This window comes from Microbacterium testaceum (genome assembly GCF_020781835.1).
In the GTDB taxonomy this organism is placed as follows: domain Bacteria; phylum Actinomycetota; class Actinomycetes; order Actinomycetales; family Microbacteriaceae; genus Microbacterium; species Microbacterium testaceum_H.
On sequence record NZ_JAJGNJ010000002.1, the window covers coordinates 114,340 to 477,771 of the forward strand.

The 363,432-nt window shown below is 70.5% G+C and carries 347 protein-coding genes, 4 tRNA genes and 2 pseudogenes (1 of these 353 only partly in view); 186 read left to right on the plus strand and 167 right to left on the minus strand.

Annotated features, from left to right (window positions below):
- The 3 genes from LL239_RS03115 to lanKC all read left to right on the plus strand — a co-directional run.
- Positions 1–1,043: the 3' portion of a sensor histidine kinase gene (locus LL239_RS03115; protein WP_228161991.1), read on the plus strand. 214 nt of this gene lie to the left of the window's left edge; the window shows 1,043 of its 1,257 coding nt (coding positions 215–1,257); the start codon falls outside the window, past its left edge; the stop codon is at positions 1,041–1,043.
- Positions 1,036–1,725, plus strand: a complete 690-nt coding sequence (locus LL239_RS17975) for a response regulator (protein ID WP_228161992.1) — start codon at positions 1,036–1,038, stop codon at positions 1,723–1,725. The genes LL239_RS03115 and LL239_RS17975 overlap by 8 nt, the downstream gene beginning before the upstream one ends.
- Before the next feature lie 183 nt (positions 1,726–1,908).
- A complete protein-coding gene (lanKC, locus tag LL239_RS03125) occupies positions 1,909–4,533 on the plus strand; it encodes a class III lanthionine synthetase LanKC (protein ID WP_228161993.1) in 2,625 nt (874 codons plus the stop codon).
- A gap of 425 nt (positions 4,534–4,958) precedes the next feature.
- Here the strand turns inward: lanKC and LL239_RS03130 are convergent, their stop codons facing one another.
- Positions 4,959–5,270, minus strand: a complete 312-nt coding sequence (locus LL239_RS03130) for a hypothetical protein (protein WP_228161994.1) — start codon at positions 5,268–5,270, stop codon at positions 4,959–4,961.
- 202 nt (positions 5,271–5,472) lie between these two features.
- Between LL239_RS03130 and LL239_RS03135 the strand changes: the two genes are divergently transcribed.
- Genes LL239_RS03135 through LL239_RS03150 form a run of 4 tightly spaced genes read left to right on the plus strand, consistent with a single transcriptional unit; the run spans position 5,473 to position 8,862 of the window.
- Entirely contained in the window at positions 5,473–6,219 is a 747-nt protein-coding gene (locus LL239_RS03135) for a 3-oxoacid CoA-transferase subunit A (RefSeq protein WP_228161995.1), read from the plus strand.
- Positions 6,216–6,863: a 3-oxoacid CoA-transferase subunit B gene (locus tag LL239_RS03140; protein WP_308218557.1), complete on the plus strand. Its 648-nt coding sequence runs from the start codon at positions 6,216–6,218 to the stop codon at positions 6,861–6,863. The genes LL239_RS03135 and LL239_RS03140 overlap by 4 nt, the downstream gene beginning before the upstream one ends.
- A 1-nt stretch (position 6,864) precedes the next feature.
- Positions 6,865–8,040: a thiolase family protein gene (locus LL239_RS03145; RefSeq protein ID WP_228161996.1), complete on the plus strand. Its 1,176-nt coding sequence runs from the start codon at positions 6,865–6,867 to the stop codon at positions 8,038–8,040.
- 33 nt (positions 8,041–8,073) lie between these two features.
- Positions 8,074–8,862 carry an IclR family transcriptional regulator domain-containing protein gene (locus LL239_RS03150; RefSeq protein WP_228161997.1) on the plus strand — a complete coding sequence of 263 codons (789 nt, stop codon included), beginning with the start codon at positions 8,074–8,076 and terminating at the stop codon, positions 8,860–8,862.
- Here the strand turns inward: LL239_RS03150 and LL239_RS03155 are convergent.
- The 7 genes from LL239_RS03155 to LL239_RS17980 form a co-directional block, all read right to left on the minus strand.
- Complete coding sequence (locus tag LL239_RS03155; RefSeq protein WP_374197607.1) at positions 8,859–10,988, minus strand: heavy metal translocating P-type ATPase; 2,130 nt, start codon at positions 10,986–10,988, stop codon at positions 8,859–8,861. The two genes, LL239_RS03150 and LL239_RS03155, sit on opposite strands and share 4 nt — an antisense overlap.
- A gap of 19 nt (positions 10,989–11,007) precedes the next feature.
- On the minus strand, positions 11,008–13,227 hold the full coding sequence (locus tag LL239_RS03160) for a heavy metal translocating P-type ATPase (RefSeq protein ID WP_228161998.1): 2,220 nt from the start codon (positions 13,225–13,227) through the stop codon (positions 11,008–11,010).
- Positions 13,224–13,526 (minus strand): heavy-metal-associated domain-containing protein, encoded by a 303-nt coding sequence (locus tag LL239_RS03165; protein WP_228161999.1) that lies wholly within the window; start codon positions 13,524–13,526, stop codon positions 13,224–13,226. The genes LL239_RS03160 and LL239_RS03165 overlap by 4 nt, the downstream gene beginning before the upstream one ends.
- Positions 13,527–13,543: 17 nt before the next feature.
- On the minus strand, positions 13,544–13,825 hold the full coding sequence (locus tag LL239_RS03170; RefSeq protein ID WP_228162000.1) for a metal-sensitive transcriptional regulator: 282 nt from the start codon (positions 13,823–13,825) through the stop codon (positions 13,544–13,546).
- 64 nt (positions 13,826–13,889) lie between these two features.
- Positions 13,890–14,318 carry a hypothetical protein gene (locus LL239_RS03175; protein ID WP_228162001.1) on the minus strand — a complete coding sequence of 143 codons (429 nt, stop codon included), beginning with the start codon at positions 14,316–14,318 and terminating at the stop codon, positions 13,890–13,892.
- Positions 14,319–14,379: 61 nt separating this feature from the next.
- Complete coding sequence (locus LL239_RS03180) at positions 14,380–14,784, minus strand: FCD domain-containing protein (RefSeq protein WP_228162002.1); 405 nt, start codon at positions 14,782–14,784, stop codon at positions 14,380–14,382.
- Entirely contained in the window at positions 14,781–14,996 is a 216-nt protein-coding gene (locus tag LL239_RS17980; RefSeq protein WP_228162003.1) for a GntR family transcriptional regulator, read from the minus strand. The genes LL239_RS03180 and LL239_RS17980 overlap by 4 nt, the downstream gene beginning before the upstream one ends.
- A 317-nt stretch (positions 14,997–15,313) precedes the next feature.
- On the opposite strand from LL239_RS17980, the gene LL239_RS03190 reads away from it, so the two are divergent.
- Positions 15,314–15,520: a cold-shock protein gene (locus LL239_RS03190; RefSeq protein ID WP_228162004.1), complete on the plus strand. Its 207-nt coding sequence runs from the start codon at positions 15,314–15,316 to the stop codon at positions 15,518–15,520.
- 27 nt (positions 15,521–15,547) lie between these two features.
- Here LL239_RS03190 and LL239_RS03195 read toward each other — a convergent pair whose 3' ends face one another.
- The gene (locus tag LL239_RS03195; RefSeq protein WP_228162005.1) at positions 15,548–17,611 is read right to left on the minus strand and encodes a bifunctional lysylphosphatidylglycerol flippase/synthetase MprF; all 2,064 of its coding nucleotides are present in this window, start codon (positions 17,609–17,611) and stop codon (positions 15,548–15,550) included.
- Positions 17,612–17,688: 77 nt separating this feature from the next.
- On the opposite strand from LL239_RS03195, the gene LL239_RS03200 reads away from it, so the two are divergent.
- Positions 17,689–18,570: an N-acetylglucosamine-6-phosphate deacetylase gene (locus tag LL239_RS03200; protein ID WP_228162006.1), complete on the plus strand. Its 882-nt coding sequence runs from the start codon at positions 17,689–17,691 to the stop codon at positions 18,568–18,570.
- Between the two features lie 28 nt (positions 18,571–18,598).
- On the opposite strand, the gene LL239_RS03205 is transcribed toward LL239_RS03200, so the two are convergent.
- From LL239_RS03205 to LL239_RS03220, 4 genes are read right to left on the minus strand one after another with little or no spacing between them, the layout of a single operon-like run.
- Entirely contained in the window at positions 18,599–19,786 is a 1,188-nt protein-coding gene (locus LL239_RS03205) for a hypothetical protein (RefSeq protein WP_228162007.1), read from the minus strand.
- On the minus strand, positions 19,779–20,480 hold the full coding sequence (locus LL239_RS03210; protein ID WP_228162008.1) for an HAD hydrolase-like protein: 702 nt from the start codon (positions 20,478–20,480) through the stop codon (positions 19,779–19,781). Before LL239_RS03210 ends, LL239_RS03205 begins: the two co-directional genes overlap by 8 nt.
- A 47-nt stretch (positions 20,481–20,527) precedes the next feature.
- Positions 20,528–21,223: an endonuclease NucS gene (nucS, locus tag LL239_RS03215; protein WP_228162009.1), complete on the minus strand. Its 696-nt coding sequence runs from the start codon at positions 21,221–21,223 to the stop codon at positions 20,528–20,530.
- Between the two features lie 9 nt (positions 21,224–21,232).
- Positions 21,233–22,474: an MFS transporter gene (locus LL239_RS03220; protein ID WP_228162010.1), complete on the minus strand. Its 1,242-nt coding sequence runs from the start codon at positions 22,472–22,474 to the stop codon at positions 21,233–21,235.
- Positions 22,475–22,550: 76 nt separating this feature from the next.
- Between LL239_RS03220 and LL239_RS03225 the strand changes: the two genes are divergently transcribed.
- From LL239_RS03225 to mnhG, 7 genes are all read left to right on the plus strand, one after another.
- On the plus strand, positions 22,551–23,600 hold the full coding sequence (locus tag LL239_RS03225; protein WP_228162011.1) for a LacI family DNA-binding transcriptional regulator: 1,050 nt from the start codon (positions 22,551–22,553) through the stop codon (positions 23,598–23,600).
- Between the two features lie 96 nt (positions 23,601–23,696).
- A complete protein-coding gene (locus tag LL239_RS03230; RefSeq protein WP_228162012.1) occupies positions 23,697–26,627 on the plus strand; it encodes a Na+/H+ antiporter subunit A in 2,931 nt (976 codons plus the stop codon).
- Positions 26,624–27,259 carry a Na(+)/H(+) antiporter subunit C gene (locus LL239_RS03235; RefSeq protein WP_228162013.1) on the plus strand — a complete coding sequence of 212 codons (636 nt, stop codon included), beginning with the start codon at positions 26,624–26,626 and terminating at the stop codon, positions 27,257–27,259. Before LL239_RS03230 ends, LL239_RS03235 begins: the two co-directional genes overlap by 4 nt.
- A complete protein-coding gene (locus LL239_RS03240) occupies positions 27,256–28,812 on the plus strand; it encodes a Na+/H+ antiporter subunit D (protein WP_228162014.1) in 1,557 nt (518 codons plus the stop codon). The genes LL239_RS03235 and LL239_RS03240 overlap by 4 nt, the downstream gene beginning before the upstream one ends.
- Positions 28,809–29,423 (plus strand): Na+/H+ antiporter subunit E, encoded by a 615-nt coding sequence (locus tag LL239_RS03245; protein WP_228162015.1) that lies wholly within the window; start codon positions 28,809–28,811, stop codon positions 29,421–29,423. The genes LL239_RS03240 and LL239_RS03245 overlap by 4 nt, the downstream gene beginning before the upstream one ends.
- Entirely contained in the window at positions 29,420–29,686 is a 267-nt protein-coding gene (locus LL239_RS03250) for a monovalent cation/H+ antiporter complex subunit F (protein WP_228162016.1), read from the plus strand. The genes LL239_RS03245 and LL239_RS03250 overlap by 4 nt, the downstream gene beginning before the upstream one ends.
- A gap of 2 nt (positions 29,687–29,688) precedes the next feature.
- The gene (gene mnhG, locus LL239_RS03255) at positions 29,689–30,063 is read left to right on the plus strand and encodes a monovalent cation/H(+) antiporter subunit G (RefSeq protein ID WP_228162319.1); all 375 of its coding nucleotides are present in this window, start codon (positions 29,689–29,691) and stop codon (positions 30,061–30,063) included.
- A 162-nt stretch (positions 30,064–30,225) separates the two neighbouring features.
- Here mnhG and LL239_RS03260 read toward each other — a convergent pair whose 3' ends face one another.
- From LL239_RS03260 to argG, 6 genes are all read right to left on the minus strand, one after another.
- The gene (locus tag LL239_RS03260) at positions 30,226–32,187 is read right to left on the minus strand and encodes an MDR family MFS transporter (RefSeq protein ID WP_228162320.1); all 1,962 of its coding nucleotides are present in this window, start codon (positions 32,185–32,187) and stop codon (positions 30,226–30,228) included.
- Positions 32,188–32,379: 192 nt separating this feature from the next.
- On the minus strand, positions 32,380–32,922 hold the full coding sequence (locus tag LL239_RS03265) for an SRPBCC family protein (protein WP_228162017.1): 543 nt from the start codon (positions 32,920–32,922) through the stop codon (positions 32,380–32,382).
- A gap of 48 nt (positions 32,923–32,970) precedes the next feature.
- The gene (locus LL239_RS03270) at positions 32,971–34,866 is read right to left on the minus strand and encodes a YhgE/Pip domain-containing protein (RefSeq protein WP_228162018.1); all 1,896 of its coding nucleotides are present in this window, start codon (positions 34,864–34,866) and stop codon (positions 32,971–32,973) included.
- Positions 34,863–35,477 (minus strand): hypothetical protein, encoded by a 615-nt coding sequence (locus LL239_RS03275; protein ID WP_228162019.1) that lies wholly within the window; start codon positions 35,475–35,477, stop codon positions 34,863–34,865. Before LL239_RS03275 ends, LL239_RS03270 begins: the two co-directional genes overlap by 4 nt.
- A complete protein-coding gene (locus tag LL239_RS03280) occupies positions 35,474–36,082 on the minus strand; it encodes a TetR/AcrR family transcriptional regulator (protein ID WP_228162020.1) in 609 nt (202 codons plus the stop codon). Before LL239_RS03280 ends, LL239_RS03275 begins: the two co-directional genes overlap by 4 nt.
- A gap of 204 nt (positions 36,083–36,286) precedes the next feature.
- Entirely contained in the window at positions 36,287–37,729 is a 1,443-nt protein-coding gene (gene argG / locus LL239_RS03285) for an argininosuccinate synthase (RefSeq protein ID WP_228162021.1), read from the minus strand.
- On the opposite strand from argG, the gene LL239_RS03290 reads away from it, so the two are divergent.
- From LL239_RS03290 to LL239_RS03300, 3 genes are all read left to right on the plus strand, one after another.
- Positions 37,728–37,883 carry a hypothetical protein gene (locus tag LL239_RS03290; protein WP_228162022.1) on the plus strand — a complete coding sequence of 52 codons (156 nt, stop codon included), beginning with the start codon at positions 37,728–37,730 and terminating at the stop codon, positions 37,881–37,883. The two genes, argG and LL239_RS03290, sit on opposite strands and share 2 nt — an antisense overlap.
- A 94-nt stretch (positions 37,884–37,977) precedes the next feature.
- Positions 37,978–39,264, plus strand: coding sequence for an adenylosuccinate synthase (locus tag LL239_RS03295; protein WP_228162023.1), 1,287 nt, complete (start codon positions 37,978–37,980; stop codon positions 39,262–39,264).
- Between the two features lies 1 nt (position 39,265).
- Positions 39,266–40,474, plus strand: a complete 1,209-nt coding sequence (locus tag LL239_RS03300) for a lactonase family protein (protein WP_228162024.1) — start codon at positions 39,266–39,268, stop codon at positions 40,472–40,474.
- 22 nt (positions 40,475–40,496) lie between these two features.
- On the opposite strand, the gene LL239_RS03305 is transcribed toward LL239_RS03300, so the two are convergent.
- Positions 40,497–41,621 (minus strand): AI-2E family transporter, encoded by a 1,125-nt coding sequence (locus LL239_RS03305; RefSeq protein WP_228162025.1) that lies wholly within the window; start codon positions 41,619–41,621, stop codon positions 40,497–40,499.
- Positions 41,622–41,687: 66 nt separating this feature from the next.
- Here LL239_RS03305 and LL239_RS03310 point away from each other — a divergent pair, with 66 nt between their 5' ends.
- The 4 genes from LL239_RS03310 (at position 41,688) to LL239_RS03325 (ending at position 45,634) form a co-directional block, all read left to right on the plus strand.
- Positions 41,688–41,993, plus strand: a complete 306-nt coding sequence (locus tag LL239_RS03310; protein ID WP_228162026.1) for a chorismate mutase — start codon at positions 41,688–41,690, stop codon at positions 41,991–41,993.
- A gap of 402 nt (positions 41,994–42,395) precedes the next feature.
- Positions 42,396–43,712, plus strand: a complete 1,317-nt coding sequence (locus tag LL239_RS03315) for a quaternary amine ABC transporter ATP-binding protein (protein WP_228162027.1) — start codon at positions 42,396–42,398, stop codon at positions 43,710–43,712.
- Positions 43,712–44,671, plus strand: a complete 960-nt coding sequence (locus tag LL239_RS03320) for an ABC transporter permease (protein WP_228162028.1) — start codon at positions 43,712–43,714, stop codon at positions 44,669–44,671. The genes LL239_RS03315 and LL239_RS03320 overlap by 1 nt, the downstream gene beginning before the upstream one ends.
- Before the next feature lie 57 nt (positions 44,672–44,728).
- Entirely contained in the window at positions 44,729–45,634 is a 906-nt protein-coding gene (locus LL239_RS03325) for a glycine betaine ABC transporter substrate-binding protein (RefSeq protein ID WP_228162029.1), read from the plus strand.
- Positions 45,635–45,670: 36 nt separating this feature from the next.
- On the opposite strand, the gene LL239_RS03330 is transcribed toward LL239_RS03325, so the two are convergent.
- Positions 45,671–46,417, minus strand: a complete 747-nt coding sequence (locus LL239_RS03330) for a YqjF family protein (protein WP_228162030.1) — start codon at positions 46,415–46,417, stop codon at positions 45,671–45,673.
- A gap of 47 nt (positions 46,418–46,464) precedes the next feature.
- Between LL239_RS03330 and LL239_RS03335 the strand changes: the two genes are divergently transcribed.
- Positions 46,465–46,725 (plus strand): DUF3253 domain-containing protein, encoded by a 261-nt coding sequence (locus tag LL239_RS03335; protein ID WP_228162031.1) that lies wholly within the window; start codon positions 46,465–46,467, stop codon positions 46,723–46,725.
- 9 nt (positions 46,726–46,734) lie between these two features.
- Here LL239_RS03335 and LL239_RS03340 read toward each other — a convergent pair whose 3' ends face one another.
- The 6 genes from LL239_RS03340 to fdhD all read right to left on the minus strand — a co-directional run bounded on the left by LL239_RS03340 (position 46,735) and on the right by fdhD (position 54,715).
- Complete coding sequence (locus LL239_RS03340) at positions 46,735–47,463, minus strand: hypothetical protein (RefSeq protein WP_228162032.1); 729 nt, start codon at positions 47,461–47,463, stop codon at positions 46,735–46,737.
- Between the two features lie 9 nt (positions 47,464–47,472).
- On the minus strand, positions 47,473–48,390 hold the full coding sequence (locus LL239_RS03345; protein ID WP_228162033.1) for a hypothetical protein: 918 nt from the start codon (positions 48,388–48,390) through the stop codon (positions 47,473–47,475).
- Positions 48,391–48,603: 213 nt separating this feature from the next.
- Complete coding sequence (locus LL239_RS03350; protein ID WP_228162034.1) at positions 48,604–48,741, minus strand: hypothetical protein; 138 nt, start codon at positions 48,739–48,741, stop codon at positions 48,604–48,606.
- Between the two features lie 41 nt (positions 48,742–48,782).
- Positions 48,783–51,065 (minus strand): phosphoribosylformylglycinamidine synthase subunit PurL, encoded by a 2,283-nt coding sequence (gene purL / locus LL239_RS03355; protein ID WP_228162321.1) that lies wholly within the window; start codon positions 51,063–51,065, stop codon positions 48,783–48,785.
- 383 nt (positions 51,066–51,448) lie between these two features.
- Positions 51,449–53,776 (minus strand): FdhF/YdeP family oxidoreductase, encoded by a 2,328-nt coding sequence (locus tag LL239_RS03360; protein WP_228162035.1) that lies wholly within the window; start codon positions 53,774–53,776, stop codon positions 51,449–51,451.
- 60 nt (positions 53,777–53,836) lie between these two features.
- Positions 53,837–54,715, minus strand: coding sequence for a formate dehydrogenase accessory sulfurtransferase FdhD (gene fdhD / locus LL239_RS03365; RefSeq protein WP_228162036.1), 879 nt, complete (start codon positions 54,713–54,715; stop codon positions 53,837–53,839).
- Between the two features lie 119 nt (positions 54,716–54,834).
- Here fdhD and LL239_RS03370 point away from each other — a divergent pair, with 119 nt between their 5' ends.
- From LL239_RS03370 to LL239_RS03380, 3 genes are all read left to right on the plus strand, one after another.
- Positions 54,835–55,437, plus strand: coding sequence for a hypothetical protein (locus tag LL239_RS03370; protein WP_228162037.1), 603 nt, complete (start codon positions 54,835–54,837; stop codon positions 55,435–55,437).
- A 71-nt stretch (positions 55,438–55,508) separates the two neighbouring features.
- Positions 55,509–56,243, plus strand: coding sequence for a YcnI family copper-binding membrane protein (locus LL239_RS03375; protein WP_228162038.1), 735 nt, complete (start codon positions 55,509–55,511; stop codon positions 56,241–56,243).
- 2 nt (positions 56,244–56,245) lie between these two features.
- Positions 56,246–56,863 carry a copper resistance CopC family protein gene (locus LL239_RS03380; protein ID WP_228162039.1) on the plus strand — a complete coding sequence of 206 codons (618 nt, stop codon included), beginning with the start codon at positions 56,246–56,248 and terminating at the stop codon, positions 56,861–56,863.
- Between the two features lie 385 nt (positions 56,864–57,248).
- On the opposite strand, the gene LL239_RS03385 is transcribed toward LL239_RS03380, so the two are convergent.
- Positions 57,249–57,695 carry a DUF1990 domain-containing protein gene (locus tag LL239_RS03385; RefSeq protein WP_228162040.1) on the minus strand — a complete coding sequence of 149 codons (447 nt, stop codon included), beginning with the start codon at positions 57,693–57,695 and terminating at the stop codon, positions 57,249–57,251.
- A 90-nt stretch (positions 57,696–57,785) separates the two neighbouring features.
- On the opposite strand from LL239_RS03385, the gene LL239_RS03390 reads away from it, so the two are divergent.
- The 3 genes from LL239_RS03390 to LL239_RS03400 are packed head-to-tail and all read left to right on the plus strand — an operon-like array spanning position 57,786 to position 59,847.
- A complete protein-coding gene (locus LL239_RS03390) occupies positions 57,786–59,000 on the plus strand; it encodes a molybdopterin molybdotransferase MoeA (protein WP_228162041.1) in 1,215 nt (404 codons plus the stop codon).
- Entirely contained in the window at positions 58,997–59,581 is a 585-nt protein-coding gene (gene mobA / locus LL239_RS03395) for a molybdenum cofactor guanylyltransferase (RefSeq protein WP_228162042.1), read from the plus strand. The genes LL239_RS03390 and mobA overlap by 4 nt, the downstream gene beginning before the upstream one ends.
- Positions 59,578–59,847: a DUF6457 domain-containing protein gene (locus tag LL239_RS03400; protein WP_228162043.1), complete on the plus strand. Its 270-nt coding sequence runs from the start codon at positions 59,578–59,580 to the stop codon at positions 59,845–59,847. Before mobA ends, LL239_RS03400 begins: the two co-directional genes overlap by 4 nt.
- A gap of 134 nt (positions 59,848–59,981) precedes the next feature.
- Here LL239_RS03400 and LL239_RS03405 read toward each other — a convergent pair whose 3' ends face one another.
- Complete coding sequence (locus LL239_RS03405) at positions 59,982–61,163, minus strand: citrate synthase (RefSeq protein WP_228162044.1); 1,182 nt, start codon at positions 61,161–61,163, stop codon at positions 59,982–59,984.
- Between the two features lie 52 nt (positions 61,164–61,215).
- Here LL239_RS03405 and LL239_RS03410 point away from each other — a divergent pair, with 52 nt between their 5' ends.
- Positions 61,216–62,325, plus strand: a complete 1,110-nt coding sequence (locus tag LL239_RS03410; RefSeq protein WP_228162045.1) for a citrate synthase — start codon at positions 61,216–61,218, stop codon at positions 62,323–62,325.
- A 43-nt stretch (positions 62,326–62,368) separates the two neighbouring features.
- On the opposite strand, the gene LL239_RS03415 is transcribed toward LL239_RS03410, so the two are convergent.
- The 4 genes from LL239_RS03415 to LL239_RS17985 all read right to left on the minus strand — a co-directional run bounded on the left by LL239_RS03415 (position 62,369) and on the right by LL239_RS17985 (position 65,048).
- Positions 62,369–62,743, minus strand: coding sequence for a hypothetical protein (locus tag LL239_RS03415; RefSeq protein ID WP_228162046.1), 375 nt, complete (start codon positions 62,741–62,743; stop codon positions 62,369–62,371).
- A gap of 140 nt (positions 62,744–62,883) precedes the next feature.
- Positions 62,884–63,636, minus strand: a complete 753-nt coding sequence (locus LL239_RS03420; protein ID WP_228162047.1) for an SDR family NAD(P)-dependent oxidoreductase — start codon at positions 63,634–63,636, stop codon at positions 62,884–62,886.
- A gap of 315 nt (positions 63,637–63,951) precedes the next feature.
- Entirely contained in the window at positions 63,952–64,512 is a 561-nt protein-coding gene (locus LL239_RS03425) for a helix-turn-helix domain-containing protein (RefSeq protein WP_228162048.1), read from the minus strand.
- Positions 64,509–65,048: a helix-turn-helix transcriptional regulator gene (locus tag LL239_RS17985; RefSeq protein WP_228162049.1), complete on the minus strand. Its 540-nt coding sequence runs from the start codon at positions 65,046–65,048 to the stop codon at positions 64,509–64,511. The genes LL239_RS03425 and LL239_RS17985 overlap by 4 nt, the downstream gene beginning before the upstream one ends.
- Positions 65,049–65,161: 113 nt before the next feature.
- Here LL239_RS17985 and LL239_RS03435 point away from each other — a divergent pair, with 113 nt between their 5' ends.
- Complete coding sequence (locus LL239_RS03435; RefSeq protein WP_228162050.1) at positions 65,162–66,529, plus strand: NtaA/DmoA family FMN-dependent monooxygenase; 1,368 nt, start codon at positions 65,162–65,164, stop codon at positions 66,527–66,529.
- A 214-nt stretch (positions 66,530–66,743) separates the two neighbouring features.
- Here LL239_RS03435 and LL239_RS03440 read toward each other — a convergent pair whose 3' ends face one another.
- Positions 66,744–67,460, minus strand: coding sequence for an SDR family oxidoreductase (locus LL239_RS03440; RefSeq protein ID WP_228162051.1), 717 nt, complete (start codon positions 67,458–67,460; stop codon positions 66,744–66,746).
- A gap of 85 nt (positions 67,461–67,545) precedes the next feature.
- Between LL239_RS03440 and LL239_RS03445 the strand changes: the two genes are divergently transcribed.
- The 3 genes from LL239_RS03445 to LL239_RS03455 all read left to right on the plus strand — a co-directional run bounded on the left by LL239_RS03445 (position 67,546) and on the right by LL239_RS03455 (position 69,646).
- Complete coding sequence (locus tag LL239_RS03445; RefSeq protein WP_228162052.1) at positions 67,546–68,112, plus strand: TetR/AcrR family transcriptional regulator; 567 nt, start codon at positions 67,546–67,548, stop codon at positions 68,110–68,112.
- A gap of 172 nt (positions 68,113–68,284) precedes the next feature.
- Positions 68,285–68,650 (plus strand): ArsR/SmtB family transcription factor, encoded by a 366-nt coding sequence (locus LL239_RS03450; RefSeq protein WP_228162053.1) that lies wholly within the window; start codon positions 68,285–68,287, stop codon positions 68,648–68,650.
- An 18-nt stretch (positions 68,651–68,668) separates the two neighbouring features.
- Positions 68,669–69,646 (plus strand): SRPBCC family protein, encoded by a 978-nt coding sequence (locus tag LL239_RS03455; RefSeq protein ID WP_228162054.1) that lies wholly within the window; start codon positions 68,669–68,671, stop codon positions 69,644–69,646.
- Positions 69,647–69,690: 44 nt separating this feature from the next.
- Here LL239_RS03455 and LL239_RS03460 read toward each other — a convergent pair whose 3' ends face one another.
- From LL239_RS03460 to LL239_RS03505, 10 genes are all read right to left on the minus strand, one after another.
- Positions 69,691–70,134 (minus strand): iron chaperone, encoded by a 444-nt coding sequence (locus tag LL239_RS03460; RefSeq protein ID WP_228162055.1) that lies wholly within the window; start codon positions 70,132–70,134, stop codon positions 69,691–69,693.
- Positions 70,135–70,540: 406 nt separating this feature from the next.
- Entirely contained in the window at positions 70,541–70,996 is a 456-nt protein-coding gene (sufU, locus tag LL239_RS03465; RefSeq protein ID WP_228162056.1) for a Fe-S cluster assembly sulfur transfer protein SufU, read from the minus strand.
- Positions 70,993–72,240 carry an aminotransferase class V-fold PLP-dependent enzyme gene (locus tag LL239_RS03470; protein WP_228162057.1) on the minus strand — a complete coding sequence of 416 codons (1,248 nt, stop codon included), beginning with the start codon at positions 72,238–72,240 and terminating at the stop codon, positions 70,993–70,995. The genes sufU and LL239_RS03470 overlap by 4 nt, the downstream gene beginning before the upstream one ends.
- A 304-nt stretch (positions 72,241–72,544) precedes the next feature.
- Positions 72,545–73,216 carry a response regulator gene (locus tag LL239_RS03475; protein WP_228162058.1) on the minus strand — a complete coding sequence of 224 codons (672 nt, stop codon included), beginning with the start codon at positions 73,214–73,216 and terminating at the stop codon, positions 72,545–72,547.
- Positions 73,213–75,735: a DUF4118 domain-containing protein gene (locus LL239_RS03480; protein WP_228162059.1), complete on the minus strand. Its 2,523-nt coding sequence runs from the start codon at positions 75,733–75,735 to the stop codon at positions 73,213–73,215. Before LL239_RS03480 ends, LL239_RS03475 begins: the two co-directional genes overlap by 4 nt.
- Before the next feature lie 161 nt (positions 75,736–75,896).
- Entirely contained in the window at positions 75,897–76,481 is a 585-nt protein-coding gene (gene kdpC / locus LL239_RS03485) for a potassium-transporting ATPase subunit KdpC (RefSeq protein WP_228162060.1), read from the minus strand.
- Positions 76,482–76,492: 11 nt separating this feature from the next.
- Complete coding sequence (gene kdpB / locus LL239_RS03490) at positions 76,493–78,631, minus strand: potassium-transporting ATPase subunit KdpB (RefSeq protein WP_228162061.1); 2,139 nt, start codon at positions 78,629–78,631, stop codon at positions 76,493–76,495.
- Positions 78,631–80,316, minus strand: a complete 1,686-nt coding sequence (gene kdpA, locus LL239_RS03495) for a potassium-transporting ATPase subunit KdpA (RefSeq protein ID WP_228162062.1) — start codon at positions 80,314–80,316, stop codon at positions 78,631–78,633. Before kdpA ends, kdpB begins: the two co-directional genes overlap by 1 nt.
- On the minus strand, positions 80,316–80,396 hold the full coding sequence (locus LL239_RS03500) for a potassium-transporting ATPase subunit F (protein WP_228162322.1): 81 nt from the start codon (positions 80,394–80,396) through the stop codon (positions 80,316–80,318). Before LL239_RS03500 ends, kdpA begins: the two co-directional genes overlap by 1 nt.
- Positions 80,393–80,554 (minus strand): hypothetical protein, encoded by a 162-nt coding sequence (locus tag LL239_RS03505; RefSeq protein WP_228162335.1) that lies wholly within the window; start codon positions 80,552–80,554, stop codon positions 80,393–80,395. The genes LL239_RS03500 and LL239_RS03505 overlap by 4 nt, the downstream gene beginning before the upstream one ends.
- A 455-nt stretch (positions 80,555–81,009) precedes the next feature.
- Between LL239_RS03505 and LL239_RS03510 the strand changes: the two genes are divergently transcribed.
- The 4 genes from LL239_RS03510 to LL239_RS03525 all read left to right on the plus strand — a co-directional run bounded on the left by LL239_RS03510 (position 81,010) and on the right by LL239_RS03525 (position 83,334).
- Positions 81,010–81,339: a PadR family transcriptional regulator gene (locus LL239_RS03510; RefSeq protein WP_228162063.1), complete on the plus strand. Its 330-nt coding sequence runs from the start codon at positions 81,010–81,012 to the stop codon at positions 81,337–81,339.
- Position 81,340: 1 nt separating this feature from the next.
- Positions 81,341–81,700, plus strand: coding sequence for a DUF1048 domain-containing protein (locus LL239_RS03515; protein ID WP_228162064.1), 360 nt, complete (start codon positions 81,341–81,343; stop codon positions 81,698–81,700).
- A gap of 87 nt (positions 81,701–81,787) precedes the next feature.
- Positions 81,788–82,576 carry an ABC transporter ATP-binding protein gene (locus LL239_RS03520; protein ID WP_228162065.1) on the plus strand — a complete coding sequence of 263 codons (789 nt, stop codon included), beginning with the start codon at positions 81,788–81,790 and terminating at the stop codon, positions 82,574–82,576.
- On the plus strand, positions 82,573–83,334 hold the full coding sequence (locus LL239_RS03525; protein ID WP_228162066.1) for an ABC transporter permease: 762 nt from the start codon (positions 82,573–82,575) through the stop codon (positions 83,332–83,334). Before LL239_RS03520 ends, LL239_RS03525 begins: the two co-directional genes overlap by 4 nt.
- Positions 83,335–83,495: 161 nt before the next feature.
- Here LL239_RS03525 and LL239_RS03530 read toward each other — a convergent pair whose 3' ends face one another.
- The 3 genes from LL239_RS03530 to LL239_RS03540 all read right to left on the minus strand — a co-directional run bounded on the left by LL239_RS03530 (position 83,496) and on the right by LL239_RS03540 (position 87,461).
- On the minus strand, positions 83,496–83,861 hold the full coding sequence (locus LL239_RS03530; RefSeq protein ID WP_228162067.1) for a PLD nuclease N-terminal domain-containing protein: 366 nt from the start codon (positions 83,859–83,861) through the stop codon (positions 83,496–83,498).
- 571 nt (positions 83,862–84,432) lie between these two features.
- A complete protein-coding gene (locus tag LL239_RS03535; RefSeq protein ID WP_374197608.1) occupies positions 84,433–86,526 on the minus strand; it encodes an APC family permease in 2,094 nt (697 codons plus the stop codon).
- A gap of 77 nt (positions 86,527–86,603) precedes the next feature.
- Complete coding sequence (locus tag LL239_RS03540; protein WP_228162068.1) at positions 86,604–87,461, minus strand: serine hydrolase domain-containing protein; 858 nt, start codon at positions 87,459–87,461, stop codon at positions 86,604–86,606.
- Positions 87,462–87,588: 127 nt separating this feature from the next.
- On the opposite strand from LL239_RS03540, the gene LL239_RS03545 reads away from it, so the two are divergent.
- A complete protein-coding gene (locus LL239_RS03545) occupies positions 87,589–88,674 on the plus strand; it encodes a VanZ family protein (protein ID WP_228162069.1) in 1,086 nt (361 codons plus the stop codon).
- Positions 88,675–88,679: 5 nt separating this feature from the next.
- Positions 88,680–89,867, plus strand: coding sequence for a wax ester/triacylglycerol synthase domain-containing protein (locus LL239_RS03550; protein ID WP_228162070.1), 1,188 nt, complete (start codon positions 88,680–88,682; stop codon positions 89,865–89,867).
- Between the two features lie 163 nt (positions 89,868–90,030).
- Here LL239_RS03550 and ypfJ read toward each other — a convergent pair whose 3' ends face one another.
- From ypfJ to LL239_RS03565, 3 genes are read right to left on the minus strand one after another with little or no spacing between them, the layout of a single operon-like run.
- Complete coding sequence (gene ypfJ / locus LL239_RS03555; protein WP_228162071.1) at positions 90,031–90,906, minus strand: KPN_02809 family neutral zinc metallopeptidase; 876 nt, start codon at positions 90,904–90,906, stop codon at positions 90,031–90,033.
- Between the two features lie 56 nt (positions 90,907–90,962).
- Positions 90,963–91,466, minus strand: coding sequence for a hypothetical protein (locus LL239_RS03560; RefSeq protein WP_228162072.1), 504 nt, complete (start codon positions 91,464–91,466; stop codon positions 90,963–90,965).
- A 45-nt stretch (positions 91,467–91,511) separates the two neighbouring features.
- Positions 91,512–92,726 (minus strand): amidohydrolase, encoded by a 1,215-nt coding sequence (locus LL239_RS03565; protein WP_228162073.1) that lies wholly within the window; start codon positions 92,724–92,726, stop codon positions 91,512–91,514.
- A gap of 217 nt (positions 92,727–92,943) precedes the next feature.
- Here LL239_RS03565 and LL239_RS03570 point away from each other — a divergent pair, with 217 nt between their 5' ends.
- A complete protein-coding gene (locus tag LL239_RS03570) occupies positions 92,944–94,137 on the plus strand; it encodes an NAD(P)/FAD-dependent oxidoreductase (protein ID WP_228162074.1) in 1,194 nt (397 codons plus the stop codon).
- 216 nt (positions 94,138–94,353) lie between these two features.
- Here LL239_RS03570 and LL239_RS03575 read toward each other — a convergent pair whose 3' ends face one another.
- Both LL239_RS03575 and LL239_RS03580 read right to left on the minus strand, forming a co-directional pair.
- A complete protein-coding gene (locus tag LL239_RS03575) occupies positions 94,354–95,349 on the minus strand; it encodes a LacI family DNA-binding transcriptional regulator (protein WP_228162324.1) in 996 nt (331 codons plus the stop codon).
- A 27-nt stretch (positions 95,350–95,376) separates the two neighbouring features.
- The gene (locus tag LL239_RS03580) at positions 95,377–97,056 is read right to left on the minus strand and encodes a glycoside hydrolase family 13 protein (RefSeq protein ID WP_228162075.1); all 1,680 of its coding nucleotides are present in this window, start codon (positions 97,054–97,056) and stop codon (positions 95,377–95,379) included.
- 216 nt (positions 97,057–97,272) lie between these two features.
- Here LL239_RS03580 and LL239_RS03585 point away from each other — a divergent pair, with 216 nt between their 5' ends.
- Positions 97,273–97,797 (plus strand): adenine phosphoribosyltransferase, encoded by a 525-nt coding sequence (locus LL239_RS03585; RefSeq protein ID WP_228162076.1) that lies wholly within the window; start codon positions 97,273–97,275, stop codon positions 97,795–97,797.
- A gap of 352 nt (positions 97,798–98,149) precedes the next feature.
- Here LL239_RS03585 and hpxO read toward each other — a convergent pair whose 3' ends face one another.
- The 4 genes from hpxO to LL239_RS03605 form a co-directional block, all read right to left on the minus strand.
- Complete coding sequence (gene hpxO / locus LL239_RS03590) at positions 98,150–99,334, minus strand: FAD-dependent urate hydroxylase HpxO (protein WP_228162077.1); 1,185 nt, start codon at positions 99,332–99,334, stop codon at positions 98,150–98,152.
- Positions 99,335–99,343: 9 nt separating this feature from the next.
- Entirely contained in the window at positions 99,344–99,664 is a 321-nt protein-coding gene (gene uraH / locus LL239_RS03595) for a hydroxyisourate hydrolase (RefSeq protein WP_228162078.1), read from the minus strand.
- A complete protein-coding gene (gene uraD, locus LL239_RS03600; protein ID WP_228162079.1) occupies positions 99,661–100,188 on the minus strand; it encodes a 2-oxo-4-hydroxy-4-carboxy-5-ureidoimidazoline decarboxylase in 528 nt (175 codons plus the stop codon). The genes uraH and uraD overlap by 4 nt, the downstream gene beginning before the upstream one ends.
- A gap of 264 nt (positions 100,189–100,452) precedes the next feature.
- Positions 100,453–101,064, minus strand: a complete 612-nt coding sequence (locus LL239_RS03605; protein ID WP_228162080.1) for a helix-turn-helix domain-containing protein — start codon at positions 101,062–101,064, stop codon at positions 100,453–100,455.
- 163 nt (positions 101,065–101,227) lie between these two features.
- On the opposite strand from LL239_RS03605, the gene LL239_RS03610 reads away from it, so the two are divergent.
- From LL239_RS03610 to LL239_RS03645, 8 genes are all read left to right on the plus strand, one after another.
- Positions 101,228–102,985, plus strand: a complete 1,758-nt coding sequence (locus tag LL239_RS03610; RefSeq protein ID WP_228162081.1) for an NCS1 family nucleobase:cation symporter-1 — start codon at positions 101,228–101,230, stop codon at positions 102,983–102,985.
- On the plus strand, positions 102,982–103,749 hold the full coding sequence (locus LL239_RS03615) for an aspartate/glutamate racemase family protein (RefSeq protein ID WP_228162082.1): 768 nt from the start codon (positions 102,982–102,984) through the stop codon (positions 103,747–103,749). The genes LL239_RS03610 and LL239_RS03615 overlap by 4 nt, the downstream gene beginning before the upstream one ends.
- A 51-nt stretch (positions 103,750–103,800) precedes the next feature.
- Positions 103,801–105,129, plus strand: coding sequence for an allantoinase AllB (allB, locus tag LL239_RS03620; RefSeq protein ID WP_228162083.1), 1,329 nt, complete (start codon positions 103,801–103,803; stop codon positions 105,127–105,129).
- Entirely contained in the window at positions 105,126–106,397 is a 1,272-nt protein-coding gene (locus LL239_RS03625; protein ID WP_228162084.1) for an acetamidase/formamidase family protein, read from the plus strand. Before allB ends, LL239_RS03625 begins: the two co-directional genes overlap by 4 nt.
- Positions 106,394–106,558 (plus strand): hypothetical protein, encoded by a 165-nt coding sequence (locus tag LL239_RS03630; RefSeq protein WP_228162085.1) that lies wholly within the window; start codon positions 106,394–106,396, stop codon positions 106,556–106,558. The genes LL239_RS03625 and LL239_RS03630 overlap by 4 nt, the downstream gene beginning before the upstream one ends.
- On the plus strand, positions 106,555–108,165 hold the full coding sequence (locus LL239_RS03635) for an AtzH-like domain-containing protein (protein WP_228162086.1): 1,611 nt from the start codon (positions 106,555–106,557) through the stop codon (positions 108,163–108,165). Before LL239_RS03630 ends, LL239_RS03635 begins: the two co-directional genes overlap by 4 nt.
- 334 nt (positions 108,166–108,499) lie before the next feature.
- Entirely contained in the window at positions 108,500–109,732 is a 1,233-nt protein-coding gene (locus tag LL239_RS03640; protein WP_228162087.1) for a pyridoxal-phosphate-dependent aminotransferase family protein, read from the plus strand.
- Positions 109,729–111,006, plus strand: a complete 1,278-nt coding sequence (locus LL239_RS03645; RefSeq protein ID WP_228162088.1) for an allantoate amidohydrolase — start codon at positions 109,729–109,731, stop codon at positions 111,004–111,006. The genes LL239_RS03640 and LL239_RS03645 overlap by 4 nt, the downstream gene beginning before the upstream one ends.
- A 73-nt stretch (positions 111,007–111,079) precedes the next feature.
- On the opposite strand, the gene LL239_RS03650 is transcribed toward LL239_RS03645, so the two are convergent.
- Entirely contained in the window at positions 111,080–112,393 is a 1,314-nt protein-coding gene (locus LL239_RS03650) for a hypothetical protein (protein ID WP_228162089.1), read from the minus strand.
- 218 nt (positions 112,394–112,611) lie between these two features.
- On the opposite strand from LL239_RS03650, the gene LL239_RS03655 reads away from it, so the two are divergent.
- Both LL239_RS03655 and LL239_RS03660 read left to right on the plus strand, forming a co-directional pair.
- Positions 112,612–113,463 (plus strand): helix-turn-helix transcriptional regulator, encoded by an 852-nt coding sequence (locus tag LL239_RS03655; protein ID WP_228162090.1) that lies wholly within the window; start codon positions 112,612–112,614, stop codon positions 113,461–113,463.
- A 146-nt stretch (positions 113,464–113,609) separates the two neighbouring features.
- Positions 113,610–114,464: a PhzF family phenazine biosynthesis protein gene (locus tag LL239_RS03660; protein WP_228162091.1), complete on the plus strand. Its 855-nt coding sequence runs from the start codon at positions 113,610–113,612 to the stop codon at positions 114,462–114,464.
- A 421-nt stretch (positions 114,465–114,885) separates the two neighbouring features.
- On the opposite strand, the gene LL239_RS03665 is transcribed toward LL239_RS03660, so the two are convergent.
- The 3 genes from LL239_RS03665 to LL239_RS03675 form a co-directional block, all read right to left on the minus strand.
- Positions 114,886–117,633, minus strand: coding sequence for a molybdopterin-dependent oxidoreductase (locus LL239_RS03665; protein WP_228162092.1), 2,748 nt, complete (start codon positions 117,631–117,633; stop codon positions 114,886–114,888).
- 149 nt (positions 117,634–117,782) lie between these two features.
- Complete coding sequence (locus LL239_RS03670) at positions 117,783–118,616, minus strand: FAD binding domain-containing protein (RefSeq protein WP_228162093.1); 834 nt, start codon at positions 118,614–118,616, stop codon at positions 117,783–117,785.
- A 3-nt stretch (positions 118,617–118,619) separates the two neighbouring features.
- A complete protein-coding gene (locus LL239_RS03675) occupies positions 118,620–119,234 on the minus strand; it encodes a pyridoxine/pyridoxamine 5'-phosphate oxidase (RefSeq protein WP_228162094.1) in 615 nt (204 codons plus the stop codon).
- Positions 119,235–119,374: 140 nt separating this feature from the next.
- Here LL239_RS03675 and LL239_RS03680 point away from each other — a divergent pair, with 140 nt between their 5' ends.
- The gene (locus tag LL239_RS03680; protein WP_228162095.1) at positions 119,375–120,397 is read left to right on the plus strand and encodes a methylenetetrahydrofolate reductase C-terminal domain-containing protein; all 1,023 of its coding nucleotides are present in this window, start codon (positions 119,375–119,377) and stop codon (positions 120,395–120,397) included.
- A 250-nt stretch (positions 120,398–120,647) separates the two neighbouring features.
- Here LL239_RS03680 and LL239_RS03685 read toward each other — a convergent pair whose 3' ends face one another.
- Together LL239_RS03685 and LL239_RS03690 are read right to left on the minus strand one after the other, a co-directional pair.
- A complete protein-coding gene (locus tag LL239_RS03685) occupies positions 120,648–121,415 on the minus strand; it encodes an alpha/beta fold hydrolase (protein WP_228162096.1) in 768 nt (255 codons plus the stop codon).
- Positions 121,416–121,475: 60 nt separating this feature from the next.
- Positions 121,476–122,204: a GNAT family N-acetyltransferase gene (locus LL239_RS03690; protein ID WP_228162097.1), complete on the minus strand. Its 729-nt coding sequence runs from the start codon at positions 122,202–122,204 to the stop codon at positions 121,476–121,478.
- A gap of 316 nt (positions 122,205–122,520) precedes the next feature.
- On the opposite strand from LL239_RS03690, the gene LL239_RS03695 reads away from it, so the two are divergent.
- Together LL239_RS03695 and LL239_RS03700 are read left to right on the plus strand one after the other, a co-directional pair.
- Positions 122,521–122,736 (plus strand): hypothetical protein, encoded by a 216-nt coding sequence (locus LL239_RS03695; protein WP_228162098.1) that lies wholly within the window; start codon positions 122,521–122,523, stop codon positions 122,734–122,736.
- A 9-nt stretch (positions 122,737–122,745) separates the two neighbouring features.
- The gene (locus tag LL239_RS03700) at positions 122,746–123,327 is read left to right on the plus strand and encodes a DUF305 domain-containing protein (RefSeq protein WP_228162099.1); all 582 of its coding nucleotides are present in this window, start codon (positions 122,746–122,748) and stop codon (positions 123,325–123,327) included.
- Between the two features lie 12 nt (positions 123,328–123,339).
- Here the strand turns inward: LL239_RS03700 and LL239_RS03705 are convergent, their stop codons facing one another.
- Both LL239_RS03705 and LL239_RS03710 read right to left on the minus strand, forming a co-directional pair.
- Positions 123,340–124,044, minus strand: coding sequence for an SDR family NAD(P)-dependent oxidoreductase (locus LL239_RS03705; protein WP_228162100.1), 705 nt, complete (start codon positions 124,042–124,044; stop codon positions 123,340–123,342).
- Positions 124,045–124,150: 106 nt separating this feature from the next.
- Positions 124,151–124,636: a pyridoxamine 5'-phosphate oxidase family protein gene (locus LL239_RS03710; RefSeq protein ID WP_228162101.1), complete on the minus strand. Its 486-nt coding sequence runs from the start codon at positions 124,634–124,636 to the stop codon at positions 124,151–124,153.
- A gap of 240 nt (positions 124,637–124,876) precedes the next feature.
- Between LL239_RS03710 and LL239_RS03715 the strand changes: the two genes are divergently transcribed.
- The 3 genes from LL239_RS03715 to LL239_RS03725 all read left to right on the plus strand — a co-directional run bounded on the left by LL239_RS03715 (position 124,877) and on the right by LL239_RS03725 (position 128,533).
- Complete coding sequence (locus tag LL239_RS03715; RefSeq protein WP_228162102.1) at positions 124,877–125,914, plus strand: alpha/beta hydrolase; 1,038 nt, start codon at positions 124,877–124,879, stop codon at positions 125,912–125,914.
- A 298-nt stretch (positions 125,915–126,212) separates the two neighbouring features.
- Entirely contained in the window at positions 126,213–127,589 is a 1,377-nt protein-coding gene (locus tag LL239_RS03720) for an amidohydrolase family protein (protein ID WP_228162103.1), read from the plus strand.
- 155 nt (positions 127,590–127,744) lie between these two features.
- A complete protein-coding gene (locus tag LL239_RS03725; RefSeq protein WP_228162104.1) occupies positions 127,745–128,533 on the plus strand; it encodes an alpha/beta fold hydrolase in 789 nt (262 codons plus the stop codon).
- Between the two features lie 9 nt (positions 128,534–128,542).
- On the opposite strand, the gene LL239_RS03730 is transcribed toward LL239_RS03725, so the two are convergent.
- A complete protein-coding gene (locus LL239_RS03730; RefSeq protein ID WP_228162105.1) occupies positions 128,543–129,256 on the minus strand; it encodes a response regulator in 714 nt (237 codons plus the stop codon).
- Entirely contained in the window at positions 129,253–130,533 is a 1,281-nt protein-coding gene (locus tag LL239_RS03735) for a sensor histidine kinase (protein WP_228162106.1), read from the minus strand. Before LL239_RS03735 ends, LL239_RS03730 begins: the two co-directional genes overlap by 4 nt.
- A 121-nt stretch (positions 130,534–130,654) precedes the next feature.
- Here LL239_RS03735 and LL239_RS03740 point away from each other — a divergent pair, with 121 nt between their 5' ends.
- From LL239_RS03740 to LL239_RS03750, 3 genes are read left to right on the plus strand one after another with little or no spacing between them, the layout of a single operon-like run.
- On the plus strand, positions 130,655–131,689 hold the full coding sequence (locus LL239_RS03740) for a tripartite tricarboxylate transporter substrate binding protein (protein ID WP_228162325.1): 1,035 nt from the start codon (positions 130,655–130,657) through the stop codon (positions 131,687–131,689).
- On the plus strand, positions 131,689–132,249 hold the full coding sequence (locus LL239_RS03745) for a tripartite tricarboxylate transporter TctB family protein (RefSeq protein WP_228162326.1): 561 nt from the start codon (positions 131,689–131,691) through the stop codon (positions 132,247–132,249). The genes LL239_RS03740 and LL239_RS03745 overlap by 1 nt, the downstream gene beginning before the upstream one ends.
- A gap of 1 nt (position 132,250) precedes the next feature.
- A complete protein-coding gene (locus LL239_RS03750; protein ID WP_228162107.1) occupies positions 132,251–133,810 on the plus strand; it encodes a tripartite tricarboxylate transporter permease in 1,560 nt (519 codons plus the stop codon).
- Between the two features lie 78 nt (positions 133,811–133,888).
- Here LL239_RS03750 and LL239_RS03755 read toward each other — a convergent pair whose 3' ends face one another.
- From LL239_RS03755 to LL239_RS03790, 8 genes are all read right to left on the minus strand, one after another.
- Positions 133,889–135,097, minus strand: coding sequence for an MFS transporter (locus LL239_RS03755; RefSeq protein ID WP_228162108.1), 1,209 nt, complete (start codon positions 135,095–135,097; stop codon positions 133,889–133,891).
- Positions 135,098–135,308: 211 nt separating this feature from the next.
- Positions 135,309–136,088: a creatininase family protein gene (locus LL239_RS03760; RefSeq protein WP_228162109.1), complete on the minus strand. Its 780-nt coding sequence runs from the start codon at positions 136,086–136,088 to the stop codon at positions 135,309–135,311.
- Positions 136,085–137,413 (minus strand): FAD-binding oxidoreductase, encoded by a 1,329-nt coding sequence (locus LL239_RS03765; RefSeq protein WP_228162110.1) that lies wholly within the window; start codon positions 137,411–137,413, stop codon positions 136,085–136,087. Before LL239_RS03765 ends, LL239_RS03760 begins: the two co-directional genes overlap by 4 nt.
- A 124-nt stretch (positions 137,414–137,537) precedes the next feature.
- Complete coding sequence (locus LL239_RS03770; protein WP_228162111.1) at positions 137,538–138,716, minus strand: ABC transporter substrate-binding protein; 1,179 nt, start codon at positions 138,714–138,716, stop codon at positions 137,538–137,540.
- Between the two features lie 150 nt (positions 138,717–138,866).
- On the minus strand, positions 138,867–139,763 hold the full coding sequence (locus LL239_RS03775; protein ID WP_228162112.1) for an ABC transporter permease: 897 nt from the start codon (positions 139,761–139,763) through the stop codon (positions 138,867–138,869).
- Positions 139,760–140,539, minus strand: coding sequence for an ABC transporter ATP-binding protein (locus tag LL239_RS03780; protein WP_228162113.1), 780 nt, complete (start codon positions 140,537–140,539; stop codon positions 139,760–139,762). Before LL239_RS03780 ends, LL239_RS03775 begins: the two co-directional genes overlap by 4 nt.
- A 7-nt stretch (positions 140,540–140,546) precedes the next feature.
- The gene (locus LL239_RS03785) at positions 140,547–141,875 is read right to left on the minus strand and encodes an amidohydrolase family protein (RefSeq protein WP_228162114.1); all 1,329 of its coding nucleotides are present in this window, start codon (positions 141,873–141,875) and stop codon (positions 140,547–140,549) included.
- A gap of 257 nt (positions 141,876–142,132) precedes the next feature.
- Positions 142,133–143,317: a glycosyltransferase gene (locus LL239_RS03790; protein ID WP_228162115.1), complete on the minus strand. Its 1,185-nt coding sequence runs from the start codon at positions 143,315–143,317 to the stop codon at positions 142,133–142,135.
- 244 nt (positions 143,318–143,561) lie between these two features.
- On the opposite strand from LL239_RS03790, the gene LL239_RS03795 reads away from it, so the two are divergent.
- Entirely contained in the window at positions 143,562–144,788 is a 1,227-nt protein-coding gene (locus LL239_RS03795) for a glycosyltransferase family 4 protein (protein WP_228162116.1), read from the plus strand.
- Positions 144,785–145,795: a glycosyltransferase gene (locus tag LL239_RS03800; RefSeq protein WP_228162117.1), complete on the plus strand. Its 1,011-nt coding sequence runs from the start codon at positions 144,785–144,787 to the stop codon at positions 145,793–145,795. Before LL239_RS03795 ends, LL239_RS03800 begins: the two co-directional genes overlap by 4 nt.
- Before the next feature lie 34 nt (positions 145,796–145,829).
- Here the strand turns inward: LL239_RS03800 and LL239_RS03805 are convergent, their stop codons facing one another.
- From LL239_RS03805 to LL239_RS03820, 4 genes are read right to left on the minus strand one after another with little or no spacing between them, the layout of a single operon-like run.
- Positions 145,830–146,777, minus strand: a complete 948-nt coding sequence (locus tag LL239_RS03805) for a PDR/VanB family oxidoreductase (RefSeq protein ID WP_228162118.1) — start codon at positions 146,775–146,777, stop codon at positions 145,830–145,832.
- Entirely contained in the window at positions 146,774–147,400 is a 627-nt protein-coding gene (locus tag LL239_RS03810; RefSeq protein ID WP_228162119.1) for a helix-turn-helix domain-containing protein, read from the minus strand. Before LL239_RS03810 ends, LL239_RS03805 begins: the two co-directional genes overlap by 4 nt.
- On the minus strand, positions 147,397–148,695 hold the full coding sequence (locus LL239_RS03815; protein ID WP_228162120.1) for an amidohydrolase family protein: 1,299 nt from the start codon (positions 148,693–148,695) through the stop codon (positions 147,397–147,399). Before LL239_RS03815 ends, LL239_RS03810 begins: the two co-directional genes overlap by 4 nt.
- A complete protein-coding gene (locus tag LL239_RS03820) occupies positions 148,692–149,669 on the minus strand; it encodes an XdhC family protein (protein WP_228162121.1) in 978 nt (325 codons plus the stop codon). The genes LL239_RS03815 and LL239_RS03820 overlap by 4 nt, the downstream gene beginning before the upstream one ends.
- 51 nt (positions 149,670–149,720) lie before the next feature.
- Between LL239_RS03820 and LL239_RS03825 the strand changes: the two genes are divergently transcribed.
- The 7 genes from LL239_RS03825 (at position 149,721) to LL239_RS03855 (ending at position 160,810) form a co-directional block, all read left to right on the plus strand.
- A complete protein-coding gene (locus tag LL239_RS03825; protein ID WP_228162122.1) occupies positions 149,721–150,305 on the plus strand; it encodes a nucleotidyltransferase family protein in 585 nt (194 codons plus the stop codon).
- A 216-nt stretch (positions 150,306–150,521) separates the two neighbouring features.
- The gene (gene chvE, locus LL239_RS03830; protein ID WP_228162123.1) at positions 150,522–151,634 is read left to right on the plus strand and encodes a multiple monosaccharide ABC transporter substrate-binding protein; all 1,113 of its coding nucleotides are present in this window, start codon (positions 150,522–150,524) and stop codon (positions 151,632–151,634) included.
- 102 nt (positions 151,635–151,736) lie between these two features.
- On the plus strand, positions 151,737–153,266 hold the full coding sequence (gene mmsA, locus LL239_RS03835; protein WP_228162124.1) for a multiple monosaccharide ABC transporter ATP-binding protein: 1,530 nt from the start codon (positions 151,737–151,739) through the stop codon (positions 153,264–153,266).
- A gap of 5 nt (positions 153,267–153,271) precedes the next feature.
- A complete protein-coding gene (gene mmsB / locus LL239_RS03840) occupies positions 153,272–154,492 on the plus strand; it encodes a multiple monosaccharide ABC transporter permease (RefSeq protein ID WP_228162125.1) in 1,221 nt (406 codons plus the stop codon).
- 78 nt (positions 154,493–154,570) lie between these two features.
- Positions 154,571–155,782: an ROK family protein gene (locus LL239_RS03845; RefSeq protein ID WP_228162126.1), complete on the plus strand. Its 1,212-nt coding sequence runs from the start codon at positions 154,571–154,573 to the stop codon at positions 155,780–155,782.
- Positions 155,783–155,927: 145 nt separating this feature from the next.
- On the plus strand, positions 155,928–159,923 hold the full coding sequence (locus LL239_RS03850; RefSeq protein ID WP_228162127.1) for a beta strand repeat-containing protein: 3,996 nt from the start codon (positions 155,928–155,930) through the stop codon (positions 159,921–159,923).
- A gap of 95 nt (positions 159,924–160,018) precedes the next feature.
- A complete protein-coding gene (locus tag LL239_RS03855; RefSeq protein WP_228162128.1) occupies positions 160,019–160,810 on the plus strand; it encodes a lytic transglycosylase domain-containing protein in 792 nt (263 codons plus the stop codon).
- Positions 160,811–160,817: 7 nt separating this feature from the next.
- On the opposite strand, the gene LL239_RS03860 is transcribed toward LL239_RS03855, so the two are convergent.
- The 7 genes from LL239_RS03860 to purS all read right to left on the minus strand — a co-directional run bounded on the left by LL239_RS03860 (position 160,818) and on the right by purS (position 167,184).
- Entirely contained in the window at positions 160,818–161,741 is a 924-nt protein-coding gene (locus LL239_RS03860; RefSeq protein ID WP_228162129.1) for an NAD(P)-dependent oxidoreductase, read from the minus strand.
- 44 nt (positions 161,742–161,785) lie between these two features.
- Positions 161,786–163,234, minus strand: coding sequence for an FAD-dependent oxidoreductase (locus tag LL239_RS03865; RefSeq protein ID WP_228162130.1), 1,449 nt, complete (start codon positions 163,232–163,234; stop codon positions 161,786–161,788).
- Positions 163,235–163,236: 2 nt separating this feature from the next.
- On the minus strand, positions 163,237–163,731 hold the full coding sequence (locus LL239_RS03870) for an ureidoglycolate lyase (RefSeq protein ID WP_228162131.1): 495 nt from the start codon (positions 163,729–163,731) through the stop codon (positions 163,237–163,239).
- 63 nt (positions 163,732–163,794) lie between these two features.
- Positions 163,795–164,523, minus strand: a complete 729-nt coding sequence (locus tag LL239_RS03875) for a GntR family transcriptional regulator (RefSeq protein WP_228162132.1) — start codon at positions 164,521–164,523, stop codon at positions 163,795–163,797.
- Positions 164,524–164,547: 24 nt separating this feature from the next.
- Positions 164,548–165,990 carry a response regulator transcription factor gene (locus LL239_RS03880; RefSeq protein ID WP_228162133.1) on the minus strand — a complete coding sequence of 481 codons (1,443 nt, stop codon included), beginning with the start codon at positions 165,988–165,990 and terminating at the stop codon, positions 164,548–164,550.
- A 241-nt stretch (positions 165,991–166,231) separates the two neighbouring features.
- The gene (gene purQ / locus LL239_RS03885; protein WP_228162134.1) at positions 166,232–166,939 is read right to left on the minus strand and encodes a phosphoribosylformylglycinamidine synthase subunit PurQ; all 708 of its coding nucleotides are present in this window, start codon (positions 166,937–166,939) and stop codon (positions 166,232–166,234) included.
- Complete coding sequence (purS, locus tag LL239_RS03890; RefSeq protein WP_228162135.1) at positions 166,936–167,184, minus strand: phosphoribosylformylglycinamidine synthase subunit PurS; 249 nt, start codon at positions 167,182–167,184, stop codon at positions 166,936–166,938. Before purS ends, purQ begins: the two co-directional genes overlap by 4 nt.
- Before the next feature lie 252 nt (positions 167,185–167,436).
- On the opposite strand from purS, the gene LL239_RS03895 reads away from it, so the two are divergent.
- From LL239_RS03895 to LL239_RS03920, 6 genes are all read left to right on the plus strand, one after another.
- Positions 167,437–168,708 (plus strand): ABC transporter substrate-binding protein, encoded by a 1,272-nt coding sequence (locus LL239_RS03895; RefSeq protein ID WP_228162136.1) that lies wholly within the window; start codon positions 167,437–167,439, stop codon positions 168,706–168,708.
- Between the two features lie 76 nt (positions 168,709–168,784).
- Positions 168,785–169,846, plus strand: a complete 1,062-nt coding sequence (locus LL239_RS03900) for a carbohydrate ABC transporter permease (protein WP_228162137.1) — start codon at positions 168,785–168,787, stop codon at positions 169,844–169,846.
- A complete protein-coding gene (locus tag LL239_RS03905) occupies positions 169,843–170,748 on the plus strand; it encodes a carbohydrate ABC transporter permease (RefSeq protein ID WP_228162138.1) in 906 nt (301 codons plus the stop codon). The genes LL239_RS03900 and LL239_RS03905 overlap by 4 nt, the downstream gene beginning before the upstream one ends.
- 29 nt (positions 170,749–170,777) lie before the next feature.
- Positions 170,778–172,241 (plus strand): GH1 family beta-glucosidase, encoded by a 1,464-nt coding sequence (locus tag LL239_RS03910; RefSeq protein ID WP_228162139.1) that lies wholly within the window; start codon positions 170,778–170,780, stop codon positions 172,239–172,241.
- A 145-nt stretch (positions 172,242–172,386) separates the two neighbouring features.
- Positions 172,387–173,400 carry a LacI family DNA-binding transcriptional regulator gene (locus tag LL239_RS03915; protein WP_228162140.1) on the plus strand — a complete coding sequence of 338 codons (1,014 nt, stop codon included), beginning with the start codon at positions 172,387–172,389 and terminating at the stop codon, positions 173,398–173,400.
- Positions 173,401–173,500: 100 nt separating this feature from the next.
- On the plus strand, positions 173,501–174,088 hold the full coding sequence (locus LL239_RS03920) for a hypothetical protein (protein WP_228162141.1): 588 nt from the start codon (positions 173,501–173,503) through the stop codon (positions 174,086–174,088).
- 12 nt (positions 174,089–174,100) lie between these two features.
- Here LL239_RS03920 and nhaA read toward each other — a convergent pair whose 3' ends face one another.
- The 10 genes from nhaA to LL239_RS03970 all read right to left on the minus strand — a co-directional run bounded on the left by nhaA (position 174,101) and on the right by LL239_RS03970 (position 184,863).
- Positions 174,101–175,444: a Na+/H+ antiporter NhaA gene (gene nhaA, locus LL239_RS03925; protein WP_228162142.1), complete on the minus strand. Its 1,344-nt coding sequence runs from the start codon at positions 175,442–175,444 to the stop codon at positions 174,101–174,103.
- 111 nt (positions 175,445–175,555) lie between these two features.
- Entirely contained in the window at positions 175,556–175,759 is a 204-nt protein-coding gene (locus LL239_RS03930; RefSeq protein ID WP_228162143.1) for a hypothetical protein, read from the minus strand.
- 181 nt (positions 175,760–175,940) lie between these two features.
- Positions 175,941–176,912, minus strand: a complete 972-nt coding sequence (locus LL239_RS03935; RefSeq protein WP_228162327.1) for a glycoside hydrolase family 68 protein — start codon at positions 176,910–176,912, stop codon at positions 175,941–175,943.
- 1 nt (position 176,913) lies between these two features.
- Complete coding sequence (locus LL239_RS03940; RefSeq protein ID WP_228162144.1) at positions 176,914–177,852, minus strand: PfkB family carbohydrate kinase; 939 nt, start codon at positions 177,850–177,852, stop codon at positions 176,914–176,916.
- Positions 177,849–178,805: a carbohydrate ABC transporter permease gene (locus tag LL239_RS03945; RefSeq protein WP_228162145.1), complete on the minus strand. Its 957-nt coding sequence runs from the start codon at positions 178,803–178,805 to the stop codon at positions 177,849–177,851. Before LL239_RS03945 ends, LL239_RS03940 begins: the two co-directional genes overlap by 4 nt.
- A 1-nt stretch (position 178,806) precedes the next feature.
- On the minus strand, positions 178,807–179,748 hold the full coding sequence (locus LL239_RS03950) for a carbohydrate ABC transporter permease (protein ID WP_228162146.1): 942 nt from the start codon (positions 179,746–179,748) through the stop codon (positions 178,807–178,809).
- A gap of 60 nt (positions 179,749–179,808) precedes the next feature.
- Positions 179,809–181,101 (minus strand): sugar ABC transporter substrate-binding protein, encoded by a 1,293-nt coding sequence (locus LL239_RS03955; protein WP_228162147.1) that lies wholly within the window; start codon positions 181,099–181,101, stop codon positions 179,809–179,811.
- Positions 181,102–181,163: 62 nt separating this feature from the next.
- Positions 181,164–182,213, minus strand: a complete 1,050-nt coding sequence (locus tag LL239_RS03960; protein ID WP_228162148.1) for a LacI family DNA-binding transcriptional regulator — start codon at positions 182,211–182,213, stop codon at positions 181,164–181,166.
- Between the two features lie 225 nt (positions 182,214–182,438).
- Positions 182,439–183,776 carry a uracil-xanthine permease family protein gene (locus tag LL239_RS03965; protein ID WP_228162149.1) on the minus strand — a complete coding sequence of 446 codons (1,338 nt, stop codon included), beginning with the start codon at positions 183,774–183,776 and terminating at the stop codon, positions 182,439–182,441.
- Positions 183,777–183,933: 157 nt separating this feature from the next.
- Positions 183,934–184,863: a phosphoribosylaminoimidazolesuccinocarboxamide synthase gene (locus LL239_RS03970; RefSeq protein WP_228162150.1), complete on the minus strand. Its 930-nt coding sequence runs from the start codon at positions 184,861–184,863 to the stop codon at positions 183,934–183,936.
- A 120-nt stretch (positions 184,864–184,983) separates the two neighbouring features.
- On the opposite strand from LL239_RS03970, the gene LL239_RS03975 reads away from it, so the two are divergent.
- The 3 genes from LL239_RS03975 to LL239_RS03985 all read left to right on the plus strand — a co-directional run bounded on the left by LL239_RS03975 (position 184,984) and on the right by LL239_RS03985 (position 189,010).
- Positions 184,984–186,687 carry a BCCT family transporter gene (locus LL239_RS03975; RefSeq protein WP_228162151.1) on the plus strand — a complete coding sequence of 568 codons (1,704 nt, stop codon included), beginning with the start codon at positions 184,984–184,986 and terminating at the stop codon, positions 186,685–186,687.
- A 152-nt stretch (positions 186,688–186,839) separates the two neighbouring features.
- Positions 186,840–187,460 (plus strand): PadR family transcriptional regulator, encoded by a 621-nt coding sequence (locus LL239_RS03980; RefSeq protein WP_228162152.1) that lies wholly within the window; start codon positions 186,840–186,842, stop codon positions 187,458–187,460.
- Entirely contained in the window at positions 187,457–189,010 is a 1,554-nt protein-coding gene (locus LL239_RS03985) for an MFS transporter (RefSeq protein WP_228162153.1), read from the plus strand. Before LL239_RS03980 ends, LL239_RS03985 begins: the two co-directional genes overlap by 4 nt.
- A gap of 123 nt (positions 189,011–189,133) precedes the next feature.
- On the opposite strand, the gene purD is transcribed toward LL239_RS03985, so the two are convergent.
- Positions 189,134–190,405, minus strand: coding sequence for a phosphoribosylamine--glycine ligase (gene purD, locus LL239_RS03990; RefSeq protein WP_228162154.1), 1,272 nt, complete (start codon positions 190,403–190,405; stop codon positions 189,134–189,136).
- A gap of 142 nt (positions 190,406–190,547) precedes the next feature.
- On the opposite strand from purD, the gene LL239_RS03995 reads away from it, so the two are divergent.
- Entirely contained in the window at positions 190,548–190,904 is a 357-nt protein-coding gene (locus LL239_RS03995; RefSeq protein ID WP_228162155.1) for a sterol carrier family protein, read from the plus strand.
- 497 nt (positions 190,905–191,401) lie between these two features.
- On the opposite strand, the gene LL239_RS04005 is transcribed toward LL239_RS03995, so the two are convergent.
- A complete protein-coding gene (locus LL239_RS04005; protein ID WP_374197609.1) occupies positions 191,402–192,013 on the minus strand; it encodes a zinc-binding alcohol dehydrogenase in 612 nt (203 codons plus the stop codon).
- Positions 192,014–192,163: 150 nt separating this feature from the next.
- Here LL239_RS04005 and purM point away from each other — a divergent pair, with 150 nt between their 5' ends.
- From purM to LL239_RS04020, 3 genes are read left to right on the plus strand one after another with little or no spacing between them, the layout of a single operon-like run.
- Entirely contained in the window at positions 192,164–193,306 is a 1,143-nt protein-coding gene (gene purM, locus LL239_RS04010) for a phosphoribosylformylglycinamidine cyclo-ligase (RefSeq protein ID WP_228162156.1), read from the plus strand.
- A gap of 6 nt (positions 193,307–193,312) precedes the next feature.
- Positions 193,313–194,788 carry an amidophosphoribosyltransferase gene (gene purF / locus LL239_RS04015; protein ID WP_228162157.1) on the plus strand — a complete coding sequence of 492 codons (1,476 nt, stop codon included), beginning with the start codon at positions 193,313–193,315 and terminating at the stop codon, positions 194,786–194,788.
- Positions 194,785–196,002: an MFS transporter gene (locus LL239_RS04020; RefSeq protein WP_228162158.1), complete on the plus strand. Its 1,218-nt coding sequence runs from the start codon at positions 194,785–194,787 to the stop codon at positions 196,000–196,002. Before purF ends, LL239_RS04020 begins: the two co-directional genes overlap by 4 nt.
- Positions 196,003–196,009: 7 nt before the next feature.
- Here the strand turns inward: LL239_RS04020 and LL239_RS04025 are convergent, their stop codons facing one another.
- Complete coding sequence (locus tag LL239_RS04025; RefSeq protein ID WP_228162159.1) at positions 196,010–196,192, minus strand: DUF3073 domain-containing protein; 183 nt, start codon at positions 196,190–196,192, stop codon at positions 196,010–196,012.
- 164 nt (positions 196,193–196,356) lie between these two features.
- Between LL239_RS04025 and LL239_RS04030 the strand changes: the two genes are divergently transcribed.
- The gene (locus LL239_RS04030; protein WP_228162160.1) at positions 196,357–196,872 is read left to right on the plus strand and encodes a universal stress protein; all 516 of its coding nucleotides are present in this window, start codon (positions 196,357–196,359) and stop codon (positions 196,870–196,872) included.
- A 3-nt stretch (positions 196,873–196,875) separates the two neighbouring features.
- Here the strand turns inward: LL239_RS04030 and LL239_RS04035 are convergent, their stop codons facing one another.
- From LL239_RS04035 to LL239_RS04045, 3 genes are all read right to left on the minus strand, one after another.
- On the minus strand, positions 196,876–197,481 hold the full coding sequence (locus LL239_RS04035) for a PadR family transcriptional regulator (protein ID WP_228162161.1): 606 nt from the start codon (positions 197,479–197,481) through the stop codon (positions 196,876–196,878).
- Complete coding sequence (locus tag LL239_RS04040; protein ID WP_228162329.1) at positions 197,481–198,332, minus strand: DUF4097 family beta strand repeat-containing protein; 852 nt, start codon at positions 198,330–198,332, stop codon at positions 197,481–197,483. The genes LL239_RS04035 and LL239_RS04040 overlap by 1 nt, the downstream gene beginning before the upstream one ends.
- Before the next feature lie 220 nt (positions 198,333–198,552).
- Complete coding sequence (locus LL239_RS04045; protein WP_228162162.1) at positions 198,553–198,717, minus strand: hypothetical protein; 165 nt, start codon at positions 198,715–198,717, stop codon at positions 198,553–198,555.
- A gap of 220 nt (positions 198,718–198,937) precedes the next feature.
- Here LL239_RS04045 and LL239_RS04050 point away from each other — a divergent pair, with 220 nt between their 5' ends.
- Complete coding sequence (locus LL239_RS04050; protein ID WP_228162163.1) at positions 198,938–199,207, plus strand: DUF7218 family protein; 270 nt, start codon at positions 198,938–198,940, stop codon at positions 199,205–199,207.
- A 2-nt stretch (positions 199,208–199,209) separates the two neighbouring features.
- Positions 199,210–200,175 (plus strand): DNA topoisomerase IB, encoded by a 966-nt coding sequence (locus LL239_RS04055; RefSeq protein WP_228162164.1) that lies wholly within the window; start codon positions 199,210–199,212, stop codon positions 200,173–200,175.
- A 2-nt stretch (positions 200,176–200,177) separates the two neighbouring features.
- Here LL239_RS04055 and LL239_RS04060 read toward each other — a convergent pair whose 3' ends face one another.
- Genes LL239_RS04060 through LL239_RS04080 form a run of 5 tightly spaced genes read right to left on the minus strand, consistent with a single transcriptional unit; the run spans position 200,178 to position 203,792 of the window.
- A complete protein-coding gene (locus LL239_RS04060) occupies positions 200,178–200,456 on the minus strand; it encodes a metal-sensitive transcriptional regulator (RefSeq protein WP_228162165.1) in 279 nt (92 codons plus the stop codon).
- Complete coding sequence (locus LL239_RS04065) at positions 200,453–202,138, minus strand: FAD-dependent oxidoreductase (RefSeq protein WP_228162166.1); 1,686 nt, start codon at positions 202,136–202,138, stop codon at positions 200,453–200,455. The genes LL239_RS04060 and LL239_RS04065 overlap by 4 nt, the downstream gene beginning before the upstream one ends.
- Positions 202,114–202,275 carry a hypothetical protein gene (locus LL239_RS04070; protein ID WP_228162167.1) on the minus strand — a complete coding sequence of 54 codons (162 nt, stop codon included), beginning with the start codon at positions 202,273–202,275 and terminating at the stop codon, positions 202,114–202,116. Before LL239_RS04070 ends, LL239_RS04065 begins: the two co-directional genes overlap by 25 nt.
- 51 nt (positions 202,276–202,326) lie before the next feature.
- Positions 202,327–203,319, minus strand: coding sequence for a cation transporter (locus LL239_RS04075; protein WP_228162168.1), 993 nt, complete (start codon positions 203,317–203,319; stop codon positions 202,327–202,329).
- Positions 203,316–203,792 (minus strand): transporter substrate-binding domain-containing protein, encoded by a 477-nt coding sequence (locus LL239_RS04080; RefSeq protein WP_228162169.1) that lies wholly within the window; start codon positions 203,790–203,792, stop codon positions 203,316–203,318. The genes LL239_RS04075 and LL239_RS04080 overlap by 4 nt, the downstream gene beginning before the upstream one ends.
- Before the next feature lie 112 nt (positions 203,793–203,904).
- On the opposite strand from LL239_RS04080, the gene LL239_RS04085 reads away from it, so the two are divergent.
- The 3 genes from LL239_RS04085 (at position 203,905) to LL239_RS04095 (ending at position 207,905) form a co-directional block, all read left to right on the plus strand.
- Positions 203,905–204,273 carry a fluoride efflux transporter FluC gene (locus LL239_RS04085; protein WP_228162170.1) on the plus strand — a complete coding sequence of 123 codons (369 nt, stop codon included), beginning with the start codon at positions 203,905–203,907 and terminating at the stop codon, positions 204,271–204,273.
- A complete protein-coding gene (locus LL239_RS04090) occupies positions 204,270–204,635 on the plus strand; it encodes a fluoride efflux transporter FluC (RefSeq protein WP_228162171.1) in 366 nt (121 codons plus the stop codon). Before LL239_RS04085 ends, LL239_RS04090 begins: the two co-directional genes overlap by 4 nt.
- Before the next feature lie 105 nt (positions 204,636–204,740).
- Positions 204,741–207,905, plus strand: a complete 3,165-nt coding sequence (locus LL239_RS04095; protein WP_228162172.1) for an efflux RND transporter permease subunit — start codon at positions 204,741–204,743, stop codon at positions 207,903–207,905.
- 196 nt (positions 207,906–208,101) lie between these two features.
- On the opposite strand, the pseudogene LL239_RS04100 reads toward LL239_RS04095, so the two are convergent.
- From LL239_RS04100 to LL239_RS04110, 3 genes and pseudogenes are all read right to left on the minus strand, one after another.
- Positions 208,102–208,725 (minus strand): annotated as a pseudogene (locus LL239_RS04100) (DUF998 domain-containing protein); the annotation flags it as partial.
- A 232-nt stretch (positions 208,726–208,957) separates the two neighbouring features.
- Positions 208,958–209,863, minus strand: a complete 906-nt coding sequence (locus tag LL239_RS04105) for an aldose 1-epimerase family protein (RefSeq protein WP_228162173.1) — start codon at positions 209,861–209,863, stop codon at positions 208,958–208,960.
- Complete coding sequence (locus tag LL239_RS04110) at positions 209,860–210,492, minus strand: antibiotic biosynthesis monooxygenase (protein WP_228162174.1); 633 nt, start codon at positions 210,490–210,492, stop codon at positions 209,860–209,862. The genes LL239_RS04105 and LL239_RS04110 overlap by 4 nt, the downstream gene beginning before the upstream one ends.
- 383 nt (positions 210,493–210,875) lie before the next feature.
- On the opposite strand from LL239_RS04110, the gene LL239_RS04115 reads away from it, so the two are divergent.
- Complete coding sequence (locus tag LL239_RS04115) at positions 210,876–212,834, plus strand: DEAD/DEAH box helicase (protein ID WP_228162175.1); 1,959 nt, start codon at positions 210,876–210,878, stop codon at positions 212,832–212,834.
- A 52-nt stretch (positions 212,835–212,886) separates the two neighbouring features.
- Here the strand turns inward: LL239_RS04115 and LL239_RS04120 are convergent, their stop codons facing one another.
- Positions 212,887–213,990 (minus strand): Rv2578c family radical SAM protein, encoded by a 1,104-nt coding sequence (locus LL239_RS04120; RefSeq protein WP_228162176.1) that lies wholly within the window; start codon positions 213,988–213,990, stop codon positions 212,887–212,889.
- A 157-nt stretch (positions 213,991–214,147) separates the two neighbouring features.
- A complete protein-coding gene (locus LL239_RS04125) occupies positions 214,148–215,461 on the minus strand; it encodes an NAD(P)-binding domain-containing protein (protein ID WP_228162177.1) in 1,314 nt (437 codons plus the stop codon).
- Between the two features lie 90 nt (positions 215,462–215,551).
- Between LL239_RS04125 and LL239_RS04130 the strand changes: the two genes are divergently transcribed.
- The 4 genes from LL239_RS04130 (at position 215,552) to LL239_RS04145 (ending at position 218,378) form a co-directional block, all read left to right on the plus strand.
- Positions 215,552–215,902, plus strand: coding sequence for an ArsR/SmtB family transcription factor (locus LL239_RS04130; RefSeq protein ID WP_228162178.1), 351 nt, complete (start codon positions 215,552–215,554; stop codon positions 215,900–215,902).
- On the plus strand, positions 215,899–216,441 hold the full coding sequence (locus tag LL239_RS04135) for a GNAT family N-acetyltransferase (protein WP_228162179.1): 543 nt from the start codon (positions 215,899–215,901) through the stop codon (positions 216,439–216,441). Before LL239_RS04130 ends, LL239_RS04135 begins: the two co-directional genes overlap by 4 nt.
- Positions 216,442–216,520: 79 nt before the next feature.
- On the plus strand, positions 216,521–217,666 hold the full coding sequence (locus tag LL239_RS17990; protein WP_228162180.1) for a M15 family metallopeptidase: 1,146 nt from the start codon (positions 216,521–216,523) through the stop codon (positions 217,664–217,666).
- A 46-nt stretch (positions 217,667–217,712) separates the two neighbouring features.
- Entirely contained in the window at positions 217,713–218,378 is a 666-nt protein-coding gene (locus tag LL239_RS04145; protein WP_228162181.1) for an SDR family oxidoreductase, read from the plus strand.
- Between the two features lie 6 nt (positions 218,379–218,384).
- Here the strand turns inward: LL239_RS04145 and LL239_RS04150 are convergent, their stop codons facing one another.
- Both LL239_RS04150 and LL239_RS04155 read right to left on the minus strand, forming a co-directional pair.
- Complete coding sequence (locus LL239_RS04150; RefSeq protein WP_228162182.1) at positions 218,385–219,143, minus strand: energy-coupling factor transporter transmembrane component T; 759 nt, start codon at positions 219,141–219,143, stop codon at positions 218,385–218,387.
- Positions 219,140–220,888, minus strand: coding sequence for an ABC transporter ATP-binding protein (locus tag LL239_RS04155; protein ID WP_228162183.1), 1,749 nt, complete (start codon positions 220,886–220,888; stop codon positions 219,140–219,142). Before LL239_RS04155 ends, LL239_RS04150 begins: the two co-directional genes overlap by 4 nt.
- A 160-nt stretch (positions 220,889–221,048) precedes the next feature.
- Between LL239_RS04155 and LL239_RS04160 the strand changes: the two genes are divergently transcribed.
- Genes LL239_RS04160 through LL239_RS04170 form a run of 3 tightly spaced genes read left to right on the plus strand, consistent with a single transcriptional unit; the run spans position 221,049 to position 223,827 of the window.
- Positions 221,049–222,830 (plus strand): TIGR03767 family metallophosphoesterase, encoded by a 1,782-nt coding sequence (locus LL239_RS04160; RefSeq protein ID WP_228162184.1) that lies wholly within the window; start codon positions 221,049–221,051, stop codon positions 222,828–222,830.
- Complete coding sequence (locus LL239_RS04165; RefSeq protein WP_228162185.1) at positions 222,827–223,174, plus strand: hypothetical protein; 348 nt, start codon at positions 222,827–222,829, stop codon at positions 223,172–223,174. Before LL239_RS04160 ends, LL239_RS04165 begins: the two co-directional genes overlap by 4 nt.
- On the plus strand, positions 223,171–223,827 hold the full coding sequence (locus tag LL239_RS04170; RefSeq protein WP_228162186.1) for a hypothetical protein: 657 nt from the start codon (positions 223,171–223,173) through the stop codon (positions 223,825–223,827). Before LL239_RS04165 ends, LL239_RS04170 begins: the two co-directional genes overlap by 4 nt.
- On the opposite strand, the gene LL239_RS04175 is transcribed toward LL239_RS04170, so the two are convergent.
- Complete coding sequence (locus LL239_RS04175; protein WP_228162187.1) at positions 223,719–224,273, minus strand: ECF transporter S component; 555 nt, start codon at positions 224,271–224,273, stop codon at positions 223,719–223,721. The genes LL239_RS04170 and LL239_RS04175 overlap by 109 nt on opposite strands.
- Before the next feature lie 151 nt (positions 224,274–224,424).
- Here LL239_RS04175 and LL239_RS04180 point away from each other — a divergent pair, with 151 nt between their 5' ends.
- Entirely contained in the window at positions 224,425–227,997 is a 3,573-nt protein-coding gene (locus LL239_RS04180; RefSeq protein WP_228162188.1) for a S8 family serine peptidase, read from the plus strand.
- 144 nt (positions 227,998–228,141) lie between these two features.
- On the opposite strand, the gene LL239_RS04185 is transcribed toward LL239_RS04180, so the two are convergent.
- Both LL239_RS04185 and LL239_RS04190 read right to left on the minus strand, forming a co-directional pair.
- Positions 228,142–229,164, minus strand: a complete 1,023-nt coding sequence (locus LL239_RS04185) for a pirin family protein (RefSeq protein ID WP_228162189.1) — start codon at positions 229,162–229,164, stop codon at positions 228,142–228,144.
- On the minus strand, positions 229,161–229,499 hold the full coding sequence (locus LL239_RS04190; protein WP_228162190.1) for a GNAT family N-acetyltransferase: 339 nt from the start codon (positions 229,497–229,499) through the stop codon (positions 229,161–229,163). The genes LL239_RS04185 and LL239_RS04190 overlap by 4 nt, the downstream gene beginning before the upstream one ends.
- 69 nt (positions 229,500–229,568) lie before the next feature.
- Between LL239_RS04190 and LL239_RS04195 the strand changes: the two genes are divergently transcribed.
- From LL239_RS04195 to LL239_RS04205, 3 genes are all read left to right on the plus strand, one after another.
- Positions 229,569–229,787: a hypothetical protein gene (locus LL239_RS04195; RefSeq protein WP_228162191.1), complete on the plus strand. Its 219-nt coding sequence runs from the start codon at positions 229,569–229,571 to the stop codon at positions 229,785–229,787.
- A gap of 70 nt (positions 229,788–229,857) precedes the next feature.
- Positions 229,858–231,897, plus strand: a complete 2,040-nt coding sequence (gene recQ / locus LL239_RS04200; protein WP_228162192.1) for a DNA helicase RecQ — start codon at positions 229,858–229,860, stop codon at positions 231,895–231,897.
- A 222-nt stretch (positions 231,898–232,119) separates the two neighbouring features.
- Positions 232,120–234,222 carry an acyl-CoA dehydrogenase family protein gene (locus LL239_RS04205; RefSeq protein WP_228162193.1) on the plus strand — a complete coding sequence of 701 codons (2,103 nt, stop codon included), beginning with the start codon at positions 232,120–232,122 and terminating at the stop codon, positions 234,220–234,222.
- Positions 234,223–234,273: 51 nt separating this feature from the next.
- On the opposite strand, the gene LL239_RS17745 is transcribed toward LL239_RS04205, so the two are convergent.
- Positions 234,274–234,408 (minus strand): hypothetical protein, encoded by a 135-nt coding sequence (locus tag LL239_RS17745; RefSeq protein ID WP_267188883.1) that lies wholly within the window; start codon positions 234,406–234,408, stop codon positions 234,274–234,276.
- 147 nt (positions 234,409–234,555) lie between these two features.
- On the opposite strand from LL239_RS17745, the gene LL239_RS04210 reads away from it, so the two are divergent.
- The 3 genes from LL239_RS04210 (at position 234,556) to LL239_RS04220 (ending at position 239,472) form a co-directional block, all read left to right on the plus strand.
- Positions 234,556–235,128 carry a DNA-3-methyladenine glycosylase I gene (locus LL239_RS04210; RefSeq protein WP_228162194.1) on the plus strand — a complete coding sequence of 191 codons (573 nt, stop codon included), beginning with the start codon at positions 234,556–234,558 and terminating at the stop codon, positions 235,126–235,128.
- A gap of 185 nt (positions 235,129–235,313) precedes the next feature.
- Positions 235,314–236,852 (plus strand): DEAD/DEAH box helicase, encoded by a 1,539-nt coding sequence (locus tag LL239_RS04215; RefSeq protein ID WP_228162195.1) that lies wholly within the window; start codon positions 235,314–235,316, stop codon positions 236,850–236,852.
- Positions 236,853–237,126: 274 nt separating this feature from the next.
- The gene (locus LL239_RS04220) at positions 237,127–239,472 is read left to right on the plus strand and encodes an ATP-binding cassette domain-containing protein (protein WP_228162196.1); all 2,346 of its coding nucleotides are present in this window, start codon (positions 237,127–237,129) and stop codon (positions 239,470–239,472) included.
- 74 nt (positions 239,473–239,546) lie between these two features.
- On the opposite strand, the gene LL239_RS04225 is transcribed toward LL239_RS04220, so the two are convergent.
- From LL239_RS04225 to LL239_RS04255, 7 genes are all read right to left on the minus strand, one after another.
- A complete protein-coding gene (locus LL239_RS04225; protein WP_228162197.1) occupies positions 239,547–240,020 on the minus strand; it encodes a dehydrogenase in 474 nt (157 codons plus the stop codon).
- A 123-nt stretch (positions 240,021–240,143) separates the two neighbouring features.
- A complete protein-coding gene (locus LL239_RS04230) occupies positions 240,144–241,886 on the minus strand; it encodes a cation:proton antiporter (protein WP_228162198.1) in 1,743 nt (580 codons plus the stop codon).
- A 118-nt stretch (positions 241,887–242,004) separates the two neighbouring features.
- On the minus strand, positions 242,005–243,252 hold the full coding sequence (locus LL239_RS04235; RefSeq protein ID WP_228162199.1) for a kynureninase: 1,248 nt from the start codon (positions 243,250–243,252) through the stop codon (positions 242,005–242,007).
- Entirely contained in the window at positions 243,242–244,177 is a 936-nt protein-coding gene (locus LL239_RS04240; protein ID WP_228162200.1) for an amidohydrolase family protein, read from the minus strand. The genes LL239_RS04235 and LL239_RS04240 overlap by 11 nt, the downstream gene beginning before the upstream one ends.
- A gap of 11 nt (positions 244,178–244,188) precedes the next feature.
- Complete coding sequence (locus tag LL239_RS04245; RefSeq protein WP_228162201.1) at positions 244,189–244,443, minus strand: glutaredoxin family protein; 255 nt, start codon at positions 244,441–244,443, stop codon at positions 244,189–244,191.
- A 58-nt stretch (positions 244,444–244,501) separates the two neighbouring features.
- Positions 244,502–245,629, minus strand: a complete 1,128-nt coding sequence (locus tag LL239_RS04250; RefSeq protein WP_228162202.1) for a glycosyltransferase — start codon at positions 245,627–245,629, stop codon at positions 244,502–244,504.
- Between the two features lie 135 nt (positions 245,630–245,764).
- On the minus strand, positions 245,765–246,919 hold the full coding sequence (locus LL239_RS04255; RefSeq protein ID WP_228162203.1) for a xylanase: 1,155 nt from the start codon (positions 246,917–246,919) through the stop codon (positions 245,765–245,767).
- Positions 246,920–247,031: 112 nt separating this feature from the next.
- On the opposite strand from LL239_RS04255, the gene LL239_RS04260 reads away from it, so the two are divergent.
- The 3 genes from LL239_RS04260 to LL239_RS04270 all read left to right on the plus strand — a co-directional run bounded on the left by LL239_RS04260 (position 247,032) and on the right by LL239_RS04270 (position 250,908).
- Positions 247,032–247,988 carry a Gfo/Idh/MocA family protein gene (locus LL239_RS04260; protein ID WP_228162204.1) on the plus strand — a complete coding sequence of 319 codons (957 nt, stop codon included), beginning with the start codon at positions 247,032–247,034 and terminating at the stop codon, positions 247,986–247,988.
- Between the two features lie 43 nt (positions 247,989–248,031).
- On the plus strand, positions 248,032–249,234 hold the full coding sequence (gene chrA / locus LL239_RS04265; protein WP_228162205.1) for a chromate efflux transporter: 1,203 nt from the start codon (positions 248,032–248,034) through the stop codon (positions 249,232–249,234).
- A 90-nt stretch (positions 249,235–249,324) separates the two neighbouring features.
- Positions 249,325–250,908 carry an AMP-binding protein gene (locus LL239_RS04270; protein ID WP_228162206.1) on the plus strand — a complete coding sequence of 528 codons (1,584 nt, stop codon included), beginning with the start codon at positions 249,325–249,327 and terminating at the stop codon, positions 250,906–250,908.
- Positions 250,909–251,057: 149 nt separating this feature from the next.
- On the opposite strand, the gene LL239_RS04275 is transcribed toward LL239_RS04270, so the two are convergent.
- The 3 genes from LL239_RS04275 to LL239_RS04285 all read right to left on the minus strand — a co-directional run bounded on the left by LL239_RS04275 (position 251,058) and on the right by LL239_RS04285 (position 251,367).
- Positions 251,058–251,130, minus strand: a tRNA-Phe gene (locus LL239_RS04275).
- 64 nt (positions 251,131–251,194) lie between these two features.
- Positions 251,195–251,268, minus strand: a tRNA-Asp gene (locus LL239_RS04280).
- A gap of 26 nt (positions 251,269–251,294) precedes the next feature.
- Positions 251,295–251,367 (minus strand) — tRNA-Glu (locus LL239_RS04285).
- A 215-nt stretch (positions 251,368–251,582) separates the two neighbouring features.
- Here LL239_RS04285 and LL239_RS04290 point away from each other — a divergent pair.
- Positions 251,583–253,031 (plus strand): peptidoglycan DD-metalloendopeptidase family protein, encoded by a 1,449-nt coding sequence (locus LL239_RS04290; RefSeq protein ID WP_228162207.1) that lies wholly within the window; start codon positions 251,583–251,585, stop codon positions 253,029–253,031.
- Between the two features lie 53 nt (positions 253,032–253,084).
- Here LL239_RS04290 and LL239_RS04295 read toward each other — a convergent pair whose 3' ends face one another.
- Positions 253,085–253,618 carry an inorganic diphosphatase gene (locus LL239_RS04295; protein ID WP_228162208.1) on the minus strand — a complete coding sequence of 178 codons (534 nt, stop codon included), beginning with the start codon at positions 253,616–253,618 and terminating at the stop codon, positions 253,085–253,087.
- Between the two features lie 215 nt (positions 253,619–253,833).
- Between LL239_RS04295 and tilS the strand changes: the two genes are divergently transcribed.
- The 13 genes from tilS to lysS all read left to right on the plus strand — a co-directional run bounded on the left by tilS (position 253,834) and on the right by lysS (position 265,762).
- Positions 253,834–254,835, plus strand: coding sequence for a tRNA lysidine(34) synthetase TilS (tilS, locus tag LL239_RS04300; RefSeq protein ID WP_228162209.1), 1,002 nt, complete (start codon positions 253,834–253,836; stop codon positions 254,833–254,835).
- A gap of 23 nt (positions 254,836–254,858) precedes the next feature.
- On the plus strand, positions 254,859–255,410 hold the full coding sequence (gene hpt, locus LL239_RS04305) for a hypoxanthine phosphoribosyltransferase (RefSeq protein ID WP_228162210.1): 552 nt from the start codon (positions 254,859–254,861) through the stop codon (positions 255,408–255,410).
- A gap of 149 nt (positions 255,411–255,559) precedes the next feature.
- Entirely contained in the window at positions 255,560–257,563 is a 2,004-nt protein-coding gene (ftsH, locus tag LL239_RS04310; RefSeq protein ID WP_228162211.1) for an ATP-dependent zinc metalloprotease FtsH, read from the plus strand.
- 6 nt (positions 257,564–257,569) lie between these two features.
- Positions 257,570–258,160 carry a GTP cyclohydrolase I gene (folE, locus tag LL239_RS04315; protein WP_228162212.1) on the plus strand — a complete coding sequence of 197 codons (591 nt, stop codon included), beginning with the start codon at positions 257,570–257,572 and terminating at the stop codon, positions 258,158–258,160.
- The gene (gene folP / locus LL239_RS04320; protein WP_228162213.1) at positions 258,157–258,948 is read left to right on the plus strand and encodes a dihydropteroate synthase; all 792 of its coding nucleotides are present in this window, start codon (positions 258,157–258,159) and stop codon (positions 258,946–258,948) included. Before folE ends, folP begins: the two co-directional genes overlap by 4 nt.
- The gene (gene folB / locus LL239_RS04325) at positions 258,948–259,316 is read left to right on the plus strand and encodes a dihydroneopterin aldolase (RefSeq protein WP_228162214.1); all 369 of its coding nucleotides are present in this window, start codon (positions 258,948–258,950) and stop codon (positions 259,314–259,316) included. The genes folP and folB overlap by 1 nt, the downstream gene beginning before the upstream one ends.
- Positions 259,313–259,840, plus strand: coding sequence for a 2-amino-4-hydroxy-6-hydroxymethyldihydropteridine diphosphokinase (gene folK, locus LL239_RS04330; RefSeq protein WP_228162215.1), 528 nt, complete (start codon positions 259,313–259,315; stop codon positions 259,838–259,840). The genes folB and folK overlap by 4 nt, the downstream gene beginning before the upstream one ends.
- A complete protein-coding gene (locus LL239_RS04335) occupies positions 259,837–260,334 on the plus strand; it encodes a DUF3180 domain-containing protein (RefSeq protein ID WP_228162216.1) in 498 nt (165 codons plus the stop codon). Before folK ends, LL239_RS04335 begins: the two co-directional genes overlap by 4 nt.
- Positions 260,276–260,875, plus strand: coding sequence for a PH domain-containing protein (locus LL239_RS04340; RefSeq protein ID WP_228162217.1), 600 nt, complete (start codon positions 260,276–260,278; stop codon positions 260,873–260,875). The genes LL239_RS04335 and LL239_RS04340 overlap by 59 nt, the downstream gene beginning before the upstream one ends.
- Positions 260,872–262,551, plus strand: a complete 1,680-nt coding sequence (locus LL239_RS04345; protein ID WP_228162218.1) for a PH domain-containing protein — start codon at positions 260,872–260,874, stop codon at positions 262,549–262,551. Before LL239_RS04340 ends, LL239_RS04345 begins: the two co-directional genes overlap by 4 nt.
- Entirely contained in the window at positions 262,548–263,279 is a 732-nt protein-coding gene (locus LL239_RS04350) for a DUF2520 domain-containing protein (RefSeq protein WP_228162219.1), read from the plus strand. Before LL239_RS04345 ends, LL239_RS04350 begins: the two co-directional genes overlap by 4 nt.
- Entirely contained in the window at positions 263,276–264,130 is an 855-nt protein-coding gene (gene panC, locus LL239_RS04355) for a pantoate--beta-alanine ligase (RefSeq protein ID WP_228162220.1), read from the plus strand. Before LL239_RS04350 ends, panC begins: the two co-directional genes overlap by 4 nt.
- A 114-nt stretch (positions 264,131–264,244) precedes the next feature.
- Positions 264,245–265,762 carry a lysine--tRNA ligase gene (gene lysS / locus LL239_RS04360; RefSeq protein ID WP_228162221.1) on the plus strand — a complete coding sequence of 506 codons (1,518 nt, stop codon included), beginning with the start codon at positions 264,245–264,247 and terminating at the stop codon, positions 265,760–265,762.
- Here lysS and LL239_RS04365 read toward each other — a convergent pair.
- A complete protein-coding gene (locus tag LL239_RS04365; RefSeq protein ID WP_228162222.1) occupies positions 265,713–266,870 on the minus strand; it encodes a DUF4192 family protein in 1,158 nt (385 codons plus the stop codon). The two genes, lysS and LL239_RS04365, sit on opposite strands and share 50 nt — an antisense overlap.
- A 136-nt stretch (positions 266,871–267,006) precedes the next feature.
- Between LL239_RS04365 and LL239_RS04370 the strand changes: the two genes are divergently transcribed.
- The 3 genes from LL239_RS04370 to LL239_RS04380 all read left to right on the plus strand — a co-directional run bounded on the left by LL239_RS04370 (position 267,007) and on the right by LL239_RS04380 (position 269,465).
- Positions 267,007–267,192, plus strand: coding sequence for an olfactory receptor family 2 protein (locus LL239_RS04370; protein ID WP_228162223.1), 186 nt, complete (start codon positions 267,007–267,009; stop codon positions 267,190–267,192).
- A 70-nt stretch (positions 267,193–267,262) separates the two neighbouring features.
- Entirely contained in the window at positions 267,263–268,726 is a 1,464-nt protein-coding gene (gene cls, locus LL239_RS04375; protein WP_374197611.1) for a cardiolipin synthase, read from the plus strand.
- A gap of 31 nt (positions 268,727–268,757) precedes the next feature.
- Positions 268,758–269,465, plus strand: a complete 708-nt coding sequence (locus LL239_RS04380) for a hypothetical protein (RefSeq protein WP_228162225.1) — start codon at positions 268,758–268,760, stop codon at positions 269,463–269,465.
- A gap of 27 nt (positions 269,466–269,492) precedes the next feature.
- On the opposite strand, the gene LL239_RS04385 is transcribed toward LL239_RS04380, so the two are convergent.
- Together LL239_RS04385 and LL239_RS04390 are read right to left on the minus strand one after the other, a co-directional pair.
- Positions 269,493–269,726: a helix-turn-helix domain-containing protein gene (locus tag LL239_RS04385; RefSeq protein WP_228162226.1), complete on the minus strand. Its 234-nt coding sequence runs from the start codon at positions 269,724–269,726 to the stop codon at positions 269,493–269,495.
- Positions 269,723–270,349 (minus strand): hypothetical protein, encoded by a 627-nt coding sequence (locus LL239_RS04390; RefSeq protein ID WP_228162227.1) that lies wholly within the window; start codon positions 270,347–270,349, stop codon positions 269,723–269,725. The genes LL239_RS04385 and LL239_RS04390 overlap by 4 nt, the downstream gene beginning before the upstream one ends.
- A gap of 191 nt (positions 270,350–270,540) precedes the next feature.
- On the opposite strand from LL239_RS04390, the gene LL239_RS04395 reads away from it, so the two are divergent.
- From LL239_RS04395 to LL239_RS04405, 3 genes are all read left to right on the plus strand, one after another.
- A complete protein-coding gene (locus tag LL239_RS04395) occupies positions 270,541–273,066 on the plus strand; it encodes an ATP-dependent Clp protease ATP-binding subunit (protein ID WP_228162228.1) in 2,526 nt (841 codons plus the stop codon).
- Between the two features lie 62 nt (positions 273,067–273,128).
- Complete coding sequence (locus tag LL239_RS04400) at positions 273,129–273,638, plus strand: amino-acid N-acetyltransferase (RefSeq protein ID WP_228162229.1); 510 nt, start codon at positions 273,129–273,131, stop codon at positions 273,636–273,638.
- 46 nt (positions 273,639–273,684) lie between these two features.
- Positions 273,685–274,347, plus strand: coding sequence for a hypothetical protein (locus LL239_RS04405; protein ID WP_228162230.1), 663 nt, complete (start codon positions 273,685–273,687; stop codon positions 274,345–274,347).
- Between the two features lie 50 nt (positions 274,348–274,397).
- Here the strand turns inward: LL239_RS04405 and LL239_RS04410 are convergent, their stop codons facing one another.
- Entirely contained in the window at positions 274,398–275,933 is a 1,536-nt protein-coding gene (locus tag LL239_RS04410) for an amino acid permease (protein WP_228162231.1), read from the minus strand.
- Positions 275,934–276,078: 145 nt separating this feature from the next.
- Here LL239_RS04410 and LL239_RS04415 point away from each other — a divergent pair, with 145 nt between their 5' ends.
- The 6 genes from LL239_RS04415 to LL239_RS04440 all read left to right on the plus strand — a co-directional run bounded on the left by LL239_RS04415 (position 276,079) and on the right by LL239_RS04440 (position 281,676).
- Positions 276,079–277,434 carry a glutamine synthetase family protein gene (locus LL239_RS04415; protein ID WP_228162232.1) on the plus strand — a complete coding sequence of 452 codons (1,356 nt, stop codon included), beginning with the start codon at positions 276,079–276,081 and terminating at the stop codon, positions 277,432–277,434.
- Positions 277,415–278,194, plus strand: coding sequence for a gamma-glutamyl-gamma-aminobutyrate hydrolase family protein (locus LL239_RS04420; RefSeq protein WP_228162233.1), 780 nt, complete (start codon positions 277,415–277,417; stop codon positions 278,192–278,194). The genes LL239_RS04415 and LL239_RS04420 overlap by 20 nt, the downstream gene beginning before the upstream one ends.
- Positions 278,191–279,546 carry an aldehyde dehydrogenase family protein gene (locus LL239_RS04425; RefSeq protein ID WP_228162234.1) on the plus strand — a complete coding sequence of 452 codons (1,356 nt, stop codon included), beginning with the start codon at positions 278,191–278,193 and terminating at the stop codon, positions 279,544–279,546. Before LL239_RS04420 ends, LL239_RS04425 begins: the two co-directional genes overlap by 4 nt.
- A gap of 118 nt (positions 279,547–279,664) precedes the next feature.
- Positions 279,665–280,444: a 3-oxoacyl-ACP reductase gene (locus tag LL239_RS04430; protein WP_228162235.1), complete on the plus strand. Its 780-nt coding sequence runs from the start codon at positions 279,665–279,667 to the stop codon at positions 280,442–280,444.
- Positions 280,445–280,468: 24 nt separating this feature from the next.
- Positions 280,469–281,185 carry a FadR/GntR family transcriptional regulator gene (locus tag LL239_RS04435; protein WP_228162236.1) on the plus strand — a complete coding sequence of 239 codons (717 nt, stop codon included), beginning with the start codon at positions 280,469–280,471 and terminating at the stop codon, positions 281,183–281,185.
- A gap of 80 nt (positions 281,186–281,265) precedes the next feature.
- Positions 281,266–281,676: a dehydrogenase gene (locus LL239_RS04440; protein ID WP_228162237.1), complete on the plus strand. Its 411-nt coding sequence runs from the start codon at positions 281,266–281,268 to the stop codon at positions 281,674–281,676.
- Positions 281,677–282,111: 435 nt separating this feature from the next.
- Here LL239_RS04440 and radA read toward each other — a convergent pair whose 3' ends face one another.
- Together radA and LL239_RS04450 are read right to left on the minus strand one after the other, a co-directional pair.
- Positions 282,112–283,479 (minus strand): DNA repair protein RadA, encoded by a 1,368-nt coding sequence (gene radA, locus LL239_RS04445; protein WP_228162238.1) that lies wholly within the window; start codon positions 283,477–283,479, stop codon positions 282,112–282,114.
- A gap of 250 nt (positions 283,480–283,729) precedes the next feature.
- Positions 283,730–284,683 (minus strand): L-lactate dehydrogenase, encoded by a 954-nt coding sequence (locus LL239_RS04450; RefSeq protein ID WP_228162239.1) that lies wholly within the window; start codon positions 284,681–284,683, stop codon positions 283,730–283,732.
- Between the two features lie 126 nt (positions 284,684–284,809).
- On the opposite strand from LL239_RS04450, the gene LL239_RS04455 reads away from it, so the two are divergent.
- Positions 284,810–284,900, plus strand: a tRNA-Ser gene (locus LL239_RS04455).
- Positions 284,901–285,029: 129 nt separating this feature from the next.
- Here the strand turns inward: LL239_RS04455 and LL239_RS04460 are convergent.
- Positions 285,030–286,160: a tyrosine-type recombinase/integrase gene (locus tag LL239_RS04460; RefSeq protein ID WP_228162240.1), complete on the minus strand. Its 1,131-nt coding sequence runs from the start codon at positions 286,158–286,160 to the stop codon at positions 285,030–285,032.
- Positions 286,161–286,329: 169 nt separating this feature from the next.
- Here LL239_RS04460 and LL239_RS04465 point away from each other — a divergent pair, with 169 nt between their 5' ends.
- The 6 genes from LL239_RS04465 to LL239_RS04490 are packed head-to-tail and all read left to right on the plus strand — an operon-like array spanning position 286,330 to position 289,305.
- On the plus strand, positions 286,330–286,560 hold the full coding sequence (locus LL239_RS04465; protein WP_228162241.1) for a helix-turn-helix domain-containing protein: 231 nt from the start codon (positions 286,330–286,332) through the stop codon (positions 286,558–286,560).
- 13 nt (positions 286,561–286,573) lie between these two features.
- Positions 286,574–287,221, plus strand: coding sequence for a ParA family protein (locus LL239_RS04470; RefSeq protein ID WP_308218560.1), 648 nt, complete (start codon positions 286,574–286,576; stop codon positions 287,219–287,221).
- A 7-nt stretch (positions 287,222–287,228) separates the two neighbouring features.
- The gene (locus LL239_RS04475) at positions 287,229–287,678 is read left to right on the plus strand and encodes a hypothetical protein (RefSeq protein WP_228162243.1); all 450 of its coding nucleotides are present in this window, start codon (positions 287,229–287,231) and stop codon (positions 287,676–287,678) included.
- The gene (locus LL239_RS04480) at positions 287,675–288,004 is read left to right on the plus strand and encodes a glutaredoxin family protein (RefSeq protein WP_267188884.1); all 330 of its coding nucleotides are present in this window, start codon (positions 287,675–287,677) and stop codon (positions 288,002–288,004) included. Before LL239_RS04475 ends, LL239_RS04480 begins: the two co-directional genes overlap by 4 nt.
- Entirely contained in the window at positions 287,994–289,010 is a 1,017-nt protein-coding gene (locus LL239_RS04485; protein WP_228162244.1) for a hypothetical protein, read from the plus strand. Before LL239_RS04480 ends, LL239_RS04485 begins: the two co-directional genes overlap by 11 nt.
- A 40-nt stretch (positions 289,011–289,050) precedes the next feature.
- Positions 289,051–289,305 (plus strand): hypothetical protein, encoded by a 255-nt coding sequence (locus LL239_RS04490; protein WP_228162245.1) that lies wholly within the window; start codon positions 289,051–289,053, stop codon positions 289,303–289,305.
- 32 nt (positions 289,306–289,337) lie between these two features.
- Here LL239_RS04490 and LL239_RS04495 read toward each other — a convergent pair whose 3' ends face one another.
- Together LL239_RS04495 and LL239_RS04500 are read right to left on the minus strand one after the other, a co-directional pair.
- Positions 289,338–290,264, minus strand: coding sequence for a hypothetical protein (locus LL239_RS04495; RefSeq protein WP_228162246.1), 927 nt, complete (start codon positions 290,262–290,264; stop codon positions 289,338–289,340).
- Entirely contained in the window at positions 290,261–290,452 is a 192-nt protein-coding gene (locus LL239_RS04500; protein WP_228162247.1) for a hypothetical protein, read from the minus strand. The genes LL239_RS04495 and LL239_RS04500 overlap by 4 nt, the downstream gene beginning before the upstream one ends.
- A gap of 127 nt (positions 290,453–290,579) precedes the next feature.
- On the opposite strand from LL239_RS04500, the gene LL239_RS04505 reads away from it, so the two are divergent.
- Entirely contained in the window at positions 290,580–290,903 is a 324-nt protein-coding gene (locus LL239_RS04505) for a hypothetical protein (RefSeq protein WP_228162248.1), read from the plus strand.
- 119 nt (positions 290,904–291,022) lie between these two features.
- Here LL239_RS04505 and LL239_RS04510 read toward each other — a convergent pair whose 3' ends face one another.
- The 4 genes from LL239_RS04510 to LL239_RS04525 all read right to left on the minus strand — a co-directional run bounded on the left by LL239_RS04510 (position 291,023) and on the right by LL239_RS04525 (position 295,862).
- Positions 291,023–291,814: a hypothetical protein gene (locus tag LL239_RS04510; RefSeq protein WP_228162249.1), complete on the minus strand. Its 792-nt coding sequence runs from the start codon at positions 291,812–291,814 to the stop codon at positions 291,023–291,025.
- Between the two features lie 155 nt (positions 291,815–291,969).
- Positions 291,970–293,832: an ORC-CDC6 family AAA ATPase gene (locus LL239_RS04515; RefSeq protein ID WP_228162250.1), complete on the minus strand. Its 1,863-nt coding sequence runs from the start codon at positions 293,830–293,832 to the stop codon at positions 291,970–291,972.
- Complete coding sequence (locus LL239_RS04520; protein WP_228162251.1) at positions 293,823–295,052, minus strand: metallophosphoesterase family protein; 1,230 nt, start codon at positions 295,050–295,052, stop codon at positions 293,823–293,825. Before LL239_RS04520 ends, LL239_RS04515 begins: the two co-directional genes overlap by 10 nt.
- A gap of 3 nt (positions 295,053–295,055) precedes the next feature.
- A complete protein-coding gene (locus LL239_RS04525) occupies positions 295,056–295,862 on the minus strand; it encodes a DNA adenine methylase (protein WP_228162331.1) in 807 nt (268 codons plus the stop codon).
- 138 nt (positions 295,863–296,000) lie between these two features.
- Here LL239_RS04525 and LL239_RS04530 point away from each other — a divergent pair, with 138 nt between their 5' ends.
- Positions 296,001–298,964, plus strand: a complete 2,964-nt coding sequence (locus tag LL239_RS04530; RefSeq protein ID WP_228162252.1) for an AAA family ATPase — start codon at positions 296,001–296,003, stop codon at positions 298,962–298,964.
- Positions 298,965–298,995: 31 nt separating this feature from the next.
- On the opposite strand, the gene LL239_RS04535 is transcribed toward LL239_RS04530, so the two are convergent.
- On the minus strand, positions 298,996–299,259 hold the full coding sequence (locus LL239_RS04535) for a hypothetical protein (RefSeq protein ID WP_228162253.1): 264 nt from the start codon (positions 299,257–299,259) through the stop codon (positions 298,996–298,998).
- 191 nt (positions 299,260–299,450) lie between these two features.
- On the opposite strand from LL239_RS04535, the gene LL239_RS04540 reads away from it, so the two are divergent.
- Together LL239_RS04540 and LL239_RS04545 are read left to right on the plus strand one after the other, a co-directional pair.
- A complete protein-coding gene (locus tag LL239_RS04540; RefSeq protein ID WP_228162254.1) occupies positions 299,451–299,825 on the plus strand; it encodes a LexA family protein in 375 nt (124 codons plus the stop codon).
- Positions 299,825–301,117, plus strand: coding sequence for a Y-family DNA polymerase (locus LL239_RS04545; protein ID WP_228162255.1), 1,293 nt, complete (start codon positions 299,825–299,827; stop codon positions 301,115–301,117). Before LL239_RS04540 ends, LL239_RS04545 begins: the two co-directional genes overlap by 1 nt.
- A gap of 27 nt (positions 301,118–301,144) precedes the next feature.
- On the opposite strand, the gene LL239_RS04550 is transcribed toward LL239_RS04545, so the two are convergent.
- The 15 genes from LL239_RS04550 to LL239_RS04620 all read right to left on the minus strand — a co-directional run bounded on the left by LL239_RS04550 (position 301,145) and on the right by LL239_RS04620 (position 315,136).
- Positions 301,145–302,014, minus strand: coding sequence for a zinc-ribbon domain-containing protein (locus LL239_RS04550; RefSeq protein ID WP_228162256.1), 870 nt, complete (start codon positions 302,012–302,014; stop codon positions 301,145–301,147).
- Positions 302,015–302,172: 158 nt separating this feature from the next.
- A complete protein-coding gene (locus LL239_RS04555) occupies positions 302,173–303,111 on the minus strand; it encodes an ATP-dependent DNA ligase (RefSeq protein WP_228162257.1) in 939 nt (312 codons plus the stop codon).
- 56 nt (positions 303,112–303,167) lie between these two features.
- On the minus strand, positions 303,168–303,392 hold the full coding sequence (locus LL239_RS04560) for a DUF2188 domain-containing protein (RefSeq protein ID WP_228162258.1): 225 nt from the start codon (positions 303,390–303,392) through the stop codon (positions 303,168–303,170).
- Between the two features lie 559 nt (positions 303,393–303,951).
- The gene (locus LL239_RS04565; RefSeq protein WP_228162259.1) at positions 303,952–304,398 is read right to left on the minus strand and encodes a single-stranded DNA-binding protein; all 447 of its coding nucleotides are present in this window, start codon (positions 304,396–304,398) and stop codon (positions 303,952–303,954) included.
- Complete coding sequence (locus LL239_RS04570; RefSeq protein WP_228162260.1) at positions 304,395–304,922, minus strand: hypothetical protein; 528 nt, start codon at positions 304,920–304,922, stop codon at positions 304,395–304,397. The genes LL239_RS04565 and LL239_RS04570 overlap by 4 nt, the downstream gene beginning before the upstream one ends.
- Positions 304,919–305,308, minus strand: coding sequence for a hypothetical protein (locus tag LL239_RS04575; RefSeq protein ID WP_228162261.1), 390 nt, complete (start codon positions 305,306–305,308; stop codon positions 304,919–304,921). Before LL239_RS04575 ends, LL239_RS04570 begins: the two co-directional genes overlap by 4 nt.
- Positions 305,301–307,091: a type IV secretory system conjugative DNA transfer family protein gene (locus LL239_RS04580; RefSeq protein WP_228162332.1), complete on the minus strand. Its 1,791-nt coding sequence runs from the start codon at positions 307,089–307,091 to the stop codon at positions 305,301–305,303. The genes LL239_RS04575 and LL239_RS04580 overlap by 8 nt, the downstream gene beginning before the upstream one ends.
- Positions 307,091–307,570 (minus strand): hypothetical protein, encoded by a 480-nt coding sequence (locus tag LL239_RS04585; protein WP_228162262.1) that lies wholly within the window; start codon positions 307,568–307,570, stop codon positions 307,091–307,093. The genes LL239_RS04580 and LL239_RS04585 overlap by 1 nt, the downstream gene beginning before the upstream one ends.
- Before the next feature lie 6 nt (positions 307,571–307,576).
- Entirely contained in the window at positions 307,577–308,896 is a 1,320-nt protein-coding gene (locus LL239_RS04590) for a MinD/ParA family ATP-binding protein (RefSeq protein ID WP_228162263.1), read from the minus strand.
- Entirely contained in the window at positions 308,893–310,506 is a 1,614-nt protein-coding gene (locus LL239_RS04595; protein WP_228162264.1) for an ATP-binding protein, read from the minus strand. The genes LL239_RS04590 and LL239_RS04595 overlap by 4 nt, the downstream gene beginning before the upstream one ends.
- The gene (locus tag LL239_RS04600) at positions 310,506–312,005 is read right to left on the minus strand and encodes an SCO6880 family protein (RefSeq protein ID WP_228162265.1); all 1,500 of its coding nucleotides are present in this window, start codon (positions 312,003–312,005) and stop codon (positions 310,506–310,508) included. The genes LL239_RS04595 and LL239_RS04600 overlap by 1 nt, the downstream gene beginning before the upstream one ends.
- Positions 312,002–313,462 (minus strand): hypothetical protein, encoded by a 1,461-nt coding sequence (locus LL239_RS04605; RefSeq protein ID WP_228162266.1) that lies wholly within the window; start codon positions 313,460–313,462, stop codon positions 312,002–312,004. Before LL239_RS04605 ends, LL239_RS04600 begins: the two co-directional genes overlap by 4 nt.
- Positions 313,462–313,749 (minus strand): hypothetical protein, encoded by a 288-nt coding sequence (locus tag LL239_RS04610; RefSeq protein ID WP_228162267.1) that lies wholly within the window; start codon positions 313,747–313,749, stop codon positions 313,462–313,464. The genes LL239_RS04605 and LL239_RS04610 overlap by 1 nt, the downstream gene beginning before the upstream one ends.
- 24 nt (positions 313,750–313,773) lie before the next feature.
- A complete protein-coding gene (locus tag LL239_RS04615; RefSeq protein WP_228162268.1) occupies positions 313,774–314,397 on the minus strand; it encodes a M23 family metallopeptidase in 624 nt (207 codons plus the stop codon).
- A gap of 1 nt (position 314,398) precedes the next feature.
- Positions 314,399–315,136: a hypothetical protein gene (locus LL239_RS04620; RefSeq protein ID WP_228162269.1), complete on the minus strand. Its 738-nt coding sequence runs from the start codon at positions 315,134–315,136 to the stop codon at positions 314,399–314,401.
- 358 nt (positions 315,137–315,494) lie between these two features.
- Here LL239_RS04620 and LL239_RS04625 point away from each other — a divergent pair, with 358 nt between their 5' ends.
- From LL239_RS04625 to LL239_RS04710, 18 genes and pseudogenes are all read left to right on the plus strand, one after another.
- The gene (locus LL239_RS04625; RefSeq protein ID WP_228162270.1) at positions 315,495–315,812 is read left to right on the plus strand and encodes an ArsR/SmtB family transcription factor; all 318 of its coding nucleotides are present in this window, start codon (positions 315,495–315,497) and stop codon (positions 315,810–315,812) included.
- Between the two features lie 213 nt (positions 315,813–316,025).
- Entirely contained in the window at positions 316,026–316,478 is a 453-nt protein-coding gene (locus LL239_RS04630; RefSeq protein WP_228162271.1) for a hypothetical protein, read from the plus strand.
- A 91-nt stretch (positions 316,479–316,569) separates the two neighbouring features.
- Positions 316,570–317,232 (plus strand): DsbA family protein, encoded by a 663-nt coding sequence (locus LL239_RS04635; protein ID WP_228162272.1) that lies wholly within the window; start codon positions 316,570–316,572, stop codon positions 317,230–317,232.
- Positions 317,233–317,258: 26 nt separating this feature from the next.
- Complete coding sequence (locus LL239_RS04640; protein ID WP_308218561.1) at positions 317,259–318,251, plus strand: flavin-containing monooxygenase; 993 nt, start codon at positions 317,259–317,261, stop codon at positions 318,249–318,251.
- 109 nt (positions 318,252–318,360) lie between these two features.
- Positions 318,361–318,990, plus strand: a complete 630-nt coding sequence (locus tag LL239_RS04645; RefSeq protein WP_228162273.1) for a copper resistance CopC family protein — start codon at positions 318,361–318,363, stop codon at positions 318,988–318,990.
- Complete coding sequence (locus LL239_RS04650) at positions 318,980–319,516, plus strand: signal peptidase II (protein WP_228162274.1); 537 nt, start codon at positions 318,980–318,982, stop codon at positions 319,514–319,516. The genes LL239_RS04645 and LL239_RS04650 overlap by 11 nt, the downstream gene beginning before the upstream one ends.
- Positions 319,513–319,848: a DUF6804 family protein gene (locus tag LL239_RS04655; RefSeq protein WP_228162275.1), complete on the plus strand. Its 336-nt coding sequence runs from the start codon at positions 319,513–319,515 to the stop codon at positions 319,846–319,848. The genes LL239_RS04650 and LL239_RS04655 overlap by 4 nt, the downstream gene beginning before the upstream one ends.
- The gene (locus LL239_RS04660) at positions 319,845–320,444 is read left to right on the plus strand and encodes a TlpA family protein disulfide reductase (protein WP_228162276.1); all 600 of its coding nucleotides are present in this window, start codon (positions 319,845–319,847) and stop codon (positions 320,442–320,444) included. Before LL239_RS04655 ends, LL239_RS04660 begins: the two co-directional genes overlap by 4 nt.
- Complete coding sequence (locus LL239_RS04665) at positions 320,441–321,208, plus strand: cytochrome c biogenesis CcdA family protein (protein WP_125132024.1); 768 nt, start codon at positions 320,441–320,443, stop codon at positions 321,206–321,208. Before LL239_RS04660 ends, LL239_RS04665 begins: the two co-directional genes overlap by 4 nt.
- Entirely contained in the window at positions 321,189–322,877 is a 1,689-nt protein-coding gene (gene resB / locus LL239_RS04670) for a cytochrome c biogenesis protein ResB (protein ID WP_228162277.1), read from the plus strand. Before LL239_RS04665 ends, resB begins: the two co-directional genes overlap by 20 nt.
- A pseudogene (locus tag LL239_RS04675) lies at positions 322,877–323,816 on the plus strand (cytochrome c oxidase assembly protein). The gene resB and the pseudogene LL239_RS04675 overlap by 1 nt, the downstream one beginning before the upstream one ends.
- A gap of 3 nt (positions 323,817–323,819) precedes the next feature.
- A complete protein-coding gene (lnt, locus tag LL239_RS04680; protein ID WP_228162278.1) occupies positions 323,820–325,439 on the plus strand; it encodes an apolipoprotein N-acyltransferase in 1,620 nt (539 codons plus the stop codon).
- Entirely contained in the window at positions 325,436–326,839 is a 1,404-nt protein-coding gene (locus LL239_RS04685) for a M23 family metallopeptidase (RefSeq protein ID WP_228162279.1), read from the plus strand. Before lnt ends, LL239_RS04685 begins: the two co-directional genes overlap by 4 nt.
- A gap of 213 nt (positions 326,840–327,052) precedes the next feature.
- Complete coding sequence (locus tag LL239_RS04690; protein WP_228162280.1) at positions 327,053–327,739, plus strand: M23 family metallopeptidase; 687 nt, start codon at positions 327,053–327,055, stop codon at positions 327,737–327,739.
- A gap of 80 nt (positions 327,740–327,819) precedes the next feature.
- Entirely contained in the window at positions 327,820–328,830 is a 1,011-nt protein-coding gene (gene ccsB / locus LL239_RS04695; protein ID WP_228162281.1) for a c-type cytochrome biogenesis protein CcsB, read from the plus strand.
- 31 nt (positions 328,831–328,861) lie between these two features.
- Positions 328,862–330,895 (plus strand): bifunctional copper resistance protein CopD/cytochrome c oxidase assembly protein, encoded by a 2,034-nt coding sequence (locus LL239_RS04700; protein ID WP_228162282.1) that lies wholly within the window; start codon positions 328,862–328,864, stop codon positions 330,893–330,895.
- Positions 330,896–330,957: 62 nt separating this feature from the next.
- Entirely contained in the window at positions 330,958–331,347 is a 390-nt protein-coding gene (locus tag LL239_RS04705) for an ArsR/SmtB family transcription factor (protein ID WP_228162283.1), read from the plus strand.
- Positions 331,347–332,288, plus strand: a complete 942-nt coding sequence (locus tag LL239_RS04710) for a cation diffusion facilitator family transporter (protein WP_228162284.1) — start codon at positions 331,347–331,349, stop codon at positions 332,286–332,288. The genes LL239_RS04705 and LL239_RS04710 overlap by 1 nt, the downstream gene beginning before the upstream one ends.
- A 253-nt stretch (positions 332,289–332,541) precedes the next feature.
- Here LL239_RS04710 and LL239_RS04715 read toward each other — a convergent pair whose 3' ends face one another.
- Both LL239_RS04715 and LL239_RS04720 read right to left on the minus strand, forming a co-directional pair.
- Positions 332,542–333,234, minus strand: coding sequence for a cation diffusion facilitator family transporter (locus LL239_RS04715; protein WP_228162285.1), 693 nt, complete (start codon positions 333,232–333,234; stop codon positions 332,542–332,544).
- A complete protein-coding gene (locus LL239_RS04720) occupies positions 333,231–333,575 on the minus strand; it encodes an ArsR/SmtB family transcription factor (RefSeq protein ID WP_228162286.1) in 345 nt (114 codons plus the stop codon). The genes LL239_RS04715 and LL239_RS04720 overlap by 4 nt, the downstream gene beginning before the upstream one ends.
- 108 nt (positions 333,576–333,683) lie before the next feature.
- On the opposite strand from LL239_RS04720, the gene LL239_RS04725 reads away from it, so the two are divergent.
- From LL239_RS04725 to LL239_RS04770, 10 genes are all read left to right on the plus strand, one after another.
- Positions 333,684–333,965 carry a metal-sensitive transcriptional regulator gene (locus tag LL239_RS04725; protein WP_114587688.1) on the plus strand — a complete coding sequence of 94 codons (282 nt, stop codon included), beginning with the start codon at positions 333,684–333,686 and terminating at the stop codon, positions 333,963–333,965.
- A gap of 30 nt (positions 333,966–333,995) precedes the next feature.
- Entirely contained in the window at positions 333,996–334,319 is a 324-nt protein-coding gene (locus LL239_RS04730) for a heavy-metal-associated domain-containing protein (RefSeq protein ID WP_228162287.1), read from the plus strand.
- Positions 334,316–336,580 carry a heavy metal translocating P-type ATPase gene (locus LL239_RS04735; protein ID WP_228162288.1) on the plus strand — a complete coding sequence of 755 codons (2,265 nt, stop codon included), beginning with the start codon at positions 334,316–334,318 and terminating at the stop codon, positions 336,578–336,580. The genes LL239_RS04730 and LL239_RS04735 overlap by 4 nt, the downstream gene beginning before the upstream one ends.
- A 40-nt stretch (positions 336,581–336,620) precedes the next feature.
- A complete protein-coding gene (locus LL239_RS04740; protein WP_374197610.1) occupies positions 336,621–338,744 on the plus strand; it encodes a heavy metal translocating P-type ATPase in 2,124 nt (707 codons plus the stop codon).
- Positions 338,745–338,779: 35 nt separating this feature from the next.
- Complete coding sequence (locus LL239_RS04745) at positions 338,780–339,211, plus strand: DUF6153 family protein (RefSeq protein ID WP_228162289.1); 432 nt, start codon at positions 338,780–338,782, stop codon at positions 339,209–339,211.
- A 96-nt stretch (positions 339,212–339,307) separates the two neighbouring features.
- On the plus strand, positions 339,308–339,922 hold the full coding sequence (locus LL239_RS04750) for a DUF305 domain-containing protein (protein WP_228162290.1): 615 nt from the start codon (positions 339,308–339,310) through the stop codon (positions 339,920–339,922).
- A gap of 62 nt (positions 339,923–339,984) precedes the next feature.
- The gene (locus tag LL239_RS04755; protein WP_228162291.1) at positions 339,985–340,821 is read left to right on the plus strand and encodes a F510_1955 family glycosylhydrolase; all 837 of its coding nucleotides are present in this window, start codon (positions 339,985–339,987) and stop codon (positions 340,819–340,821) included.
- Positions 340,822–341,070: 249 nt separating this feature from the next.
- A complete protein-coding gene (locus tag LL239_RS17995) occupies positions 341,071–341,946 on the plus strand; it encodes a M23 family metallopeptidase (protein ID WP_228162292.1) in 876 nt (291 codons plus the stop codon).
- Positions 341,947–342,166: 220 nt separating this feature from the next.
- Positions 342,167–342,568, plus strand: coding sequence for a four-helix bundle copper-binding protein (locus LL239_RS04765; protein WP_228162293.1), 402 nt, complete (start codon positions 342,167–342,169; stop codon positions 342,566–342,568).
- A gap of 50 nt (positions 342,569–342,618) precedes the next feature.
- The gene (locus LL239_RS04770) at positions 342,619–343,209 is read left to right on the plus strand and encodes a DUF305 domain-containing protein (protein WP_228162294.1); all 591 of its coding nucleotides are present in this window, start codon (positions 342,619–342,621) and stop codon (positions 343,207–343,209) included.
- 287 nt (positions 343,210–343,496) lie between these two features.
- Here the strand turns inward: LL239_RS04770 and LL239_RS04775 are convergent, their stop codons facing one another.
- Both LL239_RS04775 and cmtR read right to left on the minus strand, forming a co-directional pair.
- Positions 343,497–344,150: a cation diffusion facilitator family transporter gene (locus LL239_RS04775; protein WP_228162295.1), complete on the minus strand. Its 654-nt coding sequence runs from the start codon at positions 344,148–344,150 to the stop codon at positions 343,497–343,499.
- A complete protein-coding gene (gene cmtR / locus LL239_RS04780; protein WP_228162296.1) occupies positions 344,147–344,506 on the minus strand; it encodes a Cd(II)/Pb(II)-sensing metalloregulatory transcriptional regulator CmtR in 360 nt (119 codons plus the stop codon). The genes LL239_RS04775 and cmtR overlap by 4 nt, the downstream gene beginning before the upstream one ends.
- Before the next feature lie 529 nt (positions 344,507–345,035).
- Here cmtR and LL239_RS04785 point away from each other — a divergent pair.
- The 8 genes from LL239_RS04785 to LL239_RS04820 all read left to right on the plus strand — a co-directional run bounded on the left by LL239_RS04785 (position 345,036) and on the right by LL239_RS04820 (position 353,445).
- Entirely contained in the window at positions 345,036–345,665 is a 630-nt protein-coding gene (locus LL239_RS04785) for a helix-turn-helix domain-containing protein (protein ID WP_228162297.1), read from the plus strand.
- 97 nt (positions 345,666–345,762) lie between these two features.
- On the plus strand, positions 345,763–346,500 hold the full coding sequence (locus tag LL239_RS04790) for an ABC transporter ATP-binding protein (protein WP_228162298.1): 738 nt from the start codon (positions 345,763–345,765) through the stop codon (positions 346,498–346,500).
- Positions 346,497–347,285 carry an ABC transporter permease gene (locus LL239_RS04795; RefSeq protein ID WP_228162299.1) on the plus strand — a complete coding sequence of 263 codons (789 nt, stop codon included), beginning with the start codon at positions 346,497–346,499 and terminating at the stop codon, positions 347,283–347,285. Before LL239_RS04790 ends, LL239_RS04795 begins: the two co-directional genes overlap by 4 nt.
- Positions 347,286–347,374: 89 nt before the next feature.
- Positions 347,375–348,523, plus strand: coding sequence for a hypothetical protein (locus LL239_RS04800; protein ID WP_228162300.1), 1,149 nt, complete (start codon positions 347,375–347,377; stop codon positions 348,521–348,523).
- A 77-nt stretch (positions 348,524–348,600) separates the two neighbouring features.
- A complete protein-coding gene (locus LL239_RS04805; protein WP_228162301.1) occupies positions 348,601–349,716 on the plus strand; it encodes a mandelate racemase/muconate lactonizing enzyme family protein in 1,116 nt (371 codons plus the stop codon).
- 22 nt (positions 349,717–349,738) lie between these two features.
- Entirely contained in the window at positions 349,739–350,674 is a 936-nt protein-coding gene (locus tag LL239_RS04810; RefSeq protein ID WP_228162302.1) for an NAD-dependent epimerase/dehydratase family protein, read from the plus strand.
- Positions 350,671–352,845, plus strand: coding sequence for a malate synthase G (locus LL239_RS04815; RefSeq protein WP_228162303.1), 2,175 nt, complete (start codon positions 350,671–350,673; stop codon positions 352,843–352,845). Before LL239_RS04810 ends, LL239_RS04815 begins: the two co-directional genes overlap by 4 nt.
- Before the next feature lie 138 nt (positions 352,846–352,983).
- A complete protein-coding gene (locus LL239_RS04820; protein ID WP_228162304.1) occupies positions 352,984–353,445 on the plus strand; it encodes a nucleoside deaminase in 462 nt (153 codons plus the stop codon).
- 54 nt (positions 353,446–353,499) lie between these two features.
- Here LL239_RS04820 and LL239_RS17755 read toward each other — a convergent pair whose 3' ends face one another.
- Complete coding sequence (locus LL239_RS17755; protein WP_267188885.1) at positions 353,500–353,622, minus strand: hypothetical protein; 123 nt, start codon at positions 353,620–353,622, stop codon at positions 353,500–353,502.
- 189 nt (positions 353,623–353,811) lie between these two features.
- On the opposite strand from LL239_RS17755, the gene LL239_RS04825 reads away from it, so the two are divergent.
- Positions 353,812–354,657, plus strand: coding sequence for a universal stress protein (locus LL239_RS04825; RefSeq protein ID WP_228162305.1), 846 nt, complete (start codon positions 353,812–353,814; stop codon positions 354,655–354,657).
- On the plus strand, positions 354,654–355,112 hold the full coding sequence (locus LL239_RS04830; RefSeq protein WP_228162306.1) for a hypothetical protein: 459 nt from the start codon (positions 354,654–354,656) through the stop codon (positions 355,110–355,112). The genes LL239_RS04825 and LL239_RS04830 overlap by 4 nt, the downstream gene beginning before the upstream one ends.
- A gap of 52 nt (positions 355,113–355,164) precedes the next feature.
- On the opposite strand, the gene LL239_RS04835 is transcribed toward LL239_RS04830, so the two are convergent.
- From LL239_RS04835 to LL239_RS04845, 3 genes are all read right to left on the minus strand, one after another.
- Positions 355,165–355,995, minus strand: coding sequence for a universal stress protein (locus LL239_RS04835; RefSeq protein WP_228162307.1), 831 nt, complete (start codon positions 355,993–355,995; stop codon positions 355,165–355,167).
- Positions 355,996–356,067: 72 nt separating this feature from the next.
- On the minus strand, positions 356,068–356,703 hold the full coding sequence (locus tag LL239_RS04840; protein ID WP_228162308.1) for a response regulator: 636 nt from the start codon (positions 356,701–356,703) through the stop codon (positions 356,068–356,070).
- Positions 356,700–358,421: a sensor histidine kinase gene (locus LL239_RS04845; protein ID WP_228162309.1), complete on the minus strand. Its 1,722-nt coding sequence runs from the start codon at positions 358,419–358,421 to the stop codon at positions 356,700–356,702. The genes LL239_RS04840 and LL239_RS04845 overlap by 4 nt, the downstream gene beginning before the upstream one ends.
- Positions 358,422–358,540: 119 nt before the next feature.
- On the opposite strand from LL239_RS04845, the gene LL239_RS04850 reads away from it, so the two are divergent.
- Positions 358,541–359,071 (plus strand): pyridoxamine 5'-phosphate oxidase family protein, encoded by a 531-nt coding sequence (locus tag LL239_RS04850; RefSeq protein ID WP_228162310.1) that lies wholly within the window; start codon positions 358,541–358,543, stop codon positions 359,069–359,071.
- An 84-nt stretch (positions 359,072–359,155) separates the two neighbouring features.
- Here LL239_RS04850 and LL239_RS04855 read toward each other — a convergent pair whose 3' ends face one another.
- Complete coding sequence (locus tag LL239_RS04855; protein ID WP_228162311.1) at positions 359,156–359,992, minus strand: universal stress protein; 837 nt, start codon at positions 359,990–359,992, stop codon at positions 359,156–359,158.
- Positions 359,993–360,130: 138 nt separating this feature from the next.
- On the opposite strand from LL239_RS04855, the gene adhP reads away from it, so the two are divergent.
- Complete coding sequence (gene adhP / locus LL239_RS04860; RefSeq protein WP_228162312.1) at positions 360,131–361,189, plus strand: alcohol dehydrogenase AdhP; 1,059 nt, start codon at positions 360,131–360,133, stop codon at positions 361,187–361,189.
- 76 nt (positions 361,190–361,265) lie between these two features.
- On the opposite strand, the gene LL239_RS04865 is transcribed toward adhP, so the two are convergent.
- Positions 361,266–361,859 carry a hypothetical protein gene (locus tag LL239_RS04865; protein ID WP_228162313.1) on the minus strand — a complete coding sequence of 198 codons (594 nt, stop codon included), beginning with the start codon at positions 361,857–361,859 and terminating at the stop codon, positions 361,266–361,268.
- A gap of 344 nt (positions 361,860–362,203) precedes the next feature.
- Here LL239_RS04865 and LL239_RS04870 point away from each other — a divergent pair.
- Positions 362,204–363,432: HNH endonuclease signature motif containing protein (locus LL239_RS04870; RefSeq protein ID WP_228162314.1), on the plus strand; the 1,229-nt coding region annotated here is incomplete at its 3' end.

Consider the following 363,432-nt stretch of genomic DNA (forward strand, 5'->3'; position numbering starts at 1 on the left):
TGGCACCCCGGCCGGTGCTCGCCATGCTCGGTGCTCTCGCCTGCTACCTCGCGGTCGCCGTCGTGCTGGGCGTCCCGACGTGGGCGACGCCCATGCAACTGGTTGTCGCGATCGCGATGTTCGCCGTGGGAAGCGCCCACACGATCCCGGTCGCGGCGACGTGGGCGGCGGTCGGTGTCGGCGTCGGGTGGGCGTCCCTGGGGGCCTGGGCCGCCGGTCTCGGCGTCCCGCCCGGGGCGATCCTCGGCTTCCTCCTGACCGAGGGCGTGTCGTTGGCATCCCTGTCCTTCGCCGGTGTCGCTCTCGGTCTGCTGTGGGCGGCGCTCGAGCGACGCACGGAGCGGGCGCGGCAGCACGCGCTGGACCTGCAGGCGCAACAGGCCGAAGCGATCGAGGCGTCGCGCACGGCCGAGCGCGGTCGGATCGCGCAGGAGCTGCACGACGTCGCCGGGCAGCACCTGGCCGGACTGGTCTCGCTGTGCGACGCGTCCGCCGATCTCGCGCCCGCGCACCCCCAGCAGGCGCTCCAGCTCATCGACGAGGTCCGAGCCGAGGGGCGCTACGCCGCGGCCAGCCTGTACGGCGCCCTCGGCGACCTGCGGGCGGTCGAGGCCACAGCGCATACGCCGACACCGGACCTGCGCAATCTCGACGACCTCGTCGCCTTCTGGCGGGAACGCGGCATGGACGTCGTCGCGACGACCGAGGGAGACGCCGAGCTTCCTCCGGCCGTGGTCTCGACGACCGCGTACCGCGCGATCCAGGAGGCGCTGTCGAACGCCGCCAAGCATGCGGCCGGCGCTCCCGTCCGCGTGCACCTGGAGATCGATACCGGGCGCGTGCACGCGACCGTCGAGAACGGTGCTCCCCGCCGTGAGCGCGACCCCGAGAGTGGTCTCGGACTGGGCTGGGGGTTGGATAACCTGCGCCAGAGGCTCGCCCTCGTCGACGGCGCGCTGCACGCCGCCGCCGACGACGCGGGGGGATGGCGAGTGGGGGTGGAGATCCCGCTCCCGAGGACGACGGAGGCCGTACGTGACTGACAGTGACCCCATCCGGGTGCTCATCGCCGACGACAACCGTCCGTTCCGGCGCGGCGTCCGTCTGCGGCTGGAGCACGCGGACGGCATCACGGTCGTCGGTGAGGCCGCCACGGGTCGCGACGCCGTCCGTGGCGCGCTCGCCGAGCACGCCGACGTCGTGCTGATGGACCTCGAGATGCCGGAGATGAACGGCATCGACGCCACGCGCGCCGTCGTCGCAGAATCCGGCGGCGCGACGCGCGTCATCGCCCTCACCAGTCACGGCGAGGATCAGCTCGTCATGAGCGCTCTGGGCAACGGAGCGTCCGGATACCTCTTGAAGACCCACGACAGCTCCCAGCTCGTCGAGGCGATCCGGGCCGCCCACCGCGGCGACGCGCTCATGTCCTCCCGGGTGACACGGTCGGTGCTCACCGAGATCGCGCAGCGTCGCCTGTCCGACGACGACCGCGCGAAGGTGGCATCCCTCAGTCCTTCCGAGGCCCGCGTCGTGCACTTCCTCAGCGACGGCATCACCTCCAACGAACAGCTCGCCGACGCGCTCGTGGTGTCGGTGAACACGGTTCGCAGCCACATCCAGTCGTCCATGCGCAAGGTGGGCGCCGCCGACCGTACACAGCTGGCGTTGTGGGGCGTGCGCGTGCGCGCAGAGCTCGCGCCTCATCCGAATGGACGAATCTGAGCGCGATCCTCTCTCTCGCCGCGCTCCTCGGCCGAGGGTGAAGAATGGCCGGTTGATCGGCCGAATCGCGACGGATCGTCGCTCGTGGGCGTGCCCGTCCGCGGTCCGCCCGAGCCACGCCCCCCGCACACCATGGCCTCGCGCCGCGTCCCGACGGCGCGACGGAGGCGGTGGGGCGGGGGCATGGACGCGATCTATCCGGTGTTCGCACGCGCGGACAGGTACTTCTACGAGCACCCCGGCCGTGGTCCCGCGCTCGAGGACGACGTGCCCTTCGCCGTGGACGTCCCGGCGTCGTGGCGTCGCGCCGATGACGGCATCTGGGCCTACTACGAGCCCGAGGGCGCGTCGCTTCCCGAGCAGGGCTGGAAGGTGCATCTCAGCATCACCCACGACGCCGCGGAACTCCTCCTGCGGGTCGTGTCCGGATACTGCGTGGGCGAGGGCTTGCCGTTCAAGCACCTCTCGCGCCCGAGTGTCCTCGCCGCCTCGAACGGGAAGGATGCCAGCCGGGAGGGGTCCGGCAAGTTCGTCACGATCTATCCGCCTACGAGCGCGGTTCTCGAGCGCACGCTGACGGAGCTCGGCAGGCGGACCGCGGACCATCGCGGTCCGCACATCCTCTCCGACCTGCGCTGGAGCGAAGGGCCGGTCTTCGTCCGGTACGGCGGCTTCCGCCGGATGTTCGTCGAGATCGACGGCGTCCCGACGCCCGCGATCCGCCATCCCGCCGGGCATCTGGTCGCCGACGTGCGTCGGCCCGGATTCGCCCCGCCGGACTGGGTCGAGATCCCGTCGTTCCTCCGGCCGCTGGTGGAGGAGCTCGGCGAGGTGCGCCCGCCCGACGGCTTCCCGGGCGTCACGGGCGTTCTGCACCATTCCAACGCGGGCGGTGTCTACACCGCCGATGACGGGGGTCGAGAGGTCGTGGTGAAGGAGGCACGGCCGCACGCGGGGGTGACCGCCGACGGGCTCGACGCGGTCGCGCGCGCAGAACGCGAAGCCGACACCCTCCGGCGTCTCCGCGCGCCCGGAACCGTCGCGCTCCTTCGTGACTTCACAGCCCTCGGACACCGCTACCTCGTGCTCGAGCGGGCCCGCGGCGTGCCCCTGCACCAGGCGGTCGTCGCGCGGCATCCCCTCGTCTCGGCTGGTGCGGACGCGGCGGCGGTCGCCGAGTACCGCGAATGGGCGTTGGGCCTCGCGCGACGGCTCGTGCGCGTCGTCGAGCAGGTGCACGCCGGCGGTTTCTCCCACGGCGACGTACATCCGGGGAACTTCCTGATCGATGACACGGGCGCGGTCACCCTCATCGACTTCGAGATGGCGCGACCCGCACCCGAGAACGCGCCCGTCGCCATCGGGGCGCCAGGATTCGTCGCCCCCGACTTCGCCGGCCCCGCCGCGCGCGTGGGCACGGCGGCCGATCTGTTCGCGCTGCGACGCCTCCTGCTGTTCCTCTTCGCGCCCCTCGCTCCGCTGCTCGACCTGCACCCGAACGTGGAGTCGCGACTCGAGCAGTGGGTGACCGAACGTTTCGCTCTCACGGACGTCGATCGTCGCGACCTGCGCTTCCGCGAAACCGCCTGTCGCCCGCGACCGGCCGACGACGAGCCGCGTGAGCAGAGGATCGACGCCCTCGTCCAGCACCTCCTCGCCGACGCCACTCCCGAGCGAACGGACCGACTCTGGCCCGGCGACCCCGCGCAGTTCGACGAGCCCGCCTACGCGGTCGCGCACGGCGCGCTCGGGGCTCTCCTCGCTCTCCACGCGGCGACCGGGCGCGTGCCGGAGGAAATCGAACGGTGGTGCGCCGAGGCCATGCGCGCGGCCACGCCGCGATCCGGGCTCTTCGACGGACTCGCGGGCGCCGCGGCGGCCTGGGAGGCGCTCGGTCGGCCCGGACTCGCCGACGAGGCGCTCGCCCGATGCCTCGACGCGCCGCCGCGGGCCGACACGGCCGGGGTGTACGGCGGTCCCGCGGGCACCGCCCTCGGGCTGCTTCGCCTGGCGGACCGGCATCCGGAGCTCGTCGGTAAGGCGCGCCGGATTTTCGACGATCTCGCCGATCGCGAGCGGGGGTGGACCGTCGCCGCGTCGGGGCCCGTGGCCACCGGCGCCGGAGGACTGCTGCGCGGCCCGAGCGGGGCCGCCGTCCTCGCTCTGGCTCTCTTCGACCATCAGGGTGACAGCGCGCTTCTCGATCTGGCCGAGGCGGCGATCGCCGCTGATCTGGCGCGATGCGTGCCGACGAAGGACGGCTCGCTGCAGATGGACGAGGGCTGGCGGCTCCTGCCCTACCTCGGCTCGGGGTCGGCGGGCGTGGCGCAAGCGCTCGCGGGGTTGGTCGCCCGGAATCCGGCGACGGTGCTCCGTCCGCAGCTCGAGGGCCTCACCCTGGCCGCTCAGCCGGAGTTCGTTCTGGAGCCGGGGCTGTTCCAGGGTCGGGCCGGACTGATGCTCGTCCTCGCCGCCCAGGAGGCGAGCGCCCGCGGCGCGGGGGCGACCTCGGCGAAGTCCGCAGAGAACGCCCTGCGCCGTCACGAGCGACTCCTCGGGCTGCACGCCATCCCACGGCCCGTCGGCGTCGGTTACCCGGGCCGCGCGCTGCTGCGTCTCTCGTGCGACCTGGCCACCGGATCCGCGGGCGTCCTCTGGACTCTCGCGAGCCTGCGCGACGGTCGACGCATGTCGTTGCCGTTCCTCGACCTCCCCCCGGTCGACGCTGCCCGATTCCGGGCACGAGGTCCGGGGGGAGGTGACACGAATGGGATACCTGCTCTCTTTGCAGACGCTCGAGCGCGGTGAGACCGAGCGCAGCGAGGTCTTCGCGAGCTCCTGGAGCACGTCGATCTGCTACAGCAGCACGTCGACCGGTCTCTGCTGAGCCGTCACGGTGCGATCGGTGCGGGCGCGGGGTCTTCGGACCGTGCGCCCGCATCCGTGTGCGTCGCGAGGAAGAGGGGGCGGAGGCCGCCCCCAATGCGGCCCCCGCCCCACGCCGGTGTCCGACCCGAACGGACACCGCGTGCATCGAGACCATCGACGCTCCCGCGGACGACCCGAGTTCCCAGAAGGTATCCCGGCCGATCGGAACCGTTCGTGGCCCGCGGCGGACCGCAGGAGCGGGAGATCGGCGTGTTTCCGCGGGAGTCGGCCTCCCGCGCCGAGGTCCCGGGGTGGGTACTCGCGGTCGAATCTCATCCGAAAGGACGACGGGTACCCGGACCGAGTCACTCGGGGGAGCGGACGCGGCGATTGTGGATCGCGATCGCGGCGAGGTACGGCGCGAGGAGCAGCACGGTCAGCGTGACCATGGCGATGATGGCGGCCACCGGCGCCGAGACGGCCAACGACGGCGAAGCCATCCCCATCCCGAAGACGGCGGCGGCCGAGCCCGCGGCGCGCAGCAACACCGCGCGGCCGGGAGCCTTGGTCGGCGTGGCCCACAGCGGCATCCGTTCTCGCCGGTACGCGCGTAGCGCGATGGATAGCGACCACCACCAGAGCACGGCGCCGACGACGACGAGAACGAGCCACCCCATCCATCCATCCGAACACGGGCGGTGCCGCACGACAAGGGTGCGTCGAGAACAGGGCACGCGCTCGCAGCAGGAGGGTTCGGCATGAACCGGCCTGTTCTCGGCGCTTCGCCTGTTCGGGAGGCGGGGATGCCGCTGGCGCACCGACGTCGCCGAGCGTATGCTCGCTTCACGAACACGCGTTCGCAGAACGAACAGAGGGACCATGATCGACAAGACCGTGCCGGACGTCGCGGCAGCCGTGGCGGGGATCGCCGACGGCTCGACCGTGATGATCGGCGGATTCGGACGCGCGGGGCAGCCCGTCGAGCTGATCGACGCACTCATCGCGCACGGCGCCCGCGATCTCACCGTCGTCAACAACAACGCCGGCAACGGCGACACCGGGCTCGCCGCGCTGTTGAAAGCGGGCCAGGTGCGCAAGATGATCTGCTCGTTCCCGCGGCAGAGCGATTCGTGGGTCTTCGACGGGCTCTATCGCGAGGGCAAGGTCGAACTCGAGCTCGTTCCCCAGGGCAACCTCGCCGAACGCATCCGCGCGGCCGGCGCCGGAATCGGCGGTTTCTTCACCCCCACCGGATTCGGGACGCAACTCGCCGAGGGCAAAGAGACGCGGCGCATCGGCGACCGCGACTACGTGCTCGAGTACCCGATCCACGCCGACGTCGCCCTCATCAGCGCCCGCCGCGCCGACCGCTGGGGCAATCTCGTCTACCGCGAGACCGCGCGCAACTTCGGGCCCATCATGGCCGCCGCCGCGAAGACCACCGTCGTGCAGGTCGACGAGATCGTGCCGCTCGGCGACCTCGACCCCGAGGCGGTCATCACCCCGGGCCTGTATGTCGACCGCGTCGTGGCCGTGGGGGAGCGCGCCTGGCTGCGCGACGGCGCTTTCGTCGGGGGCGTCGACATCGAGGGGCGCCCGCTCGCCCGGAACGGAGCGGCATCGTGACCACCCGCGTCTCCCGCACCGCGCTCGCCGCGCGCGTGGCATCCGACATCCCCGAAGGTGCCGTGGTGAACCTCGGCATCGGAGCCCCGACGCTCGTGGCCGACTACTTGCCGCACGGGCTCGAGATCGTGCTGCATACCGAGAACGGAATGGTGGGCATGGGGCCCGCTCCCGTCGAGGGACGCGTCGACCCCGACCTCATCAACGCCGGCAAACAGCCGGTCACGGCGCTCGCCGGGGCCGCGTACTTCCACCACGCCGACTCGTTCGCGATGATGCGCGGCGGTCACCTCGACGTGTGCGTGCTCGGGGCGTTCCAGGTCTCGGCATCCGGCGACCTGGCGAACTGGTCGACGGGCGAGCCCGGCGCGATTCCCGCGGTCGGTGGGGCGATGGACCTCGCCATCGGCGCGAAGGACGTCTACGTCATGACCGACCTGCTCACCAAGCAGGGTGCCCCCAAACTCGTCGACAGCTGCACGTATCCGCTGACGGGCGTCGGATGCGTCTCGCGCGTCTACACCGACCACGGCGTCTTCGACGTCACTCCCGACGGCTTCCGCGTGCGAGAGCTCTTCGGCGACAACACGCACGCCGAGATCGAGGAACTGCTCGGTCTCACGCTGATCGAGCGAGGAGCCTGACATGTCCGCCAGCTACGTCTACGACGCCGTCCGCACCCCCTTCGGCCGCGCCGGGGGAGCCCTGGCATCCGTCCGTCCCGACGATCTGGCCGCGCTCGTCATGAAGGCCACGGTCGAGCGGACCGGGCTCGACCCGGCCCGGATCGACGACGTCGTCTTCGGGGATGCCAACCAGGCCGGTGAGGACAACCGCAACGTCGCGCGCTTCGGCGCGCTGCTCGCCGGCTTCCCGACGACGGTCACCGGCACCACCGTCAACCGCCTGTGCGCGTCGTCGCTCGAGGCCGTCATCCAGGGCTCGCGTGCGATCGAGGCCGGTGACGCCGACATCGTGCTCGCGGGCGGCGTCGAGTCGATGAGCCGCGCGCCCTACGTCGTCGAGAAGTCGGCGAAGCCGTTCCCCGCGGTGGGCAACGCGACGATGTGGAACACCGCGATCGGCTGGCGCATGATCAACCCGGCGCTGCCGAAGCACTGGACGATCTCCAACGGCGAGTCCGCCGAGAAGATCGCGCGCGAGTGGGGCATCACGCGGGAGGCGCAGGATGCCTTCGCCGTGCAGTCGCACCGACGCGCGGCGGCCGCGTGGGCGGCGGGCGTGTTCGACGGCGAGATCGTGGCGGTGCCCGGGGTCGCGCTCTCCCGTGACGAAGGCATCCGGGACGACACCTCGGTCGAGAAGCTCACGGGGCTGAAGGCGCTGTTCGCGTCGGACGGACGGGGGAGCGTCACGGCCGGCAACTCTTCGCCGATCAACGACGGCGCCTCCGCAGTACTCATCGGCGGCGAGGGAGCGCTGGATGCCGAGCCGCTCGCGCGGATCGCGGGCCGTGCGGCCCACGGCGTCGACCCCGACCTGTTCCCGATCGCGCCGATCGAGGCCGCGAACAAGGCGCTCGCGCGTGCCGGGAAGACGTGGGCCGACGTCGACTTCGTCGAGCTCAACGAGGCCTTCGCGTCGCAATCGCTCGCGTGCCTGGCCGGATGGCCCGATCTCGACCCCGAGAAGCTCAACGTCCACGGCGGTGCGCTCGCGATCGGCCACCCGCTCGGCGCGTCCGGTGGCCGCATCATCGGTCGCGCGGCGCACGAGCTCGCGCGCCGGGGCTCGGGGCTGGCGGTCGTCGCGATCTGCATCGGCGTGGGTCAGGGCCTCGCCGTCGTGCTGGAGCGGTGAGGCCGGGGCGCGCGGGGTGGATAGGGTGAGCCGGTGACCGACGCCGAGCCCACCGACGCCGACGGCCCGGGCGAGATCGTCCAAGCCTTCGTCCGCGGTCTCGCCGTCATCCGCGCGTTCGACGCCGAGAACCCCGAGCTCACGCTGAGCGACGTCGCCCGCCGCGCGGGGGTGACGCGCGCCGCGGCCGGACGCTTCCTCCGCACGCTGCAGACCGTCGGCTATGTGCGCAACGACGGGCGGTCCTTCGCACTCACCCCCCGGGTGCTCGAGCTCGGCTACAGCTACCTGTCCGCGCTGTCGCTTCCCGAGGTGGCGCAGCCGCACCTGGAGGCGTTGTCCCGGGCCGTGGGAGAGAGCGCCTCCGCGGCCGTCCTCGACGGCACCGACATCGTGTACGTCGCCCGCGTGCCGGTCCGGCGCATCATGTCGGTCGGCATCACCGTCGGCACGCGGTTCCCGGCCGCGGTCACGAGCATGGGACGCGTCCTGTTGGCCGCGGCATCCGTCGACGAACGCAACCGAATCGTGGATGCCACGGACCTCACGGCCCGTACCCCCCGCACCCTGACCGACCCGGCGGCGCTGCGGCGGGAAGTGGAGCGGGTGCGCGCCCAGGGGTGGGCCCGCGTCGACGGCGAGCTCGAGCCCGGACTGCAGTCCCTCGCCGCGCCGGTGCGCGGCCGCGACGGGGTGGTCGTCGCGGCGATCAACGTGTCGATGTCGACCGGGCGCTACACCGAGGACGACGTCACCGACCGGCTGATCCCCGCGCTGCTCGGCGCCGCGCGCGACATCGAAGCCGATCTCCAGACGCCCTAGGACACCCGCGGGGCGACGGAGTCCGGCCGCAGGTCCAGACGCCGCAGCAGCTGGGCGTTCAGGGCCACGACGATCGTCGACAGCGACATGAGGATCGCGCCCACCGACATCGGCAGGACGAAGCCGATCGGGGCGAGGATCCCCGCGGCCAGCGGCACGGAGAGAAGGTTGTAGCCCGCCGCCCACCACAGGTTCTGCCGCATCTTCCGGTAGCTCGCGCGCGAGAGCTCGATGACCGAGAGGACCGCTCGAGGGTCGTCACCGGCGAGCACCACTCCGGCCGAGGCGATCGCGACGTCCGTGCCCGCCCCGATCGCCAGCCCCACGTCGGCGCGGGCGAGCGCGGGGGCGTCGTTGACGCCGTCGCCGACCATCGCGACGCGGCGACCCTCACCCTGCAGTCGGGCGACGGTGGACTCCTTGTCCTCCGGACGCACCCCGGCGAAGAACCGGTGGATGCCGAGCTCGTGCGCCACCGCGGCGGCGACGGGTTCCGCGTCTCCGGTGATCATGACCACCTCGATGCCGCGGTCTGCCAGGGCGCGCACGGCGGTGGCGGACTCGGGGCGGATCTCGTCGGCGAGGCGCAGAGCGCCGACGGTCCGACCGTCCACGACGACGTGCAGGATGATCGAGCCGTCGCTGCGCCACCCCTCGGCGACCGGGAGCTCGTCGGCGCCCTCCTCCTCGAGCAGAGCGGGACCGCCCACGCGCACGACGCGTCCGTCGACGACCGCCCGCACCCCGACGGCGGGGGAGGACGAGAAGTCGGTGGATGCCGGAACGGCGAGGTCGCGTGCGTGAGCGGCGCGCACGATGGCCCGGGCGAGGGGGTGCTCCGAATCGGCCTCGGCGGCTGCGGCCCACCCGAGCACGGCGTCGGGCTCCGCACCGGGTGCGGTCTCGACGGCGATCACGGCGGGCTCGCCGCGGGTGAGCGTTCCGGTCTTGTCGAAGAGCACCGTGTCGACGGTGCGCATGCTCTCCAACGCCAAGCGGTCCTTCACGAGCACACCGCCGCGGGCCGCGCGTTCGGTCGCGATCGACACGACGAGGGGGATCGCGAGCCCGAGGGCGTGCGGGCACGCGATGACGAGGACCGTGATGGTGCGCACGACGGCGGAATCCGGCATCCCGACGAGGGTCCAGACCACCGCCGTCACCACGGCGGCCCCGAGCGCGAACCAGAACAGCCACGCCGCGGCGCGATCGGCGAGGCGCTGTGCGCGAGAGGTGGACCCCTGCGCCTCGGTGACCAGCTTCTGGATACCGGCGAGGGCGGTGTCATCGCCGACCGCGGTGATCTCGACCCGCACACCGGAGTCGGTGGCCACGGTGCCGGCGACCACGGCGTCGCCCTCGTCGCGGTGCACCGCACGGGACTCGCCCGTGATCATCGACTCGTCGAACCGTGCCGACCCCTGCACGATCCGGCCGTCGGCGGGGACCCGGCCGCCGGGCCGCACCACCACGACGTCGCCGACGCTCAGCTCGCCCGGGGAGACCGACACGGTGGTGTCGCCCTCGACGCGTTCGGCCTCGTCGGGGAGCAGCGCCGCGAGCGAGTCCAGGGCGGAAGTCGTCTGCGCGAGCGAGCGCATCTCGATCCAGTGCCCGAGCAGCATGATGACCACCAGCAGCGCGAGCTCCCACCAGAAGTCGAGCTCGTGGTGGAGAAGCCCGAGGCTGGCGCCCCAGGATGCCAAGAACGCGACGGTGATCGCGAGCGCGATCAGGAGCATCATCCCCGGCGCCCGGCCGCGGACCTCGGAGACCGCCCCGCTGAGGAACGGCGCGCCGCCCCACGCGTACATGACGGTGCCCAGGACCGGCGACACCCACGGCACCCACGCGGCATCCGGAAGGGTGTAGCCGATCAGGTCGGAGAACATCGCCGAGAACCCGACGACGGGAACCGCGATGACGAGCATGATCCAGAAGAGCCGCCGGAACCGGGCGACGTGGTCGCCGTGGCCCGAGTGGCCCATGTGCCCGCCGTGCTGCCCGTGCCCGGACGGCGCGGTGTGCCCGGACGGCGCGGTGTGGTCGTGGTGCGAGTGCTCGTGCGGCTCCGGCGACGCCGGGGTCGTGGCGGCGGAAGAACCGTGGTGGTCGTGCGAGGTCATGCGATCCTCCTGAGTGATCTCAGCGTGCGGCGGACTCGGCCCGGAACCGCCGCAGACGCAGGCTGTTGGTGACGACGAACACCGACGACAGGGCCATCGCCGCGGCTGCGACGACGGGGTTGAGCAGACCGGCCATCGCCACGGGGATCGCGGCGACGTTGTAGGCGAAAGCCCAGAAGAGGTTGCCCTTGATGGTGCCGAGAGTGCGCCGGGCGAGGCGGACGGCGTCGGCGACGACGAGCAGATCGCCCGAGACGACCGTGACGTCGCTCGCCGCGATCGCGGCATCCGTCCCTCCGCCCATGGCGATTCCGAGGTCGGCGGCGGTGAGGGCGGCGGCGTCGTTGACACCGTCGCCCACCATCGCCACGACCCGTCCATCGGTCTGGAGTGACCGCACGACCTCGAGCTTCTGCGCGGGAGTGACCTCGGCCCGGACGTCGTCGATCCCGACCTCGGCGGCGACGCGCGCGGCGGTCGCGGCGTTGTCGCCCGTGAGCAGCACGGGCCGCAGCCCCAGGCGACGGAACCGCGCGACCGCCTCGGCACTCGTCGACTTCACGGTGTCGGCGACGGCGATCGCGCCGAGGTACTGCCCGTCGCGCGCGACCGCAACGATCGTGGCGCGCTCGGCCAGCGCGTCGAGCGAGGACAGAGCGGATGCCGACGGCCCCACGCTCCACTGGTCGCGCAGCCACGACAGCCGACCGGCGACCACGGCCGAGCCGTCGACCACGCCCTGGACGCCCAGCCCCGCGTGCGCGGCGAACGACTCGACGGCCGGGGCGGCGTCCGCGGCGGCCGCGATGGCGCGACCGACCGGGTGTTCCGAGCCGCCCTCGACGGCCGCGGCCACCGCGAGCAGCTCGGCTCGGTCGACGTCCTCGGCGGGGAGCACGTCGGTCACGGCCATGCGTCCCGTGGTGACGGTCCCGGTCTTGTCGAGCACGATCGTGTCGACGCGACGGGTCTGCTCGAGCACCTGCGGACCGCGGATCAGGATGCCCAGCTGCGAGCCGCGGCCCGTGCCGACCAGCAGCGCCGTGGGGGTCGCCAGGCCCAGGGCGCACGGGCACGCGATGATGAGCGTCGCGACCGCCGCCGTGAAGGCGAGCTCCAGAGACCCGCCCGCGACGAGCCAGCCGGCGAACGCCGCGACGGCGAGCAGGATCACGACCGGCACGAAGATCGCCGAGACGCGGTCGGCGAGGCGCTGGACCTCGGCCTTGCCGGCCTGCGCCTCCTCCACGAGGCGTCCCATGCGCGCGAGCTCCGTGTCGGCACCGACGCGGGTGACGTCGACGACGAGGCGGCCACCGACGTTGATCGTCGCGCCGACGACGCGGCTGCCGGGGGCCACCTCGACCGGGACCGACTCGCCGGTGAGCATGCTGGCATCCACCGCCGAGGTTCCTTCGACGACCAGGCCGTCCGACGGGATCTTCTCGCCGGGGCGCACCACGACGACGTCGCCGACGACGAGGCTCGCGACCGGGACGGCGTGCTCGCGACCGTCGACGAGCTTCGTCGCGGAGGTGGCGCCGAGGTTCAGCAGGGCCTTCAGGGCGCTCGCGGAGGCGGTCCGCGCCCGGGCCTCGGCGTAGCGGCCGGCGAGGAGGAACACCGTCACGAGGGCGGCGACCTCGAGGTAGATCTCGTGCGCACCCGCGGTCGGTGCGCCGAAGAGCGTGAAGCTCATCCTCATGCCCGGCATCCCGGCACCGCCGAAGAACAGGGCGTACAGCGACCACCCGAACGACGCGATGACGCCGAGGCTGATGAGGGTGTCCATCGTGACGGCGCCGTGGCGGGCGTTGACCGCGGCGGCGCGGTGGAACGGCCACGCGCCCCAGACGGCCACGGGTGCGGTCAGGGTGAGGGCGAGCCACTGCCAGTTCTCGAACTGCAACGCCGGGACCATCGACAGCACGGCGACGGGAAGCGCGAGCGCCGCGCTGATCAGCAGCCGGCGGCGCAGGGCGTCGGTCTCGGGGTCGGCTTCGCTCTCGGCCACCTCGGGGGCGGCCGCAGCCGGCACCGCGGCCGCGTACCCCGCGGCCTCGACGACCGCGATGAGGTCGGCCGGGTCGAGGCCGTCGCCGCGCACGCGCGCCTTCTCGGTCGCGTAGTTGACGGAGGCCTCGACCCCGGGGAGCTTGTTGAGCTTGCGCTCGATCCGGGTGGCGCACGAGGCGCACGTCATCCCGGTGATGTCGAGCTCGACGTCGACGGTGCTCATGCCGGATCGCTCACGAGAGAGTACCCGGCCTCCTCCACGGCGTCACGCACGAGCGCGGGGTCGATGGGGGCGGTGCTGGCGATCGTGACGCGGGACACGTCGCCCGCGCGCAGGTCGACGGACACCCCCTGCACGCCGGCGATCTCGGAGATCTCCTCGGTGACGCTGCGGACGCAGTGCCCGCAGGTCATGCCGGTCACCCCGACCTGCTGGACGACGGCACCCTCGGGGAGGGGAGTGGATGCCGCGGACGGGCCGCCGCTGATGTCACGCAGGTTGAGCGAGATGCGGTCGTTCATGGTGTTCTCCTCGGGGGTCAGGAACGGACGAGCCGGGCGATGGCGTCGTTCGCCTCGCGGATCTTGTCGGCGGCCACCTGGCCGCCTTCCGCGCTGGCTTCGGCGACGCAGTGGCTGAGGTGGTCGGACAACAGCGACAGGGCGACCGTTTCGAGCGCCTTCGTCGCGGCGGAGACCTGGGTGAGGATGTCGATGCAGTACTTGTCCTCGTCGACCATCCGCGCGATTCCGCGCACCTGGCCCTCGATGCGCCGCAGGCGCTTCTGCAGGTCGTCCTTGTGTCCGTCGTACCCGTTCATGACAGATACCATACCCCCCTAGGGTATGTGCGGGGTCGTTGAGCGCGGAATCACTCGGATCCGCTCACTCCAACGTCGGGGGCAGCACGTAGACGATGTCGGCGCCGTCGCGCTCGTGCTCGACGAAACCCAGACGTGCGAGCGTCGCGTGCGCCGGGTCGTCGTCCGCCGCGACGCACGCGTAGAGAGGTCGCTCGGGCTCGGCGAGGGTGAGCAACCGCAGCGCCTCCGTCGCGGAGTCGCGAGACGTCTCGGGGCTCACCGCGAGCAGGGCCTCGCGGTCCCCTTCCACGTCCAGCGTCGCGGCGAGACCGACCACGGTGTCGTCGTCGACGATCGCGCGCGCCGTCACCCGGTCGCTGTCCACCCACGCATCGAACGCGGCGCGATCATCGACCTGGCCGCGCGGCCACGTCGATGCGCTCTCGCGGAGCACCGCGTACGCGGCGTCCCTGTCGTCGTCACGGAGGTCGCGGAGCTCGATGCGGGTCATGCCCGTCACGGTAGCGGGACGAGCCCAGGGAGCGGGATGCCTTGCGCCGGGCCTGACGCTGTCAGTAGAGACCGTGCATGGTGAGCCACAGGTACGCCGAGCGAGCGGTGTCGCGCTCGCGGATCGCCTCCGCAAGCGACTGGAACAGCTCCTCGCAGTCGCCCTCGCCGGCGCACATCCACCCGCGCAGATTCCGCCGGACGACGAACTCCGTCTGTTTGAGGGTCTCGCGCAGGACGATGTTGTCCGCCGCGCGGGTGAAGTGGGCGAGCAGAGCGAAACCCGCGTCGACGTATGCGGGCGACGACCTTTCGCGCGCCGCCCGGGCCACCTCGCCGAAGAGACGCGCGCCCTCCACGAGGTCCTCGTCGGAACAACGCTGGAGCGCGAGGTGCATCGTCATCGCGATCATGTGCACCGCGTAGTCCCGCATGTCCGCCATCTCCTGCTCGGCAGGGGTGGTCACGCGCGTGAAGCGGTGGGGGAGATCTCGACCAGGCGGATCGCCGCGAGACGCTGCAGAGCCTCTCGGACGGGCGTGCGCGAGATGCCCATGTGGGCGGCGAGCTCGACGTCACGGAGGCGGTCTCCGGGGCGGAGGCGACCGTCGACGATCGCCTCGCCGAGGGCGGCGTACGCCTCTTCGACGAGGGCGGAAGGCCGTCGCCGCTCGTCCACACGCGGAGTCTATGACGCGCGAATATCACACGCGAGCGTCATATGTGAAGAATTCATAGCTTTCGTGTCGCGCGAACCGCATTCTCGGCTGTAAAGTGATCGCCGTCACGCCTCGCGTGACATATCCGGGGGGATCCGTCGACGCCCGGGCTTCGAGCTTCTGCTCAGCCCGGGCGTCGTATGGGCTTAAGGGCCAGACGTCCGCCGGTGCCGTGCAACGTTTCTGTCACGGGCCGATGCGCGGCCCTGGTGCCACGCGTTAGCGTGGGCACTGATCGGCGCGCCCGGCGTCGACAGAAGCGGGAAACGGCACGTCCATGAGCACGCAGGGCACGGTCAAGTGGTTCAACTCGGAGAAGGGTTTCGGCTTCATCGCGCCCGATGAGGGCGGCCAGGATGTCTTCGCCCACTACAGTGCGATCCAGTCGGGCGGCTACCGCTCGCTCGAGGAGAACCAACGGGTCGAGTTCGAGATCGCCCAGGGGCCCAAGGGCCTGCAGGCGGAGAACATCCGCCCCCTCTGAGTCCCAGGACGCGCCCGTCGGACGGCCTCACCGCTCCGGTCGTACCAGTTCGACGCCGGCGGCGGCGAACTGCCGCAGCGTCGCGTGGGGGAGGAACGCGCGCGTCAGCGCGGCACCGATGCGGGTGAGGTCGGCCTCGTCGCGGAAGAGCAGATACATCGTCTCGTACCTCGGATGGAACTTCTGCTTGAACCGGTGCAGAGAGGCGAAGCCGTAGACGGGCTCAAGCATCGCGGCCATGCGCCCCTGCAGGTCGGCGATCACGCCGGCATCCGGGGGATACTCGTGCGCGAGCGGGGCCCCCGACAGTGACATCACCTCCGCGCCCTCGGAGGAGAACTGCTGGGCGGACGACCCGATCAAGTACTCCATGACCGGTCCGAATCCGCCTTCGCGGCGACGCATCAGGTCGAGCGTCCATCCGCGTACGCGTCCCTCGCCGTAGACGGGAAGCCACGACAGGAAGCCGTCGACGTCGCCGGCGGGGGAGACGGCCAGCGCGACGCGCACCTCCGGATCGGCGGCCTCGTGCAGCGTGCCGAGGGTGAAGCCCATCTCCGGCAATCCCTTCTCGCCCACCCAGCTCTCGGAGATCGCCCGCAGCTGCTGCCGGATGCCCCACGTCTCGTCGGCGAGGCGCGAGAGTCGGAACGTCATCCCCTCCCGTTCGGCGCGGTTGAGCGACGTGCGCACCGCGCCCCACGCCTTGCCCGTGAACTGCAGGCCCGGGAGGTCAACGATCGTGTCGTCCGCGACCACGATGCTGCGCCATCCTGCGGGAACGGCGGCCCGCGTCGCCTCCCCGGCGCTGAAGAAGCACGGCGCGAGGCCGGCGTCCTCCGCGCGCTCGACGAACATCCGCACGGTCGCGGCGCGCGTCTCCTCGGGGCCGAGCGGATCGCCCAGCACGAGCGCGACCCCGGACCGGCGCTGGAAGGCCACGATCCCGCGGCCGAACCGCGCGTACGACATTCCCTCCCACGTCGTCATCCACGACAGGGTCCCGCCGCCGGTCGCGCGCAGCTCGGCCTTCACGTCGTCGACGCCCGGGGCCGGCGAGACACCGAGAGACGCCGTGGGACGGGCGCGGAACGCCGCGCGCACGAGCCAGAGGTAGACCAACGCCACCACCCAGGTCGCGGAAGAGGCGAGGGTGATCGTCAGGTCGATGTCGATGGTTCCCTCGAGGACACCGAGTCCGACCACCAGCACGAGTGTCGCGGCGGTGACGAGGATCAGGGCGTTCAGGATGCCGTATGCCACCAGCAGTACCCACGCCCACCGGCGTCCCCTCCGCACTCCGGTGGCGACGGCCAGCACCACCACCGAGTTGACGGCCACATCGACCCAGGATCCGGAAACCGGGTCGGACGTGCCGAAGGGTCCCGTGGTGGGACTGACATAGGTGAGGATGTCGAGCGCCCCGAGTCCGCACACGACGACGAACGCGATGAGCCGCTGCTCGCGCACCGTCACCCGCTGCGGGCGCAGCGACCGGTCCACGGCGAGCACGAGGGCCACGGCGAGAAGATGCTCGAGATCGTTCAGCGACCCCCAATAGAGGAACGTCACCGACAGGACGGCGATCAGCACGGTCCACGCGCGCAGCCGCCACGGCGAGGGCAGGAGCGACACGGCCGCCGCGAGGCACGCGATGATGCCGGGTGAGGGCCCGACATCGAGCGAAGAGGCCTGGCCCTGTGCCCAGGGCCACGGGAGCAGCGCCGCGAGCCACAGCAGCGCCGAGGCGAGCAGCACGGCGGCGAGCTGGCCGCCGACGAAGTACGTGACCGCGACGCGCGAGCCGCGGCGGAGCTCCAGGTATCCCATCCCGGTCAGCCCGACGATGATCGGCGCGTAGAGCCACGGCACCGACACGAAGAACGTCCCGGTGGCGGGGGTCCACCACCGGCCCGCCTCGAGGGCCGGCAGCCCATAGGCGACGGAGTCGTGCAGCGGTGACGCCGCGAACGGCGACCACAGACCCGCGGATGCCACCCCCACAGCCAGCAGCAGGAGCGCGAGCGCGGCTGTGGCCGGGAGACGGCGCGCGACGGCGGTGACGCGACGGAAGGTGACTCTCTCCCCCATGCCGCTCACGATATCGGGCGGCGTCGCCGAGGTGTTCCGCCGCGGTGTCGCGGCAGCGGCGCAGGACAATGGAGTCGATGGATCTGCACTGCCACGGCGCCCTGGGCCATTCCTTCGACGACGCGGACGCCGCCGGAGTCGCGGCCGCCGTCGCCTTCCACCGCGCGCACGGCAGCAGCGCGGTCATGCTCAGCCTCGTCAGCGCGTCGATCGAACGGTTGGCCGACCGGATGACGGAACTCCGGCGGATCCTGCCCGACATCCCCGGTGCGATGGGGGTGCACCTCGAGGGTCCGTTCCTCGCTCCAGGGCGGCGCGGGGCGCACGACGCCGGTGCTCTTGCCGCCCCCACCCCGGAAGCGGTCCGCACTCTGCTGGCGGCGGGGGATGGCATCCTGCGCCAGATCACCATCGCCCCCGAACTCCCCGGTGCGCTCGCCGCGGTACAGGCGTTCACCGAGGCCGGAGTCGTCGTCGCCGTGGGCCTTACCGAGGCGGACCATTCCACCGCGCTCGCCGCGTTCGACCGGGGCGCTCGGCTCCTGACGCACGCCTTCAACGCCATGCCCGGTCTCCACCATCGCGATCCGGGCCCGGTGGGTGCGGCGCTGGAGCGCGACGACGTCGTCCTCGAGCTCATCGCCGACGGCGTGCACGTGCATCCGGCCCTCATCCGCACGGTCTTCGCCGCCGCCCCGGGTCGCGTCGCATTGGTCACGGACGCCATCTCGGCCACGGGCCTCGGCGACGGTGTCTACGCCCTCGGCGATCTCGCCGTCGACGTGACCGGCGGCCGTCCCGTCCTGCGCGGGACCGACACGCTGGCGGGGTCGACGCTCACGCTCGACCGCGCCGTCGAGGTGTGCCTCCGGGCGGGGGTGCCCGACGCGGAGGTGCGTGCGGCGGTCAGCACCGTCCCGGCGCGTGTGCTGGCCGGAGGCTGGGCGACCCCGGGGTGAGTGCGGGCGTCGGTCGCCGTGCCCGGACTCAGGCGTCGGTCACGGCGTGCCAGGCGGCGCGGGCGGATGCCAGTGCCTGAAACGCGTCGCGGGCGGAACGCGCCGCGGCCAGTTCGCGTCGAGCCGCGTCGAGGCGCAACCGTTCGGCGATCGACGATCCGTCTGTGAAGGCCTCGGCCGAGGCGACGGCCGCTCGTGCGCACGCGAGGGTACCGGGGAGCGCGGCGCGGGCCGCCTCGAGCCGCCGGCGCGAGCTCGGGATGTCACCGAGCACCTCATCGCGGATCTCGCGGGCACGGGCCACGACCTCGATCGCCGCGCGCGGACGATAGGGGAGGTCGCCCGACGCGGCGCGCAGGTCGGCGGTCGCGGCGCGGAGCCGCTGGGCGGCGTCGGGCGCGACCTCGCCGTGTCGGGAGGTCACCAGCTCGAGGGCTGCGGCGATCTCCACGTCGGCCGCCGACACTTCGGCGTCGGCGTTCTCCGCCGCCTGGAGCACGAACCGGTGCGCGTCCTCGACCGCGCGGAACAGCCGTGCCGCGCGGCGCAGGGAGAGATGTGCCTCGGTCACCCGCTCGTCCGCGACCTCCGGGGTGTCGGCCGCGGCGGCCAGCGCCGCATCGGCGCGCGTGAGCGCCGCCCGTGCCTCGCGCTCGGCGCGGTCGGCATCCGTCCATTCGGTGTCGTCGAACCGTGCCCGGGACTCGCCGACCAGACGCGCGGGGTCTCCGGCGGTCCGGGCGATCTCCTCACGGCGCGCGCGAGCTGCGGCGATGCGACCGGCGACGCTCCCGTGTGTGCGGGTCCACGCGTCCAGGTCCGACCGGGTCTCCTCGACGGAGGCGATGCGGCGCTCGATGTCGTCGCGCAACCGGACGGCGTCGGCCCGGCGCTGAGCCGGCAGCCGCGAGGAGGTCGTCAGGGCGGCGACCTCGGCGAAGCCGCGGTCGCGTCCGCGCAGCGCGGCAGCCCGTGCGCGCCGCAGTTCCATCGGCGCATCGTCGGCGTCGGCCGCCTCGAACGCGACATCGAGCGCGGTGGCGGCATCATCGAGGCGCTGCAGGGCCGCCTCGGCGGCGGCGCGCGCCTCGGACGCGGCGGCCACCGCGCGCGGCGACCTCCGGCGGGCGCGCACCACGAGCGTCACCACTCCGGCGATCACCAGCGCCGCCAGCAGGACGATCGACGCGGGAAGCGCCCAGGCGATGTCAGACACCGTCGGGGGAACCGGCGTCCTCATCGGGCACGAGCAGGAGAGCGCGCAGCTCGGCTGCGGTCTCGACCGCGGCCTGGGCGCCGTCGGCCTCGTGCGGCCAGCTGAAGCCCCAGCGGACGAAGATCACCGGCACACCGGCATCCGCCCCGCCCTCGACGTCGTGGTGTCGATCGCCGATGAGGACGGGCCGCGAGGTGTCGTAGCCGCGGACCTCCAGTCGGCGCAGCGCCTCGCGCACGATGTCGGACTTCGCACTCAGGGTGCGCTCGTCGGGGCTCGCGCCGACGATGGCCTCGAGGTCGGGGGCGAGGCCGAAGTGATCCATGAGGGCCACGACCTGCACCTCCGGCTTGGAGCTCGCGGTCGACTGCGGGACGCCCGCCGCGTGGAGGTCGCGCAGGATGTCGGCGACACCGGGGTACAGCTCGGCGCTCACGGTGTAGCCCTCGCTCTTGTTCAGGCCCCGGTAGAACGCGACCGCTTCGGTCGCCTGGTCGGGCGTCATCCCGACGTTGACCTGGAACGACTCGAACATGGGCGGGCCGATCCAGTGCGACAGCTCCGCGCGCGTCGGCGGCCGCAGCCCGAAGTGCTCGAGGGTGATGGTGAGACGGCGGAGGATGCCCTCGGACGCGTCGACGAGGGTTCCGTCGACGTCCCAGAGGACGCACGACCAGGGGGAGCGCACGGGCATGGGCTCCACGCTACCGGCCACGTCGCGGGCCGAGCCGCCGCCGGCCGTCAGAACAGCCGCGGAGCCCCGGACTCGATGCCCTTCATCTCGTCGTAGTCGAGCGTGAGGCAGCGGATGCCGCGATCGGTCGCGAGCACGCGAGCCTGCGGCTTGATCTCCTGTGCGGCGAAGATGCCGCTGACGGGGGCGAGCAGCGGGTCGCGGTTGAGCAGCTCGAGATACCGGGTGAGCTGTTCGACGCCGTCGATGTCGCCGCGTCGCTTGACCTCGATGGCGATCGTGCCGCCGTTGTCATCGCGCAGCAGCAGGTCCACGGGGCCGATGGCCGTGGGGTACTCGCGGCGGACGAGGGTCAGGCCCTCGCCGACGACCGAGACCTGCTCCGCCAGCAGTCGCTGCAGGTCCGCCTCGACGCCGTCCTTGATGAGACCCGGGTCGACGCCGAGATCGTGCGCGGTGTCGTGGAGCACTTCGTAGATCTTGACCACGAGCGCGTCGCCGGACTTCTTGTGCGTCACGCGCCACTGCTCGGTGACGCCGACGCTCGCGGCATCCTCGTCGGGCTCCTCGACCGTGAGCGTGCACGGCGGGCTCATCCAGTTCAGCGGCTTGTACGACCCGCCGTCGGAGTGCACGAGCAGCGACCCGTCGCCCTTGTGCACGAGCAGACGCGTGGCCAGGGGCAGGTGGGCGTTCAGTCGACCGGTGTAGTCGACGGAGCAGCGGGCGATGACGAGACGCACCCGACGAGCCTAATCGCGCCGGCCCGACTTCTCGTCCTCGGGAGTCGGGACGGGGAGGGGCTTCGCCGCCCCGGAGAAGAGCCCGGATGCCACGATCAACCCGACCACGATGAACAGCGTGTTCAGCAGCCCGATGTGGTCGCCGATCCAGCCCAGGACCGGCGGGCCGCACAGGAAGGCGACGTAGCCGATGGTCGCGGCGGCCGCCACACGAGATGCCGCCTTGGCGGGGTCGTCGGCGGCGGCCGACATGCCGATGGGGAATCCGAGGGAGGCCCCCAGGCCCCACAGGGCGGCGCCGATGTACACGAGCGGTCCGAACGGCGCGACGATGAACAGCACCAGGCCCGCGGCGGCGGTGACGGCGAGGATGCGCAGCACCCACACCCGGCCGAAGCGGTCGACGACGGGACCGCCGATGAGACGCCCCACCGTCATGGCGACCGAGAACACCGCGAGCACCGCGGGTCCGGCCTCTTCGGGGGCGCCGTGTCCGAAGACGACCGCCGACGGCAGCCAGTCGTTGGCACTGCCCTCGGCGAAGGCCATGCCGAGCATGATGACGCCGAGGGTGTAGGTGCGCGGCTCGCGCCACGCGGCGAGCGAGGCGCGCAGCCGCTCGCGCCAGTGCGCCCGTTCCTGTGCGGGTGGGGCGTCCATCGCGATCTCGCGGGACGGCACGTTCGCGACGGAGACGAACGCCACCGCCGCGATCACGACGCCCATGGCGACGCAGTGGGCCAGGACGGGCACTCCCTCGCGGACGGCGAGGAAGCCGATGCCCGCGCCGATGACGGTGCCGAAGCTGAAGAACGCGTGCAGGAGCGGCATGACGGTGCGGCCGGTCGCCTTCTCGAGGGCCGCGCCCTCGACGTTCATCATCACGTCGACGGAGCCGTTGCCGAAGCCGAAGAGCGCGAGGCCGACGAGGGCGACGCCGAACACCTGCAATGTGTCCGAACCGAACCCGATGATGACGACGCCCACGGCGACGCTGACGAGCGAGGCGAGCATGCCGCGTCGGGCGCCGAGCCGCGCCATGATGGCGGGTGCGATCGTCAGCCCGATGATGGATGCCACGCCCATACCGAGCAGCAGCAGTCCGACTCCGGAGTTCTCGATGCCGAGCGATTCGCGGATGGCGGGGACGCGCGAGGCCCAGGTCGCGATGCTCAGCCCGCTCGCGAGGAAGATCGCGCAGATCGCGATGTACCAGCGCACCAGGCGCGACCGGGTGAGGGTGGAGTCCATGCCGCCACAGTAACCAGGATCGCAGCGCGGATCGAATCGATTCGAGAGGCGAGCCTCCGCGATGTACGATCGGGTGGTGAGCACGCGCCGCGCCACCATCAGCGACGTCGCCCGCGAAGCGGGCGTCTCCGCGTCGACGGCATCCGTCGTGTTCAGCGGCAAGACCCCGACGTCCGAGGCGACACGGGCGCGCGTCCTGGCCGCCGCCGAGAAGCTCGGCTACACCGGGCCCGACCCGCGCGCCGCCTCGCTCCGGCGTGGCCGCTCGGGGATCGTCGGCGTCGTCTTCGACCAGCACCTCGGCACTGCCTTCCTCGACCCCGTGACGACGCACATGATGGACGGTCTCGCCGACGGCGTCTCCCGGCTCGGCGCCGCGCTGCTGCTGTTGCGGGACGACGGCGAGACGATCAGCGAGCCGTCCCTGCACACCGCCCCGATCGACGCCGCCGTGCTCATCGGGTGCAGCCCGCGCATGCGCGACTCCCTCGAGATCGTCCGGGCGCGTGGCATCCCGGTCGTCGTCGTCGAGGGCGACGCCGGAGAGGGGATCCCCCGCGTGCTGCTCGACAACGCCGAGGCGCAGCGCGAGGCGGCGCGCCACGTCTTCGACCTCGGTCATCGCGACGTCGTGATCGTCACGTTGCCGGTCGATATCGCACGACGTCGCGGCTGGATCACGGACGACGCGTCGGTGCGCGTCGACGTCACCCGCGACCGCCTGGCCGGCGCGCGACAGGTCTTCCCGGATGCCCCCGCTCTCGCCGCCGCGGGCAGCTCGATCGACGAGGGCGCGATCGCGGGCCGCACGATCTTCGCCGATCCCTCGCGCCGACCCACCGCGGTGATCGCGCAGAGCGACCTGCTGGCGGCCGGAATCATCCGCGCCGCCGAGGAGGCGGGTCTTCGGGTGCCGGGGGAGGTGAGCGTCACGGGCTTCGACGGAGTCGTCGTGGACGGCCTCGCGCCGCACGTCCTCACGACGCTCGTGCAGCCGGCGACCGCGAAGGGGCGCGCGGCCGGCGAAGCGGTGGCCGCGATGCTCGAGGGGGCGACGCCCGCCGGGCTCGACCTGACATCCGCCTTCCGCGAGGGCACGACGACCGCTCCGCCGCGTAGCACATGACCATCGGGGGCGCGGGTCGACGAATGCTCCCGGTAGAATAGACCGGACACCCCGAGAGCCCGGGCATTCGCCCGTCGACCCCGAGGAGGCCCCACCTTGCTGGCATTCCTCGGTGCGTTCGCCCTGATCCCGATCCTGCTTCCCTTCCTGGTCGCGCGGTTCGGTGCTCGTGCCTTCTACGCGGCAGCCCTCCTGCCGGCGCTCGCTTTCGCCCACGCGCTCGTGCTCGCCCCGGCCGTCCTGTCCGGCGCCATTCCCTTCGAGGAATACGTCTGGATCCCCGGTCTCGGCGTCTCGCTGTCGATGCGGATGGACGTCCTCGGGTGGCTCCTGACGTTGGTCGTCACCGGCGTCGGCGCGCTCGTCATGCTGTACTGCCGCTGGTACTTCCGCGGCAAGACGCACGGAGTGGGGCAGTTCTCCGCCGTGCTCCTGGCGTTCGCGGGAGCGATGTACGGTCTCGTGCTCACCGACGACGTGGTCGTGCTGATCATGCTGTGGGAGGTCACGAGCGTCCTGTCGTACCTGCTCATCGGGTACTACCACGGCCGCGCCGCCAGCCGCCGCGCCGCCCTCCAGGCGCTGCTGGTGACCACGCTCGGCGGGCTGGTCATGCTGATCGGCGTGGTGCTGCTCGTCGTGCAGGCGGACACCACGAGCCTGTCGTCGATCCTCGCCGAGCCGCCGACCGGTCCCGTCGTCGACGTGGCGGTCCTGCTGCTGCTCGTCGGCGCCCTGAGCAAGTCGGCGATCTTCCCCTTCCACTTCTGGCTCCCCGGTGCCATGGCGGCCCCGACGCCGGTGAGCGCGTACCTGCACGCCGCGGCGATGGTCAAGGCGGGCATCTACCTGATCGCGCGGCTCGCCCCCGGATTCGCCGACACCCCGTTCTGGCGACCGACGCTCATCGCCCTCGGTGTCTTCACGATGCTCCTCGGCGGATTCCAGGCCCTGCGCGAGCGCGACCTCAAACGCATCCTCGCCTTCGGCACGGTGAGCCAGCTCGGGTTCCTGACGGTGATGCTGGGCTACGGGACGAGGGATGCCGCCCTCGCCGGTGTCGCCCTGCTGCTGAGCCACGCGCTGTTCAAGTCGTGCCTCTTCCTCGTCGTCGGCGTCATCGACCGGCAGCTGTCCACGCGCGACATCGGTGAGCTCTCGGGCCTCGGACGCCAGGCCCCGGTCATGGCCACGGCCTCCTTCCTCGCCATCGCCTCGATGGCGGGTGTCATCCCGACGCTGGGTTTCGTCGCGAAGGAGACGGCGCTGACAGCGCTGTGGCACGAGGCCTCAGCGGGCGCGGGGTGGGGCGTCGTCGCGCTGGTGGGCGTCGTCGCCGGCTCGTCGTTGACGGCGGCGTACGGCATCCGGTTCCTCTGGGGGGCCTTCTGGACCAAGCGCTCCGTCGAGCGGACCGAGTGGCCCGACCCCCCGATCGGGTTCCTGGCCTCGCCCGTGCTGCTGGCCGCCGCCTCGCTCGTGCTCGGCTTCCTCGCGCCGATCGTCGACATGTGGCTCGCCCCGTACGCCGACACCGTGCCCGAGGCCACCGCGGGCGTGCCGGCGCCCGAGTATCCGTACCACCTCGCCCTGTGGCACGGTCTCGAGCCCGCCCTCTTCCTCTCGCTGGCGACCCTCGCGCTGGGCGCCGGCATCTTCTGGCTCGTGCGCCGCACACAGCTCCACCGCCGCGGGCGACTGCTGCCGTTCACGGCCAACGACGTCTACAACCTCTCGCTCCGCGGAGTGGATCGCGCATCGGAGTGGACGACGGCGCGCTTCCAGCGCGGCTCTCTGCCCTTCTACGTCGGCACGATCTTCATCGTGCTGGTCGTCGCCGAGGGCACGGCGCTGCTCGCCTCCGACCAGTGGCGCGCCCAGCTGGACGCCTGGCAGTCACCCGCGCAACTGATCTCGGCTCCGATCATGATCGCCGCCGGCGTCCTGGCCGTGCGCGCCCGCAAACGCTTCACGGGTGTGGCGCTGGTGTCGGTGACCGGGCTGGGCATGGTGGTGCTCTTCGGCACGAGCGGTGCCCCCGACCTGGCGCTCACGCAAGTGCTCATCGAGACGATCACGCTCGTCGCGTTCGCCCTCGTGCTGCGGCGCCTCCCGGCCCGCATGGGCGAGCACAACGCCTCTGTCGCGCCCCTCGCCCGGGCCGCCCTCGGCGTCGGCGTCGGGCTCACGATGGCCCTGGTCGCCGTCGTCGCCACGGGTGCGCGTCAGGAGCTTCCCATCTCGCTCGAGTGGCCGGCTCTCGCCTACGAGATCGGGCACGGCCGCAACGTCGTCAACGTCGCACTGGTCGACCTCCGCGGTTGGGACACCATGGGCGAGCTGTCGGTGCTCATCCTCGCGGCCACCGGCGTGGCATCCCTCGTCTTCATCACCGACCGCAGCGACAACCTCGCCCGCCGCTCCGGCACCGCCCGCAGCCGCGTGGGCCTCGGACGCCGCCGTCCGCTGGTCGAGACCGACAGCGGTGTGCGGGCGCAGCGTGCCGGCGAGACCGACGCTCCGCGCGCCTGGCTGGTCTCGGGGGCCAAGGTCCAGCCCGAGAACCGGTCGATCATGATGGAGATCATCATCCGGGTGCTCTTCCACGCCATCATGATCGTCTCGCTGTACCTGCTGTTCGCCGGTCACAACCTTCCCGGCGGTGGTTTCGCGGGTGGTCTGGTCGCGGGCATGGCCCTGGTGATGCGCTACATCGCCGGCGGTCGATGGGAGCTGGGCGCCGCCGCGCCCACCGATGCCGGACGCCTCCTGGGCGCGGGCATGTCCATCGCGGTGCTGTGCGCGGTCGTCCCCGTGTTCTTCGGCTTCGCCCCCCTGCAGAGCTTCACGTTCGAGGGGGATCTCCCGCTCATCGGACACTGGGAGTTCGTCACCAGCACGATCTTCGACATCGGCGTCTACCTCGTCGTCATCGGTCTCGTGCTCGACGTCCTCCGCAGCCTCGGTGCCGAGGTCGACCGGCAGTCCAAGGACGCCGCCGACACCGAGGTGGTGACGACACCGTGACCGTCTCGTTCGTCCTCATCGTCGTCATGGCGGTGCTCTTCGCGTGCGGCGTGTACGCGATGCTCGAGCGGAGCCTCACCCGCGTGCTGATCGGCTTCCTCCTGCTGGGGAACGCCGCGAACCTGCTGCTGCTGATCGTCATGGGGCAGCCGCGGGTCGCGCCGTTCTACGACGGGCAGACCGACTCCGCCGACATGTCCGACGCGCTGCCGCAGGCCCTCGCGCTGACGGCCATCGTGATCACCTTCGGCATCTCGGCGTTCCTGCTGGCCCTCATCTACCGCTCCTGGCAGCTGGGTCAGGCCGACACCGTCATCGACGACGCCGAGGACATCGCCATCCGCTCGCGCACGGCGGCAGAACCCGAGGATGCCATCGACGACGAGTCGCGCTCCGACGACGACGACGTCACGACCGACTTCGTCGGGGACGTGGTCTCCCCGATCCGGGTACTCCAGCAGGGCGACATCTCTCACCTGGTGGATGACGCTCCCGTCGACCGCGTAGCCGTGGGCCGTGGCCGGCCGCAGGGGGACACGCGCCGCCCGGAGGGCGAGCCGCGCTCCGCGGACGAGGGCGCGGGCGGCACCGAGCCCGACGCCCGCGACCCCGAGGACGGTGATCGCTCGTGAGCGCCCTGGTTCCCCTGCTCGTCGGCATCCCGCTCATCGGAGCGGCGATCAACCTCATCTTCGGCCGTCGCAAGAAGACCCAGATCATCGTGTCGGTGGCCGCCCTGACGACGGTGCTGGTGCTCGGCGCCGTCCTGCTCGTCGCCGTGGACACCGGCGGTCCGATCGCGGTGGCGGTCGCGGGATGGGACATCCCGCTCGGCATCGTGCTGTACGTCGACGTGCTCGCCGCGCTCCTCGTGGTGGTCACGAGCATCGTGCTGCTGGCCGTCCTGCTGTTCTCCATCGGGCAGGGCGCGGCCGACAACGACGAGGACACCCCCGTCTCGATCTTCTATCCCGCCTATCTCATCCTGGGCGCGGGCATCTTCAACGCCTTCATCGCCGGCGACCTGTTCAACCTCTACGTGGGGTTCGAGATCCTGCTCGTCGCCTCCTACGTGCTCATCACGCTCGGGAGCACCGAATCGCGCATCCGTACGGGCGTCGTCTACATCGTCGTATCGCTGGTGTCGTCGATCCTGTTCCTCGCGGCCATCGCGATGGTCTACGGCGCCCTCGGCACCGTGAACATGGTGCAGATCAGCGAGCGGATGGCACAGCTCCCGCAGGACACCCAGACGATCCTGCACCTCATGCTGCTGCTCGCGTTCGCGATCAAGGCGGCGGTCTTCCCGTTGTCGTTCTGGCTCCCGGACTCGTACCCGACCGCGCCGGCCCCGGTCACCGCCGTCTTCGCGGGCCTGCTGACCAAGGTCGGCGTCTACGCGATCATCCGCACCGAGACGCAGCTCTTCGTCGACAACGACCTGAACTTCCTGCTGATGATGGTGGCTCTGGCGACGATGATCGTCGGCATCCTCGGTGCCGTCGCTCAGGCCGAGCTCAAGCGCATCCTGTCGTTCACGCTCGTCAGCCACGTCGGATACATGGTGTTCGGCCTGGCGATCAACACCCCGTTGGCGGTGGGCGCGACGATCTACTACATCGTCCACCACATCATCGTGCAGACGACCCTGTTCCTCGCCGTCGGCCTCATCGAGCGCCGCGCCGGGAGCACCTCGATCCTGAAGGTGAAGGGCATCATGCGCGCGGCGCCGGTGCTGGCGGTGCTGTACTTCCTGCCCGCCATCAACCTCGGTGGTCTGCCGCCGTTCTCGGGTTTCATCGGCAAGTACGCCCTGTTCGACGCCGCCGCCCAGGTGGGCACGCCGGTGATGATGGTGATGATCGTCGGCGGGATCGCGACCTCGATCCTCACCCTCTACGCCCTCATGCGGGCATGGAACCTCTCGTTCTGGCGCGAGGAGAACGACTCGACCGAGACGCTCGAGCGCATCGCCTACCTCGGCAACGCGCCCGCCGCAGCGATCTCGACCGAGCGGCGCACGATCCCCCGCATCATGACGGCCGCGACCGCGGGGATGGTGGTCGTCACCGTCGCGCTGACCGTGTTCGCCGGCCCCCTGCTCGATGTGTGCCTGCGCGCGGGCGAGCGCATCGCCGAAGGCATCACACTGGTGCAGTTGCAGGACGAGGGAGGGGAGCAGTGAGCCCGTCGCGTCGGTCGCAGGTCCGCTTCTTCCTGCACCAGCTGCCCTTCTTCGTGATCCTGGTCGCCCTGTGGATGCTGCTGTGGGGCCAGTTCACCTGGCTGGCTTTGATCACGGGACTCGTCGCCGCGGTGTTCGTCACGCGCGTGTTCCGGCTGCCACCGGTCGACCTGTCCGGACGTCTGAATCTCTGGTACGGCCTCGTCTTCGTCGTGACGTTCCTCGGCGCCGTCGTGCGCGGTTCGCTCGTCGTGGCCTGGCAGGTGCTGGATTTCCGGCGTCCGCCGGGAGCGGCGATCATCGCCGTCCCCCTGCGCGTGGACGACGACGTCATCATGGCGCACACGGCGGTCACGGCATCCCTGATCCCCGGCTCCCTCATCGTCGACGTCGACCGCGAGGGACGCACGCTCTTCCTCCACACGATCGGTGTGCGCAGCGACGAGGATGCCGAGCACCACCGCCGCGTCGTGCTCGGCTGGGAGGCTCGCATCACGCGGGCCGTCGGCTCGCGCGCCCAGCTCGCCGACCTGCGGCGACGGATCGCCGAGGCCGACGACCATGCCCACCACGGGGCGGCCTCGCCCCGCGACGGACGGACACCGCTATGAGCGCCCTCGTCGTCGTCATCCTCGTCGTCTTCGCCGTCGCCGCGGTGCTGGCGCTCATCCGGCTCGTCATCGGCCCGTCGATCCTCGACCGGGCCGTCGCGGCCGACGTCCTGCTCACCGAGGTGCTCTGCATCCTGGGCGCCGACATGGCGATCAACCACCACACCCGGTCGCTCCCCGCGATGCTCGTCATCGCCGCGGTCGGCGTCTTCGGTTCGATTGCCGTCGCCCGGTTCGTCGCGCGGAAGGAGAACCCCCGGTGACCCTGGAATCCGTGCTCGACGTCGTCGCGCTGGTCCTCGTGCTGATCGGTGCGGTGCTGTGTCTGACCGCCACGATCGGCCTGGTGCGCTGGCCAGACGTCCCCTCACGCCTGCACGCCGCCACCAAGCCGCAGGTTCTCGGCGTGCTGCTGATCGTCACCGCCGTGGTGCTGTCGCTGCGCACGTGGGAGGCGCTGGCCTTCGGCATCCCGATCGTCCTCATCCAGTTCGCGACCGCGCCGCTTGCCGCGCACATGGTGGGGCGTGCCGCGTACCGCAACCGCACGATGGACGAGGACGGACTCTACGTCGACGAGCTGCAGCACCGCACCGAGGACGGCGGCTCGATCTCGCTCCCGTCCCGCCCCGAGAACTGACGCCTGCAGCGCGGCCGCCCTGCGATGAACGCTCCCTGCACGGGGGCGCGCCGGCGCCGCACCCCACCACGCATAAACGCTCTCCACTCGCATAAACGCGGTGAGAGAGCGTTTATGCGAGCAGAAAGCGTTTATGCGTGCGGGGGCGACCCCGTGTCGGCGTCAGCCGAGCGCGATCGGCTCCGCGTGGCGCTGTGCGTCGGCGGACTCCTGCAGTGCCGACTTGGCGCGCAGCGGCGGCGTGCGGAAGAACAGCGTCAGCACGAAGGCGATCAGGGCGACGCCCATCCCCACCCAGTAGACGCTGGTGCTCGACTCGTTGAACGACACCAGCAGCGGCTTGGTCAGACGCGGGTCGGCACCGTTGAGGAACGACGTGTCATCCATGGTGCTGTCGTCGAACGACGACTCCGAGGACCCCGACATCCCCTCGATCACCTGGGGAACGGCCTCGTCGACGAACGCCCTGCGCTCCGCGGCATCCGAGAAGTCGAGCGTCACGGTGCCGTCGGCGGCGACGCGCGCCACGGGCAGCTGCTGCTGGATGGCGGCGCCGGCCTGCGCGATGGCCTGCTCCTGCGCGGCTTCGGTGGCCTGCTGCTGGGCCGCGGCGGGAAGGGTGCCGGCGGCGACCTGTTGTGCCACGGCGTCGGCGGCGGCGGTCTTGGCCTGCTCCACGCCGTCCTGTGCGCCGCTCAGCGCGCCGTCGGTCAGCTCTTCGACGAACGGGTCGTAGACCTTCGCCATGATGCCCGCGTTGGCGGGGGCGCTCGCGACGGTCGGGTCGAGGGCGGCGTCGAGGGCGTCGGTGAGAGTGCCTTGATCGCGGAAGTTGGTCTGCAGGTTCAGCGGGACGAGCGTGAACAGCAGCGACAGCAGCACGGCGGTGCCGAGCGTCCCGCCGATCTGGCGGAAGAAGGTGGATGCCGAGGTGGCCACGCCGATGTCTCGCGGGCCGACGGAGTTCTGCGAGGCGATCGTGAGGGTCTGCATCAGCTGACCGAGACCGAGACCGATCAGGAGCATCGCGCCGGCGATCATCCAGTACGACGTGTCGTACCGGATGAAGGTCAGCGTGAAGAAGCCGAGCGCCATGAAGGCCGTACCGATGGTCGGGAAGATGCGGTAGTGCCCGGTGCGGGAGATGATCTGGCCGCTCACGATCGAGGAGATCATGAGGCCCAGGATCATCGGCAGCAGCTGGAATCCGCTCTCGGTCGGGCTGGAGCCGAGCACGAGCTGCAGGTACAGCGGCAGCGTCAGCATCGCGCCGAACATGGCGAAGCCGACGAACACGCCGATGACGGTGGCCATCGAGAAGGTCGAGGACCGGAAGAGCTTCAGCGGGATGAGAGCGTCGTCCTTCATGCCGCGCTCGACCAGGACGAAGGCCAGGATGCCGAGCCCGCCGACGACGTAGCAGGCGATCGAGATCGGCGAGGTCCAGCCCCACTCGCGGCCCTGCTCGGCCACGAGAAGAAGCGGCACGAGGGCGATGATGACCGTCGCCGCACCGAACCAGTCGATGCGCACGGAGCCGTGCGGGTGGCGCGGGATGTGCAGGAACCGCACCACGATCGCCAGGGCGGCGAGGCCGATCGGCACGTTGATCAGGAACACCCAGCGCCATCCCGCGATGAAGAGGATCTCGTTCGCGCCGGCGAAGAGGCCGCCGACGAGCGGGCCGACGACCGACGAGATGCCGAAGACGGCGAGGAAGTAGCCCTGGTACTTGGCGCGCTCGCGGGGCGCGAGGATGTCGCCCATGATCGCGAGCGGCATCGACATCAGGCCACCCGCGCCGAGCCCCTGGATGGCGCGGAACGCCGAGAGCTCGATCATCGACGTCGAGAAGCTCGCGGCGACCGACCCGAGGATGAAGATCGCGATCGCGATGATGAACAGCGGGCGGCGGCCGAAGATGTCGGAGAGCTTGCCGTAGATCGGCGTCGCGATCGTCGAGACGATCAGGTAGGCGGTCGTCACCCAGGCCTGCTGGCTGAGGCCGTTGAGGTCGTCACCGATCGTTCGGATGGCGGTTCCGACGACGGTCTGGTCGAGCGCGGACAGGAACATTCCCGCCATGAGCCCGAAGATGACGAACAGGATCTGTCGGTGGGTCATCACCGGGGTGCTTCGAGTGGTCGGGGTCGACACGGCGGCAGTGGTCACGTTTCCTCATCAAGGCGAGAAGGGCCGGAAGGGGCTGCGCGGGAGCGCGCGGCTGGGAGCGGGCGGGCGGATGCCCGGCACCGAAAAAGGTTGTCTTTTGTCAACTATAGGGGTGTTGATCCCCGCTCGCGCGCCGCGCGACTCTCAGATGTCGGCGTCGGCGGAGTCGTGCTCCGCCTGGGGGGATGCCTCGCCCTCGGACGGCTTCGGCGTGTGGGGGCGCGCCTCGAGCTCGCCGCGCTCGCGTTCCTCCCGCCGACCCTCGGCGAGGGCGGCGAGTCGGTTCAGGCACTCGTGGTTGCGCAGGGTCAGCAGCGGGCGCCACAGGATGCCGGGAAGCACCGCGGGCAGCCCCGAGACGGGCTCCTCCGAGATCGTCACGGCGATCCCGTCACCGTGCGGACGCACGTCGAACCGGATGACCCCGCGACCGAGAGGTCCGGCCTTGGGGCGCAGCCGGACGAGACGCGGAGGATCCCACTCCACCATCTCGGTCGTGTCGTGCACCATCACGGGCCACACTCCGAGCGAGTGGTGGATCAGCGCGCCCTCCTGCGGCCACTCCGGGTCCACGTCGCGCATCCGTGCCGCACCGACGACCCACACCGGGTACAGCCACCCGTCCGAGAGCACGGCGAACAGGTCGTCGGGCGTGCAGCGCATCAGGCGGGTGTTGCGGGCGGCCATGGCATCCCCTCGGGTCGTCGTGAACCGACCCTACGACGCGGCGCCGCGTCAGCCGATCAGGCTCGGCTGCAGGTCGCGGAGCGTGCGGTGATGCGTCATGCGCGTGACGCCGATCGCGGCGAGCACGACGCCGCCCGCGAGCCACGCGCCCAGCACCAGCAGATCGGGGCCGACGCGGCCGAGGTCTCCTCCGTACATGACCTGGCGCATGGCATCTACGACGTATCCCATCGGCAGCACGTGGTGCAGCGCGGCCAGCGGTGCGGGCAGCGTCTGCCACGGGAACGTCCCTCCCGCCGTGACCAACTGCAGCACCATCAGCACGAGCCCCAGGAACTGCCCGACCGATCCGAGCCACACGTTGAGCGCCAGCACGATCGCCGCGTACGTCGCCGAGGCGAACAGCAGGATGCCGAGCGCGGCCAGCGGGTTGGCGAACGAGAACTGCAGGGCGACGGCGAGCACGGTGAACAGCCCGACCATCTGGACGGCGCCGAGCCCGGCAGGGGTGAGCCAGCCCGCGAGGGTGACGCGGACGGGGGAGCGCAGGGCCGTCACGGCGCGCTTGGACACCGGCTTCACGATGAGGAACAGGGCGTAGATGCCGATCCAGCCCGCGAGCGCGGCGAAGAAGGGCGCGAGCCCCGCGCCGTAGTTCTGCGCCTTGGTGACCGAGCTCGACCCGACGTTCACCGGATCGGAGATCGTGTCGGCCTGGGCCTGCCGCGTCTGATCGTCGGAGTCGGGGATCTGATCCACACCCGACGCGAGGCCGTCGCGCAGAGTCGTGGCGCCCTCTGAGAGCTGCCCGATTCCGCTGTCGAGCCGGCCCGCTCCGTCGCGCACCTGCGCGGCGCCCGAGGCGGCGGTGGCCGCGCCCTCGGCGAGGGTCGCGGCTCCGTCCGCGGCCGTGGAGGCTCCGGATGCCACGGCGGCGCTGCCCTCGGCCACCTGACGCGCTCCGTCGTCGAGCGTGTCGATCTGTGCGACGGTGTCCTGCACGCGGGTGTTCGCGGCCTCGAGGCGCTCGCCCACCGGGTCGAGGCGCGACAGGATCCGATCGATCTGCTCCGGCGTGAGCCCGGCGTCGGCGAGGGCCTTCGCGATGTCGGCGCGCGCTTGCGGCAGTTGGGCGGCGGCGTCCCCGGCGATCGTGCCCACCTGCCGGGCCGCCGCGTCGATGCGGTCGACGCCGCCGGCGACCTGTTCGGCGCCGTCGGCGACGCGCGCCGAGCCATCGCGCAACTCGGCCGTGCCGTCGCGCAGCTGCGCGGCACCGCCCGAGAGCTGAGCAGTGCCGTCGGCGAGCTGCGTCGACCCGTCGACCAGCTGCGCCGAGCCCGACTTCGCCGTGCCGAGGCCGTCCACGAGCTGCGTCGCCCCGCTCGTGGCATCCACGAGGTTCACGCGGACGGTGTGCAGCGCGTCGAGCAGGGTGAGCCCCGCCTCGTCGACGACCTTCTGCGCCACCGAGGCCTGGATGCGCGCGACAGCCTGCGAGCCGATGGTGGACGCGAGGTAGTTGTTGGCGTCGTTGGTGCGCAGCTCGATCGAGGCCTGCCGCGGGGAGTCGCTCGAGAGCGAGGCGACGGCGTCGCTGAAGTCGGCGGGCACCGTCACGACGAAGTCGAAGTCGCCGCGCTCGAGGCCGGTCGCGGCCTGATCGTCATCGACGCGGTGCCACTCGAACGTGTCGCCGTCCAGCAGCTGGTCGGCGGCTTCGTCGCCGAGGTTGCGCTGCGCGCCGTTGATCTCGGCGCCCGTGTCGTCGACCACGAGCGCGACGGGGACGTGGGAGAGGTTGCCGTACGGATCCTGGTTCGCCCACAGGTACAGGCCGCCGTAGAGGATCGGCACGGCCAGGAGCGCGACGAGCGCGAGGACCGACATGCGGGTGGAAGTGAGGCGGCGCAGTTCTGCCGCGATCATCTGCGGGATCTTCACCGGGCGTCCTCCCGTTCGGTGGGGACCGCGGAGAGAGCCGTGCGCGAGGCCCGTCCCGCGATGACGAGCACCGCGTAGCCCCGCTCGGCGAACTCCTCGGCCGTCCGCCACCAGGCCGTGGGCTCGCCGCCGTGCCGGTCGGGCGCGACGAGCACGAGGCCCTCGACGCCCGGGCGGAGCGCGGCGAGCTCGAGCAACAGGCGGATCCGCTGCGCCGCCTCGACGTTTCCGATGGGGAGGGATGCCAGCGATGCGAGCCCGAGGCGTTCGAGCCAGCGTTGCGCGGCGAACGGCGTGGGCGCGTGCCCGGCGAACATGAGCTCCTCGGCGACCACACCCGCGACCGTGACGTTCGGCTCCGGCTCCGAGACGATCGGGGCGTCGACGAGGGCGACGCGGCGTCGGATCGCGCCGGCGTCCGTACGTCCGTCGATCGTGACCGATCCGCCGTCGATCTTCATGCGGCCCGAGGCGATGAGACCCAGCACCGTGGGGCGCTGCTCGGTCTCGGCCACGGCGAGGGTCGCCCGCCCGGTTTCGTACGAGGTGGAGGTCTCGGGCAGGGCGCGCTGCGCACGTCTCTTCGCGACCGCGTCGAGGACGATCCTCATTGTGCCTCCAGGTCGGGGTGCTGGGCGATCAGGTCGCGCGCCTCGGTCCACGACATGCCGGCGATGCCCAGCACGGCGGTCACGGCGATGGCCCGTGCGCTCGTCGACTCGGCATCGACCCGGGCGATCACCATGCGGCCGGTCTCTTCGAGCAAGCGCGCGAGGGTGGGCGCGGGGAGGTCGGTGCGCAATTCCCCCGCCGCCTGTCCGCGACGGACGATCGCGTCGATGCGGCGGCGCAGGGGGGCCAGCGCCGCGGAGGTCTCGGACAGATGCGCGTCGTCGAGGGCGAGTGCGGCCGCGGCCTGAACGTGCGCCGCCTCGCGCCACAGCTCGGACGCCAGGCGGGCGAGCGCGAGGCGGGAGTCGGGATCGTCGATGCGGTCGGCGATGGCGTTGAAGCGGGTCGCGCCGGCGGCGATCACCTCGCGGACGATCGCGTTGCGGTCGTCGAAGTGGCCGTACAGTGCGCGGCGCGACAGGCCGGCGCGGGCCGCGATCTCGGCGATCGAGGCGTGGGGATCGTGGCCGATCGCGGCGGTGGCGGCATCGACGATGCCGATCCGGTTCTCAACGGCGTCGCGTCGACGGGCGGGCGTACTCACGGTCCCCCAGTGTACGCCCGAACTTGCACTCTCGTGTGCAAGTTCTTGCGGCCTCGATGAGTGCCCACTTCACGCGAAGCGGCCGAGACCATCCGCTATGGCGCCCCAACGGGTGCGCGCGGCCAGATCGCGTGATCCGGCGCCGCGCGGAGCGCAGCGCGACGCGGACCCGGAGCGCGACGCGACCCGGAGCGCGCGGAGCGGTCAGTCGGTGCCGGTGTCGAACGCGGCGGCCTCGCCCGCGGCATCCGTCGCCTCGGCCAGACGCTCGGCCGCGGCGCCCAGGGGGGCGGCCGGCTCGATGATCTCGCGGGCGCCCCCGGCGGCCACGTCGCCGACGAGCTCGCCGGTTGGACCGCCGATGAGGCCCAGGCCCGCGTACTGCTCGAGGCGCGCGCGCGAGTCGGCGATGTCGAGGTTGCGCATGGTGAGCTGACCGATGCGGTCGACGGGACCGAACGCGGCGTCGCCCACGCGCTCCATCGAGAGCTTCTCGGGCGAGTACGACATCCCGGATGCCACGGTGTCGAGGATCGTGTAGTCCTCGCCGCGGCGCAGGCGGAGGGTCACGGAGCCCGTGATGGTGGAACCGACCCACTTCTGGATCGACTCGCGCAGCATGAGGGACTGCGGCTCGAGCCAGCGGCCCTCGTACATCAGGCGCCCGAGGCGACGGCCCTGCTCGTGGTACGTGGCCAGGGTGTCCTCGTTGAGGATGCTGTTGACCAGGCGCTCGTAGGTGATGAACAGCAGCGCCATTCCGGGGGCCTCGTAGATGCCGCGGGACTTCGCCTCGATGATGCGGTTCTCGATCTGGTCGCTCATGCCGAGACCGTGGCGCCCGCCGATGGCGTTCGCCTCGCGGACCAGGGCCACCGGGTCATCGAAACGCTGACCGTTGATGGAGACCGGTCGGCCGGCCTCGAACGCGACCGTGACGTCTTCCGTCTCGATCTCGACCGCGGGGTCCCAGAACCGGACGCCCATGATGGGCTCGACCGTCTCGAGCGAGACGTCGAGGTGCTCGAGCGTCTTCGCCTCGTGCGTGGCGCCCCAGATGTTGGCATCCGTCGAGTACGCCTTCTCGGCGCTGTCGCGGTAGGGGAAGTCGTGCGCGACGAGCCACTCGCTCATCTCTTTGCGCCCGCCGAGCTCGGTGACGAAGTCGGCGTCGAGCCACGGCTTGTAGATGCGCAGGGCCGGGTTGGCGAGCAGGCCGTAGCGGTAGAACCGCTCGATGTCGTTGCCCTTGTAGGTGGAGCCGTCGCCCCAGATGTCGACGCCGTCCTCCTTCATCGCGCGCACCAGCAGCGTGCCGGTGACGGCACGGCCGAGCGGGGTGGTGTTGAAGTAGGTGCGTCCGCCCGAGCGGATGTGGAATGCACCGCAGGCGAGGGCGACGAAGCCCTCTTCGACCAGCGCGGTCTTGCAGTCGACCAGCCGCGAGATCTCGGCGCCGTACTGGGTGGCGCGGCCCGGGATCGAGGCGATGTCGTCTTCGTCGTACTGCCCGAGGTCACCGGTGTAGGTGCAGGGCACGGCACCCTTGTCGCGCATCCACGCGACGGCCACCGAGGTGTCGAGACCACCCGAGAAGGCGATGCCGACGCGCTCGCCGACGGGAAGGGACTGCAGGACCTTGGACATGCGCTCGATTCTATTCGGGACGGATGCCGCGCCCCGCAACGGCGGGCCGACCGTCCCCGCGATCGGCGACGGCCACCGCAGCCGCTCGGGCCGGCCCGTGCCCCCGCCGACCGGTGGCCCGAGGGTGGGAGCGACCATCCGGCCGGAGTACTGAGCTCGCGAAGGGTGCGTGTGGACAACCCCGAAGGGCTGTGTCGGCCCGCTCGATAGGATGGGGTGTACCGCCGGATAACACGCGAGGAGCGCACATGCCCGGAATCGTGATCGTCGGCGTCCAGTGGGGCGACGAAGGCAAGGGCAAGGCCACCGACCTGCTCGGAGAACGCACCGACTGGGTGGTGAAGTTCAACGGCGGCAACAACGCCGGTCACACCGTCGTCATCGGCGACGAGAAGTATGCACTGCACCTCCTGCCCAGTGGCATCCTCTCGCCGGGCGTCACCCCCGTCATCGGCAACGGTGTCGTGGTCGACCTCGAGGTGCTCTTCAACGAGCTCGAGGCGCTCAACGCCCGCGGCCTCGACACGAGCCGCCTGAAGATCAGCGCGAACGCGCACATCATCACGCAGTACCACCGCACGCTCGACAAGGTCACCGAGCGCTTCCTCGGCAAGCGCATGATCGGCACCACCGGTCGGGGGATCGGCCCCGCGTACGCCGACAAGATCAACCGCGTCGGCATCCGCGTGCAAGACCTCTTCGACGAGAACATCCTGCGGCAGAAGGTCGAGGGCGCCCTCGACCAGAAGAACCACCTCCTGGTGAAGGTGTTCAACCGCCGCGCGATCACCGTCGACGAGATCGTCGAAGACCTGCTGGCCTACGCCGAACGCGTGCGGCCCATGGTCAGCGACACCTCGCTGCTGCTCAACGATGCCCTGGATGCCGGCGACGTCGTCGTCTTCGAGGGCGGCCAGGCCACGATGCTCGACGTCGACCACGGCACCTACCCGTTCGTGACCTCGTCGTCGGCCACGGCCGGCGGCGCCGCGACCGGATCGGGTGTCGGCCCCAACCGCCTCGACCGCATCGTCGGCATCGTGAAGGCGTACACGACCCGCGTCGGCTCGGGCCCTTTCCCGACCGAGCTGTTCGACGAGAGCGGTGACTGGCTGCGGTCGCGTGGCTTCGAGTTCGGAACGACCACGGGCCGCCCGCGTCGCGTCGGGTGGTACGACGCCCCGATCACGCGGTACGCCACGCGTATCAACGGCATCACCGACCTCGTGCTCACCAAGCTCGACATCCTCGGCGGTCTCGAGCAGATCCCCGTGTGCGTCGCGTACGACGTCGACGGCGAGCGGTTCGACGACCTGCCGGTGAACCAGACCGACTTCCACCACGCGAAGCCGATCTACGAGTACCTGCCGGGGTGGAGCGAAGACATCTCGACCGCGCGCACGTTCGACGAGCTGCCGCAGACGGCGCAGGACTACGTCCTCGCACTCGAGAAGATGAGCGGCACGCGCATCTCGGTCATCGGCGTGGGTCCCGCGCGCGATCAGGTCATCGTCCGACACGACCTGATCGACTGACGTGCGGTTCTGGGTCGGCGCGTACGCCCCCGACGCGGGATCGGCCGAAGGGATCGGCATCCTGCAGGCCGGTGACGCCGATTCGGTGTGGGCCTCGGGCCCGCTCGGCATGGTCGGCACCGCGGTCGCCGCCCCCGGGTCCCCGTCGTGGGTCGCGACGTACCCGCAACTCGACGTCGTCTACGCGGCCCTGGAGTCCGAGGGCACGGTGCAGGCGTATCGCCGCACCGGCGAGACCAGCCTCGCCCCGCTGGGAGCTCCGGTGCCGGCCGGTGCCGCCGTGTGCCACGTCGTCGTCGCCCCCGACGGGTCGTTCCTCGTGGCGAGCTGCTGGGGTGACGGTCGCGTCGTCCGGATCTCCCTGGATGCCGCGGGCCGACCGTCCGCGCCCGTGATCGCCGCCGCGGCGAGCGATCCGTACGGCGCCGGGCCCGAGGGTGCGGTCCGGACCGGGGCCGCCGTCTCCGGTGCCGCCGTGCCCGACCTCGCCGCCGCAGCGCGTGCGCTGCGCGAGGCGGCGGGCGAGGAGTTCGGACACCTCGTCCCCGAGTACGACGCCGTCCCCGACACCGACACCGACACCGATGCCGAGTCGGCGGAGGAGGCGGCCGGTGCCCGGGTCTCCCGGGCGCACGAGACGATCGTGCTACCGCGCGGACTGCTCGCCACGACCGACATGGGCCTCGACCTCGTGCGCTTCTGGCGTTCGACCGGCGCGGGTCTGCGGCTCGTGCAAGAGGTCGCGCTACCGAAGGGGAGCGGACCGCGGCACGGGGTGTGGCATCCGTCCGGCCACCTCTACGTCGTGACCGAGCTCAGCCGTGAGGTGTTCGTGCTCGCCCCGGATGCCGAGGGCCGCTGGCGTGTCGTGTCCGGCGAGCAGATCCTCGGCACGCTCGAGGGCGACACCGCGGCCGAGCTCAGCGCGAGCCGCGACGGGACGACGCTCTATGCCGGTGTCCGCGGCAGCGACACGATCGGTGTGCTGTCCGTCCGCGGCGCCGGCGAGGCGCTGCAGTTCACCGCGCTCGCCGAGGCCGGGACGCACTGGCCGCGCCATCACGTCGTGGTCAACGACACGCTCCTCGTGGCCGGTCAGCTCGCCGACGAGATCGTGTCGCTGCCCCTCGACGCCCGCACCGGGGTCCCCGGCCGCGTGCGCCACCGCACGGCGTCCCCCTCGCCGACGCGCCTGCTCCCGATGCGCTGAGGGGACGCTCGCCGGGACCGGCTCACTTCTTGGCGTCCTGCCGCGGGATGATGATCTGCTTCACGATCAGCAGCAGCGATGCCGTCACGGGGATCGCGACGAGCGCGCCGAGCAGACCCAGGAGCGTGCCGCCGACGAGCGCCCCGATGACCACGAGCGAGCCGGGGACCGAGATGGTGCGGCTCATCACGCGCGGGGTCAGCAAGTATGCCTCGATCTGCATGTACACGAGGTACACGACCGCGAAGATCAATCCGGCGGTCGGGTCCACGATGAGGGTGAACACGGTGGCCGTCGCCCAGAACAGGACGGAACCGACGAGGGGGATGAGCGTGATCCCGAACGCGAGAGCGGCGAGCAGGGCTGCGAAGGGCTGTCCGACGATCGTGAGGAGGATGAACGCGAACACCGCGTTGATCAACGCGAGCACCACCATGCCCGACAGGTAGCCGCCGACCGAGTCGGTGATCTGACCGGTCATCTGCGACACCGTCTCGCGGTTGCGTGCGGGGCTGAGGCGCACGAGCGAGTTCTTCATCGACGGCAGGGATGCCAAGAAGTACAGGCTCAGGACGAGGACGATGATCGCGCCCGAGATGCCGGTGGCGATGGTGACGCCGACCTGCAGCAGTCCGCCGCCGATCGCCGTGAGGTTCGCCGGGTTGGTGAAGAAGGTCTGCACCTCGTTGATGATGTCGCCGACGCTGTCGCCGAGATTCGCCTCGATCCAGAGCACGAAGTCGCTGGCGCGCAGGTCGGAGACGAAGGACGGGACGTCTTGGATGAACTGCTCGACCTGACGGACCACGGGCGGGATCAGCAGCCAGAGGGCGCCGACGAGCACGATCGCCAGCCCACCGAAGACGATGACGATCGCCCAGGCGCGTGACAGCCCGCGCCGGACGAGCATGCGCACCAGGGGATCGAGCGCGAGGGCGACGAACAGCGCGATCGCGATGTAGATCAGCACCGTGGACAGGCTCGACAGCGCCATGCCCAGCAGGATCGCGGTCAACCCCCCGAGCGTGAGGAAGAAGCCCGCGGCGTAGGGCCGCGCGAAGGCCCACCACATCGGACGGTCGCGCGAGGTGACCTCTCCCGCGGTGGCACCGACGGCGGAGGGATCGGGACGCGTGGATCGGCTCATGGTCACACTGTAGGGCGCGCCGTCGCGCGGGGCGGGTGCGCGATAGGGTCGGGTCTCGGAGGACCCATGACCGACGCCGACCCCACGACGATCCTGCAGGGCCTGCGCGGCAGCATCGACAACATCGACGCCGCGCTCATCTTCCTGCTCGCCGAGCGATTCCGCTGCACCAAGCAGGTCGGCGTGCTCAAGGCGCAGCACGGGATGCCGGCATCCGACCCTGCGCGGGAAGAGCAGCAGATCGCACGATTGAAGCGTCTCGCCGCCGAGGCCGACCTCGACCCGGCGTTCGCCGAGAAGTGGTTCAATTTCGTGGTGGCCGAGGTCATCCGGCATCATCGCTCGGCGGCGGGGAACCTCGCGGAGGGCTGACCGGGGCACCGACGTCACGGCGATCCCCGCGCCGATGCACGGTGGAACGTCCCTCGTGACACGCCCGGGCTGCTTCGCGGGCGGTGCGCGCACTCCTGCAGCACTGCGGGCCGCAACGCGCACGCGCGTGCCACGCCCGGCCGCGCAACGCAAGTCGACGGCCGGTTTGCCAGGTGATCCATCAGCGTGAAACGGTAGATGAGGCCCGAATGCGGGCCGCCCACCCGACCAGTCCGCGGTCGCCGGTGCCGACTCGGGGGAGTCGCGCCGCGAGCGTACGGTCGGCGGCCAGGACCCGGATCCGACATCCGGTGTCGGAGCGCTCGCACCCCCGAGCAGCGCCGGACGGCTGCCACCCGGGCGTGACCGATGCGGCCACCCGAGGCCGCCCAGGTGCACACAGTGACCCACCCGCATGCCATCGCGGCGAAGAACCTCTTCAAGGTCTTCGGCCGCGCCCCTCAGACCGCCGTGGAAAAGCTCCGCGGCGGCGCACAGCGCGACGAGCTCGGTGACGCCGGGACCGCGGCCGTCATCGACGCCAGCTTCGATGTCGCACCCGGTGAGATCTTCGTCATCATGGGGCTCTCCGGCTCCGGCAAGTCCACGATCATCCGCATGCTCAACGGCCTGCACGACGTCACGGCCGGCAGCGTCGAGGTGCAGGGCGACGCCCTCACCGGCGTGAGCCCCGCGCGGTTGCGGGCGCTCCGCCGCGAACGCATCGCGATGGTGTTCCAGCACTTCGCCCTCCTGCCCCACCGCACGGTCGCAGCGAACGTGGCCTACCCGCTCGAGATCCGCGGCGTCGGCAAGGACGAGCGCCTCGCCAAGGCGAACGAGATCCTCGCGCTCGTGGGCCTCGAGGGCTGGGGCGACAAGCTCCCCTCGGCCCTCTCCGGCGGAATGCAGCAGCGCGTGGGCATCGCCCGCGCCCTGGCCGCCGACACCGACATCCTGCTCATGGACGAGGCCTTCAGCGCCCTCGATCCGCTCATCCGTCGCGAGATGCAGGAGCAACTCCTGGAGCTGCAACGGACGCTGAAGAAGACCATCGTCTTCATCACCCACGACCTGAACGAGGCGATGTTCCTCGGCGACCGCATCGCGGTCATGCGCGACGGCCGGATCGTCCAGATCGGAACGCCCGAGGACATCCTCACCGACCCCGCGAACGACTACGTCGAGCAGTTCGTGCAGGACGTCGACCGTGCCCGCGTCCTCACCGCGGCGAACGTCATGGAGCGGCCTCGCCCCCGGGTGGATGCCGCGGCGGGTCCGCGCACCGCCCTGCGCCAGATGCGCGACGCCTACATGTCGGCCGTCTACGTCACCGATCGCGACCGTCGGCCGCTCGGGATCGTCACGGATCGCGACGCCGTGAAGCTCGTCCGTGCGGGAGAGAGTTCGCTGCTGAGCAGGCTCAAGCCCATCCCGAACAGCGTGCGCGAGGACGAGGTGCTCATGAACCTGTTCGTCCCCGCCGTGGAGTCGCCGCTGCCCCTGGCGGTCCTGGATGCCGAGGGACGCCTGACGGGCGTCATCCCGCGCGTCACGCTCCTGGCCGCGCTCGGTCCCGGCCCCACGGCCACCGAGGAGATCACCGTCCTGCCCCAGCCCGTCTCGTCGGCCGAGATCGACGCGGTGCTCGCCGGCGCCGCGGCCCCGGGGGCCGAGGCGCCCGAAGGCGTGGCATCCGGAATCGAGGGGGTGCGCTGATGGATGGTCTCCGCATTCCGGTCGGCCAGTGGGTCGACGCGGGCGTGGATTGGCTCCGCGACAACCTCTCGGGGCTGTTCGATGCCATCGCCGTGGTCGTCCGCTTCCTCGTCGGCGGGCTCAGCGATGTGCTGCTGTCCGCCCCGATCGTCGTCGTGATCGTCGTCGCGGCGCTTCTGGCGTGGCTGCTGCGCTCCTGGAAGCTCGCGATCGGCACCGTCATCGGGTTCACCCTGATCCTCGCGATGGGGCAGTGGGTGACCGCGATGCAGACGCTCGCGCTCGTGCTGGTCGCGACCGTCGTGGCCGTGGCCATCTCGGTGCCGCTGGGCATCTGGTCGGCCCGCAACGCGACGGTGCGCGCGATCCTGAAGCCGGTCCTCGACTTCATGCAGACCATGCCCGCGTTCGTCTACCTGATCCCGGCGATCACGTTCTTCAGCATCGGTGTGGTGCCTGGCGTCGTCTCGACCGTGATCTTCGCGCTCCCGCCCGGGGTGCGCCTGACCGAGCTCGGCATCCGCGGCGTCGACTCCGAGACCGTCGAGGCCGGACACGCCTTCGGGGCGACGCCCGGTCAGATCCTCCGTGGCATCCAGCTGCCGCTGGCGATGCCCACGATCATGGCGGGCATCAACCAGGTCATCATGCTCGCGCTGTCGATGGCGGTCGTGGCCGGCATTGTGGGCGCGGACGGGCTGGGCAAGGAGGTCGTTCAGTCGATCTCCACCGTGAACCTCCCCAAGGGCGTCGAGGCGGGGCTCAGCGTCGTCATCCTCGCGGTCTACCTCGACCGACTGACCGCGGCGCTGGGCAGCCCCGCCGCGCACGGCTCCTCACTGCGCGGACTGATCGGCCGACGTCGGGCGGCTCGCGCGACGACGTCGTCCACCCCGAACCCGGATGCCGGCGCCGAGGCGTCCACCCAGGGGCGCGTTCCCGCGGGCGCGGGCGTCTGAGGCAGCGGCATCCGGAACACCCATACGTAACGCACGAGAGATACGAGAAGAGATCACATGAACAAGCGACACCTCACCAGCACCCTCGCCCTCGGCGCCGTCAGCGCCCTGGCGCTCGCCGGCTGCGCCAGCGGCAACCAGGCGGAGGGCGGCGCCGGCGACGGCGGCGACAAGGGCACGATCACCCTCGGCTTCCTGCCGTCGTGGACCGACGGTCTCAGCACCGCCTACCTCCTCGAGGACCAGCTCGAGAAGCTCGGCTACTCCGTCGAGATGCAGACCCTGACCGAGGCGGGCCCGCTGTACACGGGCCTGGCCCAGGGCGACATCGACATCTACCCCTCGGCCTGGCCCGAACTGACGCACGCGGACTACATGGAGGAGTACGGCGACCGCATCGAGGACCTCGGCTCCTACTACGACAACGCCAAGCTCACGATCGCGGTGCCCAGCTACGTCGACATCGACTCGATCGAGGAGCTGCAGGCCAACGCCGACCGTTTCAACGGCCGCATCTACGGCATCGAGCCGGGCGCCGGTCTGACGACGCAGACCCAGGAGAGCATGCTCCCCGGCTACGGTCTCGACGGCGCCTACGAGCTCGTCACCTCCTCGACCGCGGCCATGCTCACCGAGCTCGACAACGCCATCGCCGCGCAGGAGGCCATCGTCGTGACGCTGTGGCGCCCGTTCTGGGCCAACGACGCGTACGACGTGAAGGACCTCGAAGACCCCCAGGGGCTGATGGGCGACCCCGAGGCGCTGCACTTCCTCGGGACGTCCGGCTTCGCCGAGCAGTACCCGGATGCCGCCGAGCTCATCGCCGGCATCCAGCTGAACGACGAGCAGTACGGCGCCCTCGAGGACCTCGTCGTCAACGAGTACGGCGAGGGGCGCGAGGCCGAGGCGATCGACGCCTGGCTCGAGCAGTACCCCGACGCGTTCTCGACGCAGCGCGACTGACCGCCGCGCCGTGCCGCCCCCTCCGCCCGACCACCGTCAGGCGGAGGGGGCTTTCGCGATCGCCCGGGCGCCGCTGAAGCGGGTGCGGAAACCCGGATGGCCGGAGGGCATCGCCAGCACCGAGTCCGGCGCGCGTCCGGCCAGCTGCGCGAAGCCCGCATCGGCGACCAGCTCGTCGTCGAGGGTCTCGAGTTCGGCGTCGACGAGCGGCCAGGGCTCGTGGGTGTTGGCGGCCCAGATCGTGCGGCCGAGATGACGCTCGTGGAACCCCCAGCGGGCGGTGAGGAACCGGGACAGCGGGGTGTCGACCGGTTCGGAGCCGAGGCGTGCACGCAGGCGGGTCCCCGGATGCCGTCCGCAGTGGCGTCGTGACCGGAACTCGATGAACGGTCCCTCGGTGCGGACGCCGGCGCGTGCCCACCGATACGGCAGCCCGAACAGCGCGCGTGCCGCGAGCACGGGGGCGAGGTGCTCGGCCTCCAGCGTGCGGAACACGACGCCGCGTCGCCCGGCGTCGTCGACGGCGTACGTGCGCACGTTGATCTCGGTGAAGGTGCCGACCAGCGGCACGCGGGGCAGCGGCAGGAACCGGAAGTCGCTCAGCACGAACGGCACCAGCCCGACCCACGCCGATCCGTCGTGGACGTCGGGGCGTGTCCCGGGTGGAAGCAGCGGGGCGACGGCGCCGGGGTCGATGCGCCAGTGCACGAACACGGCGCGGTTCCAGCGCTGCTCGATGACGGCGCGGCTGGGCAGGGCGGGGGCGTGGCGTTCGAGGGTCACGGCAGGATTCTGGCCCCCGGAGCCGTGTGCGGAGGGAGACTGGACACATGCCCTCCTCTTCTGCTGCAGACCCGCGGCTCGTGGCATCCATCCGTTCCCTGCTCGCGCAGCGGGCCGAGGGCGCCACGATCTGCCCCAGCGAAGCGGCGCGCGAAATCGGCGGAGACAGGTGGCGCACGCTGATGCAACCGGCGCGCGACGCCGCGCGGCACCTCGTCGATGAGGGGGAGGTCGAGGTCACCCAGCGCGGCGGGGTCGTCGACGTGACGACGGCCCGCGGCCCGGTGCGGATCCGCCGCGCGCGCTGAGCGGGCCCGTCAGACGGCCGGCTCGGGCGGTGTCCCGGATGCCGGGCGGGGCAGCTCGCGAGCGACCTTCTTCTCGAGGTTCTCGACGGCTTCGTCGCTGAGCCAGATCAGGCCGTCCAGCTCCTGCCGTACGCGGCGATAGGCGACCTGCCTTTCGTTCGGCGTCGCGGCCTGGTCCACGGCGACGCCCAGCAGTTGCTGCGCGGTCTCGAGGCGTTTGCGTTCCTCGGGCGTGAACGCGGCGGCCTTGACGCGCCGGGCATCCCGTTCGGCGAGCTCGAACGCCACCTCGTAGTCGGTCACCGCGTCGCGGTACTGCGTGAGGCGTTCGAGCGTCGGTGTCTCGCCCCGGGTGGGGCGCAGGTTGTCGGCGACCTTCTTCGCGCGCAGGAACGCCGCCGTGAGGGGCTGCCGTCCGTCGCTCATGGCCGGGTACGAGATGAGCTTGGACACGTCGAGCTCGTACTCGAGCCAGCGGTGGGTGACGTCGTCGTGCCGCGCCTCGACGCGCGCGAGCTCGTCCGCCGTGGGGTCGGCGGCAGCGGCCGCGATCGGAGCGGGAGCGGATGCCGGCGCTCCGCCGCTCTGCGCGCGGAGAAGCTCGAGCTGCTCACGGTGACGACGACGGGCCGACAGTTCGCGCTGCTTGTTGACCGTGCCGATGGCCCCCATGGTCATGCCGAAGAGGGGGAAGACGAGCCACCAGTAGTGTCCGGCGAACTGGAGCAATTCGTTCACGCCGCCACGCTACGCGTCCGGGTCGTTCTTCCGCGTCCGCTTCGCGTGACGCTCGTTCCAGGACTTGGATGCCGCACGTCCCATGTTCTCCACCGACCACGCCAGCGCGCGCTGCGCCTGCTCGGCCCAGTCGGACGCCACGCGCCCCCACGCATCGGTCGGGTCGGCCTCGGGACGATCGTCCCGCCCACGACGGGCCGCGCGCTCGGCCCGGTCGAACGCGTGGTCGAGCGCTCGGACGGCGTCGCGATACGCCAGGAAGTCGGCCGGTTCGAGTCGTACCGACGTGGAGGCGGGGCGCAGCCATTGCGCGCGTTCCTGCGCGCGCAGGAACTCCGCCAGCAGCGGCGAGCGCGGATCGCTCATCGCGGGGAAGTCGATCGCCAGCGCCGGATCGGTCTCGTACGCCATCCAACGCACCAGGATGGCGTCGTGCTCGGCGAACAGGCGTGCGACCGGAAGAGGGGCGCTGCCGGCGCGGATCGCGGGCAGCATCGCCTTCGCCGCGCGCACGGCCGCGCGCCGGGCGCGGATCTCGGCCGACGCCGTACGCAGCTCGCGCTGGGCGGCGGTGAGTCGGGCCCTGGCCGACGCGACCACATCGGACGAGACACGGGATGCCGCTCGCTCGGCCTGGGCGCGCATCACTTCGGCATCGGCGATCTTCACCTCGGCGCGCCCGCGGGTCACCGCGTGGCGCGCCGTCTGCAGGTCGAGGAGGGCGGCGTCGAGTTCGAGGCGTCGGGCCGCCGACTTACTCAGCGGGCGGTTCGCCCACGTCCGCGCGGCACGGTCGGTGGTCGACGCGCCCGCGGGGAGAGCGCGGCGTCGTGTGCTGCGCACGCCGATCCAGCCGACGGTGCCGGCACCGGCCGCCGCGGGGCCGATCCACCACCAGTCGACGAGCAACGCCAGCAGCGGTTCCACGACTTCATGCTACGTCGCGGGGCTGGCATCCCGCGGGGAGTTTCGCGCACGGTGTCCACAGCGTTGTGCTCCCGCGCCGTGTGGTCCGGCGCGGTGTGCTCCCGTGCCGTGTGGTCCGGTGCGGTGTGTTTCCGTGCGGTCTGGTCTGGTGCGGTGTGCTCCCGTGCGGGCGCCCGGCGGCGACGAAGACGCCGCCTCAGCCGAACGGCGGCGTCAGCCGAACAGCAGCGTCAGCACCGTCGCGCCGCCGCCCGTGAGGATCAGCGCCGCGATCACCACCCAGGCGGTGATCTTGACGCGGCGCTGACGGCGCGCATCGAAGCCCGCCATGTCGTCGTCGTGCTCGGTCATGGCGCGACTCCTCTCGTGTGGCGGGGCGGAGGGCCCGCGGGTCAGGCGACGGGCTCGGTGACGGTCGGACCGAAGACGCCCGGGAGGGTCTCGGTCGACAGGCGACGCAGCTCCGACACGGGAACGGTGAACACGTCCTGGATCTCCAGCTTCGCCTCGGCGCCCGGCTCGACGTCGGTCACCCCGATGCGGAGCACGGGGTAGCCGCGTCCGTCGCACAGGCCGCGGAACTTCACGTCCTCTTCGCGCGGCACACTCACGAGCACGCGGCCGGTGGACTCGCTGAACAGGGCGGCGGTGGCATCCACGCCGTCGCGCTCCATGAGCTCGGTGAGCCAGACGCGTGCCCCGACGCCGAAGCGCATCACGCCCTCGGCGAGGGCCTGCGCCAGACCGCCCGACGACAGGTCGTGGGCGCTGGACACGAGCGACTGCGAACCGGCCGCCTGAAGGAGCTCGGCGAGCTTGCGCTCCTGCGCGAGGTCGACCTTGGGCGGACGTCCACCGAGGTGGTCATGGATGGTGCCGGCCCACTGCGATCCGTCGAGCTCGTCGGCCGTGACGCCCAGGAGGTACAGGTTTTCGCCGGCATCCTGCCATCCGCTCGGGATGCGCGCGGCGACGTCGTCGATGATGCCCATGACACCCACCACGGGTGTCGGGTGGATCGGCTGGTCGCCGGTCTGGTTGTAGAACGACACGTTGCCGCCGGTGACCGGGATGCCGAGCTCGAGGCATCCGTCCGAGAGTCCCTCGACGGCCTGGCTGAACTGCCACATGACCTCGGGGTTCTCGGGGCTGCCGAAGTTCAGGCAGTCGGTGACCGCGGTCGGCACGGCGCCGGTGACGGCGACGTTGCGGTACGCCTCGGCGAGGGCGAGCTTCGCGCCGGTGTACGGGTCGAGCTGGCAGTAGCGGCCGTTGCAGTCGGTGGCGATCGCGAAGCCGAGGCCCGTTTCCTCGTCGACGCGGATCATGCCGGCGTCGTCGGGGAAGCTGAGCGCCGTGTTGCCGAGCACGTAGTAGTCGTACTGGTTCGTGATCCACGACGTGTCGGCGAGGTTGGGGCTCGCGACGAGCGTCGTGAACTGCGCGCGGAGGGTCTCGGCATCCGTCGCCCGGGGGAGCTTCGCGGCGGAGTCGGCCTGCAGCGCGTCGATCCAGGTCGGGTACGCGACGGGGCGCTCGTACACGGGGCCGTCGACGGCCACGGTCGAGGGGTCGACGTCGACGATGCGCTCGCCGTACCAGTCGATGACGAGGCGGCCGTCGCCGGTGACCTCGCCGAGCACGCTTGTCTCGACGTCCCACTTGCCGACGACCGCGAGGAACGCGTCGAGCTTTTCGGGCGCGACGATCGCCATCATGCGCTCCTGGCTCTCGCTCATGAGGATCTCCTCGGGCGTGAGCGACGGGTCGCGCAGCAGGACCTTCGACAGCTCGACCTTCATGCCGCTGTTGCCGTTGGCGGCGAGCTCGCTCGTGGCGCACGAGATGCCCGCGGCCCCGAGGTCTTGGATGGCCTCGACGAGGTCGTCGCGGTACAGCTCGAGGCAGCACTCGATGAGCACCTTCTCGGCGAACGGGTCGCCCACCTGCACCGCCGGGCGCTTAGTGGGTCCGCCGTCGGCGAAGGTGTCGGATGCCAGGATGCTCGCGCCGCCGATGCCGTCACCGCCCGTGCGGGCACCGAACAGCACGACCTTGTTGCCGGCGCCGGACGCGTTGGCGAGCTTGAGGTCTTCGTGGCGGAGGACACCGACCGCGAGGGCGTTCACGAGGGGGTTGCCCTGGTAGACCGCGTCGAACACCGTCTCGCCGCCGATGTTCGGCAGGCCCAGGCAGTTGCCGTAGAACGAGATGCCGCTGGTGACGCCGTGGACGACGCGCGGGGTGTCGGGGTGGTCGATGGCGCCGAAGCGCAGCTGGTCCATGACCGCGACCGGGCGCGCGCCCATCGAGATGATGTCGCGCACGATGCCGCCGACACCCGTGGCCGCACCCTGGAAGGGCTCGATGTAGCTGGGGTGGTTGTGCGACTCGACCTTGAACGTGACCGCCCAGCCGTCGCCCACGTCGACGACGCCGGCGTTCTGCCCCATGCCGACCATGAGGCGCTTCTTCATCTCGTCGCTGACCTTCTGGCCGAACTGACGGAGATAGATCTTGCTCGACTTGTACGAGCAGTGCTCGCTCCACATGACCGAGTACATCGCCAGCTCACCGCTGGTCGGGCGGCGGCCGAGGATCTCGCGGATCTTGGCGTACTCGTCATCCTTCAGGCCGAGGGCGCCGTAGGGCTGGTCCTTCTCGGGCGTCGCGATCGCGTTCTCGACGGTGTCGGCGAGGGATGTGCGGTTCGCGGGGACTCCCGCGCCCGAAGAGGCGTCGGCGGGGGCGGCGGATTCGGGTGAGGTGGTCACGCGGCTGAGCTCCAAGAATCGCGGGGGCCGGAACGGGATCAGTCTAGTTGGGCGGGTGATCCCGGGTCGCCGCGGGGGTGCCTGGGGGTGTCGGCTGTGCCGTCCGGCGGAGTGTGTGGGTGACACGCCGGTTTCGGATGCCGCGGCGCGGGGTGTCGGCGACGAAGTCCGCGCGACGGCACGGGGCGACGCGGCGCGACAGCGCGACAGCACGTCGGCGAGACAGTACGTCGGCGAGACAACACGGGGCGCGGCGGAGTGGCGGCCGTCCGCGTGCCGGCGGCTCAGGCCGCGGCGGTCTTCGCCACCCGCACGCGCAGGCTCTTCATCAGCGGCTGGTCGCTCTGCCGGCTGTAGTCGTCGGGGCCGAGGAGCACGTTCATCTCGGGGAAGTACCCGGCCGCGCTGCCGCGCGGGGTGTCGTATTCCAGCGCGCGGAACGCCGTCACGCTGCGCTCCGACCCGTCGCGCGAGGTCGCCACGATGTCGACGAGGTCGCCCTCGGCGATGCCGCGCTCCTTCATGTCTTTCCGGTTCATGAAGATGAGCTCGCGGATGTTGCGGACCCCGCGGTAGCGGTCGTCGGCCGAGTAGATCGTGGTGTTCCACTGGTCGTGCGAGCGCATGGTCTGCAGCACCAGCACGTCGGAATCGGCGGGGATGACGTCCGGGAGCTCGGCGGTCGAGAACTCCGCCTTGCCCGACGGCGTGCGGAAGTCGCGCTCGCGCGCGGGCTGCGGGATGCGGAAGCCCCAGTGCTGCCGCACGAGCTGGTTGAAGCCCTCGAAGCCCGGCAGCACCTTCGCCATGGTGTCGCGGATGCGGTCGTAGTCGCCGACGTACCACTCCCACGGCGTCTGCGAGTCGGGCATCGCCGCGCGGGCCATGCGCGCGATGATCGCCGGCTCGCTGAGCAGGTGGGGTGACGCGGGTTTGCGCGACCCAAGCGAGAGCATCACCGAGCTCATGGCATCCTCGGTCGAGATCGACTGCGGACCCGACTCCTGCTCGTCGCGCTCGGTACGGCCGAGGCAGGGGAGGATGAGCGCCGCCTTGCCGTGCGTGAGGTGGCTGCGGTTGAGCTTCGTGCTCACGTGCACCGTCAGCTCGCATCGGCTCATGCCCTCGGCCGTGAGCTTCGTGTCGGGGGCGGCCCGCACGAAGTTGCCGCCCATACCCACGAACACCTTCAGGTCGCCGCGGTGGAGGGCCGCGACGGTGTGGACGGTGTCGAGCCCGGGATCGCGGGGCGAGCGGATGCCGCACACCTCGTCGAGCTTCGCGAGCCACTCCTCCGTCGGCTTGTGATTGATGCCGCACGTGCGGTTGCCCTGGACGTTGCTGTGGCCGCGCACGGGCGACGGGCCCGTGCCGAGCCGACCGACGTTGCCGCGAAGGAGCAGCAGGTTGACGATCTCGCGGACCGTGTCGACGCCGTGCTCGTGCTGGCTGACGCCGAGGCACCAGCTGATGACCGTGCGCTCCGACGCGAGGTAGATGGCGGCAGCGGCGCGGATCTCTGTCTCGCTGAGGCCCGCCTGCGTGACGAGGTCGTCCCAGGCGGTGGCCTCGACGAGGGCGCGGTACGCCTCGAAATCGTGCGTGTAGCCCTCGAGGAACGCGCGGTCCAGCACCGTAGGGTCGGCCTCGGCCGCCTCGAACACGACCTTGGACATGCCGCGGATGAGCGCCAGATCGCCGCCCGGACGCACCTGGAGGTTCAGCGTGCTCGTCGGGTGGTCGTGGAAGGTCGCCATGTCGACGATCTCGTGCGGCACGATCGTGCGGGTCGCCGCGACCTCGCGCAGCGGGTTCACGTGGACGACCTGCGCTCCCCGCTCGACCGCCTCGGCGAGGCTCGTGAGCATGCGCGGGGCGTTCGAGGCCGCGTTGACACCCAGGACGAACAGCGCGTCGCAGTTCTGCCAGTCCTCGAGGTCGGCCGTGCCCTTGCCGGTGGCGAGGGATGCCGTGAGCCCGCGTCCCGAACCTTCGTGGCACATGTTCGAGCAGTCGGGGAGGTTGTTCGTGCCGAGCTCGCGCGCGAACAGCTGGTAGAGGAACGAGGCCTCGTTGCTGAGGCGTCCCGAGGTGTAGAACGCCGCCTGGTCGGGGCTGTCGAGCCCCTGAAGGTGCTCGGCGATGAGGCGGAACGCGTCGTTCCACGAGATCGGCACGTAGTGATCGGTCGCGGCGTCGTACGCCATCGGACCGACGAGTCGTCCGGCATCCTCGAGGGCGAAGTCGGTCCAGCCGGCGAGCTCGGAGACGGAGTGCTCGGCGAAGAAGTCCTTGCCCACGCGCTTGTGCGTCATCTCCCACGTGACGTGCTTGATGCCGTTCTCGCAGATGTCGAGCGCGACGCCCTTGTCGTCGGGCCACGCGCAGCCGGGACAGTCGAAGCCGCTCTTCGGGTGGTTCATCGTGAACATCGCCTTGGTGCCGGCGACCGGCTGCCGCTGCTCCAGCAGCACCTTCCCGACCGTGAGGGCCGCACCCCATCCGGCGGCCGGATGCGCGTACTCCCCGGTGCTCGACCAGTCGCCCGTGACAGCGGGCCCGAGGCCCCCCTGACGCGGTGCGTCCTTCATCAGCCCGAACGCGTCACCCATGTGCACCCCTCCGATGGTTCGGCGCCGAGACGGTGGCATCCACACACCGTGCGCCCTCGGTCAGCGTACGCCCGAGGTCTCGGCGAGCGCGGGGGTTGTGGACGGAATGAGGATGCGATCCGGACGTGTGTAGAGGTTCATGCTGCCGCCGCGGACGAACCCGGCGACCGTCAGCCCGGCGCGTTCGGCCAGCTCGATCGCGAGCGACGACGGCGCCGACACGGCGGACAGGACCGGGACGCCGGCCATCACGGCCTTCTGCACGAGCTCGAAGCTCACGCGACCCGAGACCTGCAGCACGGTTCCGCGCAGGGGCAGCCGGTCGTGCAGCAGCGCCCAACCGACGACCTTGTCGACGGCGTTGTGGCGACCGACGTCCTCGCGCACGACGAGCATCTCGCCCGACGCGACGTCGAAGAGCGCGGCACCGTGAAGCCCGCCGGTCTTGTCGAACATCTTCTGCTCCGCGCGGAGCCGGTCCGGGAAACCCGCGAGGTCGACGGCCTCGACCCGGATGCCGTCCGCCGACACGTCGTACGACGACACCTTCTCCACGGCCTCGATGGAGGCCGTGCCGCACACGCCGCAGGAACTGGTCGTGTAGAAGTTGCGTGCGATGTCGGGGGAGGGGGGTGTCACGTCGGGGGAGAGCGTGAGGTCGAGGACGTTGTAGGTGTTGCCGTCGGCGCCGCCCGTCCCCGGTCCGCCGCAGTGGATCGCGCGGGCGAACTGATCGCCGCGGTGGATCACGCCCTCCGACACCAGGAATCCCGCCGCGAGCTCCACATCGTGTCCGGGTGTGCGCATCGTCACGGCCAGCGGCGAGCCGGCCACGCGGATCTCGAGCGGCTCCTCGACGGCCACGGCATCCGGTCGCTGGCGGTACACCCCGTCGAGAGTGAGGCGGGTGACGCGGCGCGAAGCGGTGAGGCGGCCCACGTCAGGACCGATCGCTCGAGCTGGACATGGGTCGAGCGTACGCCCGGGCGGCGCGGCGAGGCCGGTGTCGGCACCGTGTGGTGGAATGGCTCGGAACGGATGCCGTGCGGAGGAGGACCATGTCGGCGAGGGCGGGGCGCGCGCGCCGCGCGGGACGCGGGGTCTCCGCGGCCGTGCTCGCGACGTTCGTCGCGACGCTGTCGCACTCCGTCGCCGCCGGTGACCTGCCCGCGATGCTGAACGTCGTGCTCGCGCTGAGCCTCGCGTCGCCGCTGTGCATCGCGCTCGTGGGTCGCACCGCCTCGTGGTGGCGTCTGACCGCCGCGATCGCGACCAGCCAGATGTTGTTCCACTCGCTGCTGGCGCTGGATCTCAGCGGGTCCCGCGGCACGGCGACCGCCGCGTCGCACCACGGCGGCACGGTCGCGCTCGCCGAGGTCGCGGCATCCGGGCACGCCCACGCGCTCACCGGCACCGAGTCGCCCTGGATGTGGGCCGCGCACGCGTTCGCCGCGGCGATCACCGTGCTGGCGCTCGGTTCGGGAGAGCGTGCGCTGCGTGCCGTCGCGGGGCTGTTGTCGGACACGTTCCGCGCTCTGGTCCCGGTCTCGGCGCCGCGTCCTCTCGCGGTACCGCGGGTGCGTCCGGAGACGCCGCTGCTGACGGCGTGCATGACCGTGCTGTCGGGGATGAGGCATCGGGGTCCGCCGCTTCCGGCGTAGTCCCTCCTCTCTCTCATCCTCCGCGCTTCGGCGTGCGATCACGCCTGCGCATTTCGCAGAAAGCAGCATTCATGTCCCGTACCCTTTCGCGCGCCCTCGTGGGCGCCGCCGCCGGCCTCGCCCTCGTGCTGGGCGTTCCCCTCGCGGCATCCGCACATGTCACCGTCAACCCGAACACCGCCACCCCGGGCAGCTATGCCACGGTGAACTTCCGGGTGCCCACCGAGTCGGAGACGGCTTCGACCGTGAAGCTCGAGGTGACGCTCCCGACCGACACTCCGCTGACGGCCGTGCTCGTGCAGCCCGTGCCCGGATGGACGGCGACCGTCGAGAAGGGCGCTCTCCCGACGCCCGTCGAGGTCGACGGCAACACCATCAGCGACGCACCGTTGAAGATCGTCTGGCAGGCCGACCCCGGCGTGGGCATCGGTCAGGACCAGTTCCAGATCTTCTCGGCCGTGCTCGGGCCGGTGCCCGACACGGGCCACGTCGTCCTTCCCGCCGTGCAGACGTACTCCGACGGCGAGGTCGTGAACTGGGCCGCGACTCCCGACGAGGTCGCCGCCGACGACACGCTCGAGCCCGCCCCCGTGCTGTACATCAACGACGCACCCCCGGCCTCGGGCCACGACGCCTCGCACGACGCCACGGCGACGGCCGACGATGACCACGCCACGTCGGAGACGCCTGCCGCGGACGGTTCCGCCGGCGTCGCTCTGGGGCTGAGCATCGCGGCGCTCGTCCTCGGCGCAGGCGGCGCCGTACTCGGCGCGCTGGCGTTCGCCCGTCGTCCGAAGAAGGCCTGACCGTGCGCGCGCTCACGGCGTCCCCGCGCCGTCCCCGCTTTCGCGGCGCGATGGCCGGGGTCGTCGTCGCGGCCGCCGTGGGCGCCGCGTTCGGCGGGGCGCCCGCCGCGTCGGCGCACGACAGTCTCGTCTCGGCGACACCTTCGTCGGAGGAGACCGTGTCGACGGCATCCGAGGTGGTCCTGACCTTCAGCGCCAACCTCCTCGGGACCGACGGCGGCAACGAGGTGATCGTGGTCGGGCCCGACTCCCGGCACTACGAGACCGACTGCACCGCGCTGGCCGGTCCGACCCTCACCACCCCGGTGCGGCTCGGACCCGCGGGCGACTACCAGGTCACCTGGCGTGCGGTGTCGTCCGACGGGCACCCGGTGTCGGGCACGTACGCGTTCGCCTACGCCCCCGCGGCGGGGGAGTCCGTGGCGGAGGGAGCCGCGACCTCGCCGTGCGCGTCGGTCGCGGCTCAGCAGGAGTCGGCTCCGGATGCCACGGCCCCCGCGGCTGCGCCCTCGGGTCTGGTCATCGGACTTTCGGTCGGTGGCCTCGCCGTCATCGTGGTGGGTGTCGTCGTGGTGCTGCTCGTGCGTCCGCGCCGGAAGGACGAGCCGGACGACGAGTGACACCGGTGGGGAGGGGCCCTTCGGCTCCTCCCCACCTGCTTCCGATTGGGGTGTCGGGTGCGCACAGCTCCTGCGGATGGGTGCGCGACCGGCGGCTTGCTGCGACCGGTGTCGGTTGTGCAGGAGTTGTGCGCGGTGTGCGGGTCGGGGTGTCCGGTGCGCACAGCTCTGCGGGTGTGTGCATGGCGGGTGGCTTGCTGCGACCAGTGCGGGTTGTGCCGGAGTTGTGCGCGGTGTGCGGGTCGGGGCGTCCGCTGCGCACAGCTCCTGCAGATCCGTGCGCGAGCGGCGGCTGGCTTCGACCGGTGCCGGTTGTGCAGGAGTTGTGCGCGGCCCGTGGGCCGTCAGCGGGTCGGGGAGTCCAGCGTCCCGAGGTAGCGGTGGGTCATGCGGCGCTGGACAGCCGATTCACGGGCCACGCGAGACGCGTGAACCACCGACCCGGACGCGAGAACGCCGTGATCGTGAACGTCAGCTCTCCCGTCGGTGCCAGGGTCAGCTCGAACCGCTCCTCACCGCTCTCCGGGTGTCCCGGCAGCGAACCGTACGCGAAGCCCGCATGCTCGTCGTCCCGCTCGGCCCAGACGACCAGACACGGGATGCGGAATGGTCCGAGCCGCATGTCGATGCGCGTTCCGATGCGCAGGGGCGTCTCGGACATCCGGACGGTGGCGCCGGCGCGACGCTGCACGGCACCGCGCAGGAGCGCATCCGCCGCCTGCTCGAACGCGACGCGACCCCGGCCGATCACGCGTTCCGCGCGCACGTGGTGATATCCCGGCGGCAGAACCCCCGCCGTCGCGCCGATCTCCGGGTAGGTCAGGTCGCTCATGCCGCACACGGTACTCGCGGGCGGTCGGTGCGGGAGAGGCTTGCACGGGCGGGACCCGACCGGATGCCGCGACCCGCCTACGCTGAGGGAATGCCTGTGATCGCGGTCTCCACGCATCTGGCCGCGATCCTCTCGGCCGTCGAACCCCTCGCCGCGGAACAGCGGCCTCTGGAGCGTGCGCGGGGTCGGGTGCTGCGGCATCCGGTGCACGCGGTCGTGGACGTCCCCGGCTTCGACAACTCGGCCATGGACGGCTTCGCCGTGCGGTTCGACGACGTCTCCGCCGTGCCCGCGAGGCTGCGCGTCGTCGCCGACCTCCCGGCGGGGACGTCGGAAGATCCCGCGCTGCGCCCCGGGGAGGCCGCGCGCATCATGACCGGCGCACCGGTGCCGACGGATGCCACGGCCGTCGTGCCGTTCGAAGACACGCGGGACGGTCTCACCGGGTCGCTGTCCGAGACCACGGTCCTCGCAGCCCCGCGCGGGAGCGGCACCCACATCCGACGTCGCGGGTCGGACACACCCGCGGGTGCCATGGTCGTCGCCGCGGGGGTGCGGCTGACCGCCGCGCGGATCGCCGCGATCGCGGCATCCGGAACCGCGGCCGTCGAGGTCGCGCGGGCGCCGAGGGTCGCCGTGATCTCCACCGGGTCGGAGCTCGTCGCTCCCGGGATGCCGCCGGCCCACGGGCAGATCCCGGAGTCGAACAGCTTCCTGCTCGCGGGTCTCGCCGAGGAGGCGGGGGCCGAGGTCGTGCTGCGGACGAGCGTGGGCGACGAGGGCGACGGACCCCGCGCGATGATCGCCGAGGCGGAGCGGCTCGGGGCGGACGTCGTGGTCTTCTCGGGCGGCGTGAGCGCGGGCGCGTACGAGGTCGTGAAGAACAGCCTCGGCGACCTGCTCTCGTTCGTGCAGGTCGCGATGCAACCCGCGCGACCGCAGGGATTCGGGCGGACCCCGGCGGGCACGCTCGTGTTCGGGCTGCCCGGCAATCCGGTCAGTGCGGCGGTGTCGTTCGAGGTGTTCGTGCGACCCGCGCTGCGGGCGCTGGAGGGCGATCCCGGCGACGATCGCGCCGTCGTCCGCGTCCCGCTCGCCGACGGATGGCGGGTGCGCGTCGACCGTGTGCAGTACGTTCCCGTGCGGCTCGACCGGACCGACCCCGCCGCCTGGCGTGCCGTCCCGCCCGCGCCCGGAACCCGCGGCTCCACCCGCGGCCTCGGCGACGCGGACGGTTACGCCCTGATCCCGCCGGGCGGGCAGGACCTCGAGCCCGGCGACGTCGTCGAGGTGAGGCTCGCGTGAGCCTCGACGCGATCCTGCTGGCCGGGGGCCGCGGCGCGCGCGTCGGCGGGGCGGCGAAGCCGTTGTTCCGCCTCGACGGCACGACGCTGCTCGCCCGCGCCGTCGCCGCCGCCCGGGGTGCGGGTGCGGCGCGGATCGTCGTCGCGGCCCCGGTCCTCGAACCCGGGCTCGACGTGACCTGGGTGCGCGAGGACCCCCCATTCGGCGGCCCCGTCGCGGGCGCGCTCGCCGGGCTCGCCGCGGTCACGGCCGAGGAGGTGCTGCTGCTCGCGTGCGACCTCGTCGACCCGGCATCCGCGCTCGCCGCGCTGCCGTCGATCCCCGACGACGCCGACGGCGTGTGCCTCGCCGAGGGCGGCCGACCCCAATGGCTCACGGGCCGATACCGGACCGCGGCACTGCGCGAGGCGGCATCCCGGATCGAGAACGGAGGACGGGATGCCGCGATGCGGACGCTCCTCGGAACCTCGCGGATCGCGTTCGTCGACGGCCCCGCGGCGCTGTCGCGCGACATCGACACGTGGGACGATCTGACCGCGGCCGGGGGATCGGCCGCGCTCGAGCCCGAGGAGGAGCCGTGACCGAATCCCGCACCCTGCCCCCCGAGGCGCTGAACGACTGGAGCGCGGCCCTGGCCGAGCGGTTCGGTCTCACCGAGGGCGACATCCCGATCGCGCTGATCCTCGACCTCGCCCGCGACGTCGCGAACGGTGTCGCGCGCCCGGCGGCTCCCCTCAGTGCGTTCGTCGCGGGCCTGGCCGCGGGCCGGGCCGGGGGCACGCCCGCCGACACCGAGGCGGCCGTCGCCGCGGTGGTCGAGCTGGCGCGAGGGTGGAACGCGGACTGACCGCCTCGCCGTCGGGCGGAGGTCTTCGGCGACACGCCGCGGTCCGGCGGTCGGTGCCGGCGTATCGGGCAGGAACCCCGCAGGACGGCGCGGCCCGCCCGCGCACGGCCCGGCACGGCGCGGCCGACCGCCGCCTACGGCCCGACGTACTCGCCGCGCGGACGCAGCCGCATCGCAGGCTCGGCGTACTCGGCGGCTATGTGGGCGATCCACCCGGCCGTGCGCCCGACGACGAAGACGGTGGCGGCGGCGTCCTCGGGAAGGCGCGCCCCCGAGGCCAGGGCCGCCAGCGCCAGATCGACGTTGGGCGCGAGGCGGGCGCGGTCGGCGACGACCTCTTGGAGCCGGCGCACGGCATCCATCGTCCCCTCGCCGTCGGGCAGAGCCGCGAGAAGCGGGAAGAGGGCGTCCGCCCGATCGTCGACGCCGCTGTACAGCGGATGGCCGAATCCCGGGATGCCGTTGCCGTCCTGTAACGCCTCCGCCAGCGCCCGCTCCGGCTCCATGCCCCGGCGCACGCGGGTGAGCAGGCGCGCGGTGCGGGTGGCTGCGGAGATGTGCAGCGGGGAGTCGGCCGCGCCGAGCGCGGCGCTGACCGCGGCATACCCGTCCGCGCGAGCAGACGCCGCCGCCCGCGCCGCGAAGGTCGACACCGCGAGATCGTGGTCGATGAGCAGCACGAGAGCGGCGTTGACGGCCGCGACGACGGGCTCGGACGGCGCTGCCGTCCATGCGCTGGTGAGCGAGCGGGCGAGGTCGTGGTGCGGGTCGCCGCCGAGCGCAGCGGGGATGCCGGTCAGCAGGGCCCAGCCGATGCGGTGCGCCGTCGCGGGCGTCGCGTCCCGGCGGAGGGGGTCGTCGGCGGCGAAGCCGGTCACCGCGGCGCGCAGCCGGTCCATGGCGCCGGCGTGCAGGGGGAGCGCCTGCACCATCGCGCGGGCGGAACCGATCGCGGTGTCCGGGGCGTCGGCGCGCTCGCTGCCCCACAGCCATGCCACCACCTCGGCGAACGGCTCATCGATCAGGTCGCGCGCGCGGCGGCCGCGGTACAGCAACTCGTCGTCCTCGATGTCGGCGATGTCGGTCTGGATCACGCCGAGCGGCATCCCGGTGGTGGGGTGGGCGGGCGGGTGGGCGGCGGTGCGGCGGCGGCCGGTGGCGAACGCCTCGACCTCGAGGGCGTCGAACGTCGATCCGTGCGCGTCGCGCTCGCGCGCGAGCATGCCGCGCGAGACGTAGGCGTACAGCGTCGCGGGCTTCACGCCGAGGCGCGCGGCGGCCTGGGCGGCCGTGAGACGGGGGAGCGACGCGGGCACATTGATCCGATCAACGTTGACGATGAGAACGTCATGTTCGCACACTGAGCGCATGAGCGAGCTGATCGATGCGCCCCGGGGACTGACCGGGGTGGTGGCCGCCGAAACGTCCATCGGCGACGTGGACGGCGCTGCCGGGATGTACCACTACCGCGGGTATCCGGCGGTCGACTTGGCGCGCGCGCACTCCTTCGAAGACGTGTGGCATCTGCTCGTCGTAGGGGAGCTCCCGGATGCCACGACCCGCGGCTCCTTCCTCGACCGGGTCGCGGCGGCCGCTGCGGACCCCGCCGTCGCCGGAGTCGTCGAGACCGTCGCGGCCCGCACCGGCGATCCGCTGACCGGGCTGCGCTCGGCCTGGCCGCTCCTGGCATCCGCTCGGGCGACCCGCCCGCTCTACGACCTCGATGAGGACGCCCGGCTGGACGACGCGGTCGCGTTCGCCGCGGTCGCCCCGCGCGTGATCGCGGCGGTGGCCCGCGGATCGGACCCCGGCCCGACGGGCGGCGACCTCGTCGCCGACTACCTGGCCGCACTCACCGGCATCCGTCCCGATCCCGCCCACGAGCGCGCGCTCACGGCGTATCTGATCGCCGCGATGGATCACGGCTTCAACGCCTCGACGTTCACCGCACGGGTCATCGCCTCGACGGGTGCGGACATGGCGGCCTGCCTCACGGGGGCACTCGGCGCGCTGTCCGGTCCGTTGCACGGCGGGGCCCCGGCGAGGGCGCTGGAGAGCCTCGACCGTGCGGGCGACGACCCCGAGTCGTGGATCCGCGGCGAGCTCGCTGCGGGTCGTCGCCTGATGGGCTTCGGGCACGCGGTGTACCGCACGACCGACCCGCGCTCCGCGCTGCTCCGGGCCGTGGCCGAGGGCTTCGGCGGACCGCGGGTCCGGCAGGCGCTGGCGTTCCAGGACACCGCGGAGAGACTCCTCGCCGCGCACAAGCCCGACCGGCCGCTGCACGCCAACGTCGAGTTCTACGCCGCCGTCGTGATGGAGGAGTGCGGGATCCCTCCCGAGATGTTCACGCCCACGTTCGCGCTCGCCCGCACGGTGGGATGGACGGCGCACGTGCTCGAGCAGGCGCGCGACCCCAAGATCATCCGGCCGTCCGCGCGGTACGTCGGCCGACCGGTGAGCCGTCGGGGCGCATAGCGGGCGCGAGGACGCAGGGCGGCCTGTGCGAGCGCTTCGGCCGTCAGCTCAAGAAGTCGGCGCTGCTGAAGAACCCGATCGAGATCGACAGCAGGAAGGCCGCGACGCCCGAGATGAAGCCGGCCGCGGCGAGCTCCCGTGCCATCCGGGCGTTCAGGCTCAGGATGCCGGTCACGAACGACACGATCGCCAGAGCCCAGATGCCGAACTGGATCCACAGGAACCGGTCGAACTCGGCGACCGCGCTGACCGACACCAGGAAGATGTGCCAGCTCACGACGATCACGCCGGTGACGATGGCGATGACCGACACCGCGCGCAGGTCGCCGCGCGGCGTCGGCGGTGCCGGCGGTTGATCCCGCGGCGGCACGTGCATCCCCGGCTCGAGGGAGTCGGGGAGTTCGTCGTCGGCGGGCATGGGTCGATCCTCGCAGGTTCGTCGGCGCCCCGGGAGGGGCGCCTCGCGCATCGGGCGCGCTGCCGGAACGAGTTCGAGGAGCGCACGGCGGCGCCGCGCGGCCAGGACGTCTCGGGGCCCGGGCCGCGCGGCATCCGGGATCAGAGGGCGGTGTAGCCTCCGTCGACCAGGTGGTAGCTGCCGGTGACGAAGCTGGCGGCGTCGCTGGCAAGGAAGGCGATGAGGTGGGCGACCTCGTCGGGCTTGCCCAGGCGGCCGATGGGGTGCTTGCTCACGAGGAACTCCTTGACGTCGTCGCCGACGGCGTCGAGCAGCGGGGTGTCGATGAAGCCGGGGCCCACCGAGTTCACGCGCACGCCCTGCGCCGAGTACTCCAGCGCGGCCGTCTTGGTCATGCCGACGACGGCGTGCTTGGCGGCGACGTAGGCGGGCGAGGTGGCGAAGCCGACGCTGCCGAGGATCGACGCGATGTTCACGACCGAGCCGCCGCCGTTGGCGAGGATCGAGGGGATCTGCGCCTTCATGTTGCGGAACACCGCGTTCAGGTTGATCGCGATGACCTTGTCCCACGCCTCGTCGGTGTACTCCGCGGTCGGGGCGGCGGCGCCGCCGATGCCGGCGTTGTTGACGCCGATGCGCAGGGGCGCCAGGGTGTTCGCCAGCTCGACCGACGATGCGATCCAGTCGCTGTCGGTGGCGTCGCCGACGGATGCCTCGGCGGTGCCGCCGGCCGCGCGGATCTCCTCGACGACCTTGTCCGCGTTGTCGCCGTTGAGGTCGTTCACGACCACGGCGGCCCCGTTCTGGGCCAGGAGCAGCGCGGTCGAGCGTCCGATTCCGCTGCCCGCTCCCGTCACGATCGCCGAACGGTTCGCTACGTCGTACTGAGCCATGGTGGCCTTCTTCCCGGGCGGGCGCGGTGCCGGGAGATCTTCTCGGACGGTCCGTCCTTGTCCTTCGAGCCTACGCCCGCGTGAGACAGATAGATGCGTATGAATAGAAATTGGCCGGAGTGCAACAAGGACCTCCGGCGTCCACCGCGCGCGGCGTGACCTCAGCGATCCGCGCCGGATCAGTGGCATCCGGGGTCTGGCGAGTGAGGTTGTGCAGATCACGGAGCTTGCTCGTCCCCCCGGCCGCCCGCGCCGTGCCGCAGCGGTTCGCCCCTTGCAGTTACGCCCGATCGACCGCGACGTTTCCGATTCGTTTCAGTTATCTGTGGATGCCACGGACCGGTGTCCGGTGCGTGCGGTGACGACCTGGGCCACCAACGGCTCCGTCGTCGCGGCGGAGAACCGGTGCGGCGACGTCGCGTCGATCCACACCACGTCCCCCGCGCTCAGGGGGAGGATCTGCTCGCCGACGGCGAGCTCGCCGCGTCCGGAGATGACGTAGATCACGTCCTCTCCCGCGTGCTGGAACGACCGTTCCTCGGCGTGCCCCGCGGGAACGGAGACCTCGTAGGCCTCCAGGCGCGCCTCGGCGGGGGCGGGAAGGGCGCGCAGGCGGGCGCCCCGCCCGGTCTCGTCGTGACCGTCGCGGGTGCCGGCCCCATCGGACAGGAAGCGCGCGGGCGGCACCCCGAGCGCCTCGGCGAGCTGATAGAGCGTGGCGACGCTCGCGCGCACGCGCCCGTTCTCGATGTTGGAGAGGGTCGGCTGCGAGATCCCCGCGAGCCCGGCGAGCTGACGGGTGGTCAGCTGTCGCTCACGTCGTGCGGCCCGCACCGCATCCGCGATGCGCCGGTCGATCGGCTCGGTGTCGCTCACGACCACTCTCCTCCCGTGGTGGCCACGATCAGGATGTCGGCACCGCTCGAGCCCGCGTGCAGCCGGTGCGGGACGCCGCCGTCGACCCAGATCGCGTCGCCCGCCGCGAGAGCGCGTGGCGCCTCCGACTCCCGCAGGAGCGCCGCGTCCCCTCGCAGCACACGGACGATCTCCTCGCCCGAGTGGAGGCGGGGACGCGCCTCGCGTTCGTGGGGCTCGAGAGTGAGGCGGAGGGCGTGAAGCAGCCGTCCGGGGGTCGGATGCGCGTCGGCATCCGGGTGCGGGAGCTCGTCGATCGTCGTGGCATCGACCTTCTCCGGCGACCGGAGGAGCTCATCCGAGGGGACGTCGAGCGCCTCGGCGAGGAGGGCGAGCGTGCGCAGACTCGGGAAGATCCGGCCGTTCTCGATGTTCGACACGAACGGCTGCGACGTGCCGATGAGGCCCGAGAGGTCGCGCATGGAGAGGCCGAGCGCGCGACGCCGCGCCCGCACCGCCGCGCCGATCGCGGTCGCCGGCCTCTGCTCGTCGCTCACTTCTCGAGGATACGGGGCGCCTCGCCCCGATGCCCGGAGCGCGCGAGAGGCGTTGCAAAGCGATTTGTTTTAGTTATCATCGACACGTCGTCGTCCTTTCGGTCAGGAGTTCCATGAGCAAGCACCTCATCCTCGGCGCGTTCGAGGAGTTCACGCCCAACTTCATCGGCAACGCCTGGCACCACCCCCGAGCGAACACGCGTGGCTTCGCGACCCTGGAGTACTGGCGCGAGCTCGTGGCGACCGTCGAGGAGGGCGGGTTCGACTTCGTCTTCCTCGCCGAAGCGATCGGTTACCCGATGAACGATGCGGGCGAGGTTCCCGAAGCGGTGATCCGTGAGGCGGTGCAGGTCCCGGTGCACGACCCCGTGGCGCTCATGTCGGCGCTCGCTGCGATGGTTCCGCGGATCGGCCTGGTCGTCACGGCATCCACGACCGCTCAGCGCCCCCTGCTGAACGCGCGGACCTTCGCGACGCTCGACCACCTCAGCGAGGGGCGCATGGGGTGGAACATCGTCACGAGCGACAACCAGCAGGCCCTCGTGCGGCTCCTGGGGCTGGACGGGATCACCCCGCACGACGAGCGCTACGCCCGGGCGCAGGAGTTCGTCGACCTCTCGCTGCGGCTGTGGCAGGAGGGCTGGGACGACGACGCGATCTTGGCGGACAAGGCGAGCAAGACCTGGGCCGACCCGGCCAAGGTGCACCGCATCCAGCACGACGGGCGCTACTTCCGCTTCGACGGATACTTCCCGGCGATTCCGTCGCCGCAGCGCACGCCCACCCTGTTCCAGGCCGGCACGTCGGCTGCGGGCACGACCTTCGCCGCCGGGTACGCGGAGTGCGTCTTCACGCAGGATCGCGAGACCGCCCGCGCCGCGCGCTCGGTGCGCACCCTGCGCGAGAAGGCGGTCGCGGCCGGACGCCCCGCCGACTCGATCTCGGTCATCAACGGCGCCAGCTTCGTCGTCGGCGACACGGATGCCGAGGCCCACCGCCTGCGCGACGAGCTGAACCGCACGCCCACCCGCGAAGCCGCGGCGGCCCTGTTCCTCGGGTGGTCGGGTGTCGACCTGTCGCTCCTCGACCCCGACGCGACGCTGGACGACGTCGCCACCGAGGTCGGCCAGACGACGGTGAACCTGTGGCGGAATCCCGACGGCGTCAGTCCGACCGTCGGCGAGGTGCTCGACATGCTGCCGTCGACGATCGGTGGCGTGAAGTTCACCGGCACCGCGCAGAGCATCGCCGACCAGGTGGAGGCCTTCGTCGCCGAGACGGACGTCGACGGCTTCCTCATCGAGAACTGGTACGGCGGTGCCGAGGGCTACGTCGACGTCATCCGGGAGGTGCTGCCCGAGCTGCGCTCGCGCGGCCTGCTGCCCGACGAACCACGTCGGGGCACGCTCCGCGAGATGCTCACCGGATCCGGTCCGCACCTGCCCGCCTGGCATCCCGGGAGTCGCGCCGCGCGCGGCTGAACTCCCGGAGGGTGCACCGCGCGGGCGGGGGTGCTGTCCCGTCCTGCGGGTCCTCGTTAGACACGCCGGTTCGGGATGCCGTGGCTCGGCGCGTCGGTCGGCGGACTCCGCGCGGCGGTCCGGGCCCGGCATCCGCCCGACGACCCGGGCTGCGAGGTGGCACCCCGGAGCCGTTCGCGGGCTGCCGTGATCGCTCCGGCCCGGGCGCCCGCGCTCAGCCGCCGAGGGCCGCGAAGATCTGCTCGTAACGCTGCGCGGGTCCGAGGTTCAGGCCGGACTTGACGAAGGCCGCCCAGTCGTCGGCCAGCACCTCTTGCGCGCCCGACTCGACCGCGTCGAGGGCGGCGCCGGCCAGGGCGATCGGCGCGATCTTCGGACCGGGGACCCCGTCGGACATGTCGGTGTCGACCAGACCCATGTGCACCGCCACGACATGCGTCGCCTGCGGTGCCAGCTCCAGGCGCGTGCTGTCGGTCAGCGCCCACGCCGCCGCCTTGGAGGCCGCGTAGGCGCCGGTCATCGGCGTCGCGAACCACGACAGCGCGGAGACCACGTTGACGATCGCCCCGCCGCCGTTGCGGGCGAGCACCGGCGCGAACGCGCGGATCATCCGCAGGGGGCCGAAGAAGTTCGTCTCCATCTCGCGCCGGATGCTCGCCTCGTCTCCGGTCACCAGGGGTGAGCCGGTGGAGATGCCCGCGTTGTTGACGAGGACGTGCACGTCTCCCGCGATGTCGGCCGCCGCCGCGATCTGCGCCGCGTCGGTGACGTCCAGCCGGACGCGCTCGACGTCGTCGGCCGTGATGCTGTCGATGTCGCGGGCGCCCGCGTAGATCTTGGCGGCACCGCGCCGCTTCGCCTCCTCGACGAATGCCGCTCCGATGCCGCGGTTCGCTCCGGTGATGAGGATGTTCCGACCTTCGATGTTCACGAGGCGGACCTTTCTGTAGTGATCGCTATGAATGTAGGCGACCGTAACAGAGTTCTGTAGCGATCGTTAATGATAGAGTCCGAGGGTGACCGGACGACCGCGCAGCTTCGACCGCGACGCTGCGCTCGCGGTGGCCGTCGAGCTGTTCTGGCGTCAGGGGTTCGACCGCACGTCGATCGCCGAACTGACCGAGGCGACGGGGGTGAATCCGCCGAGTCTGTACGCGGCGTTCGGTGACAAGAAGTCGCTCTTCGAAGAGGCCGCGGGCGTCTACTTCGCGCGGACGTGCGAAGGGTTCGACGCGGCGGCGGCCCTGCCCGATACGCGGACGGCGATGGCGCGCGTGCTGGACGACACCGCTCGCGCCCATACCGACACCACGACGCCGCCGGGATGCCTCCTGCTCACCGAGCCGCGCCTGTCGCTCCAGCGTGCGGCGCTGCACGACAGGCTTCGACGGCGGTTGGATCAAGGCGTGCGGGACGGCGACCTCCCCGCCGCGACCGACACCGACGCGCTCGCAACGTACTTCCTCGCCGTTCTCCGCGGCATGTCTGGGTTGGCCCGCGACGGCGGCACTTTCGACGAGGTGCGCGCCGTCGGGGCGACGGCATTGGCCGTCCTGCCGCCGTCGCCGCACGCGGGGGACTGACTCTCCGCTTCGTCGGAACTCAGCCCGACCCCCCTGGTCGGGCCGTGGATGCCTCGCCGTCGCGCGATCGGTCGCCCGGCGTCGCCGCGGAGATGGGCGGCGTGCGGCCCTGGGGGATCGTGTGCGGAGAGATGGTTGCCACCGCGCGCGCCCGCTGCTAACGTGCAACCAAATGGTTGAACGAACTGCTCCCACCGACGTCGAGATCGACCGCGTGTTCCATGCGCTGGCCGACGCGACGCGGCGCGACATCGTCCGGCGGACGCTGGTCGCCGAGCAGTCGGTGTCGGCGCTGGCCGCGGGCTACGCGATGTCGTTCGCGGCCGTGTCGAAGCACGTCGGAGTGCTCGTCGAAGCCGGACTCGTCCGCAAACGCGCCGAGGGGAGGGAGCGTCTCGTGAGCGCCGAACCCGAGGCCATCGCGCGCGTGCAGCGACTCCTCCGCTCCTACGAAGACCTCTGGCGCGGGCGCATCGACCGCCTCGACGCCCTCCTCACCGAAGACCCGGATGCCACGGCATCCAGCCAGCCGAACTGAGAAACGAAGGAGTCCCTCATGCCCGTCACCTCTATCGAGAGCGATGTCGAATCGCTCACCATGACGCTCGTCGCCGACTTCCCGGTCCCGCCGGAGCGGTTGTGGGCGGTGTTCACCGACCCGCGTCAGCTCGAGCGGTTCTGGGGCCCTCCCGGCTACCCGGCCACGTTCGACGTCTTCGACTTCACGCCCGGCGGGTGGGCGAAGTACCACATGACCTCGCCGCAGGGCGAGCGATACGGCGGGGCGTGGAAGTTCGTCTCGATCGACCCGCCGCGGGGGTTCGAGGTCATCGACGCCTTCGCCGACGAGAACGGCGAGCCGAACGACGACATGCCGTCGATGCGCATGGTGTTCTCGTTCGACGCGACGCCCGACGGGTCGCGGCTGACGAACACGAGCTACTTCGCCTCGGCCGAGGCGCTCGACCAGGTCGTGGCGATGGGTGCCGTCGAGGGGTCGCGGCTGGCGATGAATCAGCTCGACGCCGTCCTGCAGGACCTGCGCTCGTACGCCCAGGGCAAGGGCACGCAGCTCGAGGTGCTCGACGACCAGCACGTGCGCATCACGCGGCTCATCGATGGTCCGCGCGATCTCGTGTGGCGCGCGCACACCGATCCCGACCTGATGCGACGGTGGCTGCTGGGCCCCGACGGCTGGCGGATGACCGAGTGCGAGATCGGCGACACCGTCGGCGCGCCCTACCGCACGGCGTGGGCGCCCGAGCCCGGCACCGAGGGTGAGGCGTTCGGCTTCGACGGTGAGGTGTTGTTGATCGACGCGCCGCGCCGCGTGGTGCAGACCGAGCGCATGACCGGCACCGATCTGCCGTCGACGACGAATGACCTGTCGCTCTACGAGGAGGACGGCGTGACGCTCCTGACGCTCCTCATCGAGTATCCGGATGCCGCCACCCGCGACGCCGTGCTCGCCACGGGCATGATCGACGGGATGGAGGCCAGCTACCGCCGGCTCGAGGGCGTGCTCGTCGGCTGAGACGGCATGCCGGGACTCGGCGCCGCGGAGGGTGCGGCGCCGAGTCAGGCCGCGGGAGCCGCGCGGCGCACGAGCTCGCGGATCTTCTGTTCGACTTCGGGCGTGACCTCGAGCACCGCGTACGACACCGGCCACATCGGTCCGTCGTCGAGCTGCGCCGTCTCGTCGAAGCTCACCGTGCCGTAGCGGGTCTTGAACTTCGAGGCGGGCTGGAAGAACACGACGACCTTGCCGTCCTTCGCGTACGCCGGGAAGCCGTAGAAGGTCTTCGGGTTCAGGTGCGGCGCCTCCTCGAGCACGATCACGTGCACGCGCTCCGCGATCGCGCGGTCACTGCCCTCGAGCTTGTCGATCGCGTCGAGGCAGGCCTGGTTCTCCTTCTCGAGCTTCGCCGCGCCCTTCAGGCCCTTCATGGACCGCAGCTCCTCGGCACGCTGCTGCATCGCCGCTCGTTCTTCGTCGCTGAATCCCGCTCCGCTGGCCGCCATGGCATCCGTCCTTCCGGTGTCGTCGCTCCGCAGAATAGCGCCGCCCGCCCACACTCGCTCAGTGATTCGCGTTCGCTCCGTCGTCGTGCCGTGGATGCCGCTGAGGTTGTGCGGATCGCTGAGCTTGTGCCGGGGGCGATCCGGCGCACTGCGCGCGGCGTGGGGGTGCGGCGCAGGTTCAGTGATTCGCGTTCGCTCAGTCGTGGTGCCGTGGATGCGGCTGAGGTTGTGCGGATCGCTGAGCTTGTGCGGCGCCCCGGAGGCGCGGGGCGGGGTGCGGCGCAGCCTCGGTAATTCGCGCGGGGTGAGTTGCCGGGGGGTGGATGCCGCTGAGGTTGTGCGGATCGCTGAGGTTGTGCCGCATCGCGAGGGCGTGCGGAGTGCTCAGCTACGGCTCGGGGGGGGGTCAGGCCTGGCGGAGCCCCTCCTCGAGCGCGACCCACGCGAGCATCGCGCACTTCACGCGGGCGGTGTACTTCGAGACGCCGGAGAGGGCCGCGGCGTCGCCGAAGGTCTCCTCGTCGAGGGTGATCTGGCCGCGTGAACGCAGGGCTTCGCGGAACTTCGAGATGAGCTCCTCGGCGTCGGCCTTCGGCATCCCGTCGTCCCCGCCGTCCTCGTCGAGCAGGGCGACGAGCATCGACGCCGAGGCCTGTGAGATCGAGCAGCCCGCGCCCTCCCAGCTGACGGATGCCACCCGGTCACCGTCGACGTCGACCCGCAGCGTGATCTCGTCACCGCAGATCGGGTTGCGCTGGTGCACGGTGGCGCTGTGGGCGCCGGGTTCGGCCAGTCCGAAACCGCGGCGGTTCTTCGAATGATCGAGGATCAGCTCCTGGTACAGCGACTCCAGCCCGCTCATGCCACCGCCCCCACGCCGAAGAAGCTGCGGACGCCGGAGACGGCATCCAGGAAGGTGTCGATCTCCTCGGCGGTGGTGTGGATCGCGGCGCTCGCGCGCACCGACGCCGTCAGTCCGAAGCGGCGGTGCAGCGGCTGGGCGCAGTGGTGCCCGACGCGCACGGCGACGCCACGGCTGTCGAGGAACTGGCCCACATCGTGCGCGTGGACGCCCTCGACGTCGAAGGCCTGCAGGGCGACGCGGTCGGCGGCATCCGTGTCTCCGAGCAGACGGATGCCATCGATCGAGCGCAGTCCTTCTCGCATGCGCCGCTCGAGCGCGGCCTCGTGCGCGTGGGCGGCGTCGCGGTCGAGGCCGCCGAACCAGCGCACGGCGGCGGCGAGAGCCACGGCCTGCGAGACCGGCTGCGTGCCCGGCTCGAAACGCTGCGGCGGAGGGAGGAACTCGGCCTTCTCGAGCGTGACCGTCGTGATCATGGACCCGCCGGTGGTGAAGGGCGGGAGGGAGTCGAGCACCTCGTCGCGGCCCCAGAGCCCGCCGATCGCATACGGACCGAAGATCTTGTGGCCGGAGAAGACGGCCAGGTCGACGCCGGATGCCGGGAGGTCGAGGCGCAGGTGCGGTGCCGACTGGCACGCATCGAGCACCGTCAGCGCGCCGACGCTCTTCGCGAGGGCGACGAGTTCGGCGACCGGGTTCACGATGCCGAGGACGTTCGACACGTGCGGGAAGGCGACGACCTTGGTGCGCGCGCCGATGAGCTCGGCCGCGGCCGCGAGGTCGAGGGTGCCGTCGTCGTGCACCGGGATGTGGCGCAGGCGCGCCCCGGTACGGGCGGCGAGCTCCTGCCACGGGATGAGGTTCGCGTGGTGCTCGGCTTCGGTGACCACGATCTCGTCGCCCTCGCGCAGGCTCCCGGCATAGCCGAGCGAACCGGCGACGAGGTTGAGGCCGGCCGTCGCGCCCGAGGTCCAGACGAGCTGCTCGGGCTCTGCGCCGACGAAGCCGGCGACGGTGGCGCGGGCGTCTTCGAACAGCTCGGTCGCCTCCGCCGCGAGGGAGTGCGCGCCGCGGTGGACGGCGGAGTTCGCGCGCTCGAGGAATTCGCGCTCGGCATCGAGCACGGCGCGCGGCTTCTGGCTCGTCGCTGCGGAGTCGAGATAGACCAGCGGCCGACCGTCGACCTCGGTGCCGAGGATCGGGAACTCGGCGCGCACGGCGGCCACGTCGAAGGGGAGTGTCACCCCTCCAGGCTACGCCGCGGCGCGTGAGCGCGGGTGGGGCCGGACGGGCGGCGCCGCGGGTTCGGGACGCCGCGGGTTCGCGGCGCCGCGGGTTCGGGACGCCGCGGGTTCGGGACGCCGCGGGTTCGGAGCTCCCCGTGCCGGGCTCCGGAGTTTTCGCGCTGGCGCGGGCCGGATGCCGCGTTCAGGCGCCACCACAGCAGAATTCTCCGGAGTCCGGCACAGGTCGACGGCGGCGCCGACCCTGCCCGGCCGAACGGCGACCTCGTCGCGAGCCCGGCATGGCCGCGAGCCGGCCCAGGGGCTACAGCACCAGGCGGTAGCCCATCCCCTGCTCGGTGAGCAGGTGCGCCGGCGCCGAGGGCTCCGCCTCGAGCTTCTTGCGCAGCTGCGACATGTACAGGCGGAGATAGCCGCTGTCGGCGACCTGTTCGCTGGCCCAGATCTCCTTCAACAGCGTCTGCCGCGTCACGAGCGAGCCGGGGTGGCGGGCGAGGAACTCCAGCATCCGCCACTCGGTCGGGGTGAGGTGCACGCGGGCTCCGGCGCGCGTGACGGCCTTGGCGGCCAGGTCGACCTCGACGTCGCCGAACCGGACGACCGACTCGCCGCCGGAGGGGACCGAGCGCCGCGCGTGCACCCGCAGCCGCGCGAGCAGCTCGTCGATCTGGAACGGCTTGGTGACGTAGTCGTCGGCGCCGGCGTCGAGCGCCTCGACCTTGTCGGCCGAGCCCGTGCGTCCGGAGACGACGATGATCGGTGCCGTCGTCCACCCCCGCAGCGCCTCGATCACCCGCACGCCATCGAGGTGCGGCATCCCGAGGTCGAGGAGCACGATGTCGGGGTGCGCCTGGGCGGCGAGCGTGATCGCCGCAGCGCCGTCGGCTGCGGCGACGACGTCGTAGCCGTGCGCGACGAGGGTGATGCGCAGCGCCCGGACGAGCTGCGGGTCGTCGTCGGCGATCAGAACCTTCACGGCGTCTCCCTCGCGATTCCGGATGCCACGGCCCCCGCGCTCTCCACGGGCAGGGCGATCACCATGGTGAGTCCGCCGCCGGGGGTGTCCTCGGGTGTCAGCGTGCCGCCCATCCCCTCGGCGAAGCCCCGCGACAGGGCCAGCCCGAGGCCCAGCCCGACGGTGTTGTCCGTGTCGCCGAGGCGCTGGAAGGGCGCGAACATGTCGCCGCGGCGCTCGGGCGCGACGCCGGGGCCGTGATCGATGACGCGGATCTGCGCCACCTCCCCGAGTCTGCTCGTCGCGACGCGGGCGGGCTGTCCCCCGGGAGTGAAGCGCACGGCGTTGCTCAGCACGTTCACGAGCACGCGCTGCAGCAGCACCGGGTCGGCGCGCAGCGCGGGCAGGTCGGGGTCGAGGGCCAGTTCGACGTCGGCGGGACCGAGGTCCAGTTCGTCGAGCGCCGACAGCACGACGTCCGCGGCGTCGACCGGGGCCAGCGACACCGCGAGCACTCCGGCCTGCACGCGACTGACGTCCAGCAGGTCCGTGACGAGCACCGACAGCGTGGCCAGGCTCTCGTCGGCGGTCTCCAGAAGTTCGCGCCGATCCTCGGCGGAGAGGTGGTCGCCGGCGGCACGCAGACCCCCCAGCGCGGCGACGGCGGCGGCGAGTGGCCGGCGCAGGTCGTGGCTCACCGCCGAGAGCAGGGCGCTGCGTACCTGGTCCGTTTCGGCGAGCACCCCGGCCTCCGCGGCGGTCTCGGCGAGATCGGTGCGCTCCAAGGCGGCGGCGAGCTGCGCGACGACGACGTCGAGGAGACGCCGCTCGGTGGCATCCAGGTCTCGGCCGTGCAGCTCGAGTCGGGCCCGCCCATCGCCGACGCGCAGCTCGACGCGGCGGCCGTCGCGGAGCGGTTCGCCGTCCGTGCCGAGGACGGTTCCGTCGGATGCCACCAGCCGCACGCCCGCGAGGCCGAACGCTTCGCGGGCGCGGCTGACCAGCGCCGGCACAGCACTCTCCCCGCGCAGGACGCTGCCGGCCACCGTGGCGAGCAGTTCGGACTCGGCCGCGGCCCGTCTCGCGGCGCGCGCCCGGCGAGCCGCCTGGTCGACCACGACGCTGACGAGTACCGCGATGATGACGTACAACACCAGCGACAGCGCGTGGTCGGGGTCGTCGATCGTGACGGTGTACAGCGGCTCGATGAAGAGGAAGTCGAGGGTCAGCCCCGACAGCACGGCCGCGAAGACCGCGGGCCAGATGCCTCCGATGAGCGAGACGACCACCACCAGCAGCTGGTACGCGAGGACGTCGGTCGTGATGGAGTCCTCGGTGCCGGTAGCGATCAGCAGCCACGACAGCAGCGGACCTCCCGCCAGGGCGGTGACGAATCCGAGGATGCGCCGCTTGGCGCTCAGGGCGGGGCCGGTGAGGCGAGGCAGCGTGAAGCGCCCGCCGGCGCGCGCGTGGTTGACGATGTGGACGTCGATGTCGCCGGAGAGACGGATGACGGTCGCGCCGATGCCGGGGCCGGTCAGGGCCGCGCCGAGGCGTCCCCGACGGCTCACGCCGATGACCAGCTGCGAGGCGTTCACCGAGCGGGCGAAGTCGACGAGGGCGGCGGCCACGTCGTCGCCGACGACCTGGTGATAGGTGCCTCCGAGAGACTCGACGAGCGCGCGCTGGGCGGCCAGGGCGCCGGGCTCTTCGCCGCGCAGGCCGTCCTGCGTGGAGACGTGGACCGCGAGCAGCTCCCCGCCCGCCGAGCGCGCCGCGATGCGCGCGCCCCGACGCAGGAGCGTCTCGCCCTCGGCGCCACCGGTGAGCGCGACGACGACCCGCTCGCGGGCTTGCCACGACCCCTCGATGCCCTGTTCGACGCGGTACCGCTGCAGGGCCGAGTCGACCTCGTCGGCGAGCCACAGCAGAGCGAGCTCGCGCAGTGCCGTGAGGTTGCCGAGCCGGAAGTAGTTCGACAGCGCCGCGTCGATGCGTTCGGCGGGGTAGACGAACCCGGCGGCGAGTCGGTCGCGCAGCGACTGCGGGGCGAGGTCGACGACCTCGATCTGATCGGCGGCGCGGACGATGGCATCCGGAACCGTCTCCCGCTGAACAACGCCGGTGATCTTCTCGACGACATCGCCGAGCGAGGCGATGTGCTGCACGTTGACGGTCGTGATGACGTCGATGCCCGCGTCGAGGAGCGTCTCGACGTCCTGCCACCGCTTCTCGTGCGCCGAGCCGGGGGCGTTGGTGTGCGCGAGCTCGTCGACCAGGGCGATTCGCGGATGCCGCGCGAGCACGGCATCCAGGTCCATCTCGGAGAGGTCGACGCCGCGGTGCGCCACCGTCCGGCGCGGCACGACCTCGAGGCCCTCGGCCTGGGCAGCGGTGGCGGCCCGCCCGTGCGTCTCGACGATCGCGATCACGACGTCGTGCCCCTCAGCGGCGAGACGGCGTCCCTCCTCGAGCATCTCGTAGGTCTTGCCGACGCCCGGCGCGGCCCCGAGCAGCACCCGGAGACGCCCGCGCCTCACGCCGCGCTCCCGCGCGCCCCGCTCCGTCGCGCCACGCTCCGCGTGCCGAGTGTCCAAGACACGCCGTATCGGCTTGCGCCGTGCGGCGTGTCTTGGACACTCGAGAGGGGTGCGGACGCGGCGGTGTCCGGGAGGGGACGCATGTCAGCGATTCTCGCGCGTCATCGGGCGTCCAGCGCGCGATTGAGCTCGAGCACGTTCACGCGCGGGTCGCCCAGGAACCCCAGGTCCCGCGGCAGCGTGTGCTCCGCGACGAGAGCCTCGACCTCGGACACCGGGATGCCACGGGCCTCGGCGACCCGCGCGACCTGGCGCTGGGCGTTCGCGACGGAGATGTCGGGGTCCAGGCCGGAGGCCGAGGAGGTCACCGCGTCGGCGGGGATCGCGCCCGGGCCGTTCAGCGCCTCGAACGCGGAACGGGCCTCCGAGATCGAGGCGACGAGGTCGTCGTTCTCCGGCCCGAGGTTCGACCCGGTCGAGGCGGCGGCGTCGTACGAGGCGGCGGACGGACGCGACTGGAAATACTGCGGCAGCGCCTGGCCGTCGGCATCCTGGAACGACTGCCCGGTCAGCGACGAGCCGACGACGGTGCCGTCCGCGGACCGCACGAGCGAGCCGTTCGCCTGGGCGGGCAGGGCGAGCTGGCCGATCCCGGTGATCAGCAGCATGTACCCGACGCCGAGGAGCACGGTGAAGACGAGCATCGCGCGGACGGCGACGCCGGCGGTACGCAGAGTGGTGCGCATGACGGGGCCTTTCAGAATCCCGGGAGCAGGCTCACGACGAGGTCGATGAGCTTGATGCCGATGAAGGGGACGAGGATGCCGCCGAGCCCGTACACGAGCAGGTTGCGGCTGAGGATGCTCGACGCGCTCGCCGCGCGGTAGGTCACACCTCGGAGCGCCAGGGGGATGAGCACGATGATGACGATCGCGTTGAAGATGATCGCGCTCAGCACCGCGGATGCCGGCGACGACAGCTGCATCACGTTCAGCACCGCGAGCCCGGGGAAGACCCCCAGGAACATGGCCGGGATGATCGCGAAGTACTTCGCGATGTCGTTCGCGAGCGAGAACGTCGTGAGCGCGCCGCGGGTGATCAGCAGCTGTTTGCCGATGCGGACGATGTCGATGAGCTTCGTCGGGTCGCTGTCGAGGTCGACCATGTTGCCGGCCTCCTTCGCGGCCGACGTGCCCGTGTTCATCGCCACGCCCACGTCGGCCTGCGCGAGGGCGGGGGCGTCGTTCGTGCCGTCGCCGGTCATGGCGACGAGGTTGCCGCCCTCCTGCTCGCGGCGGATGAGGGCGAGCTTGTCCTCGGGCGTGGCCTCGGCGAGGTAGTCGTCGACGCCGGCCTCGGCGGCGATCGCCTTCGCCGTGAGCGGGTTGTCGCCGGTGATCATGACGGTCCGGATCCCCATGGCCCGCAGCTCCCCGAACCGCTCCCGGAGGCCGTCTTTGACGACGTCCTTGAGGTGGATCACGCCGAGCACGCGGCCTTCGCCCGCGGGCGTGAGGGTGGCGACGACCAGCGGGGTACCGCCGGACTGGGCGATGGCATCCGTCTCGTCCTGCAGGTGCGCGCGCAGCGCCTCGGGAACGGGGGATCCGGATGCCGCGAGCCACGCCACCACGGCGGACGCGGCGCCCTTTCGCACCTGCGTGCCGTCGGCGAGGTCGAGGCCGCTCATGCGGGTCTGGGCCGTGAACGGCACGGGCTCCGCGTCGCGGGGCAGCTCGGCGACGATTCCCTGGGCCGCGGCGAGCTCGACCACCGACGTCCCCTCGGGGGTGGGGTCGGCCTGTGACGACAGCGACGCGTACTCCGCGAGGAGCGGCCCCCCGATGCCGTCCAGGGGCACGAACGCGGACGCGCGCCGGTTGCCGTACGTGATCGTGCCGGTCTTGTCGAGCAGCAGCGTCGTCACGTCGCCCGCGGCCTCGACCGCGCGGCCCGACATCGCCAGGACGTTCCGCTGCACCAGCCGGTCCATGCCGGCGATGCCGATCGCGCTCAGCAGCGCACCGATCGTCGTGGGGATCAGGCACACGAGCAGCGCCACCAGCACCGGGATCGACACCGGCGAGGCGGCGTACGAGGCGATGGGGTTCAGCACCAACACGACGACGACGAACACGATCGACAGGCTCGCCAGCAGGATGTTCAGCGCGATCTCATTCGGTGTGCGCTGCCGCGACGCGCCCTCGACGAGCGCGATCATCCGGTCGACGAACGTCTCGCCCGGCTTCGACGTGATGCGCACGACGATCCGGTCGCTGAGGACGCGCGTGCCGCCCGTGACGGCGCTGCGGTCGCCGCCGGACTCGCGCACGACCGGCGCAGACTCGCCCGTGATCGCCGACTCGTCGACGGTCGCGATCCCCGCGATGATGTCGCCGTCGCCGGGGATCAGCTGCCCCACCTCGACGAGCACGACGTCACCGACCCGGAGGTCGCCGGAGGGCACGTCTTCTGTGGGGGCATCGGATGCCAGCGGGTCCGCGGCGGAGTACGCGGTGACGCGGCGGGCCGTGGTGGTCGTCCGCGTCTTGCGCAGCGTCGCGGCCTGCGCCTTGCCGCGCCCCTCGGCCACCGACTCGGCGATGTTCGCGAAGAACACGGTGAGCCACAGCCAGATCGCGATGCCCCACGTGAACCCGAACGGCAGCGAGGCGTCGCCGCCGCCGAGGAACGGCTCGGTGAGCGCGATGAGGGTGGTGAGGGCGGCTCCCACCCACACGAGGAACATCACGGGGTTGCGCCACTGCGACGCGGGGTTGAGCTTCTTGGCGGCTCCGGGGAGCGCGGCGACGATCTGCGCGGCGCTGAACGCGCGGCGCGGAGCGGCCGGGGTCGGGGCCTCGGCCGGCGCCGGGGCGTGGGTGAGCGTGGACATCAGCGCGTAAGTCCTTCGGCGAGGGGTCCCAGGGTGAGGACCGGGAAGTAGGTGAGGGCGGTGACGATCACCGCGACGCCGGCGAGGAGCCCGGCGAACTGCGGGCGGTGCGTCGGCAGGGTTCCGGCGGTGGCGGGCACGGCATCCTGGGCCGCGAGGGATCCGGCGAGGGCCAGCACGAACACGATCGGCAAGAACCGGCCGAGGAGCATCGCGACCGCCAGCGCCGTGTTGAACCACGGGGTGTTCGCGGTGAGTCCTGCGAACGCCGAGCCGTTGTTGTTCGACGCCGACGTGAAGGCATACAGCACCTCGCTCAGGCCGTGCACGCCAGGGTTGAGGATCGAGGTGCCCTCGACATCGCTCCGGATGCCGGGGATCGCGAAGCTCAGGGCGGTTCCGGCCAGCACGAGCGTCGGCGTGACGAGGATGTACAGGCTTGCGAGCTTGATCTCGCGCGGCCCGAGCTTCTTGCCGAGGTATTCGGGCGTCCGGCCGATGAGCAGTCCGCCGACGAACACCGCGATGATCGCGAGGATCAGCATGCCGTACAGGCCCGAGCCGACGCCGCCCGGCGCGATCTCGCCGAGCATCATGTTGATCATCGGCATCATGCCGCCGAGCGCCGTGTAGCTGTCGTGCATCGAGTTCACGGCGCCGGTCGAGGTGAGCGTGCTGGTCGTGCCGAACAGCGTCGAGCCGAAGATGCCGAACCGCACCTCCTTGCCCTCCATCGGGCCGCCCGCGAGCTGCGGGGCCGTGCCCGCCCCGGCGGACTCCGCCCACGTGAGCAGAGCCGCGGATGCCACGAAGATCGCGGCCATCACTCCCAGGATCGTGGAGCCCTGGCGGTCGTCGCCGACGATGCGGCCGAACGCACGGGGGAGCGAGAACGGGATGACGAGCATCAGGAAGATCTCGAACAGGTTCGTCCACGGCGCGGGGTTCTCGAACGGGTGCGCCGAGTTGACGTTGAAGAACCCGCCGCCGTTGGTGCCGAGGAGCTTGATCGCCTCCTGGGATGCCACCGGCCCGCCGGGGATCGCCTGGGCCGCGCCCGCGAGGGTCGTGGCATCCGTGAATCCGCTCAGGTTTTGGATCACGCCGCCCGCGAGCAGGACGACCGCGGCGACGATCGAGAACGGCAGCAGCAGCCGGTAGGTGCCGCGGACGAGGTCGACCCAGAAGTTGCCGATCACACCGCTGCGGCGATAGGCGAAGCCGCGGACGAGCGCGACGGCGACGGCGATGCCGACCGCCGCGGAGACGAAGTTCTGCACCGTCAGGGCGGCGAACTGCACCGTGTAGCCGAGCGTCGTCTCGCCCGAGTACGACTGCCAGTTGGTGTTCGTGACGAACGAGATCGCAGTGTTGAACGACAGCGCCTCGCCCGGGGCGTCGAGGCCGAGCGCGAACGGCAGCAGCGGCTGGAGGCGCATGATCGTGTACACGAACATGACTCCGGCGGCGGAGAACAGCAGCACCGACCGTAGGTACGCCTGCCAGGTCTGGGCGCCGCGCGGGTCGACGCCGAGGAGGCGATAGGTGCCGTGCTCGACCGCGAGGTGGCGCTCGCCGGTGTAGATGCGGGCGATGTAGTCGCCGAGCGGGCGGTAGGCCACGCCCAGGGCGACGATGAGCGTGAGGCTGGTCAGGACGACGGACCAGACGGTTCCGGCATCCATCAGAACTTCTCGGGGCGGACGAGGGCGATCACGAGGTAGACCACGGCGGCGATGGCGAGGACGGCGGCCAGGACGCTCATGCGGCGTCGCTCCCGGGCGTGGGGTCTTGCGCGGCGGCGGGCGGTTGAGTGCCGCGGGCGGGGGAACCGGCCGGGCCGAGGTTCTCCACCCCCCGGGCGACGAGGGCGACCAGCGCGAAGAGCGCCAGGATCGCGACGAGGGAGACGACATCGAGCACGATGACTCCAGTTCGGGAGCTTCCGCGCGACTGCTGTGGCGCGGGCGCCGCAGGGCGGCACGTGTGTCGATGCAACTCCTGTGCGCGGTGGCATCCCACGGTCCTTACGGTTTCCCTACGGTGCGCCCGCGGACCCATACGCGGCGCTTACGCGGCGACCGCGTACACAACGCAGGATTCCCGCGGCCCCGGACCTGCTGACACCCGACGTTCCGCGGACCCGACGCCGGGTCTCCTTCGTCGTGCATCGCCCGCCTCGCGTCGAGCTCGCCGCCGTCGCGCGAAGTGGGGCGGTCGGGGCTGCCATCCGAGGGTCAGTGTCCACTGGCACACGGTTCGTGCGGCCCTCCGTCCGCGTGTCCTGGACACCAGACCACCCGCCTCACTATTCGCTGTTGCTAGGTACTGGTACTCAGTGTTACTTTGTAGCGGTAGTCAACGTTGAGGAGTACCGCATGGCGAGACAAGACACCGAGATGCTCAAGGGGGTTCTCGAGGGCGTGGTCCTGGCGGTCCTCGCGCGGCGGCCGGCGTACGGCTACGAGATCACCGCCGACCTTCGCGACCGGGGTTTCACCGACCTCGCCGAGGGCACGGTCTACGCGATCCTCGTCCGCATCGAGCAGCGGGGTCTCGTGGACGTCGAGAAGGTGGCATCCGAAAAGGGGCCACCACGCAAGGTCTTCACCCTCAACGACACCGGGCGAGAAAAGCTCGCCGAATTCTGGACCACTTGGGGCCTGCTCGCCGACCGGCTCGAGCAGCTCCGCGACGAAGGGAACTGACATGGCCTGGTACGAGAAGATCCTCGGCGACCTGAGCGCCAAGAAGCAGTGGCGGGAGTATCGCCGCCGTCTCGACGCCCTCCCGGCCCCCTACAGGCAGGCGGGCCGCGCGCTCGAGCGGTACGTGCTGAACCTCGGGCCCACCGACGACAGCGACGCGCTCATCCGCATGGTCACCGACCTCGCCGACCTGCTCGAGCAGGCCGCAGCCGTTGACACCCCCATCCGTGATCTGACCGGCGACGAGCCGTCGGTGTTCGCCGAGGAGTTCATGGCGAACTACGGCGACGGCAGCTGGATCGGACGCGAGCGCGCACGCCTCGCCCGCGCGATCGACGAGGCGGCACGCTCCCAGCGCTGAACCACACGCCTCGACCGCCCTCCGGAACCGGCTGACCGGAGGCGCTGGCTTCGTGCGCCCATCGGCCGACCCACCGAGAGGAACACCATGCCCACCATTCACACCGGTCCCGCCATCCGCGTGCGGAACCTCACCAAGTCCTACGGCGACGTGCGCGTGCTCGACGGCGTCGACCTGGACGTCGAGCGCGGCAGCATCGTCGCGCTCCTCGGCTCCAACGGCGCCGGGAAGACGACGGCCGTCCGCATCCTGTCGACCCTGCTCCGCGCCGACGGAGGGACTGCGGCCATCGTCGGAGCCGACGTTGCGTCGCAGGCCGCGAGAGTGCGCGCGTCCATCAGCCTCACGGGGCAGTTCGCGGCCATCGACGAAGTCCTGACCGGCCGCGAGAACCTCATGCTCATCGCGCGCCTACGCCACCTACCCGACCCGGACGCAGCGGCCGACGCGCTGCTCGCCCGCTTTTCGTTGACGGATGCCGCGCGCCGGGCGGCATCCACGTACTCCGGCGGCATGCGCCGACGCCTCGACATCGCCATGAGCCTCGTCGGCGCACCGGCCGTCGTCTTCCTCGACGAACCGACGACGGGACTCGACCCCCAGGGGCGCCTGGAGGTGTGGGATGCCGTGCGTTCCCTCGCCGCGTCCGGCACCACCGTGCTGCTCACGACCCAATACCTCGACGAAGCGGAGAACCTCGCCGACCGCATCGCGATCCTGCACGGGGGGCGGATCATCGCCGAGGGCACCCTCGCCGACCTCCGCGAGTTGTTCCCGCCGACGACCGTCGAGTACGTCGAGAAGCAGCCCACCCTTGAGGAGATCTTCCTCGCCATCGTCGGTTCCGCCGACCCGCTCGACACGGAGGAGTCATGACCACGCACGCCCTGTCCGACACCGCAGCCCTTACCGGCCGCTCGCTGCGGCACATCGTCCGCAGCCCCGACACGATCGTGACCACCGCGATCATGCCGGTCGCCATCATGCTGCTGTTCGTCTTCGTCCTGGGTGGCGCCGTCGACACCGGTGGCACCGCTTACGTGGACTTCTTGCTTCCCGGCATCCTGCTCATCACCGTGGCATCCGGCATCGCCTACACCGCCTACCGCGTGTTCCTCGATGTGCGCGGGGGCATCGTGGAGCGGTTCCGCTCCCTGCCGATCGCGCCGGCGAGCGTCCTCTGGGGACACGTGCTCACGTCGCTGCTGGCGAACGCGGTGTCTCTCGCACTCGTGATCGGGGTGGCGTTGCTCGTCGGCTTCCGGTCGGGCGCCTCGATCCTCGCGTGGGTGGGGGTCGTCGGCATCCTGATGGCGTACACGCTCGCCCTGACCTGGGTCGCGGTGGTGGCTGGTCTCGCGGCGAAGACCATCGACGGCGCCAGCGCATTCAGCTACCCGCTGATCTTCCTGCCGTTCGTGAGCTCGGCCTTCGCACCCACCGGTACCATGCCCGGTCCCGTGCGCTGGTTCGCCGAGAACCAGCCCGTGACCTCGCTCGTGGATGCCATCCGCGCCCTGCTCGGGCAGCAGCCCGTCGGCGCGGGCGTGTGGGTGGCTCTGGCCTGGTGCGCGGGCATCCTCGCGGTCGCGTGGATCGTCGCGGTGGCGCTGTTCCGGCGGTCGGGGCGCTGAGGCTGGCCTCGGTCCGCCCGCCGTTGCGCCGGACGGGAGGGGTGCTGTAACCCCGGTTCAGTGTCCAAGACACGCGGGTCGCGTCGCCGGGCGTCCGTGTGTCTTGGACACTCAACGGGGTGGGCGGCGCGGGGGAGCGCCGGGGGCGGGATGCCGCGGGCTCAGGCGGGGGCGTCGCCCTCGGTGCGGCGGCGGCGCACCTGCTCCTCGAGATCGGCGAGGTACATCTCGCGCTCGAGGTCGGCGATCTGCTGCTCGGTCGTCCGCGCGTCGTGGGCGCGGGGCGCCGGGGCCGGCTCGGCATCCTTCTGCCAACGCCGAGGGTCGCCGAACGACATCGGCTCGCCGCGCTGCTCCCACTCGCGGCCGATCGTGAACCACAGGATCGACCCGATCAGCGGCAGCAGCACGATGAAGAACACCCACGCGAACTTCGGCATGTGTTTGACCTGGTCGTCGCGGCGAGTGATGGCGTCGATCAGCGCGACCACCATGACGGCCAGGGTGAGCACGGCGAGGATCGGCATGGCATCCACCCTGTCGTACGGATTCCCGCCCGGCAAGGTTCCGCCCACACCCCGGTGCCCCGGTGCCCCGGTGCCCGGTGCCCCGGTGCCCCGGTGCCCCGGTGCCCGGTGCCCCGGTGCCCGGTGCCCCGGTGCCCGGTGCCCCGGTGCCCGGTGAGGCGTGCCGAACTCCGGAGTTATCGCGCGTCAGCCTCGCGGACATGGGTCGTTCTGTTGCGGAGGCCGCCGTTTCTCCGGAGTTCGGCACGCCCCTCGCCGGAGCGGCACGGCCCCGGCCGGAGTTCAGCGCGGCCCCCGTCCCAGCAGGCCGGTGCCTGGGGGCCCCAGTGAGGCGTGCCGAACTCCGGAGTTATCGCGCGTCAGCCTCGCGGACAGGGGTCGTTCTGGCGCGGAGGCCGCCGTTTCTCCGGAGTTCGGCACACCCCCGCCCGAGCAGCACGACCCCCGCCGGAGTTCGGCACGCCCCCGCCCGAGCAGCACGCCCCCGCCGCAGCAGCACGGTCCCCGCCGCAGCAGCACGGTCCCCGCCGCAGCAGCACGGCCCCGTCCCCGGGCCACGGGCGCCCGCGGCTCAGGATGCCGAGTTCTCGGGCTCCTTGCGGGCCCGGTGCGCGGGCACCTCGGCGACGGGCTGACCGCCGCGTTGCTGGCCCGGGAGGGGCCGGGAGCGGCGGCCGTAGATGAGCTCGGACGAGTCGAGCAGCCACGGCACGAGTGTGATCGAGACGCCGTGGACGAGCATGAGCTGCTGCGCCAGACGGCGCGAGCGGCGGTTGTGGAGGATCGACTCCCACCAGTGCCCGACGATGAACTGCGGCAGGTACACCGTCACGACCGAGGAGCCGTGCTTCTCGCGGTACGTCTTGATGAACGACGTGACCGGCGAGGTGTACGTGCGGTACGGCGACTCGATGATGACGAGCGGAATGGGCATGTCGTGCTCGGCCCATTCCTTCTGCAGGGTCGTGGCATCCTCTTCGGAGATCGCGACGTGCACCGCGAGGGTCTTGTCGTGCTTGGCCGCGAGGGCGTAGTCGATGGCCTTCATCACCGGCTTCTGCAGGCGGTTCACGAGGATGATCGCCACGTCGCCCGACGAGCCGAAGTGGACGGTGTCGTCCATCCGGATCTCGTGCTCCACGTCGCGGTAGTAGCGGTTCACTCCGAGCATGAGGGTCGCGAGGATCGGGATGGCGATGAACACCAGCCAGGCGCCGTGCGTGAACTTCGTGATCGTGACGATCACGAGGACGAGCACGGTCAGCGAGGCGCCGAGCGAGTTGATCCACAGGCCCGTGATCGCGGAGCGCCGCTCGTAGCGCGCGCTCTGCTGGCGCGCCGCCTCGGGCGACAGTGCGCGCATGTCACGGAGGGCGCGACGCCAGTGCCGCACCATGCCGACCTGGCCGAGGGAGAACGACACGAAGACGCCGATGATGTAGAGCTGGATGAGCGTGGTGAGGTTGGCCTGATACACGATCAGCACGCCGATCGCGACGATGCCGAGGATGATCATGCCGTTCGAGTACACGAGCCGGTCGCCGCGGGTGTTGAGAGCCTTGGGCGCATAACCGTCGCGGGCCAGCACCGCGCCGAGCAGCGGGAAGCCGTTGAACGCCGTGTTCGCGGCGAGCAGCAGCACGCACGCCGTCGCGGCCTGGATCACGAAGAACGGGATGCTGCCCATGCCGAACGTGGCGGCGGCGACCTGCGCCATGAGGCTCGGCTGCGGGTTGTTCGCACAGTCGAAGCCGACGAGGGTGCAGGGGTTCTCCGCATAGTGCACGCCCGCCAGCAGCGCGAGCGCGGTGAGTCCGACGAACAACAGGATCGCGATGCCGCCCATGAGCGTCAGGGTCGTCTGGGCGTTGCGGATCTTCGGCTTCCGGAAGGCGGGCACGCCGTTGGAGACGGCCTCGACACCGGTGAGGGCCGAGCAGCCGCTCGAGAACGCGCGCAGGACGACCAGGATGAGCGCGGCCTGCGTGAGCGACTCCGCCTCGACGGCGTACTCGGCGCTGGATGCCACGGGCACATCGCCCAGCAGCGCGCGGCCGAGTCCCACGGCGATCATGACGCCCACGGACCCGATGAACAGGTACGTCGGGATCGCGAACACCGACGACGCCTCGCGGACGCCGCGCAGGTTCACGATGACGATGAGGATCACGAACCCGACGGCGATCTCGACGCGGAAGGGGTTGAGCCCGGGCAGGGCCGAGATGATGTTGTCGACACCGGATGCCACCGACACGGCGACCGTGAGGACGTAGTCGACGAGGAGAGCCGCCGCCACCACGACTCCGGGCACCTCCCCCAGGTTCTTGCTGGCGACCTCGTAGTCACCGCCGCCCGAGGGGTAGGCCTTGATCAGCTGCCGGTAGCTGAGCACGACGACGATCAGCAGCACGACGACGGCCGCCGCGACCCACGGGCTGAGAGTCAGAAGAGCGGTTCCCCCGATGAGGAGGATCATCAGCAACTCCTGTGGGGCGTACGCCACGGAGGAGAGTGCGTCGGAGGCGAAGATGGGCAGCGCCATCTTCTTGGGGAGGAGCTGTTCGTCGAGTTTTTCCGACGTGAGGGGCTCGCCGATGAGGATGCGCTTGGCCATCGGCGTCTGTTCGCCGGGCTCGCGACTTTCGTCAGTCACGGCGCGCGACATTACGCGCACTGGAGGCCGCACGCAATCCGACGCGCACTCCGTTCATGTCGTTGTACCCGGACCGTGATCGGGTGCGGTCAGGATGCCGCGGTCCCCGCGACGAAGGCCGCGATGGCATCTGCACCGAAATGGTCCTCGGCGGAGATCGTCACGACCGTATCGGCGACCACGATGACGAGCTGTCCGTGCGCGCCGTGCAGGCGCCACGCCGAGCCGGGGCCCTCCCACGCGCCGAGGGCGTATCGGCGGTACCCGTCGGTGTCGCTTCCGGTGTCGACCCGCGCCGTGTGGACGGCATCCGCCCACTCCCGACGCGCGACGGGACGTCCGCCCCACATGCCGTGATCGCGCAGGAGAGCGCCCAGGCGCGACATCTCCTCGGTCCGCAGCGCCACGCCCTCACCGGCGAGGATGCGCCCGCGGGGACAGCGCCGCCACTCCACGTCGCTCAGGCCCAGCGGCCCGAACAGGCGCGGTTCGAGGAAAGCGGCCACATCGCCCACACGCTGTGCGAGCAGGGCCATCGCCGCGTACGTACTCGCGTTGGAGTATTGGAAGATGCGGCCGCGCGAGGGGCGGCCGAGGAACTCGGCGGCCAGGTCCGGCCAGTCGGTCATCATCGTCTCGGACCAGGGGAGATCGATGCCGCTGGTCATCGACAGCAGCTCGCGCAGCGTGGTCCGCGAACCGGTGGCGAGGTCGGGGGCGATGACCGAGGCGGGCTCGTCGAATCCGACGAGGCCCTCGTCGACGGCGAACCCCGCCGCCAGCGTGCACAGACACTTGCTGACCGAGTGGATCTCCTCGCGCACGTCCGGAGTCCAGCGGTGCTCGGCCACCTCCGTGCCGCGCCGCACATGCAGTCCGTGCGCCGCGAAGCCGGTGTCATCGATACGGGCGACGATGCGATCGCGGAGGGCGGCGGCTCGGGTCACCGTCTCAGGCTACGAGGGTGCGCGCCGGGTGACGCCGCGGCGGCGGCGGCCGGGTGGTGCCGGTGGTCGGGTGGCGGTGGTGGCGGCCTGGGCGGCGGCGGGCGCCGGGCGTGCCTAGGATCTCGGGGTGCACAACATCGTCGGATCCGGGTCGTTGGCCGTCTTCCTGGGCGCCATCGTGGCCTTTCTGGCCTTCGTGCCGTTCGTGGCGGTGAGCTACCGGCGGCGAGGGGGGCTGTCGTTCGGGCGCACCGCACTGTGGGCGGGCGCGGCGGTGTACTTCTGGGCGATCTGGACCTATACGCTCGTCCCCCTGCCGCAGAGCGATGAGTACCGCTGCGCCGGGACGAACCTGCGACCGTTCGAGTTCGTCGACGAGATCCGCGCGGCCGTCGCCGTCTCGGGCCGGTACCTGACCGATCCCGTCGTGCTCCAGGTCGCGCTGAACGTGCTGCTGTTCGTGCCACTTGGGTTCCTCCTGCGGGTGCTGGGCGGCCGCGGCATCCTTCTGGCGGGTCTCATCGGACTCGCGGTCAGCGGCCTCATCGAGACGACGCAGCTCACGGGGGTGTGGGGGATCTTTCCGTGCGCCTACCGCGTGTTCGACGTCGACGACCTGATCGCGAACACCTCCGGCGCCCTCATCGGGTCGCTCATCGCGTTCGTCGTCCCGAAGGAGCACCGCGGGGCGCAGAAGACCCCGGATGCCGAGCGCCCCCGTCCCGTCACGCGCGGGCGCCGGCTGCTCGGCATCCTGTGCGACATCGTGGGCGTCTCCCTCGTCGCGTTCGCCGTGTCGGTGGCGACGAAGGCGGTGGGGGAGCTGCTCGCGGACGACCCCGACCGCACCGGCGCGATCTCGTCGCAGGCGGGTACGCTCGCCGCCGCAACGCTCTGGCTCGTCGTGATCCTCGTCACGGGTCGATCGATCGGCGACCTCGCCACGCGAGTCCGGTACACCGACGGTGTACTCCCGGGGTGGGTGGCCCGCCCGTTGCGCTTCCTCACGGGTGCGGGGGCCTACATCGTCCTGGACGATCTGCCCGCTCCCTGGTCGCTCTCGGCATTCGTGCTCGTCGCGGCGACCGCCGTGATGCTCTTCACCTGGCGCGACGGCCGTGGCCTCACCGGGTGGATCGGTCGCCGTCGCCTGGTCGACGATCGCGAGGGCGTCGCGAGCCCGACGGTGGACGCCGCCTCCCCGCTACCGTAGTCGGCATGGGAGAGCCGCTCTCGGCCGACGACGCGCGCATCCTCGCGCTCGAATCCGATGCGGTCCGTGGGCACGCGCTGAAGCTGCTGCTCCTCGAACCGGGTGAGGCCCTCGACCTGGAAGCCGTGCGCACCGGCGTCCTGGCACGCCTGGGCGGGTTCCCCCGGGCGCGGCAACGCGTGGCCGGAACCGCCGCGCCGACGTGGGAGGACGCCGACCTCGACATCGCCGCACATGTGCGACGGTTCGCCGCGGCCGACCCGGTGGAGCTGCGAGCGGTCGTCGGGCGTCTCATGGCGGAGCCGCTCGATCGGGCACGGCCGCTATGGACGATCGACCTGGTCGGGCCGCTCGCCGACGGCCGCGAAGCGCTGGCCGTGCGCCTGCACCACGCGATGGCGGACGGGATCACGGCCGTGCGCTTCCTCGACGCGGTCGTCTTCGAGCCGCACGACGCCCCGGCGCACGAGGTCGGCATCCGTGATCCCGACGCCCGGCCGTCCCGTTGGCGCGAGTGGGAACGGATGCCGCGGACCCTCGTGCGCGAGCTCGGACACCCGGGCTCCCGGTCGCCGTTCGACCGCCCGATCACGGCGCGGCCCGACCACGCGACGGTGAACGACGTGCTCCTCGCCGTCGTCGGCGGGGCCGTCCGAAGGGTGCTCGAACGCCGGGGTCCCCTGCCGCACCTCAACGCCCAGGTCCCGGTGAGTCTGCACGAGGCGGGGGAGGATGCCGCGACCGCCGGCAACCGCGACTCGTTCGTCGACGTCGACCTGTGCGTGCACGAGGGAGACGACCTCCGCCGCCTCGACCTGCTCAGTGCCCAGACCCGCGCCCGCAAGCGCGATCGGGACGCCCGGTCGCTCGACGAGCTGTTCCATGCGCTCGCCGCGGCCGGGCCGGTGGGAGCCGCCGTCCGCGGCTTCGCGGACGGTCCGCGTGCTTTCGCGCTGTCGGTGTCGAACGTGCCGGGCCCCCGCGTCGCGGTCGCCGTGTCGGGTCGCCGGGTCACCCACGTCTACACGTCGTCCGAACCCGCGCCGCACCACGCTCTGCGGGTCGCCGCGATCTCGAACGACCGCTGGCTGGGCGTCGGCTTCTGCGTCGACCCGACCGCGGTCCCCGACGTGGAGGCGTTCGCCGACGCCGCGCACGAGGCATGGGAGGCGCTGCGCGTCGGCATCGGCTGACCTCGGACGTGCACGGCAACGTCCGCCGCCTCAGCGGTTGTGGGCGGCGAACCTTGTCCCGATCGATGTGGCTTCGGCTGCGCTCAGGCAGCAGAAAGTGCGACACGCACCGCCAGGAGTGGGACGAGGGGGCCGGGGCCGGTCGATCGCGTGACGTGGAGGGCTACAGGCTGTCCGCGGGCACCGAGAAGGTGTCGCAGGCGTTCACGCCTCCCGCGCGACCGGCGTCGAACCACCGCTGACGCTGCTCGCTCGACCCGTGGGTCCAGCTCTCGGGATTCACGGCCCCGCCCGACTCGGCCTGGATGTGATCGTCGCCGACGGATGCCGCCGCGGCCAGCGCATCCGTGATCTGCTGCGACGTGGGCCGCTCGAGGTACGGCGTGCCGTTCTCGTCCACCTGGTCCTCGGCGTCGGCGACCCAGGCGCCGGCGAAGCAGTCCGCCTGCAGCTCGGTGCGCACGCCGTTGCTCGCCGGCCCGGTCCCGTTGTTCGGGTGCTGGTCCATGACGCCGATGAGGTTCTGCACGTGGTGGCCGTACTCGTGCGCGAGGACGTACAGCTGCGCGAGCGGACCCGCGGTGGTGTCGAACTGCTCGCGCAGCAGCGCGAAGAAGGTCGGGTCGACGTACACCGTCTCCTCGGGTGGGCAGTAGAACGGCCCGGTCGCGTTGGATGCCGTCCCGCACTGCGTCGAGGTCGAGCCGTCGACGATGATCAGCTGCGGCTCGCGGTACCCCTCGACGGTCTGCGCCCAGAACTGGTCGATGTTCAGCGATGCGGCCGCGAGCCGGCAGTCGTCGTTGCGGTTGGCATCCTGTCCCGTCTCGCAGTTGGCGATGCGCTCACCGCCGGTCTGGGGTTCGGCGGGCGCCCCGCCCTCGCCGAGGAGCCCGGTCAGATCGGTGCCGGTGAACAGCGAGATCAGCAGCACGGCGATCGCGCCGAGGCCGACGGCGCCACCGCCGACGGCGGCCACCGTGCCACCGCGGCGTTTCGCGGAGTTCCCGCCGACACGGGCGTTGTCGTTGAACGTCACGTCCGCGACGGTAGCGGGCGCCGGGCGCGGTGGAAGGGGGGTTGAAACGCGGGGCGTCAGCCGTTCGCGCCCATCGGGTGCGTCGAGATGTCGAAGGTCGCGAACGGGAACGGGTACAGCAGCGAGTAGTTGCTCCAGTCGTCGACCCGGGCCGTCATGATCGCCCAGTACCCCACCACGAAGGTCACGAGGGTGAGGACGACGATGACCATGCGGGCGTTGTTGATGATGCGCAGAGCGGCGTCGACGGTGTCGGCGCGACCCAGGATCCGCGTCAACGACGCCAGCACGATCAGGGCGATCGCGGCGTAGACGAGTGGGCTCGCGCTCACCGTGATCGAGCCGCACATCGGCGTGACATCGGTCGGTTGTCCGTCGGCGTCGAGGAAGCCACCGCTGCCGGTCACACCGCCCGAGCAGCTGCTCATCGAGCCGCGCAGGAACACCGCCAGCATCGTCCCCGCGACGACGGACCAGATCAAGAGCGACCGGATGCCGACGATCACCGCCGCCCCCGGAAGCAGCGTGTCGTCGCGTGTCTCGTTCCGTGTGATCGTCATCGTCGCCTCCCCGGGGTTCTCTCCACCCTCACACGGCGAAGCGGATCAGTCCAGGAACTCCCGCGCCGCGACGACGAGGTTCTCCACCCCGCGATCGATCGTCGGCTGCATGACCGGGGCGAAGAACGGCGAGTGGTTGGTCGGGATGTCCCGCTCGATCGTGCCGCCGGCCACGGCATCCGCGTAGGTCTGCGGGTCCACGCCGCCCCAGAACCAGAACACGAGCGGCGCGCCGGATTCGCGGGCGAACCACGACACGTCCTCGCTCCCGGTGAACATGCCGGGGTCGACGACGCCGGCCTCGCCGAACGTCCGACGGAAGGCCGCGGTCAGGCGGGCCGTGGCATCCGGGTCGTTGATCGTGGGGGGCAGGGTGTGGTCGGTCGTGATGGTCGGGGTCTGCTCAGCGCCCGAGGCCTCGGCCTCGGCGCGGATGATCCGCTCGACCTTGTTCATGACACGCTCACGGGCGACGTCGTCGGGGTAGCGAAGGCTGAGTTCGAGCTTCGCCTCGGCGGGGATGATGTTGTTCTTCAAGCCCGCGTGGATCGAGCCGACGGTCACGACGGCGACGTCGCGCGGGTCGACCTCGCGCGAGACGACGGTCTGCAGACGCATGACGGTAGCGGCGGCCATGACCACGGGGTCGATCGTGGAGTGCGGGCGCGAGCCGTGGCCACCTCGGCCGTGGAGAACGACGGTGAGGCCGTCCGACGCCGCCATCTGGGTTCCGGGTCGTACGCCGATGGTGCCGGAGGGGAGTGGGGTCACGTGCTGCCCCAGCACGATGTCGGGGCGCGGATACCGATCGAGCACGCCGTCGGCGATCATCGCCTGGGATCCTGCGCCGTACTCCTCGGCGGGTTGGAATACCGCGACGACGGTGCCCGACCATTCCTCGGTCGTCGCGACGAGGCGTTGGAGCGCGCCGATGAGCGCGGTGACGTGCATGTCGTGCCCGCACGCGTGCATCACGGGGACGGCGTTGCCCGCCGGATCGGTGCCCCGCGCGGTGCTGGCGTAGGCCAGGCCCGTCTGCTCCTCGACCGGGAGGCCGTCCATGTCGGCGCGCAGCCACACGACGGGGCCGGGGCCGTTGTCGATCCGCGTCACGACGCCAGTGCGGCCGACGCCCTCTTCGACCTCGAGGCCTAGGTCGGCGAGGTGTCGCGCGATGACGCCCGCGGTCCGCGTCTCCTGGAATGACAGCTCGGGGTGCGCGTGCAGGTCGGTGTACAGGCTTTCGAGGTCGACGCTCATGCCGTCGAGCCTAGGCGCCGTGCTCGCGCGGTGTGCCGTGCCGTGTCGTGTCGCGGTCGCCCGGTCCCCCGCCTCCCACTGTCCAAGACACGCCGCATGTGCCCCGCGCCGTGCGGCGTGTCTTGGACGTTCGACGGACGAGGGTGCGGGCGGTACCGGATGCCACGGCGCCTGTCCACCCGTCCCGTGACGCGGGCACGGCCGCAAGGCTGGTCGTATGGCCACGACACACTTCGACTACCTCATCGTCGGCGGCGGAATGGTCGCCGACACCGCTGCCCGCGGCATCCGCGAGATCGATACGGCCGGGTCGATCGGCATCCTGAGCGATGACGTTGACGAGCCGTACACGCGTCCGGCGCTCAGCAAGAAGCTGTGGACCGACGACGACTTCCCGTGGGAGAAGGTGCCGCTCGGCACCGCCGCCGACACCGGCGCCGAGATCCGACTGCGCACGCGGGCGACCGCGATCCGTCCCGAGGCGCACGAAGTGGATGCCGCGGGCGAGACGTTCTCGTACGGCAAGCTCCTCCTCGCGACCGGCGGGCATCCGGTGCCGCTCCCGATCGAGGACCGCTCGAACGGCGAGCGGGCGCTGACCTTCCGCACCGCCGCGGACTACCGCCGCCTGCGCGCGCTGTCGACCGAGGTCGACCGCATCGCCGTGGTCGGCGGCGGGTACATCGGCTCCGAGCTCGCCGCCGCACTCGTCCAGAACGGCGTCGACACCGTGCTGATCCACACGGGCGCGGTGCTCGGCGACGCGGTGTTCCCGCCCGCGCTCGCCGAGCGTTTCGAGGCGCTGTTCCGCGAGGCGGGCGTCGAGATCGTCGCGGGTTCGGAAGTCGTGGGCGGGACGGCGGATGCCACGGGCGTGCGGCTCGCACTCAAGAACGGTGACGTGGTGCGCGCCGACGCCGTCGTCAGCGGCCTCGGCATCGAGATCGCGACGGACCTCGCCGACGCCGCGGGGCTGCGGGTCGAGGATGGCATCGTCGTCGACGCGCAGCTGCGCACCTCGGCCGACGACGTGTGGGCCGCCGGCGACATCGCGAGCTACCCCGACCGGATCCTCGGACGCCGCCGCGTCGAGCACGTCGACAACGCCAACGAGATGGGCCGTGCGGTCGGCCGCAACCTCGCGGGCGCCGCTGAGCCGTACACGCACACGCCGTACTACTACTCGGCGGTGTTCGGCATCCGGTACGAGGCGGTCGGCACCCTCGACTCCTCGCTCGAAACCGTCGAGGACTGGATCGACACCGACCGCGGCGTCATCTATTACCTCGACGCCGACCGCGTGGTCGGCGTGCTGCTGTGGAACGTCGAGGACGCTCGCGACGCCGCCCGTGCCGTGCTGGCCGAGGCCGACACCCTGACCCGCGACGCCCTGGTGGGCCGCATCCGCTGACGGCGCCGCGCACAACTCCTGCCGTGCGGGGCTGCCGAGGCGCTGTTGCGGCCCGCCTGCTGCGGTGTGCAGGAGTTGTGCGCGTCATCCCGGCGTCTCCCGTGCGCGCGATCCGGCGCAGGACTCCGGCGGTACGGCGTCCTGCCGCCGCGTCTGGCCGTAGGGGCCGCGGAGTGCAGGAGTTGTGACGGGATGCCAGGGGTCGGCCCCGCGCGTTCAGCCCGGCGCCGCCGTCGACCCGCGCTCGAGCAGGGCGAAGGGCAGCGTGCCGCGGCGCGTGGCGGGCTCGGCGCCGTCGAGCTCGGCGAGCACGGCTTCGGCCGCCCGCTCGCCCTGGCCGCGCGCGAACTGGTCGACGGTGGTCAGGCCGAACCAGCGGCCCAGGTCGTTGCCGTCGACCCCGATGATCGACACGTCCTCGGGGACGCGCAGCCCGGCCTCGCGGGCGGCGAGCACGGCGCCGATCGCCATCTCGTCCGACGCCGCGAAGATCGCGGTCGGGCGCTCTCCGGCGTCGAGGAGGCGTCGAGCCGCGGCCGACCCACCCTCGATCGTGAAATCCCCCGCTTCGAAGAGGGGCACCGCGCCGCTGGCATCCATCTCCTCGGCGAAGCCGCGGCGACGTAGGGCCGGCACCGACGACACGGCATCGGTCGTCGCGTCGGCGCCGATGTGCGCGATCCGGCGGTGACCCAGGTCGAGCAGATGCCGCGTAGCGAGGCGCCCGACGGCGAGGTCGTCGACGGTGAGGGTCGTGAGCAGCGGAGTGGGCCCCGCGATCGCCACGATCGGGATGCCGAGCCCTCGCAGCAGCGTCGACTCGGCGGCATCCAGCTCGAGGGCGATCGTGATCACCCCGTCGATGCGGCGGCGGCGCAGGTGGTCGTCGAACACGCGGCGGCGTTCCGCGCGCTCGCCGCTGACGCTGTACAGCGTGATGTCGTAGCCGCGGCGCACGAGCGCGTCGGAGATCCCGGCGAGCACGGTGCTGAAGAACCAGCGGTCGAGGAACGGCACGACGACGCCGATCGCCCGCGTGCGCCCGGTCGCGAGCGCCGACGCGGCCGCCGACACGACGTACCCGAGCTCGTCGGCCGCCGCCTGCACACGATCGCGCGTGCGCGACGACACGGGCCCGCGCCCGCTGAGGGCCCGCGAGACCGTGGCCGTCGACACGCCCGCCCGGCGGGCGACCTCGTCGATGCCGACCACGGTCTCGCGGATCCCGGATGCCACGGCTCAGGCCGCGGCGATCCAGACGGTCGTGTCCGTGGGGAGCGAGGCGCCGTCGAGCGGACCGCTCGCGACGACGACATCGCCCGCCGGCAGCGCCACCGCGGTGTCGCCGAGGTTCGCGATCACGGTGATCGGACCGTTGCGGAACGCCACGACATCGTCGCCGAACCCCTCGAGCCACTCCAGCGTCCCGGCGCCGAGGCCGTGGGCACGGCGCTCGGCGAGCAGCGAACGGTAGAGCGACAGCGTGGATGCCGGGTCGTCGCGCTGCACGTCACGGGCGAACTCGGCCCACTCGGCGGGCTGCGGCAGCCAGGCGGCGCCGGTGTCGTTGAAGCCGTAGGCGGGAGCGTCGGCGCTCCAGGGGATCGGGACGCGGCAGCCGTCGCGACCGTAGCGCTCGCCGTTGGTCCGGAACCACGTCGGGTCTTGGCGTGCGTCGTCGGGCAGGTCGATCACCTCGGGGAGCCCCAGCTCCTCGCCCTGGTACAGGTACGACGAGCCCGGCAGCGCGAGCATGAGCGACGTCGCGGCGCGGGCGCGGCGCAGACCCGTGACCGGGTCGGGCTGGCCGGGGGACTTCGGGCCGATGCCCGCACCCTGGGGGTTCTCCGCCGTCAGTGCCAGGCGTGACGCGTGGCGCACGACGTCGTGGTTCGATAGCACCCACGTGCTCGGCGCGCCGACCGCGCCGTAGGCGTCGAGCGACTCGGTGATCACGGCGCGCAGGGCCTCGGCATCCCAGGTCGTCTCGAGATAGTGGAAGTTGAAGGCCTGGTGCATCTCGTCGGGACGCACCCACAGCGCGGTCTGCGCGACGGTCGGCAGCCACGCCTCGGCGCACAACGCGCGATCGCCGTCGTACTCGGCGAGCACCTCGTGCCAGTCGCGCCACACCTCGTGCACGCCCGGCTGGCCCCAGTACGGCACGCCGGCGGAGTCGCCGCCCATCGAGCCTCCCTCGGGGTCGGGAGTGAAGTCGGGGAGGCCCTCGGCCTTGATCAGGCCGTGCGCGACGTCGACGCGGAACCCGTCGACCCCGCGGTCGAGCCAGAACCGCAGGATGTCGCGGAACTCCGCGCGCACCTCGGGGTTGGTCCAGTCGAAGTCGGGCTGCGACTCGTCGAAGATGTGCAGGTACCACTGGCCCGGGGTGCCGTCGGCCTCGGTGACGCGCTTCCACATGCCGCCGCCGAAGACCGACTCCCAGTTGTTGGGGGGCAGCTCGCCGTTCTCGCCCTTGCCGTCGCGGAAGATGTACCGGGCCCGCTCGGGGCTGCCGGGCGCGGCCTTCAGCGCCTCCTGGAACCACACGTGCTGATCGCTGGAGTGGTTCGGCACGAGGTCGACGATCACCCGGATGCCACGCTCGTGCGCTCCCGCCAGCATCGCGTCGAAGTCCGCGAGCGTGCCGAAGATCGGGTCGACGTCGCGGTAGTCGGCGACGTCGTACCCCGCGTCCTTCTGCGGCGACCGCTGGAAGGGGCTGAGCCAGATGGCATCCACCCCCAGCTCGTGCAGGTCGTCGAGGTGCGCGGTGACGCCGGGCAGATCGCCCAGGCCGTCGCCCGAGGCGTCGGCGAAGGAGCGCGGGTAGATCTGGTAGATGACGGCCGTCCGCCACCACTCCGAGCCGGGAGCGGACTCGAGTTCGGGGCGCGCGTCCTGCTGCGTGAAAGTCATGCCGCCCAGGGTACTGCAAGCGCTTGCAGGAGCGTGATCCCGCGCCCCGCCCCCGCCCGCGCCCGCGCCCCCGCCCCGCCCCCCGCCCCGCCCCGCGCCCCGCCCCCTGGATCGGCGAGTGTCCAAGACACGCCGCATCGCGCGCGCCACATGCGGCGTGTCTTGGACACTCGGTCGCGGAGGGCGGGGGCGCGGGGCCGCGATTAGTCTGGGACCGTGCCCGACGCCTCCGCCCTCGCCCGTGCCGAATCGCTGATCGGCAGCATCCCCGACTACCCCGAGCCGGGGATCGTGTTCCGCGACATCACGCCCCTGCTCGCGGATGCCGCGGCCCTGCGCATCACGATCGACGCGCTGCTCCAGCCCTTCGCGGGCCGGTTCGACGTCGTCGCCGGCATCGAGGCGCGTGGGTTCCTCCTCGCCGGAGCCGCGGCCGTCGCGGCGGGCGTCGGTCTCGTGCCCATCCGTAAGGCCGGGAAGCTGCCGCGGCCCGCGGCATCCGTCTCTTACGCGCTGGAGTACGGCACCGCCGAGATCGAGATGCACGACGACATCGCCGACGGCACGCGCGTCCTGCTGCTCGACGACGTGCTCGCGACGGGCGGGACCCTCGAGGCCGGGCGCGCGCTCGTCGCCCGCCTCGGCGGCGAGGTCACCGGTACAGCGGTGCTGCTCGAGATCGACGCCCTCGGCGGCCGCGAGCTGCTCGGCGGCGACGTGCACACGGTCTTCCACGCCTGAGTCGCGGGTAGGCGGAGCCCCCGCCCCCCGCCCGTCGCGCCGGTCCCGGTGCCGCGCTCCGGAGTGGAGCGGGTTGTGCGCCGGATTTGCCGGCGGCGGGTCGGGCGATGCGGCGGTTTCTCCGGAGTCCGGCACCGAGCCACCGGGGCCCTGTCCCGCCGCCCGCGCCCTTTGCCGCACCGCGTCGCCCCCGCCCGTCGCGCCGATACGGCGCGCATCCCGGCGCCGCGCTCCGGAGTAGAGCGGGTTGTGCGCCGGACTTACCGGCCGCGGGTCGGGCGATGCGGCGGTTTCTCCGGAGCCCGGCACAGAGCCACCGGGGCCCTGTCCCGCCACCCGCGGCAACCCGGCGTCAGCGCATCACGCTCGCGCCGAGCTCCACGGGGCTGCCCTCGATGTTGCCGACGATGCCGCGGATCACGGCGGTGCCGTCCTCGCGACGCAGGCCGTCGTACCAGGCCTGAGTGGCCTCGACGTCGAAGGCGTGCGTCTCGTGCGCGCGCTTGCGGGCCCTCAGCACGAGGTCGCCGGCGCGCTCGGTGCGGATGCGTTCGTACCGCTTCAGCGAGTCCTCGACGCCGAGCGTCGTCGTGGCGAACACGATGCCGAGCGCGAAGCTGTCCTCCAGCGCCGAGCAGGCGCCCTGCCCGATGTCCGGGGCGGTGTTGTGCGCGGCATCCCCGAGGATCGCGACGCGCCCGCGCACCCACGTGTGGAACGGATCGATGTCCCAGATCTCGACGCGGTTCAGCGAGGCGTCGGGGTCGATGGCATCCAGGAGCGCCCGGACACCCGGCGCGCCCCACGACCCGAATGCGTCCTCGAGCGCGGCCACGCGGTCCTCGAGCACGCCCGAGGGCCCGGGCACGTCGACGAAGAAGTAGAACCGGTCGCCGGCGACGGGCATGACGGCGCAGCGCTTGCCGTCGCCGACGTAGGTCGTCCACTGGTGCGGCGGGCCGATCCGCGGGTCGGCGGCGACGAGGCCGTTGTAGTTCACGTATCCGGAGTAGCGACGTTCGGGACGGATGCCGGTGGGCTCGGTGACGTAGTCCCGCACGAGCGAACGTGCCCCGTCGGCGCCGATGAGCAGGTCGCCGGTGTCGGTCGAGCCGTCGGCGAAGGTCGCGGTGACGGTGTCGCCGTCGTCGGAGACCTCGACGAGCTGCATCCCGAGGTGGATGCGGTCGAGGCCGACGGCATCCATCATCAGCGCCTGCAGGTCGGCGCGCGCCACGGGATAGGGCCGCTGGCCGGTCTGGGAGGTGACGGATGCCAGGCTGAACCGGCACATCTCCTCGCCGGTGTGGCCGTCGTAGTAGGCCATGTCGTCCATCTGGCCGCCGAGGGCCGCGACCTGGGGACCGAGCCCGAGCCAATTCAGGACCTTCACGCCGTTCGACCACAGCGACAGCGCGGCGCCGACGGGCCGGTTCTCGCGCATCCGGTCGTAGACGACGACCTCGTGGCCGAGCTTCTGCAGGGCCAGGGCGGCGGAGGTGCCGCCGATGCCCGCTCCGATGACGATGACCTTCATGGCTCCTCCTCAGCTGCCGCGGTAGGTCGAGTAGGCGAACGGGCTCAGCAGCAGGGGCACATGCAGGTGGCCCTCGCTGCTGACGGTGAACGCCACGGTCGCGACCGGGTGGAACGACGCGACCCCGCGCGAGCGGAAGTACGCGCCGGTCCCGAACGTCAGGGCGTAGTCGCCGTCGGCGAGGCGGTCCGGGCCCAGCGCGAGGCGTCCGTCGGCGTCGGTGGCGGCGGAGTCGATGGTGGCGCCGTCCAGGTGCGACAGCGTGACGGCGACGCCGGCCGCGGGCGTGCCGGTCGAGGCATCCAGGACGTGCGTGGTGAGGTGCGTCATTCGGCGGGCTCCGGTTCGTCGGGGGCGTCGTCCGCGAGGGTGGTCCGCAGGCGCAGCAGTGCGATCTCGGCGAGCTGTCGCGTCGCCTCGAGGGTCTCGGCGTCGGGATCGTTGCCGAGGCGTCGCTCGAGTTCGGCGCGGATCTCCCCGGGCGTCCGCCCCGCCGCGCGGATGAGGAACACCCGACCGAACCGCTCCTCGTACGCGGCGTTGCCCGCGGCGATCGCGGCGACGTCGTCGTCGGCCGCGGTGGACATCGCGGCTTGTTCGCGGCGGGATGCCGCGGCCTCGGCGTTCTCCCCCGAGACCCGGGCCCCGATCCGCGGGTGGGCGTGCAGGGCCTGCTCGAGGTCGGCGGGCGACCAGGTCGCGGCGAGGTCTCCGGCGTAGGCGGCGAGGGCGTCGACATCCGCGTAGGGGCGGCCGGCGACGACGGCGTCGACCCACCCCGGGATGTCGGCCCAGACGCGGACGACCTCCGCCGCTTCGTCGGGCGTGGCCGCGTGGAAGGCGGTGAGGTGCATGCCCGCCACGCTATGCGGCGCGCGTTACGGGGCTGTAGCGGGATGTGTCCGCAATGTTGCTGTGGGGAACATTTCGGGGTGGGCCCGCCTCCTCCCGGCGCGCGCGGAGGCTGCCGCGGGCCGAACTCCGGAGAAATCGGCTGAATGCCGGGAAACCGGCGGTTCTACCGGCCGGGAGGCGCCGAATCTCCGGAGTTTGGCACGCGGCCCGCGCCCCGCGCCCCGCGCCCCGCACCCCGCGCGCCGCACCCGGCCCGCGCCCGGTCAGCCGTGCACGATCAGCCAGTGCGCCACGGCGTCGGCGGTGCCGGTGTTGTGCAGGCGGTGGGGGACCGAACAGGGGTAGCTGATGGCGTCGCCCGCCCGCAGGATCACGCGCTCGGCTTCGAAGTCGATGGTCAGCTCGCCCGAGACGACCGTGCCGACCTCGTAGCCCTCGTGGTGGAACAGGCCGTCGGCGCCGTGCGCCGACGCGCCGGGCGGGTAGATCGACTCGAAGTAGTCGACGCCGGGGGAGGTGCCCGGGGTCAGGCGGCGGAAGGACACTCCGCTGTCGAGCACGATGTCGGGCGACTGCCCCGCGCGCTGCAGCGTGAAGCCCGAGGGGCCGGCCGGCTCGACGGGGCGGTCGGATGCCGGGTCGAAGGCGGCCACGAGCGGAACGCCGAGGGCGTCGGTGATGGCGATGAGCCGCGACACACTGGGCTGGAGGACGCCCCGCTCGATCTGCGACACGGCGCTGGGGGAGATGCCGAGGGTCTTCGCGAGTGTGCGCGCCGACATTCCGCGCGCGGTGCGCAGCTCGCGGATGCGCTCGCCGACGCCGGTGGGCGCATCGCTCGGGACGGTGTCCTCGACGGCCGCGGGCTGGGTCATGCCCCGAGTTTAGAAGCGGCGCGCGTGTGAAGTGGCGACTTCACACAGCTGTTACATGAACGAAACCGGAGGGGAAGTGTGAACCCATAGCTTCACATCAGTGCACCACTCCGGCCGCGGACTCCACGTCGTGGCATCCCCCGTCCTGAGAGGAAACGACGACATGACCACCACAGCGCTCACCGGCCCCCACGATCTCGTGGAGGCGGCCGGGCATCCCCACGGCGGCGGCAACATGCTGCCGCATTACGACGACCGCCTCGCCAACGAGGACCTCGCTCCGCTGCGGAAGCAGAAGTGGTCGTCCTACAACATCTTCGCCTTCTGGATGAGCGACGTGCACTCGGTCGGCGGCTACGTCACCGCCGGGTCGCTGTTCGCCCTGGGCCTGCAGTCCTGGCAGGTGCTGGTCGCGCTCATCGCCGGCATCGTCATCGTGCAGGTGTTCGCCAACATGGTCGCCAAGCCCAGCCAGAAGACCGGTGTCCCCTACCCCGTGATCAACCGCGTCGTGTTCGGCATCCGGGGTGCGAACATCCCCGCTGTCATCCGAGGTCTCATCGCCATCGCCTGGTACGGGGTGCAGACCTTCCTCGCGGCGGAGTCGCTGAACATCGTCTTCCTGAAGTTCATCCCCGGCTCGGCGGCCCTGCTCGACGTCTCGTTCGCCGGCCTGTCGGCGCTCGGCTGGATCTCGTACGCGATCCTGTGGACCGCGCAGTTCCTGCTGTTCTGGAACGGCATGGAGGTCATCCGCCGCTTCATCGACTGGGCGGGTCCCGCGGTCTACTTCGTGATGATCGTGCTCGCGGTGTACCTGGTGTCGCAGGCCGGCATCCAGAACATCTCGTTCACCCTCTCCGCGACGCAGCTGGACTTCTGGGCCTCGATCCCGGTCATGTTCGCCGCCATCGCGTTGGTGGTGTCGTACTTCTCGGGCCCGATGCTCAACTTCGGCGACTTCGCCCGCTACGGCAAGAGCTTCCGAGCGGTCAAGCGGGGCAACTTCTGGGGTCTGCCGATCAACTTCCTGTTCTTCTCGCTGCTCACCGTCATCACCGCCTCGGCCACGGTGCCGGTGTTCGGCGAGCTGATCACCGACCCCATCGCCACCGTGGAGCGCATCGACACCCCGTTCGCGATCCTCCTCGGCGGACTCACGTTCGTCACCGCGACGGTCGGCATCAACATCGTCGCGAACTTCATCTCCCCGGCGTTCGACTTCTCCAACGTCGCCCCGAAGAAGATCTCGTGGCGCGCGGGCGGCATGATCGCCGCCGTCGGCTCGACGTTCCTCATGCCGTGGAACTGGTACTCCAACAGCGACGCGATCCACTACTCGCTCGGCGTCCTGGGCGCCCTCATCGGACCGCTCTTCGGCATCCTGATCGCCGGGTACTACATCGCCGCCCGTCAGCGCGTGAAGGTCGACGCGATGTTCACGATGGATGCCACGGGCCCGTACTGGTACCGCAACGGCTTCAACCCCAACGCGGTGAAGGCCGTCATCGCGGCGGGTGTTCCGACCGTGGCGATCGCGATCTTCCCGAAGCTCTTCGCGGATCTGGGCCTGTTCGACGTGTCGGCCATCAGCGACTACAGCTGGTTCATCGGCTGCGGCCTCGGCTATGTGCTGTTCCTCCTCTTCGAGCGCCTCGATCCCCGGGTCCCCACGTTCACCGGCGAGACCGACGGCATCTCGGACGGCACCGTCGACGGCGCCGCGGCGTCCGAGCCGCCCGCGGTCTCGGGTGGAGTTCCCGTGGATGGCGCGGGCTCGGTGCCGGGCTCCGGAGCATCAGCGCTGGAAGCGGCCGCAGTGCTCGGGCAGACGACTCGGGACGCCGCTGATCCGGAGCGCGGAACGGGTTCGCCGCGCCAGCGGCCGACCGCCGAGGGCCCGGGCGAGGCGACCGCGTGAGGATCCTGCTCATCAACCCCAACACCTCCCGGGCGATGACCGCGAAGATCGCGGACGCCGCCCGGGAGGCGGCGGGGCCCGACGTCGAGATCGTCGCGGTGTGCCCCGAGGACGGGGCGGCCGCGATCGAGAGCCATGTCGATGAGGTCACCGCCGCGGCGTCCGTGGTCGAGCTGGTCGCGGCCGATCGTGACGGCCCCGCCCCCGCCGACGCCTACGTGGTCGCGTGCTTCGGCGACCCGGGCCTGGATGCGGCACGGGAGCTCGTGACGGCGCCGGTGATCGGCATCGCCGAGGCCGCGATGCACCTGGCCGCGGTGTCGGGGCGGCACTTCGGTGTCGTCACGACCCTGAGCCGTACGCTCGGCCGGGCCCGTGACCTCGTGGGCCGGTACGGGATGGAGCGCGCGTGCGTGTCGCTCGCGGCGACCGGCATCCCCGTGCTCGACCTGGAGGACGCGGGGTCGTCGGCGGTTGCGACCATCGAGCGGTTCGCCGCCGACGCCGCCGAAGGTGGCGCCGACGTCATCGTCCTGGGCTGCGCCGGCATGGCCGATCTCTGCGCCGAGCTGACGGCCCGCGTGGGCGTGCCGGTCGTCGACGGGGTCGCGGCCGCGGTGGGGATGGCATCCGGGATGGTGCGCATGGGCCTCGGCACGAGCAAGCGCGACGAGTACGCGACGCCGCGTGTGCGCCTCGGGGACGGCGGCGGCCTGGAGGAACCGGTGGGCGATCCCTCCTCCCCAGCCAGAGTGTTCGCATGAATGTTGATGACGGTTACATCTGTGAAACGCGGGGCCTTTAGCGTGAGCGGCATGAGCACGAGGATCGCGGCACGCCGCACGTTCGTCGACGGGGGCTTCATTCCCGCCACCGTGGTGATCGACGAGGGCCGCATCGCGGCCGTGACCGTCTTCGACCCCATGGCGGACACGGTGCTGCCCGACGACGCCGTGCTGCTGCCCGGCCTGGTCGACTCGCATGTGCACCTGGACGAACCGGGCCGCACCGAGTGGGAGGGCTTTGCCACCGGCACCGCCGCGGCCGCGGCCGGGGGAGTGACGACCGTCGTCGACATGCCCCTGAACAGCTCCCCGGTCACCACGACCCCCGATGCCCTGAATGCCAAGCGCGCCGCGGCCGCCGGCAAGCTCGCCGTGGACGTGGCCTACTGGGGAGGTGCCGTCCCCGAAAACCTCGGGTCGCTGCGGGCGCTGTCCGATGCCGGTGTCGTGGGGGTGAAGTGCTTCCTCTCGCCGAGCGGCATCGACGAGTTCGGCCACCTCGACGCCGACCAGCTCGAGGCGTGCCTCACCGAGCTCGCCGCGTTCGACGGGCTGTTGATCGTGCACGCCGAAGACCCCGACCACCTGCACGCCGACGGTGCGCTGGGCCCGCACTACCGCGACTTCGAGGCCAGCCGCCCGCCCATGAGCGAGCGTGCGGCGATCCGTCGGGTGATCGACGCGGCCCGCCGCACCGGTGCGCGTGCGCACATCGTCCACGTCTCCGACGGCGAGGCGCTCGACGACGTCCGCGCGGCCAAGGCGGAAGGCATCCGTCTCACGGTCGAGACCTGCCCGCACTACCTCACCCTCGACGCCGCCGAAGTCCCCGACGGGGCCGCGGCGTTCAAGTGCTGCCCGCCCATCCGCGGCGCCGACAATCGCGACCTGCTGTGGGCGGGGATCGTCGACGGGACGATCGACGCCGTCGTGAGCGACCACTCCCCGGCGACCGTCGACCTGAAGTCCAACCCCGACTTCGGCTTGGCGTGGGGAGGGATCGCGGGCCTGCAGACCGGCCTGTCGTCGGTGCACACCGCGGCGCGGGGGCGTGGCATCCGTCTCGAAGATCTCCTGCCCCTGCTGACCACCGGTCCCGCGCGCATCGCCGGACTCGACGGACTCGGCGTCATCGCGCCCGGTGCCCCCGCGCACCTCGTGGCCTTCGCTCCCGACGAGGAGTTCGTCGTGGATGCCGCGGCCCTCGAGTACCGCAACCCCGTCTCGCCGTGGCACGGGCAGACCCTCACCGGCGTCGTGCGCGAGACGTGGCTCCGCGGTGAATCGGTGTTCCGTCGTGGCGAGCCGGTGACGGTCCGTTCGGGACAGGAGCTCGTGCGTGCGGCGGTCGAGGCATGAGCGTCCCGATCCTCCAGCCCGGGGTGGGTCCGATCCCCGGCGACCACTACGTCCGCGCGACACCGGACACCGTCCTGTGGGGTCGCCTCCCGTGCGCGACGGACGCCGCGGTGCTCGAGATCGCGTCGGGCGAGAGTGTGACATTCGACACCGTGAGTCACGAGGGGATCCTCGACGACCAGGGCAAAGACCCCGCGGCGTACTTCGCGTCGAAGGGTGTGCCCGCGGAGCAGGTGCTCGACGACGCGATCGAGATCGCGGCATCCGTCGCCCGGGACCCGTCCGCCGACGGTCCGCACGTCGTCGTGGGGCCCGTGCACGTGCGCGGTGCGCACCCCGGTGATCTGCTCAAGATCACGGTCGAGACGCTCGTGCCGCGTGTGCCGTACGGCGTGATCTCGAACCGCCACGGCAAGGGCGCGCTCGTGGGCGAGCTGCCGCGCGGTGAGCACAACGTGAGCGTGTTCGCCGCGGTGGCCGAGCGCGACGGCGCGCTGCACGGCACGCTGCCGGTCGTCGAGGGCGGCGAACCCGTGGTGGCCTTCCCGCTCGCGCCGTTCCTGGGCACGATGGGCGTCGCCGTCGCGGGTGACGAACGTCCGCACTCGGTGCCGCCGGGAACCCACGGCGGCAACATCGACATCAATCTCCTCGTCGAGGGGACCACGCTGTTCCTGCCGGTACAGGTCGAGGGCGCGCTGGCGTACGTCGGTGATCCGCACTTCGCGCAGGGCGATGGCGAGGTCGCGCTCACCGCGCTCGAGGCATCGCTGCGGGCGACGCTGCGGTTCGAGGTGATCCCGGCGGATGCCGCCCGCGCGGCGTTCGGCGACGTGACCGGACCGCTCGTCCGCACGCCCGACTACCTGGTGCCTACCGGAATGGATCCCGACCTGGACGCCGCGATGCGGGACTGCGTCCGGGCCTCCCTGGCGCTGATCGAGGGGCGCTGGGGCATGGACGAGCACCTCGCCTACGCGTATCTCAGCGCCGCGACCGACTTCGACATCTCGCAGGTCGTCGACATCGTCTCCGGCGTGCACGCCCGCATCCGCGAGGCGGACTTCGCCGGGGTGGACGCCGTGGAGCCGGTCCCCCTGGCATCCACTGCGGGCTCCACGGCCCCGGCCCCCGCCGCCCCCGCGGCTTCCACCCCCGCTGCCGCCCCCGCGGCCCCGGCCCCCGCCGCACCCGACCCCGGGGCTTCCACCCCCGCTGCCGCCCCCGCGGTCCCGGCCCCCGCCGCACCCGAGGGAGACGCCCCGTGACCCCCGCTCTCGCCGCTGCCCTCGCCCGAGCCGAGGCGGCCGACGCCGCCGGACGCCCCACTCCCGGCCCAGTGTCCAAGACACGCCGTATCGCCCCCGTCGTGCGCGGCGTGTCGTGGACACTCGATCGCTTCAGCGGCGCGGCGAGGAGGACGAGATGACGGATGCCACGAGCCCGGTGACCGCAGCCCGGCCCGACGCCGACCCCATCCCCGTCGACCTGCGCGCGGCGTTCGACGCGTACGAGCGCGCGATCGTCGCGAACGACCTCGACGCGCTCGACGCGTTCTTCGCTCCCGGCCCGGACACGCTGCGCGGTGACAACGGCGGCCTGCTCGTCGGGCACGACGCGATCAGCGGGTTCCGGGCGTTGCGCGGCGGCGTCCCTGCGCGCGAAATCACCGACGTGCACTACCGGCCGCTCGGCGACGACGTCGCGCTCCTCGTCTCGGTCTCGGCGTTCCGCAGCGGTGGACGGGGGCTGCAGACGCAGGTGTGGCAGCGCATCGACGGTCGCTGGCTCATCACCGCGGCCCACGTGACCCCGCGCACGCCCGCCCTCGACCGCACGATCTGGCGCAGCGTCGGCGATCCCTTCCTGCAGGGCGCATGGGAGGGACCGCTCGAAGGCCTCACCGTCGCCGTGAAGGACCTGTTCGCGATCGCGGGCTTCCGCATCGGCGCCGGCAACCCGACGTTCCTCGAGGAGGCGCGGCCCGAGAAGGCCACGGCTCCCGCCGTCGCCGATCTGCTCCGCGCCGGCGCATCGCTGCGCGGCATCGCCCGCACCGACGAGTTCGCCTACTCGATCGCGGGCGACAACGTGCACTACGGGACTCCGCCCAACGGTGCGGTGGTCGGCGCGCTGCCGGGCGGATCGTCGAGCGGACCGGCCTCCGCCGTCGCCTCCGGACACGCCGACATCGGCCTCGCCACCGACACGGCGGGGTCCATCCGCGTCCCCGCGTCGTACCAGGGCCTGTGGGGGCTGCGCACGACCCACGACCTCGTGCCGCGGCAGGGCATGCTGCCGCTCGCGCAGTCGTTCGACACGATCGGGTGGCTCACCCGTGACGGCGACACCCTGCAGCGCGTCGCCGACTGGTGCCTCAGCTACGACGGCTCCGCCTCGACCGAGAACGTGTACGGCGCCTCGGGCGACGAGCTTCCGTGGCGGTTCCTCGTGCCCGAGGAGATCCTCGACTGCGTCGAACCCGAGACCCGCGCGGCGTTCTCGCGCCTGCTCGCCGCGCTCGCGGCATCCGACGATCCGCCCCCGTTCCGCGCCGTGGATTCGGGAGATCTGGATGCCACCTTCACGGCGTTCCGCACCGTGCAGGGTGCCGAGGCGTGGCGCAACAACGGCGAGTGGTTGCGCGCGCACCCCGGAGCGGTGGGTCCGGCCGTCGCGGAGCGGTTCCGCATCGCAGCGCAGGTCACCGACGCGGCCGAGGCCGCCGCCCGCCGTGATCTCGAGCCGATCGCCGCGCACCTGTCCGAGCTCGTCGACGGCGCCGTGTTGATCTTCCCGACCGTCCCCGGCCCCGCGCCCCTGCGGACCGCCGACGTGGATGCCGTCCGCACGGCCACCCTGCGCATGACCGCGCCGGCCGCCGCGGCGGGGCTTCCCGCCATCTCGGTGCCGCTTCTGACCGTGGCCGGTGCGCCGGTCGGGGTCTGCCTGGTGTCGCGCGCCGGCACCGACATCGCGCTGGTGCGTCTGGCTCGGCGGCTGGCGGCTCTGGTCGGGGTGGGGGCAGGCCGATGACCCGCGCGGCACGACTCCTGCAGAACTGCAGAGTTGCGGCATCCCCCGCCCGTCCCGCCCGGATTGCCGGAGTTGTGCGGCCCCGACCTGTGGCCCGCGCGGCACAACTCCTGCAGAGCCGACGCCATCCGGCATCCCCCGCCCGTCCCGCCCGGATTGCCGGAGTTGTGCGGCCCCGACCTGTGGCCCGCGCGGCACGACTCCGGCAGAGCCGACGCCATCCGGCATCCCCCGCCCGTCTCGCCCGGATTGCCGGAGTTGTGCCACCCCATCCCACCCGCGGCCCAGCAACACCCCGCACCACCGCAGCCCACCCCCGCACCACGGAGTCCCGATGACCCACCTCCCCGGCCCGATCGACCCGCCCGCGCGTCTGCTGATGGGCCCCGGCCCCATCTCGGCGTACCCGAGCGTTCTGCGAGCGATGGGCGCCCCGCTCGTCGGGCAGTACGACCCGTTCATGACGGCGACGATGGCCGAGACGCAGGAGCTGTACCGCCAGGTCTGGGGCACCGCGAACGACGCGACCCTGCTCATCGACGGCACGAGCCGCGCCGGCATCGAGGCGGCCATCCTCTCCCTCGTGCGTCCGGGGCAGCGCGTCCTGATACCGATCTTCGGCCGCTTCGGCCACCTGCTCGCCGAGATCGCCGAGCGCGCGCTCGCCGAGGTCCACACGATCGAGGTGCCGTGGGGAGAGGTGTTCCCCGTGTCGACGATCCGCGAGGCGATCGAGCGGGTGAAGCCGCACCTCGTCGCGTGCGTGCAGGGCGACACGTCGACCACGATGCTCCAGCCGCTCGACGAGATCGGCGAGATCTGCCGCGCCCACGGCGCCCTGTTCTACACCGACGCCACGGCCTCCCTCGGTGGCAACCCGTTCGAGATGGATGCCTGGGGCCTGGATGCCGCGACTGCGGGCCTGCAGAAGTGCCTCGGTGGCCCCTCGGGTTCGGCGCCGATCAGCCTGTCCGACCGCGCCGTCGAGGTGGTGCGGTCGCGCGCCCGCGTCGAGGCGGGGATCCGGGAGGAGGGGGACGCCTCGGCATCCGACTTCATCCGCTCGAACTACTTCGACCTCGCGATGATCCTGGACTACTGGGGTCCGCGGCGCCTGAACCACCACACCGAGGCGACCACGATGCTCTACGGCGCGCGGGAGTGCGCGCGCGTGCTGCTGCTCGAGGGTCGCGACGAGGTGATTGCGCGGCACCAGCTGCACGGCGATGCGATGCTCGCGGGCGTCGAGGGACTCGGGCTCACCGTCTTCGGCGACGTCGCGCACAAGATGACGAACGTCGTGGCGGTCGAGATCCCCGAGGGCGTCGTCGGCGACGCCGTGCGCGCCGAGCTGCTGAGCGACTTCGGCATCGAGATCGGCACGTCGTTCGGTCCGCTGCACGGGCGTGTCTGGCGCATCGGCACGATGGGCTACAACGCGCGGAAGGATGCCGTGCTGACGACGCTCGCCGCCCTCGAAGCGGTGCTGCGCCGACACGGTGCGTCGGTCGCCGCGGGCGGCGGCGTCGATGCGGCGCAGGACGTCTACGCCGGGGCCGCCGGATGAGGACGCGCCTGCAGGTACCGCCCGAGCGCATCGCGTCGGCGGCGCGCCGCGTGATGGGCCGCTGCGAGGAGCTCGCGCGCGTCACCGCGATGACCGGCGGGATCGAGCGCGTGTACCTCTCGCCCGAGCACGCCCGCGTGAACCGGCTCGCCGCCGAATGGATGCGCGAGCTCGGCATGACGACCCGGCAGGACGCCGCCGGCAACCAGGTCGGCCGCCTCGCCGCGGCCGGAGACCGCGACGCCCCGGCCCTGTTGATGGGGTCGCACCTCGATACGGTCCCGGATGCCGGGCGCTTCGACGGCATCGTGGGCGTGCTGATGGCGCTCGAGGTGGTGCGGCTGGTCCGTCGCGTGGACGACGAGGGCATGGCATCCAGTCCGTTCCCGTTCGCGCTCGAGGTGATCGCGTTCTCGGATGAGGAGGGCACGCGCTTCGGAAAGGCGCTGCTCGGGTCGTCGGCCGTGGCCGGGCAGTGGGACCCCGCCTGGTGGGACCTGAAGGATGCCGATGGCACGACGCTGCGCGAGGCGTTCCGCGAGTTCGGTCTCGACCCGGGTCGTGTGGGCGAGGCCGCGAGGAAGCCCGAGTCGCTCGTGGCGTACCTCGAAGCCCACATCGAACAGGGCCCCGAGCTGGACCGGGCGGGTCTGCCGCTGGCGGCGGTGTCGTCGATCGCGTCGGCCCGGCGTTTCCAGCTGGTCGTCGAGGGCGAGGCCCGTCACGCCGGCGGCACGCCCTACGACATGCGCCGCGACGCGCTGCTCGGCGCGAGCGAGGCGGCCCTCGCCGTGGAGCGCATCTGCCGCGCCGAGCACCACATCATCGGCACGGTGGGGCAGCTCGAAGCCTTCCCCGGAGCGGTGAACGTCGTGCCCGGCGAGGCGCACTTCTCACTCGACCTCCGCGGAGAGTTCGACGACACCCGCGATCACACGTGGGCGGAGATCTCGGCGGAACTGGATGCCATCATGGGCCGCCGCGGCCTGCGCTGGCGGGCCCGTGAGGTTCATTCCGCGCCGGCGGTGTTCTGCGAGCCGCTGCTGCAGGACGCCGTGCGGGCGGGCATCGGCGGTGAGGCCCCGACCTTGTTCAGTCGCGCCGGTCACGACGCGATGGCGATCGGGGCCATCACCGGGGTGGGGATGCTGTTCCTCCGCAACCCCGACGGGATCAGTCACCACCCCGACGAGGCCGTCTCCGCCGCCGATGTCGCGGCGGGGATCCGGGCACTCGCCGAGGCGGTGCTGGGGCTGGGGGCGGAGCGGGGGTGAGAAGCGTTCCTGGCGGGCCATGGGCTCGTGTGCTCCGGCTCGAAGCCGGAACTCAGGAACAGCGAGGAGCTCGCTAGCAGGTTCCGCTCAGATAGGTCGCGAAGTCGTAGCCGTTCTCGCCTGCACCAATGGCATCCGTCACACCCGAGGCGATCAAGGTGTTCTGGTACCAAAGGTTGGTCCCATCGAGGAAGAAACCCCATCCGCCAACATTCTTGGCGGTGGACGGGATGGAGGACCAGGTGCTGCCGGTGAGGACGGATCCTCCGGATTGCCGGATCCATCCCTTGGCGACCCCTCCGACCTTGTATGTGGCCAGGTCATATCCATTCCCGGCGCCGGCGACCGCGTCCGTCACATTGGTTGCGATGATGGAGTTCTGGTACCAGAGGGTCGTTCCGTCGAGGAAGTGTCCCCATCCGCCGAGGTTTTTGGCGGTGGACGGGATGGAGGACCAGGTGCTGCCGGTGAGGACGGATCCTCCGGATTGCCGGATCCATCCTTTGGCGACCCCACCGACCTTGTAAGTCACGTGGTCGTATCCGTTGCTCGCGCCCGCGACCGCATCGCTGACGTTGGTCGCGATCAGCGTGTTCTGATACCAGAGGTTCGTTCCGTCGAGGAAGTGTCCCCATCCGCCGAGGTTCTTCGCGGTGGAGGGGATGGAGGACCAGGTGCTGCCGGTGAGGACGGATCCTCCGGACTGTCGAATCCATCCCTTCGCTTTACCGCCTTCCATGTAGGTCACGTAGTCATACCCGTTGCTGCTCCCGCCGACGGCATCCACTGCGTTGCTGGTGATGAGCGTGCCCTGATACCAGAGGTTGGTTCCGTCGATGAAGACACCCCACCCGCCGAGGTTCTTGGAGGTAGCAGGGATCGACGACCAGGTGCTTCCAGTCAGAACTGAACCTCCGGACTTGCGAATCCATCCCTTAGCGGTTAGACGGCCGGTGCCCGTGGCTGAGGCGGTCGCGGTCGAATTGCTCGGGCCGATTGCGCTGATGGCTGCCGTTCCGCCTGATGCCGGCACGTTGATCGCCGGCAGACTCGCGCGCCCGTCGGGACCGCTGACCTGGGTGTTCGTGGTTGCACCGCCCGCGAACGTGTAGCCGCCGCTGAGCGTCGTCGTCACGCTTTGGGCGGCCGCGGCGACGCCGTCCACCGTCACCGTCACGTAGGCGCCAATGATCGTGCCGCAGGCGGTTCCGTTGTACGTGGTCTTGTCGAAGGCGAGTGCCGTCACGCCCGAGGCGGAGGCCATCGGCGCGATGGACGCCGCAGCAACGACAGGTACCGACCACGCGGCGCCGGTCAGGATCGTGCGGCGGGAGGGAGTGGACGTGCGAGGTGACGAAGGTGCTGAATTTTCGGAGTCGTGAGACATGCGGATGCCTTTCGGGTTCGGGTGTCGTCAGCATCCCGACGCCCCGCGTCGCAGCCAAACGCGAGTTGTCTGCCGCGGCAAGGGTGACGACAAGGGCGCCCAATCGTCTGACGTCAGCGCGAATGCGCGATTCACCGGGTGAATCGGACCCGCTCCTACGGGCGGGCCGGGTGGACGGCATCGACGCTGGGAGCACGCCTCGTGACGATCGGAGAACCATGGCGCGCAGCCTCCGGGCCGAAGGGTCCGCGGTCATCGACTGGTTCGCGGGCCGGTCCTTCGCAGTTGCGCCCTCCGCCGAGGGCCCGACGATTCTCATCGTCGACGAAGCGGAGGTTGCCGCCCTCACCATCCGGCGGTTGTGGCACACCGCCCTCACGATCGAGCCGATGCTCAACCGCAACGACGGCTCGACGCTCGTGCTCCAAGCCGAGGGCTCGGCGGTGATGCGGCTCAGGGGCACCAGCGCCCGACTCGAAGCCGGGGGCGCCCTCGTCTACCCCGCCGCCGCCTTTTGCGATGTGACCACCAGCCAGCCAACCGCCCGTATCGAGATCGTCCTGCCGCACCGGCTCCTCGATGCCCCCGCCGCGCTCCCCGGCGCCGACGACAGCCCGGCGTGGCGGGCACTGGCATCCACGGTCAACGCGATTCTCAACGGCGATCATCGTCTGTCCGTCGCCGCGGAATCGGCGCTCGGCCACGCGATCGAGAGCCTCTGCGCCTCACTCGTCGCCGGGAGGGAAGGCGCGGATGCCGGTGCCTCGGGGTTCCGGTCTGCTCAGGCGACATTCGCCGCCGCGACCCGCGTGCTCACCGAGCGCGCCGAAGACGCGGACTTCACGGTCGAAGACCTCGCCGACGCCCTGCAGGTCTCCCGGCAGTACCTCGCCCGCGTCTTCGCGCGGCACGGACGCACGCCCAGCTCTGCGCTCCGGGCGCGGCGTCTCGAACTCGCCGACGCTCTCGCGGCCACGGGGCTTTCGGTTACCGAAATCGCCCACCGGTCCGGCTTCCGCTCCGCTCGGGCCTTGTCGCACGCGCGCCGCGACCGGGATACGCGCGACTGAAGGCCGGTAACCAGGACTAACGCGTCCGCTAATCCATGTTGTGGGTCGTAACCAGGACTAACGGCGCCTCCGCGCGCGCGTTGGCGCGGTCCACGGATGCCGCACTGGCCCGCGACGCCCCACCCCGCGCTCGCCAGAATCGACGCATGACCGAAGCCCCTGGCATCCTGCATCTGCTCGCCTTCGCCGCCGAACCCGGAGGCGGCAATCCTGCCGGAGTCGTCCTGGATGCCACGGCCCTCGACGACGCCGACATGCTGCGGATCGCGGCCGACCTGGGGTATCCCGAGACGGCGTTCGTCACCGCCCGCCACGGCGACCGGGTGCGGATTCGGTACTTCTCACCCGAGGCGGAGGTGCCGTTCTGCGGGCACGCGACGATCGCGACGGCGGTCGCCCTCGTCGAGGCCGACGGGCCGGGGGAGTTCGTGTTCGAGACCGTCGCGGGCGACGTCACCGTGGTCGCCAGCGCCGACGACGGCCGGGTCGCCGCCGGGTTCACGAGCGTCGAGCCGGTGGTGCGCGACCTCAACGACAGCGCGCCGCTGCTCGCGCTACTCGGACTCGACGCCGACGACCTCGATCCGCGGATGCCGCTCGCCCAAGCCTTTGCGGGGAACTGGCATCCGGTGGTCGCCGTCCGGACGATCGAGCGGTTCGACGGATTCGGGTACGACGCGGACGCGTTGCGGGTGCTGATGCAGGAGCGTGGCTGGACGGGCACCGTCACCGTGGTCCACGTCGCCGGAGACGTCGTCGACGGTGCGGTCGTCGAGGCACGGAATCTGTTCCCCGTCGGCGACATCACCGAAGACCCGGCCACGGGTTCCGCGGCAGCCGCGCTCGGCGCGTACCTCCGCGACCGCGTCGGACTTCCGACGCCGTTCCACGTGACCGTGCACCAGGGGCGGCACATCGGCCGGCCGAGCATCCTCGAGGTGGACGTGCCGCCGGCCGGTGGCATCCGGGTGTCGGGGACTGCTGTGCCGCTGGAGCGCTGAGTTCCGCCGGAGTATGTCCCACTTATTGCGGTTTGCGGCCCCTCCAGGCAGCCAGAAGTGGGACATGCACCGCCGTAAGTGGGACGAGGGGTCCGGTGCTGCGTGTGCGCCGCCAACCCATGTCCCACTTGTGGTTGTCTGCGGCGCTTCCAGGCAGCCACAAGTGGGACATGCACCCCCATAAGTGGGACGAGGGTCCGGTGCTGCGTTGGCGCCCGGAACCCATGTCCCAGTTATTGCTGTCCGCGGCCCTTCCAGGCAGCAAGAAGTGGGACATGCACCGCCGTAAGTGGGACGAGGGTCCGGTGCTGCGTTGGCGCCCGGAACCCATGTCCCAGTTATTGCTGTCCGCAGCCCTTCCAGGCAGCAAGAAGTGGGACATGCACCCCCATAAGTGGGACGAGGGCGCGGCGCCCCCGCCTCACTCCCCTCCGGCGAGCCTCCACACGCGGTCGCGCGAGAACGGCAGCTCGTACCCGCGGCGCCCGAGCGCGCGCGACACCGCGTTGCCGATCGCAGCCCCCACCGGGTTGTACGGCGATTCGCTCATCGACTTCGCGCCGAACGGGCCGAGGGAGTCGTCGGTCTCGGCGAAGTACACCTCGGTGTCGGGGACGTCGGCGAACTGCGGCACGCGGTACGTGCGGAACACGGCGTTCTGCACGACGCCGTCCTCCAGCATCACCTCTTCGTACAGCGCGCCGCCGAGGGCCTGCGCGGCGCCACCCTCGATCTGCCCGCGGCACTGCGCGGGGTTGATCACGACGCCGGCGTCGGCGGTCTGGATCGACTGCAGCACCTTCACGGTGCCCGTCTCGGGATCGACCGCCACTCGCACGGCGTGCACGTTGAACGCGAGCGAGCGGAAGTCGCCGAACTCCGCGCCGTCGGCCGTGAGCCCGTGCTCGTCGCGCATTGTCGCGGGGGCGGCCTCCACGATCCGGTCCCAGGTCACGAGTTCGTCACCGGCCAGGACCCCGGATGCCACGACCTCCGCCGACACGACATCGCCGCCCGCGAGTTGCACGGCGATCTCGACCATCCGCCGGCGGAGCACCGTGCAGGCGGCATGCAATGCCTTGCCGGCGACCGTCGTCCCCGCCGACGCGAAGGCGCCGGTGTCGTGGCGTACGGCGTCGGTGTCGGCAGCCCACAGCTCGAGGCGTTCGGGCTCGGCATCCAGGACGGTCGCCGCGATCTGCCGGTGCACGGTCGAGGTGCCGTTGCCGAACTCGGCGGTGCCGACGCGCAGCAGGTACGTGCCGTCGGGGCGCAGGGTCGCGGTCGTGTGCGCGATATGCCCGCGCGGGGCCATCGTCGCGATCATGGCGGCCGCCATGCCCTCGCCGACCGCCCAGCCCGAGGGGGCCTCGACGCCGTTGCCGCGCCGCAGCGCGTCCTGCGCGAGGTCGAGGCACTGGTCGAGGCCGTAGCTGCCCCAGATCAGGTCTTCCTCGTACTTCTCGTCGTCGTCCGGGTGCAGCGGATCGCCCTCCTGCACCGCGTTGATCCGGCGGAGGTCGAACGGGTCGATCTCGAGCTCCTGCGCGAGCGCGTCCATCGCCGACTCCACGGCGAACACGACCTGCCCGAGGCCGTACCCGCGGAACGCGCCCGACGGCGGGTTGTTCGTGTACACCGCCTCGGCGTCGATCCACTTCGTCGGCACCCGGTACAGCGTCGTGGACTCGGCGCACGAGTGGAACAGCACGCCGATCGCATGGTTGCCGTACGCGCCGGTATCGCTGAGCACGTCGAGCTTCATCGCGGTCAGACGCCCGTCGGCATCCGCCCCCAGCGTGGTGCGCACACGCATCGGATGCCGGAGCGAGGCCCGCACGAACTGGTCGGTGCGCGAGTACTCGAAGGCGACCGGTCGGCCGAGCTTCAGCACGGCGAGCGCGGTGAGGTCTTCCGTGAACAGCTCCTGCTTGCCGCCGAAGCCGCCGCCGACCCGGTTCGCGAAGACGCGGATGCGGTCACGCTCCATCCCGAAGATGTGGGCGAGCTCGTTGCGCGCGAGGAACGGCACCTGCGTCGACGAGCGGATGACGAGCCGCCCGTCGTCATCGAGCCACCCCACCGCGCCGTGCGTCTCGAGAGCCGCGTGGGTGACGCGCGCCGAGCGCCACTCGCCCGTCACGGTGACGTGGCTCGCGGCGAGGGCGGCGTCGATGTCGCCGCCGTGGCCGGTGTGGAAACCGGCGACGACGTTGCGTCCGGCATCCATCACCCGCTCCTCGGGCGTGCGGTCGGGGTGCAGCAGCGGCGCTCCGGGTCGACGCGCTTCCTCGGGATCGAAGACGGCGGGCAGCACCTCGTACTCGACGCGGACCGCTCGGCAGCCGGCATCCGCCGCTTCGGCCGTCTCGGCCACCACCGCGGCGACGCGCTGACCGACGTGCCGGACGACGTCGTCGAGCATGCGCGTGTCGTCGGGATCATCGGTGCGGTGCTCGTGGCGACCGGTCGAGTAGCGGGTCTCGGGGACGTCGAGGTGGGTGAACACCGCGACGACGCCGGGCAGGGCCAGGGCCTCGGCCGTGTCGATCGAGGTGATGCGGGCGTGCGCGTGGGGCGAAGTGACGATGCGCAGCACGAGCGGCGGCCCGCCGGGGACGGGTTCGTCGAAGGTGAAGGGTTCCTTGCCCTGGACGATGCGGCGGGCGGCCTCGGGGGCGACGGAGGCGCCGACGCGGCCCGCGGCCCCGTCGGCCGGTCCCGTCTCGCGCACCGGCCCGAGCACCGATTCCCGGATCGCTTCGCGGATCGGGCGATACCCCGTGCAACGGCACAGGTTGCCCTTCATCCGGCGGTCGAGGTCGTCGAGGTCGCTCGCGCACAGGGTCGAGGCCGTGACGCTCATGCCCGGGGTGCAGAACCCGCACTGGAATCCGAACCCGGATGCCAGCGCCTCCTGCACCGGGTGCAGGTCGTCGCCGGGGGCGAGCCCGGCGGCCGTGGTGATCGAACGCCCCTCGAGACGCATCGCCGGAACGATGCAGGAGTGCGTCGGCTCGCCGTCCAGCAGCACCGAGCACGCGCCGCAGTCACCCGCGTCGCATCCCTTCTTCACCTCGACATGCCCGGTCTCGCGCAGCAGCGTGCGCGCGCATTGACCGGGCCGCGGGTCGGCCTCGACGACGGACCCGTTGACCTGGAACTTCACGCGATGCCCTCCTGCTGGCCTCGTGTCGGGCGGCGCCGGTGCCGCGCTCCGGAGAAAGTAGCTCGCGGGGCGACGTCGGGGTGCGCGTCGAGCGCCGCCCGGCGCAGAACTCCGGAGCGCGGGACGGCGGCTCCGCGGGACCCCGGCGCTCACGCGGCCCCCTCGTGCACGGTCCGCGCGAACCCCGCGCGCAGCCGCTCGGCGAGCACGACGCTCACCCCGCGCCGCCAATCGGCGCTGCCGAGCGGATCGGTGTAGAAATCGGTCGCGGATGCCACGGCATCCCGCAGCTCCCCCTGTCCGGGCACGCGCGCGAACCGCAGCACGCGCGGCCGGCGCACTGCGGCGGTGACGACGAACACCGTCGCGCCGTCGGGGTCGACGCGGGCAGTGACGACGGAGCCGGAGCGGCCGAGCTCGGCCAGCGCGATCTTCTGCAGCGCCACGCGTGACGTCAATGCCGCCAGCGGGATGTCCAGTGCCCGCAGCACCTCGCCGTGCGCGAGGGACGTCGCGGCGTTGTCGATGACGAGGTCCGCCACCGCGATGCGGCGCTCGCCGCCGTCGGGCGTCCACACCACGGCCGTGGCATCCAGGGTCGAGAGGAAGGCGATCATCGCCCCGGCCGCGAACGCCTGGCAGACGTTGCCGCCGACGGTGGCGGTGTTCCAGATCTTGAACGACGCCAGGAGCGCGTCGGCGGACGGCCGCGCGAGCGCGAGCGACGTCCATTCGGCGGGGGCTTCGCGCTCGACCCACGCGAGCAACCGCGCGATCGTGCACGTCGCGCCGATGCGCAGTCCCTCGTCGGTGACCTCGACGTCGGGCCAACCGAGGGTGGTGAGGTCGACGAAGCCCGTCGTGTGCGGCTGCGGCTCGCTCATGAGCCAGGTGCCGCCGGCCATGACCGCCTCGCCCGGTGCGAGGGTCAGATCGGCGCGCGTGCGGGCGGCGCGGTACGAGGTGACGGTCGTGATGTCCACGTGTCAGCCCGCCAGGATCTCGCCCGACCACATCCCGTCGGCGAGGCGGTAGTGCTGTCGAGTGCTCTGACCGGCGGGGTCGCCCCGCCAGAACGTCAGCGTGAGCGGTCGCAGGCGGAAGCCGACCCAGCGCTGGGGCGGTTCGAGGACAGGGTGCGTGGAATCGAACTCCGCCCACACGCGGCGCCGCTCCTCCGCCGGCAGCTGAGCGTTGTCCAGCGTGTTCATCCACGCGAGCAACTGCAGGTAGCGGGACCGTTGCGCGTAGACGGCGGCGGCTTCCCGAGCGCTCACGCGCTCGACGATGCCGCGCACGACGAGCTGCCGGCCCACCTCGGGCCACGCGACGGCCATCGCCGCGACCGGGTTGGCGGCGATCTCGGCGACCTTCGCGCTGGCGGCGTCGGTGTGGAAGTACAGGCCGGTGGGATCCCGGTCGCTCACCAGCACGTGGCGCAGCGACGGCAGCCCGTCGCGGCCGATGGTGGACAGGGCGGCGAGCGGCCGCAGTTCGCTGTCGTGCTCCGGAAGCCACTGCACCATCAGGGCCAGCGGGTCGGCGACGAGAGCGTCGGTCTCGTCGAGGTCGGAGCCGAACGTGGTGCCTGCCGTGATCATGGCCACCTCCGGGATTGCAGCGTCACCGCCGAGCGTAGGCATCCTGCGTTTCGGCGATGTTGCCGCCATGAACATTCGCGGAAACACGCGCTCTCTACACTGCCCGCCAGGGGCGGAGGCGTCCCGGATCGGAGGTGCTCGTGCAGGCTCTGCCCCTTCTCGACGCGTGCCCGAAGCGCATGGAGTACGGTCCGTGCGGCGGCGTCGGCTTCGACGGATCGTGCGAGATCGATGCGGAGCACGCGTGCGCGTTCCTGGCTCGCGCGACGGTGCCGTGGACGGGCGTCGACCGATCCACCCCCGTCGATCCCGGGCCCCGCACCGCCGCGGCGAGCGAGACGCTCGCCTCCCTCGGCACGCGCCCGTGGGTCGTGGCCGACCTGCCCGCCCGCGCGCTGAGCGTGGCATCCATCGACTCGTGCGGTGCGATCCTGGCCGGAGAGGTGGATGCCGTCCTGGCCGGCGACGCGGGATCGGCGCGGGTGCAGTTCCCCCCGGCCTACCGCGCGCACCTGCTGCAACGCGCGGGGCTGCGGGTGTGGACGGGGCTGAACATGCGCGACCGCAACCGCGTGGCGATCGAGGGGGAGCTCGCGGCTTTGGCGGTGGAGGGGGTGGCCGGGGTGCACTGCGTCACCGGCGACCACACCCGCACGGGGCACCGGCCCGACGCCGCCCCCGTCTTCGACCTCGATTCGACCGAGGCCGCCGCCCTCGCCCGCGCCGCGGGACACGTCGTCTCCGTCGCGGCCTCACCCGCCGCGCCGCCGGTGGAGCGGCGGGCGGCGCGCCTGCGCGAGAAGCTGCGCGCCGGCGCGGACGTCTGCTTCGTGAACCACGCCGGAGGAGCGGAGCCCGTACGGCGGTTCATCGACGAGGTCGAGGCATCCGCGCGGTTCATCCCGTGTGTGCCCGTGGTCGTGGACCACGGCTCGGCGGACCTGCTCGAGTCGTTCACGACGCTGGTGCTGCCGGACGGGTTCCTGTCCCGGGTCCGGGATGCCCGCGACCCCCGCGCCGAGGGCATCGCGCTCGCGGTCGCCCTCGCCGAGGAGCTGCTCGCGATCCCGGGTGTCGTCGGCGTCAACCTTTCGGGCGGTCGCGACGGCGCCGAGGAGGCGTTCGCCGAGGCGGAGGCCGAGATCGCGCGGCGCCTGCGCTGAGGAGGGCAGACGGGGCACCGGATCCGGGGGACGCGCCGGGATCACGGCATCCGTCGTGCACACCTCCTGCGGTGAGTCCGCGCGGGCAAGTGGATGCCGGGCGCGGTGAGCTCGTGCCGGAGTTGTGCGGGCGGCGCGTGGTCCTGGCGGGGGCGGCGGAGGGCCACGCGGCTGCGCAGCTCCTGCAGAAGCGCGCGGAGTGGGGCGTCCTGTCTTGCCGCCGGGATCCTGCCGGAGTTGTGCACCCGTGTCAGGCTCCGAGGAACTCCCGGATGCCGGCAGCCACCGTCGCGGGGGCCGTGAACTGCACGAGGTGCCGGTGGCCGGGGACCACCGCGAGCGTGCCGTCGACCGCGCGGTCACGGAGTTCCGCGCACCAGCGCACTCCCGCGATGCGGTCCTTCGAACCGCGGACGACGAGAACGGGCACGGTCAGGGCGGCGACGCGGTCTTCGAGCGGGTAGCGGACCATGTGCCGCGCCTGGGCGAGGTACCAGCGCGGTCCGCTGCGGAGGTAGTCGCCCAGCACGGTCAGTGCCGCGCGCGGAGGCTCGAGGGCGCTGTCGACACCGAGCAGCACGGCCTGAGAGCCCAGCGTGCGGTGCTCCCGGTCGACGACGGGGCTGCACAGCACCACGGCCCGCGCGAGCTCGGGCCGCTGACGCGCCAGCTCGACGACCCACTGAACGCCCATGGAGTGACCCAGGAGCACGGCATCCGCCGCTCCGATCCGGTCGAGCACCGCCCCGAGGGCGGCGGCGATGGAGGCGACGTCGGGCGAGCCCGTCGGCGCGGGCAGGCCGCCGAAACCGGGGAGGTCGATCGAGTGGACCTCGGCGTCCGGCGCCAGCTCGGCGTGCAGACGGGTGAGGTACCGGTGCGATGTGCCGATGCCGTGCACGAGCACGAACGTCGCGGCACCGGGCTCCGCCCGTCGGGTCGACAGGACGCGGAACGCGAGCCCCTCGATCTCGCCGATCCACTCGGCGGGCGTCGTCGGGGCAGGGGGCGGGGGCATGAGTGCCACCGTAGATCGCGTCCGGACACCGGGAAACAGGGTTGCGCCGACCCCGCCGCGTCAGGCCGGCGTGCGGACCGCGGCGAACCGGTTCACGCGGCGCAGCGCGAAGCCGAGGCGCTCGTACGCGGCGATCGCGCCGAGATTGGTGGCCGCCGCGTGCATCATGGCGCGGTCGCCGCGCTGCTGGATGTGGAACGCGACGTCGAGGACCAGCCGGGATGCCAGCCCCTGACGGCGGTGGTCGGCATCGACGGCCACCGCGCTGATCTCGGTCCAGCCGGTCGGATGGAGGCGCTCGCCCGCCATCGCCACGAGGCGGCCTTCGCGACGGATGCCGATGTACCGCCCCAGCTCGTGGGTACGGGGTCGGAAGGGTCCCGGCTGGTTCCGCTCGACGATCGCCATCATGTCCGCGGCGTCGGCGGCGCCCAGCTCGATCGCCTCGTCGTCGGGCCGGGGGTGCAGCGCCGCCGTCTCCACGAGCTGCACGCCCTCACCGCCGCCGAGGAACTCCCATCCCTCGGGCAGCTCTCCTTCGTAGCCGGACAGCCCCACTTCCGCTCCCGCACCGACCAGGTCGCGCATGGCCTCCCAGACCCCGGGGTCGTCCCAGGTGCGGACGGCCACGAAGGGCGCCACGTCCTGCGGGTAGCGGCGCACGAGGTCGCCGCCGATCGCGAAGCGGGCGTGCGGTCCCGCGAGCGAGTGCCACGCGGCGTTGTCGAGCACAGCGTCGTCGGGGGTATCCGGGGACGCGGAGGAGAGTGCGGGGTCGATCGAGGTCATGGCATCCGTTCCGGGCGGGGTACGCCGAATGCAACACGGCAGCGAGAGGACCATTCCCCTCCGGTGCGCCCATCGCAGGAGCCCCCGCACCCACACGGCCGTCCGTGCGCCCCTCCGCGCCTCCGGGCGGGGCGGGTGATGTCAACCCCTCTGCGCCGGTCCGGCCGTCGTCCGTACGCTCGCCGGACCCGAAGAGAAAGGACGGTCCCATGACCATCGCACGCGACATCATGACTTCCCCGCCCCGCCGCATCGGTGAGAACGACACCCTCGGGGATGCCGCGCGGCTCCCCGGCGAGGCGGAGGCGATCTCGCAGTGACGCGCGGAGACGTCCACACACGCGAAGCGCACGGACGCTGGGAGAGCGTCGTCGAGGGGCGCCCCGACCTGCGCTGGGTCTACGAAGGCGAGAAGGATGCCGTCCGCCACGGGGCACAGGTGGCCGATTCCGTCGGCGGCGCCCATGTCGTCGAGAGAGGCGGGACGAGCCCCGACGTGCACGATGTCCCCGGCCACCTCGACGGTGCGTGAGGAGCCACGATGACGGAGGATCACGACCACCGGGGGAGCGACGGCACGGCCGGTCGCTACCTCCGTTTCCTTGCCACCATCGCCGTGTCGATGGTCGTCATGTACGCGGCGATGTTCGCCGGAACCTGGGAATGGGAGCACGTGCGCTTCAGCGAGAGCCGCGTGTTCATGACCATGACGATGGGCGGCACGATGGCGCTGGTCATGCTCGTGGGGATGTCGAAGATGTACCGCAACGTCCGCGCCAACGTCTCGATCGTCGTCGGCGCGCTCGTGTTGATCGCCGGCGGGATCACGCTCGACCGCACGCAGGCTCCGGTTGACGACATCGCGTACATGAACGCGATGATTCCGCACCATTCGCTCGCCATCACCCGCTCGGAGCGGGTGGACCTGGCCGATGCTCGGGTGTGCGAGCTGGCGGCATCCATCAGTACCGCTCAGCGCCGCGAGATCCTGGAGATGGCGTGGCTCGTCGACGACATCCGGGCGAACGGGGTCGCGTCGACCGCCTCCGACGCCGAGCGCCGTGCCGCCCCCGAGTTCCCGGATGCCGTTGCGGATCGCACGTGTGCGGCTGACCGCCCGTAGGCCCGCCCCGGGTCAATGCATGATCATGCCGCCGGTGACGTTGATCGCCTGGCCGGTGAGGTAGCCGCCGGCCGGTGACGCGAGGAAATAGGTCACTCCCGCGACGTCCTCGGGGACGCCCAGCCGCCCGAGCGGCGACTTCGCGCTCCACGCGGCGACGTCCGCCTCCGAGCGGGTGTCGGCGCCCATGTCGGTGAGCACGTACCCCGGGCACACCGCATTGACGGTGACGCCGTGGCATCCCCACTCCTGGGCCCCGGCGCGCGTGAGCGCGACGACCGCGGCCTTCGACGCGGCGTAGTGGCCTTCGCCTCCGCCGCCGTGCTTGGCGGCCATGCTCGCGATGTTGACGATCGCCCCGTGGCCGGCCGCGAGCATGACGGGCGCGACCGTCTGCATCGTGACGAGGGTCGCGCGGGCGTTGATGTCGAGGACGCGGTCCCAGTCATCGACGGTGATCTCGAGCAGCGAGACGTGCTGGAAGATCCCGGCGCAGTTCACGAGCACATCCACACCGCCGAGCGACTCGATCGCGGCGCCGACCGCGCGACGGGTGTCGAGCGGATCGAGCAGATCGACCGGGAAGAAGGATGCCTCGCCGCTCGCCGGGGCGCGCCGGTCCAGGACGGCGACGTCCGCGCCGTCGGACGCGAAGCGCTCCACGATCGCAGCGCCGATGCCGCCGGAACCCCCGGTCACGATGACGCGCTGGGACATGGCACTCCTTCCGGGGCGTCGGGGTCGCCCGTCGGCGTCACCGTACGCCCGGGGGCGAACGCTCCGGCGACGCCGGTGTTTCGGCGGCGTAACGCGCTCCGGGGGCTCAATCGGCCAGAAGCGCCCACACGGCGGCGGCATCGATCTCGCGCCGAGCATCGGTGCCGCGGGAGCGCCACGCGTCGCGGTCGAACACGAACGCGCGGGTGACCTCGAGCACGTAGAGGCGTTTGGTGGGCACGGCGAGCACCGCAGCCGGGTCGTCGTCTCCGGCGTCGCGCGGCAGACGGGCGGCCAAGACCCCGCGGATCGCCGCGGCCTCGGCATCCACTTCCCGTGCGGCGAACGCGAGCTGCACACCGTCGGCGTCGGCCGACGCCGCAGACGAGTCGAACACGACCCCGGATGCCACACCCGACGCCGCGATCGCCCGGGCGTGGCGGGACGAGACGTCGGACTCGACGTACAGACCGCGGGGGAGGAGTCGGTACTGCGCCGCCGCCGTCCAGGGTCCGTCGGCGTCGGCCGTGCCGATCACGACGAAACGCTGCGCGCGCAGGATCGCCGCCGCGCGCTGCTCGAGAGAGGGCATGCGGCCATCGTGCTGTCCGCCCGCGTCGTCGGCGTTTCCGTGCCGTAACGCTTGCCCGCCGTCGCGCGCACACCCCGTGCGCCGGTTCTACGCTCGGTCTGGTCGGCTCAGCCCGTCGGCGCGTGTCCAGACGCGTGGACGGAGCCGCGTGGCATCCGCGTGTCCGGGCCACGGGAGCCCGACGCCCTCGCCCGCCCAGCCGGCGTGGTCACCGACTCCGATCAGACCCCGAGGAACACCGTGAGCGACAGCGTCCACCCCGCGATCACCGACCCCGACGTGCGTGCGCACCTCGCGCGTCTCGCGGCGCACGCGGGAACGATCCCGTCCGGGGCCACGGATGCCGAGGGCCACGACGCCGCGCGGATCGCCGAACTGCGCGCGAACCCGTCGTGGGTACGGCTGCCCGACGACGACGTCGTCGAGTCGATCGACGCCGCCGACGGCGACCTCGCGCTGCGGTTGTACCGGCCGCGCGCCGGGCACCGTGGAACCCTCGTGTTCGCGCACGGCGGCGGATGGGTCGCGGGCGACCTCGACAACAACGACGCCCTGTGCCGCGCGCTCGCCGCCGCGACCGAGGCGCAGGTGCTCAGCGTCGACTACCGCCTCGCCCCGGAGGACCCCTTCCCCGCCGGGCTGGACGATCTCGACCGCGCGCTCCGCTTCGCGGCTGCCGGCGCGGGCGGGCTCGTCACCGAACCCGAGCTCCTGGGCGTCGCGGGGCACAGCGCCGGGGGCAACCTCGCCGCCGCGCTGGCGCTGCGCTCGCGCGCGGGCCGGGCCCCCGGCATCCGGGTCCAGGTTCTGCTGTGCCCCGTGCTCGACGCGCCCGACCTCGACCGCCCGAGCTACCGCGCCCATACCGAGAACCTCCCGCTGACCGCGCGCGGCATGCAGTGGTACTGGGGGCTGTACCTCGGGGACGCCGCGGGCTCGGGCTCTGCAGCGGAGGCCGCGGGTGTGCGCCGCGCCGCGCTCGCCGGCACCGCGGCGGAGCGGGATGCCGATGCCGACGGCGCGGTGCCCGTCGAAGCCGCGCCGCTGCGCGCGCGGGAGCTCACCGGCTCGGCTCCGGCGGTCATCGTCGCGGCGGGCGTCGACCCGCTCTCGGACGAAGCCGAGGAGTACGCCGAGCGGTTGGCGGCATCCGGAACCCCCGTGGAGTTCGTGCGGCGCGAGGGCGTTCCGCACCTGTTCCTCGTGTTCCCCTCGACCCCCGCCCGTGACGCCGTGCTGGCGGCGATCGCCCCGGCGGTGCAGGCGGCGTTCGCCTGAGTCTCCCTCGACCTCGTCCCACTTGTGGTGGGTTGTGTGGCCGCCAGGCGACCACTTGTGGGACATGATCCGCCACGAGTGGGACGCGCAGCGGGTTCGCGGGAGTCGCTCGAGCGATGCCCGTCTTCTCGGGCAATGTCCCACTTCTCGAGCAATGTCCCACTTGTGGTGGGTTGGGCGCCTCGCAACCGGCCATAAGTGGGACGCACTGCGTCATAAGTGGGACGACGACCGCCCGCAAAACCCCCGCCGCACGGCCGGAACACCGCGGAAACACGGCATTGTTACCGTCATCAACATGTCGCTTCTGGTTACGAATGCACGCCTCATCACGGTCCCCGCGGGCACCGACGACCCCGGCTACATCGAGCGCGGATACATGCTCGTCCAGGACGGACGCATCGCCGCGATCGGCGCCGGCGACCCCGATCCGGGACTCACCGCCGACGAGATCCTCGACGTGGACGGCAAGTTCGTCGCCCCCGGGTTCGTGTCGTCGCACAGCCACCTCTTCACCAGCGGCTCGCGCGGGCTCGGCGTCGACCAGACGCTCTACGGCTGGTGCACGTCGATGTTCAGCGTGCTCAACAACGCCTCGCCCGACCAGATCTACTGGGCGACGCTGCACGGCTCACTGGACTTCCTCGCCAACGGCGTGACCACCGCCTACAACTTCACCGACCCGCTGCTGCCGTGGGAGCCGATGGTCGACGGCAAGCGCGCCGACGGCGGCGGTACGCTGCGCGATCACGCCTGGCACACGCGTCAGGCCGACGGATGCTACGACGCCGGCCTGCGCTTCGTCGACTCCATCGCTCTGGATGCCACCGTCGGCACCGACGACGAGATCTTCGGCCGGTTCGAGGCATCCCTCGACCACGTCCTCGCGATGGACCCGGACATCGCGCTCGGCGCGTCGATCATGGGGCAGGTGCAGTGGTCGACCCGGCCGGATGCCGCCGAGATCGAGGTCGCGGTCATGGACCGCTTCGGCGTCACCAACCAGGCGCACTTCCTCGAGACGTACGAGGCGATCGAGCACCAGCAGACGAAGTTCCAGCTGTACAAGAACGCCGGAGCGCTGCGGCCGGGCATGATGTTCGGGCACTTCATCCAGACCACGCCCGAGATCATCCAGGATGCCGCCGCCGGCGGCGCCGCGATGTCATGGCAGCCCGCGTCCAACGGACGTCTGGCGTCGGGCGTCGCGCACGTGCCCGAGATGCTCGACCTCGGCATGAAGGTCGGCATGGGCCTCGACGACCAGGCCTGCACCGACGTCGCCGACCCGTGGCAGAACATGCGCATGGGCATGTTCATGCAGCGCGCCCGCACCCACGACCCGCTGTCGATGATGCCCGAGCGCGTGCTGCGCCTGCACACCCTGGGAGGCGCCGAGATCATGGGCGTCGACGACCGCGTCGGCAGCCTCGAGGTCGGCAAGTTCGCCGACTTCGTCGTGGTCGACCCGCGTCTGCCCGACGTCGGTCCGCTGTGGAACCCCGTGCGCAGCTACGTCCTCGCGTGCGGCCTGCGCAACCTGAAGCAGGTGTACGTCGGCGGCAAGCTCGTGAACGAGAACGGTGTCTCCACGAACCCGCTCGCGGAAGAGGCCTCGCACGTGCTGCACACGCAGCTGCCGGCGCTGGCGGACGAGTTCGGCGTCATCCTGTAGCGAACCGCGCACCGGTGCGCGGGCGGCGCGCTCGCGGTGAGGTGAGTGCCCGCAGGCCGCTGGCGAGCGTCATCGACGCTTGAGCCACCCCACGCGATGACGTGTCGGCCGCGCTCGCACTCGCGCCCGCGTGCGGAGCGTGCCAGCCTGTGCACATGCGCACGACCATCGCCGACCTCGACGTCCACACCTCGACCGACGACGTCGCCGGACGCGACGTGCTCCTCTGGCACCACGGCTCGCCGCAGACGGGGGCGATCCTGCCGCCGGTGCAGGCCGCCGCAGACGCCCACGGTCTCGCGGTCGTCTCGGTCGCCCGGCCCGCGTACGCCGGGTCGCCGCGCATCCCCGGCCGCAGCGTCGCCGACGTGGCGGAGGGGCTACGACCGGTGCTCGAGGCCCTCGGTGTGGCATCCGTCGTCTCCGTCGGAGCCTCGGGCGGCGGCCCGCACGCGATCGCCTGCGCGGTGGCGATGCCGGCGCTGGTCCGGCGCGTGGTGACGTTCGCCTCGCCGGCGCCGTTCGACGGCAGCGACGCCTGGTTCGCGGGGATGCAGGTCCCGCAGGCCCTGCGAGCGGCAGCCGAGGGGGAAGACGCGCGTCGACGATTCGCCGAGATCGACGAGTTCGATCCGGCCTCGTTCGTGGATGCCGACTACGCGACGCTCGAGGGGGAGTGGGCCTCGCTCGGGGCAGACGTCGCGGCCTCCGAGCCGTATGGGATCGACGGGCTGATCGACGACGACCTCGCGTTCGCGCGGCCCTGGGGGTTCGCGCTCGAGGAGGTCGCGGCATCCGTTCTGCTCGTCCAGGGCGAGCGCGACCGGGTGATCCCGTCGCAGCACGCGCGGACGCTGGCCGCGGCCCTGCCCGACGCGACGCTCCACCTGCACCCCGACGACGGCCACGTCTCCGTGTTGCGGTATCTCAGCGCGGCCCTCTGACGCGTCCGCTCAGTCGGGCGGCGGCGGGGCCAGCCGGTACAGGATGCGCGGACGACCGCGCGCGCCGTAGCGGTGAGCGAGGTCGAGGACGCCGGTGGTGACGAGGTGCTCGAGGTACCGCTGCGCGGTGGCGCGCGAGAGCCCGCAGGCGGCGGCGACATCGGCCGCCGAGACGAGGGTCACCGGATCGAGCGCCGCCCGCACCCGCTCCAGGGTCACGGGGGCCAGTCCCTTGGGGAGAGCGGTCGGGGCCGGGCGGTCGGGTAGCCGGACGGTTCCGGTGCCGAGCAGCCGGTCGATGTCGCCCTGGCTGAGCGACCGGTCCCGGTCGGCCTCGGCTCGCGCACGTCGTTCCACACGGTAGGTCTCGAGACGCTGGCGCAGCGTCTCCTCGGTGAACGGCTTCACGAGGTAGCCGATCACGTGGGCCGCGAGGGCCTGTCGCACGGTCACCTGGTCCTGCGACGAGCTGATGACCAGCACGTCGATCCCCTCGGCGCCGAGCGTCCGCAGACGGTGCAGCACCTCGACGCCGCTGATGTCGGGCAGGCGCATGTCCAGCAGCACCAGGTCGACGCCGCCGAGGGCCTGCGCCGCCGCCGCCTCGCCACTGCCCGCCGAACCCACGACGGTGAATCCCGGAGCGCCCGTGACGTAGCGTCCGTGCAGGGCGCGGGCGGCGGCGTCGTCGTCGACGACGAGGACGCGGATCCGGTCGGTCATCGCGGCGCCGCCATCTCGAACGCGAAACGGGTCCCGCCCCACGCAGACCGGGTGACGAGGATCTCCCCCTCGCGCTCGGTGACCGCCCGGCGCACCACGGCGAGACCGATCCCGCGGCCCGTGCCGCTCGGGTCGGGCTTCGACGTGTAGCCGCGGGTGAACGCGCGCTCCACATCACGGGGGTCCAAGCCCGGTCCGTCGTCATCGACCGCGCCGAGCAGCACGTCGCCGACGAGATCGAGCGTGCAGCGCACGCGCGAGGCGCCCGACTCGGCGGCGTTGCGGCACAGGTTCGTGAGGATCAGGACGACGGTCTCATCGATCGGGGTATCGCGGTCGATTCGCACCTCCAAGCGCGCTCCTCGCGCCGACACCTCGCTGCGCAGCGCCTCGATGCTGGCGTTCACGAGCGAGGCATCCAGTCGCGCATCGGACGGTTCACGTGGCGCGAGGCCGGGCATCGCGTCGGAGATGTAGGTCAGCGCGTCGCGGGTGTCGCCGTGCGAGATGAGGCCGTGCAGCACGTGCAGCCGCGTGCCGAACTCGTGCGCCTGCTCACGCAGGGCCACCGTCGTGCGCGCCGTCTGCTCCTGTTCGGCGGCCAGCGCGTCCAGGCGCCGGAAACGTCGCTCGATCGCCGCGGCCAGCAGCGACGATGCGAGGGTCCCGACCACGAGCGCCGCCAGCGCCCACGGCAGCAGATCTCCGAGCGCCTCGTCGCGATCGGACAGGATGCTCGACTCCAGCACCCCGACGGCGACCATCCCCACCACCGCGTTCCCGTCACGGATCGGGACCTTCGCGCGCAGCGAGCTGCCCGAGGGTCCGGTCTCGGTGCCGAGGAACGGCGTCCCCGCCAGCACGCTCGCATTGGTCGTCTCGACCTGCAGACCTCGCTGCGCGCTCGAGGGATGCGTGATGCGGACGCCCTCGTCGTCGGTGATCACGACGTAGAAGACGCCGGTGGTCCGCTCGATCAGGTCGGCCAGCGGCTGCAGCGTCGCGGTGGCCTCGGCGAGATCGTCCGCGTCGGCGAGCCGCGCGTCCGTCCCGAGGGAGGAGACGGATGCCACGGTGGTGCGCACGTCATCGAGTCCGGCCAGGCTCGACGCGACGTCGTAGACCCGCTCGGCGGTGTCGTCCCGGATGTGACGCTCCTGCACCGACGCCGCGATGAGCGTCGTGATCCCCACGGCGGTGAGCACGATCAGGCTCGGCAGCACGACCAGGCCGCGGCGGATCAGCCGGGCGGGAACCGAAGGGCGGGGGTCGGGCATGGCAGGGACATTCTCTCGTGCGCAATATGAGCACAAAGCGACCGGGGGGTGCGTCGTGATCGTCTCCCTGCGAGCGTCGTGACGTTCTGCGAGACGACGACGTTCGCAAGGAGGAGCTGTGATGACGGAGCCTACGCCCCCCATCGTCCGCGATCACGCGCCCACGCCCCCGACCCCCCGGAGTCGGTGGATCGGCCGTGCCGTCGGCGGAGCGGTCGCCGTGACGGCGATCGCGGTCGCCGCGTACGGGTCGGTCACCTCGGCCGCCGCCGGCGACGACATCCACGCGTCGATGACGATCATCGCGCCGGCCGCGGCCGGCGGCGGGTGGGACGGCGTGGCCCGAGAGCTGCAGCAGGCGCAGAAGGCCAACGGGCTCGTCAACAACGTGCAGGTGGTGAACATGCCGGGTGCCGGCGGCACGATCGCCCTCGGCAACGTGTCGGTGCTGAGCGGGCAGGCGAACAATCTGCTCGTCGGAGGCACGGGTCTGCTGGCCGCGACCGTGCAGTTCGACTCCGCGGCGACGCTGGACGACGTCACCCCTCTGGCCGTGATGGTGGAGGAGTACGACGTCATCGTCGTACCGGCGGACTCGCCGTTCCAGACGCTGGACGACCTCGTGCAGGCGTGGAAGGCCGACCCGCGGGCGCTCCCGTGGACGGGCGGAGGATCCTTCGACCAGCTCGTCGTCGCGGACCTGGCGCTCGCCGCGGGCATCACGCCCGCCGACATGACGTACATCTCGTCCGACGGCGGTGGGGAGGCCATCCAGGCGCTTCTCAACGGCACCGCTCAGGCGGCCGCGGGCGGCTACCCCGACAACATCGACCAGATCGAGTCGGGACGGCTGCGCGCCCTCGCCCTCGTCGCCGACGAACCCCTGGAGGGCGTCGACATCCCGACCGCCGCGGAGCAGGGCTACGACGTGAACCTCACGAACTGGCGCATGCTCGCCGCCCCGAGCGGGCTGAGCGACGAGCAGGTGGGCGACCTGACCGAGCTGGTGCTCGAGTCGACCGCGACCCCCGAGTGGGCCGACGCCCGCGCGCGCTACCACTGGACCGAGCGTCTCATCACGGGCGAGGACCTCACGGCGTTCCTCGCCGAGGAGCGTTCCCGCATCGAGCGACTGTACGAGGAGATGGGCCTGTGATGCCGTCGAACAACCCGACATCCGTCTCGGCGGTGGTGGGGAACAGGCTGCGATTCCACCGCGGTCGCGGGGCGTCCGGGATCGCCAAGGCGCTCGCCATGCCGTTGGTGCTCGCGGCCTTCGCGACGTACCTCGTCTACGGCATCGTCACCATGAAGGTGCCGCCCGCCGCCGCGTTCCCGGGGCCGCAGTTCTTCCCGGGCCTCATCGCCGCAGGGCTCTACGTCTTCGCCGTGATCCTCGGGATCGGCGCGGTGAGGGCGCTCGCCGCGAGCCCGACGACGGATGCGGGAGAGTCGGGCGAGCGCTCGGTCGGCGTCGACTGGCGGTCGTTCGCCTGGGTCGTGGGGTCGTTCCTCGCGTTCTCCTTCCTCCTCGGCATCCTGGGGTGGATCATCGCCGCGGCGCTGCTGTTCGCGGGGATCGCCCGCGGGTTCGGGCACGTCCGGCCGTTGTTCGCGCTGTTGGTCGGCGTGACGATCAGCTCCCTCACCTACATCGCGTTCGACATGGGCCTGGGTCTCTCCCTGCCCTCCGGCATCCTGGGATGGAGCTTCTGACATGGACGTTCTCGCTCTCCTCGGCGAAGGCTTCGCCGGTGCCCTGACCTGGCAGAACCTCATCTGGGTGCTCCTGGGCTGCGTACTGGGCACCGCGGTCGGCGTCATGCCCGGTCTCGGCTCCTCCATGGCGGTCGCACTGCTCCTGCCGGTCACCTTCTCCCTCGACCCGACCGCGGCGTTCATCATGTTCTCCGGCGTGTACTTCGGCGGGCTGTTCGGCGACTCCATCACCGGCATCCTGCTGAACACCCCCGGGCAGGCCTCAGCGATCGCCTCGACGTTCGAGGGGCACAAGATGGCCCTGAACGGGCGGGCCGCCCAGGCCCTCGCCACCGCCGCGATCGGCGCCTTCATCGGCGGCATCGTGGCGTCGGTGCTCCTGGTGTTCTTCGCTCCCCTCCTCGCCGACCTGTCGAGCAGCTTCGGCCCGGCCGAGTTCTTCGCGCTGGCGATCTTCGCCTTCGCCGCGACATCGTCGGTCGTCACCGACAACGCCGTGAAGGGCCTCGCGTCGCTGTTCCTGGGCCTCGGTATCGCCGTCATCGGCGTCGACGGCGTCTCGGGCGCGCCGCGTTTCACGCTGGATTCGCCCAACCTCTTCGACGGCATCTCGCTCGTGACCGTGACCGTCGGCATCCTGGCGCTCGGCGAGGTCATCTACGTCGCATCCCTCGAACGCCACATCTCGAACAAGACGATGATCCGACCCACCGGTCGCCCGTGGCTGTCGCGCAAGGAACTGAGGGAGGCCACGCCGGCGTGGCTGCGGGGCACCGCGATCGGTCTGCCCTTCGGTGTGATCCCCGCCGGCGGGTCGGAGATCCCGACCTTCCTCGCCTACGGCATCGAGAAGCGCCTCGACGCCCGGCGCACGAAGCCGCGCTTCGGCACGGGCGCGATCCGGGGCCTCGCGGCCCCCGAGGCAGCGGGCAACTCCACGACGGGTATGGCGATGGGGTCGCTGCTGGCGCTCGGTCTGCCGATCTCGGCGACCGCGGCGATCATGCTCGCGGCGTTCCGCCAGTACGGACTGCAGCCGGGACCGCTGCTGTTCGAGCGGGCGCCCGATCTCGTGTGGGCGCTCATCGCGAGCTTCTTCCTCGCGATGGTCGTGCTGCTGATCCTGAACCTGCCGTTCGCGATGCTGTGGGCGAAGCTCCTGCTCATCCCGCGTCCGTACCTGTACGCCTCCATCGCGGTCTTCTGCGGCCTGGGCATCTACGCCACGTCGGGTGCGACGTTCGATCTGCTCATGCTGCTGGGCATCGGCCTGCTCGGCTTCCTGCTGCGCACGAACGACTACCCGCTCGCACCGCTCATCATCGGCATGGTGCTGGGGCCGCTGGCCGAGACGAGCCTTCGGGATGCCGCGATGAGCGCCAACGGCGACCTCACGACGCTCGTGCAGAGCCCGATCGCGCTGGCGATCTACGCGGTGCTCGCGGTGGTGCTGGTCTTCGCGATCCGCAACCGCGTGGTGGCCCGTCGGGCACCGGCGGACAGCCCCGACCGCGAGAGCGTGGACGCGGGCGGGCAGCGCGACGCGACGTCGCGCTGACGTCCCCGCTGCTGTGTCAGCGGGTGTCGGCCGGGTGCGTCCCGGTGACGAGGGGGACCCGGCCTCCCGCCCGTGCGGTCAGCGCCGCACCGCTCGCAGCAGCGCCTCACCCGCGGCCGCGATCGCCGTGGTGCACGCCAGTGCCACCGCGATCGTGACCAGCGCGGCCGCGGGGCCCGTGGCATCCAGGGCCGACCCGGCGATCACGCCGCCGATCGGCACGCCCAGCGACATCGCCGCGGTCGGGTAGGCGAGGGTCTCGGTGACGCGGCCCTCGGGTGCGCGGGCGGATGCCACGAGGATGCCCGACAGCATCACGGGCGAGATCATGAGACCGAGCGCCAGGATCGCGATGAAGAGCACCGGCACCGACCCCTGGGTCACGGGCAGCGCGAGCGCGACGACGGCGGCGGCCGCGCCGAAGCCGATGAACCGCGCGATCGGCGACAAGGTCCAGGCCCGCGCTCCCGTGATCACCGACCCCACGGCGATCGCGAGCGCGAGCGCGCTGAAGGCCGGACCCGCGAGCCACGGGCGGCCATCCACCTCGGCCCAGCCGACGAGCGTGACGTCGAAGGCGCCGAAGACCCCGCCCAGCGCGATGCAGGCGAGGGCCACCGGCACGACGCCGGCGGGGGGCAGCACGAACCGGGGGCGGCCCACGGTGCCGCTCCGCGCGGGCTCGGTACGGCGCTGGGATGCCAGCCACACCCCGCCGACGACACCGAGGGCGAGCGAGCCGAGCATCGCCACGGCCGGGTCGAGGGCGGCGGCGACGGCGGTGATGACCGGCGGCCCCGAGATGAAGACCATCTGATCGCCGATGGTCTCCAGCGCCAGCGCGTGCGTGCGCTGCGATTCCGGCGCGAGCACCGTCCACCGGGCGCGGACCGCCGAAGTGAGGTCGGGCGTCGATGCGCCGCTCGCGAACGCGGCGATGAGCCATGTCCAGAACGGCGCCGCCGTCAGCACGAGGGCGAGCAGGGCGGATGCCGACAGCACGAGGCATCCGAGAGAGATCAGGATGACGCGGGCTTGACCGTGCCGGTCCATGCGCGAGGACCACAGCGGGGCGGCCACCGCCATGCCGACGACGAGCGGGGCGACGACCACCCCGGCCGCGCCGAAGCTCCCGGTCGCGGCCGAGACGAGCAGGATGATGCCGAGCGACAGCGTCGCCCGCGGGAAGCGGGCCAGGATACCGGCCGCGACGAACGCCCGTGCCCCGGGCAGACGCAGCACCTGCCCGTAGGCGCGGATGCCCGTCGCTTCGGCCGCGACGCTCATGCGGGACCCTCCTGCGCGGGCGCATAACTCCGGCGGGAGGGTGGATGCCGGGTGTGGGGGCCGGTGGCGGCGGGGGTGTGCCGGAGGTGTGCGGCGTTGGCGGAGGGGGCGCCCGGCCGTGCACAACTCCGGCGGATGGGCCCGCTCACCTCCCCGGGCAGGAGCGAGGCTCCCCACCGCAGGAGTTGTGACCGCCCGGCGTGCACCCCGGTCACGCGACGTAGTCGAATCGGCTGATCTCCTCGAGCGCCTCGACCACGAACGACACGCTCTGCTCGAACAACTCGGCGCCGTGGGCGGCGTTCGCGCCCGTCGGGTCGCCGAGCACCCCCGTGGGGCCGAAGTCGTTGGAGAGCCACCCGAAGGTCACGGGCTTGCCGTTGAACCCGATGTGCCGGAAGTCGCCGATGTGCGCCGGCACGGTCGCCTCGAACTTCGTCGCGTCCACGAGCTCGGGGCGCAGGTGCATGATCATGCTCGTCTCGCCGTGCCCCGCGTGGATGCCGGTGCCGTGCTCGTCGGGACCGCCGTCGGTGCCGTCGAACGAGGGCACGCGTGCGGCGGGCATGAAGAACGTGCGCAGACCGAACCGCCGTCGCAGCTCGCGGTTCGCGACGTTGAGCAGCGCCACGTTGCCGCCGTGGCCGTTGAGGAACACCAGGGTGCGAGCGCGCGTGGTCAGCAGAGAGCGGCCGATGTCCACCACCGTCTGCATCATCGTCTCGGGCGTGAGCCACAGCGTGCCCGGCGCCCACGAATGCTCGTCCGACTTCGTGACCGACAGCGTCGGCAGCTGCCAGACGTCGAGACCCTGCGCGGCGGCGCGCGCGACGGCGGCCGTGGCGGATGCCTCGGCGACGATGGCATCCGTCGCCAGCGGCAGGTGCGGACCGTGGTGCTCGATCGCGCCCGTGGGCAGGACGAGGATCGACTTCTCGGTGAGGGCCTCGGCGGCGGCGGGCCCGCTCAGTTCGGCGAGAAGACGGGTCATCGGATCGCGCCCTTGCGCGGGCCCGCGTAGGTCGGGTCGAGCTTGCCGGGGTTCAGCAGCCCGTTCGGGTCGGTCACGCGCGCGGTCTCGGCGGTCTGCTCGACGTTGAAGTCGACGTTCCACTGGTGCGGGTTGTGCACGCCGACGCCGAGGGCGTTCAGGTCGGCGATGCCGCGGTAGACCTCCTCCTCGCTGACGTACGGCGCGGCGAGCATGCCGATCGGGTGCTGCTTGGTCGACTCGATGTGGAGCTTCCCGCCGGGGAAGACGGCTTCGACGGCCTCGACGTTCTCGGACAGGGGCATCCCCGCCACCTCGAGGTGGAACACCTCGTGCGGCTGGCTCTTCTGATACCACTCGATCGGGTGGTTGTAGCTGAGCATCGACAGTCGGATGCTGGCCTGCGGCCCCTCGCGCACGGCCTCGACGCGGCCGCCCGCGCCCTCGACGATCGCGGTCACGGTGTCGATGAGCGACGCGTCGATGATCGCGCGCAGGCTCGACCGCCCCTCGGGGATGGCCTCGTCGGAGGGGAGGGCCGCGGCGATCTCGGGCCCGTCACCCGACACCAGGCGGGGGGTGGGGTCGAGGTTGCCGATGGTCTGCAGCACCGACAGCGTGCCGGAGAAATCGGGGAAGCTGGCCCACAGGCCGCGCCACTCCCGCAGCGGCTCGAGCCGCACGGTCGCGCGCACGATGACGCCCGCGGTGCCGTAGTTGTGCACGTACTTCTGGGCTTCGTCGCCCTCGACGTGGACGATGTCGGCGCTGCCGTCGGCGTGGACGACATCGAGTGCGGCGACGAAGCCGCGGTCGTTCGAGCCGTGCTCGATCGACCCGGTGCCGCCGGAGCCGCCGGAGAGGAAGCCGCCGAGCGTGGACTGCGCCGTCGAGGGGTACATCCACAGCGCCTGGCCCGCGGCCCACGCAGCCTGCTCGAGCAGCACCATCGGCGCACCCGCCTCGGCGGTGATGTAGCCGTCGCCGACCTCGACGATGGCCTTCGCGCGGGTGGTGTCGATGACGAGACCGCCGTGCATCGGGATGGCCTGGCCGTAGTTGCCGGTGCCCTTGCCTCGCACCGTGACGGGCACACCGTGCCGCGCGGCCGCGGCGACCGCGATCGCGATCTGCTCGGCATCCGCGGGGAACACCACGAGGTCGGCGAGGCCGAGGGGGAGCTTGGCCGCGATGATCGGGGACATCGGTGACCCGTCGATGCTGGCGCGCTCACGCACGCGCGGTTCGGTGCTGACGGCGGCGGGACCGAGCAGGTCGAGCAGGTCGTCCTCGAGGGAGAGGACGCGGGTGGCGGTGTCGCTCATGGATGTCTCCGGGTGACGCGGATGGGTGGGTGCCGGGCGGGCGCGGCGGGTGGATGCGAGGGCGGGTCGGGGGTCGGAAGACCGGGGCGGCCCGGCCCGCACGAGGCGGACCGGGCCGGGTCGGTCAGAACGAGATCGAGGTGTCGATGAACTCGTTCGTGTACAGGTCGGCCGGGGTGTAGCCGTCCGCGGGCGGGGTGCCCAGGTCGGTGTAGACCTTGCTGGCCTTGTCGAAGAAGTCCTCGAAGCGGGCGTCGTCGAAGTTGCCGTACGTGGAGTCGGGGCCGTTGCCGACGAGGCCCAGGTCGACCTGGGTCTCCACCGAGTAGTCGGCCACGCCCTGCGTGTAGGTCCAGCCGGTGTCGTAGTCCTCGACGAGCTTCAGGATGAGGTCGTTCGCGGCCGTCGGGTCCTCGTAGTACGCCACGCCCGCCTTCTGCAGCACGGGGACGAGCTTGGTCAGGCACGGCGAGAGCTCTTCGAACTGGTCGGCCTTCACCGACATCGACGACTGGTAGGTCTGCCATCCGGCGTCGTGGATGAGGGCGAACTCCACCGGCTTGCCCCAGGCCGAGACCTCGTTTTGGTAGACGTACGGCTCAGCCGACGCGAAGCCCTGCTGCATGTCCTTGCCGCCGGCGGCGACGAAGTTCGACGGGGTGCCGTCGTACGAGCCGTCCAGCACGTCCGCGCTGGCGAGACCGGCGCTCTTGAGGTACTCGATGTACGCCGAGCCGTCGAAGTAGCGCCACACGCCGCCGTTCGCCTCGAGTGCGGGCTTGACGTCCTCGATCGTCTTGACGTCGGGGTAGGTCTCGGGGTCCCACATGACCATGGTGGGGCTGATGTCCAGCGGCGCCATGACGGCCTTGGTGGGGGTCGTGCTCGAGAGCTGGATGGCCTCGTCGGTGCTGACGTAGCCGAGGGTGATCTTGTCGTCCTGGTACATCTGCGCCGAGACGGTCTGGAAGCCGATCGCGGGGCCGCCCGCGCGGATCTCGAGGTCCACGCCGGTGTACTCGCCGTCCGACATGAGCGGACCGGTGACCGCCTTGGTGTTGGCGTCGATCGTGTAGTCGTCCTTGATCATCTCGTAGAGGTGGCCGTGCTCGGCCTCCGGGTTCCAGTCGGTCTGGACGACGATCGTCGCGGGGCAGTCGGCCGACAGGTCGACCGAGCCGACGGCGAGGTCGGCGGACGGTTCCGACTGCTCCGCGGCGCTGCCTGCGCACGAGGTGAGCGTGAGGGCGATCGCGAACGCGCCGGTGACGGCGGTGCCGCGGACGAGGGTGCTGCGCTTCATGCTGTTTCGCTTTCTGTGACGGGTGGAGCTCTCGGGTACGGAAGGTGGTGCAGGAGGGGTCGGATGCCGCGGCCGCGGGCACGCCCGAGGGCGCGGTGCCGTGGCATCCGGAGTCTGTGCGGTGCGGGTGCGGGGCGAAGCCCGTCGGGGTCAGCGCGCTGCGTCGTACCAGCGGCCGACGGCGACCTTCGACAACCAGCCGAAGAAGGCGAAGATGACCACGCCGAGGAGGCACGCCGCGAGGATCGAGGCGAACAGCTCGGCGCTCTGCAGACGCGACTGGTAGTTGGAGATGAGGGAGCCGATGCCCGGTTCGCCACGGCGGAAGAAGTAGTCGCCGACGATCGCGCCGATCACCGAGAGGCCGGCCGAGGTGCGCATGCCGACGAAGATCGACGGGAGCGCGGCGGGGAGGGTGAGCTTGGTGAGCACCGTCCACTTGTTGGCCTTCTGCAGGCGGAAGAGCTCTCGCTGCGACTTGTCCACCGACTGCAGGCCGAACAGGGTGTTCGAGACCATCGGGAACAGGGCGATCAGGATGCAGACGATGACGCGGGCGAGGAACTCGTAGCCGAACCAGAAGCCGACCAGCGGCACGAGCGCGAGGATCGGGATGCACTGCAGGATCACCGCGTAGGCGTACGTGCTGCGCTCGACCCAGCGGGCCAGGGACATCGCGATGGCCCACCCGATGCCGATGACCATCGCGATCGCGAGGCCGGTGAGGGCGACGCCGGTGGTGCGGAACAGCGCGGTCCAGATGTCGATGCTGACCTGCGGCTCGAAGAAGCCCTTGGTGAACATCTCGTGCGGCATCGGGAGCAGGAAGCCCTTGCCGGTGGCGTTGAGGACGCCCGAGACGACGTACCAGACGCCCACGAGCACGGCGAGGACGCCGAGCGGGGGGCCCGCGAGGATCAGGGCACGGGCGACCGGACCGCGACCGCGGGACGGGGCCTTGGCGGACGCGTCCACGGGCGGAACGGGGCCGGATGCCGTGGGCTCGGACGTCTCGGAGACGACCGGCTCTGCAGAGGTGGTGCTCATGAGTGTCCTTCCCGGAGGGCGTGGGAGACCTCGCCGACGAGTTTGGCGAACTCGCCCGTGTAGCGGATCTCGGGGTCGCGCGGCATGTCGAAGGGGACCTCGAAGGTGTCGACGAGGTGGCCGGGGCGACCTGACATCACGACGACCTTGGTGGAGAGGTAGACCGCTTCGGAGACCGAGTGGGTGATGAACAGTCCGCCGAACTTCTGCTCGACGAAGATCTTCAGCAGCTCGTCGTTCAGGCGCTCGCGGGTGATCTCGTCGAGGGCGCCGAACGGCTCGTCGAAGAGGAACAGCTCGGGGTCGAGCGTGAGCGAGCGGGCCAGGGAGGCGCGCATCTTCATGCCGCCCGACATCTGCTTGGGCAGGTGCTTCTCGAAGCCGGTGAGGCCGACCAGGTCGATCGCCCACTTCGCCTTCGGGGTGCGCACCCGCTTGGGCTGCCAGTTGAGCTCGGCGAGCAGCTCGACGTTGGACTGCACGTCGCGCCAGGGCAGAAGCGTCGCGTCCTGGAAGACGTAGCCGATGCGATCGGTGTTGACCGTCGCGGTGCCTTCGCTCGCGGACTCGAGGCCCGAGGCGATGCGCAGCAGGGTCGACTTGCCGCAGCCCGAGGGGCCGACGACGCTGACGAACTCGCCGCGCTGGACGACGAGGTCGACGCCCGAGAGAGCGGTGGTGCCGTTGGGGAACGTCATGGCGACGTTCCGGAAGTCCAGCAGCGGCGCGGTGGGACCCGCGAGTGTGGCTGCCGGGGAGGGGGAGGCGAGGGTCACAGAACGCTCACTTTCCGGTCGGGACGAGGGTCGGAAGCGCCGGCGCGGACGCGTCGGCGATCGGTGCGGGTGTGGCGGTGGGGGCGGCGATGCGGGTCGAGACGGTGGTGCGGGCGACCACGCGTCCGCGGTGGAGCACGACGCGGTCGGCCGAGGCGAAGGCGACGACCTCGCCGATCGAGTCGGCGCGGACGGCGACGAGGTCGGCGCGGGCGCCGGGGACGGGGCCAGCCGCCGGGAGCCCCATGACGTCGCGGGCTCCGGTGGTGACGGCGTCCATCGCCTCCTCGGGGGCGAGGTGCCCCGCGGCGACGAGGAGGGAGGCGGTCTCGAGGTGATCGCAGCGGCCGACGGGGTTGAACGGGTCGCGCACGTTGTCGCCGCCGGCCGCCACGCGCACGCCCGCGGCCTTCAGGCGCCCGATCGGCGCGCTGCCGCGCGGCACGGCGCGGTCGGCATCCCACCCCTGCAGGTAGAGGTTGGTGATCGGAAGGGCGATGATCCCGATGTCGGCGGCGCGCACCTCCTCCGTGAGCGACGCGAGGTCCTCGGTCGGCATCATGCTCAGGCGCACGCAGTGGCCCGCGGTCCGCGGGCGGTGCCACCCTGTGACGGCCCGCGCGTAGGCGGCGAGGGTGTCGGCGCCCGCGAGGCTCTCGTCGGTGTGCAGGTCGATGCCGACGTCGCGGCGTCGGGCGAGGGCGACGAGGCGCTCGAGATCGGCGACCGGGTCGTCGGCGAGGTGCGGGGCGCCGCCGACGAGATCGATGCCGGCATCGAGGGCGGCATCGAACACCGCGTCGGGCACGGTCGGCCCGCCGAGGGCGACGAGCTCGATGTCCATGAGGCCGCGAAGCTCCTCGCGCAGTCGCACGAGTGCCCGGACACCGATCAGCGCGTCCTCGCCGTGCAGCAGATCGACGTGCGTACGGACGGCGGTGATCCCGGATGCCAGCATCCGCAGCGCCGTGGACCGGGCCCGGTCGAGCGTGTCCTCTTCGTCGAGCGTCATCGCGAAGGCGTGCCAGCTCTCGATCGCGCGCTCGAGGTCGCCGAACGGTGGCCGGATGGCATCCCACGACTGCGACTTGTCGAGGTGCCCGTGCGGCTCCGCACCGGCGGCGGTGACGACGTACCCCGTGAGGTCGAGGGTCTCGCCTCCGGTCTCGGGCAGCGGGCTTCCGGCCGGGACCACCGCGACGACCGTCTCGCCGTCGATCGCGATGTCCACGAGCGCGCCGGTGGCCAGACGCGCGTTGCGGATCGCGGTGATCGAGGCGGGTGGTGCGGCGGACACGAAGACCTCCGGGAAGTGAGAGAAGGGATGCCACGTCATCGAGGCCTTCGCCGTCGGGAGCGGCGTTCCAGTGTTGGTGTGACCAACATCCGGGCTGTTTCCGATGCTAGGAACCGGTCGTTTCCGCCGTATTTCCCGCTCGTGACCCTCGTGACAAACCTCGGCACCCGCGCGCGTCGGGGTCGAAACCAGGGGGAGCGATGAGAACAGGGCGGTGGGGCCGGATCGCCCCGTTCTGGGCTCATCGCCTGTTCTGCGCGCGACCCGGCTGAGCAGTCGGTGCCGGATGCCAGGGCTCAGGCGCGTGCGCCGAAAGCCTCGTGCGCCTCGCGGTAGATGACGTCGATGCGGTCGACGTGCCGGTCGAAGTCGAGACCGGCGGCGCTCGCCGCCGCACCCGCGGTGACCGTCTCGAGCAGCGAGGCGTCGGCGGCCAGACGGCGGAGCGCCTCCGAGAACGCCGCGGGCGTGGCCTCGGCCGACACGACACCGTTCTCCCCGTCGACCACCAGCTCGCCGGCGGCGGCGGGTGTGGCCACGACGGGGCGGCCGAGCAGCAGGCTCTCGGCGATGACGAGGCCGAAGGTCTCGGGCCACAGCGAGGGGAACACCAGCGCCGTCGCCGAGCGGATCAACGCCCCCTTGGCCTCGGCATCCACCCATCCGACGTACTCCACGCTCCCGCCCGCGGCGGCCTGGACGGCGTCCCGCTCCGGTCCGTCGCCGGCGATGACCAGGTCGGCGTCGAGCCGCGCGTCGACCCACGCGCGCAGCAGCAGACCGATGCCCTTGGACTGCTGCAGTCGGCCGAGGAACACGAAGCGGGGTCGCGGAGGAGGCTCGATGTCGAGGTCGGGCGACGGCGGAGCGGGCCACCCGTGGGGAACGACGCGGCTGAGCGCCCGGCCGGCACGGAAACCCAGCTGGGCATGGCGAAGACGGGTCCGTTCGCTCGGGAACACGATCGCGGTCGTCCGCCGCGCGGACATCTCCACCACCCGCGCTCGGAAACGTTGGACGGGGTCGAGGCGGGGTGGCAGCACACCGTTGCGGAGGGTCGTCGACGTCGTATCGACGAGGCAGAAGTCGTGGGCGGTGTGGACGACCGGGGTGCGGAGCGCGCGCAGGACGCTCGCTCCCACGCCCTGGAACCGGTGCACGTGCACCACGTCGCGGTCGTCCTGCACGCGCCGATAGGAGCGCGGGCGGATGACGCCGTGGACGACGTCGAGCGCGTGGAACAGCGCACGGGACAGGGGCGACGACCCGTGCCGATCCGGCGGGTACGGCCGCCAGGTCGGGCGCACGACCACCCGGACGCCTGCCGCGGACGCCCGCGCGATGCTGTCGGCATCCGCGACCGCCGTGACGATCTCGACGTCGTGGCCGCGCGCGCACTGCGCGGCCACGAGCGAGAACACGTACGCCTCTGCGCCGCCCCAGGGGGTGACGAACGTGCTGTGGAGGTGGGTGATCTTCACGGTGGCCTGCCCTCCCTCCGGGCGGACGGGACCGCCGCCGCGAACACAGTACGAGGGGCGCTTCCGCTGCCCTGGCGCCGTCGCCCCATCGTCTGCGCAGGGAGAGCGGTGTTCACACGCGACGTCGCGACCCTGCTGCCCTCGGTTCACCCGCCCGGTCGGGTTCCGGATGCCGACCGGGCCGCGTCGGCGGCTCGGCAGGCTGGTGACTCGTGCCGACCGCGCGGCACGAAGGGGAGGGTGCATGCGGATCGTCAGTCTGTCTCCGGTCGTGCCGTACGACGGCATCCCGCACGCGGGCGGTCAGTACCTGCTGCGGCATCTGCGCGCGCTGCGCGAACTCGGGCATCGCGTCACCGTCGTGTCGTTCGACGACCGTGACAACCGGGCCGCCGCCGAGAGCCTCGCGGGGCTCGTCGACGTCGTGCTCGTGCCCGTCCCCCACCCGCGCACGGCGGCCGCTCGTCGGCTCGTCGACATCCTCGAGCGGCAGGAGCAGCGCGTGTTCCCGGTGCGCCCGGTCGCGCGACGACGGCGCGCACTGCGGCGCAGCGCCGCGGCGCGCGCCGCGCTCGCCGGCGCCGACGCGGTCGAGTACCAGTGGACCGAGTCCGGTTGGCTCGGGCTGCGCCGCCGCCCGGCGGGCTCGGCGCCCCACGTCGTCGTCGCCCACGACGTCGTGCTGCAGAGCTACGAGCGTTTCCTCGCCGCCGCGGGGACGGGCCGGCATCCGCGTGTCCTGCTCGCCCGATGGCGGCGCGCGAGCGTGCGCCGTGACGAGCGCCGCATCTACCGTCACGCCGATGCCGTGCTCACCTTCAGCGCCAAGGACTCCGCGCTGGTCCGCCGGATCGCCGGAGTCGGGACTCCCGCCGTCGTCGTGCGTCCGCCGCTCGCGGACGGGGTGGAACTCCGGCCGCGCACGGGTGATCCGGTGCCGACCGTGCTCTTCGTCGGGGCTTTCGATCGCTCGGTCAACTCCGAGGCGGCCCTGTGGACCATGGCCGACATCGCTCCGTTGGTGCTGGCGGTGCATCCCGACGCGCGGTTCGTCTTCGCCGGTGCGCGCCCGACGCCGGGTATGCGACGTGCGGCGGCCGCGCGCCCCGAGTCGTTCGTCGTCACCGGACGCGTCGAGTCGGTCGACGCGGTGTACGCCGCGGCCGACGTCGTCCTCGTGCCGCTGCGGGCCGGGGCCGGGGTGAAGTTCAAGACGGTCGAGGCGATGGTGCGCGGCATCCCGGTGGTGTCGACGGGGGTCGGGATCGAGGGCATCGTCGACGACCGCATCCGGGCGTTCGCGGTCGCGGACGACGCGCGCGGGCTCGCATCCGGGCTGCTGCGCGCCCTCGCCGATCCGGACGCCGCGCGGCGGGAGGCGCTGCGCTCCCGCGCCGCCGTCGCGGACGAGTTCTCGGGCGGCGCGTTCCGACGCTCGCTCGCCGATGTCTATCGAGGAGGCCGACCGTGAGCGGTCCCCGGCCCACCGTCACCGGCGCGACGGTCACTTACGGATCCCGGCACGACTCGTGCCTCGCGGTCGTGAGGCGCATGCTCGAGGCCGGTGTCGCGACGGTCCTCGTCGTCGACAACGGCTCCGCGCCGGCGGCCGCGGTCGCGCTCGATGCCGCCGCCGCGGAGAGCGGGGGACGCATCGTCGTGCACCGGATGCCGCGCAACGAGGGATCTGCGCCGGCCTTCGCCGCCGCGATCGCCGCCGCGCGCGACGCGGGCACCGAGTACGTCTGGCTCCTCGACGACGACAACCTGCCCGAACCCGGCGCGCTGGAGCGTCTGCTCTCGGCCGACCGCGTGCTGCGCGAGGCCGGCGTCGGCCTGACGGCGGTGGCCCCGCTGCGGGTCCCCGACGCCGAGCCCGCGACGATCGCCGAGGTCTCGGTGGTCGAGAGCGCGCGCGAGAGTCCACGCGAGGCGATCTCGTTCGCGGGGGTCGAGGCGGGCCTGTTCGCCCGGCGTCTCCTCGAGCGCCTGGGCCTGCGCCGGTCGAGACCGCGCGCCGTGGGCGCCGATCTCGCGTACGCCCCGTACGGAGGACTGCTGGTGCGGGCGGTCGTGCTGCGCGCGATCGGTCTTCCGCGCGCCGACTTCGTGCTGTACGGCGACGACCTCGAGTACACCTCCCGCATCGTCGCGCGCGGCGGGCGTCTGGGTCACGTGCGCGACGCGGTGGTCGTCGACCCTCGCGGGGAGCGGTGGATGCCACCGGGCTTCGAGGTGCGGGCGATGTTCCTGTCGACCAACCCGGCGCTGCTGTACTACTTCCTGCGCAACCGCGTGCACCGCGAACTGGGCACGGGGCGGCGGTGGGGCGTCGCGCGGGTGGTGAACGCGGCGTTGTTCCTGGTGCTGTGCGTCGGCTGCGCGGTCGTGACGCGACGGTGGCGCCCGCTGCGCGTCATCCACCGGGCCGTCGGCGACGCGAGGGCCGGCCGACTGGGACGCCAGGTGGAGATCTAGCCTCGAGCGGGTGAGACCAAGGGCGAGAACCGGGTCACAGCTCGATCGTGATGCGCGGGCATGCCGCCCGGGAGACGCACAGCATCATCGTGCGGTTCGCCTCCTGCTCCTCCGGCGACAGCACGGAGTCGCGGTGCTCGACCTCGCCGTCGATCACGGGCACCTCGCACGTCCCGCATGTTCCGACCCGGCAGCTCGAGGGCACCACGGCGCCGTATTCCTCGACGACGTCGAGGATCGACTTCCCGGGCGGAACCGTCACGGTGAGCCCCGACATCATGAGGTCGACGTCGAACGGCTCGGTCCAGATCGGAGGCCCGAGCACCTTCGCCTCGAACCGCTCGACGTGCAGGCTCCCGCGCGGCCAGGTCGACATCGTGGCATCCAGGGACTCCAGCAGACGGGCGGGGCCGCACGCGTATACGACGGCGCGCGCCACGGGGGTGCCCAGCCGCGCGTCGAGGTCGAGTCGGCGACCCTCGTCCGCGGCGAACACCTCGACGCGGTCGCCGTAGAGGCCGGCGAGCTCGTCGGCGAACGCCATGGTGCGGCGGGAGCGGCCGGCGTAGAGGAGGGTCCACACCGCGCCCGCGGCCTCGGCGGCCTCGATCATCGGCACGATCGGGGTGATCCCGATCCCCCCGGCGACGAAGACGTACGAGCGGCCGGCGGTGGGGGCGAAGAGGAAGTGGTTGGCGGGGCCGCGGACCCGCAGCGCGGTGCCCGGGTGCGCATTCTCGTGGAGCCACACCGAGCCCTCGCGCTCGCGGAGCACACCGATGCGCCACGTGCCGCGCTCGCTCGGCGAACCGCACAGCGAGTACTGACGCTCGACACCGCCGGGCAGCACGACATCGATGTGCGCGCCCGGCGACCAGTGGGGGAGCACACTGCCGGCGCGCTCGAGGTCGAGCACGACGACGCCGTCGGCGGCTTCCCGCCGCTCGCGCACGGTCACCTCGAACGTCAGACCACCGCTCATGTGTCTCCCTCGCCGGGGTCGGGGGCGCCGTGCACCAGTTCCTTCACGATCAACAGCCGGTACGGTGCGCCGCCGGGCGAGTGCCAGCGGTGCGGCGTCCCCGAACGGCAGTACACCGAGTCGCCCACGTCGAGCGTGGTCTCGCCGAAGGGGCCGAGCGAGATCACGATCGATCCCTCCAGCACCGTGAGGAACTCGTCCTCCTCGTGGACGTAGTGGTCGCCGGGCTCGGCGTTCGCGCCGGTGAACTCCATCGGTTCGAAACGGCGCGGACCCTCCGCCAGCATCCGTGCGCTGCCCTCGGCGTACGGACCCACGAGTCCCTCGTCGGCGCGTACGAACGTCGGGTGCGCGCTCTCGTCGGGGCGCGGGGGTTCGGAGGCGGCGATGAGCTCGACGCGGCTGGTGCCCAGCGCGCGTGCCAGCCGCTCGAGGCTCGCCATGCTCGGGCGCGCGAGGCCGCGCTCGAGCTGACTGAGGAAGGGGTGCGACAGCGCCGCCGCCTCGGCCAGCTGCGTCAGCGTGAGTCCACGCGCTTTGCGCAGCCCGCGCAGGTGCGCGCCGAGACGTTCGTCGCCGGTGACGGGATCGTCGGCGGGAATCGCGGGAGCCATGGTGGTCATCGTCCCACCCTCTCGAACAGTCGGGCGGTGATCTCGGTCTCGTCGCCGGTCGTGAGGCATCCATCCTCGACGACGACGCGCCCCGCGGCGACGACCGTGCGCGGACGGCGACCGGGCGAGGCCCACAGCAGCCCCGCGACGCGGTCGGCGACCCCGGCGTCGGCGACGCCCGAGACGTCCCACACGCACAGGTCGGCGGCTGAACCGGGGGACAGCCGTCCGAGCTCGGGGCGTCCCAGCCCATCGGCCGAGCCCGCGGTGGCCATGGCCAGCACGGTGGATGCCGCCAGCTGCGGTCCCACGAGCGCCGAGACCTGCAGGGCCAGACGTGCGTCGGCAAGAAGGTGGCCCGCGTCGTTGCTGCCCCCGCCGCTCGTGCCCAGACCCACCGGGATGCCGGCATCCCGCAGCTTCGCGACGGGCGCGACGCCCCAGCCCATCGGCACGTCGCAGCCCGGAGCGTGCGTGGCGGTCACTCCGGCCGCGGCGACGCGGGCGATCTCGTCGTCGGTGACGCCGCACAGGTGCGCGAGGGTGACATCGGGGGCGAGCCAGCCCCAGTCCTCGAGCAGGTCGAGCGGGCGCCGTCCGTACTTCTGCAGGGCGATCTCGACGTCGACGACCTCGTTCGCCTGCGTGCGACGCCGCAGTCCACGGCGTTCCGCGACCTCCGCGAGCAGCGCGAACGTTTCGCGGGGGTCGCTGTGCACGCCCGCCGGACCCACCGCGACCTGCAGCATTCCGTCGGCGGTGACGCCCCCGGGGCGACCGTCGACCAGCGCGGCGGCGATCGCCTCGGCCGACAGGGCGGCTTCCTGCGGATCGTCCCGCGCGGCGCCGCGCACGAAGGCGAGTCGCGCGCCGAGGGAGGCGGCCGCGTCCGCGGCGGCGCGGGCCATGCCGACCGTGTCGGCTCCGGGGGGCCATGTGAGGTGATGGTCGGCCACGGTCGTGACGCCGCTCAGCAGAGCCTCGGCGAGGCCGGCCCGCGCGGCGATGCCGGTCAGTTCCGGGTCCACTCCGGCTGCCGCGTACGCGCTCGCCATCGCAGGAAGCCATTCGCGCATCGGGATGCCGCGGGTGCCCGGAAGCGTCCGGAACGCAGTCTGCAGCAGGTGGTGGTGCGCGTTGACGAGCCCAGGGGTCACGACGCATCCGCCGGCATCCACGACCGTCGCGCCGGCGGGGGCGGGCGCGTCGACGACCACCCCGTCGATGCTCACGACATCGCCCGTGCGGACCCGGCCTTCGGCTTCGACGACCGCGACCGCGTCGCGGATGACGAGCGCCGTCATCGGGCCATCACCGGCGCCGGGAGCGCGCATCCGGGCGCGGCGCCGGCGTGCAGGGGGCCGTCCGTCGAGCTCAGCGGCAGGGCGCTCGCGCGGCGTCGTGCCGCGACGATCTCGGCGATGACCGACAGTGCCGTCTCTTCGGGTGTCTCCGCACCGAGGTCGAGGCCCAGGGGCGAGTGCAGCCGGCCCAGCTCGGCATCCGTCACCCCCGCCTGCGTGAGCAGCGCGGCGCGTCGCGCGACGGTCGCCCGTGATCCCATGGCGCCGACGAACCCCACCGGGAGCCGTAGCGCGGTGCGGATCGCGGGGACATCGAGGCGTTCGTCGTGCGTCAGGACGCACACCGCGGTGCGCTCGTCCGGGGATTCCAGCGAGGCGAGGTACTCGTGCGGCGTGGCGACGACCAGTTCGGATGCCTCGGGGAATCGGTCGCGCGTCACCAGCAGCGCCCATGCGTCGCACACCGTCACGGCGAATCCCGCGGCCGCGCCCACGCGGCACAGGGCCGCCGCGTGCTCACCCGCCCCGAGGACGACGAGCCGAGGGCGCGACGGTCGGTGAAGCTCCAGCACCGTCCCGTCGGTCAGCTCGAGGTCGATCGCGCTCTCCCGACCCGCCGCGGCCGCCACGAGGGCGTCGCGCACCCGGACGTCGTCGCCGTCGATCGGGTAGGCGACCACCTCGATCGCCCCACCGCACGCGAGTCCGGCGGTGACGATCGCGTCGTCCGGGCCGGTGAAGCCGAAGCTTCCGCGACGGACGTCGCCCGAGCGGAGCGCGTCCAGTCCGAGCATCACGGCGTCCCCCTCGACGCAGCCGCCCGACAGCGAGCCGATGACACGCGCGTCGGACGTCACCGCGAGCGTCGCGCCCACTCCGCGCGGGGCGCTGCGCACGACACGGGTCACCGTGACCGCCGCGACGGGTACCCCGCGTTCGATCAGGGGCAGCAGATCCGCGGCCAGTTCGAGCATGCTGGCGACCGTATCCCCGCCGTGTTTCGCGCACGCTACGCTGTCGTGACCATGCCCTCCGAGACCTCCGCCGACACCGTGGCGGACAGGCCGGCGGGCCTCGTCCTCGCCGCGGGGGCCGGTCGGCGATTCGGTGGCCCCAAAGCCCTCGCCCGCGATTCCCTCGGCGTCCCCTGGGTGGAGAGGGCCGTGCGGGCGCTGCGCGAAGGCGGGTGCGACCCGGTCGTCGTCGTCCTGGGCGCCGCGGCCGACTCCGCGGGGCGCCTCGTCCCCGCGGGGACGACCGTCGTGCACGCCGAGGCGTGGGCCGAGGGGGTGTCGGCGTCTCTGCGCGCGGGGCTGGCGGCCGTGGCATCCACCGCCGCTCCCGCGGTCGTCGTGGTGCCGGTCGACACTCCCGACCTGCCCGCCGCGGCCGTCGCGCGTCTCGCGGGCCGCGCGGGCGCCGGGGCGCTGGCGTTCGCGGCGTATGCCGGCGAGCCCGGGCATCCGGTCGTGATCGGGCGCGATCACTGGAACGCCCTCTCCGCGGAGATCCGGGGCGACGTGGGGGCGCGCCCCTACCTCCGCGCCCAGGGTGCCGAGGCGGTCGAGTGCGGCGATCTGTGGTCGGGTGCTGACCGCGACGTGCGCTGATCCGCCCTCGGATCCCGGTGTCGTTATGTGTTCGTTGCATTCTGCGCGCGCCGGGACCCTGGACAAATCCTGACGGCGGGGGATATGTTCACGGAGCCGTCATAATTACGACGACACCAGGAAGCCGGGACGAGGACGTACCCGATCCGACGCCGGGGTGGGCGCCGGGTGCGACCCTCGGGGGTCCCTGCAGTTCAGAGAGGAACGCAGATCACAATGCTGAAGAAAATCCTGACCGGAGCGGCCGTCGCCGCTCTCGCCGTCACCCTCGGAGCGTGCAGCTCCACGCGACCCGCCGACGGCGGCGACGCCGGTGGCAGCGCCGAGTGCAACGTCGGTATCGCGATGCCGACCCGCAGCCTCGAGCGCTGGATCAACGACGGCGAGCAGCTCCAGAAGAAGCTCGCCGACGCCGGCTGCACCGTCGACCTGCAGTACGCCGACAACAAGACCGACCAGCAGATCAGCCAGATCCAGAACCAGATCTCCGGCGGCGCGAAGATCCTCGTGATCGCCGCCATCGACGGCTCGACGCTCGGCCCGGTGCTGCAGGAGGCCAAGGCCCAGAACGCCACGGTCATCGCCTACGACCGCCTCATCAACGGCAGCGAGAACGTCGACTACTACGCCACGTTCGACAACTACAAGGTGGGCACCCTCCAGGGCCAGTTCATCGAGGAGCAGCTGGGCCTCGCGGACGGTGCGGGTCCCTTCAACCTCGAGCCGTTCGCCGGCAGCCCCGACGACAACAACGCGAAGTTCTTCTTCGCCGGCGCCTGGGACCTGCTCCAGCCGTACGTCGAGAAGGGCCAGCTCGTCGTCCCCAGTGGCAAGGCGCCCGCCAACGACGACGCGTGGGCGAGCATCGGCATCCAGGGCTGGGCGTCCGACAAGGCCCAGGCCGAGATGGACAACCGCCTGTCCTCGTTCTACGGCGACGGCAAGAAGGTCAACGTCGTCCTGTCGCCCAACGACAGTCTCGCCATCGGTATCGAGGCATCCCTGAAGTCGGCCGGCTACACCGCCGGCGCCGACTACCCGATCATCACCGGTCAGGATGCCGACAAGGCCAACGTCAAGGCGATCCTCGAGGGTCTGCAGGCCATGACGGTCTGGAAGGACACCCGCGCGCTCGGTGACCGCGTCTTCACGATGATCGAGGAGATCCGCAACGGTGAGGAGGTCGAGGTCAACGACACCGAGACCTACGACAACGGCAAGAAGGTCGTCCCGTCGTACCTGCTGACGCCCGAGGTGGTCGTCAAGGACGACGTGCAGTCCAAGCTCATCGACTCGGGCTTCCTCAAGGCCTCCGACGTCGGGCTCTGATCCATTCTGCGGCGGGGCGGGTTCGCCCGCCCCGCCGCTTCCTCCGTCGCCCCACGGCGACGGAGCTACCTGTCGCCCGGCGCGGCGACGGAGGGAGACACCATGACCGAACCGATCCTGCGCATGTCGGGGATCTCCAAGTCGTTCAACGGCGTCCCGGCCCTCGCCGACGTCTCGATCGACGTGCACCGGGGCGAGGTGCACGCGATCTGCGGCGAGAACGGCGCGGGCAAGTCGACGCTGATGAAGGTGCTGAGCGGGGTGTACCCGGCGGGCAGCTTCGCGGGCACGATCACCCTCGAGGGGGAGCCGGTGGCCTTCCGCTCGATCAACGACAGCGAGGCCGCCGGCATCGTCATCATCCATCAGGAGCTGGCCCTCAGCCCCTACCTCTCGATCGCCGAGAACATCTTCCTCGGCAACGAGAAGGCCACCCGCGGGGTCATCGACTGGAACGCCACCAACACCGCGGCCGCCGAACTGCTCAAGCGCGTGGGGCTCCGTGAGAACCCCGCGACCAAGATCTACGAGCTCGGCGTCGGCAAGCAGCAGCTCGTCGAGATCGCCAAGGCCCTGGCCAAGGAGGTCAAGCTCCTCATCCTCGACGAGCCCACCGCCGCCCTCAACGACGACGACTCCGCGCACCTGCTCGACCTCATCGATCAACTGCGCGACCAGGGGATCACCTGCATCATCATCAGCCACAAGCTGAAGGAGGTGCTGCGCATCGCCGACCGCATCACGATCATCCGCGACGGCCGGACGATCGAGACGATGCGGCGCGACGACCCCGACACCGACGAGGGCCGCATCATCCGCGCGATGGTCGGCCGCGACCTCAACAGCCTGTTCCCGCCGCGCGAGCCCGACATCGGCGAGGAGCTGTTCCGCGTCGAGCACTGGACGGTGCACCACCCCGTGGACACCGAGCGCGTGGTCATCGACGACGCCTCCTTCTCGGTGCGCGCGGGCGAGATCGTCGGCTTCGCCGGGCTCATGGGCGCCGGTCGCACCGAGCTCGCCATGAGCATCTTCGGTCGCATGTACGGCACCGGGATCTCGGGCGAGGTCTACAAGAACGGCCAGCCGATCGATGTGCGCACCGTGGATGCCGCCATCAAGAACGGCATCGCGTACGCCACCGAGGACCGCAAGAAGTACGGTCTCAACCTCATCGGCGACATCCAGGTCAACGTCTCGGCCTCCGCCCTCGCCCGCCTCGCGCGCCTCGGCGTCGTCGACCGGTACCGCGAGTACAAGGTCGCCGACTCGTACCGCTACAAGATGAACATCAAGGCGCCCAGCGTCGCCGCGATCACCGGACGCCTCTCCGGCGGGAACCAGCAGAAGGTCGTCCTGTCGAAGTGGATGTTCACCGGACCCGACGTGCTGATCCTCGACGAGCCCACCCGCGGCATCGACGTCGGGGCGAAGTACGAGATCTACGGCATCATCAACGAACTCGCGGCCCAGGGGAAGGCCGTCATCGTCATCTCGTCGGAGCTGCCCGAGGTCATCGGCCTCTCCGACCGCATCTACACCATCTCCGAGGGGCGCATCACGGCCGAGGTCAGCCGTGCGGATGCCACGCAGGAGACGCTCATGCGGCACATGACCGCCGGAAGGAACTGACAGCAATGGCCACCGCATCCACTCAGACGGTCGACGCGCCGACGCAACCCGGCCCGCGCCGACGCGGCCTGCTCGCCCGCATCAACTTCCGGCAGTTCGGCATCCTCGCCGCGCTGGTCATCATCATCGTGCTGTTCCAGGTGCTCACCGGCGGGCGCCTGCTGCTGCCGGGGAACGTCAACAACCTCATCCAGCAGAACGCCTACGTGCTGATCCTCGCGATCGGCATGGTCATGGTCATCATCGCCGGGCACATCGACCTCTCGGTCGGGTCGGTGGTGGCCATGGTGGGCGCGATCGCGGCCATCGCGATGAACCAGTGGGGCATGCCCTGGTACGTCGCGGTCGTCCTCTCGCTCATCGTCGGCGCCGTGGTCGGCGCCTGGCAGGGATTCTGGGTGGCCTTCGTCGGGATACCCGCGTTCATCGTGACCCTGGCCGGCATGCTCCTCTTCCGCGGTCTCACTCTCGTGCTGCTCACCGGCGGCACGATCAGCGGTCTGCCCGACGGCTTCACGGCGATCGGCGCGGGCTGGCTCCCGCCCGTGCTCGGCTACGTCGGGAACTGGGACAGCCTCACCCTCGTGCTCGGTGCCGTCGCGAGCGTCCTCCTCATCGTCCAGCAGCTCCGCACCCGGGCGACGCTGCGCCGTCTCGAGCTGCCGCGTGAGGTCGCGTGGTCGTTCTGGCTGAAGAACGTGATCGCGGTCGTGGCGATCATGGCCGTCGCGTTCACCATCGCCGCCTACAACGGCACGCCCATCGTGCTGATCATCCTCGCGGTGCTCGTGCTCGCCTACACGTTCGTCCTCAACCGCACGACGTTCGGTCGCCACATCTACGCGATGGGCGGCAACCTGTTCGCCGCCGTCATGAGCGGTGTGAAGACGAAGTGGGTCAACTTCTTCATCTTCGTGAACATGGGTGTTCTCGCGGGTCTCGCCGCGGTGGTCAGCACCGCGCGCGCCGGCGGCGCCGTGGCATCCGCCGGTCAGAACTACGAACTGGATGCCATCGCGGCGGTGTTCATCGGTGGTGCCGCCGTGCAGGGCGGTATCGGCACCGTTGTGGGGGCCGTCGTCGGTGGCCTCGTGATGGGCGTGCTCAACATGGGTCTGTCCATCCTCAGCGTCGATGCGGCCTGGCAGATGGCGATCAAGGGCATCGTGCTGCTCCTGGCCGTCGCGTTCGACATCTTCAACAAGCGACGCAACGGCGGTGCCTGATCGGATGGGGAGCACGACCGATCGCCGTGCTCCCCATCCGTCCGGCCGCGATGGGATGATGGGAGAGGTGCTCCCCTCATGACCCCTGCCGTGTTCGAGCCCGCGACGCCGCTCGCACCACCCGCCGGTCGTACGACCAACGACCTCATCCGGCAGCAGAACCTCGCGTCCGTGCTCTCGTTGCTCCACCTGCGGGGAGCGCTCTCACGGGCGCAGCTCGGGGCCACGATCGGCCTGAACCGGTCGACCGTGACCGGCCTGGTGATGGAACTGACCGAGCTGGGGCTCGTCCGTGAGGTCGCCGCCGGTGAGCGCACCGGCAAGGTCGGCCGCCCCACGCTCGACATCGAGCCCGAGGACCACGTCTCCGCGCTGAGCGTCCGGGCGGAGCCCCACGCGGTCACCGTCGCCCTGGTCGGGCTCGGCGGAGTCGTCCACGCGCGACTGCGCCACGACACCGCGAGCGCCCCCTCTCCCCGGCGCTTCGTGCAGATCGTCGCGTCGTCGGTCGAGGCGATGCGCGCCGACATCGACCGGCACTACCGGGTGATCGGTGCGGGCCTCGCCGTGCCGGGGCTCGTGAACGCCAACGGTTCCGTGCTGGTGTCGCCAACCCTCGGGTGGCGGCGCGATCCGGTGGCCGCGCGGCTGAGCGACGAGCTCGGCATCCCCGTCTCCGCCGGCAACGACGCGAGCATCGGTGCCCTCGCCGAGTCGCGCTTCGGTGTGGGGGTCGGCGTGTCGAACCTGCTGTACCTCGGCGGCGCGATGCACAGCATCGGCGGCGGGCTCATCATCGACGGCACGCTGCTGCGCGGGACCTCGGGGTACGCCGGCGAGCTCGGGCACACGGTCGTCGATCCGCGCGGGCGCGCGTGCGTGTGCGGGCGGAAGGGATGCCTGGAGGCGGAGGTGCGGCTCGACCTGCTGGAGCCGCTGCTGGGTCGCCGCAAGCTCGACGAAGACGAGCTCGACGTCGAGCTCGGCGTCGCCCGGGATCCGCGGGTGATGGCGGAGGTCACGCGCCAGGTCGAGGTGCTCTCGCTCGCCCTGACGAACTTCGTCAACGCGTTCAGCCCCGAGACCGTGGTGCTGTCCGGTTACCTCGGTGCCCTGCTGTCGGTGAGCCGTGAGCGCCTGGCCGAGGCGGTGCGCGTGCATCCGCTGGGGGCGGAGGGCCGCACGATCCGGCTGGAGCGCGCGCACCTGCGTTCGCGCCTGATGCTCATCGGTCCGGCCGAACTCGCCTTCGCCGACCTGCTGGCCAACCCCGCGGGCTTCCGCGGTTGACGCCGGTCGACCGTCGCCCGGTCCGACCTGTTTCTGTTCACGGCGGGTTCATTGCGTTTTTCGGCCCGCTGCCCTACGTTCTCCCCAGCAGACGCACGTTCGGGGGAACGGGTGCGCACCACTGCTGATCTCAGGGGAACGATCAATGGTCGCGTCGTCGCGCTCGGTTCGTGTGGGGTTTCTCGGCGTCGTCGCCGTCCTCTTGCTGGCGGTCGCGGGGGTGATGCTCGCCGCGACCCCACCTGCGCATGCGGAGGATGCCGGCGTCACGGTCACCGGGACGCCCGTCGTCGGCAGCACCCTGACCGTCGCTCCCGGCGCATGGGGCGGCGCACCGGTGGGCCTGAGCTATCAATGGCGGCGTAACGGACAGCCCATTCCCGGGGCCACGGGGACGTCGTACACGCTGACGGCCGACGACGCCGGCAAGGCGATCACCGCGGTGGTGACGGGGACGCGGGAGTCCACCGCCATCACCGTCGGTGCGGCCTTCACGACCGTTCCGGTCCCGACCGTGACGGGAACGCTGCAGAGCGGCAAGACGCTGACGGCCGTGACGGGGACGTGGGCACCGGTCCCCGATGCCTTCGCGTATCAGTGGTCGATCGACGGCACGGCCGTCTCCGGGGCGACCAAGGCGGTCTTCACCCTGCGCACCTCCGACGCCGGCAAGAAGGTCACCGTGACCGTGACCGGCACCAAGGCGGGCTACACCAGCGCCTCGGCGACGAGCACAGCGCTGACCGTCCTTCGCCCGTTCACGACGGCGCCGCTGCCGACGATCACCGGAACCCCGACGTCGGGGAACACGCTCACCGCGGACCCCGGATCGTGGTTGCCCACCGCGCAGGTGACGTACCAGTGGTTCCGTGGATCGACGGCGATCACAGGAGCGACCGCCAAGACCTACGTGGTCGTGGATGCCGACCGCGGTCAGAGCATCACCGTACGCACCACGGGGAGCGCGTCGGGCTACATCACGACGACGAAGGCGAGTGCGGCGACGATGATTCTGAACACCTTCACCGCCGCACCGGTGCCGACGGTCTCGGGTACCCTCCAGACCGCGCAGACGCTGACGGCGGCAACGGGCACCTGGACTCCGACGCCGGATTCGTTCACGTACCAGTGGGCGGTCGACGGGACGCCGGTCGCCGGGGCCACGTCCGCGCGGTTCGTCATCCCATCGACGGCGGCGGGCAAGAAGGTGACGGTGACCGTCACCGGAATGAAGACGGGCTACGCCTCCGCTTCGGCGACGAGCGTGGCATCCACGGTCCTCATCCCATTCACGACGGCCCCGACTCCCTCGGTGAGTGGAACGCCCGAGCCCGGCAGCAGGCTCACCGCGACCGCCGGGACCTGGCAGCCGACGGCGACCCTGAAGTACCAGTGGTACCGCGGGGCGACGGCGATCAGCGGGGCCACCACGACGACCTACACGGTAGCCGACGGCGACCGGGGCCAGACTCTCACCGTCCGGGTCACCGGCACGCGCACCGGCTACATCACGAAGGCGGTGTCCAGCGCCGGTGTGACCGTGCCGCTGCTGTTCACGTCCGCTCCGACCCCCTCCCTCGTGGGCACGGCCCAGGTCGGCCAGGCGGTCACGGTCGATCCCGGCACGTGGGCGCCGGTCCCCACGAGCTACACCTACCAGTGGCTCATCGGCGGCGCCCCGATCGCGGGTGCGACGGGGAGCAGCTACACCCCCGTTGCCGGCGACGGCGGGAAGAGTCTCTCGGTGGCGGTCACCGCCGTGAAGAACGGGTACACGAGCAAGACGGTGACGAGCGCGGCGGCTCCCGTGCTGAAGTTGCTGACGGCGACTCCGACGCCGAAGATCTCCGGAACGCCCCTGGTTGGACAGAGACTGACCGCGGTCGCAGGTACATGGGCACCGTCACCGGTGGCCCTCGCCTACCAGTGGCTGCGCGATGGAACCGCCATTACGGGCGCGACCTCCTCGGCCTACACCACGGTCGCGGCAGACAAGGGCAAGACCCTCACCGTGCGCGTCACCGGTTCGCAGGCGGGGTACGTCACGGCCGTGGCGACGAGCCTCGGACAGCGCGTGTGGCAGCTCAAGCCGGTGTCGGGAGATCTCGCCGCCAGTACGACGTGGTCGAGCGCGGCGGGCGATCTGTATGTGGTCGACGGAGGCCTCACGGTGCCGGCGGGCAAGACACTGACGATCGCCGGAGGCACCGTCGTGAAGTCGACGTACGGAGGGATCGACGTGTACGGCGCGCTGATCGTGAACGGCACGTCTGCCGCCGCCGTCAGCTTCACCTCCACCCAGGATGACGCCGTCGGCGGCGACACCAACGGCGACAAGACGGCCACCAAAGCCGCCCCCTCAGACTGGAATGGGATCTCCGTCAACGCGGACGCCGCGATCACCATCAAGGAGGCGCGGATCGCCTACGCCGCCACCGGTATATCGGCGCACGACGCGAAGCCACTGACGGTCGCCAACGTGCGCATCGACAACAGCCAGTGGGACGCCGCTTCCGTCGACGGCGCGACCATCGACGTCTCGAACTGGACCGGTGTCACCGGGAGCGGCAATGGGCTCAACGGCATCCGGTTGAACAGTGGCAGCATCGTCGGCACGCTCCCCGCCAACCCGAGCTTTCCGTGGGTGTTGGGCGATACAGCGGCGGTCGCCCGAGACAAGGCCCTGACAGTTGCCGCGGGCGCCGTCGTCAAGTCATATATGGCAGGGTTCGACGTGTATGGCAGCCTGACCGTGGCGGGCACGCCTGCATCCCCCGTCGTGATGACCTCCCTCACCGACGACACCGTCGGCGGTGACACCAACGGCGATAAGACGGCCACGAAGGGCGCCCCCTGGGACTGGGGCGGGCTCGGCATCAAGTCGACTAGCACATTTACCGCAGCGTCCTTGAGGGTCGCTTACGCGGCGACGGGCATCCAGGTGCTGACGCCGCAGAAGCTCGAACTCACCGATGTGCAGATCGACGGCAGCTATTGGGATGCGCTCTCCATCGGAGCGGGACCGTTGGACGCTGTGACCCTCACCCGTATCACCGGCTCGGGGAACGGGACGAACGGCATCCGACTGAGCGGCGAGATATCGGGCACCGTGAAGCCCTCCGCCGGGCTCGCGTACGTCTTCGATGGTGTGTCCGTGCCCGCGAAGAAATCCCTCACGCTCGCGGCGGGAACCGTCGGGAAGGTGACCGGCTCGTGGATCGATGTCTACGGCTCGCTCGTCATCGCCGGAACCAGCGACGCACCCGTGCGGCTCACGGCCTGGAGCGACGACTCGATCGGCGGCGACACCAACGGCGACGGGCCATCCACGGGCAGCCCCTACGCATGGCAAGGCATATACGTGCAGGAGAACGCATCGCTGACGGCCGCCGGCATGACGTCGGCATTCGCCGCGACAGGAATCTACAGCGGCAATGCAAAGACTCTGAGTGTCACGGCTTCCACGATCAGCGACACCTACTATCAGGGGATCTTCGCCAGCGTCGGCCAGACCGCTGTCAACCAGGGCACCCGCACTGTGTCGATCACCGGCAACACCATCACGCGGGCCGGCGAGCAAGGCATCCACGTGGACGTCACCAACGCCGCGTTCACGGGTTCGCCCCAGCCTGTCCCGGTCGTGACGGGCAACACCGTCACCGGCGCGGCGGGCAACGCGATCGAGGTCACGGGTCCGCTCGACCCGAGCAAGCTCAGCGGCAACACGGGATCCGGGAACGGCGGTGTCGCGGGCAACGCGGTCGCCATCAACGGCGAGTTGTCGGCGACAGCGACGCTCGGTTCGTTCGGGACGGCCTTCCCGCTCGTCCTGAACAACTGGTTCACGATCCCGAAGGGGCTGACGCTCACCCTGTCCGCCGGGACGGCCATCAAGGTCGCGGACGGCGGCGGGATCAGCGTGCAGGGCAAGCTCATCGGGAAGGGGACGACGGCATCCCCCGTCATCCTCACCTCGATCAACGATGACACCGTCCTCGGCGACACCAACAACAACAGCACGTCGACCAAACCCGCGGCCGGGGAGTGGCAGGGGGTGTACCTCGAGCCCGGATCGTCGTACACGTCCGGCGTACTGTCGATCCGGTACGCGGGGAGCCCGACGCCCTGGGACCAGCGGTGACGGGGATCGACGGGCGGCGTTCACCGTCCCGTTGATCCACCCGGCTACCTTTCCTCCGGCGTCCGCTGACCGTGCGGCGCTGGGGGAAGGTCCACGTGGAAGCCGACGTCGATCGCGATCGCTCGTGGTCCTCGATGCTCGCCGTCGTCGCGGCGGTGCTGTTCGTCGGTGTCGGCATCGCGCTCATCGCGTCCGCGCACGTCGCGGGAAGCGAGCGACCCGCGCAGGAGCGCATCGCCGCGGTCGCTCCGGAGGAGGCATCGGATGCCGTGCCCGCGGGGAACACGTCGACGGTCCCGCTCCCCGGTGGCCCCCGCGCGTCGCTCGTCGCCGCCGACCCGGCGTGGACCGGCCGCACGGCGTTTGCCACGGGCATCCCGGAGCGCGCCCTCCGCGCGTACGCCTCGGCCGCTCTGACCCTGAAGGCCGAGCAGCCGGCGTGCGGGCTCGGCTGGAACACCCTGGCGGGCATCGGGGCGATCGAGTCCGCGCACGGCACGCACTCCGGTGGGCGCCTCGACGACGCCGGGCATCCGCAGCCCGCGATCCGCGGCATCCCCCTGGACGGCAGTGCGAGCGCGGCGATCTCCGACACGGACGGCGGAGTCTGGGACGGGGATGCCGTGTGGGACCGCGCCGTGGGTCCTTTGCAGTTCATCCCGTCGACGTGGCAGAAGTGGGGAGCCGACGGCGACGGAGACGGCGTGGCCGACCCGAACCAGATCGATGACGCCGCGCTCGCGGCCGGCCGCTACCTGTGCGCCGCCGGCGAGATGACGAGCGCTTCCGGCTGGCGGCGGGCGGTCTTCTCGTACAACCACCTCGACAGCTACGTCGACGACGTCGCCGCCACGGCCGACGCGTATGCCGCGCGCGTCGCGGGCTGAGCGCGGCTCAGCTGCGCAGCACCACGTTCTCGGGCTCCTCGCCCGCGAGGAGATGGTCGATCTGGCGACGGACGAGCCGCGCGATGCGCGGCCGCATGGCGTCGGTCGCGCCACCGACGTGCGGGGCGATGAGCACCCCGTCGAGCGACCACAGCGGATGGTCGGCGGGCAGCGGCTCCGGGTCGGTGACGTCCAGGGCCGCGCGCAGCCGTCCGCGCCGGACGTGGTCGACGAGAGCGTCGGTGTCGACGACGGGACCGCGACCGACGTTCACGACCAGGGCGCCGTCGGGCAGGGCGGACAGGGCGGCGTCGTCGAGGAGGTGCTGCGTCTTCTCGCCACCCGGCAGTGACGTGATCAGCACGTCGGTCTCGGCGAGCACGTCGTACAGCTCGCCGAGGGGGAGCACCTCGACGTCGTCCTGCAGCCGACCGTGCGACGCGACGGCGCGCAGCTCCACCTCGAACGGCTTCAGGCGTGCCGCGATCGCTCGGCCGACGCCGCCGAAACCGAGCAGCGTCACGCGCGCGTCGGCGAGCCCCGGCATCCACCGTCCCTTCCACTCGGCGCGGTCCTGCGCGCGCACGAAGTCGGGCAGCGCCCGCTGAGCCGCCAGAGCCAGGGCGACGGCGAGCTCGGCGGTGGCCGTCTCGTGCACGCTCGTGGCGTTGGCGAACACCAGGCCCGCGGGGAGACGCCCCTCGACGTTGTCGTACCCGATGGACTGGCCCTGCACCAGCCGCGTGGTCACCTCGGACAGCCGCGCGATGACACCGTCCATCGACATGTACGGCGGCACCACGATGTCGATGTGGGGGCGGGGCGCGGCATCCGTCATGTCCCAGACGAGCACTTCCGCGCCCTCGGGGACCGGCTGCAGATCGTCGCGGAGCTGCGCGGTGGGCACGGACACGATCAGCGAGGAAGTCACCCGATCCACGCTACCCGCGCGGTCCCGGGGGCGGGCCGCCCGCCTCAGCCGGCGACGTCCGCGGGCACCGGCCGCCGACCGATGTGCACGCCGACCGGGACGTCGTACGCGAGGTACTCCGTCAGCAGGGCGTCCGCGTCGCGGGCGAACAGCCGCCGCGACAGCGCCGCGGCGAGCTTGGTGGCACCGCCGACGAGACCGGGGATCTGATGGCTCAGCATGCCCTGGCTGATCCGCGCGCCGTGGTTGAACAGGTGGATGCGCGACAACGCTGACCCGTCGGGCGCGCTGCGGCTGACGAGCCCGAAGTCGTCGTCGAGGTAGGGGAAGGACGCCAGTCCCGGGTTCTCGGCGACCTGGGCCGGGGTGAGGCGGTCGCTCCACACGGCGGCATCCGACGCCACCGCCGCCAGCTCGGGACGTCGCGACAGATCCGCCACGATCCCCGTCGCGGCGATGACGACGTCGTAGCGATGGATGCCGAGCGGCGTCGTCACGACGATGTCGGTGCCGTCCCACTCGACGGATCGCCACGGCGACGAGGTGAGGAACCGGAAGCCGTCGAAGGCGTGGGCGCGCCAGATCGCGTTCTGCGTCGCGGGCTGGTCGACCGCGGACAGGTGCACGTTGAACGCCCACTTCTGCGCGTCGGTGAAGGAGCCGTAGTTCTCGATGAGCCCGGCGAACTCCATCCACCGGTAAGGGCTGACCTGTGGCATCGCCGGCCGTCGCATGTGAACGTCGACGGATGCCGCGCCGTGCTCGAGCGCGGTCGCGGCGTTGTCGAAGGCCCCCGTCCCCGCGCCGAGGATGCCGATGCGCTTCCCGGCGAGGGCGGCGAAGTCGATCGCGTCGTGGGTGTGGTGCACCCGGTCCTGCGGCAGCCCGGCCAGCAGCTCGGGGATGTGCCTGCCGCCCGCGCCCTCGATCCCGGTCGCGAGCACGACGTGGCGTGCCTCCAGCACCCACGACCCGTCGGGCCCTTCCAGCCGCAGTCGTAGCGGGCCCTCGACACTCGTCGGGGTGATGGCGGCGACCGTCGTGGAGCCGACCACGTCGATCCGTGCGACCGCGCGATACCACTGCAGGAACCCCTGCCAGGCGACGGTGGGGAAGAACTCGATGTCGTGCCACGCGGCTTCGCCGTAGACCGCCTCGAACCACGCGCGGGGGCTCGCCGCCGGAACGCCCCACGTCGGCCAGGCGATGTCCTTCGGCGTGCGCAGCGTGTGCATGCGCGCGTAGGTCGACCACGGCCCGGTCGCATCGGCCGGGGCGGCGTCGAGCACCACGACGTCGTCGATGCCCCGCCGGCGCAGCCCGCGGGCGAGGACGAGCCCGGCCTGCCCGCCCCCGACGATGACGACGGGGTGCTCACCGTTGCGCTCGCGCACCCAGGACCGGCCGTCGCCGGCGCTCACCGCCTCCTGGTGCGCGGCCTCGCGCTCGAGGGCGGCGAGCCGTGTCGTGGCATCGGGGAGCGGGTCGAGCATGCTCACTCGGCGTCGACGACGACGCGCACGCCGTAGGCGTCGTCGAGCCGGAAGTTGTGGTGGTCGGTGACGTTCGTGTCGTCGAGCTCGAGGTTCACGAAGTCCATGCTCGGGTCGGCGAAGAACGGGCCGGCGTGCCACGTGCCCTTGAGCATGGTGATGGCCGTGCGCGGCGGGATGCGGAACGCGCGCAGGTCGTCCAGGCCCGGCTCGTCGATGCCCGCCGGTGCGACGGCGATCGTCCACTCGACGTCGCCGACGGCCATGAGGGTCTGCGTGGTCTCCAGGTGTCGGGTCACACGGGTGAACTCGGGCGTCTTGTCTTCGAGTGACATCAGGTAGAAGCGCGGGATGCCGCCGGAGACGTCGAGCACGGCCTCCTCGGACGTGAAGGGTGTGCCGTCGGCCATCGGTGTGAGGATGACGCCGAAGGGCGAGAACGCCTCGGGGCTGACGGTCTCTGCGGTCAGGGTGTGGAGGGGAAGCGGCTCGGTCATAGCCCGAGACTATCCCTGTCAGACAAGTTGTAGCGACACTTGTCTGACATGTTCACGCCCTCGTTACGACTCCGAAACGCCCCGGTCGTGCCGCACGCGTCGGATGAGGGCGTTCCGCAGCCCGGAGGGCGCCGACACCTGCACCTCACGCGACCAGTACCCGACGTCGTCGCCGGTCCCGTAGCCGCAGTACGTCATCTCGACCACCGGGACGCCCGGCGCCGTCGACAGCAACGCCGCGCGCTCGGCGTCCAGGGCCACCGCGTCGACCCACATCGTCTCCCACGCGACCCGGATGCCGTTGGCCTCCTCCGCCAGGTCGAACACCGGTCGGCGTGGGTCCAGGTCCGCCTCGCGGGCGAGGGGCACGAGGTCTTCGGCGAGGGCGTAGGGCACGCCGTCGACGCGCCACACCTTGACCGTGCGGAGCACCCGGGTGCCGTCGGGGAGATCGTCGAACCGTTCGGGGTCGTCGGCCTCGAGCACGCGAACCCCCGATGCCACGAGCTCGAGCAGAGGCTCGTACCCGGCCGAGCGGATCGACAGGGAGTGGTCGAACTGCTCGTCGATCCGACGCCCGACGTCCGGCAGACGCCGGTTGGGAGTCGTGCGGGTGCCCTGCGTGCGGTGCACGTACCCGCGTTCCTCGAGTCGGACGAGAGCCTCCCGCACCGAGGCCCTGCTGGCCCCGGTCAGCTCCGCGAGCCGCGGCTCGGACGGCAACGTGTCGAGGTCGCCGCTCCACAGCGCGAGGATCCTGTCGATGACGGCATCCTGGTCTGTCGTGCGCATGGCCCCTCGTTCGCGTCGGTTCGGTCACTCGTCCGGACGCTGCAGCACCTCGACGGCGTCCTCCCGGCTCGATACCCCCAGCTTGCCGTAGATCGACCGCACCTGTGATTTGACGGTGTTCAGCGAGACGTTCCGCGCCCGTGCGATCTCGGGCAGGCCGAGGCTCGAGGTGAGCAGGTGCGCGAGTTCGCGCTCGGTCGCGGTGAGGACGGCGAGAGCGTCGGTGGCCGTGGAGCGGGCGGCGATGCCGGGGAGCACCTGGCGCATCATCGCGATGGTCGGGATCAGTTCGGGGTTGTGCGCGGACACCAGGTCGAGAAGCCGCTCGGTGTCAGCGAGCGGGATCATCAGGAACGGGGTGACCGAGCCGCCCGTGCGCTGGATGAGGAGGATCGCCGACTCCATGCTCTGGACCGCGCGCTTCTCGCTCCCCAGTCGGAGGAACGCGACGGCGCGCCGCGTCAGCAGCGGCGTCAGCGTGCGCAGACAGTGCTCGTCGTGGAGGGCGACACAGGCGTTCGTGCTCTCGATGACCTCCCGCTCGCGGCCCATCTGCAGCAGCGTCGCCGCGCGCTGCATCGGGAAGCAGACGGCGTGTCCCGGATGGGTCGTCGCGTTCGAGAGCACGGCGAGCGCCTCGTCGAACTCGCCCTGCGTGGTCAGCATGTCGGCATGGAGGCCGAGGAGGAGGTCCCGCACGATGCGGAAGCTGCGGCTGCGCCCCGAGCCGTGCAGCATCTCCCACGTCTTGGCCAGGCCCTCGGCGATGTCGCGCTCAATGAACAGCGTCGTCACTCGGATCATGCCGGCGCTGAAGCTCCAGTACGGGTCGCCGGGCTGCGCGTGCTCGAGCTCGTCGGCGATCGCCCGCATGCGCGTGGTGTCCGCGCGGCTGACCGCGACCAGGCCGTCGCCCAGCAGGAGGCAGTGGGAGATGTCGCCCGTCTCCCAGCCCTGCGAGCGGAAGAGCCGGTGAGCCTCGTCGATCGCCTGGGCGGCGGCGGGATACTCGGCGTTGAGGCCCAGATTCAGTGCCTGGACGCTCAGCGCGCGATACCGCTGCTCCGGCGTCTCGGCGAACAACAGAGCCTCGGACGCGTAGTGTCCGCCGACCTGCGGCCAGCCGACCGCCGCGCAGTACTCGGCGACGCTGGCGAACAAGCCGGACCTGGCCGCACCGGAGAGGGAGGCCGGACGGGTGAGGCGCCCGGAGTCGAAGTACCGCGAGACCAGATCCATCCCCTCGCCGAGGGCATCGTTGCGGGCGCGGGCGACGAGCATCGCCGACAGGAGCATCGCGCGCGTGTCGGTCCATACCAGGGGTGTGCGTCCCGGTTCGGCTTCGGCCAGGAGCGACAGATGCCGCGCCAGCGGCTGGCCGTGACCGGGTTCGAGTCGCACGGACGTGTGGGCGGCTGCGGCGCGCAGTGCGGCGCTCGGTGCGATGGAACCATCGGAATCGCTCATGTGACCTCCGCGACACGAGCGCGACCGCGCGCGTGGGAGCGGGCGCGGTCGCGTCGTGGAATGACAGGCACCCAGGACGGGCGGTCGGACGCGGATTCGGGTTCGCGATCGGCCGCGGGAACGTCGCCCCCCTCGGACTCGTCCCCACAGCGAGACTATGTCACTCGGGGACGATCCGCCCTCGTCCCGCCCCACGGGGTGAACTCCCGCGCGGCGCGGGCGTGTGGCCTGCCGGTAGGGGCTAAGCGGCGGCGGAGACCACGGCGGAGATCGCGGAGGTGAAGAAGCCCAGGCCGTCCACCCCCGAGCGCATCGCGGCCGCGGTGCCGGGCCCGAAGCCGGGCTCGACGGCGTGCTCGGGGTGCGGCATGAGGCCGACGACGTTCCCGCGCTCGTTGGTGAGGCCGGCGATGTCGTCGAGCGAGCCGTTGGGGTTCACGCCCAGGTACCGGAACGCGACGAGGCCCTCGCCGTTGACGCGGGCCAGAGTCTCGGCATCCGCGATGTATCCGCCGTCGGCGTTCTTCAGCGGGATGACGATCTCGTCGCCCTCGCCGAAGGCGTTGGTCCAGGCGGTCGAGGCGTTCTCGACGCGCAGACGCTGATCGCGACGGATGAACTGCTGGTGGGCGTTGCGGATCAGACCGCCGGGCAGCAGATGCGCCTCGACGAGCATCTGGAAGCCGTTGCAGATCCCGAGGATCGGTACACCCTTCGCGGCGGCATCCTTCACCTCGGACATGATCGGCGCGAACGCGGCGATGGCGCCCGCGCGCAGGTAGTCGCCGTAGCTGAAGCCGCCGGGAAGGACGAGGGCGTCCACGCCCTTCAGGTCGTGCTCTCCGTGCCAGAGGGCCACGGGCTCGCCGCCGGCGAGGCGGATGGCGCGCTGCGCGTCGCGGTCGTCGAGCGAACCGGGGAAGGTGATGACCCCGATGCGAGCGGTCACTCCACGACCTCGATGTTCACGACGTCCTCGATGACCGCGTTGGAGAGCATCTCGTCGGCCAGTTCACGAGCGCGCGCCAGCGTGGCCTCGTCGACGTCGCCCTCGACGGTGAGCTCGAACCGCTTGCCGATGCGGACGTCCGAGAAGCGGTTCTCGCCCAGCCGCGACAGGGCTCCGGCGACCGCCTTTCCCTGCGGGTCGAGAAGCTCGGCCTTGGGCATGACGTCGACGACGATGGTGGGCATTCCAGCTCCAGGTGTCGGAAGGGCAGTGGATGCCATTCTACGGGGCCATCCTCTCGGGCATCCCACGCTCCCCGTCGCGCGGTGCGCGCCGAGCCGCACGACCCGAAAGGCGCCGTGGAAGCGCTCTCTTGACACTTTGGGAGCGATCCCATAGCCTCGGTCGCGATCGGTGAGAGCGCTCCCACGGTTCAGAGGTCGGGGAAGCGCCGTGCACAGGAGCACACCGAGTCGCCCACCACGAAGGAGTGTCCAGTGAAATCACGCGCCCTGCGTCGCGCCGCGGTCGTCGCGGCCGTCGCCTCCACCTCCGCCCTCGTTCTCGCCGGGTGCTCCGGCGGAGGGGGCTCCGCTTCGGGCGACGGGGAGGTCACCCTCACCATCGCCACGTTCAACGACTTCGGCTACACGGACGCGCTCCTTCAGGAGTACATGGACGCGCACCCGAACGTGAAGATCGTCCACAACAAGGCCGCGACCAGCAACGAGGCCCGCGAGAACTACTTCCAGAAGCTCGGCAAGACCGGCCTCGCCGACATCGAAGCCATCGAGGTCGACTGGCTGCCCGAGGTCATGGAGTACGCCGACCTGCTCGCGCCCGTGCCGGAGGACCTGAAGAGCCGCTGGCTGGACTACAAGGTCGAGGCCGCCACGAGCCCCGAGGGCAACCTCGTCGGCTACGGCACCGACATCGGCCCCGAGGGTGTCTGCTACCGCTCCGACCTGTTCGCTGCGGCGGGCCTGCCCACCGACCGCGCGGAGGTCGCCTCGCTCCTCCAGGGCGACTGGTCGACCTACTTCGAGGTCGGCGACCAGTACGTCGCCGCGACCGGCAAGGCGTTCTTCGACTCCGCCGGCGGCACCTATCAGGGCGCGATCAACCAGGTCGAGGCCGCGTACGAGGACCCCGACACCGGTGAGATCACCGCCACCAGCAACCCCGAGGTGAAGAAGATCTACGACGAGGTCCTCGCGGCCAGCGCGACGCAGTCGGCACACCTCGGCCAGTGGTCGGACGACTGGTTCGCGGGGCTGTCGAACGGCGCCTTCGCCACGATGCTCTGCCCCGGCTGGATGCTCGGCGTCATCGAGGGCAACGCCCCCGAGGTCACGGGCTGGGACATCGCCAACGTCTTCCCCGGCGGCGCCGGCAACTGGGGCGGGTCGTACCTGACCGTCCCCGCCAACGGAGCGAACGTCGAGGCCGCCCAGGAGCTCGCCGACTGGCTCACCGACCCCGAGACGCAGGTCAAGGCGTTCGAGAACGCCGGCACCTTCCCGAGCCAGACCGAGGCCCTCGAGGCCGACGCCCTGCTCAGCAGCACCAACGCCTACTTCAACGACGCACCGGTCGGCGAGATGCTGTCCGAGCGCGCGCAGGCGGTCGAGGTGTCGCCGTACAAGGGGAAGTTCTACTTCCAGATCAATGACGCCATGCAGAAGGCCCTCACGCGTGTCGAAGACGGCACGCAGGATGCCGCCAGCTCGTGGCAGCAGTGGGCGACCGAGGTCGACGCCCTGTCCTGACCCGCGCGATCGGATGCCAGGGGCTGCGGCTTCGGCCCCTGGCATCCGTCGCCCGTCCCCCTGGAGGAGACAGAACGTGACCAGCACACTCGAACGACCCGCCCGGGCAGCGACGCCCGGTGCGCGTGACCGCCAGCCCCGGCGCGTCGGCTTCGGCAAGCGCCGCAGCGCGTGGGACCTGAAGCTCTCGCCCTACCTCTACATCTCGCCGTTCTTCATCCTGTTCGCGATCACGGGCCTGTTCCCGATCGCGTACACCGCGGTCATCTCGTTCATGGACTGGGACCTGGTGCGCAACTCGGGGGAGTTCATCGGGTTCGACCAGTACGCCTGGGTGCTCAGCCAGCCGAAGTTCTGGATCGCGCTGCGCAACACCTTCAGCATCTTCCTGCTCTCCAGCGTCCCGCAGCTGATCCTGGCGATCTTCATCGCGGCGATGCTCGACCAGAACATCCGCGCCAAGACGTTCTGGCGGATGAGCGTTCTGATCCCCTACGTCATGGCGCCCGTGGCCGTGGCCCTCATCTTCAGCAACATGTTCGGCGACCAGTACGGCGTCGTGAACACCACGCTGCAGAACCTGGGCCTGCCGGCCGTGCCCTGGCACTCCGACGCCTTCGCCAGCCACATCGCGATCGCGACGATGGTGAACTTCCGCTGGACCGGGTACAACACCCTCATCCTGCTCGCGGCGATGCAGGCCGTGCCCCGGGAGTACTACGAGGCCGCGACCGTCGACGGCGCCGGCAAGGTGCGGCAGTTCTTCTCGATCACGCTGCCGAGCCTCAAGCCGACCCTGATCTTCGTCATCATCACCTCGACGATCGGCGGCCTGCAGATCTTCGACGAGCCGCGCATGTACGACCAGTACGGCACCGGCGGCGCCGACAACCAGTGGCTCACCGTCACGCTCTGGCTCTACAACGTCGGCTGGGGCGAGTGGAACTTCGGGCGGGCAGCGGCGCTCGCGTGGATCCTGTTCCTCATCATCCTCGCCATCGGCGTCGTCAACCTGTTCATCACCCGTTCGCTCGTGCGCGACGAGGGCCGCCGCGATGCGCGTTCCCGCCGGGAGGTCCGGGCCCAGGCGCGTGCCGCCAAGAAGCAGATCCAGCAGCGAGAGGAGGCGGGCCGATGAGTTCCGTCAACGCCGTCCCCGTGTCGCTCGTCGACCCCGAGCTCCCCGCCAAGCCCCGCCGCCGCCCGCGCCCGGTGCGCGGATCCCGTCCGGGCTGGTTCGTCTACGCGGCGCTGGGCGCCGTGCTGCTGGCCAGCGTGTTCCCCTTCTACTGGTCGCTGCTGATCGGCTCGGGCGACTCGTCGACGATCCGTGACGCGAACCGGTCGTGGATCCCGGGCGGCAACTTCTTCGCCAACGCCGCCGCCGTCATCGGCGACCCCGCGGTCAACTTCTGGCCCGCGCTGCTGAACTCCATCATCAGCTCGGGGCTGATCGCGGCATCCGTCGTCTTCTTCTCCACGCTCGCCGGCTGGGCGTTCGCGAAGCTGAGGTTCCGCGGCGGTCCCTGGCTGCTGGTGTTCGTCGTGGCGACGATGGCCGTGCCGACGCAGCTCGGCGTCGTGCCGCTGTACATCCTGTTCAGCGAGCTCGGCTGGACCGGTCAGCTCGGTGCGATCATCATCCCGGCGCTGACCAGCGCGTTCGGCGTGTTCTGGATGACGCAGTACCTGCGTCAGGCGGCGCCCGACGAGCTCATCGAGGCCGCGCGCGTCGACGGTGCCAGCTCGTTCCGCACGTTCCTCACGGTGGGGGTGCCGGCGGCCCGCCCGGCCGCGGCGATGCTCGCCCTGTTCACGTTCGTCAGCGCGTGGAACAACTTCTTCTGGCCGTTCATCGTGCTCGACCGCCAGAACCCGACGCTGCCGGTGGCGCTCTCGCTGCTGCAGTCCAACTACTTCGTCGACTACTCCATTGTCCTCGCGGGCGTGCTGCTGTCGACGATCCCGCTGCTGCTGTTGTTCGTCTTCGCGGGCAAGCAACTGGTCAGTGGCATCATGCAAGGGGCGGTCAAGGGATGACGCTTGCGCCCGCGGAAGGAACCCGATCCATGTCGCACACCCGAGCCTTTCCCGAGGGCTTCCTCTTCGGCGCCGCCACGGCGGCGTACCAGATCGAAGGGGCGGCGTTCGAGGACGGTCGCACCGCCTCCATCTGGGACGCCTTCAGTCGCGTCCCCGACGCGGTGATCAACGCCGACAACGGCGACGTCGCGTGCGACCACTACCACCGCTACGGCGGCGACGTGCAGCTCATGAAGCGTCTCGGTCTGCAGACGTACCGTTTCTCGACCTCGTGGTCGCGCGTGCGTCCGGACGGTGGAGCGCTCAACCCGAAGGGCGTCGACTTCTACAAGCGTCTCGTCGACGAGCTCCTGGATGCCGGCATCCTGCCGTGGCTGACGCTCTACCACTGGGACCTCCCGCAGGCGCTGCAGGACGGCGGCGGCTGGGCTGTCCGCGAGACCAGCGACCTGTTCACCGAGTACGCGCTCGATATGCACGATGCCCTCGGCGATCGCGTGAACGTGTGGACGACGCTCAACGAGCCATGGTGCTCGTCGTTCCTCAGCTACACCGCCGGCGCCCATGCCCCCGGCCACTACTCGCAGGCCGAGGGCATGCTCGCCGCCCACCATCTGCTGCTCGGACACGGTCAGACCGTGCGCGAGCTGCGCGCCCGCGACGCCTCGCTCAACCTGGGGCTGACGCTGAACCTGACGGTGGCGGACGCCGTCGACCCGGCCAACCCCGCCGACCTCGACGCGGCGCGGCGCATCGACGGCCAGTTCAACCGCTGGTTCCTCGACCCGGTGTTCCGGGGCAGCTACCCGGCCGACATCATCCAGGACTTCCGGAACGTGGATGCCGAGGCCGTACGCCGCTGGCAGGACGCCGTGCAGCCCGGCGACCTCGACGTCATCTCGACCCCGATCGACACGTTGGGCGTGAACTACTACCACGGCGAGTTCGTCGGCGGCACCCCGCCGGTGGTCAACCCGCCCGCGGGCGACGCCCCCACCGTGCGGGCCATCGCCTCGCCGTTCCCGGCGCACGAGAGCCTGTACTGGCACGACCGCGGCCTCCCCCGGACGACGATGGGGTGGGAGGTGCAGCCCGACGGCCTCACACGCCTCCTCGAGCGTGTCAGCGACGAGTACTCGGCCGAGCGCGGCGTCGCCCTCTACGTCACCGAGAACGGTGCCGCCTACGACGACGTCCCGGTCGTGGAGGACGGCGAGACACGCATCCACGACGTCGAGCGCGTGGAGTTCGTGGAGGCGCATCTCGCCGCCATCCTGGATGCCGTCGACAAGGGCATCGACGTGCGCGGGTACTTCTACTGGTCGCTGCTGGACAACTTCGAGTGGGCCTGGGGCTACGAGAAGCGGTTCGGCATCGTCCACGTCGACTATGCGACGCAGGAACGTTCCGTGAAGGACTCGGGTCTGGCGTACGCCCGGGTCATTGCGGAGCGGGCGCTGGCGGTGCCCGCGACGGTGATCCCCGCGTGACGTCGATCCCCGGGGAGCGCTGATCCGCTCGGCGCATCACCCGACCGCGCCGAGCGGGATCCGCGTGACGTCGGAGGAGTACGCTCGCAACGTCGCCGGGAGTGATCCGGCGCACCGTCGCGTCGCTGAGCCCGGGAGGAGACCGATGGATCTTGCTCCTGCACGAGGCGCCGCCACCATCGAAGAGGTCGCCGCGCGCGCCGGCGTCTCGCGTTCGACCGTGTCGCGGGTGGTGAACGGCTCGACCGCCGTTTCGCCGGCCGCGTTGGAAGCCGTGCGGCGCGCGATCGAGGAGCTGCAGTACGTCCCCAATCGCGCGGCCCGCTCACTCGCCAGTCGACAGACGCGGGCGATCGCCCTCGTCATCCCCGAGGACACCGACCGCTTCTTCGGCGACCCGTTCTTCGGCTCGATCGTCGCCGGTATCGGCGAGGTGATCGCGGAGTCCGACTACGTCATGAACATGCTCATCGCCAGCGACGACGCCAGCGCCAAAGCGCTGGGGTATCTGCGCGGCGGGAGCGTCGACGGTGCGATCGTGGCCTCGCACCACACCAGCGACACCTTCGTCGATCGTCTCGCCGACACCGTGCCCGTCGTCTACGGCGGGCGCCCGGCGCGTGTGCGTCCCACCGACCACTACGTCGACGTCGACAACGTGCAGGGCGGGCGGGATGCCACCCGCTACCTCCTCGATCGCGGTCACCGTCGCATCGCGACGGTGTCCGGGCCCTCGGACATGCCCGCCGGCATCGACCGCTTGCAGGGGTTCCGCGACGTGCTCGAGGAAGCCGGACTCGAACCGGTCGCCGTGGAGGACGGTGACTTCACCGAGATCGGCGGTGCCGCGGCGATGCGGCGGATCCTGGCATCCGGAGATCTTCCCGACGCGCTGTTCGTCGCGAGCGATCTGATGGCCCGCGGCGCGTACTCGGCGCTCCGCGAGCACGGGCACGAACCCGGGCGCGACATCGCGATCATCGGGTTCGACGACTCGGCGGTCGCGACCTCTCTCGTGCCGGCGCTGACGACCGTGCGGCAGCCGTCGCACGATCAGGGGCGCCAGATGGCCACCATGCTGCTCGAGGTGCTCGCCGGCCGCGTGACGCCGAACACCGCCATCCTGCCGACCGAGATCATCGAGCGCGGCTCGGCTTGAGGCTTCCGGCCGCCCGGGCGACATGCAATGGAGCGAGCCGCTACCCTGAGCGCAACACCGCGCGAAACCCGAATCCGCGCCGGTGCCGGAAGGATCGACGATGCGTCGATGGAGAATGGCCGCCGCGCTCGCGACCGTGGTCGTCGTCGCGGGTCTGGCCGGATGCGCCGCCGAGGAGGCCGCGCCGGTTGCGACGGAGACGTCCACTCCCACCGTGACGGTGGAGACCCCGAGCGCCTCGCCCAGCCCCACGCCCTCGGTGACGGCCGCCAGCGTGGCGGCCAACATCCCGGCATCCTGTGACGAGCTCGGCACCGCGAGCAGTCGGGCCGAGACCGTCGGCGACCTCACCGCCCAGCACGCGGACGGATTCATCCGCCCCGCGCCGGCCGACGCCCGCACGGCGCTGTCGTGCAACTGGATCCAGGAGGAGGCGGCCGCCGTCCTGCTGATCATCAGCACCGCGACCGATGTCCACGTCACGGAGGGGCTCGACGCGCTGGCATCCGACGGCTACCAGTGCCAGCCCGCACAGGACTTCGGTGCGCAGTACTGCATGCGCCCGGGTGACGCCGCCGGCACGGAAGACGTGATCGTGGCGTGCGACGACGTGTGGATCTACCTCGAGACCGTGAACGTCAACGCGCGGGCGTGGCTGTCCGACATCGCGGCGCAGATCTTCGGCTGAGTCCGGGGGCGCTCAGCCGTCGGTCGCGCGGTCGCGCCGCAGCGGCTGCTGGTACACGTCGGGGACGTCGTCGCCGTCGGCATCCACCTCTTCCTCCGCCGCGAGCTGCTTGTAGCGACGGTTGCGCACGAGCAGGACGCTGGCGGCGAGGAGGGATGCCAGGAGCGAAGCGACCATGATCGCGATCTTCGCGTCGTCGGTGTGCGGCGAACCGGCGGGGAAGCTGAGCTCGGCGATCAGCAGCGACACCGTGAACCCGATGCCCGCGAGCAGGCCCACGCCGGCCAGATCGATCCACTTCAACGCCGGATCGAGACGCACCTTCGTCACGAGCGTGAGCACGCGGACCCCGAGCAGGATGCCGAGCGGCTTGCCCAGCACGAGACCGGCGACGACACCGATCGTCACCGGGTCGGTCACCGCCCGGGTGAGTCCCTCCGCACCGCCGATCGCGACGCCCGCGGCGAAGAACGCGAAGATCGGCACCGCGACACCCGCCGACAGGGGGCGGAAGCGGTGCTCGAACTGCTCGGCGAGGTCCATTCCGCGGATCTCGGGCCGACGCTTCGACGGAGCCACCGGGATCGTGAACGCCAGCGCGACGCCCGCGATCGTCGCGTGCACGCCCGAGGCATGCAGGAACGCCCACGCCGCGAAGCCGATCGGCAGCAGCACCACCCACGCGGCCCACGGTGTCCGTGCGAACCAGGCGCGACCGAGGTGCGCGATGACGCCGTAGATGGCGACGAGGACCGCGAAGATCGCAAGCGGCACCAGCGAGATGTCGCTGGTGTAGAACAGCGCGATGATCGCGATCGCGATGAGGTCGTCGACGACAGCGAGCGTGAGCAGGAAGATGCGCAGCGGACCGGGCAGGTGCGACCCGACGAGGGCGAGCACGGCGACGGCGAACGCGATGTCGGTCGCGGCGGGGATCGCCCACCCGGCCAGCAGGCTCGGCTGCGACGACACGATCACGACGTAGATGAGCGCCGGCATGGCGACACCCGCGGCGGCGGCCGTGATCGGCACGATCGCCGTGCTGAACCGGCGCAGGCTCCCGGACACGATCTCTCGCTTGAGCTCGAGACCGACGAGGAAGAAGAAGATCGCGAGCAGGCCGTCGGCCGCCCACGCGCCCACGCTCAGCTCCAGGTGCCACGGCTCATAGCCGAAGCGCAGGTCGCGCAGGACGAAATACGCGTCGGAGGCGGGCGAGTTGGCCCAGACGATCGCGGCGATCGCGGCGATCACCAGCAGCATGCCGCCGACCGCTTCGCGACGCAGCAGCGTGGTGACGCGGTGGACCTCGGCGTAGCCCGGCCAGCGTGGCGCTCGGACGTCGTTCTCGGTCATGGCATCCCTTCGGGGTCGATCGACAGATCGTCGACCAGACTTCCCGACACGCCTCGTCCATTCTACCGGGGTGGTCTGGATGAACCCCGCGGGCCGCCGGATCGGCCGGCGTCAGTCCTCTTCGGGGTTGAAGTTCGATGCGGTGTCGGAGCGGCCGGCCGCGACGCCGTTCGGAGAGTCGGGGATCGTCCCGTCGGTACCGAGGCCGCCGGGCTTGGGCGCGCCGTCGGTGTCCGACGGCGAGACCTCGACGTCGGCGCCTTCGTAGGAGTTCTCGTCGGCCGCGGCTTGCGAGGGGTCGGTTCCGGATGCCATGGGCTCTCCTTTCTCGTCGTCGGGGGCGAGGCGGGCCGGCCGCCGTCGCCGGGGCCGTCGACGCTAGCCGCTCACGGTCCCGCCCCGAACCCGGTTGCGGCCGGGCGTCGGGTGTGCAGGCGTCCAGGACGCCGAACGCGCACGCCCCGACCGGGGACGTGCGCGTTCCCGCCGGTCGTGGTCAGGCCGACAGCGTCGCGGGCTGCTGGACGACGAGACGGTCGCCCTCCCAGGCCACGGGCATGGGGTCGGTGATGCCGCCGACGAACCGGCCGTCGGGGCCGACGTTGCGGAACGCCAGCAGCTGCCATCGCCCGTCCCGACCGCGGATCAGGCGGCCGACGTAGAGGTCGTCGTCGGTCAGAGGCGTCGCCGACGCGATGTCGAACGGGCCGAGAACGCTGTCGGCGGCGACCGCCCACACCGCGCCGCGCGGGTACCGGGCGCGCACGGCATCCGTCGCCTGCGCCGGCATGCACGAGAACAGCAGGACCGGACGGCCGTCGACCTCTTCGACCTGCGTCACTTCGAGCTGGCCGAAGCCGTCGTCGGTCGGCGTGCTGACCGGCGCGCGCAGCTCCCAGTGCTCCAGATCGTGCGAGACGGCGTGCGCGACGACACCTCGGCCGTTCACCGGGCCCTCGGTCGCTCGTGCCGTGACGTACATGTGCCAGCCGTCGCCCGCGGGGTCGGCGAACACCCACGGATCGCGGAACGCCTCGTCGTGCCACGGCGTGTGCGGGAGCCGCTCGTACCGATCGCCGTCGGACTCGAGGATCGGGTTCGCGGGGTTCTTGTGCCATGTGTACAGGTCGTCGCTGGTCGCGAACCCGATCCGCTGCACGTTGCGGCCGTCGTCGCCCAGACGGGAGCCGGTGTAGAAGAGGAACCAGGTGCCGTCCTCCCGGCGCACGGTCGAGCCGGTCCAGGTGGCGAGGGCATCGAAGTCGTCGGCCCCGCCGCGCACGATCGCGTCGGCGACACGCTTCCACGACACCAGGTCGGTCGAGACGGCGTGCCCCACCGAGGCGCGGTAGTGACGGTCCTCCGGGTCGTGCAGGGCGCGCGAGGCGTACAGGAAGAACAGATGGTAGGCGTCGCCGTCGTCGGCGAACCAGAAATCCCACACGTAGGAATCGGCGAGGTCGAACACGTCAGGCACTCTCTTTCGTCGCAGCAGTCCGCTGCAGGTCTTCACGGGTCGGGGGGTCCATGCCTTCGCGGGCCACCGTGATGGCGGCGGCCCGTGCGGCGCGGTGGAGGAGGGGAGGAAGGGTGTCGGCATCCAGGCCGCGCACGCGCGTGCGCAGGGTGTCGGTGTCGCCCGCGAGATCGAGGATGCCGTCGAGCAGGGCGCCCATGAACGTGTCGCCCGCGCCGACGGTGTCGACGACCGTGGTCGGCACCGCGGGGACGTGGATCCGCGCGTGCGCCGTGACGGCGAGCGAGCCGTCACCGCCGTCGGTGATGACGACCAGGCCGGCGCCGAGCTCGACCCACCGCTGCGCGACGTCGACGGCAGCATCTGCCGGGTAGAGCCACTCGGCGTCTTCGATGCTGGCCTTGACCACGTCGCTGAGCGCCACGAGCGCCTCGACGCGGGTGCGGGCGTCGTCGACGCCGCCGGTGAGGGCGGGGCGGATGTTCGGGTCGTAGCTCACCAGCGCCGTCGCGCGGGCGCGCTCGGCGGCCGCACGGACTTCGTCCGCCCCCGGCGCGAGCGTCGCGGCGACCGATCCGGTGTGGAAGACGCGCGCATCCGGCACCTCGACCGGCGACGGCAGCACCCAGTCGATGTCGAAGTCGTACGTCGCGTTGCCCCGTGCATCGATGAGGGCGCGGGCCGTCGCGGTTCGCGTCGGCGTCCCCGCCGGCCGGAGGGCGACTCCGGATGCCGTGACCCAGCCCTCCAGCGCGCGGCCGCGTTCGTCCTCGGCCACGCGGGCCACGAGGGCGGCGCGTCGTCCGAGCCGGCCGAGGGCGACGGAGACGTTGGCCGGGCTTCCGCCGGGGCGCTCGGCCGCCCCGGCGGAAGTGGTGACGATGTCGATCAGTGCTTCGCCGAGCACGGCGACATCGAACTCTGGGCTCACCCCTTGACCCCGCTCGCGGCGATGCTGCTGACGAACGCGCGCTGGAAGACCAGGAACACGATCAGCACCGGCAGCGTGATCAGGGATGTGTAGGCCATGACCTCGCCCCATGCGGTGTTGAGCTGGAAGAAGTACTGCATACCCACCATGACCGGCCGCAGCTCCTCCTTCTGCACCACCATCAGCGGCCAGAGGTACTGGTTCCACGCGGGCAGGAACGTCAGGATCGCGACGGTGGCGAACGCCGGGCCCGACAGTGGGACGATGATCCGGCGGTAGATCGTGAACCAGCTCGCGCCGTCGATCCGGGCGGCCTCGTCGAGCGAGGTGGGGATGGTGGAGAAGTACTGCGCGAACAGGAAGATCGAGAACGCGTTCGCGATGAACGGCACGATCTGCACCTGGTAGGTGTTCAGCCATCCGAAGTCGTACTTCAGGACACCGCCCTCCATGACCAGGGTCGGCAGCTGGTTGACCCAGTAGACCATCGGCACCGCGATCGTCTCGAAGGGCACGATGAGCGTCGCGATCACCAGGGCCATGACCACGACGCGCCCCTTCCACCGCAGACGCGACAGGGCGAAGCCGGCGAGGGAGTTCACGATCAGGCCGAGCCCGACGGTGAGCACCGTCACGAGGATCGAGTTGAACAGGAACTGCGCGACCGGCACGCGGTCGAAGACGCCGAAGTAGTTGTCGAGGCTGATGTCGCCGACCGGCAGGAACGCCGCGGGCGAGTCGATGTCGCGCAGGATCTGCGCGTCGGGCTTCAGGCTCGACACGAACATGAACACCAGCGGGAAGAGGAAGAAGACCGCGAGGATCGACATCGACATGTAGGTGAGGATGCGACCGCGACGGCCCTCCGCGACGCGGGTGCGCCCGCGCGGGGAGTCGGCGTCGGTGCGCGCGGGGCGCGTCGCCCGGCGAGGGCGCTCGAGGGTGCCGGTCATGTCAGTTCTTCTCTCGGGTCAGCCAGCGCTGGATGAGCGCGATGATCAGCACGGCTACGAAGAACAGGAGGGAGATCGCGGCGGCGTAGCCGATCTCCTGCTGCTCGTAACCCTTGCGCACGGCGTGGAACACGACGGTCGACGTCGAGTTGAGGGGACCGCCCTGAGTCATCACGTCGACCTGGACGAACAGGCCGAGGGCGGCGATCGTGATGGTGACGAGGACGAACACCATCGTGGGACGCAGCCCCGGCCAGGTGACGTTGGTGAACTGCCGCCATCGGCTCGCGCCGTCCATGCGCGCGGCCTCGTACAGCTCCTCGGGGATGGTCTGGAGTCCCGCGAGCCAGATGATCATGTGGAACCCCACCGCTTGCCAGATCGAGAGCACGATGATCGCGCCGAGCGCGGTGCTCGGGTCGTTGAGCCAGTCGGCGCCCTTCCACGCCCCGAAGGTCAGGGTGTCGATCATCGAGTTGATGAGCCCGTCGCTCTGGTACATGAAACGCCACAGGATCGACACCACGACGATCGAGGTGACCACCGGGACGAAGAACACCACGCGGAAGAACGTCGTGCCGCGCAACCTCTGGTTCACCAGGATCGCCAGGAACAGGCCCAGACCGGCCTGCACCGGGACGACGACGAGCGCGAAGAGGAAGGTGTTCAGTGCCGACTGCAGGAACACCGGGTCGGCCGTGAACGCGCGCAGGAAGTTGTCGAACCCGACGAAGCGCGGCGGGTTGGGGGAGATGAGTCGGGCGTTGGTGAACGAGAGCGTGAACGCCAGCAGCACGGGGATGATGAGGAACAGCACGAGCAGGAGCGCGGCGGGGGCCATCATCGCCAGGCCCGCCCACGTCTCGCGGCCGCGTGCGGAACGCAGACGGCGGAGGGATCGACGCGGCTGCTCCGCCGCGGCGACCGGGGGTGACACGGTCATCAGGTTCTTCTTTCGCGGGGTGCGGTGGGGGCCGGGTGGGCCCCCACCGCTGACGCGGCGCTACTTCGCGCCGTAGCCGTCGTTGGACTCGATGTTGGTGTCGATCTCGGTGACCGCGGCATCCAGAGCCGACTGCACGTCGGCGCCGTTCATGATGTCCTTGGCCGCCGTCTCGAACGTGGTCGAGATGACCGCGTACGCGGGCGTCTCGGGGCGCAGCACGGCGTACTCCTGGGAGAACTCGGCGAACGGACGCAGGACCCCGTCGGTGGAGTTGAAGTACTTCGACGCCTCGGTCGCGGACTCGGTGGCCGGGATGACGATCTGCTCGTCGGCGAAACGGGTGATGTACTTGTCGTCGAAGCTGAACTCCAGGTACTGGCGCGCGCCCTCGGCGTCGTTGCACGACGACGAGATGCCCCACTGCCACGAGCCGCCGCCGATCTTGGGCCCGTTGCCGAGGTCCGGCGGCGGGAGGATCAGCAGGTCGTCTCCCACGGCGTCCACCGCGGCCAGGCCGTTCCATACGCCCGTGTAGCTCAGGGCGACCTTGTCGTCGACGAACTCCTGGTTGCCCACGGTGCCACCGCTGTTGGCGTAGCCCTTCTCGAACAGCGACTGGAACCACTCGCCCCACTTCACGGCATCCGGGCCGTTGAGGGCGCCGTCGGCGGTGAGCATCGTGTCGCGGTCGATGAGGTCGCCGCCGAAGCTCTGCAGGAACGGCGAGTAGGCGTAGGGCCACCACTCGCCCTTGTCCTCGGCGCCGATGTCGATCGGGGTGTCGTACCCGGCGGCCTTCAGCGTGGCCAGGGCCGCATCGAACTCCGCCGCGGTCCACGGCTGCTCGATCGTGGGGATGCGGATGCCGTTGGCATCCAGGACCGACTTGCGGGCGAAGATGCCCAGAGCGGCGTCCCAGTACCCGGCCGAGTAGATCTCGCCGTCGTACTTTCCGACGGCGGTCGGCAGCAGCTTGTCGGTGATGTCACTGGAGAGGCCGAGCGGCTGCAGGTAGTTCGCCCACGCCCAGTTGGGCATGATCGGACCGTCGAGGTCGAGCAGGCACGGAAGGTCGCCCGAGGCCGCCGCCGCGACGATCGCGTCGTTGTAGGCGCCCTGCGGGAACGACTCCGTCTTGACCTCGTACGTGTCCTGTGAGGCGTTGAAGTCGCTGATGATCTGCTCGTAGACCGCGAGCTCGGCGGGGTTGCCCGCCGAGTGGGTCCACATCGTCAGCACGGTCCGACCGTCTTCGGTCGTGGCGCCGCCCTGACCGGCTTGACCGCAGCCGGTCAGCACCAGCGCGGCAGCCACGCCGGTCGCGGCGAGCGGGATGAAGGACTTCTTCATCGTGTTCCTTTCGGTTCGCGGCGACATCGCTGTCGCCATCGTGAGGGGCCGCCGGAGCGGCGTCAGTCCGCCGCCCGGGGTTCCCGCGCGCTGCCGAGGGGCGCGGGAGGGCCGACGGAAGCCCGACGAACGATCGGGCAGTCCATGAGGTAGGGGGAGTCGAGGGAGGCCTCGCGGAGGCCGAGGGCGACCTCCATCGCCCATCGGCCCATGGCCGCGTGGGGGAGCGAGACGGTGGTGAGCGGGGGGTCGAGTTCCGCCGCGATCAGCTGCTGGTCGTCGTAGCCGACGAGCGAGATATCGTCGGGGACCCGGATGCCATGGCGGTGCGCCCACGACATCACCCCGGCCGCGATGCGGTCGTTGAAGGCGAAGATGCCGGTCGGACGCTGCGCGGGCGGGAGGGCGAACAGTGCGGCGGTCGCTTCCTGGCCCCCCGCCGCCGAGGTGGGGGAGAAGACGTGCAGCGCCGGGTCGGGTGCGATCCCGGCCTCCGCGAGGACGTCGAGATAGCCGCGCAGACGCAGCTCGGCGGCGACCGGGCGGTCCTCGTCGTTGTCGATGAAGGCGATGCGGCGGTGGCCGGCGTCGACCAGCTCCTGCGTCGCCGCGCGTCCGCCCGCGTAGTCGTCCGGGACGACGGCGGGGTACCCGCCTTCCTCCGGTCGGCAGTCCAGGAACACCGTTCCCGCCGGTAGGCCCTCGGGGGCGGGGATCACCCGGTGGTACATCGAGGCGTAGACCATGCCGTCGACGCGGTGGTTCACGAGCGTGGAGATCGCATCGGACTCGATCTCCGGGTGCCCGTCGGTGTCGACGAAGATCACCAGGCGTCCGTTCTCGCGCGCCACCTCCTGCGCGCCGGCGAGCATGCGCCCGGCGAAGGGGGTCGTCGCGATGCGGTCGGATACCAGGCCGATCGTCCCCGTCACGCGCGTGCGCAGACTGCGGGCGATCGGGTTGGGCGAGTAACCGACCTCGTCGGCGACGCGGCGCACGCGCTCCTTGGTCTCGTCGGAGATGCGGGATTCGGCGTTGTTGAGCACGAGCGAGACCGTGGCCGGAGACACGCCCGCGGCCTTCGCCACGTCGGCGAGACGCACTCGGCTCATGACATCACCCCTCATTGGATAATCGATTTATCGCCGCGATAAACCGATTTATCAACGACCGAGATCAGTGTGGGGTCTCGGCCGCGGTGGTGTCAAGTAACGATCGCGTCTCGCACGCGCCCGCGTACCCCCAGATCGCGTGATCTCGCCGAGCGCGCGGCCTGATCTGCCCGCGCGTGCGGCCAGGTGAGCGGAACGGCGCGGATGCCACACGCCGCCCCGGGATCAGGACGGGTCGCCGCCCAGAGGGCCGACGGCCGGGATCGGCCCGCCGTCGTCGGCGCCGGTCGCGCGGGCGCGGGCGATCGCGTTCCCCAGGTGGTAGATCACCAGGGCCGCGGCCGAGCCGAGCACGATCGCGCCGAGCTGGAAGTCGCCCCATTGCATCGTGAACCCGGCGATCGCCAGCACGAGCGCGACCGCGCCGGTGTACTGGTTGACCGGCCGCGAGAAGTCGACGCGGTTATCCACCCAGATCTTGATGCCGATGATGCCGATGAGGCCGTACAACGCCGTCGTCACGCCGCCGAGAACACCGGCGGGGATGGTGTTGAAGACGGCGCCGACCTTCGGCGACAGGCTCAGCACGATCGCCGTGACGCCCGCGACCCAGTACACGGCCGTCGAGTAGACGCGCGTCGCCGCCATGACGCCGATGTTCTCGCCGTACGTCGTCGTGCCCGACCCGCCGAACGTGCCCGCCAGGGTCGTGGCCGCACCGTCGGCGATCAGCGCCCGCCCGGTGGAGCGGTTCGCCGTGGCATCCGTCATCGCCGCCACACCCCGCACGTGCCCGACGTTCTCGGCCACGAGCACCAGCACCACGGGGAGGAACATCGCGATGACCGACCAGGTCTGCGGCGATGCGAAGTCGGCGATCTGGAACTCGGGGAGCCCGATCCACGGCGCCGCCTCGACCGCGGCGAAGTCGATGAGCTGTTCGCCCGTGCCGGCCTGGATCAGCACCGTGGCGACGTACCCCACGATCACGCCGAGGAAGATCGAGATGCGGCCGAGGAATCCGCGGAACAGGACGCTGAACAGGATCACGGCGACGAGGGTGATCGTGCCCGGCAACGGCTGCAGCTGGAAGTTCTGCCAGGCCACCGGCGCCAGATTGAAGCCGATGAGGGCCACGATCGCTCCCGCCACGACGGGCGGCATGACCTTGTCGACCCAGCCGAGACCGGCGAACTGCACGATGAAGCCGATGGCCATGAGCAGGATGCCGACGGCCACGATGCCCGCGAGGGCCGAGCCGAACCCGGCGGTCGCGGTGGCTGCGGTCACCGGTGCGATGAACGCGAACGACGAACCGAGGTAGCTCGGGAGGCGGTTGCGGGTCACCAGGAGGAACAGGAGGGTCCCCACGCCCGAGAACAGCAGCGTCGTCGACACCGGGAAGCCGGTGAGCACGGGCACGAGGAAGGTCGCGCCGAACATGGCGATGACGTGCTGCAGGCCGATCGCGATCGTCGCCCCCCAGTTCAGGCGCTCCCCCGGGGCGACGACGGCTCCCGGCTCGACGGTGCGCCCGTTTCCGTGCAGCTTCCACTGGAACATGTGTTTCTCCTCGCGGTGGGGGTGGATGCCCGAGATCACACGTTCGGGCCGAAAGAATACGTTGCGGCCGACCGGAACGTATGCGCTCGACCCGAACGTGTGCGTTCGACGCGCGGCGCCGCGCGACGGCACCGGAGCCGGGGCCGGAGCCGGGGCCTCAGGACGTCAGTCGTTCGAGCAGCTCGGCGTAGCGGGCGCGGGTGCGCGTGACGATGTCGTCGGGGAGGGTGGGGGGCTCGCCCTGCTTGTCCCAGGTCGCGGCGAGCCAGTCGCGCACGATCTGCTTGTCGAAGCTCACCATGCGTTCGGCGGGGGTCGTGCCGGTGCGCCACGCCTCGGCATCCCAGTACCGCGAGGAGTCCGACGTCAGCACCTCGTCCGCCAGGGTCAGCACGCCGTCGGCGTCGAAGCCGAACTCGAACTTCGTGTCGGCGAGGAGCAGCCCGCGAGCCTCGGCCGTGGCGGCGGCTCGCCGGTAGATCTCCAGCGACAGGTCGCGCAGGGCGGCGGCGGTGTCTTCGCCGACGAGCTCTGCCGACCGTTCGAACGTGATGTTCTCGTCGTGCTCGCCCATCGGCGCCTTGTATGCCGGGGTGTACAGCGGTTCGGGCAGCCGGTCGCCGTCGCCGAGCCCCTCGGGAAGGGGGATGCCGCACACCGTGCGCGACGCCTGGTACTCGGCCCAGCCCGACCCGGTGAGATAGCCGCGCACGACGCACTCGATCGGCTGCATGTGGAGCGACCGCACGAGCATGGCGCGTCCCCGCACGGCATCCGGGATCAGCTCGACGGCGTCGTCGCCCTCGAGCACGTGGTCGGCGGCGAGATGATTCGGGATGCCGCGTCCGCCGTCGGCGCCCGCCAGCTGATCGAACCACCACAGGCTCAGCGTCGTCAGCAGTACGCCCTTGTCGGGGATGCCCGGGCTCAGGACGTGGTCGAACGCGCTGACCCGATCGCTCGCGACCACCAACAGGTGTGCGGGGGCGGCTCCGTCGGCGGTGTCGGTGGGGACGTAGAGGTCGCGGACCTTGCCCGAGTACACGTGGCGCCAGCCGTCGAGCGCGAGGGGGGGAACGGGGGTCACCCGCTCATTATCCCGGTTCGACCGCGGCGGCGAAGGCCGCGAGGACACAGATTTTGTCACATCCCACCCGTGTGCGCCCTCCCCCCTGCTCGCGGGTGGGGCGGTGGGTAGCGTCGAAGCATGACCGAGGCGACACCCGACACCGAGGCATCCATCGACCCGCATGCCGGCAGTTCCCACCGCACCCTGCGCGGCTGGGTGTTCTGGCCCGCCGCCGCGATCGCGCTGGCGTTCATCGCCTTCGCGCTGATCTTCCCGGCCGCCGCGGAGGCGGCGTTCGGCGCCCTGCAGACGGCCATCGTCTCGGCGTTCAACTGGTATTACGTGCTCATCGCGGCCTTCTTCGTCGCCTTCGCGCTCACCATGGGATTCAGTCGTTTCGGCCGCATCAAGCTCGGCGCGGACGATGACGAGCCGGAGTTCTCGACGATGTCGTGGTTCGCGCTCCTGTTCGCGGCGGGCATGGGCATCGGCCTGGTCTTCTACGGCGTGAGCGAGCCGCTCAGCCACTTCGCCTCGCCCCGGCCCGGGGTCGAAGGCACCGACACGGAGCTCGCCCAGCAGGCGATGTCGCAGACGTTCCTGCACTGGGGTGTGCACGCGTGGTCGATCTATGTCGTGCTGGGACTCGCCCTCGCCTATGCCTTCCACCGCCGGAAGCGCCCGCGCACCATCCGCTGGGCGCTCGAGCCGATCCTCGGCGCGCGTCTCGTGCAGGGCGGCTGGGGGAACGCGATCGACGTGGCCGCTCTCGTGGGCACGCTGTTCGGGGTGGCGACCTCGCTCGGCCTCGGCGTCATCCAGATCAGCGCCGGCCTGGACTTCCTCGGGGTCGTGCCGCCTTCGATCATCAGCCAGGCCATCCTCATCGGCATCATCACCGGGTTCGTGCTGTTCTCGGTGCTGTCGGGGGTCGGCCGCGGCATGAAGTGGCTGTCGAACATCAATCTCGTGCTCGCGGGTGTGCTGATGCTGTTCCTGCTGTTCGTCGGGCCGACCGAGTTCCTGCTGCGCGATGTCGTGCAGTCCATCGGGAACTACATCCAGAACTTCATCGGCCTGTCCTTCACGGTGAGCGCTTACACCGGCGAAGCGGGCGTCGCCTGGCAGGGCGCGTGGACCGCGTTCTACTGGGGCTGGTGGATCTCGTGGGCGCCCTTCGTCGGCATCTTCATCGCGCGCATCTCACGCGGGCGCACGGTGCGGGAGTTCGTCACCGGCGTGATCCTGGTGCCCACGCTCGTCGGCATCCTGTGGTTCACGGTGCTCGGTGGATCGGCGATCTACGCGGAGCTGGCGGGGTCGGCGACGTTCGTCGGCGAGGACGGGACGGTGGATGTCTCGACGGCGCTGTTCCAGCTTCTGGAAACGGTGCCCGGTTCGGCGATCCTCACCGTCGGCTTCCTCATCCTCATCGGGATCTTCTTCATCACCTCAGCCGATTCCGGCGCCCTGGTGATGAGCATGATCGCCACGGGCGGGGAGGAGACGCCCCCGCGTTGGACTCGCATCTTCTTCACCCTCGCGACCGCCGTGATCGCTCTCGCGCTCCTCATCGCGGGCGGGCTGACGGCGCTGCAGACGGCGGCCATCAGTATCGCGCTGCCGTTCAGCCTGGTGCTGCTGGCGATCTGCTGGGCCACGGTCGTGGCGTTCCGGCGCGAGATCAAGGCCTACGACCGCGCCCAGCGGGCTCGGTTCCGCGATCAGATCGGCGAGCACTACGGACTCGAGGTCGAGGAGGCGAACCGGCGCGGGATCTTCGGCATCCCCGTGCGGCGCCGCCGTCCTCGCACGCCCGACACCGACGCTCCCACGTCCTAGTCCGGACGCCGCGTCCTCGTCCGGGCGCCGCGTCTCGCCCGGGCGCCGGGTCCGCCTCCGGCGCGCCGAGATCCATCGCGATTCCCCCTTCTTCCGGGGTGTCCGTGCGGTATAGTCCATCTGGACTAGTCAGCACGGACCATGGAGGGTGGATGCCGGACACCACGCGACTCACCCCGCTCGCGGTCATGCTTCTGGCGACCCTGCGCGAGGGCGACATGCACCCGTACGAGCTGCTGCGGCTGCTCCGCGATCGGCGCGACGACCGACTCGTCCCGCTGCAGAAGGGCACGACCTACCACACGATCGGTCGTCTCGAGCGGGAGGGACTGATCGCCGAGGTCGGTGTCGATCGCGAGGGCAATCGCCCCGAGCGCACCACCTACACGCTCCTCGACGCGGGGCGGAAGGCCGTGGAGGCCTGGGTGCGCGCAGAGCTGCCGCAGATCGACCGGCCCGGCGACTTCCGCGTCGCGCTCTCCGAAGCGCACAACCTCGACCGCGACGACGTCGTCGCGCTCCTCGACCGGCGACGGGAACTCCTCATCGCCTCCCGCGACGAGCACCGCGCCGGGCTGTCCCGCGCCCGTGACCGAGCGGTTCCCCGCCAGTACATGATCGAGGTCGAGCGGCAGGCCGCTCTCCTCGACGCCGAACTCGCCTGGCAGGACTCCCTGCGCCACGGCCTGGTCGATGGCACCCTGCTCTGGGGCGTCGACGGCCACCCCCACCACCTCGAAGCATTCCGCGTCTCGAAGGAGACCCTCGCGTGACCGATTCCCGCGCCGCATCCGTGGCATCCGCTCCGCCCGAACGCAACCCGTGGCCCGCGCTCTGGGCGCTGGTCATCGGCTTCTTCATGATCCTCGTCGATACGACGATCGTCTCGGTGGCCAACCCCGCCATCAAGGCGGCTCTGGACCCGTCGACGAACAACCTCGACAACGTCGTGTGGGTCACCAGCGCCTACCTGCTGACGTACGCGGTGCCCCTGCTGGTCACCGGGCGTCTCGGTGATCGATTCGGCCCGAAGAACATCTATCTCGTCGGTCTGGCCATCTTCACGATCGCATCGCTCGCCTGCGGTCTCGCGACCTCGCTCGAGATGCTGATCGTCGCGCGGGCCGTCCAGGGACTCGGTGCAGCGCTCATGACGCCGCAGACCATGGCCGTCATCACGCGTACGTTCCCGCCCCAGCGCCGCGGCGCGGCCATGGGGCTGTGGGGCGCGACCGCGGGCGTCGCCACGCTCGTCGGACCGCTCGCCGGCGGTCTGCTCGTCGACGGCCTGGGTTGGGAATGGATCTTCTTCATCAACATCCCGGTCGGCGTCATCGGCTTCATCGCCGCGCTCGTGCTCGTGCCGCAGCTGCCGAAGTCGACCCACAAGTTCGACCTGCTCGGCGTCGCGCTGAGCGCCGTCGGTCTGTTCCTCATCGTGTTCGGGTTGCAGGAGGGCGAGCACTTCGACTGGGCGGCGTGGATCTGGGCGATGGTCGTCGCCGGTGTCGTCGTCATGGCGCTCTTCGTGTGGACGCAGGCCCGCACCAAGAGCGAACCGCTCGTGCCGCTGGACCTGTTCCGCGACCGGAACTTCTCGGTCGCCAACCTCGCGATCGCGGCGGTCGGCTTCACCGTGACGAGCATGGCCCTCCCGCAGATGTTCTACCTGCAGCTCGCCCGCGGACTGACGCCGACCGAGTCGGCGCTGCTGCTCATCCCGCTCGCGATCCTCTCCGGCGCGCTGGCGCCGTCGGCGGGCAAGCTCCTGGACCGCACCGACCCGCGCTTCCTGCTCGTCCCGGGTCTCCTGCTGGTCGGCGGTTCGCTCGTGCTGTACGCCGCGCTCATCTTCGCCGATGCTGCGGTCTGGGCCTTCCTGATCCCTTCGGCTCTGATGGGTATCGGAAACGCGGGCATGTGGGGACCGCTCGCCACCACCGCGACGCGCAACCTGCCTCCCCGCCAGGCCGGAGCCGGCGCGGGTATCTACAACACCACGCGCACCGTCGGATCCGTGATCGGCTCGGCATCCATCGCCGCGTTCATGCAGGCGCGTCTCGAGGCAAACCTGCCCGGGGCGGGGGATGCCACGGAGAGCTTCGGCTCCGGGTCCCTTCCTCCCCAGGTCGTCGAGGGCTTCGCCACCGCCATGGGGCAGGCGCTGCTCCTGCCGATCGGCGTGATCTTCCTCGGGCTGATCGCGGTGCTGTTCATGCGGCGCCCGTCGGTCATCCGGCCCCACGGCGCCCCGCGGGATGCCACGCCGGCGGCTCAGCCGGCGCCGTCGGCCCAGGGCGCCCCGGCGTCCGCCGGGGAGTAGCCCCGCGCCACGGCCTCCCGAATCGCCGGGACGTCATCGCGCTGACATCTCCCCGCGGGCCGCGAGGGCTTCGTCGGCGCGACGAAGTCTCCTTGGGGGAGCGGCCGCGGATGAGGGAGTGCGTCAGTGCTCGACGACGCGCGCCGCGATGTCGGTGCGATGCTGACCGCCCTCGAGGCCGATGCGGCCGAGGGCCTCGTACGCGGCGGAGCGCGCTTCGCGGAACGTCGTGCCGAGGGCGACGACGTTGAGCACGCGGCCGCCGGTGGCGTGGAGGTCTCCGCCGCGCAGCATCGTCGCGGCGTGCGCGAGGTGCACCCCGTCCACCTCTTCGGCGTCGTCGAGACCGGTGAGCGGACGACCGGTGATCGGCGCCTCGGGGTAGCCCTCGCTCGCCAGCACCACCGTGACGGCGGTCGCCTCGGCGAACGCGGGACGCGGCTGATCCTCCAGCGTGCCGGACGCCGCTGCCATGAGCAGTGTCGACAGGGGGTCGACGAGGCGCGGCAGCACGACCTGCGTCTCGGGGTCGCCGAAGCGGGCGTTGAACTCGATGACCTTCACCCCCGACTCGGTGAGGATGAGTCCGGCGTACAGCAGTCCGATGAACGGGGTGCCCTCGGCATCCATCTGCCGGATCACCGGCTCGGCGATCTCGCGGGTGACCTGGTCGACGAACTCGTCCTCGCCGCCGAACCGCTCGGCGAGCCAGGGCAGCGGCGAGTACGCGCCCATGCCGCCGGTGTTCGGGCCCTCGTCGCCGTCGCGCAGGCGCTTGAAATCCTGGGCGGGGCTGAGGGGCAGCACGTGGTCGCCGTCGCTGAGGAAGAACAGCGACACCTCGGGCCCGGCGAGGAACTCCTCGATCAACACGGGCCCCGTCGGCAGGTAGGCCTCGGCGTGGGCGAGTGCCGCGGCGCGGTCCGTCGTCACGATCACGCCCTTGCCCGCGGCCAGCCCGTCGGCCTTGACGACGTGCGGGGCGCCCAGCTCGTCGAGCGCCGCCTCGACGCCGGCGAGGTCGTGCGCGCGCACCGCTCGGCCGGTCGGCACGCCCGCGGCATCCATGATGCGCTTCGCGTACGTCTTCGACCCCTCGAGCTGGGCCGCAGCCTTGCCCGGACCGAACACGGGGATGCCGCGCTCGCGCAGCGCGTCGGCGACTCCGGCGACGAGCGGGGCCTCGGGCCCGATCACGACGAGGTCGATCGACTGGGTCTGCGCGAACTCCGTGACGGCGGCGGGGTCGTCGGCGACGAGGTCGACGACGTGGGCGTCGCGGGCGATGCCGGCGTTGCCCGGGGCGGCGTAGATCGCGTGCGAGACCTCCTCGGAGCGCAGGGCGAGGATGATGGCGTGCTCGCGCGCGCCCGAACCGAGGACCAGGATTCTCACGCCGCCAGCCTATCGAGCGGTCCGGACACACCCCGCTGCCCGTCGAGCGTCCAAGACACGCCGCAGGGTGAGCGTCCCCAGCGGCGTGTCTTGGACACTCGAGCAGCGCGTTCGGATCAGAGCACGCGGGTACCGTGGACGCATGCCTCCCCGCCGCATCGACACCGGAGACGGCCGCGCGGCGCTCGCCGCCGTCGCCGCGGGCGACGCGCCCCGCACGGCCACCGCGACCGCGGTGCGCTACCTGCTGCAGCTACTGGTCGAGAAGGCTCCGGGCAACTCCGTCGAGATGCGCGTTCCGCCCTTCGGCGCCGTCCAGGTGATCGAGGGGCCGCGGCACACCCGCGGCACTCCGCCGAACGTCGTCGAGACCGACGCCGCGACCTGGATCGCGGTGGCCACGGGAGCCGAGAGCTGGGCGGATGCCGCTCACGCCGGGCGCATCGTCGCCTCCGGGGTGCGCGCCGACCTCAGCGCACTCCTGCCCTTGCGGCCGTAGGCCGCTCGCGTCCCCGCCTCACGCCGTCCCCGCCCGGCCGCCTCCTGACACTCGCGCGCTGCGGCCGTTGGTCTCGACGTCGCGGAATCACCGACCCGCGGATGCCGCGACGGTGGGACAATGTGATCATGGCTGAGCAGCCCGTCCCCGAACGCAAGCCCCTCGTGCACGAGGAGATCGTGACGTTGCGCGTGCGACGTGCGCCCAAGTACGGCGTGTTCCTGGCCGCGGGGGCTGTGCTCGGCATCCTGGCGGCGCTCATCCTGACCTTCGCGATCGACGGTTCCGAGGTCAGCCCGTACACGCAGGTCGTGTACTCCGAGCTGCAGGTCTTCGGATTCACCGCCCTCATCTGCGTCGTCGTCGGGGCGACGCTCGGCGCGATCGCCGCGCTCGTCTTCGACCGCGTGGGGGGACGCCGCGTGAAGGACGTGGCGGTCGACCACGAGCGTTACCGGTACTTACCGCCAGCCGCGGCCTCCCGCCGTGGCGTCCGGCTAGGCCAGCTCGGCGATGATCGGATGGATCGCCGTGTCGAACGCGACGACGTCGCTGCGCAGGCCGTCGGTCACCGCGACCGTGAGCGATCCGATCCACCACACCCCGCGCTGCGCGAGCGGCAGAACCTGGACGTTCAGTTCGAACGAGTGCGCGCGTCGGCCTACGCGCCGTTCGTGCTCGGCGATCGCGCTGGCGTACGCGCGGTAGGACACACCGGGGCGCGAGGCGCCCTCGGCGTTGTACCGCGCGTGCGCGTGCCGGGCGAAGGCGAGCGCGTCCGACGCATGCGGGGTGATCGCCTCCCGCAGGGCCTCCGCCCGCCCGACGGGCAGGGCGAGCAGGTCGTCGAAGCCGTCGACCAGCTCGAGCGGCACCGGTGAGGGGTGGGCGAGGGGCTCGACGCTCATCGCCCAGAACTCGCGCCATTCGCGTTCGAGCAGTGCCTGTCGATCGTCGGGGCGCGGGGCGCCGTCGTACCCGGCAACCCGACGGAGCGCGGGCAGTTCGTCGGGCGCCCGGATGCCGCACACCTGGCGCAGATAGAGCGCGACCAGCACGGGCATCGCCGCGTCCTCGCGGATCACCCACTCCGGTTGGCCGGCCATCATGGCGCAATTGTAGAGAGGGGACGCGCCCCGGAGGGCGGGGGTTGCCCCACCGCGGGCGGAGGACGTCCGGCGACGGGAGGGCGTCACATCGACGGCCGGCGCTCGATGCGGCGGCCGCCGTCTCCGCCGTTGCGCAGGTAGTCTGTTCCGGTGGCCTCTGCTCCCCACGAAAACCCCTACTCCGCCGCCGGCGTCGACACCGCCGCGGGTGATCTCGCCGTCGAACTGATGAAGTCGGCCGTGAAGCGTACGCACGGACCCGAGGTGCTCGGGGGAGTGGGTGGCTTCGCGGGCCTCTTCGACGCCTCCGCGCTGCGCGACTACACGCGCCCGCTGCTGGCGACCAGCACCGACGGCGTCGGGACGAAGGTCGCGATCGCGCAGGCCATCGACAAGCACGACACGATCGGCGAAGACCTCGTCGGCATGGTCGTCGACGACATCGTCGTCGTGGGTGCGCGGCCGCTGTTCATGACCGACTACATCGCGTGCGGCAAGGTCGTGCCCGAGCGCATCGCCGACATCGTCGGGGGCATCGCGCGCGGCTGCGCCGCGACCGGCACGGCGCTCGTCGGCGGCGAGACCGCCGAGCACCCCGGCCTGCTCGGCGTCGACGACTACGACGTCGCGGGCGCGGCGACCGGCGTGGTCGAGGCCGATCGTGTGCTCGGCGCCGAGCGTGTGCGCGGCGGCGACGTGGTGCTGGCGCTGGCCTCCAGCGGCCTCCACTCCAACGGGTACTCGCTCGTCCGGCACATCGTGGCGGGACGCGGCATCACCTACGGCGCGGCATCGGCAGAGCTCGGCGACACGTGGGGCGAGGCGCTCCTCGAGCCCACGCGGCTGTACACCTCTCCGCTGCTGCGCCTGCTCGGCGATGCGGCCGTGGGAGCCGGCATCCACTCGCTCAGCCACGTCACCGGCGGTGGCATCGCGGCGAACCTCGCCCGGGTGCTGCCGCAGGACACCTGGGTCGACATCGACAGGTCGACGTGGAGCCCCTCGCCGGTCTTCCGCGTGCTGGCCGACATGGGCGGCCTCGAGCTCACGGCGACCGAAGGCACCTGGAACCTCGGCATCGGCTTCCTCGCCGTCGTCGCGCCCGAGGTCGCGGATGCCGCGGTCGCGGCGCTGCGGGCCGACGGCATCCACACCTGGCAGGCCGGTGTGGTGCGCGACGACGCGCGCCCCGAGGGAGAGTTCGAACACGGCGCGAAGGGCGTCGACGGGGGCGCGGTGCGTTTGGTCGGCACCTACGCGGATGCCGGGACCCCGGCGAACGGAGCGAAGTAAGCCTTCATGTGCGGCATCGTCGGCATGGCCGGGCAGGGCCCGGTCAACCAGGAGATCTACGACGCGCTCCTGCTCCTCCAGCACCGGGGTCAGGATTCCACGGGCATCGCGACGGCGGAGTCGAGCGGCGTCTTCCACATCCACAAGGCCCGCGGGCAGGTGCGCGAGGCGTTCCGCACGCGCGACATGCGCGCCCTTCTCGGCGACATCGGCCTGGGCCACGTGCGGTACGCCACGAAGGGCACCGCGTCGAGCGAGGAGGAGGCGCAGCCGTTCTACGTCAACGCGCCGTACGGCATCGTCCTCGTCCACAACGGCAACCTGACCAACACGCGCGAGCTGACCAGTGAGCTGTTCCACAAGGACCGCCGACACCTGAACACCAGCTCCGACACCGAGCTGCTGGTGAACATCCTCGGTTCCGAACTGCAGTCCGAGATTTCCGGCCCCGACCTCGACCCCGCCCAGGTGTTCCGCGCCGTCGCGCGGGTTCACGAGCGCGTCGAGGGCTCCTACGCGACGATCGCCCTCATCGCCGGCTACGGCCTGCTCGCGTTCCGCGACCCGTTCGGCATCCGTCCCCTGATCCTCGGTCGGCGACCTGCCCTCGAGGTCCCCGGCGGCGACGCGCGCGACGAATGGGTCGTGGCATCCGAGTCGCTCGTCCTCGAGAACGCCGGCTTCGAGGTGGTCCGCGACGTCGAGCCCGGCGAGGCCGTCTTCGTCACGCTCGACGGCACGTTGCACGCGCAGCAGTGCGCGAAGAACCCGACTCTCGCGCCCTGTTCGTTCGAGTACGTGTACCTGGCCCGTCCCGACTCGGTGATGAACGGCATCTCGGTGTACGAGGCTCGTCTGCGCATGGGCGAGCGCCTGGCCGACACGATCGCGAAGTACACCCCGCACGGCTCGATCGACGTCGTCATGCCGATCCCCGACTCCTCACGGCCGGCCGCGATGCAGGTGGCGCGCAAGCTCGGTATCGAGTACCGGGAGGGCTTCTACAAGAACCGGTACGTCGGTCGGACCTTCATCATGCCGGGGCAGGCGGTGCGCAAGAAGAGCGTTCGGCAGAAGCTCAACGCGATGTCGACCGAGTTCCAGGGCAAGAACGTCCTCCTCATCGACGACTCGATCGTCCGCGGGACCACGAGCCGCGAGATCATCCAGATGGCTCGGGATGCCGGTGCCAAGAGCGTCACGTTCGCCTCGGCGGCACCGCCGGTCCGGTACCCGCACGTGTACGGCATCAACATGCCGTCGCGGCAGGAACTCGTCGCCCACGGCCGCACGATCCCGCAGATCGCCGAAGAGCTGGGCTGCGACTACCTCGTGTACCAGGAGGTCGACGACCTCAAGGCCGCGATCATGGAGGGCAGCGACCTGGTCGACCTCGACATGAGCTGCTTCGACGGTCGGTACGTCACCGGCACCGTGTCGGAGGAGTACCTCGCCTGGGTCGAGGGCAGCCAGGAGTCTTGACCCCGCGCCGCGCGGGGACCGTCGCACTCGCCGCGGCAGCCATCGTGCTGCTCGCGCTGACCCTGCGTATCGCGGTGGCGTCGCTGTCGCCGCTGGTGACGATCATCTCGCGCGACTTCGCCCTGCCGACGGCGGTGGTGGGGCTCATCGGTATGGCGCCGCCGGTGGCGTTCGCGCTGTCGGCCATCGTGACCCCTGTCATCGAGCGAAGGATCGGCCTGGAGCGTCTGGTGCTCATGGCGGCGGTCGCCGCCGCGGCGGCGCTCGCCCTGCGCGCAGTGGCCGTGGATGCCTGGACGCTCCTCGCGGCGACGGCCGGGGTGTTCGCGGCGGTCGGGGTGGCGAACGTTCTGATCCCGGCGGTGGTGAAGAAGTACTTCCCCGACCGCGTCGGCCTCATGACCACCGTGTACACGACGACGATGGCGGTGGCGACCTTCACCCCGCCACTGGTCGCGGTCCCGCTGGCCGACGTCATCGGCTGGCGCGGGTCGTTCGGCGTCTGGGCGTTCGTGGCGGTCGTCGCGGTCGTGCCGTGGATCATGGTGAGCCTGCGGGCCCGCGCCGGCCGAGACGACGTCGTGGAGGAGCCGCGCGCCTCGGTGCTCTCCCGCGTCGTGCGGGTGCCCCAGACCTGGGCGCTCGTGGCGACGTTCGCCGTCAACTCGTCGGTCGCGTACGGGATGTTCGCGTGGCTGCCCACGATCCTCATCGACACCGCCGGTGTCGATGCCGCCCTCGCCGGGAGCCTGCTCGCCCTGTTCTCGTTCATGGGGCTGCCGGTGTCCCTCGTCGTGCCGCTGCTGGTGGCGCGACTGCGCCGGACCGGGCCCTTCTACGCCGTGGCCGTGGCGACCGGCCTCGCGGGGGTGGCCGGTCTGCTGTTCGCGCCCCGCGCGGCCACCGTGCTGTGGGTCGTCCTGATCGGGCTGCCACCGCTGCTGTTCCCGATGGTGCTGGTGCTGTTCGGGCTGCGCACCCGGTCGCACGAGACGGCCGTCGCGCTGAGCGGCTTCGTCCAGAGCCTCGGTTACGCTCTGGCCGCGCTCATGCCGCTCGCGATCGGCGTGACCCACGAGATCACCGGCGGGTGGACCGCCGGTCTGCTGGTGCTCGCCGGGGTCATCGCGGTCGTGGTCCCCGCGGGCATCGTCGTGGCGCGCTCGGAGACGATCGAGGAGGCGTGGGAACGCCGCCACGGCCGGGCGTGGTGACGAGAGGCTAGGCCTTCTCGTCCTCGTATTCGTCGGCGTACTGGTCGGCCCACTTGTCGACGTACGCGTCTTCACCCGTTTCGGGTGCGCCAAGCTCGCGCTCCAGGGCTGCGTAGTTCACCGAGTAGGTGTCGTACTTCAGCTCACGGGCGATCTTGGTGTTCTTCGCCTTCTGACGGCCACGCCCCATGCGAGACCCCCTCACGATCGACATCGCAGGCCTCGCTGCGGGCCCTGCGTATTGCGGTTCCGGACCGAGCCGGTAAGAGTAACAGCCAGGATATCACGGTGCTTTCTGACCCCGCCTGCCGCCGGTCGACGGAGGGGCACACCGCGCGAGGAGAGGAGCCCCCGATGGCCGACACCACCCCCGTCCCCCAGCGCGCAGGAGTCGTGATCGCGGGCGTCGTCCCGGGCCAGTCCCCCCGGGTCGTGCGCGCCGCTGCGCGGCAGGCGGCGATGGCGGGAACGGAGCTCGTGATCGCCCACGTCGACACGACGAGGTTCGTGGCGTTCGAGGATCCCGACGGTTACGTGAACCCGTCCACGGTGGATGTCGTGGGGGCTGCGGCCCGCGCGGCTCTGGCCGAGGTGCAGGCGGCGGCGGAGTCGGCCCTTGCCGGTGACACCGTGTCCTGGTCGGTGCGGCAGGTGATCGGCGACCCTGCGCTCGCCCTGATCCAGCTCGCGGACGAGCTGGACGCGTCGCTGCTCGTGGTCGGGACGCGCAAGCGCGGCCTCGGCGAGTCGCTGCGGGAGTTCCTCACGGGTTCTGTCGCGGCGCGGCTCACCCACCGGCAGCACCGCCCGGTGCTGGTCGTTCCGCTGGGTGAGCCGCTCGCGTCCGACGAGGAGCTCGTCTGGGAGTGAGACTCAGCCGCGCATCGCGCGGGCGACGGCCTCGGAGGCCTGGCGGAGCGCCGACTCGATCTCGTCCACCGCGGATGCCGCGAGCTCGCCGCCACGGGCCACGTGCGAGCGCAGCTCGGCGCGTGCGCGACCCCGGAAGTCCGTGAGGGCCGCGTCGGCGCGGTGCAGCTGTTCCCGGCTGCGCGCGCGAGGGTCGTTCGCCGGAGCGTGGCGGGCCTGCTCCCGCTCGTCGCGCGACGCGGCGGCGAGGTCGGCGCGGAGGCTCCGCATGGCATCACGTACGCTGCCGCGGACCTCGTCCGCGATGAGCCGGACGCTGTCGGCGAGACCCGCCTGGATGCCTTCGAGGTCTCCTTCTCGAGAGGCCACCTCGGCGCGGCCGGCGTCGGTGATCTCGTAGACGGTCTTGCGCCCGTCGACGGTCTTGGTCACCAGTCCCTCCTCCTCGAGCTTGGCCAGTCGCGGGTAGATCGTCCCGGCGGACGGGGAGTAGGTGCCGCCGGTGCGCTCGGTCAGGGCCTGCATGAGGTCGTACCCGTGCCGGGGCGCCTCGGCGAGCAGGCTCAGGATGTACAGGCGCAGGTCGCCGTGGGAGAAGACGGGAGTCATCACCACTCCTCCTCTCCGGCGAGCTCGTCGGGGCGCAGGCCGGAGACACCGCGGCGGAGCACGGTGATCTCGCCCGAGACCGTGTTGACCCGCACGTCGACGAACGATCCCGCGAGGGTGCCGGTCGATCCGGTGTAGTTGGTGGGTCCGGACCCGGATCGCACGTGACCGTCGATCTGGACGCGTCCGCTGACCGAGCGCGCGACGTAGTTCGCGGGGAGTTCCCGGTCCAGGCGGATGGTGGCGGAGCCGTTCACGGAGTTCAGGCCGATCGACTGCACCGTTCCGGTGGAGTCCACGAGCATCGCGCCCGACACGGTGTCGATCGAGGCCTTCGTGACGGCGCCCGTTGCCGCGATGTCTCCCGAGACGCTGTTCGCGGTGAGGGCGCCCCGGAGCTCGCGCACCTGCACATCGCCCGAGACGGCATTCAGGCTCACGTCGCCCGCGAGCCCGTCGACGATGATGTCTCCCGAGACGGTGTTGAGTTTGGCATCCGTCCGCAGTCCCGACACGAGCGCGCTGGCGCTGACCACGCCGAGGGTGAGGGCGACCGTGCGGGGGACGGCGACACTGACCTCGGCCTTGGGGCCGCCGGAGCCGAAGTTGCGGAACACCTCGAGGAAGTTGTCCCACCGCAGCTGCGGGTGGTCGATCTCGAGCCGGCCGTCGACCATTTCGATGCGCAGGTCTTTGACCGTGACGCCGTGCACCTCGATGCGGGTGCCGGGGTCGTCGTGCGCGATGACGTCGACCTGACCGCCGACCAGGCCGATCTTCAGCTCGCGCAGCCCGTCGACGTCGATGACCCGCGTCTCGCCCGGGTGGACGATCCATTTCTCCATGGCGATCTCCTCACTCACGATATATCGCGTTGAGCTCAGTATCGCGATATATCGCGAGTTCGTCAACCGGCGCTGGTCGTGTCCGCCGTCTCGCCCAGTCCGCCGTCCGTATGGACGGGGAAACGACGGATGCCACGTGCTCGATGAGCACGTGGCATCCTGGCGGGCGAACCCGCGGGGGGACGAGGAGCGGCGCGCACCCGAAACGCGCCGACCCTCTCGGGGGTTAAACCGGCTTGCGGCCGCTGATCAAGCGGAACAGCAGCACGATCAGGGCGATGAGGCCGACGATGATCGCGATCCAGAGCAGGAAGTTGGCGGCCTGGCTCAGACCGCTGAAGATCGCGATGACGATCGCGGCGATGATGATGATGATCAAGAAGATGTTCATGGGGGGCTCCTTGCTGTTTCCGCGGAAAAGCGGCAACCGGCGAGTGGTTGGCTTCCACGTTCTCACTCCTCGCCGAAACCGGCAGGGGGTTGACGATCCTGGAAATTGGCTGATAGTCGCGGGTCTCGCCCCGCGACGCGTGCGCGCGCTCCTGTCAACCCCTCGGACGCGGTCGGCGCGACGGTCGTACCGTCATGACATCCGACGGAAGGAGACGCCGATGCCCCAGGGGCGAGGATCCAACAGTCTGAAGGACCCGGACATGTACGAGGAGCTGCGCAAGCAGGGCGACTCGAAGGAGAAGGCCGCACGCATCTCCAACGCCGCCGCCGCCCAGGGGCGCGGCAAGGTCGGCGCCCGCGGCGGTCACGCCGAGAACTACGAGGACCGCACCGTCGACGAGCTGAAGAAGCGCGCGAAGGACCTCGGCATCACCGGCTACTCCGGCAAGAAGAAGTCGGAGCTGATCGACATGCTCCGCAACCACTGACGGTGGCACGACTCGTCCGGGTCCGCCCCTATGAGGACCCGGGCTTCCGTCGAGTGCGCTCGGGAACGGGCTTCCGCTTCGTCGACCACACCGGCACGGCGGTGCCCGAGCGTGAGGCGGAGCGGGCGCGCGGGCTCGTCATCCCGCCCGCGTGGCGCGAAGTGTGGATCGCCCAGGAGCCCAACGCCCACATCCAGGCCGTGGGCACCGACGAGGCCGGGCGCCGGCAGTACACGTACCACGCCGACTGGGCGAAGCGCCGCGACAAGGGCAAGTACGCGCGAGCGCTGCAGCTCGCCGAGGCGCTGCCGCGGGCGCGTGCCCGCGTGACGCAGTCGCTGCGGCGCTCGGACGTCGACCGCGAGCGCGTGCTGGCGGTGTCATTCCGGCTGCTGGACCAGGTGGCGCCGCGCGTGGGCAACGCGCGGTACTTCGCCACCAATGGCAGTAGGGGACTGACGACACTGCAGCGCCGGGATGCCACCGTCGAGGGCGAGCTCATCCGCCTGTCGTTTCCCGCGAAGAGCGGCAAGCGCGCCGAGCTGTCGCTGCAGGACGCCGAGGTCGCGGCTCTCATGATCGAGCTCGCCGCCGGGCGGTCGCGCGCGGCGCTCCTGAGCTACCGCAAGGGCCGCCGTCGCGTGCCACTCACCCCCGGCGACGTCAACGCGTACGTGCGGACGCTGACGGGCGGCCCCTTCACCGCCAAGGACTTCCGTACCTTGCGCGGCACGATCCTCGCCGCCGAGGCGCTCGCCGAAGCCGGTGTCGCCGCGACGAAGAACGAGCGCAAGCGGGTCGAGCTCGCCGCGGTCCGCGCCGCCGCCGCCGCTCTCGGCAACACCCCGGCGGTCGCCCGATCGAGCTACATCGACCCGCGTGTGTTCTCGCTCTACCGTCGCGGTCGCACGATGGAACGGGGCGGTTCGAAGGATGCCGCGATCCGCCGCCTCATCCTGGGCGAGTGACCTCAGGCCAGGGTGAGGAACAGCTTCTCGAGATCCTCGAGCGAGAGGCGGTCCTCCTCCGTCGCGGCCGCGTCGTCCTCGGTGAGGCACGTCCGCATCGCGGTGCTGACGATGGCGAAGCCGGCCCGGTCGAGGGCCTTGCTGACGGCCGCGAGCTGCGTGACGACGGCGCGGCAATCGCCACCGGCCTCCACCGCCTCGATCACGGCGGTGAGCTGGCCGCGGGCACGCTTGAGGCGGTTGGCCGTCTTGCGGATGGTCTCGGCGTCGGTGTCGCTCACGGGTGGGTCCCTTCGGTGGCGGTGCGGCCGGCGAGCCACGTCAGATAGCCGCCGTCGAGGTTGCGGACATCGTGCCCGGCCGCGCTGAGGAGCCGCGCCGCGGTGTGTCCGCGTTGTCCGACCTGGCAGTGTACGACGAGCGGGCCCGGGGGAAGCGGGACCTGTCCTCGTCTCAGGTCATCGAGCGGGATGACCACACTCCCGGGAATCGCGCCGGCGGCGACCTCGGCGGGTGTCCGCACGTCGATCACGGTCGCCCCCGCGTCTCGCGCGGCCTCGAGCTCGTGCCACTGGATCGTGCGCGTCATCCCGGTCCGGAGGTTGTCCGCGACGTAGCCGAGCTGGTTCACGGCGTCCTTGGCCGAGCCGAACGGCGGCGCGTAGGCGAGCTCGAGGCGCGACAGCCCCGAGGCGGTCACCCCGGTCTGCATCGCCAGCGAGAGGACGTCGATACGACGATCGACGCCGCGGCCGCCCACGATCTGCGCGCCGAGGATCCGATCGTCGGCGGGGTCGACGAGCAGTTTGGCGGACATGCGCTCGGCTCCCGGGAAGTACCCCGCGTGATCGGTCGGGTGCGTGTGCACGATGCGGTGCGGCGCGCCCGCAGCTCGCAACTGCGCTTCGCTCGCGCCCACCGTGGCGACGACGAGGTCGAAGACGCGCAGGATCGCGACACCGGTCGCCGGCTCCGCCGGTTCGACCGCGTCGGTCCCCAGGGCGATCGCGTCGGCGGCGGATCTCCCGTGGCGGTTGGCCAGCCCGGCCATCGTGACCAGCGTCGGGGCGTGCCGGACGGCGTCGATCTTCTCGGTCGCGTCGCCGACGGCGAAGATGCGCGGATCGGAGGTGCGGTGCCACGCATCGACGGCGATGCCCCCCGTGTCCCCGATCTTCAGCCCGGCTTCGCGGGCGAGAGCGCTGTCGGGTCGAGTACCGCGGGCGTCGACGACGAGGTCGGCGTCGAGCGCCTCGCCGGAGGCCAGGACGACCCCGCTCCGGGTGACGCGCGCGATCTCGTCGGCGAGGTGCAGATGAACGCCGTGAGTGCGGAGCTCGTCGACGACGGGTGCCGCCATCTCGGCATCCAACGGTCGGAAGGGGAGTGCTCCGCGGTGGACGAGAGAGACCTGGATGCCACGCCGGGCCAGGTTCTCCACGGCCTCGAGCCCGATGAACCCGCCACCGGCGACGATCGCGCGCGTCGCGCCGGAGGCGAGGCTGCCGACGATCCGGTCGACGTCGTCGATCGTGCGCAGGGTCACGACGGGGACTGCGTCGTCCGCCCCGATCAGGGGGTGGGCGGGAAGCGACCCGGGCGAGAGCACGAGCGTGTCGTAGTCCACCACGTCCTCTTCACCCGTCGTCAGGTCTCGCACCCGGACCGTGCGGGCTGCGCGGTCGATGGCCCGCACCTCCTGCTGGACGCGGACGTCGAGTGCGAAGCGCGAGCGCAGGCTCTCCGGCGTCTGCACGAGCAGGGCGCTGCGTTCCTGGATCTCGCCGCCGACGTAGTACGGCAATCCGCAGGAGGCGAAGCTCACGTGCGGGCCGCGCTCGATCACGATGATCTCGCGGTCGTCGTCGAGGCGGCGCAGTCGCGTCGCCGCGGACATGCCACCGGCCACGCCGCCGACGATGATCGTGCGCGGCACCGTCAGCGACCGAGCAGGCGGGACCACAGGCCGCCGGTCTGGGCGCGGTCGTGCCCGGGGCAGCGATCGGCGCGCGGCACTCCGGCCATGACGCTGTCGACGTGCTGGCCGCATCCGGCCCAGGTGGTCTTGCCGCAGGTGCGGCAGGTGACGGCTCGACACATGTCGGTCTCCTTCGTTGTCGTGCCGCCAGTGTACCAATACCCCCGGGGGTATCAAGTCCGCGGTGTTCCGGGGTGGCGCGTGACGACCTCGGGGAGCTCGGTCACCGGGACGATGACGATGTCCTCGACCTTCCAGTCCAGCGCGACGCACGCCTCGCGTGCCGCGTCGAGCTGGTCGAGGGAGACGGTGCGGCTGCGGGGGACGACGAACGCCTCGATGTGGAACACGTGCCCCTCGTCGCGCGCGCGGCTCCCCGCTTCGCGAACCCACTCCAGGTCGGCGAGGACACCGTCGACGCGGTCGACGAGCGGGTGGGGGATACGGTCGTCGAACGTCGTGGCCCTGGCATCCATGAGGTCGGTCGTGGCGGCGATGAGGTTTCGCACGCCGTCGTGCACGATGCTCCCGGCGATGAACAACGCGGCGGCGGCGTCCAGCCACCACAGTCCGACACCGATTCCGCTCACGCCGACGATCGTGCCGAGCGACGTCATCCAATCGGCCCTGTTCATGTCGGCGTCGGCGTAGAGCACCTTGTCGTGCAGATCTCGCGCGAGCCGCATCTTCATCCGGCCGAGGATCACCGGCGGCACTCCCGTGACGACCATCACCGCGATCATGAGCCAGCCGAGCCACACGCTGTGGCCGAACAGCGACACGGTGCCGATCGTGGGGTGTTCGGCTCTCAGCAGGCTGAGGCCCGACTCGACGACCAAGAACGAACCCATCGCGGCCAGCGCGACGGCGGCGACGACGTGCCCGACCGCGACCGAGCGATGATGCCCGTACGGATGCCGCGGGGTGGGGCGTCGTCGGATGATGCGCACCGCCACGAGGAAGGCGATCGGGGGGATGAACGACAGCAGATCCTCGAACCACGCCGCCCGCATCGCCTGCGAGTTCCCGAGGACCAGCAGGACCAGCGTCGCCGTGACGGCGAGGATGCCGATCGAGACCCACTCCAGCCGTTTCGCCCGGTGGAGGGCCTCCGCCTGCGCCTCGGGAAGCTCCGTCCGCCCGAAGGTCGCCGTCTCGCCGCTCACCGTGCGCGCTCCTCGACCAAGAACGTCTCCAACCGCGACAGGAAGGCGTTCTCGCCGAGCGGTACGAGCATGACGATCGACGCCGGGGAGCCGTCCACGAGGGTCGCCTCGGCGTAGGGGCGGGTCACGCCGGCATCCGTCGTCCACGGCGTGGCGTCGGTGATCCCGGCCGCGACCACGTCGAGATCCCCGTCCTTCAGTCCCCGCACCAGGGCCTCCTCCGAGCCCACGGTGAACTCCACCTCGGCGTCGAGAGACTCGGCGAAGGCCCGCAGGCGCTCGACGTCCGTCCCCGAGACACCGTCCGCATCGACCCGCACCCACTCGCCGTTGGGTGACACGCCGGCGTGCAGGACCCCGCCCTCGACCGCTTCGAGCGTGCCGTCGGGGTCGGACGGGATCCGGATGCCGCATCCCGAGACGCCCACGGCGATCGCGGCCGCGGCGCACAGGGCGGCGATTCTCCTGCCCATCGTGATCCTCCTTCCGGCGCAACGCCCCGATTCTCGTCGCGGTGCGATGTCGGGGACGACGGGGTTGCGCGGGAGGGGTGGACGGGGCCAGTCTCCGCGTAGGGTGTCGAGCGTGGTGTCGTGGCGCGATCTGGTCTCCGTCGCCGTCGGCGGTGCGCTGGGCACGGCGGTCCGCGCCGGGCTCACTCTCCTCTCCGCCGAGGTCCTCGGCTCGGCGCTGGTTCCGCTCATCAACGTCGTCGGGGCGTTCGCGATCGGGGTCCTCTTCGGCATCCGGGCGCGGATGCCGCGATCGACCCGGGCGCAGCGGGCACAGCTGTTCTTCGGCACCGGCGTGCTCGGCGGCTTCACCACCTACAGTGCGCTCGCCGTCGAGTCCGCTGATCCGTCGCTGCTGTGGTGGGGGGCGGTGACGGTGGTCGTGGGCACCTCGGCGGCGTGGGTCGGTGTGCTGGTCGGGCGCGGGGGCCGGGCGCGATGACCCCCCTCGTCTTCGTCGCCGTGGTCGCCGCCGGCGGCGTCGGCGCGGCCCTGCGCTTCGCCTTCGACACCGTCGTCCGGGCGTGGACCGGCGAACGCTACCCGTGGGGGATTCTGGTGGTGAACCTGACGGGCGCCTTCGTGCTCGGGCTGCTCACGCCGCTCGTGGTCGACGAGGCCTGGCGCTGGATCGTGGGCACGGGGCTGCTGGGCGGCTACACCACGTTCAGCGCCGTCGCCGTGACCACGGCGCTCCTCGCGGAGGAGGGGCGCACCCGCGCCGCGACGTCGTATGCGGTCGCGTCCTTCGTGGGTTCCGTCCTCGCGGCGGCTCTCGGTCTCGCCCTCGGCCGCCTGCTCTGAGCGGCCTGTCGCCCGCGAGAGCCGTGGGATACTGGCCGGGGATACATCTCTGTATCGAACGGGTGCTCATGGCATCCGTGGTCGGCCGACCCGAAGGGCCCATGCGTGTCGTATCTGGCCGTGCTCAGCCTGCGCAACCGGGCGCTCATCGCCCTCGTCACGATCGTCGCCGCCGTGTTCGGCGGTCTCGCGCTGACGAGCCTGAAGCAGGAACTCATCCCCTCGATCGAGTTCCCGCAGCTCGCGATCGTGACGACCTACCCCGGAGCCTCGCCCGAGGTCGTCGAAGCCGACGTCTCCACCCCGATCGAAGGGGCCATCCGCGGCGTCGACGGGCTCGAATCGACGACGGCGACCAGCACGACCAACTCCTCGATCGTGTCGGCGTCCTTCACGTACGGCACCGACCTCGCCTCCGCGCAGCAGAAGATCCTCGCGGCGATCGCCCGGATCGACGATCAGCTGCCGGAGTCCGCCGACACCACCGTGGCCTCCGCGAGCATCGACGACTTCCCGGTCATCCAGCTGGCGGTGACCGGCTTCTCCGATGCGCAGAACATCCAGTCGACGCTCGAGACCGTGGTGGTCCCCGCGCTCGAGGACGTCGACGGCGTCAACGCCGCGCAGGTGGTCGGCGGCACCGGCCAACGCGTCACGATCACCCCCGATCCCGCGCGTCTGGCCGATCGCGGTTTCAGCCAGCAGGCCATCAGCGACGCCCTCGAGGCCAACGGTGTGCTGTTCCCCGGCGGCTCGGTCACCGAGGGCGACGAGACGCTCACGGTGCAGACGGGCGCCAAGCTCACCAGCGTCGACGAGATCTCGGCGCTGCCGCTCGTTCCCACCGACGCCGCGCAGGCCGCGGCCGGACGGACGACCATCGCCGACGTCGCGACCGTGGCGCAGCAGTCCGACCCCGCGACGACCCTCTCGCGGGTGAACGGCGAGCCGGCGCTCACGATCGCGGTGACCAAGCTCCCGGCCGCCAACACCGTCGACGTCTCCCGCGGCGTCCTCGCCGCGATCCCCGACCTCGAGTCCTCGTTGGGCGGGGCCACCTTCACCGTCGTGTTCGACCAGGCGCCGTTCGTCGAGCAGTCGATCGAGGCTCTCGCGCAGGAGGGGCTGCTCGGACTCGCGTTCGCGGTCGTGGTCATCCTCGTCTTCCTCATGTCGGTGCGCTCCACGCTCGTCACGGCGATCTCGATCCCCACGAGCGTGCTCGTGACCTTCGTCGGGCTGCAGGCGTTCGGGTACTCGCTCAACGTCCTGACGCTCGGAGCGCTCACGATCGCGATCGGGCGCGTCGTGGACGACTCGATCGTCGTGATCGAGAACATCAAGCGGCACTACGTCGGCGACGCCGAGAAGATCCCGACCATCGTCCGCGCCGTGCGCGAGGTCGCCGCCGCCATCACGGCATCCACGATCACCTCGGTCGCGGTCTTCCTGCCGATCGCCTTCGTGGGCGACGTCACCGGCGAGCTCTTCCGGCCGTTCTCCCTCACGGTCACCATCGCCATGGCCGCGTCGCTGCTGGTCTCGCTGACGATCGTCCCGGTCCTGGCCTCGTGGTTCCTGCGGCCCGGGACGGTGATCCGGGATGCCGAGGGCAACCCCGTCGACCCGGAGTCGCCGACGGCGCCGCCCTCGCGTCTGCAGAAGGCGTACGTGCCGATCCTCAGCTGGACCCTGCGGCACTCGTGGGTGACCCTGGGCCTTGCCGTGCTCGTGCTGGCCGGCACCGTGGCATCCGTCCCGCTGCTGAAGACCGACTTCCTCGGCGACTCGGGGCAGAACACCTTCACCGTGACGCAGAAGATCGGCTCGGCACCGAGCCTGGAGGCCGAGGACGCCGCCGCCCAGCGCGTCGAGGCCGTCCTGCGCGACATCCCGGGCGTCGAGACCGTGCAGACCTCGATCGGGTCGAGCGGCTCCGCCCTGCGCGACGCCTTCTCCGGCGGTGGCTCCGGCATCACGTACTCGATCACCTCCGAGGAGGGCGCCGATCAGGTCGCCCTTCGTGAACGCGTGCGCACCGCCGTGTCCGACATCGCCGACGCCGGCGAGATCGAGGTGAGCGCCCAGGGCGGCGGGTTCGGCTCGAGCGACATCACCGTCGACGTCACCGCCGCAGACGGCGAGGGGCTGCAGCGGGCCACCGACGCCGTCATCTCGGGTCTGCAGGGGCGCGAGGGCATCGGTCAGGTGTCGAGCAGCCTGTCGGCCTCGCTGCCGTACGTCTCGGTGCGGGTCGACCGGGATGCCGCGGCCGAACGAGGACTGTCCGAGCGCACGGTCGGGGCGCTGGTGTCGGGTGCCATGCAGCCGCGTCAGGCCGGGACCGTCGAGATCGACGGCCGCGGGATCGACGTCTACATCGCGTCGGAGGATCCCCCCACGACGATCGACACCCTGCGGGCACTGGAGATCCCCACCGCTCGCGGAGCCGTCCGCCTCGACGAGATCGCCACGGTGGAGACGAGCCAGACGCCCCCGAGCATCACGACCTCGCGCGGTCTGCGCACCGCCACGGTCACCGTCACGCCGACCACCGACGACCTCGGCAGTTCCTCGGCCAGCGTGCGCGAGGCGCTCGCGGACGTGTCGCTGCCGGAGGGGGCGACGGCGGAGCTCGGCGGGGTCGTGACCGATCAGCAGGACGCCTTCGGTCAGCTCGGGCTCGCTCTGCTGGCGGCGATCCTGATCGTCTACGTCGTCATGGTCGCGACCTTCAAGTCGCTGCGTCAGCCCCTCGAGCTGCTCGTCTCGGTGCCGTTCGCCGCCACCGGCGCGATCCTCATGCTGCTGGTCACGGGCGTGCCGCTGGGCGTCGCCGGCATGATCGGCGCCCTCATGCTCGTCGGCATCGTCGTCACCAACGCCATCGTCCTCATCGACCTGGTCAATCAGTACCGCGCGCGCGGTCTCAGTGTGTTCGAGGCCACCATCGTCGGTGGCTCACGCCGACTGCGCCCGATCCTCATGACGGCGCTGGCGGCGATCTTCGCGCTCGTGCCGATGGCGCTGGGCATCACCGGACACGGCGGGTTCATCTCGCAGCCGCTGGCCGTCGTGGTGATCGGCGGACTCGTATCGTCGACGTTCCTGACGCTGCTCGTGCTGCCGACGCTGTACAACCTCGTCGAGGGAGCGAAGGAGCGACGTGCCGCACGCCGCGCGACGACGTCGAGGCCCGACGCAGACGCGGAGGAGCCGACGACGGGCGACCACCCGCTGAGCCGGCGAGAGCTGCGCGAGCGCCACTGACGATCGCGGGACGGCGCCGGGTGACGCTCGGCCGTACGTGGCGCACCGCGCGCGATGCGAGCGGGGCCGCGGCGGCGTCGATCCCGGCCGTACGGGTGCGGGCGGGGCGCGCGGGGGCGGCGTCGGCGGTGTCCTGCGCCTGCGCGGGGGAGAGATCGGGGCGCACTCCCGAGAGGCAGTGGGTGAACACGCCCGACCACGCGAACATCGCACTGAAGGCGATGACCTCGAAGAGCGCGAGGTTGATGGTGGCGGTGACGAACAGCCATGCGCCGGCGAAGAGGAACACGAACACGACCGACGTCGAAAGCACCAGACGCTTCGGCAGGCGGTGCAGCAGGAACGGCGAGGTGAGCAGGAGTGCGGCGAAACCGAGGACCATCATGCCGGCGACCTTGTCGTGCAGATCCTTGTTGGTGTTGAGCGGGATGCATCCCACGAGCGCCAGGTTCACGCCGATCACCGTCAGGAAGAACGCCGCCGCCGTCGGGGCGCCGCGGCGACCGGCTCGGCGCCCGAGTCGTCGTAGATCGCGGCGCACGCGCACGGCGTAGACCACCACGAGCGAACCGCCGACCTTGAGGGTGGTGTTGAAGAACGCCGCGGAGAGGTCGCCGAACGTGCCGAGCTGGCTGAAATGCAGCTGCCACCAGAGCGGGTCGGTGGTGGTCAGGATGGAGGCGAGGATGCCACCGACCAGCACGACGAGCACGAGGCCGGCGAGGTGCATCGTGGGGATGCTGTCGATGCGGCGGGTGAGGCGACGCACGACAAGGGAGAGGTCGGCGGAAGGGGCGGTGGGACGGACCGCAATGCTCATTTCGGGCACTTTCGTCGTGGACGGATCGGGCGTCCCCCCACACCGCGAGACCCCAGCCCCCGTCGGCTCATTCGGGTTGAACCGAGGGGACGATGGTCCTCGGTCTCCCCGGCGGCGACGGAATCCGTCAAGGGAATGGTAACTTTCCGAGTGCTCCCATAGGAAAGGTCTTGCCTGCGAATTCCCCAGATCGTATGGGGAATTCTTTGTCCCCCATTTGGGGGACAAACGCTCAATTCCGGTAAGAAATGCCCCATTCTCGACGGATTTCGCGCTCGGGCTGCAGGACGATGAGATCCGTCCCCGTCACGAAGGCGTTCGACGGCGCCGTCATGGGTTCGATCGCGACGGCGAGCGGGTTCCCGGGGTAGCGATCGGTGGTGAACACCTGGACCCACTCGAACCCGGCGTCCTGCCACAGTTCGACGCGTCGACCGTCCGGGGCCGTGAGGGTGTGGTGTGCGCGCCCATCGGCATCCCGTTCCAGCCCGCGATAGGCTTTGTCCAACGCCACGTCGCCCAGACGCCGGCCGGCGCGCAGGTCGGTGGCGTCGTCGACCGGCACCTCGTCGACGGGGATCTTGCGCTCGTCCAGCATCAGGGTCGACGTGCCGGTGGAGCGGAGGACGAGGTCTTCGGTGGCGACCCCGCCGATCTGCAGGTACGGATGGATGCCGAGCGCCACCGGCGCGGCCTCGGCACCGACGTTGCCGATGACGTGAGACACGTGCAGACCGTCCGCGAGGAGCGTGAAGGTCACGCGCGTGCGCAGGTGGAACGGGTACCCGGTCTGCGGGACGACGTCCGCCGCCAAAACGATCCGTTCGTCCGACGCCTCGACCGCGGTGTACGAGCCGAAGCGCAGAAGGCCGTGGCTGGCGTTGCCGAACGCGGGTTCGCTGAGGGCGAGCTGCCGGTCCACGCCGCCGAAGGAGTACTTCCCGTCCCGGATGCGATTCGGCCAGGGCACCAGCACCACCCCGGATGCCGCGGGGGTGGGAACGTCGTCGGGGTAGCGCGGCACGAGGTCGACGCCGTCGACCGTGAGCGCGCGCAGCGCGGCGCCCACCTGGGCGATCTCGGCGGACGACTGCGGCCCGTGCAGGCGGAATCGGTGGCCGGTGGGGTCGGCGGTCATGAGGAGGCCTTTCGAGCGCGGGGCGGGCGTTGCAACCAGGGTCGCAGGAGCTGCGTCACCCAGGGAAGCACCGCGTACGTCATGACGGGGGTGAGCAGCAGGGTCGTCGCCAGGACGCGCAGTGGCAGGGGGACCTCGGCGAAGCCCGGGACGAAGCCGAGCAGCCAACTCGCGAGAAGGTTCGTGGGGAAGAAACCGACCCAGATCGTCACGGCCTGCTTCCACCGAGGCGGTGCCGGCGGCACGGGCTGCTGCACGCCCTGGGTCGTGGCATCCGTCCCGTCCCGTGTCTCCACGTGCATCGCGAGGGGCGCGTCGAACCAGCCCTCGATGCCCGTGCGGCGCTCCACCCGCTCCTCGCGGGCGAACGGCCGACCCGAGTCCAGCCACCATCGCCGCTGCGACGATGTCTCCCACCCCTCGAGGGTGGCGATGTCGCGGAAGCGATACAGCATGTACCAGAGGTCGCTGTCCTCGCCCGCGCGCACCCACCCCGAGCCGAGGAAGCCCGGGAAGGCGGTCGCGAGGTCGGTGCCGGCCTGCATCCAGGAGGTCGCTTCGGCGGTGCGCGTCGGGTCGATGCGCCGCTCGATCGCCACCGTGATGGGGTGAGCGTCGGTGTCTGCCATGCTCCCATCTTCGGTCAGCGGACCCGTTCGCGGTGCGCTCGGAACAGGCGGTGTGCTCCGCGAGTGCGAACCTCGTCCCCGTTCTGTCGGTGCATGTCCCACCTTTGGTCCTTCGAGTGCCGCGCAGGCCGCCACAAGTGGGACGAGGCGGTGGGCCGAGACATGGATGCCATTCCCAGGGGCGACCTGTAACGTAGACGGGTCGGCTCTGGACACCGCGCGTGATGCGCGGATGGGTTTGTGAGTCCAAGGGGCCGATGGACAGGACGCGATCGCGGCCTCGACCATCATCAGTGAATGGCCCCCGGCCGACGACAGTCCGGGTATCGCACCGCCACGAGCGGTGTCGCTGTTTCGCGCGAACAGAACCCAGGAAGTCCCCCATGCCCAAGAACAAGAAGCCCGCCGGCGGTCGCGCCGCGAAGAACTTCGAGCCCCGGTACGGCGCCAAGACGTCGTTCCAGGACCGCAAGCGCCGGCCCGGTGCCGAGGCACCCGCGAAGCCCGGCAGCAAGAGCCCCAACCACCGCGGCTACCGCGCACCCGAGGCCGACACCGCCCCCGCCAAGCGTCGGTGGACGGCGCAGGAGCGCGCCGGCCGCGACGAAGCCCGCGGCATCCGCAGCCACGCGCGCGGCGAGGAGCGCCCGGCGCGTTCTTTCGACCGCGAGGAGCGTCCGCGCCGGTCGTTCGAGGACCGTCCGGCTCGTTCGTTCGACCGCGGACCGCGTCCGGCACGAGACGAGCGTCCCGCTCGCTCGTTCGAGCGTCGTGACGAGCGTCCTGCGCGGTCGTTCGAGCGCGATGAGCGTCCGCGCCGGTCGTTCGAGCGCGACGAGCGTCCGCGCCGGTCGTTCGAGGACCGTCCTGCGCGGTCGTTCGAGCGTCGGGACGAGCGTGCCTCCCGCGACGAGCGTCCGGTGCGTCGGGACGAGCGTCCTGCGCGGTCGTTCGAGCGCGATGAGCGTCCGCGCCGGTCGTTCGAGGACCGTCCTGCGCGGTCGTTCGAGCGTCGGGACGACCGTCCCCGCCGTGCCGCCGGTCCGAACCGCTCCGACTGGAACGCCTCTCCCAAGCGCTCGGCCGAGCACGAGGAGCGCGTCGACGTCGTGCACGAGCGTCTCCAGGCGGAGGCCGTGGATGCCGCGACCGTCGCCGAGGCGAGCTTCGCCGACCTCGGCCTCGGCGACAACATCGTGCGTGCCCTCGCCGGCCTCGGTGCAGCGAGTCCCTTCCCGATCCAGGCCGCGACGGTGACGCCGATCCTCGAGGGCCGTGACGTGCTCGCGCGCGGTCGCACCGGTTCGGGCAAGACGATCGCCTTCGGCGCTCCGCTGGTCGAGAGCATCCTGCGTGCGCAGGCGGGCAAGCGCCGCGAGTTCGGGCGCGCCCCGAAGGCGCTCATCCTCGCACCGACGCGCGAGCTGGCGCTCCAGATCGACCGCACGGTCCAGGTGATCGCGCGCAGCGTCGGGCTGTTCACCACCCAGGTCTACGGCGGTGTGCCGCAGGCGCGTCAGGTCGGTGCGCTGAAGAAGGGCGTCGACATCGTCATCGGCACCCCCGGACGCATCGAGGATCTGCTGAACCAGGGCAAGCTCGATCTGTCCGACGTGCAGATCGCGGTGCTGGACGAGGCCGACCACATGTGCGAGCTCGGGTTCCTCGAGCCGGTGCAGCGGATCCTCCGCGCGACCGCCGAAGGCAGCCAGAAGCTGCTCTTCTCAGCGACGCTCGACCGCGAGGTCGCCGCTCTGGTGGACGAATTCCTCGTCGAGCCGGCCGTGTACGAGGTCGCGGGTGAGGATCAGGATTCGGGCACCATCGACCACCGCGTGCTCGTCATCGACCACCGGGACAAGGCCGAGATCCTCGGTTCGCTCGTCGACCGGGAGGGGAAGACGCTCGTCTTCGCCCGCACCCGCGCCTACGCGGAGATGCTCGCCGAGCAGTTCGACGAGGCCGGCATCGCCGCGGTGGCCCTGCACGGCGACCTGAACCAGCAGAAGCGCACCCGCAATCTCGAGAAGCTCACGTCGGGCCGCGTCAACGTGCTCGTCGCGACCGACGTCGCCGCTCGTGGCATCCACGTCGACGACATCGACCTGGTCATCCAGGCCGATGCCCCCGACGAGTACAAGACGTATCTGCACCGTTCCGGTCGCACGGGGCGCGCCGGTCGCCGCGGCACGGTGGTGACGCTCATCACGCGTCAGCGCCGCCGTCGCATGACGGAGCTGCTGGATCGCGCCGAGATCGAGGCCCCGTTCGAGGAGACGCAGGTCGGCGACGACGTCATCGAGGAGCTGGCGGGCCGTCAGCTCGCCGACGTCGCGTCCTGACCCCGCCACCCGAAGCCCCGTCCGCCGTACGCGGGCGGGGCTTCGTGCGTGTTCAGAACAGGGTCGGCTCGCTCGCGGGGACGACGGAGGGGCGAGCGGATGCCGCGGACCCGGTGGATCGCACCGGTCCGAGCCGCGGTGCCGTGGCCTCGCGAGCGGCGAGGCCCGGTTGCGGTCGCCCGCGCGGGTGGTCGTCCTCGTCCCAGCCGTCGAGTCGGTGCATGCGCAGCAGCGGCTGGACGCGCTTGCCCAGCCACCGCCGGTACGCCTGCGGGGCCTGGACGGAGACGCCGGGGTACAGGCCGCGATAGGACGACACCAGTTCCGGGTGCTCACGTTCCAGCCAGTGCAGGAACCACTCCTTGGCGCCCGGTCGCAGGTGCAAGGCTCCGTAGACGACCCGGGCTGCGCCGGCCGCACGGATGCGACCGAGGGCGTGGTCGAGAGCGGCGATCGAGTCGGTGAGGTGCGGAAGGATCGGCATGAGGAACACCGTCACCCGGAACCCCGCGGCCGTCGCCGCACGGACCGTGTCGAGGCGGGCCTCGGCGCTGGGCGTACCGGGTTCGAGCGACTTCTGCAGGGCATCGTCGAACACGGCGATCGACATCGCCAGCGTCACTCGGACCTGTTCGGCCGCGTCGGCGAGCAGGGGCAGGTCGCGCCGCAGGAGCGTCCCCTTCGTCAAGATCGAGAAGGGCGTGCGGTTCTCGGTGAGGGCGCCGATGATGCCGGGCATCAGCCGGTAACGCCCCTCGGCCCGCTGGTAGGGGTCGGTGTTCGTGCCGAGCATGACCGGCTCGCGCGTCCACGACCCTCGCCTCAGCTCGCCGCGCAGCACCTCAGCGACGTTGACCTTGACGACGATCTGCGAGTCGAAGTCGGCTCCCGAGTCGAGATCGAGGTACTCGTGCGTCTTCCGGGCGAAGCAGTACGCGCACGAATGGCTGCATCCCCGGTACGGGTTCACCGTCCAGTCGAAGGGCATCGCCGACGCTCCCGGCACCCGGTTGAGGGCGGTCTTGGCCAGCACCTCGTGGAAGGTCATGCCGGCGAACTCGGGCGTCGTGACCGAGCGGACGAGCCCGTCCATGCGCTCCATGCCGGGAAGTGCCGCCGAGTCGTCGACGCCCAGCTGTTGCCCGTGCCATCTCATCGTCCTATGGGAACATGTGTTCGAGAAAATGACAAGCGCGGCAGCGCGGGATTCGCAATTCTCTCACGCCGCGCGCGGCACCCGTGCGAGCGCGCCCGGCCTCGGGCACTCGCGCGCGGCGCTCTAGGGCCGGGTCGGCGCGCGACCCGGCCGGGCGTCACACCGTCGCCGCCGCCCGCCCGATGCTGAGCAGCGGTGGTGCGCAGCAGGCGCCGCCCAGGGAATTCCCCGCGGCGTCGAACAGGCCCGCGCCGCCGCAGACGCCGGTGTCGGGCAGGACGAGCTCCGTGCGTCGGGCGGCCTCGTGGTCGCCCGCGAGCTCGGCGACCACGCTGCGCACCTGCTCGTAGCCGGTGAGGGCCAGGAACGTCGGTGCACGGCCGTACGACTTCGCGCCGACGAGGTAGAAATCGGGCTCCGGCTGGGCGAGGTCGGCTGCGCCGGTCGCGGCCACCGAGCCGCACGAGTGCACGTTGGGGTCGACCTCTGCGGCGATCCGGATCGGCGCCTGCAAGGTGGGGTCGAGCTCCAGCCGCAGTTCGGACAGGAACGACAGGTCGGGCCGGAATCCGGTCAGGACCACGACGCGATCCGCCGTGAGGGCGCGACCGTCCTCGGCGATCAGGGTGGCCCGGTCGCCCTCGCGGGCGACGCGTTCGATTCGGAACCCCGTCACCAGCGACACCAGGCCGGCATCCACGTACTCTCGTGCCCGGATGCCGAGGGCTCCCCGCGCGGGGAGCTCGTCGGCCTCTCCGCCGCCGAAGGCGTTGCCGGCGGTGGCCCGACGCAGCGCCCACGTGACGGTGGTCGACGGGTCGCGGCGGGCCATGCGCGCCAGAGCCAGGACCGCCGTGACGGCGGAGTGCCCCGACCCCACGACGACGGTGTGCTTGCCCTCGAATCCCTCGCGGTCGCGGAAGTCGGGGATGCGGTACGACAGCGCGTCGGCGGCCGCGGCTTCGCCGATGGCGGGCAGGCCGTCTGCGCCGGCGGGGTTGGGCGATGACCAGGTGCCCGATGCATCGATGACCGCCCGGGCGAGCAGACGGTACTCCTCGCCCTCGCGGGGGCGGACGTGCACGACGAAGGGCTGCTGACCGCGCCCGGCGTCGACGAGCCGGTCGCGTCCGCGCCGTGACACCCCGGTCACGCGGCTGCCGTAGCGCACGCGATCGCCCAGGGCATCGGCCAGCGGTGCGAGGTACTTCTCGATCCACTGCGCCCCTGTCGGGAACCCGGATGCCGGGGCGGCCCATCCGGTGGGCTCGAGGAGGCGGCGTGCGGACGCGTCGGTCACCTCGGCCCACTCGGAGAAGAGGCGCACGTGGCCCCACTCCTGTACGGCCGCGGCGGCCGATGCGCCGGCCTCCAACACCACGACCGGCACATCCCTCTCGACCAGGTGCGCGGCGGCGGCCAGTCCTTGCGGTCCCGCGCCGATCACGGCCACGGGGAGCACATTGTCCATCGGAATCCTCATCTCCCATCGACGAATCTCGATGGATAGAGGATCGTCGATGTATCGACAGATGTCAATGCGACGTGTCAGAATCATTCCATGACCACGTCGCTTCCGCTCTTGCCCGCGGTGGACTCCGCCGTCTGCTGCACGCCGGTGACCGGCGGTGCCCTCACGACCGAAGAAGCCGAGCGCACCGCCCGCACGTTCAAAGCCCTCGGCGACCCCACGCGCGTGCGCCTGTTGTCGCTGATCGCCGCGTCCGGCGACGGTGAAGCGTGCATCTGCGACCTGACCGCGCCGGTGGGGCTGTCGCAGCCCACCGTCTCGCACCACATGCGCATCCTCGTCGAGGCCGGGTTGGCCACGCGGGAACAGCGCGGCCGCTGGGCCTACTACCGCGTGGTGGTCGACGCGCTCGAGAGCGCCTCCCGCGCCCTCCGGCCGTGAACGACGTCGCCATCCGCCCGATGGTCTCCGCCGATTGGGTCGAGACCGAGGCGATCTATCGACAGGGGATCGAAGCGGGGAACGCGACCTTCGAACGACGGCCCCCCTCGTGGGAGGCGTTCGACGCCGGCAAGCTGCGGGTCGGCCGGCTCGTCGCCGTCGACGGGGCCGGAGCCGTGCTGGGGTGGATCGCGGCATCGGCGGTGTCGACCCGCGAGGTGTACCGCGGGGTCGTCGAGCACTCGGTGTACGTCGCCGATCGAGCGCACGGCCGCGGCGTCGGCGGAGCGCTCCTGCGTGCGTTTCTCGCCGCGGTCGATGCGGGCGGGATCTGGACGGTCCAGTCGAGCATCTTCCCCGAGAACGCCGCCAGCCTCGCCCTCCACGAGCGTGCAGGCTTCCGCCGCGTCGGCTACCGGGAGCGCATCGCCCTCATGACCTACGGTCCATGGGCGGGGCAGTGGCGTGACACCATCCTGATCGAGCGGCGCAGAGCGGCCTCGTCCGCCACCCCGACCGCGGCGGACGCACCTCGGTAGGGCGACCGGCTCCTGAGCATCCGCTCCCACCCCCGCGTTCCGCTCGACCGCGGAGGTCGAGCGGGTGAGAATGGGTCGAGTGACATCTTCCGACCACGAGCTCTCGCCGCGCCGCGCCGCGCGCGCCGAAGCCGAGCGTCGGGCGACGGCCGCCCTCGCGCTGCCGGCCGTCACAGCTCCCGAAGCGCCGCCGCGAGCCGCTTCGTCGAACGGCCCGGCTCGATCGCGCCGCGAGCATCGCGAGCAGCAGCGCGGATCGCGTGCGACGAGCGGGCCCGCCTCCTGGTGGCGGGACCGCCCCCTTCTCGTCCGTCGGCGCCTCGCCGTGCTCGCGCTGGTGATGGTCGTCGTCGTCGCGTGTGGCGTGGCGATATCGGCTGCCGTGGGTGGCCGTCAGGATCAGTCCGCCCCCGGCCCCGCCGTGGCCGCGGCGGCGCTCGCCGGACCCCCGGCGGTGCCCGCGGAGGGGCTGCCGGTCCCGGTCATCTCCGAGGCGCCCGCACCCGAGAGTCCCTGCGACGATCCGGCCGTCACCTCGGCTCTGGCCTCGGGGGACGACGGGGCGACGATCGCCGCGATCGGCGGAGGGGAAGCGTTCCGCGCCGCCGTGGCATCCGGGATCGCTCCGTGCGTGTCGCTCTCGGATGCCGACCGCGAGTGGGTCGTGGTCAACAAGAAGCGTCCGTACGACCCGGCCGACTACCGCCCGGGAGACCTCGTCATGCCCGACGGGGTCCGGGCGCTCGAGGAGTCCGCGCTGCGGCGCCGGGCAGCCGACGCCCTGACCTCGCTGGTGCGCGGGGCCGCGGATGCCGGGGTCGGCGAGATCGGATACCTGAGTGCGTTCCGCTCCTACCAGACGCAGCAGACGACCTACGCGGGCCGAGTCGCCGTGGGTGGCGTGGAGGAAGCAGACCGCGAGAGCGCGCGCGCCGGTTTCAGCGAGCATCAGTCCGGGCTCGCCGTCGACATCGTCCCGTGCAACCGGTCGTGCGGCACGCTCGACGATGTGGCCGGGTCGAGCCAGGGTGCATGGGTGCGCGACCACGCGTGGGAGTACGGCTTCATCACGCGCTATGACGTCGGCCGCATCGACGTCACCGGCTACGAGCCCGAGGCGTGGCACCTGCGCTACATCGGGCCGGAACTGGCGAAGGCGTACCACGACGGCGGCTACACGACGCTCGAGGAGTTCTTCGGCCTCCCCGCCGCCCCGACGTACTGAGCGACGGACGGATGCCGGGCCGAGCCCGGTCGCTACGATCGGGCGCATGCCCCTCGCCCTGATCACCGGCGCCGCACGTGCGAACAGCATCGCGGCCGGCATCGTGCCGCGCCTCGTCGAGGACGGCTGGGACGTCGTCACCAGCGACCTCTCGACGGGGGACTTCCCGTGCGACCTGTCGGATCCGGTCGCGCCGACCGAGCTCGTCGAGCGGGTGGCCCGCGAGCGCGGCACGCTGTCGGCCCTCGTCCTGAGCCACGCCCACGACGTCGAGTCCGGCATCCTCGACACCACCGCGGAGAGCTTCGACCGACATGTCGCCGTGAACGCACGCGCGACGCTGCTGATGATCGCCGCGTTCGCCCGGCAGATCGATGCCACGGGTGGCGCGATCGTGGCCTTCACGAGCGACCACACCACCGGAAACCTGCCGTACGGCGCCTCGAAGGGCGCGCTGGACCGCGTCGTCATCTCGGCCGCGCGCGAGCTCGGTCCGCTCGGGATCTCCGCCAACGTCGTGAACCCGGGCCCGATCGACACCGGCTGGATGGACGACGAGACGCGCACGGCGCTGACGGCGATGCATCCGCTCGGTCGCTCCGGCACGCCGAAGGACATCGCGGCGCTGACGTCGTTCCTGCTCGCAGGCGAGGGTCGCTGGGTGAGCGGTCAACTCCTGCACGCCGACGGCGGCTTCTCCGCCCGCTACTGAGGACCCTCAGGCCACCAGGAACACCGCCGCGGACACCGCCCAGAACGCCAGCACGAACACGGTGTCGCGGTGGTGCCAGGGGACCGAGTGGCGTTCGGTGCGGTCGGGGTGGGCGCCGAAGGCGCGCGCGTCCATCGCGAGCGCCACCCGTTCCGCGTGGCGGATGCCGCCGGCCAGGAGCGGCACAACCGTACGGATCCATCGCAGGGGCAGGAACCCTCCGACGCCGCGTACCCGGTGCGCGAGCCGGATCACCTCGAGCTCGCGGCCGAAGCGGGGAACGAAGCGGATCGCCGCGAGCGCCGCGTATCCGATCCGGTAGGGCACGTGCAGCTGGTGCACGAGCGCGCGGACGAGGTCGGCGCCGGTCGTGGTGAGCCCGCCGATGAACGCGAGTGTCATGATCGCGGCCAGGCGCAGGCCGGTCGCGACGCCCACGGTGAGGGCGCTGTCGGTGAGGGTCCACGTCCCTGCGCGGACCACGTCGGTGCCGCCGCGCGCGGGGTCGACCCACAGCGCGAACCCCAGGCTCACGACGATCACCGCGAGCGGCACGACAGCGCCGAGCAGGACGAACAGCCGCGCCGACCACCGTGCCCCCGCGAACAGCGCCGCATACGCCAGGACGAGGAAGGCCAGCGGCGTCGCGAGGTCTCGGACGAACACCAGGGCGATCATCGCGGGCAGCGGTGCGGCGATCTTCGCGAGCGGATTCAGCCGCAGAAGGAACGCCGTCCGAGACGGCCCGAGCGCGACGGCGGTCACCGGTCGCCCCCGGGCAGATCGCGGAGACGTGTGATGCCGGCGAGCTCCGGATGCCTCCGGAGCCCCGCGAGCGCACGGCCCAGGGGCGGGGTGCCGAGTCCGATGCGATCGAGCAGGGCCTCGTCGGCGAACACGGCATCGACGGATGCGTCGGCGGCGAGGCGCCCGGCATCCACCACGACGACGCGATCGGCGTGCTCCGCCACGAGCTGCAGGTCGTGCGTGACGACGATGATCGTCGTCCCCGCCGCGCGGAGGTCGTCGAGCATCGCGAGCATCTCCTCGGCGCGTGCGCGATCCTGCCCGTAGGTCGGTTCGTCGAGCACGAGCAGTCGCGCACCGGCGACGAGGGCCGTGCCCACCGAGAGGCGCCGTTTCTGTCCGCCCGAGAGGAGGAAGGGGTGCGCGTCGGCGCGGTCGGCGAGGCCGAAGCGCACGAGCATCTCGTCCACGCGCGTGCGCACCTCGGTCTCGGGGAGGCGCAGCCGCCGCAGACCGTGGGCGAGCTCGTCGAACACGGTCGTCGTGACGAACTGGTGCTCGGGGTTCTGGAAGACGAAGCCGACGTGGCGCGACAGCGCACGCGTGGAGATCCGGCGGACGTCCATCCCGTCGATCCGCACGGCGCCGCGCGGGGGCCGCCGCACCCCGGCGATCGCCTGCACGAGGGTCGTCTTCCCCGCGCCGTTGGGGCCGACGACCGCGACGAACCCGCCCGCCGAGACGTCGAGGTCGACGCCGCGCAACACGGTCGCGCCCCCGCGAGTGACCCGCAGGTCACGGACCCGGAGAAGCGGCTCGCCCGCGGCCCGCGCGTCCGCCGAACGGGGCAGGGATGCCACGGCGGGCGGTGCCGCGGCCTCGAGCCCCGCACGCAGCTCCTCGGGCGTGAGGGGCAACGGGTCGAGCGTGTACCCGGCGCGGCGGAGCCGCAGCGCCGCGAGCGTCGCGGACGGCAGCCACACGCCGAGCTCGTGCAGCTCGAGCGCCCGCCCGCGCAAGACCTCGTCCACGCCGCCGTCCGCGACGACATGCCCCTGGCCGTCGAGCGCGACGACCCGCTCGATCAGGTCGATCGCGGCATCCAGGTCGTGCTCGATCAGCACAATCGCCCGATCGCCCGCGGCGACGACGTCGCGCAGGGCCGCGTAGACCTCGATGACACCGGACGGGTCGAGGCTCGCGGTGGGCTCGTCGAGAACGAGGAGCGGGGATGCCATGGCCAGTGCGCACGCGATCGCGAGGCGCTGGCGCCCGCCCCCGGAGAGGACGTCGGGCGAGTCGTCGCGCCGGTCCCACAGCCCGACGCGGCGCAGTGCCGCCTCCGCACGGGCGAGCACCTCGGGGACGGGGAGCCGCAGATTCTCGGGACCGAAGCACACCTCGTCGAACACGGTCCCGGTGATGAGCTGGGCGTCGGGATCCTGGAAGACCATGGCCACGGTGGCAGCGAGCTCGGCGACCGGCGTGATCGTGGCATCCCGCCCGCCCACGGACACCGTGCCGTGCACCTCCGCCGGGACGGCGTGGGGAATGAGCCCGTTCATCGTCAGCGCGAGGGTGGACTTGCCGGATCCGCTCGGACCGAGGACGAGCACGACCTCGCCGGGACGCACGTCGAAGCCCACATCGGCGGGGGTGGGGCGGTCGGCCTCGAAGTGGGTGACGGCGACGTTCCGAAGGCGCAGCAGAGCGTCGACGTCCGTTCGGGGCGACGCGGCTGTGGGGTGCGGGTGGGCGGTCACGGGTGTCCTTCGGCGAGGCGTCCAGTCTAGTTAGGCGGGCCTTACCTCGTCCGGCGGGCCTCTCGATGTCGAACCACGGCCCGGGAGCCCGTGTGCTCTGGACGCTCCGATTGCGCGAACGGTACATTCGAGGTCTTCCTCCGCCCGAACGGATGATCTCGTGACCGGTCTGTCCCGTCGTCAGTTCCTGCACGCCACCGCCGCCGCTGCCGCCGCGACGGGGCTCGGGTTCGACGTCCTCGCGCCGCAGTTCGCGCGCGCGGCCACCCCGTCGGCCGATGTCCCATCGACGCTCCTGCAGACGATCCGGCAGGGGTCGATCCTGTCCGGCACGTACCGCACGCTCACGACCGGGCCGGGGGAGCCGTATGTCCCGCGGATCGACGTGCTGCGGCGCTCGCCGTCGCCCGCGCGCACCACCGCCCGCCGGTCGCTGCTGTACGTGGGACACCTGTCCGACCTGCACGTCATCGAGGCGCAGTCGCCGGGGCGGATCGAGCCCATGATCGTGCAGGACCACTCGGCCTGGGGGTCGGCCTTCCACCCGCAGGATCCGCTGAGCCCCGACGCGACCGCGGCCATGGTGCAGGCGTTCTCGGACGCGCGGTACAGCCCGCTCACGGGGGCTCCGATGAGCGCCGCGATCGTGACCGGCGACAGCGCCGACATGCATTCGCACCTCGAGCTCCGCTGGTACATCGACCTCATGGACGGCCTGTCGGTCGACCCGGCCACGAGCGGACCGACGTGGCAGGGCGTCCAGGCGTGGAGCGAGGCGACGTGGGCGTACCGGCCCGGCGACCCGAGCGGGGGAGACTTCGGCGACTACGGTTTCCCGCGGCTCCCCGACCTGCTCGCGCAGGTGATCGCGCAGCGCGTCGAATCCGTCGGCCTCCCCGCGCCCTGGTACGCCGTGTACGGCAACCACGACACGCTCCTCCTCGGAACGTTCGACATCAGCCCGCAGCTGCGTGCGCTCGCCGTGGGGGCCCGGAAGTCGTACACCCTGGATGCCACGGCATCCACGGCCCTCGAGGGGTGGGCCGCGGGAACGAGCGTACTCGCTCAGGCGTTGGCGGCGCTGGGGCTGGCATCCGGGGGTCCGGGCTTCAAAGACATCACGGCCAACCCCGAGCGCTACCTCTTCGAGCAGCGGGACTTCATGGCAGAGCACTTCCGGACGGAGCCCACGCCCGGGCCGATCGGCCACGGCTTCACCGCGCACAATCTCACCTCGGGCGAGACGTGGTGGCAGGCCGACCTCAGCCCGCGGGTCCGGGCGTTCGGGCTCGACACGTGCAACGCCGTCGCCGGACCCGACGGGGCGGTGCCCGAGACGCAGATGCGGTGGCTGCGGGCGCAGCTCGAGATCGCGCAGCGCGACCAGGTGCTGGCGCTGATCTTCAGCCACCACAACAGCCTCACGCTCGAGAATCGCGCCACCCGGCCCGGGGCCGACGAGAAGCTCTACGGCGCGGAGGAGTTCGTCGCGATGCTGCTGGAGTTCCCCGTCGTCGTCGGGTGGCTGAACGGTCACACGCACCTCAACCAGATCCTGGCGCACACGAGCGCGACCGGCGGCTTCTGGGAGATCACGACGGCGTCGTGCATCGACTTCCCGCAGCAGCAGCAGGTCGTGGAGATCGTCGACAACCGCGACGGCACGCTCTCGCTGTTCACGACCGTGCTCGATCATGCGTCGCCCGCAGTGCCGGGGAACTCGGGGTCGGTCGCCGACCTCGCCGCGCGCAGCCGCGAACTCGCCGCCAACGACTGGGCCGAGACGCCGCTCATGCGCCGGGGGTCGCCGCTCGACCGCAACACCGAACTGCTGCTGCCGGCTCCGTTCGACCTCTCGGTCATCACCGACGCGCAGCTCGAGGCGCAGCACGTGACGGAGCGGGCGCGGATCCTCGCGTACGAGAAGGAGCGCGGACTATGAGGCGCTCTCTCGCCGGGCTGGCGCTCCTCGCTGTCGTCGCGCTCGCCGGCTGCTCGCAGGTCGCCGCGATCGCCCCGGTCGGCGGAAACCACCTGACCGAGGTGCGGTTCGCCACGATCGACGTGCTGCAGCAGAAGGGCATCGCGCTCGAGCAGGTGCCGACGTGCACGCGCGCCGACGACGGCGCGGTGGCGTGCGCCGGCACGACGGCCGACGGTGCGGTCGTCACGGCCGCTTCCCCCGCGGGCGACCCCGACAGCTTCACCGTCACGGTGGGCTCCGACACCGTGTTCAGCGGCAGCGTCAGCGCCGTGATCGACGAGGCCGCGGGGGTGACCCCGTGAAGCGGGCCCTGCTCGTCGCCGCCGTCGTTCTGGCGAACGCCGTCGTGCAGGCGCTGTGCGTCATCCCCGGCGCGACGCCCGCGGGCGCGCCGCTGTTCCTGGCGCTGCTCGCGGCATCCGTCCTCTCGCTCGTCGCCGCGGCGGCGGCGGTCCTCGTCCTGGTGGGCGGTGCCGAAGCGCGGTGGCCCCGTGCGCTCGCCGCGGTCGCGCTCGCGCTCGTGATCGTCGGAGCGCTCGCCGTGACGTCGGCCGCGACCCTCATCCCCGCGCTTCTCGTCGCTTTCGTGACCGTCTCGCCCGCCGGGACTCCGGATGCCACGGCGTGGAGCGGTCCGCGGGCGTTCGCCTGGCATCCGGTCCACGCCGTCCTGCTCGCGGTGCTGACCCTCGTCGCGATGGTCGTGCTCGCCGTGGCCGCGCTGCTCCTCGGCTTCTTCGTGACCGGGGGACTCGGGTCGTTCGCGACGTGGGTCGTGGTCGGGGCGCTGGGTGCACCGCTCGCCCGGGCGTGGGCTCGACTCGCGGTCCGGCCGCGGGGGGCGCATCAGCGCCGCGAGAGCCCCCGCGCCACTCCCGCGCCGCGCAGGCCCGAACCGACCGCCAGCCCGACGGCGGTCCAGAGCACGGGCCCCAGCACGCCGACCACGAGGTAGGTGATCCGCGCCCACGGGGCGAGCGCCCCGATGTCGGCGGCGAACCACACGGCCGCAGCCACCAGCAGCCCGATGATCACGGCCGAGACGAAGAAGCGGGCGGCAGCCCAGACGCGGTAGCGGGTGAGGGCGGCGACACCCTCCTGGATGCCGCCGAAGAGGATCGCGGTGCCCAGGAACCGGAACGTCCACTGCGGCGCCATCGCGCTCGCGACGAGCGCGGCGAGCACGTGCGTGAGGAGAGCCACCCAGGCCCGCCGGACGACCTGCTGCGCGATGATGCCCGGCAGGACGTGCGATCCGAGGACGAGGCCGTATGCCCACGGCGCGGTCGCCAGGACGACGAGGGTGAGCCACCCGGCGGCACCGCCCAGGATCCCCGTGCCCACGCCGATCGCGGCGCAGATCAGCAGAATGCGGGTGGACAGACGGGATGCCGACGACACGGGGTCAGCGTATCGCCACCGCGGCATCCGGTTCTCGCACGCCGTCCGAAAGAAAACGTTGGTGATGAATTTGCCGTGAGTTATGTTTGTGCGACGCGCGCCGTCGTTGTCGCGCACATCGCTCAATTCATCCCCCCGTTTGGAGCGCACTATGGGTCGTACCCTGCGTTCGGCCGCGGTCATCGCGTTGGCCGGGCTCTTCACCGCTGCCGGAGTCACCTCCGTGCAGGCCGCCGTCGTGGACGAGGGGGTGACGCCCCCCACACCCATCGAATCGTCCTCGGGCCGCTACATCGTCGTGCTCGACGAGGCCCCGGTCGCCACCTATGACGGCGGCGAGGCCGGATTGCGCGCGACGAAGTCGGACGAGGCGCGGCTGGACACCGATTCGGACGCCGTCCGCGAGTACTCCGCCTTCCTCGAGCAGCGACAGAAGGACGTCGCCGCAGAAGTCGGAGTGGACGCCGACTACTCGTACACGCTCGCCGTGAACGGCTTCAGCGCCGCCATGGACCCGAATCAGGCCGCGAAGCTCGCGGCCACCGAGGGCGTGCAGAAGGTCGTCCCCGACGAGATCCGCCACCCGGCGGCCGTGCCGTCCACGGAGTTCCTCGGGCTCGAGGGCGAGGGCGGCGTGTGGCAGCAGGTCGGCGGGATCGACGCGGCCGGTGAGGGCGTCGTGGTCGGTGTAGTGGACACGGGCATCGCGCCCGAGAACCCGTCGTTCGCGGGCGACCCGCTCGGCACCACCCCCGGCGATGAGCCCTATCTCGACGGCAACGACGTCGTGTACCGCAAGGCCGACGGCACCGACTTCCGGTCGCCGCGCGTGGCCACGGGCGACGGCTGGTCGGTCGAGGACTACTCGACCAAGCTCGTCGGCGCGCGCTACTTCGACCAGGGCGCCGCGGCGACCGGCTTCACGTTCGAGGCTGACTACCGCTCGCCGCGCGACGGCGACGCACACGGCTCGCACACCGCCAGCACCGCCGCGGGCAACAACGGGGTGCAGGCCAGCGTCGAGGGGATCGACTTCGGTGCCATCTCGGGCGTCGCCCCGGCCGCCAAGGTCGCCGCATACAAGGCGTGCTACTCCGGCCCCGATCCGCTCGTCACCACCGACGACGTCTGCGCGCTGAGCGATCTGCTGGGCGCGATCAATGCGGCCGTGGCCGACGGCGTGGACGTCATCAACTACTCCATCGGCGGAGGCGCCGCCACGACGACGCTCGCGCTGGAGGACGCGGCGTTCTTCAACGCCGCCGCCGCCGGCATCTTCGTCGCCGTCTCGGCCGGGAACTCCGGCCCGGACGCCTCGACCGCCGACCACGCCTCGCCCTGGTACACCACCGTCGCGGCATCCACGATCCCCACCTACGAGGGCACCGTGACGCTGCCCGACGGCTTCCAGGCCGCCGGGGCCTCGGTCTCGGTCCCCGCGGGCGAGGGGGTCACCGCTCCCGTCGTCTACGCCGGCGACATCGCGGCATCCGGAACCGATCCCGCCAACGCCGCGCTGTGCCTGCTGGGCTCGCTCGACGCCACGCAGGCCGAGGGCAAGATCGTCGTGTGCGACCGCGGGCAGAACGCCCGGGTCGAGAAGTCGCAGGCCGTGAAGGACGCCGGCGGCGTGGGCATGATCCTCGTCAACGTCACGCCCGCCTCGGTCGACAACGACTTCCACTCGGTGCCGACCGTGCACATCGACGCGCGCTACCGCGACGACCTGCTCGCCTACGTGCAGGGGACTCCGGATGCCACGGCCACCCTGATCGGAGAGAACATCACGGGCGAGGAGACGCCGACGCCGCAGGTGGCGGGCTTCTCCAGCCGCGGCCCGATGCTCGCCGACGGCAGCGATGTGCTCAAGCCGGACGTCTCGGCTCCGGGCGTGGCGATCCTCGCCGCCGCCGCGAACGCCGAGGGTGCCGAGCCGACGTTCGAGTTCCTCTCCGGGACGTCGATGTCGTCGCCGCACGTCGCGGGGCTTGCCGCGCTGTACCTGGGGGAGCGGCCGCTGGCCACTCCCGCCGAGGTCAAGTCGGCGATGATGACCACCGCCTACGACACTGTGGATGTCGACGGCGATCCGGCGCAGGACCCGTTCGCGCAGGGTGCGGGGCACGTCGACCCGACGAAGTACTTCGACCCGGGCCTGCTGTACCTCAACGGTCCCGCCGACTGGGCGGCCTTCCTGCAGGGCAAGGGCCTCGAGGACTTCGGCGTCGAGCCGATCGACGGCAGCGACCTGAACCTGGCATCCATCTCGATCGGTTCGCTCGCCAAGCCCCAGACCGTCACGCGGACGGTCACCTCGACGCAGGCGGGGACGTTCTCGGCATCCATCGAGGTGCCCGGCCTGGATGCCACCGTCGAACCGTCGACGCTGACCTTCGGCGCCGCCGGCGAGACGCAGACGTTCACGGTCACGTTCTCTCGCACGACCGCTCCGGCCGAGGAGTGGACGACCGGCTTCCTCACGTGGGCGAACGGTGACACCCAGGTGCGCTCGCCCATCGCGGTGCGTCCCACGACCGCCGAGGCTCCGGCCGAGGTGTCGGGAACCGGGCTGTCGGGCACGACAGCGGTCGAGATCCTCCCCGGCGTGAGCGGCGACCTGCCGCTGACGGTGTCGGGCCTCGCGGCCGCGACTGTGCTCACCGACCCCGACAACCCGGTCGAGGGGCACTCGGGGGACCAGGACTCCGGTGATGCCGACGGGTACGTGCGGTGGATCGTCGACGTGCCCGAGGGAACCGCCCTCTCGCGCTTCGACCTCGACTCGTCCGACGACACCGGCAGCGACCTCGACCTGTTCGTGTCCCGCGTGGTGAGCGCCGAAGACCTGCGGTACTACGAGCGGTTCACCTCGGCGTCGGCCTCGGCCGACGAGCGGGTGTCGCTGCCGAACCCCACCCCCGGCACCTACCTCGTCGAGGCGAACATCTACTCGTTCACGGCGCCGTTCACGTGGGACATGACCTCCGCGAACGTCCAGGCCGGGGGCGAGGGGCAACTCGCCGCCACACCCAACCCGGTGCCGGTCGAGCAGGGCGTCGCCACGACGTACGAGCTGTCGTGGCAGGGTCTGCGGCCCGAGACGCGCTACCTCGGCGTCGTGCAGTACGGCGAGTCGGGCGTCCAGACGGTGCTGACGGTCGACTCCGGTCAGGCCGCGCCCGTCGTCGTCGAGGCGCCGACGGTGTCGGGCACACCCAAGGTCGGTCGCACCCTCACCGCGACCGCCGGCACGTGGGACCCGGCCGAGGTGACGACGGCGTTCCAGTGGCTGCGCGGTGGCGAGCCCATCGAGGGCGCGACGTCGCCGACGTACCGCGTCACGCGCGCCGACGTGGGGACCGTCCTCTCGGTGCGGGTCACCGCGACGGCCGGGGACACCGGGCTCACCGGTACCGCGGACAGCGCGGGCGTGCCCGTGGTGGCCTCCTCGCGGACGACGGTCTCGGTCGATCCGTGGGTGGGCCGGACGTCCGACACGTACACGCTCACCGTGAAGGTGCGCCCGTCGGGCGGCCCCGCGGCCACGGGTGAGGTGACGGTGACCGTCGCCGGCATGCCCTACACCGCGACCCTCGAGGACGGTCGCGCCACCATCACGCTCGACCCGCAGACACGGGGCCTGCGCGTGGTGGAGGCGGAGTACGCCGGCAGCGAGACGGTCGAGGCCTCGAAGGCGTACAGCGCGTTCATCGTGCTGCGCTGATCCTCACGCCGACGCGGCGCCCGGGCTCCGGCTCGGGCGCCGCGTTCGTGCGTGCGGGGCGAGGTGTGCGGTCTCGCGGCCCGTCGGCGTCGGCACCGAGCGCGGCCGCCGTCTCGCGGCGCCTCCGGGGTCGCCCCGCGGCGGCTACACCCTGCGGCGACGGGGCGTCAGGCGCACCGCGGGAAGAGGAGGCGCCGGGATGCGCTCGGGGCCGTGGTCGATGACCGCTCCGAAGCGCGGCGCCCGCGCCTCCCACGCCTCGCGCGCCTCGACGATCTCGTCGTGCGAACGCCCCACGAAGTTCCACCACATCACGATGTCCGCCTCGAAGGGCTCACCGCCCAGCAGGAACACCCGGGCGTCCTCGGCGGCGACGATGTCCACGTGAGCCCGGCCCGTGCCCAGGTACAGCAGGCGGGAATCGTCGACGGATGCCGTGGCCCCGGCCACCGCGAGGGGCGTCGTGCGTCTGGCGGCGTCGGCATCGACGGCATCCATTCCCGTCTCGACCGCCGCGGAACCGACCATGCCGTAAAGGGCATATTCCCAGTCGGGCCGCAACGGCACCCGCACCGGCGTCCCCGCCGGGAGGCGGAGTTCGGCGCCCACGAGGGGAGTGTGCACCGTCGCGGGGGACGCCACCCTGCCGAGCTCGCCCATCACGACGACCGCGTCGGCGCCGTCGCCGAGGTCGAGGACGGGGAGGTTCTCGTGCCGCTCGAACGCCGGCCCGCCGTGGCGCCGCGACTCGGGCAGCGCGACCCAGAGCTGCAGGGCGTCGAGGGGAATCGGGGTCTCCCCGACGGAGTACTCCGAGTGCGCGATGCCCTCACCGCTGGTCATGAGGTTCAGAGCCCCCGGGCGCACCACGACGTCGCTGCCGACGGCATCCCGGTGCCGCACCTCTCCGATGATGGGCCACGTCACCGTCTGCAGGCCGATGTGCGGGTGCGGTTCGACGCGCATGAGGGTCTCCTGCGGACCGAACCGGTCCAGGAAGCACCAGGCGCCCACCATCGGCAGAGCCCGGTGCGGCAGCGTGCGGTGTACTTCCATGGCCCGGACGCCGCCGAGCGGCACGTCGCGCGCCTCGACCACGAGGGCCCGCGGCCCGTCGCACTCGACCGGGCCCTCGGTCGCCTCCGGAGCGACGTCGAGTCGCGTCATGCCGGTTCGCCGGGGTCGGCGGAGTCGGCGGCGTCTTCGCGGTTCGGCCAGTCGATGACGAGCCCCGCGACGTCGTGCTCGCGCAGGTAGTGCGCGACGAACGGGCACGTCGGGATGACGGCATCGCCGCGGCGTGCGAGATCGGACAGCGCCTCGCTCGCGAGAGCGGAGCCGAGACCCTTGCCCGTGAACGCCGGGTCCACTTCGGTGTGGGGGAGGACGACGCGGCCCTCGCCCGCGGGGCGGAACTCGAGGAAGCCGCCCAGCTCACCGTCCAGGTGCACCTCGTAGCGGTGGGCCTCATCGTTGCGGGTCACGGTCACTGCATCGGTCATGTCGCCTCCGGTCGTCGGTACTGTCTCCAACGTTCGCAGGGTGCGCGCTGTTCCGCCATCCCGGCGGCGGTGCGGATCTCAGCCGCGACCGCGGATGGAGTCCAGCACGGTCTCGGCGGCCCAGGCGGCGGCGTCGGGGATGTCGCGTCCGCGCATGCCCAGGGCGCGGTCGCGGGTATCGACGTCGACCTGTTCGGCTTCGTGATCGTCGCGGTGCTCATCCTGGCCGGGGCGACGAGCTGGGCGCTCTCGCGGCGTCCGCGCCGGGGCACGGTGCTGGCGCGGTGACCCTCCTCCACAGCCCGAACCCCGTGGACTGCGCCGGATCGATGTCGCCACCCCGGGTTACCGTGGACGGGTGACTTTCCCCGGCGCCGCTCCCGAGCCGTACGCCGACGCCCCTCCCGAGGCGCTCGACGCGTACGACGACCCCTACGCGGGTGCCGACTGGGACCCCGATCTCTTCGCCCCGCCCGACGATCCCGACGCTCCGCCCCCGCCGATGGATGCCGCGGCCTCGCCGTTCGCCCGCGCCGCCGTCGCGACCGGCACGGCCCGCGAGCTGCCCGACGTGCGCGACTTCACGGGGCGCGATCCGCGCGAGGTGCTCCACGAGGTCTACGGCTACGACGCCTTCCGGGGCGATCAGGCCGCGATCGTCCAGCGGGTGATCGACGGTGGGGATGCCGTCGTGCTGATGCCCACCGGCGGGGGCAAGAGCGTCACCTACCAGGTGCCCGCCCTCGTGCGCCCCGGGACCGGGCTCGTGGTCAGCCCTCTGATCGCCCTCATGCACGACCAGGTCGACGCGCTCGTCGCGAACGGTGTCCGGGCGGCGTACCTCAACTCGACGCAAGCCCCCGCGGAACGGCAGGCCGTCGAGCAGGCCTACCTCGCGGGCGACCTCGACCTCCTCTATGTCGCGCCCGAACGTCTCAACGGCGCGCAGACCCTCGGATTGCTCTCGCGGGGGCGGTTGAGCGTCATCGCGATCGACGAGGCCCACTGCGTGTCGCAGTGGGGCCACGACTTCCGGCCCGACTACCTCGCGCTCGGCGACCTCGCCGACCGGTTCCCCGGCGTCCCGCGCATGGCTCTCACCGCCACCGCGACGCCCGAGACGGCGCGCGAGATCGTCGAGCGTCTGCGGCTCCGCGACGCGCGCACGTTCATCGCCAGCTTCGACAGACCGAACATCCAGTACCGGATCGAAGCCAAGGTCGACCCGCGGCGGCAGCTCGTGTCCTTCATCCGCTCGCAGCCCGAGGGCTCGGCGGGCATCGTCTACGCCCTGAGCCGGAAGAGCGTGGAGCAGACCGCCGCCTACCTCGCCGCGCAGGGGCTCGATGCCCTGCCGTACCACGCGGGTCTCGACGCATCCGTCCGCGCGGCGCACCAGTCGCGCTTCCTGCGCGACGACGGGGTCGTCATGGTCGCGACCATCGCGTTCGGCATGGGCATCGACAAGCCCGACGTGCGCTTCGTCGCGCACATCGACCTGCCGAAGTCCGTCGAGGGCTACTACCAGGAGACCGGTCGCGCCGGCCGCGACGGTGACCCGTCGGTGGTGTGGATGGCCTACGGTCTCGGCGACGTCGTGCAGCAGCGGCGCATGATCGATCAGTCGCCGGGCGACCGGTCGTACAAGATGCGCCTCGGTCAGCACCTCGACGCCATGCTCGCGCTGTGCGAGACGGTCGGGTGCCGCCGGCAGAACCTGCTGGCCTACTTCGGTGAGCAGTCTGAGCCGTGCGGCAACTGCGACACGTGCCTCACCCCGCCCGACACGTGGGACGGTCTCGTCGCCGCCCAGAAGCTGCTGTCGACGATCGTGCGTCTGCAGCGAGAGCGCGGGCAGGCGTTCGGCGCCGGGCATCTCATCGACATCCTGCGGGGGGCAAAGACCGACCGCATCGCGCAGCAGGGGCACGACCGCCTGACCACGTATGGACTCGGCGCCGACCTGTCCGATCAGGATTGGCGCAGCGTCGTCCGGCAGCTGCTCGCGCGGGGCATCGTCGTCGCCCAGGGCGACTACGGCACGCTGGGGCTCAGCGAGGCCGCGGTCGGCGTGCTGCGCGGCGAGACCGCGGTGCCGCTGCGCCGCGACGCGCTCGGCCGCTCCGGGGGCGGCGGCGCGAGCCGGCCGCGGAAATCCAGTGCGGATGACGTCGCCGCCGGCGATCGCGACCTCTTCGAGGCGCTCCGCTCGTGGCGCGCCGAACAGGCGCGCGAGCAAGGGGTTCCCGCCTACATCGTCTTCGGCGACGCGACGCTGCGGGCGATCGCGGCCGCGCGTCCGGCATCCCTGTCCGACCTGGACGGCATCACCGGCATCGGCGCGAAGAAGCGCGAGGCGTACGGCGACGGCCTCCTGACGGTCGTGGCCCAGCACTGACCCGGCCGCGGCAGCACGGACGGGCCGAATCGACCTCTGCGCGGACCACCGCTGCGCGCCGAGCGCCCCTCCGCCCGTCTCGCGAGCGGGGATGTTGACGCCCCACAACCACCTCCGGCGACGTCGCCCGGCGAGCTTGTGCGTACTTCACACAATGTTTGATCGGCTGTTGTGGGACTCCTACCGTGGAGGCATCCCTTTGCAACGTCGAAAGGTGCCGAAATGACCGACGCCGCCGTCCGTCCCGTCACGCCCGCCATGAGCACGCGCACGCCTGTCGGAGGTGCGCCCACCGCCGCGCACTCCGCCGCCGAGGCCGCTGAGAACCGCATCGACATCGAGCGCGTCACCGATCTGCTCCTCGGCACGTGGGGCGACACCCGCCGCGAGGCGCGCGAGATGCTGAAGGACCCGCTGTTCTGGCGCGACGACAGCCTCGGCATGGACGCCCACCGGGCGCGCACGCTCGGGCAGCTCCACGAGCTCGTGGCACGCAAGGCCGTGCACCGCGCCTTCCCGAAGCGGTTCGGCGGCGAAGAGAACAACGGCGCGAACATCGCCGGGTTCGAAGAGCTCGTGGCCGCCGACCCGAGCCTGCAAATCAAGTCCGGCGTCCAGTGGGGCCTGTTCGGTTCGGCCGTCCTGCAACTCGGCACCGAGAAGCACCACGAGAAGTGGCTCCCCGGCATCATGAGCCTCGATATCCCGGGTGCGTTCGCGATGACCGAGACCGGTCATGGCTCGGATGTCGCGGCGATCGGTACGACGGCGACCTACGACCCCGAGACCGAGGAGTTCGTCATCCACACGCCGTTCCGCGGCGCCTGGAAGGACTACCTGGGCAACGCCGCCCTGCACGGCAAGGCCGCGACGGTGTTCGCGCAACTCATCACCAACGGCGTCAACCACGGCGTCCACTGCTTCTACGTGCCGCTGCGCGACGAGAACGGCGCGTTCCTCCCCGGAATCGGCGGCGAGGACGACGGCCTCAAGGGCGGCCTGAACGGCATCGACAACGGGCGCCTCCACTTCGACCAGGTCCGCGTCCCGCGCGAGAACCTGCTGAACCGGTACGGCGACGTCGCCGCCGACGGCACGTACTCGAGCGACATCGCCAGCCCCGGGCGCCGCTTCTTCACGATGCTCGGCACGCTCGTGCAGGGCCGCGTCTCGCTCGACGGCGCGGCCGCGTGGGCGTCGGCGATCGGCCTGACCATCGCGGTCACCTACGGCAACCAGCGCCGGCAGTTCGACTCCGGCAGCGGAACCCCCGAGGTGACGCTGCTCGACTACGGCAAGCATCAGCGCCGCCTGCTGCCGCGACTGGCCACGACGTACGCCGAGATCTTCGCGCACGACGAGTTCCTGCAGAAGTTCGACGGCGTCTTCAGCGGACGGCTCGACACGGATGCCGACCGGGAGGACCTCGAAACCCTCGCGGCCGCACTGAAGCCCCTGTCCACCTGGCACGCTCTCGACACCCTGCAGGAGTCGCGCGAGGCGTGCGGCGGTCAGGGCTTTCTGTTCGAGAACCGACTCGTGGGCCTGCGTGCCGACCTCGACATCTACGTGACGTTCGAGGGTGACAACAACGTGCTGCTTCAGCTGGTCGGCAAGCGCCTGCTCGCGGACTACGCGCGTCAGTTCAAGGGCAAGGATGCCAAGGCGCTGGCCGCCTTCGCGGTCGGCCAGACCGCCGGGAAGCTCTTCCACGGTGCCGGGCTGCGTCAGCTGGGACAGGCCGTGACCGACCGCGGCTCCACGGCGCGTTCGGTCGAGAAGGGTCTGCGCGCTCAGCAGCAGCACGAACTGCTCGCCGACCGCGTGCAGCAGATGGTCGCCGACATCGCGGGACGGCTGCGCCCGGCATCCAAGCTCTCCCGCGAAGACGCGGCGGCGCTGTTCAACGAGAACCAGGCGGAACTGATCGAAGCCGCGCGGGCGCACGGCGAACTGCTGCAGTGGGAAGCCTTCACCGACGCGATCAATCGGGTGAACGACGACAACACCCGGCAGGTGCTGACGTGGCTGCGCGATCTGTTCGGTCTGCAGCTCATCGAGAAGCACCTCGCCTGGTACCTGATCAACGGCCGCCTGTCGACGCAGCGCGCGGCGGCGGTGTCGAGTTACATCGACCGGCTCTGCGTGCGGCTGCGTCCGCACGCGCAAGACCTGGTGGATGCCTTCGGCTACGGTCCCGAGCACATCCGCGCCGCGATCGCGACCGGTGTCGAGGACGAGCGGCAGAACGAGGCGGCGTCCTACTACGCCGCGCTGCGGGCGTCGGGCAACGCCCCCGTGCCGGAGAAGAAGCCCGGCAAGTAACCGCGCGGAGGAGGGGCGGTGGTCCTGGGGGCCGCCGCCCCTTCTGCGTCGTCAGGTGCGGTGAAGCAGGAGGAGGCGCACGATCGCGAGGGCGCCGATGGCCACCCCGGCCACCAGCATCACGATCGCGAACCACGGCGGACCGTCGACCCCGACGGCGACGATGCCGACGACGATCATGATCACGGCGAGGACGAGGCCGAGGTACAGCGAGACGCGGGTGCGGCGGGGGCCCAGGGGGAACGGTGTGCATGTCCGGAGGGTAGCGGTGCGCCGCCCAGCGGGCCAGGGGTCGCGGGACGCGATGTCCGACCCCCTGTCTAGTCTGAGCTCATGAGCGACCTGATCCTCGACGCCGACGGCCGCGCCCGCTGCGCGTGGGCCGGCGACGACCCCGAGTACCGGCGCTATCACGACGAGGAGTGGGGCACCGAGTTGCGGGGCGACCGCCCGCTGTTCGAGAAGATGAGCCTCGAGGGTTTCCAGGCGGGGCTGTCGTGGATCACGATCCTCCGCAAGCGGCCGCGCTTCCGCGAGGTGTTCCACGGGTTCGAGCCGGCGGCGGTCGCCGCGTTCGGGCCCGACGACGTCGATCGGCTGCTCCAGGATGCCGGCATCATCCGCCACCGCGGCAAGATCGAGGCCGTGATCGGCAATGCCCGGCTCGTCGCCGACATGGCCGACGGAGAGCTCGACGCCCTGCTGTGGTCGTTCGCTCCCGCGGAGCACACGCCTCCGTCGACGTTCGCCGAAGTGCCGGCCGTCACGCCCGAGTCCGAGGCGATGAGCAAGGAGCTGCGCCGACGCGGCTTCCGCTTCGTCGGCCCCACCACGATGTACGCGCTCATGCAGTCGTCGGGCATGGTCGACGACCACGTCGCCGGGTGCTGGCGAGCGGCCGCCTGACCGCACCCGCTAGACTGGTGGTCGGAGCTCTCGCTCCCCGCGTCGTCGAACGCACCGGCCCCCTTCCCGCGGGCCTTTGACCTTCACGGCGAACGGATGCGCCACCCGGCGCCTTCGCCCATTGCAGCCGCAGCATCGCGGCATCCCGAACCGCCGTGCGCGCGTGCGCGCCGGCAGGAGACTTCATGACGTCCCAGACCTTCACCGACCTCGGCGTGCCCGCGCCGCTCATCGCCGTGCTCGCCGAGCAGGGCAAGAACGAGCCGTTCCCGATCCAGGCCGACACCCTCCCCGACACCCTCGCGGGCCGGGACGTGCTCGGTCGCGGCAAGACCGGATCCGGCAAGACCCTCGCGTTCTCGCTGCCCCTCGTGGCCCGTCTCGCCGCGAAGAGCGACCGCCGACGCGGACGCAAGCCCCGCGCGCTCGTGCTCGCCCCCACCCGTGAGCTCGCCAACCAGATCGACGAGGTCATCAAGCCCCTCGCCGCGGCGTACGACCTCGTCACCACCACCGTCTACGGCGGCGTGAACCAGAAGCGTCAGGTCGACGCGCTCGCCACGGGCGTCGACATCCTGGTCGCGTGCCCCGGGCGCCTGGAAGACCTCATCGGTCAGGGCTTCGCGAGCCTCGACGCGGTCGAGATCACCGTCCTCGACGAGGCCGACCACATGGCCGACCTGGGCTTCCTCCCGGGCGTGACGCGCCTGCTCTCCCGCACGCCCGCCGACGGCCAGCGCCTGCTGTTCTCGGCGACGCTCGACAACGGCGTGGACAAGCTCGTGAAGCGGTTCCTCCGCAACGAGGTCCTGCACTCGGTCGACGAGGCCCACTCGCACGTCGCCGCGATGACGCACCACGTCTTCGTGCCGGCCGACGCGGACGCCAAGAAGCAGCTCGTGCGGACGCTGGCTTCCGGCACGTCCCGCCGCATCCTGTTCATGCGCACGAAGCACCAGGCCAAGAAGCTCGCCAAGGAACTGACCGCTGCGGGCATCCCCTCCGTCGACCTGCACGGCAACCTGTCGCAGCCCGCACGTGACCGCAACCTCGCCGCGTTCGGCGAGGGTCGCGCCAGGGTGCTCGTCGCGACCGACGTCGCCGCCCGCGGTGTACACGTCGACGGCGTCGAGCTCGTGGTCCACGTCGACCCGCCCGTCGAGCACAAGGCCTACCTGCACCGTTCCGGTCGCACCGCCCGCGCCGGCTCGGCGGGAGACGTCGTGACGATCATGCTGCCCGAGCAGCGTCGCGACACCCTCGACATCCTGCGCAAGGCCAAGATCTCGGTCACCCCGCAGCCGGTCACCCCCGCCTCGCCCGAGGTCGTCGCCCTCGTCGGCGAGGTGGCCCCGTACGTCAAGCCCGAGCCGATCGTCGCCGCGCCGCAGGGCGGCGGCCGCTCGCAGGGCGCGAACGCGCAGCGCAAGCGCGCGGCCCGCGGACAGGGATCCTCGGATGCCGCGCCCCGAACGTCGGCGCCCGGCGAGGGTCGTCGTCGCCGCGGCCGCGGTGCCGGCCAGGGTGCTTCGACCGGCGACGGCGCGCAGCCCGCACGCCAGGGCCAGCGCTCCGGTGCCGGTCGTGGACAGGGCGGCGGCAACGCCCGGACCGGCTCGAACACCGCACGCCCCCAGGGTGCCGGGCGGTCGGCATCCGGAGCTCCCACGACCGGCATGGTCGTCGGTCGGGGCGCGCGTACCAACCGTCGCGCCCAGGGCTGACCCCCGTCCCCCGTCGCCCCCGCGGATCCGTCCGCGGGGGCGACGTCGTGTCTGCGGGTGTGTCCGGGGCGCGACGTCGTGTCCGACGTCGGGGGCCGTCGTGTCTGCCGCCGGGTGCCGTCGTTCGGAGTTCGGCGGTGACACGCCGGTGCGGATCGCCGTGGTCCGGTGTGTCGGGTCGGCGCTCCGCCGGAGGGTCCACGGTGACGGCGGCGGCCTCGCGGATGTCGGTGGCCTGCGCCACACTGAGGATCGACTGAGCCGAGGAGTCGCCATGTCCGATGCCCCCGCCGATGCGCACGACGTCATCCGCGTGCGCGGCGCGCGTGAGAACAACCTCAAGAACGTCGACGTCGACGTGCCCAAGCGGCGGCTCACGGTGTTCACGGGCGTGAGCGGTTCGGGCAAGTCGTCGCTCGTCTTCGGCACGATCGCCGCCGAGTCCCAGCGGCTGATCAACGACACGTATCCCACATTCGTCCAGCAGTTCATGGGGCAGCCGTCGCGCCCCGAGGTCGATGCGCTCGAGAACCTCAGCGCCACCATCCGCGTCGACCAGGAGCGCATGGCGCCGAACGCCCGCTCGACCGTGGGGACCGCGACCGACGTGCACGCCATGCTGCGCGTGCTGTTCAGCCGGCTCGGTGAGCCCCACGTCGGCTCGTCTCAGGCTTTCTCGTTCAATGTCCCCTCGATCTCGGGCGCCGGTGCGGTCGAGATCAAGACGGGCGCCCGCAAGGGCCGGAAGGAGCGCCGATCGTTCGAGATCACCGGCGGCATGTGTCCCGACTGTGAGGGTCTGGGCCAGGTGAGCGACGTCGACGTCTCGCAACTCGTCGACGAGTCGAAGTCCCTGAACGGCGGGGCGATCCTCGTTCCCGGGTACACGGCGGACGGGTGGATGGTGCGGATCTTCGCCGAGTCGGGGTTCCTGGACGGCGACAAACCGGTGCGCGACTTCAGCGCCGAGGAGCGCCGGGTCTTCCTCCACGGCGAGCAGACGAAGGTGCGGATCGCGAGCACCAACATGACGTACGAGGGACTCATCCCGAAGATCACCAAGAGCATGCTGCAGAAAGACCGCGAGGGGCTGCAGCCCCACATCCGCGCCTTCGTCGATCGCGCAGTGACGTTCGTGGCCTGCCCCGCGTGCGGAGGCACGCGCCTGAACGAGGGCGCCCGGTCCAGCCGCATCGGCGGGGTGAGCATCGCGGATGCCGCGGCCATGCAGATCACCGACCTCGCCGCCTGGGTGCGGAGCATCGACGACCCGTCTGTGGCGCCGATCGCGACGGGCCTGCGTGACACGCTCGACGCCTTCGTCCACATCGGGCTCGGATACCTGTCCCTCGATCGGGCCAGCGGCACCCTTTCCGGCGGCGAGGCACAGCGCACCAAGATGATCCGCCATCTCGGGTCCAGCCTCACCGACATCACCTATGTCTTCGACGAACCGACGGCCGGTCTGCACCCGCATGACATCCAGCGGATGAACGACACTCTGCGTCAGCTGCGCGACAAGGGCAACACGGTGCTGGTCGTCGAGCACAAGCCCGAGGTCATCGAGATCGCCGATCACGTCGTCGACCTGGGACCGCGTGCCGGTCGAGAGGGCGGAACCATCCAGTACGCCGGAGATGTCGCCGGACTCCGCGGCTCCGGCACCCTCACCGGGCGTTTCCTCGATCACCGAGCGCAACTGAAGTCCTCGGTGCGCCCGCGCACGGGGGCCATGCCGATCCGCGGTGCGTCGCAGCACAACCTCAGGAACGTCGACGTCGACGTGCCCCTCGGCATTCTGACGGTGATCACGGGCGTCGCCGGATCAGGCAAGTCGTCGTTGATCCACGGCAATCTGCCCGGCCTCGACGACGTGGTGGTCGTGGACCAATCGCCCATCAAGGGGTCGCGCCGCAGCAGCCCCGCGACGTACACCGGCATCCTGGATGCCGTGCGTTCGGCCTTCGCCAAGGCGAACGGCGTCAAGCCGGCGCTGTTCAGTGCCAACTCCGAGGGTGCCTGCATCGCGTGCACGGGGCTGGGCGTCATCGTGACCGAGCTCGGGTTCCAGTCGAGCGTCGAGACGGTGTGCGAGCTCTGCGGCGGCACGGGCTTCGCCGACGAGGTCCTCGAGTACTCCCTCCAGGGCAGGAACATCGCCGAGGTGCTGCAGATGTCGGTGACCGAGGCATCCGCGTTCCTCACGCAGGGGCCCGCGGTGGCCGTACTCGCGCGCCTCGTCGACGTCGGTCTCGGCTACATCACGCTCGGCCAGTCGCTCACCACCCTGTCCGGCGGCGAGCGTCAGCGCCTGAAACTGGCGATATCGATGGCGAAGAAGGGGGCGGTCTACGTCCTCGACGAGCCGACGACGGGTCTTCACCTCGCCGACGTCGACACGCTTCTGGCGCTGTTGGACTCCCTCGTGGATGCCGGAAACACCGTCGTCGTGATCGAGCACCACCAGGCCGTGATGGCGCACGCGGACTGGATCATCGACATCGGTCCCGGAGCGGGCCACGATGGCGGAACGATCGTGTTCGAGGGGACTCCGGCCGAACTCGTCGCCGACGCCTCCACCCTCACGGGGGAGCACCTCGCACGCTACGTCGGCGCCTGAACGCCTCGGCGCCGGAGAGGCGATGGGGCGGGGGTGCTGTGTCGCGGGCCCGCCGCCTCAGGCTCCAGCCCGGCTCACGCCGGTGGTGCGACGGTGGCCGTGTGCAAGTGGCGGTCTCCGTGAGCGAGAACCTTCACGATGACGCCGCGCTGACGCAGCTCGGACACGGCACGCGACGCGTCGGCGCGGGAGACTCCGAGGGCTTCGACCGTGGTGACGACGAGCACGTCCCCGCGGGTCAGCGTGCCGAAGAAGCGATCGAGGCGCGCCGCCCAGTCCTCGAGCGTCTCGGGCGCGGGATGACGGAATCCTTCGATCGGGACGCCGAAGCGGGTGAGGTCGTCGCGTTGCTGCACGATCGATGGAAGGCCCGGTCGCGAGACGACCAGTCCGACGAGACGGGAGCCGGCGGGACGAGCCCGCCACCAGGCGCCGTCGCTCTGCATCTCGGTGAAGCACTGCGGGCAGTCGGCCGCCGTGTGGGCGACCGGTGCGGCCGCACGCGCGGCGTCCGCAGACGACGTCGGTGTCGGGTTCGGATCGCTCATGGGCACCTCCGCTTCCATTCTGCCGCACGCCCCGGCGCTCGCCCCCCGGTCGGCGCGGCGTCTTCCGCAGCGGTATGGCGTTCGTCCCGCTCGCGCGAGCGGGACGACGAGGCGTCTCGCGCGCTAGTCCTCGCCGTCGATGCGCAGCTCGAGGCTCAGCTGGTCGGCATCCAGCTCGGCGAGGGCATGTCGGAGGGCGGCGGTGCTGTAGCGGCCGTCGTGGCTGATGCGGTTGAGTTCCCGGCGCATCGCATCGATCGACGCCAGCCGCAGTTCGAGCAGGTCGCGGGCGCGTGCGGTCACCTCGTCGTCGGGCGGACGGGTCAGGCGCGCACCGGCCCGCTCGACGAGGTCCGGCGGGAAGGGCTCGCCGTTGCGCCGCGCGAGCGTGCCCGACGTCACGGCGGCGACCGCCGCCCCGCGCAGCTCGGCATCCAGCGCTCGCTGCTCCTCGCGCGTGGGCCCCTCGCCGCCGCCTCCGGCCAGGCCCACGGCGCGCACGACCGCCGGCAGAGTGATCCCCTGCACGAGCAGGCTGAACAGGGCGACGAGGAACGCGACGAAGATCAGCAGCGGACGGTCGACGGTCTCGCGCGGCAGGGTCTGCGCAGCGGCGAGCGTGACCACTCCGCGCATCCCGGCCCACACGATCACGGTGCCGTGCCGCCAGCCCAGCGGGGCATCGCGGTAATAGTCGAGATCGGCCAGCGTCCGGGTGATGCGCCGACGTGCCCACGCGAAGCGTCGCTGGGCGTGCTCGGGGTCGCCGCCGCGGCGGCCGAAGGCATCGGGGTCGCTCCGATACGCCTCCTCCAGTCGATCGACGCGTTTGCTCGCTCGATGCGCTCGTTCGCGGGTGCGGGGAGTGCCCCGACTGCGTCGGCCCTGCAGCCAGATGAGTGCCGCGACGTAGACGGCCCGAACCGCCAGGGCGATCCCCAGCGCCGAGAGCGCGAGCCACGTGCCGTGCCAGAGGCCCTCATGCTCCTGGAGGTTCGCGCGCACGATGTCCTTCAGTTCGAGGCCGAACACGAGGAAGACGCCGCCCTCGAGGATCAGCTCGATGGTGCGCCAGTTGAGTCGGTCGCTCACCCGCTGCTCCGGTGTGAAGCGCCGCGCCGCTCCCTGGCCGGTGACGATGCCCGCGACGACGGCCGCCACCAGCCCCGACCCGCCCAGGTGCTCGGTGGGGAGGTAGGCGATGAACGGCACCGTGAAGCTCAGCGCGGTGTTGGCCGCGGGGTTGCTGACCCGCTCCCGGATACGCAGATTGCCCCACCCGACGAGCGCTCCCAGCGCGAGGGCAAGGAGAACGCCCCACGCGAAGTTGCCGACGGCATCGGCGAACGCGAACCCGGATGCCACGGCCGCCACGGCCGTGCGCAGCAGCACGAGCGCGGTGGCGTCGTTGAGCAGGCTCTCGCCCTCGAGCAACGTGACCACGCGCGGCGCGATGCCGAGCCGCTTGGCGATCGAGGTGGCCACGGCATCCGTCGGGCTGAGGATCGCGCCGAGGGCCACGCCGAGCGCCAGTCCGAGGCCGGGGATCACCGCCGCGAAGAACAGCCCGAGTCCGAGGGAGCTGAAGACCACGAGCAGGACCGACAGACCGGCGATGGGCGCGAAGTCGCGGCGGAACTCGATCGCGGGCAGTTGGACGGCCGCCGAGTACAGCAGCGGGGGGAGGACCCCGACGAGGATCACCTCGGGCTCGACCGCGAACGCGGGGACGAACGGCAGCAGGCTCACCCCGAGACCGATCGTCATGAGCACGAGAGGCCCGGCGACGTTGAATCGGGGCGCGATGACGGTGACCAGCGAGACCACCACGATCCCGACGACGACGATGAGGAGGGGGTCGATCACCCTCCGAGGCTAGACCCGCGGCGGGGTCGGCGACCACGTCGCGCCGAGTCCCGCAGGCGCCCGGGCGACGGAGCCTTCGCTCAGGGCGTCGGCCCGCACGCGCGGACGGCGTGTTCGGTCAGCCCTCGGCCCGCACGGCCTCGGCGACGGCGGTCAGCCCGGCGAGGGTCTCGGCGAAGCTCGTGGTCAGCGGCGCGAGCCCGATCCGCAGACCGTGCGGGTCGCGGTAGTCCGGGATCACGTCCTGCTCCCACAATCGCGCCGTGACCGCTCGCATCGCCGGGTGCGACAGCGTCACGTGACCGCCGCGCTCCGCGGGGTCCCGTGGCGAGGCCACGCGGACGCCGAGGGGAGCCAGGATGCCGTCGCTCACGCGCAGGGCGAACTCGGTCAGGGTCACGGACTTGGCGCGGATCGCCGTGATCCCAGCATCCTCGATGAGATCGAGCGTGTCCTCCATCGCGCGCATGGCGAGAACGGGTGGCGTCCCCGACAAGAACCGTCGCATCCCCGCGGCGGGGCGGTACTCGGGTCCCATCGCGAAGACGTCGGCCGCCCCCATCCATCCCTGGATCGGCTGGACCAGCGTGGCCTGGTGGCGGGCGGCGACGTAGGCGAAGGCCGGAGAACCCGGCCCCCCGTTGAGGTACTTGTAGGTGCAGCCGACCGCGAGGTCGACGCCCCACGCGTCGAGCTCGACCGGAACCGCCCCCGCGGAGTGGCACAGGTCCCACAGCACGAGGGCGCCGGCATCGTGCACGATCCGCGTGAGGGTTCCGGCATCGGCCAGATAACCGGAGCGGTAGGAGACGTGGCTGAGCAGCACCACGGCGGTTCGGGGGCCGACGGCGCCTCGCAGCGCGTCGGCATCCACTCCGCGGGTGGTGTCGACATCGACCCAGACGACCCGGGCGCCGCGCTCGGCGGCGATCCCCTCGACCAGGTACCGGTCGGTCGGGAAGTCGTCGCGGCCGACGACGATCTCGACACGTCCCGGATCTCCCGCCGACCGCTCGGCGAGCGCCGCCCGGAGCAGCTTGTACAGCAGCACGGTCGTCGAGTCGCCGATGACCGTCTGCCCTGCTGCGGCCCCGAGGGCCAGGTGGCCGAGGCGGTCGCCGAGGTGGAAGGGCATCTGCATCCAGGACTCGTCCCATCCCCGGATCAACCGACCGCCCCACTGGCCGGTGACGAAGTCGGCCAGCCGTTGCGCCGTGACGCGCGGAGGACGTCCGAGGGAGTTGCCGTCGAAGTAGATCAGCGACGACTCCGCGCCGACGAACGCGTCGCGATGCGCGGCCAGGGGGTCGGAGGCGTCGAGTGCGCGGGCCTCGACGGCGAACAGATCGCTCGGATCAGTCGACACGGGTGAGCTCCTCGGTCGGGACCACGCTCGCCCGCGACAGCCACGTCGCGAGCTGGTCGAGGTCGGTGGGAACGGGACCGGCGATGAAACTGCGGACCGCATCGGTGACGGAGCGGGCGGGCCACGGGTCGCAGAGGGATGCCACGAGCGCGTCGCCGCGGATCCCGGCCTCCTGCAGCGCGAGGAGTTCACGGCGGTTCACGCCGAGCGGGAGCGGACCGTTTCCGAGGTCGGTGCCGTAGAGCACGCGTCCACCCCGTTCCCCGAAGGCTGCGAGGTGCCCGATCGCGCGGGCGCGCGCCGACCCGCGGTGGATGTCGAGCGTCGAGATCCAGATCTGCCCGGCGTCGGCCGCCCGCGCGAGGAGGCGTCGCGACAGCGACAGATCAGAGGGTGCGTGGGCGAGCGCGGCGACACCGGCGTCGATCGCGCGCTCCACCTGCCCGGCGCCTTGGGCGTGCGCGACGACGGGAAGACCCCGCTCGTCGGCCGCGGTCAGGATGGCCGCCAGCACCGCGTCCGAGAGCACCGGCCCCGCATCGGCGTTCAGGGCCACCTTGATGACAGCGGCACCGGCGTCGGCCTGCGCGTCGACCGCGGTCCGGGCGCCGCCGGGAACCCCGGGATGAGGCGACGCATCGGTGACGGTGTGGACGATGGCATCCGGTGCCCACGACCGCCCGCTCGGGTATCCGCCGGGGGCGGTGAGGAACGCGCCCGCGAAGGTCACGCGGGGGAGCCCCGTGGTCCGGCGTGCGAGGGCTACCGGGTCGCCACCGAGATCGAGCACCCCCGCGATCCCACCGGCCGGCAGTGCGTGCACGTCCACGAGGTGAGCGTGGACGTGATGGTCGATGAACGCCGGCAGGGCGGTACCGGTCTCACCGGTCGCGTGACGGCGGACCGGCCACGCGGCGGTGAGCATCGGGCGACGGGTCAGATCAGCGCGAGCTCGCGGAGTTTGGCCTCGACGTCGGCGTTCGAGGGCTCGACGTGGTGCGAGGCGTCGGGGTAGACGACGACCGGGATGTTCGTCCGACCCGAGATCTCTTTGGCCACGTCGGCCGCCGCGGGGTCGGCGACGAGGTCGACGTACTCGTAGGCGACGCCCAGTTCGTCGAGCTGCTTCTTCGTGCGGATGCAGTCACGGCACCAGTCGGCGCCGAACATGCGGATGGAGGCATCGGACATGTGAACAGCGTACGCCGCTGAGACGGGCGTCGGCCGATCGGTCGGATGCCGGGGCGTCTCAGGCGGCGAGTTCGTCTTCGAGCGGTTCGGGCAGCGCGGCGATCTGGGCGTTGCGCGCCTTCTTGGGGGCGTAGACCACCAGAGCGTGGAACACGAAGCGGATGACGAACGCGGCGACGAGGGTCAGGCCGGCGGCGACGACGCTCTGGATATGCGCTTCGTTGACCAGCAGCCAGATCACGGGGATGCGGACGATCGCCTCGATGCCGTTGAACGTGAACGACTTCACGAACCGGTGGCGCATGAGACCGGACTCTTCGCGCATGTCGGCGAAGACGAGGTACTCGAGGGCGAGGAAGTTCGCGACGATCGTGATCACGCTGGCGATCACAGCGGCGACGAGGTACTGCACGCCGACCGCGGTGAGACCCCACATGATGAGCAGGTTCGCCACGGCGCCCAGGCCACCGACGAGGGCGAACGCCGACATGCGGCCGAAGCGCAGCATCGTCAGCTGCGTGAGGAAGCGCATGCCCTGGCTGAAGGAGGCCTTGGACTCGCCCGCGAAGCGCGGGGCGAACGAGAACGGCACCTCGGCCACGCGCATCTGCTTGCGGGCGAGGATCTCGAGCAGGATCTTGAACCCCCGCGGACGCAGATCCTCGACGTCGAGTGCGCGGCGGTCGATGAGGAAGAAGCCGGTCATCGGGTCGGAGCAGTTGTGCAGCTTCCGCGGGAACATGGCCTTGGTCAGCAGCGTCGACCCACGGGAGACGAGCGTGCGCACCGCGTTGGCGAGCCCGTCCGACGTGCCGCCGGCGATGTAGCGGGATGCCACGACCACGTCGGCGTCGCCGACCTCGGCGCGCGCGAGCAGTTCCGCGATGACCTCGGGCGGGTGCTGCAGGTCGCCGTCCATGACGACGCAGAAATCGGATGCCGCGGCCCGGATGCCGTCGACGACGGCGCCGCCCAGTCCGCCGACGGGCCGGTCGCGGTGGAGGAGCCGGACGGGGACCGACGCCTGCGCGGCGACGGCGCGGATGATGTCGGGGGTGTCATCGGTGGAGTCGTCGACGAACAGGATCTCGATGGCGCGACCGGGCAGCGCGTCCGTCGTGCGACGGACGAGTTCGGCGACGTTCGGACCCTCGTTGAAGGTCGGAACGATGACGGTGAGGTCCATGGATGCTCGCGTTTCGGTGATGCCAGAAGTACACAGCGTAGACCGGCCGACGCGTGCCCAACTTGGGATTGTGGATCATTTCCCTGAGAGCTAGCGGCACGTTCATCCGCGGGAGCGCTGACATGAGGGCATCGTTCAGCCGATGGCATCCCTCAGATCGTCGACGGTCATGCCCTCGTTCACGCGGATCACCGGCAACGCGAGCTTGTCCGTCCCGACGCGGACGTAGCCGTGCTCCACGGTGCGGCCGAGCTCGAAGCCGGCCCGGCGCACACCCTCCTTGGTCGTGGCGTCGTGATGACCGAAGGGGTACGCCACGACCTCTTTCACGCCGAGGATCGCCGCGGACTGCTCGAGGTCGGCGGCGATCGTGTCGGCGTCGTCGTTGACCATGCGGCCCTTCCCGTTCGCCCCGGCCCGGTGCATGTCGTGCGTGTGCGACCGCTGGAGGACGAAGCGGTTGGGGGTGCCCTCGGTGCGGGCCGAGGTGATGACGAAGGAAGTGGTGAGGAGGTTCCGTGCGTCGACGATCGGTGCCGCCAGCTCGAGCCACGTGCTGTCGGCGTCGTCGTCGGTGATGATGACCGAGCGCTTCGGCAGGAACAGTGCCCCGTCGATGAAGGCGCTCAGCTCGTCCCAGGTCGGCAGGTAGAACCCGGATTCCTGGATGTAGGCCATCTGCGCGTCGAAGTCCCCGATGTAGAGGTAGTTGGCCCGCAGCCAGGTGTCCTCGCCCTCGGGTTTCCGCGTGAACTGGTGATACATGAGGATCGGGATGCCGGCGTCCTCGGCCCTGTTCGCCTCGGGGGTGGTCCACCCCGCGTGCAGCGTCTTCTGACGATCGGTGCACGTGACGAGGTCGGCGCCGTTGACCCGCGCCGGCAGGGCGAGCGCGCTCGCATCGGCGGCGGTGGCGTACCACCCGGCGAACACGCGGCCGTCCGAACGGGGGATCGGGAGGTCCTCGTATCGTGCGTCCTGCGTCTGCAGTCGGGGACCGAGGGCGATGCCGTCGCCGGCGAACGACACCGCGCATGCCCGCGGATCCGCGGTGGTCGAGAGCAGGCTCTGCGCCGGAGTGAGGGGAGTCGGGGTCGGGGTCGGCTCCGCGCTCGGGACAGAGGAGGCGGTCGGGCGGGTCTGAGCGGCGGGGATCTCGGACGATCCGCGCACGACCGCGAACACGATCACGACGACCGCGATGAGGGCGACCGCCACCACCGCGGCGATCGTGCGCCGCAGGCGTGCGCGCCGTGCGGCCCGCCGGCGTCGTTGCGCGCGCGTGACCATCGGTATTTCCCCCGTAATGCGGTGATCGTCCCCACGATCACGGCGATCCTAGCGGGACGGCTCGCGCAATCCGCGCGAGATCGCGCAGAGGAGCACCCGCCATGATGGGGTCATGATCCGCATCGGCATCGTCGGCACCAGTTCCATCTCCGAGCGCCTGGCGGATGCCGTCCGCGCGGTCGACGGGGTCGCGCTCGGTCGCGTGGCGTCTCGTGACGAGGACCGCGGGCGCGAGTTCGCAGACCGTATCGGCGCGCCCGGCGTCGCCCACGGTCTTCGCGCTCTGCTCGCCGCGGACGACGTCGACGCCGTCTACATCGCGAGTCCGAACGCGGTGCACGCGGAGCAGGTGCGGACGGCGGTGGATGCCGGTGTCCCGGTCCTCGTGGAGAAGCCGGCGACCGTGACGGCGGGGGAGTGGGCCGGTCTGGTGGCGCGCGCGAGAGAACGGGGAGTCGTGCTGCTGGAGGCGATGCGCACGGCGTACGACCCCGGCATCCGGGCCGTCGAGGACGTCCTGCCCGGGCTCGGCCGCATCCGCCGGGTCTCGTTCCGGTACGAGAAGCGGTCGGCCCGGTACGACCACGTGCTCGCGGGAGAGCAGACGAACATCTTCGATCCCGCGTTGGGTGGCAGTGCGCTGCGCGATCTGGGGGTCTATCCGCTGCACGCGCTCGTGCTGCTCTTCGGCGAACCCCGGGAGGTCAGCGGGGCGCGTGTGGGCATCGCGTCGCACACCGACGGGCTCGGCAGTGCGATCGCGGAGTACGACGACTTCGTCGCCGATGTGGCGTGGTCGAAGATCACCGACACCACGCTGCCGAGCGAGATCCAGGGGGAGAAGGCCTCTCTGTCGATCGATGCCATCGACGCCCCGCGGCGTCTCATCCTGAGCCCGCGTGGCAGCGCGCCGGAGGTCATCGAGGTCGAGGCGCCGGAGAACCCGATGATCGGCGAGGTGGAACGTTTCCGCGACGCCGTGCGCGGCGCCGACATCGCGGCCGATCAGGACCGCACCGCGCACACCCTCCGCATCGTCGACCTGCTGCTGCAGCGCCCGCTGCGCTGACCCGATTCACCCGGTGTTTCCCGTCCCACGGTAGGAAGAGCGGATGACACGAGCCGGCACCGTCTCCGAGGTGTTCCTCGCGTTCCTGCGCCTGGGCGTGACATCGTTCGGAGGCCCGGTGGCGCACCTGGGCTACTTCCGCGACGACCTCGTCGCGCGGCGTCGTTGGATGGACGACCGGGCCTACGCCGACCTCGTCGCACTGTGTCAGTTCCTCCCCGGCCCCGCCTCGAGCCAGGTCGGATTCGCGATGGGGCTGCAGCGCGCGGGTTTTCTCGGCGCGCTCGCGGCGTTCGTCGCCTTCACCCTGCCCTCCGCGGCGCTGCTCGTCGCGTTCGCCGCCGGCGCGTGGCTGTTCGGGGGACCGGTGGGCGGCGGCATCCTGGACGGGTTGAAGATCGTCGCCGTGGCCATCGTCGCCCAGGCCGTGTGGGGCATGGCCCGCGCCCTCGCGCCCGACGGTCCGCGCGCCGGGATCGCCGTCGTCGCCGTCGCTCTGGCGCTGTGGGCGCCCGGAGCGGTCGGTCAGATCGGTGCGCTGGTCGTCGGGGTCGTGGCCGGGTCGGTCCTGCTGCGGGGCGGCGCCGAGGAGACGGGGGCGTCGGCCCTGTCGTTCGGAGTGCCCCGGGCGGTCGCGATCGGATGCCTCGCCGCCGCCGCGATCGCCCTGGTGGGGCTGCCCGTTCTCGCGGCCGTGACCGGGTCGGGCCTCATCGCGCTCGTCGACGCCTTCTTCCGGGCCGGCGCGCTGGTGTTCGGCGGGGGGCACGTCGTCCTCCCGCTGCTGCAGGCCGAGGTGGTGCAGACCGGGTGGGTCTCGCCGGACGCCTTCCTCGCCGGCTACGGTGCGGCGCAGGCCGTCCCGGGCCCCCTGTTCACCTTCGCGGCGTATCTCGGTTCGGTGTCGTCGGTGGGTCCGGGCGGCATCGCGGGGGCGGCGATCGCGCTCACGGCGATCTTCCTCCCCGGGTTCCTCGTGCTCGTGGGGGTGCTGCCCTTCTGGGATGCGTTGCGCGGACGCCCCCGGGCGCGGGCGGCGATGCGCGGCGCGAACGCGGCGGTCGTCGGCATCCTGGGGGCGGCGCTGTACACGCCGGTGTTCACGACCGCCGTCACCGGACCTGGCGCGTTCATGCTCGCGCTGGTCGCTTTCGTGCTGTTGACGGCATTCCGTGTCCCGCCCTGGGCCGTGGTGATCGTCGGCGCAGCGGGTGGTGCCGCGCTGGCGTCGCTCGGCGTCGTCTGATCCTGCGTGTCATAACACGTGACACCGGGTTCCTCCTTTGACAGGATGAGCGCACGGCGTCGTCGCCGCGTCGGTATCGAAGGAGATCCCGTGTTCCAGAGCCCTTACCCCCGCATCGAAATTCCGTCCCGGAGCGTCTACGACCACCTCTTCGGGTCGCTGACCGACGCTGATCTCGAGCGCGTCGCGTTGATCGACCCCGCCACCGGCGACGAGACGACCTACGGCGTTCTCCGCGACCAGGTCGACGCGTTCGCCGGGGCGCTCGCCCATCGCGGCGTCGACACCGAGACGGTGGTCGGTCTCCTCTGTCCCAACGTCCCCGCCTTCGCGACGGTGTTCCACGGCATCCTGCGGCTGGGGGCGGCCGTGACCACCGTCAACTCCCTCTATACGGCGCATGAGATCGAGACGCAGCTGAGGGATGCCGGCGCCGCCTGGCTCGTGACCGTGTCGCCGCTGCTCGGCCCCGCATCCGAAGCCGCGCGCGCCGCGGGCATCCCCGACGATCGCGTGATCGTCCTCGACGGGGCGCCCGGGCACCCCGACCTGCGGTCGTTGCTCTCGGAGCGGCGGACCCCGCCCGAGGTCGACTTCGACCCGGACACCCACGTCGCGGTGCTGCCGTACTCGTCGGGTACGACGGGAGTGCCGAAGGGCGTGATGCTCTCGCACCGCAACCTCGTGGCCAACGTCGACCAGTGCCGCGTCAGCATCCGGCTCGGCAGTGACGACCGCGTCCTGGCGGTGTTGCCGTTCTTCCACATCTACGGCATGACGGTGCTGCTGAACCTGGCGCTGCGACAGCGGGCTGCGCTGGTCACGATGCCGAAGTTCGACCTGCTCGCGTTCCTGCGCTGCATCCAGGCGCACCGTTGCACCTTCCTGTTCATCGCCCCGCCGATCGCTCTGGCCCTCGCGAAGCATCCCGTCGTCGACGACTTCGACATCTCGAGCGTCCACACCGTCTTCTCGGGTGCGGCGCCGCTGGACGGCGAGACCGCCGAGACCGCGGGTCGACGCATCCACGCCCGCTTCTTCCAGGGCTACGGCATGAGCGAACTCAGTCCCGTCTCCCACGCGATCCCACCCGAGCGCGACGACATGCCGGTCAGCTCGGTCGGCGTGCTCGTGCCGAACGTCGAGGCGAAACTCGTCGACACCGAGACCGGCGCGGAGATCCAGGAGCACGACGATGACGGCCTGACAGCGCCCGGAGAGCTGTGGGTGCGGGGCCCCAACGTGATGCTCGGGTATCTGGGCCGCCCGGATGCCACGGCGGAGACGATCGACGCCGACGGATTCCTGCACACGGGCGACATCGCGACGCACCACGTCGACGGGTACTTCACGATCGTCGACCGGTTGAAGGAGCTGATCAAGTACAAGGGGTATCAGATCGCGCCCGCCGAGCTGGAGGCGCTGCTGCTGTCGCATCCGCAGATCCAGGATGCCGCCGTCATCGGCGTGCTCGACGACGAGAAGCAGGAGATCCCTAAAGCCTTCGTCGTCGCCGCCCCCGGCGCGCAGCTCACCGCCGCCGAGGTGATGGCCTTCGTCGCGGCGGAGGTCGCGCCGCACAAGAAGGTACGGCGTGTGGAGTTCATCGACGCGATCCCGAAGTCCGCATCCGGGAAGATCTTGCGGAAGGACCTGCGCGCCCGGGAGGCGTGACCCGTCCGGGCGACGCCGGTGCCCCGGACACGCGGATCAGCGCGCGCCGCGTCCGTGTGTCCCGGGCACGCGGCGCGGGGAACGGGCGGAGCGGGCGTCCGGGAAAAGAAAAGAACCCCCGCGATGTAGAAGCTACGCGAGGGTTCCAGTGGCTCCGACCGGCATCGATCCGGTGACCTTTCGATTTTCAGTCGAACGCTCTACCAACTGAGCTACAGAGCCGAGCGGCATGTCTGCCGCTTCCTAGACGAAAGGCCTCCTCGAAAGAAGGCCCGTCGCTGTGGAGCGACCCTGACGGGACTTGAACCCGCGACCTCCGCCGTGACAGGGCGGCACGCTAACCAACTGCGCTACAGGGCCATGCTTGTTTAATTGTGACCGGTGAGTGACCCCAACGGGATTCGAACCCGTGCTACCGCCGTGAAAGGGCGGCGTCCTAGGCCGCTAAACGATGGGGCCGGATGAACCTCGAAACCTGCGATTCCGTGCTCACTTGCCGACGACCGAGCCTACTTCATGATTCTCGAGATTGCCAATCGGGGGCGTGGCGCTGCTCCACCCCGGCGTGTCGAGGGTCCAGACTGGGCCGCGGCAACGGGAACTCGACCTGTTGTTCGTGTGATTCGTGTTGCTACTGTGGTGCGAGTTGCGAACCGGTGAGATGAGGTAATGCCGTGGCGCCTGAATCCCACGAAAGCCTGGACGACTGCGGCTGCGCGCCCACCCCGGCCGAGCGTTCCCGTCTGTGGCCTTCGCTCGATCGTCGCGGCGCCCTCAAGCTGGGTGCCTTCGGAGCCGTCGCGCTCGGTGCCTTCGGCGCCACCGTCCCTTCCTTGGCATCCTCGTCCCCCGCGTTCGCCGCCGACTACCCGTCCTGGGCCGATGTCGAGGCCGCGCGCGCCAATGAGGCCGCCAAGGCCGGCGAGATCTCCCGCATCCAGGGCCTCATCGCGGGTCTGCAGTCCGAGGTCGAGCGCACGCAGGCCGAGGTCGTCGCGCGGTCCGGCGAGTACTACGCCGCGCAGCAGGCGTTCTTCGACGCCGACTACCGGGCGCAGCAGATCAGGGCGCAGGCGGATGCCGAGACGGCCAAGGCCGCTGACGCCGCCACGAAGGCCGGCAAGGTGGCCGCGCAGTTGTACCGGAGCGGCGGCGACGACACGTCGCTCGACCTCTTCTTCTCCGGATCGGCCGCCACGGCCGATGATCTGCTGGCCAAGCTCGGCACCATGGACAAGCTCCTCGAGCGCAATCGCTCCGTGTACGCCGCCGCGGTGGCCGCCCGCGACAGCGCGAAGAACCTGAGCAGTCAGGCCGACGACGCCAAGGCCGAGCGCGATCGTCTGCAGAAGATCGCCGAAGAGAAGATGGTGGCCGCCCAGCAGGCGGCCGATGCCGCGCAGGCGGCTCTTGCGGAGCAGCAGGCCAACCAGGTCGTGCTGCAGGCGCAGCTTGCCGCGCTGCAGGACACGACAGCGAAGACGATCGCGGAATACCAGGCGGGCGTCGAGGCCGAGCGCAAGGCGCGCGAAGAGCGCGAGCGCCGGGCCCGAGAGGAAGCCGAAGCCCGCGCCCGCGCCCAGCGCGAGCAGGAGGAACGCGACCGCCAGAACGCGGCCGCCAACGCCGGTGGTGGCGGCAGCGGTGGCGGCGGCGGTGGCAGCAGCGGCGGTGGTGGTGGCGGCGGCGGAAGCGTGGTCGGCTCCGGATGGGCCCGACCTTCCTCGGCCGGCACCACCTCGGGGTACGGCCCCCGTACGGGACAGTGCGGGGCGAGCTATTGCGCGAGCACGTGGCACCTCGGCCTCGACTTCGGCGCCGGATGCTGGTCGCCGATCTACGCCGCCGCGAGCGGCCGGGTGACCTACGCCGGCTACAACGGCGGGTACGGCAACTACATCCGCATCCAGCATGACGACGGCTCCGGCACCGGCTACGCCCACATCGTTCCCGGCGGCATCTACGTCTCCAACGGTCAGCGCGTCTCCGCCGGGCAGCAGATCGCGGCGACGGGTCAGACGGGCAATTCCTTCGGATGCCACCTCCACTTCGAGGTCTACCCGCCCGGCGGCGGGACCACCAACCCCGCCACGTGGTTGCGCAACCGCGGCGTCTGGGTCTGAGCAACGCGAAAGCCCCCGGTCGATGACCGGGGGCTTCGTCGTGACCGGGGAGGTCAGAGGGTGTTGGGTGCTTCGCCCTCACCCTGTGTCTTGGTCTGGGCGTCGTGCTCGTCGAAGCGCGTGAACGCCTCGCCGACCAGGCGCTCGGCCTCGGCGGCATCCGCCCACTCGTCGACCTTGACCCACTTGTTCGGCTCGAGGTCCTTGTAGTGCTCGAAGAAGTGCGCGATCTCCTTCTTCGTCCAGTCGTCGATGTCGCCGACGTCCTGGATGTGATCCCAGCGCGGGTCCTTCGCGAGCACCGCGACGACCTTGTCGTCGCCGCCGGCCTCGTCGCTCATCTTCAGCACGCCGACGGGCCGGACCTTCGCCAGGATGCCGGGGTAGAGGTCGCGGTCGAGGAGCACGAGCACATCGAGCGGGTCGCCGTCCTCGCCGAGGGTGTTCTCGAAGAAGCCGTAGTTGGCCGGGTAGCCGAACACCGTGTACAGGATGCGGTCGAGGAAGACCCGGCCGGTGCCGTGGTCCACTTCGTACTTCACGCGGCTGCCGCGCGGGATCTCGATGACGGCGTCGTACGCGCCCATACCTCTGCTCCTTAGATCGGTGGCTTTTCGCGCCCAGCCTAGTCGCGGCGGCCCCGCGGCCCCGCGCCCGCGTCGGCGTCGCCTGCTCGCCGAGGCACAACGCAGGAGTATCGCCGAGCGCACCGCGGAGGATGGGCGTTCCGGCCGCGGCGGAGGGCAGATCTCCTGCGTCGTGTCCGCGGTGACGGGCGAACGGCGACGGCTAGCGTGGACGTATGGAGCGGCGACCCGGACTCGACCCCGCCGTCGCAGAGGTGCGACGTGCCGTGCGCACGTGCCTCGAGGGGCGGAGCGGGGCGGTCGTCGTCGCGCTGTCCGGCGGCGGCGACTCGCTGGCTCTCGCAGCGGCCGCGGCCTTCGAGGCGCCCAGACTCGGCATCCGCGCGGAGGCCGTCGTCATCGACCACGGTCTGCAGGACGGGTCGGCCGCCATCGCCGGACGCGCCGTGGATGCCGCCCGCGGGCTCGGGCTCGCCGCCCGGACCGTGGCGGTCGATGTGCGCAACAGCGGCGGGGGACTCGAGGCCGCGGCCCGCGAGGCGCGGTACGCCGCTCTCGCGCGCGCCGCCGCCGAGACGGGCGCCGACGCGGTGCTGCTGGGGCACACCCTCGACGATCAGGCCGAGACGGTGCTGCTCGGGTTGGCCCGCGGATCGGGGGCGACGAGTCTGTCGGGCATGGCCCCCGAGCGGAGGGATGCCACGGGACCCGCCTGGTTGCGACCTCTCCTGGCCGTGCGGCGCGAGACGACGGCCGCCGCGTGCGCCGCCGAGGGACTCCACCCGTGGCACGACCCCCACAACTCGGACGTGTCGTTCGCGCGCGTCCGAGTCCGCGAGAACGTGCTGCCCGTGCTCGAGGCCGAGCTCGGGCCCGGTGTGGCGGAGGCGCTCGCGCGTACCGCCGAGCAGTTGCGGGAGGACGCCGCGGCGTTCCAGGACATGATCGACGAGACGATCGAGGACATCGTCGAGCATGCCGAGGCCGGGATCTCCGTGTCGGTAGCAGCACTCGCGGCCAACCCGGCGGCGCTGCGCAATCGCATCGTGCGTCACGTCGTCGACAGCGAGTTCGGCGTGGCGCTCACGCGGGCGCAGACGCTCGAGGTCGCGCGGCTGGCCACGCACTGGCGGGGGCAGGGGCCCATCGATCTGCCCGGCTGCCTCGCCCGCCGCGTCGGAGGCCGGATCGAGATCGTCGCGCGGGCGGCATCCTGAACCGTCCTGCGTAGACTTGTCCAATGCGCGCGGCCGACATCTCCGACGACATCAGCGAAGTCCTCCTCACCGAGGAGCAGATCCACGACAAGCTCGCCGAACTGGCCACGCAGGTCGCGGCCGACTATGTCGGTCGCGATGTCGTCCTGGTGGGCGTCCTCAAGGGGGCGGTGATGGTCATGGCCGACTTCGCCCGCCACCTGCCGATGCACATCACGATGGACTGGATGGCGGTCTCCTCCTACGGAGCGAGCACGCGGTCGAGCGGCGTGGTGCAGATCCGCAAAGACCTCGACACCGACATCACCGGCAAGCACGTGCTGATCGTCGAGGACATCATCGACTCCGGTCTGACCCTCAGCTGGCTGCTCGAGAACTTCGCCTCCCGCGGCGCCGAGTCCGTCGAGGTCCTGGCTCTCCTGCGCAAGCCGGACGCCATGAAGGTCGAGGTCGACTGCCGCTACGTCGGCTTCGACATCCCCAACGACTTCGTCATCGGCTACGGCCTCGACTACGCGGAGAAGTACCGGAACCTCCGCGACGTCGCGGTGCTCGCGCCGCACGTGTACTCCTGACGGCCGGCCGGATGCCGGGCCCGGAGGCGCGGCATCCGCTCGTCCGGTACGCCCACGACGAACGCACAGGCCTGGCATAGTCGGCGCGCGTTACCCTGAATGCCACCGCTTTTTCCGGGCGGATCACGAAAGGGCTGGGCTCGCCCACCATGGATTTCAAGAAGATCACGCGCAACCCGATCATCTACGTTCTGCTGGTCGGTCTGCTTCTGGTCATCGGCTTCTCGCTCATCTCCAACCTCAGCGGAGCGCGTCAGGTCTCCACGCAGGAGGGCCTCGAGCTGCTCAAGGGCGGCACGGTCACTTCGGCGACGACCAACGACGTCGACCAGCGCGTCGACCTCCAGCTCTCGCAGCCCTTCGAAGGCGCCGACACCGTGCAGTTCTACTACGGCACGGCGCGGGCCTCGGAGGTCGCCACCGCGATCGACACCGCCGCGCCGGAAGACGGCTTCAACGACGTCGTGCCGCGCCCGGGCTGGTTCGACGGGTTCCTCTCGCTGATGCTTCCGCTGGTGCTGCTCGGTCTGCTGTTCTGGTGGCTGCTCTCCAGCGCCCAGGGTGGCGGCAGCAAGGTGATGCAGTTCGGCAAGTCCCGGGCGAAGCTCGTGACGAAAGAGACGCCCACCGTCACCTTCCAGGACGTCGCGGGATCCGACGAGGCGATCGAGGAGCTCGAAGAGATCAAGGAGTTCCTCAAAGACCCGAAGAAGTTCGAAGAGGTCGGCGCGCGCATTCCGAAGGGCGTGCTGCTCTACGGCCCTCCCGGCACCGGTAAGACGCTGCTCGCCCGCGCCGTCGCGGGGGAGGCCGGGGTGCCCTTCTACTCGATCTCCGGCTCGGACTTCGTGGAGATGTTCGTCGGTGTGGGCGCCAGCCGCGTGCGCGACCTCTTCAACCAGGCGAAGGAGAACTCGCCGGCGATCATCTTCATCGACGAGATCGACGCGGTGGGCCGCCACCGTGGCGCCGGGATGGGCGGCGGTCACGACGAGCGCGAGCAGACGCTGAACCAGATGCTCGTCGAGATGGACGGCTTCGACCCGAAGGTCAACGTCATCGTCATCGCCGCGACGAACCGCCCCGACATCCTCGACCCCGCGCTCCTGCGCCCCGGCCGCTTCGACCGTCAGATCGGCGTCGACGCGCCCGACCTCAAGGGCCGCCAGCGCATCCTCGAGGTGCACGGCCGCGGCAAGCCGCTGTCGGACTCGGTCGACCTCGAGGTCGTGGCGCGGAAGACGCCCGGGTTCACCGGTGCCGACCTGGCCAACGTCCTGAACGAGGCCGCGCTGCTGACGGCGCGCTCGAACGCCCAGCTCATCGACAACCGCGCCCTCGACGAGGCGATCGACCGCGTGATCGCGGGGCCGCAGCGGCGCACGCGCGTGATGAAGGAGAAGGAGAAGCTCATCACGGCCTACCACGAGGGCGGACACGCGCTCGCGGCGGCGGCGATGAACCACACCGATCCCGTCACCAAGGTCACGATCCTTCCCCGCGGCAAGGCGTTGGGCTACACGATGGTGCTGCCGCTGGACGACAAGTACTCCGTCACCCGCAACGAGCTGCAGGACCAGCTGACGTACGCGATGGGCGGCCGTGTGGCAGAGGAGATCGTCTTCCACGACCCCACGACCGGTGCCTCCAACGACATCGAGAAGGCCACGAGCATCGCCCGAAAGATGGTCACCGAGTACGGCATGACCACCGAGGTCGGTCCGGTGAAGCTCGGATCGTCGTCGGGCGAGGTCTTCATGGGGCGTGACATGGGTCACGGCCGTGATTTCTCGGAGCGCATCGCCGAGCGGGTCGACGCGCAGGTCCGCGGACTCATCGAGCAGGCGCACAACGAGGCCTACCAGGTCATCAACGACAACCGCGAGGTGCTCGACCGCCTCGCGCTGGCCCTGCTCGAGAAGGAGACGCTCGACCACCTCGAGCTCGCCGAGATCTTCAAGGACGTCAAGCGTCTGCCCCCGCGCCCGCAGTGGCTGTCGTCGGGTGACCGCCCGGTCTCGAGCCTGCCGCCGGTCGAGGTCCCTCGCCGCCACACCCCCGCGGGGGTCGCCGCGTCCGTCGAGGCCGACGCCCAGCCCGCGACCCAGCAGCAGCGCAGGCCGAGCGGACAGACGCGTCCGGCCACCGCCTAAGGCGCCGTGGCCGTCGACCGGGAGCGCGTGTCCGCGCTCGTACGCGAGCTTCTCGAGGCGATCGGTGAGGACCCCGATCGCCCGGGCCTGCGGCAGACCCCGGCGCGCGTGGCGGACTCCTGGAGCGAGTTCTTCGGCGGAGTGGGCCAGGATGCCGGCGCCCCGCTGCAGCACAGCATCTCGGTGAGCCGTGGCCCGGCGCCGGACACTCTGCCCTCCGGTGCCGTGATCCTGCGCGACATCGCCTTCCGCTCCATGTGCGAGCACCACCTTCTCCCCTTCCGGGGTCGCGCACACGTGGCGTACCTGCCCGGCGAGGAGGTCGTGGGGCTCGGGGCACTGCCCCGCGTCATCGACATCCTCGCCGCCCGCCCCCAGGTGCAGGAGCGTCTCGGCGAGCAGATCGCCGACACGATCGCCGGTGCCCTCGACGCCCGGGGAGTCCTGGTCGTGCTGGATGCCGCGCACGAGTGCGTCACGATGCGTGGCGGCCGCCAGCCCGATGCCTCGACGGTGACGGTCGCCGCGCGCGGAGAGTACGTGGACCCCGTCGCTCGCACCGAACTCGTCGCCCTCATCGGTCGGGGGCGCCCGTGACCCTCGTGATGGGGATCGTCAACGTCACCCCGGACTCCTTCAGCGACGGCGGCCGGTTCCTCGACCCCGACGTCGCGATCGCGCACGCCCGTTCGCTGCGCGCACAGGGCGCCGACCTGCTCGATGTGGGCGGCGAGTCGACGCGACCGGGAGCCGAGCGGGTCGCGCCCCGTGTCGAGCAGCAGCGGGTGCTCCCCGTCGTCCAGGCGTTGGCATCCGAGGGGCTCGTCGTCAGCATCGACACGATGAACGCCTCCACGGCCCGTGCGGCGGTCGCCGCCGGCGCGCGACTCGTCAACGACGTCTCGGGCGGCCTGGCCGACCCGGACATGCTCGACGCCGTCGCCGAGTCGGACGCCGACATCGCTCTGGGCCACTGGCGCGGGCCGTCGGCGGAGATGTACGCCCACGCCGAGTACGGCGACGTGGTCGGCGAGGTGCGGGCCGAGCTGGAGGAGCGCGTCGCCGCGGCCGAGGCGGCCGGCATCCCGCGCTCCCGCATCGTCGTGGACCCCGGTATCGGGTTCGGCAAGCGGGGGGTGCAGAACTGGCAGACCCTTCGCGGACTGCCGCGCCTGGCCGACCTGGGCTGCCGCGTCCTCGTCGGCACGAGCCGCAAGCGCTTCCTCGCCGAGACGATCGGCGTGGATGCCGATCTCGCCCGCCGCGATCTCGCCACCGCGGTCACCAGTGTCCTGGCGGCGCGCGCCGGGGCGTGGGCCGTCCGCGTGCACGACGTCCCGACCACTCGCGACGCCCTCGCCGTCGCCCGCGCCTGGGAGGCCTGATGGACTTCGCCGATGAGATCACGCTGACGGGGGTGCGCGCCTTCGGCTTCCACGGCGTGTACGCCGACGAGAAGCGCGAGGGGCAGGAGTTCGTCGTCGACGTCTCCCTGCAGTTGTCGTTGCGCCCCGCCGCGGAATCCGACGACGTCGTCGACACGGTGCACTACGGCGAGCTGGCCGAGCGCATCGTCGCGCACGTCGAGAGCGATCCGGTCGATCTGCTCGAGACGCTCGCTCAGCGGATCGCCGACGACGTCCTCACCGACGAACGCGTGATGCTCGTGACGGTGACCGTGCACAAGCCGCAGGCCCCGATCGCGGTGCCCTTCGGGGACGTGTCGGTGACGATCCGGAGGGGGCGCGCGTGAGCGTCCGTCTCGCCCACGGCATCGGCGATCCTCCCGCGGATCAGCCGGTGGACGCCGTCGTCGCCCTGGGCGCCAACCTCGGTGCCCGTAGCGAGACGCTCGCGGCGGCCGCAGCCGAGCTCGGCAGGCTGCCCTTGACCGACGACGTCCGCGTCTCGGCACCGATCGAGACGGTGGCGGTGACACTGGCGGGCGAGGATGTGGACGCCCCTCGCTACCTCAATGCCGTCGCGCTGTTGCGGACGAGGCTCGCGCCGGCGACCCTGCTGCGGGAGCTTCACCGCATCGAAGCCGATCACGGGCGTGTCCGTCGGGAGAAGTGGGGCGACCGCACTCTCGACCTCGATCTCATCGCCTACGGCGACGCGCGCATCGACGAGCAGCACCTGACGGTCCCGCACCCGCGCGCGCACGAGCGGGAGTTCGTGCTGGCGCCGTGGCTCGACATCGACCCGGATGCCGAGATCCCCGGCCGCGGGCGGGTCGACGTGCTGCTGCGCGCGATGCGCGAGGACGCGCCGTGAAGCGGACCGGGGCGACGATCCTCATCGTCGCGGCGCTCGTGGGACTCGTCGCCGGCTTCCTCGTGGACGCGGTGCTGACGTCGCTCGGACGTCCCACGTTCGTTCCGGCGGCGAGCCTGCCGACGATCCTCGTCCTTCTGGGGGCGGTCGTCGTCGCGGTGGCGGTACCGGTCTTCCGTGCCTCCCGTGGGCGGAGCGGTCGGCGCATCGACCCGTTCCGGGCGTTGCGCATCGCCGTGCTGGCCAAGGCGTCCTCGCTCGTCGGCGCGGCCGCGACCGGCTTCGCGCTCGGGCTCCTCGCGTTCGTCTTCACGCGTCCGTTCACTCCGTCGCTAGGCTCGTTGGGATCGATCATCGCGACGGCCGTGTGCGGTGCCGTCCTCGTCGTCGCGGGACTCGTGGCCGAACAGCTGTGCACCATCCGGAAGGACGACGATGACGAACACCCCGGATCTCCCGGAGCGCGCCCCGACACCGGACCATCCGTCGGCTGAACCCTCGGCATCCGTCCTGGACGACGCCACGTACGACCGGGTCCTCGAGCCGCGCGGCGAAGCGCGCCTTCCGCTCGGTGACGGCACGTGGCACCAGCTCGCTCGCGCCTACGTGCGCGTACAGCTGATCTCGCAGGCGGCGGTGTTCGTGCTCGTGCTCGCCGCGGTGATCGTCGCACAGGCCGTCACGGGCGTGATGTGGCAGTGGATCCCGGCCGGGATCGTTCTGCTGGTCACGGCGATCGGCATGATCATCACGCCCCGCCAGGCACGGTCGTTCGGCTACCAGCTGCGGCGCGACGACCTGGTGTTCCGCCGAGGGATCCTCTGGCAGCGGGTGGTCGCGGTTCCCTACGGGCGCATGCAGCTGGTCGACATCACCCACGGCCCGCTCGACCGCGGCTTCGGGATCGCGCAGCTCAAGCTCGTCACTGCCGCGGCGTCGTCCGGCGTCACGATCCCGGGGCTGACCCAGCGCGCCGCCGAGCAGCTGCGCGACACCCTGATCGATGTCGCCGAGACCCGTCGGACCGGGCTGTGACCGATCCGTCGGAGTTCGAGCGCCGAACCCCCGATCCCGCGTGGGGTCCGCCCACCGCGCATCCGGCGGGGGCGGTGCCCGGGGACCCGGCCACGCACGCGACGGGGGCGGTGCCCGGAGACGCGGCCGAAGGGACGCCGCCGCGCGCGCTCGTGCGGTCGCCGCTGAGCGACGGCGAGTGGCAGCGCCTCCATCCGCTCACGCCGCTGCTGCGCGGCGGGCTGTTCCTTCTCGTCATCATCGGTGTGCTGGTGGCCAACCTCCGGGAGCGCTTGATCGAGCTCTTCCTCCCGGCCGTGACGGATCTGCCCCCGGGTGCCCTGCCGCCGGACCCGGTCGATTTCCTCTTCGCCAACAACCTCATCCTCATCGCCGGGGGCGGGGCGCTCGTGGTGCTCATCGTGCTGCTTGTCGCCTTCCGGCTCTCGTGGCGGTTCCACACGTTCCGCATCAGCGACGACGACGTCGAGGTGCGCTCGGGGGTGTTGTTCCGTACTCACCGGCGGGCACCACTGGACCGCGTGCAGGGCGTCAACCTCACGCGGCCGATGGTCGCGCGCTTGCTGGGTCTGGCCAAGCTCGAGGTGGTCGGGGCGGGGCTCGACTCGAACGTGAAGCTGGAGTACCTCTCTGCGCGCGCCGCCGAGACGGTGCGCGGCGACATCCTCCGGCTCGCGTCCGGTCGACGTCGGGCCGAACGCGGTGCCGTCTCGACCGCGTCGGGGTCCACGGTCCAGCAGGCCGCCGGCGCGGTGGCCGCCGGCATCCAGAACATGGTCGATGGTGAAGATCTGTCGGATGCCGAGCCCGAGAGCATCGTCCGGATCCCGTTCGGGCGTCTCGTCGCCTCGCGCGTGCTGAGCGGGTCGACGCTGATGCTCGTCGCGCTGGTCGTCGCGATCGCGGTCGCGGCCTCGCTGTCGACGCTCTGGCTGCTGTTCACGATCGGGCCGATGTTCCTGGCGTTCGGCGCCTATTATGTGCGGTCGGTCGCGCGCGGACTGCGTTACTCGATCGCCCCGAGCCCCGACGGTGTCCGCCTGACCTTCGGCCTCTTCACCACGATCAGCGAGGTCGTGCCGCCGGGGCGCGTGCACGCCATCGCGGTGCACCAACCGCTGTTGTGGCGCCCCTTCGGTTGGTGGAGCATCTCGGTCAACCGGCTCTCGGGCCGCGGAGCGACCGACTCGAGCGTCGATCCCTTCGCCGCGGTGCTCCCCATCGGCACGCGCGACGACGTCGAGCGGGTGCTGCGGATCCTCGCGCCCGCCCTGCCGCCGGACGAGTGGACGTACGTCTTCCGCGACGGCATCCTGGGTCCGGTGGACGACGACCCCTACGTGATCACCCCGCGGCGGGCGCGGCTGCTGCGCCCCCTGTCGTGGCGGCGCAACGGCGCGGTGCTCACCGCCGACGCGCTCTTCCTCCGTCGCGGGTGGGCTCGGCGCACGCTCGCCATCGTTCCGCTGGCGCGACTGCAGTCCGTCGGCCTGCGACAGGGGCCGCTCGCGCGCGCGACGCGCACGGCGACCCTCGCGGCGCACGTCATCGCCGGCACGGTCCAGACCTCGGTGGGCGCTCTCGACCGGGATGCCGCCGTCCGCCTGTTCGAGGACACCGCGCACGCGACGATCGCCGCCGCCGCGGACGACCGCAGTCATCGGTGGGCCGGATGAGCGGCGGCCGCGACGGGCGGCTCGGGGTCGGCATCATCGGCGCGGGACGAGTGGGTCCGGTGGTGGGAGCAGCGCTCGCCGGGGCCGGTCACGCGCTGACCGGGATCACCTCGGGGTCGGACGACGACCGGGTCGAGGCGATCCTGCCGGGGGTGCCCGTGCTCGCGCCCGAGGAGGTCGTACGCCGCAGCGAGCTCGTGGTGATCGCGGTCCCGCACGATCAACTCCGCGGACTCGTCGCAGGGCTCGCCGACGTGGGTGCGTGGCAGCCCGGGCAACTCGTGCTGCACACCGACCCCGCGTACGGTGTGGAGGTGCTGGCACCCGCGCTTCAGCGCGGGGCGATCCCGCTGGCGATCCACCCGGCCATCGTGTTCACCGGGGCCTCCTCGATCGACCTGCGCCAGCTCGCGCAGGCGTACGCCGCCGTCACGGCACCGGGACCCGTGCTGCCGATCGCGCAGGCGCTCGCGGTGGAGCTCGGGTGCGAGCCCGTGGTGATCGCCGAGGTCGATCGTCCGGCGTACGCCGAGGCGGTGGCGACGGCGACGCAGTTCTCGCGATCGATCGTGCGCCAATCGGCGGGACTGCTCGCCGGTGTCGGCGTCGAGAACGCGGGGGCGTATCTCTCTGCGCTCGTGCGTTCGAGCGTCGACCAGGCGCTGGCGGAGGGCACGACTCCGCACGGCGCGGACGGACTCCCCCCGGACGCTACGATCGACGGATGATCCGCACCATCGAGGATCTGCGCACCCGATTGGCCCAGGCCAGAGGCGCAGATCGCCCGGGCGGTGCTGCGCGCGTCGCGCTCGTCTCGACGCTCGGGGCCCTGCATGACGGCCACGTCGACCTCATCCGCGCTGCGCGACAGCGCGCCGACATCGTGGTCGTGTCGACGTTCGTCAACCCGCTGCGCTTCCGCACCGCAGCGGAGACGGCGGCCTACCCCCGCACGCCGGACGCGGATGCCGACCTGCTCGACGAACTGGGCATCGATCTCGTGTTCGCTCCGGCCGCGGCGGAGTTCCTCCCCGCGGGCACCGCGACCACGCGGGTGTCAGCGGGCGACCTGGGCCTACGGTACGAGGGCCGCGTGCGGCCGTTCTACTTCGACGGCGTCCTCACGGTCGAGGCGAAGCTCTTCAACCTCATCCGCCCGGATGTCGCCGTCTACGGCGAGCGCGACCTGCAGCGGGAGTTCCTCGTACGGCGCATGGTCCGCGACCTCGACTTCGACATCGAGACGGTGCTGGTTCCGACGGTGCGCGCCGAGGACGGGCTGCCCGTCTCGAGCCGTGTGGGTCTCCTGGAGGAGGCGGACCGCCGCGCCGCGGCGAAGCTCCCGGTCGCGTTGGAGGCCGCCGTCTCCAACGCCGATCTGGGCGTCGACGCCTGCATCGCGGCGGCGCAGTCCTCTCTCATGGGCGAGCCTCGCATCGGTCTGGAGTACCTGTCGGTCGTCGACCCCGAGACGTTCCTCCCGGTCGACGACGGACACCGGGGCCGCGCGATCGCGCTCATCGCCGCGACCGTCGGCGGACACCGGTTCATCGACAACGCGGAGATCTCGCTGCGCTGAACGTCCGCGCGCCCCTGGCCGGTTCTCGCGTCGGCCTCGGTGCCCGGCGCCGTACGGGGGAAACCCCCGACCGCCCCGCGGATAAACTCGATGCGACCCCGAGGAGCCTTCACGATGACCGACGCGCCCGCGAACGCCGCCGAACCGACCGAAGACGACGTCTTCGAGCAGAAGGCGGTCCGACTCGCCAAGCGGGAACGCCTGCTCCACGAACGTGCGGACGCCGCCGGTGGCCCGTATCCGGTGGTCGTGCCCGTGACGGACACCATCCCCGCCCTGCGAGAGCGCTACGGCGACCTCGAGGCCGGCGCCGAGACCGGTGTGACCGCGGGCGTCGCCGGTCGCGTGGTGTTCAGTCGCAACACCGGGAAGCTGTGCTTCGCCTCCCTGCAGGCGGGGGACGGCAGCCGCATCCAGGCCATGGTGTCTCTCGCGAACGTCGGCGACGAGTCGCTCCAGGCGTGGAAGGAGCTCGTCGACCTCGGCGACCACGTGTTCGTCTCGGGCGAGGTGATCTCCAGCCGCCGCGGCGAGCTCTCCATCATGGTGTCGGACTGGGCCATCGCGGCGAAGGCCGTCCTGCCCCTGCCCAACATGTACTCCGAGCTGAGTGAAGAGAGCCGCGTCCGTAGCCGCTTCCTCGACCTCATCGTGCGCGATCGTGCGCGCGAGACGGTGCTCGCCCGCGCCAAGGTCAACGCGAGCCTGCGCCGCACGTTCGCCGAGCGCGACTTCGTCGAGGTCGAGACACCGATGCTGCAGGTGCAGCACGGTGGTGCCAGCGCTCGCCCGTTCATCACGCACTCGAACGCCTTCGACGCCGACCTGTACCTGCGCATCGCTCCGGAGCTGTTCCTCAAGCGCGCCGTGGTGGGGGGCATCGACAGGGTGTTTGAGATCAACCGCAACTTCCGCAACGAGGGTGCCGACTCCACGCACAGCCCGGAGTTCGCGATGCTCGAGGCGTATCAGGCGTACACCGACTACAACGGCATCGCCGACCTCACGCAGACGCTGATCCAGGACGCGGCGGTCGCCGTCGCGGGGTCGACCACGGTGACGTGGGCGGACGGCACCCAATACGACCTGGGCGGCGAGTGGGATCGCATCTCGATGTACGACTCGCTCTCCGAGGCATGCGGACGCACGATCACCCCCGAGACGACGCTCGACGAGCTGCGTGCGTTCGGTGCGGAGGCCGGCGTCGACGCTCCCGCCCACGAGACGCACGGCAAGTGGGTCGAGGAGCTGTGGGAGCACTTCGTGAAGAGCGGCCTGACCCGTCCCACGTTCGTCATGGACTTCCCCGTCGACACCAGCCCGCTGGTGCGGGAGCACCGCTCGATCGCCGGCGTGGTCGAGAAGTGGGACCTGTACGTGCGCGGCTTCGAGCTGGCCACGGGGTACTCCGAGCTCGTCGATCCTGTGATCCAGCGCGAGCGATTCACCGAGCAGGCCAAGCTCGCGGCGCGCGGCGACGACGAGGCGATGCCCATCGACGAGGAGTTCTTGCGCGCGCTCGAGCACGGCATGCCGCCCACCGGTGGCATGGGCATGGGGATCGACCGTCTGCTCATGGCCATCACCGGCCTCGGGATCCGGGAGACGATCCTGTTCCCGCTGGTGAAGTAAGCGGCCCGCGCTCGAAGACCCACTCGGGTAGTCGCCCCCGGTCGGCCATCGCCCGGACGATCCCGGCGAGGCCGTGATCGGCGTCGACCTCGAGCGCCCGTGCCGCGTATGTGGCCGCGTGCGTCGACTGCCCGGTCGCCCACGCGAGCCACGCGCACGCCGCGAGCGGCCCCGCACGGCCTGCGAGCGGGGTGACCGCCGCCACGTGCCGGCAACGGTCGAGAGCGCGCAGGAGCCGAGGCGGATCCGGGTGAGCGCCTTCGCCCCACAGGGGTCGGGCGAGGTCTTCCGGGAACGGAGAGCCGTGCGCGTAGGCCGACTGAGCACCGTACGTGGCATCGCCGGTCGCCAGATCGCCGGCCCATTGCATCAGCGCGACATCCCGCAGCGCAGGGCGCTGCAGACTGAACGCCACCGCTGCCATGCCGCGGACGTCCACAGGGGCTGCGGATGCGACGAAGGCCTCGAACACCGCCGGCGGATCGCTCAGGTCGTCGAGAACGCCGGCCGCCGCCGCGCGCCGACGTGCGGGTAGGCGCTTACCGCGGTGCGAGCGCGACAACAGATCTTCGACGTCGCTCAGGAGCCGGTGCACCGCTGTCGCCTCCGACGGAGGAACCGGGGGCAGTTCCGCTGCGGCGATCTGGTCGTTGCCGACCTCCGGCATCGGGGGCAGGTGCAGCACGGTGGCGATGTCGGTGAGCGCCTGCGGGCCGTCGGCGGACGGAGCGGCATAGCTGTCCCATCCGTCGGAGCCGACGCACAGCGCGTCGATCAGACGGAGACCGCAGATGTCGGCCCGCGCCGACAGGGCATCGACGAGGGCCCGGTGCGGCGTCTCGGTATCGGTCAGACGGTCGTCGGTGTAGACGACGACCGCGATGGCATCCGTTCGGCTGACCTTGCACGCCAGCCCGACGACGGTGGAGGCGACGCTCTCGACGTCCGCCCCGGCATCGGGATCGGGCAGGTCCACCCGGAGAGCGCCGAGCGAGCGGCCGGCGGAGAAGGTGACGACGGCGAGACTGCGTCGTGGCGTGCATCCGAGCAGATGAGGGACGAGGGCCAGGAACTCGGCGGGGGACCCGGCGCGGGCGATGGTTGACATGGCCATGAGACTGGCGCAGCAGCGCGCCAGGTCGCGCTGCGATGGCGGTCATCTGGGGAGGCATCGACAGGGTCATGGTCTGTGCAGGAGAGGTGCTTCCCGCCCGACGCTCAGCCGCGACCCGTATCCTGAGGACGTGGACAACATGTGGGCTGCCGTGCTGTGGGCGATCCTGCCGACCATCGTGGTCTCGGCGGCCTTCTTCTTCATCCTGCGCGCGGCGATCCGGATGGACCGCACGGAGCGCAAGGCGTATGCCCGCATCGAGGCGCAGGAGCGCGCCAAGCGCGGTCTTCCCGCCTCCGACGGCACCGCCCGCTGACGGCCGAGGTCCCCCGCGTGTCGGGGCCGGTCACTACGCTGGGGGGACATCCCGCCCAGGAGGTCCCGTGATCGACACCACGTTCGAGGCGAGCTGGCTCGTCATCGCGCTGTTCGTGATCGATCTCGTGGTCCGGATCGCCGCCGTCATCATCGTGCCGCGCAACCGTCGGCCCACCGCGGCCATGGCGTGGCTCCTCGCCATCTACTTCATCCCGTTCGTCGGGGTGTTCCTGTTCCTGCTGATCGGGAATCCGCGCCTGCCCCGCAAGCGCCGCCGCAAGCAGACCGACATCAACCGCTACATCCACGACACCAGCGAGTCGCTCGAGTTCGGCACGCTTCGGCCGAACGCGCCCGACTGGTTCCGAGCCCTGGTCCGCCTGAACCGGAACCTCGGTGCGATGCCGATCGCGGGCGACAACGCCGCCACCCTGATCGCCGACTACCAGGAGAGCCTCGACGCGATGGCGGACGCCATCCGGAGGGCGCAGCGGTACGTCCACGTCGAGTTCTACATCCTGCAGTCCGACGCTTCGACCGACAATTTCTTCCGTGCCCTCGAAGAGGTCGCCGAGCGCGGCGTCGTCGTGCGCGTGCTCCTGGACCACTGGGCCAACCGGGGCAAGCCGTTCTACCGTCAGACGCTGCGCCGCCTGGATCGCATGGGGGCGCACTGGCATCTCATGCTGCCGGTCCAGCCCTTCCGCGGGCGGTATCAGCGACCCGACCTGCGCAACCACCGCAAGCTCCTGGTCATCGACGGCGACGTGGCCTTCATGGGTTCGCAGAACGTCACCGACTCCTCGTACAACCTGCGCAAGAACATCCGCCGGGGTCTGCACTGGGTCGACCTCATGGTCCGGGTCGAGGGCCCTGTCGTCGCGAGCGTCAACGCCGTCTTCCTCAGCGACTGGTACAGCGAGACCGACGAGACGCTGGCCGACGAGATCGACCTGTTCAGCGTCGAGTCCGGTCCCGGAGACCTCGACTGCCAGATCGTGCCCTCGGGTCCGGGCTTCGACTTCCAGAACAACCTCAAGCTGTTCCTGGGTCTCCTCTTCGCCGCGCGTGAGCGCATCATCATCGTGAGCCCTTACTTCGTCCCCGACGAGGCGCTGCTCCTGGCCATCACGACCGCGTGCCAGCGCGGGGTCCATGTCGAGCTGTTCGTCTCGGAGGAGGGCGATCAGGCGATGGTGTACCACGCCCAGCGCAGCTATTACGAGGCGCTGCTGACCGCCGGTGTGAAGATCTGGATGTACCGCAAGCCCTTCATCCTGCACAGCAAGAGCCTCACCATCGACGACGAGGTCGCCGTGATCGGGTCCAGCAACATGGACATGCGCTCCTTCGGTCTCAACCTCGAGATCTCCATGCTCGTGCGGGGGGAGGAGTTCGTGCGCGACATGCAACGCGTCGAGGACGTCTACCGCACCCTCAGCCGCGAACTGACGGTCGAGGAGTGGCGGCGCCAGCCGCTGCGGTCCACGATCCTCGACAACCTCGCCCGCCTCACTTCGGCGCTGCAGTGAGCGACGCTCCCACACCCTTCCGGAGGTCCCGATGATCCGCCGTTCCCTGCTCGCCCTCGTGGGCGTCGGCATCCTCTCCGCCGGGCTCCTCGCGGGCTGCGCGACGGGCGCCACATCTTCTCCCGCTCCGGGCGAGGCGGACCCATCGACGTCGGACGTCCCCACGGAGGTGCACGCGGCGTGGCTCGACGCCGGCCGCGGTATCGCCGTCGTGACGCGCGGGAGCTCCTCGTGCGTGCCGACAGCGGGGGAGCCGGTGCTCGAGGGCGAGACGCTCACCGTCGACCTCGTCGACACCGCCGACGGCGCGTGCACGCGCGACATGGCGCCGCGGGCGACGTACGTCGCGCTCCCGTCCGGCGTCGACCCGACGAAGAGCCTCGATGTCGTGGTCACCGGGGCGGTGGCGGGTTCCGCCTCGCTCGCGGGTCTCGCGGCGGTCCCGGCTCCGGTCGCGGAGTTCGCGCCCAGCGCCGGATGGGCCGGCGAGTCGCTCGCGGCGATCCTCACCTGGGGAAGCTCCGGATGCCGCCCGCAGGTGGAGGCCGTGACCTCCACGGAGGGCGGTGTCGTCGTGACGTTCGCCGATCCGCCGGCAGACCAGGTGTGCACGATGGACCTCGCCCCACGGGTGACGCTCGTCGACCTCGCGGGGATCGCCGGGGACGGAGCCGTCGAGTTGACGCTGTCGGGAGGGAACATCGCCTCTGACGGACCCGTCCCGCTGCTCGGGCGCTGACGTCCTCCCGGCGGGCGTGGCGCGGACCTACCCCTGAACGACCAGCAGGTCGCCGACCTCGCACTCCAGCGCGCGGCAGATCGCCGCGAGCGTCGAGTAACGGATCGCACGGGCACGATCGTTCTTCAGCACGGAGAGATTGACGATGCTGACCCCGACGAGCTCGCTCAGTCGCGTGAGGGTCATGCCCCGTTCGGCGAGCAGCTCGTCGAGCCTGCAATGGATGCCGCTGGGCCCGTCGTCTTCGCCCGCCGGGGTCATACGAGTCCCTCCGTGTCGCGCTGGAGGCGGTCGCCGACCGAGAACACGGTGCCGGCGAGAGCGGCGACGAAGGCAGCGCCGAAGAGCACCGGCAGGTCGACCGTCTGCACCAGCCCTCGCTCGTACGTGTACTCCGAGATCCGGGCGAGGGCGCCGTTGGCCACCATGTTCCGGAAGAAGGGGACGCCTGCCAGCCCCACCAGCGCCACGACGCCGACGGTCGAGACGATGACGGTGTGGCGTCTGCTGAAGATGCGGCCGCGCAGGATTCCGGCGGTGAGGACGAGTAGGAGCGCGACGACGGTCACCACCACTGCCGCGAAGAGCGTCTCCGCGATCACCAGCGCCCAGAGCGACGCGAGGGGAAGCTCGGAGGCGACGACGACCCCGCTGCCGAGTTCGACGGGGACGGCAGCGCCGTCGGGTCCGAGCGGTGCCTGTGCGACCGTGTCGAGGAACGGTGCCGCCACCCGCACGTCGCGGTTCGGCAGGGCCTCGATGATCGTGATGACGCTGTGCACGACGGCCCACACGGCCAGTCCCACTCCCAGGACGATGAAGAACAGGAACCCGACGGTGTCGCCGCGGGAGAGGATGCGCGAGGTCGGACGGGGGGATGCCATGACTCACTCCTTATCGATATTCGATGTTACTGATTGTCGATAAGTTATCGATTCTCGATGTCCGACGCAAGTCCGACGCCGCGCCGGGTATGCCCACGGCGAACACGCGTCCGCGGCATCCGGCCGCTGGTTACTCTCGATGTACGGCGCGCGGAGGCGTGCCTGTCAGCCCATTCCTGGAGGGACTGAGGATGTTCGAGAGATTCACCGACCGTGCCCGTCGCGTGGTTGTGCTCGCCCAAGAAGAGGCGAAGATGCTCAACCACAACTACATCGGGACCGAGCACATTCTCCTCGGCCTCATCCACGAGGGCGAGGGTGTCGCCGCCAAGGCGCTCGAGTCCCTCGGCATCTCGCTCGACGCCGTGCGCGAGCAGGTGCAGGACATCATCGGCCAGGGTCAGCAGCAGCCGACCGGCCACATCCCCTTCACGCCGCGGGCGAAGAAGGTTCTCGAGCTGTCGCTGCGCGAAGCGCTGCAGCTCGGCCACAACTACATCGGCACCGAGCACATCCTGCTCGGGCTCATCCGCGAGGGCGAGGGTGTCGCCGCGCAGGTGCTCGTCAAGCTCGGCGCCGACCTGAACAAGGTGCGTCAGCAGGTCATCCAGCTGCTCTCGGGTTACCAGGGCAAGGAGCCCGCGGGTGTCGCCTCCGGCGCCGGCGAGCAGTCGCAGGGCGCCGCCCAGGGTGGCTCGGCCGTGCTCGACCAGTTCGGCCGCAACCTCACGCAGGCCGCGCGCGACAACAAGCTCGACCCCGTCATCGGGCGCGAGAAGGAGATCGAGCGGGTCATGCAGATCCTCTCGCGTCGCTCCAAGAACAACCCCGTCCTCATCGGTGAGCCCGGCGTCGGAAAGACGGCGGTCGTCGAGGGCCTCGCCCAGGCCATCGTCAAGGGCGACGTGCCCGAGACGCTCAAGGACAAGCAGGTCTACTCGCTCGACCTCGGTTCGCTCATCGCCGGTTCCCGCTACCGCGGCGACTTCGAGGAGCGTCTGAAGAAGGTCACCAAGGAGATCCGCACCCGCGGCGACATCATCGTCTTCATCGACGAGATCCACACCCTCGTGGGTGCCGGTGCCGCCGAGGGTGCGATCGACGCGGCATCCATCCTCAAGCCGCTCCTCGCCCGTGGTGAGCTCCAGACGATCGGTGCCACCACGCTCGACGAGTACCGCAAGCACTTCGAGAAGGATGCCGCCCTCGAGCGCCGCTTCCAGCCGATCCAGGTCGCCGAGCCGAGCCTGCCCCACGCGATCAACATCCTGAAGGGGCTGCGCGACCGCTACGAGGCGCACCACAAGGTGCAGATCACCGACGGCGCGATCGTCGCGGCCGCCAACCTCGCCGACCGCTACATCAGCGACCGGTTCCTGCCCGACAAGGCCATCGACCTGATCGACGAGGCCGGCGCCCGCCTGCGCCTGTCGATCCTGTCCAGCCCGCCCGAGCTGCGTGAGTTCGACGAGAAGATCGCCAAGGTCCGCGAGCAGAAGGAGCAGGCCTCCGAGGAGCAGGACTTCGAGAAGGCCGCAGCCCTGCGCGATGAGGAGAAGTCGCTCCTCGCCGAGCGTCTGCGCCTGGAGAAGCAGTGGCGAAGCGGCGACGTCGCCTCCCACGCGGTGGTCGACGAGGGCCTGATCGCCGAGGTGCTCGCCCAGGCGACCGGCATCCCGGTGTTCAAGCTCACCGAGGAAGAGACCAGCCGGCTCATGTTCATGGAGAAGGCGCTGCACCAGCGCGTCATCGGCCAGGAGCAGGCGATCGCGGCTCTTTCTCGCACGATCCGTCGTCAGCGCGCGGGCCTGAAGGACCCCAAGCGTCCGTCCGGCTCGTTCATCTTCGCCGGCCCCACGGGCGTCGGAAAGACCGAGCTCGCCAAGGCGCTCGCCGAGTTCCTCTTCGACGACGAGGGCGCGCTGATCTCGCTCGACATGTCGGAGTTCGGTGAGAAGCACACCGTCTCGCGTCTGTTCGGTGCCCCTCCCGGGTTCGTCGGGTTCGAAGAGGGCGGCCAGCTCACCGAGAAGGTGCGCCGCAAGCCGTTCTCGGTCGTGCTGTTCGACGAGATCGAGAAGGCTCACCCCGACATCTTCAACTCGCTCCTGCAGATCCTCGAAGAGGGTCGTCTGACCGACGGTCAGGGCCGCGTGGTCGACTTCAAGAACACCGTGATCATCATGACGACGAACCTCGGTTCGTCCGCGATCGCCGGTGGTCCGGTCGGCTTCCAGGTCGAGGGCAGCGCGCAGACGTCGTACGAGCGCATGAAGGGCAAGGTCGACGAAGAGCTCAAGCGCCACTTCAAGCCCGAGTTCCTCAACCGCGTCGATGACGTCATCGTCTTCCCGCAGCTGAACAAGGACGAGCTGCGCCAGATCGTGGGGCTGTTCACCAAGCATCTGGCCGACCGTCTGCTCGACCGCGACATGACCATCGAGGTCTCGGACGACGCGAAGGACAAGCTGATCGAGATCGGGTTCGACCCGACGCTCGGTGCCCGCCCGCTGCGCCGCGCCATGCAGCGCGAGGTCGAAGACCGCCTGAGCGAGAAGATCCTCCACGGTGAGCTCGAGTCGGGCGACCACGTGAAGATCGGCGTCGAGAACGGGCAGTTCACGTTCGAGAGCGGCCCTCGCGGCGACAAGGTCGCGATCGGTGTCGGCACGGCCGGAGAGATCTCGGCCACGCCCGACATCGTCGCCGGCAACTGACACGACGACAGCACGAGGGCCCGGATGCCATGGCATCCGGGCCCTCGTCGTACGCTGGGACGATGACTTCCCCCGCGCCGTTCGTCGTCCGCCCCGCCGGAACCGCCGACGTCCGACGCATCCACGAACTGCTCGAGCCGTTCGTCCAGAAGCGCATCCTGCTCGGCAAGGACCTCGTCGTGCTGTACGGCTCGGTGCAGCAGTTCGTCGTCGCCGAGGTCGACGGCGAGGTCATCGGCTGCGGCGCCCTGCATGTCATGTGGGAGGACCTCGGCGAGATCCGCACGCTCATCGTGCACGAGGACTGGCTGCACCACGGTGTGGGACGGGCGATCGTGGAGGTGCTGGAGGAGAATGCGCGGGCGCTCGGGGTCACGCGTCTGTTCTGCCTCACCTTCGAGGTGGACTTCTTCACGCGCCGCGGGTTCGCACCCATCGGCGAGCAGGTCGTCGATCCCGACGTGTACTCGCAGCTCGTCCGCAGCCCCGATGAGGGCGTCGCAGAGTTCCTCGACCTCGCGCACGTGAAGCCGAACACCCTCGGCAACACCCGGATGCTCAAGCACCTGTGAGCGCGGCATGGCGCGGGCTCGCAGCCGCGCCGCCTACTCTGGAACGATGACCGATGCCCCCCGCAGGCGGCGGCAGTCCCCGGCGGTCTACCGTCGTCGCCGGCTTGCCGCCGCGCTCCTCGCGCTGCTCGTGATCGGCCTCGTGGTGTGGCTCGTCGCGGCGCCGCCGTGGCGCTCCGCCCCCGTCGCCGACCCGGCGCCCGTGGCGAGCAGCTCCGCTCCCGTGCCGTCCGCGGCCGAGCCCGCGCCGTCGCCGACGCCGTCGGAGACGCCGACGCCGACGCCGACCGCGCCCGCCGGCCCCGTGGAATGCGCTCCGGCGGACATCACCGTCGAGGCGCTCACAGACAAGGGCGAGTACGCGCAGGGTGAGAACCCGCAGCTGTCGATCCGCCTCACCAACACCTCGGCGACCCCCTGCACGATGAACGTGGGCACGAGCGCCCAGTCCTTCACCGTCACCAGCGGCTCGGACGTGTGGTGGCGGTCGACGGACTGCCAGTCCGAGCCCAGCGACATGGAGGTCACCCTCGCCGCCGGCCAACAGGTCACCAGCGCGGCGCCGCTGACGTGGGACCGCACGCGCTCGTCGGTGAGCTCGTGCCAGGGCGAGCGTCCGTTCGCCCCGGGCGGCGGCGCCACGTACCACCTGAGCGTGTCGATCGGCGGCATCCCCTCCGCCGGCACCGCGTCGTTCATCCTGCAGTGACGGTGAGAGGGGCGGATGCCACGCGGCATCCGCCCCTCTTGACGTTCCGGTCAGGAGCGGGTGTCGCCGAAGACCTCGCCCTCCATCGCGTCATAGCCCTCTTCTTGCGGGTCGCGGTGCAGGCCGCCGGACAGGGCGTACTCCTCCTCGGGGGAGAGCACGAGCCGGTGGCGTCCGTAGAGCGCGAAGCCGATGAAGATCACGGCGTACACCGCGATGATCGCGACGATCGCGAGCAGGTACGCCGGGTTTAGCAGCAGACCGAAGAACACGATCGCGGCGATGATCGCCGCCGAGTAGGCGCCGAACAGGCCCCACGGGCTCTTGTACGGGCGGACCGCGTTCGGGAACTTCCGCCGCAGCACGATGAACGACACCATCTGCAGGAAGTACGCCACGACTGCGCCCCACACGGCGATGTTCAGCACGATGGCGCCGGCGGGGCTGGCATCCCCACCCGCCGCCTGCACGACCACGAGGGCGAGGAAGCCCAGCGCGGCGCCGAACACCAGCGCGACCCAGGGAGTCTTGCGCGCGCCCGTGAGCGACAGCCACCGCGGGTAGTAGCCGGCTCGGGACAGCGAGTACATGTTGCGCCCGTAGGCGAACATGATGCCCATCAGCGAGGCGAGCAGTCCGATGAGCGCGAGGAGCGACAGCAGAGCGGCGGCCTGATCGCCGACCATCGCGCGGAAGCCGTCGAGCAGCGGTTCGAGCGACTGGCCTGTGGCATCCGACCCGAGCACGCCGGTGTTGAGGAACAGCACGATGAGGCCGGTGATGATGAGCGTGCCGCGGGCCCAGAGTCCCGCGCGGGGGATGTCGCGGGCGGGCTCGTGCGACTCCTCCGCGGCGAGGGGCAGCTCCTCGATGCCGAGGAAGAACCACATCGCGAAGGGGAGCGCGAGCAGGATCGACCAGACCCCGAACGGCAGGAACGCCGACTGGCCGGGGTCGGGCGTCTGGTCCCACAGCGAACCCCAGTCGAACGCCCCGGTCGCGAGCGCCATGATGCCGAACACCACGATGATGCCGATCGAGATGACCGACACGACGATCGCGAAGACGAACGAGATGTTGGCGCCGGCGGCGTTGAGGGCGATGAAGACCGCGTACAGGATGAGCCACCACACGAAGGGCGGCAGGCTGACGCCGGTGAGCAGCTCCAAGGCCGAATCGGCGTACTGCCCGGAGAAGTAGACGACGACGGCCGTCGTCGCGACGTACTCGATCGTCTCGGCGAGGCCCGTGGCCAGGCCTCCCCACGGCCCCATCGCGGAGCGCGCGAAGGAGTAGGCGCCGCCGGTGTGCGGCATCGCCGCGGCCATCTCGCCGATCGAGAACGTCAGGCCGTAGTACATGATCACCAGCACGACGAAGGCGATCAGCATGCCGCCGAAGCCGGCGAAGCCGATGCCGAAGTTCCACCCGGAGAAATCGCCCGAGATGACGGCGGCGACGGCGAGACCCCACAGGCCCCACACTCCCGCCGAGCGTTTGAGCGTGCGTTTCTCGAAGTAGGTGGCGTCGGTCGCCGTATAGGTGGCCCCGGCGACCTTTTTCCGGGAGCTGCTCGAGGTGGACATGGGGCCTCCAGACGTATCGGACAGGCTTCGGGCGCGCCTTTGCGGAAGATCATGGACCCCTATTGGTCGACCTGTCTACCTTTGGCGTGTAAGTTCCTCGTTACGTCCTCGGTTCGGGGATTCGAGCAGGCGAGAGGCAGAGACCATGGCGGGCAATCTCACCACCGCGGAACTGGATGCCGCGATCGACTCCGGCGAGATCGACACCGTCGTCGTCGCGTTCCCCGACGCGCAGGGCCGGCTCGTCGGCAAGCGCGTCGCCGCCCGTTTCTGGCGCGACGAGGTGCTGCCGCACGGGGCCGAGGCGTGCAACTACCTCCTGTCGGTCGACGTCGACATGAACACCGTCGAGGGCTACGCGATGTCGAGCTGGGAGAAGGGCTACGGCGACATGCTGCTCGTCCCCGACCTCGACACCCTTCGTCGCGTCCCCTGGCAGGAGGGGACGGCGCTCGTCATGGCCGACCTCGCGTGGGAGGACCGCGCCCCCGTGGTGCAGTCGCCGCGTGGCATCCTGAACGCCCAGCGCGCGCGGCTGGCCGCTTCGGGGCTGCAGGCCTACGTCGGCACCGAGCTGGAGTTCATCGTCTTCGACGATTCGTTCCGGGATGCCTGGGGCAAGGGCTACACGGGACTCACCGCCTCGACCGACTACAACGTCGACTACAACCTCCTCGCCACCACACGGCTCGAGCCTCTGCTGCGCGACATCCGCCGCGGCATGGACGGTGCCGGCATGTACTGCGAGGGCGTCAAGGGCGAGTGCAACGACGGCCAGCAGGAGATCGCGTTCCGCTACGCCGAGGCGCTCGAGACCGCCGACAACCACACGATTTACAAGAACGGCGCGAAGGAGATCGCCGACGCGCACGGCAAGTCGCTGACCTTCATGGCCAAGTTCGACCAGCGCGAGGGCAACAGCTGCCACATCCACCTGTCGGTGCGCGGCGACGACGGCGAGGCCGTCATGGCCGGCGACGGTGAGCACGGCTTCAGCCCGTTCATGGAGCACTGGATCGCCGGCATCCTGGCCACCCTGCGCGAGTTCACGCTGCTGTACGCCCCGACGATCAACTCCTACAAGCGCTACGCCAAGGGGTCGTTCGCGCCGACAGGCGTCGCGTGGGGTGTCGACAACCGCACGTGTGCACTGCGGGTCGTCGGCCACGGCGGGTCGCTGCGCGTGGAGAACCGCGTACCCGGCGGGGACGTCAACCCGTACCTCGCGATTTCCGCGATCATCGCCGGCGGTCTCCACGGGGTGCAGCAGAAGCTTCCTCTGCCCGCGCCGCTCACCGGCAACGCCTACGCGGCCGGGGTGGACACGCTGCCCACGACGCTGCGCGAGGCCGCCCGCCTGTTCTCGGAGTCGAGCGTGGCCCGGGCGGCGTTCGGAGACGACGTCGTCGAGCACTACCTCAACCAGGCGCGTATCGAGGTGGAAGCCTTCGACGCCGCCGTGACCGACTGGGAGCGCGTGCGTGGTTTCGAGCGTCTCTGATCCGTCCCGGACCCCCGTCGTGGGGCTGACGACCTACCTCGAGCGGGCCACGCAGGGCGTGTGGGACGTGCGCGCGTCGTTCCTCCCGCAGCAGTACTTCGACGCCGTCACGGCGTCGGGCGCCACCGCCGTGCTGCTGCCGCCGCAGCCCCGACCCGCGCAGGCCGCGGCCGCCGTGCTCGACGGCCTCGACGGTCTCATCCTCACCGGCGGCCTCGATGTGCAGCCCGAGCTGTACGGCGCCGAGCGGCACCCGCTCACCGACCCGCCGCGCGCCGACCGCGATGCGTGGGAGCTGGCGCTGCTGGCCGGGGCGCGGGAGCGCGGCATCCCGGTGTTCGGCATCTGTCGCGGTCTGCAGCTCATCAACGTCGCCCTCGGCGGGACGCTGCACCAGCACCTCCCCGAGGTCCTCGGCACCGAGCGCTACAAGATCGGGGGAGGGGTCTTCGCCGAGAACGTCGTCCGGGTGGATGCCGGAACCCGGCTGGCCGGCCTCGTCGGTGCCGGAGACCTCACCGTCCACAGCTATCACCACCAGGGCATCGACCGGGTCGGGGAGGGGCTGCGGGTCACCGCGCGCACGGACGACGGACTCGTGCAGGCCATCGAGACCAGCGGCGACGACTACCTCGTCGCCGTGCAATGGCATCCCGAGGAGAACGCCGAAGACCGGCGCCTGTTCCTCGGCCTCGTCGCCGCCGCCGCGCGCCACCGCGCCGCGCGTACCGCCTCCGAGCATCAGGGAGTCTCCGCATGAGCACCTTCGCCGTCATCGACCCGTCCACCGGCACGCCGATCACGACGCTCGCCCGTGCCGAGGTGGAGCACGTGGATGCCGCCGTCGCCGATGCGGTGCGGGCGCAGCGCGCATGGGCAGCCCTGGCGCCTGTCGCCCGCGCCGACGCACTGCGCGCGTTCGCTCGCGTCGTCGAGGCGCATGTCGAGGAGCTCGCCGCCCTGGAGGTGCAGAACTCCGGCCACCCCATCGGATCGGCGCGGTGGGAGGCCCAGCACGTCGCCCAGGTGTTGAACTACTACGCCGGGGCCCCCGAGCGACTGGTCGGAAGCCAGATCCCCGTCGCGGGCGGACTCGACGTGACCTACCACGAGCCCTACGGCGTGGTCGGGATCATCGTGCCCTGGAACTTCCCCATGACGATCGCCGCGTGGGGCTTCGCCCCGGCGCTCGCCGCGGGCAACGCGGTCGTTCTCAAGCCCGCCGAACTCACGCCCCTCACCGCCATCCGGCTCGGCGAACTGGCGCGGGAGGCGGGTCTGCCCGAGGGGCTCTTCCGAGTCGTGGTGGGGTCGGGCTCGGTCGTGGGACAGCGGTTCGTCTCGCACCCCGACGTGCACAAGGTCGTGTTCACCGGCTCCACCGAGGTCGGCACCGAGGTCGCCGCCGGCTGCGCGCGCCTGCTCAAGCCCGTCACCCTCGAACTCGGTGGCAAGAGCGCCAACATCGTCTTCGCAGATGCCGACCTCGAGCGGGCCGCCGCGGGTGTCCCGGGGTCGGTGTTCGACAACGCGGGTCAGGACTGCTGCGCGCGCAGCCGCCTCCTCGTCCAGCGCAGCGTCTACGACCGCTTCCTCGAGTTGCTCGAGCCCGCCGTCGCCGCGTGGCGCGTCGGCGACCCCCGCAACGAAGAGACGCAGATGGGACCGCTGATCTCGGCATCCCACCGATCCACCGTCGAGGGCTTCCTCGACGGCGCGGACGTGGCGTTCCGCGGCTCCGCTCCCGAGGGCGACGGCTTCTGGTTCGCGCCCGCCGTCGTGCTCGCGCAGCCGGGGCACCGGATCGCGAGGGAGGAGGTGTTCGGACCGGTGCTCGCCGTGCTCCCGTTCGACGACGAAGCGGATGCCATCCGCCTCGCCAACGACACCGCGTACGGTCTCGCGGGCTCGATCTGGACGGAGAACCTGGGCCGTGGCATCCGGGTCTCCCGCGCCGTGCGCAGCGGGGTGCTGTCGGTGAACTCGCACTCGTCGGTGCGGTACTCCACCCCCTTCGGCGGCATGAAGGCCTCCGGCCTCGGCCGCGAGCTGGGCCCGGATGCCGCCGAGCACTTCACCGAGACCAAGAACGTCTTCTACGCCACCGAATGACACCGCCCCTCTGAACCTCGTCCCACTTATGACGCCCCTCGTCCCACTTATGGCTGGTGTGGAGGCCCCACACCAGCCATAAGTGGGACGAGGTTCAGCTCGAAAGGAACCACCGCACATGACCATCGACCTCACACAGCGGCTCCGCGACCGTGTCGCCATCGTCACCGGTGGCGCGTCGGGCATCGGCCTGGCCACCGCCCGTCGCTTCGCCGCCGAGGGCGCCCGCGTCGTCATCGCCGACCTCGACGAGACCACCGGCTCCGCGGCCGCCGCCGAGGTCGACGGGGTCTTCCGCCAGGTGAACGTCGCGGACGAGGCATCCGTCGACGCCCTCTTCGACGGCGTCGCCGCCGAGCTCGGCAGCGTCGACATCGCCTTCAACAACGCCGGCATCTCGCCCGCCGACGACGACTCCATCGAGACGACCGAACTGCCCGCGTGGGACCGCGTGCAGGACGTCAACCTCAAGAGCGTGTACCTGTGCTCGCGCGCGGCTCTGCGGCACATGGTGCCCGCCGGGCGCGGGTCGATCATCAACACCGCGTCATTCGTCGCGCTGCTGGGGTCGGCGACCTCGCAGATCTCCTACACCGCATCCAAGGGCGGTGTGCTCGCGATGACCCGTGAGCTCGGCGTGCAGTTCGCCCGGCAGGGGATCCGCGTCAACGCGCTGTGCCCCGGACCGGTGAACACGCCCCTCCTGCAGGAGCTGTTCGCCAAAGACCCTGAGCGCGCGCAGCGGCGCCTCGTGCACGTGCCGATGGGCCGATTCGCCGAACCCGAAGAGATGGCGGCGGCCGTGGCCTTCCTGGCATCCGACGACGCCTCGTTCATCACCGCAACGGCGTTCGTCGTGGACGGCGGCATCACCAACGCCTACGTGACCCCCCTGTGACCTGCGGCATGACAGGCTGACGGGATGACCGAAGCGCCGTTGGACGATTTGCGCCGGGCTGTTTATCGGCCCGTCCGCAGCGGCAACGCGCTCGAGGACACGACGGCTCGCATCGTGCAGACCGTCCGGCTCGGCCTCGTCGCGCCGGGGGAGTCGCTGCCCGCCGAGCGCGAGCTCGCCGCCCTCTACGGCGTCAGCCGCGACACGGTGCGCGAGGCCATCCGTGAGCTGGCGGACGCCGGGTGGCTCGAGACCCGGCGCGGCCGATACGGCGGGACGTTCGTCGTCGACCCGGTACCGCGGCCCACCGACCCGCCGGCGGTGTCGGCGAGCGAGCTCGACGACGTCATCGCCCTGCGCGGTGTGCTCGAACCCGGGGCCGCCCGGGCCGCCGCGGGACGCGCCCTGTCCGCCGACGAGCGCGACGCGCTGTGGGCGCGGCACGAGGCAGCCGCCGTGGCCGTCGGCGCGGACTACCGCCGGCTCGACACGCTGCTGCACCTGACGATCGCCGAGCTGGCCGGCATTCCGTCGCTCGTCCCGCTCGTCGCCGAGAACCGGGCGCGCGTGAACGCGTGGCTCGACACCTTTCCGCTGCTGCCGCGCAACATCGACCATTCCACCGCCCAGCACGCCGCGATCGTGTCGGCGATCCTCGCCGGGCGACCGGATGCCGCCCACGCGGCGATGCTCGACCACGTCGCCGGCAGTGAGGCGCTGCTGCGCGGGTTCCTGGCGTAGCGCGCGCCCCAACCGGAATCGAACAGGCAGGGCCGGCCACCGACGCGACGCGGTCGGGATGCCGCGGATAGGCTCGGGGGATGGCCGGCGGCAAGAAGCGCAAGGGGAAGAAGGCTGACGTGGAGTTCAAGAACACCGCTCTCACCGACGCCCTGCAGACCCAGGACATGGCGGCGATCGCCTTCGCCCTGCGGCACGGGCCCACCGTCGTGCCGCTCATGCGTGCGGGAGACGCCGACAACCCGCTCGACGTCGGCGAGGTCTGGACCTACCGCGACCCCGACACCGGACAGATCGCGCTGCTGCTGTTCAGCGACGCGGCGCACAAGCCCGAGACGCTGCCGCCGCACGTCGCGCTGCAGTCGCCGCAGTGGCTGCGGACCTTCCTCGACCGCCACCGCGACGAGATCACGACCGTGTTCATCGACATCGCGGGGCCGCACCCCATCCAGGCCAGCCCCGTCGACCTGCTCGCCGCCCTCGAGGCCTGACCGGCCGCGCCCGCACATCTCCTGCGCCTTGGCGGAGTGTGCGGTGTGTCGCGCGGACGGAGGCCGCTCGTGCCGGAGTTGTGCGGGCGGCGGTGCCGGCGTTGCGGCGGGATGGATGCCATGACCCGGGCGCCCCACGCCCTCGATGCCCACGCAGGTGAAGTGTCCGACTCGCGCGGGTGAGGCGGGCGTGTAAGACTCGAGGCATGGAGTACCTGATCGCCGGTGCCGTGTGCGCCGCCGGACTCGTGATCCCCGCCGTGCTCGGCTTCACGTCGCCGCACCGCCGTCGCCGCTCGGCGCCTCCCGGCCACTGACGCGGCCGGCGCCCTTCCCGGCCGTTGATGCCCGGCGGCCGCCGTTCCCGGCCGTTGACGCCCGGCGGCCGCTGGTCCGGCCGTTGACGCCCGGCGGTCGCCGTTCCCGGCCGTCGACTCAGAACTCGGGCGCGACCTCATCGCGCGGCATCCCGCGCACCTTCAGCTCGTTCAGGGCCTGTGCGAGCTTGCGCGACCGTGAGTCGAGCACCGTGTGATAGCCCAGACGCGCGGCCTCGGACGCCCGTTGTGCGGCCTGCGTGACGTTGCGGATCTCGCCGGTCAGCGTGAGTTCGCCGATCGCGGCGAGCCGCTTGGAAACGGTCCGGTTCTGCACGGCGTTGGCCACCGCGATCGCGATCGCCAGGTCGGCAGCCGGCTCGACCAGCCGCACGCCGCCGACCGTCGAGACGTAGACGTCTTTGTCGGCGAGCGAGACGCCGATGCGGCTCTCGAGCACGGCGAGCACCATCGCGACGCGCGAGGAGTCGACGCCGTTCACGATGCGCCGCGGATTCGGCGCGGTCTGCTTCACCGCGAGGGCCTGGATCTCGACGGGCAGCGCGCGCCGACCCTCCATCGCGATCGTGACGCACGTTCCCGGCTCGGGGTCGCCGTGTCCGAGGAAGAGGGCGCTGGGGTCGCTGACCTCCGCGATGCCGCTGCCGGTCATGTCGAAACAGCCGACCTCGTCGGTCGGGCCGAATCGGTTCTTGAGCGCCCGGACGAAGCGCAACGACGTCTGCCGGTCTCCCTCGAAGTGACAGACGACGTCGACGAGGTGCTCGAGAACGCGCGGTCCGGCGATGGTGCCGTCCTTGGTGACGTGCCCCACGATCACCACCGGCAGCCCGCGTTCCTTGGCCACGCAGATGAGCGTGGATGCCACCTCGCGCACCTGGGCCGGCTGACCGGCAGCGCCGTCGCTGAGCGCGGACGACACCGTCTGCACCGAGTCGACGACGAGCAGTTCGGGCTCGACCTGGTCGATGTGCCCGAGGATCGTGGCGAGGTCGGTCTCGGACGCGAGGAACAGCTCGTCGTGCAGCGCGCCGGTGCGCTCGGCGCGCAGACGCACCTGTGCCGCCGACTCCTCGCCGCTGGCGTACAGCACCCGCCGTCCCGCGCGAGCGCTCTGCGCGGCGACCTCGAGCAGCAGCGTGGACTTGCCGACACCGGGCTCACCGCTGAGGAGGATGGCGGCGCCCGGGACGATGCCGCCGCCCAGCACGCGGTCGAACTCGCCGACGCCGCTCGTGCGGCGCGGGGCGTCCTGCGTATCGATATCGGTGATGCGGCGGGCCGCCCGCGCCGCGCCCGGGGCGACAGCGGTGACGGACCGGGTGATCCCGGTCTGCTCGGCGGCTTCGACGACAGTGCCCCATGCCTGGCACTCGCCGCACCGACCGACCCACTTCAGCGTCGTCCACCCGCACTCGGTGCACCGGTACGGGGCGGCCGTGGGAGAGGGACGACGGGATGCCATGCGCCCAGGCTACGCGGGCCCTCCGACATCGCCGGCGGCCGGGGTCCGTGGCATCCGCATAAACGCGATCCACGCCCATAAACGCGATGACGACGCGTTTCTCGGCGCGGATAGCGTTTATCGCGCTCGCGCTGGCGCTCGCGCTCGCGCTGGCCCGCGCCGGCGCTCGCCGCGCCGCCCGCGCTCGCTGCCCGGCCGCGCTCGCGCTGGCCCGCGCCGGCGCTTGCGGCCCGGCCGCAAGGCCGGGCGCTCAGTCGCGCAGCGAGTCGGACACGGCCGTCAGGGCGTCGGCGGAGCGGCGCAGGAGCGTCAGCTCCCGGTCCGAGAACGGAGTGCCCGCGAGGGGGACGGCTCCGCGGGCGCTGACGACCGACGGTACCGACAGTGCCATGCCGTTGATCCCGTGGAAGTCCTGCAGCACGGTGCTCACCGGGAGGATCGCGTGCTCGTCGCGCAGGATCGCCTCGACGATGCGCGCGCTCGACAGGCCGATCGCATAATTGGTCGCGCCCTTGCCGCGGATGACCTTGTACGCCGCATCGCGGACGTCGACGGCGATGGCATCCAACTCGGCTTCGTCGAAACGCGTGCCGTCGGGGAGGTCGTACTCGGTGATCGGCACGGAGCCGATGGTGGCGGTCGACCACAGCGGGAACTCGGTGTCGCCGTGCTCCCCGACGATCCAGGCGTGCACGCTCCGGGTCGCCACGCCGGCGCGTTGCGCGATCTTCCAGCGCAGCCGGGAGGTGTCCAGGACGGTTCCCGAGGCGAAGATGCGGCGTGTGGGCAGGCCCGTGGCCTGCTGCGCGAGCACCGTGAGCACGTCGCACGGGTTCGTGACGATGACGTAGATCGCGTTCGGTGCGACCTCGAGAAGTTCCGGCATCATGCGGCGGAGAATGCCCGCGTTGGTCGCGGCGAGCTCTGTGCGCGTCTGGCCGGGGTTCTGCTTCGCGCCCGCGGTGATGACGACGACGTGCGAGCCCTCGGCCACCGAGACATCGCTCCCGCCGGTGATGTCGCTGGACCCGGTGAACTGGGTGCCGTGCGCGAGGTCGAGGACCTCGGCCTCGACCTTGGCCTCGGCGATGTCGTAGAGGGCGACGTGCCGGGCCGAGCCGCGGATGAGGGCGGCGTATGCGACGCTGGCCCCCACGCTCCCCGCGCCGACGACGGTCAGTTTGGAGTTCTCGATCACGCTCATGATCCGATCCTGGCATCGTGCGCAGACCCCCACCAGGATGGTGTTTCGACGATGGAGGACCGGATGCCGTGACCCGGGGCATCCGCCGATTCGCGGCATCCCGCGGAGTGTCGTAAGCTGGTCGGCGGTGACGTGTCCGAGCGGCCGAAGGTGCAACTCTCGAAAAGTTGTGTAGGGTAACCCCCTACCGTGGGTTCAAATCCCACCGTCACCGCCAGAGTCGAAGCCCCGCGAACCCATGTGAACACAGGGATCGCGGGGCTTCTGTCTTTCCCCTAACCGGCTTCGTGGGTAAGAAATGGGTAAAACCGGTGTTCCGACGGGTTGGGTCCGCCGGGCGACGAGGTCAGAGGCTTGGCGGCGTGGTACCGGGATCGGGCTGCCATGGCAGCTCTGCCCGGGTCGCCTGGGCGTTCATCGCCGGCGCCTCCGCAACGATGATGACCGCGGCGTGCCTCGCTCTGGCGAGGGCTTCAGCGACGTAGTCCAGGTCGTCGTCGAACAGATCGGCGTAAGTATCGAGCGTCATTGCCGCCGAGGCGTGTCCGAGCATCCGCTGTACAGCCTTGACATTGGCGCCTGCGCTGATCGCCAGGCTTGCCGCTGTGTGCCGCAGGTCGTGCGGGGTAATCCTCGGGAAGGTGGGGTCGATATGCATCGTTCGCCGCACTGCGGCGGCGAACCACCCATCGCGCGAGTTCGGAAGGCGCTGTGGCTGCAGGCCGTCACCGAATAAGAGATGCTCAGGGCGCTTGCGGCGCAGTTGATCCCGGATGAGCTCGTCTAGGAAGTGCGGGAATGGGACGGACCGGGCGGCGTGTGTCTTGGGCGTGCCGGTGTGGATCGTGCCATTGACCATGACCGCGTTCTCCTGGACGTTCACTCGCCGGCGCGTGAGGTTGACGTCCGCGACGCGAAGTCCTGTCGCTTCCCCCCAGCGCAGACCGGTGTATGCGAGAAAGTAGACGAGGGCTGGATGAATCGCCTGCCGGGCGAGGAGGTCGACTTGCTGGTGCGTGAGGTACACCCTGCGCTTGGCGACCTTCTTCGGCAGCTTGACTCCTCGCGCCGGATTGTCAGCGAGGCGGCGGTCGCGAACTGCCACATCGAGCACGGCGGCGAGCAATCCGTAAGCTCGGATGGTCGTAGTCGCTTTGCGCTGAGTCGCGATCTCCGTCACCCAGGCCCGCACATCGCTATATCGCACGGCGTCGAGTCGTACCGACGCCCAGCGCGGGCCAACGTGCGTCCGCCACGCAGAATGCAGAGCGTGCATTGACGATGGCTTGAGGACGGCCGCCTGGTCGAGAAGCCACGCATCTGCCAGCTCGCCGACGGTAACGCGGGAGTCGACAGGATCGATGTACGCCTTCTTCTCGATCGACACGGTGACGTCGGCCAGAAATTGTTGTGCGTCAATCTTCGTACGGAAGCCGCGCTTATTGGCGTGAGTGCCATCGGGCTTCTTGTAGCGCACGAGGTACCGCGTGCCTTGTGTCGTCTTATAGCGCTGAACGCTTCCCACAAATCACCCGCTCGTGCCATTGCTTCGAAGGTAAACCGAGTATTTCAGGTATCTACTCTTGACTTACTGAATACTTCAGTTACACACTCGTGTCAACCCAACCCCGGCGAAGGAGCACGAGATGACATCAACGAATCAGCACGGACTGTCGCTCCAGCCCGGCGAGTACCTCACGCCAGCCCAGGTGGCGGAGATCCTCCCGGGGCTGACATTGAACTCACTGGCGGTCCGACGGCACCGCCACCAGGAACCGACGTTCTGCCGGCTGGGTCGCACAATCGTGTACCCACGTGAGGTCATCGAGAAGTGGATCGAATCGGCCACGGTGGAGGCGCGACGCCATGCGGGCTAACAGGCCAGAGGTTGTGGCCGTCGCCAATCAGAAGGGCGGTGTCGGGAAGACGACGGTCGCGATGCAGCTCGCCGCCTCGTTGTCCCGTCGGCTACGTGTGTTGCTGGTGGATGTCGATCCTCAGCAGTCGGCGGCGTGGTGGGCGGAGAACGCCGATGACGCGTTGCCTTTCGATCACGCGGCGCTGCCGGGACTTCCGGACGTGGCTCGGTTGAGGCAACTGGGCGCGCGCTACGACCTCGCGGTGGTCGATACCCCGGGCAGCCTCGAGGACACGAAGACTCTGCAGACCGTCCTCGAGCTCGCAGACTTCGTCGTCGTTCCCCTCCCGCCGGAGCCCCTTGCGGTGAACCCGACGGTCCGCACGATCGCCCGATTGATCGAGCCGCGCGGCGTGCCCTACGCGGTCCTGTTTAACCGCATCGACTCCCGCGTCCCGGGGCAAATAGGCGAGTGGGAGCGACTGGTCGACGACACGCTGCGTCTTCCTCGTTTCGTCTCGTATCTGCGTCAGTACCGGGTGCACGCCACCGCGTCGGCGGCAGGTCGCGTCATCACTTCTGTCGCGGACACGCGTCGCACCGCTGGAGCGATCTGGGATGCGACGTCCGTGGGGTTCGAGCTCCTCGGCCGGCTCTCGACTCAACGAGCGGCGGGGTGATCCCGCCATGGCACGCATCGATCTCGCATCCCAGTTCCACGACGTCCGCTCACGTGTCTCGACACAACCGACGACCCCGCCAGCAGCGGGGGTGCAGGACGGGCCGAAGTATCGGCGGCTGACACGCAAGGAGACGCTGCTGCACGCGGATCAGCTCGTCGACCTCGCCGCGCTAGCCCGGTTCCGAATGAAGCAGCGCCGGATACGGACGGAACGCATCACCGAGAACTCGCTGGTGAGAATCGCCGTCGACCTTCTCCTGGACAACCAAGACCTGCTCGACGGATCAACCGAAGCGGAACTCCGAGACTCCATCCTGATCGGCGTCGCTCGCCTCACCGCACGATCCGAGACGCCGACGAGTGCTGAGGGCCGGGGCTCCGAACTACCGCGGTCCGACAGTCCGGAAGGTACAGCCTCCGGTAGCTCGGAAGCGAGGTCGGAGGTGAAGCGATGATCTCGGTGACTGTGTACTCGACCGGTCCTGACTGCAAGCAGTGCTGGGCCACGTGCAAGCGGTTCGAGGACGCCGGCATCACGGTCACCGTGCGTGATCTGTCCGAGTCCGGAACTGACGCAGATCGGGAGTACGTGACGACCGAACTCGGGTACTCCCAGGCCCCGGTCGTCGTGGTCGATGACGAGCCGCAGAATCACTGGAGCGGATTCCGACCCGACCTTATCCAACGCCTCATCACCGCCCACCATGACGGCCGGCACCCCGCCGAGTTGCCGGCAGCCGCCACCGCCCCCGCCAGCAGAGGGATGAGCCATGGGCGTTGAACGGGACGGGAGCACGGAGGACGAGACGAGCGCGGAGGAGCGTCGCCGCCAGATGAAGCGCGAGCAGAACAAGCGCTGGCGGGACGCGAACCCCGAGCGTGAGGCAGAGAATCGCCGTCGATACCGGGAGAGGGCACGCGAGAGGGACCCGGAGGGGTGGTTGCGGAAGCACCGTGAGCAGGAGAAGCGCGCGAACCTGAGACGCCGGCAGCGACGTGAACGCAACGCTCGGAGCCGGGAGAGGTACGCGGAGAACATCGAGCGATCGCGTGAGAAGAGCCGGCAGTACCGGCGTCAGCAGATCGCACGGGAGAAAGCACGAGACCCTGAGGGGTATCGGCTGCGGCACAACGCGGAGATGCGCGAGTGGCGGGCGAAGAACCGGGAGCGACTCAACGCACGCCGCCGGGAACAGTATCGACAGAACCCAGGCGACCGACGTGCGCAGTCGCAAGAGTACTTCGAGAAGAACCAGGAACACGTCCGGGCGAAGCGACGCGAGTACTACCGCACCCACCGCGAAGCGGAGCTGGACGCGAATCGGCGATACAAAGACCGCGAACGCCGGCGACGGGAAGCCGGCCTCCCTCCCCGCCGCCTCCACAAAGTGACCGCGGAAGAACGACGTCGGAATCAGGCGGCTGCGGACGAGTTCTTCAGCCGGCCCATGACCCCCGAACGCCGAGCCGCGCTCGAGCGAACACCGCCCGAGCTCATCGACCGGTGGCAGCAGGAAAGCGACCGCCTCCGCAGCCTCCACGCCTACACCCAGAACGAATCCATCCGGGAACGCCTTCACCGCGAGCATGAGGTCCGAGTGCTCGCACAGCGCGACCGAAGTGACGGCAGAGCGGTTCGAGCCGCTGCGGAGGATGCGCGCATGGACGCCATCGCCCGCATCATCAACGACCACCTCCGCCGCCACCCCCGCACGACGCGACCGTCGACTGAAGCACCCGCCACCGAATTGCGCTCACCGCAGACAAGAGATGGGCGTGGCCTGTAACCGGGCAGCGCGTACTCTCACATCAACACGAAGGATCCTCATGATCGATCGAGCCATCGCCGAAGCCGTCACCTACCGCGTCGCCGTCGCCGCGCTCTCCTATTACGACGGCAAAGAAGACGAACAACCCGGGTACAGCCTCCGCGACGACGTCCGCTGGTGCCTAGAACCCCTGAAAGGCGTCGTCGCCCCTGCCGCGGAGACCACCTTCAGCTGGCTCATCAGCAGCACCATCACCGACCCGACCGCAAATCGCGAACGGCTCTCCAACGGCCTCGCCGCCGTCAGCGCCTGAACGTCGAAGTGCTCGCGCGCTGAATCGAGTGGCTACAAGCCGGGCGAGCGAGGCGTCGGGGCGGTGATCTCCGGATCGACCGACGTCTGCGCGATTCGCTGGACCGTACGTTCGATTGCGGCTCGCCCTGCGCGCAGCACTTCACGCTGCATGACGGCGCTTCGTGAATCATCTCGGATCGGCAGTTCGGGGAGCACTCGGCGCTGCGCCAGATCATAAAGCGACAAGACACTCTCACAGTCCGCTCTCGTGACCGGCGCACCGCTGTTTGCGATGTAGTCCGTGACGCGACGCAGCTCGCCCAGCCACAACACACCCTGACTGCCACGCAACGGTGCTCGCAACGCCGCACCAACAGCGTTCCAAGCCGCCGCTCGCGGCGGACCGTCGTAGGCACTCTCGCCATCCCCGTCGAGAACCAAGACCCGATCCACCGACTCGCGCGGGATAGCCCGCAACGTCTCCACGATGTCCTTCCAGCTCGTCGCCGAGCCACGTTCCGCCTGCGCGCCAGTGGAAGCGAGCTGCTGCTGGAGTCGCTGCGTCGCGATGGTCACCGCCGCCTCGGTCTCGCGAGGCACGGTGACAACGATGCGGGTGGTGAAGCCGGCGCTCTTGAAGGCCGCGAGAGTCTCGTTAGGGGACGCGCTGATTGCGTCGTCGTCGATGATCAGGGGCAGCTTGCTCTGCCGCGCCCGATCGAGCGCCTCCTCCAGCAGGTCCTCCCGCCCGCCTCGCCGCGAGCCTCCGTCAAGCGCCAGCAGATCCGACCGATTCACATAGGCCGTCGGGAATGGCGAGGACGCGAGGAGCCGTCTGACCGCGCGCGCGGGAGCCGCGCCGGGCCCGCCCACCAGAATGGTGACCACCGGCGCATCCACAGGGTCCACCCCGGCGAACGCGGCCGCGACAGCCCCCGAAGGTGCCGCGTCGAGCCCAGCTGCAGTGTCGGCGCTCACGCCAGCACCTCTCTCAGGATCTCGGCGAGCTCGCGGCTACGCGCATCAACCGCGGCGCGGTCATATCCGTCCGTCTCCAGCGTCTTCCGCCGCACCGCCAGCGCACCCTCACGATCCGACAAGACCATCCGCGCGACCACCACGTCCGAAAGCTGACGCATCTGCTCGAAAGCGACCACGTCGCCCACACGCCAACTCGACTCCGACCGCTCCACCAAGACCCTCCTGAGGCGTAAGTCTAGGAGATACCTCAAATACACGGTGCGAGCCCGCGGACGACGACATCTTGCTGGTCCGTTGGGCAGAATAGGCAGCATGGCCAAGCGTGCACGACCCGCCACGAGCACCGAGCTCGAGGGTCCCCTCCGCGTGCTCGGTGTCGGGTCCATGGTCAGCATGAGCATCATCGGATACCTCCGCGACCACGGCCCCTCAAAACGAGGCGAACTCGCCAACGGCCTAGACCTGCTCCCGGTGACAGTCGCGAAAGCACTCAACGAGCTACTGGCCGCGGACTTGATTCGCAGCGACCCGCCGCTCTCGGAACTGCGACGCGGACAGGGCGCGACCTACCGGGTCAACAACCCGGCGGTGACCGATCTGTACATCCAATTCGGGCAAGGCCTTCGCGAGCTGTGAAGCGCACGCCTTGGCATCTCCGCGGAGACACGAGAGGCTCGCGCGGCGGCTCGGGCGACGATAGGCAGGGACGACTGACCCGGGGGCACAGAGCGCGTGCTTGGCGCTCTCTGACAAGGTCACGAAGAACTAGCCAATGCCTTCGTAGCGAAGTACTGAACCGTCAGCCCGACTACGTCTCCGCGCGCGTGCGCATCGACCGGACTCGAGCGGCCAGAGACGCCTATGCGCCACACAGCTGGCCGATTGTCTGTCTCGTCTAGACCCAAAAGTATGCAGCACGCGGCGAAGATCTTGGGGCCCATCGGCACCAACACGATTCGGCTAGCGTCAGAAACTCCAGACACCAGGGACTCGAGGCGGTAGTAAGTTTCGCCCGGGTCAAGCACTGGATACCTGATAACGTCCCGCGGCTCGAAAACCGACAGGAGCAACCGATTTGCGTCGGTCAGCGCCGACGAATACTTCGGGTCGTTGCTGTCGGGCCAGAATGCCCACGCTCGGCTCGGCTCGAGGAGTTCGAAGGCGCCAATTGCTCTTTGAGGCTCGTAACCTAGCCCAAAAATCGCCGTGAGCGGCAACGACGTACGGCGCAGCAGACCGTGAAACGCAGGCCCTACCGGCCCCGCTTCTAACGGGCTGGAGCTCAAGTCGGGATCTGGCGGTGAGAATGCTGCCGGCGCATACAGGAGGTCGGCGCGCAGGGTGTTCAGCTCCTGTGCCCGTCGCTGGAGGCTGGCAAGGAGGATCGCAAGTCGACGTCGATCAAGGCTCGATATGTCGATCCCGACGGTGGACTTATCAGCAATGTCCGAGAGAGTGCGATCGACAGCAGTGGCGAAATTCTCAAGGTTGTCAGCCTTGACCAAGGTCGTGTTCTTCAGACTCTCCAGCACTGAGAGGTTGCGCATGAACGCGGCAGAGCTCTGTCGGCTATACGGGAAATACAGCCGCTGTCGTGCTCGGACTGTCGATGCAATGTGGGACGAGCGAGACTCGTATCCGACCGCTCCAATCAATACGTCGTACGAGTGCTCCGCTCCGGCGAGAGGCAGGACCCGGCGAATCAAGATTCTGACTCCGGTGCGGAGTCGAACAAAGAGAGAACCGAATCTGAAGTTGCTGGCGACTCGGCCAGGATCCGACTCAAGTGCACAGATTTTCCGAGGCGAAGAGGGATCTCATACTTGTCGCGGACCGAAAGCAAGTACGTGATACGGAATCGCTCGCCGTCGAGCTTGGAGAGCAGGCTTGGGCTGCTCGGCCCTCTCACATGCACTACGGCGCCGGCGTTGAGCGCAACTCGAAGCATCGATTTTGTGTCACTGTCGACGGCGTCGTCCACTACGAACGTTGTAGGGATGTCTGCAGAGAACGGACCCAATGCCCTCCGATTGAAGAACGCAGCGATCGTGTTGATGAGGGTCAGTACTCGGTATCGCGGATCTCCAAGGTTGGTCGGAAGCAACTCCAGAAGCGCCTCGAATCGTTCGGCGGCGTCCTTTAGCGCGTCATACTGGAAACCGTAGGGAACGCGATTGCGCTCGCTATCGAACCTCGCAAGCATTTGGCCGAAGACCGCCTTCATCCACCGGGGGTTCGCTTCAAGCGCCGCATATACAACGTCCTGGCCGCTGAAGACCTCATCTACCTTCTTACGTGTTCGGCGGCTGACTCCTCTTGATGAGAAGCGCAGCAACGCGTCACGAAAGACCAGCAGCGGGTAAAACTTTCGAATAGTGGACGAACGCTGCACGTAGCTAAGTGACCCGAGTCTTTGAAGGTCGACCTCGCGCCGCTCGAGATACTTGGCGAATGTCGGATCGTTCGCCTGCATCTCGTACATGAGGTCGAGCTTTTTGCTACCCGGCTCTATGTCCGACGGTTTCCAGTTTCTTCCGCTTGCGTCGATTTCCGACGTGCCCAGTGCCTTGAACGGACTGGCTTGCGCGCCCACGCGACTCGCGAGCATAGACCTGAACATGCTGTCGGCGAACTTTCGGCCGCCCCGCCTATCACCGGACCATAGATATACGGGCACGAAGTCGTTGTCGGCGCTCGCAGCCCCTACGCCCTCGAATGCCGTGCTTGCGTTGTTGTCGAACGGGCTGAAGGACATCTTGAGGACTAGCTGTCGTTCACCACCACGCACACTCCGGATGACAAGCTCGTGCACCTCACGCGGCGCGAGCTCCATCTCGTCTAACAGAAGCGCCCACCGATGATCAGGCTGTGCGGTCATGCGGTTGATTACTCGGATGGCGAATCGGACTGCCTCCATAGGCGAGGCAGATCCACCCGGGACAACGTCTTCCAGGAGCGACAGCTGGTCGGTTGTCCGCCATGCGCTGAGGAGCGAGCCGATTCGAAGAAGACGCTCATCAAGTGCAGAGAGCAGCCCGTTGAGCGTTCTAGTGCGGGGGGTCAGTCCCCACGCGCGAGCGCAGACCTCTACGAGTTCGGACTCAGCCTCCCGCGTGAGACTTGCCGGGAGGTGAATGTCCCCGCCCAACTCGAAGTAGTCGAGTCGGTACTGGAGCGTCTCGATGATCGCTGAGAGTACCTGCGTGCCGAAGGCCGCCAGGCTCATCGATCGCAGAGCGTCGGTTTCCTCTGCGGTGACCCCTGTCGGCCGAGAAAGTTGCGTAGACCACAGTCGGTCCGCTGGCACGAACACCGAGGAGTACGCAACCTGGTCTCGGATGGATTTGGCGCGAGGATGCTTCCAGAGCGTTAGGGTTTCGCCCTGCAGCATGCGCAAAATCGTGGTCTTGCCGCTACCCCGTGGGCCGACAAGGAAGGAGTGGTCGGGACCGACGATGTTCTCGAACTGAGGGGAGATCACGAAGCTGGACGCGATCTCCTCTGCTGACATCTTCCGAGCATTCAACGCCTCGAAGAGCGCGCCCTCTCGCGTCATCATGTCCATGTTGCTTTCCTCGCCACGGTGGTGACTGCAAACTGTCGATCACGTTCCAGTAGGTATCCCAAGGTTTCGAGACGATCCTCGAAGAGACTCATGTCGACCGGTCCGAGGTATTGGGCGAGCGGATACTCAGACAGGATGCTGCTCCAACGATCGAATTCAACTCCGCGAGCGTCCAGCGCTGCCGCAACTTGATCCGCCAAGTCACGTGGGTCGTTCAACGCTCCGAAGCCAAACTCCGACGGCAGCCCGGTGGTCGGCGGCGCTGGACGCCAGCCATGTCCGAAGCTCCAGGCCCATGACAGCACCTTGCCACGAGTGATGGGTTGCCCGAGCGTTCGCGCGGTTTCGAACTCGACGACGTGGAATTGATTTCGTGCGACCGCGGCCACGGGCTGCCACAGGTGACCGCCGACGCTCGCCGCACAGAGAACCATCGGGGAATAGGCGGACCCGCCGTCCACCGTGAAGTTCGGAATGTGTTTATGTCCATGCACCAGCATCCACCTGCCGCAGTTGACCGCACGTTCTAGCAGATCGAGCAACTTTTCCCCGTTCGTGGCGGGGCCGTAGGTGTCCTTCAAGAGATCGTGCCGGGCATGCTCCACCGGGTGGTGATGCATCAGCGCGATGTTGACCACCTTCGGTTCAAGTCCTTGCAGTGCGGCCTCGATCTTCGCCAGACGGTCGACGGAGATCGAGCCTCGCTCGACATGCAGCAGGTGAGCATCCACGTCGTCCTGCGACGCGGCCGGGCCGGGGTGTGATGGGAAATCCGCGCAGGTATTGATGTTCAGGATCCGGTAGCCGGGATCCCTGTCGTCGACATAGAAGCCTTCAGCCCAGTACTGAGCAACGAGTATCGGGTCATCGGTCGGAAAGCTGGGAGTCAGCATCTTCAGGAACTGAGCCTGGTCCGGGCTTGGCTTGCGTGTGACGACATCATGGTTGCCTACAGTCGCTACGACGGAGTTGGCACCGAACGCGCCACGCAGGTGATGTAAGGCATTCCATCCATAGAGTCGCCCAGGCTCGTGTGCCCGATTACCGAGGTCACCCGGGCAAAGGAGAAGATCTGCTTCGAGATGATTCTCGCGGACAAAGCCCGCGAGATCGCGGAGCGGATTCTCATTCGCCGGACTCGAGGGTGGCTCGGTGATAACCCAGGTATCGCCGTGTGGCGCCTCTCCGGCGTGAACATCCGAGAGAATAGCGATGCGCAAGACTCAAGCCTCCCGCGGTCGCTGAGTGGAGAAGATTAGCTCCTTCACGGATCTCCTTTTCGCCGGGTTACCGGCCAACGTCGAGTGTCTTGTGATCTCAGTCACATAGAACCCCGCATACAGGTCGCGAACGGACGCGTGTGCGGCGTTCGTCACGATGACGTGAACCCCGTTCTCTCGTAGGTCGGCGCAGCGGCGCGCGAGTCTCTCCTGATCGGACCAGCTGAAGAGTGTCTCGTTGTAGTGCACAAACCCGTTGTCGTTGTGGGCTGTCACGTAAGGGGGGTCGACGAAGACTAGGTCATTCGGCTCCGCGGTGCTGAGGGTCTGCTCGAAGTCTCCGTGATTGATCGTGGCACGCTTCAATAGGGCCGCCGCCGCGGTCAGGGCGTCGAGGGCGACTATATTGCTTGACTTGGGCAGGCCGAATGGAACGTTGAACTGCCCACTCCGATTGACCCGGTAGAGGCCGTTCCAAGCTGTTTTGTTCAAGTAGATGAACTGAGCGGCCGCCTCGCTGACATCCGCTGGCCGTAAGCCGCGGACCTCCAAGTACGCATCCTTATTCACCTGCCATGCGGAATACCTGTCGAACACTGCGCGCGGATTTGCGCGCACGCCCTCGTAGGTGCGCACAAGCGCTTCAAGCTGGTCCCCAAGCGTCGCACGGGCCGGCTCGAGGTGGAAGAAAAGCGAGCCCGAGCCTAGAAAGGGCTCGTAGTAGTGCGCGTAGGTTGCCGGGACTACCCGCGCGAGCTGGGCCAGATGCGACCGCTTGGATCCGGCCCATCGAAGAAACGGGTCTGCGATGACGGTCCCCCTCCGTGATGCCGGCTCATTCTATCGATCTGTGAAGGCGGAACTGAGCTAGCGGGAAAGAAGGATGCACGCAGGCACTTGAAGTGGGCGGCGTAGCCGGAGTTCGGAGCACGGCGTATCTTGCGGGCCGTGCGCGGAGGTCTGGAGCGGTGGAAGCGTGGTGCGGAATCGCACGGCGTCCGCCAGGCGATGGCCTACGCCTTCGAGGGCACGTGCGACTCACATGTGTCAGCGGGCGCCGCCTCCGCGAGCGGCTACGCCGACGTCTCGGAGCGCACCGTCACTCGCTTCTTGGTGGACGATGGCCGGTTCAGCACGGACGAGCTGAGCCCCGATGCGCTCGCTGCGTGGATAGACGGCCGCGATCCGATCACTGGAGCCGCACGCGGCCGGGTCCTGACGAGTCCGGACGCGGACCTGCTGCTGGACGGCACGATCAACGCGCCGAAGTCGTTCAGTATCGCCGCGTTGCTGCACCCCGATCTCGCGACTGAATTCGAGGCGCTGCAGGACCGGTTGCGGGACCGGGTGATCAAGGCCTGGGCGTCGGAGCTGAACGCTCGCCGCGGCGCCGGCGGGCGTATCCGCGAGGAGTTGTCTCGGATTGAGGTGGTGGAGCTTAAGCACCGCCGATCACGGGCGCTGGATCCGCATGTGCACCGTCACTTGTGGTTGTCGGTGAAGGTCCGCGGCAAGGACGGGCAGTGGTCCAACGTCGATTCTCGTGTCGCGATGAGGTTCCACACGGTGGTCAACGCCGAGGGCGAGCTTGCCGCCCGGACGGACCCACGGTGGCGGGCGGCGCTCGCCGCCCACGGATATAACGTCGCCGCGACGGGAGAAATCGCGGAACTGGCGCACCTGGTGAAGCCGCTGTCCCGACGCTCAAACCAGATCGAAGCGAACAGGGCGGAGCTCCTCGCCCAATGGAGCGAAGATCACGCGGGTAGGGAGCCGACGGCGGACGTCATCCGCGGTATCGACCGGCGGGCATGGGCCACCGGCCGTCCGAACAAGCCGCACCAGGTCGATGAAGACGACTGGGAGCGCCTCATTTGCGACGAGATCGCGGAGCTCGACGCAGCTGTGCGCGCACGGCGCGCTCCGACCGATCACACCGGGGGCGCTCTCGTTCAGGTGGATGTTGCGCTGCTCGCGTCACGGGCGGTCGCTGACGCCGATGCGCGATCGACGGGGTACGGAGGGCGGTTTAGCACGTTCGACCTTCGTGCCGGCGCGATGCGTGCGGTGGCGGCGTCCGGAATGATCGCCGACCGGGATGTCTTGCAGCACACCGTCGATCAGGTAATTGAACGAGCGATGACGGATGTCGAGGACCTGTTGGATGGCGAGGATCGGCGGCCGGCGCATTTGAAGGCGCTGATGGCATCGGTCACGTGGCGGCTGAAGCAGGAGATCGAGGAAGCCCTCGACAGGCTGGCGGAACATGGACGGCGACCGTCGGCGGAGAGCGTCAGGGCAGTGGCGGCTCGTGTCCTCGATGGTGCGGTGGTGCTGGATGATGGTCAGCTCGCGGCGACCGCGGCGATCTCGGGCACAGACCGCTTGGTCAGCGTGACCGGGCCCGCGGGATCCGGCAAGACGGCGATGCTGAAGGCAGCTCGGGCGGCTCTGGAGGCGCAAGGTCGCCGGGTGATCGTGGTTGCGCCGACGAAGAAAGCAGCGACGGTGGCTGCTCGGGAGGTCGGCGCGGACGCGACCAGCCTGCACGCGCTTCTGTTCGACCACGGGTGGCGCTGGGCCGTCGGGGCTTCCGGAGGGCAGGAATGGGTACGTCTGCGACCCGGCGAGACTGATCCGCTCACCGGAGCGCTCTTCAACGGGCCGCGACGCCATCTTCTGCGGGAGGGGGACCGGATCGTCGTGGACGAAGCCGGCATGGTCGACCTCCAGGCCTCATCCGCCCTGTTCGCCTTCGCAGTGGAAACAGGGGTCGGGATCGCGATGGTGGGCGACCACCTGCAAGCCGCACCCGTCGGGCACGCGGGAGCGATGGCCGCTCTCACCCGCCGTGCCACCGCCGTAGTGCAACTTCGCACCGTCCACCGCTTCAACGATCCCGAGTATGCGAACCTCACCCTCCGGCTTCGGGAACCCGCCGGCGCTGAAGATGCGAAGGCGGTGGCGGGTGAGCTGGTTGCCCGTGGTCACGTCGTTCGGGTCGACGGGCAGGAGGCGGCCCGAGCGGTGATGGTCGGTCGCTACTTCGATTTGTCTGAACGCGGGCGGAGGGTGGCGTTGGTGACCGGAAGCAACGACGAAGCGGACGCGCTCAACGAAGCGATCCAGCAACAACGGATTGCCCGCGGCGAAATCGATGCGGCCCGAATCGCTTTCGGCGCTGACGAGCAACGCGTGATGGTCGGTGACGTCGTTCAGACTCGCCGGAACCACACCGCGATGGGTGTTGAGAACCGCGCCACCTGGGTCGTCACTGACATTGATCGCGACATCATTCGCCTCGCCTCCACGAGCGACCAGACGGTCAGGCGAACGGTCAGCGCCGACTATGCCGCCAGCTACGTGCGTCTCGCGTATGCCGCGACTGTGCACGGGTCGCAAGGCGAGACGACTGACGCGTCGATAGTTGGACCTGATGTCGACGCGTCTGGCCTGTACGTCGGGATGACCCGCGGCCGCCACCAGAACGAAGCCATCGTCATCGCCCCCAATGCCAGCGCCGCTGTCACCCGGCTTGCTGAGACGATGCGCCGCGGACTGCCCGAAGTCACCGTCGAGGAATCTCGGATCGCCGCAGCACAGGATCAACGCAGAGCCGCCCACGACCCGGCCCCCGCAGCCTCGACGCAGCCTGCGACCGACTGGAGAACACGAGCGGGGAGATCGACACTGCGGCTTGCGGCAATGTCGGCAACGAAGGTCGCGCGCCAGCACGGCGCCGTAGCTGTGGATGGCGCCGATGACCTGGACCGCCAGCTGGCCGCTCTCCGCCAGGCCATTGCGCACCACGACGAACAGACTGCCGAGCGGACTACGCGCGAAAGCGTTCATTCGCAGACTGATCGGACCGACCACCTCCTGGCGCCGACGCCTGGCCGAGGTATCGGCTGACCGTAGCGTGGTGAACCCGTGTGGCATCCGGTCAGTCGTAAACGTGGTGGACGTGCCACTCGTGCTCGGACCCCTTGAACACGTCGAACACGAACGCTCGCCCGTCCTCATCGTTCGCTTGAAACCGCCACCCGTACATCGCGCGCGCGCCGTCCAGTGGCATCGCCCAGACCCCTTCGCGGAGCCGGGTCGGTACGTTCGTGATGCGCCAGCGGTGGCCGGCGTACAGCATCCGCACGGGGCGCTCATCGACGAGCCAAAGGGTCGCGTGCTGCTCCGTCTCGGCGGTCTTCATGGTTGCCGAGTGTAGAACACAAATTCGAAGCTCGACAGTCCGTAAACGATCGCATTTACGAATGTCGCGTGCTCGGCGCATACTCGTAGTCGTTGTTCAGTTCTACGAGAGGTTGCCGAGTGCGCGCGCTCCTGCTCAGCCCAAGGGCCGCTGCCAAAGTGCTTCAGCGAGCGGACCCCTCGCGTGTCCGCGTGGCTCCCGTCGCCGTCGCCGCGGGGTTCCCAAGCCCGGCACAGGACTACTACGACGGCGACATCAACCTCACCGAACGGCTCGTCGACGACCAAGACGCGACCTTCATCGTCCGAGTCTCCGGGCATTCCATGACCGACGCCGGCATCAGCAACGGCGACGAACTCCTCGTCGACCGCTCCAAGACGCCACGTCACGGCGACATCGTCGTCGCGGTGCTCGACGGAGAGCTCACGGTGAAACGCCTCCGCGTCGAGCGCGCGGGCGTGGTCCTCGCGGCCGAGAATGTGGACTACCCCGACATCACCGTGCCCGAACTTAGCGACCTTCAGATCTGGGGAGTCGCTACGTACTGCCTCCACCACCTGCGCTGATGCTCGCGCACGTTGACGTCAACAGCGCCTACGCCTCGTTCGAGCGCGTCTTCCGCCCCGACCTCGCCACGATCCCGCTGGTGGTCCTCAGCAACAATGACGGCATGGTGGTCGCCGCCTCCCGCGATGCCAAGGCCATGGGCCTGGACCTCGGCGTGCCCTGGTTCAAACTGAAACCCCACGCCGAACGCCTCGGCATCCGCGCCGTCAGCAGCAACTACGAGCTCTACGGCTCGATGTCCGCTCGCGTGATGAGCATCCTGTCCCGCTTCACCGCTGACCTCGACATCTACTCGATCGACGAAGCATGGCTCACCGTCCCCCCTGACATCGCCCGCGACCCCGCTGCGCTGAACGCCTGGGGGCGCGACATCCGCGACACCCTCCGCCGTCTTCTCGGCGTCCCCGTCTGCGTGGGCATCGCCAACACGCGCACGCTCTCGAAACTCGCGAACAAGTGGGCCAAGAAAGCGGACAGCTTCGGCGGCGTCTGCGCATGGGACAACACCCCCCAGGGATGGCGCGATCAACTCATGCAGCGGCTCCCCGTGTCCGAGGTATGGGGGATCGCCTCCCGACTCGAAAAGCGCCTCGCCGGGATAGGCGTGCGCACCATCGCCGACCTCGCCGCCGCCGACCCCACGACCGTTCGGAAGAACACATCGGTCGTGACCATGCGGACAGCCCTCGAGCTGCGCGGCGTTGCCTGCATCATCCCGGAAGGCGACCGCACCGGCCGGAAGCAGCAGATCATCGTCAGCCGATCCTTCAGCCAGCGCATCACCACCGTCGCCGCCATGCGGCAGGTTCTCTCCATCTACGCACAACGAGCCGCCACTCGCCTCGTCAAGAACAACCAGGCCGCGAAACTCGTGACCGCGTTTGCTGCCGTGTCCCCATTCGCCGACAACGAAGCTCCGGCGGGCCGGTCGCTGTTCCCACAGTCGCTCGCCCGATTACCGACGCCTACCGCCGACCCCGTGCAGATCACCAAGGCAGCGCACGCGCTTCTCCCGCAGCTCGCCGACGGCGTGAGGTACGCGAAAGCAGGGTTGATCCTCACTGATCTCCGCAAGGCCCACGAACACCAAACGCTGGACATGTTCCGGCACGCGCACGAGGAATCGAACATCGCCGAACTGATGAGCCGCATCCAATCCAAGACCGGAAGCGACACCCTCGGACTCGGCTACGCCGGCATCCGCCCCGGCCCGAACTGGACCATGAAACGCGAACTCATGACGAGACGCGCCACCACACACTGGGACGAACTCATCGAAGTCCGAGCGTGACCCAGCAGGCAACCGGGTTGACCATCGTTAGCTGAGGTAGGAGTCCACGAACAGAGAACCCCGAATCTCCCGAAGGCGATCGACGAGGCGAACGAGAGCACGCTTGTTCCACGTGGACAGCTGAATGTCCGCGGGTCCCAGCATCTCCAGCTTTCCGGTGCGCAAGCGGATCACTTCCCAGCCGGTAGCGCGCAGCGCCCGGTCTTTCCGCTGGTCGGCGGTCTCGCGCTTACCGACGTGTTCCAGACCGTGCCGGCCGATGCTGTCGTACTCGATGGCGACCCGGAACTCCTCCAACACAATGTCGGGCCAGACCTCCAGGTGTTGAAAGAACGGACGAGCCACCCGCACAGCGTTCAGCCCTTCGGCGAGCGCGAGAGCACCGAAGATGTCAGCGCGCATCGCGGCTTCAACAGCGGACGCCGGCTGCGGTGCGCACCCGCTCACGAAGGCCGTGCCGGTCGGGGCATCCGGCGTCTTCTCGCAGATCACAGTTCGCGCCTTTGGCTTTCGTGCGCGCAGCGTTACCCCCACGGGCGGCGACGGTGCGGTGACGGAGTCGCGCATCGGCATCGCGATGGCGCGGCGCGGGTTAGCGAGCTCGGAACACTCGGGGCACCACGCGCTTCTTCGTCGTTCCCGCCCCGGACGTGACCGCTGCTCGTCTGGGGTTGCCGCGAAGCGATGCCCCCGCTCCTCGCACACCCACAACAGGTAAACGTCGGCCGCGGGTGGAATCTGGCTCAGCGTGATACCCGCGTTCAGATCGGGATGAAACTGCCGGCGTAGTGCCGGATACGCCGCCCACGAATCGCTATAGGTGCCCGGCGCATACGGGACGGCTGCGCCTTTCGACCACTGGCGGCGGGCCCACCACGCCTCAATTCGCTCCGGCATGGCGAGAGGGTACGACGCAGCTGCGACATCGCCCGAACGCGAGACGCGCCGGCTAGAGCTGACGTCCGAGTCCCGAGAGCTACCTTCGGGTGTTCCGGCCAGCGCGGAGACAACGGTTGCGTCCTGGACCCAACCTCCGTGCGATGCTTCAGCCCGGCTCAGCCGGTCACTTCCTCGATCGGCAGTTCTGGGCGCGCGCGAAGATACCTAAGCGCGTGCCGAAACGAGTAGCCCGATCGTGCCACGTCAGAGGAGACCTCCACAACGATGGGCTCCACGCGAGTGATGTCGATCAGGTCGCGCCCACTGCTGTTGAACCGGTCGAGCGCCCCAGGCTTGATCCGTTCCGGCCATGGGTGCCCCCTCGCCGGCGGGCGCATCAAGCGTCCGAGGGCGCGTGAGGCGGCTACCCGCAGCGGTGTTGATCGACCGACGATGCGGAGCTCGCCATCGATGAACAGCCCGAGCACGAGTGCCTCGGGTTGCGAGCGGGCGCCGATCACTGCTGCGCACACGGCATCAAGCGTGTCGCGGTGTTTTACCTTCACCCATTGCCGTTCGCCGCCGCGATATGGTTGGGCGGCGCCCTTGGCGACGACGCCTTCGACGCCCGCCGCTGTCATCGTTTCCAACCATCCGGCAGCCTCCGCGGTGTCCGTCGTTGCTGGCGACAGTGCCAACGGCGGCACCCAGGAAGCCGCTAGCTCCGACAGCAAGGCTCTCCTGTCGCGCAGCGCGAGCGCCCGCGCGTCACGACCGGCGACGGCCAAAATGTCGAACGCCGCGAAAGATGCGGGCGAATCCCGTGCCAGGCGCGCGAGCGCGCCAGTGTTCGTGGTCAGCCGGCGCTGCAGATCGTCGAAGCTCAGCCGCCCGGCACGCCAGATCACGGCCTCCCCGTCCACGACGACGTCCGGCGGCAACTGGTCAGCGGCGGCTGAGATGAGCTCAGGGAAGTGGCGGGTGAGGTCTTTTCCTTGCCGGGACCACATCGAAACCTGATCGCCGTCACGAACGATGAGGGTCCGGAACCCATCCCATTTGGGTTCGTAGAATGTGCCGCCCGGCATTCCGTTCTCGGAGGGGAGGCCGCTCATCGGTCGAGCCAACGCCACGCTCAAGGGCGGGCGTAGCTCGACCGGGAGCGCCACGATCAGCCTTTGACGTTGCGCGGGTCGTTCCCATAGGAATTCCGCTCACCGATCTGACCGTTCTCGTTCCTAATGATGTGCTCGCGATGAGCGCGGCGTGCCTGATCGCGACCCGCCTCGACCGCTTCGGCCTTGGTCGGGAACGGGCCAGTCGTTCCTTTCTCGCCTTCGACGCGGTTGTGCCACGCGCCGTCCTGGTGGAACGTCTCGATGTCTCCTGAGGGCATTACCGTCTCCCTTATTCATTGGTGCGGTCTTGTCTAGCCGTCAGTCGGGGAGGAGCCGCCGGGGTTGCAGTGCGCCGCGCACGCATGGCAGCCGCTTCACGAGCGACCTCGAGCGAATCCTCGCGGCCGACCGAGAATTGCAGACAGCGCCGCTTCGCGAACGTGCCCGTGCGAACTGAGCCCCAGTCGGGGGCGGGTGGAATTCCGGTGGTGGGGGTGGGAGCAGCTCCAGTTGCGCCCTGCGGCGCTTGCCGGTGGGTGACCAATCGGCCTACCGCATCCACGGCCTACCGGGCTGAGGCGTTCGGCGAGCGCCTGATCGGTCAGGGTAGTTCGCTTTGACCCCTCCGTGCCGGCCTTTCGCGGCATATCCTCCCTCGCTGCGCTCGGTCCGGTATTCCACGAGCCGGCACTGCGCGGTCTGCGCTCACTTCATGGCGGGGTATCAGGCAGTGGGTACCCGTGGTGATAGCCGGTTCCACGTAGGAGAACGTTCCGGACGCAGTCGAAAGCGGGTGGGAGTACTCTGACTCCCACCCGCTTCTGACGTGATGGTTGGTTAGCGAGTGATTCCTGCGCCGGCGTACGAGGCCGGTGTGGCTGACGGCCCCGGAGCGTGTGCTGCGGGGCCTTCAGCTATTGGGGTGCGCTCGACGGACACGGTGGCGAACTTCAGGGAGGCGCCGACGTTGTCGGCGATGACGTCGCGGGTTTCGCGGGTCTGGCCGGATTCCTTGTCGACGTAGCTGCCGAACCGGAGGTCGCCGGCGACGACAACGGAGTCGCCCTTATGCAGAGAGTCGGCGACGTGGCGGGCCTGCTTGTCGAAGACGACGACGCGGTGGAACACGGTGCCGGCGTCCTCCCACAGGTTGGTCCGCTGATTCAGGCGACGGTCGTTGATGGCGACGGTGAAGCGGGCGTACTCATTGCCGCTTTCGCCGGTCCCGTGTTCGGGGTCGCCGGTGAGGTTGCCCTCGAGGGTGACCGGGATTCTGGTGGTCATGGTGCGTCCTCTTTCTTTGGGTTGTGAGCGCCCGGGTGGGTGCTCGGGTGGGCGTGGGCCTGGGTGGTCCACGCGGTCCATGCGGTCTCGTCGGTGACGTCGTGCCAGTTGCGGGGTTTGGGCGGGCGGTGTCCGGTGTTGCAGCCGCCGCCATAGGCGCGGGTGAGGCGGGGCATCGCGATGGCGAGGCGTTCGTGCCAGCTGAGCGGCCCGAATCCGGTGTCGGACGGGTCGAACGCGGCGACGTGCGCGGTGTGCAAGGCGGAGAGTTCTTCGACGAGGACGTCGTGTTGCCACCAGCAGGCCGGGACGGTGGAGATGGGCACGTTGTACCGCGTGGTGAACCATTCGACCCAATCCCGCAGCGCCTCCCACGTCGCGGGAGCGTCTTCGTCGGGGAGGGTGCGCCAGTTGATGGTGCCGCCGCCGATGAGCGCCGAGCTTCCGTGGCGGTCGGCGGGGTCGAAGCTTGCTGCTTCGAGGAGGAGTTGTTCGACTTCGGGGTCGTAGTCGCGTTCGGTCATGGTGCCGATGTCTCTCGGGTGAGGGTCGCCCGGAGGCGTTGGAGAGCGATTCGGGAGGCGTCGCGGTGGGTGCGGGAGCGGGCGAGGATCCGGTCGCGGTCGATGAGGCGGTGGAGGAGCTCGTGGCAGAACGGATGCAGCGCGGTGAGGTCGTCGTGTTTTTCGGTGGCGAGCCACCGGCCGTCGAGGACACGGACGCCTCGATAGGTGAGGTGGTGCAGTTCGAGGGTGCGGCGGGTGCCGGGCCGGTCGCAGGCCGCGCAGGTGAGCGGGTGGCGGCGCTCCTGAGTGCGGAACCACTTGTCGCGGCGGGCGAACCAGACAGGGGAGCGGAGGTAACCCGTGCGGTAGCTGTTGCGGACGGCGCCGCGGCGGGCGTTACTCATCGGGCACCGCCTCCGGTGCGCGGCGGGCCGCGAATGTGGCGATCTGTTCACGCTCGGCATCCTGCTTGCCGGCGCGGATCGCGGCGGCGTCGGCGCGGGCATCCCACCCGTCGAGGTTCAGGAGCACGCCGCGCCGGTTGCGGTAGGCAAGCAGCCCGGTGGTGGGCGGCATCCGCCGGATCTCGTCGACCGTCATCAGCGGTTGCCGCTCGATGTGCTCGCTCGTGTTCCGGCCTGCCTGCCGGGTGGACCAGGACTGCTGAGTGCGGCGAGTAACCCGATTGCCGAGGAGAGCCTCGATATCGCGGAGGTGCGCGACATGCGAGGCGCCGCCGAGGAGGACCTTCGCGGTCGCGGCGGCCCAGATGGTGTCGGCTTCGGCGCGCGACCAGGAGGTCTCGGCTTGGGAGAGGGCTTGGAGGACGACGAAGGTGCAGATGCCGCGGCCGCCACCGTCGGCCATGGTGCGGGGGAGGTTTCCCCAGCGGAACATGTTCGCGATCTCGTCGAGGATCAGCCCGAGCGGGAGCCGGAGCCGAGATCCGGGGGAGGCGAGCGCGCGGGTGCGGGCGACATCGACGACGTCGTCGAGGAGCGCGCCGAGGAACCCGCCCATCGCGGACGCGCCGGACGCGGACCCGACCAGGTACAGCGTGTTCTCTCCGTCAAGAAACTGTCGCGGGTCGAAGGCACGGTCGGCGGCGGTGGGGCTGAGGGCCGCGCGGATCTGGGGGACGGCGAGCGGGGCGACGGCCCCCTGGACACCGAACCAAATCGAGGAGACGAGTTTCTCATCTCCCGCGATGACGGCTTCGAGGCTGTCGCCCCAGCCGGGGACGCCGTCGGCGCGGAGGATGTCGACGGCGGAGCGGGCGAGGACGGGGCTGGAGCCCCAGTCGTAAAGGTCGTCGATGCTGCGACCGCCGACGGCGGCGGCGTGCAGGAGCCGGCCGAGGACGACGGAGGAGGCTTGCGCCCATTCGCCGTTGCTGGAGGAAGCGCCGAGCGCGGTTCCGGTGATGATCGCGTCACCGCGCTGCATCGCGATCAGCGGGTCGGCGCACCCGGTGATCGGTGAGATCCGCAGGGGCTGGGCGATGCCGGTGAGGCCTTGCGGGTCGAACACGTGCACGTCACCGCGCTGGGCGCGCATCCGCATGGTGGCGGTGAGGTTGTCGTTGGTGGTGGAGGTGGTCACGAGCGGCCCGGACCAGTCCAGGATTGCGGAAATCAGCACCCGGTAGCCCTTGCCGGAGCGCGGCGGGCCTTCGAGGGCGACGGAGTCTTCAATGGAGACGTACACGTCGCGGCCGCGGGAGCGGCCGATCCGCCACCCGACGTCGGTGGGTGTCGGCCGGTCCAGGTCGGGCCGGAGGTGCCTGGCGCGGGCGAGCACGGCGCGTGCGGAGAGGTGTGCGCCGATCTCGCTGCGGGAGGCGAACCCGGGGCGGGAGCGGAGGTCGGAGATGAAGTGCCCGTCGGACTGGAGATAGCGGGCGTACGCGACCGCGCCGGCGACACCCGCGGCGACGGCAAGGAGGAGGAGCGCCGCGTCGATGAGACGGATACCGAGGATGGGGACCTCGCATCCCGTGGGGGTGATGTAGGCGGCGGGGTCGCCGGCGACGGCGAGCCAGAGCCCGCTGATCGGGCTGGTCGCCGTCGGGGTGGTGCCGCAGACCACGGTGGTGGCGGCGTCGGCGACGACGTTGAACAGCATTGCCAGGATGATCGCGGCGGCGAGAACGCCGGGCAGGATGACGGAGCTGGCTCGGTCGCGCATCACCAGTCCTCCTCCTGCGGCTGGAACCGTGCGGCCGCCGACCGGATCCGGAACGCCTCACCGGTGGCCCGTATCGCCTCCGTGCGCGCCGTCCGCCTGCGGCGGAGCGCCACGGCACCCGCGACCAGCGGGCCAGCGGCGGCCGCGACCAGGATGCTGTCGCCCACCAGGCCCGGGACAACAGCGGTCGACGGGAAGCCCTCGCGTGCGGCGGCAAGGAGGAGCCAGGGCAGCAGGACGGCGGCGCCGGCCACCCCGCCGACCGTGCATCCGACCATGCCGTGCACCCATAGCGGGACCAGGCGGTGCGCGGGCGTAATGCCGAGTTCCAGATCTCGCAGCATCGTCACGCGGCGGGTCCGCATCCGCCGGACGGCCCAATTCACGGCGAGCCCGATGGCGAGTCCGGTCAACGCCGCGATTACGGCGGGTGCCCACGCGTCGAGGTGGGTGAGGGCGGTGGCGAGGGTGGTGTCCATGGGAGGTCACAGGTGGGTGGTGGTGGACGCGGCGGCGGCCACCCATGCGTCCTGGGTGGTGGGGCGGAGGCTGTCGAAGCGGAGCGGCCCGGATTTGAGGGCGGGGTCGAAGGGGATGTGGTGGACGGCGCGGACGCGGCCGGTGAACCCGTCGATGATGCGGTGCGCCTCTGGGGTGGTGTGGCGTTCGTCTTGGGAGACGATCACGACGGCGTGCGCTGCGAGCGCGGCGGAGCGGGCGTCGCGGGCGGCGAGGGCTTCGAGGAGGAGCGCTGCGGATTCGGCGGACTCGGGGGAGGCGAGGGTGGGGACGACGAGTTGGTAGGAGTTGTCGATCATGCGGAGCCACCGGTCGGCGGATTCGTCGTTGCCGGAGTCGAAGATGACGAGCCGGTAGTAGCGGGCGGCGACGGTCATGAGCTGGTCGAATTCTGCCGCTTCGATGCGTTGCCTCGCGGCGAGCGGCTCCGGGTTGGAGCGGAGGACGTCGTACCGGTCCTTGGTCTGGTGGTGCACGAACGCGGCGATGTCCGCAACGCCGGAGCGGGCCTCCGCGAGCCGGGTTGTTTCGGGGAGGAGGTCTTGGACGGTGGCGTCGTGCGGGCCGGATTCGGTGCGCCAGCCGAGGGTGCCGCGGGTGTCGTTGTTGTCCCACGCCAGCACCGACCCGCCACCGTGGCGGGCGAACACGGCGGTGAGCATCGCGGTGGTCATGGTCTTCCCGACCCCGCCTTTGCCGTTGACCACGGCGATCGTGCGGTACCCGGCCCAGTGCTGCGACACCGCGGTGACCGCCGCATTGCGCGCCGTCTCCTGGGCGGACGGGCGCACCCGGAACCCCGCGCGCGCCATCATTCCCCGCCACCCCGTCTGCGCCGTCGGCGCCGGTGCGGTGCCGGTGATGAACGAGGTCCGGCTGGCCGGCTCCGGCTCTGTGAGCTCGACATCCTGCTCGGGCGTTGCCTCATCTGCCGAAGATTCTGTATCCGTGGCATTGCCTGTGGGGATGGTGTCGATGAGTTCGGGAGTTCCGGGGTTCCAGGGTTCGGGTTCTCGGGATTCGCGGCGGGTGTCGGGGTGCTCGGCGCGGGTGACGGTGCCGTCGGGCGCGATCAAGAGCCGGTGCTCGCCACGGTCACCGGTGGCGTGCAGCTCCACCGCCTCGCCCAATCGACTGGCGATGATGACCGCCTCATTGATGACGGTCCCGCGCACGTCCTGTCCGCCGTTGACACGGAGCTGCCGCTCACCATCCGGGGTGACGAGGGTCGCGGTGGCGCCGTGCACGGTCGCCTGGATCTGCGGGTGGTGGGTGAGGAGGGTCATCGCGTTTCTCTTTCTGCGGTGAGCCAGCCGGTGAGACTGGACTCGGGTTCCGGGGTGGGGTTCGGCCACAAGTCCTCCACGGCCATCGGCTCCAATCCGGCCGGAATGAACTCGACGGGGGTGAGGGGCGGGTCCGGGAGGGGGAGGACGGCGTCGTCGGTCTTGAACAGGTCGTATTCCCAGTCGCTGGAGGTAGAGAAGCAGTCAACGAGGTAGGAGAACTGGCCGACGTACGCGATGAATTCGCCTTTGCGGAGCTGCCTCGCCATGTCGACGTGCGCGGCGGGGAGGTTGAGGCGCTCCCGGAGCGCGGCTTGTTCTTGGTGGTTGACGCGGAAGATGAACTTGTTTTCGATGTCGCCGACCATCGAGTAGGCGAGGTGGCGTTCTTGGGAGCCGGCGGCGCCGACGGCGTCGAGGTCGCCCATCTTGTGCAGGATGACGATGTTGCTGATCCCGTAGTGCCGGGACAGCTTCAGCCACTGCTGGTACATCTGCAGCGCGGCCAGCGATGTCATGTCTCGCCACCCTTCCTCCCGAATCACGTACCGCGTGCGGTGCGCGTCACGGTCGGAGATCACCGCCTGAATCCACGCGGTCGCGCATACCTGCGTCAACTGCGCCACGAGCTCGCCGCGCGCGAAGAGCTCCGAGGTGTCCACCACCACCAACGGGGAGCCCTCGTCGAAGACAACGGTCGATTCGTCCTCGAAGAGCCCGGAGAGGTCACCGTCGACGAACCGGCGCAGGACGTACCTGGGCCCGGAGGCGGCCGCGATGAGTTCGGTGTCTTCGGTGTCGCCGCCGGCGATCCGGATGATCTCGGCGTAGACGGCGCGGAGGGTGGGGCGGTCGCCGGTGGTGCTGATGGCGCGTTCCAGGGCGAGGTGGATGCAGGCGTGCTCCGGTGCGGTGAGCGCTTTGCCGCCGAGCGTCATCTCGATGAGGGAGATGAGGGTGGTGATGCGGCGTTGCCTCACCATCTGTTCGTGTTGCTCGTCGGTGGACCGGGTGCGGCGGGGCCCGCGGGCGAGCGGGTTGAGGCGGGTGTGGGTGTCGTGGCCGAGGCGGATGACGGTGCCGCCGACCGCGTCAGCGACCACCACCCACTCACCCTTGCTATCCGAGGGCACGACGGCCTGGTGACCGAACGCGAGGGAGCGGACGACGAGGGTCTTGATGGTCGCGGACTTCCCCGACCGGTAAGCGCCGAGCACGAGAACGTTGGTCGAAAAAGCGCCCCGCTCGGTCGCGTCGGCGTACGTCTCCCACGGCGAGAAATGCCACAGCGCATCGGCGTTGAGGTCGACGCCGACGATCGGGCCCCGGTGCCCGAGGCCGGTGTCAGCAACGAACGGGTAGATCCCGGCGAGATGCTGCGAGGTCGCCTGATGCCCCGGCACCCGCATCGGTGCGAGATTCCAGTACCCGCCATCGGTCAGCCCAGGGCCGAAAGGCCCGGGCACGGCGGCGTCAGGAAGTCCTCGACTGTCTCGGCGCCCCGATTCTGAGCCGCTGTCGCGGAGGGCGGTGCGGATCTGCTGCTCGCGGGCGCGCCGGGCGGCGCGCGTCTCGGAGGCGGGCGTGAGGTGGACGACTTTACGGGTCATCACTTCATCCCCATCCCCAGCGGCAGCGCATTGACGAGCAGGGCTTCGGCTTGCTGGCAGTACAAGATCTGCGCCTCCATCCCGACCTGGGACAGCGCGTTGCGGGCGCCGGCAACGGACTGTTCCAGCTGCTCCTCATCGGGGGCGGTGATGGTGAGGTAGGCGCCATACCGGAACTCACCGTGACCGGCGACCAACTCTTCTTCCTGGCGTTCGAGGGCGAGCCAGTCGGCTTCGTCGGCGGCGGACCCGTCGGCGTTGCGGCGGGCGCGCATCTTCTGGTTCCCCCGCCACACCTTCTTCTCCTCCCGGATCCGGCGCAGCGCCTTCTCCACCGGCACCGGCGTCAGCACGATCGAGAAGATGTGCGTGACCGCTTCCCCGGTGACGGGGTGCCGGGCGAACACCAGCGGGGAGATGAACCCGATCGGGGCGTCCGAGCGCGGCCACTCGTGGATCCACATGGTCGTGTGCACACCGGAGTCGGTGATGACGAGCCCGTTCTTCCCGCGTGGCTCTTCCAGGTACATCGGCCCGATCGCCGAGAGCGCCACACCGTCCTGTTCCGGGTCGCGGTTCTGGACGGTGGAGAGGAACTCGGGGTCAAACGCGGTGCGGGACAGGGCGGCGATGTCGCGCGGGGTGAGCCAGCGGCGGACGGTGATGCGGGCACTCCGGAGCGCGTCAGTGATGTTTCGGGCCTCGATCGCCGCCAGCCGTTGCACCGCCTCTGCTCTACCACCGAGCGCCTTCAACTGGGCGGACAGCGCGGGAAGGTCGAGGGTGAGGGTCAGGAAGTTCCGGTGCGCAACCGCGAACCGCTCCGAGCCATCCATCACCCGCTGGTAGTTGTCGGCCACCTCCGGGGTAGGAGCGTCGGGCAGGCGGAGGGTAATGTCGTCGAGGTGGGCGCGGGCGGCGCGGATCGTGGTCGGGGTGGTGCGTTCTTGCAGGGTGATTCGCTTCACCCCGGGGCGTTGGGTGATTGCGGCGAGCACGTTCGCCCACTGCTGGGCGAGATCGCGGCGCTCGAGGATGTCCTTCATCAGGAATCCCTGCACCTCCAGCTCCGCGGTGATGGAGACAGTGCGCTCGTGTGGGCTGTAGGCGGACGCCATGCCTTCGACATCCCAGATCTGCACCGACGCGCGCGTCCCGGGGAGGTTCAGCGTCCCTTCCTTCGCAGGCGCCTCTGGTCGGTACTGCTGTGTCGTCGCGCCCGCGACGTGCCGGGCCTGCTTCGACAGCCACAACGCGAATAGTCGCGGCGCCGACATGCCCTGCAGCTGCACGAGCGCGAGGATTCCGAAGGGGAGGTAGATCGGTGCGGTGGCGAGGAGGCCTACTGGTCCGAGCCGGTTGATCCCGATCAGGATGGTTACGGCGGCGATGGTGACGCAGGCGATCTGCCAGGCGTCCATGCCGAGGACGATGCCTTGCCGTGACCGGCGCGGGAGCCGGACCGGGCGTGACGGGTCAGTGACGATGGTGCTGGTCATGAGGACCTCCGAGGGGGAGTCGGGGCGGGGGCCGCACTGGGTGAAGGAGCAGAAGCCGGCGATGAGGGACGCGGCGTGGGTCCGGCGGCGGCCGTGCCGGCCGGCGGCGCGCCAGGTCGGGACGGTGCGGGCGCGGGGCGGCTGCCGTTGGCCGTGATCGGCGGGCGCGCCGACGTGCCGCTGGCGCGACTGGCGGGGGCGGCGGAAGGAGCGCGGCCGGGACCGGCGGGTGCTCGGGTGCCGGCGGGGGAGCTGCCGACGCGGGTGGGGATACGAGTGAGGGTGCGGGCGGTGTTGGTGCCGGAGCGGGCGGCGTTGCTGCCCATTCGGGACCCGATGGAGTCGACCGCGGAGCCACCGATGAAGGAGAACAGTCCGAAGACCGCAAAGGGTGCGAACGTCACCAGAAGCAGGCCGAGCAGGAGCGGCCAGGATTGCGGATCCCAGATCGTGGTGATGTTCGCGAGACCGTTGACGATGAGCGCGAAGAAGCCGATCGTGAGCGGCGTCGTGAGTAGCAGCGCGACGACGGCGGAGACGTACCGGATGACCCATTGGGCGCCGAGGGTGCGGACGGGGAAGATCATCCACGCGATCGGCGCGACGGCGATGAGCGCGGCGAGGGCGAGGTTGCGGAATGCGAAGACGACCAGGAGCAGGAAGATCGCGACCATCAGCAGGGAGTGGATGAGGAACGCGAAGAAGTAGTTCGCTTGCCCGCCGGCCCACATCACGCTCTGCAGGGTGGAGAACAAGCTGCCCGGGCCGTCGCGGTTGAGGATGTACCAGGACATGTCATCGACCGCGTTCAGTAACAGCCCGGTCAGCCACAGCCCGATCGGGACGGCCGGGATCGCCAGGAACGACCGGATAATCGCGCTAATGAGGGCGTCGCGGTCGCGAGAGACGACGGCGGCCGTAATGGCCCAGATCATCGCCCCGAGCAGCACCATGAGGATGGCCCACGCCCAGAACGACCACTCGCCGGTCGCCGCTGACCACAAGGCCGTGGTGGTGTCAAAGCTCATCGCCGTCAGGACCGTGTGCATGACGGTGGTCGCAGCAAGAGCGGCACCCCGGCCGGCGTTCTCGAACGTGATGCAGACGACATCGCCAACCGAGCAGCCGTACTGAACGACGATCGCCTTCCCGCCAGCGGCGCGGATGGCGTCGTGATGCCCTTCGTATGTTGTGCAGACCGTTGCGGTACTTCCGCTTGTCGGGACGCCGAGGAAGCAGGCCGCGGTGCGGACGTCTTGAGGGTTGTCTGGTGTGCAGGAGACCTGCCCGGCTTCGGCCGTGCATGTGACGGGGTAGGCGGGGGCCGACCACGACACCCCGTTCACGGGGTTTGCGGCGGTGGCGGGGGCAGGCGCGGCGGTGGCGGGCGGCGCCACCAGGAGCATCGTGGTGAGGCCGAGGGCTGCGGCGACCGCGAGGGTGCGCAGCGTGCGCATCAGAATCCAAAGTCGAAGTTGATGAACCACTGGAAGATGCCGCTGACCGCGCCGAGGATGGCGGCAGCGAGGAAGATCCAGAGGATGTGTTCGCCCGCCCAGGAGCGGACGCGTTCGTTGCCGGCGCCACGGAACGCAAGTGACCCGCCCGCGACGATCAGCATGGTGAAGACCACCAGCATTCCGGCGGCGAGCACATAGGACACGATGACTTGGAAGCCGCCAAAGAACGGGGCGGAGAAGTCCGGATTGATGTCCGGAACGTTCACCGACTGGACGATGGGCATGCTGTTCTCCTTCTATCCGGGGGGTTATGGCAGGGCGAGTCCGAGCGAGTTCATGAAGGGAGCGGGGTCGATCGAGGTGCCGTGATCGATGACCTCGTAGTGCAGGTGACATCCGAACGACTTCCCGGTGTTGCCCTCCGCGCCGATGGGGGTGCCGGCGGTGACGGTGTCGCCGGTCTGGACGCGAAGTGAGCCCCAGAGCATGTGGCCGTAGAGCGTGGTGAGCCTGTCGCCGTGATCGATGCGGACGGTGTTGCCGTAGCCCTGATAGCTGCCCGCGGTGATTACCGTGCCGGGTCCGGCGGCGTAGATGGTGCTCCCGCACCCCTGCGCCATGTCGTACCCCTGGTGATTGACGGAGCAATACGCGCACCCGATCACCGGGTTGTGCCCGAACCCGCGACCTTTCGTGAACCCGCCGGCCAACGGCATCCCCCACTCTCCAGACGCGGACGGTGTGCCGCCGCCGTCCTCGGCGGGCGGGGGAGGGGGCGCTCCCGTGGCGACGGCTGCAGCGATCAAAACCATCGGCATGAGGATGATCCCGGAGGCGGTCGCCAGGACGATGGCTGCGATCAGGAGCATGCGCCGCCCGGTGCGGCTGCGAGCGGCGGTGAGCGCAGCGACCGAGACGGCGGGGGCGGGCATTTCAGTCCCCGAGCGCCGAATCGAAGAACCGAATCAGCATGCAATCCCCAGGCGCCTGCGTCGATCCGGGTGTGGGAACCGAGGCGTCGCCGCACAGCACCTGCGCACTGACACGCACCTGCTCCTCATAGCTGTGCTCAGCCGAATCCTCACCCTCCTCCGTGAAGGTGAGGATGACGTCGCTCGTGCCGATGAACATGTCGTCTCCGGCGTAATCCGGGACGGGCGTGTAAGACATCTCGCCCACGGTGATGGCGACTACACGACCGTCCTCGTCTTCGAGCGACGCCCACACGGCATCGGGAAAGACGACCGCCTCCCGCATCTCTTGCTGGTAGCGCGTCACTTGGGCAGCTTGCTCTTCGGGGTCGGTGTAGCGGGGGTCGGGCGTGAACCAGGTGTCGAGGTAGGTCACCCACTCCTCGCGTGTGGCTCGGGTGGTGTCCACCGTGCCTGCCGCCTCGATCGCCGCGCGCAGGTACACCTCTTCATCCGCCGTGATCGGCTCCGGAACCCACCCCAACTCGGTGACGGAGGCGTCCACCACCGATGCGTTGGAGGCTGTCGGGGCCGGGGTGGTAGCAGTTGGCGTCGAGGATCCTGATGGCTCAGGGGCGGGGGCCGCGCCTTCCCGAGGCGTGATCGCGATCGTGACTGCGAGGATGACGGCTGCGGCAAGTACCGCGCCACCGGCGATAAGCCACGCAAAATTCCGTGTTCGCATCCGTCGTTGCGCCATCACGAGAACCGCCCCTTCGTCTGCCGGGCCTCGCCAACGAAGGCAAGTCGGAGAGGCGCGGCTTGAACGTGACCGAATACTAGGCCTGCCGAAAGTGGCAGTGCACGGACGGTTGTGGATAGTGAAAAATCCCTCATCAAAAGGCTTTTCCGCGGCACAGGGGCGCTTATACACCCTCCGTGACGCGCTCGTCTGTAGGCCGATTGGGGGACGCGCCGCTTGTGCCCGGCAGCCGTCGCCGTACAAAGATGCGAACGCGGAAGCGGAGCCATGAGTGAATACTACAAATACCCACTCGTGAGTCAAGCGGAACGAAGCATTCGTAGTGCGGCCCGGGCCCGGCGGGCAGAATGAACGGGTGGTGAGTTATGCGCGCCCGGCATCCAGCGAGGGCCTGAAAGACCCGGTCGAAGCCCTTGGGTCGATGGTGCGTGCGAGCATCATCGGGTACCTCCGCACCAGCGGTCCCGCCGGTCGAGCGGAAATCTCGCGTGCGCTGGAACTCAACCCCAATACCGTGGTGAAGACGCTCGTGTCGCTGTACAACGCCGGTCTACTCGTCTCCGACCCACCGTTAGGAGAAGCACGTCAAGGTCAGCGAGTGACCTACCGAGTAAATAACCCCGCCGTGACAGAGATGTATCTGCAGCTCGGGCAGGCGATTGGCGAGGTCTAGCACGCGCGCCAGCGCGACCTTGCGGCTCGTCTTCAATGCTCGGGCTCCGCTTCACCCTCATCAGAACCAGGACTGACATGCACGCGCGCACACTCGGACAAGGCCTGCGGGCCTCCGCGATCGGCCTGGGGGGAAGGGGCTCCGACGCCCGCTCGCCAGCAGAGATGTGGCGGCGTCTGAGTGCTCTTTGGTGTGCGCGGTAGGCTGTGGGGGATGGTCTCTTCGGCCCGGATTCCGCGTTCCGCGACGCTGAACGAGCAGTGGTTGATAATGAGGCTCATTACCAGCATCGGTCTGGCGTTGCTACTGATGCTCGGTCTGGCTGCAACGGCGCATGCGGAATCGAGCGAGGCGGCGTCTATTCCGCTCCTGGTATCCGGGCTGATGGACCCGCACGTGGAACCGGTGGCCGACGCCCCCGCAGAGCACGAGGAAGCCGCCAGCGGCGCATGGTCCGGATCGAACGCGCTGGCCGGTGCGGCGTTGTGTGTGTTTGGTGTTCTGTGTGGCCTGACGTTCATGGTGGCCTTGCGAACGCTGTGGCATCGACGGATATCGCCCGTTCTCAGTGAGGTGTCGCGGGTGCCTTCGCTGCTTGCTGTGCCGGCTCTGCGCGCGCATCCGGTGATGTTGTCGTTGACGCAGTTGGGTCTTTCTCGAACCTGAAATCTGGCACGCCGCCCCGCGGGGTGGTGCTTCGTCCCGGGGTTGCGTGCCCGGGATCTTCCCTGTGCCGTGTCTTGGTTTGGAGTACCCGATGAAAACCCCTCTAAAGGTGACCCTCATCACCGCTGCCGTCGTAGCGGTGATGGTTGTGGCCGCGCTGATCTACGTCCTTATCGACCGCAGTCAAACCCCTGCCTCTGGGGAAGGTTCCTCGCCGCCGCAGGTGTTGCGAGAGAGTTCGCATGTTCTCGATGACGGAGGCGAGGGTGCCGTCACCGTGGTGGAGTTCTTGGACTTCGAGTGTGAGGCGTGTGGCGCTTTCTACCCCATCGTGGAGGATCTGCGGGAGCAGTTCACGGGGGAGATCACCTACGTCGTCCGGTACTTCCCGCTCCCAGGTCACTTCAACTCGAAGAACGCGGCCCTTGCCGCCGAGGCGGCGGCGCAGCAGGACCGGTTCGAGGACATGTACCACCGGTTGTTTGAGACCCAGGCGGAGTGGGGTGAGGCGCAGGAGTCGCGCGCTGACCTGTTCCGCGGTTTCGCGGAAGAGCTCGGGCTGGACATGGCTGCCTACGATGCCGCTGTGGCTGACCCGTCGACGGCGGAGCGGGTGGAGTCGGACTTCCAGGAGGGGCGTGCTCTCGGGGTGAGCAGCACTCCGACGTTCTTTGTGGATGGTGAGATCGCCGAGCTGCAGGAATGGGATGACCTCGAGAACGCCATTCAGGCCGCGGTGAACGGTGGCCGGTGATGCGGGCGGGGTTATCGCATCGCCGGGTGATCATCGTCGGCGCCGGGCAGACGGGACTCGCGGTCGCCGCGGCGTTGATCGCGGAGGGTCTGCGACCACAGCACGAGTTCGTGGTGATGGACGCGGCCGCGGCGGGGCAGCGTTCCTGGACGTCGCGGTGGCATTCGATGGAGCTGCTCAGCGACGCCCGGCACAGTGCGCTGTCTCCGCGCCAGCTGCTGGGTGATCAACGCCGGCATCCTCGAGCGGATGAGATGGCTGACTACCTCACCTTTGTCGAAGCCGGCCTGGGTGTGGAGACCGTCTGGAATGTCCGGGCTACCGGGGTGGAGCATCGGGGCAACGGCTCGACGCTGTTGCTGTCGACGACAGTGGGCGAGGTGCAAACCCGCAACGTGGTCTGCGCGACAGGTGCGCACACTCACCCCCGGGTCCCGGACTGGGCGGACGGGCTGACGGCGCCGGGGGTAGTGATCCATAGCAGCGAGTACTTGTATCCGAAGCAGATTCCCACCGGCGACGTGCTGATCGTCGGCGGCGGGAACAGCGGCGTGCAACTGGCCCGCGAACTGTCTGCCTCACACACCGTCACTCTGTCCACCCGCACTCCGCGCCAGCCTCGGCCCGCGATGAGCTACCCCGCCATGGCAGGCGAAAGCGTGCCGCTGTTCTCCCGTACGCGGCGACCCGAGCCCATCTTCGGCGACAGCTACGAGCATCTGCGCCGCCGGGGCGTCACAATCGCCCCCGCAGTCGAGGCCGCGAACGGCGCCGTGGTGACCTTCGCCGATGGCACACAGGTGTCTCCCCGGTCGGTGATCCTCGCCACCGGCTACGACCCCGGCGACCGTTGGCTGCCGCAACCCAACGGCTCTGCGCGGCCTCGACGCACCATGACCGGTCTTCCCGGATTGTTCGTGGCGGGGATGCCGCAGTACGGCGGCCGTGGCTCCGACACCGTCGCGGGGGTCTGGAGAGACGCAACGACGATTGCCCAGCACATCATCAACCGGCCCTGAAAGGACCGTCCCTATGACCACAGAGCCCACAACCTCTCGTGCATCCTTGCGCACGCCGCGCATGTCTGGCAATCGTCGGCGGCTCCGGTTGCTCTCCGCTGTAACGGGGGTGCTGATCGCTGTCGGTCTGCTGTTCGCTGCCGCACCGCCCGCGGCGGCGCATGACCAGATCGTCTCGTCCTCCCCAGAAGCCGCGGGCATGGTCAGTGAGGTCCCGGAGCAGATCTCATTGACGTTCAGCGGCGAGATCCTCGCCGACTTCAGCGCAGTGATCGTTGAGGTCATCGCTGCGGACGGGCAGAACATCGCCACCGGAGACCCGATCGTCGACGGAACAACCGTCACCCAGGCTGTCCAGCCGGGCCAGGTTGGAGTGTTCACGGTGCGGTGGCGGGTCGTCTCCAGCGACGGGCACCCGATCAGCAACGAGTACCAGTACACCGTCGAAGCCGTGCCGGTGTCCCCCAGTATCCCCACCCCCGACGCCACCGAGGAACCGACGCCCAGACCTTCTCCCACGGCCACGGCCACGGCCACTCCCGCTGGCGATGTTCACAACGGCCCCTCCGGGGGAGGGGAGATCTTCCCCGGGCTCGCCGTTCTGGGCGTTGTGGTCGTGCTCGGTGGTGGCCTGATCATCGTGCTCATGATGGGCCGAGAGCGCCGCCGCCGCGACCGGGCAGCCGCCGCCGGCAAGAACACCCGCGCACGGAAGGATGAGCCTGCCGATGAGTCGTGAGCAGACCCGACGGTTCGCGATCGCTTGCCTGGCCGCCGGCGTGGTTGTCCTTATCGACCAGGCAACGAAAGCGGCCGCGATCGGCGGATTGAGTCAGACCGAGCGCATCCCGCTGCTAGGCGACCTACTCGGCCTGCAGCTCGCGTTCAACCCGGGAGCGATCCTCTCGCTCGGTGCGGGGTTCACAGGGCTGCTTACCCTTCTCGGGGTCGGTGCGGTGGTGGTACTAGTCGTTGCCGCGGCACGGGCGAGAACAGGAATCTGGGCGGCGGGGATCGGGCTGATCTTGGGTGGCGCGGTCGGAAATCTCATCGACCGACTCTTCTCGCCGCCAGGGTTCGGGGTCGGGCACGTCACCGACTTCCTCGCCTACGGGAACCTGTTCATCGGGAACCTTGCCGACGTCGCCCTCGGCGCCGGCGTCATCGTCCTCGGCCTGAGCCTGTGGGCTCGTCACCGCCGCGCGCGCGCGAGCGCGACAACCGGTGCGTCTCCTGCGGCGGGCTCAGTGGTGAGCGGGTCATGATGGCGAAGCAGCGGACCCCGTCCGTATACCAGCGCAACGCGTTCGCGCCGGGGCTGCTCGCGGCGGCGGTGTTGTTCCTCGCGCCGGTGCTGATGGTCGGGGACTGGTTCACGGTGGTGCTGTTCGTCGCGGCGATCCTCGCGGTCATCGTGGGGTGGTTCGCGGTCCAGGCGCGGCAGTGGTGGTGGCTGCCGGTGTTCGTCGTGATCGCGGTGATCTGGAACCCGGTGTTCCCGTTCCCGTTCACCGGCCCGGTGTGGACGGCCGCGCAGCCAGTCGCGGCGGTCGTGTTCCTGGTCGCCGGCGCCCTGATCAAGGTCAAGCGCGCATGATCCGCCGCCGAGTCGTTGCCGCCGTGACGCTGGTCGCGGCGCTGCTGCTGGCCGGGTGCACGTCCAGCGACTCGCTTGCGCAGCAGTACCGGGACGGGAACGAGAAGGGGTTCATCGCCGGTGACTTTCAGGTCGTCGAGATCCCAGCGGGGGACCGCGGCGCGCCGGTGGTGTTCGAGGGCGTCACCGAGACCGGCGAGACGGTGTCCAGTGACGACTACCGAGGCGGGGTGTTGGTGGTGAACTTCTGGTATGCGGCGTGCGGGCCGTGCATCGTCGAAGCGCCCATGCTCGAGGAGGTCTGGCAGGACTACCAGGATCGGGGTGTCGCGTTCCTTGGGGTGAACACCTACGACCAGCCCGCCACCGCTCAGTCGTTCGCCCGTGACAACAACGTCACCTACCCGAGCGTGATCGACGTGAACGACGGAAAGGTGAAGCTCGCGTTCGCGCAGGCAACCCCGATCCAGGCCACCCCGACGACCCTCGTCATCGACCAGGAGGGGCGGGTCGCGGCGCGGATCATCGGGCAGCTGGCCGGTGCGTCGATCCTGTCCACCCTGGTCGCGGGCACGCTCGCCGAGGACGCCTCGTGAACCCGGGACAGATGGTCGTCGACGGCGCCCTGTGGGTCGCTGTCCCGGTCGCGATCCTCGCCGGCCTGGTCTCGTTCGTGTCCCCGTGCGTGCTGCCGCTGGTGCCCGGTTACCTCGGCTACCTCGGCAGCACCACCACGACATCCGTGGCCCCCGCGGTGAACGGTAGAGGCATCGTGAGGGCGGAGCGTGCCCGGCTGCTGCTGGGCGTGGGCTTGTTCATCGCCGGGTTCACGGTGGTGTTCGTCGCCGTCACGATCCTCGGCGGCGCCTTCGGGTTCCTGCTGCTGCAGTACGCGGGCATCCTCACTCGTGTGTTCGGGGTCGTCATCATCGCCCTGGGGCTGGTGTTCCTTGGGTTCTTCGGGATCGCGCAGCGCACCTTCCGGCCCCGCGCGCAGGGTCGGGCGGGGTTGATCGGGGCGCCGCTGCTCGGGTTCGCGCTCGGTGTCGGCTGGACGCCGTGCATTGGCCCGACGCTCGCGGCGATCATCTCGATGTCGTGGAACCTCGGCGACCCCGCCCGCGCAGGCCTGCTTGGTCTGGCGTATTCGCTGGGCTTAGGCATCCCGTTCCTGATCCTCGCGGCCGGGTGGGGGTGGGCATCGCGATCGGTGGCGTTCCTGCGGAGACACATTCGCGCGCTGAACATCATCGGCGGGGCCATGCTCATCGCCCTCGGCCTGCTGATGGTGACGGGGCTGTGGACGGCGCTGATGTCGCAGCTGCAACAGGTGGTGATCAATGTCCCCCTCCCGCTCTGACACCGGCACCGACGTCACCGCCGACCCGCTGCGCCCCGGCGACCACGCCGACAGCGAATCCGCGACCGAGATCACCCAGCCGGCGCTGGGCATCACGGGCTGGCTGCGGTGGGCGTGGCGGCAGCTGACCAGCATGCGCACCGCGCTGGTGCTGCTGCTGTTTCTCGCGATCGCCGCCGTGCCAGGATCGCTGTTCCCGCAGCGCAGCGCCGACCCCAACGGCGTCACCCAGTGGGAGCGGGACAACCCCGACGTGTTCCCCCTCGCGGATGCGGTGGGCCTGTTCGACGTGTACCTGTCGCCGTGGTTCTCCGCAATCTATCTGCTGCTGTTCACCTCCCTGATCGGCTGCGTGATCCCGCGCGCCAAGCACCACTTCAAGGCGCTGCGCTCTCGCCCGCCGCGCACCCCGGCACGCCTATCGCGGCTGTCGGAGTATCGGGAGTTGACCTTGCCGATAGGGGAGGGGCAGACCGACCCGGCCTCCCACGCGATCGACGTCGCGGCAGCGCAGCTGCGGAGAGCCGGATACCGGGTGGAGCGCTACGACGCCCGCGGCGCGGCGTCGGTGTCGGCCGAGCGCGGCTACCTGCGCGAGACCGGCAACCTGATCTTCCACGTCGCCCTCGTGGGCGTGCTCGTCTCCGTGGCGATCGGGGGGTCGTTTGCGTACACGGGGCAGCGGGTGGTGGTGGAGGGCACCACGTTCGTGAACGCCCTCAGCGACTACTCCTCGTTCAACCCCGGCCGGTTCGTCGACGGCACCGGGCTTGCCCCCTACTCGCTCACCCTCGATGACTTCCAGGTCTCCTATCGCCTGCCCGGCACGCCCGGCGCCGGCCAGGCCGGCGACTTCTCCGCCGACGTCACCATCCGCCAGCCCGGGCAGGACGACCGGGCGCAGAGCGTGATCGTGAACTACCCGATCACCGTCGGAGGCGACCGCATCTACTTACTCGGCAATGGGTACGCCCCCACCCTCACCATTCGCGACGCCGCTGGCGAGGTCGTGTACAGCGAGTCGCAGCCGTTCCTGCCGCAGGACTCCAACATGACGTCGCTGGGGATCATCAAGGTCCCGGACGGGTTGCCTGAGCAGGTCGGGCTGGTCGGGTTCTTCTACCCCACCCAGGGGGTGTTGCCCTCCGGCGCGTTCACCTCCGTTTATCCGGACGTGATCAACCCGGTGATCACTCTCAACGTGTTCAGCGGGGATCTCGGCATCGACGACGGCACCCCCCGATCGGTGTATACCCTCGAGGTTGACGGGCTTACCCAGCACACCGGTGGCGACACCGCCGCCGACTCCCTTGAGCTCACCCCCGGCGCCACTGTCGACTTGCCGAACGGGTGGGGCACCATCACCTGGGAGGAAGTCACGGCGGAGGAGCCGGTGAAGCGGTTCGCGTCGCTGCAGATGCAGAACGATCCCAGCAGCGGCTGGGTGCTCGGGTTCTCCGTGCTTGCCACCCTAGGCCTGTTCGCCGGGCTGTTCGTGCCCCGCCGTCGGCTCTGGGTGAAAGCCCGCACCACCTCGGATGGTGTGCGCGTCGAGTACGCGGGACTGGCCCGAGGCGAGGACCCCGCTTTGCCGCGCGCGGTCGACGAGCTCGCGACCCGCCACGCGCAGACCCTCGGCGTAGACCAGCCGGCGAAGGACACGCTGTGATGACCGTGTGGATCCCGGATGCCCCGCCGACCCTGGGCGGGTTTCTCACGCCGGCCCCGCTTCCGGCTCCGGTACTGCCGATTCTCGCGGGACTCCTCGCGGTCGTCTATCTTGCTGGCGCGATCCGCATGTGGGTGCGCAGCCGCGGCTGGCCGGTGTGGAGGACGGTCAGCTTCCTGCTCGGCTGCGTCGCCCTTGCCGCTGTAACCGGGCTGGCGGTGGAGAACTACGGGTACGCCTTGTTCTCGGTGTTCATGTTCCAGCAGCTCACCCTGATGATGGCAATCCCGCCGCTGCTGGTCCTCGGCTCTCCCGGCACCCTGCTGTTGCGTGCCACCCCGCACCACGGCCCGGGTCTCCTGGTGCTGCGTGCCGCGCATGCTGGGCTGCGCAGTCGCACCGCGCGGTGGTTGCTCAGCCCGTGGCTGGCGGTGCCCCTCTACCTGGCCGCGTTCTACGGTCTGTACCTGGCGAACTTCGCCGACCCGATCCTGTCCACCGTCACCGGGCATACCCTTCTCGAGGTCGGGTTCCTGGTCGCCGGGATGCTGTTCACCATCCCGATCCTGTCTTCCGACCCGCTGCCGGTGCGGATGAGCCACGGCGGCCGCGCCCTGGACGTGTTCGCCGAAGCCGCCCTGCACGCCTTCTTCGGCGTCTTCCTGATGATGGCCACCACCCCCCCTCATCGACGAATTCGCCGGCCCGACGAGCGCGCTGGGCATCGACCCGATCGAAGACCAACGCCTCGCCGGTGGGCTGGCATGGTCCTACGGCGAGGCCCCCACCCTGCTGATGCTCCTGTACGTCATGCACCGCTGGTTCCGCGACGACACCGCCCAAGCAACCGCCGCCGACCGCCGCGCCGACGCGCACGGCGATCCCGAGCTTGACGCCTACAACGACTACCTCACCCGCCTCCACCAGAAAGACAGCTAACCGATGCGCACGTCCCTGCTGACACCCGCCCCGGCCGCCGCGCAGGAGCAGGAGACGCCGCGCCGCACCGTTGCGGCATGGTCGCTGCCGGTGTGGGCGGCGGTGCTGGCATCCGCGGCAGCCGGCCTCCTGCTGGATCTCGCCTCCGCACCGGTGGGGTGGTGGCCGTTGACGTTCGTGAGCGTCGCTGTCGCCCTGGTGGCACTGATCGGCCGCAGCATCGGCGGGGCGTTGCTGGTCGGCACTGTCTTTGGCGCTGTGTTTTTCGCCACTCATCTGGTGTGGGTGGGGGAGTTCCTCGGCCCGGTGCCGTGGCTTGCCCTCGCCGGGCTGGAAGCGGTCCTCTTCGGCGCGGGCGCGGTGCCGATCGCGCTCGCCTACCGGTGGACCGCCCGCTATCCGGCCCGCGGCCTCGTGCAGCTGCTCGCGGTACCGCCGCTGATCGCGGCTCTGTGGACGGCCCGTGAGGTGGTGATGGGTGCGTGGCCGTACTCCGGGTTCCCGTGGGCGCGCCTCGGAATGACCCAGGTGGGCGGGCCGCTCGCGGAGGCCGCGTCGTGGACGAGCGTGACGGGCCTGTCCCTGCTGATCGTCATGGTGTGCGCCTCTGTGGTGCAGTGGATCCGCGCCGGCGGCATCCGGTTCATGCTCGGGCTGCACCCCGCCGTGAGCGTCGCTGTTCTCCTGGTCGTGACACCGCAGTTCCCCACCGCGTCGGCCGGAGAGTTCCGCGTGGGATGGGTGCAGGGCGACGGCCCCACCGGGTACTTCGACGACAAGGCGCCCGGCGACGTCCTGGCCGCGCAGACCGCCGCCACTGTGCCGCTGTATGGGCAGCCGATGGATCTGCTGGCCTGGCCGGAGGGCGGCGTCGACGCCGACCCGCTCAGTGATCCCGCCGCCGCCGAGGCGTTGGACCGGGTCGTGCGCTCGGCCGAGGCCCCGCTACTGATGAACGCCGCCACCACCCGCGGCGACGATGTCTTCAACACGTCCCTGCTGTGGACTGCAGAACCCACGGACCGGCAGTGGCACGACAAGGTCAACCCGGTCCCGTTCGGGGAGTACGTGCCCGACCGGTGGTTCTACGAGCTAATCGTCCCCGACCTGGTGGGACTGATCCAACGCGAATACACCCCCGGCACCAACCCACCCATCGTGCAGGTCGGGGATGTCAGGGTGGGGCTGGCGATCTGCTTCGACGTGATCTACGACACCGTGATCTGGGATGGCGCACGTGCGGGCGCGGAGGTGTACGTCTTCCAGACCAACAACGCTGACTTCCGTGGCACCGACGAAAACCTGCAACAGCTCGCCTTCGCCCGGATGCGCGCCATCGAAACCGGCCGCGCCGTCGTCAACGTCTCCACAGTCGGCACTAGCCAGGTCATCGCCCCGGACGGCGCCACCGTCGACAGCATCGGTGTCGACACCGCTGACGCGTCGATCAGCACTGTCCCGTTGCGCACCGGACTCACCCCGGCGGTAATCCTCGGGCCCTGGCTCACCGCTCTTGTCGTCCTCGCCGCCGCCGGTGCTTTCATGGCGGCGGGATTCTTCCACCGCGCTCGCACGCGTGCGGACGGCGCAGATCGTCCGACTGGTCCGGGGAGTCAGCCATGAACACGCCACGGGCGAGGCCTGCCGGAGGTCGACTTGCCGGGTCGCTGCGAACGCTGGCGACGCGCAGCGTTCTCACCCTTCCTGGTGCCCTGACGGCGGAGGAGTGCGGGTGCGCGCCCACGCCCGCGGAGAGCAGCGCATTCCGGGCTGGTGTGAGCCGGCGCACTCTGCTGACCGCGGGAGCATTGAGCCCGGTCGCCGTCCTGGTCGCCGGCCCGCTGCTGCCGGCAGCGTTCGCGGCGACCTATCCGTCCTGGGAGGACGTGCAGGCCGCGAAAACGAACGAGGCGACCAAAGCTGCTGAGGTGCAGCGGATCCGGGGCCTCATCCAAAGCCTGACCGGTGACGTGGCGCGCACCCGCACCGCCGCCGAGCAGGCCGCTGGTGCGTTCTACACCGCCCAGCAGGAGTACTTCGACGCATCCATTCGCGCCGACACGTTGCAGTCCCAAGCCGACGTGGAGGCGCAGAACGCGACCGATGCGGCGAACAAGGCCGGCCGCATCGCCGCGCAGCTGTACCGCGACGGGGGCGACACCACCTCCCTCGAGCTGTTCTTCTCGGGGTCGGCCGCGACCGCGGACGATCTCCTGTCCCGGCTGGGCGTGATGGACAAGCTGCTGGAACGCAACCAGGCCGTCTACGCTGCGGCGCTGACCGCCCGCGATGCCGCGCAGAGCCTGACCGATCAGGCGGTGGTGGCCCGGGATGAGCGCGACCGGCTACAGCAAGTCGCCGAGCAGAAGATGCTCGAGTCGCAGCAGGCCGCCGATGCCGCGCAGGCCGCGCTGGACGCGCAGACCCTCCACCTCGGCGAACTTCAGGCCCAACTCACCGCCCTCGAGGACACCACCGCGAAGACCATCGCCGACTATCAGGCCGGGGTGGAGGCTGCTCGCCTCGCCGAGGAGCAGCGGCGAGCGGCGGAGCGCGCCGAAGCGGAACGACTCGCCGCCTCGGGCGGCGGCGGGGGTGTGGTCAGCTCCGGGTGGGCGCGACCGACATCCGGGCACCGCACCTCGGGGTTCGGGCCACGCAGCTCCCAGTGCGGCAACGGGTACTGCTCGACCAGCTACCACTACGGCGTCGACCTCAGCGGCGGGTGCGGCGCGGGGATCTACGCCGCCGCGGCGGGCACCGTCGTCTACGCCGGCTACAACGGCGGCTACGGCAACTACATCAAGATCGACCACGGCGGCGGGATCGGCACCGGATACGCCCACATCCGCCCCGGCGGCTTCTACGTCGGATACGGCCAACGCGTGAACGCCGGCGACCTGATCGGCAGCGAAGGCAACACCGGCAACGCGTTCGGCTGCAACCTGCACTTCGAGGCCTACGTGAACGGCTCCCCGGTCAACCCCATCACCTTCCTCGCCGACCGCGGCGTGTCCATCTGACCCGGAACGAACCAGGACATCATGACTAACCAGACCACCCCACCAGGCGGCGGCGACCAGCCCCAGACGCCCCCCACGCGCCGCAGCCTCCGCCGCTCCGCCACGCCACCAGCCACCAGCATCATCACCCGCCCGCCACGGCGCCCGCCCGCAGAGACGTCCGCCCGTGGTCGGGTAGTCGCGCTGCGTCCAGTGCGCTCCCTGGCGGTCCTTATGGTGGTCACCGGCCTGATCGCGACCTTCGCTCTCCCCGCGTATGCCGCCTGGAAGCCGGCGGACCTCGAGATCCCGACACTGCAGCAAGTCGCGTCCGAGGACGTGCAATCCTTGATCGTCGCCTCCGACGCGACTGGGACGCAGCTCACACGGGAGAGCTACTCGGCCACCACCCAGGCGGAGATCGACCAGAAGAAGGCGGCAGAAGCAGCCGCAGAGCGTGCGCGGGCCTCCGCACAGGTCGCCTCGGTGCCCTTCGACTACAGCATCGTGCCGCAAGGCAGCGGAGCCGTGCGGTGGCCGGTGGGCGGTCCGTTCACCGTGACCGACCGCTTCGGTGCTCGAGGCGGCGCGCATATGGGCACCGACATGGTCACTGCCGGCGGAACCCCCGTCTACGCGTCCGTCGACGGCGTCGTGCGGATCTCACAGGACAGCTACGGCGGATACGGGGTCACCGTCGTGGTGGAATCCGTGCTGAACGGGCAACAGGTGAGCACGGTGTACCCGCACATGCAGACCGGAAGTCGGCAGGTCGCTGCCGGGCAGACCGTCACGGCCGGGCAGCTGGTCGGACTCGTCGGCAGCACGGGACGTTCCACCGCGAACCATCTGCACTTCGAGGTCTACCTCGACGGAACCGCCGTGGACTCGCTGGCTTGGCTGGAAGCGAACGCGGGCTGACCCATGTGCCGCACGGATCTACCGCGCCACCCCGCTCGCGGGCACCCCCTGACCGAAACGACGAAGAGGACGACCCTGCCATGACCGGAACTGACGCGCTCTCCCTGGACGGCATCTCACTGCTGTTGGTGTGGACGGCGATCGCCACCTACTTGCTCGCGTTCATCGCGTACACGATCGACCTGGCCGTGCGCTCCGTCCCCGCCAGCGTCCCGCAGCGGGAGCCTGCCCTGGCCGGCGCCGCCGCCTGGGCGGGCCAGCAGACGGAAAACGCCCAGAGAGCGTCGGTGGACAGTGTTCGCACGCCGCCCGCGCAGCGTCAACGGTTGCTGTGGGCGCGGATCGGGACGTCGCTGACTGTCCTTGCGTTCCTGTTCCACTTGGCCGGCACCATCCTGCGCGGGATCGTCGCGGAGCGGGTGCCGTGGGCGAACATGTACGAGTTTGCGCTGACCGGCACCGTCCTGATCGTCGCCGTATACCTGCTGGTGCTGCGCCGCTACGACCTCCGCTTCCTGGGCGCGTTCCTGATCGGCATGATCGTGCTGCTACTGGGCGGGGCGACCATCACGTTCTACGTCGAGGTCGTTCCGCTGATGGACCCGCTCAAGAGTGTCTGGCTGGTCATCCACGTCTTCGTCGCCTCGCTCGCTACGGCCCTGTTCGCGATCGCCTGCGGGCTCGCGGTCACCCAGCTCATGCAAATCCGCCGGGAACGGCGCGCCGACACAGCCTCGGCTCGTGCCGGGGGCCCGCGGTTCCTGGCGACGCTGCCTACCGCGGACGCTCTCGAAGCCCTCGCGTACCGGTTCGTGATCGTCGGGTTCGTTTTCTGGACTTTCACCCTGATCGCCGGCGCGATCTGGGCCAACGACTCCTGGGGGCGCTATTGGGGATTCGACACCAAGGAAGTGTGGACCTTCGTGATCTGGGTGCTCTACGCCGGGTACATCCACGCCCGCGCGACCAGAGGGTGGCGCGGCACCCGCTCGGCCTGGCTGTGCATCATCGGTTTCGTCACGGTGCTATTCAACTTCACGATCGTCAACATGTTCTTCAAGGGTCTCCACGCCTACTCCGGTCTCAGTTGACCCCCACACCGCGCTCACGGAAAGCCCACCAATGCCCCCTACCGCTACCCGTCCCCCTTCCGCGCAGGGCGTAACCGGTCCGCTACTCACTCCACGCATCCTCCGCACGGTGGGTCCCGCAATCCTCGTTGTAACCGCGCTTGTCGCCCTTGTCGCGGGCCTGGCGTTCGGTGGGGGCGCAGCAGGCCTGCAACTCGGCGACGCTGGCCCCATCGTTCGGTGGGGCCTCCCGACCGCGAAGCTGATCGTGAACCTGGCCGCGGCGGGCATGGTCGGTGTGCTCGTGACGGCGCTCTTTACCCTGCGAGCGGGTGAGCGGGAGTTCGACGTCGCCCTGGATACCGCCTCGATCGCCGCGGCGGTGTTCACCGTGGCCGCCGGGGCGACGGGATTCTTCACCTTCGTTAGCGTGCTCAACCCGGCGCTGGACGCGGGGCCGGTATTCGGGCAGCAGCTCGGCCGGTTCCTCGTCGAGACCGAGGTCGGTCGCACCTGGCTCATCACCACCGTCGCGGGCGCGATGCTCACGGTCCTGACCTTCGCGGTCCGGTCCTGGCCGGCCACGCTTTTCGTGACAGCCGCCGCCGTTGCCGCCCTGGTGCCGATGGGTACGCAAGGGCACTCCGGCGACGACGCGTTCCACCACGAGGCGATGATGGCGCTCATCCTGCATATCATCGGCGCCGCCGTATGGGTCGGCGGACTCTTGCTGCTCGTCGTCGTTCGACCACTTCTGTCGCGGGACCGCCTCGCTGACGTCGTCGCCCGCTACTCAAGCATCGCGCTGGCCGCGTTCATGCTCGTTGCCGTGTCCGGCACAGTGCGTGCCGCAATCGGCCTGCAGGACTGGACGGCGTTGCTCTCCCCGTACGGAACGATCCTCGCCGTGAAGGTGCTGGCGCTGATCGCGCTGGGCTTCTTGGGGGCCTGGTATCGCGCCCGCCTGATCGGCACGATGCGGGATTCCGACCGCATCGGCCGGTCTTTCTGGATGCTCGTCTTCTTCGAGCTGGCGGTCATGGGCCTGGCCAGCGGCGCAGCCGCCGCGCTGGCACGCACACCCCCACCGAACCCGACACCGCTTCCCGAAACCCCGTCCCCTGCGGAACGCCTCACCGGCGCACCGCTGCCCCCCGAGCTCACCATTGACCGATGGTTCACCGCGTGGAACATCGACCTGCTGTGGGCTGTCGTGGCCGCATTCGCGGTCTTCTTCTACCTCGCCGGCGTGTGGCGCCTACGTCGCCGTGGCGACACGTGGCCCGTACACCGCACGATCATGTGGGTCTTGGGGATGGTCCTGTTGGTGTGGGTGACCGGCGGTGTCGTCAACGTCTACCAGGACTACCTGTTCAGCATGCACATGGTGGGGCACATGCTGCTCACCATGGCAATCCCCGTCCTCCTAGTCGCCGGCGCCCCGGTCACGCTCGCGGCCCGGGCGATCCGCAAGCGCGAGGACGGTACCCGTGGGGGACGGGAATGGATCCTGTGGACCGTGCATTCCCCGGTCGCCCGGATACTGACCAACCCGTTCGTCGCGGCCGGGCTGTTCATCGGGTCACTGTGGGTTTTCTACTACACCGACCTGTTCCGGTGGTCGCTCTACGACCACCTCGGACACCAGTGGATGATCACGCACTTCCTCATTACCGGCTACCTGTTCGTGCTCTCGCTCATCGGCGTTGATCCGGTGCCGTACCGCCTGCCGTACCCGGGGCGGCTGCTGCTGCTCATCGGCATCATGGCGATGCACGCCTTCTTCGGCATTGCGATCATGATGCAGGAAGGCCTCATGATCCCCGAGTGGTTCGGCGCCATGGGTCGAACCTGGGGCGCGACACCGCTAGAAGACCAGTACGCCGGTGGTGGTATTGCCTGGTCGATCGGCGAGATTCCCACCCTCATCCTCGCGATCACTGTGGCGATCCAGTGGAGCCGCAGCGACGACCGCGAAACCAAACGCCGGGATCGACACGCCGACCGCACCGGCGAGGCAGAGCTGGAGGCGTACAACGCCCGCCTCCAGAAGCTTGCCGCGAGCGACGCCCGCCACGGTGGGTGAGAACTTCGCTCCTAACCTCGAACGAACGTTGACGTATCTATCAACGACGATATCATCGTCATATGGCGATGGAACCGCTACAGGTCACCGCATTCGATACGAGCGCCACCGAGGTCTATGCGCATCTGTTCGATGCCCTCGGCGACCCGACTCGACTGGCCGTGTTGCAGCACCTCGCGTCCGGCGAACACCGCGTGCGAGATCTGGTCGAACACATCGGTCTCGCGCAATCCACCGTGAGTAAACACCTGAGCTTCCTGCTCGAGTGTCGTCTGATCACGGTCCGGCCGGAGGGCCGCTCCTCGTGGTACTCCCTGACCGACCCCAACGCAATCGCCGCCCTCATCAACGCGGCTCAATCGCTCCTTAGCGCCACCGGAACCCACGCCCAGCTGCACACCCACCTTCGTGAGCCCCACCTTGCTCGCACCGAGAGAACGGAGATCCGCTAATGGGCCCAGGGCACAATCACGGCTCCCCGCCAGGCGCCGCAGGCGAACCGCGCGACCACCGAAAGAGGCTCTGGATCGCTTTGGGTCTAACAGCGACCATTGTCGCCGCCCAAGCAATCGGATCCATCGTCACTGGTAGCCTCGCGCTACTCACCGACACTGCACATGCCATAACGGACGCTTCTGGCCTCCTAGTCGCCCTGATCGCTGCAACCCTCATGTTGCGCCCGGCCAACGCCAAACGCACCTGGGGCTTCCGTCGCATCGAGGTCATCGCCGCGATGGGACAAGCGACCCTGCTCCTCCTCGTCGGCGCCTACACCGCCATCGAGGGCATTCGCCGCTTGTTCGAACCGCCCGAGGTGCCGGGAACCGAGCTCCTGGTGTTCGGCATCATCGGCCTCACAGCCAACATCGTCGCAATAGTCCTTCTGTCCTCAACTCGCGGGGCGAACTTCAACATGCGCGCTGCGTTCCTCGAAGTCCTGAACGATGCTCTCGGATCGCTTGGTGTCATCGTGGCAGCGATCGTGATCGCAACCACAGGCTTCATGCAGGCTGACGCGATCGCTGGCTTGCTGATCGCCGCGCTCATCGTGCCGCGGGCCTTCAAACTCCTGCGGGAGACCACCAGCGTCCTCATGGAATTCACGCCTCCCGGGTTGGACCTCGACCAAGTTCGTGCGCACATTCTCAAGCTCGAGCACGTCAAAGACGTCCATGATCTCCACGCTTCGACTGTTGCGACTGGGTTGCCCACTATCAGCGCTCACGTGGTGGTTGAAGACCAGTGCTTCTCCGACGGCCACGCCGCAAACGTGCTGGAGGAAGTGAAGGAATGTGTCGCCGACCACTTCGAGGTCTCCGTGCTTCATTCCACCTTCCAAATCGAAACAGCTCACATCCAGGAGGAGGAGTCGACCTCCGTCACCCACGCGTAGTGCCCGCAGCAGCCGAGGAAAACCTCGTGATCAACAACCCGGAGAGGTCGGCCGCGGACTGCACCTAGAGATGAAGTCCGCATCGGACGACGTAGGCGGACCTCGTCAAGCAGCTCTCGCGTAGCCTCGCTTCAACGACTGTCATCACACGCCCACAGGCCCCCAAGTCCGAGAACTCCACCAGGGTCACCACTGACCGCCACCGTCATGCCGCGAGAGCGGACGTCCGGTGTGATTCGCGATGCACCGCGGCCTAGTGGTGGTGTGCGTCGTCGTCGTCTTCGTCGTCATGGTCGTGCTCGTCTTCCAAGAGCATCCCGACTGAGGTGGCGCAGGCGTCGCCGCGCCATGCCTCGATGCCCTCGCGGATCGCGAACGCGGCGATGACGAGGCCGGCGATCGCGTCGGCCCACCACCAACCGAACAAGCTATTGACGACAAGGCCCACCAGTACGGCTGCGGAGAGGTAGGTGCAGATGAGGGTCTGCTTTGAGTCTGCGACGGCCGTGGCCGATCCCAGTTCGCGGCCGGCTCGACGCTCCGCGAGGGAGAGGAACGGCATGATGACGACGCTGAGGGCGGTGATGACGATGCCGAGTGTGGAGTGCTCGACGTCGACCTGGCCGACGAGTGCGAGGACGGACGTGACCGTCACGTACGCGGCGAGGGCGAAGAACGCGACTGCGATCACGCGGAGCGTGCCTTTCTCCCACCGCTCGGGGTCGCGACGGGTGAACTGCCAGGCGACCGCGGCCGCCGACAGAACCTCGATCGTCGAGTCCAGGCCGAACCCGATCAGCGCGGCCGAGGATGCCACCGTGCCGGCGGCGATCGCGACCACGGCCTCGATCAGGTTGTAGGCGATCGTCGCCGTGACAATCCACCGGATGCGGCGTTGCAGCACCTGTCGGCGGTCGTCAGCGATGCGGGAAGCGGTGGTGGTCATGCGCAGGTGCAGCTCTCTCCGGCGCAGCAGCCGGGCTCGACGTAGAGGACGACGCGCAGCAGCTCGTCGAGGGCGGGGGCCAGGTGTGCGTCGGCGAGTCGATACCAGGTCCGTCGACCATCGGGCACAGCCTCGACGAGGCCACAGCCGCGCAGGCACGCGAGCTGGTTCGACATGACCTGACGAGAGACGGCAAGGGCGTCGGCCAGGTCCGAGGGGTAGGCGGGTGCTTCGCGCAGCGCCAGGAGGACACCCACGCGCGTCGGGTCAGAGAGTGCGTGGCCCAGGCGGGCAAGTGCAGCCGTGTGCGTCACGGTGGCGGTAGCGGTCGCGGTGGACATGACACCGAGAATACAGAGAACACTGAATAAACAGAACGCTGTACGCCGGGTGCGAGGTGATTACCCCGTCCTGTTGCTATCAATACCCTAGGGGGGTATGGTATACCTGTGAACGGATACGACGGCAACAAAGACGACCTGCAGAAGCGACTGCGTCGGGTCGAGGGTCAGGTGCGCGGGATCGCCCGGATGATCGACGAAGACAAATACTGCATCGACATCCTCACGCAGGTGTCTGCCGCGACGAAGGCCCTGGAAACAGTGGCGCTGTCCCTGCTGGGCGACCACCTGAGCCACTGCGTCGCGGAAGCGAGCGCCGAAGGTGGCCAGGTAGCTGCGGAAAAGATCCGTGAGGCCAACGACGCCATCGCCCGACTCGTCCGTTCTTGATCACACCGAATCCCGTTGAAGGAGCACATCATGACTGACCGCATCGACCTCGGTCTGAAAGACACCAACGCCGGCTGCGCCTGCTGCACCACATCCGCAGCGACGGACGCTCCCGCATCGAGCTCCGCCGCCGTCACGAAAGACGTCCTGGTAGACGGGATGACGTGCTCGCACTGCGTGTCGAGCGTCACCGAGGAGCTGACCGCGATCGACGGTGTGGAGAACGTCACAGTTGACCTGAACGCCCGCGGTACGTCACGGGTCACCATTCACAGCGCCGCGCCGATCGACTCTGACGCCGTAAAAGCCGCGGTCGAGGAGGCCGGCTACACCGTGGCAGGTAGCCCCGCATGAGCACGGTCGACGTCGAGCTCGATATCTCCGGGATGACGTGCGCGTCGTGCGCGACCCGGATCGAACGCAAGCTGAACAAGCTTCCCGGTGTGGAAGCGTCGGTGAATTACGCCACCGAAAAAGCGCGTGTTCGCGGGCACGACGTCGACCCCGCCACCCTCATCGCCACCGTCGAATCCGCCGGATACCAGGCAGCCCTTCCCGCACCGCCGACGAGCGATGACATCGATGAGAACACCCCGGACCGAGAGGACGGCGAGGTCGGGACGCTGCGGCGGCGCCTGCTGATCAGTACCGCACTGTCGTTGCCGGTGGCGGTGCTGTCGATGGTCCCGGCGTTGCAGTTCGAGTACTGGCAGTGGCTGGCCCTCACGCTCACCGCGCCGGTCGCGGTATGGGGGGCGTGGCCCTTTCACCGGGCCGCGGCGGTCAACGCCCGTCACGGCGCGGCGACTATGGACACCCTCATCAGCGTCGGTGTGATCGCGGCGTTCGGGTGGTCCCTGTACGCACTGTTCTTCGGCGGGGCAGGTATGCCGGGGATGACGATGACCTTTACCCTCGTCGGCGCCCCGCAGGCGGGTGGCCATGAGATCTACCTGGAAGTCGCGGCGCTGGTCACCGTATTCATCCTCGCCGGACGGTACGCCGAAGCACGGGCGAAGAAATCATCGTCGGAGGCGCTGCGGGCGTTGCTGGAGATGGGCGCGAAGCACGCCACAAGGCTCGTCGACGGCGTCGAACGGACGGTGCCGGTCGCGCAGCTCGCGGTCGGAGACACCGTACTGGTTCGACCGGGGGAGAAGGTTCCCTCTGACGGTCTGGTGATCGATGGTTCCTCCGCGATCGACGCCAGCATGCTCACCGGAGAGTCGGTACCCGTCGAGGTGACCACCGGTTCCCGTGTCGTCGGCGCCACGGTGAACGTCGGTGGTCGCCTCACGGTCGAAATCACCCGGGTCGGCGCGGACACAGAGCTTGCCCGCATGCGCCGGCTGATGGAGGAAGCCCAGACCGGCAAGGCCAAGGTGCAGCGCATCGCTGACCGCGTCTCTGCCGTCTTCGTCCCCATCGTCATCGGACTGGCCGTGGCCGCGTTCCTCGGCTGGACAATCGCCGCAGCCTCGCTCGAGCTGGCCTTCACCGCGGCCGTTGCCACCCTGATCATCGCGTGCCCCTGCGCGCTCGGGCTCGCCACCCCCACCGCGTTGCTGGTCGGGACCGGCCGCGGTTCCCAGCTGGGAATCCTGATCCGCGGACCGCAGGTGCTGGAGCAGACCCGCACGATCGACACCATCGTGCTCGATAAGACCGGCACCGTCACCACCGGTCAGATGACCGTCACCGACATTCGCCCCGCCCACGACGTCACCCCGGACGAACTGCTGCGCGTTGCCGGGGCGGTCGAGTCGGGATCTGAGCATCCGGTCGCCCGCGCCGTCGTCACTGCTGCACCCGCGAGCGGTTACGCGGACAGCTTCGCGTCGCACGCCGGGTTTGGCGTCCAGGGCATCGTGGACGGGGCGGCGATCGTCGCCGGCCGAGCGTCCTGGCTGGCCGATCAGTGGGGCATCCACCCGCCGGCCGAAGCCGCCGCTGAGCTGCGCGCTCTCGCGCAGAGTGGTACCGCAATCGCGGTCGGTCGCGACGGAGAGTACCTCGGCGCAATCGGGGTGGCCGACACCGTGAAGCCGACCAGCGCCGCCGCGATCACCCGCTTCCAGGCGCTCGGGTTGCGCCCGGTGCTGCTGACCGGCGACAACGCCACCACCGCCGCGCGGATCGCCGCCGAGGTAGGTATCTCCGACGTGCACGCCGAGGTCACTCCCGCCGGAAAGCTCGACGTGATCCGCCAGCTCCAGGACGACGGGCACGTTGTCGCGATGGTCGGTGACGGCGTCAACGACGCCGCCGCCCTCGCCGCCGCCGACCTCGGCCTGGCCATGGGTGGAGGCACGGACGCCGCGATCGCAGCCAGCGACATCACCATCGTCTCCGGCGACCTGACCGTCGTCGTGGACGCGATCCGCCTCGCCCGCCGCACTCTCGACACCATCAAGGGAAACCTGTTCTGGGCGTTCGCGTACAACGTCGCCGCCATTCCGATAGCCATGGCCGGCCTGCTCAATCCTCTCGTCGCTGCGGCGGCGATGGCGTTGTCATCGGTGTTCGTGGTGACCAACAGCCTTCGGCTGCGCCGGTTCCGACCCGACCCGGCACCCGCCCGTACGACCCTTGTTCCCGTGCCCCAACCGGCCTGAACGTGCCGCCGCACCGGCGCACCCAGAGAAGGAGGCTCCGATGAGCCAGCACGACCACCACAACCACCACGCCCCGGCGGCCACCGCCGAACACGACCACGCGGCGATGAGTCACCCGCAGAGCAAAGACGACCGGGCACCCGCCGCCGGACAGTCCGGACACGGCCACGCCGACCACGGCGGGCACGCCGGACACGGCGATCACGTTGCCGGGTTCCGGCGCCTGTTCTGGATCATGCTGATTCTCGCTGTGCCGGTCGTGGGGTTCTCCACGATGTTCTCGATGCTGATTGGATACCCGCTGCCCGACGCCGCATGGGTGGAATGGGTGTCCCCCATCCTCGGCACCGTCATGTATGTGTGGGGTGGCGCCCCGTTCCTCACCGGTGCCGTCAGCGAGCTCCGTGCCCGCAAGCCCGGCATGATGCTCCTCATCGCCCTCGCGATCACCGTCGCGTTCCTCGCCTCGTGGGGGGCCAGCATAGGGCTGCTGCACCACGAGCTGGACTTCTGGTGGGAGCTGGCGCTGCTGATCGTCATCATGCTCCTCGGGCACTGGATCGAGATGCGTTCCCTCGCCCAGACCACCTCCGCCCTGGACTCCCTCGCCGCGCTCCTACCCGACGAGGCCGAAAAGGTCGAGGGCGACAGCACTGTCACCGTCGCCCCCGCCGATCTGCAAGTTGGTGACGTCGTCGTTGTCCGCCCCGGCGGGCGGGTCCCCGCGGATGGTCGGATCGTGCAGGGGTCGGCCAGCATGGACGAGTCGATGATCACTGGCGAATCCCGCCCGGTTCGCCGCAGCGACGGCGACCAGGTCATCGCAGGCACCGTCGCCACCGACTCCGGGGTGAGGGTCGAAATCACTGCGGTCGGGGAGGACACCGCGCTGGCCGGCATCCAGAAACTCGTCACCGAAGCGCAGAACTCCTCCTCTCACGCACAACGCCTCGCGGACCGTGCCGCCGGGTGGCTGTTCTGGTTCGCTCTCGGGGCGGCCGCGATCACAGCCACGGTCTGGACCTTGGTTGGGCTCCCCGACCAAGCCGTGATCCGCACCATCACCGTCCTCGTCATCGCCTGCCCGCATGCCCTGGGCCTTGCCATCCCGCTGGTGGTGTCCATCGCGACCGAGCGCGCCGCCCGCGGCGGTGTGCTCGTGAAAGACCGCCTCGCGCTGGAGAGCATGCGCACCGTCGACACGGTCCTGTTCGACAAGACCGGCACCCTCACCAAGGGCACCCCCGCCGTCACCGCGATCGACCCGGCCGCTGGTATCGAGGCAGACGAGCTGCTCAGATGGGCCGCCGCCGCCGAATCAGACTCGGAACACCCTCTGGCTCGGGCGATCGTGAACGCCGCGCAGGAGAAGCAGTTCACCGTTCCCGCTGCCTTCGACTTTGAGTCCTCACCGGCCGTCGGTGTCCGTGCGCGGGTGACCGGTCGCACCGTCCAGGTCGGCGGCCCGTACATGCTGAAGCAGGAGGGCGCGGCCGAGCTGCCGGTCGCGGATGAGTGGCGCAAGGAGGGCGCGATCATCCTGCACGTTCTCGTCGACGGGCAGGTCGCAGGGGCATTGCGCCTGGCGGACGAGATCCGTCCCGAGTCCCGCAACGCAGTTGACGCTCTGCATCAGCGGGGTGTGCAGGTGGTCATGATCACCGGAGACGCCGAAGCGGTCGCCGCCTCCGTCGCCGCCGACCTCGGTATCGACCGGTTCTTCGCCGGGGTCCGGCCGGAGGACAAGGCGTCCAAGGTCAAGGAGCTTCAAAGCGAAGGCCGCAAGGTCGCCATGGTCGGTGACGGGGTCAACGATGCACCGGCTCTCGCGCAAGCCGACGTCGGTATCGCCATTGGTGCGGGCACTGATGTGGCGATAGCGTCCGCCGGTGTCATTCTTGCCAGTGACGATCCCCGCTCCGTGCTGTCGGTGATCGAGTTGTCTCGCGCCAGCTACCGCAAGATGAAGCAGAACCTGTGGTGGGCCGCCGGGTACAACCTCATTTCCGTCCCCCTGGCCGCCGGGGTGCTCGCCCCCGTCGGGTTTGTGCTGCCGATGTCTGTCGGCGCCATTCTGATGTCGCTGTCCACCATCGTCGTGGCCCTCAATGCTCAACTGCTGCGACGCCTGGACCTCAGCCCGGACGCAGTTGCCGATCGCTGACAGGAGTGACGTACCGTGGAAGGGAGGGAGGTGACATGTCGCTGATCACACTGACAGACCGGCTCCACGCCAGTCGATCCATGGCCCGCACGCTGCTGCTGCTTATCGCGTTGACCGGCGCGGTCATCGTCGGCCTGCTGGCCATGCACTCCCTCAACACCCACACCGCCGCCAACATCGGCCACCAAGCCACCGTCGCCACCGCCAGCGCCACCGCGGATGATCACCATCCCGGTGCCACCGTGACGGACGAAGGGTGTGCGGATTGTGGCTCAGGCCACGCCGACATGTTGGCCATGGCGTGTGTGCTGGCACTGCTGGCTAGCGTGCTGCTGCTGGCCCGACTCCGCCCGAGCCAGGTGTGGTTGTCGGTCCTGCCACGCCCGCGGCCACTCAGTGCCGCGCTTCCCGGCAGGCCGAGGCCGCGGCCGCCTTCTCTCACAGCTCTCTGCATCAGTCGTACGTGATGCGGCCGAGCCGGCGCACTCCTGCCGGCTCCGCCTTTACGCACCTGTCGATGCGACCGGTGTTCGTTCACGTACCCCTGTATTTGGAGAACCCTGATGAAGATTCGTACCGCAGCGACCGCTGCGCTCACCCTCGCCGCCGCCCTCACCCTCGCCGGCTGCGCCGACGGCTCCGGCTCGGAGTCCATGCCCGGCATGGACCACGGCAGCAGCTCGTCCCCGTCCTCATCGTCCACGGCGACGGCAGACTTCAACGACGCGGACGTGATGTTCGCGCAGATGATGATCCCCCACCACCAGCAGGCCGTCGAGATGGCCGACATCATCCTCGACAAGGAAGGCATCGACCCGGACGTGCTCACCCTGGCCTCCGACATCAAGGCCGCCCAGCAGCCCGAAATCGACCAGCTGCAGTCCTGGCTGACCGAGTGGGCCGCCGACATGCCCGATATGGACAGCATGGAGGGCATGGACCACGGCGGCGGCATGATGAGCGAGGACGACATGGCCGCACTGGAAGCCGCCACCGGCGCCGAGGCGTCCCGGCTGTTCCTCGAGCAGATGACGATGCACCACGAAGGCGCGATCGAGATGGCCCAAGACGAAGTCGACAACGGCCAGAACCCTGACGCGGTCGCGATGGCGCAGACCATCGTCGACACGCAGACCGCCGAAATCGCCCAGATGCAGGAACTGCTCGCGCAGCTCTAACGCACCCCACCGGTGAGGACGCCCCCGCAAGGCGTCCTCACCCTGGAATCGAAAGGGTGCGAATGCGCATTCACCTGCCCGCGACGGCGAGCTTCGTCGCGCTCACCAGCTTGCTGCTCACCGGCTGCGCCGCAGCCGAACCGCCATCGACCGGCAGCGACCACACCGACACAGCGATGCCACACGTTCACACGATCGTGCCCGCACCTGACGATGACGGCTTCCTCCTCGGCACCCACGAAGGCCTCTACGCCGCCACGACTGACGGGCAACTCGGCCCCCGCGTCGGCAGCTACGGCTTCGACGCCATGGGCCTCACCGCCGTCGACGACACCCTCATCGCCTCCGGCCACCCCGGCCGAGGCACCCCCGAGGAGCTTGGGGAAGGGAACCTCGGCATCATCCGCAGCAGCGACGGCGGCACGACATGGGAGCCGGTGGCGTTCACCGGCGAGAAAGACTTCCACGTCCTCACCGCCGCACCGGACGGCACCCTGTACGGACAAGAAACCGGCGACGGCCTCATCTTGGCGAGCACCGACCTCGGTGCCACGTGGGCTCCAACAGGCGCGACTCTGCTCGTCTTCGGTCTCGCCGTCGACGCCACGGGCCGTATCATCGCCGCGACCCCGGACGGACTCCGCGTCAGTACCGATCGCGGAGCAACATTCGGTTCCGTTCCGGACGCCCCCAGCCTTTTTGTCATCGCCTCATCCCCGGACCGTGAACGCCTGATCGGCGTCGGAACGAAGGGGGCCATCTGGAGCAGCACGACCGCTGATCCAGTGTGGCGGAACGTTGGTTCCGTGCACGGCACCGTTCAGGCAATCACCGTCACCGAGGCCGGCGACATCCTCGTCGTCGACGACAGCGGGCTGAGCCTGCTTCCCGCCACCTAGCTGACGCTCACCCGAAAGACCACACACGTGCCCGACCTCACCGCCGAAGCTCCCACACGCCGCCGGTCCACCCGGCCGCGCCACACAACCACCAAAGAACCCGCCGACACCCCGACGCATCGCATCGAGCCCGTCCTAACGCGACGCCAAGCACGCGCTCGCGCCACCACGCACCCAACCCTCAGCACCCCTGCTCACACGACACCCCACGACCCACAGCCGCGAAACGCCCAGCCGAACAATGACACAGTGGCACCGGGGGGTGGACACCCGCCGATCGATCCCTTCGAAGCCGCGGCCCGCCTGTTCTCCTTCACTTCAACACCAGCAACGGAAGACGCCACCGAGAAACCAGCCAGTTCGACCCGGAGTATCCCACCCGAGCGGGAAAGGCAGGTGGGCGCGTCAGCCACTGTGCGTCGCCGTTCCGCTGGCCTACGGGCGGCTTTTCTCTCGGCACGCATCATCGGGCTCGTCGGCGTTCTGACCATCGGCATGACCGTCGACGCCGAAGCCCTTCCCCATGAGCACGACGACACCGTCTCGACTCCCCGCAGCGCGCTCAGCGAGGACATCCAGGCGTACGTGACATCAGCAGAAGCCGGAACCGCTGTCAGCCTCAGCCGCGACAGCTACTCCACCGGCACGCTGGTCGACCTAGCGGGCACCGCCGGCATCGTCAACTACTCGGATGCAGTGTTCCGCAATGACCCCACTTGCGCGGTCCAGTGGCCTTACGCGGTCGGGGTGCCCATCACCTACGGATTCGGCATGCGCAGCGGCAAGATGCACGAGGGCACCGACTTCGTCCCCGGCGCCGGTGCACACATCCAAGCCATCGCAGACGGCGTCGTGCGCGTCGCCACCGACAACGGCGGGGCCTTCGGCGTCACCATCGTGATCGATCACGTCGTCGATGGCCAAACGGTGTCCAGTCGCTACGCCCATATGGAATACGACTCTCGGCAAGTCGAGGTCGGTGACACCGTCCGTGTCGGCCAGTACATCGGCCGCACCGGCGACACCGGCCGTTCCTTCGGGGCTCACCTGCACTTCGAAGTTCTCCAAGGTGGCACCACGGCCACCGACCCTCTGCCCTGGCTGCGTGACCACGCAGTCTGCTGAAAACCCTGCGTCTCACCCCGAGGCGCCCCAGACTGGAGCCGCCGCGTGTTTTTCACCGCCCCGCGCGGCGGCTCCTTCATCCGCGTCCCCGACTCTGACAAGCAGGCGAGGACAACATGCCTGATATCGCGCATCCCGACCATGTGCAAGTCCCCTGCGGGGTTCCGCTCCCTCGGCTTACTGTGTGAGCGGGCGGTGATCGACCGAGAGGAAGACCACCATGGTTATTCAAGAAATGCTGAACACCTACCCGCGCGACCTCGGAAACATCGACCGTGACAAGCTGGTCGCGTGCATCGAGGCCTGCCTGGAGTGCGCCCAAGCGTGCACCGCGTGCGCCGACGCATGTCTCAGTGAAGACATGGTCGCCGACCTCACCAAGTGCATCCGCACCAACCTGGACTGCGCGGACCTCTGCGACGCAACAGGCCGGATCCTTTCTCGCCACACCGGCTACGACGCCAACCTCACCCGGGCCGCCCTCGAAGCCTGCCGCACCGCGTGTGCCAGCTGCGCGGACGAATGCGAACAACACGCCGACATGCATGACCACTGCCGCATCTGCGCCGAAGCCTGCCGTCGCTGCGAGAACGCCTGCGCTGAGCTACTCAACACCCTCTGATCACACCCCTCACCCACCGAAGATCTACGAACGGAAGGGGTCTCTTTCCCATGCCTTCAAACAGCAATGCAGGCACCGGCCAAAGCCAGCAGAAGGCCCACAAGCCGTTGAACATGTACATCCGATTCGGCGCGATGATCCTCACAGCGATGGTCATCATGTACTGGGTGATGTTCGTGGGCTCCTGGCAATGGAGCCACATCCGCTTCAGCGAAAGCCGCGTATTCATGGCTCTCACCATGGGTGGCACCATGGTCCTCGTCATGCTCGGCTGGATGCTGAACATGTACAAGAACACCAAAGCCAATATCGCCATCATCGCGGCCGGCTTGCTGCTCATCGGCGGGGGCGTGTTCCTCGACCGCAGCCAGATCCTGGTGAACGACACAGGATTCATGAACTCGATGATCCCGCACCACTCACTCGCCATCACGCGATCGGAGCGCGCCCAGATCCAAGACGTACGGGTGTGTGAACTCGCTGTCGAAATCAGCGAAGCGCAGCGACGCGAGATCTTCGAAATGGAGTGGCTCATCCAAGACATCGAACGCAACGGCGCAGCGACGACATCGGCAGACGCGGAAGCACGTCCAGTGCCTTCCTACAACGAATCGGCAGAACGGCGCTGCCCAACGGAGTAGAGCCGTCTTCCACGAGCGGTGGAGGCAAGCGCGCAGCGAGGAGGAGAACGACGGCTGGGCGCGACCGCTTCGACCAGACCCACACCCTTCAGCTAGGTCCAAGCTGACGTCTGCCCCAGGCAGCGCATCGTCGATGCTGCACCGAAAACGATCGTTTCCGGGACCGTGATCCGCTGTTGGCCGCGGGCGGTCCGCAAACGGGTGCCGTATCGAAACTGGATTTCGGGACAGTGGGTTTCGGCGCACAGTTTCGGGCCAGCGGGGTCTGAGTTAGTTTTGCCTACCGTTCAGTGGTCGTCGTCGTCAGAAAGGTCTTCTAGCACTTCGAACGGTGACTCCACGTCGCCGCGCCAAGCCTCGATGCCTTCACGGACCGCGAGAACGGCAACCACGAGAGCAGCTACGGAGTCGGCCCACCACCATCCGAACAGGGTGTTGAGAATGAGGCCGATGAACACGGCCCCCGAGAGGTAGACGCACAGGATGAGCTGCTTGGCATCGGCCATGACGCTCTTGGAGTCAAGTTCGCGACCGGTGCGCACTTCGAACCACGCCAGAAGCGGCATGATGACCAAGCTCAGTGCGGTAATGCCCAGGCCGAGCGGGCTGTGCTCCGGTCCTTCCTGAGTGATCAGGCTCATTACGGCGTCGACGGCCACGTAGGCGGCGAGAGCGAAGAACGCGAGGCCGATTGCGCGAACAGTGACCTTCTCCCAGCGTTCGGGGTCTTTCCTCGTGAATTGCCAGGCGATTGCTGCGGCTGACAGCACTTCCACGATGGAGTCGAGGCCGAAGCCGATCAGCGCTGCGGACGACGCCAGGGTGCCGGCCCAAATCGCGACGATCGCCTCGATGACGTTGTAGGAGATCGTGAAGCCCACGATGAAACGCACTCGACGGTGCAGCTTCGCGCGACGTTCGCCGCTCAGAATCGCGCTCATGCGCTCGCCTCCGTTCCACAGCAACCCGGCACGGTGCAGGAGGAGTCGACGCAAGGTGCGCTCTCCTCGACCGCCAACGTCACGTCTACGAGCGTCATCAACGCCGCTGCAAGGTGAGGGTCCGCGATTTCGTAGCGCGTCTGCCGACCCTCGGGCTCCGCCACCACGATCCCACAGTCACGAAGGCACGTGAGGTGGTTCGACACGTTCGACCGTGACAGTCCAAGATCGCGGGAAAGGACAGCCGGATAGCTCGGCTCGTCGAGCAACGTCATCAGGATTCGAGAGCGGGTCGGATCAGCCATGGCCCGGCCGAGCCGGTTCATAACGTCAAGTCGCGAAGCAATGGTCAGCATGTGATGACTATACATCGGATGCTGACCTGTTGAGGCTAGCCCGCGCGAGGCGCGCACGATGCGCCCTAGTTGACGCGTGTGGTCATCGAGACAGCTATTGGTCCGCCTTTGTGGGTTTCCGCAAACGTTCAAAACTGATCGTTTCCGGGACAGTCGCGAGCTGCGACGTGGCGCCGTCGACACGCCGTGCCGTAACTCCGTGCCGAAACCTTCCTGCGCCGAATCTCCTCGTCGACCGTTTCCGGAACCGGTAAGAGAGGTCGGCGCTCGGCCAGCACGGAACTGGACCCGAGCCCGTGGGCCAGATCGTGGGCAAAGTCGAGGACATCTCGGACTCATCGAAGCTCGGACTCGCAAGGTCACGACCCCCGCCACGAAAGGGAAGTACCGGTCACGCCTGCGCCAGTAATGCGATCGGATAAGAGTTCAAATCCCACCGTCACCGCCATCGTCGAAGCCCCGCGAACTCCGGAATCCGTGAGATCGCGGGGCTTTCGCTCTCTCTCGGGTCGACTCGTATGGTTGTGCCATGGCAGCCGGAAGCGACCTCAGTGACGAGCAGATGATGATCGAGCTGGGCCGGCGCATCAGCGCCCTGCGGAAGGAGCGGGGTCACACGCTGGTCGCGCTCGCGCAGCTCGCCGGTCTGTCGCAACCCTTTCTCAGCCAGATCGAACGAGGGCGCGCGCGCCCGAGCATGCCCTCTCTGCACCGGCTCGCCTCCGCACTGGATACGACGACCCCGGCCCTCCTCTCCGGGCGACGGCCGGCGGCCGACAACGCGGCGGAGATCGACGACGACGCCGTGAGCCTCGTCCGCGTCGATCAGGGGTCCATGGTGACGCAGTCCAACGGGCAGGCCAAGGCGCTCGTCGTCGGGCAGCGGGCGATGTATCCGATGGAGTTCGTCTCGAGCGTGACGGAGTTCGAGGACTACTACGAGCACCCCGGCGCCGAGTTCATCTACGTCGTGTCGGGGCATCTCGAGGTCGACCTCGCCGACCGCGGGGTGCACGCGCTCGGGCCGGGGGACACGCTCTACTTCGCCGGTGGGGTCCGCCATCGGTGGCGTGTCACCGGCCGCTGGCCCGCGCGTCTGCTGGTGGCGCAGGCAGCTCCCGAGGAGGGAAGCCGGGATATTGGCGACATGCATAGATGATTCGCCGCTGAGACCTTCACCCACGCGCAACGCGTAGTAACGCCCTCGAAACAATCTTCCTCAATATTGATGATGTCAATATTTCGAGGGAGGTCAGATGTCTGGTGCGCCACTCGCATTCTCCGGCGTCGAGATGCGGTTCCCCAACGGCACCGTCGCGCTCACCGGCGTCGATCTGCGCATCGCGCCCGGCGAGTTCGTCGCGCTTCTGGGGCCGTCCGGCTGCGGTAAGTCGACCCTCTTGCGGTTGGCATCCGGGCTGGACACCCCGACGTCCGGCACGGTGGACGTGGGAAGCGACCGCATCGGATACGTCTTCCAGGACGCGACGCTGCTGCCGTGGCTCAGTGTCGAGAAGAATGCGGCGCTGTTCGGCGAGCTCGACCACCTGCCGAGATCGGAGGTCGACCGCCGGGTCCGGTCGTCCCTCGACCTCGTGGGCCTCGGGAGGTTCGCGAAGCATCTGCCGCACCAGCTCTCCGGCGGCATGCGCATGCGAGCATCGCTGGCGCGGTCCCTCGTCAACGAGCCGAACGTGTTCCTCTTCGACGAGCCCTTCGGTGCGCTCGACGAGATGACGCGCGAGAAGCTCAACGACGACGTGCGTGCGCTCTGGCTCGATCGAGGCTTCACGGGTGTCTTCGTCACGCACTCGATCGCGGAAGCAGTGTACATGGCGACGCGCGTGGTCGTGATGGGCGCACACCCGGGCCGCGTCATCGCGGAGTACGCGGTGCCGTTCGGCGACACCCGTGACGAACTCACCCGATATTCGCCTCAGTTCGCCTCGCTGTGCGCGGAGATCTCCGACACGTTGAAGGAGGCCTCGGCATGAAGCGTCTGGGCTGGAAGTCCCTCGTCCTGCCGCTCGCGTTCGCCGCGCTCGTCGTCGCGTTGTGGTATTTCACCAGCGCGGTCCTGCTCTCGCCGTCGCGTAGGTTCATCCTGCCGATGCCGCACGAGATCGTCGTCTCGGCGTTCCTGGACCCGGACAACCTCGCGCAGCTGCTCCGGCCCCTCGGTGCCAGCGCACTCGTCGCGATGACGGGGCTCGTCATCGCCGCCGTGCTCGGCATCGGTACCGCCGTGCTCATGAGTCAGGCCCGGTGGGTGGAGACGACCCTCTATCCCTACGCCGTCGCGCTCCAGAGCGTGCCGATCCTCGCGATCGTGCCACTGATCGCCTTCGCCCTGGGCTACGGCTTCGGAAGCCGCATCCTCGTCGTCGTCCTCATCTCCCTGTTCCCGATCGTCACCAACACCCTCTTCGGATTGCAGTCGGCAAGCCCGCAGATGCGGGACCTGTTCCGGCTCAAGCGCGCGAGCCGCTGGACGATCCTGCGGCGGCTGCAGTTCCCCGCCGCGCTCCCCGCCCTCTTCACAGGCCTTCGGATCTCCGCGGGAATGGCCGTCGTGGGCGCGATCGTCGCCGACTTCTTCTTCCGCCGCGGGGAGTCCGGGATCGGCCTCGCGATCGACACGTACCGCAATCTGCTCGACGGCGAGATGCTCTACGGCGCCATCATCCTCGCCTCGTTCCTGGGGCTGGTCGTCTTCTGGATCTTCGGCGTCATCTCGCGTCTGGTCGTCGGGCGCTGGTACCACCCCGACCGCCGCTGACCACCGCCACACCGCTGCGCACTCTCCTCCGCTCCACCCGCAGTCTCCGCTCCACCCGCAGTCACCCCTTCACCCGCAAAGGAGTTTCCATGCACACGTCCCGACCTCTCCTCCTCACCGTCGGCGCGGCCGCACTGCTGTCGCTCGGTCTCGCCGGTTGCAGCAATGCGTCATCTGCCGCTGTCGACGCCGAGGCCGCGGGTGGTGACGGTGCGCTGAACGCGTGCCCGTCCACCGTCGTCCTGCAGACCAACTGGTTCCCCGAACCCGAGCACTCTGCCGCGTATGCCCTCATCGACCCTGAATCGGCCACGACCGACGCCGATGCCGGAATCTACTCGGGTCCGGCCATCGCCGACCCGAACATCACCATCGAGGTGCGTTCGGGCGGTCCGTTCATCGGCTTCCAGCAGTCGACCGCACTGCTGTACTCGGACGATTCGATCATGCTCGCCATGATCGACACGGACGAGTCGGTGAAACTCTCGGCGTCGCAGCCCACGACCGCCGTCTTCACTCCGCTGCAGAAGAACCCGCAGATCCTGCTGTGGGATCCCGAACGCTACTCGTTCGACGACATGTCGGACATCGCGGCGAGCGACGCGACCGTCCTGTACTTCCAGGGCGCGACGTACATGGACTACCTCATCGCGCAAGGCGACGTGCGTCAGGACCAGGTCGACGGTTCCTTCGACGGCTCCGTCACCCGTCTGGTCTCGGGCGAGCCGGTCGTCATGCAGGGGTACATCACGCAGGAGCCGTACCGCCTCAAGGTCGACTACCCCGACTACGGACGCGACGTCGATTCGCTGCTGATCGCCGACACCGGGTACGACATCTACCCGGCGGCCTGGTCCGGGAAGCCGGAGGTCATCGAATCGCAGGCCGACTGCCTCGCTCAGCTCGTCCCGGCCATGCAGCAGGCGCAGATCGACTACATGAACGACCCCGAGCCCGTGAACAAGGCCATCTCGGACTACCTCGTCGAGATCGACCAGTTCTTCCAGGTCAGCCCGGAGCTGGCGATGTACGTGCACGACGTCATGCGCGACGAGAACCTCGTCGCCGATGGCACAGACGGTGTCTTCGGATCCTTCGACGCCGATCGCATGACCGAGACCACCGACGCCCTGATCGACATCTACGCCACGACCGGCGTCGAAACGGCTCCCGATCTGAAGGCCACGGACATCTACACCAACGAGTTCCTGGACACCTCCATCAGCTACGGCCGCTGACCCGGTGCGGGAGAGGTCGCATCCCTCCGGCCTCTCCCGCGCCCGCCCCTACCGGACCCCTCAGAAAGCACCGCACCATGTCGATCGCCTCCGTCACCCCTTATCCCGTGCGCCTGCGCACCGACTACGCCGAGATGAGTCTGTTCTTCGTCCGGGTCGAGACCAGTGACGGCGCCGTGGGGTGGGGTGAGGCGTGCGACAGCTTCGGGATCTCCTACCCGACCGTGCTCGCGCGTTTGGTCGAGGATGTCTGGTCGCCCGCCGTTCTCGGAGCTGCGGGGGATGCCGCGCTCGCCGGGCTCGAAGCCACCCGTCGGGCGGTGGCTCGAACCCTCGGTTCCACCTACTCGGTCGCGCAATCGCTGAGCGCCGTCGAGATCGCCGTCCGCGACGCGACCGCGCGGGAGGCGGGCGCGCCCCTGACCATGGGGACCGCACGGCTGCGCGACCGTCTCCGGGTGTATGCGGGCAACAGCCACTTCCTCGAGTCGCGCTCCGCGGAAGGACATCTCGACCTGCTCCAGCCGTTGCTGTCGCGCGGCGTCGGCATCATCAAGATGCGCATCGGAGAGCAGTGGCAGCGCGCCATGGCCGTGCTGGCGGACCTGCGCGAGCTTCTGCCCGACATCGAGATCATGGTCGACGGCAGCGAGCTGTTCTCCGTCGCCGAGGCGCGCGAGATGGCCCAACGCCTCGCCGATCTGAGGGTCGGCTGGTTCGAGGAACCCGTGGCCGCGACCCGCATGGGGGCGATCGCGCAGATCTCGAACGCATCGGCCGTGCCCATCGCGTACGGCGAACACCTCTTCAGCACCGATCACATGCTGGAGACCACGGATGCCGCGGCCATCTCCGTGGTGCAGCCGGATGCGTCGATCTGCGGCGGTATGGGAGAGGCGCACCGGATGGGGCAGGCGGCCCTCGGCCGCGGCGCCCGCGTCGTCATGCATCTGCACGGCAGCCCCATCACGATCGCCGCGAACGCGATCGTGGCCGCCGGACTGCCGACCGTCGACGTCATCGAATACCCCTTCCATCTCTCCCCGATGCTGGACCGGGTCGCACCGCGTGCCGGCTTCGGTATCGACGCCATCGTGGACGGCACCCTCGCCATCCCGAGCGGTCCCGGGCTCGGCATCGAACTCGACGTGGATGCCATCGAGGCGGGGCGCCGCGCCTTCATCGACACGTGAGGCGGGTGCCAGAGTGAACTTCATGACAGCGAAGCGAATCCTCGTCACCGGCTCCCGCGGCAAGGTCGGCCGGGAGGTCGTGCGCCGCCTTCTCGCCGCCGGGCACGATGTCCGCGGCACCGATGTGCGCCCGCCGGTGTATGACGCGCACGAGGACAACGAGATCCCCTACGTCAAGGCCGACCTGACCGTCGCCGGCGACGCGTTCGCCGTCGTTCGCGATGTCGATGCGGTGGTGCACACCGCCGGCATCCCGGAGCCGCGGCGCAACGTGGCGCACGAGGTGTTCACCACCAACGTCAGCTCCACCTTCAATGTCATCGAGGCGATGGTGGCCGGCGGCATCCCTCGGCTGGTGAACCTCTCCAGCGACTCGGTCTCGGGGATGACGTGGGCCCACCGGCCGTTCGTGGCGGAAGTGTGCCCCATCGACGAGTCGCTCCCCGACCGGGCGCACGATGCCTACGGACTGTCCAAGCGCGTGTCGGAGCTTCTGTGCGATGCGTTCGTCGCGCGTTCCGGGGGCAGCGCGGTCTCCCTCCGACCCACGTGGGTTCTCACGCCGGACACGTACGAGGCGAACCTGCGGCCCTTCTTCGAGGACCCGGAGCTGACCTCGGCGGTCTTCTGGGCGTACATCGACGTCCGCGACCTCGCAGATCTCATCGCGCTGTGCATCGACCATCCGAACGCGGGCCACGAGGTCGTCTACGCCGCCGCGGCCGACAACATCGGCGGCCGTGACCTGGCGGCGGCCGTGTCGCGCGCCCACCCCGAGGTGGACGTGCGTCCCCTCGCGCGTATCGACGCGAGCGGCATCGATTCGAGCAAGGCCGCGCGTCTGTTCGGCTGGACGCCCCGCCGCTCGTGGCGCGATCACCTCGACACGCACGGTCGTGCACGGGATGCCGTCGAGCCCGGCCCGGCCACGGATGACTCGACGGGCGGGACGACGTGAACGACTTCTCCGGCGCTCTGGCGTTCGAACCCGCGCTCCGTGCTTTCCTTCTGGATGAGGCGCTGCCGTCGGCAGGGATCCCTGCGGCGCGATTCGACGAGGGGCTCGCAGCGATCATCGCCGATCTCGAGCCGAGGCGCCGTGCGCTGCTCGCCGAGCGGCGGCGACTGGAAGCCGAGATCGACGAGTGGCATCGCACCCATCCCTACGACGCCGAGGCGTATCGATCCCATCTCGCCGACATCGGCTACCTGCGACCCGAGCCGCCGCAGGTCGTTCCCGTCACGACGGCGGGCGTTGCCGAGGAGCTGCGCTGCGCGGGACCGCAGCTCGTCGTCCCCGTCACCAACCGACGCTATGCACTGAACGCCGTCAACGCCCGATGGGGGTCGCTGTACGACGCGCTCTACGGCACGGATGCCCTTCGACCGGCGGGGCCGCCCGCACCCTGGGACAGAGGGCGTGCGGCCGTGGTCGTCGCAGCGGTGAGAGAGCTGCTCGACGACGTGCTGCCGCTGGCGGTCGGCTCTCACGCTCGCGCACGCGCCTACTCTGTGCACGGTGCCGAGTTGCAGGTGCAGCTGGATGACGGAACGCTCACGGCACTGCGGGATCCGGAGAGCTTCCGCGGGTACCGCGGTGACCCCCGCGACCCGTCGCTCATCCTCCTACGTCGTCACGATCTTCATCTCGAACTGCACATCGATCGCAACGGTCGGCTCGGCGGATCGGATCCGGCGGGCGTCGACGATGTCCGACTCGAGTCGGCTCTGAGCACGATCGTCGACTTCGAGGACTCCGTCGCGGTCGTCGACGGCGACGACAAGGCGGACGCCTACCGGGTCTGGCTGGGGCTGAACCGCGGAGACCTGCGGACGACGTTCGTGAAGGACGGCCGCGTCGTCGAACGCGCTCTGGCGGACGACCGCACTTACCGTGCTCCAGACGGAGGTGTGCTCGTGCTCCCCGGCCGCTCGCACATGCTCGTGCGCAGCGTGGGAATCCACATGGCGACCGACATGGTGCGCGCCGACGAGGCCGCCATTGGAGAATCGTTCCTCGACGTGCTCATCACAGCCTTGTGCGCCGTGCCGCGGTTGCGCGCGGCGGCGGCCGGCGGCGCTGCCGAACCGACGGGACTGACCGTCGTCATGCCGAAGCTGCACGGGCCCGACGAGGTGGCCTTCGTCGTCGACCTGCTCGCGCGCGTGGAGAGGGTGCTCGACCTCCCCGAACGTACGCTGCTGCTCGGCCTCATGGATGAGGAACGGCGCACCTCTGCGAATCTGCCGGCCTGCATCGCCGCGGCGTCCTCGCGGATCGCTTTCGTCAACACCGGGTTCCTCGACCGCTCCGGCGATGAGATCCACACATCGTTCGAGGCCGGGCCGGTCGTGCGCAAGACGGATCTGCGCTCCAGCACGTGGATGTCGGCGTACGAGCGGCGCAACGTCGCCGCTGCCCTCGCGGCCGGAATGGACCGTCGAGCACAGATCGGCAAGGGGATGTGGGCGATGCCCGATCGCATGAACCGGATGCTGGCGGAGAAGGCCGCGCATCCCGGGTCGGGCGCGACGACCGCGTGGGTGCCCTCGCCGACCGCCGCGACGTTGCACGCGCTGCACTACCTGCTCATCGACCCGTTCGCCGTCCACGCGGACCTCGCAGGTGCCGGATCTCCCGGTCTCGAGGAGCTGCTGTCGCTTGCGCTGGCCCCGGCGGATGCGTGGACCGAGGACGAGATCGAGCGAGAGCTCGAGACGAACCTGCAGTCGATCCTCGGCTACGTCGTGCGATGGGTCGACCAGGGAGTCGGATGCTCGACCGTTGCCGACCTCGATGGTGTCGGGCTGATGGAGGATCGCGCCACGCTCCGCATCTCCAGCCAACACGTCGCGAACTGGCTCCGCCACGGCGTCGTCGATGAGGATCGCGTCCACGAGGCGATGGCGAGGATGGCGGCGCTGGTCGACGAGCAGAACGCGCATGATCCCGGCTACCGTCCGATGAGCCCGGACCTCTCCGGCCCCGCCTTCCGGGCCGCCGTCGAGCTCGTGGCCACGGGTGCCACCGAGCCCAACGGGTACACCGAGCGCGTGCTGCACCGTCACCGGCGCGAGGCGAAGGCGGCCGCCGCGACCCGCGGCGCGCACGCGGGAGCGGCGAGATGATGCGTCCCCCGGGCTGTCCTGGGCCGGTGCCGGTCCGTACGTCCCCCGCGTACATTCCCGTAACACGGTCCCGGTAGCTTCTCCTCGTCACCCGATCGTGGTGCGCCCCCCGCCCGCTCAAGAAAGTCGAAGCGCTCGATGACGCAGACCGCACGTACTCAACTCCAGGCCGCGATCGATGCCGCGCGAACCGGTGAGGCGGAGGGCGGTGTGCCCATCGGTTCGGCCCTCTTCCTGGACGGGGAGCTCGTCGCCACGGGATACAACCGCCGCGTGCAGGACGGCAGCGCCATCCACCACGCCGAGATGAACTGTCTCGAGAACGCCGGTCGTCTGACGGCGGCGGAGTACGCGCGCGCGACCCTGGTCACGACGTTGTCTCCCTGCGCCATGTGCACGGGAGCGGCGATCCTCTACAAGATCCCGCGCATCGTCATCGGTGAGAACGAGACCTTCCTCGGTGAAGAAGAGCTGCTGCGAAGCCGGGGGGTCGAGATCACGGTGCTGGACGATGCGGAGTGCGTCGACATGATGTCGCGCTTCATCGACGCCCACCCCACGTTGTGGGCGGAGGACATCGGCGAGGAAGCCGCCGAGTAGGAGGCCGTCGGAGCGAGATCCCGCGCCGGTCGCATCGCCCGGTGCCGCGGGCGCTCACCGTCGCTCGGTGTCCTCCGGTGCGGCGGCGAGCTCGCTGATGTCGATGGCCTCCGTGGGTGGAAGCGACATGTCGACAGGGCGGATCGGCCGGGGGTCGACCGTGGAACGTGTGGGCACGTCGTCTCTCCTTCGTCTGCGGGCGACATCGGACTCGGGCCGCTCGTCGAGACCAGTGCATCGCATCGCGCGCGGTCGCGGGCGGGCCGAAGGTCCCACGACGTCCCATGCCTGCGGGACCTTCGGCCCACCGGCCGGCGCCGGTCGCGGTCTACCGTGCGAGAAGGGATACGGCTCGGGGAGGCTGCCATGGAGAACATCGTCGTCGGCGTCGATGACCGGGCCGCGTCGCGCGCCGCTCTCGCGTGGGTGGGGCACCGTTGCGCGGCGCACGCTGCCGAGGTCGAGCTGGTGCACGTGGTGGGGGAGGTCTCCGGTCGCCGGAAAGCCACTGCCGACCTGCGGGCAGAAGCCGAGCACATCCTCCACGAGGCCGCGCCGGGACAGGCGGTCCGGTTCCATCGCGCTGAGGGCGGGGTCGCCCGGACGCTCGGAGAGCTCTCGGCCGACGCGGACCTCCTGGTCATCGGCGTAGATCCGGCGCATCCGCTCCGCGCGGCGCTGGGCGGGTGGCTTCCCGTCCGCGTGATCGCACGGTCCGTGCCGCCGGTGTGCATCGTCCCGGCGGGATGGGTGCCGCGAGAGGGCAGCGTGACGGTCGGCGTCGACGAGGACTCGTCGTCGGCGGAAGCGCTGGAGTTCGCGGCGAAGGAAGCCGGCGAGACGTCGCGCCGGCTGCGGGTCGTGCACGCCTGGCACCTGCCGGAGCCCGCCCTGGACGGTTCCGCCGCCCTCCTCGTTCGGCCCGACCGGGTGCTCCAGGAGCACCGCGACCTCCTCGACGCGGCCACGCAGTCCCTCCAGCGCCGATTCCCCGACCTGCACATCGAGTCGGACCTCGTCCGCTCGCACTCGGCCGAGGCTCTCCTGGATCACGCGCCGAACGCGACCATGATCGTCATCGGCACGCACAGAGAGGGCGTGCTCGTCGGCGGGTACACCGGGTCGGTCGCCCAGGACATGCTGTGGCGGGCCGGATGCCCCATCGTGGTCGTACCGCCCGCGGGCTTCCCCCCGAAGGGGGCCCAGCGATGAGCGTGGCGTTGCGCTGGGTGCTCATCGGTTCGCACGCTCTGGTCTCGCTCACGGCGCTCGCGGGTGGGGCCGTGCTCGTCCTCAGCGCCGTGGATGCGAGCCTGGAGTCGACGTGGAAGCCGCCGTCGGACTACCTCGTGGGGACGCCGTTCTCCTCGTACCTGATCCCCGGTCTCGCGCTCATCCTGTTCCTCGGCGGCTTCCAGGGGGTCGCGTGCATCATGCAGCTGCGCAGATCCGGCGCCGCGCCCCTCGTCTCCGCGCTCGCCGGCCTGGTGATGTTCATCTGGATCTTCGTGCAGATGATGTACATCCCGTTCTCGGTCCTGCAGGCCGTCTACTTCGTCATGGCCCTCGTCCAGGTGACGGCGGTCGTCGTCGACTCGGATGTGCTCACGCGAACCGGTTGGACGTGGACGCAGCGATTCCGGATGCCGGGACCGCGACGGGGCTGAGCGGCCCTCGCGCCGCGCGTGACGGCGCGTGGCCTCGCGCCGCCGTCCCCGCTCATACCGGAGGACGGGTGTGCGGAACGACGCAGATCGGCCGGTGCAACGTGCCGATGAGATCCAGGCCGATCGAGCCCAGGAACGCGCCCGCGACGACGCCGCGCCCGTGCGTGCCGATGACGACGTCGCTGCTGCGGTCGGCCACGCGTGTCAACGCCGAGGTGGGGTTGTCTCGAACCAGTTCCGTCACGACCGCGACGTCGGGGTGGAGCTCGCGGACGCGCGCGACCGCCGCTTCCAGGACGCGTTCGTGAGCGGCGGCGACGTCGCGAGGACTCCGTCCGGGCTCCGCGGTCCCGCGCGACCCCGAGGTGCGCATGAGCCAGGAGTGCACCACGCGCAGCGGCACCCGGCGGGCCGAGGCCGCGGCCGCAGCGAAGAGGAGCGCCGCGGACGAGGAGTCGTCGTCGTCCACACCGACGGTCACCGGGTCGTCGGTCGCCGACCACCCGGTCGGAACGAGCGCAGTCGGAATCCGCGATTGGGCGGCGACGCGGGGCGGCACCCATCCGGTGAGCATCGTGCGCGTGCGGAACCCCGGGTGCACGCCGAGGACGAGCAGATCGGCGCCCCTGGCGGCATCGGTCAGGGCGGCCGGCATGAGTCCGTCGAGGCGCGTCACGTCGGCCGGCGCGTCCGGAACGAGGGCGTGCCAGCGTCGGGCGGCACCATCCAGGATCCTGTCCGCCTCCTGGCGATCCGACAGGAACATGTTGGTGACGAGGACGACCTCGATCTCGGTGCGCCGGGAACGGGCCCTCTCGGCTGCCCACTCCAGCGCGGCTTCCGCGGCCGGGCTGCCGTCGTGGCCCAGAACCACCCGTTCCATGCGTCGCTCCCTTCAGACGGACCGAGCGTAGAAGGGAGGGCCGTGGCCGGGATGGGCAGAAGGTCCCGCGACTCACTGCTCCCGGTGTTCGACGCGGAAGATGGCCGCCTGGGTTCGCGACTCCATCCCGAGCTTCATCAGGAGGGACGACACGTAGTTCTTGATCGTCTTCTCCGCCAGCCCGAGCCGTTCGCCGATCTGGCGGTTGGTCAGCCCGTCGGCGATGAGGGAGAGGACCTGACGTTCCCGCAGGCCGAGAGAACCGAGCCGGGGGTCCTCGTCGTCGGAGCGCTCGCGCAGATTCGACGCGGCGCGGGCGGCCGCCTCGGTGTTCAACAGCGCGCGTCCGGCGCTGACGGCGCGGATGTCTTCCAGGAGGCGCATCGCGGCGATGTTCTTCAGCAGGTATCCGGAGGCGCCCGCCAGCACCGCGGCGGACGTGGCGGCGTCGTCGTCATAGGCGGTGAGGATCAGGCAGGCGACGTGAGGCATCGCCGAGCGGATCTGACGGCACAGGTCGATGCCGCTGCCGTCGGGCAGCCGCACGTCGAGCACGGCCACGTCCGGCCGGGCCGCCTCGATGCGCGACAAAGCCTGCCGCACGCCCCCCGCTTCGCCGACGACCTCGAGGCCGGCCGCGCCGTCGATCAGGTCGGCCAGCCCGCGCCGTACGATCTCATGGTCATCGACCAGGAAGACACGCGTCATGGCATCCGTCCCTCGTTCTCGGGTGCGGGGAGGGGGACACGCCACTCGGCGCGCGTGCCGTGCTCACCCGTGTCGAGTGTCATCGTCCCTCGGCGCGCCTCGGCGCGGTCCGCGAGGTTGGCCAGGCCGCTTCTGCGGTCGTCCCGGATTCCGATGCCGTCGTCGGTGACGATGACCGACACGGCCCGTTCCGTGACTCCGACATCCAGCGAGATGCTGTGCGCATGCGCGTGACGCACGCTGTTGCTCAACAGCTCGCGCGCCACGCCCACGACGTCCTCTCCCAGCGAGCCGGAGACGGCATGGTCCACCGGGCCGGAGAACCGCAGGGCGGGCGGTCGGCGCAGAGACCCCGAGACCTCCGCGACCACGTCGATGAGACGGTGGCGGAGCGACGCCCCGTCGCGTGCGGAGATGGCGAAGATCACGGTGCGGATCTGTGCGATCGCGTCGTCCAGCTGCCGGATGACCTCGTCGACGCGGTTCCGGTCGTGGGGGTCGTCCAGAGTCAGGGCCACCGACTGCAGGGTGAGGCCGGCTCCGAAGACCTGCTGGATGACATGATCGTGCAGATCGCGCGCGATGCGGGCCCGCTCCTCGCTCAGGATCGCCTTCTGCTGGTCGCTACGGGCATGGGAGAGCTCCAGCGCGATGCTCGTCTGCGAGGCGAGATCGCCGAGCACCTCGAGTTCCACCGCGGTGAACCCCCGCTCGCCGGGCGCCCGAGCCACGCTGAGCGCACCCCAGGTCCGCTGGCGCGTACGCATCGGCACGGCCATCGCCGGACCGGTCTCCTCGCCCACCGTCACCAACGCCGGGTCGAGCCGGTCGGGGAAGCGCGCAGCGGTGGCGACCCGCACGCCGCCGCTCTCCATCGCCGCGGCCGCGATGCTTGCGCTCCCGGACGAGCTCAGGCCCAGCACGTCCTGCTCGTGGGGACCGCGCGCAGCGGCGACGCGGAGGACGTCCGGGTCACTGGTCGGGGTCACCACGGTCACCTGCGTCCCCGCCGAGAGCTCTTGTACGCGTCCGGCGACGAGGTCGAAGACGGCGTCCGGCGGGGTGGACAGAATCGCCGCCGACACCTCCGCCGTCGCCGCCATCCACGTCGCGCGCGTGCGGGCTTCGTCGAAGAGCCGAGCGTTCTGGATGACGAATCCCGCCGTGGACGCCAGCGCGCGCACCAGCTCCTCGTCCTCCGCCGAGAACGAGCCCCGACGCGCGTTGGTCAGGTAGAGGTTGCCGAACACCTCGCCACGAACCCGGACGGGGGCCCCGAGAAACGAGTCCATGCCGGGGTGGTGGGCAGGGAAGCCGGCGGCTCGTGGATCGGTTGCGAGGTGGGCCAGCCTGATCGGCTCCGGGTCGGCGATGAGCGCACCCAGGATGCCGTGCCCGCGCGGCAGATGCCCGATCGCCGCTGCGTCCTCCGGGGCGAGGCCGACGTGGATGAACTGGTCCAGGGACGATCTGTCGGCGGCGATGACGCCGAGCGCCCCGAACTCGGCATCCACGAGCTCGACGGCCGCCTCCACGACGCGCCGGAGGACGACGGCCAGTTCGATCTCTCCCACCACGGTGTCGATCGCGCGCAACATGCCGCGCAGACGTTCCCGGGGGGAGTGCAACCGTTCCGCCGAAGCGATCGGTGCCTCGGTGTCGCCGGCCGATCCGGCACGAGCCACGGCGGGGAGGGGCCGGTGCGTCTCGCCTGTCATCGGCACCCCCTCTCCCCGACTCCAATCTACGGCCGACGTTCCGCTCTGGCCAGCGTGGGAGGACCTTCGACCCGTCACGACGCGCGCGCGGGCGGTGGACTCGAGGGAGGAGGAGCACCATGAGCAACGAGCCCACCGCCGCATCCGTCACCGCACTGAGCACGGCCGAGTGCTGGCGTCTTCTGGAGACCCAGCGCCTCGGTCGGCTCGCTCTCGTCGACGCGTCCGGCGAACCCCGGATCTACCCGGTGAACTTCGCCGGCCGCGACGGCGTCCTGTACCTCCGCAGTGCCAACGATGCCAAGCTCCGCTTCCTGCGGTCGCGGCCGACCGTCGCCTTCGAGGTCGACGGGAAGGATGCCGACCAGTGGTGGAGCGTGGTCCTGCGCGGAGAAGCGGCCCGGGTGGATGTGGACGCCGAGATCCTGGCCAGCAGGCACGCGCAGGTGCGATCGATGAGTCCCACCGCCAAGCCCTTCGTCATCCGTATCCAGCCGCGGAGCGTGACGGGCCGACGCTTCCGCGAGCGCGGCGATGAGCCGGAGGGCCCGGTGCGGACCCAGATCCTCACTCCGTCGCCCGAACTCCCCCCGCCCGCCGGTCGTCGGCCGCATCCGATCCCGAGCTTCACGCCGCTGGCGGACGGCTGACCGCTCGGCGCGCGAGCAGCGACCGGGGTGGACACCGGTCACCGCTTGTCCGCCACATCGATCATCCGGCTGTGGCCCGCCGGCTCACCGGATGACGGCGGTCACCGTCGGCAGGTCCGTCAGCAGTGCCTGGCTGGTCGAGCCCAGCAGGAAGCGTGCCATCGCTCCGCGTCCGTGGCTGCCGACGACGAGCAGTCGGGCGTTGTGCGCCTCACGTGCGAGGACCGCCGCCGGATACCCGGACTCCACGACGGTGGTCACCGAGAGGTCGGGGTAGTCCTGGCGGAGCCCCGCGAGGGAGATCGCCAGGGCCTCCGTGGTGAGGTCCTGCATGCGGTCGAGATAGTCCACCGGGTAGTCGTCCATCTCGAAGGGAACGGGGACGGGAGACCACGTCATCACCGCGCGGAGGGGCTCACCCAGCCGGTCCGCCTCTGCCGCGGCGAACCTCACGGCCTTCTCGGAGGACTCCGACCCGTCGACGCCCACCACGACACCGGTGCGTCCGTGCGTGCCGTCGTCCGGGACGACGACCACGGCGCAGTGCGCCGCGGCCGTGATGCGCACACCACGGACTCCGCGGAGGCGAGACCCGCCCTTCGCGAAATCGCTGCCGAGCACGAGCAGGTCGGCGCGCTGCGACACATCGAGCAGCCGGGCCACGGGGTCGCCCCGTTCCAGCAGCGTCTCGGCATCCGCCCCCGCAGTACGTGCGCGCGTCGCCGCGGAGTCGAGCATCGTCTCGGCTGTCCGCGTCGCGCGGTCGAGAAGCGTCTGTTCGCCACCCACGCCGCGGCCCGAGCCCACGACGGAGACCAGCAGCAGCCGTTCGCGTCGTGCGACGGCGCGTTCGATCGCCCACTCCAGCGCCCGCTGGGACCCGGATGCCTCTGTCACGCCGACCGCAATGGTCTCGCTCATGGTCGCTCCTTCGCTCGTGCCGTCATCGGCTTGCTTCCAGGGTGCAACCGCGCCGGCCGACCCGACGGGACCTTCGACCCTCCGAGAGCCCGACACGCGGCGGAGACTCGGGTCACACAAACGATCGAAGGAGAGATCATGCGTGCAGCAGTCGTCGAACAGTTCGGTTCCCCCCTCCGGGTGGAGGAGCGAGAGATTCCCCACCCCGGTCCCGGACAGGTGCTGGTCCGGCTGGAGACCTGCGGGCTGTGCCACACCGACATCCACGCGATGAACGGTGACTGGCCGGTCAAGCCCCGGCTGCCGCTCGTCCCCGGCCACGAAGGTGTCGGCATCATCGAGGAACTCGGGGCCGGTGTCACCACGCGCACCGTGGGCCAGCGTGTCGCGCTGCCGTGGCTCGGCCACGCGTGCGGTGAATGCCGGTACTGCGTCGACGGGCGGGAGAACCTGTGCGAGCAGCAGTTCAACAACGGGTACGCCGTCGACGGAGCGTACGCCGAGTACATGCTGGCCGACGCCCGCTTCGCCGTCGCGGTGCCCGACGGTGTCTCGCCTCTCGACGCGGCCCCGCTGACATGCGCCGGCGTCACGACGTACGCGGCGGTCAAGAACGCGCGGATCACACCGGGGGAGACCGTCGCGGTGTTCGGAATCGGCGGGCTCGGACATCTGGCCATCCAGTACGCCCGCCTCGTCGGGGCGAAGGTGATCGCCGTCGACGTGACGGACGAGAAGCTGCAGCTGGCGACCGAGCTCGGGGCCGACCACGTCGTGAACGCGCGCAGCGGCGACCCCGTCGAGGCCATCCGGCGGCTCGGAGGGGCCGACGCCGCGATCGTCCTCGCGGTCGCCCCGGCGGTGTTCCGTCAGGCCTTCGACGCGCTCAACCGGGGCGGCCGGCTGGTGCTCGTCTCGCTGCCGGCCGGAGGTGAACTGACCGTTCCGGTCTTCGACACGGTGCTCAAGGGCATCCACGTCATCGGCTCCATCGTGGGCACCCGGCAGGACCTCGTGGAGGTGTTCGCCCTCCACGCCCTCGGTCGCACGCGGGTCATCACGCAGACCCGCGATCTGGAGGACGTCAACCGCTCGGTCGAGGAGGTGCTCGCGGGGTCGGTGCCGGCGCGTCTGGTCTTCTCGTACCACACCGCCGACCTGGTGCCCGTCACGGAGGCAGTGGAGACCGTCTCCTAGAACGGTCTCTTCGGGCCTGCCTCCCGACGCCGGCCGGTACCGCTTCGTGCGGGCCGGCCGGCGTTCGCGTGGGCGGTCAGTCCGGCGTACCGGGGGGCAACTCCGACCTGTCGACGATGTCCGCGTCGCTCTCGCCGGTGAGTCGCCACCAGCTCGGGCCGGATCTGTAACGGTCGTAGGGCACCCACTCCCCGCCTTCGAGGAGGAAGTCCCGCCCGTCCGAGAGGGCGAAGTAGCGGGTCCCGAGGCTCGTCGAGTGTCGCCAGTACTGGCGAGGTGCGGGCGTCGCGGTGGTCGCGTGTCGATCCGCCGACCGCTCGGCGTGAGGGGCGATGTGCGCGGCGGGCGGCTCTCCGCCGTCCCACCGCGCGTACCAGAAGGCGCGGGAGGTCAGTGCCGCGACGGCGTCGCGCTCGAGCGAAGGGAGCACAGCGCGGAGGCGGGCTTCGAAGCGAGGGCCCGCATCGTGCGCGGCATCGTCCACCCGGATCGTGTTCGCCGTCGCAACCGCCTGTTCCACGGCGCGCGCAAGGTCGAAGGCGGGGATGCCGTGGCGTTGCGCGAGATCCGTGACCGCCTGCGCGTCGGACCCGGGGTGGGGTCCGCGTCCCCACCCGAGATAGGCGACGATGGCGGCCGAGACCAGGCTCCCGTCCACTGATGCGCTCATCTCCTCGAGCTTAATGAGAGGCGTGATCTGCATCCTCCGGAGTGGCCTCGCGTCCGTGCCCGGTGGACCCGGTGGCCGATCAGCGTCGTGCGGCTCAGCCGAGCGTCACCACCCGCCGCTCCCGCGGGCCCGGCCGCTGCCGCGGGCCCGGCCGCTGCCAGGCCACGTCGTTCGATCGAACTTCACCCGCCCTTGCGGTGGTGGGAGAAAAACCCGGTCACGCGCCTGTTGTCATTGCGCTCAGCCGGTTCGCCGATCCTCCACACCCTGCCGCACCCCCGACCTATCCCCATCTGTCCTCCGGGGTCCGCTTCGGTGTCGGAGGCTCTGGCTAGCATGCATACATGACCTTCGAGCCGCCTCTGCCGTCACCGGATGATGGGGTTGCGGCCCTGTCGTCGGTGCTGGCCGAGGTGCGCGGAGTGGATGCCGAGGTCGCCTCCGCCGAAGCCCGGCGCGTGCGCGCGCTCGCGCGCGCGGGGCACCTCGCCCTCGACGCTGCCGCGGGGGTGCGGGCCTCGTCGAAGGCGGCGGAGATGGCGCTGCGGGAGGTCGCGTCCGAGATCGCGGCGGCCGAGTGCGTGTCGGACCGCAGCGTGCAGGCGCAGATCAGTCGGGCGATGACCCTCGCCGACGACTTTCCTGTGACCCTCGATGCGTGGGAGGCGGGCGTGCTGACCCGGGCGCACGTGCGGGTGATCGTGGATGCCGGCACCCCGCTGCCCCTCGAACGGCGCCACGAGTTCGACGTGCTCGCCGTCGCCACCGCTGAGGGCCTGAGCCCGGGGCGGTTGAAGACCCGCCTGGCCGCGCTGACCGAGTCGCTGCAGCCGACGACCCTGACAGAACGTCACCGGCGGGGACGCCAGACCCGGTGCGTGCGGGTCGTGCCGGGGGAGGACGGCATGTCCGACCTGATCGCGACGCTGCCCACGGTGCTGGCGGTGGGGATCTATGACCGGCTCGTGCAGCAGAGTGCGGCGCTCGTCGATCTGCGTCGAGAAGCACCGATGAACCCGGACACCGGGGGTGCAGCCGACACGCGGACCGCCGATCAGCTACGCGCCGACATCCTCGCCGACCTGCTCCTGACCGCCGCCCCCGACGCCGACCCCACCCGCGTCGACGACGGCCCCGGCACGCTCGGCTCGATCCGCGCACGCGTGCAGGTCGTCGTCCCCGCGTTGACGATGCTGCGGCCGGGAGACGAGAACCTCGACCCCGCCGACCTCGTGGGGCACGGGCCTATCGATGCCACCACTGCTCGGGCCCTTGCCGAGGCCACGGCTCTGCCCTGGGATCGTGTCGTGACCCACCCCGTCACCGGGGCGGTGCTGCGCACCGACACCTACCACCGCACCACCGCGATCGACCGCCACCTCCGCGCCCGCGACCGCCACTGCCGCTGGCCCGGCTGCACCGCCCCCGCCATCCGCTGCGAGGTGGACCACACCCACGACTACGCCCTCGGTGGCGCCACGGACGTGTCCAACCTGGCCCACCTGAGGCTGTCGCATGAATCTGCCCGGGCTCGGATGAGCCGGGGCGGCAGGGCCGAGCGGCCCTGCGGTTC

Coding starts and splice junctions, on each gene's coding strand:
- LL239_RS03845 (WP_228162126.1), top strand. CDS start 154,571: ATGACCCCTGCCGTGTTCGAGCCCGCGACGCCGCTCGCACCACCCGCC.
- allB (WP_228162083.1), top strand. CDS start 103,801: ATGAGCACGAGGATCGCGGCACGCCGCACGTTCGTCGACGGGGGCTTC.
- LL239_RS04755 (WP_228162291.1), top strand. CDS start 339,985: ATGCGCATTCACCTGCCCGCGACGGCGAGCTTCGTCGCGCTCACCAGC.
- LL239_RS03410 (WP_228162045.1), top strand. CDS start 61,216: ATGAGCGAGCTGATCGATGCGCCCCGGGGACTGACCGGGGTGGTGGCC.
- LL239_RS04295 (WP_228162208.1), bottom strand. CDS start 253,618: ATGGGCGCGTACGACGCCGTCATCGAGATCCCGCGCGGCAGCCGCGTG.
- LL239_RS04785 (WP_228162297.1), top strand. CDS start 345,036: ATGGCAGCCGGAAGCGACCTCAGTGACGAGCAGATGATGATCGAGCTG.
- LL239_RS03135 (WP_228161995.1), top strand. CDS start 5,473: ATGATCGACAAGACCGTGCCGGACGTCGCGGCAGCCGTGGCGGGGATC.
- LL239_RS03190 (WP_228162004.1), top strand. CDS start 15,314: ATGAGCACGCAGGGCACGGTCAAGTGGTTCAACTCGGAGAAGGGTTTC.
- LL239_RS04865 (WP_228162313.1), bottom strand. CDS start 361,859: ATGAGCGCATCAGTGGACGGGAGCCTGGTCTCGGCCGCCATCGTCGCC.
- LL239_RS04220 (WP_228162196.1), top strand. CDS start 237,127: ATGTCCGATGCCCCCGCCGATGCGCACGACGTCATCCGCGTGCGCGGC.
- LL239_RS03675 (WP_228162094.1), bottom strand. CDS start 119,234: ATGATCACGGCAGGCACCACGTTCGGCTCCGACCTCGACGAGACCGAC.
- LL239_RS03920 (WP_228162141.1), top strand. CDS start 173,501: ATGCGTCGATGGAGAATGGCCGCCGCGCTCGCGACCGTGGTCGTCGTC.
- LL239_RS04480 (WP_267188884.1), top strand. CDS start 287,675: ATGATCTCGGTGACTGTGTACTCGACCGGTCCTGACTGCAAGCAGTGC.
- LL239_RS04635 (WP_228162272.1), top strand. CDS start 316,570: ATGAAAACCCCTCTAAAGGTGACCCTCATCACCGCTGCCGTCGTAGCG.
- LL239_RS04855 (WP_228162311.1), bottom strand. CDS start 359,992: ATGAGCGAGACCATTGCGGTCGGCGTGACAGAGGCATCCGGGTCCCAG.
- LL239_RS03930 (WP_228162143.1), bottom strand. CDS start 175,759: ATGGCATCCGGAACCGACCCCTCGCAAGCCGCGGCCGACGAGAACTCC.
- LL239_RS03725 (WP_228162104.1), top strand. CDS start 127,745: ATGCGCACGACCATCGCCGACCTCGACGTCCACACCTCGACCGACGAC.
- LL239_RS03785 (WP_228162114.1), bottom strand. CDS start 141,875: ATGACGTGGCATCCCTTCTCTCACTTCCCGGAGGTCTTCGTGTCCGCC.
- LL239_RS04775 (WP_228162295.1), bottom strand. CDS start 344,150: ATGAGCGCGATTCTGAGCGGCGAACGTCGCGCGAAGCTGCACCGTCGA.
- LL239_RS04205 (WP_228162193.1), top strand. CDS start 232,120: ATGACCGACGCCGCCGTCCGTCCCGTCACGCCCGCCATGAGCACGCGC.
- kdpA (WP_228162062.1), bottom strand. CDS start 80,316: ATGGATGCCGGAACCGTCTGGTCCGTCGTCCTGACCAGCCTCACGCTC.
- LL239_RS04840 (WP_228162308.1), bottom strand. CDS start 356,703: ATGACGCGTGTCTTCCTGGTCGATGACCATGAGATCGTACGGCGCGGG.
- LL239_RS04410 (WP_228162231.1), bottom strand. CDS start 275,933: ATGTCCACCTCGAGCAGCTCCCGGAAAAAGGTCGCCGGGGCCACCTAT.
- LL239_RS04690 (WP_228162280.1), top strand. CDS start 327,053: ATGGTGGTCACCGGCCTGATCGCGACCTTCGCTCTCCCCGCGTATGCC.
- LL239_RS04385 (WP_228162226.1), bottom strand. CDS start 269,726: ATGACCCCGGCGGGCGAAGACGACGGGCCCAGCGGCATCCATTGCAGG.
- LL239_RS04080 (WP_228162169.1), bottom strand. CDS start 203,792: ATGGGCAGGAGAATCGCCGCCCTGTGCGCCGCGGCCGCGATCGCCGTG.
- LL239_RS03655 (WP_228162090.1), top strand. CDS start 112,612: ATGGCGCGCAGCCTCCGGGCCGAAGGGTCCGCGGTCATCGACTGGTTC.
- LL239_RS03805 (WP_228162118.1), bottom strand. CDS start 146,777: ATGAGCGGTGGTCTGACGTTCGAGGTGACCGTGCGCGAGCGGCGGGAA.
- uraH (WP_228162078.1), bottom strand. CDS start 99,664: ATGACGCACCTCACCACGCACGTCCTGGATGCCTCGACCGGCACGCCC.
- ccsB (WP_228162281.1), top strand. CDS start 327,820: ATGACCGGAACTGACGCGCTCTCCCTGGACGGCATCTCACTGCTGTTG.
- LL239_RS04545 (WP_228162255.1), top strand. CDS start 299,825: ATGCTCGCGCACGTTGACGTCAACAGCGCCTACGCCTCGTTCGAGCGC.
- LL239_RS03730 (WP_228162105.1), bottom strand. CDS start 129,256: ATGACCGACCGGATCCGCGTCCTCGTCGTCGACGACGACGCCGCCGCC.
- LL239_RS03525 (WP_228162066.1), top strand. CDS start 82,573: ATGACCACGCACGCCCTGTCCGACACCGCAGCCCTTACCGGCCGCTCG.
- LL239_RS04440 (WP_228162237.1), top strand. CDS start 281,266: ATGGCCGGCGGCAAGAAGCGCAAGGGGAAGAAGGCTGACGTGGAGTTC.
- LL239_RS03390 (WP_228162041.1), top strand. CDS start 57,786: ATGCCTGTGATCGCGGTCTCCACGCATCTGGCCGCGATCCTCTCGGCC.
- LL239_RS03155 (WP_374197607.1), bottom strand. CDS start 10,988: ATGACCTCGCACGACCACCACGGTTCTTCCGCCGCCACGACCCCGGCG.
- LL239_RS04180 (WP_228162188.1), top strand. CDS start 224,425: ATGGGTCGTACCCTGCGTTCGGCCGCGGTCATCGCGTTGGCCGGGCTC.
- lnt (WP_228162278.1), top strand. CDS start 323,820: ATGCGCACGTCCCTGCTGACACCCGCCCCGGCCGCCGCGCAGGAGCAG.
- LL239_RS04225 (WP_228162197.1), bottom strand. CDS start 240,020: ATGAGCGATCCGAACCCGACACCGACGTCGTCTGCGGACGCCGCGCGT.
- LL239_RS03605 (WP_228162080.1), bottom strand. CDS start 101,064: ATGACCCAGCCCGCGGCCGTCGAGGACACCGTCCCGAGCGATGCGCCC.
- LL239_RS04115 (WP_228162175.1), top strand. CDS start 210,876: ATGCCCAAGAACAAGAAGCCCGCCGGCGGTCGCGCCGCGAAGAACTTC.
- LL239_RS03685 (WP_228162096.1), bottom strand. CDS start 121,415: ATGCCCCCGCCCCCTGCCCCGACGACGCCCGCCGAGTGGATCGGCGAG.
- LL239_RS04145 (WP_228162181.1), top strand. CDS start 217,713: ATGCCCCTCGCCCTGATCACCGGCGCCGCACGTGCGAACAGCATCGCG.
- LL239_RS03650 (WP_228162089.1), bottom strand. CDS start 112,393: ATGTCTCACGACTCCGAAAATTCAGCACCTTCGTCACCTCGCACGTCC.
- LL239_RS04415 (WP_228162232.1), top strand. CDS start 276,079: ATGGCGGGCAATCTCACCACCGCGGAACTGGATGCCGCGATCGACTCC.
- mmsB (WP_228162125.1), top strand. CDS start 153,272: ATGGCCACCGCATCCACTCAGACGGTCGACGCGCCGACGCAACCCGGC.
- LL239_RS03305 (WP_228162025.1), bottom strand. CDS start 41,621: ATGAGCCGATCCACGCGTCCCGATCCCTCCGCCGTCGGTGCCACCGCG.
- LL239_RS03690 (WP_228162097.1), bottom strand. CDS start 122,204: ATGACCTCGATCGACCCCGCACTCTCCTCCGCGTCCCCGGATACCCCC.
- LL239_RS03570 (WP_228162074.1), top strand. CDS start 92,944: ATGGCCACGACACACTTCGACTACCTCATCGTCGGCGGCGGAATGGTC.
- LL239_RS04105 (WP_228162173.1), bottom strand. CDS start 209,863: ATGACCGCCGACCCCACCGGCCACCGATTCCGCCTGCACGGGCCGCAG.
- LL239_RS03580 (WP_228162075.1), bottom strand. CDS start 97,056: ATGACTTTCACGCAGCAGGACGCGCGCCCCGAACTCGAGTCCGCTCCC.
- LL239_RS03310 (WP_228162026.1), top strand. CDS start 41,688: ATGACCGACGCCGACCCCACGACGATCCTGCAGGGCCTGCGCGGCAGC.
- cmtR (WP_228162296.1), bottom strand. CDS start 344,506: ATGCTGACCATTGCTTCGCGACTTGACGTTATGAACCGGCTCGGCCGG.
- LL239_RS04830 (WP_228162306.1), top strand. CDS start 354,654: ATGAGCGTGGCGTTGCGCTGGGTGCTCATCGGTTCGCACGCTCTGGTC.
- LL239_RS04810 (WP_228162302.1), top strand. CDS start 349,739: ATGACAGCGAAGCGAATCCTCGTCACCGGCTCCCGCGGCAAGGTCGGC.
- LL239_RS03950 (WP_228162146.1), bottom strand. CDS start 179,748: ATGACCGTGTCACCCCCGGTCGCCGCGGCGGAGCAGCCGCGTCGATCC.
- LL239_RS03870 (WP_228162131.1), bottom strand. CDS start 163,731: ATGACCGAGCCGCTTCCCCTCCACACCCTGACCGCAGAGACCGTCAGC.
- LL239_RS03735 (WP_228162106.1), bottom strand. CDS start 130,533: ATGCCCGACCCCCGCCCTTCGGTTCCCGCCCGGCTGATCCGCCGCGGC.
- LL239_RS03905 (WP_228162138.1), top strand. CDS start 169,843: ATGAGTTCCGTCAACGCCGTCCCCGTGTCGCTCGTCGACCCCGAGCTC.
- kdpC (WP_228162060.1), bottom strand. CDS start 76,481: ATGCGCACCACTCTGCGTACCGCCGGCGTCGCCGTCCGCGCGATGCTC.
- LL239_RS03740 (WP_228162325.1), top strand. CDS start 130,655: ATGACGGAGCCTACGCCCCCCATCGTCCGCGATCACGCGCCCACGCCC.
- LL239_RS03195 (WP_228162005.1), bottom strand. CDS start 17,611: ATGGGGGAGAGAGTCACCTTCCGTCGCGTCACCGCCGTCGCGCGCCGT.
- LL239_RS04795 (WP_228162299.1), top strand. CDS start 346,497: ATGAAGCGTCTGGGCTGGAAGTCCCTCGTCCTGCCGCTCGCGTTCGCC.
- LL239_RS03770 (WP_228162111.1), bottom strand. CDS start 138,716: ATGAAGCGCAGCACCCTCGTCCGCGGCACCGCCGTCACCGGCGCGTTC.
- LL239_RS03945 (WP_228162145.1), bottom strand. CDS start 178,805: ATGACCGGCACCCTCGAGCGCCCTCGCCGGGCGACGCGCCCCGCGCGC.
- LL239_RS03775 (WP_228162112.1), bottom strand. CDS start 139,763: ATGAGCACCACCTCTGCAGAGCCGGTCGTCTCCGAGACGTCCGAGCCC.
- LL239_RS04070 (WP_228162167.1), bottom strand. CDS start 202,275: ATGTGTCGAGCCGTCACCTGCCGCACCTGCGGCAAGACCACCTGGGCC.
- LL239_RS03995 (WP_228162155.1), top strand. CDS start 190,548: ATGCCTCCCCGCCGCATCGACACCGGAGACGGCCGCGCGGCGCTCGCC.
- LL239_RS04745 (WP_228162289.1), top strand. CDS start 338,780: ATGTCGCTGATCACACTGACAGACCGGCTCCACGCCAGTCGATCCATG.
- LL239_RS03640 (WP_228162087.1), top strand. CDS start 108,500: ATGACCCACCTCCCCGGCCCGATCGACCCGCCCGCGCGTCTGCTGATG.
- LL239_RS04600 (WP_228162265.1), bottom strand. CDS start 312,005: ATGACCAGCACCATCGTCACTGACCCGTCACGCCCGGTCCGGCTCCCG.
- LL239_RS04245 (WP_228162201.1), bottom strand. CDS start 244,443: ATGTCCGATGCCTCCATCCGCATGTTCGGCGCCGACTGGTGCCGTGAC.
- LL239_RS04615 (WP_228162268.1), bottom strand. CDS start 314,397: ATGCCCGCCCCCGCCGTCTCGGTCGCTGCGCTCACCGCCGCTCGCAGC.
- LL239_RS03535 (WP_374197608.1), bottom strand. CDS start 86,526: ATGTCGCGCGCCGTGACTGACGAAAGTCGCGAGCCCGGCGAACAGACG.
- LL239_RS03955 (WP_228162147.1), bottom strand. CDS start 181,101: ATGAAGAAGTCCTTCATCCCGCTCGCCGCGACCGGCGTGGCTGCCGCG.
- LL239_RS04710 (WP_228162284.1), top strand. CDS start 331,347: ATGGGCCCAGGGCACAATCACGGCTCCCCGCCAGGCGCCGCAGGCGAA.
- LL239_RS04820 (WP_228162304.1), top strand. CDS start 352,984: ATGACGCAGACCGCACGTACTCAACTCCAGGCCGCGATCGATGCCGCG.
- LL239_RS03210 (WP_228162008.1), bottom strand. CDS start 20,480: ATGCCCGTGCGCTCCCCCTGGTCGTGCGTCCTCTGGGACGTCGACGGA.
- LL239_RS04620 (WP_228162269.1), bottom strand. CDS start 315,136: ATGGCGCAACGACGGATGCGAACACGGAATTTTGCGTGGCTTATCGCC.
- LL239_RS03455 (WP_228162054.1), top strand. CDS start 68,669: ATGCCCGTCACCTCTATCGAGAGCGATGTCGAATCGCTCACCATGACG.
- LL239_RS03375 (WP_228162038.1), top strand. CDS start 55,509: ATGTCCCGTACCCTTTCGCGCGCCCTCGTGGGCGCCGCCGCCGGCCTC.
- LL239_RS04605 (WP_228162266.1), bottom strand. CDS start 313,462: ATGCGCACGCTGCGCACCCTCGCGGTCGCCGCAGCCCTCGGCCTCACC.
- LL239_RS03145 (WP_228161996.1), top strand. CDS start 6,865: ATGTCCGCCAGCTACGTCTACGACGCCGTCCGCACCCCCTTCGGCCGC.
- LL239_RS04110 (WP_228162174.1), bottom strand. CDS start 210,492: ATGGCAGACACCGACGCTCACCCCATCACGGTGGCGATCGAGCGGCGC.
- LL239_RS03130 (WP_228161994.1), bottom strand. CDS start 5,270: ATGGGGTGGCTCGTTCTCGTCGTCGTCGGCGCCGTGCTCTGGTGGTGG.
- LL239_RS03325 (WP_228162029.1), top strand. CDS start 44,729: ATGAACAAGCGACACCTCACCAGCACCCTCGCCCTCGGCGCCGTCAGC.
- LL239_RS04705 (WP_228162283.1), top strand. CDS start 330,958: ATGGCGATGGAACCGCTACAGGTCACCGCATTCGATACGAGCGCCACC.
- LL239_RS03530 (WP_228162067.1), bottom strand. CDS start 83,861: ATGCCGATCCTCGCCGTGCTCACCCTGGCCGTCATGGTGGTCGCGCTG.
- LL239_RS04240 (WP_228162200.1), bottom strand. CDS start 244,177: ATGCTCACCGCCGCGTGGCCGGTCCGCCGTCACGCGACCGGTGAGACC.
- LL239_RS04610 (WP_228162267.1), bottom strand. CDS start 313,749: ATGCCCATCGTCCAGTCGGTGAACGTTCCGGACATCAATCCGGACTTC.
- LL239_RS04505 (WP_228162248.1), top strand. CDS start 290,580: ATGGCCAAGCGTGCACGACCCGCCACGAGCACCGAGCTCGAGGGTCCC.
- LL239_RS03500 (WP_228162322.1), bottom strand. CDS start 80,396: ATGAGCGTCCTGGCCGCCGTCCTCGCCATCGCCGCCGTGGTCTACCTC.
- LL239_RS04025 (WP_228162159.1), bottom strand. CDS start 196,192: ATGGGGCGTGGCCGTCAGAAGGCGAAGAACACCAAGATCGCCCGTGAG.
- LL239_RS04825 (WP_228162305.1), top strand. CDS start 353,812: ATGGAGAACATCGTCGTCGGCGTCGATGACCGGGCCGCGTCGCGCGCC.
- LL239_RS04050 (WP_228162163.1), top strand. CDS start 198,938: ATGCCCCAGGGGCGAGGATCCAACAGTCTGAAGGACCCGGACATGTAC.
- LL239_RS04655 (WP_228162275.1), top strand. CDS start 319,513: ATGATGGCGAAGCAGCGGACCCCGTCCGTATACCAGCGCAACGCGTTC.
- LL239_RS04750 (WP_228162290.1), top strand. CDS start 339,308: ATGAAGATTCGTACCGCAGCGACCGCTGCGCTCACCCTCGCCGCCGCC.
- LL239_RS04570 (WP_228162260.1), bottom strand. CDS start 304,922: ATGACCGAACGCGACTACGACCCCGAAGTCGAACAACTCCTCCTCGAA.
- LL239_RS03265 (WP_228162017.1), bottom strand. CDS start 32,922: ATGGCCGCCCGCAACACCCGCCTGATGCGCTGCACGCCCGACGACCTG.
- LL239_RS04350 (WP_228162219.1), top strand. CDS start 262,548: ATGAGCGGCGGCCGCGACGGGCGGCTCGGGGTCGGCATCATCGGCGCG.
- LL239_RS04685 (WP_228162279.1), top strand. CDS start 325,436: ATGAACACGCCACGGGCGAGGCCTGCCGGAGGTCGACTTGCCGGGTCG.
- LL239_RS04260 (WP_228162204.1), top strand. CDS start 247,032: ATGATCCGCATCGGCATCGTCGGCACCAGTTCCATCTCCGAGCGCCTG.
- LL239_RS04630 (WP_228162271.1), top strand. CDS start 316,026: ATGGTCTCTTCGGCCCGGATTCCGCGTTCCGCGACGCTGAACGAGCAG.
- purF (WP_228162157.1), top strand. CDS start 193,313: ATGTGCGGCATCGTCGGCATGGCCGGGCAGGGCCCGGTCAACCAGGAG.
- LL239_RS04595 (WP_228162264.1), bottom strand. CDS start 310,506: ATGACCCGTAAAGTCGTCCACCTCACGCCCGCCTCCGAGACGCGCGCC.
- LL239_RS03170 (WP_228162000.1), bottom strand. CDS start 13,825: ATGAACGGGTACGACGGACACAAGGACGACCTGCAGAAGCGCCTGCGG.
- LL239_RS03700 (WP_228162099.1), top strand. CDS start 122,746: ATGACGGAGGATCACGACCACCGGGGGAGCGACGGCACGGCCGGTCGC.
- LL239_RS04770 (WP_228162294.1), top strand. CDS start 342,619: ATGCCTTCAAACAGCAATGCAGGCACCGGCCAAAGCCAGCAGAAGGCC.
- LL239_RS04735 (WP_228162288.1), top strand. CDS start 334,316: ATGAGCACGGTCGACGTCGAGCTCGATATCTCCGGGATGACGTGCGCG.
- nhaA (WP_228162142.1), bottom strand. CDS start 175,444: ATGACCGAGAACGACGTCCGAGCGCCACGCTGGCCGGGCTACGCCGAG.
- LL239_RS03705 (WP_228162100.1), bottom strand. CDS start 124,044: ATGTCCCAGCGCGTCATCGTGACCGGGGGTTCCGGCGGCATCGGCGCT.
- LL239_RS03745 (WP_228162326.1), top strand. CDS start 131,689: ATGCCGTCGAACAACCCGACATCCGTCTCGGCGGTGGTGGGGAACAGG.
- LL239_RS03965 (WP_228162149.1), bottom strand. CDS start 183,776: ATGTTCCAGTGGAAGCTGCACGGAAACGGGCGCACCGTCGAGCCGGGA.
- LL239_RS04465 (WP_228162241.1), top strand. CDS start 286,330: ATGACATCAACGAATCAGCACGGACTGTCGCTCCAGCCCGGCGAGTAC.
- LL239_RS04580 (WP_228162332.1), bottom strand. CDS start 307,091: ATGCGCGACCGAGCCAGCTCCGTCATCCTGCCCGGCGTTCTCGCCGCC.
- LL239_RS04585 (WP_228162262.1), bottom strand. CDS start 307,570: ATGGACACCACCCTCGCCACCGCCCTCACCCACCTCGACGCGTGGGCA.
- LL239_RS04425 (WP_228162234.1), top strand. CDS start 278,191: ATGAGCACCTTCGCCGTCATCGACCCGTCCACCGGCACGCCGATCACG.
- argG (WP_228162021.1), bottom strand. CDS start 37,729: ATGTCCAAGGTCCTGCAGTCCCTTCCCGTCGGCGAGCGCGTCGGCATC.
- LL239_RS03165 (WP_228161999.1), bottom strand. CDS start 13,526: ATGAACGACCGCATCTCGCTCAACCTGCGTGACATCAGCGGCGGCCCG.
- LL239_RS04650 (WP_228162274.1), top strand. CDS start 318,980: ATGAGTCGTGAGCAGACCCGACGGTTCGCGATCGCTTGCCTGGCCGCC.
- LL239_RS04120 (WP_228162176.1), bottom strand. CDS start 213,990: ATGAGATGGCACGGGCAACAGCTGGGCGTCGACGACTCGGCGGCACTT.
- LL239_RS03370 (WP_228162037.1), top strand. CDS start 54,835: ATGTCGGCGAGGGCGGGGCGCGCGCGCCGCGCGGGACGCGGGGTCTCC.
- LL239_RS04720 (WP_228162286.1), bottom strand. CDS start 333,575: ATGTCCACCGCGACCGCTACCGCCACCGTGACGCACACGGCTGCACTT.
- hpxO (WP_228162077.1), bottom strand. CDS start 99,334: ATGAAGGTCATCGTCATCGGAGCGGGCATCGGCGGCACCTCCGCCGCC.
- LL239_RS04730 (WP_228162287.1), top strand. CDS start 333,996: ATGACTGACCGCATCGACCTCGGTCTGAAAGACACCAACGCCGGCTGC.
- LL239_RS03645 (WP_228162088.1), top strand. CDS start 109,729: ATGAGGACGCGCCTGCAGGTACCGCCCGAGCGCATCGCGTCGGCGGCG.
- LL239_RS03435 (WP_228162050.1), top strand. CDS start 65,162: ATGAGCAAGCACCTCATCCTCGGCGCGTTCGAGGAGTTCACGCCCAAC.
- LL239_RS03975 (WP_228162151.1), top strand. CDS start 184,984: ATGACCGAGGCGACACCCGACACCGAGGCATCCATCGACCCGCATGCC.
- LL239_RS04550 (WP_228162256.1), bottom strand. CDS start 302,014: ATGCCGGAGCGAATTGAGGCGTGGTGGGCCCGCCGCCAGTGGTCGAAA.
- LL239_RS04400 (WP_228162229.1), top strand. CDS start 273,129: ATGACTTCCCCCGCGCCGTTCGTCGTCCGCCCCGCCGGAACCGCCGAC.
- LL239_RS03250 (WP_228162016.1), top strand. CDS start 29,420: ATGAGCGCCCTCGTCGTCGTCATCCTCGTCGTCTTCGCCGTCGCCGCG.
- LL239_RS03160 (WP_228161998.1), bottom strand. CDS start 13,227: ATGAGCACCGTCGACGTCGAGCTCGACATCACCGGGATGACGTGCGCC.
- LL239_RS03750 (WP_228162107.1), top strand. CDS start 132,251: ATGGACGTTCTCGCTCTCCTCGGCGAAGGCTTCGCCGGTGCCCTGACC.
- hpt (WP_228162210.1), top strand. CDS start 254,859: ATGCGCGCGGCCGACATCTCCGACGACATCAGCGAAGTCCTCCTCACC.
- adhP (WP_228162312.1), top strand. CDS start 360,131: ATGCGTGCAGCAGTCGTCGAACAGTTCGGTTCCCCCCTCCGGGTGGAG.
- LL239_RS04365 (WP_228162222.1), bottom strand. CDS start 266,870: ATGTCAACCATCGCCCGCGCCGGGTCCCCCGCCGAGTTCCTGGCCCTC.
- LL239_RS04715 (WP_228162285.1), bottom strand. CDS start 333,234: ATGACCACCACCGCTTCCCGCATCGCTGACGACCGCCGACAGGTGCTG.
- LL239_RS04805 (WP_228162301.1), top strand. CDS start 348,601: ATGTCGATCGCCTCCGTCACCCCTTATCCCGTGCGCCTGCGCACCGAC.
- LL239_RS03175 (WP_228162001.1), bottom strand. CDS start 14,318: ATGACCCGCATCGAGCTCCGCGACCTCCGTGACGACGACAGGGACGCC.
- LL239_RS03720 (WP_228162103.1), top strand. CDS start 126,213: ATGTCGCTTCTGGTTACGAATGCACGCCTCATCACGGTCCCCGCGGGC.
- LL239_RS03550 (WP_228162070.1), top strand. CDS start 88,680: ATGGGAGAGCCGCTCTCGGCCGACGACGCGCGCATCCTCGCGCTCGAA.
- ftsH (WP_228162211.1), top strand. CDS start 255,560: ATGGATTTCAAGAAGATCACGCGCAACCCGATCATCTACGTTCTGCTG.
- LL239_RS04835 (WP_228162307.1), bottom strand. CDS start 355,995: ATGGAACGGGTGGTTCTGGGCCACGACGGCAGCCCGGCCGCGGAAGCC.
- LL239_RS03350 (WP_228162034.1), bottom strand. CDS start 48,741: ATGACCGAGCACGACGACGACATGGCGGGCTTCGATGCGCGCCGTCAG.
- LL239_RS04045 (WP_228162162.1), bottom strand. CDS start 198,717: ATGAACATCTTCTTGATCATCATCATCATCGCCGCGATCGTCATCGCG.
- LL239_RS04255 (WP_228162203.1), bottom strand. CDS start 246,919: ATGGTCACGCGCGCGCAACGACGCCGGCGGGCCGCACGGCGCGCACGC.
- LL239_RS04555 (WP_228162257.1), bottom strand. CDS start 303,111: ATGAGCGGCCTCCCCTCCGAGAACGGAATGCCGGGCGGCACATTCTAC.
- lanKC (WP_228161993.1), top strand. CDS start 1,909: ATGGACGCGATCTATCCGGTGTTCGCACGCGCGGACAGGTACTTCTAC.
- LL239_RS04125 (WP_228162177.1), bottom strand. CDS start 215,461: ATGGACAATGTGCTCCCCGTGGCCGTGATCGGCGCGGGACCGCAAGGA.
- LL239_RS03200 (WP_228162006.1), top strand. CDS start 17,689: ATGGATCTGCACTGCCACGGCGCCCTGGGCCATTCCTTCGACGACGCG.
- LL239_RS04250 (WP_228162202.1), bottom strand. CDS start 245,629: ATGGACCTCACCGTCATCGTTCCGACCTTCAACGAGGGTCCGAACGTC.
- LL239_RS03760 (WP_228162109.1), bottom strand. CDS start 136,088: ATGACCCGTCTTCTCGCCGAACTGAGCGGGCCCGCCGCCGCCGAGGCC.
- purS (WP_228162135.1), bottom strand. CDS start 167,184: ATGCCCACCATCGTCGTCGACGTCATGCCCAAGGCCGAGCTTCTCGAC.
- LL239_RS03635 (WP_228162086.1), top strand. CDS start 106,555: ATGACGGATGCCACGAGCCCGGTGACCGCAGCCCGGCCCGACGCCGAC.
- LL239_RS04765 (WP_228162293.1), top strand. CDS start 342,167: ATGGTTATTCAAGAAATGCTGAACACCTACCCGCGCGACCTCGGAAAC.
- kdpB (WP_228162061.1), bottom strand. CDS start 78,631: ATGTCCACGCTCACCCACGCCCCGGCGCCGGCCGAGGCCCCGACCCCG.
- LL239_RS03295 (WP_228162023.1), top strand. CDS start 37,978: ATGCCCGGAATCGTGATCGTCGGCGTCCAGTGGGGCGACGAAGGCAAG.
- LL239_RS03765 (WP_228162110.1), bottom strand. CDS start 137,413: ATGAGCGACACCGCCACCCGCGTCCTCTCCCTCGAGGACGACCTGCTC.
- uraD (WP_228162079.1), bottom strand. CDS start 100,188: ATGCACCTCACCGCCTTCCACGCGGCCACGCCCGACGAAGCGGCGGAG.
- LL239_RS04660 (WP_228162276.1), top strand. CDS start 319,845: ATGATCCGCCGCCGAGTCGTTGCCGCCGTGACGCTGGTCGCGGCGCTG.
- LL239_RS03385 (WP_228162040.1), bottom strand. CDS start 57,695: ATGAGCGACCTGACCTACCCGGAGATCGGCGCGACGGCGGGGGTTCTG.
- LL239_RS04210 (WP_228162194.1), top strand. CDS start 234,556: ATGAGCGACCTGATCCTCGACGCCGACGGCCGCGCCCGCTGCGCGTGG.
- LL239_RS03825 (WP_228162122.1), top strand. CDS start 149,721: ATGCCCTCCGAGACCTCCGCCGACACCGTGGCGGACAGGCCGGCGGGC.
- LL239_RS03625 (WP_228162084.1), top strand. CDS start 105,126: ATGAGCGTCCCGATCCTCCAGCCCGGGGTGGGTCCGATCCCCGGCGAC.
- LL239_RS04165 (WP_228162185.1), top strand. CDS start 222,827: ATGAGGCGCTCTCTCGCCGGGCTGGCGCTCCTCGCTGTCGTCGCGCTC.
- LL239_RS03865 (WP_228162130.1), bottom strand. CDS start 163,234: ATGCTCGACCCGCTCCCCGATGCCACGACACGGCTCGCCGCCCTCGAG.
- LL239_RS03980 (WP_228162152.1), top strand. CDS start 186,840: ATGCCGGACACCACGCGACTCACCCCGCTCGCGGTCATGCTTCTGGCG.
- LL239_RS03815 (WP_228162120.1), bottom strand. CDS start 148,695: ATGACGGCGCTCGTCATCCGCGACGCGGTCGCGGTCGTCGAAGCCGAA.
- LL239_RS04560 (WP_228162258.1), bottom strand. CDS start 303,392: ATGCCCTCAGGAGACATCGAGACGTTCCACCAGGACGGCGCGTGGCAC.
- LL239_RS04030 (WP_228162160.1), top strand. CDS start 196,357: ATGGCCGACACCACCCCCGTCCCCCAGCGCGCAGGAGTCGTGATCGCG.
- LL239_RS03875 (WP_228162132.1), bottom strand. CDS start 164,523: ATGCGCACGACAGACCAGGATGCCGTCATCGACAGGATCCTCGCGCTG.
- LL239_RS04515 (WP_228162250.1), bottom strand. CDS start 293,832: ATGGACATGATGACGCGAGAGGGCGCGCTCTTCGAGGCGTTGAATGCT.
- LL239_RS04485 (WP_228162244.1), top strand. CDS start 287,994: ATGGGCGTTGAACGGGACGGGAGCACGGAGGACGAGACGAGCGCGGAG.
- LL239_RS04845 (WP_228162309.1), bottom strand. CDS start 358,421: ATGACAGGCGAGACGCACCGGCCCCTCCCCGCCGTGGCTCGTGCCGGA.
- LL239_RS03450 (WP_228162053.1), top strand. CDS start 68,285: ATGGTTGAACGAACTGCTCCCACCGACGTCGAGATCGACCGCGTGTTC.
- LL239_RS04390 (WP_228162227.1), bottom strand. CDS start 270,349: ATGGCATCCCCCCGTCCGACCTCGCGCATCCTCTCCCGCGGCGACACC.
- LL239_RS04475 (WP_228162243.1), top strand. CDS start 287,229: ATGGCACGCATCGATCTCGCATCCCAGTTCCACGACGTCCGCTCACGT.
- lysS (WP_228162221.1), top strand. CDS start 264,245: ATGACCGACGCGCCCGCGAACGCCGCCGAACCGACCGAAGACGACGTC.
- LL239_RS03360 (WP_228162035.1), bottom strand. CDS start 53,776: ATGGGTGACGCGTTCGGGCTGATGAAGGACGCACCGCGTCAGGGGGGC.
- LL239_RS04380 (WP_228162225.1), top strand. CDS start 268,758: ATGATCCGCCGTTCCCTGCTCGCCCTCGTGGGCGTCGGCATCCTCTCC.
- tilS (WP_228162209.1), top strand. CDS start 253,834: ATGGAGCGGCGACCCGGACTCGACCCCGCCGTCGCAGAGGTGCGACGT.
- LL239_RS03515 (WP_228162064.1), top strand. CDS start 81,341: ATGGCCTGGTACGAGAAGATCCTCGGCGACCTGAGCGCCAAGAAGCAG.
- LL239_RS03520 (WP_228162065.1), top strand. CDS start 81,788: ATGCCCACCATTCACACCGGTCCCGCCATCCGCGTGCGGAACCTCACC.
- LL239_RS04740 (WP_374197610.1), top strand. CDS start 336,621: ATGAGCCAGCACGACCACCACAACCACCACGCCCCGGCGGCCACCGCC.
- LL239_RS03460 (WP_228162055.1), bottom strand. CDS start 70,134: ATGGCGGCCAGCGGAGCGGGATTCAGCGACGAAGAACGAGCGGCGATG.
- LL239_RS03415 (WP_228162046.1), bottom strand. CDS start 62,743: ATGCCCGCCGACGACGAACTCCCCGACTCCCTCGAGCCGGGGATGCAC.
- LL239_RS04510 (WP_228162249.1), bottom strand. CDS start 291,814: ATGCGCAACCTCTCAGTGCTGGAGAGTCTGAAGAACACGACCTTGGTC.
- LL239_RS03610 (WP_228162081.1), top strand. CDS start 101,228: ATGACCACCACAGCGCTCACCGGCCCCCACGATCTCGTGGAGGCGGCC.
- LL239_RS03660 (WP_228162091.1), top strand. CDS start 113,610: ATGACCGAAGCCCCTGGCATCCTGCATCTGCTCGCCTTCGCCGCCGAA.
- LL239_RS03335 (WP_228162031.1), top strand. CDS start 46,465: ATGCCCTCCTCTTCTGCTGCAGACCCGCGGCTCGTGGCATCCATCCGT.
- mmsA (WP_228162124.1), top strand. CDS start 151,737: ATGACCGAACCGATCCTGCGCATGTCGGGGATCTCCAAGTCGTTCAAC.
- LL239_RS03260 (WP_228162320.1), bottom strand. CDS start 32,187: ATGACCCACCGACAGATCCTGTTCGTCATCTTCGGGCTCATGGCGGGA.
- LL239_RS04435 (WP_228162236.1), top strand. CDS start 280,469: ATGACCGAAGCGCCGTTGGACGATTTGCGCCGGGCTGTTTATCGGCCC.
- resB (WP_228162277.1), top strand. CDS start 321,189: ATGTCCCCCTCCCGCTCTGACACCGGCACCGACGTCACCGCCGACCCG.
- panC (WP_228162220.1), top strand. CDS start 263,276: ATGATCCGCACCATCGAGGATCTGCGCACCCGATTGGCCCAGGCCAGA.
- LL239_RS04790 (WP_228162298.1), top strand. CDS start 345,763: ATGTCTGGTGCGCCACTCGCATTCTCCGGCGTCGAGATGCGGTTCCCC.
- LL239_RS04850 (WP_228162310.1), top strand. CDS start 358,541: ATGAGCAACGAGCCCACCGCCGCATCCGTCACCGCACTGAGCACGGCC.
- LL239_RS04590 (WP_228162263.1), bottom strand. CDS start 308,896: ATGACCCTCCTCACCCACCACCCGCAGATCCAGGCGACCGTGCACGGC.
- LL239_RS04450 (WP_228162239.1), bottom strand. CDS start 284,683: ATGAGCGTGATCGAGAACTCCAAACTGACCGTCGTCGGCGCGGGGAGC.
- LL239_RS03960 (WP_228162148.1), bottom strand. CDS start 182,213: ATGAGCCGAGTGCGTCTCGCCGACGTGGCGAAGGCCGCGGGCGTGTCT.
- LL239_RS04430 (WP_228162235.1), top strand. CDS start 279,665: ATGACCATCGACCTCACACAGCGGCTCCGCGACCGTGTCGCCATCGTC.
- LL239_RS04215 (WP_228162195.1), top strand. CDS start 235,314: ATGACGTCCCAGACCTTCACCGACCTCGGCGTGCCCGCGCCGCTCATC.
- LL239_RS04575 (WP_228162261.1), bottom strand. CDS start 305,308: ATGAGTAACGCCCGCCGCGGCGCCGTCCGCAACAGCTACCGCACGGGT.
- LL239_RS04340 (WP_228162217.1), top strand. CDS start 260,276: ATGACGAACACCCCGGATCTCCCGGAGCGCGCCCCGACACCGGACCAT.
- LL239_RS03420 (WP_228162047.1), bottom strand. CDS start 63,636: ATGGCTCAGTACGACGTAGCGAACCGTTCGGCGATCGTGACGGGAGCG.
- LL239_RS04185 (WP_228162189.1), bottom strand. CDS start 229,164: ATGACGCGACTCGACGTCGCTCCGGAGGCGACCGAGGGCCCGGTCGAG.
- LL239_RS03290 (WP_228162022.1), top strand. CDS start 37,728: ATGCGCTCGATTCTATTCGGGACGGATGCCGCGCCCCGCAACGGCGGG.
- LL239_RS04405 (WP_228162230.1), top strand. CDS start 273,685: ATGACCGATGCCCCCCGCAGGCGGCGGCAGTCCCCGGCGGTCTACCGT.
- LL239_RS04190 (WP_228162190.1), bottom strand. CDS start 229,499: ATGACCGATGCAGTGACCGTGACCCGCAACGATGAGGCCCACCGCTAC.
- LL239_RS03710 (WP_228162101.1), bottom strand. CDS start 124,636: ATGCCCTCTCTCGAGCAGCGCGCGGCGGCGATCCTGCGCGCGCAGCGT.
- LL239_RS04035 (WP_228162161.1), bottom strand. CDS start 197,481: ATGACTCCCGTCTTCTCCCACGGCGACCTGCGCCTGTACATCCTGAGC.
- LL239_RS03275 (WP_228162019.1), bottom strand. CDS start 35,477: ATGAGGATCGTCCTCGACGCGGTCGCGAAGAGACGTGCGCAGCGCGCC.
- LL239_RS04090 (WP_228162171.1), top strand. CDS start 204,270: ATGACCCCCCTCGTCTTCGTCGCCGTGGTCGCCGCCGGCGGCGTCGGC.
- LL239_RS03220 (WP_228162010.1), bottom strand. CDS start 22,474: ATGGACTCCACCCTCACCCGGTCGCGCCTGGTGCGCTGGTACATCGCG.
- chrA (WP_228162205.1), top strand. CDS start 248,032: ATGACACGAGCCGGCACCGTCTCCGAGGTGTTCCTCGCGTTCCTGCGC.
- LL239_RS03915 (WP_228162140.1), top strand. CDS start 172,387: ATGGATCTTGCTCCTGCACGAGGCGCCGCCACCATCGAAGAGGTCGCC.
- LL239_RS04700 (WP_228162282.1), top strand. CDS start 328,862: ATGCCCCCTACCGCTACCCGTCCCCCTTCCGCGCAGGGCGTAACCGGT.
- LL239_RS04005 (WP_374197609.1), bottom strand. CDS start 192,013: ATGATGGCCGGCCAACCGGAGTGGGTGATCCGCGAGGACGCGGCGATG.
- chvE (WP_228162123.1), top strand. CDS start 150,522: ATGCTGAAGAAAATCCTGACCGGAGCGGCCGTCGCCGCTCTCGCCGTC.
- LL239_RS03910 (WP_228162139.1), top strand. CDS start 170,778: ATGTCGCACACCCGAGCCTTTCCCGAGGGCTTCCTCTTCGGCGCCGCC.
- LL239_RS04395 (WP_228162228.1), top strand. CDS start 270,541: ATGTTCGAGAGATTCACCGACCGTGCCCGTCGCGTGGTTGTGCTCGCC.
- folB (WP_228162214.1), top strand. CDS start 258,948: ATGGACTTCGCCGATGAGATCACGCTGACGGGGGTGCGCGCCTTCGGC.
- LL239_RS04130 (WP_228162178.1), top strand. CDS start 215,552: ATGACCACGTCGCTTCCGCTCTTGCCCGCGGTGGACTCCGCCGTCTGC.
- LL239_RS03850 (WP_228162127.1), top strand. CDS start 155,928: ATGGTCGCGTCGTCGCGCTCGGTTCGTGTGGGGTTTCTCGGCGTCGTC.
- sufU (WP_228162056.1), bottom strand. CDS start 70,996: ATGAGCGGGCTGGAGTCGCTGTACCAGGAGCTGATCCTCGATCATTCG.
- LL239_RS03820 (WP_228162121.1), bottom strand. CDS start 149,669: ATGCTCGAACTGGCCGCGGATCTGCTGCCCCTGATCGAACGCGGGGTA.
- LL239_RS04535 (WP_228162253.1), bottom strand. CDS start 299,259: ATGAAGACCGCCGAGACGGAGCAGCACGCGACCCTTTGGCTCGTCGAT.
- LL239_RS03755 (WP_228162108.1), bottom strand. CDS start 135,097: ATGAGCGTCGCGGCCGAAGCGACGGGCATCCGCGCCTACGGGCAGGTG.
- radA (WP_228162238.1), bottom strand. CDS start 283,479: ATGGCATCCCGTCGTCCCTCTCCCACGGCCGCCCCGTACCGGTGCACC.
- LL239_RS04565 (WP_228162259.1), bottom strand. CDS start 304,398: ATGACCACCAGAATCCCGGTCACCCTCGAGGGCAACCTCACCGGCGAC.
- LL239_RS03880 (WP_228162133.1), bottom strand. CDS start 165,990: ATGAGCGATTCCGATGGTTCCATCGCACCGAGCGCCGCACTGCGCGCC.
- LL239_RS03510 (WP_228162063.1), top strand. CDS start 81,010: ATGGCGAGACAAGACACCGAGATGCTCAAGGGGGTTCTCGAGGGCGTG.
- LL239_RS03320 (WP_228162028.1), top strand. CDS start 43,712: ATGGATGGTCTCCGCATTCCGGTCGGCCAGTGGGTCGACGCGGGCGTG.
- LL239_RS04800 (WP_228162300.1), top strand. CDS start 347,375: ATGCACACGTCCCGACCTCTCCTCCTCACCGTCGGCGCGGCCGCACTG.
- LL239_RS03560 (WP_228162072.1), bottom strand. CDS start 91,466: ATGACGATCACACGGAACGAGACACGCGACGACACGCTGCTTCCGGGG.
- LL239_RS04490 (WP_228162245.1), top strand. CDS start 289,051: ATGATCGATCGAGCCATCGCCGAAGCCGTCACCTACCGCGTCGCCGTC.
- LL239_RS03565 (WP_228162073.1), bottom strand. CDS start 92,726: ATGAGCGTCGACCTCGAAAGCCTGTACACCGACCTGCACGCGCACCCC.
- LL239_RS03810 (WP_228162119.1), bottom strand. CDS start 147,400: ATGACCACCATGGCTCCCGCGATTCCCGCCGACGATCCCGTCACCGGC.
- LL239_RS03795 (WP_228162116.1), top strand. CDS start 143,562: ATGCGGATCGTCAGTCTGTCTCCGGTCGTGCCGTACGACGGCATCCCG.